The 461,373-nt window shown below is 72.9% G+C and carries 419 protein-coding genes, 3 tRNA genes, 1 other RNA gene, 7 pseudogenes and 1 riboswitch (2 of these 431 cut by a window edge); of the genes and pseudogenes, 172 read left to right on the top strand and 258 right to left on the bottom strand.

What is annotated here, in order from left to right; translation table 11 throughout:
- Positions 1–1,579, bottom strand: partial view of a glutamate synthase large subunit gene (gene gltB / locus O7615_RS22420; RefSeq protein WP_278179761.1) — the beginning only. Its footprint begins 3,164 nt before the window's first position; 1,579 of the gene's 4,743 nt are visible here — the first part of the coding sequence; the start codon lies at positions 1,577–1,579; its stop codon lies beyond the left edge, outside the window.
- Positions 1,580–1,726: 147 nt separating this feature from the next.
- Between gltB and O7615_RS22415 the strand changes: the two genes are divergently transcribed.
- On the top strand, positions 1,727–2,572 hold the full coding sequence (locus tag O7615_RS22415; RefSeq protein WP_278179760.1) for a GNAT family N-acetyltransferase: 846 nt from the start codon (positions 1,727–1,729) through the stop codon (positions 2,570–2,572).
- A 7-nt stretch (positions 2,573–2,579) separates the two neighbouring features.
- On the opposite strand, the gene O7615_RS22410 is transcribed toward O7615_RS22415, so the two are convergent.
- The 6 genes from O7615_RS22410 to trpC all read right to left on the bottom strand — a co-directional run bounded on the left by O7615_RS22410 (position 2,580) and on the right by trpC (position 9,261).
- Positions 2,580–3,785 carry an FUSC family protein gene (locus tag O7615_RS22410; protein ID WP_278179759.1) on the bottom strand — a complete coding sequence of 402 codons (1,206 nt, stop codon included), beginning with the start codon at positions 3,783–3,785 and terminating at the stop codon, positions 2,580–2,582.
- Between the two features lie 93 nt (positions 3,786–3,878).
- Positions 3,879–5,060, bottom strand: a complete 1,182-nt coding sequence (locus O7615_RS22405; protein ID WP_278179758.1) for an NAD(P)/FAD-dependent oxidoreductase — start codon at positions 5,058–5,060, stop codon at positions 3,879–3,881.
- Between the two features lie 15 nt (positions 5,061–5,075).
- Positions 5,076–6,158, bottom strand: coding sequence for a prolipoprotein diacylglyceryl transferase (lgt, locus tag O7615_RS22400; RefSeq protein ID WP_278179757.1), 1,083 nt, complete (start codon positions 6,156–6,158; stop codon positions 5,076–5,078).
- A 155-nt stretch (positions 6,159–6,313) separates the two neighbouring features.
- Positions 6,314–7,129: a tryptophan synthase subunit alpha gene (trpA, locus tag O7615_RS22395; protein WP_278179756.1), complete on the bottom strand. Its 816-nt coding sequence runs from the start codon at positions 7,127–7,129 to the stop codon at positions 6,314–6,316.
- A 76-nt stretch (positions 7,130–7,205) separates the two neighbouring features.
- Positions 7,206–8,426 (bottom strand): tryptophan synthase subunit beta, encoded by a 1,221-nt coding sequence (gene trpB, locus O7615_RS22390; RefSeq protein WP_278179755.1) that lies wholly within the window; start codon positions 8,424–8,426, stop codon positions 7,206–7,208.
- 31 nt (positions 8,427–8,457) lie between these two features.
- The gene (trpC, locus tag O7615_RS22385; protein WP_278182197.1) at positions 8,458–9,261 is read right to left on the bottom strand and encodes an indole-3-glycerol phosphate synthase TrpC; all 804 of its coding nucleotides are present in this window, start codon (positions 9,259–9,261) and stop codon (positions 8,458–8,460) included.
- 446 nt (positions 9,262–9,707) lie between these two features.
- Between trpC and O7615_RS22380 the strand changes: the two genes are divergently transcribed.
- Positions 9,708–9,959, top strand: a complete 252-nt coding sequence (locus O7615_RS22380; protein ID WP_278179754.1) for a hypothetical protein — start codon at positions 9,708–9,710, stop codon at positions 9,957–9,959.
- Positions 9,960–9,989: 30 nt separating this feature from the next.
- Here the strand turns inward: O7615_RS22380 and O7615_RS22375 are convergent, their stop codons facing one another.
- From O7615_RS22375 to O7615_RS22355, 5 genes and pseudogenes are all read right to left on the bottom strand, one after another.
- Complete coding sequence (locus O7615_RS22375) at positions 9,990–10,559, bottom strand: Trp biosynthesis-associated membrane protein (protein WP_278179753.1); 570 nt, start codon at positions 10,557–10,559, stop codon at positions 9,990–9,992.
- Positions 10,556–12,109, bottom strand: coding sequence for an anthranilate synthase component I (locus tag O7615_RS22370; protein ID WP_278179752.1), 1,554 nt, complete (start codon positions 12,107–12,109; stop codon positions 10,556–10,558). Before O7615_RS22370 ends, O7615_RS22375 begins: the two co-directional genes overlap by 4 nt.
- Positions 12,106–12,534 carry a phosphoribosyl-AMP cyclohydrolase gene (hisI, locus tag O7615_RS22365; RefSeq protein WP_278182196.1) on the bottom strand — a complete coding sequence of 143 codons (429 nt, stop codon included), beginning with the start codon at positions 12,532–12,534 and terminating at the stop codon, positions 12,106–12,108. The genes O7615_RS22370 and hisI overlap by 4 nt, the downstream gene beginning before the upstream one ends.
- Before the next feature lie 225 nt (positions 12,535–12,759).
- A pseudogene (locus O7615_RS22360) lies at positions 12,760–13,083 on the bottom strand (phosphoribosyl-AMP cyclohydrolase); the annotation flags it as partial.
- Between the two features lie 503 nt (positions 13,084–13,586).
- Entirely contained in the window at positions 13,587–13,979 is a 393-nt protein-coding gene (locus O7615_RS22355; protein ID WP_278179751.1) for a MerR family transcriptional regulator, read from the bottom strand.
- A gap of 116 nt (positions 13,980–14,095) precedes the next feature.
- On the opposite strand from O7615_RS22355, the gene O7615_RS22350 reads away from it, so the two are divergent.
- From O7615_RS22350 to O7615_RS22340, 3 genes are all read left to right on the top strand, one after another.
- Positions 14,096–14,830 carry an ABC transporter ATP-binding protein gene (locus tag O7615_RS22350; protein ID WP_278179750.1) on the top strand — a complete coding sequence of 245 codons (735 nt, stop codon included), beginning with the start codon at positions 14,096–14,098 and terminating at the stop codon, positions 14,828–14,830.
- Complete coding sequence (locus O7615_RS22345; RefSeq protein ID WP_278179749.1) at positions 14,827–15,582, top strand: ABC transporter permease; 756 nt, start codon at positions 14,827–14,829, stop codon at positions 15,580–15,582. The genes O7615_RS22350 and O7615_RS22345 overlap by 4 nt, the downstream gene beginning before the upstream one ends.
- A 155-nt stretch (positions 15,583–15,737) precedes the next feature.
- A complete protein-coding gene (locus O7615_RS22340) occupies positions 15,738–16,334 on the top strand; it encodes a TetR family transcriptional regulator (protein ID WP_278179748.1) in 597 nt (198 codons plus the stop codon).
- A gap of 6 nt (positions 16,335–16,340) precedes the next feature.
- On the opposite strand, the gene O7615_RS22335 is transcribed toward O7615_RS22340, so the two are convergent.
- From O7615_RS22335 to O7615_RS22325, 3 genes are all read right to left on the bottom strand, one after another.
- Positions 16,341–17,072 (bottom strand): DUF2470 domain-containing protein, encoded by a 732-nt coding sequence (locus tag O7615_RS22335; protein WP_278179747.1) that lies wholly within the window; start codon positions 17,070–17,072, stop codon positions 16,341–16,343.
- A 62-nt stretch (positions 17,073–17,134) separates the two neighbouring features.
- On the bottom strand, positions 17,135–18,910 hold the full coding sequence (locus O7615_RS22330; protein ID WP_278179746.1) for an ABC transporter ATP-binding protein: 1,776 nt from the start codon (positions 18,908–18,910) through the stop codon (positions 17,135–17,137).
- Positions 18,911–19,024: 114 nt separating this feature from the next.
- The gene (locus O7615_RS22325) at positions 19,025–20,893 is read right to left on the bottom strand and encodes an ABC transporter ATP-binding protein (protein WP_278179745.1); all 1,869 of its coding nucleotides are present in this window, start codon (positions 20,891–20,893) and stop codon (positions 19,025–19,027) included.
- 158 nt (positions 20,894–21,051) lie between these two features.
- On the opposite strand from O7615_RS22325, the gene O7615_RS22320 reads away from it, so the two are divergent.
- From O7615_RS22320 to O7615_RS22310, 3 genes are all read left to right on the top strand, one after another.
- Positions 21,052–21,681 (top strand): TIGR03085 family metal-binding protein, encoded by a 630-nt coding sequence (locus O7615_RS22320; protein ID WP_278179744.1) that lies wholly within the window; start codon positions 21,052–21,054, stop codon positions 21,679–21,681.
- Positions 21,682–21,805: 124 nt separating this feature from the next.
- Entirely contained in the window at positions 21,806–22,744 is a 939-nt protein-coding gene (locus tag O7615_RS22315) for a terpene synthase (RefSeq protein ID WP_278179743.1), read from the top strand.
- 139 nt (positions 22,745–22,883) lie between these two features.
- On the top strand, positions 22,884–24,704 hold the full coding sequence (locus O7615_RS22310; RefSeq protein ID WP_278179742.1) for a long-chain fatty acid--CoA ligase: 1,821 nt from the start codon (positions 22,884–22,886) through the stop codon (positions 24,702–24,704).
- Between the two features lie 67 nt (positions 24,705–24,771).
- Here the strand turns inward: O7615_RS22310 and O7615_RS22305 are convergent, their stop codons facing one another.
- Positions 24,772–26,142 carry a low temperature requirement protein A gene (locus O7615_RS22305; RefSeq protein ID WP_278179741.1) on the bottom strand — a complete coding sequence of 457 codons (1,371 nt, stop codon included), beginning with the start codon at positions 26,140–26,142 and terminating at the stop codon, positions 24,772–24,774.
- Complete coding sequence (locus O7615_RS22300; protein ID WP_278179740.1) at positions 26,115–27,572, bottom strand: PLP-dependent aminotransferase family protein; 1,458 nt, start codon at positions 27,570–27,572, stop codon at positions 26,115–26,117. The genes O7615_RS22305 and O7615_RS22300 overlap by 28 nt, the downstream gene beginning before the upstream one ends.
- Before the next feature lie 58 nt (positions 27,573–27,630).
- On the opposite strand from O7615_RS22300, the gene O7615_RS22295 reads away from it, so the two are divergent.
- Both O7615_RS22295 and O7615_RS22290 read left to right on the top strand, forming a co-directional pair.
- Positions 27,631–28,284: a hypothetical protein gene (locus O7615_RS22295; protein ID WP_278179739.1), complete on the top strand. Its 654-nt coding sequence runs from the start codon at positions 27,631–27,633 to the stop codon at positions 28,282–28,284.
- 141 nt (positions 28,285–28,425) lie between these two features.
- Positions 28,426–28,887, top strand: coding sequence for a hypothetical protein (locus O7615_RS22290; RefSeq protein WP_278179738.1), 462 nt, complete (start codon positions 28,426–28,428; stop codon positions 28,885–28,887).
- An 18-nt stretch (positions 28,888–28,905) separates the two neighbouring features.
- Here the strand turns inward: O7615_RS22290 and hisF are convergent, their stop codons facing one another.
- From hisF to hisD, 8 genes are read right to left on the bottom strand one after another with little or no spacing between them, the layout of a single operon-like run.
- Positions 28,906–29,673, bottom strand: a complete 768-nt coding sequence (hisF, locus tag O7615_RS22285) for an imidazole glycerol phosphate synthase subunit HisF (protein ID WP_278179737.1) — start codon at positions 29,671–29,673, stop codon at positions 28,906–28,908.
- 9 nt (positions 29,674–29,682) lie between these two features.
- Positions 29,683–30,435, bottom strand: coding sequence for a bifunctional 1-(5-phosphoribosyl)-5-((5-phosphoribosylamino)methylideneamino)imidazole-4-carboxamide isomerase/phosphoribosylanthranilate isomerase PriA (gene priA / locus O7615_RS22280; protein ID WP_278179736.1), 753 nt, complete (start codon positions 30,433–30,435; stop codon positions 29,683–29,685).
- A gap of 22 nt (positions 30,436–30,457) precedes the next feature.
- Entirely contained in the window at positions 30,458–30,778 is a 321-nt protein-coding gene (locus tag O7615_RS22275; RefSeq protein WP_278179735.1) for a hypothetical protein, read from the bottom strand.
- Between the two features lie 30 nt (positions 30,779–30,808).
- Entirely contained in the window at positions 30,809–31,477 is a 669-nt protein-coding gene (hisH, locus tag O7615_RS22270; protein ID WP_278179734.1) for an imidazole glycerol phosphate synthase subunit HisH, read from the bottom strand.
- Complete coding sequence (locus O7615_RS22265) at positions 31,474–31,647, bottom strand: hypothetical protein (RefSeq protein ID WP_278179733.1); 174 nt, start codon at positions 31,645–31,647, stop codon at positions 31,474–31,476. The genes hisH and O7615_RS22265 overlap by 4 nt, the downstream gene beginning before the upstream one ends.
- Positions 31,648–31,681: 34 nt before the next feature.
- A complete protein-coding gene (gene hisB / locus O7615_RS22260; protein ID WP_278179732.1) occupies positions 31,682–32,293 on the bottom strand; it encodes an imidazoleglycerol-phosphate dehydratase HisB in 612 nt (203 codons plus the stop codon).
- Complete coding sequence (locus tag O7615_RS22255) at positions 32,290–33,432, bottom strand: histidinol-phosphate transaminase (RefSeq protein ID WP_278179731.1); 1,143 nt, start codon at positions 33,430–33,432, stop codon at positions 32,290–32,292. Before O7615_RS22255 ends, hisB begins: the two co-directional genes overlap by 4 nt.
- Positions 33,429–34,757, bottom strand: a complete 1,329-nt coding sequence (hisD, locus tag O7615_RS22250) for a histidinol dehydrogenase (protein ID WP_278179730.1) — start codon at positions 34,755–34,757, stop codon at positions 33,429–33,431. Before hisD ends, O7615_RS22255 begins: the two co-directional genes overlap by 4 nt.
- Positions 34,758–34,864: 107 nt before the next feature.
- On the opposite strand from hisD, the gene O7615_RS22245 reads away from it, so the two are divergent.
- The gene (locus O7615_RS22245; RefSeq protein ID WP_278179729.1) at positions 34,865–35,566 is read left to right on the top strand and encodes an LON peptidase substrate-binding domain-containing protein; all 702 of its coding nucleotides are present in this window, start codon (positions 34,865–34,867) and stop codon (positions 35,564–35,566) included.
- Here O7615_RS22245 and O7615_RS22240 read toward each other — a convergent pair.
- The 24 genes and pseudogenes from O7615_RS22240 to mraZ form a co-directional block, all read right to left on the bottom strand.
- A complete protein-coding gene (locus O7615_RS22240) occupies positions 35,478–36,209 on the bottom strand; it encodes a DUF2567 domain-containing protein (protein WP_278179728.1) in 732 nt (243 codons plus the stop codon). The genes O7615_RS22245 and O7615_RS22240 overlap by 89 nt on opposite strands.
- Positions 36,210–36,265: 56 nt before the next feature.
- Positions 36,266–37,663, bottom strand: a complete 1,398-nt coding sequence (locus tag O7615_RS22235; RefSeq protein ID WP_278179727.1) for an AAA family ATPase — start codon at positions 37,661–37,663, stop codon at positions 36,266–36,268.
- A gap of 95 nt (positions 37,664–37,758) precedes the next feature.
- On the bottom strand, positions 37,759–38,778 hold the full coding sequence (locus O7615_RS22230) for a hypothetical protein (protein ID WP_278179726.1): 1,020 nt from the start codon (positions 38,776–38,778) through the stop codon (positions 37,759–37,761).
- Between the two features lie 41 nt (positions 38,779–38,819).
- Entirely contained in the window at positions 38,820–39,764 is a 945-nt protein-coding gene (locus tag O7615_RS22225; RefSeq protein ID WP_278179725.1) for an RluA family pseudouridine synthase, read from the bottom strand.
- 149 nt (positions 39,765–39,913) lie between these two features.
- A pseudogene (gene lspA, locus O7615_RS22220) lies at positions 39,914–40,462 on the bottom strand (signal peptidase II); the annotation flags it as partial.
- Positions 40,463–40,529: 67 nt separating this feature from the next.
- Positions 40,530–40,949: a TraR/DksA C4-type zinc finger protein gene (locus O7615_RS22215; protein ID WP_278179724.1), complete on the bottom strand. Its 420-nt coding sequence runs from the start codon at positions 40,947–40,949 to the stop codon at positions 40,530–40,532.
- A 268-nt stretch (positions 40,950–41,217) separates the two neighbouring features.
- A complete protein-coding gene (locus tag O7615_RS22210) occupies positions 41,218–41,523 on the bottom strand; it encodes a DUF167 domain-containing protein (protein ID WP_278179723.1) in 306 nt (101 codons plus the stop codon).
- A gap of 5 nt (positions 41,524–41,528) precedes the next feature.
- Positions 41,529–42,116: a hypothetical protein gene (locus tag O7615_RS22205; protein ID WP_278179722.1), complete on the bottom strand. Its 588-nt coding sequence runs from the start codon at positions 42,114–42,116 to the stop codon at positions 41,529–41,531.
- A gap of 74 nt (positions 42,117–42,190) precedes the next feature.
- Positions 42,191–42,988, bottom strand: coding sequence for a DivIVA domain-containing protein (locus O7615_RS22200; protein WP_278179721.1), 798 nt, complete (start codon positions 42,986–42,988; stop codon positions 42,191–42,193).
- A gap of 44 nt (positions 42,989–43,032) precedes the next feature.
- Positions 43,033–43,338 (bottom strand): YggT family protein, encoded by a 306-nt coding sequence (locus O7615_RS22195; protein ID WP_278179720.1) that lies wholly within the window; start codon positions 43,336–43,338, stop codon positions 43,033–43,035.
- A gap of 29 nt (positions 43,339–43,367) precedes the next feature.
- Positions 43,368–44,054, bottom strand: coding sequence for a cell division protein SepF (gene sepF / locus O7615_RS22190; RefSeq protein ID WP_278179719.1), 687 nt, complete (start codon positions 44,052–44,054; stop codon positions 43,368–43,370).
- 193 nt (positions 44,055–44,247) lie between these two features.
- Entirely contained in the window at positions 44,248–44,997 is a 750-nt protein-coding gene (locus O7615_RS22185; protein WP_278179718.1) for a YggS family pyridoxal phosphate-dependent enzyme, read from the bottom strand.
- Between the two features lie 9 nt (positions 44,998–45,006).
- On the bottom strand, positions 45,007–46,122 hold the full coding sequence (gene ftsZ / locus O7615_RS22180) for a cell division protein FtsZ (protein ID WP_278179717.1): 1,116 nt from the start codon (positions 46,120–46,122) through the stop codon (positions 45,007–45,009).
- A gap of 195 nt (positions 46,123–46,317) precedes the next feature.
- A complete protein-coding gene (locus O7615_RS22175; RefSeq protein WP_278182195.1) occupies positions 46,318–47,097 on the bottom strand; it encodes an FtsQ-type POTRA domain-containing protein in 780 nt (259 codons plus the stop codon).
- 32 nt (positions 47,098–47,129) lie between these two features.
- Positions 47,130–48,554, bottom strand: a complete 1,425-nt coding sequence (murC, locus tag O7615_RS22170) for a UDP-N-acetylmuramate--L-alanine ligase (RefSeq protein ID WP_278179716.1) — start codon at positions 48,552–48,554, stop codon at positions 47,130–47,132.
- Positions 48,551–49,657 (bottom strand): undecaprenyldiphospho-muramoylpentapeptide beta-N-acetylglucosaminyltransferase, encoded by a 1,107-nt coding sequence (gene murG, locus O7615_RS22165; protein WP_278179715.1) that lies wholly within the window; start codon positions 49,655–49,657, stop codon positions 48,551–48,553. Before murG ends, murC begins: the two co-directional genes overlap by 4 nt.
- The gene (locus O7615_RS22160) at positions 49,657–51,066 is read right to left on the bottom strand and encodes a putative peptidoglycan glycosyltransferase FtsW (protein ID WP_278182194.1); all 1,410 of its coding nucleotides are present in this window, start codon (positions 51,064–51,066) and stop codon (positions 49,657–49,659) included. Before O7615_RS22160 ends, murG begins: the two co-directional genes overlap by 1 nt.
- A gap of 424 nt (positions 51,067–51,490) precedes the next feature.
- Entirely contained in the window at positions 51,491–52,624 is a 1,134-nt protein-coding gene (mraY, locus tag O7615_RS22155; protein WP_278179714.1) for a phospho-N-acetylmuramoyl-pentapeptide-transferase, read from the bottom strand.
- Positions 52,621–54,042 (bottom strand): UDP-N-acetylmuramoyl-tripeptide--D-alanyl-D-alanine ligase, encoded by a 1,422-nt coding sequence (gene murF / locus O7615_RS22150; protein ID WP_278179713.1) that lies wholly within the window; start codon positions 54,040–54,042, stop codon positions 52,621–52,623. The genes mraY and murF overlap by 4 nt, the downstream gene beginning before the upstream one ends.
- Complete coding sequence (locus tag O7615_RS22145; protein ID WP_278182193.1) at positions 54,039–55,532, bottom strand: UDP-N-acetylmuramoyl-L-alanyl-D-glutamate--2,6-diaminopimelate ligase; 1,494 nt, start codon at positions 55,530–55,532, stop codon at positions 54,039–54,041. The genes murF and O7615_RS22145 overlap by 4 nt, the downstream gene beginning before the upstream one ends.
- Positions 55,533–55,644: 112 nt before the next feature.
- A complete protein-coding gene (locus O7615_RS22140) occupies positions 55,645–57,876 on the bottom strand; it encodes a penicillin-binding protein 2 (RefSeq protein ID WP_278179712.1) in 2,232 nt (743 codons plus the stop codon).
- A gap of 3 nt (positions 57,877–57,879) precedes the next feature.
- Positions 57,880–58,473, bottom strand: coding sequence for a septum formation initiator family protein (locus O7615_RS22135; protein WP_278179711.1), 594 nt, complete (start codon positions 58,471–58,473; stop codon positions 57,880–57,882).
- Positions 58,470–59,576 carry a 16S rRNA (cytosine(1402)-N(4))-methyltransferase RsmH gene (gene rsmH / locus O7615_RS22130; RefSeq protein ID WP_278179710.1) on the bottom strand — a complete coding sequence of 369 codons (1,107 nt, stop codon included), beginning with the start codon at positions 59,574–59,576 and terminating at the stop codon, positions 58,470–58,472. Before rsmH ends, O7615_RS22135 begins: the two co-directional genes overlap by 4 nt.
- Before the next feature lie 208 nt (positions 59,577–59,784).
- The gene (gene mraZ / locus O7615_RS22125; protein ID WP_278179709.1) at positions 59,785–60,216 is read right to left on the bottom strand and encodes a division/cell wall cluster transcriptional repressor MraZ; all 432 of its coding nucleotides are present in this window, start codon (positions 60,214–60,216) and stop codon (positions 59,785–59,787) included.
- Between the two features lie 354 nt (positions 60,217–60,570).
- On the opposite strand from mraZ, the gene O7615_RS22120 reads away from it, so the two are divergent.
- Genes O7615_RS22120 through O7615_RS22110 form a run of 3 tightly spaced genes read left to right on the top strand, consistent with a single transcriptional unit; the run spans position 60,571 to position 63,216 of the window.
- Positions 60,571–61,818 (top strand): MurT ligase domain-containing protein, encoded by a 1,248-nt coding sequence (locus O7615_RS22120; protein ID WP_278182192.1) that lies wholly within the window; start codon positions 60,571–60,573, stop codon positions 61,816–61,818.
- Positions 61,808–62,527, top strand: coding sequence for a glutamine amidotransferase (locus O7615_RS22115; RefSeq protein WP_278179708.1), 720 nt, complete (start codon positions 61,808–61,810; stop codon positions 62,525–62,527). Before O7615_RS22120 ends, O7615_RS22115 begins: the two co-directional genes overlap by 11 nt.
- Positions 62,524–63,216 carry a VTT domain-containing protein gene (locus tag O7615_RS22110; protein WP_278179707.1) on the top strand — a complete coding sequence of 231 codons (693 nt, stop codon included), beginning with the start codon at positions 62,524–62,526 and terminating at the stop codon, positions 63,214–63,216. Before O7615_RS22115 ends, O7615_RS22110 begins: the two co-directional genes overlap by 4 nt.
- A 389-nt stretch (positions 63,217–63,605) precedes the next feature.
- On the opposite strand, the gene O7615_RS22105 is transcribed toward O7615_RS22110, so the two are convergent.
- The 3 genes from O7615_RS22105 to O7615_RS22095 form a co-directional block, all read right to left on the bottom strand.
- Complete coding sequence (locus O7615_RS22105) at positions 63,606–64,949, bottom strand: helix-turn-helix domain-containing protein (RefSeq protein ID WP_278179706.1); 1,344 nt, start codon at positions 64,947–64,949, stop codon at positions 63,606–63,608.
- Positions 64,933–65,106: a hypothetical protein gene (locus O7615_RS22100; protein ID WP_278179705.1), complete on the bottom strand. Its 174-nt coding sequence runs from the start codon at positions 65,104–65,106 to the stop codon at positions 64,933–64,935. Before O7615_RS22100 ends, O7615_RS22105 begins: the two co-directional genes overlap by 17 nt.
- Before the next feature lie 130 nt (positions 65,107–65,236).
- Positions 65,237–66,427, bottom strand: coding sequence for a helix-turn-helix transcriptional regulator (locus O7615_RS22095; RefSeq protein WP_278179704.1), 1,191 nt, complete (start codon positions 66,425–66,427; stop codon positions 65,237–65,239).
- Between the two features lie 145 nt (positions 66,428–66,572).
- Between O7615_RS22095 and O7615_RS22090 the strand changes: the two genes are divergently transcribed.
- Positions 66,573–66,857 carry a hypothetical protein gene (locus tag O7615_RS22090; protein WP_278179703.1) on the top strand — a complete coding sequence of 95 codons (285 nt, stop codon included), beginning with the start codon at positions 66,573–66,575 and terminating at the stop codon, positions 66,855–66,857.
- A 147-nt stretch (positions 66,858–67,004) separates the two neighbouring features.
- Complete coding sequence (locus tag O7615_RS22085) at positions 67,005–68,279, top strand: IS701 family transposase (RefSeq protein ID WP_278182177.1); 1,275 nt, start codon at positions 67,005–67,007, stop codon at positions 68,277–68,279.
- A gap of 457 nt (positions 68,280–68,736) precedes the next feature.
- On the opposite strand, the gene leuS is transcribed toward O7615_RS22085, so the two are convergent.
- The 7 genes and pseudogenes from leuS to mbhE all read right to left on the bottom strand — a co-directional run.
- Positions 68,737–71,577, bottom strand: coding sequence for a leucine--tRNA ligase (gene leuS, locus O7615_RS22080; protein WP_278179702.1), 2,841 nt, complete (start codon positions 71,575–71,577; stop codon positions 68,737–68,739).
- Positions 71,578–71,805: 228 nt separating this feature from the next.
- Positions 71,806–72,156 (bottom strand): monovalent cation/H(+) antiporter subunit G, encoded by a 351-nt coding sequence (gene mnhG, locus O7615_RS22075; RefSeq protein ID WP_278179701.1) that lies wholly within the window; start codon positions 72,154–72,156, stop codon positions 71,806–71,808.
- Complete coding sequence (locus tag O7615_RS22070) at positions 72,153–72,410, bottom strand: monovalent cation/H+ antiporter complex subunit F (RefSeq protein WP_278182191.1); 258 nt, start codon at positions 72,408–72,410, stop codon at positions 72,153–72,155. Before O7615_RS22070 ends, mnhG begins: the two co-directional genes overlap by 4 nt.
- Positions 72,407–72,862, bottom strand: a complete 456-nt coding sequence (locus O7615_RS22065) for a Na+/H+ antiporter subunit E (RefSeq protein ID WP_278179700.1) — start codon at positions 72,860–72,862, stop codon at positions 72,407–72,409. The genes O7615_RS22070 and O7615_RS22065 overlap by 4 nt, the downstream gene beginning before the upstream one ends.
- A 156-nt stretch (positions 72,863–73,018) precedes the next feature.
- Positions 73,019–74,482 (bottom strand): proton-conducting transporter membrane subunit, encoded by a 1,464-nt coding sequence (locus O7615_RS22060; protein WP_278179699.1) that lies wholly within the window; start codon positions 74,480–74,482, stop codon positions 73,019–73,021.
- Between the two features lie 152 nt (positions 74,483–74,634).
- Positions 74,635–74,901: pseudogene (locus tag O7615_RS22055) on the bottom strand (NADH-quinone oxidoreductase subunit K); the annotation flags it as partial.
- Between the two features lie 107 nt (positions 74,902–75,008).
- Positions 75,009–77,702, bottom strand: a pseudogene (gene mbhE, locus O7615_RS22050) (hydrogen gas-evolving membrane-bound hydrogenase subunit E); the annotation flags it as partial.
- A 288-nt stretch (positions 77,703–77,990) separates the two neighbouring features.
- Between mbhE and O7615_RS22045 the strand changes: the two are divergent.
- Genes O7615_RS22045 through O7615_RS22035 form a run of 3 tightly spaced genes read left to right on the top strand, consistent with a single transcriptional unit; the run spans position 77,991 to position 82,834 of the window.
- On the top strand, positions 77,991–79,046 hold the full coding sequence (locus tag O7615_RS22045) for a MoxR family ATPase (protein ID WP_278179698.1): 1,056 nt from the start codon (positions 77,991–77,993) through the stop codon (positions 79,044–79,046).
- Between the two features lies 1 nt (position 79,047).
- Positions 79,048–80,346 (top strand): DUF58 domain-containing protein, encoded by a 1,299-nt coding sequence (locus O7615_RS22040; RefSeq protein ID WP_278179697.1) that lies wholly within the window; start codon positions 79,048–79,050, stop codon positions 80,344–80,346.
- Between the two features lie 16 nt (positions 80,347–80,362).
- Complete coding sequence (locus O7615_RS22035) at positions 80,363–82,834, top strand: DUF3488 and transglutaminase-like domain-containing protein (protein ID WP_278179696.1); 2,472 nt, start codon at positions 80,363–80,365, stop codon at positions 82,832–82,834.
- Positions 82,835–82,985: 151 nt separating this feature from the next.
- On the opposite strand, the gene O7615_RS22030 is transcribed toward O7615_RS22035, so the two are convergent.
- The 9 genes from O7615_RS22030 to O7615_RS21990 all read right to left on the bottom strand — a co-directional run bounded on the left by O7615_RS22030 (position 82,986) and on the right by O7615_RS21990 (position 95,175).
- Positions 82,986–83,381 (bottom strand): DUF3040 domain-containing protein, encoded by a 396-nt coding sequence (locus O7615_RS22030; RefSeq protein ID WP_278179695.1) that lies wholly within the window; start codon positions 83,379–83,381, stop codon positions 82,986–82,988.
- 115 nt (positions 83,382–83,496) lie between these two features.
- Positions 83,497–84,756 carry a DNA polymerase IV gene (locus O7615_RS22025; protein WP_278179694.1) on the bottom strand — a complete coding sequence of 420 codons (1,260 nt, stop codon included), beginning with the start codon at positions 84,754–84,756 and terminating at the stop codon, positions 83,497–83,499.
- A gap of 38 nt (positions 84,757–84,794) precedes the next feature.
- The gene (locus tag O7615_RS22020; protein WP_278179693.1) at positions 84,795–86,030 is read right to left on the bottom strand and encodes a nucleotide pyrophosphatase/phosphodiesterase family protein; all 1,236 of its coding nucleotides are present in this window, start codon (positions 86,028–86,030) and stop codon (positions 84,795–84,797) included.
- Complete coding sequence (locus O7615_RS22015) at positions 86,027–86,791, bottom strand: methyltransferase domain-containing protein (protein ID WP_278182190.1); 765 nt, start codon at positions 86,789–86,791, stop codon at positions 86,027–86,029. The genes O7615_RS22020 and O7615_RS22015 overlap by 4 nt, the downstream gene beginning before the upstream one ends.
- A gap of 51 nt (positions 86,792–86,842) precedes the next feature.
- A complete protein-coding gene (locus O7615_RS22010) occupies positions 86,843–90,244 on the bottom strand; it encodes an error-prone DNA polymerase (RefSeq protein ID WP_278179692.1) in 3,402 nt (1,133 codons plus the stop codon).
- 81 nt (positions 90,245–90,325) lie between these two features.
- Positions 90,326–92,014 carry a DNA polymerase Y family protein gene (locus tag O7615_RS22005; protein ID WP_278179691.1) on the bottom strand — a complete coding sequence of 563 codons (1,689 nt, stop codon included), beginning with the start codon at positions 92,012–92,014 and terminating at the stop codon, positions 90,326–90,328.
- The gene (locus tag O7615_RS22000; protein ID WP_278179690.1) at positions 92,011–92,733 is read right to left on the bottom strand and encodes a hypothetical protein; all 723 of its coding nucleotides are present in this window, start codon (positions 92,731–92,733) and stop codon (positions 92,011–92,013) included. Before O7615_RS22000 ends, O7615_RS22005 begins: the two co-directional genes overlap by 4 nt.
- Positions 92,734–92,862: 129 nt before the next feature.
- Positions 92,863–93,312 (bottom strand): SAV_6107 family HEPN domain-containing protein, encoded by a 450-nt coding sequence (locus tag O7615_RS21995; RefSeq protein ID WP_278179689.1) that lies wholly within the window; start codon positions 93,310–93,312, stop codon positions 92,863–92,865.
- Positions 93,313–93,771: 459 nt separating this feature from the next.
- On the bottom strand, positions 93,772–95,175 hold the full coding sequence (locus O7615_RS21990) for a PLP-dependent aminotransferase family protein (protein ID WP_278179688.1): 1,404 nt from the start codon (positions 95,173–95,175) through the stop codon (positions 93,772–93,774).
- Positions 95,176–95,690: 515 nt separating this feature from the next.
- On the opposite strand from O7615_RS21990, the gene O7615_RS21985 reads away from it, so the two are divergent.
- The 10 genes from O7615_RS21985 (at position 95,691) to O7615_RS21940 (ending at position 105,252) form a co-directional block, all read left to right on the top strand.
- Positions 95,691–97,025, top strand: coding sequence for an anthranilate synthase component I family protein (locus O7615_RS21985; RefSeq protein WP_278179687.1), 1,335 nt, complete (start codon positions 95,691–95,693; stop codon positions 97,023–97,025).
- On the top strand, positions 97,022–97,606 hold the full coding sequence (locus tag O7615_RS21980) for an aminodeoxychorismate/anthranilate synthase component II (RefSeq protein ID WP_278179686.1): 585 nt from the start codon (positions 97,022–97,024) through the stop codon (positions 97,604–97,606). Before O7615_RS21985 ends, O7615_RS21980 begins: the two co-directional genes overlap by 4 nt.
- A 113-nt stretch (positions 97,607–97,719) precedes the next feature.
- A complete protein-coding gene (locus O7615_RS21975) occupies positions 97,720–98,529 on the top strand; it encodes a phenylalanine--tRNA ligase beta subunit-related protein (RefSeq protein WP_278179685.1) in 810 nt (269 codons plus the stop codon).
- Positions 98,526–99,761: an ATP-grasp domain-containing protein gene (locus O7615_RS21970; RefSeq protein ID WP_278179684.1), complete on the top strand. Its 1,236-nt coding sequence runs from the start codon at positions 98,526–98,528 to the stop codon at positions 99,759–99,761. Before O7615_RS21975 ends, O7615_RS21970 begins: the two co-directional genes overlap by 4 nt.
- A complete protein-coding gene (locus O7615_RS21965; RefSeq protein WP_278179683.1) occupies positions 99,752–100,972 on the top strand; it encodes an MFS transporter in 1,221 nt (406 codons plus the stop codon). Before O7615_RS21970 ends, O7615_RS21965 begins: the two co-directional genes overlap by 10 nt.
- 22 nt (positions 100,973–100,994) lie before the next feature.
- On the top strand, positions 100,995–102,299 hold the full coding sequence (locus tag O7615_RS21960) for a TrpB-like pyridoxal phosphate-dependent enzyme (RefSeq protein WP_278179682.1): 1,305 nt from the start codon (positions 100,995–100,997) through the stop codon (positions 102,297–102,299).
- 62 nt (positions 102,300–102,361) lie between these two features.
- Positions 102,362–103,060, top strand: coding sequence for a flavodoxin family protein (locus O7615_RS21955; RefSeq protein WP_278179681.1), 699 nt, complete (start codon positions 102,362–102,364; stop codon positions 103,058–103,060).
- Positions 103,050–103,397, top strand: coding sequence for an AraC family ligand binding domain-containing protein (locus O7615_RS21950; protein ID WP_278179680.1), 348 nt, complete (start codon positions 103,050–103,052; stop codon positions 103,395–103,397). The genes O7615_RS21955 and O7615_RS21950 overlap by 11 nt, the downstream gene beginning before the upstream one ends.
- Positions 103,394–103,795 (top strand): chorismate mutase, encoded by a 402-nt coding sequence (locus O7615_RS21945; RefSeq protein WP_278179679.1) that lies wholly within the window; start codon positions 103,394–103,396, stop codon positions 103,793–103,795. The genes O7615_RS21950 and O7615_RS21945 overlap by 4 nt, the downstream gene beginning before the upstream one ends.
- A complete protein-coding gene (locus O7615_RS21940) occupies positions 103,795–105,252 on the top strand; it encodes a UbiD family decarboxylase (RefSeq protein WP_278179678.1) in 1,458 nt (485 codons plus the stop codon). The genes O7615_RS21945 and O7615_RS21940 overlap by 1 nt, the downstream gene beginning before the upstream one ends.
- Here O7615_RS21940 and O7615_RS21935 read toward each other — a convergent pair.
- On the bottom strand, positions 105,197–106,708 hold the full coding sequence (locus O7615_RS21935) for a PLP-dependent aminotransferase family protein (protein ID WP_278179677.1): 1,512 nt from the start codon (positions 106,706–106,708) through the stop codon (positions 105,197–105,199). The two genes, O7615_RS21940 and O7615_RS21935, sit on opposite strands and share 56 nt — an antisense overlap.
- Positions 106,709–106,805: 97 nt before the next feature.
- Between O7615_RS21935 and O7615_RS21930 the strand changes: the two genes are divergently transcribed.
- Genes O7615_RS21930 through crtI form a run of 6 tightly spaced genes read left to right on the top strand, consistent with a single transcriptional unit; the run spans position 106,806 to position 112,111 of the window.
- Positions 106,806–107,294 (top strand): YbaK/EbsC family protein, encoded by a 489-nt coding sequence (locus O7615_RS21930; protein ID WP_278179676.1) that lies wholly within the window; start codon positions 106,806–106,808, stop codon positions 107,292–107,294.
- A complete protein-coding gene (locus tag O7615_RS21925; RefSeq protein WP_278179675.1) occupies positions 107,291–108,094 on the top strand; it encodes a monooxygenase in 804 nt (267 codons plus the stop codon). The genes O7615_RS21930 and O7615_RS21925 overlap by 4 nt, the downstream gene beginning before the upstream one ends.
- A complete protein-coding gene (locus tag O7615_RS21920) occupies positions 108,091–108,663 on the top strand; it encodes a GNAT family N-acetyltransferase (RefSeq protein ID WP_278179674.1) in 573 nt (190 codons plus the stop codon). The genes O7615_RS21925 and O7615_RS21920 overlap by 4 nt, the downstream gene beginning before the upstream one ends.
- Positions 108,660–109,481 (top strand): carotenoid biosynthesis protein, encoded by an 822-nt coding sequence (locus tag O7615_RS21915; protein ID WP_278179673.1) that lies wholly within the window; start codon positions 108,660–108,662, stop codon positions 109,479–109,481. Before O7615_RS21920 ends, O7615_RS21915 begins: the two co-directional genes overlap by 4 nt.
- On the top strand, positions 109,478–110,605 hold the full coding sequence (locus O7615_RS21910) for a glycosyltransferase family A protein (protein ID WP_278179672.1): 1,128 nt from the start codon (positions 109,478–109,480) through the stop codon (positions 110,603–110,605). The genes O7615_RS21915 and O7615_RS21910 overlap by 4 nt, the downstream gene beginning before the upstream one ends.
- 18 nt (positions 110,606–110,623) lie before the next feature.
- On the top strand, positions 110,624–112,111 hold the full coding sequence (crtI, locus tag O7615_RS21905; protein WP_278179671.1) for a phytoene desaturase family protein: 1,488 nt from the start codon (positions 110,624–110,626) through the stop codon (positions 112,109–112,111).
- Between the two features lie 10 nt (positions 112,112–112,121).
- Here crtI and O7615_RS21900 read toward each other — a convergent pair whose 3' ends face one another.
- Both O7615_RS21900 and metF read right to left on the bottom strand, forming a co-directional pair.
- Positions 112,122–112,811, bottom strand: a complete 690-nt coding sequence (locus O7615_RS21900; RefSeq protein ID WP_278179670.1) for a CDP-alcohol phosphatidyltransferase family protein — start codon at positions 112,809–112,811, stop codon at positions 112,122–112,124.
- 43 nt (positions 112,812–112,854) lie between these two features.
- On the bottom strand, positions 112,855–113,772 hold the full coding sequence (metF, locus tag O7615_RS21895; protein WP_278179669.1) for a methylenetetrahydrofolate reductase [NAD(P)H]: 918 nt from the start codon (positions 113,770–113,772) through the stop codon (positions 112,855–112,857).
- Between the two features lie 189 nt (positions 113,773–113,961).
- On the opposite strand from metF, the gene O7615_RS21890 reads away from it, so the two are divergent.
- Positions 113,962–115,044 carry a polyprenyl synthetase family protein gene (locus tag O7615_RS21890; protein WP_278179668.1) on the top strand — a complete coding sequence of 361 codons (1,083 nt, stop codon included), beginning with the start codon at positions 113,962–113,964 and terminating at the stop codon, positions 115,042–115,044.
- Between the two features lie 4 nt (positions 115,045–115,048).
- Here the strand turns inward: O7615_RS21890 and O7615_RS21885 are convergent, their stop codons facing one another.
- Entirely contained in the window at positions 115,049–115,432 is a 384-nt protein-coding gene (locus tag O7615_RS21885) for an Rv2175c family DNA-binding protein (RefSeq protein WP_278179667.1), read from the bottom strand.
- 164 nt (positions 115,433–115,596) lie between these two features.
- On the opposite strand from O7615_RS21885, the gene O7615_RS21880 reads away from it, so the two are divergent.
- Both O7615_RS21880 and O7615_RS21875 read left to right on the top strand, forming a co-directional pair.
- Entirely contained in the window at positions 115,597–117,585 is a 1,989-nt protein-coding gene (locus tag O7615_RS21880) for a Stk1 family PASTA domain-containing Ser/Thr kinase (RefSeq protein ID WP_278179666.1), read from the top strand.
- Positions 117,585–118,456, top strand: a pseudogene (locus tag O7615_RS21875) (deoxyribonuclease IV). The gene O7615_RS21880 and the pseudogene O7615_RS21875 overlap by 1 nt, the downstream one beginning before the upstream one ends.
- Positions 118,457–118,588: 132 nt before the next feature.
- On the opposite strand, the gene O7615_RS21870 reads toward O7615_RS21875, so the two are convergent.
- The 4 genes from O7615_RS21870 to O7615_RS21855 all read right to left on the bottom strand — a co-directional run bounded on the left by O7615_RS21870 (position 118,589) and on the right by O7615_RS21855 (position 123,472).
- On the bottom strand, positions 118,589–119,608 hold the full coding sequence (locus tag O7615_RS21870) for a GntG family PLP-dependent aldolase (RefSeq protein WP_278182189.1): 1,020 nt from the start codon (positions 119,606–119,608) through the stop codon (positions 118,589–118,591).
- Between the two features lie 107 nt (positions 119,609–119,715).
- Complete coding sequence (locus tag O7615_RS21865) at positions 119,716–121,122, bottom strand: 3-deoxy-7-phosphoheptulonate synthase class II (RefSeq protein ID WP_278179665.1); 1,407 nt, start codon at positions 121,120–121,122, stop codon at positions 119,716–119,718.
- An 87-nt stretch (positions 121,123–121,209) separates the two neighbouring features.
- Entirely contained in the window at positions 121,210–121,692 is a 483-nt protein-coding gene (locus tag O7615_RS21860) for a hypothetical protein (protein WP_278182188.1), read from the bottom strand.
- 154 nt (positions 121,693–121,846) lie between these two features.
- Entirely contained in the window at positions 121,847–123,472 is a 1,626-nt protein-coding gene (locus O7615_RS21855) for a glycosyl hydrolase family 18 protein (protein ID WP_278179664.1), read from the bottom strand.
- Between the two features lie 184 nt (positions 123,473–123,656).
- Here O7615_RS21855 and O7615_RS21850 point away from each other — a divergent pair, with 184 nt between their 5' ends.
- On the top strand, positions 123,657–124,148 hold the full coding sequence (locus O7615_RS21850; RefSeq protein WP_278179663.1) for a glutathione peroxidase: 492 nt from the start codon (positions 123,657–123,659) through the stop codon (positions 124,146–124,148).
- An 82-nt stretch (positions 124,149–124,230) separates the two neighbouring features.
- Here O7615_RS21850 and O7615_RS21845 read toward each other — a convergent pair whose 3' ends face one another.
- From O7615_RS21845 to O7615_RS21825, 5 genes are all read right to left on the bottom strand, one after another.
- Positions 124,231–124,824 (bottom strand): GNAT family protein, encoded by a 594-nt coding sequence (locus tag O7615_RS21845; RefSeq protein ID WP_278179662.1) that lies wholly within the window; start codon positions 124,822–124,824, stop codon positions 124,231–124,233.
- 148 nt (positions 124,825–124,972) lie between these two features.
- Complete coding sequence (locus O7615_RS21840; RefSeq protein WP_278179661.1) at positions 124,973–125,323, bottom strand: DUF2203 domain-containing protein; 351 nt, start codon at positions 125,321–125,323, stop codon at positions 124,973–124,975.
- A 66-nt stretch (positions 125,324–125,389) separates the two neighbouring features.
- A complete protein-coding gene (gene proC / locus O7615_RS21835) occupies positions 125,390–126,208 on the bottom strand; it encodes a pyrroline-5-carboxylate reductase (protein WP_278179660.1) in 819 nt (272 codons plus the stop codon).
- Positions 126,209–126,278: 70 nt separating this feature from the next.
- Positions 126,279–127,307 (bottom strand): 6-phosphofructokinase, encoded by a 1,029-nt coding sequence (locus O7615_RS21830; RefSeq protein WP_278179659.1) that lies wholly within the window; start codon positions 127,305–127,307, stop codon positions 126,279–126,281.
- A gap of 178 nt (positions 127,308–127,485) precedes the next feature.
- A complete protein-coding gene (locus tag O7615_RS21825) occupies positions 127,486–127,983 on the bottom strand; it encodes a polyadenylate-specific 3'-exoribonuclease AS (RefSeq protein ID WP_278182187.1) in 498 nt (165 codons plus the stop codon).
- A 262-nt stretch (positions 127,984–128,245) separates the two neighbouring features.
- Here O7615_RS21825 and O7615_RS21820 point away from each other — a divergent pair, with 262 nt between their 5' ends.
- On the top strand, positions 128,246–128,938 hold the full coding sequence (locus tag O7615_RS21820) for a Crp/Fnr family transcriptional regulator (protein ID WP_093401197.1): 693 nt from the start codon (positions 128,246–128,248) through the stop codon (positions 128,936–128,938).
- Positions 128,939–128,991: 53 nt separating this feature from the next.
- Here the strand turns inward: O7615_RS21820 and O7615_RS21815 are convergent, their stop codons facing one another.
- Entirely contained in the window at positions 128,992–129,189 is a 198-nt protein-coding gene (locus O7615_RS21815) for a hypothetical protein (RefSeq protein ID WP_278179658.1), read from the bottom strand.
- A gap of 179 nt (positions 129,190–129,368) precedes the next feature.
- Here O7615_RS21815 and O7615_RS21810 point away from each other — a divergent pair, with 179 nt between their 5' ends.
- A complete protein-coding gene (locus O7615_RS21810; RefSeq protein WP_278179657.1) occupies positions 129,369–133,034 on the top strand; it encodes an adenylate/guanylate cyclase domain-containing protein in 3,666 nt (1,221 codons plus the stop codon).
- Between the two features lie 134 nt (positions 133,035–133,168).
- Here O7615_RS21810 and O7615_RS21805 read toward each other — a convergent pair whose 3' ends face one another.
- A complete protein-coding gene (locus O7615_RS21805) occupies positions 133,169–133,747 on the bottom strand; it encodes an AAA family ATPase (protein ID WP_278179656.1) in 579 nt (192 codons plus the stop codon).
- 137 nt (positions 133,748–133,884) lie between these two features.
- On the opposite strand from O7615_RS21805, the gene O7615_RS21800 reads away from it, so the two are divergent.
- The 3 genes from O7615_RS21800 to O7615_RS21790 all read left to right on the top strand — a co-directional run bounded on the left by O7615_RS21800 (position 133,885) and on the right by O7615_RS21790 (position 137,955).
- Positions 133,885–135,303, top strand: coding sequence for a serine hydrolase (locus O7615_RS21800; protein WP_278179655.1), 1,419 nt, complete (start codon positions 133,885–133,887; stop codon positions 135,301–135,303).
- A gap of 201 nt (positions 135,304–135,504) precedes the next feature.
- Entirely contained in the window at positions 135,505–136,356 is an 852-nt protein-coding gene (locus O7615_RS21795; protein ID WP_278179654.1) for a DUF308 domain-containing protein, read from the top strand.
- A 183-nt stretch (positions 136,357–136,539) separates the two neighbouring features.
- Positions 136,540–137,955, top strand: a complete 1,416-nt coding sequence (locus O7615_RS21790; RefSeq protein ID WP_278179653.1) for a trehalose-6-phosphate synthase — start codon at positions 136,540–136,542, stop codon at positions 137,953–137,955.
- Here O7615_RS21790 and O7615_RS21785 read toward each other — a convergent pair.
- The 6 genes from O7615_RS21785 to O7615_RS21760 all read right to left on the bottom strand — a co-directional run bounded on the left by O7615_RS21785 (position 137,942) and on the right by O7615_RS21760 (position 143,193).
- Positions 137,942–138,745, bottom strand: a complete 804-nt coding sequence (locus tag O7615_RS21785) for an alpha/beta fold hydrolase (protein ID WP_278182186.1) — start codon at positions 138,743–138,745, stop codon at positions 137,942–137,944. The two genes, O7615_RS21790 and O7615_RS21785, sit on opposite strands and share 14 nt — an antisense overlap.
- Before the next feature lie 26 nt (positions 138,746–138,771).
- Complete coding sequence (locus O7615_RS21780) at positions 138,772–140,178, bottom strand: NAD(P)-binding domain-containing protein (RefSeq protein ID WP_278179652.1); 1,407 nt, start codon at positions 140,176–140,178, stop codon at positions 138,772–138,774.
- A gap of 91 nt (positions 140,179–140,269) precedes the next feature.
- The gene (locus O7615_RS21775) at positions 140,270–140,974 is read right to left on the bottom strand and encodes an endonuclease/exonuclease/phosphatase family protein (protein ID WP_278179651.1); all 705 of its coding nucleotides are present in this window, start codon (positions 140,972–140,974) and stop codon (positions 140,270–140,272) included.
- On the bottom strand, positions 140,975–141,922 hold the full coding sequence (locus O7615_RS21770) for an ROK family glucokinase (RefSeq protein ID WP_278179650.1): 948 nt from the start codon (positions 141,920–141,922) through the stop codon (positions 140,975–140,977). It abuts the gene before it with no gap.
- A 70-nt stretch (positions 141,923–141,992) separates the two neighbouring features.
- The gene (locus O7615_RS21765) at positions 141,993–142,697 is read right to left on the bottom strand and encodes a hypothetical protein (RefSeq protein WP_278179649.1); all 705 of its coding nucleotides are present in this window, start codon (positions 142,695–142,697) and stop codon (positions 141,993–141,995) included.
- Positions 142,698–142,737: 40 nt separating this feature from the next.
- A complete protein-coding gene (locus tag O7615_RS21760; RefSeq protein WP_278179648.1) occupies positions 142,738–143,193 on the bottom strand; it encodes an SRPBCC family protein in 456 nt (151 codons plus the stop codon).
- 145 nt (positions 143,194–143,338) lie between these two features.
- On the opposite strand from O7615_RS21760, the gene O7615_RS21755 reads away from it, so the two are divergent.
- The 5 genes from O7615_RS21755 to O7615_RS21735 all read left to right on the top strand — a co-directional run bounded on the left by O7615_RS21755 (position 143,339) and on the right by O7615_RS21735 (position 150,227).
- Positions 143,339–145,138 carry a long-chain fatty acid--CoA ligase gene (locus tag O7615_RS21755; protein WP_278179647.1) on the top strand — a complete coding sequence of 600 codons (1,800 nt, stop codon included), beginning with the start codon at positions 143,339–143,341 and terminating at the stop codon, positions 145,136–145,138.
- A 14-nt stretch (positions 145,139–145,152) separates the two neighbouring features.
- Complete coding sequence (locus tag O7615_RS21750) at positions 145,153–146,847, top strand: GAF domain-containing sensor histidine kinase (RefSeq protein ID WP_278179646.1); 1,695 nt, start codon at positions 145,153–145,155, stop codon at positions 146,845–146,847.
- 7 nt (positions 146,848–146,854) lie between these two features.
- Positions 146,855–147,523 (top strand): response regulator transcription factor, encoded by a 669-nt coding sequence (locus O7615_RS21745; RefSeq protein WP_200209675.1) that lies wholly within the window; start codon positions 146,855–146,857, stop codon positions 147,521–147,523.
- A 162-nt stretch (positions 147,524–147,685) separates the two neighbouring features.
- On the top strand, positions 147,686–148,495 hold the full coding sequence (locus O7615_RS21740; RefSeq protein WP_278179645.1) for an SAM-dependent methyltransferase: 810 nt from the start codon (positions 147,686–147,688) through the stop codon (positions 148,493–148,495).
- Between the two features lie 79 nt (positions 148,496–148,574).
- Positions 148,575–150,227 (top strand): bifunctional diguanylate cyclase/phosphodiesterase, encoded by a 1,653-nt coding sequence (locus O7615_RS21735; protein WP_278182185.1) that lies wholly within the window; start codon positions 148,575–148,577, stop codon positions 150,225–150,227.
- A gap of 24 nt (positions 150,228–150,251) precedes the next feature.
- Here O7615_RS21735 and O7615_RS21730 read toward each other — a convergent pair whose 3' ends face one another.
- From O7615_RS21730 to O7615_RS21720, 3 genes are all read right to left on the bottom strand, one after another.
- Positions 150,252–151,376, bottom strand: coding sequence for a glycosyltransferase family 4 protein (locus O7615_RS21730; protein ID WP_278179644.1), 1,125 nt, complete (start codon positions 151,374–151,376; stop codon positions 150,252–150,254).
- A complete protein-coding gene (locus tag O7615_RS21725; protein ID WP_278179643.1) occupies positions 151,376–152,632 on the bottom strand; it encodes a M48 family metallopeptidase in 1,257 nt (418 codons plus the stop codon). The genes O7615_RS21730 and O7615_RS21725 overlap by 1 nt, the downstream gene beginning before the upstream one ends.
- A 232-nt stretch (positions 152,633–152,864) precedes the next feature.
- Entirely contained in the window at positions 152,865–154,316 is a 1,452-nt protein-coding gene (locus O7615_RS21720) for an NYN domain-containing protein (protein WP_278179642.1), read from the bottom strand.
- Between the two features lie 128 nt (positions 154,317–154,444).
- Between O7615_RS21720 and O7615_RS21715 the strand changes: the two genes are divergently transcribed.
- The 5 genes from O7615_RS21715 (at position 154,445) to O7615_RS21695 (ending at position 159,974) form a co-directional block, all read left to right on the top strand.
- The gene (locus O7615_RS21715; protein ID WP_278179641.1) at positions 154,445–156,199 is read left to right on the top strand and encodes a DEDD exonuclease domain-containing protein; all 1,755 of its coding nucleotides are present in this window, start codon (positions 154,445–154,447) and stop codon (positions 156,197–156,199) included.
- A gap of 129 nt (positions 156,200–156,328) precedes the next feature.
- Positions 156,329–158,116, top strand: coding sequence for an HD domain-containing protein (locus O7615_RS21710; protein ID WP_278182184.1), 1,788 nt, complete (start codon positions 156,329–156,331; stop codon positions 158,114–158,116).
- Between the two features lie 88 nt (positions 158,117–158,204).
- Positions 158,205–158,747, top strand: coding sequence for an NUDIX domain-containing protein (locus O7615_RS21705; RefSeq protein WP_278179640.1), 543 nt, complete (start codon positions 158,205–158,207; stop codon positions 158,745–158,747).
- On the top strand, positions 158,744–159,631 hold the full coding sequence (locus tag O7615_RS21700; RefSeq protein WP_278179639.1) for a sugar phosphate nucleotidyltransferase: 888 nt from the start codon (positions 158,744–158,746) through the stop codon (positions 159,629–159,631). Before O7615_RS21705 ends, O7615_RS21700 begins: the two co-directional genes overlap by 4 nt.
- Before the next feature lie 55 nt (positions 159,632–159,686).
- Positions 159,687–159,974: an Lrp/AsnC ligand binding domain-containing protein gene (locus O7615_RS21695; protein ID WP_278179638.1), complete on the top strand. Its 288-nt coding sequence runs from the start codon at positions 159,687–159,689 to the stop codon at positions 159,972–159,974.
- 99 nt (positions 159,975–160,073) lie between these two features.
- Here the strand turns inward: O7615_RS21695 and O7615_RS21690 are convergent, their stop codons facing one another.
- From O7615_RS21690 to O7615_RS21670, 5 genes are all read right to left on the bottom strand, one after another.
- Positions 160,074–160,766 carry a DUF4142 domain-containing protein gene (locus O7615_RS21690; RefSeq protein WP_278179637.1) on the bottom strand — a complete coding sequence of 231 codons (693 nt, stop codon included), beginning with the start codon at positions 160,764–160,766 and terminating at the stop codon, positions 160,074–160,076.
- 168 nt (positions 160,767–160,934) lie between these two features.
- On the bottom strand, positions 160,935–162,560 hold the full coding sequence (locus tag O7615_RS21685; protein ID WP_278179636.1) for a cytochrome b N-terminal domain-containing protein: 1,626 nt from the start codon (positions 162,558–162,560) through the stop codon (positions 160,935–160,937).
- A complete protein-coding gene (locus O7615_RS21680; protein WP_278179635.1) occupies positions 162,557–163,642 on the bottom strand; it encodes a Rieske 2Fe-2S domain-containing protein in 1,086 nt (361 codons plus the stop codon). Before O7615_RS21680 ends, O7615_RS21685 begins: the two co-directional genes overlap by 4 nt.
- 11 nt (positions 163,643–163,653) lie before the next feature.
- Positions 163,654–164,493, bottom strand: a complete 840-nt coding sequence (locus tag O7615_RS21675) for a cytochrome c (protein WP_278179634.1) — start codon at positions 164,491–164,493, stop codon at positions 163,654–163,656.
- Between the two features lie 72 nt (positions 164,494–164,565).
- Complete coding sequence (locus tag O7615_RS21670; RefSeq protein ID WP_278179633.1) at positions 164,566–165,165, bottom strand: heme-copper oxidase subunit III; 600 nt, start codon at positions 165,163–165,165, stop codon at positions 164,566–164,568.
- A gap of 107 nt (positions 165,166–165,272) precedes the next feature.
- Here O7615_RS21670 and O7615_RS21665 point away from each other — a divergent pair, with 107 nt between their 5' ends.
- The 3 genes from O7615_RS21665 to trpD all read left to right on the top strand — a co-directional run bounded on the left by O7615_RS21665 (position 165,273) and on the right by trpD (position 167,882).
- Positions 165,273–166,262 (top strand): cytochrome c oxidase assembly protein, encoded by a 990-nt coding sequence (locus tag O7615_RS21665; protein WP_278179631.1) that lies wholly within the window; start codon positions 165,273–165,275, stop codon positions 166,260–166,262.
- A gap of 93 nt (positions 166,263–166,355) precedes the next feature.
- On the top strand, positions 166,356–166,751 hold the full coding sequence (locus O7615_RS21660; protein ID WP_278179630.1) for a hypothetical protein: 396 nt from the start codon (positions 166,356–166,358) through the stop codon (positions 166,749–166,751).
- A gap of 84 nt (positions 166,752–166,835) precedes the next feature.
- On the top strand, positions 166,836–167,882 hold the full coding sequence (trpD, locus tag O7615_RS21655; protein WP_278179629.1) for an anthranilate phosphoribosyltransferase: 1,047 nt from the start codon (positions 166,836–166,838) through the stop codon (positions 167,880–167,882).
- Between the two features lie 64 nt (positions 167,883–167,946).
- On the opposite strand, the gene O7615_RS21650 is transcribed toward trpD, so the two are convergent.
- Positions 167,947–168,372, bottom strand: coding sequence for a cytochrome c oxidase subunit 4 (locus tag O7615_RS21650; RefSeq protein WP_278179627.1), 426 nt, complete (start codon positions 168,370–168,372; stop codon positions 167,947–167,949).
- Positions 168,373–168,382: 10 nt separating this feature from the next.
- Complete coding sequence (gene coxB, locus O7615_RS21645) at positions 168,383–169,354, bottom strand: cytochrome c oxidase subunit II (RefSeq protein WP_278179625.1); 972 nt, start codon at positions 169,352–169,354, stop codon at positions 168,383–168,385.
- A gap of 194 nt (positions 169,355–169,548) precedes the next feature.
- Here coxB and O7615_RS21640 point away from each other — a divergent pair, with 194 nt between their 5' ends.
- A complete protein-coding gene (locus O7615_RS21640) occupies positions 169,549–170,700 on the top strand; it encodes an aminotransferase class V-fold PLP-dependent enzyme (protein WP_278179624.1) in 1,152 nt (383 codons plus the stop codon).
- 143 nt (positions 170,701–170,843) lie between these two features.
- A complete protein-coding gene (locus tag O7615_RS21635) occupies positions 170,844–171,059 on the top strand; it encodes a sulfurtransferase TusA family protein (protein ID WP_278182183.1) in 216 nt (71 codons plus the stop codon).
- Positions 171,060–171,178: 119 nt separating this feature from the next.
- Here O7615_RS21635 and O7615_RS21630 read toward each other — a convergent pair whose 3' ends face one another.
- The 3 genes from O7615_RS21630 to O7615_RS21620 form a co-directional block, all read right to left on the bottom strand.
- Complete coding sequence (locus tag O7615_RS21630; RefSeq protein ID WP_278179623.1) at positions 171,179–172,156, bottom strand: carbohydrate kinase family protein; 978 nt, start codon at positions 172,154–172,156, stop codon at positions 171,179–171,181.
- Positions 172,157–172,387: 231 nt separating this feature from the next.
- On the bottom strand, positions 172,388–172,756 hold the full coding sequence (erpA, locus tag O7615_RS21625; protein WP_278179622.1) for an iron-sulfur cluster insertion protein ErpA: 369 nt from the start codon (positions 172,754–172,756) through the stop codon (positions 172,388–172,390).
- Between the two features lie 150 nt (positions 172,757–172,906).
- Positions 172,907–174,046, bottom strand: a complete 1,140-nt coding sequence (locus O7615_RS21620; RefSeq protein ID WP_278179621.1) for a glycerate kinase — start codon at positions 174,044–174,046, stop codon at positions 172,907–172,909.
- 68 nt (positions 174,047–174,114) lie between these two features.
- On the opposite strand from O7615_RS21620, the gene nadA reads away from it, so the two are divergent.
- The 3 genes from nadA (at position 174,115) to O7615_RS21605 (ending at position 177,577) form a co-directional block, all read left to right on the top strand.
- Positions 174,115–175,290, top strand: a complete 1,176-nt coding sequence (gene nadA, locus O7615_RS21615; protein WP_278179620.1) for a quinolinate synthase NadA — start codon at positions 174,115–174,117, stop codon at positions 175,288–175,290.
- A gap of 228 nt (positions 175,291–175,518) precedes the next feature.
- Positions 175,519–176,874, top strand: coding sequence for a UDP-N-acetylglucosamine 1-carboxyvinyltransferase (gene murA, locus O7615_RS21610; protein ID WP_347405095.1), 1,356 nt, complete (start codon positions 175,519–175,521; stop codon positions 176,872–176,874).
- Between the two features lie 100 nt (positions 176,875–176,974).
- A complete protein-coding gene (locus tag O7615_RS21605) occupies positions 176,975–177,577 on the top strand; it encodes a DUF3043 domain-containing protein (RefSeq protein WP_278179618.1) in 603 nt (200 codons plus the stop codon).
- Positions 177,578–177,587: 10 nt separating this feature from the next.
- Here O7615_RS21605 and O7615_RS21600 read toward each other — a convergent pair whose 3' ends face one another.
- Positions 177,588–177,896: an AzlD domain-containing protein gene (locus O7615_RS21600; protein ID WP_278179617.1), complete on the bottom strand. Its 309-nt coding sequence runs from the start codon at positions 177,894–177,896 to the stop codon at positions 177,588–177,590.
- Positions 177,890–178,729, bottom strand: a complete 840-nt coding sequence (locus O7615_RS21595; protein WP_278179616.1) for an AzlC family ABC transporter permease — start codon at positions 178,727–178,729, stop codon at positions 177,890–177,892. Before O7615_RS21595 ends, O7615_RS21600 begins: the two co-directional genes overlap by 7 nt.
- A 66-nt stretch (positions 178,730–178,795) precedes the next feature.
- Between O7615_RS21595 and O7615_RS21590 the strand changes: the two genes are divergently transcribed.
- Positions 178,796–179,356: an XRE family transcriptional regulator gene (locus tag O7615_RS21590; RefSeq protein WP_278179615.1), complete on the top strand. Its 561-nt coding sequence runs from the start codon at positions 178,796–178,798 to the stop codon at positions 179,354–179,356.
- Positions 179,357–179,816: 460 nt separating this feature from the next.
- Entirely contained in the window at positions 179,817–183,818 is a 4,002-nt protein-coding gene (locus O7615_RS21585; RefSeq protein WP_278179614.1) for a WG repeat-containing protein, read from the top strand.
- A gap of 96 nt (positions 183,819–183,914) precedes the next feature.
- Here O7615_RS21585 and O7615_RS21580 read toward each other — a convergent pair whose 3' ends face one another.
- Both O7615_RS21580 and O7615_RS21575 read right to left on the bottom strand, forming a co-directional pair.
- The gene (locus tag O7615_RS21580; protein ID WP_278179612.1) at positions 183,915–184,433 is read right to left on the bottom strand and encodes a hypothetical protein; all 519 of its coding nucleotides are present in this window, start codon (positions 184,431–184,433) and stop codon (positions 183,915–183,917) included.
- 27 nt (positions 184,434–184,460) lie between these two features.
- Positions 184,461–184,940, bottom strand: a complete 480-nt coding sequence (locus O7615_RS21575) for a cupin domain-containing protein (protein WP_278179610.1) — start codon at positions 184,938–184,940, stop codon at positions 184,461–184,463.
- A gap of 112 nt (positions 184,941–185,052) precedes the next feature.
- Between O7615_RS21575 and O7615_RS21570 the strand changes: the two genes are divergently transcribed.
- On the top strand, positions 185,053–185,709 hold the full coding sequence (locus O7615_RS21570; RefSeq protein WP_278179609.1) for a TetR family transcriptional regulator: 657 nt from the start codon (positions 185,053–185,055) through the stop codon (positions 185,707–185,709).
- Positions 185,710–185,752: 43 nt separating this feature from the next.
- The gene (locus O7615_RS21565) at positions 185,753–186,751 is read left to right on the top strand and encodes an aldo/keto reductase family protein (RefSeq protein ID WP_278179608.1); all 999 of its coding nucleotides are present in this window, start codon (positions 185,753–185,755) and stop codon (positions 186,749–186,751) included.
- 76 nt (positions 186,752–186,827) lie between these two features.
- Here the strand turns inward: O7615_RS21565 and O7615_RS21560 are convergent, their stop codons facing one another.
- Together O7615_RS21560 and O7615_RS21555 are read right to left on the bottom strand one after the other, a co-directional pair.
- Complete coding sequence (locus O7615_RS21560) at positions 186,828–187,619, bottom strand: site-2 protease family protein (RefSeq protein ID WP_278179607.1); 792 nt, start codon at positions 187,617–187,619, stop codon at positions 186,828–186,830.
- Positions 187,619–187,819, bottom strand: a complete 201-nt coding sequence (locus tag O7615_RS21555; protein ID WP_278179606.1) for a hypothetical protein — start codon at positions 187,817–187,819, stop codon at positions 187,619–187,621. Before O7615_RS21555 ends, O7615_RS21560 begins: the two co-directional genes overlap by 1 nt.
- A 226-nt stretch (positions 187,820–188,045) precedes the next feature.
- Here O7615_RS21555 and O7615_RS21550 point away from each other — a divergent pair, with 226 nt between their 5' ends.
- The 4 genes from O7615_RS21550 to O7615_RS21535 all read left to right on the top strand — a co-directional run bounded on the left by O7615_RS21550 (position 188,046) and on the right by O7615_RS21535 (position 192,490).
- Entirely contained in the window at positions 188,046–188,252 is a 207-nt protein-coding gene (locus tag O7615_RS21550) for a hypothetical protein (protein ID WP_278179605.1), read from the top strand.
- Between the two features lie 75 nt (positions 188,253–188,327).
- Positions 188,328–190,340, top strand: coding sequence for a bifunctional adenosylcobinamide kinase/adenosylcobinamide-phosphate guanylyltransferase (gene cobU / locus O7615_RS21545; RefSeq protein WP_278179603.1), 2,013 nt, complete (start codon positions 188,328–188,330; stop codon positions 190,338–190,340).
- Positions 190,330–191,103, top strand: coding sequence for an adenosylcobinamide-GDP ribazoletransferase (locus O7615_RS21540; RefSeq protein ID WP_278179602.1), 774 nt, complete (start codon positions 190,330–190,332; stop codon positions 191,101–191,103). The genes cobU and O7615_RS21540 overlap by 11 nt, the downstream gene beginning before the upstream one ends.
- Positions 191,104–191,170: 67 nt before the next feature.
- Positions 191,171–192,490, top strand: coding sequence for a DUF2314 domain-containing protein (locus O7615_RS21535; protein WP_278179601.1), 1,320 nt, complete (start codon positions 191,171–191,173; stop codon positions 192,488–192,490).
- Positions 192,491–192,576: 86 nt separating this feature from the next.
- Here O7615_RS21535 and gcvT read toward each other — a convergent pair whose 3' ends face one another.
- On the bottom strand, positions 192,577–193,701 hold the full coding sequence (gene gcvT / locus O7615_RS21530; RefSeq protein WP_278179600.1) for a glycine cleavage system aminomethyltransferase GcvT: 1,125 nt from the start codon (positions 193,699–193,701) through the stop codon (positions 192,577–192,579).
- A 163-nt stretch (positions 193,702–193,864) separates the two neighbouring features.
- Between gcvT and O7615_RS21525 the strand changes: the two genes are divergently transcribed.
- Complete coding sequence (locus O7615_RS21525) at positions 193,865–195,433, top strand: leucyl aminopeptidase (RefSeq protein ID WP_278179599.1); 1,569 nt, start codon at positions 193,865–193,867, stop codon at positions 195,431–195,433.
- Between the two features lie 73 nt (positions 195,434–195,506).
- Here O7615_RS21525 and O7615_RS21520 read toward each other — a convergent pair whose 3' ends face one another.
- Positions 195,507–195,836 carry a hypothetical protein gene (locus O7615_RS21520; protein ID WP_278179598.1) on the bottom strand — a complete coding sequence of 110 codons (330 nt, stop codon included), beginning with the start codon at positions 195,834–195,836 and terminating at the stop codon, positions 195,507–195,509.
- Positions 195,837–196,015: 179 nt separating this feature from the next.
- Between O7615_RS21520 and lpdA the strand changes: the two genes are divergently transcribed.
- From lpdA to O7615_RS21495, 5 genes are all read left to right on the top strand, one after another.
- Positions 196,016–197,407 (top strand): dihydrolipoyl dehydrogenase, encoded by a 1,392-nt coding sequence (lpdA, locus tag O7615_RS21515; RefSeq protein WP_278179597.1) that lies wholly within the window; start codon positions 196,016–196,018, stop codon positions 197,405–197,407.
- 72 nt (positions 197,408–197,479) lie between these two features.
- Positions 197,480–199,321, top strand: coding sequence for a 2-oxoglutarate dehydrogenase, E2 component, dihydrolipoamide succinyltransferase (gene sucB / locus O7615_RS21510; protein ID WP_278179596.1), 1,842 nt, complete (start codon positions 197,480–197,482; stop codon positions 199,319–199,321).
- 107 nt (positions 199,322–199,428) lie between these two features.
- Positions 199,429–200,754, top strand: coding sequence for a low temperature requirement protein A (locus O7615_RS21505; protein WP_278179594.1), 1,326 nt, complete (start codon positions 199,429–199,431; stop codon positions 200,752–200,754).
- A 592-nt stretch (positions 200,755–201,346) separates the two neighbouring features.
- Positions 201,347–202,348 (top strand): aldo/keto reductase, encoded by a 1,002-nt coding sequence (locus O7615_RS21500; RefSeq protein WP_278182182.1) that lies wholly within the window; start codon positions 201,347–201,349, stop codon positions 202,346–202,348.
- A gap of 46 nt (positions 202,349–202,394) precedes the next feature.
- Complete coding sequence (locus tag O7615_RS21495; RefSeq protein ID WP_278179593.1) at positions 202,395–203,294, top strand: TIGR01777 family oxidoreductase; 900 nt, start codon at positions 202,395–202,397, stop codon at positions 203,292–203,294.
- 22 nt (positions 203,295–203,316) lie between these two features.
- Here O7615_RS21495 and O7615_RS21490 read toward each other — a convergent pair whose 3' ends face one another.
- Positions 203,317–204,558, bottom strand: a complete 1,242-nt coding sequence (locus O7615_RS21490; protein WP_278179592.1) for a PHB depolymerase family esterase — start codon at positions 204,556–204,558, stop codon at positions 203,317–203,319.
- Between the two features lie 182 nt (positions 204,559–204,740).
- On the opposite strand from O7615_RS21490, the gene O7615_RS21485 reads away from it, so the two are divergent.
- The 5 genes from O7615_RS21485 to O7615_RS21465 all read left to right on the top strand — a co-directional run bounded on the left by O7615_RS21485 (position 204,741) and on the right by O7615_RS21465 (position 209,400).
- Positions 204,741–206,558 (top strand): DUF2079 domain-containing protein, encoded by a 1,818-nt coding sequence (locus tag O7615_RS21485; protein ID WP_278179590.1) that lies wholly within the window; start codon positions 204,741–204,743, stop codon positions 206,556–206,558.
- 111 nt (positions 206,559–206,669) lie between these two features.
- Positions 206,670–207,311 (top strand): lipoyl(octanoyl) transferase LipB, encoded by a 642-nt coding sequence (gene lipB / locus O7615_RS21480; RefSeq protein ID WP_278179589.1) that lies wholly within the window; start codon positions 206,670–206,672, stop codon positions 207,309–207,311.
- Between the two features lie 79 nt (positions 207,312–207,390).
- Complete coding sequence (locus O7615_RS21475) at positions 207,391–208,095, top strand: hypothetical protein (protein ID WP_278179588.1); 705 nt, start codon at positions 207,391–207,393, stop codon at positions 208,093–208,095.
- Entirely contained in the window at positions 208,092–208,766 is a 675-nt protein-coding gene (locus tag O7615_RS21470) for a DUF4166 domain-containing protein (protein ID WP_278179587.1), read from the top strand. Before O7615_RS21475 ends, O7615_RS21470 begins: the two co-directional genes overlap by 4 nt.
- A 13-nt stretch (positions 208,767–208,779) precedes the next feature.
- On the top strand, positions 208,780–209,400 hold the full coding sequence (locus O7615_RS21465) for a TetR family transcriptional regulator (RefSeq protein ID WP_278179586.1): 621 nt from the start codon (positions 208,780–208,782) through the stop codon (positions 209,398–209,400).
- 21 nt (positions 209,401–209,421) lie between these two features.
- Here the strand turns inward: O7615_RS21465 and aspS are convergent, their stop codons facing one another.
- Positions 209,422–210,708, bottom strand: a complete 1,287-nt coding sequence (aspS, locus tag O7615_RS21460; protein WP_278179585.1) for an aspartate--tRNA(Asn) ligase — start codon at positions 210,706–210,708, stop codon at positions 209,422–209,424.
- A gap of 183 nt (positions 210,709–210,891) precedes the next feature.
- On the opposite strand from aspS, the gene lipA reads away from it, so the two are divergent.
- Positions 210,892–211,932 carry a lipoyl synthase gene (lipA, locus tag O7615_RS21455; protein WP_278179582.1) on the top strand — a complete coding sequence of 347 codons (1,041 nt, stop codon included), beginning with the start codon at positions 210,892–210,894 and terminating at the stop codon, positions 211,930–211,932.
- Between the two features lie 49 nt (positions 211,933–211,981).
- Here lipA and O7615_RS21450 read toward each other — a convergent pair whose 3' ends face one another.
- Entirely contained in the window at positions 211,982–214,951 is a 2,970-nt protein-coding gene (locus tag O7615_RS21450; RefSeq protein WP_278179581.1) for a helix-turn-helix transcriptional regulator, read from the bottom strand.
- The gene (locus O7615_RS21445; protein ID WP_278179580.1) at positions 214,948–215,109 is read right to left on the bottom strand and encodes a hypothetical protein; all 162 of its coding nucleotides are present in this window, start codon (positions 215,107–215,109) and stop codon (positions 214,948–214,950) included. The genes O7615_RS21450 and O7615_RS21445 overlap by 4 nt, the downstream gene beginning before the upstream one ends.
- A 206-nt stretch (positions 215,110–215,315) precedes the next feature.
- Here O7615_RS21445 and O7615_RS21440 point away from each other — a divergent pair, with 206 nt between their 5' ends.
- Positions 215,316–216,002, top strand: coding sequence for a DUF4191 domain-containing protein (locus tag O7615_RS21440; RefSeq protein WP_278179579.1), 687 nt, complete (start codon positions 215,316–215,318; stop codon positions 216,000–216,002).
- A gap of 38 nt (positions 216,003–216,040) precedes the next feature.
- On the opposite strand, the gene O7615_RS21435 is transcribed toward O7615_RS21440, so the two are convergent.
- On the bottom strand, positions 216,041–216,385 hold the full coding sequence (locus O7615_RS21435) for an RDD family protein (RefSeq protein ID WP_278182181.1): 345 nt from the start codon (positions 216,383–216,385) through the stop codon (positions 216,041–216,043).
- 344 nt (positions 216,386–216,729) lie between these two features.
- On the opposite strand from O7615_RS21435, the gene glnA (O7615_RS21430) reads away from it, so the two are divergent.
- The 3 genes from glnA (O7615_RS21430) (at position 216,730) to O7615_RS21420 (ending at position 219,590) form a co-directional block, all read left to right on the top strand.
- The gene (glnA, locus tag O7615_RS21430; RefSeq protein WP_278179578.1) at positions 216,730–218,154 is read left to right on the top strand and encodes a type I glutamate--ammonia ligase; all 1,425 of its coding nucleotides are present in this window, start codon (positions 216,730–216,732) and stop codon (positions 218,152–218,154) included.
- A gap of 99 nt (positions 218,155–218,253) precedes the next feature.
- The gene (locus tag O7615_RS21425; protein WP_278179577.1) at positions 218,254–218,613 is read left to right on the top strand and encodes a PadR family transcriptional regulator; all 360 of its coding nucleotides are present in this window, start codon (positions 218,254–218,256) and stop codon (positions 218,611–218,613) included.
- Positions 218,610–219,590 carry a hypothetical protein gene (locus tag O7615_RS21420; protein WP_278179576.1) on the top strand — a complete coding sequence of 327 codons (981 nt, stop codon included), beginning with the start codon at positions 218,610–218,612 and terminating at the stop codon, positions 219,588–219,590. Before O7615_RS21425 ends, O7615_RS21420 begins: the two co-directional genes overlap by 4 nt.
- A gap of 106 nt (positions 219,591–219,696) precedes the next feature.
- Here O7615_RS21420 and mptB (O7615_RS21415) read toward each other — a convergent pair whose 3' ends face one another.
- Together mptB (O7615_RS21415) and mptB (O7615_RS21410) are read right to left on the bottom strand one after the other, a co-directional pair.
- Entirely contained in the window at positions 219,697–221,196 is a 1,500-nt protein-coding gene (mptB, locus tag O7615_RS21415; RefSeq protein ID WP_278182180.1) for a polyprenol phosphomannose-dependent alpha 1,6 mannosyltransferase MptB, read from the bottom strand.
- Positions 221,197–221,243: 47 nt separating this feature from the next.
- Positions 221,244–222,662: a polyprenol phosphomannose-dependent alpha 1,6 mannosyltransferase MptB gene (gene mptB / locus O7615_RS21410; protein WP_278179575.1), complete on the bottom strand. Its 1,419-nt coding sequence runs from the start codon at positions 222,660–222,662 to the stop codon at positions 221,244–221,246.
- Between the two features lie 44 nt (positions 222,663–222,706).
- Here mptB (O7615_RS21410) and O7615_RS21405 point away from each other — a divergent pair, with 44 nt between their 5' ends.
- The gene (locus O7615_RS21405) at positions 222,707–224,341 is read left to right on the top strand and encodes a hypothetical protein (protein WP_278179574.1); all 1,635 of its coding nucleotides are present in this window, start codon (positions 222,707–222,709) and stop codon (positions 224,339–224,341) included.
- A 26-nt stretch (positions 224,342–224,367) separates the two neighbouring features.
- Here O7615_RS21405 and O7615_RS21400 read toward each other — a convergent pair whose 3' ends face one another.
- Entirely contained in the window at positions 224,368–227,400 is a 3,033-nt protein-coding gene (locus O7615_RS21400) for a bifunctional [glutamine synthetase] adenylyltransferase/[glutamine synthetase]-adenylyl-L-tyrosine phosphorylase (protein ID WP_278179573.1), read from the bottom strand.
- On the bottom strand, positions 227,400–228,167 hold the full coding sequence (locus O7615_RS21395; protein WP_278179572.1) for a type 1 glutamine amidotransferase: 768 nt from the start codon (positions 228,165–228,167) through the stop codon (positions 227,400–227,402). Before O7615_RS21395 ends, O7615_RS21400 begins: the two co-directional genes overlap by 1 nt.
- 126 nt (positions 228,168–228,293) lie before the next feature.
- Between O7615_RS21395 and O7615_RS21390 the strand changes: the two genes are divergently transcribed.
- Together O7615_RS21390 and O7615_RS21385 are read left to right on the top strand one after the other, a co-directional pair.
- A complete protein-coding gene (locus O7615_RS21390) occupies positions 228,294–229,169 on the top strand; it encodes an LD-carboxypeptidase (RefSeq protein ID WP_278182179.1) in 876 nt (291 codons plus the stop codon).
- Between the two features lie 159 nt (positions 229,170–229,328).
- The gene (locus tag O7615_RS21385; protein ID WP_278179571.1) at positions 229,329–230,003 is read left to right on the top strand and encodes a hypothetical protein; all 675 of its coding nucleotides are present in this window, start codon (positions 229,329–229,331) and stop codon (positions 230,001–230,003) included.
- A 158-nt stretch (positions 230,004–230,161) separates the two neighbouring features.
- Here the strand turns inward: O7615_RS21385 and O7615_RS21380 are convergent, their stop codons facing one another.
- Both O7615_RS21380 and glnA (O7615_RS21375) read right to left on the bottom strand, forming a co-directional pair.
- Positions 230,162–230,587, bottom strand: coding sequence for a DUF350 domain-containing protein (locus tag O7615_RS21380; protein WP_278182178.1), 426 nt, complete (start codon positions 230,585–230,587; stop codon positions 230,162–230,164).
- Positions 230,588–230,730: 143 nt separating this feature from the next.
- A complete protein-coding gene (gene glnA, locus O7615_RS21375; protein WP_278179570.1) occupies positions 230,731–232,080 on the bottom strand; it encodes a type I glutamate--ammonia ligase in 1,350 nt (449 codons plus the stop codon).
- A 204-nt stretch (positions 232,081–232,284) separates the two neighbouring features.
- Between glnA (O7615_RS21375) and O7615_RS21370 the strand changes: the two genes are divergently transcribed.
- Both O7615_RS21370 and panB read left to right on the top strand, forming a co-directional pair.
- A complete protein-coding gene (locus tag O7615_RS21370) occupies positions 232,285–234,111 on the top strand; it encodes an NAD+ synthase (protein WP_278179569.1) in 1,827 nt (608 codons plus the stop codon).
- A 151-nt stretch (positions 234,112–234,262) separates the two neighbouring features.
- Entirely contained in the window at positions 234,263–235,108 is an 846-nt protein-coding gene (gene panB / locus O7615_RS21365; protein ID WP_278179568.1) for a 3-methyl-2-oxobutanoate hydroxymethyltransferase, read from the top strand.
- A 144-nt stretch (positions 235,109–235,252) separates the two neighbouring features.
- Here panB and O7615_RS21360 read toward each other — a convergent pair whose 3' ends face one another.
- The 6 genes from O7615_RS21360 to O7615_RS21335 all read right to left on the bottom strand — a co-directional run bounded on the left by O7615_RS21360 (position 235,253) and on the right by O7615_RS21335 (position 241,963).
- A complete protein-coding gene (locus O7615_RS21360; RefSeq protein WP_278179567.1) occupies positions 235,253–235,663 on the bottom strand; it encodes a VOC family protein in 411 nt (136 codons plus the stop codon).
- A 326-nt stretch (positions 235,664–235,989) separates the two neighbouring features.
- Positions 235,990–237,804 carry a DUF222 domain-containing protein gene (locus tag O7615_RS21355; protein ID WP_347405094.1) on the bottom strand — a complete coding sequence of 605 codons (1,815 nt, stop codon included), beginning with the start codon at positions 237,802–237,804 and terminating at the stop codon, positions 235,990–235,992.
- 365 nt (positions 237,805–238,169) lie between these two features.
- On the bottom strand, positions 238,170–239,045 hold the full coding sequence (locus tag O7615_RS21350) for a hypothetical protein (protein WP_278179566.1): 876 nt from the start codon (positions 239,043–239,045) through the stop codon (positions 238,170–238,172).
- Positions 239,042–239,620: a sigma-70 family RNA polymerase sigma factor gene (locus tag O7615_RS21345; RefSeq protein ID WP_278179565.1), complete on the bottom strand. Its 579-nt coding sequence runs from the start codon at positions 239,618–239,620 to the stop codon at positions 239,042–239,044. Before O7615_RS21345 ends, O7615_RS21350 begins: the two co-directional genes overlap by 4 nt.
- A gap of 86 nt (positions 239,621–239,706) precedes the next feature.
- Positions 239,707–240,405 (bottom strand): NADPH-dependent F420 reductase, encoded by a 699-nt coding sequence (gene npdG / locus O7615_RS21340; RefSeq protein WP_278179564.1) that lies wholly within the window; start codon positions 240,403–240,405, stop codon positions 239,707–239,709.
- A gap of 124 nt (positions 240,406–240,529) precedes the next feature.
- Positions 240,530–241,963: an RNB domain-containing ribonuclease gene (locus O7615_RS21335; RefSeq protein ID WP_278179563.1), complete on the bottom strand. Its 1,434-nt coding sequence runs from the start codon at positions 241,961–241,963 to the stop codon at positions 240,530–240,532.
- Between the two features lie 133 nt (positions 241,964–242,096).
- Here O7615_RS21335 and O7615_RS21330 point away from each other — a divergent pair, with 133 nt between their 5' ends.
- Complete coding sequence (locus tag O7615_RS21330) at positions 242,097–243,023, top strand: hypothetical protein (RefSeq protein WP_278179562.1); 927 nt, start codon at positions 242,097–242,099, stop codon at positions 243,021–243,023.
- Positions 243,024–243,263: 240 nt separating this feature from the next.
- Here the strand turns inward: O7615_RS21330 and O7615_RS21325 are convergent, their stop codons facing one another.
- Positions 243,264–243,464, bottom strand: coding sequence for a hypothetical protein (locus O7615_RS21325; protein WP_278179561.1), 201 nt, complete (start codon positions 243,462–243,464; stop codon positions 243,264–243,266).
- A gap of 163 nt (positions 243,465–243,627) precedes the next feature.
- Between O7615_RS21325 and O7615_RS21320 the strand changes: the two genes are divergently transcribed.
- Both O7615_RS21320 and O7615_RS21315 read left to right on the top strand, forming a co-directional pair.
- Complete coding sequence (locus O7615_RS21320; RefSeq protein WP_278179560.1) at positions 243,628–244,137, top strand: NUDIX domain-containing protein; 510 nt, start codon at positions 243,628–243,630, stop codon at positions 244,135–244,137.
- Complete coding sequence (locus O7615_RS21315; protein WP_278179559.1) at positions 244,134–244,934, top strand: nucleotidyltransferase domain-containing protein; 801 nt, start codon at positions 244,134–244,136, stop codon at positions 244,932–244,934. Before O7615_RS21320 ends, O7615_RS21315 begins: the two co-directional genes overlap by 4 nt.
- A gap of 14 nt (positions 244,935–244,948) precedes the next feature.
- Here the strand turns inward: O7615_RS21315 and O7615_RS21310 are convergent, their stop codons facing one another.
- Positions 244,949–245,815, bottom strand: a complete 867-nt coding sequence (locus O7615_RS21310) for an AraC family transcriptional regulator (RefSeq protein WP_278179558.1) — start codon at positions 245,813–245,815, stop codon at positions 244,949–244,951.
- A gap of 375 nt (positions 245,816–246,190) precedes the next feature.
- On the opposite strand from O7615_RS21310, the gene O7615_RS21305 reads away from it, so the two are divergent.
- The 3 genes from O7615_RS21305 to O7615_RS21295 all read left to right on the top strand — a co-directional run bounded on the left by O7615_RS21305 (position 246,191) and on the right by O7615_RS21295 (position 248,051).
- Positions 246,191–246,562 (top strand): hypothetical protein, encoded by a 372-nt coding sequence (locus O7615_RS21305; protein WP_278179557.1) that lies wholly within the window; start codon positions 246,191–246,193, stop codon positions 246,560–246,562.
- A complete protein-coding gene (locus tag O7615_RS21300; RefSeq protein ID WP_278179556.1) occupies positions 246,559–247,029 on the top strand; it encodes a roadblock/LC7 domain-containing protein in 471 nt (156 codons plus the stop codon). Before O7615_RS21305 ends, O7615_RS21300 begins: the two co-directional genes overlap by 4 nt.
- 284 nt (positions 247,030–247,313) lie before the next feature.
- On the top strand, positions 247,314–248,051 hold the full coding sequence (locus O7615_RS21295; RefSeq protein ID WP_278179554.1) for a GntR family transcriptional regulator: 738 nt from the start codon (positions 247,314–247,316) through the stop codon (positions 248,049–248,051).
- Here O7615_RS21295 and O7615_RS21290 read toward each other — a convergent pair.
- From O7615_RS21290 to O7615_RS21275, 4 genes and pseudogenes are all read right to left on the bottom strand, one after another.
- Positions 248,044–248,544, bottom strand: a complete 501-nt coding sequence (locus tag O7615_RS21290; protein ID WP_278179553.1) for a helix-turn-helix domain-containing protein — start codon at positions 248,542–248,544, stop codon at positions 248,044–248,046. The two genes, O7615_RS21295 and O7615_RS21290, sit on opposite strands and share 8 nt — an antisense overlap.
- Positions 248,545–248,920: 376 nt before the next feature.
- A complete protein-coding gene (locus tag O7615_RS21285; RefSeq protein ID WP_278179552.1) occupies positions 248,921–251,110 on the bottom strand; it encodes a tyrosine-type recombinase/integrase in 2,190 nt (729 codons plus the stop codon).
- Entirely contained in the window at positions 251,110–251,289 is a 180-nt protein-coding gene (locus O7615_RS21280; protein ID WP_155221921.1) for a helix-turn-helix domain-containing protein, read from the bottom strand. The genes O7615_RS21285 and O7615_RS21280 overlap by 1 nt, the downstream gene beginning before the upstream one ends.
- Before the next feature lie 24 nt (positions 251,290–251,313).
- Positions 251,314–251,679 (bottom strand): annotated as a pseudogene (locus O7615_RS21275) (transcriptional regulator); the annotation flags it as partial.
- Positions 251,680–251,864: 185 nt separating this feature from the next.
- Here O7615_RS21275 and O7615_RS21270 point away from each other — a divergent pair.
- The 4 genes from O7615_RS21270 to O7615_RS21255 all read left to right on the top strand — a co-directional run bounded on the left by O7615_RS21270 (position 251,865) and on the right by O7615_RS21255 (position 256,939).
- Complete coding sequence (locus tag O7615_RS21270; RefSeq protein ID WP_278179551.1) at positions 251,865–252,239, top strand: hypothetical protein; 375 nt, start codon at positions 251,865–251,867, stop codon at positions 252,237–252,239.
- 446 nt (positions 252,240–252,685) lie between these two features.
- Positions 252,686–253,087 (top strand): GntR family transcriptional regulator, encoded by a 402-nt coding sequence (locus O7615_RS21265; protein ID WP_278179550.1) that lies wholly within the window; start codon positions 252,686–252,688, stop codon positions 253,085–253,087.
- 444 nt (positions 253,088–253,531) lie between these two features.
- Entirely contained in the window at positions 253,532–255,517 is a 1,986-nt protein-coding gene (locus tag O7615_RS21260; protein ID WP_278179548.1) for a hypothetical protein, read from the top strand.
- 147 nt (positions 255,518–255,664) lie between these two features.
- Positions 255,665–256,939 (top strand): IS701 family transposase, encoded by a 1,275-nt coding sequence (locus O7615_RS21255; protein WP_278182177.1) that lies wholly within the window; start codon positions 255,665–255,667, stop codon positions 256,937–256,939.
- Positions 256,940–257,529: 590 nt separating this feature from the next.
- Here O7615_RS21255 and rnpB read toward each other — a convergent pair.
- Positions 257,530–257,946: RNase P RNA component class A (gene rnpB, locus O7615_RS21250), an RNA gene on the bottom strand.
- Positions 257,947–258,044: 98 nt separating this feature from the next.
- On the opposite strand from rnpB, the gene O7615_RS21245 reads away from it, so the two are divergent.
- Together O7615_RS21245 and O7615_RS21240 are read left to right on the top strand one after the other, a co-directional pair.
- Positions 258,045–258,557 (top strand): DUF664 domain-containing protein, encoded by a 513-nt coding sequence (locus tag O7615_RS21245; protein WP_278179547.1) that lies wholly within the window; start codon positions 258,045–258,047, stop codon positions 258,555–258,557.
- A gap of 53 nt (positions 258,558–258,610) precedes the next feature.
- Positions 258,611–259,372 (top strand): sulfite exporter TauE/SafE family protein, encoded by a 762-nt coding sequence (locus O7615_RS21240; RefSeq protein WP_278179546.1) that lies wholly within the window; start codon positions 258,611–258,613, stop codon positions 259,370–259,372.
- Positions 259,373–259,513: 141 nt separating this feature from the next.
- Here the strand turns inward: O7615_RS21240 and O7615_RS21235 are convergent, their stop codons facing one another.
- The 5 genes from O7615_RS21235 to O7615_RS21215 are packed head-to-tail and all read right to left on the bottom strand — an operon-like array spanning position 259,514 to position 264,247.
- Positions 259,514–260,773: a bifunctional RNase H/acid phosphatase gene (locus tag O7615_RS21235; protein ID WP_278179544.1), complete on the bottom strand. Its 1,260-nt coding sequence runs from the start codon at positions 260,771–260,773 to the stop codon at positions 259,514–259,516.
- A gap of 3 nt (positions 260,774–260,776) precedes the next feature.
- A complete protein-coding gene (locus O7615_RS21230; protein WP_278179542.1) occupies positions 260,777–261,514 on the bottom strand; it encodes a C4-type zinc ribbon domain-containing protein in 738 nt (245 codons plus the stop codon).
- Positions 261,504–262,391 (bottom strand): Nif3-like dinuclear metal center hexameric protein, encoded by an 888-nt coding sequence (locus O7615_RS21225; RefSeq protein ID WP_278179541.1) that lies wholly within the window; start codon positions 262,389–262,391, stop codon positions 261,504–261,506. Before O7615_RS21225 ends, O7615_RS21230 begins: the two co-directional genes overlap by 11 nt.
- Positions 262,392–262,431: 40 nt before the next feature.
- Positions 262,432–263,007 carry a flavoprotein gene (locus O7615_RS21220; RefSeq protein WP_278179540.1) on the bottom strand — a complete coding sequence of 192 codons (576 nt, stop codon included), beginning with the start codon at positions 263,005–263,007 and terminating at the stop codon, positions 262,432–262,434.
- Between the two features lie 13 nt (positions 263,008–263,020).
- On the bottom strand, positions 263,021–264,247 hold the full coding sequence (locus O7615_RS21215; protein ID WP_278179539.1) for a helix-turn-helix domain-containing protein: 1,227 nt from the start codon (positions 264,245–264,247) through the stop codon (positions 263,021–263,023).
- A 249-nt stretch (positions 264,248–264,496) separates the two neighbouring features.
- Between O7615_RS21215 and O7615_RS21210 the strand changes: the two genes are divergently transcribed.
- Together O7615_RS21210 and O7615_RS21205 are read left to right on the top strand one after the other, a co-directional pair.
- Positions 264,497–265,168 carry a bifunctional DNA primase/polymerase gene (locus O7615_RS21210; protein ID WP_278179538.1) on the top strand — a complete coding sequence of 224 codons (672 nt, stop codon included), beginning with the start codon at positions 264,497–264,499 and terminating at the stop codon, positions 265,166–265,168.
- Positions 265,169–265,241: 73 nt separating this feature from the next.
- Positions 265,242–265,409 (top strand): hypothetical protein, encoded by a 168-nt coding sequence (locus O7615_RS21205; RefSeq protein ID WP_278179537.1) that lies wholly within the window; start codon positions 265,242–265,244, stop codon positions 265,407–265,409.
- A 92-nt stretch (positions 265,410–265,501) separates the two neighbouring features.
- Here the strand turns inward: O7615_RS21205 and O7615_RS21200 are convergent, their stop codons facing one another.
- From O7615_RS21200 to O7615_RS21190, 3 genes are read right to left on the bottom strand one after another with little or no spacing between them, the layout of a single operon-like run.
- Positions 265,502–266,224, bottom strand: coding sequence for an FAD:protein FMN transferase (locus O7615_RS21200; RefSeq protein WP_278182176.1), 723 nt, complete (start codon positions 266,222–266,224; stop codon positions 265,502–265,504).
- Positions 266,225–266,271: 47 nt separating this feature from the next.
- Positions 266,272–266,814, bottom strand: a complete 543-nt coding sequence (locus O7615_RS21195) for an FMN-binding protein (protein WP_278179535.1) — start codon at positions 266,812–266,814, stop codon at positions 266,272–266,274.
- A gap of 12 nt (positions 266,815–266,826) precedes the next feature.
- Complete coding sequence (locus O7615_RS21190) at positions 266,827–268,245, bottom strand: ferric reductase-like transmembrane domain-containing protein (protein WP_278179534.1); 1,419 nt, start codon at positions 268,243–268,245, stop codon at positions 266,827–266,829.
- A 361-nt stretch (positions 268,246–268,606) separates the two neighbouring features.
- On the opposite strand from O7615_RS21190, the gene O7615_RS21185 reads away from it, so the two are divergent.
- On the top strand, positions 268,607–268,864 hold the full coding sequence (locus tag O7615_RS21185) for a DUF3040 domain-containing protein (protein ID WP_278179532.1): 258 nt from the start codon (positions 268,607–268,609) through the stop codon (positions 268,862–268,864).
- A gap of 25 nt (positions 268,865–268,889) precedes the next feature.
- Here the strand turns inward: O7615_RS21185 and O7615_RS21180 are convergent, their stop codons facing one another.
- Together O7615_RS21180 and O7615_RS21175 are read right to left on the bottom strand one after the other, a co-directional pair.
- Positions 268,890–269,852, bottom strand: coding sequence for an SWIM zinc finger family protein (locus O7615_RS21180; protein WP_278179529.1), 963 nt, complete (start codon positions 269,850–269,852; stop codon positions 268,890–268,892).
- The gene (locus O7615_RS21175; RefSeq protein ID WP_278179528.1) at positions 269,849–273,226 is read right to left on the bottom strand and encodes a DEAD/DEAH box helicase; all 3,378 of its coding nucleotides are present in this window, start codon (positions 273,224–273,226) and stop codon (positions 269,849–269,851) included. The genes O7615_RS21180 and O7615_RS21175 overlap by 4 nt, the downstream gene beginning before the upstream one ends.
- 100 nt (positions 273,227–273,326) lie before the next feature.
- Here O7615_RS21175 and O7615_RS21170 point away from each other — a divergent pair, with 100 nt between their 5' ends.
- Both O7615_RS21170 and O7615_RS21165 read left to right on the top strand, forming a co-directional pair.
- Positions 273,327–274,193 carry a PfkB family carbohydrate kinase gene (locus O7615_RS21170; protein WP_278179527.1) on the top strand — a complete coding sequence of 289 codons (867 nt, stop codon included), beginning with the start codon at positions 273,327–273,329 and terminating at the stop codon, positions 274,191–274,193.
- A gap of 114 nt (positions 274,194–274,307) precedes the next feature.
- A complete protein-coding gene (locus O7615_RS21165) occupies positions 274,308–274,514 on the top strand; it encodes a hypothetical protein (protein ID WP_278179526.1) in 207 nt (68 codons plus the stop codon).
- Positions 274,515–274,554: 40 nt separating this feature from the next.
- On the opposite strand, the gene O7615_RS21160 is transcribed toward O7615_RS21165, so the two are convergent.
- On the bottom strand, positions 274,555–275,700 hold the full coding sequence (locus O7615_RS21160; protein ID WP_278179524.1) for a polysaccharide pyruvyl transferase family protein: 1,146 nt from the start codon (positions 275,698–275,700) through the stop codon (positions 274,555–274,557).
- A 150-nt stretch (positions 275,701–275,850) separates the two neighbouring features.
- Here O7615_RS21160 and O7615_RS21155 point away from each other — a divergent pair, with 150 nt between their 5' ends.
- Positions 275,851–276,789 carry an aminoglycoside phosphotransferase family protein gene (locus tag O7615_RS21155; RefSeq protein ID WP_278179523.1) on the top strand — a complete coding sequence of 313 codons (939 nt, stop codon included), beginning with the start codon at positions 275,851–275,853 and terminating at the stop codon, positions 276,787–276,789.
- 475 nt (positions 276,790–277,264) lie between these two features.
- Here the strand turns inward: O7615_RS21155 and O7615_RS21150 are convergent, their stop codons facing one another.
- From O7615_RS21150 to O7615_RS21120, 7 genes are all read right to left on the bottom strand, one after another.
- The gene (locus O7615_RS21150) at positions 277,265–278,062 is read right to left on the bottom strand and encodes an alpha/beta hydrolase (RefSeq protein ID WP_278179522.1); all 798 of its coding nucleotides are present in this window, start codon (positions 278,060–278,062) and stop codon (positions 277,265–277,267) included.
- Positions 278,063–278,181: 119 nt separating this feature from the next.
- Positions 278,182–278,256, bottom strand: a tRNA-Val gene (locus O7615_RS21145).
- An 85-nt stretch (positions 278,257–278,341) separates the two neighbouring features.
- A complete protein-coding gene (locus O7615_RS21140; RefSeq protein WP_278179521.1) occupies positions 278,342–278,806 on the bottom strand; it encodes a peroxiredoxin in 465 nt (154 codons plus the stop codon).
- 51 nt (positions 278,807–278,857) lie between these two features.
- Positions 278,858–279,295: a DUF3052 domain-containing protein gene (locus O7615_RS21135; protein ID WP_204038375.1), complete on the bottom strand. Its 438-nt coding sequence runs from the start codon at positions 279,293–279,295 to the stop codon at positions 278,858–278,860.
- Positions 279,296–279,407: 112 nt separating this feature from the next.
- Positions 279,408–282,470: a transketolase C-terminal domain-containing protein gene (locus O7615_RS21130; RefSeq protein WP_347405129.1), complete on the bottom strand. Its 3,063-nt coding sequence runs from the start codon at positions 282,468–282,470 to the stop codon at positions 279,408–279,410.
- A gap of 162 nt (positions 282,471–282,632) precedes the next feature.
- Positions 282,633–283,112: a MarR family winged helix-turn-helix transcriptional regulator gene (locus tag O7615_RS21125; RefSeq protein ID WP_278179518.1), complete on the bottom strand. Its 480-nt coding sequence runs from the start codon at positions 283,110–283,112 to the stop codon at positions 282,633–282,635.
- A gap of 80 nt (positions 283,113–283,192) precedes the next feature.
- Entirely contained in the window at positions 283,193–283,597 is a 405-nt protein-coding gene (locus tag O7615_RS21120) for a YjbQ family protein (protein ID WP_278179516.1), read from the bottom strand.
- Positions 283,598–283,798: 201 nt separating this feature from the next.
- On the opposite strand from O7615_RS21120, the gene aceE reads away from it, so the two are divergent.
- Positions 283,799–286,543: a pyruvate dehydrogenase (acetyl-transferring), homodimeric type gene (gene aceE / locus O7615_RS21115; RefSeq protein ID WP_347405093.1), complete on the top strand. Its 2,745-nt coding sequence runs from the start codon at positions 283,799–283,801 to the stop codon at positions 286,541–286,543.
- A gap of 247 nt (positions 286,544–286,790) precedes the next feature.
- Positions 286,791–287,057, top strand: a complete 267-nt coding sequence (locus O7615_RS21110) for a hypothetical protein (protein ID WP_278179515.1) — start codon at positions 286,791–286,793, stop codon at positions 287,055–287,057.
- 389 nt (positions 287,058–287,446) lie between these two features.
- Here O7615_RS21110 and O7615_RS21105 read toward each other — a convergent pair whose 3' ends face one another.
- Entirely contained in the window at positions 287,447–287,893 is a 447-nt protein-coding gene (locus tag O7615_RS21105; RefSeq protein ID WP_093401307.1) for an SRPBCC family protein, read from the bottom strand.
- Between the two features lie 187 nt (positions 287,894–288,080).
- Between O7615_RS21105 and O7615_RS21100 the strand changes: the two genes are divergently transcribed.
- The 3 genes from O7615_RS21100 to gltX all read left to right on the top strand — a co-directional run bounded on the left by O7615_RS21100 (position 288,081) and on the right by gltX (position 292,190).
- Positions 288,081–289,430, top strand: a complete 1,350-nt coding sequence (locus tag O7615_RS21100; RefSeq protein WP_278179514.1) for a GH1 family beta-glucosidase — start codon at positions 288,081–288,083, stop codon at positions 289,428–289,430.
- The gene (locus O7615_RS21095) at positions 289,427–290,698 is read left to right on the top strand and encodes an MFS transporter (RefSeq protein WP_278179513.1); all 1,272 of its coding nucleotides are present in this window, start codon (positions 289,427–289,429) and stop codon (positions 290,696–290,698) included. The genes O7615_RS21100 and O7615_RS21095 overlap by 4 nt, the downstream gene beginning before the upstream one ends.
- Positions 290,699–290,780: 82 nt before the next feature.
- On the top strand, positions 290,781–292,190 hold the full coding sequence (gene gltX, locus O7615_RS21090) for a glutamate--tRNA ligase (protein WP_278179512.1): 1,410 nt from the start codon (positions 290,781–290,783) through the stop codon (positions 292,188–292,190).
- 86 nt (positions 292,191–292,276) lie between these two features.
- Here gltX and O7615_RS21085 read toward each other — a convergent pair whose 3' ends face one another.
- On the bottom strand, positions 292,277–292,882 hold the full coding sequence (locus tag O7615_RS21085; RefSeq protein WP_278179511.1) for a copper resistance CopC family protein: 606 nt from the start codon (positions 292,880–292,882) through the stop codon (positions 292,277–292,279).
- Between the two features lie 248 nt (positions 292,883–293,130).
- Between O7615_RS21085 and O7615_RS21080 the strand changes: the two genes are divergently transcribed.
- A complete protein-coding gene (locus O7615_RS21080; protein ID WP_278179510.1) occupies positions 293,131–293,778 on the top strand; it encodes a hypothetical protein in 648 nt (215 codons plus the stop codon).
- 6 nt (positions 293,779–293,784) lie between these two features.
- Here O7615_RS21080 and O7615_RS21075 read toward each other — a convergent pair whose 3' ends face one another.
- Positions 293,785–294,150 carry a hypothetical protein gene (locus O7615_RS21075; RefSeq protein WP_278179508.1) on the bottom strand — a complete coding sequence of 122 codons (366 nt, stop codon included), beginning with the start codon at positions 294,148–294,150 and terminating at the stop codon, positions 293,785–293,787.
- A 138-nt stretch (positions 294,151–294,288) separates the two neighbouring features.
- Here O7615_RS21075 and O7615_RS21070 point away from each other — a divergent pair, with 138 nt between their 5' ends.
- The 5 genes from O7615_RS21070 to fabF all read left to right on the top strand — a co-directional run bounded on the left by O7615_RS21070 (position 294,289) and on the right by fabF (position 299,135).
- The gene (locus O7615_RS21070; RefSeq protein ID WP_278182173.1) at positions 294,289–295,566 is read left to right on the top strand and encodes a helix-turn-helix domain-containing protein; all 1,278 of its coding nucleotides are present in this window, start codon (positions 294,289–294,291) and stop codon (positions 295,564–295,566) included.
- A 78-nt stretch (positions 295,567–295,644) separates the two neighbouring features.
- Positions 295,645–296,643 carry an ACP S-malonyltransferase gene (locus O7615_RS21065; RefSeq protein ID WP_347405092.1) on the top strand — a complete coding sequence of 333 codons (999 nt, stop codon included), beginning with the start codon at positions 295,645–295,647 and terminating at the stop codon, positions 296,641–296,643.
- Positions 296,640–297,584: a beta-ketoacyl-ACP synthase III gene (locus O7615_RS21060; protein ID WP_278179507.1), complete on the top strand. Its 945-nt coding sequence runs from the start codon at positions 296,640–296,642 to the stop codon at positions 297,582–297,584. The genes O7615_RS21065 and O7615_RS21060 overlap by 4 nt, the downstream gene beginning before the upstream one ends.
- Before the next feature lie 82 nt (positions 297,585–297,666).
- Entirely contained in the window at positions 297,667–297,906 is a 240-nt protein-coding gene (locus O7615_RS21055) for an acyl carrier protein (RefSeq protein WP_007072348.1), read from the top strand.
- Positions 297,907–297,908: 2 nt separating this feature from the next.
- Positions 297,909–299,135: a beta-ketoacyl-ACP synthase II gene (fabF, locus tag O7615_RS21050; protein WP_278179506.1), complete on the top strand. Its 1,227-nt coding sequence runs from the start codon at positions 297,909–297,911 to the stop codon at positions 299,133–299,135.
- A 168-nt stretch (positions 299,136–299,303) separates the two neighbouring features.
- On the opposite strand, the gene O7615_RS21045 is transcribed toward fabF, so the two are convergent.
- Together O7615_RS21045 and O7615_RS21040 are read right to left on the bottom strand one after the other, a co-directional pair.
- Positions 299,304–301,037: a glycoside hydrolase family 3 N-terminal domain-containing protein gene (locus tag O7615_RS21045; RefSeq protein ID WP_278179505.1), complete on the bottom strand. Its 1,734-nt coding sequence runs from the start codon at positions 301,035–301,037 to the stop codon at positions 299,304–299,306.
- A gap of 64 nt (positions 301,038–301,101) precedes the next feature.
- Positions 301,102–301,593 (bottom strand): DUF3145 domain-containing protein, encoded by a 492-nt coding sequence (locus tag O7615_RS21040; RefSeq protein WP_278179504.1) that lies wholly within the window; start codon positions 301,591–301,593, stop codon positions 301,102–301,104.
- A gap of 312 nt (positions 301,594–301,905) precedes the next feature.
- Between O7615_RS21040 and O7615_RS21035 the strand changes: the two genes are divergently transcribed.
- Positions 301,906–302,235: a hypothetical protein gene (locus tag O7615_RS21035; RefSeq protein ID WP_278179503.1), complete on the top strand. Its 330-nt coding sequence runs from the start codon at positions 301,906–301,908 to the stop codon at positions 302,233–302,235.
- A gap of 75 nt (positions 302,236–302,310) precedes the next feature.
- On the opposite strand, the gene O7615_RS21030 is transcribed toward O7615_RS21035, so the two are convergent.
- The gene (locus O7615_RS21030) at positions 302,311–302,973 is read right to left on the bottom strand and encodes a carbonic anhydrase (RefSeq protein ID WP_278179502.1); all 663 of its coding nucleotides are present in this window, start codon (positions 302,971–302,973) and stop codon (positions 302,311–302,313) included.
- Positions 302,974–303,123: 150 nt separating this feature from the next.
- Here O7615_RS21030 and O7615_RS21025 point away from each other — a divergent pair, with 150 nt between their 5' ends.
- The 6 genes from O7615_RS21025 to O7615_RS21000 all read left to right on the top strand — a co-directional run bounded on the left by O7615_RS21025 (position 303,124) and on the right by O7615_RS21000 (position 310,621).
- Positions 303,124–304,047, top strand: a complete 924-nt coding sequence (locus tag O7615_RS21025) for an alpha/beta hydrolase (RefSeq protein WP_278179501.1) — start codon at positions 303,124–303,126, stop codon at positions 304,045–304,047.
- Positions 304,048–304,127: 80 nt separating this feature from the next.
- Complete coding sequence (locus O7615_RS21020) at positions 304,128–306,254, top strand: AAA family ATPase (RefSeq protein ID WP_278179499.1); 2,127 nt, start codon at positions 304,128–304,130, stop codon at positions 306,252–306,254.
- 67 nt (positions 306,255–306,321) lie between these two features.
- The gene (locus tag O7615_RS21015; protein ID WP_278179498.1) at positions 306,322–307,239 is read left to right on the top strand and encodes a cation diffusion facilitator family transporter; all 918 of its coding nucleotides are present in this window, start codon (positions 306,322–306,324) and stop codon (positions 307,237–307,239) included.
- 152 nt (positions 307,240–307,391) lie between these two features.
- Positions 307,392–307,523: riboswitch (cyclic di-AMP (ydaO/yuaA leader) on the top strand.
- 4 nt (positions 307,524–307,527) lie between these two features.
- The gene (locus tag O7615_RS21010) at positions 307,528–308,652 is read left to right on the top strand and encodes a hypothetical protein (protein WP_278179497.1); all 1,125 of its coding nucleotides are present in this window, start codon (positions 307,528–307,530) and stop codon (positions 308,650–308,652) included.
- Between the two features lie 167 nt (positions 308,653–308,819).
- Positions 308,820–309,800, top strand: coding sequence for a PfkB family carbohydrate kinase (locus O7615_RS21005; protein ID WP_278179496.1), 981 nt, complete (start codon positions 308,820–308,822; stop codon positions 309,798–309,800).
- Entirely contained in the window at positions 309,797–310,621 is an 825-nt protein-coding gene (locus tag O7615_RS21000) for a 5'/3'-nucleotidase SurE (protein WP_278179495.1), read from the top strand. The genes O7615_RS21005 and O7615_RS21000 overlap by 4 nt, the downstream gene beginning before the upstream one ends.
- A gap of 44 nt (positions 310,622–310,665) precedes the next feature.
- Here O7615_RS21000 and O7615_RS20995 read toward each other — a convergent pair whose 3' ends face one another.
- The gene (locus O7615_RS20995) at positions 310,666–311,031 is read right to left on the bottom strand and encodes an STAS domain-containing protein (protein WP_099850669.1); all 366 of its coding nucleotides are present in this window, start codon (positions 311,029–311,031) and stop codon (positions 310,666–310,668) included.
- 326 nt (positions 311,032–311,357) lie between these two features.
- On the opposite strand from O7615_RS20995, the gene O7615_RS20990 reads away from it, so the two are divergent.
- From O7615_RS20990 to O7615_RS20975, 4 genes are all read left to right on the top strand, one after another.
- On the top strand, positions 311,358–311,504 hold the full coding sequence (locus O7615_RS20990) for a hypothetical protein (RefSeq protein ID WP_278179494.1): 147 nt from the start codon (positions 311,358–311,360) through the stop codon (positions 311,502–311,504).
- Positions 311,505–311,646: 142 nt separating this feature from the next.
- Entirely contained in the window at positions 311,647–312,060 is a 414-nt protein-coding gene (locus O7615_RS20985) for a hypothetical protein (RefSeq protein ID WP_278179493.1), read from the top strand.
- Between the two features lie 306 nt (positions 312,061–312,366).
- The gene (locus O7615_RS20980; RefSeq protein WP_278179491.1) at positions 312,367–313,056 is read left to right on the top strand and encodes a BON domain-containing protein; all 690 of its coding nucleotides are present in this window, start codon (positions 312,367–312,369) and stop codon (positions 313,054–313,056) included.
- Between the two features lie 97 nt (positions 313,057–313,153).
- Positions 313,154–313,702 (top strand): DsbA family protein, encoded by a 549-nt coding sequence (locus O7615_RS20975; protein ID WP_278182172.1) that lies wholly within the window; start codon positions 313,154–313,156, stop codon positions 313,700–313,702.
- Between the two features lie 178 nt (positions 313,703–313,880).
- On the opposite strand, the gene O7615_RS20970 is transcribed toward O7615_RS20975, so the two are convergent.
- Complete coding sequence (locus tag O7615_RS20970; RefSeq protein ID WP_278179490.1) at positions 313,881–316,862, bottom strand: LuxR family transcriptional regulator; 2,982 nt, start codon at positions 316,860–316,862, stop codon at positions 313,881–313,883.
- Between the two features lie 160 nt (positions 316,863–317,022).
- Here O7615_RS20970 and O7615_RS20965 point away from each other — a divergent pair, with 160 nt between their 5' ends.
- From O7615_RS20965 to O7615_RS20945, 5 genes are all read left to right on the top strand, one after another.
- Positions 317,023–317,499 (top strand): hypothetical protein, encoded by a 477-nt coding sequence (locus O7615_RS20965; RefSeq protein WP_278179489.1) that lies wholly within the window; start codon positions 317,023–317,025, stop codon positions 317,497–317,499.
- Positions 317,496–318,650: an alcohol dehydrogenase catalytic domain-containing protein gene (locus O7615_RS20960; protein WP_278179488.1), complete on the top strand. Its 1,155-nt coding sequence runs from the start codon at positions 317,496–317,498 to the stop codon at positions 318,648–318,650. The genes O7615_RS20965 and O7615_RS20960 overlap by 4 nt, the downstream gene beginning before the upstream one ends.
- Before the next feature lie 76 nt (positions 318,651–318,726).
- A complete protein-coding gene (locus O7615_RS20955) occupies positions 318,727–319,914 on the top strand; it encodes a saccharopine dehydrogenase NADP-binding domain-containing protein (RefSeq protein ID WP_278179487.1) in 1,188 nt (395 codons plus the stop codon).
- Positions 319,915–319,971: 57 nt separating this feature from the next.
- Entirely contained in the window at positions 319,972–321,225 is a 1,254-nt protein-coding gene (locus tag O7615_RS20950) for a MerR family transcriptional regulator (RefSeq protein WP_278182171.1), read from the top strand.
- A 257-nt stretch (positions 321,226–321,482) separates the two neighbouring features.
- Positions 321,483–323,705 (top strand): AfsR/SARP family transcriptional regulator, encoded by a 2,223-nt coding sequence (locus O7615_RS20945; RefSeq protein WP_278179486.1) that lies wholly within the window; start codon positions 321,483–321,485, stop codon positions 323,703–323,705.
- Here the strand turns inward: O7615_RS20945 and O7615_RS20940 are convergent.
- The 8 genes from O7615_RS20940 to O7615_RS20905 all read right to left on the bottom strand — a co-directional run bounded on the left by O7615_RS20940 (position 323,627) and on the right by O7615_RS20905 (position 333,830).
- Entirely contained in the window at positions 323,627–324,664 is a 1,038-nt protein-coding gene (locus tag O7615_RS20940; protein WP_278179484.1) for a glycosyltransferase, read from the bottom strand. The genes O7615_RS20945 and O7615_RS20940 overlap by 79 nt on opposite strands.
- Entirely contained in the window at positions 324,661–325,923 is a 1,263-nt protein-coding gene (locus O7615_RS20935; protein WP_278179482.1) for an FAD-binding protein, read from the bottom strand. The genes O7615_RS20940 and O7615_RS20935 overlap by 4 nt, the downstream gene beginning before the upstream one ends.
- Positions 325,920–326,759, bottom strand: a complete 840-nt coding sequence (locus O7615_RS20930; protein WP_278179481.1) for a hypothetical protein — start codon at positions 326,757–326,759, stop codon at positions 325,920–325,922. Before O7615_RS20930 ends, O7615_RS20935 begins: the two co-directional genes overlap by 4 nt.
- Positions 326,752–328,839 (bottom strand): ATP-binding cassette domain-containing protein, encoded by a 2,088-nt coding sequence (locus O7615_RS20925; RefSeq protein ID WP_278179480.1) that lies wholly within the window; start codon positions 328,837–328,839, stop codon positions 326,752–326,754. The genes O7615_RS20930 and O7615_RS20925 overlap by 8 nt, the downstream gene beginning before the upstream one ends.
- Entirely contained in the window at positions 328,836–329,915 is a 1,080-nt protein-coding gene (locus O7615_RS20920) for a hypothetical protein (protein ID WP_278179479.1), read from the bottom strand. The genes O7615_RS20925 and O7615_RS20920 overlap by 4 nt, the downstream gene beginning before the upstream one ends.
- Complete coding sequence (locus O7615_RS20915; protein ID WP_278179478.1) at positions 329,908–332,634, bottom strand: thiopeptide-type bacteriocin biosynthesis protein; 2,727 nt, start codon at positions 332,632–332,634, stop codon at positions 329,908–329,910. The genes O7615_RS20920 and O7615_RS20915 overlap by 8 nt, the downstream gene beginning before the upstream one ends.
- Positions 332,631–333,380, bottom strand: coding sequence for a hypothetical protein (locus tag O7615_RS20910; RefSeq protein WP_278179476.1), 750 nt, complete (start codon positions 333,378–333,380; stop codon positions 332,631–332,633). Before O7615_RS20910 ends, O7615_RS20915 begins: the two co-directional genes overlap by 4 nt.
- 243 nt (positions 333,381–333,623) lie before the next feature.
- Positions 333,624–333,830: a hypothetical protein gene (locus tag O7615_RS20905; RefSeq protein WP_278179475.1), complete on the bottom strand. Its 207-nt coding sequence runs from the start codon at positions 333,828–333,830 to the stop codon at positions 333,624–333,626.
- Between the two features lie 309 nt (positions 333,831–334,139).
- On the opposite strand from O7615_RS20905, the gene serS reads away from it, so the two are divergent.
- Positions 334,140–335,420: a serine--tRNA ligase gene (gene serS / locus O7615_RS20900; protein ID WP_278179474.1), complete on the top strand. Its 1,281-nt coding sequence runs from the start codon at positions 334,140–334,142 to the stop codon at positions 335,418–335,420.
- Here the strand turns inward: serS and O7615_RS20895 are convergent.
- From O7615_RS20895 to O7615_RS20880, 4 genes are read right to left on the bottom strand one after another with little or no spacing between them, the layout of a single operon-like run.
- Positions 335,407–336,267 (bottom strand): cytochrome c biogenesis protein CcdA, encoded by an 861-nt coding sequence (locus O7615_RS20895; protein WP_278179472.1) that lies wholly within the window; start codon positions 336,265–336,267, stop codon positions 335,407–335,409. The two genes, serS and O7615_RS20895, sit on opposite strands and share 14 nt — an antisense overlap.
- A 34-nt stretch (positions 336,268–336,301) precedes the next feature.
- A complete protein-coding gene (locus tag O7615_RS20890; RefSeq protein WP_278179471.1) occupies positions 336,302–336,889 on the bottom strand; it encodes a redoxin family protein in 588 nt (195 codons plus the stop codon).
- A 29-nt stretch (positions 336,890–336,918) separates the two neighbouring features.
- Positions 336,919–338,388: an NADH-quinone oxidoreductase subunit NuoF family protein gene (locus O7615_RS20885; protein WP_278179469.1), complete on the bottom strand. Its 1,470-nt coding sequence runs from the start codon at positions 338,386–338,388 to the stop codon at positions 336,919–336,921.
- A complete protein-coding gene (locus tag O7615_RS20880) occupies positions 338,385–340,100 on the bottom strand; it encodes a hypothetical protein (RefSeq protein ID WP_278179468.1) in 1,716 nt (571 codons plus the stop codon). Before O7615_RS20880 ends, O7615_RS20885 begins: the two co-directional genes overlap by 4 nt.
- A 266-nt stretch (positions 340,101–340,366) precedes the next feature.
- Between O7615_RS20880 and O7615_RS20875 the strand changes: the two genes are divergently transcribed.
- Positions 340,367–341,818, top strand: coding sequence for an alpha-amylase family protein (locus O7615_RS20875; RefSeq protein WP_278179467.1), 1,452 nt, complete (start codon positions 340,367–340,369; stop codon positions 341,816–341,818).
- A gap of 139 nt (positions 341,819–341,957) precedes the next feature.
- The gene (locus O7615_RS20870) at positions 341,958–342,914 is read left to right on the top strand and encodes a L,D-transpeptidase family protein (protein ID WP_278179465.1); all 957 of its coding nucleotides are present in this window, start codon (positions 341,958–341,960) and stop codon (positions 342,912–342,914) included.
- Here the strand turns inward: O7615_RS20870 and O7615_RS20865 are convergent.
- Entirely contained in the window at positions 342,890–343,507 is a 618-nt protein-coding gene (locus O7615_RS20865; protein ID WP_278179464.1) for a TetR/AcrR family transcriptional regulator, read from the bottom strand. The genes O7615_RS20870 and O7615_RS20865 overlap by 25 nt on opposite strands.
- A 97-nt stretch (positions 343,508–343,604) precedes the next feature.
- On the opposite strand from O7615_RS20865, the gene O7615_RS20860 reads away from it, so the two are divergent.
- Both O7615_RS20860 and O7615_RS20855 read left to right on the top strand, forming a co-directional pair.
- Positions 343,605–345,788 (top strand): MMPL family transporter, encoded by a 2,184-nt coding sequence (locus O7615_RS20860; RefSeq protein WP_278179463.1) that lies wholly within the window; start codon positions 343,605–343,607, stop codon positions 345,786–345,788.
- Between the two features lie 46 nt (positions 345,789–345,834).
- Positions 345,835–346,974, top strand: a complete 1,140-nt coding sequence (locus tag O7615_RS20855; RefSeq protein WP_278179462.1) for a site-2 protease family protein — start codon at positions 345,835–345,837, stop codon at positions 346,972–346,974.
- Between the two features lie 114 nt (positions 346,975–347,088).
- Here the strand turns inward: O7615_RS20855 and O7615_RS20850 are convergent, their stop codons facing one another.
- Positions 347,089–348,324, bottom strand: coding sequence for a D-arabinono-1,4-lactone oxidase (locus O7615_RS20850; RefSeq protein WP_278179460.1), 1,236 nt, complete (start codon positions 348,322–348,324; stop codon positions 347,089–347,091).
- A gap of 57 nt (positions 348,325–348,381) precedes the next feature.
- Here O7615_RS20850 and O7615_RS20845 point away from each other — a divergent pair, with 57 nt between their 5' ends.
- Complete coding sequence (locus tag O7615_RS20845; protein ID WP_278179459.1) at positions 348,382–348,819, top strand: hypothetical protein; 438 nt, start codon at positions 348,382–348,384, stop codon at positions 348,817–348,819.
- A gap of 16 nt (positions 348,820–348,835) precedes the next feature.
- Here O7615_RS20845 and O7615_RS20840 read toward each other — a convergent pair whose 3' ends face one another.
- From O7615_RS20840 to O7615_RS20830, 3 genes are all read right to left on the bottom strand, one after another.
- Entirely contained in the window at positions 348,836–349,765 is a 930-nt protein-coding gene (locus O7615_RS20840) for an LLM class F420-dependent oxidoreductase (protein ID WP_278179458.1), read from the bottom strand.
- An 80-nt stretch (positions 349,766–349,845) separates the two neighbouring features.
- Complete coding sequence (locus tag O7615_RS20835; protein ID WP_278179457.1) at positions 349,846–350,883, bottom strand: hypothetical protein; 1,038 nt, start codon at positions 350,881–350,883, stop codon at positions 349,846–349,848.
- Positions 350,883–351,152: a hypothetical protein gene (locus O7615_RS20830; RefSeq protein WP_278179456.1), complete on the bottom strand. Its 270-nt coding sequence runs from the start codon at positions 351,150–351,152 to the stop codon at positions 350,883–350,885. Before O7615_RS20830 ends, O7615_RS20835 begins: the two co-directional genes overlap by 1 nt.
- 263 nt (positions 351,153–351,415) lie before the next feature.
- On the opposite strand from O7615_RS20830, the gene O7615_RS20825 reads away from it, so the two are divergent.
- Positions 351,416–353,554 carry a DUF4153 domain-containing protein gene (locus O7615_RS20825; RefSeq protein WP_278179455.1) on the top strand — a complete coding sequence of 713 codons (2,139 nt, stop codon included), beginning with the start codon at positions 351,416–351,418 and terminating at the stop codon, positions 353,552–353,554.
- Between the two features lie 14 nt (positions 353,555–353,568).
- Here O7615_RS20825 and O7615_RS20820 read toward each other — a convergent pair whose 3' ends face one another.
- Entirely contained in the window at positions 353,569–354,810 is a 1,242-nt protein-coding gene (locus tag O7615_RS20820; RefSeq protein ID WP_278179454.1) for an acyl-CoA thioesterase/bile acid-CoA:amino acid N-acyltransferase family protein, read from the bottom strand.
- A gap of 42 nt (positions 354,811–354,852) precedes the next feature.
- On the bottom strand, positions 354,853–355,638 hold the full coding sequence (locus O7615_RS20815; RefSeq protein ID WP_278179453.1) for an SDR family oxidoreductase: 786 nt from the start codon (positions 355,636–355,638) through the stop codon (positions 354,853–354,855).
- 149 nt (positions 355,639–355,787) lie between these two features.
- Between O7615_RS20815 and O7615_RS20810 the strand changes: the two genes are divergently transcribed.
- On the top strand, positions 355,788–356,693 hold the full coding sequence (locus tag O7615_RS20810; RefSeq protein ID WP_278179451.1) for an AraC family transcriptional regulator: 906 nt from the start codon (positions 355,788–355,790) through the stop codon (positions 356,691–356,693).
- On the opposite strand, the gene O7615_RS20805 is transcribed toward O7615_RS20810, so the two are convergent.
- Positions 356,668–357,642 carry a LysR family transcriptional regulator gene (locus tag O7615_RS20805; RefSeq protein WP_278179449.1) on the bottom strand — a complete coding sequence of 325 codons (975 nt, stop codon included), beginning with the start codon at positions 357,640–357,642 and terminating at the stop codon, positions 356,668–356,670. The genes O7615_RS20810 and O7615_RS20805 overlap by 26 nt on opposite strands.
- Before the next feature lie 70 nt (positions 357,643–357,712).
- On the opposite strand from O7615_RS20805, the gene O7615_RS20800 reads away from it, so the two are divergent.
- Entirely contained in the window at positions 357,713–358,606 is an 894-nt protein-coding gene (locus O7615_RS20800; protein ID WP_278179447.1) for a dihydrodipicolinate synthase family protein, read from the top strand.
- Here O7615_RS20800 and O7615_RS20795 read toward each other — a convergent pair.
- The 7 genes from O7615_RS20795 to O7615_RS20765 form a co-directional block, all read right to left on the bottom strand.
- Positions 358,590–358,952: a PIN domain-containing protein gene (locus tag O7615_RS20795; RefSeq protein WP_278179445.1), complete on the bottom strand. Its 363-nt coding sequence runs from the start codon at positions 358,950–358,952 to the stop codon at positions 358,590–358,592. The two genes, O7615_RS20800 and O7615_RS20795, sit on opposite strands and share 17 nt — an antisense overlap.
- 26 nt (positions 358,953–358,978) lie before the next feature.
- Positions 358,979–359,245 carry a hypothetical protein gene (locus O7615_RS20790; RefSeq protein WP_278179443.1) on the bottom strand — a complete coding sequence of 89 codons (267 nt, stop codon included), beginning with the start codon at positions 359,243–359,245 and terminating at the stop codon, positions 358,979–358,981.
- A gap of 58 nt (positions 359,246–359,303) precedes the next feature.
- Positions 359,304–359,924: a hypothetical protein gene (locus O7615_RS20785; RefSeq protein WP_278179441.1), complete on the bottom strand. Its 621-nt coding sequence runs from the start codon at positions 359,922–359,924 to the stop codon at positions 359,304–359,306.
- 156 nt (positions 359,925–360,080) lie between these two features.
- Entirely contained in the window at positions 360,081–360,893 is an 813-nt protein-coding gene (locus O7615_RS20780) for an ABC transporter ATP-binding protein (RefSeq protein ID WP_278179438.1), read from the bottom strand.
- Positions 360,890–361,915 (bottom strand): iron chelate uptake ABC transporter family permease subunit, encoded by a 1,026-nt coding sequence (locus O7615_RS20775; RefSeq protein WP_278179436.1) that lies wholly within the window; start codon positions 361,913–361,915, stop codon positions 360,890–360,892. The genes O7615_RS20780 and O7615_RS20775 overlap by 4 nt, the downstream gene beginning before the upstream one ends.
- A 5-nt stretch (positions 361,916–361,920) precedes the next feature.
- On the bottom strand, positions 361,921–362,961 hold the full coding sequence (locus O7615_RS20770) for an iron ABC transporter permease (RefSeq protein WP_278179435.1): 1,041 nt from the start codon (positions 362,959–362,961) through the stop codon (positions 361,921–361,923).
- Entirely contained in the window at positions 362,961–363,992 is a 1,032-nt protein-coding gene (locus O7615_RS20765) for an iron-siderophore ABC transporter substrate-binding protein (protein WP_278179433.1), read from the bottom strand. The genes O7615_RS20770 and O7615_RS20765 overlap by 1 nt, the downstream gene beginning before the upstream one ends.
- A 168-nt stretch (positions 363,993–364,160) precedes the next feature.
- Between O7615_RS20765 and O7615_RS20760 the strand changes: the two are divergent.
- A pseudogene (locus O7615_RS20760) lies at positions 364,161–364,345 on the top strand (hypothetical protein).
- A 639-nt stretch (positions 364,346–364,984) separates the two neighbouring features.
- Here O7615_RS20760 and O7615_RS20755 read toward each other — a convergent pair.
- From O7615_RS20755 to O7615_RS20745, 3 genes are all read right to left on the bottom strand, one after another.
- Positions 364,985–365,058, bottom strand: a tRNA-Ile gene (locus O7615_RS20755).
- A gap of 32 nt (positions 365,059–365,090) precedes the next feature.
- Complete coding sequence (locus tag O7615_RS20750; RefSeq protein WP_278179432.1) at positions 365,091–366,788, bottom strand: insulinase family protein; 1,698 nt, start codon at positions 366,786–366,788, stop codon at positions 365,091–365,093.
- Positions 366,785–367,735, bottom strand: a complete 951-nt coding sequence (locus O7615_RS20745) for a hypothetical protein (protein ID WP_278179430.1) — start codon at positions 367,733–367,735, stop codon at positions 366,785–366,787. Before O7615_RS20745 ends, O7615_RS20750 begins: the two co-directional genes overlap by 4 nt.
- Before the next feature lie 116 nt (positions 367,736–367,851).
- On the opposite strand from O7615_RS20745, the gene O7615_RS20740 reads away from it, so the two are divergent.
- On the top strand, positions 367,852–368,838 hold the full coding sequence (locus O7615_RS20740) for a BTAD domain-containing putative transcriptional regulator (protein ID WP_278179428.1): 987 nt from the start codon (positions 367,852–367,854) through the stop codon (positions 368,836–368,838).
- Between the two features lie 670 nt (positions 368,839–369,508).
- Here the strand turns inward: O7615_RS20740 and O7615_RS20735 are convergent.
- A complete protein-coding gene (locus O7615_RS20735; RefSeq protein ID WP_278182170.1) occupies positions 369,509–372,214 on the bottom strand; it encodes a tetratricopeptide repeat protein in 2,706 nt (901 codons plus the stop codon).
- Positions 372,215–372,874: 660 nt separating this feature from the next.
- On the opposite strand from O7615_RS20735, the gene O7615_RS20730 reads away from it, so the two are divergent.
- Positions 372,875–374,902, top strand: coding sequence for a tetratricopeptide repeat protein (locus tag O7615_RS20730; RefSeq protein ID WP_278179427.1), 2,028 nt, complete (start codon positions 372,875–372,877; stop codon positions 374,900–374,902).
- Here the strand turns inward: O7615_RS20730 and O7615_RS20725 are convergent.
- The 3 genes from O7615_RS20725 to O7615_RS20715 form a co-directional block, all read right to left on the bottom strand.
- Positions 374,852–375,763 carry a carbohydrate kinase family protein gene (locus tag O7615_RS20725; protein WP_278179425.1) on the bottom strand — a complete coding sequence of 304 codons (912 nt, stop codon included), beginning with the start codon at positions 375,761–375,763 and terminating at the stop codon, positions 374,852–374,854. The two genes, O7615_RS20730 and O7615_RS20725, sit on opposite strands and share 51 nt — an antisense overlap.
- A 43-nt stretch (positions 375,764–375,806) precedes the next feature.
- Entirely contained in the window at positions 375,807–376,925 is a 1,119-nt protein-coding gene (locus tag O7615_RS20720) for a hypothetical protein (protein WP_278179424.1), read from the bottom strand.
- Positions 376,926–377,219: 294 nt separating this feature from the next.
- A tRNA-Asn gene (locus O7615_RS20715) sits at positions 377,220–377,292 on the bottom strand.
- 274 nt (positions 377,293–377,566) lie between these two features.
- Here O7615_RS20715 and O7615_RS20710 point away from each other — a divergent pair.
- On the top strand, positions 377,567–377,953 hold the full coding sequence (locus O7615_RS20710) for a hypothetical protein (protein ID WP_278179422.1): 387 nt from the start codon (positions 377,567–377,569) through the stop codon (positions 377,951–377,953).
- A gap of 83 nt (positions 377,954–378,036) precedes the next feature.
- Here O7615_RS20710 and O7615_RS20705 read toward each other — a convergent pair whose 3' ends face one another.
- From O7615_RS20705 to O7615_RS20625, 17 genes are all read right to left on the bottom strand, one after another.
- On the bottom strand, positions 378,037–379,044 hold the full coding sequence (locus O7615_RS20705) for a sugar phosphate isomerase/epimerase family protein (RefSeq protein WP_278179421.1): 1,008 nt from the start codon (positions 379,042–379,044) through the stop codon (positions 378,037–378,039).
- Positions 379,045–379,275: 231 nt separating this feature from the next.
- Positions 379,276–380,988: a ThuA domain-containing protein gene (locus O7615_RS20700; protein WP_278179420.1), complete on the bottom strand. Its 1,713-nt coding sequence runs from the start codon at positions 380,986–380,988 to the stop codon at positions 379,276–379,278.
- A gap of 24 nt (positions 380,989–381,012) precedes the next feature.
- Complete coding sequence (locus O7615_RS20695) at positions 381,013–383,871, bottom strand: RICIN domain-containing protein (protein ID WP_278182168.1); 2,859 nt, start codon at positions 383,869–383,871, stop codon at positions 381,013–381,015.
- Between the two features lie 246 nt (positions 383,872–384,117).
- Complete coding sequence (locus O7615_RS20690) at positions 384,118–385,185, bottom strand: polyprenyl synthetase family protein (RefSeq protein ID WP_278179418.1); 1,068 nt, start codon at positions 385,183–385,185, stop codon at positions 384,118–384,120.
- Positions 385,182–386,570 carry a nucleotide pyrophosphatase/phosphodiesterase family protein gene (locus O7615_RS20685; protein WP_278179416.1) on the bottom strand — a complete coding sequence of 463 codons (1,389 nt, stop codon included), beginning with the start codon at positions 386,568–386,570 and terminating at the stop codon, positions 385,182–385,184. The genes O7615_RS20690 and O7615_RS20685 overlap by 4 nt, the downstream gene beginning before the upstream one ends.
- Positions 386,567–387,805 carry a metabolite traffic protein EboE gene (gene eboE, locus O7615_RS20680; protein WP_278179414.1) on the bottom strand — a complete coding sequence of 413 codons (1,239 nt, stop codon included), beginning with the start codon at positions 387,803–387,805 and terminating at the stop codon, positions 386,567–386,569. Before eboE ends, O7615_RS20685 begins: the two co-directional genes overlap by 4 nt.
- On the bottom strand, positions 387,805–388,656 hold the full coding sequence (locus O7615_RS20675) for a TatD family hydrolase (RefSeq protein ID WP_278179412.1): 852 nt from the start codon (positions 388,654–388,656) through the stop codon (positions 387,805–387,807). Before O7615_RS20675 ends, eboE begins: the two co-directional genes overlap by 1 nt.
- Positions 388,656–389,279, bottom strand: coding sequence for an EboA domain-containing protein (locus O7615_RS20670; protein WP_278179410.1), 624 nt, complete (start codon positions 389,277–389,279; stop codon positions 388,656–388,658). Before O7615_RS20670 ends, O7615_RS20675 begins: the two co-directional genes overlap by 1 nt.
- Positions 389,280–389,309: 30 nt before the next feature.
- On the bottom strand, positions 389,310–390,350 hold the full coding sequence (locus O7615_RS20665) for a sugar phosphate isomerase/epimerase family protein (RefSeq protein ID WP_278179409.1): 1,041 nt from the start codon (positions 390,348–390,350) through the stop codon (positions 389,310–389,312).
- Complete coding sequence (locus O7615_RS20660) at positions 390,347–391,237, bottom strand: SCO3242 family prenyltransferase (RefSeq protein ID WP_278179408.1); 891 nt, start codon at positions 391,235–391,237, stop codon at positions 390,347–390,349. Before O7615_RS20660 ends, O7615_RS20665 begins: the two co-directional genes overlap by 4 nt.
- Positions 391,221–392,381, bottom strand: a complete 1,161-nt coding sequence (locus O7615_RS20655; protein WP_278179407.1) for an inositol-3-phosphate synthase — start codon at positions 392,379–392,381, stop codon at positions 391,221–391,223. Before O7615_RS20655 ends, O7615_RS20660 begins: the two co-directional genes overlap by 17 nt.
- A gap of 416 nt (positions 392,382–392,797) precedes the next feature.
- Positions 392,798–394,003 (bottom strand): Gfo/Idh/MocA family oxidoreductase, encoded by a 1,206-nt coding sequence (locus O7615_RS20650; protein ID WP_278179406.1) that lies wholly within the window; start codon positions 394,001–394,003, stop codon positions 392,798–392,800.
- 21 nt (positions 394,004–394,024) lie between these two features.
- Positions 394,025–395,080 (bottom strand): substrate-binding domain-containing protein, encoded by a 1,056-nt coding sequence (locus O7615_RS20645; protein WP_278179405.1) that lies wholly within the window; start codon positions 395,078–395,080, stop codon positions 394,025–394,027.
- A 147-nt stretch (positions 395,081–395,227) separates the two neighbouring features.
- Positions 395,228–396,346 carry an ABC transporter permease gene (locus O7615_RS20640; RefSeq protein WP_278179403.1) on the bottom strand — a complete coding sequence of 373 codons (1,119 nt, stop codon included), beginning with the start codon at positions 396,344–396,346 and terminating at the stop codon, positions 395,228–395,230.
- A gap of 76 nt (positions 396,347–396,422) precedes the next feature.
- Positions 396,423–397,934: a sugar ABC transporter ATP-binding protein gene (locus O7615_RS20635; RefSeq protein WP_278182167.1), complete on the bottom strand. Its 1,512-nt coding sequence runs from the start codon at positions 397,932–397,934 to the stop codon at positions 396,423–396,425.
- 116 nt (positions 397,935–398,050) lie between these two features.
- A complete protein-coding gene (locus O7615_RS20630; RefSeq protein ID WP_278179402.1) occupies positions 398,051–399,229 on the bottom strand; it encodes an ROK family protein in 1,179 nt (392 codons plus the stop codon).
- Positions 399,230–399,398: 169 nt separating this feature from the next.
- Positions 399,399–400,493 carry a YihY/virulence factor BrkB family protein gene (locus O7615_RS20625; protein ID WP_278179400.1) on the bottom strand — a complete coding sequence of 365 codons (1,095 nt, stop codon included), beginning with the start codon at positions 400,491–400,493 and terminating at the stop codon, positions 399,399–399,401.
- Positions 400,494–401,141: 648 nt separating this feature from the next.
- Here O7615_RS20625 and O7615_RS20620 point away from each other — a divergent pair.
- The 5 genes from O7615_RS20620 (at position 401,142) to O7615_RS20600 (ending at position 408,289) form a co-directional block, all read left to right on the top strand.
- Positions 401,142–403,253: a TRAP transporter fused permease subunit gene (locus O7615_RS20620; protein ID WP_278182166.1), complete on the top strand. Its 2,112-nt coding sequence runs from the start codon at positions 401,142–401,144 to the stop codon at positions 403,251–403,253.
- 17 nt (positions 403,254–403,270) lie between these two features.
- Entirely contained in the window at positions 403,271–404,290 is a 1,020-nt protein-coding gene (locus O7615_RS20615) for a TAXI family TRAP transporter solute-binding subunit (protein WP_278179398.1), read from the top strand.
- Between the two features lie 67 nt (positions 404,291–404,357).
- Positions 404,358–406,826, top strand: a complete 2,469-nt coding sequence (locus O7615_RS20610) for a nitrate- and nitrite sensing domain-containing protein (protein WP_278179397.1) — start codon at positions 404,358–404,360, stop codon at positions 406,824–406,826.
- Positions 406,827–407,255 carry a roadblock/LC7 domain-containing protein gene (locus O7615_RS20605; RefSeq protein ID WP_278179395.1) on the top strand — a complete coding sequence of 143 codons (429 nt, stop codon included), beginning with the start codon at positions 406,827–406,829 and terminating at the stop codon, positions 407,253–407,255. It begins immediately after the preceding gene.
- Positions 407,252–408,289, top strand: coding sequence for a TAXI family TRAP transporter solute-binding subunit (locus tag O7615_RS20600; RefSeq protein WP_278179394.1), 1,038 nt, complete (start codon positions 407,252–407,254; stop codon positions 408,287–408,289). Before O7615_RS20605 ends, O7615_RS20600 begins: the two co-directional genes overlap by 4 nt.
- Before the next feature lie 283 nt (positions 408,290–408,572).
- Here O7615_RS20600 and O7615_RS20595 read toward each other — a convergent pair whose 3' ends face one another.
- Entirely contained in the window at positions 408,573–409,532 is a 960-nt protein-coding gene (locus O7615_RS20595) for a hypothetical protein (protein WP_278179393.1), read from the bottom strand.
- A 210-nt stretch (positions 409,533–409,742) separates the two neighbouring features.
- A complete protein-coding gene (locus O7615_RS20590; RefSeq protein WP_278182165.1) occupies positions 409,743–409,907 on the bottom strand; it encodes a DUF397 domain-containing protein in 165 nt (54 codons plus the stop codon).
- Between the two features lie 207 nt (positions 409,908–410,114).
- On the opposite strand from O7615_RS20590, the gene O7615_RS20585 reads away from it, so the two are divergent.
- The gene (locus O7615_RS20585) at positions 410,115–410,351 is read left to right on the top strand and encodes a flavin reductase (protein WP_278179392.1); all 237 of its coding nucleotides are present in this window, start codon (positions 410,115–410,117) and stop codon (positions 410,349–410,351) included.
- Positions 410,352–410,722: 371 nt separating this feature from the next.
- Here O7615_RS20585 and O7615_RS20580 read toward each other — a convergent pair whose 3' ends face one another.
- The 8 genes from O7615_RS20580 to O7615_RS20545 form a co-directional block, all read right to left on the bottom strand.
- Positions 410,723–411,532 (bottom strand): ABC transporter permease, encoded by an 810-nt coding sequence (locus O7615_RS20580; RefSeq protein WP_278179391.1) that lies wholly within the window; start codon positions 411,530–411,532, stop codon positions 410,723–410,725.
- A gap of 12 nt (positions 411,533–411,544) precedes the next feature.
- The gene (locus O7615_RS20575) at positions 411,545–412,339 is read right to left on the bottom strand and encodes an ABC transporter permease (protein WP_278179390.1); all 795 of its coding nucleotides are present in this window, start codon (positions 412,337–412,339) and stop codon (positions 411,545–411,547) included.
- 20 nt (positions 412,340–412,359) lie between these two features.
- A complete protein-coding gene (locus O7615_RS20570; protein ID WP_278179389.1) occupies positions 412,360–413,292 on the bottom strand; it encodes an ABC transporter ATP-binding protein in 933 nt (310 codons plus the stop codon).
- A gap of 66 nt (positions 413,293–413,358) precedes the next feature.
- Positions 413,359–413,895 carry a hypothetical protein gene (locus O7615_RS20565; protein ID WP_278182164.1) on the bottom strand — a complete coding sequence of 179 codons (537 nt, stop codon included), beginning with the start codon at positions 413,893–413,895 and terminating at the stop codon, positions 413,359–413,361.
- A 2-nt stretch (positions 413,896–413,897) separates the two neighbouring features.
- On the bottom strand, positions 413,898–415,763 hold the full coding sequence (gene dnaG / locus O7615_RS20560) for a DNA primase (protein WP_278179388.1): 1,866 nt from the start codon (positions 415,761–415,763) through the stop codon (positions 413,898–413,900).
- A 104-nt stretch (positions 415,764–415,867) separates the two neighbouring features.
- Positions 415,868–416,713, bottom strand: coding sequence for a siderophore-interacting protein (locus O7615_RS20555; protein ID WP_278179387.1), 846 nt, complete (start codon positions 416,711–416,713; stop codon positions 415,868–415,870).
- Positions 416,714–416,777: 64 nt separating this feature from the next.
- On the bottom strand, positions 416,778–418,019 hold the full coding sequence (locus tag O7615_RS20550) for a deoxyguanosinetriphosphate triphosphohydrolase (protein ID WP_278179385.1): 1,242 nt from the start codon (positions 418,017–418,019) through the stop codon (positions 416,778–416,780).
- Positions 418,016–418,369 carry a VOC family protein gene (locus tag O7615_RS20545; protein ID WP_278179384.1) on the bottom strand — a complete coding sequence of 118 codons (354 nt, stop codon included), beginning with the start codon at positions 418,367–418,369 and terminating at the stop codon, positions 418,016–418,018. Before O7615_RS20545 ends, O7615_RS20550 begins: the two co-directional genes overlap by 4 nt.
- A 295-nt stretch (positions 418,370–418,664) precedes the next feature.
- Between O7615_RS20545 and O7615_RS20540 the strand changes: the two genes are divergently transcribed.
- The gene (locus tag O7615_RS20540; RefSeq protein WP_278179383.1) at positions 418,665–419,168 is read left to right on the top strand and encodes a roadblock/LC7 domain-containing protein; all 504 of its coding nucleotides are present in this window, start codon (positions 418,665–418,667) and stop codon (positions 419,166–419,168) included.
- A gap of 74 nt (positions 419,169–419,242) precedes the next feature.
- On the opposite strand, the gene ppdK is transcribed toward O7615_RS20540, so the two are convergent.
- Positions 419,243–422,005 carry a pyruvate, phosphate dikinase gene (gene ppdK / locus O7615_RS20535; RefSeq protein ID WP_278179382.1) on the bottom strand — a complete coding sequence of 921 codons (2,763 nt, stop codon included), beginning with the start codon at positions 422,003–422,005 and terminating at the stop codon, positions 419,243–419,245.
- A gap of 375 nt (positions 422,006–422,380) precedes the next feature.
- Here ppdK and O7615_RS20530 point away from each other — a divergent pair, with 375 nt between their 5' ends.
- Together O7615_RS20530 and O7615_RS20525 are read left to right on the top strand one after the other, a co-directional pair.
- Positions 422,381–424,045, top strand: a complete 1,665-nt coding sequence (locus O7615_RS20530; RefSeq protein ID WP_278182163.1) for a beta-N-acetylhexosaminidase — start codon at positions 422,381–422,383, stop codon at positions 424,043–424,045.
- Between the two features lie 512 nt (positions 424,046–424,557).
- Positions 424,558–425,220, top strand: coding sequence for a C39 family peptidase (locus O7615_RS20525; protein WP_278179381.1), 663 nt, complete (start codon positions 424,558–424,560; stop codon positions 425,218–425,220).
- Between the two features lie 398 nt (positions 425,221–425,618).
- Here the strand turns inward: O7615_RS20525 and dusB are convergent, their stop codons facing one another.
- The 4 genes from dusB to O7615_RS20505 form a co-directional block, all read right to left on the bottom strand.
- Complete coding sequence (dusB, locus tag O7615_RS20520; protein ID WP_278179380.1) at positions 425,619–426,794, bottom strand: tRNA dihydrouridine synthase DusB; 1,176 nt, start codon at positions 426,792–426,794, stop codon at positions 425,619–425,621.
- Positions 426,795–426,896: 102 nt separating this feature from the next.
- Complete coding sequence (locus O7615_RS20515; protein ID WP_278179379.1) at positions 426,897–428,276, bottom strand: glycine--tRNA ligase; 1,380 nt, start codon at positions 428,274–428,276, stop codon at positions 426,897–426,899.
- A gap of 114 nt (positions 428,277–428,390) precedes the next feature.
- Positions 428,391–428,864: a hypothetical protein gene (locus tag O7615_RS20510; RefSeq protein WP_278182162.1), complete on the bottom strand. Its 474-nt coding sequence runs from the start codon at positions 428,862–428,864 to the stop codon at positions 428,391–428,393.
- Positions 428,865–429,117: 253 nt separating this feature from the next.
- Positions 429,118–429,459 carry an antibiotic biosynthesis monooxygenase gene (locus O7615_RS20505; protein WP_278179377.1) on the bottom strand — a complete coding sequence of 114 codons (342 nt, stop codon included), beginning with the start codon at positions 429,457–429,459 and terminating at the stop codon, positions 429,118–429,120.
- A gap of 29 nt (positions 429,460–429,488) precedes the next feature.
- On the opposite strand from O7615_RS20505, the gene O7615_RS20500 reads away from it, so the two are divergent.
- From O7615_RS20500 to O7615_RS20475, 6 genes are all read left to right on the top strand, one after another.
- The gene (locus tag O7615_RS20500; RefSeq protein WP_278179376.1) at positions 429,489–429,746 is read left to right on the top strand and encodes a hypothetical protein; all 258 of its coding nucleotides are present in this window, start codon (positions 429,489–429,491) and stop codon (positions 429,744–429,746) included.
- Positions 429,747–429,866: 120 nt separating this feature from the next.
- The gene (locus O7615_RS20495) at positions 429,867–430,847 is read left to right on the top strand and encodes a metal ABC transporter substrate-binding protein (protein WP_278179375.1); all 981 of its coding nucleotides are present in this window, start codon (positions 429,867–429,869) and stop codon (positions 430,845–430,847) included.
- A complete protein-coding gene (locus tag O7615_RS20490; RefSeq protein WP_278179372.1) occupies positions 430,844–431,608 on the top strand; it encodes an ABC transporter ATP-binding protein in 765 nt (254 codons plus the stop codon). The genes O7615_RS20495 and O7615_RS20490 overlap by 4 nt, the downstream gene beginning before the upstream one ends.
- Positions 431,605–432,474 carry a metal ABC transporter permease gene (locus O7615_RS20485; RefSeq protein WP_278179371.1) on the top strand — a complete coding sequence of 290 codons (870 nt, stop codon included), beginning with the start codon at positions 431,605–431,607 and terminating at the stop codon, positions 432,472–432,474. The genes O7615_RS20490 and O7615_RS20485 overlap by 4 nt, the downstream gene beginning before the upstream one ends.
- A gap of 37 nt (positions 432,475–432,511) precedes the next feature.
- Positions 432,512–432,811, top strand: coding sequence for a metalloregulator ArsR/SmtB family transcription factor (locus O7615_RS20480; RefSeq protein ID WP_204005657.1), 300 nt, complete (start codon positions 432,512–432,514; stop codon positions 432,809–432,811).
- A gap of 22 nt (positions 432,812–432,833) precedes the next feature.
- Positions 432,834–433,232 (top strand): Fur family transcriptional regulator, encoded by a 399-nt coding sequence (locus O7615_RS20475; RefSeq protein WP_278179368.1) that lies wholly within the window; start codon positions 432,834–432,836, stop codon positions 433,230–433,232.
- A gap of 40 nt (positions 433,233–433,272) precedes the next feature.
- On the opposite strand, the gene O7615_RS20470 is transcribed toward O7615_RS20475, so the two are convergent.
- On the bottom strand, positions 433,273–433,590 hold the full coding sequence (locus tag O7615_RS20470; protein WP_278179366.1) for a YciI family protein: 318 nt from the start codon (positions 433,588–433,590) through the stop codon (positions 433,273–433,275).
- Between the two features lie 150 nt (positions 433,591–433,740).
- Here O7615_RS20470 and O7615_RS20465 point away from each other — a divergent pair, with 150 nt between their 5' ends.
- Positions 433,741–434,415: a hypothetical protein gene (locus O7615_RS20465; RefSeq protein ID WP_278179365.1), complete on the top strand. Its 675-nt coding sequence runs from the start codon at positions 433,741–433,743 to the stop codon at positions 434,413–434,415.
- A gap of 66 nt (positions 434,416–434,481) precedes the next feature.
- Here O7615_RS20465 and O7615_RS20460 read toward each other — a convergent pair whose 3' ends face one another.
- Entirely contained in the window at positions 434,482–436,470 is a 1,989-nt protein-coding gene (locus tag O7615_RS20460) for an acyl-CoA dehydrogenase family protein (protein WP_278182161.1), read from the bottom strand.
- 266 nt (positions 436,471–436,736) lie between these two features.
- Between O7615_RS20460 and O7615_RS20455 the strand changes: the two genes are divergently transcribed.
- Positions 436,737–437,720, top strand: a complete 984-nt coding sequence (locus O7615_RS20455; protein ID WP_278179363.1) for a tyrosine-type recombinase/integrase — start codon at positions 436,737–436,739, stop codon at positions 437,718–437,720.
- Positions 437,721–438,032: 312 nt separating this feature from the next.
- Here O7615_RS20455 and O7615_RS20450 read toward each other — a convergent pair whose 3' ends face one another.
- Positions 438,033–438,272 (bottom strand): winged helix-turn-helix domain-containing protein, encoded by a 240-nt coding sequence (locus O7615_RS20450; protein ID WP_278179362.1) that lies wholly within the window; start codon positions 438,270–438,272, stop codon positions 438,033–438,035.
- A gap of 137 nt (positions 438,273–438,409) precedes the next feature.
- Here O7615_RS20450 and O7615_RS20445 point away from each other — a divergent pair, with 137 nt between their 5' ends.
- From O7615_RS20445 to O7615_RS20435, 3 genes are all read left to right on the top strand, one after another.
- Positions 438,410–438,568 (top strand): hypothetical protein, encoded by a 159-nt coding sequence (locus tag O7615_RS20445; protein ID WP_278179360.1) that lies wholly within the window; start codon positions 438,410–438,412, stop codon positions 438,566–438,568.
- Positions 438,565–438,768, top strand: coding sequence for a hypothetical protein (locus O7615_RS20440; RefSeq protein WP_278179359.1), 204 nt, complete (start codon positions 438,565–438,567; stop codon positions 438,766–438,768). The genes O7615_RS20445 and O7615_RS20440 overlap by 4 nt, the downstream gene beginning before the upstream one ends.
- Positions 438,769–438,951: 183 nt before the next feature.
- Entirely contained in the window at positions 438,952–439,257 is a 306-nt protein-coding gene (locus O7615_RS20435) for a hypothetical protein (protein WP_278179358.1), read from the top strand.
- 3 nt (positions 439,258–439,260) lie between these two features.
- On the opposite strand, the gene O7615_RS20430 is transcribed toward O7615_RS20435, so the two are convergent.
- A complete protein-coding gene (locus O7615_RS20430; RefSeq protein WP_278179356.1) occupies positions 439,261–439,431 on the bottom strand; it encodes a hypothetical protein in 171 nt (56 codons plus the stop codon).
- 94 nt (positions 439,432–439,525) lie between these two features.
- Between O7615_RS20430 and O7615_RS20425 the strand changes: the two genes are divergently transcribed.
- On the top strand, positions 439,526–439,834 hold the full coding sequence (locus tag O7615_RS20425) for a hypothetical protein (RefSeq protein ID WP_278179354.1): 309 nt from the start codon (positions 439,526–439,528) through the stop codon (positions 439,832–439,834).
- Between the two features lie 158 nt (positions 439,835–439,992).
- Here the strand turns inward: O7615_RS20425 and O7615_RS20420 are convergent, their stop codons facing one another.
- Positions 439,993–440,271, bottom strand: coding sequence for a hypothetical protein (locus O7615_RS20420; protein ID WP_278179352.1), 279 nt, complete (start codon positions 440,269–440,271; stop codon positions 439,993–439,995).
- A gap of 85 nt (positions 440,272–440,356) precedes the next feature.
- Between O7615_RS20420 and O7615_RS20415 the strand changes: the two genes are divergently transcribed.
- Both O7615_RS20415 and O7615_RS20410 read left to right on the top strand, forming a co-directional pair.
- Positions 440,357–440,578, top strand: coding sequence for a hypothetical protein (locus O7615_RS20415; protein WP_278179350.1), 222 nt, complete (start codon positions 440,357–440,359; stop codon positions 440,576–440,578).
- An 88-nt stretch (positions 440,579–440,666) separates the two neighbouring features.
- On the top strand, positions 440,667–441,023 hold the full coding sequence (locus tag O7615_RS20410) for a hypothetical protein (protein WP_278179349.1): 357 nt from the start codon (positions 440,667–440,669) through the stop codon (positions 441,021–441,023).
- 122 nt (positions 441,024–441,145) lie between these two features.
- Here the strand turns inward: O7615_RS20410 and O7615_RS20405 are convergent, their stop codons facing one another.
- The 27 genes from O7615_RS20405 to O7615_RS20275 form a co-directional block, all read right to left on the bottom strand.
- Positions 441,146–441,337 (bottom strand): hypothetical protein, encoded by a 192-nt coding sequence (locus O7615_RS20405; RefSeq protein WP_278179348.1) that lies wholly within the window; start codon positions 441,335–441,337, stop codon positions 441,146–441,148.
- A 15-nt stretch (positions 441,338–441,352) separates the two neighbouring features.
- Entirely contained in the window at positions 441,353–441,583 is a 231-nt protein-coding gene (locus tag O7615_RS20400; RefSeq protein WP_278179347.1) for a hypothetical protein, read from the bottom strand.
- Positions 441,580–441,870: a hypothetical protein gene (locus tag O7615_RS20395; protein ID WP_278179345.1), complete on the bottom strand. Its 291-nt coding sequence runs from the start codon at positions 441,868–441,870 to the stop codon at positions 441,580–441,582. The genes O7615_RS20400 and O7615_RS20395 overlap by 4 nt, the downstream gene beginning before the upstream one ends.
- A 23-nt stretch (positions 441,871–441,893) precedes the next feature.
- On the bottom strand, positions 441,894–443,261 hold the full coding sequence (locus O7615_RS20390) for a hypothetical protein (RefSeq protein WP_278179344.1): 1,368 nt from the start codon (positions 443,259–443,261) through the stop codon (positions 441,894–441,896).
- A 118-nt stretch (positions 443,262–443,379) separates the two neighbouring features.
- Positions 443,380–444,045, bottom strand: a complete 666-nt coding sequence (locus tag O7615_RS20385) for a hypothetical protein (protein WP_278179343.1) — start codon at positions 444,043–444,045, stop codon at positions 443,380–443,382.
- Positions 444,042–446,462, bottom strand: a complete 2,421-nt coding sequence (locus tag O7615_RS20380) for an alkaline phosphatase D family protein (protein WP_278179341.1) — start codon at positions 446,460–446,462, stop codon at positions 444,042–444,044. The genes O7615_RS20385 and O7615_RS20380 overlap by 4 nt, the downstream gene beginning before the upstream one ends.
- Positions 446,463–446,465: 3 nt before the next feature.
- Positions 446,466–447,560 (bottom strand): hypothetical protein, encoded by a 1,095-nt coding sequence (locus tag O7615_RS20375; RefSeq protein WP_278179339.1) that lies wholly within the window; start codon positions 447,558–447,560, stop codon positions 446,466–446,468.
- A 1-nt stretch (position 447,561) separates the two neighbouring features.
- Entirely contained in the window at positions 447,562–448,419 is an 858-nt protein-coding gene (locus tag O7615_RS20370) for a hypothetical protein (protein WP_278179337.1), read from the bottom strand.
- A gap of 2 nt (positions 448,420–448,421) precedes the next feature.
- Complete coding sequence (locus O7615_RS20365; RefSeq protein ID WP_278179334.1) at positions 448,422–450,419, bottom strand: hypothetical protein; 1,998 nt, start codon at positions 450,417–450,419, stop codon at positions 448,422–448,424.
- Positions 450,420–450,609: 190 nt separating this feature from the next.
- On the bottom strand, positions 450,610–450,996 hold the full coding sequence (locus O7615_RS20360; RefSeq protein WP_278179333.1) for a hypothetical protein: 387 nt from the start codon (positions 450,994–450,996) through the stop codon (positions 450,610–450,612).
- Between the two features lie 12 nt (positions 450,997–451,008).
- Positions 451,009–451,479, bottom strand: coding sequence for a hypothetical protein (locus O7615_RS20355; protein WP_278179332.1), 471 nt, complete (start codon positions 451,477–451,479; stop codon positions 451,009–451,011).
- 3 nt (positions 451,480–451,482) lie between these two features.
- The gene (locus O7615_RS20350) at positions 451,483–451,728 is read right to left on the bottom strand and encodes a hypothetical protein (protein ID WP_278179331.1); all 246 of its coding nucleotides are present in this window, start codon (positions 451,726–451,728) and stop codon (positions 451,483–451,485) included.
- Positions 451,728–452,141, bottom strand: coding sequence for a radical SAM protein (locus tag O7615_RS20345; RefSeq protein ID WP_278179330.1), 414 nt, complete (start codon positions 452,139–452,141; stop codon positions 451,728–451,730). Before O7615_RS20345 ends, O7615_RS20350 begins: the two co-directional genes overlap by 1 nt.
- Positions 452,142–452,154: 13 nt before the next feature.
- A complete protein-coding gene (locus tag O7615_RS20340; protein ID WP_278179329.1) occupies positions 452,155–452,892 on the bottom strand; it encodes a hypothetical protein in 738 nt (245 codons plus the stop codon).
- Positions 452,893–452,895: 3 nt separating this feature from the next.
- Positions 452,896–453,207, bottom strand: a complete 312-nt coding sequence (locus O7615_RS20335) for a hypothetical protein (RefSeq protein WP_278179328.1) — start codon at positions 453,205–453,207, stop codon at positions 452,896–452,898.
- A gap of 1 nt (position 453,208) precedes the next feature.
- Positions 453,209–453,631 carry a hypothetical protein gene (locus O7615_RS20330; RefSeq protein WP_278179327.1) on the bottom strand — a complete coding sequence of 141 codons (423 nt, stop codon included), beginning with the start codon at positions 453,629–453,631 and terminating at the stop codon, positions 453,209–453,211.
- Positions 453,631–454,506, bottom strand: a complete 876-nt coding sequence (locus O7615_RS20325) for a hypothetical protein (RefSeq protein ID WP_278179326.1) — start codon at positions 454,504–454,506, stop codon at positions 453,631–453,633. The genes O7615_RS20330 and O7615_RS20325 overlap by 1 nt, the downstream gene beginning before the upstream one ends.
- Positions 454,499–455,281 carry a hypothetical protein gene (locus tag O7615_RS20320; protein WP_278179325.1) on the bottom strand — a complete coding sequence of 261 codons (783 nt, stop codon included), beginning with the start codon at positions 455,279–455,281 and terminating at the stop codon, positions 454,499–454,501. Before O7615_RS20320 ends, O7615_RS20325 begins: the two co-directional genes overlap by 8 nt.
- 15 nt (positions 455,282–455,296) lie before the next feature.
- The gene (locus O7615_RS20315; protein WP_278179324.1) at positions 455,297–455,755 is read right to left on the bottom strand and encodes a hypothetical protein; all 459 of its coding nucleotides are present in this window, start codon (positions 455,753–455,755) and stop codon (positions 455,297–455,299) included.
- 13 nt (positions 455,756–455,768) lie between these two features.
- Complete coding sequence (locus O7615_RS20310; RefSeq protein WP_278179323.1) at positions 455,769–456,179, bottom strand: hypothetical protein; 411 nt, start codon at positions 456,177–456,179, stop codon at positions 455,769–455,771.
- 6 nt (positions 456,180–456,185) lie between these two features.
- The gene (locus O7615_RS20305) at positions 456,186–456,458 is read right to left on the bottom strand and encodes a hypothetical protein (protein ID WP_278179322.1); all 273 of its coding nucleotides are present in this window, start codon (positions 456,456–456,458) and stop codon (positions 456,186–456,188) included.
- Entirely contained in the window at positions 456,458–456,718 is a 261-nt protein-coding gene (locus tag O7615_RS20300) for a hypothetical protein (RefSeq protein WP_278179321.1), read from the bottom strand. Before O7615_RS20300 ends, O7615_RS20305 begins: the two co-directional genes overlap by 1 nt.
- A 71-nt stretch (positions 456,719–456,789) precedes the next feature.
- On the bottom strand, positions 456,790–458,034 hold the full coding sequence (locus O7615_RS20295) for a phage major capsid protein (RefSeq protein ID WP_278179320.1): 1,245 nt from the start codon (positions 458,032–458,034) through the stop codon (positions 456,790–456,792).
- Between the two features lie 3 nt (positions 458,035–458,037).
- Positions 458,038–458,790: a hypothetical protein gene (locus O7615_RS20290; protein WP_278179319.1), complete on the bottom strand. Its 753-nt coding sequence runs from the start codon at positions 458,788–458,790 to the stop codon at positions 458,038–458,040.
- Complete coding sequence (locus O7615_RS20285) at positions 458,790–460,208, bottom strand: phage portal protein (protein WP_278179318.1); 1,419 nt, start codon at positions 460,206–460,208, stop codon at positions 458,790–458,792. The genes O7615_RS20290 and O7615_RS20285 overlap by 1 nt, the downstream gene beginning before the upstream one ends.
- Positions 460,192–460,467 carry a hypothetical protein gene (locus O7615_RS20280; protein ID WP_278179317.1) on the bottom strand — a complete coding sequence of 92 codons (276 nt, stop codon included), beginning with the start codon at positions 460,465–460,467 and terminating at the stop codon, positions 460,192–460,194. The genes O7615_RS20285 and O7615_RS20280 overlap by 17 nt, the downstream gene beginning before the upstream one ends.
- A 15-nt stretch (positions 460,468–460,482) precedes the next feature.
- Positions 460,483–461,373 carry the 3' portion of a hypothetical protein gene (locus O7615_RS20275; protein ID WP_278179316.1) on the bottom strand. It continues 663 nt past the right edge of the window, so 891 of the gene's 1,554 nt are visible here — the last part of the coding sequence; its start codon lies beyond the right edge, outside the window; the stop codon is at positions 460,483–460,485.

The raw sequence follows: 461,373 nt of genomic DNA, 5'->3' as shown, positions 1-461,373 counted from the left end.
GGGTGGACAGCGGCGAGATCGGGGTGTCGGTGCCCATCGAGCCGATCGGCTCCGCGCCGGTACGCGCCATCGGCGCGAGCAGGATCTTCAGCTCCTCCTCGGTGTAGCCGAAGGTCTGTTGGCGGCGGCGGACCGAGTCGTGGGTGAAGACGATGTGCTCGCGGGCCGGCAGGTCGTCCAGCTCGATCAGCCCGGCGTGCAGCCAGTCGGCGTACGGCTCGGCGGCGGCCAGCTCGGTCTTGATCTCGTCGTCGTGCACGATCCGGCCGGCGGTGGTGTCGACCAGGAACATCTTCCCCGGCTGGAGCCGGCCCTTGGCGACCACGGCGGCCGGGTCGAGGTCGAGCACGCCCGCCTCGCTGCCCAGCACCACGAGGCCGTCGGCGGTCTGCCACCAGCGGCCCGGGCGCAGGCCGTTGCGGTCGAGCACCGCGCCGACGATCTCGCCGTCGGTGAAGGCGACCGAGGCGGGGCCGTCCCACGGCTCCATCAGGCTGGCGTGGAACCGGTAGAAGGCGCGCTTGTCGGCCCGCATGTCCGGGTCGTTCTCCCACGCCTCGGGGATCATCATCAGCACCGCGTGCGGCAGGCTGCGCCCGGCCAGGTGCAGCAGTTCGAGGACCTCGTCGAAGTTGGCCGAGTCGGAGGCCGCCGGGGTGCAGACCGGGAAGACCCGCCGGATGTTGCCCGGGAGATCCGGAGTGCGCAGCAGCGCCTCGCGCGCCTGCATCCAGTTGCGGTTGCCGCGGATGGTGTTGATCTCGCCGTTGTGGGCGATGAAGCGGTACGGGTGCGCCAGCGGCCAGGACGGGAAGGTGTTGGTGGAGAACCGGGAGTGCACCAGCGCGATGGCGCTGTCCACCCGCTCGTCGGTGAGGTCCGGGTAGAAGGCGGGCAGTTGGTCCGGGGTGAGCATGCCCTTGTAGACCATCGTCCGGCCGGACAGCGACGGGAAGTACGCCGGCACGCCGCGCTCGGCGGACTCGCGCTCGGCCTGCTTGCGGACGCAGAACGCGACCCGTTCCAGCTCGATGCCGCCCAGCGCGGAGCCGGCCGGGCCGGCGGCGGTGCCGGTGAGCCGCTTCGCGGCGAGGAAGAGCTGCCGGACCCGGGGCATCGCCGCCAGGGCCGTCTCGCCGAGGTCCGAGTGGTCCACCGGGACGTCCCGCCAACCGAGCAGGTCGGCGCCCTCGACCAGGGCGTACTTCTCGACCACCTGCCGGGCGCGCGCCTCGTCGGCGTCGTCGTCGGGCAGGAAGACCAGACCGGTGGCGTACTCGCCGGCCGGGGGCAGGGGGAAATCGACCACCGCGCGCAGGAACGCGTCCGGCACCTGGATCATGATGCCGGCGCCGTCGCCGGTGTTCGGTTCCGCGCCTCGGGCACCCCGGTGGTCCAGCCGGCACAACGCGTCGAGGCCGTTGGCGACCACCGTGTGGGAACGCCGTCCGTGCAGGTCCGCCACGAAGGCCACCCCGCAGGCGTCGTGCTCGCGGGAGGCGTCATAGAGGCCGGCAGGGGACGCTGCCTGGCCGTGTAGCGGCGCCGGCTGGGGGCGGTGTGGGTACGCGAGGGCCACCGGGCCTCCTGTCGTCACTCAGGATTGATCATGGTCGGGACGACGTCGGCCCTGTATCGGACTATTGAGTCTACGTTAGGGCTCGGCCCGCAAGGCCAGTGCAGATTGATCACACTGTCCAGAGTCTGGGAAGTGTAGTCTCGCCCGGTGGATACTCGGCACGCCGGCCTGCTCGACCGGTTGGACCGCTTCTATGACGCGGTGCCCCGGGATGCGGCCCGTGCGGAGGATCACGGCGCCTGCGTCCTGTTCGTCCGCGAAGGCCCCGGGTGGCCGTTCTACGCCCGGCCCCGGCGGGGCGCCGACCGCCCGCCGTCGCTGGCCGACCTGACCGCGGTGCGGGCCCGGCAACGCCAGCTGGGTCTGCCCGAGGCCCTGGAATGGGTGCACGAGGTCAACCCGGATCTGCTCGCGGTGGCCCGCTCGGTGGGGCTGGCGGTGCTGGAGGCGCCGCTGATGGTGCTCGACCCGGCCGCCGTGGCAGATCCGGCGACCTTCTCCGACGTACCGGTGCGGTTGCTCCCGGCGTCCGCGCCGGACCTCGCCGCCGACGTGGCCGCCCGGCGCGCGGTCGCGGCGGTCGGGTTCGCCGCACCCGGCACGGGCCGGGGCGCGGCCGGACCGGCCGAACGCGACGCCGCCCTGATCGGGCTGGAGGTGGCGGCGCTCGACGAGGAACGCGCCCGCATCGCCGACGGCAGCCGCCTCTCGGCGCTGGCCGGCACCCCGACCGAGGGCCCGCTGGCCAGCGGGATCGCCATGCGGGTCGGCGAGGTCGCCGAGATCGCCGGGGTGGCCACCCTGCCCACCGCCCGCCGCCGGGGGCTCGGCGCGGCGATCACCGCAGCCCTGGCCCGGGCCCTGTTGGCCGCCGGCACCGACCTGATCTTCCTCTCCGCCGGCAGCGAGGAGATCGCCCGGGTCTACCTGCGGGTCGGCTTCCGGCGCGTCGGCACCGCCTGCATCGCCGAACCGGCCGCGGTCACCGCCTGACTGTCTGTCAACTCGGCTCCTCACCGCGTCGCATCTGGTCGCGTACCTCGTGGTTCGCGGCGGTCGGGTCGTAGCCGGTAGCGCGGAGCAGGTCGCTCACCGCGGTGTGGAGCTGGGTCACCACCGCGCCACCGAACTCGTCGACCCCCTGGGCTCGGGCTCGGCCCGCCTGGTAGACGGCGTCGCCCGCCGCCTGGCGGGTCCGCTCGGTCGCCCGCCCGGCGCGATGCTCACGACGCAGCAGATCGACCGCGTCGGCGAGACGTCCGACGCCGGCGGACAGCTCGGGCGGGATCGGCTCGCCGTACTCCAGGGCCATCGCCGACCGGCGGGCCACCCCCCGGCTGTGTTCGATGACCCGTTCCAGGTGCATACTCGCGCGGGCGAAGCGTTCCACGTCCTGACGACGCAGCCAACGGGCCGGTGCCAGCCGGACCACCTCCTCGGCACCGCTGAGCGCCTCGTGCATCCGGCTGAGGTCGGGCCCCATGCCGCGCAGCGCCTCCAGCGCCCGCACCGCCCGCTGCTGGTCATGGTCGGTCAGCGCCGCGGAGACCTCCCGCAGTTGGGCGGCGAGGCACTGGTAGACCGGAGCCGCGTCGCGGTCGAGGATCCGCATCGGGTTCAGCGGCACCAGCAGCGCGACCACCACGATGCCCACCACACCGCCGACCAGCGCCTCCACGATCCGGGGCCATTCGAGGTCCTCCTGGCCCGGCGCCAGGGTCGCGAGGAGCACCGCCGTGCCGCCGGCCTGGCCGACGGCGGCCCCGCCGCGCCCGAACAGCAGGAGCGTGGCACAGATGGCGCACGCGACGACGAACCCGGTCTGCCAGAACCCGGTGCCCAGAAGGGAGATCAGGAGATCGGTGGTGGCGATGCCGAGCCCCACGCCGAGCATCAGTTCCACGGTGCGGTGGGCACGCTGGCCGAGCGCGGCGACGATCGTACCCACCGCGGCGGACGGTGCGAAGATCGGCGACGGGTTGCCCAGCAGGTCGTGCCCGATCCACCAGGCCAGCGCCGCGGCGACACCCGCCTGCACCGAGATCACCAGGGCGACCTCCAGCTGGTTCAGGCGCAGTCGCCCCGCCCGGCTACCTCGACCCCGTACCCGGGCGCCGGTTGCCTTCGCCCGCTCGGTGGCACGGCCGAGCCGGGACCGACCGCCGCCGGACCCGTCGCGGCCATCAGCGCGACCATCAGGACTCATCCCGCACTCGTACCACGCCGCCACCCGTTCCCGGCCCGAACCCGGGGTTTACGACGAACGCCCGCTCGCCGCGCCCCTCGCCCGTCAACCCGGTCAGGTCGGCGGGCGCCACTGGGCGGCGATCGCGGCCGCGCTGCCGAGCAGGCGGGGGGTGACGGTGCCGAGCACCGCGTCGCGGGCGCGCAGCCCGAGCCGGCCCCGGGTCTGCAACACCGCCGACATCCGCCGGGTCTGCCGGACCACGGCCGCCACCCGGGGGCGCCGCGCCCGGTCGTACGCCACCACCGCGTCCGGCAGCGTCGACGCGCGCAGCAGCCCGGCGAGCGTGGCCGCGTCCTCGAAGGCGAGGCAGGCGCCCTGCCCGAGGTGCGGCGGCATGGCGTGGGCGGCATCGCCGAGCAGCACCACCCCGCCCGGGCCGGCCGGGAAGCCGTACGCCCGGGGCAGCGGACGCAGCTCGCGGATCTCCCGCTGCACCAGGTCGGCCGGATCGGTCGCGGCCAGCAGCTCGTCGACCGGGGCGGGCCAGCCGGCGTACCACCGCCGCAGCAGCGCCAGCTGGGTCTCCGGCGGCTCGGGTCGGGGCGCACCGGCGGCGGTGGCCGTCCAGTAGATGCCGCCCCGGCTGGAGGCGCCGGAGGAGCCACGATCGCCCAGCGAGGCGGCCACGAAGCGGTAGCCGGCGCCGAGGATCTCACCGCCGACGGAGTCGGGCAGGCTCGGCGCGCGGTACCAGGGGATGACCGCCCGCCAGGCGGCGGACCCGGAGCTGACCACGCCCGCCTCGGGGGCGAGCTGACGGCGGATCACGCTCTCCGTGCCGTCGGCCGCGACGACCAGGTCCGCCTCGTACGTGTGCCGGCCGTCGCCGACCGCGGGACGCTCCCCGGCGGCGGCGCGTACCGTTCGCACGGTCACCCCGGTGCGCAGCTCGACCCGCTCACCCAGGCCCGCGATCAACGCGTCGTGCAGATCCTCCCGGTGCACCACCACCGGAAGGCGCTCGGTCGGCGTCTGCCGGGGCTGCACCAGCCAGTGCCCGTCGGGCCGGCGCACGCCGCCGTCGGGCAGCGGGGTGGCGATGGCGTCCAGACCGGCACCGAGGCCCAGGGTGCGCAGCGCGCGGACCCCGTTGGGCCAGAGCACCACGGCGGTCGGCTCCGGGCGGATCCGGTCGGCCCGCTCCAGGAGGGTGACCTGCCAGCCGGAACGGGCGAGCGCACCGGAGACCGCCAGGCCGCCGAGCCCGCCGCCGACCACCACCGCGGTCCGCATGGCGTCGCCCTCGTCTCAGGTGTCGCGATCGGCGGATCGGGGCCGCGCCGCGGGCTCCGCCGCGTCACCGTCGGCCGCCTCGGGCGGCGCCTCACCCGTCTCGCGCCAGTGCCGGAACTGCTCCTCGCTGACCACCCGGTAGCCCTCGGGCGCGGCCGGCTCGGTGCTGGCCTGCTGCGCCGACAGGTCCACCTGGGAGACGTCGGAGGCGGCCGGCGGCGCGGTGGCGGCGGCGGCCGGCAGGCCGATCGGGATCAGGTACTCCCGTGGCCCGCGGACCCGCAGGAAGTAGATCAGCCCGCCCAGGAAGACCAGCGCCGCGGTCCAGACGTTGAGGCGTACGCCGAGGATCGTGTTGGCGTCGTCGGTGCGCATCATCTCGATCCAGAACCGGCCGGCGGTGTAGCCCATCACGTAGAGCGCGAACGCCCGACCGCGCCCGAGCCGCAGCCGGCGATCGACGACGTAGACCAGCGCGGCGACCCCGACGCACCACAGCGCCTCGTAGGCGAAGGTCGGGTGGTAGAGCCCCTGCTCCAGGATCGGCTGGCCGGCCTCGTCGCGCAGCGCCTGCCCGCCGTCCATCCGGTGGATCTCCAGCCCCCAGGGCAGGTCGGTCAGGCCGCCGTAGAGCTCGTTGTTGAACCAGTTGCCCAGCCGGCCGATCGCCTGGGCCAGCGGCAGGCCCGGCGCCAGCGCGTCGGCGACCACGGAGAGCGGGATGCCCAGCTGCCGGGCGGCGATCCAGGCGCCGACCGCGCCACCGGCGATCGCACCCCAGACGCCGAGCCCACCCTCGTGGATGTAGAAGATCTTGATCGGATCCCCACCGGTGCCGAAGTACGCCGCCGGCGACGTGATCACGTGGTAGATCCGGGCGCCGATGATGCCGGCCGGCACCGCCCAGAGGGCGATGTCGAGCACCGCGCCGGGGGCGACGCCGCGGTTACGCATGCGCCGTTCGGTGACCCAGCAGGCCACCACGATGCCGGCGATGATGCACAGCGCGTACGCCCGGATCGGGATCGGGCCGAGCTGCCACACGGCGGTGCTCGGGCTGGGGATGGCGGCCAGGGGCATCGGCGAGGCGAGACTCACGGATGCACACGCTACCGCTGCGACCCCCTCCCCCGTCACCCCGCTCCCTCGCCGAGCGCCACCCTTCCGCGATCTTGCGCTTCCTGTCGCGGCAAAGCCGACATTGTTCGCGGGAAGGCGACCGAAACTGCAAGATCGGCGCGGGGGGCGAGGGGTTAGGGGGTGGGGTGGTGGGCGGCGGTGGCTAGTTCGGCGGCGAGGGTACTCAGGGCGGCCAGGCCGGTGGCCTCGTCGGGGACGTCGAGCAGGCAGCGGACCAGCGCGCTGCCGACGATCACCGCGTCGGCGTACCCGGCGACCGTGGCGGCCTGCGCCCCGGTGCTGACGCCCAGCCCGACACCGACGGGCAGGTCGGTGACCTCCCGCACCCGGGACACCAGCGCCGGCGCCGCCTGCGACGTCTGCGCACGGGCACCGGTCACCCCCATGATGGCGGTGGCGTAGACGAAGCCACGGCAGTGCTCCACGGTCATCGCCAACCGCTGATCGGTCGACGACGGCGCGACCAGGAACGTGCGGTCCAGCCCGTACGCGTCCGAGGCGGCCAGCCACTCGCCGGCCTCCTCGGGGATCAGGTCGGGGGTGATCAGCCCGGTGCCGCCGGCCGCGGCGAGGTCCCGGGCGAACGCGTCGACGCCGTAGCGCTCGATCGGGTTCCAGTAGGTCATCGTCACCACCGGGGCGCCGGTGGCCGCCACCGCCTCGATGATGCGCACCGCGTCCCGGACGCGTACGCCGCCGGCCAGGGCGATGTCGCTGGCCCGCTGGATGACCGGGCCGTCCATCACCGGGTCGGAGTACGGGATCTCCACCTCGATCACGTCGACGCCGGCCGCCACCATCGCCTTCATCGCGGCGATGCTGCCCTCGACGGTGGGGAAACCGGCCGGCATGCAGCCGACCAGCAGCGCCCGGCCGTCCGCCCGCGCCTTGTCGAACGCCCCACCGATCCGGCTGGTCCGCTCGCTCATGCCAGCACTCCGCTGCGCTCCGTGCCGCCATGAGGCACCACCGCACTGAGCCGATGATTCACTCGCTCCCGCTCGCTCATGGTGCCTCCTTGCCCAGGATGCCGAAGTACTCGCCGGCGGTGTGCACGTCCTTGTCGCCCCGGCCGGAGAGGTTGACCACGATGGTGGGCTCCCGGCCCAACTCGGCGGCGAGCTTCGGCGCGACGGCCAGGGTGCCGGCGACGGCGTGCGCGCTCTCGATCGCCGGGATGATCCCCTCGGTGCGGCAGAGCAGCGCGAACGCCGTCATCGCCTCGTCGTCGGTGACCGGCTGGTAGCTGGCCCGGCCGGTGTCGTGCAGCCAGGCGTGCTCCGGGCCCACGCCCGGGTAGTCCAGGCCGGCGGAGATCGAGTGGGACTCCTGCGTCTGACCGTCGGCGTCCTGGAGCACGTAGGTGCGGGTGCCGTGCAGCACGCCGGTGGAGCCCCCGGTGATGCTGGCGGCGTGCCGGCCGGTGTCCACCCCCTCGCCACCGGCCTCGAAGCCGTAGAGCCGCACCTGCGGGTCGTCGACGAAGGCGTGGAAGATGCCCAGCGCGTTGGAGCCACCGCCGACGCAGGCGGTCACCGCGTCCGGCAGCGCGCCGGTGAGGTCGAGACACTGCGCCCGGGCCTCGTCGCCGATGCCCCGGACGAAGTCGCGGACCAGCGCCGGGAAGGGGTGCGGGCCGGCGGCGGTGCCGATCAGGTAGTGGGTCCGGTCGACGTTGGCGACCCAGTCCCGCATCGCCTCGTTCATCGCGTCCTTGAGGGTGCGCGAGCCGGTCGTCACCGGTACGACCGTGGCACCGAGCATCCGCATCCGGGCCACGTTCAGCGCCTGCCGCTCGGTGTCGACCTGACCCATGTAGACCACGCACTCCAGGTCGAACAGGGCGGCGGCGGTGGCGGCGGCGACGCCGTGCTGACCGGCGCCGGTCTCGGCGATCACCCGCTGCTTGCCCATCCGGCGGGTCAGCAGCGCCTGACCGAGCACGTTGCGCACCTTGTGCGCGCCGGTGTGGTTGAGGTCCTCCCGCTTGAGCAGCACCCGGGCCCCGGCCCGCGCGGAGAACCGGCGGGCCTCGTAGAGCAGTGACGGTGTGCCGGCGTAGTCGCGCAGCAGGGCGGCGAACTCGGCCCGGAACGCCTCGTCGGCCATGGCCGCGCGGTGCGCCGCGCCCAGTTCGTCGAGCGCGGCGACCAGCGCCTCCGGCACGAACCGGCCACCGAACGGGCCGAAGTGACCGGCGGTGTCGGGGAACTGCTCCTGACTCACGGCTGATCCTCTCGCTGCGGACCGGCGCGGGTCAGCGCACCGGGCGGGGCGTCGCGGGGTGGTTGCCGGCGTTGACCAGTTCGGCCACCGCCTCGCGGGGGCTCTTCTGCGTGACCAGTCCCTCGCCGACGAGCACCGCGTCGGCGCCGGCCGAGGCATAGCGGATCAGGTCGTGCGGGCCGCGTACGCCGGACTCGGCGATCTTGACGACATTGCTCGGCAGACCGGGCGCGATCCGCTCGAAGACGGAGCGGTCGACCTGGAGGGTACGCAGATCGCGGGCGTTGACCCCGATCACCTGCGCGCCGGCCTCCATGGCCCGGTCGGCCTCCTCCTCGTCGTGCACCTCGACCAGCGCGGTCATGCCCAGCGACTCGATCCGCTCCAGCAGGCCGACCAGCGCGTTCTGCTCCAGCGCGGCGACGATCAGCAGCACCAGGTCGGCGCCGTGCGCGCGGGCCTCGTGCACCTGGTAGCTGGAGACCACGAAGTCCTTGCGCAGCACCGGGATGTTCACCGCGGCCCGCACGGCGGCGAGGTCGTCCAGCGACCCCCCGAACCAACGCCCCTCGGTGAGCACGCTGATCGCGCGGGCACCGCCGGCGGCGTAGTCGCCGGCCAGGTCGGCCGGATCGGCGATCTCGGCCAGCCTGCCCTTGGACGGCGAGGAGCGCTTCACCTCGGCGATGACCGCGACACCGGGGCGCCGCAGGGCCGCGTAGGCGTCCAGCGGCGGCGCGGCGGCGGCGGCCAGTTCCCGGATCCGCTCCAGCGGAACCTGTTCCTGCCGCCGGGCCACGTCCTCCCGGACGCCGGCCAGGATCTCGTCGAGCACGCTGACGGACGCCGCCGGGCCGGGCTCGTCCCCCTCCGCGTGCGCATACTCATCAGCAGTCACCAACGGACTCCCCTCTCCGGGTGTCATGGGCCGATGCTAGGTGGCCCTACCTGGAGCCGACCGCCGGGGGTATGGCGCTCCTCACGAAATGGGCTGCGGCATAATGGCCGACTTGCGCGCATGCGTGGTAACTCTACGTCACCACACCATCGACGTTCACCCATATTGATCTCCGTGTCACCGCCGGCGGGTCGGTCGACACCGAGCCTCGTCGATGCTGTGACCAAGCTCAAGGACGAAGGTCTCTTTGCCTGCTCAGGCCACCTGCCGCAGAGTTGACGGTGCAGTCATCACCACGAAACGTCAGCCGCGCAGCATCGGGGTCGGGCAAACTCGATGACGCGTCTGCCCCACCGCCACGACGATCTCTCCCCGGGGTGATCATGAGTACCTCCGCGCCGCACCAGACCATCGGACTCACCACCATCTCGCGCACCGTCGCGTCGCTCGCCGTCGGCGTGGTCCACACGCTGGAGCGGGCCATGGTCGGGCCCGCCCGGATGCGGACCGCACGCGGCAACGCCTGGGAGGCCATCTGCGCCGACCGGGCCCGGGCCGACCAGCGCGCCGAGTTGGACCGGCTGGTCGCGGAGCTGGCCGCCGCGCGCCGCCACGCCCGGCAGCCGGTCAGCTGACCGTCACCTCCCGCACGTGCGCAGGCGACCTCAGCGCACCGTCGGATCCTCGCCCCGGTCCAACGCGTCCCACGCGGCCACCGTGCCGGCCCCCTGGATCGGCCCGGCCGTCTCGACCGGCTGCCGTGACCCGCGCTCGTAGCGGGCGCCCATCACCGGCCAACGTGTCCCGCGCAGCCCGGTGATCAGCCCACCGGCCGCGGCCAGTACGCCGCCGGCCAGCGTGAGCGCCGGCCACTGCCGGCTCACCTGGTCTCCGATCTCCGCCACCAGGCCGTAGCCCCCGCCGGCGGCCAGGCTCAGCCCGAGCAACGCCAGCAGCCCGCCGAGCACCCGGCGAAGCCGGCCACGGGTGGCCAGCACCGCGCCGCCGCCGGCCAGCCCCACCAGGGCGAGCGCCGGCAGCCACGGCAGCAGTTGCGCGCCGGTCCGCCCCTCGTCGAGGGCCGGCAGCACACCGACGTCCCGCACCCAGGGCCGGGTCGCCGCCCAGAGCGCCAACCCCGCGCCGGCCAGGCAGAGCAGCACGGCGTACGCCAGCTCGCGCCGCCCGGACGCGGGGCGCGCACCGCCGGACTCGGGGCGGGCCGGGTCGTTCATCGGGCCGGCCGCAGCGTCTCGGCGGCGGCGATCGCGGCGAGCACCGCGGCGGCCTTGTTCCGGGTCTCCAGGTCCTCCGCGGCCGGGTCGGAGTCGGCCACCACGCCGGCACCGGCCTGCACGTACGCCCGCCCGGCCCGGATCAGCGCGGTCCGGATCGCGATGGCCATGTCGAGGTCACCGGCGAACCCGAAGTAGCCCACGGTGCCGCCGTAGAGCCCCCGGCGTACCGGCTCCAGCTCCTCGATGATCTCCATGGCGCGGACCTTCGGCGCCCCGGAGAGGGTGCCCGCCGGGAAGGTCGCGGCGAGCGCGTCGAAGGCCGTGCGGTCCGCCCGGAGCGTGCCCACCACCGTGGAGACGATGTGCATGACGTGGCTGTACCGCTCGATGGTGGCGAACTCCGGCACCTCCACGGTGCCCGGGCGGCAGACCCGGCCCAGGTCGTTGCGGCCCAGGTCGACCAGCATCACGTGCTCGGCGCGCTCCTTGGGGTCGGCGAGCAGCTCGGTGGCGAGCCGGGCGTCGGCCTCCGGTGTCGCGCCGCGCGGGCGGGTGCCGGCGATCGGGTGCAGCAACGCCCGCCGCTCACCGTCGACCTCGCCGGTCACCTTCAGGTGCGCCTCCGGCGACGAACCGACGATGTCGACGTCGTCGAAGCGCAGCAGGTACATGTAGGGGCTGGGGTTGGTGGCCCGCAGCACCCGGTAGACGTCCAGCGGGTCGGCGTCGGTGTCGCGTTCGAACCGCTGGGCGAGCACGATCTGGAAGCACTCGCCGGCCCGGATCGCCTCCTTCGCCGCCTCGACCGCCTTCGGGTACCCACCGTCGGGGGTACGGCTGCGTACCGCACCGACGGGCGGGCGGGCGACCGTGGCCACCATGGGCGGGATCGGCCGCGACAGCGCCGTGGTCATCGCGTCCAACCGGCCCACCGCATGGTGGTACGCGGCGGCGATCCGCTCCTCGCGGCCCGGCTCGTCCAGCGGCGGCAGGATCGCGTTGGCGACCAGGATCGCCGAGCCGTCGAAGTGGTCCAGCACCACCAGGTCGGTGGCGAGCATCATGCCCAGCTCGGGCAGGCGCAGGTCGTCCTCGGTGAGCGTGGGCAGCCGCTCGAAACGGCGAACCAGGTCGTAGCCGAGGTAGCCGACCATGCCGCCGGTCAGCGGCGGCATCCCGTCGCCCGGTTGCCCGGGCGGGCCGGCCAGCGCCGTCACCGTCTCGCGCAGCACCTGGACCGGGTCGCCGGTGGCCGGCAGCCCGGCGGGCGGTTCGCCGAGCCAGGCCGCCGCGCCGTCCCGCTCGACCAGCGTGGCGCTGCTGCGCACCCCGACGAAGGAGTACCGGGCCCAGGCCAGCCCCGACGAGCCCACGCCCTGCTCGGCGGATTCCAGCAGGAAGGTCCCGGGGCCGCCGGCCAGCTTGCGGTAGACGCCGACCGGGGTCTCCGCGTCGGCGAGCAGCCGACGGGTGACCGGCACCACCCGCCAGCGGGCGGCCAGCTCGGCGAAGGTTGCCGGGTCCGGGCTCACCCGCGCGTCGGTCATGACGGCACCTCGCCGGTGACGGGGAGGTCGGTGGAGAAGCAGGTGCGCTGCCCGGTGTGGCAGGCGGCGCCGACCTGGTCGACGCTGACCAGCACCGCGTCCCCGTCGCAGTCGAGCGCCACCGAGCGGACGTACTGGTGGTGGCCCGAGGTGGCGCCCTTGACCCAGTATTCGCGCCGGCTGCGCGACCAGTAGGTGGCCCGGCCGGTGGTCAGGGTGCGGTGCAGGGCCTCGTCGTCCATCCAGGCCATCATCAGCACCTCGCCGCTGTCGTGCTGGCGGACGACGGCGGCCACCAGGCCGTCGGGGGTGCGCCGCAGCCGGGCGGCGATCGCCGGATCGAGCCGCGACGGCCGGTCCGGGCCGTCCGGCGGGGTCGGCTGGTCGAGGTGGGCGCCGGTCACCGGCGCGTCAGGAGCGGGCACAGTGACCCATTGTCCCGTACGCGGCGCGGGAACCTGAGCGGGCTCCCGGCTGGCGGCTCTCTGGCTGGCGGACGACCCATCGGTGGGCGACCCATCGGTGGACGCGGCACCGGGGGCGGGGCGGCCCAACTGGATCACGTAGCGGTCCAGGCGCCCGTCGAGCAGGGCGTCGGCGAGATCCGGGCCGGCCGCCCGGGCCACCTCGGCGGCGTACGGGCGGATCAGCGGCAGGGTGCCGGCCACCAGCCGGGCCGCGGCCGCCCACAGCTGGCCGGTCGAGCCGGGCCGCACGCTCAGGCAGCGCAGCATGTCCTCCCGGTAGCCGGCCGGCGCCACCGGCAGGTCGAGCGCGGCGGCGAAGGCCGACCGGCGGGAGACCACCCGCACCGACGGGTTCGCCAGCCGCAGCACCGACGGGCAGAGCCGGGCCAGGTCGGCGGCGGCCAGCCGGGCGCCGAGCGGATCGTCGGCGTCCCGGGCCGAGGCCACCTTGCCGAGGGTGGCGATCAGTTCCTCCAGCCGCGGCTCGTCGGCCGGCTGGCAGAGCACCGGCAGGTCGATCCGGTTGCGCCAGTGCGGGTCGGCCCAGAGCAGCCGGGCGGGGGCGGTCACGGGCAGGCCGAACGCCCAGTCGGCCGGCTCACCCAGCCGGGTCACCCAGGACCGGACGTCCCGGGCCGCGACCGACACGTGGGTCAGCCGGCCGGAGTGCTCCGCGAAGTACGCCCGCCGGACGGCGTACGGGGCGCCACCGACCAGCACGTCCACGTCGACGTCGCTGTGTGCGGTGGCGGCCCGGCGGGCGTGGCTGCCGCGCAGCAGGATGCCCACCACGGGCCGGTCGGCGATCGCCCGCAGCCGCGCGGCCCAGTCGTCGAAAAACCCACTGTCCGGTGACGGAGCGTGATCCACCGCGCCATCGTGCCGTACGTCCGATGCGGGCGCAATGACCGATGACGGACCTACTGTCCGGTCCGATGCCTAGTGCCCGTGCTACGGGCTACTGCCCGGAGATACCGTTTCGCCCCGTTTACTGCCGACTCTCGCCGGCGTCAGTCGAGTTCGCCCAGTTCCGCCCGGCGATAGTGGTCGATCTTGAAGTCGAGCACCTTGAGGTCCTCCTCCAGCTCCGCCATCTGCTGGAGCACCCGCGTCCGGTGCTCCTCGAACAGTGTCCGCCGGGCACCGAGCGTGCCGTCACCCTGCCGGGCCAGCTCGACGTAGCGACGCATGTCGCGCACCGGCATCCCGGTGCGGCGAAGCCGGGTGAGCAGCAGCAGCCAGTTGACGTCCTGCGGAGTGTAGCGACGCCGCCCGGCCGAGTCCCGCCCCACGGGGGCGACCAGCCCCTCCTGCTCGTACCAGCGCAGCGTGTGGACGCTCAGGCCGACCCGGTGGGCCGCCTCGCTGACGGTGAAGGTCTCCTCCCGCGTACCGATGTCCATGGGTCGAGGGTCTCAGCACCGACCCGTCCCGCGCGACCCCGCCGTCCCACCTTGCCCGACCGGCCGGATGTCAACTACCGTTGATTTCAACACATGATGAGTTATGGAGGTGGGTGATGGACGACGCGATCGCCGTCCGTGGCCTGGTCGTGGACCGGGGCGGGCGGCGGGTGCTGCACGGCATCGACGCCACGGTCCCGCGCGGCTCGGTCACCGGGCTGCTCGGGCCCAGCGGCAGCGGCAAGACCACGCTGATGCGGGCGGTCGTCGGGGTCCAGGTGATCACCGACGGCACGGTGACGGTGCTCGGCACCCCGGCCGGCTCGGCCCGGCTGCGTCACCGGGTCGGCTACCTGACGCAGGCGCCGAGCGTCTACGCCGACCTGACGGTGCGGGAGAACGCCCGCTACTTCGCGGCCCTGCACGGTCGCGGCCGGGCCGACGCCGACCGGGCGGTGGCCGATGTCGGGCTGGCATCGGCGGCGGGCCAGCTGGTGGGCACCCTCTCCGGCGGGCAGCGCAGCCGGGCGTCGCTGGCCTGCGCGCTGGTCGGCGAGCCGGAGCTGATCGTGCTCGACGAACCCACCGTCGGCCAGGACCCGGTGCTGCGGGCCGAGCTCTGGGCCCGCTTCCACGAGCTGGCGGCCACCGGGACGACGCTGCTCGTGTCGAGCCACGTGATGGACGAGGCGGCCCGCTGCCATCGACTGCTGCTCATCCGCGAGGGCCGGTTGATCGCCGACGACACGCCCGACGCGATCCGGGCCGCCGCCGGGGTGGACGACCTCGACGAGGCGTTCCTGCGACTGATCAGGACGAGCCAGACCGCACGCGCCGGGGAGGCGTCATGAACCCGCGGATCCTCTCCGTCACCGTCGGCCGCATCCTGCGGCAGCTACGCCACGACCGGCGGACGGTGGCCCTGCTGGTGCTCGTGCCCACCGTCCTGCTCACCCTGGTCTACTACATGTACGCCGACCAGCCCGCCCCGCCCGGGCAGCCGACCACCTTCGACCGGATCGCCCTGGTGATGCTCGGCTTCTTCCCGTTCATCATCATGTTCCTGGTGACCAGCATCGCCATGCTCCGCGAGCGGACCACGGGCACGCTGGAACGACTGCTCACCACCCCGCTGGCAAAGGCCGACCTGCTCTTCGGCTACGGCATCGCCTTCGGGCTGGCCGGCGCGGCGCAGGCCACCATCGCCTCGGCCGTGGCGTACTGGATCTTCGGTCTGGAGACTGCCGGCGGCAGCGGTTTCGTGATCATGATCGCCGCGTTGAACGCGGTGCTCGCCGTCGCGCTCGGGCTGCTCTGCAGCGCCTTCGCCCGTACCGAGTTCCAGGCCGTACAGTTCATGCCGGTCGTGGTCGCCCCGCAACTGCTGCTCTGCGGGCTGTTCGTGCCGCGCGACGAGATGGCCGGCTGGTTGCAGGCGATCAGCGACGTGCTGCCGCTGTCGTACGCCGTCGAGGCCCTCCAGGAGGTCGGCGCGCACGCCGAACCGACCGGCACGATGTGGCGCGACGTCGCGGTCGTCGCGGGCGCGGCGGTGCTGGCGCTGGTGCTCGCCGCGGCCACCCTGCGCCGGCGCAGCGGCTGACCGGCGGCTCGACCCGGGGGCCGGCGGCGCGGGCGCCGACGGGCGGCCCGACTCGGCCCGGCGGCGCGGCGCTGACGGGCGGACCGACGGCTGACGGCGGCCGGGTCCGGGCACGGGGCCACGGCCGGCCGCCGGGACGCACGCGAGGGAGGACGATGATACGGCGGACGGGACGGCGGCCTGGCAAGCCGGGCACGCGGGAGGCGATCCTCGACGCGGCCCGGGCCGCCTTCGCGGAGCGCGGCTTCGACGCCAGCACGATCCGGGCCATCGCCGCCTCCGCCGGTGTCGACCCGGCCCTGGTGCACCACTACTTCGGCAGCAAGGACCAGCTCTTCCTGGCCGCCATGCGGGCGCCCGTCGACCCGCGTGAGCTGCTGCCGGCGGTGCTCACCGGTGACCGTGACGGTCTCGGCGAGCGGCTGGTGCGCGCGTTCCTCACGGTGTGGGACTCGCCGGCCGGCACCGCCGGGGTGGCCCTGCTGCGCTCCGCGGTCAGCAACGAGTGGACCGCGCGGCTGCTCCGCGAGTTCCTGACCACCCAGGTGCTGCGCCGGGTCCTCGACCATCTCGACGTCGACCCGGCGGAACTGCCGCTGCGCGGAGCGCTGGTGGCCAGCCAGCTGATCGGGCTCGGGATGATGCGCCACGTGATCCGCCTGGAGCCGGTCGCCTCCGCGACACCGGAGACCCTGGTCGCCGCGATCGGCCCGACCGTCCAGCGCTATCTCACCGGCCCGCTGCCCGGCTGAGCGGGTTCACCGGTGGCAAAGCACCGGGTGCAGCAGCCTGGTCAGGTCGGCCTGGTCGGCCAGCCGGCGACCGAAGGCGAGCCGGGCCCGCCGCCGGGTGCCGGGGCGTCCGAACGTCACGAGCATGCCGTACCGGTCGATCCGTTCGACGCGGGGCGCGTGCGCGGCGGGACCGGCGGCGAGGCCGAGTTGCCGGCGCAGGTAGTCCGTCATCCGCTCCCCGTGCCGCTCGGTCAGGTGGGTGAGCAGCCCCGCCTCGACCGGGTGCAGCGGATCCGGCTCGGCCTCCGCGTACGCCCCGGGGTCGATCCGGCGGAGTTCGCCGGCCCGGTTCCAGCGGGCCTCGGCCACCTCGAACCGGAACAACCCGAACCGGGTGCCGACGTCGAGCAGGTCGCCGGTCGGCTCCACCTCGGCGAAGTCCACCGCCGCCGCGCGGGACTCGTCGCCCGCCAACCGCCGCACCCAGCCGGAGACCAGCGCCCGGCCGAGCGAGGGCGCTCCGGCGGCGGGCGGCAGGTCGAGCACGTCGAGCACCGCCGCGACGGGACGGTCGTCACCGGCCGGACGCAGTGCCGCCGCGAGATCGCTGACCACCGGCACCAGCAGCAACACCCGGCCGTCCGGGTCGGTGACGTGACGGACGTGGTGCAGGCCGGGCCGGCAGGCCAGGTGGACGAGGCCGGGCAACCGGCCCGCCACGAGGGTCCGGACGATCTCGGCAGAGCTGGGCCGCATTAAACCGACCTCCTTGGTTAGGCTTACCTAACTTGGAGCGTATGGCATCGGCTCGGCGGCGTCTACCGGGTCTGCTCCAGCCACGAGGCGTAGAGCAGGCCGTAGACCGAATCCGGGTCGCGGATCAACTCGTCGTGCGGGCCACGCTGCACGACCCGCCCCCGGTCCACCACGATCACCTCGTCGGCGCCCTGAGCGGTGGAGAGCCGATGCGCGATGGCCAGGGTGGTCCGCCCCCGGGTCACCGCGTCCAGGGTCCGCTGCAAACGGACCTCGGTGGCCGGGTCGACCGCGCTGGTCGCCTCGTCCAGCACCAGCAGGTCCGGATCGGCCACGTACGCCCGGGCCAACGCGACCAGCTGCCGCTCCCCCACGCTCAACGCCTCGCCGCGCTCACCCACCCCGGTGGCCAACCCGGCGGGCAGCCCGTCCAGCCAGTCGGCCAGGCCCAGCTCGGTGAAGGCGGCCGTGAGCTGCTCGTCGGTCAGCTCCGGGCGGGCGAAGCGGACGTTGTCGGCGACCGTGGCGTCGAACAGAAAGCCGTCCTGCGGGACCATCACCACGCGGGAGCGCAACGAGTCGAAGCGGACGTCGGTCAGCGGCACCCCGGACAGCAGCACGGCGCCCGCCGTCGGGTCCATCAACCGGGTGAGCAGCTTGGCGAAGGTGGTCTTGCCGCTGCCGGTCTCACCGACCACCGCCACCCGGCTCTTCGCCGGGATGTCCAGGCTGATGTCGTGCAGCACCGTCGGCCCGTCCGGGTAGGCGAAGCGCACCTCGGCGAAGCGGATGTCCAGCGGCCCGGTGGGCAGCTCCCGCCCCTGCGGGCCCGGGTCGGCCACGTCCGGGGCCACGTCCAGCACGTCGAGCACCCGACGCCAGCCGGCGATCGCGTTCTGCGCCTCGTTGAGCACCTCGGTGGCGATCTGCACCGGCTGGATGAAGAGCGTGACCAGGAAGAGGAACGCGGTGACCTCGCCGATGGTCAGCGTCCGGTCGGCGCCGAGGAACACCCCGAGCACCACCACGCCGGCCAACGCCAACCCGGCGGCCAGTTCCCCGATGGAACTGCCGAGGATGCTGATCCGGATCGCCCGCTGCTGGGCCCGTCGCTGACCGTCGATCGCCTCGTCCAGCCGCCGGGCCGTCCGCCCGGCGACGCCGTACGCCCGGATCACGGACGCGCCGACCACGCTCTCCCCGACCGCCGCCAGCAACGCGCCGGTGCGCTGCCGGACCACGCCGTACGCCGCCGCGAGCCGCCGTTGCAGCACCCGGATCACCAGCACCGCCGGCACGAAGGCGGCGAAGACCACCAGCGTCAACTGCCACGAGTAGGCCAGCATCACCGCGGTGGTGACCGCCAACTGCCCGAGGTTGACCAGCAGGATCACCCCGCCCCACTGGAGGAACTGGGTGATCTGGTCGACGTCGCTGGTGACCCGGGAGACCAGGGAACCCCGCCGCTCGGACTGCTGGTGCAGCATCGACAGGTCGTGCACGTGCCGGAACGCGCGTACCCGCACCCCGGCCAGCGCCGTCTCGCTGACCGTGAACAGGCGGCGCATCATCAGGTAGCCGCAGGCCGTGGTCACCACCAGCACGCCGGCGGTGATCGCCACCACCGTGAACAGCGCGTCCAGGTCGGGCCCGCCGACGATGCCCCGGTCGATGCCCTGCTGCACCGCCACCGGCACGGCCACCCGGCCGATCATGTAGATCAGCGCCAGGCCGAGCGTGCCGGCCAGCCCGACCCGCAGCTCCGGGGAGAGCGCGAGCCCGCGGCGCAGTGTCCGCCACGTCGACTCCACCTGCTCGCTCCTGGCGCTCGCACTCACCGGACCACCTTCGTTCGCGACTGCGGGGCTCGCAAAACCGGCTCACTCCTCGCACTCACCGATCCACCTTCGTTCGCGACTGCGGGGCTCGCAAAACCGGCTCACTCCTCGCACTCACCGGTCCACCTCCAGGCCGGAGGTCAGCGGGGTGACCTCGTCGTACGTGCGTTGCCGGTCGTGGTCGACCTCCGCCTGCTCGTAGGCGGTGACCAGGTCGGTGTAGCCGGGCACGGTGGCCAGCAGGGTGGGATGGGTACCTCGGGCCACCACCCGCCCCTGCTCCAGGTAGATGACCTCATCGGCGAGGGCGATGGTGGCCCGGCGGTAGGCCACCACCAGGATCGACGCCCCCGGCCCACCGGCCGCGGACGAGCGCAGCCCGGCCAGGATGGCCGCCTCCACCCGGGGGTCGACCGCGCTGGTCGCGTCGTCGAGCACCAGCAGGCGGGGGCGCCCGGCCAGTGCCCGGGCGAGGGTGAGCCGCTGCCGCTGACCGCCGGAGAGCGAGGTGCCCCGCTCGCCGACCATCGTGTCCAGCCCGTCGGGCAGGGCGGCGACGAACCCGTCGGCCTCGGCCAGGCGCAGCGCCGCCCAGACGGCCTCGTCGTCGATGCCCGGACGGTCCAGCGAGACGTTGGCCCGGACGGTGTCGTCGAAGACGAACGGCACCTGGGCCACCAACGCGGCGGCGCCGGCCAGCGCGTCCGCGGTCAGCTCGCGAACGTCCACGCCGTCGATGCTGACCGCGCCGGAGTGCGGATCCACCAGGCGGACCGCCAGCGCCGCGATGGTGGACTTGCCGGCACCGGTCGGCCCGACCAGGGCGACGGTCTGCCCGGCGCCGACGGTGAAGGAAACCTCGCCGAGCACCTCGGCGCCGGGCAGGTGCGCCTCGGCGGGCTCGTAGGCGAATCCGACGCCGCTGAAGGTGAGGGTGGCCGGCGCCGCCACCGACGGGTCCGGCCGCGTGTCGCCGTACGGCATCTCGCCGGTGGCGTCGAGCACCCGGCGGACCCGGTCCCAGCCGGCGACGCTGCGCGGCAGTTCGGCCAGCACCCAGCCGATGGCCCGCACCGGGAAGGCCAGCACGGTGAAGAGGAAGGCCACGCTGACCAGCTCGGACACCTCGATGGCGCCCTGCCGCAGCCGGTACGCGCCAACCACCAGCACGGCGAGGGTGCCGAGGCTGGGCAGGGTCTCCAGCATCGGGTCGAAGATGCCGCGCAGCCGACCGACGGAGATCAGTGCGTCGCGCAACTGGCCGGCCCGGGCCGCGAACCGGCCGGTCTCCTGCGCCTCCCGACCCATCGTCTTGACCACCAGCGCGCCGTCGAAGCTCTCGTGGGCGATGCCGCTGACCTCGGCCCGTAGCCGCTGGGCGCGCGCCTGGCGGGGGGCCATCCGGCGGGAGTACGCCACGTTGAGCGCGAACAGGGCCGGGAAGACGGCCAGCCCGACCAGCGCCAGCGCCCAGTCGACGGCGAACAGTGACACCACCGCGCCGACCAGCATCACCAGCGTGCCGACCGCGAAGGGTAGCGGCGCGATCGGCTGCCAGGCCGCCTCGACGTCGGAGTTGGCGTTGGACAGCAGCGTGCCGGTGGCGTTGCGGTGATGCCAGGACAGCGGCAGGTCCAGGTAGCGGCGGGTCACCCGGCGGCGGTAGGCGGCCTGGAGGCGGAACTGCATGTAGCCCGCGCCGAGCCGCCGACCGAAGATGCCGACCACCCGCAGCACGCTCAGCCCCAACAGCGCCGTGGCGGCCACGGCCAGGGTGCCCACCGCGACCGACCCGCTCTCGACCGCCGGGACCACCACATCGCCGACCACCGCGCCGACCACGAACGCGCTGGCGACCACCATCAGGCCGAACAGCACGCTGCCGGACACCGCGACCGCGAAGATCCTCGGCTGCTCCCGGATGGCCTGCCCGAGCACGGCCAGCCCGCGACCGAGTACGTCCCGACTAGTCCCGCTCGCCACGTATCTCCCCCGCCGTAAGCCGCCATAATCCTCTCTCATCCTTACCGCTGTCCGCCCGGTCCGCCGACCCGCGGCGATATGTCCGACGTCACCCCCGGATGGCTACAGTTGACGTCCCGGACCCCGACCGGCGGCCGCACCGGCCTACGATCAGCGTCATGCCCCGGTACGCCCGATCGGAGCGCGAGGCGCTCACCGAGCTGATGTCCACCCTCGGCCCGGATGCCCCGACCCTCGACGAGGGCTGGACGACCCGTGATCTCGCCGCACACCTGGTCATCCGGGAACGCCGGCCGGACGCCGCGGCCGGCATCGCGCTCAAGCCGCTGCGCAACCGCGCCGAGCGGATCCAGCGCGAGGTGGCCGCACTCGACTGGGCCGAGCTGCTCGACCAGGTGCGACGCCCTCCCGTGTGGAGCCCGGTGAGCAACCCGCTCACCGACGAGTTGGCCAACACGATGGAGTTCTTCATCCACCACGAGGACGTACGCCGCGCCCAGGCGGACTGGCGGCCGCGGGAGTTGCCGGTGGAACTGGAGCGGACGCTGTGGCGGCGCGGCCGGCTCCTGGCCAGGATGGCCCTGCGCCGCTTCCCGGCCCGGCTGCTCGTCCAGGCACCCGGGCACGGCGAGGTGACCGTCGGCCGCGGCGGTGAGCCGCTGCGACTGGCCGGTACGCCGGGTGAGCTGGTGCTGTTCCTGTCCGGCCGACAGCGGGCAACGCGGGTGGAGTGCGACGGTCCTCCGGCGCTGGTGGACCGGCTGCGCGGCAGCAACCTGGGCTTCTAACCCTCTGTGCGGAACCGGCCACGGGGAAATCCGAAACGTTATTCGCCTGATCGACCGGCCATCATCCGTGCTCCCTTACGCTGTCCGCGCCGCCTCGTGGGGGGGCGGCGCGACAGGGAGCGCGATGCGAAGCTTTGCGGTGTCAGCCCTGCGTGAGCCCCCGTTCCCCGGTCCCCGGCACGACGGCACCGAACGGGTGGCCCGGGAGAGCGCAGACTGGGCGCAGGATCTGGGCCTGATCAGTAACGGGCAGCGGCTGCGCCGGGCCGACGCCGCCGGGCTCGCCGGCCGGGCCTGCCCGCGGGCACCGTTGGACCGTCTGCGCATGCTGACCGACCTGATCTCCTGGCTCTTCGTGATGGATGACGCCTGCGACGAGGACGGCCTGGGCGCCGATCCGACCCGGCTCGCGCCGACCGTGGCCGCCCTGCTGGACGTGCTGGACCGCCAGGGCGCGCCGGGCCCGGTGCCGGCCGGCGCGGCCGGAGCGCTGGGTCTCGGGCTGGCCGACCTGTGCCGGCGGGTCCGCGCCCACCGACGCCCGGCCGTCCTGCTCCGCTTCACCGCCGCGATGCGCGAATACCTGCTCGCGCTGCTCTGGGAGGCGGCCAACCGGGAACACGGGCGGGTGCCACCGGTCGACGAGTACGTCCAGATGCGCCGTCACACCGGCGGCGTCTACCCGAGCCTCACCCTGACCGACCTGGCCCTGGACGGCTTCCCACCGGCCTCCCGCCGGGCCGACCCCGGCTGGGCCGCCCTGGAGTCGCTGGCGGCCGACCTGATCTGCTGGTGCAACGACGTCTTCTCCTACGACAAGGAGCAGCAGGACGGGCCGGACGCGCACAATCTGATCACGGTGCTGACCCGGGAGACCGGCGACGAGTCGGCGGCGCTGCGGGCCGCCGCCGACCGGTTCAACGACCGGCTCGACGCGTACCTGGTCGCCGAGAACGACCTGCTGGCCAGCCACGGTGACGCGCTGCGCCCGGCGCTGGACACCCGGCGGAACTGGATCCGGGGCACCTACGACTGGTCGCGGGCGGCGGCGCGCTACGCCTGAGCCGGGCGCTCCATCAGCCGGGACGGACTGGCAGCTGATCGTCAGCACTAGCCGATGCCCCCTGCCAGGCAATACCCTTCGGTAGCGAACACCGACCGTGACGACCGTCACGCCTCCACCCCCGAAGGCGGCTACAGCGATGGCTCTCGATGTACCGTACCACTCCATTCCTGACATGTTCCTCAAGCGTGTGGCGGCGACCCCCGACCGCCACGCTTTTGCCCACCCCGGTCCCGACGGACCGGTCTGGCTGACCTGGGAGCAGGTCGCCCGGCGGGCCAAGGCGGTCGCCGCCGGCCTGCACGGCCTCGGCGTCGGTCCGGAGAATCCGGTGGCGATCCTGGCGAACACCCGGATCGAGTGGGTGATCGCCGACTTCGGCATCATGTGCGCCAGCGGCGCCACGACCACGGTCTACCCGACGACCGAGCCGGAGGACGCCGCCTACATTCTCGCCGACTCCGGCTCCCGGGTGCTGTTCGCGGAGGACCCGGAGCAGGCGGCGAAGATCGCCGGGGCGGACCTGCCCGCGCTGACCCACGTGATCCTCATCGACGGCACCCCCGACCCGGCCGCGCCGGTGCCCCAGCTGACCCTCGCCCAACTGGAGGAGCAGGGTGCCCAGCGCCTCGCCGAGGATCCGGAGCTGATCGACCGCCTGGTCGCCGGCATCGGTCCGGACCACCTGGCCACCCTGATCTACACCTCCGGCACCACCGGCCGACCCAAGGGGGTCGAGCTGATGCACGGCGGTTGGTGCTGGGAGGGCGTGGCGCAGGAGGCGGTCGGCCTGCTGCGCGACGACGACCTGCAGTACCTCTGGCTTCCGCTGTCCCACTCGTTCGGCAAGACGCTGCTCTGCGGCGCCACCCACGTCGGCCTACCGACCTACGTGGACGGGCGGGTCGACAAGCTGGTCGAGCTGCTCTCCGTGGTCCGTCCGACGCTGATGTGCGGCGCGCCCCGGGTCTTCGAGAAGGTCTACAACAAGTCGGTGACCACCGCGCAGGACGCCGGTGGCGCGAAGGCGAAGATCTTCGCCTGGGCCGTCGGCGTCGGCAAGGAGAAGGTCGCCCTGGAGCAGGCCGGGAAGCCGGTGCCGGGGGCGCTGAAGCTGAAGTACACGGTGGCCGAGAAGCTGGTCTTCAGCAAGCTCCAGGCCCGTCTCGGCGGCCGGATCCGGGTGCTGGTGTCCGGTGCCGCCCCGCTCAGCCCGGAGATCGCCACCTTCTTCTCCGCGGCGAACCTGCCGATCTCCGAGGGCTACGGGTTGACCGAGAGCAGCGCCGGCAACTTCGTCAACCCGCCGGACGGGCTGCGGATCGGCACCGTCGGCAAGGCAATGGGCGACCTGGAGTGCCGCATCGACACCGACGGCGAGATCCTGCTCAGGGGCCGGCCGGTGATGCGCGGCTACCACAACCTGCCCGAGGAGACCGCCGCCGCGTTCACCGAGGACGGCTTCTTCCGCACCGGTGACATCGGCTCCCTCGACGACGACGGCTACCTGCGCATCACCGACCGGAAGAAGGACCTGGTCAAGACCTCCGGCGGCAAGTACGTCGCGCCGTCGCACATCGAGGGCATGTTCAAGGCCACCTGCCCGTACACCTCGCAAGCTGTGGTCATCGGCCAGGCGCGCAACTACTGCACGATGCTGGTGACGCTGGACCCGGACGCCATCGCCGGGTGGGCGGCCGGCACCCCGCTGGAGGGCCGCCCGTACGCCGAGATCGTCGCCTCGCCCGAGGCCCAGGCCATGGTGGAGGAGTACGTCGCCCAGCTCAACGACAAGCTGAACCGCTGGGAGACGATCAAGAAGGTCACCATCCTGCCGCGTGACCTGACGATCGAGGACGGCGAGATCACCCCGTCGATGAAGATCAAGCGTCGTGGGGTGGAGGGCAACTTCGCCACCGAGATCGACAAGATGTACGCCGGGACCGTCGCCGAGATCTGACGACCGTTTCCCCGCCGGTCCCGCACCCGAGCCGGGTGCGGGACCGGCGGGCTTCCGGCGGGCGATGTCACAGGTGGCGGCCCCGCCAGGTGGTCTGCTCCGCCTCGACGGCGAGTTGCTCCGCCAACGCCACCTCCCGGACCCGCCGGCGCAGCGGCGCGTCCACCAGCGTCTGCACCGCGGTCGTGGCCAGTACCGCCACGGTGAGCGCCCCGAGGGCCACCAGCTCCGGCACCCGGGCGGCGACCGGCACCAGCGCCGCCAGCAGGGCTGTCCCGGCGATCGTCGGCCAGCGCACCACCCGCAGCACCCGCCAGCCGAGCGCCACCAGCGCCAGCAGGTAGAGCGCCACCCCGCCGTGCAGGACCAGCAGGTCGAACCCGGGCAACACGCTCCCGGCCGGCGTGGCCGGCGCGGCGGCTCCGCCGAGCATCCGTTTGAGCCCCAGGGCGAACAGGATCGGGCCGGCGACCAGTGGCAGGTGCAGGTAGGTGTAGGCGTCCCGGGCCAGCACCGCGCGCGCCAGCCGGTCCCGGGTGCGATGCAGCGCCTGCTCCATGGCCAGCGCGAGGGTGTCGAAGTACGCCCACCACAGCGCGGCGACCACCACCACGCCGAGCGTCGCCGCGATGATCACCAACCAGGTCAGCGGCAGGTCGATGACGAACCCGGCGCCGAGCCCCAGCGCGATGATCGTTTCGCCGAGCGCCACCAACACGATCTGGGCGTGCCGCTCCGCCCAGTGGCCGGCCGACAGCACCGTCCAGCCGCTGCCGCGCAGGGCCAGCGCGGCGCCGTACTCGACGGCGAGCGCGGCGATCCACAGCACCAGCCGCACGCCGAACTCGCCGGGCTCGCCGGCCAGCCGCTGCGGCACCAGCGCGGCGGCGAGGACCAGCGCCGCCACGATCAGCCCACGGCCCATCACGAACAGGAAGCGACGGCGCAGTTCACGGTCGCCACGGGCCAGCCAGCCGAAGATCGCCACCTGCACGGCGCGGACCAGGAAGTAGCAGACGGCGAACACCAGCGGGCCGGGCAGCCCGCCGGCCTCGCTGTGGAAGGCCTGCGGCATGGCCAGGGCGAACACGAACGCCCCGGCCATCGTGGCGAACGCGACGAACGGCAGGATGCCCTGGTCGGTCCGGACCACGTTGCCGAGTACGGCGAACCCGGTCCACGCCCACCAGAGCAGGGCCAGCACGATCAGGCACTGCACCAGGCCGCGTGCCGTGGGGTTGTCGGCGGCGAGCGTGGTGACGTTGATGAAGGCGAAGACGAAGACGAGGTCGTAGAAGAGTTCCAGGCGGGTGGCGCGGGAGCCCGGGGCGCCGGGCCGTACCCCGCGTGACCACCGCACCCCCTCGACGCCCTCCACCCCGGCAGTCTGCCCGTCGCCGCCGGCCCAGGTCAGGCGATGACGCTCGGCTCCCGCCATCGGGGCTGCCCCGCCCGGTCCAGGTCGTAGCGGACCGCGGCGATCCGCCCGACCGCCTCGACCAGGTCGGCGGCCGGAAGGGTGAAGGGCAGCCGCAGGAACCGTTCGAGCGTGCCGTCCAGGCCGAACCGGGGGCCGGGCGCCAGGCGTACGCCGGTCTCCTCGGCCGCCCGCGCCAGCGCGCTGGAGATCGGCCCGTCCAACTCGGCCCAGAGCGTCACGCCACCACGGGGGACGACGACCCGCCACTGCGGCAGCCGGGCGGCCAGCGCGTCGAGCAGCGCGTCCCGCTGGGCGGCCAGCTGCGCCCGCCGGGCGGCCCGGATCGCCGGCCCGGCGTTCAGCAGGTGCACGGCGACCAGCTGGTCCAGCACCGGGCTGGCCATGTCGACGCCCACCCGGGCGGCGGCCAGCCGCTGCACCTGCGGTGCGGAGGTCCGGATCCAGCCGATCCGCAGCCCGCCCCAGAACGGCTTGCTCATCCCGCCGATGCTGACCACCCGGGAGTGCCGGTCGAAGCTCGCCGTCGGCGGCGGCAGCTCGGTCCCGCCCAGTGGCAGGTCCACGAAGGACTCGTCGATCACCAGGTCGGTGCCGACGGCGTGCGCGGTGGCCACCAGCCGCTCCCGCAGCTCGGCCGACATCAGATGGCCGGTCGGGTTCTGGAAGTCGGGGATCAGGTACCCCACCCGCGGGCGCACCTGCCGCAGCGTGCCCAGCAGCAGATCCGCGTCCCAGCCGCTGGCGTCGGCGGCCAGGCCGTAGGTGGTGATCCGGGCCCGGCGGGCGGCCAGCGCCGCGAGCGCGTTGGGGTAGCTCGGCGACTCCACCAGCACACCGCCACCCGGGGCTAGCACCAACCGCAGCACCAGGTCCAGGGCGTGCTGCGTACCGTTGGTGACCATGATCTGCTCGGGCGAGGTGGGTAGTCCCCGCTCGGTGTACCGCTGGGCGACCGCCTCCCGCAGCTCGATGATCCCGACCGGGTGGTACCCGGCACCACCGAGGTAGCGGGGCAGGTCCTCGGTCGCCGCGCGGGCCGCCGGCAGCAGCTCGGGCGGCGCGGCCAGCGCCGCCACACCGAGGTCGAGCACGTCCCGGTCGTCCAGCGGGGTCCAGAGCCCGTTGGCGGCCACCCGGTGCGTCCGGGGCAGCATCGTCCAGCTGCCCGCGCCCCGCCGGCTGGCCAGGTGCCCGCTGTCGCGCAGCTCGCGGTAGGCGGCGGTGACGGTGGTCCGGCTGATCCGCAGCGCCTCGGCCAGGTCCCGCTCGGCCGGCAGCCGCACGCCCAGGGGCAGTCGCCCGTCGGCGAGCAGACCGCGTACGGCGCCGGCCAGCGCCGCGTAGTCGGGGCTGCGCCGCCGGCCGGGCAGGGCGTGCCACTGCCCGAGCAACCGCGCCAATTGGACGCCGCGGACCTGATTCGCCATGGCCACTCCCCCGATATTGGCTCTATGATGTCGCCGATTGGCACCTAGAGTGGCATCCGTGGCATTGATTGGCAACCTCCAGCACCGGCCGGTCCGGCGGCTGACGCAGTTGTTCGTCGGACTCTTCCTCTACGGGTTCAGCATGGCGCTGATGATCCGCTCCGGGCTGGGGCTGAACCCCTGGGACGTATTCCACCAGGGGTTGTCCCGGCTGACCGGCCTGAGCATGGGCACCGTGGTCATCGGTGTGGGCGCGCTGGTGCTGCTGGCCTGGATTCCGCTGCGGCAACGCCCGGGCATCGGCACCGTGGCCAACGTGGTGGTGATCGGCCTGGCGGTCGACGCCACCCTGGCCCTGCTGCCACCCGGCGGGCCGCTGCCCCTGCGGATCGCGCTGCTGACCTGCGGCATCGTCGGCAACGGCGCGGCCACCGCGCTCTACCTCGGTGCCCGCCTCGGGCCCGGCCCCCGCGACGGGCTGATGACCGGCCTCGTCGCCCGCCGGCCCGGCCGGTCGCTGCGCCTGGTCCGCACCGTCATCGAGCTCGGCGTGCTGGCCACGGGAGCGCTGCTCGGCGGGACGGTCGGCGTCGGCACGGTCGCCTACGCGCTGACCATCGGCCCGCTCGCCCAGCTGTTCCTGCCCCTCTTCGACGTCGCCGAGCCGGGCCCGCCGGCGCCGGAGCGGATCGAGGCGGCGCCGGCCACCTGACGGTCACCGCGCACCGCCCCATACCGGATCGGGTCAGATTCGTCCACCCCCGAGCTACTGTCGGCAACAACACCATCACCGGATGTCGCAGTAAGCCGGGCGGTATTTTCCTGAAGCCGGGTCGCCCGGCAGAATCTCCGCATGGGGGACAACGCCTGGCGTCGCACCGACGCATGGATCTTCGTCTCGTTGGTGATCGCCAGCGGCGCCGGCCGCCACCGGCGATCCGCGACCACCCGCCGCCCCGAGGGCGTACGCCTCGCCGACGTGCTCTCCACCGCCGACCACCTCGACCAGACCATCCCCGAACGGCACGACATCGAGGAGGCGATCCGCCGGCTGCTCGGTGCCGGCCTGGTGGACGTCTCCGACGGCTGGTTCCGGCTCACCGCCGATGGCGAACGCCTCTGGCGCTCCCGGCCGAGCGCCGGGCTGGCCACCACGGTCGACACCGTGCAGGGGGTGCTCAGCCGCCGGCACGCCCCCGGCACCGCGGAGTGGCACCTCGACGAGGCCGAGCACACCGCCGCCGTGCAGGAATACCTGGTGCGGTCCATCCCGATGCCCCGGCGCTCCCCCGAGGGCCACTCCGGGTGGGGCTGAGCCACCCGCCAGGCGACGTCAGCGCACCGGGTGGCCCGCGGCGCGCAGCACGTCCTTGACCTGCGCCACGGTCAACTCACCGAAGTGGAAGACGCTGGCGGCCAGCACCGCGTCGGCGCCCGCGCCGACCGCCGGGGGGAAGTGGGCCACCTCGCCCGCACCGCCGCTGGCCACCACCGGCACGTCGACGACCCGGCGCACCGCGCCGATGAGTTCGAGGTCGAAGCCGGCCTTGGTGCCGTCGGCGTCCATCGAGTTGAGCAGGATCTCCCCCGCACCCAACTCGGCACCGCGCCGCGCCCACCGCACGGCGTCGAGCCCGGTACCGCGCCGGCCACCGTGCGTGGTCACCTCGAAACCGCTGGGCGTGGTGCCGGCCGGGGCCCGCCGGACGTCCAACGAGAGCACCAGCACCTGCCGACCGAACCGCTCCGCGATCTCGGCGAGCAGTTCCGGCCGGGCGATCGCCGCCGTGTTCACCCCGATCTTGTCGGCACCGGCGCGCAGCAGAGTGTCCACGTCCGCCACGGTGCGGACGCCGCCGCCCACCGTCAGCGGGATGAAGACCGACTCCGCTGTGCGCCGGACCACGTCGAGCATCGTGCCGCGATCGCCGGAGGAGGCGGTGACGTCGAGGAAGGTCAGCTCGTCGGCGCCCGCGCGATCGTACGCGGCCGCCAGCTCGACGGGGTCGCCCGCGTCGCGCAGGTCGAGGAAGTTGACGCCCTTGACCACCCGGCCCGCGTCCACGTCGAGACAGGGGATCACCCGCACCGCCACCGTCATGCCGCGAGCCTATCCCTGCGCCGGCGGTGCCGACCCGCCCGACCGGGCGAGGACGTCCAGGGCCTGCGCCACGGTGAACGCGCCCGCGTAGAGCGCCTTGCCGGCGATCACCCCCTCCACCCCGACCGGCTCCAGCGTGGCCAACGCCCGCAGGTCGTCGAGGGTGGAGACGCCGCCGGAAGCGATCACCGGCGCGTCCGTACGGGCGCACACCTCACGCAGCAGGTCCAGGTTCGGCCCGCGCATGGTGCCGTCCTTGGTGATGTCGGTGACCACGTACCGGGAGGCACCCGCCTTGTCCAGCCGCTCCAGCACCTCGTACAGGTCGCCGCCGTCGCGGGTCCACCCCCGGGCCGCCAGGGTCCGGCCCCGCACGTCCAGCCCGATCGCGACCCGGTCGCCGTACTCCGCGCAGACCCGGTCACACCACTGCGGGTCCTCCAGGGCGGCCGTGCCGATGTTCACCCGTGCGGCGCCGGTGGCCAGCGCGGCGCGCAGCGAGGCGTCGTCACGGATGCCACCGGAGAGTTCGACCCGTACGTCGAGGCGGCGCACCACGTCGGCGAGCAACTCGGCGTTGGCGCCCCGGCCGAACGCGGCGTCGAGGTCGACCAGGTGGATCCACTCGGCGCCGTCACGCTGCCACGCCAGGGCGGCGTCGAGCGGGTCGCCGTACGCGGTCTCGCTGCCCGCGGCGCCCTGCACGAGCCGGACGGCCTGGCCGTCGGCGACATCCACGGCGGGCAACAGGGTGAGGCTCATCTGTCTTGTCCCTCTCACATGGTCAACGGCGGTCCAGGGCGATCACCACGATCACCGGCAGTACGAGCAGTAGCAGCACGATCAGCATGAGGCGAAGGGCGAGGTCGGGCACGAGCGCCCAGATGAGGACGATCGCCGCCAGCGTCAGCGCCACGATGGCGGACCGCTCGCCCCGGGAGTACCTCGGCAGCCGACCCGTCCGGCCGCGACGCACCGTGGGCACCATCCGGCGCAGCAGCGCGCGGCGTCGGTCCCGGCGGGCCGTCGCGCGTTCCCGCAGCACCCGGCGCCGCGCCAGCTCCGCCTCCCGGGCCGCCCGGCGCTGGGCCCGTTCCTTGCTCACCGCGACTCCCGGCCGGCGCCACCCACCGGGTCAGCCACCGGACGGGACGGTGGCCAGCCAGTTGCGCAGCAACGCGGCACCGGTGTCGGCGGACTTCTCGGGATGGAACTGGGCGGCCGAGAGCGCACCCCGTTCCACGGCGGCGACGAAGTCGCCGTCGTGGTGGGCCGTGGTCACCCTCGCCCCGGCGGCGGCCAGCGCGCCGGCGTCACCGACGGCGTAGGAGTGGACGAAGTAGAACCGGCTGTCGGCGGGCAGGCCGGCGAAGAGCACCGAGCCCACCGGCGCCTGCACGGTGTTCCAGCCCATGTGCGGCAACCGGGCGGCGGCGAGCCGGGTGACGGTGCCCGGCAACAGGCCGAGCCCCTTGGTGACCACCCCGTGCTCGTCGCCGGACTCGAAGAGGATCTGCATGCCCACGCAGATGCCCAGCACCGGCCGGCCCGCGGCGACCCGCCCGGCGATCACCGGGCCGGCACCGATCGCCTCGATCCCGGCCATGCAGGCGGCGAAGGCACCCACCCCGGGCACCACCAGACCGTCGGCGTCGGCCGCGGCGGCGAGATCACCGGTGACCCGTACGTCGGCACCGGCCGCGGCCAGCGCGCGCTCGGCGGAACGCAGGTTGCCCGAGCCGTGGTCGAGCACCACGACGCGCCGCCGGCCGTCGGCCGGCCGGCCGACGATCCGGTCGGTCACGACCCCTCCCCGGGCAGCAGCCACAGCACCCCGGCGACCGTGGCGAGCACCGCCAGCAGCGCGGTCACCACCACCGCGCCGCGCGGTGCGCCCTGCCGGTGCAGGGACACCGTCCCGCCCACCAGCACCCCGGCGAAGATCAGCAGCAGCGTCGGCAGCACCCCGCTCATCGGCGGCACCCCCGCCCGGCGGCGCGCGGGGCGGTCACAGCGCACCCTTGGTGCTGGGCACCACACCGGCCGCGCGCGGGTCCAGCGCGGTCGCCTCCCGCAGCGCGCGGGACACCGCCTTGAACTGCGCCTCGACCACGTGGTGGGCGTCCGGGTTACCGCCCGGGCGGGCCGCCCGCAGCACGTCGACGTGCAACGTGATCCGGGCCGCCTGGCCGAAGGACTCCCAGATGTGGCGGGTCATGCTGGTCGGGTAGACCGGCCCGATGTACGGCGCCAGCGGCGGCTCGTCGTGCACGACGTACGGCCGGCCGGACAGGTCGACGGCGGCCCGGACCAGCACCTCGTCCATGGGCACGGTGGCCGAGCCGTACCGCCGGATGCCGGCCTTGTCCCCCAGCGCCTGGTCGAACGCGGCGCCGAGGGCCAGCGCGGTGTCCTCCATGGTGTGGTGGGCGTCGATCTCCAGGTCACCCACCGTCCGCACGGTCAGGTCGAACCCGCCGTGCCGGGCGATCTGGTGCAGCATGTGGTCGTAGAAGCCGACCCCGGTGCTGATCTCGGCCACTCCGGTGCCGTCGAGGTCGACCTCGACCAGGACCTTCGTCTCCTTGGTGATCCGCTCCACCCGGGCGGTCCGGCTCATGATGTGCCTCTCATCGGTCGCGGCTGCTGGGCGATGGAACCCTCGCGCTGGATCCTGTCCGGGGCGGCGAGGAAAGCGTCGGTGGCGGCGAGGAAAGCGTCGGTCTCGGCGGGGGTGCCGGCGGTGACCCGCAGCCAGCCGGGCAGGCCGACGTCACGCACCAGCACGCCGTGGGCCAGCATCGCCCGCCAGGCGACCGACTGGTCGCCGCCCACCTCGTACAACACGAAGTTGGCGTCGCTGTCGGCGACCCGCAGGCCGCGCCGGCGCAGCTCGGCGACGATCCGGTCGCGCTGTGCCACGGTCGCGGCGACCGTGCCGAGCAGGGCGTCGCGGTGCGCCAGCGCAGCCCGGGCGGCGGCCTGGGTGAGCGCGGAGAGGTGGTACGGCAGCCGGACCAGCTGCACCGCCGCCACCACCGCCGGGTCGGCCGCCAGGTAGCCCAGCCGCCCACCGGCGAACCCGAACGCCTTGCTCATCGTCCTGGTCACCACCAGCCGGGGATGCCCGGGCAGCACCGACAGGGCGCTGACCGTGCCCGGCCGGGCGAACTCCGCGTACGCCTCGTCGACCACCACCATGCCGGGCGCGGCGTCGAGCACGGCGGAGATCACCGCCGGGTCGAGCGCGGTGCCGGTGGGGTTGTTCGGCGAGCAGAGGAAGACCACGTCCGGCCGATGCTCGTGGACCTGCGCGACCGCCTCGTCGGCGGTCAGCGAGAAGTCGACGCCCCGGCGGGCGGGCACCCACCGGGTGCCGGTGCCGAGCGCCAGCAGCGGATGCATCGAGTACGCCGGGGTGAACCCGAGCGCACTGCGCCCCGGCCCGCCGAACGCCTGGAGCAACTGCTGCTGGACCTCGTTGGAGCCGTTGGCCGCCCAGACCGACTCGACGGTGAGGCCGTGGCCGAGATAGCCGGCCAGGTCGGCGCGGAGCGCCAGCGCGTCCCGATCCGGATAGCGGTTGAGGTCACGCAGCTCGGCCGCGAGGGCCTTGCCGATCGCCTCGGCCACCGCCTCCGGAACCGGGTGGGAGTTCTCGTTGGTGTTGAGCCGCACCGGCACGTCCAGCTGCGGCGCGCCGTACGGCGACAGCCCGCGCAGGTCGTCGCGGATCGGCAGGTCGTCCAGGCCGGTCATGCCGTTGCCCCGGCACCGGGGAACCGTGCGGTGACCGCCTGGCCGTGCGCCGGCAGGTCCTCGACGTTCGCCAGGGTGACCACGTGCGGGGCGACCTCCCGCAGCGCCGCCTCGGTGTACTCCACCACGTGCACGCCGCGCAGGAACGACTGCACCGACAGCCCGGAGGAGTGCCGGGCGCAGCCCCCGGTGGGCAGCACGTGGTTGGAGCCGGCGCAGTAGTCGCCCAACGACACCGGCGAGTACGCGCCCACGAAGATCGCCCCGGCGTTGCGCACCCGCATCGCCCACTCCCGGGCGTCGACGGTCTGGATCTCCAGGTGCTCCGCCGCGTACGCGTCGACCACCCGCAGCCCGGCGGCCAGGTCGTCGACCAGCACCACGCCGCTCTGCTCGCCGCCCAGGGCGGTGCCGACCCGCTCGGCGTGCTTGGTGGCCGGCACCTGCCGCGCGAGTTCCCGGTCCACCGCGTCGGCCAGCGCGACCGACGGGGTGACCAGCACGCTGGCCGCGAGGGGGTCGTGCTCGGCCTGGCTGATCAGGTCGGCGGCCACGTGCGCCGGGTCGGCGGTGTCGTCGGCCAGGATGGCGATCTCGGTCGGGCCGGCCTCGGCGTCGATGCCGACCACGCCGCGCAGCAGCCGCTTCGCGGCGGTGACCCAGATGTTGCCCGGGCCGGTGATCATGTCGACCGGGGCGCAGTGGGCGCTGCCGGCGGCGTCCACGGCGCAGCCGTACGCCAGCATCGCCACGGCCTGGGCGCCACCCACGGCGTACACCTCGTCGACGCCGAGCAGCGCGCAGGCGGCGAGCACCCGGGGGTCGGGCAGGCCGCCGTTGTCCCGCTGCGGCGGGCTGGCCACCACCAGCGACCGGACGCCGGCCGCCTGGGCGGGCACCACGTTCATCACCACGGTCGACGGGTACATCGCCAGCCCGCCGGGGACGTAGAGGCCGACCCGGTCGACGGGAACCCAGCGCTCGGTGACCGTGCCGCCCGGCACGACCTGCGTGGTGTGGTCGACCCGCCGCTGGTCGGCGTGCACCCGGCGGGTGCGGGCGATCGACTCCAGCAGCGCGGCGCGGACCTGCGGATCCAGCGTGCCCTCCGCCGCCGCGATCGCCTCGACGGGCACCCGCAGCACCTCCGGGGCGACCCCGTCGAACCGTTCGCTGGCCTCCCGGACCGCCGGGTACCCATGCTCACGGACCGCCGCCACGAGGGGACGGATGCGCTCGACGGCCACCGACACGTCGAGTTGGGCGCGCGGCAGCAGGTGGCGCGGGTCGGGCGCGCCACCACGCAGGTCGATCCGGTTCAACACGCCTGCGAGTCTAGGCGGCCCCGCGCCGGGCCGACCGGCGCCGCCCGCTGTCCGGGACGGTGAGCCGGGACACGCCGCCGGTCGCCGATCGGGCTAGGCTTGATCACGTGACCGCACGGCTGCCGGTGTTCCCGCTCGCCACGGTGCTCTTCCCCGGGCTGGTGCTGCCGCTGCACATCTTCGAGGAGCGCTACCGCGCCCTGGTCCGGCACCTGGTCGGGCTCCCCGACGGCACGCCACGCGAGTTCGGTGTGGTGGCCATCGCCCGTGGCGGGGAGGTCGCGTCCGCCGCCGGCCGCAGCGCGCCCGACGCCGGGGAGGTGACGCTGCACGAGGTGGGCTGCACGGCGGAGCTCCGGCAGGTCACCGAGCTGGCCGACGGGGGCTTCGACATCGTGACCGTGGGGCGGCGACGGTTCCGGGTGGCCGACGTCGACCACCACTCCGCGCCATACCTCACCGCCGAGGTCCGGTGGCTGCCCGAGCCCGACGGCCCGGACGAGGCGGCCGGCGTGCTGGCGGCGCGGGTGATCGCCGTCTTCCGGCAGTACCTCGGCCTGATCCGGGCCGAGGCGGGCCAGCTCACCGAGCAGCTGCCCGAGGATCCCACCGTGCTCTCCCACCTGGTGGCGGCGACGGCGGCGCTGACGGTCGCGGACCGGCAGCGGCTGCTCGCCATCGACGGCACGGCGGCCCGGCTGCGCGCCGAGCTGAACCTGCTCAACCGCGAGGCGGCTCTGCTGCGCCAGGTGCGGGCGGTTCCGGTGCCGTTGGCGGAGCTGGCCACGCCGCCGCCGGCCCCGAACTGATCCCCTCCCAGGCCGCGTCGGGCTCCGGCTCGGGGCGCAGCGAGGGCCACCGCGACCAGCCGGCGAGCAGGGTGTACGCCACCGCGGCACCGAACGCCGGCAACAGCAGGTTGCCGTACGGCACCGGCAGCACCCCGAGGAACAGCTCGATCCCGCCGGCCCGCAGGTCGGCCGGCTTACCGAAGGGCGTCCCGTCCGGTGCGGTCGCCAGCAACCGCTCGTAGTCGACCAGCCCGACGCGGCGCCCCACCTGCCAGGCGACCACCCCGGCGGCGAGCCCGCCGGCCACCACGAGGACCAGCCCGACCGGCCCCCGCCGCCCGCGCAGCAGGAGCCACACCGCGAGCGCGGCGAGCACCCCGAACGCCAACCCGAGCAGGCTGAACCACCCGTCGGCGGCGACCGGCTGCTCCGGCTGCGCCTGGCCGTAGATCGCGCCCTCGCCGCTCTTGATGACCGGGGTGGCCGGGGCGACCGCCGCCCAGAGCAGCCCCAGCGGGGCGCCCAGCAGCCCCAGCACCAGCACCGTCACCGCCCCGATCGCCGCCGTACGGGCGGGACGGCGCGGCGGTGCCGGCGGCTGCTGCGGGTAGGCCGGCGATGCCGGTACGGGCGGTTCGGCGGCGGGGGTGTCCGGACTCACCCGATGATCCTCGCAGTTCCCCGCGCGAGCCGTGCACCGTGTCGGCACCAAACCGCTCAGCGGCCGAACGGCTCCAGCATCGCTGCCGCCGCCCGCATCCACGCCTGCCGGGTCTCGGCCTGGAGTTGGTGGTACTCGATCGAGGAACCGGTCTCCAGCGCGGGGTCGTACGGCACCACGGTCACCGCCCGGGTCCGGGTCGCGAAGTGCCGCTCCAGGTCGTTCTGCAACGGCAACCGGCCCGGCGTGGGACAGGAGATCAGGGTGACGGCGTTGTCGGCCAGCTCACCCATCCCCTCCTCGTGCAGCAGGTCGAGCATCCAGTCCGCGCTGAACGCGGCGTCCTCGCGGGGCACCGTGGTGACCACCAGCTGATCGGCGGCCTGCATCACGGTGCGCCAGTTCGGGCTCTCCACGTTGTTGCCGGTGTCCACGCAGATCACGTCGTGGGTGCGGCGCAACAACTCCAGCACCCGCTTGACGGTGAACTGGTCCAGCCGCTGGGCGAACCGGGGGCTCTCCTCACCGGCCAGCACGTCGTACGAGCCGTCGGAGGCGTGCCGGAGGTAGTCGTCGAGGATCTCCAGCAGCTCCGCGCCATCCCGGATCTCGATCTGGACCAGGTCGGAGACCAGGTGCCGGATGGTGCGGGCGTGCCGGGCGCTACCGGCACGCAGGCCGAGCGTGCCACGCAACTCGTTGTCGTCCCAGGCCAGCACGCCGCGCCCGCGCACACTGCCGACGGTGGCGGCGGCCAGCACGGTGGCCGTGGTCTTGTGCACGCCGCCCTTGGGGTTGGCGAAGGCGACCACCCGCGGCGTGCCCAGTTCCCGGCGCAGCACGGCGGCGGCCCGTTCGAGATCGCCGCCGGCGCTCTGGGCGCGCCACTCGATGCGCCCCGGCCGGCCCCCCACCGTGGGCGGCGCCACGGGAGGCGGCGGCACGGGAGGCGGTGGCGCGGGCGGGGCCGGTGGCGCGGGCGGTTGGTAGCCGCCGTTGTCCAGCAGCGCGTACCGGGACTCCACCGGCGGCGCGGCGTGGCGGTAGCCGTTGTCCAGCAGGGTGTATCGCGACTCGACCGGCTCGGGCGCCACCGGGTAGGCCGGCTGCCCCGCCTGGACCGGCGCAACCGGCGGGACGGGCTGGCCCACCTGTCCCCGATACGGTGGGGCGGGACGCGGCGGTTCGACCGGGTAGGCCGCCTCCGCCCGGTAGCCCGGCTCCCCGCCGTACGACCGGTCGGCCGGCTGCCCGACGGCCGGTGCCCGCCCCGCGTAGCCGGTGCCCGGCCCCCGCCGTGGCGTCTGCTCCGGCGGCGCGGGTGGTGCCTCCTCGGCCCGCCGCTCGGCGGCCGGTTCCGCGCCGCGACCGCCGAGCCGGGCTCGGTCGAGCAGCGCCCGCCACCGCGGTGCCGGTTCGGCGGGCCGTCCCCAACCGGTCTCGCTGCCCTCCACGGCTCGCCTCCCCAGCGCTTCGGTTTCGTCTGACAGGCTACGAACGAAAGCCTATTCGGGCCACACCGGGCGGCATACGGATGTGTCGGCAACCGTCACGGTGTCGGGCCCACCTCGCCCTCCTCGACCGTGTCTGTCGAGGTGGACGGCGCCCAGGGGGTCGGCACCGCGGGGGAGGTCGGTGGTGCCACCGGTGATGGTGACGAATCCGTCACCTCCGGCGGCGGCGCCGGGCGTTCCGCCGGGACCGGATCCGGAGCGGGCGGGCTGGCGCTGGTGGCGCTCGGTGCCGGCGCCGGCGTGGCTGCCCGGTCGACCGGCGGCCGGACGATGTCGCGCTGCTCGGGCAGCGGCGGGGTGAACACCGTCCGCTCCAGCCGCCGGACCTCGGGCGCCGGGTCGACCACCCGCACGCCGGGCCGGGACGCCACCCCACGCAGCTTCGCCGGTGCGGCGCGGACCACCAGCGCATAGAGGCAGGCGCAGCCCGCCCGGTACGCGGCCGCCTCCGCCGCCGCGACCTGTGCGCCGCTGGCGTACAGGTCGCGCAGTTCGCGCTCGGGTGGCCCGCCACCGCCCAGCGCGGCGGCCCGCGAGCGGTAGTCGGCGGCCTCCCGCTCCTTGCGCTCGGCGAGCCTGACCATCCCGGCCGTCACGTCCTCCGGCACCCGCTGGGCGGGAATGCGGACTATCTCGGTCTGCCGGTCCGGCAGCGGCACCCGCCCGAAGACGACCGCGACGCCCACGTCACCGACGACCCTCGCGAGCCGGGCGGGGGTGAGGTACTCGGTCAGCGAGACCAGGGCGTAGGTGCCCTCGCCGCGCGACCCGCCGCCGGTCAGCGCGGCCAGGTCGGCCGCCGCCGTCGCCTCGTAGCGGGGGATCGAGTCGCCGTCGACGACACCCACCCGGGTCACCTCGCCGACCGTCCGGTCGGACAGCGGCGGGCCACCGGTGGCGAGCACGGCCGTGGCCAGGACCGCGGCGCACGACAGCGTCGCCACCCACCCGGTCAGCGGGGCCCGGGTCGTGCCGTGACCGAGCCGGGTCACCGTGGCCGCGAGGCGGGGCAGCACTCGCTGGTCCAACTGCCGCAGCAGCTCGCCGGCACGCACGAACGGCCCCCTCGTCGATCGGTCGGGACGGGTGGGGCGCGTCAGTCGCGGAGGAGGTCCAGCGCGCGTCCCAGATCGTCAGGGTAGTCGCTGACGAAGCGGACCTCGTCCCCCGTACGGGGGTGCTCGAAGCTCAACTCTCTGGCGTGCAACCACTGTCGATCCAGCCTGAGCCGGGCGGCGAGTGTCGGATCCGCGCCGTACGTGAGGTCGCCCACGCAGGGATGCCGCAGCGTGGCGAAGTGCACCCGGATCTGGTGGGTCCGGCCGGTCTCCAGCCGCACGTCCACCAGGCTCGCCGAGGGGAACGCCTCGATCGTGTCGTAGTGCGTGATGCTCGGCTTCCCGCCGGAAACCACCGCCCAGCGGTAGTCGTGATGCGGGTGCCGGTCGATCGGGGCGTCGATGGTGCCGCGCAGCGGGTCCAGGTGGCCCTGCACCACCGCGTGGTACCGCTTCTCCACCTCGCGGTACTTGAAGGCCCGCTTCAGGACGCTGTACGCCTGCTCGCTCTTGGCCACCACCATGACCCCGGTGGTGCCGACATCGAGCCGGTGCACCACCCCCTGCCGCTCCGCGGCGCCGCTGGTGGCGATGGTGTGCCCGATCGCGGCCAGCCCGCCGATCACGGTCGGGCCGGTCCAACCCGGGCTGGGATGCGCGGCCACCCCGACCGGCTTGTCGACCACCACGATGTCGTCGTCGGCGTGGACCACCCGCAGGCCCGGCACCGCCTGGGGCACCACCACCGGTGCCGTGGCCGGCGCGGGCAGCGTCACCTCCAACCAGGAACCCGCCCGGACCTTGTGCGAGTTGGGGCGTACCGCGCCGTCGACCAGCGCCTCACCGGCGTCCACCAGCGCGGCGGCGGCCGTGCGGGAGAGGCCGAACAGCCGGGCGACGGCCTGGTCCAGCCGCATCCCGTCGAGCCCGTCGGGCACCGGCAGGCTGCGCTGGTCGCCGCCGGCGGCGAAGGTGGCCGTCATGCGCGCTCCCGCCGTCCGCCATCGGTGTCGACGGCCCCCGGCTCGTCGGCCGTGGCGGGCTGCCGGGCCGGGTCGCCATCGCGGGTCGCCGTACCTTCCTTGTCGGTACCTTCCTTGCCGGCGTCGCCCCGCCGGTCGTCGGCCAGCGCCCGGGTGCCGTCGCGCTGGCGGCCGGTGAACTCCAGCCCGACGGCCAGCACCACGCCGCAGACCAGGGCACTGTCGGCCACATTGAAGATCGGGAAGACCCGGCCGTACGGGTCGAAGACGCTGACCATGTCGACCACGTGCCCGACGAACCAGCCGGGGGCCCGGAAGATCCGGTCGATGAGGTTGCCCACCACTCCGCCGACCACCAGGCCGAGCGAGATCGCCCACGGCACCGAGCGCAGCGTACGCGCCATCCAGGCGATCCAGCCCAGCACGCCGATCGCGATCAGCGGGAAGATCCAGGTGTAGTCCTTGCCGAGGCTCCACGCGGCCCCGCTGTTGCGGGTCAGCGAGAGGTAGACGGCGCCACCCAGCAGCCGGACCGGCTCGCGGTCGCTCAGCTCCTGCAGCGCCAGGTGCTTGGTCAGCAGGTCGACCGTCAGCGCGAACGCCGCGAGGCCGAGGAGGATCGTGACGGGCCGGCGCCGCGATCTCGTGGCGCCGCCCGACTCGGCGGTGCCGGACCCGGCGGGCGGTGCTGCGCTCATCTGCTCCCCATCGACAATCGCGGCGGTGCTGTGGCACCGCCGCGCACGGGCGCCGGGGAGCGCGCCGTCAGCGCCGCTCCTCCAGCTGCTTGCAGGTCACGCAGAGGGTTGCCGACGGGAAGGCGGCCAGCCGCTCCACCGGAATGGGGTTGCCGCACCGCTCGCACCAGCCGTAACCACCCTCGTCGAGACGCTCCAGGGCGCGCTCGACCTGCGTGATCCGTTCCAGGATGCTGTTGGCGAGGGAGATCTCCTGCTCCCGCTCGAACGTCTTGGTGCCGGTGTCGGCCTGGTCGTCCCCGGCCGAGTCCGTCAGGCGGTCGCGCTGCAGCTCGGTGATCTCGCTCAGCGTCTGATCGTACTCGGCGCGCAGTTCGTCGTGCCGCGCCGCCAGCGCGGCTCGGATCTTCTCGGTCTCCGCGGCGCTGCGGGTGGACTTCGCCGCCGGCTTGCGGCCGGCGGTCCTGGTGTCGGCTGGCTTGGCCATAGTCGCTCCCTCGGCCACGGGGCCGCGGTGAGTCCGCGACGCCTGGACAGGGGCCGCCGGCAACCGGCTGCCCCAGGTACAAAACGGGCGCGCGGCGACGGGGCCGCGCACTCCGGAGGTTGGCAAGGATACGGAACGTACAGGCGTCCGACAACGTGACGCACCGGAACGCCCGACCCGCCCCGGTTTATGCCGTATCGGGGCAAAGGGAACGCTAGCAGACCGGGCCGGTTCAGCCGGCCGCTTCGGCGCCGTACCGCCAGCTGGCTCAGCCGGCCGCGCCGGCGCCGTCCCGCAACCGGCTCAGCCGGCCCGCGAGGTCCGGCCCGGCCGGGGTGACCAGGAAGAGTTTGTCCCTGCTCGCCGCGCCGCTACGCAACGACACGGCGGCCGGCCGGACGCCGAGCGCGGCGGCCAGCGCCCGCCGGGCAGCCTCGGTGGCGCGGCCGTCGACGGCCGGAGGATGCACCGCGATCACGAGGGCGGGGCCGTGCGGGCCGTCGAAGCGGCCGCCCACCCGGGCCCGGGACGCCCCCGGCTTCACCCGGACGGCGACGGTGAGCGCATCGTCCACGGAGCTCAGCGGCGTCCGGATTCCGACAACAGGATGGTGCCGGGGGTGCAGTGCGCGCAGGGGGTGAAGCCCAGCTCGACCGCCTCGGCGACGGGCAGCGGCTCATGCTCCCGCCCGACCAGGTGCGGGCAGTCATCGAGGTGGTAGCGCGGGCGCCCGTCGACCACCCGGACCTCGTCGGCGAGGCGGGCCACCCGGGCCGCCTGCTCCGCGGTCATCTCCTGGGCCGCCGGCTCGTCGTCGTAACCGGGCTCGTCGTCGTAACCGTCGACATCGGCCAGCCCCTCGCGCGGATCTGTCACCGGCGGGCCGGGTGGTTGCCGCCACCCGGCTCGGCCGGTGTCCGCAGTTGTCGCCGTGTGCTGTGCCGGGATGCCCGGCTCCCGCCCGGCGGCCTCCCGTGACGGTTCGCCGGGGTCGCCACGCCGTGCCGAGGCTCGGCCGGCCGCCTGGCGGGCGCCCGCGACCAGTGCCACGGCGGCCAGCAGGCTGGCCCCGATCGAGACGACCAGCAGTGCGCTGGAGCCACCGGCCAGACCGAGCACCAGCAGCACCACCGCGACGACAATGAGCGCGAGACTGATGACTATCACGGCTCACCCCCGCCGCGTCGTACCGATGAGGCAGGGCGGGTGATCGTCGCGTCGGCGGCGGTCACCCACCCGGTTCAGCGACCGGCTTCGAGCGCCCCGGAGCGGCCCCCGCCGTAGGAACCGGCGAGGCCGGCGGCCGCGAGCCCGTTGCCGGCGGCCCGGGTGCTGTCACCGCGGGTCATCTCGGCCTCCAGTCCCTGGCCACGACCGTCGAGGTCACGCAGCTGGCTCTCGAGGTACGCCTTGAGCCGGGTGCGGTACTCCCGCTCGAACTGCTTGAGCTCCTCGATGTGCTTCTGCAGGGCGGTGCGCTTGGCGTCCAGGCCGCCCATGGCCTCCTGGTGCCGCTGCCGGGCGTCGCGCTCCAGCGCATCGGCCTTGGCACGGGCCTCGCGGGTGACCTCCTCGGCCTTGGAGCGGGCCTCGGAGAGCAGCTGGTCGGCCTCGCGGCGGGCGTCGGAGACGTGGTCGTCGGCCGTCCGCTGGGCCATCATCAGCACGCGCAGCGCCTGCTGCTCACCGTCGGGCCCGGCCACCGCGCCACCGACGGCCCGGACCTGCTCCAGCTCGGCCTGCATGGCGCGGGCGGCCTGCTCGGCGGCGGCCTTGTCGCGCTGTACCCGGTCGAGCTGCGCCTTGACGTCGTTCAGCTCGGCCGCCAAGCGGGCGTCACCGCCGGGGCCGGCGGGGGCACCGCCCCGACCACCGCGCTCCACCTGGGCGCGCAGTTCGTTGTTCTCCTCGATCAGACGGGCGAGTTCGCGCTCGACCTCGTCCAGGAAGGCGTCGACCTCCTCCTCGTCATAGCCCCGCTTGCCGATCGGCGGCTTCTTGAAGGCGACGTTGTGGACGTCGGCCGGGGTCAGCGGCATCGAAACTCCTCGGGTCAGTTGCGGCCGCGATAGCGCGTCGGTCATCAGGCGGTCCTGATGATCGCCGGCTCTAACACAAACCTCATCAGCACGAACAGGATAACCAGGAGCACAAGGGAGGCCAGGTCGATGCTCACGGTACCAATTCGCAGCGGAGGGATCACACGCCTCAACGCCCAGAGCGGGGGATCAGTGACGCTCCACACGGATTCCAGTCCGGCCGCCGCTCCCCGACCGGGCTGCCAACGCCGGCCGTACTGGAGCACAGCGCTCAGGACGAAACGGGCCAGAAGAATGATCAGGAAGACATACGTGATCAGGTAGAGAACCTGTAGCAAGATCGACAACACGGCAGGCGACGTCCCTCAGGTCGGGCGGGTCAACTCAGGCTGAAGAACCCGCCCTCAGCAATCTTGGCCTTGTCCTCCGCGGTGACCTGGACATTGGCCGGTGAGAGCAGGAACACCCGATTGGTCACGCGCTCGATCGTACCGCGCAGCCCGAAGGCCAACCCCGCGGCGAAGTCCACCAGACGGCGGGCATCCGCCTCGTCCATTTCGGTGAGGTTGATGATCACGGGAACCCCGTCCCGGAAATGCTCGCCGATCGTGCGGGCCTCGCGGTAGGTGGTCGGGTGCAGCGTGGTGATCTGGTAACGCTGCTCCTCCTCCGGCAGCATCGCGCGTTCGCGGGGCTGCACCTGCGGCGCCAGGGCGAGGTTGTCGCGGGTGTGATAGGTCAGGGCACCCGACGGCTCACCGGTGGAGCGGGTGATCGACCGGACGCTGGACCGCTCGACCCGCTCGGGGCGCTCGGACTCCAGCCGCTCGGCCTCGCTCAGCCGGCTGGACCGCTCGCTCAACCGGCCACGCTCACCGGGCCGGGGCCGAGGTGCGGGCGGCTCGTCCGCCTCGTCCTCCTCGTCGGCGAACTCCTCGGCGTACCGGCTCTGCCGGTAACGCGACTCGCGGTAGCCACCCTTGTCGTAGCCACCGTCGTCGTAGGCCCGCTCGTCGTCCTCTTCGACAAGCCCGAGCCAGACCCCCGCCTTGCGCAGTGCACCCATCCCGCGCCCTTCCCGTCCGCCGTGCGGCACACGCCCCCGCCGTGTCGCCTGTCGCGAGTGGGACCATTCCTGCCCACCGGACCGGAACGGCAATCCCCGACGCGCAATTCGCGTTGCACGTCACGCCCCCCGTCACCGGGAAGGCCGTCCCCCACAAACAACACTGATGTAATTTGCTTCCCTCGCGGCCAGGCTACCGCAGCGTGGGACGCATTCCGAGCAACGCGCTGCCGACGCGGACATGTGTCGCGCCGTGGCCGATCGCCGTCTCCAGGTCGCCGCTCATCCCGGCCGACAGCGCCGTGGCCTGCGGATGGTCGGCCCGCAGCAGCTCGGCGATCCGGGCCAGCCGGGCGAACGCCCGCTCCGGCTCCCAGCCCAGCGGTGCCACGGCCATCAGGCCGGCCAGCCGCAGCCCTGCGGCGCCGGCGACCGCCTCGGCGACCGGGCCGAGACCGACGTCGGGATCGGCCGAGTCCGGCACCGCGCCGCCTCGCGCCGGATCGCCGTCGATGCTCACCTGGACCAGCACGTCCAACGGCCGGTCCCGGCCGCCGGACGTGGCGGCCGCGTCCAGCGCCGAGGCCAGCCGGACGCTGTCGACGGACTGGACCACGTCGGCGTACCGCAGCACCGACCTCACCTTGTTGCGCTGCAGCCGGCCGATGAAGTGCCAGCGTGGCGTGACCCCTGCGGCGGCGACCTGCATGGCCTTGGCCGCCGCCTCCTGGTCGCGGTTCTCCCCGACATCGGTCACGCCGAGGCCCGCCAACGCCACCACGTCGGCCGCCGGGTACGTCTTGGTCACCGCGATCATGGTCACCGCGGCCCGGTCCCGGCCCGCGGCGGCACAGGCATCCGCGATGCGCGAGCGTACGTGGGCGAGCCCGGCGGCGAGTTCGGCGCGCCGGTCGGGGCGTACCAGGGCATCACTGTCGGTCATCGGCGGTGCTCAGGACCCGTTCTTGAGGAAGTCGGGGACGTCCACGTCGTCGAAGAGCACCCGGCGCGGCGACTGCGGCGTGGCCGGGGCGGCCGGCGACGGCACGATCGGCGTGCTCGGCTGGGCGGGCTGGTTCTGGTTGGTCTTGCGGGGCGACTCGGCTGCCTTGTAGGCCGGCGTGCCCCCGTCGAAGCCGGCCGCGATGACGGTCACCCGCACCTCGTCGCCGAGCGCGTCGTCGATGACCGCGCCGAAGATGATGTTCGCGTCCGGGTGCGCCGCGTCGGTGACCAGCTGGGCCGCATCGTTGATCTCGAACAGGCCGAGGTCGGAACCACCGGCGATGGAGAGCAGCACGCCACGGGCGCCGTCCATGCTCTGCTCCAGCAGCGGGCTGGAGATGGCCGCCTCGGCGGCCTCGACCGCACGGTTCTCGCCCCGGGCGCTGCCGATGCCCATCAGCGCGCTGCCGGCGCCGCTCATCACGCTCTTGACGTCGGCGAAGTCCAGGTTGATCAGACCCGGCGTGGTGATCAGGTCGGTGATGCCCTGCACACCGGAGAGGAGCACCTGGTCGGCCGTGCGGAACGCGTCCATCATGCTGATGTTGCGGTCACCGAGGGCCAGCAGCCGGTCGTTGGGGATGACGATCAGCGTGTCGCACTGGTTGCGCAGCTCGTCGATGCCGGCCTCGGCCTGCACCTGGCGGCGCTTGCCCTCGAAGGAGAACGGGCGGGTGACCACGCCGATGGTCAGCGCGCCGAGCTTGCGGGCGATGTTCGCCACCACGGGTGCGCCTCCGGTGCCGGTGCCGCCGCCCTCACCGCAGGTCACGAAGACCATGTCGGCGCCCTTGAGGACCTCCTCGATCTCGTCGCGGTGATCCTCGGCGGCGTTCTTGCCGACATCCGGATTGGCGCCGGCGCCCAGCCCCCGGGTCAGCTCGCGGCCGACGTCGAGCTTGACGTCGGCGTCGCTCATCAGCAGCGCCTGCGCGTCCGTGTTGATCGCGATGAACTCGACGCCCTTGAGCCCGACCTCGATCATCCGGTTGACGGCGTTGACGCCGCCGCCCCCGATGCCGACGACCTTGATGACCGCCAGGTAGTTGTGCGGAGGTGTCATCTCCGGTCCTTTCCCTTCACCAGCGAGGCCGAGAGGGCAAAACCCTCACCCTCTACTAGAGGGTGAGAGTTATGTCAACCACTGATCCTCTTCGGGGCAACGTAAGCGCAGCCGAGCGATGAGCCAAGGACCTCTCCGGCGTGTCGCCCGGGGTAGCGATGTGCCTCACCGCCCACACCCGCGCTGACCGGCCACTCATCGGAAGGTGACCACGTCCGGCGCGCTGACGTCGATCCGGGCGGCGTCCTGGTCGAGCAGCACGGTGGCCACCCGCGCCTTGTCCGGGCCACGGGTCGCGTCACCCCAGATCACCGTGCGGTCGCCGCGCAACCGCACGCTGATCCGGGCCAGCCCTTCGACGCTGACCTCGACCAGCTGATCGCGCAGCTGCGGGGTGAGCGCGCCGAGCACCTCCAACCCGGCCAGGGTGCCCGGATCGTCCGGCCCCGGGGCGTCCAGCCGCACCAGCGGCAGGCCGTCCGGGCGCTGCGGCACCGTCCGGAACACCACCCCGGCGGCGTCGATCACGGCGAACTGCTCCCCCCGTGGCACCACCGCCACACCGGTGCGCTCGGTCAGCCGCACCACCAGCGTGTCCGGCCAGTCCCGGGTCACGGTGGCCCGCTCCACCGGCGGCAGGGTGCCGATCCGGTCGGCCAGTTCCGCCAGGTCGACCCGGGCCAGCGGAGCGCCGTCGGGCACCCCCGCCGCGTCACGCACCTGCACCGCGGTCACCAGTTCGGCACCCTCCACCCGCATGTCCCGCACCCCGAACAGGCCGGTGCCGAGCAGCGTCCACGCCACCAGTCCGGCCACGGCGAGCAGCCCGCCGGCCACCGCCCAGGGCAGCGCCGCGCGCATCCGGCGACGCCGGGCCCGGGCCATGAAGCGTCGGGTGGAGGCGGGCACCGCGTCGCTGTCGGCGCGGACCAGCTGCCAGCGTCGGGTGGGGCGGCGCCCGGCACCGCCGTCCACACCGGTGCCGCGCCCGCGAGCCGGACCGGGACTCATTCCGCGGTGGTACGCGCCGCCAGCGCGGCCAGCAACTCGTCGCCCATCAGCGAGATCGGCGGGGCGCCCATCGTCACCACCACGTCCCCGGGCCGCGAACGGCGGGCCACCTCCATTGGAGCCGCCTCCCACGAGTCGACGAAGACCTTGCGCTCCGCCGGCAGCGACACCGCCTCGACCAGGGCCGTCGACCCCTCACCCGGGCCCCGCTGCTCGCCCGGCCCGAAGACCTCCAGCAGCACCAACTCGTCGGCGATCGCGAGCGCCTCGGCGATCTCCGCCTGTAGCTCCCGGGTGCGGTAGACGCGGTACGGCTGGAAGACGACGATCAGGCGGCCGTCGGCGGCCACCTCGCGCAACGTCTGCAGGGCCAGGGTCATCGACGTCGGGTGGTAGGCGTACTCGTCGTAGACGAGCACCCCGTCGACGACGCCCTTGCGCTCGAAGCGCCGGCGTACGCCCGGGAAGGCCGCCAGCGCGGCCTCGGTCGCCTGCGGCGGAAGCTCCAGCAGGTACGCGGCCAGCACCGCCGAGGCGCTGTTGAGCCCCATGTGCCGGCCGGGCACCGGCAGCCGGAACTCGCCCAGCGAGCGGCCGTCGATGTGGGCGAGGTACCGTATCCCCCGGGCCGAGGAGGCCATGTCGGTCAGCCGCAGGTCGGCGTCGGCGGACTCGCCGTAGGTGTACACCCGGCGCCCCTCGGCCCGGAGGGTGGCCGCCAGCCGCCGCCCGCCCGGGTCGTCGGCGCAGGTGATGACGAAGCCGGCGGGATCGGTGAGCCGGGCGAACTCGGCGAAGGTGGCCTCCAGGTTGGCCAGGTCGCCGTAGGTGTTCAGGTGGTCCGCCTCCACGTTGGTGATGATCGAGACGAACGGGCGGTAGATGAGGAAGGAGCGGTCGCTCTCGTCGGCCTCGACCACGAAGTACTCGCCGGTGCCGTGGTGCGCCCCCGAGCCCACCTCGGAGATCTCGCCACCGATGACGAAGGACGGATCCGCGCCGGCCTGCTGGAGGACCATGGTGACCATGGAGGTGGTGGTGGTCTTGCCGTGCGTACCGGCGACGGCCACGGTGCGGCGGCCGGTCATCGCGGCCGCGAGCGCCTCCGAGCGGTGCAGCACCCGCAGCCCGCGCCGGCGCGCCTCGACCATCTCCAAGTGGTCGGCGGGGATGGCCGAGGAGTAGACGACGGTGTCGACCCCGTCGAGGTTGGCCGTCTCGTGGGTCATTTGGATCGTCCCGCCGAGCGCCCGCAGGCCGGCCAGCGACGGCCACTCGCGCAGTTCGCTGCCGGAGACCGGCAGGCCCCGGGTGAGGAAGAGCCGGGCCAGGCCGCTCATGCCGACCCCGCCCACCCCGATCAGGTGGATGTGGCCGAGGTCCTCGGCGGTCAGGGTGCCGGCCGGGCTGAACGTCGTCATCGGGTGACCGCCTCGTAGACGAAGTTGAGCAGGGCCTCGTCGCCGTCGCGCCGCCCGTAACCGGCCGCCGCGGCACTCATCGCGTAGAGCCGCTGCGGGTCACGGATCAGCGGGATCACCGTCCGTTCGAGCCAGTCCGGGGTCATCTCGGCGTCGTCGACCAGCAGCCCGCCGCCGGCCTCGACCACCGGCAGCGCGTTGCGCTTCTGCTCCTGGTTGCTGTGCGGGTACGGCACGTAGATGGTCGGCAGCCCGATCGCGGCGACCTCGGCACAGGTCATCGCCCCACCCCGGCCGAGCATCAGGTCCGCGGCGGCGTACCCGGCGTCCATGTCGGACAGGTACGGCAGGGTCACGTACGGCACCGGCAGGTCGGTCGGGATCGGCACCGGTTCGTTGCGGGCACCGATCACGTGCAGCACCTGGATGCCGTTGCGGGCCAGTTCCTTGGCCGCCCCGGCGACGGCGAGGTTGATCGAACGGGCGCCCTGCGATCCGCCGGCGACGAAGAGCACCGGCAGGTCGGGGCGGAGCCCAAAGTGGGCGCGGGCGGCGTTCCGCATGGCTGCCCGGTCCAGCCCGGCGATGCTGCGGCGCAGCGGCACGCCGACCACGCGGGCGTCGCGCAGCGACTCGGCCTGCGACGGCTGGTGCGGGAAGCCGACCGCGACGTGCTTGGTGAACTTCATGCCCAGCCGGTTGGCCACGCCCGGGGGGACGTTCACCTCGTGGATCACGATGGGCAGTTCCCGCCGCCACGCGGCCAGGTAGGCCGGCACCGAGACGTACCCGCCGAAGCCCACCACCACGTCGGCGCGCACCTCGTCGATCACCTTGCCGGCCGCGCGGGCGGCGGTCCACATCCGGCCCGGGGTGCGGACCAGGTTCATGTTGATCGACCGGGGCAGCTGGTAGGCCGGGATCTGCCGCAGGTCGTAGCCGGCCGGCGGGATCAGCTCGTTCTCCAGACCCTTCGGGGTGCCGAGGCAGGTGATCCGGACGCCGGGGTCGTGCCGGCGCAGGCAGTCGGCGAAGGCGAGCAACGGGTAGATGTGCCCCCCGGTGCCACCTCCTGCGAGCACCACCGAACGCAGCGGACCCATCACCGTCTCCTCTCGTCCGCCGACCCGCCGCGACCCCGGCCGTCCCGGGCGCCACGCGGTGCGGCCTGGTCGTCCCTGCGCCGCTTGCGTGCCTGGGGCACGGAACCCCGGGCGGCCGACGGCGGCGCCGCGCGACGGCGCCGGCCGGGAAGCGGCGGCAACGGTGCCCACACTAGTCGGACCCACCGGGCCGGCGGACGGGCATGCAGTGCCCGGGCCGCATCCGGTTCCGCGCGGGCGAAGGAGGCCAGCATGCCGACCGCCGCGAGGGTGACGACCAGGGCGCTGCCGCCGTCGGAGATGAAGGGCAGCGGTACGCCGGTCAGCGGCAGCAGGCCGATCACCCCGCCGATGTTGATGAACGCCTGGCCGACCAGCCACGCGGTGGCCCCGGTGGCGGCCAGGCGGCGGAACGGGTCGTCGACGCGCCGGGCGATGCGCAGGCCGGTGTAGGCGAGTACGGCGAAGAGGGTGACCACCACGGCGCAGCCGACCACCCCGAGTTCCTCGGCGATCACCGCGAAGATGAAGTCGTTCTCCGCCGCCGGCAGCCAGGCCCACTTGGTACGCCCCTGGCCCAGCCCGGTGCCGAACCAGCCGCCGTTGGCGATGGCGTAGCGGGCCTGGACCATCTGGTAGCAGAGGGTCTCCCTGCAGTCGTCCAGTGCCGGCGGGCTGATGAAGACGGTGAGCCGGGCCAGGCGGTAGTTCTCCTCGCCGCGCACCCCGGAGCCGGCGCCGAGGGAGGCGACCGCGACCAGCAGGCCGATGCCGACCAGACCGATGGCGCTCAGCGCGGCGAAGACCCGCAGCCGCACCCCCGCCGCCCAGAGCAGCCCGACGACCAGGGCCAGCAGGCAGAGCATGCTACCAAGGTCGTTGTAGCCGACCAGGACGAACATCAGGCCCACCACGGGGAAGAGCGGGGTGGCCAGTTCCCGCCACCAGCCCAGCGCCGCGCCCTTGCGGGCCAGCACGTGTGCGCCCCACAGCACCAGCGCGAACTTCGCCAGCTCGGAGGGCTGCAGGCCGAAGCCGCCGATGAACAGCCACAGCAGGTCGGCCTCCAGCGGGCCGATCTTTGCCGGGCCGTTGGTCAGCCGCCCGTACGCCTCCAGCAGGTTCAGCAGCACCAGCAGCCCCACCGCGACCGCCAGCGTCGGCCGGCCCAGCGCCCGGTAGGTGCGGGCCGGCAGCCGCTGGCAGGCCCAGAACGCGCCGACGCCGATCACCGCGAAGATCGCCTGCTTGGTCAGCGACGCCGAGGCGTTGCCGCCCTGGGCGTAGTCCCGCACGCTGGTGGCCGAGAAGACCATGGTCAGGCCGATCAGCAGCAGCAGCCCGGCGCTGGCCAGCAGCAGGTGGTAGGACGCCAGCGGCCGGGACAGCAGCCCCCGCAGCGCGGCCAGTGACCCCACCGCGTCCAGCCCGCGCCACGCGCCGCCGGCTCCCGATCCGTCAGCCCCTGACCCGCCGGCTCCCGACCCGCGCGCTCCCGACCCGCTGGGCCGCGTCGCGGCGGCCACCTCGGCGGTACCCGGGCCGGCGACTGGCGACCGGCGCGCCGCTGGCGCGTCGCCTCCTGCTCGTGCCTCCCCCACAGCGTCATCATCGCGGTTCCCGGCACCTGACACCGGCGGTACCGGCCGGTCGGCGTGTCGAACTTGCGCTGGTCACGCCCTGCTGTCACGCGGTCACGATGGTGCGACCGTCCGCTCCCCACCACCAAGGGGTTCAGCCCCTGTCGAGCTGAGCGCACAGCTGGATCGCCACAGCAGCCACCTGCTTCCCAGCCGGGCGGCCCCGGGCGGCCCGGCCGGGCGGACCGGCGGGTCAGCCCATGTTGGCGAGGAAGTCGCTGTAGAAGAGGCCGAGGGCGATGGCCACACCGATGCCGGCGATGATCCAGAAGCGGACCACGATGTTGACCTCGCTCCAGCCGGCCAGCTCGAAGTGGTGCTGCAACGGCGACATCCGGAACACCCGCTTGCCGGTGGTCTTGAAGGAGATGATCTGGATCACCACCGACATCGTGATGATCACAAACAGTCCACCGATGATCAGCAGCAGCAGGATGGTGCGGGTGGACATCGCCATGCCGGCGATCAGGCCACCGAGGCCGAGCGCCCCGGTGTCGCCCATGAAGATCCGGGCCGGCGAGGTGTTCCACCACAGGAAGCCGACGCACGCCCCGGCCGCCGCGCCGGCGATCAGTGCGATCTCCAGCGGATCCCGGACGGTGTAGCAGTAGTTGTTCGGGTTGGCGGTGTACGCCGGGTCGGCGCACCAGTGCCGGTACTGCCAGAACGCGATCACCGCGTACGCGCCGAGCACCATCACCGAGGCGCCGGTGGCCAGCCCGTCGAGGCCGTCGGTCAGGTTGACACCGTTGGTCGCGGCCATCACCACGAAGATGAAGATGATCACCGCGCCGATCTTGGTGACGTCCAGCGCCGGGATGTCCCGGATGAAGCTGAGCATGGTGCTGCCGACCGTCTCGGTGTTGGTCACCGCGCCGGTGGCGTCGGTCATGGTGGAGGGGAAGTAGAGCGCGATGATCCCGAACACCGCACCGACCAGGATCTGCCCGAGCAGCTTGCCTCGGGCGCTCAGGCCACCGCTGTGCCGCTTGCGGACCTTGAGGAAGTCGTCGAGGAAACCGACCGCGCCGCAGAAGACCATCAGCCCCAGCAGCACCAGCGCGGTGATGGTCGGCTCGACCTGGGCGATCTGCGCGTCCGGCAGGGTGGTCAGGGCGAGGTGGCCGGCCACGTACGCGATGACGGTGGCCAGGATGAACACCACGCCGCCCATCGTCGGCGTGCCCTTCTTGCCCTGGTGCATCTGCGGGCCCTCGGCCCGGATGGGCTGACCGGCCTTCAACCGGGTGAAGACCTTGATCGCGATCGGGGTGCCGAACAACGAGACGAGGAAGGCCACCCCGATGGCCACGATGACCGCCCTCACGCCGCGCCACCCTCGGCCGGCGTACCCGTGCCGGTCCCGGCGGCGTCGACGCGCAGCGCGTCGGCCACCTCCCAGGTCCGGTACCGGGAGCCCTTCACCAGGACGACGTCGCCCGGCCGTAGCTCGCTGCGCAGCACCTCGACGGCCGCCGCCTGATCGGTGAGCAGCACCGATCCTCCTCCCCAGTCACCTACCGATGTAGCCCCGTGATGGATCGGCGCCGCCGCCTCGCCGACCACGAGCAGCCGGTCGACGCCCAGCTCGGCCGCGAGACGGCCCACCTCGGCGTGTCCCTGCGCCTCGAACTCGCCCAACTCGGCCATGTAGCCAAGCACCGCGACGGTACGCCGCCCGCTGCCGATGCCGTGCAGCGCACGCAGCGCCACCGCCATCGACGCCGGATTGGCGTTGTACGAGTCGTCGATCACGGTCACCCCGTCGGTGCGCTCGAAGACGTCCATCCGACGGGTGGAGACCAACCCGAGCGCGCCCAGCGCGACGGCCAGCTCGGTCAGCGGCATGCCCAGCTCCCGCGCCACCGCCGCGGCGGCCAGGCTGTTCCAGACCTGGTGCCGCCCGGTCAGCCCGAGCCGCACCGGCGCGCTACCCTCCGGCGTCACCAGGGTGTACGCGGGCCGCCCGCGCTCGTCCAGCGTCACGTCCACGGCCCGCACGTCGGCGTGGGCCGCCTCGCCGTAGCGGACCACCCGGGCCACCGTACGGGCGGCCATGGCCTCCACCAGCGGGTCGTCGGCGTTGAGCACGGCCAGGCCGGCGGCCGGCAGCCCCTCGACCAGTTCGCCCTTGGCCAGCGCGATGTTCTCCTGCGAGCCGAACTCGCCGATGTGCGAGACCCCGACGTTGAGCACCACGGCGATGCGGGGCGGCGCCACCTCGCAGAGGTACCGCACGTGGCCGATGCCGCGCGCGCCCTTCTCCAGCACCAGGTAGCGGGTGCCCGGCCCGGCCTGCAACGCCGTGTACGGGTGCCCCAGCTCGTTGTTGAACGACCCGGGCGGCGCCACCGTCTCGCCCAGCCGGGCGGTCAACTGGGCGATGAGGTCCTTGGTGGTGGTCTTGCCGGAGGAGCCGGTCAGCCCGATCACGGTCAGCTCGGGCAGCCGGTCCACCACCGCGCGGGCCAGCCGGCCCATCGCGTCCAGCGCGTCGGCGACGAGGATCATCGGTACCCCGGGCACCACGCGGGTGCCCAGCACCGCCACCGCGCCGGCCTCGACGGCCCCGGCGGCGTAGTCGTGCCCGTCCACCTTCTCCCCGTCGAAGGCGACGAAGAGCCCACCGGGGGTGACCTTGCGAGAGTCGAACTCGACGCTCCCGGTGAGCTGCGCGGCGGGATCGGCGGCGACCAGCCGACCGCCGACCGCCGAGGCCGCCTCGGCCAGGCTGAGCGTGATCACGGGCGGCCCTCCAGATCCCCGAAGCGGCCGCGCAGCGCGTCGGCCAGTTCGGTCCGGTCATCGAACGGGTGCACCTCGCCGGCGACCTCCTGACCGCGCTCGTGCCCCTTACCCAGCACCGCCACCACGTCGCCCGGCGCGGCCAACCGCACGGCCTCGTCGATCGCCGGACGGCGGCCGGCGATCTCGACGACCCGGGCCGGCCCGCCGGCCCGGTAGGCCCCGGCGAGCACCTCGGCACGGATCGCCGCGGGATCCTCGGTACGCGGGTTGTCGTCGGTCACCACCACCACGTCGGCGCCCTCCGCGGCGGCGGCGCCCATCATCGGCCGCTTGCCCCGATCGCGGTCGCCGCCCGCACCGATCACGCAGATCAGCCGGCCGGTGCTGAGTTCGCGCAGCGCGGCCAGCGCCGCCACGATGGCGTCCGTCTTGTGCGCGTAGTCGACCACGCCGCGCACACCGCCGGCCACGCCCACCGACTCCAGACGGCCGGGTACGCCGCCGCAGGCGGCCACCCCCTCGGCGGCGATCGCCGGGTCGACCCCGGCGGCCACCAGGGTGGCGATGGCCAGCAGGGCGTTGGCCACGTTGTGCCGGCCGGGCAGCGCCACCGCGGCGGGCAGTTCCCGCCCGTCCGGGCCGTGCACGGTGAACCGCTGGGCGTACCCCTCGCCGTCGACCTGGTCGGCCCACCAGGTGGCCGCCGGGTCACCGGCCGCGGAGAAGCTGACCGTGCCCGGCCGGAACAGCCCCTTCAGTGCCGGGTCGTCGTGGTTGAGCACCTCCACAGCGCAGCGGCCGTCGAACAGCCGCGCCTTGGCCGCGAAGTAGTCGGCGGAGTCGGTGTGGAAGTCGAGGTGGTCGGAGCCGAAGTTGGTCCAGTCGCCGACGGTGAACCGCACCCCGCCGACCCGGCCCATCGCCAGGGCGTGGCTGGAGACCTCCATGACCACCGCGGTCACCCCCCGCTCGCGGGCGGCGGCCAGCATCGCGTGCAGGTCGGTGGCCTCGGGCGTGGTGCGTACGCTGTCGATCACCAGCTCGCCGAGACGCGTCTCCACGGTGCCGATCAGGCCGGTGGTGTGGCCGGCGGCGCGCAGTCCCGACTCGATGAGGTAGGCGGTGGAGGTCTTGCCGGCGGTGCCGGTCACCCCGATCACGGTCAGCCCCGCCGTCGGGTCGCCGTAGACGGCCGAGGCGAGCGAGCCGAGCACCGCGCGGGGATCGGGCACCACCAGGGCCGGCAGCCCCGTCCCGGCGGCCAGCCGCGCGCCGGCCGGATCGGTCAGCAGGGCAACCGCTCCGGCCGCCGCCGCGTCGGCGGCGAACTCGGCGCCGTGCCGGCGGGCACCGGGCAGGGCGGCGTACAGGTCGCCGGGGTGGACCTCGCCGCTGGCGTGGGTCACCCCGGTCACCATCGGATCACCGCTGGTAGGAGGCGCCACGGCGAGCCGGGCGGCCAGGTCACCGAGCCGGATTCCGGTCACGGTACGGGGACGAGGATTGCCACGCACGGCGTCAGACCCTACCCGGTCGCCCGCTCCCGGCCGCACGGCGCGCCTGAATCTCCGTCTCATGGAGTCGAACCGCAGGCAGCGGCTACGGGAACACCGTGAACGTCGGTGCCGGTTCCGTCGACGGCGGCACCTTGAAGTGACGTAGCGTGAAGGTCATCATGTCCCGGAACGCCGGCGCCGCGACCTGACCGCCACCGCCGGCGGGGCTGTGCACGAAGACCGCGATCACGTATCGCGGGTTCTCCGCCGGGGCCATCCCGATGAACGAGGCGACATCGCCGGGCTGCTTCTTGCCCTCGACCAGCCGCCAACCGGTGCCGGTCTTGCCGGCGACCCGGTAGCCGGGCACCGCCGCGGCCAGACCGGTGGCGCTCTCCACCGTGGTGACCGCCTCCAACATGGTCCGCAGGGCGGCGGCGTTGGCCGGGCTGAGCACCGGGCGGGTCGTCGGCTCCGCCGCCGGGCTCCGCGTCCCGTCCGGGGCGATCGTCTCCTTCACCAGGTGCGGCTGGATGTACGTGCCGTCGTTGGCGATGGCGGCGTACGCGGCGGCCATCTGCAACGGGGTGGCGTCCACACTGTGCCCGATCGGCACCGACCCGTACGACGAGTCGCTCCACTCCGTCAGTGGCAGCAGCCGCCCGCTCGCCTCACCGGGCATGCCGACCTCGGTCCGCTCGCCCAGCCCGAACCGCCGCTGGTAGTCGATCAGGCGCTCGGCGCCGAGCTTGTCGGCGATCGCGATGGTGCCGACGTTGGAGGAGTACGCCATCATCCCGGCCGCGCTCATCCGCCGGCCGTTGGCGGGGTGGGTGTCCCGGAATGGCTGGTCGCCCTTGACGACGGAGTTGGCCACCGGGAACGAGGTGTCCGCGGTGATCACCCCCTCCTGAAGCGCCGCCCCGAACGTGATCGCCTTGTGCACCGAGCCCGGGTCGACGACGAAGCTGGTGGCCGCGTCCTCCCGGTCCGTCGGGTCGCTCGGTGAGGGCTTCGCCGCGTTGTAGGTGGGGTAGCTGGCCTGGGCCAGCACCTCGCCGGTACGCACGTCCAGCACCACGGCCGCGGCGGTGCTGGCATGCGCCGCCCTGGCCTGCTCGGCGAGGATCCGCTGGGTCATGAACTGCAGATCACGGTCGATGGTCAGCACGATGGAGCTGCCCGGCTTCGCCCTGGTGGTCCGGCTGTAGCCGCCGGGGATGGGCGCGGCCAGGTCGCCGAGACCGACCTCGAAGACCCGCTGGCCGTCCTCGCCGTGCAGCAGGTCGTCGAGGCGCGCCTCAAGGCCCTCCAGCCCGACCATGTCCGGGCTGGTGAAGCCGATCAGGTTGGCGGCCAGGTCGCCGCCGGGCACCTCGCGCCGCTCGTCGCGGTGGGTGTTGATACCGGACAGCTTGAGCGCCATGATCTCCTTGGCGCGGTCGATGTCCACCCCCCGGGCGAGGTACTCGAACTGGGAGTCGTCGCCGTTGATCCGCTTGCGCGGTCGCATCTTCTCGGCCAGCTCCGAGGCCGGGATGCCGAGCAGCGGGGAGAGCGACCGCGCGGTCGCCCCGATGTCCTCGATCCGGGTCGGGTCGGCGTAGACGTACCGGGCCTCCACGCTGTGCGCCAGGGCGGCCTCGCCCGAACGGTCGTAGATCGCCCCGCGCGGCGCGGGCAGCTGCACGGTCCGGAGGCGGTCGGCGAGCCCGCCGTCGGCGTACGCCGGGGTGTCGACCGCCTGGAGCGCGACGAGCCGCACGCCGATGGCCACGAAGAGGGCCAGCGCCAGCGCGGTGCCCAGCCGCAGCCGGCGCCCGGGGTCGGCGAGCCGGGGCGGGCGGGGTGGCTTGCGGGCCGGTCGGCGCACGGGCGGCCGGTCCCCCCGGCGCGACTCGCCGGCGGCGACCCGCCGCCGTGGCGCGACGGCCGGCGGTTCGTCGCGCCGGGTGCGGTCGGTGACGGTCCGGACCACCGCGCCGCGGCCGGCGCCGCCGTCCCGCCGGGCCGGACCGCCCGGCCGGCCACCGGCCCATCCGGCGGCGCGACCGCCGTCGAGCACCTGCAACGCCGGCCGGAACGGGTCCTGCGTCCGGCTGCTGCGTGGGGTGCGCCGCTGCTCGGCGCGGCCGGCGGCGGCCGGCGCGGCACCCTCCCGGATGGTCCGGCCCCGAGGGGTGTACGCGCGAGCGTCGGAGATCCCGCCGATGCCCGGCTCGGCGTCCCGGTCCCCTGCCGCCCGGGGCGGCACACCCCGCTCTCCGGTGCCGCGCGACGAACCGCGCCGGGAGCCTGTGGCATCCCGGCGCGGTTCCTCCGACCTCGGTGGCACGATCTACCCCTGTCCGCCCTGGCTCGCGATGGACGGCTGCCCGACGGCCGGCTGCGGCACGCCGATCAGCTTGCCGTCCGGCAGCCGGATCAGCCCCAGCTCGCCCGACTCGACCAGCCCCAGCTTGCGGGCCTGGGCGGCGAGGTTGCCCGGCGACTCGGACTCGGCGATCTGCTTCTTCAGCTGCTGCTGCTCCACGTCGAGCTTGGCCTGCTGCTGCTGCAGTTCGTCCAGCCGGAAGGCGTTCTCGTTGATCTTCGTGTTGACCGCCAGGATGCCCAGCACCCCGCCGACGACGAGCACCACGACGAGCGCCGCGAAGGGTGCCCGGGGCACCCGCACCGGCGGCGGCGGGGCGACCCGCAGCCGCGGCGACTCCGCCCGCTCGGCGGCGGCGCGCTCCACCGGACGCAGCGCGGCGCTGCCCTGGGTCGGAAACTCGCGCGCCCCCCGGGCGCGAGTCTCCGCCGGCCGGCCGGCCCGGTCCGCCCGCCGTGCGTCCCCGGCCCCCCGGACCCGCTCCGCCGCGATCCGGCCCCCCGACCGCGGTGCGCGCTGCCCGGCGCCGGCGATGTCCCGGCGCTTGTCAACGTTCATGTTCCCTCCCCCTCTTCGTCCGTGCTGTCCCCCGGCATCCGCCGCGGATCCGGACCGGATCCCGTGGCCGATGCCGTCCCCGGTTGGTGCATCGCCTTGACCCGGCGGCGGTACCGTTCGCGGTCGGTACGCCCCCGTTGCCGGGCCTGCGGGTCGATCCGTTCCGCCGCACGCAGGCGCACCGAAGCGGCCCGCGGATTGGCGGCGACCTCCACCTCCCCGGGCAGCTCCGCGCCCCGGCTGAGCAGCCGGAACGTCGGCTCCGACCCGGGCAGTTCGACCGGAAGGTCGATCGGGCCCGTGCTGCGGACCCGGTCGGCGAGCGCCTGTTTGGTGAGCCGGTCCTCCAGCGAGTGGTAGGACAGGACCACCAGGCGACCGCCGACCGAAAGCCGGTCGAGAGCGGCCGGCAGCGCCGTCTCCAGCGCCGCCAGCTCCCTGTTTACCTCGATCCGTAAAGCCTGAAACGTTCTCTTTGCCGGGTGTCCACCCGTTCGTCGGGCTGGTGCCGGAATCGACTCCCGGACCAGCTCGGCCAGCCGCGCCGACGAGGTGATCGGGCCCCGCTCCCGCTCCCGGATGATCGCCGAGGCGATCCGCCCGGCGAACTTCTCCTCGCCGTACACCCGCAGCACCCGGGCCAGTTCCGGATGCCCGTAGGTGTTGACCACCTCCTCGGCGGTCACCCCCCGGGTCTGGTCCATCCGCATGTCCAGCGGCGCGTCCTGCGCGTAGGCGAACCCGCGGTCGGGCGCGTCGAGCTGCAACGAGGAGACACCGAGATCGAACAGGATCCCGTCCACGGTCGGATGGCCCAGCCGGTCGAGCACCTCGGGCAGCTCGTCGTAGACGGCGTGCTCCAGGTGGATTCGGTCGGCGAACCGGGCCAGCCGGACCCGGGCGTGGGCCAGGGCCTCGGTGTCCCGGTCCAGCCCGACCAGGATCGTCTCCGGATGGGCCAGGAGCACCGCCTCGGCGTGCCCGGCCAGACCCAGCGTCGCGTCCACGTGGACGGTGCGCCCACCCCGGCCCAGCGCGGGGGCGAGCAGCTCGAGACACCGCTCGAGCAACACCGGCACGTGCGTGCCGCGTAGCTCCCCCATGTCGACCCCCACTGGTTGAACCGGTTATTGTCCTCGCGCCTGCTCGTCGGACGACGCCGTGCCGTCGTACCGCCAGATCCCCATCCGCTCTCCGCCCGCCCGTCGGGCCACGGCCCTGAGGTCGGATCGCGCGCCTGGCACCGGGGAAGGGATGCCAGGAACTCGAAAGCGGCTGGAGATCTCGCAGTACGTCGGGCGTCGCCACGCCCTACAGACCGCCTGGCAGCACCCCTTCCTCGATGTCGGCGAAGTCGTCTTCGCTCTCGGCGAGGTAGGTCTCCCAGGCGACCCTGTCCCAGATCTCCACCCGCGTGCTCGCGCCGATGACCACCAGGTCCCGGTCGAGCCCCGCGTACGTGCGCAGATGCGCCGGGATGGTCACCCTGCCCTGCTTGTCCGGCACCTCGTCGTGGGCGCTGGCGAAGAAGACCCGGCTGTAGGCCCGGGCCGCCTTGTGCGTCATCGGCTGCGCGCGCAACTGCTCCGCGATCCGCTGGAACTCCGGTGTCGGGAAGACATAGAGGCAGCGCTCCTGCCCTTTAGTGATCACGACACCCCCCGCCAACCCATCCCGAAACTTCGCCGGAAGGATCAACCGGCCCTTGTCGTCCAGGCGCGGAGTGTGGGTGCCGAGGAACATCGGCCCAACCCCCTCGCCCTTGAGCGGCGTTCGCGCGCCGCTGACCCCCCGGGCCGGTGGGCCCTCCCGGCCTCACCAATGCGCCCCACTCTACTCCACTTCCCTCCACTCGCAACCAGATTCGACCGCGTGGCGCGCCGAACTGAAGGGCAAAACCGCACGTCAGTCGGGGTGGAGCGGAGTGGAGGGCCGCGGCCCGCGCTGGGGCGCGTCCGCTATCCGACATAGATCGACTCCATCCGAACGAGCGCCGGCGGCCCGGTCGGCCGGTAAGCCGGTCCGGACGGATCGTCGTCGGCGGCGATCTCCCGGGTCTCCTGGTCCGGTAACCTCGCTCGCGTGACGGACGCGAAGATGCCCCTGCGGGCGAAGGTGGCCAGCTCCGTGTCACGGACCGCCGCGGCGTTGTCGCGGGCGGCGGGCCGTGGCGACGGCTCGGTGATCGGTGGCTGGCTCGGCCTCAAGATCGACCCGGAACTGCTCGCCCACCTCTCCGCCGGGCGGGCCATCGCGCTGATCTCCGGCACCAACGGCAAGACCACGACCACCCGGCTGGCCGCCGCGGCCGTCGGGGTGCTCGGCCGGGTCGCCACCAACTCGTTCGGCGCCAACATGCCCACCGGGCACACCTCCGCGCTGGCCAAGGCGGGCAGCACCCCGTACGCCGTGCTGGAGGTCGACGAGCACTACCTCGCCCAGGTGATCGAGGCGACCGAGCCACACGTGGTGGCGCTGCTCAACCTCTCCCGCGACCAGTTGGACCGGGCCAAGGAGGTCGCCATGATGGCGCAGCTCTGGCGCGCGGCGCTGGCCCGCCACCCCGACATCCGCGTCGTCGCCAACGCCGACGACCCGATGGTGGTCTGGTCGGCCACCCCGCCGGCCACCCACGACCACCGGATCACCCCGCCGCACGTCACCTGGTTCTCCGCCGGGCAACGGTGGCACGACGACTCCTGGGTCTGCCCCGAGTGCGGCTCGACCATCCAGCGCTCCGGCGAGCAGTGGTGGTGCACGGGCTGCCCGCTGCGCCGGCCGGAGCCGCAGTGGACCGTGGACGAGGAGGGCGTCGTCGACCCGACCGGCGCCTGGTACAAGGTCAAGCTCCAGCTGCCGGGCAAGGTCAACGTCGGCAACGCGGCCACCGCCCTCGCGGTCGCCGCCGAGTTCGGCGTACGCCCGTTCGACGCGGTCCCCCGGCTCGGCGACGTCACCTCGGTGGCCGGGCGCTACGCCCAGGTGGTGCGGGAGGGGCGCACCGTCCGGCTGTTGCTGGCGAAGAACCCGGCCAGCTGGCTGGAGGCGTTCGACATGGCCGACGAGGCGCCGACCCTGCTGTCCATCAACGCCCGCGACCCCGACGGGTTGGACACCTCCTGGCTCTTCGACGTGGACTTCGCGCCGCTGCGCGGGCGCCTGGTGCTCATCACCGGCGACCGGGCGTACGACCTGGCCGTCCGGCTGGAGGTCAACGACGTGCCCTTCCAGTACGTCCGCACCTTCGACGACGCCGTCCGCGCGGTGCCACCGGGGCGGCTGGAGGTCATCGCGAACTACACCGCGTTCCAGGACATCCGAGCGGAGTTGGACCGTGTCAACTGAGACCCTGCGCATCGTCTGGATCTACCCGGACCTGCTGTCCACCTACGGCGACCGGGGCAATGCCCTGATCCTGGCCCGCCGGGCCCAGCAGCGCGGGTTCCCGGTCGAGGTGCTGGAGGTCCGCTCCGACCAGCAGTTGCCCACCACCGCCGACATCTACCTGATCGGCGGCGGCGAGGACGGCCCGCAGGCGCTCGGCGCGCAACGGCTGCTCGCCGACGGCGGCCTGCACCGGGCGGTGGCCCAGGGCTCGGTGGTGTTCGGCGTCTGCGCCGGCTACCAGTTGCTGGGCACCTCCTTCTTCGCCAAGGGCACCCAGTACCAGGGCCTGGAACTGCTCGACCTCTCCTCCGACCGGGGGCCCAGCCGGGCCGTCGGCGAGCTGGCCGGCGACATCGACGCCCGCCTCGGCCTGCCGCCGCTGACCGGCTTCGAGAACCATGGCGGCCGGACCCACCTCGGCCCCGGGGTCTCCCCGCTGGCGCGGATCACCACCGGCGTCGGCAACGACGGCACCACCGAGGGCGCCTGGCGGGGCAAACTGCTCGGCACGTATTCGCACGGCCCGGCGCTGGCCCGCAACCCGGCCCTGGCCGACCTGCTGCTGCGCTGGGCCACCGGCGCCCAGCAGCTCCCGCCGCTCGACGACACCTGGGCCGACCGGCTGCGGGCCGAACGCCGGACCGCGGTGGCCACCGCCCGACCATGATCCCCGCCCTCCGGCGGCTGCTGGCCTTCTGGCGATCGGCGTACCCGGTCACCGCCCGGCCGTCGGCCGTCCGGTTCGGGCTGCTGCTGCTCCTGCTCGCCGGCTTCGGGATCACGCTGCTGCTGGTGCCGCGCCCCGACCCGACGGCGCTGCCGCAGTTCGGCGACCGGCTGGGTGACCTCGCCCCGGTCGCCGGCGTCCTCGGCGGGGCGCTGCTGCTGGTGGCACTGGTCCCCCGTACCTTCATCACGCTCGCCGCCGGAGCGATCTTCGGCGCGCTGCCGGGCGCCCTCTACGCGCTGGGCGCGGCGCTGCTCGCGGCGGCGATCGGCTTCACCGTGGGTCGGCTGCTCGGCCGGGAGTTCGTCGCCGAACGCGTCCGGGGCCGGCTGGCCCGCCTCGACCGCTGGTTCACCCGGCAGAGCGTCCTCGGGGTGATCACCGTACGGCTGCTGCCGATCTCCGGTTTCGGCCTGGTCAGCTACGGCTACGGCACCACCGGCGCACGGGTGCTGCCGTTCCTCGTCGGCAGCGTGATCGCCTCCGCCCCGACGGCGTTCGGCTACGCCGCGGTCGGCGCCGCCGTCACCTCCCCCGGCGAGATCAACTGGTTCGCCGCCGCCCCCGCCGCCCTCGGCTTCATCGCCGCCGCCGTGCTGCTCACCCGCTGGTGGCGCGCCGAACGGTGACCACGCTGATCACGAGCTGCTCGGCTATCTCCGCGCCTGATCCGGTACACCCCGGCCGCTGTCGCCGCCGCCCTGGCGGCGCTGGTCCTGCTGCCGAAGATGGTCGACAGCGACCACATCCAGTGGGTGGCACAGGTGCACGACAACCTGCCGACCACGGCCTGGCTCCGCCTGATCGAGGTCTACGACGGCACCGCCGCCGGGTTGCCCGCCGACCCGTACCCGGCCACCATCGCCGGCTCGTGGCTGGTCGACACCTTCCATGATCACGCTCGATCCGGGATCGAGCTGCCCGCCGCCTCCTGGCACGGCATCGGTGTTTGGGTGCGTTTCTTGCTGCCCTGGCAGCAAGAAACGCACCCAAACACCCCGAAGGGACTGACCACCGCTCATCGAGTGAGGCCGACGAGGGTGGCCAGGCGGGCGACGCCGGCCGGTGCGGGTCGCCCCCGGGCGATCTCGGCGAGGAGAGTACGCGCCGACGGACGCGACCGGACCTCGGCCGGTGCCACACTGTCGGCTGCGACCAGCATCCGCCCTGCCCCCGCCAGGTCACCGGCCAGCAGGTACGCCCGCGCGGCGTCCATCAGATACGCACCCCGATACTCGGCCGGCAACCGCCGCCACCCGTCCCGCCGCATCACCACCTCGTGCCGACACACCGCCTCCACCGCGTCACCACCCTCGACGGCCACCACCACCCGCGCCAACTCCACGACCACGGATCCGAAACACGTCCGGTGCGGGTCCTCCCCCGCGTCGAATCCCTGCGCGACCTCGGCGGCCCGGTCAAGCAGCACCCCGGCCTGGCCGACCTCGCCACACGTCGCGGCAGCAAAGGCCGCCTGAAGCAACAGCGTCCCGCCCACCGCCGACTCCTCCAACAGCCCACCCGACCCCACCGTCCCGCCCAGCCCCACCGTCCCACCCGGCGCCCTCCCACTCAGCCCCACCCCGCCCAGCCTCACCCTCCCGCTCGGGCCCACCGCCCTCCCGCCCAGGCCCACCGGCCTCCCGCCCAGACCCACCGGCCTCCCGCTCGGACCCACCGGCCTCGCTGTTCCGCCCGGGACCGGCACGAGCCGCCCAGCGGCGGCGACCGTCGCCGCCAACGCCAACCGCTCCCGGCCCGCCGCCCGCAACGCCGACCCGATCGAGACGGCAGCCGTACCCGCCAACACCCGATCGCCACCCGCCGCCGCCACGGCCCGATCGGCGGCCAGCCAGGCGAGATCCGCCTCCCCCAGCTTCACCAGCACCGAGGACGCGATCCGGTACACCTGCACCAGCAACGGCGGCGCGGCTGCCGAGAGCCCTTGCGCCGCGTCCAACATCCCCGGCAGCGCCCGCACCACCTGCGGATACCGCGCATGCTGGTACGTCAGCCAGGCATGCCCGACGTGCCGACGAAGCTCGCCCAACCCCACCGGACGCTCCGACGCCCGAAACACCCCGGCCATCGCCGCCCGCACTCCGTCGAGGCCGTCCCGCGCTGACCCACCGGCCGGTGCCGGTGACTGCTGGCCGAGCAGCACCGCCGGGTCCACCCGCAGCACCTCGGCGATCTGCTGGATCACCGAGAACTTGTCCAATCGGCGGGCACCCCGCTCCACCTTGTCGACCCAGCTCTTCGACTTGCCCAGCCGATCCGCAAGCGCCTGCTGGGTCATCCGCCGCCGCGCCCGCCACTGCGCCACCCGCCGCCCGATCGGCAGCTCACCCCTGCTGGTCATGCCGCCACCGCCGGTCCGGTACCGCCCTCGTGGTCTCCTCCACCGGAATCCGCTCCGCCTCGGCCTGCGCCAGAATCCGCCGCCGCGCAGCCTCCCGCTCCGTCGCCTCGGCTTGCTCACCCGGGCTGCCCGCCCCGGCGTCGTCCTGCCCGCTCATCCCGCCTCCACCGATAGCGGCTGTGGAGAGCGTGCCAGGAGGGGCTGACCATCGTCTCACCAAGCCGGAGGAGGCAACCGCCCCCGAACCGGACAGTAGGGCGAGAAGGTGATGGTTCGATTACCGCCAGTTATGCAGCCAGACTGATGCCCATTCGGCCAGCGATCCGCCGCAGGTCGTCCGAAATAGCCCGCCGTCTCGCCCGTTGAGCGAGGGTCACGACCGCGTCCCGCGCGAGGGGGTTCAATGCGAACGGTGTGGGCGCGACTCGCTCGGCCTGCACGAATGCGCCGAGCGCCTCCGCGTCCCGACGACCGCTATCCGCCAACGATCGGCCAAGGTCCAGCCAATAGGCCATCTGACGATTCGCTGCCGCCAGCACCCTGGGGCGTATCGTCCGCGACAGCTCAATCACCCTGCCCATCTCGCCCTGTTCTGCGGCAATGGACATCTTCCAGAGCCCGACGTTGGTCGGCCCGAACCCGCAACCGTTGAAGCCTCCCCCGTCCACCGGGTCTCCAAGGCTCGATGCTTCCCGGGTGGCCTCGGCCAGATGGTCACGAGCTACATCCGTGCGGCCCTCCACAGTTGAGGTCAGTGCCGCCGAGAGGTGTAGCTGGCCGAGCATCTGCCGTACCCGCACGTCGGCGGCGTCGGACTGCAACTCGATCAGCGACCGGTCAGCAGCCTTGGCGGCAAGCGACGCGGCCTCGATCGGCAGACTCTGCACATACGCGAACCGGGAGGCCGCCATCCAGGCCGGATCTTCCACCTGCTCGGCGGCCGACACGGCCACTCGAGCCGCATTGAGGGCAAGATGCCGATATCCGAGATGCCGCAGGCACGTCGCAGCTTGGTATGCCACCCGAGCGAATGCCGGACCGCCGACGGCAGCGGCCTCGACCAGCAATCTCGGGAGCGACGCGGCCATCGCCGGATAGTTGCAGATCATGCGGAGTTGATCGCTTCGATCGATTTCCGCGACCAACTGCTCCGCCGTTCGCGTCGGCGAACGACGCTCGCCGTCCTCAATCTCGATCAGAGCCGACCAGATCGCCGGCACGCACTCGGCGGCGCTCTCGCGGGCCGGATCGCCAGGCTCCGTGCCCTGGCCTAGCAAGTCGGCCACCGTGACCTGAAGTGCCGCAGCAAGCGCGACCAGTGTGGAGCGGCGGTCGATCGTCTTCCGCCCCGACTCGATCTGCGAGACGTACGACTGACTCACGCCGGTAAGGCCGGCGAGGACGGCCTGCGTCATCCCACCCCGGCGTATCCGCCAGTACCGGACCCGCGCACCTATGGTGTCCGCCTTCTTGATCATGGCAACGGTCCACCTCCAGATCGAGGATCGGGATGGTGGTCAACGGCCACCACCCCCACAGGCCCAGTTTGGACGGTACACGGCGCCGCTACAGCTCGGGTCTGACGTCATCGCCAGCCGTTAATCCTCGGCGCGCACAGCCAGCATGCGATTCGCCGAGGAGTCCGCCACCGGTGCCCGCCGTCAGGGGCGCGCTCGGCGTGGTGCTCTCAGCGAGGCTGCGCTGTCGATCGCCGATCTCGAACGGGCCAACGTCGAAGCTGCCGCCTCGCGAGCAGCGCGCGTCGTGGCCCTGGCCGCCTCGGTCAACTCGTCACGGGCCGTCGAGACCGTACGCGACCTGCAACGGCGCATGAAGCCGTACGGCAATCTCCACGAGGTCCAACGATTCAACGTGCGAGCCGGCGAAATGCTCGGCCTCGCCGCCTAGTACGGCAGCCGCCGTTTGAGATGTCGCTGGTGGGGCCTGGTAGGCGAGGTGCGGCCACCGCGTGATCGTCTGTCTGCTGTGGACATAACTTCAGATCTGGCGGTGGCCGCGTGCCACAGCGTAAACCCTGCCCGGTGGCGGCAGGTTCTGGCCGGGGTGTGTGATGCGTTCGCGGGACGGTTCGGGCGGGTCGAGCCGCGGCGCACGGCTACGGCGTTCGTGAGTGGGCTGCTGGCCGACATTGAGGTCAAGACGTGCTGGCAGTTGGCGGAGCGGGCCGGGCATGCCCGGCCGGACGCGATGCAGAGGTTGTTGTATCGGGCGGTGTGGGACGCCGACGCTGTCCGCGACGATCTGCGCGACGTGGTCGTGGCCCGGTTCGGTGACTCGGACGGCGTGCTGGTTGTCGACGAGACCGGGGACCTGAAGAAGGGCACGCATTCGGTCGGGGTGCAACGCCAGTACACCGGCACTGCCGGCAGGATCGAGAACGCGCAGGTAGGGGTGTTCTGCGGCTATGCCAGCCGGCATGGGCACACGCTGATCGACCGCCGGGTCTACCTGCCGGTGTCGTGGACCGATGACCGGGACAGATGCCAGGCCGCTGGGGTTCCCGACGAGGTTGCCTTCGCCACGAAGTCCGAGCTGGCCGCCGACATGATCACCGCTGCGGTCGACGCCGGCGTTCCCGTCGGGTGGGCGGCTGCGGACGAGGCCTACGGCAACAGCAGCGTCTTCCGCACTCACCTGCGCGAACACCGCCTGGGCTATGTCCTGGCCGTGTCCCGCAGCCACCTGGTCCCTCTCGACGGTGGCAAGACCCGGGTGCGGGCTGATCGGGTCGCCGTCGACCTACCGGCCTCGGCGTGGCAGCGCCGCAGCGCAGGCGCCGGATCCAAGGGCCCGCGTTTCTACGACTGGGCCTGGCTCAACGACGTCTGCACCGATGCCGACCCCGACGACGGCGGCCACCACAGCCTCCTGATCCGCCGCAACACCACCACCGGCGAGCTGGCCTTCTACCGCTGCTGGACCCCGCAACAAGCCACCCTTGCCCGACTCGTGCGGGTCGCGGGCATCCGCTGGACGGTCGAGGAAAGCTTCCAGGCCGCCAAGGGCCAGGTCGGCCTCGACCAGCACCAGGTCCGCCGCTGGGACTCCTGGCACCGCTTCACCACCCTCGCCCTGGCCGCCCTCGCCGTCCTGGCGATCTGCGCCGCCGACGCCGACGACGACTCCACCGACACAGGGCTGATCAAGCTGACCGTCAACGAGACCCGCCGACTGATCAACACCCTCGTACTCCGCCCGATCCGCGACCTCACCCACCGTCTGCGCTGGTCAGACTGGCGCCGCCGCCATCAAGCCCGAGCCCGCCAAGCCCACTACACCCGACGCCTCAACCTCGAACACCAGCCATAGTCCCGAACGGCGGCTGCCGTACTAGCGCCCGCGGACAGATGGCACGCTGTTCGCGGCTCTGACGGTTGTCGACGGTCCCATCGCTTGAGATGCGGAAGCGAGATCTGACTGGTAGAGGGAACCCCACCACAGCGCACCGGTGACAAAGGTCCCGGCCCGGGTTCATGATCCGCGCAACTTCCCTGATACTGCTGCCTCGGCCGGAGTTGAGGCAGCAGTATCCCTGAAACTGTGCAGATCTTGGGAGCGTGATCCGACGGGCCTTGCCCTTGCGGGCTTCGTGGTCCACGCGGGCCGAGCCGACCGCGCGGCAGACCGCATGCCCTCTTTGCGCCTGCACGGCGTCCCGAAGAGACCGGGCGACTTGGACAGTTGCCGTTCTCGATGAACTCGATGAACGGCAACTGTCCAAGATCTCGACTGAAGGTGGGGTGGGGCCGCAGCCGGCGACCACGTCTCAGGCGACGACGGAGACCATGCGGCCGGGGATGACGATGACCTTGCGGGGTTCCTTGCCGGCCAGTGCGCCGGCCACCGCGTCCAGCGCGGCGGACCGCACGGACTCCTCGGCGGCGTCGGCGGGCACCTCGATGCGGCCCCGGACCTTGCCGTTGACCTGCACCGGGTAGGTGACCGTCTCGGCGACCAGCAGGGCCTCGTCGGCGACCGGGAAGTCCGCGTACGTCAGGGAGGTCTGGTGGCCCAGCCGCCGCCACAGCTCCTCGGCGATGTGCGGGGCGAACGGCGCCACCATCAGCACCAGCGGCTCGGCCACCTCGCGCGGGGTGCGCGCCAGCCGGGTCACGCCGTTGGTCAGCTCGATCAGCTTGGCGATCGCGGTGTTGAACCGGATCCCCTCCATGTCGCCCCGGACGCCGTCGATCACCTTGTGCAGCAGCCGCCGGGTCGCCTCGTCGGCGGGGGCATCCACCACCCGCGACTCGCCGGTCTGCTCGTCGACGATCGCCCGCCAGACCCGCTGCAGGAACCGGTACGAGCCGACCACCGCCCGGGTCTCCCACGGGCGGGACACCTCCAGCGGGCCCATCGACATCTCGTACACCCGGAAGGTGTCGGCGCCGTAGGCGGCGCACATCTCGTCCGGGGTGACGACGTTCTTCAGCGACTTGCCCATCTTGCCGTACTCGCGGTTGACCTGGACATCACCCAGGAACCAGCCGCCGTCGCGCTCGGCCACCTCCTCGGCCGGCACATACGCCCCCCGGGCGTCGGTGTACGCGTACGCCTGGATGTAGCCCTGGTTGAACAGCCTGCGGAACGGCTCGAACGACGAGACGTGGCCCAGGTCGTACAGCACCTTGTGCCAGAAGCGGGCGTACAGCAGGTGCAGCACGGCGTGCTCGGCCCCGCCGACGTACAGGTCCACGCCGCCGCAGTCGCCCTCCCCGCGCGGCCCCATCCAGTACCGCTCGGTGTCCGCGTCGACGAACCGCTCGGTGTTGGTCGGGTCCAGGTAGCGCAGCTCGTACCAGCAGGAGCCGGCCCACTGCGGCATCACGTTGGTTTCCCGGGTGTAGCGCTGCGGCCCGTCACCCAGGTCCAGCTCCACCTCGACCCAGTCCCGGCGGCGCGACAGCGGCGTCTCCGGGTCGCTGCCGGCGTCCTGCGGGTCGAAGGTACGCGGGGAGAAGTCGTCCACCTCGGGCAGCTCGACCGGCAGCATCTCCTCCGGCAGCGCGACGGCGTTGCCCTCGGCGTCGTACACGATCGGGAACGGCTCACCCCAGTAGCGCTGCCGGCTGAACAGCCAGTCCCGCAGCCGGTAGGTCACCGCGCCCCGGCCGTGGCCGGTGGCCTCCAGCCAGTCGATGATCCGGGCCTTGGCGTCGGCCACCCCCAGCCCGTCCAGGTCCAGGCCGCGCTCGGGCGCGGCGCTGTTGATCGCCGGACCCTCCCCGGTGTACGCCTTGCCGTCGAAGCCCTCCGACGGCTGCACGGTACGCACGATCGGCAGCTCGAACACCTCGGCGAACTCCCAGTCCCGCTCGTCCTGGCCGGGCACCGCCATGATCGCCCCGGTGCCGTAGCCGGCCAGCACGTAGTCGGCGATGAAGATCGGGATCTGCGCGCCGGTGACCGGGTTGGTGGCGTACGCGCCGGTGAAGACGCCGGTCTTCTCCTTCGTCTCCGCCTGCCGCTCCACGTCCGTCTTGGCCGCCGCCGACTTGCGGTACGCCTCGACGGCCGCTCGCGGGCTGGCGTGCCCACCGGTCCACGCGTCCCGGGTGCCCTCCGGCCAGGCCGCCGGCGCCAGCACGTCGACCAGCTCGTGCTCCGGCGCCAGCACCATGTAGGTGGCACCGAAGACGGTGTCCGGCCGGGTGGTGAACACCCGGATCGGCGCCACGTCGGTCGGGAAGTCGATGTGCGCGCCGGTGGACCGGCCGATCCAGTTGCGCTGCATCAGCTTGATCGGCTCCGGCCAGTCCAGCTTGTCCAGGTCATCCAGCAGCCGGTCGCCGTACGCGGTGATCCGCATCATCCACTGCTTCAGGTGGCGCTTGAAGACCGGGAAGTTGCCCCGCTCCGAGCGGCCGTCGGCGGTGACCTCCTCGTTGGCCAGCACCGTGCCCAGCCCGGGACACCAGTTCACCGGCGCCTCCGAGACGTACGCCAGGCGGTGGTCGTCGACGATCTGCCGCCGCTGCGCCGCCGACAGCTCCGCCCACGGCCGGCCGTCCGGGGTGCGCCGGGTGCCCCCGGCGAACTCGGCGACCAGCTCGCTGATCGGGCGGGCCCGCCCGGCCTCGCGGTCGTACCAGGAGTTGAAGATCTGCAGGAAGATCCACTGGGTCCAGCGGTAGAAGTCGGTGTCGATGGTGGCCACCGAGCGCCGCTCGTCGTGGGCCAGCCCCAGCCGGCGCAGCTGCGACCGGTAACGGTCGATGTTGGCCTCGGTGGTGGTCCTCGGGTGGGTGCCGGTCTGCACCGCGTACTGCTCGGCGGGCAGGCCGAACGCGTCGAAGCCCATCGCGTGCAGCACATTGCGCCCCGCCATCCGCTGGTAGCGGGCGAAGCAGTCGGTGCCGATGTAGCCCAGCGGGTGGCCCACGTGCAGCCCGGCGCCGGACGGGTAGGGGAACATGTCCAGCACGTACAGCTTCTCGGCGCCGGAGCGCGGGTGGGCCGGATCGGCCAGCGGACCGGCCGGGTTCGGCGCGTGGAAGCTCCCCTCGCGTTGCCAGTGGTCCTGCCAGCGGCGCTCGATCTCACCGGCCAGCGCCGCGGTGTACCGGAACGGTGGGGTGTCGCTCGTCGGGGTGGCTGCCTCGGTCATGGCTCTCCTCGCGTCGCTCGGCGGAGTCTCGTGCTGGCTGGTCTCGCATCCCGTGCCCGGCGGCCCGCCCCGGGCCGGCGGCGGGCACGAAAAAGCCCCTCACGCAGGAGGGGCCGCCGTGCTGTCGCGCGTTCAGCGCATCAGCACGGCCCGGTAAGAAGCAGGAAGACTCCGGCCATGCCCCGCAGTGTACCGCCATCTCCGGCGACGCCGCCGCCTACCACCCCCTCAGGACGGCTCGTCGCGCCCCTCGCCGGCCCGCCCGCCCAGCTCGTCGTAGCGGGTGATCGGTGCCAGGGGCGCTCCGGCACGGTACGCGGCCCGGCCCAGGGCGTAGGCGCCGACCGGTGCGGTGAACAGCTGTAGGCCGACCGCCACCAGGACCACCACGGCGGTACGCCAGCCGGGTATCAGCAGGAACACGCCGAGCAGGACGCAGCTCACCCCCAGGCTGGCGGCCTTGGCCACGGAGTTCATCCGGTTGTAGACGTCCGGCAGCCGGATCAGACCCACCGCGCTGATCGCGATCAACGCGGTGCCGAGCAGCAGCAGCGCCGACGCCGCCACGCTGCGGATCATCGCTGCCTCCGGTCCACCAGCCGGGCCATCGCCACCGTGGCCAGGAAGCTCACCAGCGTCCCGGTGAGCACCAGGTCGAGCAGGTCCGGGGCGTGCAACCGGGCGGCGAGCACGGCCAGGGCCGCCAGGAAGACGAAGCAGCCCAGGTCCAGCGCGGCCGCCCGGTCGGCGTCGGTCGGGCCGACCATCATCCGGACGATCACCACCGCCATCGCGCCCGCGAGGATGACGAGCACCACGTCGAGCAGGATCATCTCCACCTCCATCTCCACCTCGGGCCACCGCCGCCACCGGCCGGGTCGCCGCCGGCCGGGTCACCGTCAGCCGCGTTGCCCTCGGGGTGGTCGGCCGGGCGCAGGGCGGCCAGCAGCCGCCACTCCAGCTCGGTCACCTCGTGGCGGAACGCCACCGGGTCGGCCGCGTACATGCCGTGCACCGACAGCTCGGCGGGTTGTCTCGTCACCCTCAGGGTCAGGGTGCCCGGGATCAGGTTCACCGCCAGCGCCACCGCGGCCACCTCGATGTCGGTGACCGCCCGCAGCGGCACCCGCACCACCCCGGGAATCAGCCGGGAACCCGGCGTCAGGATCTCCCAGGCGACGACGAGGTTCGCCTGGGCCAGCCGGACCACGAAGTAGCCGGCGAAGCGCAGGATGCGCCCGGTCCGCACCAACGCGCGGCGGGCGGTGCCGGACACCGTACTCATCGCGCCACCTCGCTACGCTCGGCGCCGCGACGAGGCACCACCGCACTGAGCCCAATGATTCGCTCGCTGCGCCTGCTCATCGCGCCACCTCGCTACGCTCGGCGCCGCGACGAGGCACCACCGCACTGAGCCCAATGATTCGCTCGCTGCGCTCGCTCATCGCCCGGTCACCGCCCGTACGTAGCCCGCCGGGTCGCGCAGCCCGGCCGCCGCCGTGTCGGCGACCGCCAGCAGCGGCGGGGCGGCCACCCCCGCCGCCAGGGAGAGCCCGGCCAGGGCCAGCGGTGCGCCGACCAGTGACGGGCCGATCCGCTTCGCCACGCCCGACGAGGCCGGCGGGTCACCGGCGAACAGCGCGCTCCAGATCTTCAGCATGGACAGCAGGGTGACCAGGCTGACCAGCACCGCGACCGTCATCGCCAGCCAGGCTCCGGTCTCCGCGGCGGCCCGCAGCAGCAGGAACTTCGCCAGGAAGCCGGAGAACGGCGGCAACCCGGCCAGCGACAGCGCCGCACCGGCGATCGCCACCGCGAGGGCGGGTCGTTGCCCGGCCAGACCGCCCGAACCGTCGAGCTGGTCGGTGCCCCGGCCGGCGCGTACCGCCGCCGCGCAGAGGAACAGCGCCGCCTTCACCAGGATGTACTGCGCCAGGTAGTACACCGCTGCGGCCAGGCCGGCGGCGGTGAACAGGGCCAGGCCGAGCAGCACGTAGCCGATCTGGCTGACCATGTGGAATGTCAGGATCCGCCGCATCGAGTTCTCGCCGACGGCGCCGAGCACGCCGACCACCATCGACAGCAGCGCCACCGCGCCGAGCAACCAGTGGTACGCGGGGTCGCCGCCGTACACCACGGCGTAGATCCGGATCACCGCGTAGAGGCCGACCTTGGTCAGCAGCCCGGAGAAGAGCGCCACCACCACCGGCGAGGCCACCGGGTAGACCCGCGGCAGCCAGTCGTGCAGAGGGACCAGTGCGCTCTTGACGCCGAGGGCGAGCAGCACCACGCCGACGGCGACCGCGACCCCCGGCTCGTCGCGCGCCGCGCCGGCCAGGTCACCCAGACCGACCACGCCGGTGGTGGCGTAGACCAGGGCCACCCCGGCCAGCAGGAGGGTGGAGGCGAGCAGGTTGGTGGCCACGTACACCCGGCCCGCACCGCCGCGCCCGGCCCCGCCGGCCAGGCTGAGCAACACGTACGAGGGCACCAGCATGACCTCGATCAGCACGAAGAGGTTGAACAGGTCGGTGGTGAGGAACGCGCCGCTCGCCCCGGCCGAGAGGACCAGCACCAGCGGCAGGAAGTACGGGCGGCGGTCGTCGCCGGAGCCGGCGGCGGAGACCAGGCAGCAGAGCACCACCAGCGCCGTCACCGTGACCAACAGGGCGCTGAGCGCGTCCGCCGCCAGGCCGATGGCCACCGGCGCCGGCCAACCGCCGACCCGCAGCACCGGCACCCCTCCGCCGCCGGTGTCGACCAGCAGCGCCCCGCCGGTCACCAGCACCACGGCCATCGTGACGAAGGCGGCGGCCCGGTGCACCGGCGTCCGGCCCGGCAGGGCGAGAAGCACGCCGGCGACCAGCAACGGACCGACCACCGGGACCAGGAGGAGACCGTTCACCGCCGCTCCCCCTCCGGCCCACCCTCGCGCACCGGATCGGTGCTGCCGGTGTCGGTGTCGGCGGGGGTGCCCGCGCCGCCACCGGCGGCGTCAGCATCGGCGGCGTCAGCGTCGGTGACCTCGTCGGCGCTCGCGGATGCGCCCGCGCCGGGCCGGAGCAGGCCGAGCAGGTGGACGGTGATGCCGAACGTGATCACGATGGCGGTCAGCACGAACGCCTGTGGCAGCGGATCGGCCGTGTCGGGGCCCGCCTCCTCCAGCGCCGCCGTCCGGCGCCCGAGCCCGCCGGCGGCGAGCAGCACCACGTTGACGGCGTGCCCGAGCAGGACGAAGCCCAGCACCACCCGCAGCAGGCCCGGCCGTAGCAGCAGGAAGACCCCGGCGGCGACCAGTGCGCCGACGATGAACGCCGCGCTCACGGCTCGGTCCTCGCGCGCACCGAGCCGCCGCCGGTCTCGGGCGGGGCGGCCGGCGAGGCGGCGGGCGGGGCAACTGGCCGGGCGGTCGGCGGGGCGGTCGGCATGCCGAGGCGCCGTACGGCGGCCACCACCAGCGCGAGGACCATCAGGTAGACACCGAGGTCGAACGCCAGCGACGTGGACAGCGCCGGCACCGGACCCGGCGTGGCGAGGGTGAGCGGGGTGAGCAGCGGCCGGCCGGCGACGAGCGGCGCCAGCCCGGCGGCCGTGGCGGCCAGCAGCCCGGCCGCCACCAGCGGCACCGACCGGAGCCGGCTCAGCAGTGGGGCACCGCCGGGATGGGCCAGCTGGCCGAGGCCGACGGCGGTGCCCGCCAGCAGCGCCCCGATGAAGCCGCCGCCGGTCTCCTCGTGTCCCCGGAGGAACAACAGGGCCGAGGCGACCAGCATCACCGGTGCGAGCACCCGGTAGGCGAAGCCGAGCACGACGTCGCCCCCGGTGGGCTCGGCGGGGGGCTCGGCCGGGCGGCCGGCGCCGAGCCGGAGCAGCCCGAGCGCCACCACCGCGAGCACCACCGCCTCGCCGAGGGTGTCCAGGGCCCGGAAGTCCACCAGGATCGTGTTGACGACGTTGGCGCCGCCGGTCAGCTCCTCCGCCCGCTCCACGTACCACCGGCCGGGGCCGGACAGGTGGGCGCGCCCGGTCAGCACGGCGGTGCCCGCCGCCGCCGCGACGCCCGTCGCGACCGCCAGCAGCGCCGCGCCGGTCACCGGCCCGCGCCGCCCGACGGGGGCGAGCCGGCCCGGCTGCTGCCGCAGGGCCAGCATGACGACCACCGCGGTCAGCACCTCCACCAGCATCAGGGTCAGCGCGACGTCCGGCGCCCCGACGGTCAGGAACCAGGCCGACAGCAGCAGTCCGACCACCCCGGTCAGCCCGATCGCCGCCAGCGCGGAGCGCACCACCAGCAGCCCGGCGAGGGCCGTCACGAGCAGCCCCAGCACCAGCCAGTCACCGGGCCGGACCGGGTCGCCGCCGGGGGTGGCCGGTATGTGGGGCAGCACCGCGGCGACCACCGCGAGCGCCACCACGGCCAGCAACGGCCGGGCCAGGTAGGGGGCCGGGTCCGGGGAGTGCGCGGTCCGGGCGACGAGCGCGCCGGCGTGCAGCAGCCCGCCCCGGCCGCGCTCCAGCAGCTCGGCGAAGGGCGGGGTGGTGGGTACGGCCCGCAGCCACCGGTCCACCCGCACCCGGCCGAGGAACATCAGCGCGCCCAGCAGCACGGTGAGCAGGCTCAGGCCCAACGCCGGGGTGAAGCCGTGCCAGAACGCCAGGTACGGCGGTGTTCCCTCCGGACGGGCGTCGTTGGCGGCCCGCTCCACCAGTGGACTCAGCACGGCCACCGCCGGGCCGAGGACGGTCGCCACCACCGCGGCCACCGCGGCCGGGGCGAGGAACGCCCAGGACGGCTCGCGCAGCTGGCGTTGTCGGGTCGGCCCCTCCATCATCCCGTGCACCAGACGGGCGGCGTACGCGAAGGTGAGCACCGAGGCGAGCACCCCGAGCCCGGCGGCGGACCAGCCCAGCCACCACACCCCGCGCGCCTCGCCGAGGGACTCGAAGATGGCCTCCTTGCCGACGAAGCCGATGGTGGGCGGCAGGCCGGCCATCGACATCGCGGCCAGCGCGGTGAGCCAGACCGTCGCCGGCATCACCCGGTGCAGGCCGGACAGCTCCCGCACGTCCCGGCTGCCCGCCTGGTGGTCGATGATGCCGACCAGCATGAACAGGGTCGCCTTGAACAGCGCGTGGGCGACGGTGTAGAGGATCGCCGCCGCGTCGGCGGCCGGCGTGCCGGCGCCGATCACCCCGACCAGCAGGCCGAGCTGGCTGATCGTGGAGTACGCCAGCAGGGCCTTGAGGTCGTACTGCCGCAGCGCCAGCAGCGCGCCGAGGATCGCGGTGAGCAGCCCGCCGACCATCAGCGTGACGTCCCACGCCCAGGAGCCGCCGAACACCGCCGAGAAGCGCATCAGCAGGTAGATGCCGGCCTTGACCATCGTCGCCGCGTGCAGGTAGGCGCTCACCGGGGTGATCGCCACCATCGCGCCGGGCAGCCAGAAGTGGAACGGCAGCTGCGCGGACTTGGTGAACGCGGCGATGATGACCAGCGTCCCCACCACCCCGGCCGGTCCGCCGGCGAGCCGCTCCGGTTCGGCCACGATGGTGTCCAGGCTGGTGGTGCCGAGGTGCACCGCCAGCAGCACGATCGCGGCCAGCAGGGCGAGGCCGCCGGCGACGGTGACCAGCAGCGCCTGCACGGCGGGGCCGGTGGCCGCGGGCCGGCCGCCCTGGGCGATCAGGACGAAGGAGAGGATCGAGGTCAGTTCCCAGAAGACGAAGAGCACCAGCAGGTCGTCGGCGAGCACCAGGCCCAGCATCGCGGCGGCGAAGAGGGTCATCGTGACGTACACCCGCTCGTGCTCGGCCGGGTCGCCGCTGAGGTACCGGGGGCAGTAGGCCATGATGAGCGCACCGACCCCGAGGGCCAGCAGCGCGAAGACCAGGCCGAGCGCGTCCATCCGCAGCGCGGCGTGGATCTCCAGGCCGGGCAGCCACCGCCACGCCATGGCGACGTCCCGGTCGTCGAGGATCACCGGCAGCCGGGTGAGCAGCAGGGCCGCCACGACCAGGTACCCGGCGGCCAACGGGTAGCCGGCGTTGCGGCCGAGCCGCCGGGTCAGCAGCGGGACGCAGGCCGCCAGGCCGACCTGACAGGCGAGTACGACCGCGAGGATCACGCCGCCTCCAGGCCCAGCGGGGCGTCGGTGCGGTCGGGCAAGGTCTTCCCATCGTCGGACGAGTTCGGGGCTCCTTACCCGGCATAACCGGTGACATGCGCTGAGTGAATGACAAATCGCTGCGTAAGCACTCAAACACCTGCGGCGGTCGGCGTCGGCGACAAACATGGTTAGCCTGAGAGGCCAGTGAGATTGCTGCGGCAGACGAGGCTCGTACGTCCGCGAACCCAACGGCGGGGCCAGGTGCTCTTACACAGAGCTGCCGTGACGGCGACGAGGAGGAGGCCCGTGACACAACAGACCTGGGACGACGTTGGCGGTCTGCTGCCGTACGACGAGTTCCGCGCCGCGAGTGACGCGATCGTGGCCAACATCGAACAGGTCATCGAGGGCAAGACCGCGACCGTGCGGTTGGCCCTGGCCGTCCTGCTCGCCGAGGGACACCTGCTCATCGAGGATGTGCCCGGCGTCGGCAAGACCAAGCTGGCCAAGGCGCTGGCCCGGTCGATCGACTGTTCGGTACGCCGCATCCAGTTCACGCCCGACCTGCTGCCCAGCGACGTCACCGGGGTCAGCGTCTACAACCAGGAGACGCACGACTTCGAGTTCCGTCCGGGTGCCGTCTTCGCCAACCTGGTCGTCGGCGACGAGATCAACCGTGCGTCCCCGAAGACCCAGTCGGCGCTGCTGGAGTGCATGGAGGAGCGGCAGGTCACGGTCGACGGGGTGACGTACCAGCTCCAGACGCCGTTCATGGTGATCGCCACGCAGAACCCAATCGAGATGGAGGGCACGTACCCGCTGCCGGAGGCGCAGCGCGACCGGTTCACCGCCCGCATCGCCATGGGATACCCGGACCCGACCGCCGAGCTGGCCATGCTGGACGCGCACGGCGCGGTCGACCCGCTGCCCGGGCTGCGGCCGGTCTCCGACGCCGACACCGTGCGCCGGCTGATCGGCCACGTCCGGCAGGTGCACGTCGCCGACGCGGTCAAGCAGTACGCCGTCGACCTGGTCACCGCCACCCGCGAGTCACCCGACCTGCGGTTGGGCGCGTCCCCCCGGTGCACCCTGCAACTGCTGCGCACCGCCCGCGCGGTGGCCGCTCTCGACGGGCGCGACTACGTCCTCCCCGACGACCTGCAGGTGCTCGCCGTGCCGGTGCTGGCGCACCGGATCATCCCCACCGCCGACGCCCAGCTCGCCCGGCGCACCACCGACGCGATCGTCGCCGACCTGGTGCACCGGCTGCCGCTACCGCACGACCGCAAGCGCTCGCCGTACGACACCCGCCCGCCGACGACCGGCAACGGCCGGGCGCCGTTCGAGCCCCGGAGGCCGTGACGTGCGTGACGGGCTGCGCGGGCTGACCACCCGCGGCCGTTCCTTCCTGGCGGCCGCGGTGGTGGCGGCCGTCTCCGCCGGCATCCTCGGCGAGAAGGACCTGCTGCGGGTCTCCGTGCTGCTGGCGGTCCTGCCGCTGCTCGCCGCGCTCTACGTCGGCCGCAGCCGCTACAAGCTCGCCTGCCACCGGTCGCTGGAGCCGCACCGGGTGCCGGTGGGCGCCAACGCCCGGGTGGTGCTGCGGTTGCAGAACATGTCCCGGCTGCCGACCGGCACGCTGCTGCTGGAGGACCGGCTCCCGTACGCCCTCGGCAGCCGGCCCCGGGTGGTGCTGGAGCGCCTCGGCGCGCACCAGGCCAGCTCCGTGGCGTACACGGTGCGCGCCGACGTGCGCGGCCGGTACGAGGTCGGGCCGCTGGTGGTCCGGATGACCGACCCGTTCGGTCTGTGCGAACTCAGCCGGGCCTTCCCCGGCACCGACCGTCTCACGGTGGTGCCGCAGGTGGTGCCGCTGCCGTCGGTGCGGCTGCCCGGTGAGTACGCCGGCAGCGGCGAGAGCCGGGCCCGCTCGGTGGCGGTGCACGGCGAGGACGACGCGGCCACCCGGGAGTACCGGCGCGGCGACGACCTGCGCCGGGTGCACTGGAAGTCGACCGCGCGCACCGGGGAGCTGATGGTGCGGCGGGAGGAGCAGCCCTGGGAGAGCCGGGCGACGGTGCTGTTGGACACCCGCGCGTACGGCCACCAGGGCGACGGCCCGACGGCCAGCTTCGAGTGGGCGGTCTCGGCCGCGGCCAGCATCGCCGTGCACCTGCGGCAGGCCGGTTACAAGCTGCGCCTGGTCACCGGCTCGGGCGCGGACGTCGACGCGAGCGAGGGCGCCGGTGACGGGCTGCTGCTCGACCAGCTCGCGGAGGTCAGGCTGGATAACCGGGTGGAGATCACCACTCTGGTGCAGCACGTGCGGCAGCGGGCCGACGGCGGCCTGATCATCGGCCTGTTCGGGTCGTTGAGCACCGCGGAGGCGGAGCTGCTGGCCGGGTTGCGGGCCAACGGCGCCACCTGCGTGTGTTTCCTGCTGGACAGCTCCGCCTGGCTCAACCTGCCGACGCAGGCCCGGGCCGAGGCCGACCAGGCGCACGACAGCGCCGCGCTGGCCCTGTTGCAGTCCGGTTGGCGGGTGATCGGCGTCGACCACGGCGGCCGGCTGCCGGCGCTCTGGCCGCAGGCCGGCCGGAGTTCCCAGGGGTTCGCCCTGCGGGCGGCGATGGCCGAGACGGTCGCCGGTAGCGTGCGATGAACGGAAGGTCCCCCTCATGATCGCCCATCGGAACATGGGTCTGGTGGCCGCCGCCGCGACGCTGCTCGCCGCGGCGCCGCTGTCGGCCATCTTCGAGCGCTGGACGTGGCTGATCCAGGCGGTCATCGCGGTGGCCGCGGTGGCCGCCGCGGCGGCGCTGTCCCGGCTTGGTCGGACCCCGCTCTGGGTCCAGGCGCTGGCCATGCTGGGCGGCCTCACGCTCGCCCTGACCTGGTTGTTCCCCAGCGGTGCGGAGCTGCTGGCGGTGCTGCCCACCCCGGCCACCTTCGGGCACTTCGCCGAGTTGCTCGGCAACTCGCTGGGGGACATGCGCTCGCACGGCGTGAAGGTCCCGGACACCGATCCGCTGCTGTTCATCACCGTGCTCGGCGTCGGCTCGGTGGCGGTGCTGGTGGACGTGCTCTGCGTCGGCCTGCGCCGCCCCGCCCTGGCCGGCCTGCCGATGCTGGCCATCTACTCGGTGCCGGTGGCGATCTACGTGGACAGCGTCCCGCCGGTGCCGTTCGCGATCGGCGCCGCCGGCTTCCTCTGGCTGCTGGTCACCGACAACGTGGACCGGGTCCGCCGGTTCGGCCGGCGGTTCACCGGCGACGGCCGCGACGTCGACGTGTGGGAGTCGTCCCCGCTGGCCGCCGCCGGCCGGCGGCTGGCGGTGGTGGGGCTCGCGCTGGCCGTGCTGGTGCCGTTGGCCGTGCCGGGGATGACCGCCGGGCTGATGACCGGCTTCAACTCCGGCGTCGGCTCGGGCATCGGCCCCGGTTTCGGCGGTCCACCCGGCCGGGTGGACCTCTTCGCCGCGCTCAGCGGGCAGCTCAACCAGTCCCAGGTGACCGACCTGGTGAAGGTCACCACCACCGAGGAGGAGCCGTTCTACCTGCGCTTCGGTGTCGCTGACGACCTGCGTACCGACGGCTTCCGGGTGCGCGGCCCCAACGGTCGGCGGGTCACCGGCGACCTGCCCGATCCGTCCGGGCAGTCGGTGCCGGGCGTGGAGCGCACCCGGCAGCGGGCCACCGTGGAGGTGAGCCGGGAGCTGAACATGCCGCTGCTGCCGGTCTACGCCGAGCCGGTCAGCTTCGCCGAGCTCGGCAACAACTGGTTCTACGACCCGAACCTGCAGGTCGTCTTCTCCAACCGGGACAACTCCCGGGGCAAGCAGTACGCGTTCGACTACGTACGCTCGACATACACGCCGCAGGCGCTGCGCCGGGCCCAGCCGCTACCGGCGGATCTGCCGCTGCGCCGGCAGCAGACGGTGACGCCCGACGTGCCCGAGGTGCGGGCCCTGGTGGAGGATCTGATCCAGGACGCGCGCACCGAGTACGACAAGGTGCGCGCCATCTACGACTACTTCTCCGAGGACAACGGCTTCAGCTACCGACTCAGCACCGAGCAGGGCACCAGCGGTCAGGCGATCCTCGACTTCCTGGAGAACAAGGTCGGCTACTGCCAGCAGTACGCGGCGGCGCTGGCCTGGATGATTCGCGACGCGGGCATCCCGGCCCGGGTCGCCTTCGGGTTCACCAACGGCAGCCGGCGCAGCGACGACACCCGCACGCTGACCAACCGCAACCTGCACGCCTGGACGGAGGTCTACTTCGACCAGATCGGCTGGGTGCCCTTCGACGCCACCCCGGCCTACGGCGTACCGGGCTCGACCCGCTCGGCCTGGGCGCCGGACACCGACGCCCCCGAGGAGAGCACGCCGCAGACCGGCACGGCGGACACGCCCGACGAGACGGACCCGTCGGCCGAGGCGGACCGGGGACCGGATCAGTTCGAGGACGGCGCCGACCCGGGCGCTGTCGGCGGTTCCGATACTCCGGACCAGCAGGCGCCCGTCTGGCCGTGGCTGGCCGCCGCCGGCGTACTGGCGCTGCTGCTCCTGCTCGCCGTGCCCGCGCTGCGCCGGCTCGCCCTGCGCCGCCGTCGGGGTCGGCCGGCACCGGCGATCCGGACGGTCGACGTTCCGGACGGGGACTCCGCCGGCTCCGGTGAACCGGTGGTGCTGGTCGGCGTCGACCTGGACCGGGCGCGGGCCGACGCGCACGCCGCCTGGGACGAACTCATCGACACGCTGGTCGACTACCGGATCCGGGTGGACCGGACGGAGACCCCGCGGGCGACCGCCGACCGGCTGGCCCGGGAGCGGCTCACCACGGACACCGAGGCCGGGTCGGCGGTCCGCCTGCTCGGCCGGGCGGAGGAGCGGGCCCGCTACGCCCGGGATCCGTTGACCGGCGAGCCCCTGCCGGCGGCCCTGCGGACGGTGCGCGGTGCGCTCGCCGGGCAGGCGGACCGGCGGACCCGGCTGGTGGCGACGGTGTTGCCGCCGTCGGTGCTGCACCGGTGGCGTACCGCCGTCGCGGACGGCTCGTCGCGGCTGGTCAACTCGGCAGGTCAGCTGCGCCGCCGACTACAGCGGTTCAGCCCGCGCCGGCTGATCGCCAGCCGCGCGGCCCGCTGAGCACGGCGCGAAGCAGAGCATCCCGAACGGCGAGAAAGCGCAGCATCCCGGACGGCGTGAAGCGCTCGAACGGCCATCGGCCGGTCGAGCGCGGGCCACCCCGGCGGTCGGGCCGGGGTGGGTGCTCCGCCTCAGGAACGGCGGAACGGGTTCAGCGGTGGCCCTCCGGGCGCTGCCGCCACCTGTCCTCCATCCGGTCGAGGAAGCCCGGCCGCCGGCCGGCACGGCCCCGGGACCGGCGACGACTCGCCGTGCCCCCGACGACGTGCAGGTCGGGTGACTGCGCCCGGCGGTGCGACTGCACCGCGAACGCGGCCGAGGCCAGCATGACAACGAACCCCGCCACTGCCAGTGGCGGAGTCTTGATCACCGCGCCATAGACCAACAACGCCAGGCCGGCAATGATCAGGCCGGCAGCGACGAGCAGGCGACGCCGCGCGTGGAAGCGCGGATCGCTGGCGCGCACGGCCGAGGCGAACTTGGGGTCCTCGGCAAGCGACCGCTCGATCTGCTCGAACAGCCGCTGCTCGTGCTCCGAGAGCGGCACGGCACTCCTCCCCGGTCACGTTGGTCGGTCCGGTCGGACCGACAGACCGTGGCAGCCAACCGGCTGCTTACCCGCAAGTCTACGAGGGCCCTCGCGCGTCGGAAAGCGGGACGACCTACGGCCGGGTCGGATTTTCATTTCGTCGCGGCTCACGCCCGTGGAGAAGACTGGCCGGTCCTATGACGGACCGCCCGAAACGGGCAGCCGCCGCGTCGGCGGCGACCTCCGCCTCCCGCCACCCCCGCTCCGGCTCGCCGAGGGCGAGTTGCCGCGGCGTCTCCTGGGTCGCCGCCAACCCCTCCGCCCGGACGCCGAGCAGGCGGATCCGCTCGCCCGGGTGCAGAGCGGTGTAAAGCGCCCACACCGTGTCGAACATCTCCCGGGCCACGTCGGTGGGCACGTCGAGGGTGCGGGCGCGGGTGACCGTGCGGAAGTCGGCGGTCCGCACCTTGAGCGACACCGTCCGCCCCACCTGCCCGGCGCCGCGCAACCGGACACCGACCTTCTCGGCCAGGGCGAGCAGCGTACGACGGATCTCGGTCGGATCGTCGACATCCACGTCGAAGGTGACCTCCGCGCCGATGGACTTCTCCGTCTGCTCCGGGCTGACCCGGCGCGGGTCGCGGCCCCACGCCAGCTCGCGCAGGTGCGCGGTGGCGGCCTCGCCCAGTGCGGTACGCAGCATGCCGACCGATGCCTGCGCGAGATCACCGATGGTCCGCAGACCGAGCCGCAGCAGCGCCTGCTCGGAGCGCTCCCCCACCCCCCACAGCGCGGCGACCGGCAACGGATGGAGGAAGTCGAGCACCCGGTCGGCCGGGACGACCAGCAGACCGTCGGGCTTGGCCCGGGTCGAGCCGAGCTTGGCCACGAACTTGCTCGACGCTACCCCCACCGAGCAGGTCAGCCCCTGCTCCGCGGCGACCCGCTCCCGGATGCGGCGGGCGATCGTCGCGGGCGGGCCGAACAGTCGCCGGGCGCCGGTGACGTCGAGGAACGCCTCGTCCAGGGAGAGCGGCTCGACCAGCGGCGTGACGTCACGGAAGATCTGCATGACCGCGCGCGAGGCCGCCGAGTAGCGGGTGAAGTCGGGGGCGAGGAAGACCGCGTGCGGGCACAGAGCGCGGGCCCGCATCGTGGGCATGGCGCTGCGTACGCCGTATCGCCGGGCCTCGTAGCTGGCGGAACTGACCACGCCGCGCGGGCCGACACCGCCGACCACGACGGCCTGGCCGCGCAGCTCGGGCCGGTGGCGCACCTCCACGGAGGCGAAGAAGGCGTCCATGTCGACGTGCAGGATCGGGCAGCCGGCGTCATCGGCGCCGGGCCCGAACCGGGAATCGCCGCCCCGGGGTAGCGACTGGCTGCGGCCCACCCGCGCAGGTTAACCCCCGCCACCGACACTCCGGCGGATCAGCCCCGCACCACCAGCAGCGGAATGGTCATCTCGGCCGCCGTGTCCGCGCCGTGGAAGGCCACCAGCCGGGACACCATCGGGGGTTCCGATCGGGTGGCCAGCACGGCGTACGTGTCGTTGCAGATCACCACGACGTCGCCGATCCGGTCCAGGTGCTCGGCGGGCACCGGCCCGAACCACCCGGTATCCACCGTTTCCTCTCGGGTCAGCACCCGGGCGGCAGCGCCGAGCACGGCCGACCAGGCGGCCGCCACGTCGGCGGCGGCACCGGGCGCGACGTGCAGGTAGCGCACCCGGGGCTCGCCCGCCACCACCCGCACCCCGTCGGTCAGCCGGGGGTCGGTGTCCAGGTCGAACCGGTGCTCACCGGGCACGTCGAGCTGCCCGTGGTCGGCGGTGACCAGCAGCGCCGCGTCCGGCGGCAGCCCGTCCACCAACCGGGCCAGCAACCCGTCCACCTCGGTCACCGCCACCCGCCACGGCAGCGAGTCGACGCCGCTGAGATGGCCGTGCCGGTCGACGTCCGGGTGGTAGGCGGAGACCAGGGTCGGGCCGGACCCGGCGGTCAGCGCGGCCAGCGTCGTGGCGGCCAGCGCGTCGACGCCGGCCGCGCCCCGGTAGTCACCGCCCCGGTTCGCGGCCAGGGTCAGGCCGGTGCCACCGAACTCCGGCCGGCTCACCACGGTCACCGCCACACCCGCCGCCCGGGCCCGCTCCAGCTGCGTGGGAACCGGCTGCCAGCGCAGCGGATCCGGGTCGCCGTCGACCCACTCGATGTGGTTGAGCACCCGCTCCGTGCCGGGGACGCGCAGGTTGAAGCCGAGCACCCCGTGCGCGCCCGGCGCCGTCCCGGTGCCCAGGGTGACCAGGCTGGTCGGGGTCGTGGAGGGAAAGCCGGAGGTGAGCGGCCGACCGGCCGCGGCGGTCAGTCCGGTCAGGGTCGGCGCGTACGGCGCGGCGGTCGGGATCTGATACCAGCCGAGGCCGTCGACCAGCAGCACCGCGATCCGGCGCACCCCGGGCAGGTCGGCGGCGAGGCCGAGCGGGTCCACGGCGCCGGGCACGCCGAGCACTGCGAGGGCGCTGGGCAGCACGTCGGCGAGGCTCCCACCGCCATACCCCGGCGCGACGGGAGTAAGGAAGGGCCCCTTCTTGACGGCTGGGGTAGCGGAAGGTCCCTCTCCTGACACCGGCGCGGCGTCGGGGGCGGGCCTGCCGGCCGAGCCGGTCATGCCGGGCGGCGGGCGAACAGGTGCAACTGGGCGGCGACGTCCCGCCAGGGTGATCGCGCGGCCAGCGCCCGCTCCAACTCGACCAGGGCACCGGGCTGGCCGTCCGCCACGGCCGCGGGCAGCAGGTCGGCGAGGACGCGTACGCCGTGGATCTCCTCGACCGTGAGACCGGCGGCGGTCAGCAGCGCGGCGGCGACCTCGGCGTCGAAGCGCCGGCGCAGCGTGTCCCGGGAGCCGGCGGCGCCCGCAGGGTCGGCGGCCAGCACCGCGGCCACGTCGAGATGGCCGTTCATGGCCCGGCTGAGCACCGCCGCGGCCCGCCCGGCGACCAGCACGCTCGCCGCGCCGCCCGGTCGCAACGCGCCGGCCAGCGCGGACACCACCGGAGCCGGATCGTCGACGACCTCCAGCACGGCGTGGCAGAGCACCAGGTCGACGCTGGCCGGCTCGACCAGCCCGGCGAGCGCGTCGCCGTCGCCCTGCACCGCGCGTACCCGCCCGGCCACCCCCGCCTCGGCGGCCCGCCGGCTGAGTGCGGCGAGCGCGTCCGGACTGGCGTCGACCACGGTGACCCGGTGCCCGGCCTGGGCCAGCGGCACGGCGAAGCCGCCGGTGCCACCACCCACGTCCAGCACGGTCAGCTCGGCGGCGGGCCGGCGGTCCAGCTCGGCGCGCAGCACCGACCAGACCACCGCGGTACGGGGGGTGAGCGGCGGCCCGGCCGGGCCTGGGGTCTGTTCCACCCGGTCGAGCCTAGTCAGACTGGCGCAGATCGCCAGGGGGGCCTGCCCGACCGTCGCCCTGCCCGCCGGTCAGCGGAAGTCGCGGGAGGCGGGGCTGACCGGCGCCTCGATCGCGTCCAGCCGGTCGGCGACCAGGTTGACCACCCCCTCGTGCCGCTCCAACCGCCCCCGCACCACCAGCGCCGCGCTGGTGCGGGCCACCCGCCGGTGTCGCTGCCACAGCCCCGGCGAGCAGGTGACGTTGAGCATGCCGGTCTCGTCCTCCAGGTTGAGGAAGGTGACCCCGCCGGCGGTCGCCGGGCGTTGCCGGTGGGTGACGATCCCGCCGACCCGGATCCGCCGACCCGGCTCCGCCCGGCCCAACCGGTCGATCGGTACCGCGCCCACGGCGTCCAGCCGCGGGCGGAGGAACCGGGCCGGATGGCTCTCGGGCGACAACCCGGTGGCCCACACGTCGGCGACCAGCCGGTCCACCGCCTCCATCCCGGGCAGGGTGGGCGCCGCCGTCCCGGTCACCGTGCCGGGCAGCCGGCCGGGCCGGTCCTGGGCCGCCGCGCCGGCCGCCCAGAGTGCCTGCCGCCGGGTCAGCCCGAAACAGGCGAAGGCGTCCGCGGTGGCCAGCGCTTCCAGCTGCGCGGCGGTCAGACCCACCCGCCGGGCCAGATCCGCCATGTCGCGGTACGGACCGCCGTCCGCCCGCTCGGCCTCGATCCGCTCGGCCACCGGATCGCCGAGGGTACGCACGCTGGACAGCCCGAGCCGCACGGCCGGCCCGCCCAGCCCCCAGGCGTGCGGCGGCTCCCCCGGCCGGCTGCCCCAGCGGGTGTCCGGGGTGGACTCCAGCACCGGCTTCGCGCCGCTGGCGTTGACGTCCGGGCGGCGTACCTCCACGCCGTGCCGGCGGGCGTCGTCGACCAGGGTCTGCGGCGAGTAGAAGCCCATCGGCTGGGCGCTCAGCAGCGCGGCCAGGAACGGACCGGGGTGGTAGCGCTTGAGCCAGGAGCTGGCGTAGACCAGGTAGGCGAAGCTCATCGCGTGGCTCTCCGGGAAGCCGTAGCTGGCGAACGCGGTGAGCTTGCGGTAGACGTCGTCGGCCAGCTCGCCGGTGATGCCCCGCGCCGCCATGCCGGAGTAGAGCCGGTCGGCGATCCGGGCCATCCGCTCCATGGACCGTTTGGCGCCCATCGCCCGGCGCAGCTGGTCGGCCTCGGCCGCGTCGAAGCCGGCCAGGTCGATGGCGAGCTGCATCAGCTGCTCCTGGAACAGCGGCACCCCACGGGTCTTCTCCAGCGCGTTGCGCATCAGCGGATGCGGGTAGGTCACCGGCTCCTGCCCGCTCTTGCGCCGGATGAAGGGGTGCACCGAGCCGCCCTGGATCGGGCCGGGCCGGATCAGCGCCACCTCGATCACCAGGTCGTAGAACTCGCGGGGCTTGAGCCGGGGCAGGGTGGCCATCTGGGCCCGGCTCTCCACCTGGAACACCCCGACCGAGTCGGCCCGGCAGAGCATGTCGTAGACCTCGGGGTCGTCCAGCGTCAGCTCGCCGAGTTCCAGGCTCGCCCCGATCAGGTCGTAGCCGTGGTGCAGCGCCGACAGCATGCCGAGGCCGAGCAGGTCGAACTTGACCAGGCCGACGGCGGCGCAGTCGTCCTTGTCCCACTGGAGCACGCTGCGCCCGGGCATCCGGCCCCACTCCACCGGGCAGACCTCGATCACCGGCCGGTCGCAGATCACCATGCCGCCGGAGTGGATGCCCAGGTGCCGGGGAAACCCCTGAAGCTCGTTGGCGTACGCGACCACCTGCTCGGGGATCTCCGGCACGTCCACCGTGGCCACGTCGCCCCACCGGTCGATCTGCTTGCTCCACGCGTCCTGCTGACCGGGCGAGAAGCCGAACGCCTTGGCCACGTCCCGCACCGCCGAGCGGGGCCGGTAGGAGATCACGTTGGCCACCTGGGCGGTGTGCTCCCGGCCGTAGCGGGTGTAGACGTACTGGATGACCTCCTCCCGGCGGTCGGACTCGATGTCCACGTCGATGTCGGGCGGCCCGTCGCGCTCGGGGGCCAGGAACCGCTCGAACAGCAGCCGGTGCCGGACCGCGTCCACGTTGGTGATCCGCAGCGCGTAGCAGACCGCCGAGTTCGCCGCCGAGCCCCGGCCCTGGCAGTAGATGCCCTTCTGTTGGCAGAAGTCCACGATCTGGTGGACCACCAGGAAGTAGCCGGGGAACCCCAGTTCTTCGATCATGTTCAGCTCGCGGTCGAGCTGCGCGTACGCCTCCGGGTGCGCCTCGCGCGTGCCGTAGCGGTTCCGCGCGCCCTCCTCGGTGAGGTGGCGCAGCCAGCTCATCTCGGTGTGCCCCGGCGGCACCGGGTGCGCCGGCAGCCTCGGCGCGACGAGTTGGAGGTCGAAGGCGAGTTCCGCGCCGAACTCGGCGGCCCGGGCCACCGCGCCCGGGTACGCGGCGAACCGGGCCGCCATCTCGGCGCCGCTGCGCAGGTGGGCGGTGCCCGCGGCGGGCAGCCAGCCGTCGATCTCGTCCAGGCTGCGCCGGGCCCGTACCGCCGCGAGGGTGGTGGCCAGCCGGCGCCGCCCCGGAGCGGCGTAGTGCACGTTGTTCGTGGCCACCGTGGGCAGCCCGGCGGCGGTGGCCAACTCGGCCAGGGCGTCGTTGCGGTCGCCGTCGACCGGGTGCCCGTGGTCGGTCAGCTCCACCGCCACCGTCTCCGCGCCGAAGAGAGCGGTCAGCCGGTCCAGCTCGCGGGCGGCCGCGTCGACCCCCTCGGTGAGCAGGGCGGCCGGCACGTGCCCCTTGCGGCAACCGGTGAGCACCAGCACGTGGTCACGCAGGGCGTCGGCCACCTCCTCCAGCTCGCCGTAGACCGGGCGGCCCTTCTCACCGCCGCGCAGCTGGGCGCGGGCGATGGTCGTGGCCAGCCGGGCGTACCCCTCGTGGCCGTGGGCCAGCAGCAGCAGGTGGTTGCCGTGCGGGTCGGGTGCCCCCGACTGTGGGCCGGGCAGGCCGAGGGACAGCTCCGCACCGAAGATCGTCGGCAGACCCAGCGCACGGGCCGCCTCGGCGAAGCGGACCACGCCGTAGAAGCCGTCGTGGTCGGTGACGGCGAGCGCGCTGAGCCCCAGCCGGACGGCCTCCTCGGCCAGTTCCTCGGGGTGACTGGCGCCGTCGAGGAAGCTGAAGTTGGTGTGCGCGTGCAGCTCGGCGTAGGGCACCACGCCGTCGGGGCGGGTCAGTTCCGGCGGCCGGTAGTGCTCCCGCCGCCGGCCCCAGGCCGGCGAGTCACCCCCGTCGGCGTCGACCGCCAGCGGATCCACCACATGCAGGTGCCGCCCACCCCCATCCCCCCACCCGCCGCCGTTCCCCCGCCCGCCGCTCGACCGCCCGCCGCTCGACCGTCCGGAGAGCACCCCCTCCAACTCCGCCCACGGCAACTGCGGATTGTGGAAACTCACCGCTCCCCCCGGCCCGCCGTCGAGATCTTGGTACGTTCCGGCCCTCCCGGGGGCCGGAACGTACCAAGATCTGGATCCTGCTCAGTCATAGATCGCCTCCACCAGCCACTGGCCGGTGTCGACGGCGAGCAACAGGGCACTGCCGTCGGCCAGGCGGACCTGGAACCGGGCCCGCCGACGCGCCTCGGCCGGGGCCCACCACCACTCGTCGACCGGCCACGGGCCGACCCAGCCGACGATCTCGGCCGGCACGGCCGGACCGACCGGAACGGTGGCGGCCCCCACGGCCGCACCGATGGTCAGCCGGGCCGGCGGGGCGCTCACCGCCAACCGCGCGCTCACCACGACCGGTGCGCCGGTGGCGTCCAGCACGCGCGCGGCGAGCGGGGTGGGCAGCACCACGGCCGGCGAAGGCGGCGGCAGCCGACCCGGCCAGGGCGGCACCGGCGGCCCCAGCCCCGCCCGCCGGCCGCCGGTACGGGCCGGCTTCCCCTCGGACGCGACGCCGGGACGCGCGACGGGCTCGCCCGGCATTGGCGCGGCGCCGGGACGGGTCGGGAGCCGTTCGTCGCCCCAGGGCACCAGCCGCGTCTGGTCGGCCGGCGACCGCCCGCCACCGAGCACCGCGGTGACCACCGCCTCGGGGCCGAGCAGACCCTGCACCCGGCTCAGCGCACGGTGCGCCCGCTCGCGTTCCGCGCCGGTCTCGCCCCACAGCCCCGGTTGCAGGCCGGCCTGGGCGAGCACCCCGTCCGGCAGCAGCCGCAGCCGGACGATCCCGGCGGTGGGACGGGCCGGCCCGCCGCCCCGGCGGCCGGCACCGGAGAGCCAGCCGTCCAGTTGCCAACGGACCCGGTCGGCGATCGCCGCCGCGGTGAGCAGGCCGTCGTGCCGCCAGACCCGGTGCAGTTCCTGGCCGTGCGCGGTGACCGCCTCGATGCCGAGCCGGGTGCAGGCCAGCCCGTACCCGGCGAGCCGCTCGTGCAGCCGCTCGGCCAGCGTCCGGGCCGCGAACGCCGCGACGTCGACGCGATCGATCGGCTCGTCGAGGTCGGCGGTCACCGTCAGGTCGGCGGGCGGGTGCCGCACCGCGAGGGGCCGGTCGTCCCGCCCGGCGGCCAGCCGGTGGGCCAGCGCCCCGTCGAATCCGAACCGGGCCAGCACGTCGCCGGCCGGCAATGCGGCGAAGTCGCCGAGCGTACGCATCCCGAGCCGGCGCAGCAGGTCGGCCAGGTCGGGGCGGCCGAGCGCCTCGACGGGCTGGCCGGCCAGAAACTCCGGCGCCCCGCCGGGTGGCACGATCCGGCCCTGGCGGGCGGCCAGCCCGGCGGCGAAGACCCCGTCGGCGATACCGACCTGGCTCTCCACCGCGCAACTCTGTGCGACGTGCTCGACGATCCGTTCGGCGGCCGCCTCCTCACCACCCAGATAGCGGCTCGGCCCCCGGGCGGCCAGCGCGCAGGCGCCGGGGCGGATCACCTCGACCCCGACCGCCACCTCCTCCACGGCGGCCACCACCGGCTCGAACGCCCGGGCGTCCCGGCCGGGGTCGTGGTCGACGACGGTGAGCGGGGGACAGCGTCCCTGCGCCTCCCGCCGGCGCAGCCCCCGGCGTACGCCCTCGGCGCGGGCCCGCTCGGAGCAGGCCACCACCCGGTTGGCGTGCAGCACCGCGACCGGGCCGGTGGCGGGCACCCCGTCGACGATCTCGGCGGCGAGAACCGGCCAGTCCGGGCACCACAGCAGCAGCGTCCGGATCGGTTCGCTCACTGGCTCACCACCCGCAGCCGCCCGGTACCCGGCACCCGGCCGGCGGCGGGCGGGCCGGGGATGACCCGGGTCAGGTCGTCACCGGGCAGCCAGACCCTGGCCTCCCGGGGACGGGCGGCCGCGCCCCGCCCCCGGGCCGAGATCGTCACCGCCCGACGACGCAGCCGCCCCCGCCCCGGCCCGAGCCCTTCCCAGACCCCGCGTACCACCTGGAGTGTCACGTCCGCGCCATCCCACCGGCCGTACGGCACGAGCACGCTGCCGCGTTGCCGGGCCCGGGCGGCCAGCCGATCGGTGACGGAGGCGGCGACGGTGGACGGCACCGCGGTCACCACCACGTCGACCCCGTCGATGAGCGCGGCGACCACCGTGGGCCACTCCGGCCCGGGCCGCGGCACCAGGGCGAGCCGATCCAGGGCGATGCCGGCCTCGGCCGCCGCACCGGCCCCGAAGGTCGGCATCCCGACCACGGCACACCAGGAGCCGGCCCGGGACGCCTCGGCGAGCAGCGCGAGCAGCAGCGAGGTGGTGCCGCTGGGCCGGGCCCGCCCGAGGCCGACCGCGATGGTGCTGCCCCGCCGCAGCCCACGGCTGGGCAGCAACCCGGTCAACTCGGGCCGTACGGGCAGCACCCGGTGCCCGCCCGCCGGGTCGGGTGCGCTGGCGGGGCGCACCAACCCGGCCAGCGCGGCGGAACCGACCACCATGCGGCCCGCCATCGGACCTCCCCCGTCGTGTCACCACGGGCACGGCCCGTGGATGGTGCTGTCGTTGGATCAGAAGAACGTGCGTGGCGGGGCGGCGTCCGGCCACCCTGGGTCCCGCCGGTGGTGGCCGGACGCCGCGACTCAGGCGACGAGACCGTCGATCGCGGGTTGGTGCGCCAGGCCGAGCGCCGCCTCCACCACCGCCACGAACTCCTCGGCGGCACGGAGCAGGTCGTCGGCCTCCCGGGCGGTGACCACGCGGGGTATGCCGGCCTCGGCGGCGGCCCGTTTGCTGGCACCGAGGGCGAAGTAGGCGGCCCACTCGTCGAGCTCGGGGGCGACGCTGGCGAGCAGGACCCAGACGCTGGTGATCCGGTGGCGTCGGCTGGGTGCAGGGCGGGCGCGGGCGGCGAGCACCGCCGCGGCGGCGCGCAGGGCGGCGAGGTGGGCAGCGGCGTATCGGAGGCCGTCGGGGCCGGTCCGCGCGGCCTCGGCGAGCCCGTGCCGGGCCACCGCGAGCAACTGGACGGGAGTGCGGTGCGGCAGCACGTGCGCGGGCACCATCGGCGCCTGTGCCGGACTGGTCGGCATGGTCTCTCCTCCAGGTGGGCCGGAGCGGGCGGACGCACGGCGGAATCGATCCGTCGGCGCGGGACGCCCGCGGCGGTCGGTGCGGAGGAAGACGCACCAGGTGGGTGGCCGGCCGGGTGCGGAGCTTCCCCACACCACACCCGGCCGGCGTACCGGCGGGTCCGTCGTCCGCCGCCCGGGGGTCGTTGGGCGGCGGACGACGGCCTGCCTGACGGGCCCGGACTCGCGACTGCCCGGAGCCCAGGTGCGGTCCGCGGCACCGCACCTGTCGGGAGCCGGTGCCGCGAAACACCCGCCCCCGAGAGGGGTTGGAACGAACGTTCGAGGCAATCGAACACTCGTTCTAACTGCTGCTGACAGTACACCCTCCCCCCGACGAAAACGCAACGTGTGACGCGCGGAGAGAGCAGGAGTCGCCCGGTCCGGACCAGACGACGGTGGCGCGGGACCGGTCGAACCTCACCCGCCGCGGTGCTCGGTGACGTCGCGGTACGCGGCGGCGATCCCGGCCAGACCCCGGCTCAGTGCCGCCCCGGACACCCCGGCGTGGCCGACCACCAGCGCGGGCGCCCGGTCGTCGTCGCGCAGCGCGTAGAAACGCCCTCCCCGGACCAGCACCGCACGCCGTCGGGCGGCCTGGACCAGCAGTTTCTCGGCACACTCTCGGGGCAGCTCCAGGTACGTCTGAGCGCCACCCTCCCGGCCGAACACGGTGACGCGGGGCAGGCGCCGGGCGAGGAAGTGGTGTACGGCCTGCCGGCGCCGGTGCGACTCGGCGCGCAGCCGGCGCAGGTGCCGGTCGAAGGCTCCGATGTCGACCAGCCGGGCGAAGGCGAGCTGCTCGATCCCGGAGCAGCCGATGTCCCAGCTGGCCCGGACCCGCTCGACGGGCCCGGTCAGCTCGGCCGGGGTGGCGACCCAACCCAGCCGCAGGGCCGGCGCGAGGACCTTGCTGGCGCTGCCGGCGTAGACCACCCGATCGGGGGCGAGGCTCTGCAGGGCCGGCATCCGCCGGGCCGGGGCCACCCAGCCGGCATTGAAGTCGTCCTCGATGATGTAGCCGTCCACCGCGCAGGCCCAGGCGACCAGTTGCTCCCTGCGGCCGGTGCTGAGCACCGCGCCGGTCGGGAACTGGCTGGCCGGCGTGGTGAGCACGGTCCGCACACCGCTGGCGATCAGCTCGTCGACGCGGATGCCGTCGCCGTCCACCGGTATCGCGACCGGGCGCAGGCCGGCATCGGCGATGAACCTCCATTCGCCGGGATGCCCCGGGTCCTCCACACCGATCCGGTCGTGGCCGGCGTCCCGCAGCACGCGGCAGAGCATCGCGAGCCCCTGAGCGAACCCAGAAGTGATCATGAGATGCTCGGGTCGGGTGCGGACAGCGCGTACCCGGCCGAGATAGCCGACGAGGGTGTGCCGGGTCGAGGCCAGTCCGGACGGAGGGCCGTAGCCCAGCTCCCGCGGACCGGCGGAGCTGATCACCGAGCTGACGCAGCGGATCCAGTCCTGGCGCGGGAAGGTGGAGGTGTCCGAGCCGCCGGTGCGCAGGTCCACCACTTCGGCCGGGGGCGGCCGGTCGTCCGGGGTGAGCGCGGAGCCGATCTCGCTCCGGGCCGCCGCCACCAGGGTGCCGGAGCCACGCCGAGAGACCAGATAGCCCTCGGCGCAGAGCTGTTCGTACGCCTCCACCACCACACTGCGGGACACCCCCAGGTCCGCCGCGAGTTGGCGACTCGACGGCACCCGGACGCCGGGGTGCAGCGCGCCCTCCTCGATGTGCCGCCGCACCGCACTGCGGAGCTGCGCCGCCAGGGTCTCCCGCGAATCGCGATCAATTGACAGATTTAGATCCCATGCCAAGTGGTCACCTCCGTGCCCGTCGAAGTGGTATGGACAGAGCCGACCGCGTTTGGCGAAAGTGTTTCCCGGCCGCGCAATCGCCGACCGCCGGACGCCGAGGCAATCTTTTGCGCGCCCGCCGGGACATGGACGCATGACCAGCGTCCGGCGGACGGCGCGGCCCCGCACGGGGAAGGCATGGCCTGCCCGGAAAGGCATGGCCCTGCACGGGGGAAGGCTCGACGTGTCGCGCCAGCACCAGGCGGTGCCGGTGGCGCGGGAGGCGAGCTACTCAGAGGAGGTTCGCGATGCCTGCGTCGTCGCCCGGAGTGGATGGGAATCCCGCGTATTCGCATTCGCGGATCCAAGGACGTACGCCACTTTCCGGCACAATTCCCGTCAACGTGACAACCATCACACTGTCGTCAATCGATCCCTTGTCGCTCTACACGGCTTTGTCCAAAAATCGCTTTCAGGACGACATTTATCTGTTCGAAAGCCTGGACGGGCCGGCGCCTGACCGGCGGGCGGCGGCGGTGGGCTGGGGACGCCTCGCCGAGTTGCGGATCATCGCCGACCGGCTCGAACTGTCCGCCGACGGCGCGCTCGGCCAGCAGCTCGCCACGGTGCTCACCGCCGTCCTGGGCGAGCCGCAGCGGCATCATCGCGCCGCACCGTACGTCTGGCCGGTCGCCGGTCCGGCCGAGATGTGGACCGCCGTGCGAGCGGTGCAGCACGCGTTCGCGGTCGAGACGACGGCGACGACGGCCGGTTTCGCCTTCGGCTTTCTCACCACCCTGGCCTACGAGGCCGCCCGCGACATGGACGAACTCACCGTCAAGCGGGTGGTCGACGACGTGCCGCGCTGCACCCTCGCGCTGTTCCGGCACACCGTCTGGTGGGACCTGCCCACCGGCAGCGTGCACCAGCTCAGCAGCGCCGGCCCGCACCTACCGCCCGAGCCGGTGCCCCGGGTGGCCGAGCTGGTCGCCGGGCTGCCCGAGGAGCGCCACGCCGTGCCGCCCGCCCCGCCGGCCACGCTGATCCGCGACAACCTGGACGAGGAGACCTTCGCCGCTCGCGTCGAGCAGTGCCTCCGGCACATCGAGGTCGGCGACAGTTACCAGATCCAGATCGGGCATCGGATCGAGGTCGACACCGATCTCACGCCGCTGGAGGTCTACCGGCGGCTGCGGCACCGCAGCCCCTCGCCGTACATGTATCTGGCCCCCTGGGCGAGGCGCGCGGTCATCGGGGCCAGCCCGGAACTCTTCCTCCGCATCGCGGACGGCCGGGTGTCGATGCGTCCGATCGCCGGCACCACGGCACGGGACGCCGACCCCGAGACCGACCAGCGGCGGGTGGCGGACCTGCTGGCCAGCGAGAAGGAGCGGGCGGAGCACGTCATGCTCGTCGACCTGTGCCGCAACGACATCGGCCGGGTCTGCGCGCCGGGCACCCTCAGCGTCGACACGATGCTCGAGGCCGAGCCGTTCGCGTACGTGCACCATCTGGTCTCCACCGTCTCCGGCCGGCTCACCCCGGACGCCGACGTGTGGACGACGATCTGCGCGGCCTTCCCGGCCGGCACCATGACCGGCGCCCCCAAGCTGCGATCGATGGAGATCATCGACGGGTTGGAGGACGATGCCCGGGGCGTCTACGCCGGCGCGATCGGCCTGGTCGACGTACGCGGCTTCGCGGTCCTGGCGCTCTGCATCCGCACCATCGTCGGCGACGGCCACCGGTACCGGACGCAGGCATCCGCCGGGGTGGTGGCCGACTCCACACCCCGGGCCGAATGGCGGGAGACCCTGGCCAAGATGAGCGCCTCCTACTGGGCCCTGACCGGCGAGGAGCTATTGCCGTGAGAATCGTGCTCGTCGACGCGTACGACAGCTTCACCCACATCATCGACCAGTACCTGCGGACGCTCGGCGCACAGACCGTGGTGATCCGTTCCCGGACCCGCACCAGCGAGCAACTCGCCGCCCTACGACCGGACGCGATGGTCCTCGGCCCCGGGCCCGGGCACGCCGCCGAGTCCGGTCACGTCGAGCTGGTACGCGCCTTCGCCGGCCGGATCCCGCTGCTCGGGGTCTGCCTGGGCCACCAGGCCATCGGGCTGGCCTACGGCGGCACCATCGCGGTCGCCCGGCACCTCATGCACGGCAAGACCAGTCTGGTCGAGCACGACGGGCGCGGCGTCTTCGCCGGGGCGCCGGCCCAACTGACCGTCGCCCGCTACCACTCGCTCATCGTCGCCGACCCCGTCCCCGCGGCGCTGGCGGTCACCGCGCGGTCCGTCGACGACGGCTACGTGATGGGGATACGCCACCACAGCCTGCGGGTCGAGGGGGTCCAGTTCCATCCGGAGAGCGTGCTGACCGAGGACGGGCTCCGCCTGTTCGACAACTTCCTGCGCGGCGCGCCCGCGGCACTGCCGGCCTGAGGGTGGAAACGAGGATTGGTCTGACCGGATCTCCCGGAATTGGCCACAACCGGTGGTCGTCCCGCTGCCTACAGTCGACCCGCTCGCATCAACTCGACTCCACGAGGTTCACGATGACCCAGCCAAGAGACGGCGCGGATGCCCTCACGGTCCGCATCGACGACCGGGTACTGACCGCCGTGCCCGCGTACGTCCTCGGCCTGATCGCCGTACCGGCGGTGCAGGTCGCGCCAGCGGATCCGACGACGGCGTCGCTGCTCAGCACGGCCGAGGAGGCGCTGCACCGCGCCGGCCTGGACCGGGCTGGCGTGGCGGAGGTGCCGCAGATCGCCGCCTGGCGGGCGGCGTACCAGGCCGTCGGGGTCAACCCGAACCGGTTTCCCTGCGCCGCCGAGTCGATCGCCCGGCGGGTGGCTCGGGGAGATCGCCTGCCCCGGATCAACGCCCTGGTCGACCTCTGCAACGCGATCTCGCTGGGCACGGCGCTGCCGGTGGCCTCGTGCTCGGTCGCCGGGCTCACCGCGATCGCCGTCCGGCCCGCCGACGGGAGCGAGACCTACCTGCCGCTCGGAGCCCCGGACGCGCCCGAACGGCCCGAGCCGGGCGAGGTGATCTACGCCGACGCCGACGGTCGGGCCCACTCCCGGCGCTGGAACTGGCGTCAGGGTCACCTGGTCCGCACCGAACCGGGCCGGCACCGGCTGCTGCTCACCGTCGAGACGGCCCATCCCGACGGCCGCGCCGACGTGGAGATCGCGATGTCCCTGCTCCTCCCCGCCCTGGAGAAACTGGTCGGGCGACCGCACACCACCCGGTCGGCGATCCTCGACGCCGGCACCACGAGTGCGGTGTTCACCACGGGGCCCACCGGCGACGAGTTCTCGGCCAGCCCCGCCGGAAACCACGGGGGTGTCCGTCGATGAACCGCGCGATCCTCGTCATCTACCGTCCCGCGGCCGGCCGGTACGCCGCCCAGTTCCGCAGCGTGGTGGCGGCGGCCACCGACCTGGGCGTGACTCCGGTGGCGCTGGTGCCGACCGGGCCACCGCCCGCCGACACCGCCGGGATGCCCTGCTTCCACGCGGACCTCGACGACCGGGAGGCCGTCCGGTCCACCGTCGCGGCGATCGTCGCGGCGCATCCGGTGGACAGGATCTTCCCGCTCTTCGAGGGCGACGTGCTGACCGCCGCCTTCTGCCGGCGGGACCACGGCATCCCGGGCCTCGACCCGGAGCAGGCGTTGACCTTCCGCGACAAGAACGTCATGCACCGTCGCGCCACCGAGCTGGGTATGCCGGTCGCCCGCTCCTGCCGACCCGACACCCGTGGCGCGGTGGTGGAGTTCGCCGCCACGGCGGGCTGGCCGGTCGTGATCAAGCCGTACGCCGGCTGGGCCTGCGGCGACACCTACCGGGTCGACTCGGCGGCGGATCTGGACCGGGTGTGGCCGCTGGTCGCCGACAACCGGCACGACTACCGGGTCGAGGAGTACGTCCGGGGCGTCGAGTACCACGTCGACTCGCTGCTGCGCGACGGCGTCACCGTCTTCGACCAGCTCTCCCGCTACACGTACTCCATCCTGGAGTTCCGCGACGAGCCCGGCGGCACGATATCCCGCAAGCACGACCTCACCCCGGACGAGCGGCGGATCCTGGCCGCCAACGCCACGGTGCTGCGGGGGTTCGGGATGCGTACCGGCGTCGCGCATGTGGAGTTCTTCCTCCGCGACGACGGCGAGGTGCTCTTCGGCGAGGCCGCCGCGCGGGCCGGCGGCGGCTCGATCGTCCCCGCCATCGCCGCCGGTCGAGGGATCAACCTGGCCGGCGAGTGGTGCCGCCTCGAACTCGACCCCGGGCACCTGCCCACCACCACGGTCGGCCCCGAGATCGGCACCGAATACCTCAGCTCCGGACGGTTCGGCCGGATCACCGCGATCACCGGCGCGGACGAGCTGCGGGCGCTCGACTCGGTGCTCGACGCGGACGTCTGGAAGGACGTCGGGGACGTGCTCGCCCCGCCGACCGCCTCCAACGACGTCCTCGGCTGGTACGTCTGCGAGGGACGCGACTTCGACGACGTCCGCGCCCGGTTCAAGAACATCCGGGACGCGTTCCAGGTGTCCACCGAGCCGGTCGAGGACGCGTCATGTGGCTGAAACGCTTTCGGGCCCTCCCCCGCCCGCTGCGGATGCTGGTCCTCGCCTCCTTCATCAACCGGGCCGGGATGTTCGTCTTCCCGCTCCTGGCCGTCTATCTGGTGCAGAGCCGGCAACTCAGCGTCGGCGCGGCCGGTCTGCTGATCTCCGTGGGCAGCACCGGCCTGCTGGTCGGTAGCCTGCTCAGCGCTCCGGTCTGCGTCCGGGCCGGTCGCCGTGCCGCGCTGGTGACCAGCCTGGTGCTCAACGCGGTCGGCTACCTCGGCCTCGCCACCGTCAACGGGCCACCCTGGACGTACGCGGTGCTGCTGTTCGTCGCGCTCGTCGGGATGGGGATGTTCGCCCCGGCGGCCAACACGCTCATCGCCGACCTCGCCGAACCGGAGCAACGTCCCTTCGCGTACACGGTCAGCTACATCGCCAACAACCTCGGCATGGGCGTCGGCCCGCTGCTCGGCGGGCTGGCGGCGGCCTACTCGTATCACCTGATGTTCGCCGGGAACATCCTGCTCGGTCTGGTCGCGGCGGTCACCATCAGGCTCTTCGTACCGGCGGACACCCGGCGGCCGGCGGCGGCCGAGCCCGCCGGCACCACCGGACGGACCGGCCGGCGGCGGGATCTCGACGTGGCCGTCGTCGTGCTGGTGTCGTTCTGCTACGTCGCGCCGCTGATCGGCCTGGAGTACACGCTGCCCCTAGCGGTCACCGGCGTGCTGGCGTCCTCGGTGGCGGTGGTCGGCGCGGTCTACACGATCAACAGCCTGGTCGTGGTGACCGCCGGCATGCTGATCGAACGGCGAATCAAGGCGTACCCGACCCGGACCCTGCTGATCGTCGCCGGGCTGCTCTGGTCCGGCGGCATGGCCATCCTGGTCTTCGCCTTCTCGCTGCCGGCCGTGCTGCTCTCCACCGTGGTGTGGACCCTCGGAGAGATCATCGCCTCGGTGGTGGTGCCCACCTACATCGCCGACCACGTCGAGCCGAGCCGGGTGAGCGGCTTCATGGCGCTCAACGGCTTCGTGCTCAGCGCCGCCCGCCTGGTCGTGCCGATGGGGCTCGGCCTGCTCTGGCAGACCCAGGGGCACCAGCCCGTCTTCTACCTGCTCCTGTTGGCCCCGGTGATCGGCGTCGCCGCGTTCGCGCTGCTGCGGATGCGGCCGCCCGTCCCGGCCGCCCCGGCGCCCACCGATCTGGCCACCACCCGTCCCTGACCACCCTCCACAGGAAGCGGCCATGACTGTCACGAAGTTCGTCCTGCCGGACAGCGACATCCCGACGACCTGGTACAACGTCGTCCCCGACCTGCCCAAGGGGCTGCCCCCGATGCTGCACCCGGGCACCCGCGAACCGATCACCCCGGCCGACCTCGAACCGCTCTTCGCGGCGGACCTCATCGAGCAGGAGTTCTCCACCGCGAAGGAGGTGGAGATCCCCGGCCCGGTGCTCGACATCTACCGGCAGTGGCGGCCCAGCCCGCTGGTCCGGGCCCATCGTCTCGAACACCACCTCGGCACCCCCGCGCGGATCTACTTCAAGTACGAGGGGGTCAGCCCTGCCGGCAGCCACAAGCCGAACACCGCCATCCCGCAGGCGTACTACAGCAAGCGCGACGGCGTACGCCGGCTGACCACCGAGACCGGCGCCGGCCAATGGGGCAGTTCGCTGTCGATGGCGTGCGCCTACTTCGACCTCGACTGCGAGGTCTTCATGGTCCGGGTCAGCTACGACCAGAAGCCGTACCGGCGCGGGCTGATGGAGACGTTCGGCGCCTCGGTGAGCCCGAGCCCCAGCGAGCGTACGCAGGCCGGTCGGGATGCCCTCGCCGCCGACCCGCACTCCACCGGCAGCCTCGGGCTGGCCATATCCGAGGCGGTGGAGGCGGCGCTGCACAGCGGCGGTGCGGCCAAGTACTCCCTCGGCTCGGTGCTCAACCTGGTCCTGATGCACCAGACGATCATCGGCCAGGAGGCGCTGCTGCAGTTCGCGATGGCCGACGACTACCCGGACGTCGTCATCGGCGCGGCCGGGGGTGGCTCCAACTTCGCCGGCCTGGCCCTGCCCTTCCTGCGCCGGCAGTTCGAGGGCGGCTCGACCGTCCGCCTCATCGCCGCCGAGCCCACCTCCTGCCCGTCACTGACCGAGGGCAGCTACGACTACGACTTCGGCGACACCGCCGGGCTGACCCCGCTGGCCAAGATGCACACCCTGGGGCACGAGTTCCGGCCGCCCGCGATCCACGCCGGAGGGCTGCGCTATCACGGGATGGCGCCGATCGTCAGCGCGCTGCGGGAGATCGATCTGGTGGCGGCGCGGGCGGTGCCGCAGACCGCCTGTTTCGAGGCCGGCGTGCTCTTCGCCCGGAGTGAGGGGATCGTGCCGGCACCGGAATCGACGCACGCGGTCCGGGTAGCGGTGGACGAGGCGGTGCGGTGCCGGGAGACCGGTGAGGCAAAGGTGATCGTGTTCTCGCTCTCCGGACACGGCCACTTCGACATGCAGGCGTACATCGACTACTTCGCCGGCAAGCTGACGGACTGATCCCGGGCGCGACGGGCGCGGTGCGGCGCCCGTCCCACCCGACAAGCCATCGGGAGAAGCGAGTGCAGAGCGAAGCGACCACCGTCCTGGCCATCAACGGCTCCGAACGGGCCGGCGGCAACACCGATCTCGCGGTCGAGTACGCCGGCCGCCTGATCGCCGCACGTGGTGCCACCCTGCATACCATCCGACTCCGCGATCACCGGATCTCGCCGTGCAGCCCGTGCGGTGACTGCAACAGCCGTACCACGCCCTGCCAGCTCGACGACGACGTTCCCGCCCTGGTGGAGCAGATGGTCGGCGCCGACGCGCTGATCTACGCGGCACCGGTGCACGGCTTCGGCCTGGCCCACCTCATGCAGATCTTCATCGAACGGGCGGGCGTGGGATACCTGCGCTTCAACCGGCCGCTGGCCGACAAGGTCGGCGGGGTCATCGTCACCGGGCGCCGGTACAGCGATTCCTCGGTGCACAACCAGATCGTCAACAACCTGCTGCTCAACCGGATGATCCTGGTCGGCAGTGGTTTCCCCGTCCTGCTGCGCAACACGACCGGCACGCCCGGCCTCACCGACACCGAGGGCATGGACGCGCTGGAGCGGATGGTCCACCGGATGCTCGACATGGTGCAGCTGCTCAAGCGGCACCGGCGGGTCATCGACGACAGCGTCCTGCCGCAGCGGGACCGCAACGAACGCGTACCGCGGCCCCGCCCGAGCGGGGCCGTCCCGACCAGAGGAGATATCGAGAATGTCCACTGACCAGGTCAGCCCGCCGGTCGGCATCGACTTTCCCGCCGCCGAGTGGGAGCGGTGGGAGAAGCCCGGCGCCGAGGGGCGCGTCAAGATCGCGTACGTCGGGGGGCAGCGGCTGCGCCTGCTCGAACTGCCCGCCGGCTTCGACGAGCATCACTGGTGCCTGCGCGGGCACACGGGCTACGTGCTCCAGGGCGAGTTCACCATCCACTTCCGGGACCGCTCGGTGCCCTGCCGCCCCGGCATGGGCTTCGTCATCCCGGACGACGAGGAGCACCGGTCCCAGGGCAGCAACGCGGAACCGACCGTCGTCTTCGTCGTCGACGAGGTGGCGCAGCCGTGAGCCGGGACGACGCCGCCGTGAGCCGGCAGGACGCCGCCGCGCCGGACGCCACCGTGGGCCGGGAGGACGCCGCCGCGCCGGACGCCGCCGCCGGTCCGGCCCGGATCGCCGAGCTGCGGACCACCATCGACGCACTCGACCAGCGGATCGTCGGGTTGCTGGCGGAACGGACCCGGGTGGTCCGCGAGCTGACCGTGCACAAGACCGACGAACCGACCGTCCGCTCGCTGGACCGGGTGCAGCAGGTGCTGGACCGGGTGCGCGACCTCGCCATCCGCGACGGCATGCCGCCGGAGGTGGCGGTCGCCGCCTACCGCGCGCTGATCGAGGAACTGACCCGGATGCAGCTGCGCATGCTGGCGGAACGCACCGCCGCGGCCGTCCCGAAGGGGCAGTGATGGGTCCTCGCGTCCCCGTCGATCTGCGGCACGCCCTGGCCAGCCTCGACCTGCTGCCCGGCGAGATGGTGCGCGTCACCGAGGAACTACCCGCTCGCTACGGCGTCTCGGCGCGCTACGCCCCCTGGGCCGGCACTCCGGCGGCGCCACCCACCGGCCCCGGGCCGGCCATGCTCTTCGACCGGGTCCGGCCGGACCACGGCCCCACCCGGGCCGTGCTGATGGGCCTCTACGGCACCCGCCGCAGGGCGGCCGGCCTGCTCGGTTGCACCCCGGCCGAGCTGCCGCACCGGCTACTCGCGGCGGTACGGTCGCCGCGCCCGCCGGCAACCGCCCCCGCCCCGGCCAGCTGGCCGCGTCAGACGCTGCCGCTCGACCTCACCGAACTGCCGGTACCGGTGCTCACCGAGGAGGACGCCGGGCCGTACCTGACGCTCGGCGCGGTACTCGCCACCGACCCGCAGACCGGCGTACGCAACCTCTCCGTGCATCGGATGTGCGTGCAGGGACCGGACACCCTCACCATCTGGATGGTTCCGGGGCGGGATCTCGGGCTCGCCTACGAGGCGGCACTGCGCCGGGGTTCTCCGCTACCGGTGGCGGTCCACCTCGGGCTCGGCCCGGCGGTGCTGTTGTCCTCCTGCTGCCCGACGTCGCTGGCGCCACCCAGCCTCGACGAACTGGCCGTGGCCGGTGCCCTCGCCGGCCAGCCGGTGGAGCTGCTGCCATGCCAGACGGTGGACGCCGAGTTCATCACGCACGCCGAGTACGTCATCGAGGGCGAGTTGCTGGCCGAGACGGCACCGGAGAACCGGCACGGCACCGTGGCCACCCCGGAGTTCCTCGGCTACCAGGGCCGGGCGCACCCGGCGCTGCCCCTGCTCCGGGTCACCGCGATCACCGCTCGGGAGAATCCCATCCTGCAGGCCGTCTCCGGCCCCGGCCACGAGCAGTCGGTGCTGCTCGGCTTCGGCATGGAAGCCGCCGTGCTGGACCTGCTGGAACGGCGGGACGTACCGGTACGGGCGGTGCACTGCCACACCGCCGGCGGCGGCCTGCTCATGGTGGTGCTTCAGGTGGCCAAGCGCGGCGCGGCGGACGACGCCGCGGTACGCGCCGGCGCCGAGGCGGTGCTGACCGAGTTCCGGATGGCAAAGCTGGTGCTCTGCGTCGACGAGGACGTCGACATCGAGTCCGACCAGGACCTGTGGTGGGCGATGGTGACCCGGTTGCAGGCCGACCTCGACGTGACCGTGTTTGCCGACCGGGAGGGCTTCGCCCTCGACCCGAGCCAGCACACCGGCTACTCGCCGACTCTCTCCGCCGACGGGCGGACCGCCAAGGCCGTCTTCGACTGCACCGTGCCGTACGCGCAACGCGCCCGGTTCCGGCGGCCCCGCTTCACCGAGCTGTCGCCTGCCGCACCGCGGCGGCCAGCAGCGCCACTCCCTCGGTGATCCGGGCGGTGGACAGCGCCGCGTACCCGATCAGGAACGTCGGCTCCACCGGCGGCCGGATGGCGAAGTAGCCCGAGGCCGGATAGACCCGCACGTCCCGCGCTGCCGCGGCGCGCACGATCGCCGACTCCTCGGTGCCGGGCGCGTCGCTCAGGGTCACCAGTACGTGCAGCCCGGCTGCGGCACCGGAGATCCGTACCCCCGCTCCGAAGTGCTCGTAGAGCGCCTCCAACAGCCGGGCCCGACGCTGCCGGTAGAGGCGGTCCATCCGGCTGATGTGTCGGGCGTACGCACCCGAACCGATGAACTCGGCCAGTGCCGCCTGGGTCACCGTCGGAGTCAGCCGGTCGGTGATCCACTTGACGCCGAGGAACGGCCGGACGAGGTGCGGCGGCAGCACCGCGTACCCGATGCGCAGCGACGGGAAGAGGGTCTTGCTGAAGCTGCCCACGTAGACCACGTCGGCATCCCGCGCGTCGGCGGCCAGCGCGGAGAGCCGCCCGGGAGCGAAGGTGAACTCGTTGTGGTAGTCGTCCTCCAGCACCGTGGCGGCACGCCCGCGCGCCCACCGCAGCAGTTCCCGCCGCCGCCGCTCGGACATGACGAACCCGGTCGGGAACTGGTGCGACGGGGTGACGTAGACGAGGCGCACCCGCCCCGGGTGGTGGCCGTGCGCGCGGACCCGGTCATCGATCTCGTCGACCCGCAGCCCTTCCTCGTCCACCGGTACCGGCACCACCGCCGCCCGGGAGTAGCCGAATATCTGCCGCAGCACCGTGTGGCTGGGATCCTCGATCACCACCACCTCGTCCGGGCCGACGAGCAGCCGGACCAGGATGTCCATCGCCTGGGTGGCGCCGCTGGTCACCACGGTGTGCTCCGGTGCCGCGTCGAACGCCCGGCTGCGTCGCAGCAGCGCGGCGATCCGGGTACGCAACGCCGGCGTCCCCTCGGCCGGCCCGTAACCCAGCGTCGTGGCGTCGGCGCGGCTCACCGCCGCGGCCAGCGACTGCCGCCACCGGGCCACCGGGAAGCTGGCCAACGCCGGGGTGCCGTGCCGGAAGTCGTACGCCGCGTCCGGGAGGTGCGTCGGCGCCGGCTCCCACGGCTGCCACAGCCCACTGCCGGTGTCGGTGGGCAGCGGCGGCTCGGGGCGCAGCGGCGCCCGGAGGGCCGGTCCGCTCTCCCGACGCTCGTCCGGCAGCTCACCGCTGACCCGGGTGCCGGACCCGCGCCGCGCGGTCAGCACCCCGTTGGCGCGCAGCAGCTCGTACGCCCGGGTGACCACGGTCCGGGATACCCCGAGCTGGTGCGCCAGTTCCCGGCTGGGCGGCACCGGATCGCCCGGACGCAGCCGGCCGGATCGGACGGACCCGCCGATCTGCTCGCACAGTTGCTGCTGCAACGGCACCGGACTGTCGCGGTCCAGCACGACGAGAAGCTGGGATGAACTCACCTGCGTATGGTCCCCGATCGGCGGGGATCGTCGGGGGTGGCCGATCCGGCGCGTGGCCGGCTGCACCGGCCGGCCACGGACCGGGAAGAATGGCGACATGCAGTCACACCCGAACGTACGCGCGGTGCAGGACGCGCTGGACGGCGCGGCCGCCCGCAACGGCTCCGGCGCGCCCGCCACGGTCCGCCTGCTGCCCGACGCGGTGCACACCGCCGCGGCCGCCGCCGAGGCGCTCGGCGTCGACGTCGGCGCCATCGCCAACTCGCTCGTCTTCGACGCCGACGGGGCGCCGTTGCTGGTGCTCACCTCCGGCGCGCACCGGGTGGACACCGCCGGCCTGGCCACCCGGCTCGGCATCACCCGGCTGCGCCGGGCCACCCCGCAGTTCGTCAAGGAGCACACCGGCCAGGTGATCGGCGGGGTCGCCCCGGTGGGCCACCCGCGCCCGCTGCGCACGCTGGTGGACACCGCCCTGGAGAAGTACGACGAGGTCTGGGCCGCCGGCGGCGTGCCGCAGGCGGTCTTCCCCACCAGCCACGCCGAACTGCTGCGGATCACCGGCGGAACCCCGACCGACGTGGCGTGAACGGGTCAGAAAATACCCCTGAGCTGGTCACCCTGCACGTGTGGCGGGTCTCCCGAGCCGCCCTGCCCCGGGTGCTGGGCCGGATGGCGCTCGACCCGCGCCGGCTGCGCGCCCTGCCGGGCGTACGGTTCGGCAAGCTGCTCGGCACCGGAACCGGCACCGGCTTCGGGCCGGGCGACGCCGACCTCACCCGCTGGGCCGCGCTGACGGTGTGGGACTCGCCCGCCGCGGCCGCCCGGTTCGCCGACTCGCCGGTGGGGCGGGCCTGGTCGGGCATCGCCCGGGCGGGTGTCCGGCTCGACCTGCGGCCGCTGACCAGCCGGGGCGAGTGGTCCGGCCGGCGACCGTTCGGCGATCCCGCCGGCAGCCGGACCGCCGGCAGCCGGACCACAGACGGCCAGGGCGCCGGCAACCGGACCGCCGGCAGCCGGGTTACCGGGCCGGTGCTGGCGCTGACCCGGGCCCGGCTGCGCCCGGCGCGGGCGCTCACCTTCTGGCGGGCGGTCCCGCCGGTCGCCGCCGCCCTGCGCGCCGCACCCGGCCTGCTGGCCCGCTTCGGCGTCGGCGAGGCGCCCCTGGGCTGGCAGGGCACGGTGAGCGTGTGGCGTGATCCGACGGATCTCGTGGCGTTCGCGTACCGTCACCCGGAGCACCGGGCCGCGATCACCCGGACGCCGGCCGAGCGGTGGTACGCAGAGGAGCTCTTCGCGCGGTTCGAGGTGCGTGACGTGGTCGGTGACCGGACGGTACTGGGGTGGGTCGCCGACGACGGTGACCTGGCGAAGGGTGGACGGGCATGAGGTTGGTGCGGTGGACACCGGACGATCTTCTCCGGCGGCTGGACGACGTGGTGGCCGTCTACGGCGAGGCGATGGGTTACCGCGCCGACCTGCTGGAGGCCCGTCGCGGCTACATCGCCACCCACGTGCGCCGGCCCGGCTTCCGCGCCGTCGCCAGCCTGACCAGCGAGGGCCACCTGGCCGGCTTCGGGTACGGCTACGTCGGCGGTCCCGGCCAGTGGTGGCACGACCAGGTGTGGCGGGCGCTGGATCCGGCGACCCGGCTGCGCTGGCTGACCGACTGCTTCGAGGTGGTCGAACTGCACGTACGGCCGCCGGCACAGGGGCACGGGCTGGGCGCCGGGCAGCTGCGCGCCCTGCTGACCATGGCCGAGGGCGTGACCACCCTGCTGTCCACCCCGGAGGCCGACGAGCGCACCTCGCGCGCCTGGCGGCTGTACCGCCGGTTCGGCTTCGTCGACGTGCTGCGCGACTTCCGCTTTCCCGGCGACGAACGCCCGTTCGGCGTGCTCGGCCGGGACCTGCCGCTGCCCGCACCGGGGCCGACACCCCCGCCCGCCCGGCCATGAGCGGACGGTCGCCGACCCGGGCCTGCGTCTGGCTCCTGCTGGCCCTGCTGGTGCTGGCGCAGGTCTGCTACCCGCTGACCGGCGGGGCGACCCGGGCCCGGCTGACCGTGGCCACCGTCGTGCTCGGCTACCTGCTCTCGGTCGGTCACGCGCTGGCCAGCCGGGGGCCGCGGGCGGCGGTGGCGCTGGTCGCGGTGGCCACCGGCGGCGGGTTCGCCATCGAGGCGCTCGGCGTGGCCACCGGCTTCCCGTTCGGCAGCTACGACTACTCGGGTCAACTCGGCCCGAGGCTGGCCGGGGTGCCGCTGATCATCCCCCTGGCCTGGACCTGGATGGCCTGGCCGGCCTGGCTGGCGGCGACCCGGCTCACCCTCGGCACGCCGGCACGGATCGCGCTGGCCACGGTCGGGCTGGCCGCCTGGGATCTCTTCCTCGACCCGCAGATGGTGGCCGAGGGCCACTGGGTGTGGCGCGATCCCACCCCCGCGCTGCCGGGGCTGCCCGGCATCCCGGTCAGCAACTACCTGGGATGGCTGCTGTTCGCGGTGCTGATGATGACCGCGCTGCGCCCGCTCGCCGGGCCCACCGTGGCCACCACCGACGCCCGCGACCATCCGATGTACGCGCTCTACCTGTGGACGTACGGCTCCAGCGTGCTGGCCCACGCGGTCTTCCTCGACCTGCCCGCCTCGGCGCTGTGGGGCGCCGCCGGCATGGCGGTGGTCGCGGTGCCGCTCGCGGTCACGCTGCTGCGGGCCCGACGGGCCGGTGACCGCGACGCCGGCTCGCCCCACTCCCCGGTCGACGTCGCGGCATGACCGCCGCCCTCGTCCTGCTGCTCGGCGTCGCCGCGTTGACCGCGCACACCGTGGTCAACGCCGGCCGGTGGCTGCGCCGCCCGACCGACCGGCCGGTGCGGGTCACCGAGACGGTGGCGGTGCTGCTGCCGCTGCGCGACGAGGCCACCCGGGTCACCCCGTGCCTGCGCGCCCTGCTCGCCCAGCGCGGCGTGCCCGGCCTGCGCGTCCTGGTGCTCGACGACGGCTCGACCGACGGCACCGCCGAGGTGGTCCGCGCGGTGGCCGCCGGCGAGCCCCGGGTCACCCTGCTCACCGGGACCGCGCCGCCGCCGGGCTGGCTGGGCAAGCCGCACGCCTGCTGGCAGCTGGCCACCCGCGCCGGCGAGTCGGCCACCGCGCTGGTCTTCGTGGACGCCGACGTGGTGCTCGGCCCGTACGCCGTGGCGGCGGCGGTGACCGAGCTGCGTGCCGCCGGGGCGACGCTGCTGTCGCCGTACCCGAGGATCGTGGTGCGGAGCGTGGCCGACCGGCTGGTGCAGCCGCTGTTGCAGTGGCTGTGGCTGACCTTCCTGCCGCTGCGCGCGATGGAGCGCTCGCCCCGGCCGTCGCTGGCCGCGGCCGGCGGGCAGTTCCTGGTCGTGGACCGGGCCGGCTACCTGCGGGCCGGCGGGCACGCGGCGGTCGCCGACCGGGTGCTGGAGGACATCGAGCTGGCCCGGGCGGTGAAGCGGTCCGGCGACCGGATCGCCCTCGCCGACGGCTCCCGGCTGGCCACCTGCCGGATGTACGAGGACTGGCCGCAGCTGCGCGACGGCTACACCAAGTCGCTCTGGGCGACGTTCGGGCACCCGGTCGCCGCCGCCGGGGTGGTCACCCTGCTGCTCCTGCTCTACACGGCACCGCCGCTGGTCGCCGGCGTGGCGCTGCTCGCCGGCGCGCCGGCGGTGGCCGGGATCGCCGGCCTGGCGTACCTGGCGGGGGTGGCCGGGCGGCTGGTCAGCGCCCGGGCCACCGGCGGGCGGGCGTGGCCCGACGCGCTGGGCCACCCCGTGTCGGTCGCGGTCCTCGGTTGGCTGACCCTACGGTCGTACCATCTGCGCAAGCGGCGGCGCCTGTCCTGGCGGGGCCGTCCGGTGGGCTAGAGCCTGGGAGGGCGCGGCATGGCGCGGATCGTGGTCGTCGGCGCCGGGGTGGGCGGCCTGGCCGCCGCGGCCCGGCTGGCCGTCACCGGGCACCAGGTGACCGTCCTGGAACGCGCCGACACGGTCGGCGGCAAGCTCGGCCGGCACACCCGCGACACCCCCGAGGGGTCGTTCCACTTCGACACCGGCCCGAGCCTGCTCACCCTGCCCGAGGTCTTCCACGAGCTGTTCGAGGCGACCGGGGCGAAGCTCGACGAGTACCTCGACCCGGTGCCGCTGGACCCGATCGTGCGGCACGTCTTCCCCGGTGGCGGCCCGGTGCTCGACTCCTGCGCCGACCCGGCCGAGTTCACCGCCCGCGTCGGCGCGGCCCTCGGCGACCGGGCCGCCGCCGACTGGCAGCGGCTGTGGCGGCGCGCCGCCCGGGTGTGGCGGGCCGCCGAGGGCGACATCCTGCGCCGCCGCGTCGACTCCCCCCGCGACCTGGCCCGGCTGGCCTGGCGGCTGGGCGACCTGGCCGCGATCCGGCCCGGGCAGAGCCTGCGCGGGCTGGGCCGCGCCCTGATCTCCGACCCCCGGCTGCGGATGCTGCTGGACCGGTACGCCACCTACACCGGCGCCGACCCGCGCCGCGCGCCGGCCGCGCTGGTCGCGGTCCCCTACGCCGAGCTGGCCTTCGGCGGCTGGTACCTGCGCGGCGGGCTGGGCACCCTCGCCGACGCGCTGCTGTCGCGCTGCCTGGACCTGGGGGTGGTGATGCGCACCGGCGCCACGGTCACCCGGATCGACGCCGTCGGCGGCCGGGTGCACGGGGTACGCGTCGCCGGGCAGAACGCCCCGGTCCCGGCCGACGTGGTGGTGGCCAACGTCGACGCGCTCACCGTCTACCGGGACCTGCTGCCCGACCCGCGCCGGCTGGCCGGGTTGACCGACCGCAGCCTGGCCGGTTTCGTGCTGCTGCTCGGCGTACGCGGCGACTCCGGGTTGGCGCACCACAACGTCTTCTTCCCGCGCGACCACGACGCCGAGTTCGACGCCGTCTTCGGCGGCCCCGGGCGGGGGGTACGGTCCCGCCCGGCCGCCGACCCGACGGTCTTCGTCACCGTCGCGGACGACCCGGCGGTCCGCCCGACCGGACACGAGGCGTGGTTCGTGCTGGTCAACGCCGCCCGCCAGGGCACCGCCCCGGGAGCGGTCGACTGGCGCCGGCCGGGGCTGGCGCCCGCGTACGCCGACCGGATCCTCGACGTGCTGGCCGAGCGGGGGGTGGACGTACGCGACCGGCTGGTGTTCCGCGACATCCGTACCCCGGCCGACCTGGCCGGATCCACCGGCGCGCCGGGCGGGGCCATCTACGGCACGGCCGGCGGCCTGCTTCGGCCGGCCAACCGGGGCCCGGCCCGGGGCCTGTGGCTGGTCGGCGGCTCCAGCCACCCCGGCGGCGGCCTGCCGATGGTGGCCCTGTCCGCGCAGATCGTCGCCGACGCGATCGGCCCCGCCTGGTAGGCCGCCGGGCTCAGCCGGCGTCGATCAGCGCCCGGCGGACGGCGGAGAGGAGCTGCCCCAGCCCGAAGGCGGCCAGCAGCACCCAGACCGCGGTCGCCATGGTGATGGTGCCGGCGGCCAGGTCCGCTTCGATCAGGCCGGTCAGGCCGGCCAGCAGCAGCCCGGCCACGGCCACGCAGACCCGGGTGGGGCGCTCCCCCACGGTGACCGCGCCGATCTCCCGCATGCCGGCGGCAACCGCGCGGGCCCGGACGTACTCGTGCAGCCAGGAGAGCGCACCGCCCGCGGCGACCAGCGCACCCGGCGCACCGACCAGCCAGAACGCCACCAGCCAGGCCGCCTCGCCGATCCGGTCGGCCAGCGAGTCGTAGACGTAGCCGAGCCGGGTGGTGCGGCCGGTGGCCACCGCCACCGCACCGTCGACGCTGTCGGCCACCGAGGCGAGCAGCACGAACAGCGCGGCCAGGAACGGCCCGTCGCCCGGCCGGACCGCGAGCAGCGGTACGCAGAGGCAGAGCAGCACCCCGGCCACCGTCACCGCGGTCGGGCCGACCCGCAGCCGGCCCAGCAGGAACCCGACGTGGTAGGAGAAGCGCAGCCAGCCACGCACCACGGGGGTGGCGGCCCGGGGATCGAACCCGCCGTGCAGCCGTGCCCACGCCGTGGCGTACTCGTTCCAGTTCAGCTGTCTGCCCACCACGGTTCAACCGTCACGGCGGCGCTGAGGTGTCGCGCGCCGGGTGTCACGTCGTGGCGCCCACCCGCAGGTTCTGCCAGATCTCCCGGGTCGCGGTGGACCGGTTGAAGGTGATGAAGTGGATCCCGGGAACGCCCTCGTCGAGCAGCCGCCGGCACATCTCACTGGTCTGCTCGATGCCGAGCCGGCGGACCGCCTCCGGATCGTCGGCGACCCGCTCGAAGCGGGCGGCCAGCGCCGGCGGGAAGGGTGCCCCGGACAGCTGCACCGACCGTTCGATGGTGCCGATCCGGGTGACCGGCATCACCCCGGCCAGGATCGGGGTCTCGCAGCCGGTGGCGGCGACCCGGTCGCGCAGGCGGAGGTACTCGTCGGCGTCGAAGAACATCTGGGTGATCGCGAACTCCGCGCCGGCCCGGCACTTGCGGACGAAGTGCTCGGTGTCGGTGGCGACGTCCGGTGAGCGCGGGTGCCGGTACGGGAAGGCGGCGACGCCGACGCTGAAGTCCCCGGAGCGGCGGACGAGTCGGACGAGATCCTCGGCGTAGTGCACGCCATCGGGATGCGGGATCCACTCGCCGGTGGGATCGCCCGGCGGATCGCCGCGTACCGCCAGCACGTTGCGCACCCCGGCGCCGGCCAGCCGGCCGATCACGTGCCGCAGCTCGGCGACGGAGTGGTCGACCGCGGTCAGGTGGGCCATCGGCACCAGGGTGGTCTCGGTGGCGATCCGCTCGGTGACGGCGACCGTGGTGTCCCGGGTCGAGCCACCGGCGCCGTAGGTGATCGAGACGAACGAGGGGCGCAGCGCCTCCAGCTCGCGGATCGCCTGCCAGAGCTGCCGCTCCCCCTGCTCCGTCTTCGGCGGCATGAACTCGAAGGAGAAGGTCGGCTGGCGGTCGCGGATCAGCTCCCCGATCGCCGGTTGCGGATTCGGGAGGACCGATGGAAGACCGAGCGCCACGCACCGACTCTAGCGGGCCGGTCCGGGCGCACCCACCGGCTTCCCAGGGGTGGGGACGGCAGGGGACCGCGCAGCGGGCCGACCCGGGGCCGCACGACGCCGGCCGACCGGCCCGTGACCAGCGGCCGGACGACGCGCCGGAACGTGGCTGAGTCGCCGCGGCGCCCGTCGACCTACTAGCGTCGGGACGTGACCCACGCTGCTCCCGTCTCCCCCGTCGACCGTGCCAGCCTGCGCCAACGCGTCGACAGGGCGCTGTCGGACTTCCTCGCCGGCCGGCGATCCTGGATGGCCGGCGTCGACGGTGGCCTGGCGCCGGTCGCCGAGGCGATCGAGGCGATCGTGCTGGGCGGGGGCAAGCGGCTGCGGCCAGCCTTCGCCTACTGGGGGTACCGGGGCGCCGGCGGGGTGGACACCGACCCGGTGGTGACCGCCCTCTCCGCACTGGAGTTCGTCCAGGCCAGCGCCCTGATCCACGACGATCTCATGGACCGCTCGGACACCCGCCGGGGCGAACCGGCGGTGCATCGGCGGTTCGCCGCCCGGCACCGCTCGGCCGGCTGGGGTGGCGACCCGGACGCCTTCGGCGACGCCGCGGCGATCCTGCTGGGCGACCTGTGCCTGGTCTGGTCCGACGAGTTGCTGCACTCCGCCGGGCTCGATCCCCGCGCGGTGGCCCGCGCCCGGCCGGACTTCGACGAAATGCGCACGGAGGTCACCATCGGGCAGTACCTCGACGTGGTGACCCAGGCCAGCGGCGACACCTCGCTGGAGCGGGCCGGCAAGGTCGCCCGGTACAAGTCGGCCAAGTACACCGTGGAGCGGCCGCTGCTGATCGGCGCGGCGCTGGCCGACGCCCCCGCCGACGTCCGCATCGCCTACTCGGCGTACGGGCTGCCGCTGGGTGAGGCGTTCCAGCTGCGCGACGACGTACTGGGCGTCTTCGGCGACCCGGCGCAGACCGGCAAGCCGGCCGGTGACGACCTGCGCGAGGGCAAGCGGACCTACCTGGTGGCGGCGACGCTGGAGGCGGCCGACAAGGCCGATCGCGCGCTGCTGCTCGGCGGGCTCGGCGACCCGGGCCTGGACGCCGCCGGGACGGCCCGGCTGCGGGAGCTGATCGTCGCCACGGGCGCGCTGGCCCGCACGGAGCAACGCATCGTCACGCTGACCGACGCGGCGCTCGCCGCGCTGACCGCCGTCGACCTGGACACCGAGGCCCGCCAGGCCCTGGTCGACCTGGCCATCGCCGCCACCCGCCGCGCCGACTGACCCCTCAGAAACCGAGGGCCTGGGCGCGGCGCTTGACCTCGCGGGCCTGGTCGCCGGCGAGGGCGGTGGCGGGCGTACGGCCGGACAGCGTGTCGTCGGTCTCGTAGAGCCAGCGCAGCGCGGCCTCGTCGTCGTAGCCGGCATCGGCCAGCAGGGTGAGCACGCCGGGCAGGTGCTTGAGCACGGTGCGGTTGGCCACCAGATCCGCCGGGATCCGGCGGACGCCGTCGCGGCGTACCGCGATCAACTCCCGGTCCCGGACCATCTGGTGGACCTTGCTGATCGGCAGGTCGAGCCGCTCGGCGACGTCCGGCAGGGTCAGCCAGGCCGCCGGGTCGGCGGGGCCGGGCCCGGGCACGGCGCCCTCGGCGGGTACGGATTCGGTCACGCGCAACACCCTGCCACGTCACCCCCACTCCGGGTCAACGACCTCCCGACAGCCACGCTGAGCAGCACGAACCGTCACCCTGTGCGCGTGGTGGACCCGCAAACCCGCGCCCGGCGGTAGCATCCTGTTCGACCATCATCCCCCGACACATAGACTGCCTGCCGATGGACACACAGGTCGCCGACACGTTGCTGGGCTCGCTGATCGACGGGCGCTACCGCATTCGCGGTCGCGTGGCCCGTGGCGGCATGGCGACCGTGTACACCGCCACCGACGAGCGGCTCGAACGCACCGTCGCCGTAAAGATCATCCACTCGACCCAGGGCCCGCCGGGCCAGGCCGGGCGCGCCAGCTTCGTCGACCGGTTCACCGACGAGGCCAAGACGATCGCCCGGCTCACCCATCCCAACGTGGTCGCGGTCTACGACCAGGGCAACCACGCCGGGCGGCCGTACCTGGTCATGGAGTACGTCCGCGGGCGCACGCTGCGCGAGGTGCTGACCGAGCGACGCCGGCTCAACCCGGACGAGGCGCTGGCCATCACCGAGCAGATGCTCGCCGCGATCACCGCTGCCCACCGGGCCGGGCTGGTGCACCGGGACGTCAAGCCGGAGAACGTGCTGGTCGCCGAGGCACCCAGCGGCGGCCCGGCCAACCTCGTCGACAGCGTGGTCAAGGTGACCGACTTCGGGCTGGCCCGGGCGGTCGAGGCGAGCACCGACCACGACAGCGGCAACCAGTTGATGGCCACCGTGGCGTACGTCGCTCCCGAGTTGGTCACCGACGGCCGCGCCGACGCCCGCACCGACGTCTACTCGACGGGCATCGTGCTGTTCGAGATGCTCACCGGCCGGGTGCCGTACGACGGTGACCGGCCGATCGACATCGCCTGGCAGCACGTCGACCGGGACGTCCCCGCGCCGTCGACGCTGGTGCCCGGCCTGCCGAGGGTGCTCGACGACCTGGTCGCCCGGGCGACCCGGCGCGACCCGACGGCCCGCCCCGCCGACGCCGGCACGTTGCTGGCCGAGGTGCGGGTGGCCCAGGACGGCCTCGGCAACCCGAACAGCCACACCGCCAGGCTCTCCCCCGTGCCCGACGGCCCGGCCGTGTCCCAGCCGACGATGGTGGTGGCGGCCGTCCGCCCGCCCGAGCGGCCGACCTGGGCCCGGCTGCCGGAGGGCGGCGCACCGACTCGCGGTCGGCGCCGGGCGGCCTCGAACGGCGGCGACGACTGGCGCTCCCGGCTGGCCGCGCTGTGGTCCCGGCTGGCGGGTGAGGGCAGCGGGCGCCTCGCCGTCGCCGCCGTCGTGGTGGTGCTCGGCCTGGTGGCCGCGCTCGGCGGCTGGTGGTTCGGGGTGGGCCGGTACACCACCACGCCGCAACTCGTCAGCCTGAGCAAGGCCGAGGCGCAGGCACAGGCCTCCCAGGCGGGCCTCACCGTGCGCTACGCCGACCCGCGCCACGACGAGCAGGTCCCGCGCGACGGCGTGGTGGGGCAGGAGCCCGCCTCGTCCGCCCGGATCCTCAGGGGCGGCACCGTCACCCTGACCCTGTCGCTGGGGCCGGAGCGCTTCCCGCTGCCGGACGTGGTCGGCAAGGAGTTCGACCTGGCCGAGGCGGACCTGGTCAGCGCGCAACTCGAGGTCGTCAAGGGCAGCGCCCGGTACGACGACGGCCTGCCGGAGGGCGTGGTGGTGGCCACCAGGCCGGAGGCGGGCAAGGAGGTCAAGCCCGGCGACGAGATCACCGTCATCCTCAGCAAGGGCCGGGCCCCGATCACGGTGCCGAACCTGGTCGGCAAGACCCTCAACGACGCCCGCGCGCAGATCGCGCAGCTGGGCCTGGTGCTGGTGGAGCCGACCCACAAGGAGTCCGACAAGCCGCGCGACGAGGTGATCGGGCAGAGCCCGGCCGACGGCAGCGGCGTGGAGCGGGGTGCCCAGATCCGGCTGGAGGTGAGCGAGGGGCCGCCACTGGTGACCGTGCCCCGGGTCATCGACCTGCCGTGCCAGCAGGCCAAGCAGGTGCTGGAGAGCCAGGGCTTCCCGGTGACGGTCCAGTTCAACCCGGAGGCCGTCACCCGGTTCCAGAACCCGAACGAGAACGCCCAGGTCGCCCCGGGAACCCAGATCACCATCGGATGCTTCTGATGCCGGCCGCGGATCCCGGCCACCGGCCGATCGGCGCGCACACGCCCACCTCCGGCGGGCTGGCGAAGGCGGCACTGCCGTACGTCGACGCGGCCGGTTCGGAGGTGGCGCAGGTCTACGTCGGCAACTCCCGTGGCTGGGCGATGCCGGCGGGGGATCCGGCACAGGACGAGCTGTTCCGCGACGGCTGCGCCGAGCGGGGCGTCGCGGTCTACATCCACGCGTCGCTGCTGGTCAACCTCGGCTCCCCGACCGTGGCGACAGTCGAGCGGTCGACGCAGACCCTGGCCCACGCGCTGCGCCGGGGCGCCGCGATCGGCGCGCGCGGGGTGGTGTTCCACGCCGGCAGCGCGGTGGACGCGGGGCACGCCGAGGCGGCGATGCGGCAGGTACGCGAGTCGCTGCTGCCGCTGCTGGACTCGGCCGCCGACGCGGGCGGGCCGATGCTGCTGGTCGAGCCGAGCGCCGGCGGCGGCCGGTCGCTCGCCTGCCGGGTGGAGCAGCTCGGGCCGTACCTCGACGCGGTCGACCGGCACCCGGGGCTCGGCGTCTGCTTCGACACCTGCCACGCCTGGGCCGCCGGGCACGACCTGGCCGCCGAGGGCGGGATGACCGCAACGCTGGACACCCTGGTCGCCACCGTCGGAGCGGACCGGTTGCGGCTGGTGCACGCCAACGACTCGAAGGACCTGTGCGGCTCGACCCGCGACCGGCACGAGAACATCGGCAAGGGCATGATCGGCGAACCGCGTTCGCCGAGTTGATGCGCCACCCCGCCACCGCCGGCGTCCCGATCCTGGTCGAGACCCCCACCGAGCGTCACCTGGGCCACGCCGCCGACATCACCACCCTCCGCCGCCTCCTCCCCTAACTTCCCCACCCCACCCCACCCCACCCGCTCTCGTCGATCATGCAGTTGTGGTCGTCGCATACCGGGGCAGGAGCCCCGAAACGGCGACCACAAGTGCATGATCGCCGGGGTGGGGGGTGGGGGGGTGGGGGGTCAGGTGCGGAGGATGTGGGTGAGGGTGGCGGCGGCGTGGTCGATTGCCGCGTCGGTGACGTCCAGGTGGGTGACCAGGCGGGCGGTACGGGGGCCGAGCACCGAGATCAGCACCCCCTCGGCGCGGGCGGCGGCGGCGAGGGCCGGCGCGTCCAGCGGCGCCTTGGTCAGGTCCAGCGGGACCAGGTTGGTGCGCACGGGCGCGGCCAGCACCCCGAACGGGGCGATCGCCTCGGCCAGCCGGGCCGCCTTCGCGTGGTCGGCGGCGAGCCGGTCGACGTGGTGGGCCAGGGCGTACCGTCCGGCGGCGGCCAGGATGCCGGCCTGGCGCAGCCCACCGCCCATCCGCTTGCGGATCATCCGGGCCCGGCCGATCCGCTCGGCGGTGCCGACGACCAGCGAACCGACCGGCGCGCCGAGCCCCTTGGACAGGCAGACCGACAGCGTGTCGAACAGCGCGCCGTAGGTGGCCAGCGGCACCTCGTCGGCCACGTGGGCGTGCCAGATCCGGGCGCCGTCACAGTGCAGCGCCAGCTGCTCGGCGTCGGCGACCCGGCGCAGCTCGCGCAGCGTGTCGAGCGGGATCACCCCACCGCCGCCCCGGTTGTGGGTCTGCTCCACGGCGATCGCGCGGGTGGGCACCGCCCAGTATCCGTCGGGGCGGATCATGCCGGCGACCATGTCGGGGTCGAGCTCCGCGCCCACCGCCGGCCAGGTCCGCGAGGTGATCCCGCCGTACGCGGCAGCGGCCCCCATCTCGTACGTGACCACGTGCGCGTCGGCGTCGCAGAGCAGCTCCGCGCCGGGCGGCACCAGCAGTTGCAGGGCGATCTGGTTGGCCATCGACCCGCTCGGGCAGAACAGCGCGGCCTCGTGCCCGAACACCGCGGCGACCTCGGCCTCCAGGGCGTTGACCGTCGGGTCCTCGCCGTAGACATCGTCGCCGACCTCGGCGGTGGCCATCGCCTGCCGCATCCCGTCGGTGGGCCGGGTCACGGTGTCCGAACGCAGGTCGGCCAGCACCCGCGCCGACTCCTCGGCCACGGTCGTTCCGTCGGCCGCCGACCGCTCAGCCACGGTCGTCCTTTCGGCCGCCGACTGCGGGGCTCGCAAGCTCACTCCTCGCGTCAGCCACGGAGCATCTCCGCGACGAGGAAGGCCAGCTCCAGCGACTGCTGGGTGTTCAGCCGCGGGTCGCAGGCGGTCTCGTACCGGTCGGGCAGGTCGAGGTCGGCGATGCCCTGGGCGCCGCCGAGGCACTCGGTGACGTCCTCACCGGTCAGTTCGACGTGCAGGCCGCCGGGGTGGGTGTCCAGGCCCCGGTGCACCTCGAAGTAGCCCAGCACCTCGTCGACGATCCGGTCGAAGTGTCGCGTCTTGTAGCCGTTGGACGACTCGTGGGTGTTGCCGTGCATGGGGTCGCACTGCCAGACCACCTTCGCCCCGGCGGCGGTCACCTTGGCCACGATCGGCGGCAGCGCGTCGCGGACCTTGTGGTTGCCCATCCGGCTGATCAGGGTGAGCCGGCCGGGGATGTTGTTCGGGTTCAGCTTCTCGCACAGCTCGATCGCCTCGTCCGGCGTGGTGGTCGGGCCGAGCTTGACGCCGATCGGGTTGGCGATGCGGGAGATGAAGTCGATGTGCGCGCCGTCGATCTGCCGGGTGCGCTCGCCGATCCAGAGGAAGTGCCCGGAGAGCCCGTACGGCCGGCCGCCGGAGACCCGGGTCAACGCCCGGTCGTACTCCAGTGCCAGGGCCTCGTGCGAGCAGTAGAGGGTGACCGTCCGCAGCGCGTCGTCGTCGGTCATTCCGCAGGCGCGGATGAAGGCCAGCGCCCGGTCGATCTCCCGGGCGATCGCCTCGTACCGCTCGCCCGCCGGGGAGTTGCGCACGAAGCCCTTGTTCCAGTCGTGCACCGCGTGCAGGTCGGCCAGCCCGCCGGCGAGGTACGCGCGGAGCATGTTCATCGCGGCGGCCGAGTTCGCGTACGCCCGGATCATGCGCTGCGGGTCGGCGACCCGCGCCTCCGGCGTCGCCTCCAGTGAATTGATCATGTCGCCCCGGTAGGCCGGCAGGCCCCGGGCATCGGTCGGCAGCGACCGGGGTTTGGTGTACTGCCCGGCGACCCGGGCCACCTTGACCACCGGCAGCGACGCGCCGTAGGTGAGCACGATCGCCATCTGCAGCAGGGTGCGGGCGTTGGCCAGCAGGTGGCTCTCGGTGTTGTCGGCGAAGGTCTCCGCGCAGTCGCCGCCCTGCAGCAGGAACGCCTTGCCCTCGCAGACCAACGCGAGGCGCTGACGCAACTGGTCGACCTCGTACGGGGCGACCACCGACGGCACCGTGTCGAGAACCTTGCAGACCTCGGCGACCTGGGTCTGGTCCGGCCAGGGTGGGGTCTGCGTGCGCGGCAGCTCCCGCCAGCGGTCCAGGCCGAGGGCCTCGTCCTCGGCGGAGTCGACGGTCGGGCGGCTGGTCTGCAGCACCCGGCTGCCCACCGCCGGATGACTCAACTGATGCCACTCATGGCGCATGACATGCAGCGTACGGCGACGGCGGGAGCGACCGACCGGCGAGGGGCCGGGTTCCGGTAGATGGACGACCCCGCCCGGTGGCCCAGGTCAGGGCGTCGGCACCGGTGCCGGGCTGTTCGCACCGGGTCGCTCGTCGGAGATGCACCAGTCGAGGCCGTCGCGGGTGACCGTGAACAGCAGCGGACGGGTCGCCTTGCGGCTGCCGACCGCCACCGTGACGGAGGTGCTGACCTCCTGCCCGGCCGGGCCCGGCCGGATGTCGGTGATCTCGGCCCCCGACACCTCGAAGTGGTCGGCGAAGTCACCGTTCGGTTCGGTGGCGGCGGCGTCGAACGCCTCGTGCAGCACCGCGCAGAGCTGGCCGCGACCGGCCGCCACGTCCTTGGCCGCCATCGCGTCGAGGTACGCCTGGACCCGCTCCCGGGACTGCAGCGTGGCCTCCTCGGCGGGGGCCCGCCCGGGCTGCTCCGCCTCGTCCTCCCCGCCGACGAGCCCGCAGCCGGACAGGGCGAACGGCACGGTCGCGAGCAGCACGGCGACGGTCGCCGGTCGCCGGTACGTGACCCGCATCGCTACCTCCTCGACGGCGGACATCGAGACACAGTCGAGCGGCGAGTCTGTCACACCCGCCCCGGGGCGCCGGAGAGGACCCCCAGGCACGCCGGACGGGGAGGGGCCGGTGCGGGCCCCTCCCCGTCGTGTGGGTGGTGCGTCGGCCGTCGGCTCAGCCGAGGCCGCCCTTGATGGCGCTGATCAGCTCACCGTTGCTGGTGTCACCGGAGAGCTCCCAGAAGAAGGCGCCACCGAGGCCCTGGCTCCTCGCGTAGGACATCTTGCCGCCGATCGTCGACGGGGTGTCGTAGCTCCACCAGTTGCTGCCGCACCTGGCGTACGCCGTGCCGCCGACCGTGCCGGTGGCCGGGCAGGTGTTCTTCAGGACCTTGTAGTCCTCGATGCCCTGCTCGTAGGTGCCCGGCGCCGGTCCGGTCGCGGTGCCACCCGGCGCGCTCTGGGTCACCCCGGTCCAGCCTCTGCCGTAGAAGCCGACTCCGAGCAGCAGCTTGTTGGCCGGGATGCCCTTGCTCTTGAGCTTCTGGATGGCCGCGTCCGACCAGAAGCCCTGCTGCGGGATGCCGGTGTACGAGTACAGGGGCGAGTGCGGGGCGGTGGGGCCCTGCGCGTTGAAGGCGCCGAAGTAGTCGTACGTCATCGGCATGATCCAGTCGAGGTGCGTGGCCGCACCGGCGTAGTCGGTAGCGTCGATCTTGCCGCCGTTGCTGCCGTCCGCGGTGATCGCGGCGGTGACCAGGTTGCCCGACCCGAACCGGGTACGCAGCGCGCTGGCCACGTTCCGGAACGCGTTCGGGCCACTGGAGTCGCAGGTCAGGCCGCAGGCGTTCGGGTACTCCCAGTCGATGTCGATGCCGTCGAAGACGTCCGCCCAGCGCGGGTCCTCGACCAGGTTGTAGCAGCTCTGCGCGAAGGCAGTCGGGTTCTGCGCGGCCTGGGTGAAGCCACCGGACCAGGTCCAACCACCGAAGGACCAGATCACCTTGATGTGCGGGTACATCCGCTTGAGCTTGCGCAGCTGGTTGAAGCTGCCGCGCAACGGCTGATCCCAGGTGTCGGCGACGCCGTCGACGCTCTCCGCCGCGGTGTACGCCTTCTCGTAGTCGGCGTAGCTGTCCCCGATGGTGCACCGGCCGCCCGTGGTGTTGCCGAAGGCGTACAGGATGTGGGTCAGCTTCGATGCCGAGCCGCTGGTGTGGATGTTCTTGACGTGGTAGTTGCGGGCGTAGACACCCCACTGGGCGAAGTAGCCGACCACCTTCTGGGCGCCCGGGTTCGGCGGCGTGGTGGTCGGGGGCGTCGTGGTGGGTGGCGTGGTGGTCGGCGGGGTGGTGGTGGGTGGCGTCGTGGTCGGCGGGGTGGTGGTCGGGGGCGGGGTGCCGCCGCCGCAGGCTGCGCCGTTGATGGTGCAGTTCAGCGGCGCCCGGTACGCGCCGGTGCCGTTGTAGCCCCAGCTGAAGGAGGTGCCCGGAGCCAGCGCGCCGGCCCAGCTCTTCTTGACCGCCACGTAGTGGTTGCCGGTACGGGTGACGTCGGCGTCCCAGAAGCTGCTGATGGTGGTGCCCGACGGCAGGTCGAACTCGATACGCCAGGTGCTCACGCTGGCGTCCGAACCGTTGGTGATGGTGACCCGCGTCTCGTGACCGGTCCCCCAGTCCGACACCCGGGTGAACGAGGTGGTCACGCTTCCGGCGCCGAACGCCGAGGCCATCGGGACCGTGGCGACGGTCACCGCGACCACGGCGCCGACCCAGAGGGCCCGGCGGAGCGATCTCTTCATGTGGCGTCTCCAAACAGTTAGGAAACTTTCCAAAAGGATGAGGAGACGCTACTCACAGGCAACCACTTCGTCAAGATGCGCATGTATCGATTCGCCCGCCAGGGCAAATCGTTCCCGTCGCGGACCTACGCACCGCACGGCCCGGGCGGTGACCTCGCCGCGCACCTGGCGGTAACCTCTCGGAATGACCGTCTTCGACATCCAGATCGGCACGCTCACCGGCGGCCCGGCCGATCTCGCGCAGTACCGTGGGCGCGCCCTGCTGGTGGTCAACGTCGCGTCCCGCTGCGGGCTCACCCCGCAGTACGCCGGCCTGCAGGCGCTGCAGGACGAGTACGCCGACCGAGGGCTGACGGTGCTCGGCGTGCCGTGCAACCAGTTCGCCGGCCAGGAACCGGGCAGCGCCGCGGAGATCAGCGAGTTCTGCCGGATCAACTACGGGGTGAGCTTCCCGTTGACGGAGAAGGTCGACGTCAACGGCCCCGACCGGCACCCGCTCTACGCGGCGTTGGTGGACACCCCCGACGCCGATGGTCACACCGGTGACGTGCGCTGGAACTTCGAGAAGTTCCTGGTCGCCCCCGACGGCACCGCCGCCGCACGCTTCGCCCCGACGGTCACCCCCGACGACCCCACCCTCCGCACCACCCTCGACAAACTCCTCCCCACCCCCTGACCACTCGGTTGATCATGATTGAGTGCCGGCGCGCGCGGCACACCCCGGCGGGACGGTCGGCCCGGCTGCCGGCCGGTCCAGCTCAGCGCGCCTCCGCGCCGCCCCGGGAGGTCCGCCCGTCGGCAGCGGAGCGCCGGGCCTGCCACTCGGGGGCCAGCACCGACCAGACCTCCAGATCGATGCGGCCCTGCGGGCCGGGCAGCACCTCACGGAGTACGCCGTCGCGGCGCATGCCGAGCCGACGGGCCACCGCGATACTGCGCGCGTTGCCGGCGTTGGTGCGCCACTCGACCCGGTGCAGGCCGCGCTCGACCAGCGCCCAGTCGACGAGCCGGCTGACCGCGCGGGTGACGAGTCCACGCCCCTCGGCGGCCGGCTCCAGCCAGCAGCCCGCCTCGCACACCCCGGTCGCGGCGTTGAGCGACACCAGCAGCACCCCACCGACCAGCGTGCCGCCGGACCAGATGCCCCAGATCCCACCGTCGTCGCAGGCCCAGCGGTCGGCGTAGCGCTGGAGCACCCGCCGCGCCCCGGCAAGGTCGGTCGCCACGAAGGACGGCGACACCCACGGCGCGATGTGCTCCCGCGCCCGGTCCAGGTTGGCCAGGAACTCCCCGGCGTGCCAGGGGTTCAGCGGGCGCAGTTCGACATCGTCGATCAACCGAACGGCGAACATCACCGCCCACCCACCGGCACGGCGAGAGACCGATCCTGCTGACGCTGCCCACCCCAAGATCCGCACAACTTCGGGGATGTTGCTGTCTCAAGCCCGGCACGAGGCAGCACTGTCAGGGAAGTTGCGCGGATCATGGATGGGCCGGGGCTCAGAGCGGGCGGCGGCCGGCGAAGCCGCAGTCGGCGCGGTGATACCAGCGCACGTCGGTGTCCCCCTCCAGCCAGCACCAGCGCACCTGCCGGCCCTCGCGCTCGCCCGGGAAGTCGAGCAGCACGGGTGCCACGCCCTTGACCTCGATGCCGTGCTGCTGGATGTCGTCGAGGACCGCGTACAGCCGGGCCTCGAACGCCTTGACCTCCGGTCGGCCGCCGAGTGCGCTGAGCCCGTGGGCGGCCAGGTCGGCCTGCAACTCGGCCAGGTCGGCGCGGACCCGGATCAGCTCGTCGATCCGCGGATGCAGGGTGGCCACCAGGTGCCGGGCCTGGGCGAGAGTGAACACCGCGCCAGTATGCGTCACCACCGTCACCGGAACGAGCCGCTACCGCCGGGGAAGGCCGACCGGGGCTCACTCGGCCTGGGCCGCCAGCTCGCGGGCCCGGTCCCGGGCCGCCTCCAGGGCGGCCAGCAGCGCCGCGCGTACGCCGTGGTTCTCCAGCTCGCGGATGGCGGAGATGGTGGTACCGGCGGGCGAGGTGACCGCCTCGCGCAGCTTCACCGGGTGCTCGCCGGAGTCGCGCAGCATCACCGCCGACCCGATCGCGGTCTGCACGATCAGGTCGTGCGCCACCTGCCGGGGCAGGCCGAGCAGAATGCCGGCGTCGGTCATCGCCTCCACCAGGAGGTAGAAGTACGCCGGGCCGGAGCCGGAGAGGGCGGTCACCGCGTCCTGCTGGGTCTCGGGCACCCGGATGGTGGCGCCCAGCGGCTTGAACATCTCCTCGGCCAGCGCCAGGTGCTCGCCGGTGGCGTGCGCGCCGGCGGAGATGGCGGTCATCGCCTGGTCCACCAGGGCCGGCGTGTTGGTCATCACCCGCACCACCGGGGTGCCCTGCGGCAGCCGGCGGCTGAAGAAGGTGCTCGGCAGGCCGGCGCAGAGCGAGATCACCAACTTGTCGGCGGGCACCTTGGGCCCGATCTCGTCGAGCAGCGCGGCGGCGTCCTGCGGCTTGACCGAGACGGCCAGCACCTCGGCCTCGTCGACCGCGGTGAGATTGTCCACCACCCGTACGCCGTAGCGGGCGGCCAGTTCCTCGGCGCGGGCCGGGCGGCGGGCGGTGGCCAGCAGCCGGTCCACCGGCCAGCCCGAACGCAGCAGGCCGGAGAGCATCAGCTCGCCGATCTTGCCCGCCCCGATGACCGCGACGGTGTGCACTCCGGCTGGCATCTGCCGTACCCCCTTCGTGGGCCGGCGTCGCGGCGGAGCCGGTGGCCCGCCGCGACGCCGGAACGAACGATCAGCTGCCGAAGAAGACCTCGGCCTCGGCGTACCGCTCCAGCGGAACGGTCTTCAGCTCGGCGGTCGCGTCGGCGAGCGGGACGCGGACGATGTTGGTGCTCTGCATCGCGACCATCTTGCCCCAGTCGCCCTCGTGCGCGGCGTCGATCGCCTGCAGGCCGAGCCGGGTGGCGAGCACCCGGTCGAACGCGGTCGGGGTGCCGCCGCGCTGGATGTGCCCGAGCACGACCGTGCGGGCCTCCTTGCCGGTCTTGGCCTCCAGCTGCTCGGCCAGCCACTGGCCGATGCCGCCGAGCCGGACGTGACCGAACGCGTCCAGTTCCTGGTTCTGCAGGACCATCTGGCCCTCCAGCGGCTGGGCGCCCTCGGCGACCACGACGATCGGGGCGTACTGGTGCTGGAAGCGCTTCTCGACGTAGCCGGCGACCTGCTCGACGTCGAAGTTCCGCTCGGGCAGCAGGATCACGTTGGCGCCACCCGCCAGGCCGGCGTGCAGGGCGATCCAGCCGGCGTGCCGGCCCATCACCTCGACCACCAGGGTGCGGTGGTGGCTCTCGGCGGTGGTGTGCAGCCGGTCGATCGCCTCCATGGCGATGTTGACCGCGGTGTCGAAGCCGAACGTGTAGTCGGTGGCGCCGAGGTCGTTGTCGATGGTCTTCGGCACGCCGACGACGTTGACGCCCAGCTCGTGCAGCTTGGTGGCGACGCCGAGAGTGTCCTCACCGCCGATGGCGATGAGGGCGTCGACGCCCTGCGCGGCCAGGTTGTCCTTGATCCGCTCGACGCCGTTATCGATCTTGAACGGGTTGGTCCGCGACGAGCCGAGGATCGTGCCACCCCGGGGCAGGATCCCGCGGACCTCCGCGATGCCCAGCGGGCGGGACAACCCCTCCAGCGGGCCCTTCCAACCGTCCCGGAAACCCACGAACTCATGGCCGTAGCTGGCGACGCCCTTACGGACCACCGCCCGGATGACCGCGTTGAGACCGGGGCAGTCGCCGCCGCCGGTGAGCACGCCGATACGCATGATCCGCTCATCCTCCTGGGGAGCATCTGGTCAAGCCCGATCAAGCCCCAGGATATGTGTCAGGTCAGACCTCGGCACCGTTGCCGGCCCGGGGCGGGCCGTCCCCACGAACTGTAGTCGCCGCTCGGGCACCGCCGACACCGCGCCCCGCTACCAGTCAGTAGCCCCGGATGATCGACTAAGCGCTCGTCATCGCCCGCCATCGGGCCAGGTTGTGCCGGGCGTCGACCAGCGCGTCGTGCCGGGCCGCCGCGGCGTTCGGCAACCGGGGCCGGCCCCGGTCGTCCCAGAGCTGCCGCAGGTCCTTGGTGTAGCGGGGGATCTCCCGGGGCAGCGCCGGCATGGCACCCCACAGCTGCGCCAACGCCACATGGTCGTACGCGGCGTACCAGGCCCACAGCTCCAGTTCCTCGCCGGGGCGGTCCCGGACCGGGGCGACGAGGAACTCGTACAACTCGTCGCGGATGCGCTCCCGCGACCGCCAGGACCGGTCGGCCGGGGAGGGCAGCTTGTCCAGCACGTGACGGCGAACCCAGGGCACCGCCCGGGACGCGTCGAACTCGGTGGAGACCGCGTAGAACTCGCGGCCGTGCTCGTCGACGACGCCGATCGAGACCAGCTCGACGGTCCGGCCGTCCTCGATGAACTCGCAGTCGTAGAAGTAGCGGTAGACCATCCCCGCCATCCTCGCCGACGCCCACCGGAGCCCGACGGGCGGGGCGGTGGCCTCGGGAGCGCTTCCATCCGCCCCGCCGCCGACCGTGCCCAGCTCGAACCGGTCACGGAAGTGATTTGAGGGGTGTACAGCACGCGACCGGACCGTCATGATCTGATGTGTACCGCTGCCGGAGCCGAGCGGGTGTCAGACCACCTCGTCAGGGGCCGTCAGGCTCACCCGGTGAGCGAGTTGGGGTCCTTGACCGGGGAGGGGTGGGGCCGTGGAGATGCGCCTGCCGGAGCCGGGCGACGCGCTCACGGGTGTGGACATGTTCGCCGGGTTGGAGCCGGAGGTGCGTCAGCGGGTGGTCGCCGCCGCGGTGCCCCGGACGTATCGCAAGGGTCAGCTGCTGTTCGTGGAGAACGACCCGGGCGAGTCGCTGATCATCCTGCGGCGGGGGGCCGTGGCCGTGTTCCGGACCGCGCCCACCGGCGAACGGGCGATCCTGACCGTGATGCGTCCGCCGGACGTGCTCGGCGAGGTCTCCCTGCTGGACGCCTCGACCCGGTCGACCTCGGCCGAGGCGATCGAGGACACTGCGGCGCTGGCCCTGTCCCGGCCGGCGTTCATGGAGCTGGTGCACTCGAACGCGCGCATCCTCGACGCGGTGATGCGGTCCCTGGGTGCGCTCATCCGCAGGCTGACCGAGCAGAACGCCGACCACGTCTTCCTCGACCTGCCCGGCCGGGTGGCCAAGACGCTGGTCCGGCTGGCCGGCGAGAGCCAGGCGCCGATGATCACCATCGAGCTGAACCAGAGCCAGCTCGCCGAGATGGCCGGCGGCTCCCGGCAGAGCGTCAACCAGGCCATCGGGTCGTTCGCCAACCGGGGCTGGCTGCGTACCGAGGGCCGGCGGATCGTCGTCACCGACGTGCCCGCGCTGCGCCGCCGGGCGGGCATGAACGAGCGCTGAACGCGCGGGCGGGGCCGGGGACGACGTCCCCGGCCCCGCCCGCGTACGCCCGGTCAGGGCTTGGTGCTGCCCGGCCCGGCCCAGTCCGTGCCACCCGGCCCGGCCCAGTCCGTGCCGTCCTTGCCGCCACCGGGCACCTCGCCGACGATCCCCTGCGCCTGGAGCAGGGCGAGCGTGGCGGCGTCCACGTCCACCGAGTCTCCGGCGGAGTGGGTGACCCCGTTGCCGTCGGTCCAGTCACTCTTCAGCATCACGTACACCATGGAGCTGTCCCCCTGATCAGCGGTCGATGAATCGGCTGCCTGAATCTAGCCGTTTCGGAACGCCGTGAGCTGCCCGGCTGAGTGTCCACAAGCCAACAGCCCGGTACCCGACAGTGTGCCGGGCGGGCGATACTCGACCTGCGCCCCGAGGCGTCGGGGGCCTGCCAGTGGAGGGTGTCATCGCCGCGCAGTGTGACCGCTGTGGACGTACCGCCGCCGACGGCGACCGCTTCTGCGGTGGCTGCGGTGCGGAGCTCGGTGCCGTCTGCCCGCACTGCCTGCGCCCGCTCGCGCCCGACGTGGCCTTCTGCACCTCCTGCGGCGCGCCCCGGGCCGGCACCGACCGCCCGGCGAACCTCGTGCAGGAGGACCGCCGCCGCGTCAGCGTGCTCTTCGTCGACCTGATCGACTTCACCCCGTACGCCGAACGGGCCGATCCGGAGCTGGTACGCGGCATGCAGAACGGCTTCTTCTCCGCCGCCCGCCGGGTGGTCGGCCAGTACGGCGGGGTGGTGGAGAAGTACATCGGCGACGCGGTGATGGCCCTGTTCGGCGCGCCGGTGGCCACCGAGACCGACGCGTTGCGGTGCGTGCGGGCCGGGCTGGAGCTGCAACGGGTACTGACCCGGTTCACCCCCACCGGCACCGACGGGCTGCGCTTCCGGGTCGGGGTGGCCACCGGGGAGGCGCTGGTCGACGTGGCCGCCGCCCGCGACGGCGGGCAGGCGATCGTCGCCGGGGACGTGGTCAACACCGCCTCCCGGTTGCAGTCCGTGGCCCCGCCCGGCGGGGTGCTGGTCGACGGCGCCACGCACGCGCTGACCCGGGATACCATCCGCTACGAGGAGCAACCCCCGGTCACCCTGCGCGGTCGCTCGGCGCCGACGGAGGTGTGGCTGGCCCTGTCCGCGGTACGCCAGCAGCCCACCGACCGGGAGCCGGACACCACGCCGCTGATCGACCGCGAACACGAGCTGGGCATGCTGGTCAACGCCCTGCACCGCAGCCTGCGCGACCGCCGGCCCCAGGTGGTGACCGTCTTCGGCCGGGCCGGCATCGGCAAGAGCCGGCTGGTCCGTGAGCTGCACCGGCACACCGGCCGGCTGGTGGACGAGCCGCTGACCTGGCGGATCGGGCGGTGCCCGCCGTTCGGCGAGAACGTCACGTTCGCCGCGCTGGCCGACATCGTCAAGGCCGAGACGGGCATCCTCGACACCGATCCGGCCGCCAGCGCCGCGCAGCGGCTCGCCGCGGCCGTCGGCGAACTGGTCGGCGCCGGTGAGCGGGGCCGGGTGACCGATGCGCTGCGCCCGCTGGTCGGCCTGCCCGGCACGCCGCTGCCGGCCGAGGAGGCGGAGTCGGCGTGGCGTCGGTTCCTGCTGGCTCTCGCCGCCCGCCGCCCCACCGTGCTGGTCTTCGAGGACCTGCACTGGGCCGACGACGCGATGCTGCGCTTCGTGGAGCTGCTCGGTGCGGCGGCCCGGGACGTACCGCTGCTGCTGCTCTGCACCGCCCGCCCCGAGTTGATCGACCGGGATCCGAGCTGGGCGGGGACCATCACCGGCTCGGTGACCATCACCCTGCCGCCGCTGCGGGACACCGGCATCGCCGCGCTGTACGCGCACATGTTCGGCCAGGCCGCGTTCTCCGCCGACCTGCTGACCCCGCTGATCGAGGTGGCCGGCGGCAACCCGCTCTACGCCCACGAGTACGTCCGGATGCTGATCGAGCAGGGCGCGCTGCGGCAGTCCGGGCGCGGTTGGTCGCTGGAGAAGCATCTGCATCTGCCGATGCCGGAGAGCGTGCACGCGGTCATCGCCAACCGGGTCGACCTGCTCGACGCCAAGGACCGGGCGGTGCTGCTGGCCGCGGCGGTGGTCGGGGTGCAGTTCTGGCCCGGTGCGGTGGCCGCCGCCGTCGGGCAGCCGGTCGAGTCCGTCGAGCGCGCCCTGCGCCGGCTGGAGCAGCGGGACTTCGTCCACGAGCAGGCCGCTTCCACGATGGCCGGCCAGCCGGAGTACCGCTTCCGGCACGTGCTGGTGCGCGACGTCTGCTACCAGCGGCTGCCGCGTACCGAGCGGGTGGCCCGGCACGAGCGGACGGCCGACTGGCTGGACACGCTGTCGCAGAGCCGGGACACCGACCTGGCCGAGGTGCTGGCCCACCACCGCTGGGCGGCGCACGAGATCGCCCGCTCGCTGGGCATGGAGACCCGCCGCTACGCCGGGCCGGCACGGGCCGCGCTGCACCGGGCGGCCCGCCGGGCGTACGCGCTGCACGGGCTGGACGCCGCCGCCAGTCACGCCGGCCGGGCGCTCGGCCTGGCCGACGACTCCGACCCGGTGGGCCGGCTGCAACTGGAGCTGCTCAGCACCGAGATCTCGTTCTACCGCGACGGCAACGCCTTCCTCTCCGGGGGCGGCCCGGAGCAGGTGCAGACGCTGGCCGACCGGCTCCTCGCGTACGGCGACGAGGCGTGCGCGGCGCGGGCCTGGACGCTGCTCGGCCAGGCGGCGTGGCTGCGGGCCGACCGGCGGGCCGCGCTGGCCTGTCTGGACCGGGCGGTACGCCTGTTCGACCCGCTGCCGGACAGCGCGCAGAAGGCCGACGCCTTCGCCGAGCTGGGCCGGCTGCACATGCTCAACTACGAGCGGGATCCGGCGGTGGCGGCGGCCGACACGGCGGCGGAGATCGGCGAGCGGCTCGGGCTGACCGAGACGCGCACCAACGCCCGGATCACCGCGGCCACCGCCCGCTACCAGGCCGGGGATCGGGCCGGGCTCGACGACTTGTACGCGATCGTCGAGTTCAGCCAGGCCGGTCAGCTGCTCGCGCTGCCCCGGGCCACCCAGAACCTCGCCTACGCGGTGCGGGAGGAGGGCGACTGGCTGCGCTCCGACGCCCTGCTCTCGGCGGCACCGGCCCGCACCGCGAGCGGACAGACGCTGACCACCAGCTACTCCGGGGAGGCGATGCGAGCCTGGTTCGAGGGAGACTTCGACCGGCTGCTCGCGGCCGCCGAGGCGTTCGTGCACACCCCCACCGGCAGCTGGGACATGCAGGTACGCGGCCTGCGGTCGTGCCTGCTGGTGCTGCGCGGCCAGCCGGTGCCGCCGGCCGACCCGGTCGCCGCTGCGGAGCCACCCTCCCCGCCCGACCTGCCCTCCCCTTCGGACGATCCGGAGACCACCACCGCACCCGACACGACGGCGGTCGCCGCCCCACTCCGTGACCCGGCCGAGGCCGCCCCACTCCCCCGCGACGACGTGGCCGCCGCGTTGGACATCGCCCGGCGCAGCGGCTTCCACCGGGTGCACTGGACGATGCTGGCGATGGGCGCGCTGTGCCGGGCGGTGCAGGGGCGCACCGACGAGGCCGCCGCGCTGGTCGACGAGTTGGCCGAGGCGTGGACGGCGGTGCCGGCGCTGGCCAGTGGCGAGTGGATCTCCGCAGCCGGGTGGGCGGCCACCCTCGCCGGGCGCAAGCCAGCGGCCCGGGTACGCGCCATGCTGGACCAGGTCGGCCACCGTACGCCCTGGTCGGAGGCGGCGCTGCGGACCGTGACCGGCGCGCTGGCCGGCGCCGACGGCGACCACCGGCACGCCGCCGAGCTGCACCTCGCCGCCGCCGAGATCTACGCCGGGATCCCCGACCTCACCGACCGGATGCTGGCGCTGACCTTCGCCGTACGGGAGCTGGAGTCGGCCGGAGACCGGGCAGCGGCCGAGGCACCGCTGGCCGAACTGCGCGCCTTCGCCCACCGCAACAGCGCCCCGGGCCTGCTCGCCCTGGCCCACCCGCCCGCCCGCGCCACCCAAACCCTGGCCTCCTGACCAGCCCTGGGCAGGACCAGTCACGGGCAGTGCCCGTCAGGGCTGGACCGATCAGGGCATGCGGCAGGCCACGACTTGCGGCAACTCGGGCCCTCTCGCCGGCGGGAGAGCCCCACCTGCCGCATCTCGTGATCTCAGCCCGTCGGAGACGGAGGCGCCTGCTCGCTGACGACTCCGCGCCCGCCTCCCGCTGCACCGAGCGTTTCCGCGATGGCGGCGGCGATCTCGTCCGCGTCCAGGTGTTGCGAGTCGAACGTCACCTCGGCGGGGATCGTCGGTAGGAGCCTCCGGAACCGGTCGTGGGCGCGCTGATGGAACGCCGGATCGCGGGACAGCCCGCGCCCCGGGTCGGCCCGCGCGCGAGGAAGTGTCACCGTCACCGGCGCGTCGATGACGATCCACCGCGGGGCCACACCATCCGGGAGGGCACGGGTGAGTGCGGCGCGTTCCTCGACCGTCCAGAACGGCCCCACCGCGACGACGTAGTCGACGTGCGACCGCATCCACTGTCCGACGAGCGCGCCGTGCGCCTCGTGGGCCGCGAACCACAGGCCGGCCCTGCCCGCACCCGGTGATCCCACCATCGCCGCCACGTCGTCGACGTCAGCGACCACGACCGTCCGGCCACGTTCGGTCAGACGTTGCGTGAGCCGGTCCGCGACGGTGTTCTTGCCGGCCGCGATCGGGCCCGTGAGGATCACGAGTTCGGGCATGGCTCCAGTTTCCTTGGAAGGCGGAGGTGCAGCCTCACCCGGGCGGCATCCGCTCCTGGCCTCCCCGTGGTGGCTGCCGACCGGTGGCCCGGACGTCGGACTGCGCCGGACGGCGTGGGCCTGTCATGATGCCGCGCATGCCTCTGCACCGCCGTACCGTGCTCGGCGCCGGTTTCGCCGCCGTCACCGCCGTCGTCACCGGCTGCCGCGAGCCGGCACCGTCCGCGACGGGAACCCCCGTCGCGACGCCGGGCAGCACGGGCGGGGCGGTGAACGGTCCGGGCGCCAGCGCGTCGGCGGGCGGCCCGGCCAGCGCCTCGGCCGTGCCGGCGACCACCGAGGCGATGGGCGCGGCACCCGGCACCTCGGCCGGCACGTCGACCGGCGGCACCGTCACCGGGCAGGCCGGCATCGGGGCACCGTCGCCGCTCGGCCGCGCCCTGGGCGCCGAACTCACCCGGCATCTCGCACCGACCAAAGAGAACCCGAACCACCCCGGGTACGCCGGCGCGGTGGCGCTCTGCCAGATCGACGGCAAGGTCGTCGGCCGCGCGGCGGTCGGCAAGGCGCTGCGCTACGGCGCCGGCCCGGTGCTGCTGCCCGAGGCCAGGCAGGTCGACATGCGCGACGATTCGATCTTCGACACCGCCTCCCTGACCAAGGTCTTCGCCGCGATCCTGACCCTGCAACAGGTCGACCAGGGCCGCCTCGACCTCGACGCCCCCGTCGTGGACTACCTGCCCGGCTTCGCCGGCACCGGCAAGGAGACCATCACCGTCGCCATGCTGCTGGCCCACACCAGCGGCCTGCCCGTCGGCGCCAAGGTCACCGGCCTATCCGACGACGCCGCCCGGCGCGCCGCCGTCCTCGCCACCCCGCTGATCAAGGGCGCCACCCCCGGCACCGTCTTCCGCTATTCCAGTGTCGGACTCATGGTCGCCGCCCAACTCGTAGAGAAGGTCACCGGTCAACGACTCGACCGGGCCCTCAAGACGGGCCTCACCGGCCCCCTCGGCCTGCGCGACACCGGCTTCAACCCCAAGACCTGGCTCAGCAGCACCGACCAGGCCGACCGGCTCGTCGCCACCGACGCCCGCTCCTCCCGAGGGTTGCTCCGCGGCACCGTGCACGACGACGTCGCCAACCACCTCGGCGGCATCGCCGGACACGCCGGCATCTTCTCCACCGCCGCCGACCTCGCCGCCATCGGCCAGCTGCTGCTCGACGGCGGCACCTACCGGGGCACCCGCATCCTCAGCGAAGCCACCACCCGCCGGATGCTGGCCAACGCCAACACCGGCCTACCCGCCGTCGACCCCGAACGTCCCCACCGCACCAGCGCCCACGGCCTCGGCGTCGTCCTCCACCAACCCTGGTTCATGGGCAAACTCGCCACCGCCCGCACCTTCGGCCACACCGGTTTCACCGGCACCTCCCTCCTCGTCCACCCGGCCCGCCGGCTGGTTCTCGTCCTGCTCACCAACCGCGCCCACCCCAACTGGAGCTGGGCCAACCCCGACCCCGTCCGCGTCGCCATCGCCAACCTCTGCGCCTGAGCGTGGCCGACCTGCCAGGACGCGCACAAAACGACAAAGAGCCCGGCCGTGACCAGCGGCAAGCTGCGCGGGCGTACGCCGCGCCACAAGGCACTCCCCGAACCCGCCCCGGACGTGTCACGATTCAGAGCACGGCGTGCGGGGGCGCGTCGAGGGGCTGGACGCGGGGCGCGCCGGCGGCGCGATGAGGAGGATGGTCCGGTGTCAGCGGGTGGGGCCCGCCGGGGACGGCGGGACAACGGGCTCGACGCGAGCGAGTACGCCATCGCCGGCGATGTCGACCCGCGCGTCGGCGAGCACCTGCTCGACGTGCTGGCCGCCGGCGGGATCGCCGCCTACCTGCAACCGTCCGCGGACCTGAACCCGGTCACCCGCACCACCACGGTGCCGGCCCGGCCGGTCGACCGGCTCTACGTGGACCGGTCGCACCTGAGCACCGCCCGGGATTACCTCAGCCAGCTCGCCGACGAGAACGGCGGCGGACGCTCCGGGGAGGAACCGGACATCGACGCCGAGTGGGAGCGGATCGTCGCCGGCTTCCACACCTCGCCCAGCTCCGGTGACCACCCGTGGCCCGCCGCGGAGGACGTGGACGATCCGGCCGGCCGGGGCGGCGGCACGGCCACCGCCACCCGGCCGGGCACCGACGAGCCGGCCGGGCCGACCGCCACCGACGTACGCCGACTGCCGTACGCGGCCGACGTCTCCGGCGTCTCGATCGGGCGCGGCCCCCGGGACGGCGAGGGGCCATCGCTGCTGGACGGCCTGGACACCTTCGGCACGGATCTGCCCGACGACCCGAGCGACGACGAGCGCTACGTCCCCCCGCCGCCCCCGCCGCTGCCCCGGGTGTCGAAGTACGCGGTGGCCGGCGTGCTCGCCGTGGTCCTCGGCTTCGTGCTGTTCCTCTTCCCCGATCTGCTCCCCGCCGACCAGGGCATCGTGACGCTGCTCGGCTTCACCGGCATCCTCGCCGGCTTCGTCACGCTGGTGTGGCGGTTGCGTCCCGGCGACGCGGAGGATCGTGACCCCGACGACGGTGCCGTCGTCTGAGCGGCGACCGGGATCTCGCCGGCCGGGTGCCCGGATACCGGGACCGCGACCGCCCGCGCGAACGGGCGTAACAGTGGTGTAACTTACTGTCAGTAGGAATACCGCAGTACGTCACTTCACCCGCCGACTGCCCGGTTGTTCCTCCTCGTGGCGGTCGCTCCCCTGCTGATCGGAATGCCCGAGATGCGACAGAGTTCCCTGGTGGTGGTGGCCAACCGCCTACCCATCGACGACAGCGTGGCGCCGGACGGCGCCTGCGAGTGGCGCCGCAGCCCAGGTGGGCTGGTCAGCGCGCTGCACCCCCTGCTGCGGCACACCCCCGCGACCTGGGTCGGCTGGGCCGGCGGGACCGGTCCCGCGCCCGCCCTGCCCGACATCGACGGGGTGCGGATGCACTCCGTGCCACTGACCGGTGACGACCTGCGCGACCACTACGAGGGCTTCGCCAACGCGACCCTCTGGCCGATCTATCACGACGCGGTCGAGCAGCCCGAGCACCACCGGCGCTGGTGGGACGCCTACCAGCGGGTCAACCAGCGGTTCGCCGAGGCCACCGCCCAGGTCGCCGAGGCCGGCGCGGTGGTCTGGGTGCAGGACTACCACCTGCAACTGGTGCCGGGGCTGCTCCGCGGCCTGCGGCCCGACCTGCGCATCGGCTTCTTCCTGCACGTGCCGTTCCCGCCGCCGGAGCTGTTCATGCAGCTGCCCCGCCGGGCCGAGCTGCTGCGCGGGATGCTCGGCGCCGACCTGGTCGGTTTCCAGCGGGCCCAGGCCGCACACAACTTCGCCCAGCTGGTCACGAAGGTGCTGGGGCTGCCGGCCACCGATCGGCGGATCGCGGTCGACGACCGGATGGTGCGCATCGGCGCGTTCCCGGTCTCGATCGACACCGTCGAGATGGCCGCGCTGGCCGACCGGCCGGACGTGGCCGACCGGGCCCGCCGGCTGCGCCACGACCTGGGCAGCCCCGACCAGGTGATCCTCAGCGTCGACCGGATGGACTACACCAAGGGCCTTGAGCAGCGGCTCAAGGCCTACAGCGAGTTGCTCGCCGGCGGCCACGTGAAGGTCCGCGACACGGTGCTGGTGCAGGTGGCGGTGCCCAGCCGGGAGCGGGTCAGCCAGTACCAGATCCTTCGCGACCGGGTCGAGCGGGAGGTCGGCCGGATCAACGGCGAGTTCGGCCGGGTGGGCGAGCCGGCCATCCACTACCTCACCCAGCCGTTCGACCGCGCCGAGTTGGCCGCGCTCTACCGGGTCGCCGACGTGATGGCGGTGACCCCGCTGCGGGACGGGATGAACCTGGTCGCCAAGGAGTACGTCGCCGCCCGGGTCGACGACACCGGCGCCCTGCTGCTCAGCGAGTTCGCCGGGTCCGCCGCCGAGCTGCCGCAGGCGTACCTGGTCAACCCGCACGACCTGGAGGGGCTCAAGCAGGGCCTGCTCGCGGCGTTGCGGGCCGACCCCGCCGACGTCCGGGCCCGGATGCGGGCCATGCGCGCGCACCTGCACGAGCACGACATCCACGCCTGGGCCCGCTCCTATCTGTCCACTCTGGACCAGAGCGGCTCGCTGCTCACCCGCCTCACCGGAGGCTGAGCCCGGCCGGCTCCTTGACCAGCCAGTCGAGGATCGCGTCGATCGGCTCCCGCCACCGCGCGTCGAGCATCAGGTCGTGCCCCATGCCGGGGAAGAGCAGCGGGGCCGAGCCGTACCGCCGGGCCGCGCGGGTCAGCGCCGAGGCGGGCACCACCCGGTCGTCCGGGCTGCCCAGCACCAGCACCGGGGGTCGGCCCACCGCCGGCTCCGGGTCGGCCCCGGTCAGCAGCTGCCACTGGGCCCGCCGGGCGGCCCGGCCCAGCCGGGCGGCGTAGCGCCGGGCGTCGGCGTCGGGCAACTCGCCGCTGAACACCTGCCGGCGGCTCAGCCGCAACCCGCCGCCGAACACCGCCGGCAGGGTGCCGAGCGGGTTGCGACGCAACGCGGCGCCGAGGGTGCCCCAGCCGCCGAGCACCGGCGCCACCAGCACCGCCGCCCGGGCCGGGTAGCGGGCCAGGGCGTGCGCGACCACCAGGGCCCCGGCACCGTGCCCCACCAGCACCGCCTGGCGCGGCAGGCCCGCCGCCACCTGGACCACGTCATGGGCGTACGCCCGCAGCGTCGCCTCCGGCGCCGGGTCGCTGCCGCCGTGCCCGCGCAGGCTCACCGCGTACGCGCTGAAGCCGCGGGTCGCGGCGTGGCCGAGCCAGTTCTCGGCGTACGCCCAGGCGCCGTGCCCGAAGCCGGGCACGAACAGCAGCGGCGGCCGGCCCTCCTCCAGCTCGGGAGCGGCGCTGAGCACCTCGCGCCGGACCGGGCGCACCGGCCGCGCCCACTCCCAGCTCCGCATGATCCGGACCCGCTCGCTCGGCTCGGTCACTTCTCCTCCAGGTCCCGCAGGGCGCGCTCCAGCGCGCGCAGGTAGTCGGCGTGGCCGACCTCGAACCAGTGCCGGGTCGAGTCCTTGACCTGACCCGAGTAGCGCTCGCCGGCGCCGGAGCGGACCCGGGCGGCGAACGCGGCCGCCCGCTCCGGCCGGCTGGCGCGCAGCCGCAGCAGCCGGGCGAAGAGCACCGCCTGCCAGTGCGACAGGGCGAACACACCGGAATCGGGTTGGAGTAGCCCCGCCACGGCGAGGGTGGGATGGTCGGGCACGAAGGCGTTGAGCCACAACCGGGGCCGACCGACGCCCTCGTCGTCGCCGAGGATCTTGGCGTCGAGGAACTCGAAACGCGGCAGGTAGCCGGTGGCGAAGACGACCAGTTCCGGGTCGATCTGCCGACCGTCGGCCAGCTCCACCGAGTGCGCGTGGAATCGCCCGATGTCCGGCACCGGGGTGACCGCGCCGTGGCCGACGTAGTAGACGAGCTGGCTGTTGGCGATCGGATGCGTCTCGTACACCCGGTGGTCCGGCTTCGGCAAACCGAAGCGGGTCAGGTCGCCGACGGTCAGCCGCAGCGTGCGGTGGTAGAGCCACTGCCGCACCCGCAGCGGCACGCGCAGCGCCAGCAGGGTGTCGTTGACCTGGTCGGCGGGCCGGCCGAAGACGTACTTCGGCGCGTACCAGTAGCCCCGGCGGGTGGAGTGCCAGCAGCGCGACGCCTGCTGGGCGGCCTCCACCGCGATGTCGCAGCCGGTGTTGCCGGCCCCCACCACCAGCACCCGTTTGCCGCGCAGCTGCGCCGGGTCCTTGTAGGACGAGGCGTGCATGACCTCGCCCCGGAACTGCTCCAGCCCGGAGTACCGGGGCAGCTTCGGTGACCAGTTGTGCCCGTTGGCGATCACCACGGCGGCGTACCGGGAGGTGCGCTCGGGGCCGTAGCCGCCGGTGCTGCGGGTGGTGACGTCCCAGCGGTCGCCGGAGACCGGCTCGACGCGCACCACCTCGGTGCCGAACCAGATGTGCCGGCGCAGGTCGAAGTGGTCGGCGTAGCGCTCGAAGTACGACAGCAGCTGGCTGTGGTGCGGGTAGTCCGGCCAGCCGTCCGGCATCGGGAAGTCGGGGAACTGGGTGAACGGCCGCGACGAGATCAGGTGGGTGCTGGCGTACACCGGGCTGCGGTCGTGCCGCCAGTTCCAGGCGCCGCCGACACCGGTCTCGCGCTCGTAGCAGTCGACACCGAAGCCGTGCTCGGCGAGGTTCTTCACGGCGGTCAGCCCGCTGGCACCGGCGCCGATGACGCAGACGGTGTCGCCCCGGTCGGAGACCGGATGGCCGTCCTGGCTACGGGCGAGCGTGGTCGGCTGCGGGTCGGACCGGCCGGGCGCGGTGGGAGTGGGCACCGGGGGATCTCCTTCGTCTCGGCACGAGTGCCGGGTCGCGCGAAATCCTCTCCACAACGGAGCGGGATGTCCAGCCCGGCCGGCCCGGCGGTCAGTCGGTGGCGGGCAGCAACAGGTCGACCAGGACCGGAAAGTGGTCGCTGGCCCGGCGGGTCAGCGGCGTGTCCAGCACGTCGTAGTCGACCACGGTGATCCGCGGGTCGACGAACAGGGCGTCGATGCGCCGCCGGGGATTCGCGCAGGAGTAGGTGAGCCGGTCGGTCCGGTCGGCCGCCACCGCCGCGTCGGTCAGCCCATCGGCGACGGCGTTCCAGGCCGGGCCGCCCGGTTCCTCGTTGAGGTCGGCGGCGGCGATCACCGGGTGGGGCGCCGCGGCCAGGTCCCGCTTGAACAGCTCCGCCTGCCCGGGGCGCTCGGCCGGGTCGGTGGCCAGGTGCGACCCGGCCACGGTGAACCGCGCGGCGGTGCCCACCCGGCAGTCGGCGTACGCGGCGCCACGCAGGTGCCGGCCGGGGGTGAGCGGGAAGCGCCGGCAGCGGGTGGCGGTCACCCGCACCCGAAGGCTGGTCAGCAGCAGGTTGCCCAGCGACGGCAGCCCGCCGGCGGCGACCACCAGGCCGAAGGAGGCGGCCAGCGTGGCCGACTTCTCCCGCCACCGCCACCGACGCGGCCCCTCCTGGACGACCACCACGTCCGGTGCCGCGTCGCGGACCACCGCGGCCAGCGCGGCGGTGTCGTCGCGCTGGCCGTGGACGTTGTACGACAGGACGCGCAGCGGCACGCCGAGGTGGGACACCTAGATCCGCCGGGCCAGGTCGGCGGCGCCGATGACGCCGGCGGAGTTGCCCAGCTCGGCCGGGCGGATCTCGGCCACCGGCAGCCGGCTGCGCTGGGCCAGCGCCTCGGTGAACGAGCGGCGGGTCGGGCCCATCAGCAGGTCACCGGCGTCGATGACGCCGCCGCCGACGACCAGGATCTGTGGGTCGAGGATCTGCGCCATGTCCGCGAGGCTCGTGCCGAGCCAGCGCCCGACCTGGGCGAACGCCTCGGCGGAGACCGGGTCACCCCCCTTGGCCGCGGCCGTGACCATCGGCCCGGTGATGGCCTCGGCCTCGCCGTCGGCCAGTTCCAGCAGGGCGGTGGCCCGGTGCGGCTCCTGCCGCGCGGCGGCCCGGGCGAAGCGGACCAGCGCGCTGCCGCTGGCGTACTGCTCGATGCAGCCGAGTCGCCCGCAGCCGCACTGGTGCCCGTCGGGGACGGTGAGCATGTGGCCCAGTTCGGCGGCGATGCCGTGGGCGCCCCGGACCAGCTCGCCGCCGAGCACGATGCCACCGCCGACGCCGGTGCCGATGGTGAACATGACCATCGAGTCGTCGGCGTGCCGGGCGGCGCCGTAGCGGAACTCCGCCCAGGCGGCCACGTTGCCGTCGTTCTCCACGATCACCGGCAGCCCGACCGCCGCGCTGACGTACGCCCGCAGCGGCTCGTCGCGCCAGGCCAGGTTGGGGGCGAAGAGCACGGTGGAGCGGCTGGCGTCGATCCACCCGGCGGCGCCGATGCCGACGCCCTGGATGTGGTGGCCGGAGGCCAGCTCGGCGACCAGCTCGATGATGACGTCGCGGGTCTTGCCGACGTCGTCGGCGGGGGTGTCCCGTCGGGTCTGCACGAGGACCGTGCCGGTGTCGTCGACGACACCGCCGGCCACCTTGGTGCCACCGACGTCGACTCCGATGGTCAGCGTCACCGCTGCCACTCCCCTCTGCTGTGCCACCCCGCGCACACCTGCCCTCGCCGGTGGTGCGGGTCGTCCCTGGTCAGGCCCCGTCGCCTGGTGCGCCCTGCCGCTCGCCGCCGGGAACGGCCCGGCCGCCCGGCGCGGGCTCGTCACCCGGTGCGGGCTCGCCGTCGGGCACCCGGGATGCGGGTACCGCCGGTCGGTCGGTCGACGGACGGCGCAGGGCCGGCGCGGGCCGCCCGGCGGCATCGGCGGGCGCGGCGGCCGGGACGGCGACGTCCTCCGCCCGGGTCGCGGCGGACCAGACGTCCCGCTCCGGTGCCGGCTGAGAATCATGCCCGGTACGGGTCGCCTCGCGCCACACGTGATCACTGTCGGTACCGGCGGCGGTGCCATCGGCCGGTGCGGGGGAAGGGCCGGCGGCGGGATCGGCGGGGGTGAAGGCGCGCAGGAAGCTGGCCAGACCGGCGGCCAGATCCCCGGCGCCGGTGGCCAGCCGCTCGGCGAACTCGGGACTCGGGTCACGCAACGCGGCGATTCCCCGGCAGACCGGGCAGACACAGCATTCGGCGGCACCGGTGGCGAAACCGCCCCCGGTGGCACCGGGCGGGCCGGACGGCCCGGATGGGCCGCCGCTGTGACCGAGGACACCGGTCACGATCCCACCGAGCGGGCCCAGGGGCGCCGCGGCGGGGTTGGCGGCGGCCAGTCGTACGCTGGCCAGCAGAGTGGCGACCAGCCGCTCCGCCTCTTCCCGGGCCGAACCCGGATCTGTCGCAGCCATGCTGGACTCCTCTACCGCGGCGACCGGGTCGCCGGACGCGTCACTGCGCCGCACCGGATGCTTCTACCCGGCGCTTCAGCTGCTTCAACGCGGCATCCATGATCATTTTCTCGGCCTTGCGACGGAACATCCCGAGCATCCCGACCGCGAGCTCCACCTCCAGGGTGTAGGTCACGGTCGTCCCCCCGTCGGCGTTGGCGACCAGGTCGTACGCGCCCCGCTGCGCCTTCTGCATCTTCGACGGCGCCACCAGGTGCCACTCGATGCGGGACAGGTCCTCCGCGTAGGCGTACGCCAACACGTACTCGTCGGCCATCACCGCGGCGTCCAGGACGAACCGGACCTGGCTCGCATAGCCGTCCTCGTACTCCTCGACGACCTCGGCCTCGCGGACTGCCTCGGTCCATTCCGGGTAGCTCGGGAAGTCACAGATGACCGCCGCCACCCGGTCCGGTGACGCGCCGATGATGATCGACTGGGTGGAGGAGTCCGCCATGCTGGGAGGCTACCCGTCCGGCACGCGCCCGCGCGCCGCGCCGCCCCACCTGCGATGTGCCCGCCGGCGGCCGGCCGGGTAGGTTTCGACAGAGCCGCCCGGTGGTGGCGGCCGACCCGGTCAGTGTGAGCACGAGGGAGTGCAGGTGCGCGAGTTCTCCGTCCCGCCGATCGTCACCGTCGGCGATTCGGCCAACCTCACCGATCCGGTCTGGGAGAACGCCGAGGCCGCGCCCGACGCGGTGCAGTTCGTCCGCCGCGACGCGACCGGTGCCTGGGCCGACGTGACCTGCCGACAGTTCCGCGACGAGGTGGTGGCGGTCGCCCGGGGGCTGGTCGCCGCCGGCGTGCAGCCGGGCGACCGGGTGGCGCTGATGAGCCGCACCCGCTACGAGTGGACGCTGGTCGACTACGCCATCTGGACGGCCGGCGCGGTCACCGTGCCGATCTACGAGACCTCCAGCGCCGAGCAGGCGTCCTGGATCCTGGCCGACTCCGGTGCGGTGGCCCTCGTGGTGGAGACCACCGCGCACGCCACGCTGGTGGCCGGCGTCCGCGACCAGCTGCCCGACCTGGCCCACACCTGGCAGATCGACCTGGGCGGAGTGGACGAGTTGGTGGCCGCCGGCACGGCGGTGGAGCCGACCGAGATCGACCGCCGCCGCGCCGGCCTGCGCTCGTCGGACGTGGCGACCATCATCTACACCAGCGGCACCACCGGCCGCCCCAAGGGCTGCGTGCTGACCCACCGCAACATGTACGCCGACATCGCCAACGCGGTGCCGGTGCTGCCGAACCTGTTCGGGCCGAACGCGTCGACCCTGCTGTTCCTGCCGCTCGCGCACGCCTTCGCCCGGCTCATCCAGATCGGTGTGGTGCAGGCCCGGGCCACCATGGCGCACTGCGCGGACACCAAGAACCTGGTCGCCGAGCTCCAGGAGTTCAAGCCCACCTTCGTCCTCTCGGTGCCCCGCGTCTTCGAGAAGGTCTACAACGGCGCCAAGCAGAAGGCCGAGGCCGCCGGCAAGGGCAAAATCTTCGCCCGGGCCGAGGCCGTCGCCATCGCGTACAGCGAGGCGTTGGAGACCTCCGCCGGGCCGGGCCTGGCCCTGCGCGCCCAGCACGCGCTCTTCGACCGGCTGGTCTACGGCAAGCTGCGGGCCGCGCTCGGCGGGCGCTGCCGGGACGCGATCTCCGGCGGCGCGCCGCTCGGCGCCCGGCTGGGCCACTTCTTCCGGGGCGTCGGCGTGACCGTCTGCGAGGGGTACGGCCTGACCGAGACCTCCCCCGCCGCCGCGGCGAACCTGCCCGACTTCACCCGGATCGGCACGGTCGGTCGGCCGCTGCCCGGCGTGACCATCCGCATCGACGACGACGGCGAGATCCTCATCGCCGGCGACCTCATCTTCCAGGGATACTGGCGCAACGAGGCGGCCACCGCCGAGGCGATCACCGCCGACGGCTGGTTCCGCACCGGCGACCTCGGCTCGCTGGACGGCGACGGCTATCTGACCATCACCGGCCGCAAGAAGGAGATCATCGTGACGGCGGCCGGCAAGAACGTCGCGCCGGCCGTGCTGGAGGACCAGGTCCGGGCGCACCGCCTGGTCAGCCAGTGTGTCGTGGTGGGTGACCGGCAGCCGTTCATCGCCGCACTGATCACCCTCGACGAGGAGGCCCTGCCGGCCTGGCTGGAGTCGGCCGGGCTGCCGCCGGACACCGGAATCGAGGCGCTGCGCCAGCACGAGGGCCTGCGGGCGGAGATCCAGACCGCCGTGGACAAGGCCAACGCGTCGGTTTCCAGGGCCGAGGCGATCAAGGTCTTCCGGGTGCTGCCGCAGGACTTCACCGAGGCCACCGGCGAGCTGACCCCGTCGCTCAAGGTCAAGCGCCAGGTTGTCCACAAGACGTACGCGGCGGAGATCGCCGATATCTACCGCGGCTGACTACGATCCGTCACGTGCCCGCCTCGACATCCGCCCCGACCCGTTCGCATCCGCTCGCCGCGGCGGCGCGTGTGGTCGTGCTGGCGCTGGTCGCCGTACTGACCCTGTTCGCCACCCGCGAGGTGGCCCAGCTGTGGTGGATCGCGCTGCTGGCGCTGGCCGGGCTGCCGGCGCTGCTGGCGCCCCAGCACCGGGTCGTCGGCCCGCTCAGCCGGGTGGCGGAGGTGCTGGTGCTCGGTCTGGCGGCGAGCCAGGTCGCCGCGGTCGCCACCGTCGGCGGGCACATCGGCGGGTTGGGCGCCTCCGCGGTGCTGCCCTACCTGGCGGTACCGGTGACCGTCACGGCACTGCGTCGCCGCTTCCGCGAGGGCGCCGCGCTGATCGCCGTGGCCGCGGCCAGCCTGCTGGTCGCCGGGGCCGTCACCGAGGTCGGCGGGGTCCGGCAGCTGAGTCAGCCGGGCTACCTGGCGGTCTGCGCGCAGTGGCTGATCCTGGCGGCGCTGGGGCTCTATGCCGCCCGCACCCTGCACCGGGTGATGCAGGTCCGCCACGACAGCAAGCCCCAGCCGTACGCCGAGGCGACCCGGCTGCTGACCCAGTTGCGTACGGTGGCCCGGCAGCTGCCCGGGGCGACCCTGGATCCGGGTGGCATCTCCGAGCATCTGCTGGAGGAACTGCGCACGGTGGCCCGCACCGACCGGGGCGCGGTGCTCTCCGCCAGCGGTGGCGGCCGGCTGGTGGTGCTCGCCCAGCTCGGCGCCGACCGGGTCGACTGGGAGACCACGCTCGACGCGGACTCGGCCATCGCCGACGCCTGGGCCAGCCAGCAGTCACAGACCGCGGCCCGCTCGCAGTCCCGCTCGCACCGCGGCGGCGAGGTCTCGGCGCTGATCGTGCCGCTGGTCGCCGGGTTGCGCACGGTGGGCCTGGTCGTGCTGGAGGCCGACGCCGCGCAGGCGTACCCGGCACCGGTGGTGGCGCAGGTGACCGGGCTGACCGGCCCGGCAGCGCTGCGCCTGGAGGCCGCCCTGCTCTTCGACGAGGTGCGCGCGCTGGCCACCAACGAGGAGCGGCAGCGGCTGGCCCGGGAGATCCATGACGGGGTGGCCCAGGAGCTGGTGATGGTCGGCTACGGCATCGACAACGCCCTGGCCACCGTGCACGACGACGCCGACGAGACCGCCGAGTCGCTGCGCCTGCTGCGCCAGGAGGTGACCCGGGTGATCACCGAACTGCGGCTGAGCCTGTTCGAGCTGCGCAGCGAGGTGGACCGGCAGGGTGGCCTGGCCGCCGCGATCGCCGAGTACGCCCGCACCGTCGGCGCCTCCGGCGGTCTGCGGGTGCACCTGTCGCTGGACGAGTCCACCGCCCGGCTGCCCGCCGCGACCGAGGCCGAGCTGCTGCGCATCGCCCAGGAGGCGGTCACCAACGCCCGCAAGCACGCCGGCGCGGCCAATCTCTGGGTCACCTGCGAGGTCGACCCGCCGTACGCGCAGATCGAAGTGTCGGATGACGGTCACGGCATAGGTGACCAGCGCTCCGACGGGCACTATGGTCTTGCGATCATGGCCGAGAGGGCGGAACGTATCCGGGGCCGATTGGAGATCAGGCCGCGGCAGCCGAGCGGGACGACCGTCGCGGTGGTGGTCGGTTCGCCACCCCGGCGCGATAACGTTCGCGGTAGCGCCGCCGCAGCAGAAGGGGAGTAAGCCGAGGATGACCACAAGCCCGACACCGGCAACCCGTACCAAGGTCCTCCTTGTCGACGATCACGACTTGATCCGCAAGGGCCTGCGGCACGCCTTCGAGCGCGACCGGCAGTTCGAGGTCGTCGGCGAGGCCGCCACGGCGGCGGAGGGCGTCCGGCAGGCCGGCGCCCTGCAGCCCGACGTGGTGATCATGGATCTGCGGCTGCCCGACGGCAGCGGCCTGGAGGCCACCCGGGCGCTGCGCAAGTCCAGCTCGTCCATGGGCATCGTGGTGCTCACCATGTACGCCGGCGACGACCAGCTCTTCGGCGCCCTGGAGGCCGGGGCCAGCGCGTTCGTGCCGAAGACCGCGCCGGCCGACGAGGTCGTCGCGGCCGCCCGGCACGCCGCCTCCTCCCCCAGCGCCTTCACCGCCGCCGACCTGGCCGAGGCGATGAAGCGCCGGCTCGCCCCGTCCGGGCCGCAGTTGTCTCCGCGCGAGGGTCAGGTGCTGCGGCTGCTCGCCGACGGAATGAGCGTCGCCGGCATCGCCAAGCAGCTGTTCGTCAGCGAGTCGACCGCCAAGACCCACATCTCGAAGCTCTACGAGAAGCTCGGTGCGGCCAACCGGGCCCAGGCGCTGATGACCGCGCTGCGGCTCGGCCTGCTCGAGGCTCCGGACGCGCCGAAGTTCTAGCCGGGGCACCGATGGGGATCCGTGTCCCGCCACCCGGCGGGCGCGGATCATTCCCATTGATCACCATTCGCACAAGCCCGCTATGGCCTCCCCGGCGAAAGCGGGGCAGAATACCCGCCGGGGCGCCAGTCGCCCCGACGGGCGTGCGAAGGAGTGAGGGCGTTGCAGCGACCGGACTGGGCACCCGAGACGATCGACATCGAACGTCCCAGCGTCGCCCGCATGTACGACTACTATCTCGGCGGCTCGCACAACTTCGCCGCCGACCGGGCGGCTGCCCGGGCGATGGTGGCGGCGGTGCCCCAGGCGCCGCTCATGGCCCAGGCCAACCGCGCCTTCCTGCGCCGGGTCGTGCAGTTCCTCACGGAGGCCGGCGTCCGGCAGTTCCTGGACATCGGATCGGGCATCCCCACCGTGGGCAACGTGCACGAGATCGCCCAACGGCACGCCCCCGACTCCCGGGTGGTCTACGTCGACGTCGACCCGGTGGCGGTGGCGCACAGCCGCGAGATCCTGGCCGGCAACGACCGCGCGACAGTGGTCCAGGAGGACCTGCGCCGGCCCGACCGGATCCTCGCCCACCCCGACGTACGCGCGCTGCTCGACCTCTCGCAGCCGGTCGCCGTGCTCGTCGTGGCGGTGCTGCACTTCGTCTCCGACGACGACCGGCCGGCCGAGGTGCTGCAGACCCTGCGCACGGCGCTGGCCCCGGGCAGCTACCTGGTCCTGTCGCAGGCCAGCGACGACGGCCGCGACGAGGCCGAGCGGGCCGAGGCCGAGGAGGTCTACCGGCGCACCGACAATCCGCTGTCGGTGCGCGGCCGGGCCGAGTTGACCGGGTTCTTCGACGGCTTCGAGCTGGTCGATCCCGGGGTGGTGTGGGTGCCACAGTGGCGTCCGGAGACCCCGGAGAGCGCCGAGGACGCCGAACGGGCCGTGTTCCTCGGCGGGGTCGGACGGCTCGGTGGGTGAGCCCCCCGGCAGCTCCGCCTGCCCCGGGGCGTTCGCCCGCGCCTGGGCCAAGGCGGTCTCGGGCACCAGCTACCTGCCGATGACCCACGCCCAGTTGGAGACGCTGTTGCAGCGGCTCACCGACCTGCTGGCCGAGGCGCTGCGGGCGGAGCCGCTCGACCTGCGGGTGGGGCACCGGGTCGCCGACGAGCTGGTCGGCGCGCACATCGCCTCCGCCGAGGCGCTCGGCCGGACCGTGGAGGTGATCCAGCTCCGGCTGATCCGCGACCTCGACCTGGTCTCCGACGACATCGAGGACCGGATGGCGCGGCTGCTGGCCGCGGTCGCCACCGGGTACGCCCGGGCGCTGCGCGACCGCACGCTCGACGAGCAGGAGGCCATCCGGCGGGCCGCGCTGACCGCCCGCGCGGAGGCGGAGCAGGCGCTGCGGGCCAGCGAGGCCCGTTTCCGGCATCAGGCCACCCACGACCCGCTGACCGATCTGCCGAACCGCACGCTCTTCGCCGAGCGCCTCGCCGCGGCGGTCGACGGGCCGGCCGGCAGCCGGCGGGTCGGGCTGTGCTTCCTCGACGTGGACCGGTTCAAGCGGGTCAACGACTCGTACGGCCACCAGATCGGCGACCGCGCGCTGGTCGCGGCGGCGCGGCGGCTGCGGCGGGCGGTCGATCCCCACCTGGTCGCCCGGCTCGGCGGCGACGCCTTCGTCGTCCTCGTCGAGCGCTCCACCGGCACCGGCGACGTGGTCGCCGTCGCCGAGGCCGCCCTGGCCGCCCTCTCCGAGCCGGTGGTGGTCGACGGGCACGACGTGACGGTCACCGCGAGCGTGGGCATCGTGGAGCGGCGGGTCGCCGGCACCTCACCGGACGACCTGATGCGGGCCGCGGGCAGCACGCTGCACTGGGCGAAGACCGCCGGGGGCGCGGGGTGGGCGCTGTACGACGCGGAACGCGACGGCCGGGAACAGGCCCGCCAGGCGTTGAGCGCGGCCATCCCGGTGGGCCTGGAACGCGGCGAGTTCTTCCTCGACTACCAGCCGTTGACCTCGTTGCAGGACGGCTCGCTGCTCGGGGTGGAGGCGCTGGTGCGGTGGCGTCACCCGCAGCTGGGCGTGTTGCGCCCGGACAGCTTCATCGGGCTGGCCGAGGAGACCGGGCTGATCGTGCCGCTCGGCGGCTGGGTGCTGGCCGAGGCGTGCCGGGAGGCGGTCGGCTGGACGGCCGCCTCGGGCGAGCCGCCGTACGTCAGCGTCAACCTGGCGGTCCGTCAGGTCCGCCGGCCCGGCCTGGTGCAGGAGGTACGCGCCCTGCTGCGGCGCACCGGCCTGCCACCGAACCGCCTCCAGCTGGAGATCACCGAGAGCACCATGATGACCACGACCGAGGAGCCGGTACGCGCCCTCCGTGCCCTGGCCGACCTGGGCATCCGCATCGCCATCGACGACTTCGGCACCGGCTACAGCAACCTGGCCTACCTGCGGGATCTGCCGGTGACCGAGTTGAAGGTGGCCGGCGAGTTCGTGCGCGGGCTGCGGGCGCCGGAGGCGCGGGCCGACGAGCGGATCCTCGCCTCGCTGGTCTCCCTGGCCCACGCCCTGGACCTGACGGTGACCGCCGAGGGGGTGGAGACCGGTGGGCAGGCCGAACGGCTGCGGGCGATCGGCTGCGACGCCGGCCAGGGCTGGCACTTCGGCCGCCCCGCCCCCGCCGACCACATCCTCGCCCGCATCCGCTGACCGGTCGCGGGGCCTCGCCCCGGCTCACCCCGCCAGCAGGTCCGCCAGGCGCTGGGCCTGGGTCTCCCAGCGCCACTCCCGCTCCACCCAGGCCCGGCCGGCGGCACCGAGCTGTCGGGCGAGGTCCCGGTCGACGAGCAGGGTGGCCACCCGGTCGGCGAGCTGGGCGAGATCCTGGCCGTCCACCACGTACCCGGTCTCGCCCTCGCGCACCGCGTCCGGGGCGCCGCCGGAGTCGCCGGCCACCACCGGCAGGCCGGTCGCCGACGCCTCCAGGTAGACGATGCCGAGTCCCTCCACGTCCAGGCCCCGGTTGCGGGTGCGGCAGGGCATCGCGTACACGTCGCCGGCCGCGTAGTGGGCGGGCAGTTCGGCGGCGGGTACCGAGCCGGTGAAGACCACGTCCTGCTCCACGCCGGACTGGCGGGCCAGCCGGGCGAGCGTGGCCCGGTACGGCCCGCCTCCGACCACCAGCAGCGCGGCGTCGGGCACCCGGCGGCGGATCAACGGCATCGCCCGGATCAGCATGTCCTGGCCCTTGCGGGGCACCAGGCGGGACACGCAGACCACCACCGGCCGTTCGGAGAGGCCGAGCCGGTGCCGTACCGCCGCGCCGTCGACGGCCGGGTGGTAGACCTCGGTGTCCACGCCGGGGGGGAGCCGGCGCAGCTCGGTCACCTCGCCCAGCGCCCGGGCCAGCCGGGTGCGGGTGTACTCCCCCAGGTAGGTGACCACGTCGGCGCCCCGGCCGACGCGCCGCAGCGCGGTCCGCGCCACCGGCAGCGTCGCCCAGCCCACCTCGTGCCCGTGGGTGAGGGCGACCACCCGCCGCACCCCGGCCCGCCGGCGCAGCCCCGCGGCGAGCAGGCCGAGCGGGGCCGCCGCGCCGAACCAGACCGTGTCACAGTCGTACGCCCGGGCCAGCTGGGCGGCCCGGCGGGCCACCAGCGGGGTGGGCAGCAGCACCCTGGTGCGCTCGCGCACCACCTCGAACGGCTGGTCGGCGTCGAACTTGTCCGCACCCCGCCAGCTCGACGCGTAGACCACCACCGAGCCGGCCGGCTGGCGTACCGCGAGGTGGTGCACGAACGACTGGATGCCGCCCGGCCGGGGCGGGAAGTCGTTCGTGATCAACAACGTGCGACCCATCAGCCGGCCTTCCTGGCGTACGCGCGAGCGGCGGCGATCCGCTCCACGGTGGACGGGTGCGACGCGGAGTAGAGGTACTCCCAGCGGGGCGGGTCGGGGTCGGCGAGGTTGACCGCGGAGAGCCGCCGCTGCATCGACTCGTACGCCACCGGGTCGCCGGTCAGCGCCAGCGCGTGCGCGTCGGCCCGGGCCTCGACCCGCCGCGACATCAACGCCTGCACCGGAGCGAAGACCAGCCCGGCCACCGTGACCAGGGCGAGCAGCAGCGGGAACGCCCGAGGCTGGGCGACCGAGTCGACGCCGGCCAGGCGCAGCAGCGGCGGCCAGGAGCCGATCAGGTAGAGCGCCACCACGGCGGCCGCCGCGCCCAGCGCACCGGTGAGCGTGCCGACCGGCACGTCCCGGTCCTTGGCATGGCCGAGTTCGTGCGCCACGACCGCGGTCACCTCGGCGGGCGTCGCCTCGCGCAGCAGGTTGTCGTAGACCACCACCCGGCGGGTCGGTCCCAGCCCGGAGACGTAGGCGTTGACCGCCCGGGTACGCCGGGACGCGTCGGCGACCAGCACGTCGCGTACCGGCACGCCGTCGCGTTCGGCCAACTCCATCAGCTGGGTGCGCAGCGGACCCGGTTCCATCGGGCTGAACCGGTTGAAGACCGGCTCGACCAGCACCGGCAGCACGAAGGAGAGCAGCACCACCAGGGTCGCCGCACCGACCGCGCCGACCGCCCACCACCAGCGGGGGGCGAGCCGGACGACGGTGTAGAAGCCGAGCAGCGCCACCGCGCCGATGACGGCGCTGACCGCGTACGACTTGAGCAGGTCCACCGCCCAGCCGCTCCAGCCGTTGGTGGCCAGCCCGTAGCGGGTGAGCACGCTGTGCCGCCACGCGGAGAACGGCAGCGTCACCAGGTCGGCGACCAGCACCACGGCCAGCCCGCCGACGATCGCCTGCGCGATCCAGTGGCCGCCGAAGGGGCGCCCGCCCAGCTCGACCAGGCGACTGCCCAGCGGGGTCAACCCGAGCGCCAGCGCCACCAGCAGCCCGACACCGAGCGCCGCCCAGCCGCCGGGGCGGAGCGCGGAGCGGAACTGCCGGGCCCGTTCCACCTGCTCGGTGGGGAGATCGCGCAGGGCGGCGAGCTGGTCGGCCCGGGGCGCCGGCGGGCGGTGCCACGGGATCAGCACCAGCGCGGCCAGGACCAGTGCGACGCCCAGGCCGGCCAGAGTGAGCAGCGCCCAGCCGCGCGGGCTCACCGCGCCACCCCGTCCCGCCGCGCCATCCCGTCCCGCCGCGGCGATCGGCCGCCGCAGCGACCGGGGTCGGACCCGTCGTCCGCTGTGCGCCTCATACCGCCGCTCCTGTCGCCATGGGCGCCCATCCTATTGCCCGCCGCGCCCGCGCCCCGCGCGAGTCGATCAGACCGGGTCGCCGTCCGGGGTCGAGGCCCGCCGCCCCCGATCGAACGTGCGGATCGGACCGGGTCGATCAGGAGCGGGACAGCCGCCGCAGCAGCGAGTCCGCGCCCAGCGGGTAGGCGCCGTGCCGGCGTACCCCGTCGGCGACCTCGCGGTCGGAGGAGACCACCACCACCGGGCGACCCGGCGGTTCGGCGCGGACCAGCCGGCGGATCAGCTCGTCGGCGGTCTCACCCTTGCGGGAGAACAGCACCCGCACGCCGCGCGGGGTGGGTGGCAGCCCGTGCATCCGTTCCGCCCCGTCGAAGACGACGGTGACCTCGTCACCGGTCTGCGCGGCGATCCCGCCGAGGCCGGTGATCAGGCGCTTGCGCTGGTGCTCCAGCGACATCTCGCCGAAGCCCCGCTTGGTCACGTTGTAGCCGTCGACCACGAGGTGTGCCCGGGGCAGGGCGAGCAGCTGGTCCAGTCGGCCCGGGTCGTCGGTGTCCTGGGCGCGGGCGGCGGCGCCGACCGGGATGGCCGCCGAGGAGTCGGCGAAGGAGTCCGCGACGAAGTCGGCGGGCAGCTTGTCGACCGGATCCAGCGCCAGCTCCCGGCGCAACCCGAGGGCGGCCTGGCCGATGGTCTCCAGCAGCAGCCACAGCCGCGCGTCGTCGACCGAACGGGCCTCCTTGGCGCTGCTCCGGGCCACTCCGGCGGCCGCCTCCGCCTCGGCCAGCCGGGCCCGGGCCCGGCGCAGCTCGGCGTCCGCGTCGGCGGCGGCCCGCGCGGCCCGGCCCCGCTCGGTGGCCAGCAGCTCGCTCGCCCGGCGTTCCCGGGCCTGGCTCTCCCGCAGCGTACGGGCGAGCTGCCGGGCCTCCTCGCGCAGCTGGCCCAGCTCCTCGCGCACCCGGGCCAGTTCGTCGCGCAGCTTGTCGGCCTCGACCCGGGCCACCGCCCGGTCGTGCTCGGCGCGGTTGGTCCGCTGCTCGGCCTGGCGGACCAGCTCGGCCACCACGGCGGTGTCCGCCTCGGCGCGTACCGCCGCCCCGCTGGCGTCGATCAACTCCCGCCAGCCGCGCGGCCGGGCCAGGTAGGCCAGGGCCGCCACTTCGACCGGGTCGGCGGCGGCGGGAGCGGTCCCCTCGACCACGGCGGCGCCCAGGTCGCCGGCGTCGGCCAGGACCCGGGCGGTGACCCGCTGCCGGAACAACGGGTCGGCGGCGAGCTGGGCGGCGATCGCCGGTGCGCCGAGCCGGGCACGCCGGTTGGGGGCGAACTTGGCGACCCGGCGCAGTGGCACGGGGACCTCGTCTCCGGGCAGACCGGGCAGCACGGCGGCGGTGAGCGAGACGATCCGCTGCCGGACCGGCTCGGGCAGGGTCGGCTCCGGCTCGGCCGAACCCGACTCGGACTCGACCGACTCCGCCGGGTCGGTGCCCGCCACGGGGTCACCGGTGGGCCCGTCACCGGCGGCCGGCACCTCGACGACCTGCTCCTCCTGCGGGAGGTTGTCGTCGTGCGGCTCGGTGAGGGGCATGTGGCAAGTCTCCCACCGCGACCGGGCCCACCGCCTGGTGAGTGAGCCGATCTCTCATCCTAGACCGGTGGTGACGCCTGGGGCCGCTGGGGCCGGAGTGTCGGACCGGACGGCTAGCCTGCCCCGCGATGGCACAACAGGAGTACCTGCAGCCGGCGCTGGCCGGCCTCGACCCGACCACCGGCGGCGTCGACCCGGCGCTGCCGCTGTACGCGACGACGTTCGTGGTGGTCGACCTGGAGACGACCGGTGGGGCACCCGACGGCGGCGGCATCACCGAGATCGGCGCGGTCAAGGTGCGCGGTGGTGAGGAGTTGGGGGTGCTGGCCACCCTGGTCAACCCCGGGGTGCCGATCCCGCCCTTCATCACCGTGCTGACCGGCATCACCCAGGCCATGCTGCTGCCGGCGCCGCCGGTCGAGCAGGTGCTGCCGAGCTTCCTGGAGTTCGTCTCGGACGCCGTGCTGGTCGCCCACAACGCGCCCTACGATGTCGGTTTCCTCAAGGCCGCCTGCGCGAAGCACGGCTATCGCTGGCCGAACCCGCGGGTGCTGGACACCGCCGCGCTGGCCCGCCGGGTGCTGCTGCGCGACGAGGTGCCCAACCGCAAGCTGGGCACCCTCGCCGCCTACTTCCGGGCGGCCACCCAACCGACCCACCGGGCGCTGGACGATGCCCGGGCGACCGTCGACGTGCTGCACGGGCTCATCGGCCGGCTCGGCGGGCACCGGGTCGACACCATCGGCGACGCCATCGAGTTCGCCCGCGCGGTCACCCCGACCCAGCGCCGCAAGCGGCACCTCGCCGAGGGCCTGCCGAAGGCGCCGGGGGTCTACATCTTCCGCGCCGCGGATGACCGGCCGCTCTACGTCGGCACCTCCCGGGACATCGCCACCCGGGTACGCAGCTACTTCACCGCGGCGGAGAAGCGCGCCCGGATCTCGGAGATGCTGGCCGCCGCCGAGCGGGTCGAGGCGGTGGAGTGCGCGCACTCGCTGGAGGCCGAGGTCCGCGAGCTGCGGCTGATCGGGGCGCACGCGCCGCCGTACAACCGGCGGTCGAAGTTCCCGGAGCGGGTGGTCTGGCTGAAGCTGACCGACGGGCCGTACCCCCGGCTGTCGGTGGTCCGGGAGATCTCCCCCGGCGACCGCGCCTTCCTCGGCCCGTTCTCCTCCCGGCGCGCCGCCGAGCTGGCCGCCGCCGGCTTCCACGACGCGGTGCCGCTGCGCCAGTGCACCCACCGCCTGTCGCTGCGCACCGTCACGCCGGCCTGCGCCCTGGCCGAGCTGGGTCGCTGCCCGGCGCCCTGCGAGCACCGGATCACCCCCGAGGAGTACGACGCCCGAGCCGTCACGCCGTTCGCCACCGCCACCACCGGCGACCCGCAGCCGGTGGTGGACGCCCTGCTCGCCCGGATCGAGGCGCTGGCCGCCGGCCAGCGTTACGAGGAGGCCGCGGTGCTGCGGTCCCGCCTCGCGGCGGTGCTGCGGGCCGCGGTGCGCATGCAGCGGCTCGCCGCGTTGAGCGGGCTCGCCGAGGTGGCCGCCGCCCACCCGGCAGCCGGCGGGGGCTGGGAGTTGGCGCTGGTGCGGCACGGCCGGCTGGCCGGGGCCGGGGTCTCGCCGCCCGGGGTCCATCCTCGACCGACGTTGGCCGCCATCCGGGCCACCGCCGAGACGGTGTCGCCCGGGCACGGCCCGGTCCCCGCGGCCAGCCCGGAGGAGTCGGAACGGATCCTGTCCTGGCTGGAGCGACCGGAGACCCGGCTGGTCGAGATGTCCGCCGGATGGGCCTCCCCGGTGGGCGGCGCGGCGCGGTTCCGCGACCTGCTGACCAAGGCCGAGAGCGCGGCGTCCCACCAACTCTGGTCCGAACGCTCATGAGCAAGTGTCCGATCGGACTACGTCGACTCACTTACTCTGTTAAGGAAGTGCAGTCCTGCCCGTTTCGAGGGTCTGCTCCCGGTTGCCGGATCTCGGCGGTCGTGACGCAGGTGTGAGGGGGTGTCCCAGGTGGACGTCGACGCCGGACACGGCGGCGCCCTGGGCGGTGCGCTCCCGACCCAGCCGGGCGAGTTGCCGCTGGCCCGCCGGCTCCGCTCGCTGCTGGCCTGGCCCACCACCGAGACCGAACCGGTCGGCCACCTGGTCCGCAGCCACCGCACCATCCACACCGGCGCCGATCCCGCGGTGCTGCGGCGGGCCTACACCATCGCGGAGAACATGCACCGGGGCCAGTTCCGCAAGAGCGGGGAGCCGTACATCACCCACCCGCTGGCGGTCGCCCAGATCTGCGCCGAGCTGGGGATGGACACCACCACCCTGGTCGCGGCGCTGCTGCACGACACCGTGGAGGACACCCGCTACACGTTGCAGGCCCTCGCGGAGGACTTCGACCACGAGGTGGCGCACCTGGTCGACGGGGTGACCAAGTTCGACAAGGCGTTCTACGGGCAGGCCGCCGAGGCGGAGACCATCCGCAAGATGATCATCGCGGCCGGCAAGGACGTCCGGGTGCTGATCATCAAGCTCGCCGACCGGCTGCACAACATGCGCACCCTCGGCGTACGCTCGGCCGCCTCCCGCGAGCGGATCGCCCGCAAGACCCAGGAGGTGCTGGTGCCGCTCTGCGACCGGCTGGGCATCCAGACCCTCAAGCGGGAGCTGGACGACGTGGTGCTGCTGCACCTCGAACCGGCCGAGCACGCCCGCATCGCCCGGCACGTGCACGACCGCCCCGGCTGGGACAGCTACCTCGCCAGCGTGGTCGCGCAGGCGAAGGTGGCGCTGCGTCGCGGCCGGGTCGACGCCGAGGTGGCCCCCCGACCCCGGCACCTCTACTCGATCTGGAAGGACACCGTGGCCGGCGGCCACGCCATCCCGTACGACCTGCCCCGCATCACCATCGTGGTGGACGGTCCGGCCACCGACTGTTACGCCGCGCTCGGCGCGGTCCACGGGCTCTGGCGGCCCATCCCCGGCCGGTTCAAGGACTTCATCGCCTCACCGAAGAACAACCTCTACCGGTCCTTGCACACCAGCGTCTGCGGGCCGAAGAACCGCACCGTGGAGGTGCTGATCCGCACCGAGGAGATGCACCGCGCGGCCGAGTACGGCGTCGCCGCCGACTTCCGCTTCCCCCGCTCCGGCGGGTCCGCGACGGCCCGCGGGCAGCTCGACTGGCTGCGCCGCGTGCTGGACTGGGAGCAGGACGCGGCCGACCCGGCGCAGTTCCTCCAGTCGCTGCGCTGCGACCTGTCGGAGGCGCAGATCCAGGTGGTCGCCGAGGGCCGGCAGATCGTCCTGCCGGGCGGGGCCACCCCGGTGGACCTGGCATACGAGCTCGACACCGACCGGGGCGACCGGTGCCTCGCGGCACGGATCAACGGCCGGCTGGTCCCGCTCTCCTCCGAACTGGAGGAGGGCGACGTGGTGGAGATCTTCACCGAGACCGACGAGGAGAGCGGCCTCGACGCCGAGGTCGCTCCGCGCGGACCGCGTCGCGAGTGGCTGGGCTTCGTCAAGTCGCCGCACGCGCAGATGCAGATCAACCGGTGGTTCGCCGACCACAGCGAGCCGGGCATCTCGATCAGCGACAAGGTGCGCCTCGGTCGGGCCACGATCGGGCTGGCCCTGCGCCAGCACAATCGCGGGCTGGCCAGCGACCTGCCGCTGCTGCGACTGTCGGAGGAGCTCGGCTACCCGGATCTGGAGACCCTGCTGGTCGCGGTCTTCGACCGGGTGATCGAACCGGACACCGTGGTACGCCAGCTCATCGACCTGGTCGACCACCGGCAGTGACCCCGGTGCCGGCGCGCCGGCTCGACGCCGGCCGCCCCGGCCACGGTCCCGAGGCGCGAGTCGGCCGCCGGGCCACTAGCCTGAACCCATGATCCCCCGCTCGCGCCGCACCGGCCGCGCCGTCGCGTACCAGGTCTTCTACCGGCTGCCGCTACCGGTCCGGCGCCGGCTGGTGCGGCTGGCCGTGCCGAAGTACATCGTGGGCGCGGTCACTCTGGTCCGGGACAGCGAGGCCGAGGGCGCGGGCCGGCTGCTGTTGCTGCGGCAGCCGCCGGGCCGGGGTTGGACGCTCCCGGCCGGGCTGCTGCAACGCGGCGAGAACCCGGCGGTGGGTGCGGCCCGGGAGCTGCACGAGGAGTCGGGCATCCGGCTTCCGCCCACCCGGCTCACCCCGGCGGTGCCCAACGCGATCGTGCACGCCAAGGGCTGGGTGGACATGGTCTTCACCGTGGAGGTGCCGGCGTCGCGCACCGAGCTGACCGTCGACGGCGCGGAGGTCTTCGAGGCCGCCTGGCATCCGTTGGACGACCTGCCGAAGCTGACCTGGCCCACCGCCCGCCTACTGGCCTACTACGACATCGGCCCGCTGGCCGGGCAGTTCCCGCCACCGCTGCCCGACAGCACGCCGTGACCGGGCCCGCCGACCCCGCGGACCGCCGGCCGGCGCCGCCGGCCGGCGGCGCGCTCTGCGCGGTGGTGCTCGCCGCCGGCGAGGGCACCCGGCTGCGCCCGCTGACCGAGCGGGTGCCCAAGGCGCTCTGCCCGGTGGGCAACGTGCCGCTGCTGGACCGGGCGCTGGCCCGGCTCGCCGGTCTGGGCCTGGCCGGGCCGGCGACGGTCGCGGTGAACGCCTGCTATCTCGGGGACCAGGTCGTCGAGCGGGTGGGTGACCGGGCCCATCTCTCGGTGGAACCGGGCAGCCCGCTCGGCACCGCGGGCGGGGTGGGGAAGCTGCGGGACTGGATCGCCGGGCGGGGGGTGCTGGTCGGTAACGCCGACGCGTACCTTGCCGACCCGGCGCGGCCGCCCGGGCCGGACATCGCCGCGCTGCTGGACGGGTGGGACGGCGAGACGGTACGCCTGCTCGGCCAGCCGGCCGCCGACCCGGGTGCGCCGGGCACCTTCGACGGGCACGTCTTCACCGGTTTCTCCCTGCTCCCCTGGTCCCTCGTCCGCGACCTTCCCCCGGTCTTCGGCGACCTGGTACGCGCATTGTGGCGCCCGGCCGAGGCCGCCGGCCGGCTGAGCGTGGTCGGCTACCCGGGCACCTTCATCGACACCGGCACCCCGGCCGACTACCTCGCCGCGAACCTGCACGCGGCCGGCGACGGCTGCCTGATCGACCCGGCGGCCAGGGTCACCGGCCGCTGCCACCGGTCCGTCGTCGGTGCGGGCGCCACCGTGCGGGGGGCGCTCACCCGCAGCGTGGTCTGGCCGGGCGCCACGGTCGACACCAGCGAACACCTGCGCGACGTGATCCGTGCCGGCGCCGACCTGACCGTCCCGGCGTCCTGAACCCGTGGGCAGGCCTTAGCATGGGCGGCGACGCCGACGAACGGAGAGCCCTCCCGTGATCACCGCGATCGTGCTGATCGACTGCGCCACCGACTCGATTCCCGAGGTGGCCGAGACGCTGGCCAACCTGCCCGGGGTGAGCGAGGTCTACTCGGTGGCCGGGCACGTCGACCTGATCGCCATGGTCCGGGTCCGCGAGTTCGACGAGATCGCGCAGGTGATCGCGGGCAGCATCTCGAAGGTCTCGGGCGTGCTCAACACGGAGTCGCACATCGCCTTCCGCGCGTACTCCCGGCACGACCTGGAGGAGGCCTTCGCGATCGGGCTGGGCAGCACGGACTAGGCGCGACCGCGCCAAGTCACCGGCTCCCCGGCGGGGCCGCCCACCACGCGAGCCGGCCCACCCCGCGCGGGATGGACCGGCTCGCCTCGTACCGTCTGATCAGCTCTGCTCCGGCAGCGGGACCTCGGTGTCACCAGGAACCGGGGCCTCCTCGGTGACCGTGCCACCCGGGGCCGGCTCGGTGCCGCCGGGCGCGGGCGTGGTGCCACCCGGAGCCGGGACGGTGCCACCCGGGCCGGGCGTACCGGTCGGGCTGGTCTCCGGAACCGGAATGCCGAGTTCCTCGGCCAGCAGCACCAGGGCGTCGTAGTGCGCCTGCAGGACCGGCAGCGCGGTCTGCGCCAGCTCGACCACCTGCGGCTCGGTGCCCTGCGAGATCTCCGTCTGGGTCGCCTGGATGGCCTGCAGGTGACCGGCCAGACCCTGGGTCACCCAGAGCCGGTCGAACTCCTCACCGCTGGCGTTGTTCAGCTGGTCGAGAGCCGACCGCTGATCGCTGGTGGGCTCGCTCGGCAGCTCGACGTTGAGCTGTCCGGCCAGGTCCTGCACCGACTGGTCGAGTTCGGTGTGGTCCGTGACGAACTGCTGCCCCAGCTCCTTGACCTGCTGGTTCTGGCCCTTTTCCTGGGCCAGCTCACCGGCCGCGATCTCGTAGAGGTTGGTCTGGTGGATCGCCTGCAGGTACTGCGTGTCCTGTTCCGACGGCTGCGCCGCCGCCTGCGCCGCTGCGGCGGGCGCGACGCCCACCAGCACCAGCGCGGCCAGCAGGCCGAGGCGTTTGATACCCAACATGCTTCCTCCCCGTTGTGACGTTGGACCGCACGGATACCCGGCTGGCCGGGGTTATTCCTGCGATCCGACGACCGGGTAGATGCGTCGCAGACGGCCGGGAAGAGCGGAAATGGCGGTGGCGCCCGCCGGACGGTGTCCGGCGGGCGCCACGTCACGCTGTCGCGAAGCTTAGCGTCGGGTCTCCCCGCTGCCGATCTCCTCGCGCTCGGCGCGCGGCTCGACCGGCGGGTGCCCCGGCGAGACCGGCGCCTCGGCCGGCTTCTCGATCGGGTAGAAGAAGCCCCGGATGGCCGGGCCGAGGGCACCGAGCCGGTTCATCTTCTTCGGCACCACCCAACCGGCGTACTCCAGCTCGCCGTGACCGTTCTCGCCGGCCGCGCTGAGCGGCTGGTGCACCTCGACGAACCGGCCGTCCGGCAGGCGCCGGATGATGCCGGTCTCCACGCCGTGGGCGAGGACCTCCCGGTCGTGCTGCTGCAACCCGAGGCAGATCCGGTACGTGACGTAGTACGCCAGCGGCGGGAGGATCAGCAGGCCGATCCGGCCGGCCCAGGTCATCGCGTTCAGGCTGATGTGGAACTTGTCCGCGATGACGTCGTTCGCGCCGGAGAGGGTCAGGATCACGTAGAAGGTGACCGCCATGGCGCCCAGGCCGGTGCGGAACGGCACGTCGCGGGGGCGCTGGAGCAGGTTGTGGCTGCGGTAGTCCTTCAGGTAGCGGGCTTCCAGGAACGGATAGAAGACGGAGAGCATCACCAGAATGCCCGGTAGCACCACGGTCGGCCAGAACAGCGGCGGAATCACGTATCCGTCGCCGATCGGGATGTCGATCTGCCAGTCCGGCATGAGCCGGGTGGAGCCGTCGAGGAACATGACGTACCAGTCGGGCTGGCTGGCGGCCGAGACCACCCACGCCTCGTACGGGCCGAACAGCCAGACCGGGTTGATCTGGAACAGACCGCCCAGCAGCGCGATCACGCCGAAGACGACCATGAAGAAGCCGCCCTGCTTGATCGCGTAGCGGGGGAACATCCGCTCACCGACCACGTTGCCGTTCGTCCGGCCCGGACCCGGCCACTGGGTGTGCTTCTGCTTGAAGACCAGCCCCAGGTGGACGGTGATCAGCGCGACCAGCAGGGCCGGGATGAGCAGCACGTGGGCGATGAAGAACCGGCTGATGATGATCGTGCCGGGGAACTCACCGTTGAAGACCGCCGCGGTCACCCAGGAACCGATCACCGGGATGGACAGCATGATCGCCGAGGCGATCCGCAGGCCGGTGCCGGAGAGGCCGTCGTCCGGCAGCGAGTAGCCGGTGAAGCCGGCGAGGAAGCCGACCCAGAACAGCAGCGAGCCGATGATCCAGTTGGTCTCGCGCGGCTTGCGGAACGCGCCGGTGAAGAAGATCCGCAGCATGTGCACCACGATCGCGGCCATGAACAGCAGGGCCGCCCAGTGGTGCATCTGACGCATGATCAGGCCGCCCCGGACGTCGAACGAGATGTCCAGGGTGGAGGCGTACGCCGCCGACATCGGCGTGCCCCGCAGCGGGGCGTAGCTGCCGTTGTAGATGACCTCGGTCATCGTCGGCTCGAAGAAGAAGGTCAGGAAGACCCCGGTCAGCAGCAGGACGATGAACGAGAAGAGCGCGATCTCGCCGAGCAGGAACGACCAGTGGTCGGGGAAGACCTTGTTCAGCAGTCGGCGCAGCGGGGTCGCCACCTGGAAGCGGTCGTCGACCGCCCGCGCCGTGTTGGCCGGCGCCGCCGCCATGTCAAACTTTCGCCGCTTCACGGCCGCTCCCAGAAGTCGGGCCCGACGGTCTCAGTGTAGTCGGACTTCGCCACGAAGTAGCCGTCGGAGTCCACCTCGATCGGCAGCTGCGGCAGGCGCCGGCTGGCCGGGCCGAAGATGGGCTTGGCGTTGTCGGTGATCAGGAACTGCGACTGGTGGCACGGGCAGAGCAGGCGGTTGGTCTGCTGCTCGTACAGGCTCGCCGGGCAACCGGCGTGCGTGCAGATCTTCGAGTAGGCGGCGAAGTTGCCCCACATGTAGCCGCGGTGCCCCTCGCGCTCGTTGTTGCGGCGCGATTCCTCGGCGTCGGCGTCCCGCAGGTGGATCAGCAGGGCGGGCGAGTCGGCGTACCGGTTGCTCACGCCGTGCTCCACGCCGGGGAAGACGGTGATCTGACCGCCGGAGCTGATGTCCGCCGGCCGGATCGGCCGCCCGTCCTCGCGGACCAGCCGGATCCGCTGGCCGTCGTGCGGGGCGAACCCGGTGGTGAACATCTGGTTGTCCTTGTGCGGCTGCGAGATCAGCCCACCCACCAGCGGCGCCGCGGCGACGGCGCCGACCGGCAGCAGGCCGGCCAGCAGCGACACGCCGAGCAGCGGCCGACGCTTCACGCCCAGCTCGTCGGCCATGTAGAGCATCGTCTGGCCGGTGATCGTCCGGTCCTCGGTGGCCACGGCGCCCTCGTGCCGGTCCTGGATCGACACCTCCTTGGGCAGCAGCTTCTTGCCCCAGGTGAGGATGCCGAAGCCGATGCCGAGCAGGGCGACACCGAGGGTGATGCCGAGCAGCGGGGTGTAGAGCTTGTCGCCGCCGCGGCCGGGCTGGTACTCCCACGGCCACCAGATGTAGATCACCAGGAAGGCGGTCGCCGCCAGGCCGGTGAGCAGGAAGAACCCCGCCACCGTACGGACCAGCCGGCGCTCGGCCTTGCTGCCCGGGACGACCTGCGGCTCGTAGTGGACGATCTCGATGTCGTCCCGCCGGGCGCCCTCGCGGACGACGTCGAACCGGCTCAACCGGGGGTCGTTGACGTCGAGCGGTTCCTGAGCCGGGTGGGCCGGTTGCTCGGTGTGGCTGCTCATGATCCCTCCGGTCACGACTTGCCCGCGATCCACAGACTGGCGAAGACGAGCGCGACGATGCCGACCAGGAAGATCGCCACACCCTCGGTGGAGGGACCGTACCGACCCAGGTTGAACAGGCCGCCGGGGTCGCCGTCGTGCTTCAGACTCTGCTGGATGTAGGCGATGATGTCCGCCTTCTGCTCCGGCGTGATCTGGTTGTCGCCGAAGACCGGCATGTTCTGCGGGCCACTCAGCATCGCCGCGTAGATCTGGCGGTCGGTGGCCGGCGCGAGGCTCGGCGCGTACTTGCCGGAGGAGAGGGCGCCGCCGCCGCCGCTGAACGCGTGGCACTGCGAGCAGTTGATCCGGTACAACTCGCCGCCGATCGCGACGTTGCCGTCGGCGTGCAGGTTGTCGCCGGCCGGCACCACCGGCCCGCCACCCAGTTCCTGCACGTACGCGGCCAGCTGGTCGATCTCGTCGCGGGTGAACACCTCGGGCTTGCGCGCCGCCTGGGCCTCCTGCCGGGCCATCGGCATCCGGCCGGTGCTCACCTGGAACTCGACCGAGGCCGCGCCGACGCCGATCAGGCTCGGCCCGCGCCCCTCGACCCCCTGCGCGTTGCGACCGTGGCAGGTCACACAGCTCACGTCGAACAGCGCCTTGCCATCCGCGGCGGCGGTGCTCAGCGGCGGGTTCTCCTGCGCCGATGCGCCGGGAGCGAGGACGGTGTAGGCACCGCCGGCCAGCATCAGCGCGGCGACCAGCCGGACCGCGGCACCCAGCCGGCGGCGGCCCCTGCTGGGCGCCCCGGGCCGCCCGCGCAACCGCGCGAGCAGACCGCGGCGGCGGTCGTTGTCAGAAGTCATGACCTGTGTCCTTAACCGGTTGGACCTTGTCTCAGGGGGTGGAGCAGCGGCAAGGCGCGAGACGCGCCAAGATCACTGGAGCCAGTAGATCATGGCGTAGAGCCCGATCCACACGACGTCGACGAAGTGCCAGTAGTACGACACGACGATCGCCGAGGTGGCCTGCGCCGGCGTGAACCGGCCCATGGTGGTACGGATCATGAAGATCACGAAGGCGAGCAGACCGCCGATCACGTGCAGGCCGTGGAAGCCGGTGGTCAGGTAGAACATCGAGCCGTAACCGTCCGCGTTGATCTTGATGCCGTGGTGCACCAGCTCGCGGTACTCATTCGCCTGGCCGAGGACGAAGATCAGGCCCATCACGAAGGTGATCGTGAACCAGCGTCGCAGCGCGTGCACGTCACCCCGCTCGGCGGCGAACACGCCGATCTGGCAGGTCACCGAGGACAACACCAGGATCACCGTGAAGGTGGTCGCGTACGGGATGTTGAGGACCTGGGTGTGCTCCGCCCACTGCTCCGGTGCCGCCGCGCGGATGGAGAAGTACATCGCGAACAGCGCCGCGAAGAACATGAGCTCGCTGGAGAGCCAGACGATCGTCCCGACGCTGACCATGTTGGGGCGCGTCAGGGAGTGGATCCGGCTCTTGTCAATGGCTGGGGCCGCAGTCACGCGGTCATTATTGCCGTTGACCACGGCCGGCGATCAGCGGGGGGCCAAACCCGGGCCATGCATGCCCGATCGGTACCGTCCGGTTCGCCTGACCTAGGCTGATTGGCGTGCTGCACGTCGATCCGATCTCCCTGGCCAGCGCGGCCGTGCCGCAGCTCCTGGCCGCGACCGGCGCGACCACGGTGGCCGGCGCCACGCCGCTGGCCGCCGAGGCCGGCCCGCCGCCGTTCTCGGTCACCGCCGTGGTCACCGAGGCCCGGCTGGACAGCTGGCTGGCCGTCGGCCTGGTCCTCGCCGCCGGCCTCTACCTCTACGGGGTGCACCGGCTGCGGCTGCGCGGCGACCGCTGGCCGATCGCCCGGACGATCTTCTTCCTCGGCCCCGGCCTCGGCGGCATCGCCTCGGTCACCCTCAGCGGACTGCACGCGTACGACACCACGCTGCTGTCGGTGCACATGGTGCAGCACATGGTGCTCTCCATGGTCTCGCCGATCTTCCTGGCGCTGGGCGCGCCGGTGACGCTGGCCCTGCGTACGCTCCCGAGCGGCCCACGCAAGCGGCTGCTCGCGGTGGTGCACAGCCGGATCGTGCGGGTCTACACCTTCCCGCTGGTGGCGTTCGCCATCTTCGTGGTGAACCCGTTCGCGCTCTACTTCACCGACCTGTACCGCTACACCCTGGAACACGCGTGGGCACACGAGCTGGTGCACGCGCACTTCATCATGACCGGCTGCGTGTTCTTCTGGCCGCTGCTCGGCCTGGATCCGCTGCCGGGACGCTGGCCGTACCCCGGGCGGGCACTGCTGATGCTGCTGTCGGTGCCGTTCCACACGGTGCTCGGGCTGACCATCATGCAGAGCACCACCCTCTTCGGCGGCGACTGGTACCCGTCGCTCGGGCTGAGCTGGGCCGACCCCTGGGAGGACCAGGTGCTCGCCGGCGGCATCCTGTGGGCCGGCGGCGAGTTCGTCAGCGTGACGATGCTCGCGGTGCTGGTCGTGCAGTGGATGCGCCAGGCCGAACGGGAGGCCCGCCGGATCGACCGCGAGCTGGACCGCCAGGAGGCCCGCCAGCGCGCCGCGGAATCCGCCGCCTGACGCACCGGCGCGGACACGGGGCGGTGTGTCACGCGTACCACACCGACCGGTACGATCGGCCACGCAGCTACGAGGTGGGAGCCAAGCCTAGCCATGAGCGATCGTCTGTGCACCGTCCTGCTCTACAGCGACGACCCGCAGGTCCGGGACCGGATGCGGCTCGCCGTCGGCACCCGACCCGCGGCCGATCTGCGCGTCGAGTTCGTCGAGGCGTCCACCTACGCCGAGTGCGTCCGGCTGGTCGACGACTACGAGATCGACCTGATGCTGCTCGACGGTGAGGCCACGCCCGGCGGCGGCATCGGCATCGCCCGGCAGATCAAGGACGACTACCCGGACGCCCCACCGACCTGCGTGGTGATCGCCCGTGCCGCCGATCGATGGCTCGCCTCCTACGCCGAGGTCGACGCCACCCTGGTGCACCCGCTCGACCCGGTGACCACCGCCGCCACGGTGACCGAGCTGCTGCGCACGCACACCCCCGCCTGACGTCCCACTCCGGCACCGTCACGGCGCCGGGCGAGCCGGCGCCGGTCCCGTCCCACCCGCACTCATCTGCTCGGGAGGCCCGCCATGGGCGATCGGACCTGGCCGCACCTGCTCACCGCGCTGCTGCGCGGTGAGGAACTCTCCACCGCCGACACCGCCTGGGCGATGGGCGAGATCATGTCCGGCTCGGCGGCCCCGGCCCAGATCGCCGGCTTCGCCGTGGCACTGCGGGCCAAGGGCGAGACCCCGGCCGAGGTGGCCGGGCTGGTCGAGGCGATGCTCGGCCGGGCCGTCCCGGTCGAGCTGCCCGAGGAGGTACGCGCGACCGCGCTCGACGTGGTCGGCACCGGCGGCGACCTCGCCCACACGGTCAACATCTCCACGATGACGGCACTGGTCGTCGCCGGTGCCGGGGTGCGCGTGGTCAAGCACGGCAACCGGGCGGCCTCGTCCTCCTGCGGCACGGCCGACCTGCTGGAGTTCCTCGGCGTACCGCTGGATCTTGGTCCGGAGGGGGTGGCCCGGTGCGTGGCCGAGGCCGGCATCGGCTTCTGTTTCGCCGCCCGGTTCCACCCCGGCATGCGCCACGCGGGCCCGGTCCGGCGGGAGCTGGGCGTGCCGACGGCGTTCAACTTCCTCGGGCCGCTGACCAACCCGGCACGTCCCCGCGCCGGGGCCGTCGGCTGCTTCGACGCGAAGATGGCGCCGGTGATGGCGGCGGTCTTCGCCGCCCGGGGCGACTCGGTGCTGGTGATGCGCGGCGAGGACGGGCTGGACGAGTTCACCACCGCCGCGCCGACCCGCTTCTGGATCGCCCAGCACGGCACCGTCCGGGAGACCGTGGTGGACGCGACCGACCTCGGCGTGCCCCGGGCCACCGTCGCCGACCTGCGCGGCGGTGACGCGGCCTACAACGCCGACGTGGCCCGGCGCCTGCTCGCCGGCGAGCCCGGCCCGGTACGCGACGCCGTCCTGGTCAACGCCGCGGCGGCCCTGGCCACCCAGGGCCCGCTGGACGGCGACCTGACCGACGCACTCCGCGCCGGCCTGGACCGCGCCGCCGAGTCCATCGACTCCGGCGCCGCCGACCGCACCCTGCACCACTGGATCACCACCGCCACCACCCCCTGACAGCCGTCACCCCCAGCCTCAGTGATCGATCACGAGGTCTGGGGGTGAGGGTGGGGTCAGGGGATCAGTGTTCGGCGGTGCGGCGGGTGCCGGAGTAGTACTCGAAGAGCAGACCGCAGGCGCTGAAGATCACCGTGAGCAGACCGAGGGCGAGCAACCAGAGCTGCCAGAAGGCCAGGCCCAGGCCGGCGATCGCGGCGGCCAGGGCCAGGCCGAAGGGCCAGTAGCTGCCCGGGCTGAAGAAGCCGACCTCGCCGGCGCCGTCGGCGATCTCGGCGTCCGGGCGGTCCTCCGGGCGCAGGTCGATGCGGCGGGAGACGAACCAGAAGAAGCCGCCGCACATCGAGCAGAGCAGAAACGACAGCAGCAGGGCCACGGTGCCGATCCACTCGACGCGACCCGTCTCACCCGCCGTCCAGGTGCCGTACAGCACGGTCGCGAAGAGCAGGAACGCGGCAATGATCAGGAAGATGCGCCACTCGGTCTTCATGCCCGTTGCCTCAGCTTCCCGCGCCGGCCGGAGCGGTGTCCGGGTTGAAGTTGCTCTCGGTACGCCGCGTCTCGAACGGCGTGGTGGTGACCGCGTACGGCTGCTGGCCGATCGCGGCGAGCGCCTCCTGGGTCGAGGCGCCGTCCTGCTTGGCCGCGAGGAACCGGTCGAAGTTCTCCGGCGAGACGACCCGCAGCTCGAAGTTCATGAAGGCGTGGTAGCTGCCGCACAGCTCGGCGCAGCGACCCACGTAGGCCCCCTCGGTCTCCAGCCCCGAGACCTCGAAGACGTTGCGGATGTTGCCCGGCATGACGTCCCGCTTGAACAGCATCTCCGGCACCCAGAACGAGTGGATGACGTCGCGGCTGGTCTCCTCGAACCGGATGGACCGGCCGGTCGGCAGCACCAGGATCGGAATGACCTCGCTGGTGCCGAGCGTCGACGCGACGGTGCTGGCCTCGACCCCCTGGCCGTCGCGGTAGTTGAACTGCCAGTTCCACTTGAAGGCCACGACCTCGACGGTCATGTCGGGGTTGTTGGTGGTCTTCACCGCGTCGGTCTGCACGACCGCCGTGTAGTAGAAGAGCACGGAGACGATCAGCACCGGCGCGATGGTGTAGAGGAACTCCATCGGCAGGTTGTAGCGGGTCTGCACCGGCAGCTCGTTGCCGCGCTTGCGGTAGCGCACGATGCACCAGAAGATCAGGCCCCAGACGAAGACACCGACCGCGAGCGCCGCGATGCACGAGGCGATCCACAGGTCGTACATCCGCCGGGACTCGGGGGTGATGCCACCCTGCGGCCAGCCGAAGCCACCGAACGCCGCGCCGACGTCACAGCCCGTGAGCAGGACCAGCAGCGCCGCCCCACCGAATCCGAGCCCGGCGAGACGCCCGGCACGACGCCCCCGCCGCCCACCGGCTCCCGGGGATGCGCTGCGCCGTACGGCCGTCGACCGTACCTCCGAACTCCTTGCGACCACCTGGTCCTGCCTCCCTAGCGCGCCGCGGTGTCTCTCGTTCTGGCCGGCTCCGCCGAGCGGAGCCGCCGCACCGACGGCAAAGGCGTCACCGACGGTCGCAGATTACTCGACCATGACGGGCTGGACCCGGTTGGGGTCGTTGTCCCCACCCGACGGGGGATCTTGTGTCGGCCGAGGCGATAGCGTGGGCAGACGTGACTCCTTCCCCGGTCTACCTGGACGCGGCCACCGCCGCGCCGCTGCATCCGGTCGCCCGGCAGGCGCTGCTGGCCGCGCTCGACGACGGCTGGGCCGACCCCGACCGGCTCTACACCCGGGCCCGGCGCGCCCGGCAGTTGCTCGACGCCGCCCGCGAGGCCGCGGCGGAAACCCTGGGCGTACGCCCCGACGAGCTGTCCTTCACCCCCAGCGGCACCAGTGCGGCGCACACCGCCGTGCTCGGTGGCCTGCTCGGGCGCCGGCGAACCGGCGAGGTGCTGGTGCACTCGACGATCGAACACTCCGCCGTGCTGCACGCCGCGGCGCAGCACGTGGCTGGTGGCGGCGGGGCCGCCGAGGTGCCGGTGGACCGCCTCGGCCGGCTGGACCTGGATGCCTGGTCGGCGGCGGTGACCGGCCCCGGGGTGGCGCTGGCCGCCCTGATCGCGGCCAGTCACGAGGTGGGTACCGTCCAGCCGGTCGAGACCGCCGCGACGGCCTGCGCCGACGCGGGCGTGCCGCTCTATGTCGACGCCGCTCAGGTGGTGGGCCGGGTACCGGTGCCGGCCGGCTGGTCGGTGCTGACCGCGAGCGCCCGCAAGTGGGGCGGCCCGCCCGGTGTCGGTCTGCTGGTGGTGCGCAAGGGCACCCGGTGGGAGTCGCCCTGGCCGGCCGACGAACGCGAGTCGGGGCGTACCCCCGGCGCGGTGAACCTGCCGGCGGTGGTGGCGGCGGCGGCGAGCCTGCGCGCGGCGGCGGCCGACGCGGCGGCGCAGGCGGCCCGACTGTCGCCACTGGTGGACCGGATCCGCGCCCGGGTGGCGGCCGACGTGCCGGACGTGGAGGTGGTGGGCGACCCCGAGCGCCGGCTGCCGCACCTGGTCACCTTCTCCTGCCTGTACGTCGACGGCGAGGCGCTGCTGCACGCGCTGGACCGGCGCGGCTTCGCCGTCTCGTCGGGCTCGTCGTGCACCTCGTCCACGCTGCGCCCGTCGCACGTGCTGGAGGCGATGGGGGTGCTCTCGCACGGCAACGTGCGGGTCTCGCTGCACGCCGGCACCACCGAGGCCGACGTGGACCGCTTCCTCGCCGAGCTGCCGGCCATCGTCGCCGACCTGCGGGAACAGGCCGGGGTGGTGGGCCTGTGACCACCCCCGACGGCCCCGGCGATGGGCCCGGCGGCCCCGGCGGTGGGAGTGGCGGTGGGGCTGAGCATGAGACTGGCGGTGGGGCCGGGCGTGGGCCCGGCAGCGGCGGGGCTGGCGGCCCGGCCGGCGATGGGCCCGACGAGGTGCTCGACTGTCTCGGTCAGCGCTGCCCGCTGCCGGTGATCGCGCTCGCCCGCCGCCTGCCCGACCTGCCGGTCGGCGCGGTGGTGCGGGTGCTGGCCGACGACCCGGCGGCGGCGGTCGACATCCCCGCCTGGTGCCGCATGCGCGGCCAGGACTTCCTCGGCACGGTGACCGGCCCCGACGGCCCCGCCCACGACGTCCGCCGCACTCACTAGGGCCTGTGTCGACTCTCAAGATCCGCGCAACTTCAGGGATCCTGCTGCCTCAACCCCCGGACGAGGCAGCAGGATCAGGGAAGTTGCGCGGATCATGAACGGTAGAGGCGGGTGAGGGGTCAGGGGAGGAGGTGGGGGCGGATCTCGTCGGCGGCCTGGTCGCCGTAGGACTCGGCGAGGCGCTTGACGAACAGGTCGCGGCGCACCTGGTACTCCTGGGTGCCGACCGTCTCCAGCACCAGCGTGGCGAGCAGAGAGCCGACCTGGGCGGCGCGCTCCAGCCCGACGCCCCAGGACAGCGCGGTGAAGAAGCCGGCGCGGAAGCCGTCACCGACGCCGGTGGGGTCGACCGCCTGGGTTTCCCGGGCGATCGGCACGTGGATCGGGTCGATCTCCCGGCCGGCGATCTCCACCCCGTGCTTGCCCAGCGTGGTGACCCGGATCCGGACCCGGTCCAGCAGCTGCGCGTCGCTCAGCCCGGCCTTGCTCTGCAGCAGCGACTTCTCGTAGTCGTTGGTCATCAGGTAGTCGGCGCCGTCGATCAACGCCACCACGTCCTCGCCGCCCATCCGGGCGAGCTGCTGGGACGGATCGGCGGCGAACGGGTAGCCGCGCTCGCGGCACTCCGCGGAGTGGCGCAGCATCGCCTCCGGGTCGTTGGCGCCGACCAGCACCAGGTCCAGCCCGCCGAGGCGCTGCGCGACGGGGTGCAGCTCGATGTTGCGCGCCTCGCTCATCGCCCCCGCGTAGAACGAGGCGATCTGGCACATGTCGGTGTCGGTGGTGCAGACGAAGCGGGCGGTGTGCGCCACCTCGCTGACGTGTACCGACCCGCAGTCCACCCCGTGCCGTTCCAGCCAGGAGCGGTAGTCGGCGAAGTCGGCACCGACGGCGCCGAGCAGCACCGGCTGCAGACCGAGCTGGCCCATGCCGAACGCGATGTTGGCCGCCACCCCGCCCCGGCGCAGCACCAGGTCGTCCACCAGGAAGGAGAGCGACACCTTGTGCAGCTGGTCGGCGATGAGCTGGTCGGCGAACCGCCCCGGGAAGCTCATCAGATGGTCGGTGGCGATCGAGCCGGTCACGGCGATCTTCATGGCAACCCTCGGGTTCGGCGGCAGAGCCCGGTCAGCCTACCGACCCCGTGACCCCACCGCGACCGCCCCGCCCGATCGCCTCCCACCACCCTCACCACCCGCGTTGATCATGAAGTTGTTGCCATCCCGCCCGGCGTGTCGCGACAACAACTTCATGATCAATGCAGACGGCGCGGCGGCGGGGTGGCCGTCAGGCCACCCCGCCGCCGCGGGAAGAACGTGGAGACCGACTCAGCTGAAGGAGTCACCGCAGGCGCAGGAGTTGCCCGCGTTGGGGTTGTCGATGGTGAAGCCCTGTGCGTCGATCCGGTCGGCGAAGTCGATGGTGGCGCCGGCCAGGTAGGGGGCGCTCATCCGGTCGACGACGACCTCGACACCGTCGTAGCCGGTGACGACGTCACCGTCGAGCGAACGCTCGTCGAAGAAGAGCTGGTACCGCAGGCCGGAGCAGCCGCCCGGCTGCACGGCGACCCGAAGCCGCAGGTCGTCGCGGCCCTCCTGCTCGATCAGGGCCTTGACCTTCTGCGCCGCGACGTCGGTGAGGACGACGGACGTGGGGGCCTTGGCCTCGGTCGACTCGGTCTGCGCTGGCGTGGTCACGTGGAATTCTCCCTGCGCGCGTTCGGTGTGGTCTCTCCTGGCCAACGTCAGCCGCCGGTCAGCGATTCCCACAGTGGTCCAGTTTCCGATTGTAGGCCCATCGGAGCCGGCTGACCCGGCGGCGTGACCAGCCACTCGGCGAGCCGGTGATCAGCGGCTCCACTGCCGGGCCAGTCGGGCGCCGAGCGCCCGCAGCCCCTCCGCCGGACGCTCCAGGGCGGCGGTCAGCCCGCCGCGTTGCTCTCCGCCGAAGTGTTCCACCAGGCTGTACGCGTCGGTAACCCCGACCGACGCCGCCTCCCGTCGCCCGGTGCTCACCTGGCCGGCGAGCACCACGCAGGGTACGCCCCGGTCACGGGCGGCGCCGGCCACTCCGGCGACCACCTTGCCGCGCAGCGACTGGTGGTCGAACCTGCCCTCCCCGGTGATCACCAGGTCGACGCCGTCGAGTTCCGTGTCCAGCCCGACGGCCCGGCTGACCAGCCCGATGCCGGACTCGCAGCGGCCACCGAGGGCCAGCAGCGCGGCGCCGATCCCGCCGGCCGCTCCCCCGCCGGGCAGCGCGCCCAGGCCGCTCGGGCAGCCCGGCAGGTCCCGCTCCAACACCTCCGCCCAGCGCTGCAACGCGGCGTCGAGCAGCAGCACGTCGGCGCGGTCGGCGCCCTTCTGCGGCCCGAAGACGTTGCTGGCACCGTGCAGCCCGAGCAGCGGGTTGTCGACGTCGGTGGCCGCGACCAGCCGGGCCTCGCGCAGCCTCGGTGCGCCGTCGAGGGCGGCCACCGCGGCCAGCGCCGCGCCGCCGTACGGCAGGGCCGCGCCGGTGTCGTCCAGCCCGACGGCGCCGAGCGCGGCGAGCATGCCCGCGCCGCCGTCGTTGGTCGCCGAACCGCCCAGCCCCACGACCACCGTGCCGGCGCCGGCCTCGATGGCCGCCGTGATCAGCAACCCCAGCCCGTACGACGTGGTGGTCGACGGGTCGCGCTCGGCGGCAGCGAGCAGGTGCAGCCCGCACGCCTGCGCGCTCTCCAGCCACGCGATCGTGCCGCCGTCGGTGAGCAGCATCTCACCGGCGGCCGGGCGACCCAGCGGGTCGACCGTCGGCACCGGCACCCGGCGCCCGGGCAGCGCCTCGGCAAGCACGTCGAGGAACCCCGGCCCACCGTCGGCCAACGGCCTGACCAGCAGGTCGTCGCCGGGGGCCACCTCGCGCCAGCCGTCGGCCACCGCGGCGGCGACCTGGGGGGCCGGCAGCGTGCCGGCGAACTTGTCCGGGCAGAGCAGTACGCGCATGCCTGGCAGTGTGGCAGCCCACACCGGCACGGGCCGCGCGCCGGTCCCGCTGTGGGACCATGGAGGGCGTGACCTCGACCTGGGTTGAACCCTCCAACACCGCCACTGCGCTGCTGCTTCTCGGCCGCGGCAGCGACCCCGCCACCGAACGTGGCGTGGAGTGTCCGGGTGACCTGCCGGCGCCCAGCGACCCCGACCTGGTGGCCCGGGCGACGGCGGCCAAGGCCGCGCTGGGCGACCGGGTCTTCGTGCTGGGCCACCACTACCAGCGCGACGAGGTGATCCAGTTCGCCGACGTGACCGGCGACTCGTTCAAGCTGGCCCGTGAGGCCGCCGCCCGGCCGGACGCGGAGTACATCGTCTTCTGCGGTGTGCACTTCATGGCCGAGAGCGCCGACATCCTCACCACCGACGCGCAGCAGGTCGTGCTGCCCGACCTGGCGGCCGGCTGTTCGATGGCGGACATGGCCGCGCTGCCGCAGGTCGAGAACGCCTGGGACGTGCTCACCGAGCTGGGCGTCGCCGAGCGGACCGTCCCGGTCACCTACATGAACTCCTCGGCGGACATCAAGGGCTTCGTCGGGCGCAACGGCGGCGTGGTCTGCACCTCGTCCAACGCGCAGCGAGCCCTGGAGTGGGCGTACCAGCAGGGCGAGAAGGTGCTCTTCCTGCCCGACCAGCACCTGGGGCGCAACACGGCGGTGCTGGAGATGGGCTTCTCCCTGGACGACTGCGTGCTCTACGACCCGCACAAGCCGGGTGGCGGGCTGACGCCGGAGCAGCTGCGCGACGCGCGGATGATCCTCTGGCGCGGGCACTGCTCGGTGCACGGGCGGTTCACCCTCGACAGCGTCAACGACGTCCGCGAGCGGGTTCCGGGGGTGAACGTGCTGGTGCACCCGGAGTGTCGGCACGAGGTGGTCAACGCCGCCGATCTCGTGGGGTCGACCGAGTACATCATCCGCACCATCGAGGCCGCGCCGGCCGGCTCCGCGTGGGCGGTCGGCACCGAGCTGAACCTGGTCCGCCGGCTCGCGCTGGCCCACCCGGACAAGCAGATCATGTTCCTCGACCGCGCGGTCTGCTACTGCTCGACGATGAACCGGATCGACCTGCCGCACCTGGTCTGGGCGCTGGAGGAGCTGGTCGCCGGCCGGGTGGTCAACCAGATCACGGTGGACGCCGACACCGCGCACCACGCCCGGGTCGCGCTGGACCAGATGCTGGCGCTACCCGGCGCCTGACACCCACCGCAGGCGATCACTCTCGGTAACCCCTGTGGTACATAAAAGTGCCGGATCACCGATAAATGCCCTCCATGGCGGTGTGACCGGATCCATTCTCATCACGGAGGGCTATGCTGCCGGGCGACGGCATCCGCGGGCGCGGGCGTTTGGACGCGACCGCGTCCCGGGTAGCGACCGGTGGTGTCCCCACATCGAAACGGCAGCACGCACGCGCTGGAGGTTGCGTTGACCGACGACGTCCTGGTCGTACACGGAGGCACCCCGCTGCAAGGGCGGATCCGCGTACGCGGCGCGAAGAACCTGGTGTCCAAGGCGATGGTCGCCGCCCTGCTCGGCGACAGCCCGAGTCGGCTGTTCGACGTACCGAAGATCCGTGATGTCGAGGTGGTCCGCGGCCTGCTCGGGCTGCACGGCGTCAAGGTCACCGACGGCGACGAGGACGGCGAGCTGGTCTTCGACCCGGCGAACGTGGAGAGCGCCAGCACCGACCAGATCAACGTGCACGCGGGCTCCAGCCGCATCCCGATCCTGTTCTGCGGGCCGCTGCTGCACCGTCTCGGGCACGCCTTCATCCCCGACCTGGGCGGCTGCCACATCGGGCCGCGCCCGATCGACTTCCACCTGCAGGCGCTGCGGGAGTTCGGCGCCACCGTCGACAAGACCCCCGAAGGGCTGCACCTCTCCGCGCCGAACGGCCTGCACGGCACCAAGTTCGCGCTGCCCTACCCGAGCGTGGGCGCGACCGAGCAGGTGCTGCTCACGGCGGTCATGGCCGAGGGCGTCACCGAGCTGCGCAACGCCGCCGTGGAGCCGGAGATCATCGACCTGATCTGCGTCCTGCAGAAGATGGGCGCGATCATCAAGGTGCACACCGACCGGGTGATCGAGATCCAGGGCGTACCGAGGCTGCACGGCTACACCCACCGGCCGATCCCGGACCGGATCGAGGCGGCGAGCTGGGCCGCGGCGGCGCTGGCCACCCGGGGCCACGTCGAGGTGCTCGGCGCCGAGCAGGCCGACATGATGACCTTCCTGAACGTCTTCCGCTCGGTCGGCGGCGAGTACGAGGTGACCGACACCCGGCCGCCGCGACTGGGCCAGCCGGGCCAGGAGGGTGGCATCCGCTTCTGGCACCCGGGCGGCGAACTGCAGGCCACGGCGCTGGAGACCGACGTACACCCGGGCTTCATGACCGACTGGCAGCAGCCGCTGGTGGTGGCGCTGACCCAGGCACGGGGCCTGTCGATCGTCCACGAGACGGTCTACGAGCAGCGGCTGGGCTACACCGAGGCGCTCAACACGATGGGCGCGAACATCCAGGTCTACCGGGACTGCCTGGGCGGCACCCCGTGCCGCTTCGGCCGACGCAACTTCAAGCACTCCGCAGTGATCGCCGGCCCGAGCAAGCTGCACGCCGCCGACCTGGTCATTCCCGACCTGCGGGCCGGCTTCAGCCACCTGATCGCCGCGCTGGCCGCCGAGGGCACCTCCCGGGTGTACGGGGTCGACCTGATCAACCGGGGCTACGAGGACTTCGAGGCCAAGCTCGCCGACCTCGGGGCACACGTCGAGCGGCCGTAAGCCCGCTCCTCGGCCCGCCCGCAACCCGGCACCGCCGGTCCGCTCGCGTCCGGTGCACCGCGATGTGCACCGGGCGCGCCGCGTTGGCTACCCTTGCCGCGTGCCGTCGCTGTTTCGCCGCAAGTCCGCCGACATCCCCGACCCCGCCACCGAGCCGCTGACGCCGGCGGAGGAGGAGGCCGAGGCCGCCCCTTCCCGTGGCTACACGCCCGCGAAGGGGCGGGAGACGCCGAAGCGTCCCGCCACCGGTCGCCGCCCGGCCGGCTCATTGAAGGCGCTCAGCAAGGAGGAGACGAAGGCGCTGCGCCGGCAGCGGCGCGCCGAGGCCGCCGCGGAGTTCCGGCGGGAGGGCGGCCCTCGCGACCGGGGTCCGGAGCGGCTGCTGGCGCGCAACGTGGTCGACTCCCGGCGTACCGTCGGGACCTGGTTCTTCGGCGGCGCGCTGGTGGTGCTGATCGGCTCCAACCAGGCGATGCCGCCAGCGATCCGGTTGGCCTCCAACCTGCTCTGGGGCGCGCTGGCCCTGGGCGTGGTGATCGACTCGGTGCTCATCTCTCGCAAGATCAAGAAGCTGGTCCGGGAGCGGTTCCCGAGTTCCACCCAGCGGATGGGGTCGCTGTACCTCTACGCGATCATGCGGTCGATCACCTTCCGCAAGCTGCGCACCCCGGCGCCCCGGGTCGCCATCGGCGACAAGGTCTGACCACCGCGCCTCAGGGCACGCCGAGCAGGCGCAGCAGCGCGGTGGTGCCGGCGGCGGCGAGGACGACGAGCACGAACGGCACCCGCCGCCAGGCCAGCAGCACCCCGACCAGCACCCCCGCGGGGCGGGCGGCGCCGGCGAACCGACCGGCCTCGGTCAGCGCCGCGGTGGCCGCCAGCGCGGCCAGCAGGGCGGCCGCGCCCACCGGCAGCAGCTGACGCGCCCACGCCGGCAGGTCGAGCCGGTCGCGCAGCAGCACCCCGACGACCCGGAAGGCGTACGTCCCGACGGCCAGCGCCACGATCACCGCGATCAACACGGCCGCTCCCCCCGACCGACCGGCACCTCGCCGACCCGCTCTGCCCCGGACCCGGACGCATCGGCGTCGGCCCGCTCCGCGACGGACCCGGATACACCGGCGTCGGCCCGCTCCGCGACGGTCCCGGGCGCATCGGCGGCGCCGTCGGGCACCACCGTCGGTCGGCGGATCCGGCGTACTGCCAGCAGCGCCGGGCCGGCCAGCGCGAGCAGCACCGGCAGGCCGGCCGGCAGCAGTGGCGTGGTCAGCAACGCGATCGCGGCGCCCGCCACCGCCACCCGCCGGGTGTCGCGATCCCGCAGCGTGGGCAGGAGCAGCGCGAGCAGGCCGGCCGGAAAGGCGGCATCCAACCCGTACGCGGCCGGATCGCCGGCCACCCCGCCGGCCAGCACGCCGAGCACGGTGCCGGCGTTCCAGGCACCGAAGAGCAGGCCGCCGGCGAGCCAGAACGCCCGCCGTCGGGCCGGACCGGCGGGCCGGGCCAGCGTGAAGGCGGTCGTCTCGTCGGTCATCAGGTGGCTGCCGAGCAACCGCTGCCGCAACCGGGGGCCGATCGTGTCGGCGAGGGTCAGCCCGAACGGCACGTGCCGGGCGTTGAGCAGCAGCCCGGCCAGGACGGCGGCCACCGGACTGCCCACGGCCACCAGGCCGACCGCCATGAACTGCGCGCCACCGGCGTAGACCAGCATCGACATGGCGACGGCCGCCCAGCCGGGCAGCCCGGCGGCGACGGCCATCGCGCCGAACGAGGCGCCGACGGCGACGATCGCCGCGCCGATCGCGGCGATGTCGCGGAGCATCGACGCCCCCGGTGTTCGTTCTGGCGTACGCATGGTCCATCATGATGAACAGGGCCCCGCCGTTCGTCAAATAGAACAGCATGACCGCCGGAGCGAACCATGTCCCCCGATCCCACTCCCCCGCTCGCCACCATCGCCGCCGCGCTGCGGTACGAACGCCAGCGGGTCGGCATCTCCCTCACCGAACTCGCCCGGCGGGCCGGGATCGCCAAGTCGACCCTCTCTCAGCTCGAATCCGGCGCCGGCAACCCGAGCGTGGAGACGCTGTGGGCGCTGGGCGTGGCACTCGACGTGCCGTTCAGTCGGCTCGTCGAGCCGCCGGCCGCCACCGTGCGGGTGATCCGGGCCGGCAACGGTCCCCGGATCCACTCCGAGCACGCCGACTTCACCGGCACCCTGCTGTCCGCCGGCACCGCGCACGCCCGCCGGGACGTCTACCTGATCGAGTTGGAACCGGGACGGGTCCGTAGCGCCGCCCCGCACACCCCGCGCAGCGTCGAGCATGTCGTGGTGGGCGCCGGCCGGCTGCGCTGCGGGCCGGAACACGACCAGGTGGAGTTGGGCCCGGGCGATTACGCCACCTTTCCCGGCGACGCACCGCACCGCTACGAGGCCCTCGAACCAGGCACCTTCGCCGTGCTGGTCATGGAACATCCCTGACCTCGGGCATCGCCGGTCACCGGTGGAGGGCCGGACGTGGGCTCGGCGACGGTCGGCTGACGGTGGGTGAAGTATCGTCGGAAGACCGATAACAGCCATAGGGCTAAATGTCCGGATCAATAGGATAACGTTTGGGCCGACGAGGGTGCCGCAGTGGCGGTGACCGAGCCCGCGCCGCTACCCTCCATGCGCAGCCATTCGGTGCCCGGACGAGCGATTTTGCCGGCCTCCGGGGTGCCCAGCGCGACCATTTCCGACGAGGTGACATCGCCGTGAGCGAGCGGACGCGAGCCGACCACCGGGGCGCGACCGTGACCGGGCGGGCGCCGGCCCCGGGCTCCGCCACGGGCAGGGCCGGACGACCCGGTCTCGTCGGGGCCGCCGGGCCGGTCCCGCGTCCCCGTGTCGCGGCCGGCGCCGCCTCCCGGCAACGTCCCGGCCGCAGCGACAGGTCCGGCGGATGAGTCGCGGCTACGCCGACCGGTGGCACGATCCCGCCGAGCCCTCCTGGGTGTCCGAGCCGACCAACGAGTGGCAGCCGCAGTTCCCGGGCCAGCGCTATCCGGGTGACATCGGCATCGAGGACCGGCCACCTCCCGCACGGAGCCGGACCAGCGCCGTCGGCCGGGCCGAGGTGCCACCGCTCGCGCCGACCAGGCCCGACGGCGCGTACGTCGGCCGGTCCTGGGACAGCGAGCCGGACGACCGGCCGGGCCGGCACGAGGTTCCCGACCCGCGGCGGCCCGACGGCGCCAACGGTGCCCGGCCGCGCGACCGGGCGGCGTTCGCCGGCTCGCGGCCGGAGCAGTCCCGGCCCGACGGGCGGCGGTCATCGCACGACGATCCGGCCCGGGGGCGCGACGGCGTCACCTGGTCGGACTTCGGGCCGCAGGGGACCGGCGCGGGCGCACCGCTCCGGCGCGACCAACCCGACCGACGCGACCCGGACCGGCGTACCGACCGCCGCGACGAACGCGCTCCGGACCGGTACGCGCAGCGCGATCCCGATCAGCTCGATCCTGACCGCTATGCGCGGCGGGAACCCGACCGGCACGCCCAGCGCGACGGCGGCCGGCGCGCCCCGCGCGAACCCGACCGGTTTCCGCATCGCGAGCCCGACCGGCGCGACCCTGACCGGCGCGAGTCCGACCCGCACACCGGTCGGCCACGCCGTGTCGAGCCGACCGACCGCGACCAGTATCGCCACGGTGCGCCGGTGTCCCCGGCCGGTCGGCCGAGGCCCGGGCGGGCACCGGAGGCCGACGAGGAGGCACGCCGGCCCGCCGCCGCGTACCGGCCGGTCGAGGGTGTCGACGGCCGGCCGCCGGACGACGCCGCCCGGCGCTCCCGCTACCAGTGGAGTCACCATCCCGGGCACTCCGGGCCGAACGACGGCCCGGTGGTGGACGGCTACCGGACCGGTTTCGTTGCCGGGGATCCGGACGCCGCCCCGTATCCCGACGGCTTCGTCGACGAGGAGCCGATCCGCGCGGTCCCCGACGAGGGCACCCGCCCCGACTGGTCACCGGAACGGGACCGCCCCGGTGCGCCGACGCCGGACCAGCAGGCGTACGCCCCGCCCCGTGGTGACCTGCCCTGGCCCGATCCCGGACCACTGAGGCCCAGCAGCGGACGGGACCACCGCGAGTACCAGCGTCCGGCCGCACCGGAACAGGGTGCCGGCCGGCCACGGCACGACGACCGGCGGCCAACCGGAGTGCCGGACCGGCCCGGACCGGATCGGTTCGTCGACCGGCCCGCCGCCCAGTCGCCAGACCCCGAGCGGCCCGTCTCGCCCGCGCCCGACCCGGACCCGCGCCGGCGTCATCTGTCGGTGGTTCGGGACCAGCCCGTATCACCCGCTCCCGAGCAGGACCGACCCGTCTCGCCCGCCGCCGGGCGGGCCCGGCCGGTCTCCCCCGCGCCGGAGTACCACCAGCCCGCCGCCGGCCAGCCCCATGGGGGCCGGCCCGCCGCCGCAGCCCGGGACCGGGGCGAGGCTCACGCACCGGGCCGGGGCCGGCACGCGGCGGCACCTCCCGACGAGACCCGGAGCGACCTCCCCGGCCAGCACCGGGACCGACCCGCCGCTGCCGGGGTCGACCGGGCACCGGCCGGCGACACGGTACGGCCGGCGCCGCTGCACCAGCACGAGGTCCGTCCGGCACCCCTGCACGAGCACCAGGTCCGGCCGGCACCCCTGCACGATCAACCGGTCGTGGCCACACCACCGCCGACGCCAACCCCGTCGGTCGCCGCGGCGTCACCCGCCGCCGGCCCACCCACGGCCCGGCCCGTCTCCGCACCGCCCACCCAACGACCCGTCTCCGCGCCGCCTACCCCGCCGCCCGGTACCGCAGCTCCGGGACGGGTCCCGGGACCGCCCGCGCGGCCCGCCGCCGAGCACGCGGCACCGGTCGGCCCGCCGGCGCCACCGCGCGACCGGGCCGGCGGCGAGCCCGGCCACCCGGGGGCACCGGCAGCCCGGCAGCCCAAGCGGTACGTCCCACCGCCGCCGGAGCCGCCCACGACCGCCCGGCCTGTCCCCGAGGGCCTGCCGGGATGGTTCGGCTCGCCCGGTCCGTCCGGGACACCCGACCCGCACGCTCCGGAAGACGCTGGCGCCGCCCGCCCCACCGACGGGATGGCCGCACCCGCCCGCCCGGCGCCGGAGCCGATCCCCGCACCGCCGTCACCGGTCTCCGGACCGCCCACACCACCGGTCTCCGCGCCGCCCGCCTCCGCACCACCCCGACCGCCGGTCTCGGCACCACCCGGGGAGCCCGACTTCGACCTCGCCGCACCGATCTCCGCCATGCCGGCGTCCGCACCCCCGGACTCCGCCGCGCCTCCGGACTTCGCCGCGCCTCCGGATTTCGCCGCGCCTCCGGACTTCGCCGCGTCCCCGGATTCCGCCGCGCCACCGGACTTTGCCGCACCGATCTCCGCCGTGCCGGCGTCGGCGCCCCCGGCCGCGATGCCGCCCGTCGCCGCACCGCCGGGTGACGCTGACACTGACACCGCATCGCCGGCCGACACCGCGTCGTCAGGTGCCACCGCGCCGCCGGATGACACCGCGTCGCCCGCACCATCCGTCTCCGCACCGCCGGCCGACGGTGGTGCGGCGCCAGAGACGGCGGACGACGAGCCGGTACCCGAACCGCCGCCCGATCCCGAACAGCTGCTGGCAAGCTACCGCTGGCGCCTCGACCCGGTGACTCTGCGCGAACTCGCGGACGACCCGGAGGAACTGCGGATGATCCGGGATCGGCTCACCGACAAGCTCGCCTCGGCGCTGGACAACCGTTCCCGGGCCCGGCTGCTGAGCCTGCGCGCGGTGGCCTCGCGGGTCCTCGGCGACCTCGACGACGCGCTGGACGACGGGCGGATGGCGCTGACCTACGCCGAGGCGACCGGCGAGTTGCGGCGGGCCGCGCTGGCGCAGGCCCGGCTGGCCCACGTACTGCGGTGGCGGGGCGAGTTCGGCGAGGCTGACCGGCTGTTCGCGGAGGCCAACTCGGTCGAACTACCCGACCGACTACGGGCCGCCCTGCACGAACACGCCGCGCGCTGCTGCTACGACCAGGGCCGGCTGATCGAGGCCTGCCATCACTTCGAGCGCGCCCTCGACCTGCGCGGCGAGCAGGACGCCGAGTTGCTGGCCCGGGTCCGCACCGGGCTGGACGCCATCGCCGCCCGGGCCCCGGAGAGCGGCTTCGGCCCGTACCCGCGCAGTTGGGACGAGGTGTTGGAGCGCGACCGGGCCCCGGTGCCGGCCCGCGACGGCGGCCAGGGCCGGTGGGGTTACGCGGACGCCGACGGAGAGATGGTCGTGCCGGCCCGCTACACCGAGGCGCAGCCGTTCCGGGACGGCCTGGCCTGGGTACGCGGGCCGCAGAGCGACCGATGGTCGCTGATCGACCTGACCGGTGAGACCGTGCTCGGGCCGACGTACCTGGCGGCTCGACCGTTCTCCGACGGCCTGGCCTGGGTGGTGCGGGACGAGCACGGGTGGCACGCCGTCGACACCGCCGGGAAGGTGATCGTGCCGCCCGGCTTCGCCGAGGTACGGCCGTTCCGCAAGGGCGTGGCGGTGGTCCGCCGGGAGGGCTGGGGCGCCGTCGACCGTACCGGCCGGCTCGTGGTGCCGACCCGCTACCACGGCTTCCACACCACCCTCGCCGACGGCCACTACGTCGACGGCTTCACCGACGAGGGGCTGGCCGTGGTGGACCTGGCCGGCCGCAAGGGGGTGGTGGACCGGAACGGGCAGGTGATCGTCGCACCGGCGCACCCGGCGCTGCTGATCCACCCCGTCGCCTTCCTGGCCACCAACGGCGCCGGGAACTGGGGCGCCCTGGACCGGCGGGGCGAGTCGCTGATCGACCCGATGTTCCACCACCCGGCCGCGGTCGTCGCCGAGATCGAAGGGCTTCTCACCGACGCCAACCCGGTGCTCTAGCGACCGCGCGCCTGCCCGGTCTTGGGCCCGAGCCGGCGCGGTAACCGGTCGCCGTGGCCCGTCCGGACCGCCCCGGTGCAGGAGGCGGCCCGGGCCTCAGAGCCGGTCACGGACCAGGCCCACGAGCCGGATCGTCGTGGACCGGTCGCGGTCGTCGACGACGCTGGTGACGACCCGCAACGTGCAGTACCGGTCACCGCCGGCGAACTCCGCCTCGCCGACGGAGAACCGGATCCCGTCGACGCTCTCCTCGGGCTCGCCGAGGATCGGGTCGGCCGGCGGCAGCGCCCCCTCGGCGGCGGTACCGGGCATCCCGATGTGCAGCGTCACCGAGTGCGAGGTCTGCGGGTTCTCCCAGGCGCAGCCGGCCGAGGTGGGCACACCGCCGGGGTTGGCCCCGATGACCTCGGTGACCTCGGCGTCGGTCAGCAGCGAGCAGCCGTCAACCTCCTCGCCGACGGGGGCCGGCGCGGATCCCCCGGCGGCGGGAGCGGCCCGGTCCGGTCCGGTCGGGGTGGCCGGCGTGGACGGGCAACCGGCGACCCCCAGGGTCATGGCCAGGGCGACGGTCGCCGTCGCAACGCGCCGGCATCCGGTGCGGGCAAGAAGGATCATGATGCTCTCCAGGTGGGATCGGGTCGGTCAGCGGCCGGGCGGCGGCCCGAGCAGCTCGATGCCGTGCCGGTGGGCGGCATGGCCCAGGGCGACCGGGTCGATCGGTGCCGGGTCCGGCAGTCGCCGCTCCGTCGCCGGCGCACCGGCCTCGGCGACGAACCCGTCGAACCCGGCCGGTGTGGTGATCTGCAGCACCCGCAGTGGCTCGTCGGCACCGACCACGAACGTGTGCGGTATCCCGACCGGCAGGTGGACGAAGTCGCCCGGCCCGGCGGTCAGCTCCTCCCCCGCGCAGTGGAACACCGCAGCGCCGGAGATCACGTAGAACATCTCGTCCTCCAGCTGGTGCCGGTGCAGTGGCGGCGCGAAGCCGGGCGGGTTGACGAACTCGACCACGGTCAACTGCCCGCGGGTCTGTGTGCCGGCGACCTTGACGGTGACCAGGTTGCCGGTGAACCAGTACGCCTCCCCCTCGTCGCGGTGGAGCAGGTGTGGACGGATCGACATGGGACCTCCCCGGGTACGGGTGCCAACTTCGGCACACACGACGCTATTCGATAGCCAGCTCGATAATCGATAGTCGAGCGTCTAGTGAATGCATTGCTAGTATGACTGCGTCATGGGTGAAGTCAAGGACGAGAAACCGACTCGGCCGTACCGCTCCCGGGTCCGCGAGGAGAGCGCCCGGCGGACCCGCCGGGCGGTGGTCGCCGCCGCGGCCGACCTGTTCGTCGCCCGGGGTTACACCGCCACCTCGCTGGCCGACGTGGCCGCCGCAGCCGGCGTCGCCCGGCCCACCGTCTTCGCCGCCTTCGGCTCGAAGGCGGCGCTGCTGCGCCAGGTGCTCGACGAGGCGCTGGCCGGCGACGACGAGCCGATCCCGGTCGCCCAACGGCCCTGGTACCGGCCGGTGTGGGAGGCGGAGAGCCCCGGTGAGGTGCTCGACGCGTATGCCGACGTGTGCACGCTGATCGGTGGGCGCGCCGCCCGGGTGTTCGAGACCGTACGACGCGCCGCCGACGGATCGCCCGAGGCCGCCGAGGTGTGGCAGACCCTGCTGCGCAACCGGCGCATCGGCGCCCGGATGGTGGTCGAGCGGCTGGTCGCCCTGGGGCCGTTGCGGCACGGGTCCGACGTGGAGCGCGCCATCGACGAGGTGTGGTTCTACAACGACCCGGCGCACTACGGCGCGTTGGTGCACGGCCTGGGCTGGGACGAGCCCACATACCGGCAGTGGTTGGCCCGGAGCATGCGGCACGCCCTGCTGCCGGGCTGAACTCGATCTCCACCGGCTGCTGCCGGCGGGCTAGGGTCAGGACATGGAATTCCGACACCTGGGCCGCTCCGGCCTCATGGTCAGTGAGATCTCGTACGGCAACTGGATCACCCATGGCTCGCAGGTCGAGGAGGATGCGGCGTTCGCCTGCGTGCGGGCCGCCCTCGACGCCGGCATCACCACCTTCGACACCGCCGATGTCTACGCCGGCACCCGCGCCGAGGACGTGCTCGGCCGGGCGCTGGAGCAGGAGCGGCGCGAGGGCCTGGAGATCTTCACCAAGGTGTACTGGCCCACCGGCCCGGGCCGCAACGACCGGGGCCTGTCCCGCAAGCACATCATGGAGTCGATCAACGGGTCGCTGCGCCGGTTGCGGACCGACTACGTGGACCTCTACCAGGCCCACCGGTACGACTACAACACCCCGCTGGACGAGACGATGGAGGCGTTCGCCGACGTCGTGCACTCCGGCAAGGCCCTCTACATCGGCGTCTCGGAGTGGAAGGCGTCGCAGATCCGCGAGGCGCACGGCCTCGCCCGGGAACTGCGCATCCCGCTGGTGTCCAATCAGCCGCAGTACTCGATGCTCTGGCGGGTCATCGAGAGCGAGGTCGTCCCCACCAGCGAGGAGTTGGGCGTCGGGCAGGTCGTCTTCTCGCCGATGGCGCAGGGCGTGCTCTCCGGCAAGTACCTCCCCGGCCAGCCGCCGCCGTCCGGCTCCCGGGCCACCGACGAGAAGTCCGGCGCGGGCTTCATCGCCAAGTGGCTGACCGACGACGTGCTGACCCGGGTGCAGCAGCTGCGACCGCTGGCCGACCAGGCCGGGCTGAGCCTGGCCCAGCTGGCCATCGCCTGGGTGCTGCAGAACCCCAACGTGTCGTCGGCCATCATCGGGGCGTCGCGCCCCGAGCAGGTGCACGACAACGTCAAGGCGGCCGGCGTCACGCTCGACACCGGCCTGCTCAAGGCGATCGACGAGATCGTCGACCCGGTGACCGAGCGGGATCCCGCGCGGACCGAGTCGCCGGCCGAGCGACCCTGACCCGCCCCGCCCGGCCGGCGCACGACCCCGCCGGCCGGGCGGGCTCAGGTCCCGGCCGAGGTGAGCCCGGCCGAGGTCAGCTCTGCCAGAAGCGGATCAGCTCCAGACCGGTGGCGTAGAGCCACGGTGGCAGGCCGAGGACGTTGCCGATCGCGAAGACGGTGTCGAAGAACCAGCCGCCGATCGTCGGGTTCCACAGCAGCGCGAAGAGCAGGATGAAGCCGTACGGCGCGAAGAGGTCGTACATGCGCCGGTACTGCGGGTTCAGCCACGGCTGGACCATGTTGCCGCCGTCCAGTCCGGGCACCGGCAAGAGATTGAGCAGGCTGGCGGTGACCTGCAGAAAGGCCAGCAGGGCCACCGCGGCCCAGAACTCCACCGGCCCGCCGCCCGGCGCACCGAGGCGCAGCACCGCCACCAGCACCAGCGCGAACAGCACGTTGGTGGCCGGGCCGGCGAGGCTGACCAGGGTGTGCCGCAGCCGACCCGGGATCATGTGCCGGTCCACCCAGACCGCGCCGCCCGGCAGGCCGATGCCGCCGAGCAGCACCACCGCCACCGGCAGCGCGATGGACAGCAGCGGGTGGCTGTACTTCAGCGGGTTGAGCGTCAGGTAGCCGCGGTGGGCCACGCCCCGGTCACCGGACCGGTACGCGACCACGGCATGGGCGTACTCGTGCAGGCAGAGCGAGACCAGCCAGCCGGAGACGACGAAACCGAACACGGTGAGCCGGACGTTGCCGATCCCGTGCCAGGTCAGCACGGCGCTGGTCACCAGCAGCGCGACCAGGGCGCCGAAGACCGGGCTGGGCCGGAACGCCGCCCGGGGCACCCCGAGCACCAGCGGCTCCGGGTCCCTCGGTGTCATCACTCCGCCACGGGCAGCAGGCTCATCCGGTACTCCACCCGATCATCCTCGAGGAGCGCGACCGAGGTGACGCCGGACGCCGCGAGCTCCCGCCAGCTCTGGCCGATCCAGGACTCGGCGTCCGCCTGACTCCCGAACGACTCGGCCGGCCCGTCGACCGACTCGCCGTCGACGCCCTCGTACCGCCAGCTCCACGCCATGTGCGCGTCTCCCCTCGCCGCTGTGTCCCGTGGGACGGACCCTCGCCAGCGTAGTCGCCCGCCCGTCGGGCGACCCGGACCGTGGCCGTCGAGGACCGGAGCCGTCGACCGTGGCCGGGGAACGCAGCCGCCGCGTCGGTCCGGCGGGCGGGTCCACGCGCCGCGACTGAACCGCGCCCGCGCCGGGTACGCCCCGGTGGACAGACCCTTCGTACGGGAGGTGGCGATGACCAGACCGATACCGGAGATGGACACCGAGGAGCTGCGCGACATCGCGGTACGCGGGGGAGTCGAGGGTGCGCGGGAGATGGACCGGCAGGAACTGGTCGACGCCCTGGTCGCGCGTCCCGGCGAGGGCGCCTGGCAGGAGGACCCGAAGCCCGCGAACGTCAACCCGAACGACTACCTCTACCAGGCCCCCGAGCGGCGCTGAGCCCACCGGGCGACGGGCGGTGGGGCGGCGTACCTGTGCTGCCTCCGCCGCCCGGCTGGCCGTAAGGTACGCAGCATGTCCCTAGACGGGTGGAACACGCTTCTGGTCCTCGGCGGTATCCGTTCCGGCAAGTCGGAGTTCGCCGAGTCCCTGGTGGCCGGCGCGGCCACGGTCCGCTACGTGGCCACCGCCGGCGCGGGCGACGACGACCCGGAGTGGGCGGCCCGCCTCGCCGCGCACCGCGCCCGCCGGCCGGAGACCTGGCGCACCGAGGAGACCGCGAGCGACCCGCGCCGGCTCGCCGACGTGATCGCCACCGCCGGGCCGGACGAGACGCTGCTCGTCGATGACCTCGGCGGCTGGGTGACCGTACTGCTCGATCCGGCCCACCAGCCGGCCGACGACACCGCCACCATCGACGAGCTGGCCGCGGCCGTGCGGTCCTGTCCCGCGCGGCTGGTGCTGGTCAGCCCCGAGGTCGGGCTCTCCCTGGTGCCCACCACGCCGCTGGGCCGGGCGTTCACCGACGCGCTCGGCGCGGTCAACCGGGCCGTCGCGGACGCGTGCGACGCCGTGGTCCTGGTGGTCGCCGGCCAGCCTTGCCGGCTGAAGCCGGCCGCCGCCGAGCCCACCCCCGGCACCGTCCGGCTCACCCCGGCCACCGTCGGGCTCGGCCCGGCCGGCACCGGGGCCACCGTGCCCGCCCAGGTCGGCCCCACCGGCACGCAGCCGGTCAACGGCAGCGGCCCGGAGCTGCCCGAGTCGCCGCCGGTGACCACACCGGAGATGCCCACCGCACCCGCGCCCGACTCCCCCGCCAGCACCGGTTGGACGGCGCCCACCATGGCCCTCCCGGTGGCCGCGACCGGCCTGGTCATCCAGCCCGGCATGCAGCTACCCATGCCCGACGAGTACGCCGGCCCGCAGGCCGTGGAGCGGCTGGCCACCCTGGACATGCCCGGCACCGGCCTCGGCGTGCTGGAACAGGTGGTCTCGTTCGCCGCCGCCACCCAGGGCACGCCCACTCCGGCGCCCTGGCGGTCCGTGCGGGTGCTGCTGCTGCACGGCGACCACGCCGGTGGCGTCGCCGCCGGCACGGTGGCCGGCGAGTCGGCCCGGCGGGCCGAGCAGGCTCGCGCGGGTCAGGGCGTGCTCGCCCGGCTCGCCGCCGAGAGCGGTGCGGGTCTGCAGGTGGTGGACGCCCCCGCCGCCGCACCGATCGAGCACGATGCGGCGCTGAGCGTCGAAGAGGTGGAGTCGGCCCTGCGCTACGGCTGGCGGCTGGCCGAGGAGGCGGCGGACGCCGGCGTACAACTGCTGGTGCTGGCCGCGTGCGGTGCCGGCACCGAGGCCACGGCGGCCGCGGTACTGGCCGCGACCGCCGGGGCCGAACCGCCGGCCGTGCTCGCCCGGGTGGTCGGCGGGGGCGGCGAGATCGACGACGTGGCGTGGATGGCCCGCTGCGCGGCGGTCCGGGACGCGCTGCACCGCACCCGTCGCTCCGCCCGCGACGCGCGGGACGTGCTGGCCGAGCTGGGCGGCGGGGATGTCGCGGTCGCCACCGGCATCCTGCTCGGCGCGACCGCCCGCCGCACGCCGGTGCTGCTGGACGGTCCCGTCGGCGTGGCCGCCGCCATGGTCAGCCGGGATCTGGCCGGGCAGGCCCGGCACTGGTGCCTGCTGGCCGACCACGGCGGGCACCCCGCCGTCAAGCTGGCCGCCGACGTGCTCGGCCTGACCCCGCTGACCGAGCTGCGGCTGGATCTCGGTGAGGGGGCCAACGCGCTGACCGTGCTGCCACTGCTGCGCTCGGTGCTGGCGCTGGCCGCCACGCTGCCGCCCAGGCCGTCCCGCGAGGACGCCGACGCCGGAGACGACACCGACGCCGGGGACGACGCCGGGGACGACACCGACGCCGGGGACGGCGCTGAGGGCGGTGTCGGGGACGGCCGCGACGGTGCGGACGACGGCGAGCCGGCGCCCGCCGGGGACGCCGAGCCCGACTTCCGCGAGCCGGAGCCGGCCGGTCCGGGCCCGACCAGCACCGAACCGGTGCGGCCGGCGGAGCAGGGCACGCGTGCCGGCTGAGCCCCGCCCCGGTGACGGGGCGCGGCTGGCGTTGACCACCTTCACCATTCTGCCGGTACGCGCCGGCCGGATCGACCGGGCCACGGCCGGTACGGCGATGGCGCTCGCCCCTGCGGTCGGTGCGCTGCTCGGCGTACCGCTGGCCGGCGTACTGCTGCTGCTCGACGCGGTCACCGCACCGCTGGTGGCCGCCGGGGTGACCGTCGCGGCGGGTGCCCTGCTCACCCGGGGGCTGCACCTGGACGGGCTGGCCGACACCGTGGACGCGCTCGGGTCGTACCGGCGCGGAGCGGCCGCGTTGGAGATCATGAAGAAGCCCGACGTGGGGCCGTTCGGGGTGGTCGCCCTGGTGCTCGTCCTGCTGGTGCAGGCCGCGACGCTGGCGGAGCTGGCCGGCGGATCCCGGCCGGCGGCGCTGGTGGCCGTGGTGACCGCCACGGCGGCCGGGCGGCTCGGTGTGACGCTGGCCTGCCGGCGGGGCGTACCGGCGGCCCGCCCCGAGGGGCTCGGCGCGCTGGTCGCCGGCACCGTCGGGCCGGTCGCGCTGGCCGCCGGTACGGCCGCCGTCGCGCTGCTGGCGGTCGCGGCGGTGCCGGGGCGACCGTGGCAGGGGCCGCTGGCCGTGCTCGTGGCGCTCGCTGTCGCGGCCGGGCTGCTCCGACACGTGGTACGCCGCCTCGGCGGGATCACCGGCGACGTGCTCGGCGCGACCGTCGAGCTGGTCACCACGCTCGTCTACCTGGGACTGGTGCTGTCCGGCTGAGCCGGGCGGGCGGTGCCGGGTAGCGTTCTGGCGACGACAGCACCGGCCGGCCACCCCAGGGGACGACATGCTCATCACCGACGACTTCCTGCCCGTTCCGGTCCCGGAGTCGCTCAGCGCGACCTACCTGGTGCCGACGGTGGGGCTGCCGTCGGTGACGGCGCGTACGGCGGTGGGCAGCCTGGCCGGGCGGATCGCCGAGCCGGTGTACGGGTTGGCCCGGCAGATGCTGGACAGCCCGCTGATGAGCGTCGACGTGCGGCCCATCGGCGAGTTCCCCGAGTTGCCGCCGGATCTGCTCACCGCGTTCGGCGCCACCGAGGCGCAACTGGACCGGCTGGCCGCGGCGAGCCACCTGGTGGTGGTGCAGGCGGAGTACCGGCCGGGCTGGCCCCCGGCGCACGAGTGGGCCGCCCGGGCGGTGGCCGCGGCGGTCGCCGAGGCGGTGCGCGGGGACGTGGTGGACGTCTTCGGCCTGCAGTTCCTGGACCCGGCCGCGGCGCTGCGCTCGCTCCCCGACGACCAGGGCCGGGTGCGGCTGGTCGACTGGGTGCTGGTGCCCTACTCGTCGGACGCCGAGGGGCTCTGGTTCACCACCAAGGGGTTGCGCCGCTTCGGTCTGCTGGAGTTGCAGACCCAGGGCGTGCCCGACCACCTCACCCGGGCGTGGGGAGCGGTGATGACCGGCGCCGCCCGGCGGTTGCTGCGGGACTGGACCGACGGGCTGACCGGCGAGGAGGTGCCGGCGTTCGTGCAGCTGCCGGTGCTGGCCACGGTGACCGGGCACGACATCGCGGTGGCGTACGGCAATCCGGAGCAGCACGGGGCGACCGCGCCGGTGCTGCTGCGGCTGGAGCTGGACCCGGCCACCGACCCGGACGCCGACTCGTTCCTCAGCCTGCGCCCGCCGGCCGGGCACCCCGGTCCGGCCGGGCGCTACTTCGCCACCGCCTGCGCCACCCTGTTCCGGGGCATCCAGCCCGACGTGCGCTACGCCCGTCAGGGTGACGCGATGAGCCAGGCGATCGCCACGGCCCGCGCCGGCCTGGCCGACATCCGGGCCCGGTTCCGCGCCGGGCAGCTGCCGCCCGAGACCCAGCTGGTGGTCAAGTACGGCCTGCCGGGCGACGACGGCCCCGAGTACGTCTGGGCCGGGGTCACCTCCTGGGACTCCCCCGACCGGATCGTCGGCGCCAGCGCCAGCGACGCCAACACCGACCCCACCGTACGTATCGGCTCCCCCGTCGTCGTCGACGCCGACGACATCGTCGACTGGGCCGTCCTCACCACCACCGGCGTCACCGAAGGCGGCTGGACCCAGGCCGTCCTCGACTCCGGCGAACCCCGCCCCACCGACCCCCGCCCCAACCCCACCGACCCTCGTTGATCATGAAGTTGTTGCCACTCCGCCCGGCGTGTCGCGACAACAACTTCATGATCAACGCTGTGGTGGGGTGGGGTGGGGTGGGTGGGTTATGTGGTGGAGGGGTGGATGAAGGGGGGGCGGGTCAGGCGGACGGGGGTGCGGCGGTTGCGGACGTCGACGTGCAGCTCGGTGTCGTCGGGGAGGGCGGGAGCGGTGTCGACGAGGGCCAGGGCGATGCCCTGCTTCCTGGTCGGGCTGAAGGTGCCGCTGGTGACCGTGCCCACCCGGGTGTCACCGTGGTACACCGCCATGCCGGGGCGCGGGATGGCCCGTTCCACGGCCACCAGGCCGCGCAGCGTACGCGCCGGGCCGGCGGCCTTCTCCGCGAGCAGCGCGTCGCGACCCCAGAAGGCCGGCTTGTCCCAGCCGACCGCCCAACCCGAGCGGGCCTGCACCGGCGTGATCTCCAGCGAGAGGTCCTGCCCGTGCAACGGGTACCCCATCTCGGTGCGCAGCGTGTCCCGGGCGGCCAGCCCGCAGGGCTGCGGCGCCGGCTCGGCGGCGAACAGCGCGTCCCAGACCGCGACCGCGTCGCCGGCCGGCACCACCAGCTCGTAGCCCAGCTCGCCGGTGTAACCGGTCCGGCACACGGTCAGCTCGACCCCGTCGAGGGTGGCCGGCGAGAAGCTCATGTACCCGTGCCCGGTGGGCAGGCCCAGCGCGCCCAGCAGCTCCGCCGAGCGCGGCCCCTGCACCGCCAGTACGGCGTACGCCTCGTGCTCGTCGGTGACCGTGACCTCCGGTGGCGCGGCGGCGCGCAGCCGGCGCACCACCTCGGCGGCGTTCGCGGCGTTCGGGATGAGGAAGACGTGGTCGTCGGCGTGCAGGTAGGCGATGATGTCGTCCACCACGCCGCCGGTCGCCTCGTCGCAGCAGAGGGTGTACTGCGCCCGGCCCGGCCCGATCCGGCCCAGGTCGTTGCTGAGGCAGGAGTTGACGAACGCCGCCGCCCCCGGACCGGTCACCCGCACCTTGCCCAGGTGTGACACGTCGAACACGCCGACCGCGGTGCGCACCGCGGTGTGCTCGCGGAGCACCCCGCCCCCGGCGTACTCCAGCGGCATCTCCCAGCCGCCGAAGGGGGCGAACTTGGCGCCGAGCGCGGTGTGCCGCTCGCTCAGCGGAGAACGACGCAGCCGGGTCGCGGCAGCGTCGGTGGTCACGTCGGTCATGGGTGGCAACTTACCGGGACGCACCGGGCTGGTTAGCATCGGCGGGACCGCCGGATGATCCGGCGGGGCAGCACTGACGTCCGGCGGGTAAATCATCCGCCGGAGAACTCCACCGCCGGTACGCCACCACACGACCGGCCCGGCCCGCCCGGGAGCAGCCTCCGTGACATCGCCCAGCACCACCCTGAGCCTGGTCGACACCGACCCCGCCGAGCTCGCCGTCGACGCGATCGTGATCGGCGTGCACAGTACGACCGAGCAGGACGCCACCAACGGCCTCGCCGGCACCCTGCTGCTCGCCAGCGGCGCCGAGAGCATCGCCGCCGCGTTCGACGGCACGTTGACGGCGACGCTGGCGCTGCTCGGCGCGACCGGCGGACCGGGCGAGGTGATCAAGTTGGCGACGCTGGGCACGGTGACCGCTCCGGTGATCGCGGCCGTGGGCCTCGGTCCGGAGCCCAGCGGTGCGGCGCCCGCCCCGGAGATCCTGCGCCGGGCGGCAGGGGCCGCGGTGCGGGCCCTGGCCGGCGCGCCCCGCGTGGCGGTGGCGCTGCCGCTGCCCGACGACGCCGACGCCGACGCGGCGCTGCGCGCGGTCGCCGAGGGGGCGCTGCTGGGCGGTTACCGCTTCGCCGGGTACAAGACCCGGCCGCAGCCGACCCGACGCGAGCCGGTGGCCGAGGTGCTGGTGGCCGTGCCGGACGCCGCGGACGCGGGAGCGCGGGCCGAGATCACCCGGGCGCGGACGGTGACCGACGCGGTCCGGCGCACCCGGGACTGGGTCAACATCGCCCCGAACGAGCTGCGCCCACCGGCCTTCGCCGACTCGGTCGCCGAGGCCGCCCGGGCGGCGGGCCTCGAAGTCGAGGTCCTCGACGAGGTCGCGCTGCGCGAGGGCGGGTACGGCGGGATCATCGCGGTCGGGCAGGGCTCGGAGGCGCCCCCGCGCCTGGTCAAGCTGACCTGGACGCCGGCCGGCGGCGGCACCGGCAAGCGGGTCGCCCTGGTCGGCAAGGGGATCACCTTCGACACCGGCGGCATCTCGATCAAGCCGGCGCAGGGCATGTGGGAGATGAAGTCCGACATGGCCGGTGCGGCGGCGGTGGCCGCCACCATGCTGGCCGTGGCCGAGCTGAAGCCGGCGGTGACGGTGACCGCGTACGTGCCGATGGCGGAGAACATGCCCTCGGGGACCTCGTACCGGCCGGGTGACGTGATCACCATGTTCAACGGCAAGAAGGTGGAGGTGCTCAACACCGACGCCGAGGGCCGGATGGTCCTCGGCGACGCGATGGCCCGTGCCTGCGCCGACGGCGCCGACTACCTCTTCGAGACCTCCACCCTCACCGGTGGGCAGGTGGTCTCGCTGGGCAAGCGGATCTCCGGCGTGATGGGCACCGCCGACCTGTGCGAGCGGGTCCGCACCGCCGGTGACGCGGTCGGCGAGCCGGCCTGGCCGATGCCGCTGCCGGACGACGTACGCAAGGGCATGGACTCCGACGTCGCCGACATCTCGCAGGTCAACGCGGGCATGGACCGGGCCGGCCACATGCTCCAGGGCGGGGTCTTCCTGCGCGAGTTCGTCACCGACGACGTCGCCTGGGCGCACATCGACATCGCCGGGCCGTCCTACCACTCGGGCGAGGCGACCGGTTACTGGACCAAGGGCGGCACCGGTGTGCCCGTCCGCACCCTGCTGCACCTGATCGACGACGTCGCCGCCAACGGCTGAGGCGTTATGAGGGGCCCCTGCTATCGCCTGGTATAGCAGGGGCCCTCCTAACGCCTGCCGGGCGACTCGGGGGTCAGTACAGCTCGGGGCGGCGCTTGCGGCGCTCGTTGTAGTCGCGCATGCGTTGCGGGTACCCCATCAGGGCGATGTCGTAGATCGGGATGCTCACCCGGTACGCGAAGCGCCGCGCGCCGTCCGGCCCGTCGATGCGCCGCCGGGTCCACTCACCGTCGTCGGCGATCAGGATGACGGTGGTCTCGGTGACCGTGGTACGCGGCTCGATGTACGCCTCGACGCCCTTGCGGGTGCGGACGAAGTTCTCAAGGTGCTCCAGGTCGGCACGATTGGCCGTACGGTCAGGGTCAGCGGCACGGGCCCGCTTGCGTCGCCGGAACAGTCCCACCGAGCCGTCTCCCCACCCGTCCGTCGTCGAAGGCAACGTCAAGCGTACGTGGCGGCGACGTGTCGTTGCGCACCTCGGTACGCGGGTGCCGGGCGGTGGTGACAAGATGGCCGAGGTGGGGTGTGTCCGTCTCACCCCACCGTGACCCCCGATGCAGCGAAGCGACCTGGGAGTTGGACGTGAGCGAGCCGAACGACGCAACCTTCGACATCGTCATCCTCGGAGGTGGCAGCGGCGGTTACGCGACCGCTCTGCGCGCCGTCCAGCTGGGCCTGACGGTCGCGCTGATCGAGAAGGGCAAGCTCGGCGGCACCTGCCTGCACAACGGCTGCATCCCGACCAAGGCGCTGCTGCACGCCGCCGAGATCGCCGACCAGACCCGCGAGTCCGAGCAGTTCGGGGTCAAGGCCGAGCTGGTCGGCATCGACATGGCGGCGGTCAACTCGTACAAGGACGGCGTGGTCTCCCGGCTCTACAAGGGCCTACAGGGCCTGGTCAACGGCGCCAAGGACATCACCTTCGTGGCGGGCACCGGCCGGCTGGTCGCGCCGAACGCGGTCGAGGTGGACGGCAAGCGGTACACCGGTCGCAACGTCGTGCTGGCCTCCGGCTCGTACGCCAAGAGCCTGCCGGGCCTGGAGATCGACGGCGAGCGGGTGATCACCAGCGACCACGCCCTGGTCCTGGACCGCGTCCCCGCCTCGGCGATCGTGCTGGGCGGCGGCGTGATCGGCGTCGAGTTCGCCAGCGTGTGGAAGTCCTTCGGGGTGGACGTGACGATCGTCGAGGCGCTGCCCCGACTGGTCGCCGCCGAGGACGAGGAGTCGTCGAAGGCGCTGGAGCGGGCGTTCCGCAAGCGGAAGATCAACTTCAAGGTCGGCAAGCCCTTCGAGAAGGTCGAGAAGACCGACAACGGCGTCAAGGTGACCATCGCCGGCGGCGAGACCGTCGAGGCCGAGCTGCTGCTGGTCGCCGTGGGCCGCGGCCCGAACACCGCCGACCTCGGGTACGAGGAGCAGGGGGTGAAGACCGACCGCGGCTACGTGCTGACCGACGAGCGGCTGCGCACCAGCGTGCCGAACGTCTACGCGGTCGGCGACATCGTGCCCGGCCTCCAGCTCGCCCACCGCGGCTTCCAGCAGGGCATCTTCGTCGCCGAGGAGATCGCCGGCCAGAGCCCGGCGGTGATCGACGAGGCGGGCATCCCCCGGGTCACCTACTCCGACCCGGAACTCGCCTCGGTCGGCCTCACCGAGGCGAAGGCCAAGGAGCAGTACGGTGCCGACAAGGTCAAGACCTACAACTACAACCTCGGCGGCAACGGCAAGAGCCAGATCCTCAAGACGGCCGGCTTCGTGAAGCTCGTACGGGTTTCCGACGGCCCGGTGGTCGGCGTGCACATGGTCGGCGCCCGGGTCGGCGAGTTGGTCGGCGAGGCGCAGCTGATCTACAACTGGGAGGCGTACCCGGGCGAGGTGGCACAGCTCGTGCACGCCCACCCGACGCAGAACGAGGCCCTGGGCGAGGCGCACCTCGCCCTCGCCGGCAAGCCGCTGCACGCGCACGCCTGACCACGACGTATCCGCGGCGTCCGGCGACGGGCGATGATCCCCCCACCAGGGAAATGAAGGAGTCTGGAGAACATGCCGGTATCGGTCACCATGCCCCGGCTCGGCGAGAGCGTCACCGAGGGCACCGTCACGCGCTGGCTCAAGCAGGAGGGTGACACCGTCGAGGTCGACGAGCCGCTGCTTGAGGTGTCCACCGACAAGGTCGACACCGAGATCCCGTCCCCGGCGGCCGGAGTGCTGACCCGGATCGTGGTGGGCGAGGACGAGACGGCCGACGTCGGCAGCGAGCTGGCGGTGATCTCCGGCGAGGGCGAGTCGGCCGGCGGCGCGGGCGAGTCCGCTGGCGGCGAGGCTCCCGAGCAGCAGCAGGCCGCCGGGCAGCAGGAGGAGGCCCCGGCGGAGCAGGCCGCCGAGGCGGCCGAGGAGCCGCAGGCCGAGGCGGAGCAGCCGGCCGTCGAGGAGCCGGCCGAGCAGCCGGCCCCGGCAGCGTCGGGCGAGGGGACTCCGGTGCAGATGCCGGCGCTCGGCGAGAGCGTCACCGAGGGTACGGTCACCCGCTGGCTCAAGCAGGTCGGCGAGACCGTCGAGGTGGACGAGCCGCTGCTGGAGGTCTCCACCGACAAGGTCGACACGGAGATTCCCTCGCCGGTCGCCGGCACCGTTCTGGAGATCAAGGTCGCCGAGGACGAGACCGCCGAGGTCGGCGCGACCCTGGCCGTGGTCGGTGCCGCCGGCGGCGCCCCGGCCGAGGCCAAGCCGGAGCCGAAGCCCGAGCCGAAGGCGGAGGCCAAGCCCGAGCCGAAGCCGCAGGCGAAGCCGGAGCCGCAGGTGTCCGAGCCGACGCCCGGCACGTCGTACAACGAGCCCGCCGCGGAGGCCGAGGCGGCACCGGAGCCGGTCCGGGCCGAGCAGGCGGCGCAGCCGGCGGCTCCCGCGCAGCGCACGACGGCGCCGTCCAACGGCGGCGAGCAGGCGGCCGGTTACGTAACCCCGCTGGTACGCAAGCTCGCCGGCGAGCACAACGTGGACCTCGCCTCGGTCAACGGCACCGGCGTCGGTGGCCGGATCCGCAAGCAGGACGTGCTGGACGCGGCCGAGAAGGCCCGCGCCGCCAAGGCCGCACCGGCTCCGGCGCAGCAGCCCGCCGCGGCCGCCCCGGCCCGGGCCGCCGAGAAGCCGCAGCCGAGCGCCAAGCGTGGCACCACCGAGAAGCTGCCCCGGATCCGTTCGGCCATCGCCAAGCGGATGCTGCAGTCGCTGCACGACATGGCGCAGCTCACCACGGTGATCGAGGTGGACGTCACCAAGGTCGCCAAACTGCGGGCGCAGGCCAAGGAGTCGTTCCTTCAGCGGCACGGCGTCAAGCTGTCGTTCCTGCCGTTCTTCGCCCTCGCCGCCATCGAGGCGCTCCAGCGGTACCCGATCGTCAACGCCAGCATGGACATGGACGCCGGCACGATCACCTACCCCGAGGCCGAGAACCTCGGCATCGCGGTGGACACCGAGCGGGGCCTGCTGGTGCCGGTCATCCACAACGCCGGTGACCTCAACCTGGGTGGCATCGCCAAGCGGGTCGCCGACCTGGCCGAGCGCACCCGGACCAACAAGATCAGCCCGGACGAGATCGCCGGTGCGACCTTCACGCTGACCAACACCGGCAGCCGGGGTGCCCTCTTCGACACCCCGATCGTGCCCTCGCCGCAGTCGGCGATGCTGGGCACGGGTGCCGTGGTCAAGCGCCCGGTCGTGGTGAACGACCCGGAGCTGGGCGAGGTCGTCGCGGTACGCCAGATGGTCTACCTGGCCCTGTCGTACGATCACCGGCTGATCGACGGTGCCGACGCGGCCCGTTTCCTGACCGCGGTCAAGGAGCGGCTGGAGGCCGGCAACTTCGAAGCCGAACTCGGCCTGTAACCCCCCGCACCTCCCCGAGGGCGCCCCGGTCACCACGACCCGGGCGCCCTCCGCCCTACCGCCGTCAAACAGGCCCCGTGCCTGGTCGGGGCTGCGAGACTCAGGCCGTGGGCGACGCGGGCTGGCGGAAACGGCTGGGGCCGGCCGTCAACATCGCGCCGGGCGCCCGGGTCGACAAGTTCGAGATCTTCTTCGACCTGGTCTTCGTCTTCTCGTTCTTCATCATCACCCGGGCCACCGCGGCCAACATCAACGGGCGGCAACTGCTGCACGCCGTGCTCGTGCTCGCCGTCCTCTGGTGGTGCTGGGTGGTGCACACGGTGGTGGCGACCCGGATCCGCATCGGCGAGGGTTTCGTACCGGTGCTGATGATCGTCGGGATGGCCGCGCTGTTCTGCTTCGCGCTCGCCCTGCCGCAGGCGTTCATGGACCCACGGGGCAGCGAGGCCGGGCCGATGGTGGTGGCGGTCAGTTACGTGGTCATCCGCGCCGTACACGTGTCCCTGTTCCTGCACATCGTCCGCGACGCTCCGGCGGAGCGCCGGCAGTTGCTGCGGTACGCCCCCGAGCTGGCCCTGAGCACCGTCCTGCTGCTGGTCGCCGCGCTGCTACCCGCCCACATTCCCCACACCGGGACGGCCGAGTTCGTCCGGGACGCGCTCTGGGTCACCGTGGTGGTGCTCCAGTACGGCACCGGGCTGCTCGCCCGCACCTGGGGCTGGCAGGTGACCTCGGCGGAGCACTGGACCGAACGGTACGACCTGATTCTGATCATCGCGCTGGGCGAGTCGGTGATCTCCGTCGGCGTCGGCAGCAACCTGCTCGGCCAGGCACCGACTCTGCCCGGGGTGACCGCTGCCGTACTCGGGATCGTCTTCACCGCCACCCTCTGGTGGGCGCACTACGACCTGATCGGTCCGGCCGCCCGGATCGCCCTGCACTCCACCCTGGGCCGCGCCCGGGTGCTGATGGCCCGCGACGCCTACGCGTACCTCTACCTGCCGATGATCGCCGGGATCATCACGTTCGCCCTCGGCGCGGAGGGCATCGTGCACGACATCGCCGCGCCCGGGGTGCCGATCTCCGAGCCGGCACACGGCCCGGACGTGCCGCTGCTGTTCGGCGGGGTGGCCCTGTATCTGGCCGGGAACATGCTCTTCCAGCTGCGTACCCTGCGCACGGTCTCCTGGCTGCGGGTCGGCACCCTGGGCCTGCTCGCCGCCGGCGTCCCGGTCGCCATGCCCCTGCCCGGGCTGGCCGCCCTCGGCCTGCTCACCGCGATCTGCGTCGGCCTGATCACCGCCGAGGTGGTGCTGATGTCCGAGTCCCGGCACGCCCTGCGCGCGGTGGTCTTCGAGGAACGCACCGCCCACGAGGCCCACGAGGCCGCGTACCGCGCCCGCTGGCACGGCCAGCCCCCCGGCTCGACCTGACCAGGCGCTGCTCGGGGTCGCCTCCGGCCCGACAATTCGGTCCCGTGCGCCCGGCACCGTCACCTCAGCGGCCGGCCGCCCTCGGCACTGTCGATCCGGGCGCGCACCGGCGGAAGTCAGCCACCCGACACCAGCTGGGCGCAGAGCGAGCCGACGCCACCGCCGGACGCCCACGCCGACGCCCACGCCCACGCCCACGCCCACGCCCACGCCGACCAGATCTTGGACACTTTCCGTGCCGCGCTAACGGGAACTGTCCAAGATCTGGTCGGGCAGGCGAAGTGCCGGCTCGGTCAGTCAGCCGGAGGCCGCTCAGTCACGAAGACCCCAAGGCGGGTCCGCGCGGGTGACGCTGCCGCGGGAGTACGCGCACGACCGCGTGGCGCTGCTGGTCTATCTCGGCGGGCTGCTGCACGACGCCGCCGACCAGTTGTACGCCCTCGACCCGCACCACGGGCCGGAACCGGGGCAGCTCTACGAGCGCTTCCTCGGCTGGGCGCTGATCCGGCGAACCCGGCTGCTGGACGAGCCGGCCGCCGTCACGCACGTTCCGGTTGACTTCGAGTGGGCTCTAGACGGGACGCTGGTCGGCATGACGACGACACGGAAACTGGGCCGCAGCGGGATCGAGGTCAGCGCGATCGGCATGGGGTGCTGGGCGATCGGTGGACCGCTCTGGGGCGACGAAGGGCAGCCGTACGGCTGGGGCGAGGTGGACGACGAGGAGTCGGTGCGCGCCGTCCACGCGGCGCTCGACCACGGGGTGACCTTCTTCGACACGGCCAGCAACTACGGGGCCGGGCACAGCGAGCGGGTGCTCGGCCGGGCGCTCGCCGGCCGGCGCGACCGGGTGGTGATCGCCACGAAGTTCGGCCACACCGCCGAGGAGGCCACCCGCCGGGCCACCGGCACCGACCACCGTCCGGAGTATGCGGTGGCCAGCCTGGAGGGGTCGCTGCGCCGGCTCGGCACCGACCACGTCGACCTGTTCCAGCTGCACCTCAATGATCTGGCCCCGGCCCTCGCGCTGGACCTGGTCGACACGCTGGAGGCCCAGGTCGGCAAGGGCACAATCCGGGCGTACGGGTGGAGCACCGACCATCCTGCCTCGGCGGCCACCTTCGCGGCGGCCGCCCCGCACTGCACCGCGATCCAGCACGAGCAGTCCGTGCTCCGGGACAACGCCGACCTGCTGGCGGTCTGCGAGGAGTACGACCTCGGCAGCATCGCCCGTGGGCCGCTGGCGATGGGGCTGCTCACCGCCGCCACCCGGTCGCTCGGCGCTGACGACGTGCGGGGGCGGGCGCCGGACTGGCTGGAGTGGTTCGCCGACGGTCAACCGGCTCCACAGTGGGCCGAGCGGGTGGCCGGTGTCCGTGCGGCGCTCACCGCCGACGGCCGTACCCTCGCCCAGGGCGCGCTCGGCTGGCTGCTGGCCCGCAGCCCGCGTACGGTGCCGATTCCCGGCTTCCGCACGGTGGCCCAGGTCGAGGAGAACGTCGCCACCCTCGCCCGGGGTCCGCTGCCCGCCGACGCGTACGCCGAGGTCGAACGGCACCTGGCGGACCTGCGGCCGGCCGGCGCGAGGGCGTGAGCGAGCCGGCGCGGCCGGGCGGTGGGGCGTACCCGAAGATGTAGGCATGCGGATCCTCATGGCCGGCGCGTCCGGCTTCCTCGGCACCCGGCTGGTCGACCTGCTCGTCGCCGACGGGCACCAGGTGACCCGGCTGGTACGGCGACCACCGCGCACCGCTGACGAGCGGCGGTGGTCGCCGTCGGCGGCGCAGCTGGACCCGGCGCTGGTCGCCGAGGCCGACGCGGTGGTGAACCTGGCCGGCGCCGGGGTGGGCGACCGGCGCTGGAACGACCGGTACAAGCAGCTGATCCGGTCCAGCCGGGTGGACACCACCAGCACCCTGGCCACCACCATCGCCGGGTTGCCGGCGGCCGACCGGCCCGAGGCGCTGCTGAACGCCTCGGCGATCGGCTGGTACGGCAACACCGGCGACCGGGTGGTCGAGGAGGACGCGCCGGCCGGCGACGGCTTCCTCGCCGACGTGGCCCGGGTCTGGGAGGCGGCCACCCGGCCGGCCGAGGACGCCGGGGTACGCGTGGTGCGGCTGCGCACCGGGCTGCCGCTGCACCGCGACGGCGGGCTGCTCAAGCCGCAGCTGCTGCCGTTCAAGCTGGGCATCGCCGGCCGGCTCGGCAGCGGGCGGCAGTGGCTTCCGTGGATCTCGCTGGCCGACTGGCTCCACGCCGTCGCGTTCCTGCTGGCCCGGGCCGATCTCGCCGGCCCGGTCAACGTGGTCGGGCCGGCGCCGGTCACCAACGCGGAGTTCACCCGGGAGCTGGCTCGGCAGCTGCACCGCCCCGCGATCATCCCGATCCCGGCCCTGGCGCTGAAGGTCGCCCTCGGCGGCTTCGCCCACGAGGCCCTCACCAGCACCCGCGTCCTGCCCGGCGTGCTCAACCGCGCCTCGTTCACCTTCCGCCACCCCGACCTCCCCACCGCCCTCCACGCCGCCCTGACGGACTAACCCCGGTAGCCCCGGCCCGGCGTCAGCAGCCGATCACCCAGTGGTTGGGGGCGGTCTGGCGCAGGGCGGTGGTGTAGAAGGTGTTGTAGAGGCCCATCCGTTCGTCGGAGCCGTTGGCGTAGGCGTAGCCGCCGGAGTGGTAGGCGCGGCCGGCGGTCACGTGGGCGTAGTTGCTGGCGGTGACGCAGGTCGGCGACCCGGTCGGGCTGGGCGACGCGGTGGGGCTCGGCGACGCCGTGGGGGACGCGGTGGGGCTTGCGGTCGGCGTCGGGGTCGGGGTCGGGCTCACGCCGCCGTTCAGGCCGAAGAAGAGCGCGTCGTGGTACGCCGAGCAGATGGTGTCCAGGAAGTACGCGGCCGCGGTGCCGCACTGGTCGGCGCCGGCTCCCGGGTCGACCGGGGTGCCGTGGCCCATGCCGGAGACCCGGTGGACCCGGACCACGTCGTTGCCGTACACCTCCAGGCTGGTGCCGGCCGGCAGTTGCCCGGTGCTGGTGGGGGTCTGCGACACGCCCAGCACGTTGGTCCACTGGTCGCGGGACTCGGTGGCGTTGGCCGTCGCCACGGTGTAGTCACTGGTGCCGTGCCAGATCGCCACCTTCGGGCGGGTGCCGGAATAGCCGGAGTGGGCGCTGCGGACCAGGTCGCCCCACTGCGCGGGGGTCCGGTCCACGCCCGGGCTCATGCAGGTGAAGGCGTTGACCATGCTGGTGGCGCAGCGGTAGGGCATGCCGGCGATGATCGAGCCGCCGGCGAAGACGTCCGGGTAGGTGGCGAGCATGGTCGCGCTCATCGCCCCGCCGGCCGACAGTCCACTGACGTAGACCCGGTTGGCGGCCGTGCCGTACGCCGACCGCGCGTGGTCGACCATCTGCTTGATCGACAGGGCCTCGCCCTGACCCCGGGTCGTGTCGGCGGTTTCGAACCAGTTGAAGCAGGCGCTGGAGTTGTTGGCCGAGCGCTGCTCCGGCACGATCAGCGCGAACCGCCACTGGTCGGCGTACTTCTGCCAGCCGGAGTTGGCGAAGTAGCCACTGGCGTTCTGGGCGCAGCCGTGCAGCAGCACGACGGCCGGGGCGTTCGATGGCAGGTTGTCCGGGCGGTAGGCGTACATGGCGAGGTTGCCGGGGTTGGAGCCGAAGCTGCTGACCTGGGTCAGGGATGCGGCCTGCGCGGGAGCGGCGGCGACGGCCACCAGCGCGGCGGCGGCCAGGACCAGCCCGGCCAGCGCACCGGCGAGTCGGCCGGTAGGGGTGCGGCGCACGGGACCTCCAGGGTGTGTGAGCTGGATCACCGATAATTGCCGCGACGTTACGCAGGTGTGTCGCACTGATGACATGGCGAGCGTGCACACATTCGTCGATGCCCGGGTGTGGCTCGATCAAGGGGTCTCGTGTACCGCCGGTCTGACCGGGCTGTCCCGGTGCGGTTGGTAACGTCCGCTAGGTGCCCACCTCCCCGTCCCTGGCGTCCACGCCCGCATCGCCCGCACGCGTCGACCGTGACCGGCGCGCCGACCTGGTCGTGACGGTGCTCGCGCTGGCCCTGGCCGGCTGGGTGACCAGCGGAATGTGGATCGACCCGAACGGCCGGGCGATCACCGTCAACTCCAGCGACCAGGCGCTCTTCGAGTGGCTGCTGGCCTTCGGCGGCCACGCGGTGAGCCACGGGGAGAATCCGCTCTTCACCTATCTGATCAACGTCCCGGACGGGGTGAACCTCGCGGTCAACACCTCGATCACGGTGTACGCGGTGGTCTTCGCCCCGCTGACGTACCTGATCGGCCCGCCGGCCACCTTCCTGGTGATCCTCACCCTGAACCTGGCCGCGACCGCCATCGCCTGGTACTGGTTGCTCTCCCGGCACCTGGTCCGCAGCCCGCTCGCCGCCGCGGTCGGCGGACTGTTCATCGGCTTCTCCCCCGGCATGGTCTCGCACGCCAACGCCCACCTGAACTGGACCGCCGGCTGGCTGGTGCCGCTGCTGGTGTGGCGGCTGTTCGCGCTGCGCCGGCCGGGCCGCTGGCTGCGCGACGGGGTGCTCCTCGGCGTGCTCGTCGCGATCTCCTTCTCGATCGCCGCGGAGGGCCTCTTCTTCACCGCGCTGGCGCTCGGCCTCTTCGTCGCCGTCTGGGCGCTGCATCCCGCCAACCGCGCCGAGGCCCGGGCCGTGCTGCCGTCGTTCCTGCGCGGGCTCGCGGTGACCGCGGTGGTCGCCGGGGCGCTGCTGGCGTACCCGCTCTGGCTGCACTTCGCCGGGCCGCAGCGGTTCCACGGCACCGGCTTCGACGCGGTGATCCACTCCGAGGACATCGCGGCGTACGCCGCGTACCCGCGCCGCTCGCTGGCGGGCGAGGCCGGGCTGCGCACCTCACTGGCGCCGAACCCCACCGAGGAGAACTCCTTCTTCGGGCTGCCGCTGCTGGTGCTCGCCGCCGGCTGCTTCGTGCTGCTGTGGCGGCGAGCCGACGCGCACCGCCGGGCTATCCTGTGGGCGCTCGGGATCGTCGCGGTGGTCTTCGCCGCGCTCTCCTTCGGGCCGGTGGCCAAGGTCGACGGCGACCGCACCGACCTGCCGATGCCCTTCGACCTGCTCGGGCACCTGCCGGTGGTGAACGCCGCCCTGCCCGCCCGGTTCGCGCTGGTGGTGACGCCGGTGATCGGCCTGCTGCTGGCGTACGCGGTGGAGCAGCTCCGTCGGCGCCCGCCCGCCCGGCCGGCGGCGGTGGCCTGGACCGTCGGCTTCGCGGTGGCGCTGCTGCCGCTGTTCCCGACGCCGCTGCTGACCAGCGAACGCGAGCCCATCCCGCGCTTCATCACCTCCGGGGCCTGGCGGGAGTACGTCTCCCCCGGCGGGGTGCTGACCCCGGCACCGCTCGCCCTGGACGTCTACCCCGACGGCCAGCGCTGGCAGGCGTACGCGCTGGCGAACCGGCAGGGCGAGTTCGCCATCCCGTCCGGGTTCTTCCTCGGCCCCGGCGGTCCCGACGACCGGGGCCGGATCGGGCCGGTGCCGCGTCCCTTCGGCGCCCTGCTGGACCAGGCCGCCCGCACCGGCCTGCCGCCGATCGTCACCGCGGGCACCCGCGAGGAGGTACGGGCCGACCTGGAGCACTGGCGGATCGAGACCGTGGTGCTCGCCGACGAGGTGCACGGCGCCAAGTGGCCGGTCGACGAGGAGGCCATCCGGCGCACGTTGGTCCTGCTGTTCGGTGATCCGGAGCGGGTGGAGGACGTCTGGGTCTGGCGGGTCGGGCAGCGGTGACCGGCGCCGGTCCGGCCCGCGTCGTGCGCCGGCCCGCGCCCGTCAGCCCGGCCCGCGTCGTGAGCCGGCTCACCGCTGGTGACCAGCGAGTACGGGTCTAGGCTGGAACGCGTGACCGCGACGACCTCCGGCCTGACGGCCGTACGTGCCGGTGTCCTCGACTACACCGCCGCCTGGGACGAGCAGCGCCGCCTGCACGAGGCGGTCGTCTCTGGCGAGCACGGCGACACCGTGCTGCTGCTGGAGCACCCGAGCGTCTACACCGCCGGCAAGCGCACCGAGCCGTGGGACCGCCCGGTCGACGGCACCCCGGTGGTCGACGTGGACCGCGGCGGCAAGATCACCTGGCACGGCCCCGGGCAGCTGGTGGGCTACCCGATCCTGCGCCTGCCCGACCCCGTCGACGTGGTCGCGTACGTGCGGCGGGTCGAGCAACTGCTGATCGACGTCTGCGCCGAGTTCGGCCTGGCGGCGGGCCGGGTCGAGGGCCGCAGCGGGGTCTGGGTGCCGGCCGACGACGCCGGCCCGGCACGCAAGGTCGCCGCCATCGGCATCCGCGTGGCCCGGGGCGTCACGCTGCACGGCTTCTCCATAAACTGCGACTGCGACCTGACGTACTTCGACCGGATCGTGCCGTGCGGCATCCGGGACGCGGGCGTCACCTCGCTCACCGCCGAGCTGGGCCGCCCGGTCACCGTGGCCGACGTGCTCCCGGTCGTCGAGCGTCACCTGTCGACCATCCTCACGGTCTGACCTCGACCCCCACCCCGTTGAGCGATTGCTCAAGTCTTGCTACGCTTACTTGAGCAGTCGCTCAAATCGGGGGACGGACATGCGGCCGATCTACGTCGAGACGCTCATCGACGCACCGTTGGCACATGTCTGGTGGGCGACTCAGGAGCCCGGGGAACACCGCCGGTGGGACGTCCGCTTCGGCCGCATCGATGCCGTGCCCGGCACCGCGCCGGCCCGATTCCGGTACGCCACGACGGTGTTCCCCGGGCTCACCGTGCACGGCTGGGGCGTATCCGCCGGTGAGCGCGACCGGCCGGACGGCGCCCGCACCTCGGCGCTACGGTTCGGCTCGGACGACCCGCGTTCGCTGATCGCCGCCGGCTCGGGCTACTGGCGTTACCTGCCGGGCCCGCACGGGGTCCGTTTCCTGACCGGCTACTCCTACGTGCCCCGGTGGGGCCGCCTCGGCCGCCTGGTCGACCTCGCCTTCCGTCCCCTGTTCGGCTGGGCCACCGCGTGGTCGTTCGACCGGCTGCGGATCTGGCTGGAGCACGGGGTGCCACCGGAGCGCGCCCGGGCCAACGCCGCCCGGGAGGTCGTCCTGCGACTGGTCACGGTGGCGGCCGCCGGCACGGCGGGCAGCGCCGCCGGCCCGATCGCGGCGGCGCTCACGCTGGTCGCCGTCGGGGCGGCGGCCTGCCTGGTGCCCCCGCATCCCCACACGCCGGCCGCCCGGCGGTGCCGACGCCACCCGCTGGACCGCCTCGCCGCCCGGCCGCCCACCCTCCTGGAGCAGCTGTGACCTCCGTCTTCCAGCACGCCCTCGGTGCCGACTTCGACCGGCTGCACCCGCAACTGCGCCGCCGCTTCGGGGTGGACGGCGACGCCGACCTCGGCTGCGTGGGCACCGGCGTGATGGACCGGATCTGGCGGGGCCCCGCGTTCACCGCGCCCTTCCTGCGGCTGGGTGCCGTGCGGCACATCCTGTTCCCGGAGACCGGCCGGCAGGTCCCCTTCACCATCGAGAACTACGCCTACGCCGACTCGTACGGCCGCCCCACGCTCACCTTTGTCCGCACGTTCCAGGTCGCCCCGCACCGGCGACGGCGCTTCGACGCCACCATGGTCTGGAGCCCTCGCCGGCGGATGCTCGTCGACTACCTCGGTACGCACCAGCACCTCGCGGTCGACCTGCACCTCGCCGTGGACGCCACCGGCGGACTGCGCATCCGCAGCGGGCTCCAGCGGTTCTCCAACGGCCTGGCCTGCCCCGCCGTCCTCACCGGCGAGGCCCGGGTGCGGGAATGGTACGACCAGCGGACCGGGCACTTCCGCATCGAGGTGGCGGTGACCAGCCGCCGGTTCGGCCCGCTGTTCGGTTACGCCGGCAGCTTCACGGTCCGCTACGCACGCCCGGACCGGGCACCGGTGCCCGCCGCCGTCCGGCCGCTACGGGAGAATCCCCGGGAGTGAACCGGAGGACCCCATGGGCACCCGCGAGAAGCTGATCGACGGCGCGCTCGCCGCGATCCGTGAACACGGTATCGCCGGCGTGTCGGCACGCACCATCGCCGCCGCGGCCGGCGTCAACCAGGCCCTGGTCTTCTACCACTTCGGCAGCGTGGACGACCTGCTGGGTGCGGCCTGCCAGCGCGCGACGGCGGCCCGGGTCGAGCTGTACCGGGCCCGCTTCGCCGAGGTGACCTCCCTGCGCGAGCTGCTCGACCTCGGGCGGACGCTGCACGAGCAGGAACGGGCCGAGGGCAACGTGGCGGTGCTGGCCCAGTTGCTGGCCGGCGCCCAGACCGACCCTCGGCTCGCCGACCCCACGGCGGCGGCGCTGCGGCTCTGGACGGTGGAGATCGAGGCCGTCCTGCACCGGCTGCTGGACGGCTCGCCGGCCGCTCCGGTCGCCGACCCGCCCGGACTGGCCCGGGCCATCTCCGCCGCCTTCATCGGTCTGGAACTCTTCGACGGCGTCGACCCGGCCGGTGCCCGCGCCGCCTTCGACGCGCTGGAGCGGCTGGCCACGCTGGTCGAGGTGGTCGACGACCTCGGCCCCCTCGCCCGCCGCGCCGTCCGGGCAAAGCTACGCGGCCTGACCTGACCGTCGATCATGAAGTTGTGGCTACGGGGTGAGGCGGTGGAGGTCGCGGGGGAAGGGGGTGACCTCGCGGATGTTGGAAACGCCGGTCAGGCGGGCGACGAAACGTTCGAGGCCGATGGCGAAACCGCCGTGCGGCGGCATCCCGTGGCGGAAGGCGTCGACGTAGCCGGCGTACGGCCCGGTCGGTTCGCCCCGGGCCGCCAGGGCGGCCAGGTAGTCGGCGTGCCGGTGCAGCCGCTGCCCGCCGGTCACCAGCTCCAGGCCCCGGAACAGCAGGTCGAAGCCGTTTGAGTAGGCGGGCCGGGCCGGGTCCGGATGGGTGTAGAACGGCCGCTTCGCCATCGGGTACCCGGTGACGAAGAGGAACTCCGAGCCGTGCTCGCGCCGGGCCCACTCGCCGAGCGCACGCTCGTGCGCCGGGGCCAGGTCCGGTTCGTCGGCGGGCGCACCGGCGATCTCCAGGGCCTCGGTGAAGTGCACGGCCGGGATCTGCGCCGGCACCGCCGGCAGCGCCACGTCGAGAGTCGCCAGCGCGCCACCGGCGGACTCCCCGACCGAGTCCAGCATGCCGGTGAGGGTGTCCCGCAGCACCGCCATCACGTCCCGGTGGTCGGTGACGAAGCCCAGCTCGGCGTCGAGCGAGGTGTATTGCGCCAGGTGCCGTACGGTGTCGTGCGGTTCCGCGCGGAACACCGGCCCGACCTCGTAGACGCGTTCGAAGACACCGACCATGAGCTGCTTGTAGAACTGCGGCGACTGGGCGAGGTACGCGGGCCGCCCGAACCAGTCCAGCGCGAAGACGTTCGCCCCGCTCTCGGTGGACGAGGCGACCACCTTCGGTGTGTGGATCTCCACGAACCGGCGGGCGTCCAGCGCGGCCCGGAAGCCGGCCACCGCCGCCGCCGAGATCCGCAGCGCCGCCGATCGGGTCGGGTGGCGCAGCGCCACGGGCGCGTTGTCCAGTTGGGTGGGCAGGCTCGCGGTGAGGGCCGGGCGGTAGAGGTCGAACGGCGGCGGTACGGCGGGCGGGCCGAGTGGGCGTACCGCCGGGTCGGTCAGCTCGACCCCGCCGGGCGCGGCGGCGTTCGCGACCACGGTGGCGCTCACCTCGACGACGGTCTCCTCGGGCAGTTCCTCGATCACCGCGCGTACCGCCGGGTCGGTGACCACGACCTGGGCGAAGCCGGCGGCGTCCCGGACGATCAGGAAGGCCACCGACTTGAGCAGCCGACGGCGGTGCACCCAGCCGGCGATCCGGACGGTACGCCCGGCGTGTGGGGTGAGTTGGTCGGACAGGATGCGTTGCATGGCTACCTCCTCGATCAATCGCAACGCGATCCCCTCGCAGCGACCGGCGGCTCTCTTCAACTGGCGGGTCGGGGCGCTACTCGGCTCCGTCGTCGCTTCTGCCGGGGGACGCTAGCACCGGGCCGGACCGTCCTGTTACGTGTTTTTCCCGCCCCCGGTGTCCGGCGTCACAGGATTTCCGGGGTGACGGCCGTCGCCTGCCGTTCATCGACGGCCGCCACCCGGCGTAGGCTCGTTTTTGTGACGATCGAGCACTCCGCGCCGACGACCGGCCACGCCGCGCGTACCGCGACTCCCGCACCGGAGGGGCGGCGGCTACTGCGGATCGAGGCCCGCAACGCCGAGACGCCGATCGAGCGCAAACCCCCGTGGATCAAGGTCAAGGCCACGATGGGCCCGGAGTACACCCAGCTGCGCGGGCTGGTCGCCCGCGAGGGGTTGCACACGGTGTGCCAGGAGGCCGGCTGCCCCAACATCTACGAGTGCTGGGAGGATCGCGAGGCCACCTTCCTCATCGGCGGCGACCAGTGCACCCGCCGCTGCGACTTCTGCCAGATCGACACCGGCAGGCCGGCCGAGTTCGACGCCGACGAGCCGCGCCGGGTCGCCGAGTCGGTGGTGTCGATGGGGCTGCGGTACGCCACGATCACCGGCGTCGCCCGCGACGACCTGCCCGACGGCGGGGCCTGGCTCTACGCCGAGACCGTCCGGCAGATCCACGCCCTGCAGCCCGGCTGCGGCGTCGAGCTGTTGATCCCCGACTTCAATGCGGTGCCCGAGCAGCTCGCCGAGGTCTTCGGGGCCCGGCCGGAGGTGCTCGCGCACAACGTCGAGACGGTGCCGCGGATCTTCAAGCGGATCCGGCCGGCGTTCCGCTACGAGCGCTCGCTGGACGTCATCCGGCAGGCCCGCGCGGCCGGCCTGGTCACCAAGAGCAACCTGATCCTGGGCCTGGGCGAGGAGCGGACCGAGGTCTCCCAGGCGCTGCGTGACCTGCACGCCGCCGGCTGTGAGCTGATCACCATCACGCAGTACCTCCGCCCCACGCCCCGGCACCACCCCGTGGAGCGCTGGGTCAAGCCGGAGGAGTTCGTCGAGCTGCGCGAGGAGGCCGAGGAGATCGGCTTCGCCGGCGTGATGAGCGGCCCCCTGGTCCGCTCCTCCTACCGCGCCGGCCGCCTCTACCAACAGGCCCTCACCGCCCGCCACACCCTTGCCAGCTGACCCACCCCACCGCCCCCTCCCGCGAGGGCGGCGGTGGGGAGGCAGCGGGTCAGGGGGTGGTGAGGAGGTTGAGGCGGTGAGCCACGGCGGCCGCCTCGACCCGGTTGGTCACGTCCAGCTTGGCGATGATGCGGGAGACGTGCACGCTGGCCGTCTTCGGCGAGATGAACAGCTGCTCGGCGATGCGGCTGTTGCTGTGCCCCTCGGCGACCAGGCGCAGCACCTCCCGCTCCCGCTCGGTCAGCAGATCCGCGCCCGGACGACCCCGACCCGCGCCGCGCAGGCCGACCCGGCGGGCCAGGGTGGCCGCCCGCTCGGCGAGCCGGGTCGCGCCGAGCCCGTCGGCGAGGGTGGTCGCCTCGCCCACCGCCGACACCAACCCATCCCGCTCCCCCGCGCCGGCCGCCGCCTCGGCGTACCCGAGCAGCACCCGGGCGAGGGCCGCGGGCTGGCCGGCGGTGCGCCAGGCCGCGACCGCCACCCGCCAGGCGGTCAGCGGGTCGTCGCCGGGTGCCACGGTGGCGGCGACCTCGGCGGCGTACGCCCGCTCGGCGGGGAACCGGACCAGCACGGTGCCGGCCAACGCGGCCACCCGTTCGGCGAGCCCTTCGTCGGCGGTGTACCGGGCGACCTGGGCCAGCGCGGCAAGCACCGGCCAGCCGTAGCGGGGATGCGCGGTGATCGCCGGGTCGGTCAGGCTCGCCTCGGCCGCCCGCAGCGCCTCGGCCCGGTCGTCGGCGGCGAGCGCCGCCATCATCCGCAGCTCCGACAGCGGAAGCCGGTTGTGCGGGTGCAGGTAGGGCTTGCTGAGGAAGCTCAGCGCCCGGCCGACCGTCTCGTCGGCGCGGGGATGCTCCTGGGCCAGCCGCAGCCCGGCCCGTAGTTGCAGCCAGTGCAGCCCGGACACTCCGGGCAGGTCGAGCCGGGCGGCCTCGGCGCACACCTGGTCGGCCTCCGCCCACCGGCCCAGCGCCAGCAGCGCCTCGGCCCGGTTGGAGAGCAGGTACGCACCGGTGGATCGGCTGATCCCGACCCGGCGCGCCTCGGCCACCCCGTCCACCACGGCCTGCGCCGACTCCTCGTAGCGGCCCAGCTCGAAGAGCACGTCGGAGATGTGTACCAGCGCTTTGACCAGGGCGGTCACCTCGCCGGTGGCCTGGGCCAGCGCCGCGTACCCCCGCAGCTCGGCCAGCCCGAGATCCGCCGAACCGTCCCTTCGGCGCAGCCACGCGAGCTGCATCGGCAGCATCGCGCCCGACACACCGGCGGCCTGTGCGGCCGCTGCCACCTCTGCGCCGATCCGGGCGCCGTCGGCGTGGTCGATCCGGGCCAGGTGGTCGACGAGGTCGGCGAGCAGGGCCAGCCGCTCCGGGCCGTCCGGCACCCCCGACGTCAGCCGGTACGCCTCCCGCAGCTCGGTCGCGCCGTCGCTCTTGCCGAGCATGGCCAGCATCCGGCCGCGCCGGTCCAGCAGCCGCGCCGCACGCAGCGGCTGCGCGTCGGTGTCCACCTCGGCCAGGGCGGCCCGGGTCAGGGTCAGCGCGCGCTGGTAGTCACCGGCGGTGGTCGCGGCGGTGAGCGTCTCCTCCAGCACCGCCAGGTGATCCATGCCGAGCCGGTCGGCCGCGTCGGGCACCAGCTCCCACAGCTCCAGCACCCGTTCCAGCAACCGCGTCTGCTCCGCGTACGCGTACCGGTCGGCAGCCGCGCAGGCGGCCACCCGGGCGGACACCAGGGCACGGGGGTGGTCGTGGGCCGCGTACCAGTGGTGGGCGATCTCGGCCGGGGCGCGGCCGGCGGCGACGAGGTGGGGCTGGGCCTCGACGGCGGCGGCGAACCGGGCGTGCAGGCGGGCGTGCTCGCCGGGCAGCAACTCGTCGTGGACGGCCTCGCGGACCAGCGCGTGCCGGAACTCGTAGTCCCCGTCCGGGTCGGCGACCAGCAGCTGGGCGGCGACGGCGGCCCGCACGGCGTCGTCCAGCTCAGGCTCGGGCAGCCCGGCGACCTCGGCGAGCAACCGGTGGGCCAGGCGGTTGCCGCCCGCCGCGGCGATCCGCAGCACCCGCTGGGCCGACTCGGGCAGCCGATCCACCCGGGCCAGCAGCAGGTCGCGCAGGGTGTCCGGCAGCGCGGCACAGCCGATCGGGCTACCGGCCGCGGCCAGCTCCTCGATGAACAGCGGGTTGCCCTGCGTACGGTCGTGGATGTCGTCGACCGCGCGGGCCGCCGGCTCGGCGCCGAGCAGCCCGGCGAGGACCGCACCGGTGCCGTCCCGGTCCAGCCGGGACAGCTCGATCCGGTCGACGTCGCGGGCCCGGTCCAGCTCGGCCAGGAACGGCCGTAGCGGGTGACCACGGTGCAGCTCGTCGGTGCGGTAGGTGCAGACCAGCAGCAGCCGGCCGGTGCGGGCGGCCCGCACCAGGAACCCGATCAGGTCGCGGGTCGACCGGTCGGCCCAGTGCAGATCCTCGATCACCAGCATCAGTGGCTGATCGGCGGCGAGCCGGCCGAACAGCTGGGCGACCAGGTCGAACAGGTAGCCACGGGGAGCGTCCGAGGGTGGCCCGGCGGCGGGCACGGTGGCACCGGCCGGCCGGGACAGCTCCGGCAGCAGGCGGGCGAACTCGGCCTCGTACCCGTCGAGGACGCCGGGGCCGTCCCGGCGCAGCACCGCCCGCAGCGCCGCGGCGAACGGGGCGAACGGTAGCCCGGCCTCACCGAGTTCGAGGCACTGGCCGACCAGCAGGCGGGCATCGTCGCCGACCGACCGCCCGAACTCCTCCAGCAGCCGGGTCTTGCCAACCCCGGCCTCGCCGCCGACCAGGACGGTGACCGGTTCCCCGGCACGGGCGCGGGCGAGCGCGTCCCGCAACCGCGACATCTCAGGTTGGCGGCCGACGAGACGGGTGCTGGGGGTGCGGACGGTCACGACACCGAGCATGCCACGCCCGGTCTCCGCCCCGTTCCCCACGACCGGGTGGGCGGCGGGGACGGGCGGGGACAGCTCAGGGGCGCTCACCGGGTGCTGCGGTCGGGGTGGTGCCGGCGCCGCAGCCAGCCGCGTGCCGACCGGTGTGGCACCGACCGGGCCAGCCGCTCCCGGGCGGCCTCGGCGCGCAGCTCGGCGGCGTGCGTACGGTGAAGGGTGAGCAGAAGGTCGGGGTCGTTGCCGAACATGTCGGTCTCCCTGCGATCGTCGTCAACTGGCGACTTTGACTCTGCTCGCGAAGGTGGCACCGGGGCATGGGTACGCCGCCTGATCTCTGCCCGCTCGTCCGCCTTACGCCCGCCTTACGTGCGGCCCGTGGCGGTACGCGGGCGCCGTAAGGTACTCAGCCGGCCGCGGATCAACGGCGCGGCGCGCGACCACTAGACTCGACGCCATGGCAAAGCCCCAGGAGAAGGTCTCGTTCGGCCAGCGGCTGAAGCAGATCGGGTTGGTGTTCCGGTTCACCGCCAAGCAGGACAAGTGGTTCGCGCCGCTGGCCACCGGCGCGGTGCTGATCCCGCTCGCGCTGACCGTGGTCGCGGTGGTGTTCTGGGGCTGGCTCTGGCTGCCGCTGGGCATCCTGTTCGCCCTGCTCTGCCTGTTGATCGTGCTCAACCTCCGGTCCAACCGGGCGATGATGAACGCCGCCGAGGGCCAGCCGGGCGCCGCCGCGCAGATCATGGAGAACATGCGTGGCGACTGGCGGGTCTCCCCCGCGGTCAGCTCGACCACCCAGATGGACATGGTGCACCTGGTCATCGGCCGTCCGGGAGTGATCCTGCTGGCGGAGGGCAACCCGCAGCGGGTACGCGGCCTGCTCGGCCAGGAGAAGCGCCGGCTCGCGAAGGTGATCGGCACCGCACCGCTCTACGACTACGTCATCGGGCAGGACGAGGGCGAACTGCCGATCCGCAAGCTGCGGATGACGCTGATGCGGCTGCCCCGCAACCTCAGCGGCAAGGACGTCAACTCCCTGGAGAAGCGCCTCAAGGCGCTCACCGCCCGCCCCCAGATGCCCAAGGGTGCCATCCCCAAGAACCTCCGCCCACCGCGCGGCGCCCGCCAGATGCGTGGCCGCTGACCCTGCCCCGAGGGTGCCGCCGCCTCCCGGTGGGCGGTCTAGGTGCGCGCGCGGGGAGCGGGGGCGACGACCGAGCCGGTGAGGCGGTCGTGCAGGCCGCGGCGGTGCTGGTCCATCAGCAGGGCGGGCACGACCAGGGCCAGCAGCACGCCGCGTAGCAGGGCCCGGACCAGGCCGATCCGGCCGCCGTCGGTCCAGTCGACGCAGCGGATCCGGGTCAGGTACATGCCGGGGGTCTGCGCGAACAGGCCGAGGAAGAAGCCGTACGCCACGATCAGCACGACCACGGGCGCCCAGGCGTCCCGGGTGGGGCTGGCGAACAGGCCCGACGCGAGCAGGCAGAGAATCCAGTCGATGACCAGCGCGCCGAAGCGGCGGCCCAGGTCGGCCGGGGTGAAGTCGGGGTCCGCGGCGGGTGGCGGTGGGCGATGCGGCGGGGTGGTCACAGCGGACAAGACTAGCCAGCCTCGACGGCCGGCCCGGACCAGCACCGCACCCGCGTCGCCGCGCGGCGACGCGCGGCGACGGAACCGGACCAATGGCACCAAGTGTCACTACACTGGCACCGCCGGACCCGGTTCCTCGGGCCCGGGTGCCCACACCAGGCGCCACGGTGACCCACCGCGAGGGACGTAACACGGCAGAAACACTGGAGACATGGCCGGGCAACCGCACGGCCATAGCGTCGCCAGGAGCCTAGCTACCCGTGGACGTGCCAGGAGGACGAGTGTTCGCCAATCCCGAGGAACTCCTGCGTTACCTCAAGAACGAGGACGTGAAGTTCGTCGACGTTCGTTTCTGTGACCTGCCCGGCGTCATGCAGCACTTCAACCTGCCGGTGGAGTCCGTCGACGACGACTTCTTCACCAACGGTCTTGCTTTCGACGGGTCGTCGATCCGCGGCTTCCAGGCGATCCACGAGTCGGACATGCTCCTGCTCCCGGACGTCGCGACCGCCTTCATCGACCCGTTCCGTGCGCAGAAGACCCTCGCGCTGAACTTCTTCATCCACGACCCGTTCACCCGCGAGGCATATTCTCGCGACCCGCGCAACGTGGCGAAGAAGGCCGAGGCCTTCCTGGCCGCCAGCGGCATCGCGGACACCGCATACTTCGGCCCCGAGGCGGAGTTCTACATCTTCGACTCGATCCGCCACGAGACCTCCGCCAACCAGGCCTTCTACTACATCGACTCGATCGAGGGCGCCTGGAACACCGGCCGCGAGGAGGAGGGCGGCAACCGCGGCTACAAGACCGCGTACAAGGGCGGCTACTTCCCGGTGCCGCCGGTCGACCACTACGCCGACCTGCGCGACCAGATCGTCCGCAAGCTGATCGACACCGGCTTCACCGTGGAGCGCTCGCACCACGAGGTCGGCACCGCCGGCCAGGCGGAGATCAACTACAAGTTCTCCACCCTGCTGCACGCCGGTGACCAGCTCCAGCTCTTCAAGTACATCGTGAAGAACACCGCCTGGGCCGCCGGCAAGACCGCGACCTTCATGCCCAAGCCGCTCTTCGGGGACAACGGCTCCGGCATGCACACCCACCAGAGCCTCTGGCTCAACGGTGAGCCGCTGTTCTACGACGAGACGGGCTACGCCGGCCTCTCCGACACCGCCCGCTGGTACATCGGCGGTCTGCTGCACCACGCCCCGTCGCTGCTGGCGTTCACCAACCCGACGGTCAACTCGTACCGCCGCCTCGTCCCGGGCTTCGAGGCGCCGGTCAACCTGGTCTACTCGCAGCGCAACCGGTCCGCCTGCACCCGCATCCCGGTCACCGGCAGCAACCCGAAGGCCAAGCGGGTCGAGTTCCGCGTGCCGGACCCGTCGGCCAACGTCTACCTCGCCTTCTCGGCGATGCTGATGGCCGGCCTGGACGGCATCAAGAACAAGATCGAGCCGCCGGCGCCGATCGACAAGGACCTCTACGACCTCCCGCCGGAGGAGTGGGGCGACGTCAAGCAGGTGCCGGGCTCGCTGCCGGCGGTGCTCGACTCGCTCGAGGCCGACCACGACTACCTGCTCGACGGCGGCGTCTTCACGCCGGACCTAATCTCCACCTGGGTCGACTGGAAGCGGGCCAACGAGGTCGACCCGGTGCGCCTGCGCCCGACCCCGCACGAGTTCGCCATGTACTTCGACTGCTGACCCACCGACGCCACCCGGGCCGGTCCCGCCTTCGCGGCGAGGCCGGCCCGGGGCCGTTTCCGGGCCACCCAATACCTTCGCGTCCGATATATTCGGGGCGTGGACACACCGCTGCGCGAACCCACCTTCCTCATCCTGACCGCGCTCGCCCGCGAGCCGATGCACGGCTACGCGATCATCGGCGAGGTGGCGGTCCTCTCCGACGGGCGGCTCTCGCTGCGCCCCGGCACCCTCTACGGCGCGCTGGACCGGCTCACCGACGCCGGGCTGGTCGACCTCGACCGCGAGGAGACCGTCGACGGGCGGTTGCGGCGCTACTACCGCCTCTCCCCCGCCGGGGACGCCACCCTCGCCGCCGAGACCGAACGGCTGCGACGCAACGTCGAGGCGGCCACCGCCCGGCTCCGCGCCCGTGCCGTGCGCCCGCTCGCACCGCGTACCGCCGGGGGTCCGGCATGACCATGCTGGAGCGCCGCTACCGGCGACTGCTGCGGGCGTACCCGGCGGACTACCGCCGCGACCGCGGCGACGAGATCGTCGGGACGTACCTCGACCTGGCCGTCCCGGGACGGCGGTGGCCCTCCCCGGCGGACGCCGCCGACCTCGTGCGCGGCGGCCTCCGCCAGCGGCTGCGGGCCGCCGGCGCCACCGACCTGCTTCCCGGGGTACGCCTCGCCGGACTGCTCGCCCTGGCCACCGCCACCTTCCTCGCCGGCTTCTGGGCGGTCGTCGAGCAGCAGCCACCACCGGCCGAGTCTGGTGCGCCGACCTTCGGGCTGTTCGTGTCGGCCGGCGTCGTCACCTGGTTCGCCTGGCTGCTCCCTGCGACTCTCGCACTCGTCGCACCGGGGCGGCCCACCCGCGCGGCCATCGCCCTGGCGCTGCTGACGACCGTAGCGGTGCCGGTGACGAGCCTGGTCGCGGGTCTGCCCCGGCCACCGTTGCTGGTGCTGGCACCGCAGGTCGCCCTCGCGGTGCTGGCGCTCGCGGTCGACGGTCACCTGGCGCCGGTGGCCCGGGCCCTGCCGCTCGCGGCCGCCATGGCTGGCGGCGTGACCGCCTACGTGCTGGGGCACAGCCACTACTGGGGCGCGTACCGGGGGACCGCGGAGGAACTGCTGCCGGCGGCCGGTGCGGTGCTGCTGGCCGTGGCCCTGCTACTCGCCGTGGGGCTCGGTATGCGACGCGACGGGCGTGGCTGGTGGGGCGTGGCGGCGCTGCTCACCCCGGTCGGCCTGCTCAGCGTGCACATCCTGGCCGCTGCGGTGGACGGCCTGATCAGCGCCGCGCCGCGCCCGACGTACCCGACCCTGGTCGGCACCGCGCTCGCCGTCGGGCTGCTCGGGCCGGCCGTGCTGCCGGCCGCCGTCGCCCTGCGTCCGCGTACCGGCGACCGCTCCGCCGAGCCCTGCCCCACCTGCGGGGCACGTCGCTGACCCCGCTCGTCGCCGCGCCGGGAGGGCGGTCCCGCCGGACCGTGGCAGTTCAGCTGGTCCCGCCCCGGCGTGTCGGCTGGCTGGACTGCCACAGTCCGGCGGGCGATCAGTGGGGCGGGTCAGTGGGGCGGGTCAGTGGGGCGGGGTGCGGGCGGGTCAGGTGGCGGTGGTGGCGCAGGGCCCAGGGCACCGCGACGATGACCAGCAGGGTCATCGCCACCGCGCCGGGTGCCTTCACCAGCCGGGCCAGGTTGGTGCCGTCCGGCAGGGCGAGGAAGGTCGCCGCCGCGCAGGGCAGCACGAACCAGGTGGTCCGGGTTGCCGTCACCGCGAGCAGCGCCAGCGGCCAGGTCGCGTACCAGGGGTGGAACACCGGAGCGAGAACCACCGTGACCGTCAACGCCACCCCGGCACCCCACAGCGCCAACCTTCGGCCGGCTTCGGGCGGCGCCGAGGTGCGCAGGGCGGACCAGGTCCGCCACCACAGCAACACCAGCAGCGCCGCCAGCAGGACCAGCCCGACGAGGCGCGTCACCGGCACCGCGGCGGGTTCCCGGCCCAGCAGCTCACCGGCGTAGTCGACGACCATCCCGACGGCGGTCGGCGGCGAGGTCCACTGCTCGGTGTCGCCGCTGCGGCCCAACCCGGCGAGCCAGCCGAGCCCGAGACCGGACAGCAGCGAGGGGACCACCAACCCGCCGAGCACCCCGACGGCGAGCGTGCCGCCGTCGCGCAGCAGCGCCGGCAGCGTGTACCGGCCCCGCACGGCGACCAGCGCGGCGAACGGCAGCACCACCACGGCGGTGGCCTTCACCGACACCGCCAGCCCGAGCAGCGCCCCGGCCCCCAGCAGCAACCCGGCCCTCAGCAGCAACCCGGCTGCTGGTCGGCGGACCAGCAGCAACAGCCCGAGCAGGAGCAGGCCGAGCATCACGGCGTCGTTGTGCGCACCGGCCACCAGGTGCACCCCGACCAGCGGGCAGGCCAGCACCAGCCAGACCGCCCGCCGGGGCGGCACCCCGGCCGCCCGGGCCAGGCCGGGCAGGCAGAGCGCCGCCAGCAGCAGCCCCGCCACCGCCAGCACCCGCAGCAGCACCAGCGTGCCGACCAGGCCGCCGCCGAGCACCACGGCCAGCGCGGCGAGCAGCACGAAGAGCGGCCCGTACGGGGCGGGGGTGTCCCGCCAGACGGGCGCGACCGCCGACACCCATGGGCAGCCGGCCGCGGCCACCCCGGTGGCGTACGGGTCACCGCCGTCGGCGTACACCCAGCCCTGGCAGGCGTACGAGTATCCGTCCCGGCTGCCCAGCGGGGCGGTGACCAGCAGCGGCAGCATCCACAGCCCGGCGGTGAGATACGCCCACCGGGTGGACGGGGCGCCATCGCGCAGTGCCCACCACGCGCCCACCATCACGGCGGTACCGGCCAGCCACAGCACCACGGTCAGCGGGCCGTCCGCCGAGTGCCACACGCGGGTGGTGGTGGCGTCGGGCAGCGCGCCGCCGAGGTATCCGGCGACCGCCAGCAGCAGCGCTCCGGCAAGCCCGGCGTACCGGACGACCCGCTCCCGAGTGGACGCGGACCGGATGTCGGACGCGGACCGGATGTCGGACGCGGGCCGGGCGCCGGAGTCGGTCACCGGCGTGTCTCTCCTCAGTCGACGGGAACGACGGGAACCGGGCGGCGGGCCGACCGGGCCGCCCGAGCCGACCGTACCAAGCGAACGGCCACCACGATCACCAACAGCGTCATCAGCGGCGCACCGGCCGTCTTGGTGTATCGGGCCAGTCCGGTGCCGTCGGCCAGCACCAGGAACGACGAGACCACCGTCACCACGCTGAGCCACCAGGTGCGGTGGGCGGTGGCGGCGAGCAGGGCCAGCGGCCAGAACCAGTACCAGGGGTGGAAGAGCGGGGCCAGCGCCACCGTCGCGGTCAACGCCAGCGCGGCGTGCCAGAGCGGATCCCGGGTACGCGCCCGGAACCACAGCCACACCAGCAGCGCCGCCAGCACCAGCATGCCGATCGCCCGGGTCACCGGCAGCGCGTCGACGTGCAGGCCGAAGGGCAGCACCAGGTAGCCGACGGTCTGCCCGACGGCGGTCGGCGGCGAGGTCCAGCCGATCACCTCGTTGCCGTGCGACAGGCCGGTGATCCAGCCGAAGTCGAGCCCGGCGGCGGCGGTCACCCCGAGCAGCGTGGCGACCGCCCCGCCGACCACCGGCGTCCCGTCGCGCAGCAGCGCGCGTACGGAGAACCCGCCGGCGATCGCGGCGAGCGCCGCGAACGGGACCACCACCAGCGCGGTCACCTTGATCCCGGCGGCCATGCCGAGCACCACCCCGCCGGCCAGCAGCGGCCAGCGCCGGCCCGGCTGGCTGACCACCACGGCCAGGCCGGCCACCATCAACCCGACCATCAACGCGTCGTTGTGCACCCCGGAAATCAGGTGCACACCCACCAACGGGCTGGCCAGGGCCAGCCAGAGCGCCCGGCCGACCGGCACACCGCAGCGGCGGGCCAGCACCGGCAGGCAGGCCGCGGTCAGCGCCACGCCGGCCACCGCCATCACCCGGAACAGCGCGATGCTGGCGAACAGCGAACCGGTCGCGGCGACCACCGCGCCGGAGAGCACCACGAACAGCGGACCGTAGGGCGCCGGAGTGTCCCGCCAGATGTGCGACATGGTGTCCAGCCACGGGCACGGCAGGGTGGACACGCCGTACTCGTAGGGGTTGATGCCGGCCGAGAAGCTGGCCCCCTGACAGGCGTAGGCGTACGCGTCCCGGCTGCCCAGCGGCGGTGTGAACAGGAACGGCAGCACCCACAGCCCGGCGGTGACCAGCGCCCACCGGGCCGACGGCACCCGGTCGCGCAGCACCCACCAGGCGGCGGCCATGGCGGCGGTACCGACCAGCCACAGCCCGATGATCAGGGGGCCGTTCGGGCCCAGCCAGATCTTGACCGGGTTGGGTCGCAGGTCTCCGTCGGGCAGGGCGCCGCCGAGGAACGCGGCCACGGCGAGCATGATCGAACCGGCCAGTCCGGTCCAGCGCACGAGGTGATGGGGCACGCTCGACATGCTGCCAGTACCGTGAGCGCGGTACGGAGGTGGGCATGCGGGGCAGTCGGGTGGTGGCGCTGGCCGCCGCGTCCGCCGGGGCGCTCGGTGTGGCGTACCTCACCCTCCCGCCGATGGGTTCGGACCTCGCGGCGCAGGTGGCCCGGGCCGACTTCTTCGCCGCGCACGGCCCGGCCCCGGTCGACCTGCGCTGGTACGGCGGGGTCCAGCAGTTCGGCTACAGCCTGCTCGCCCAGCCGATCATGGCCCTGCTCGGGGTACGCCTCACCGGGGCGCTGGCCCTGGTCGCGGCGGCGACCGCGTTCGCGGCGCTGCTGGTGCGCACCCGGGTGTCCCGGCCGCTGCTCGGCAGCCTGGTCGGGGTGGTCACCATCGCCGGCAACCTGGTCTCCGGTCGGGTGACGTACGGCCTCGGGGTGGCCCTCGGCCTCGCCGCCCTGCTCGCCCTCACCTGGCCCACCGTTCGGCCCACCACCGGCCCGCCCACCACGGGGCAGCCCACCACCGGCCCGCCCGCCACCGTTCGGCCCACCACTGGGGAGCCCGTCACGTGGTTGCCGCTCGGGCTGGCCGGGATCGCCGCGCTGCTGGCCTCGGCGACCAGCCCGGTGGCCGGCCTCTTCGTCGGGCTCGCCGGGGTCGCGCTGCTGCTCTCCGGCCGGCACGCCGGCGGGCTGCTCCTGGCGGTGGCGGCGGCCCTGCCGCTCGGCGCGACCGCGCTGCTGTTCGGCGATGGCGGCTGGATGAACATCAGCCGCACCGACACGGTCCGGGCGACGGTGACCGCGCTGCTGGTGGCGGCGCTGGTGGGCTACCGACCGGTGCGGCTAGGTGCGCTGCTGGCGGCGGGCGGGGTGGTCGCGGCGGCGCTGGTGCATACCCCGGTCGGGCTGAACGCGACCCGCCTGGCGACCATGTTCGCGCTGCCCCTCCTGGCCGCGACCGCCCGGCCACCCGCCTGGGCTCGGCGGCTGCGGGTGGCCGGGCCGGTCGCGCTGGCCGGACTGCTGGCGGCGGTGTGCTTCTGGCAGCCACCGGTCGTCCCCGCCGACCTGCGCAGCATCGGCGACCCGACCAGCGATCCGCGCTTCTTCGCCCCGCTCCGGGCCGAGCTGGACCGGCGCGGGCTCACCGGCCGGCTGGAGGTGCCGCCGACCCGCAACTACTGGGAGGCCGCGCGGCTCGGCGACGTACCGCTGGCCCGGGGCTGGCTGCGGCAGGCGGACATCGACCGCAATCCGCTGTTCTTCAGCACCGTACCCGGGGCGGCCGGCACCGGCGTGCCGCTGACCGCCGCCAGCTACCGGGCCTGGCTCGACGAGAACGCGGTGCAGTACGTCGCGGTGCCCGACGCGCCGTTCTCCTGGGTCGGCCGGGCCGAGGCCGAGCTGGTCACCGGCGGCCTGCCGTACCTCACCGAGGTCTGGTCGGAGCACCGGTGGCGGCTGTACGCGGTGACCGACCCGACTCCGCTGGTCAGCGCCCCCGGCGAGCTGCTCCACGCCGACGGCGCCTCGATCACCTTCCGCACCGCAGGTGCCGCCACGGTGCCGGTGCGGGTGCGGCACAGCCGCTGGCTGGCCGCGTCCGGCGGTGCCACCGTCTCCGCCGACGGGGACTGGACAACGGTCACGGTCCCCCGCGCCGGCACGTACACCCTGGGTAGCTGATCCCTGCGGCGTTAAGGGGCCCTTCCTTACATCATCTCCAGGACGCGTTCGGTGGCGGTGCGGGAGCGGCGGCCGGTGCGCAGGTACTCGTCGAGGAACTCGCCCGGGTCGTCGCGGCCGAGCAGCCGGACCACGCCCGCCAGTTCCACGCCGTGCCGGGGCAGCTGGTCACCGGCGCGACCACGGACCAGCATCAGCGCGTTGCGGACCTGCGCCGCGAGCGTCCAGCCGGCCGCCATCGCCTCGGCGTCCGCCGGGTCGACCAGGCCGGCGTCACGGGCGGCGGCGAGGGCGTCGACGGTACGCGTGCCGCGCAGCTGCGGGTGCTGCCCGGCGTGCCGCAACTGGAGCAGCTGCACCGCCCACTCGACGTCGGCCAGGCCGCCGCGCCCCAGCTTGGTGTGGGTCGCCGGGTCGGCGCCCCGGGGCAGCCGCTCGGTCTCCACCCGCACCTTGATGCGGCGGATCTCGATGATCTGCTCCCGGGTCAGCCCCTGGGGTGGGTACCGGACCGGGTCGACCATCTGCTCGAACCGGGTGCCCAGGTCGGCGTCGCCGCAGACGCAGCGGGCGCGCAGCAGCGCCTGTGCCTCCCACACCCGCGACCAGCGGGCGTAGTACTGCTGGTACGCGGCGAGGCTGCGGACCAGCGGCCCCTGCCGGCCCTCGGGGCGCAGGTCGGCGTCGACGCCCAGCGGCGGATCCGGCGCGGGCATGCCCAGCAACCGGCGCAGCTCCTCGGCGATGGCCTGCGCGGCCGCGCTGGCGGCGCTCTCGCTGACCCCCTCCGGCGGTTCGTAGACGAAGAGCACGTCGGCGTCGGAGAGGTAGTTCGACTCGTACCCGCCGAGCCGACCCACCCCGATCACCGCGAACGTGAGTCCGGGCATGGCCGGCTGGGCGGCGCGGGCGGTCCGCAGCGTGGCGGCGAGGGTCGCGTCGGTGACGTCGGAGAGCGCGGTGCCGACCGCGGTGATGTCGCCGAGGGTCGACCGGCCGCTGTCGGGACGGGTGGGTGCCAGCGACCCGGCGCGGCTGAGCACGTCGGCGCAGGCGAGGCGGAGCAGCTCCCGGCGGCGCAGCGCACGCACGGCGCGGGTGGCCTCGACCGGGTCGGTGTGCCGGGCCGCGGCGGCGGCGAAGCCGTCGCAGAGCACCTCGCGCGGCCGGGGGCTCAGCTCGCTCTCCTCGGCCAGCAGCCGCAGCGCCTCCGGCTCCCGGGTCAGCAGGTCGGCGACGTACCGGGAGGAGGAGAGCACCCGGGCCAGCCGGCGGGCCACCGGCCCGGAGTCGCGCAGCAGGCGCAGATACCACGGGGTGCTGCCGAGGGAGTCGGAGACCTGGCGGTAGTTGAGCAGCCCCCGGTCGGGCTCGGGGGCGTCGGCGAACTCGCTGAGCAGGACCGGCAGCAGGGTGCGCTGGATGGCGGCGGTGCGGCTCACCCCGCCGGTGAGGGCCTGTAGGTGACGCAGCGCCCCGGCAGGGTCGGCGAAGCCGAGGATCTCCAGGCGGTTGCGGGCCGCCTCCGGGGTCAGCCGCAGGCCGTCGGCCGGCACCCGGGCCACCGACTCCAGCAGCGGCCGGTAGAGCAGTTTCGCGTGCAGCCGGCGTACCTCGGTGGCGTGGGTGACCCACTCGGCGCGGAACTCCTCGACAGCGCTGCGCCCGGGGGTGGCGGTGTAGCCGAGCGCGGCGGCGAGCCAGCGCAGCGCGCCCGGCTCGGTCGGCACGGTGTGGGTACGCCGCAGACCCTGTAGTTGCAGGCGGTGCTCGATGCCGCGCAGGAAGCGGTACCCGCGCAGCAGGGCCTCCCCGTCGGCCCGGCCGACATAGCCACCGGTGACCAGCGCCCGCAGGGCGGGGATGGTGCCGGCGGCGCGCAACGCCTCGTCGCCCCGGCCGTGCACCAGTTGCAGCAGCTGCACCGCGAACTCGATGTCGCGCAGCCCGCCCGGGCCCCGCTTGATCTCGCGTTCCAGCTCCTTCGGCGGGATGTGGTCGATGATCTTCCGCCGCATCGCCCGGACGTCCTCGACCGCCTCCGGACGCTCGGCCGCCTGCCACAGCAGCGGCGCCAGCGCGTCGATCCACTCCTGGCCGAGCGCCAGGTCACCGGCGGCCGGGCGGGCCTTGAGCAGCGCCTGGAACTCCCAGGTGCGCGCCCACCGCCGGTAGTACGCCAGGTGGCTGGCGAGGGTGCGCACCAGCGGCCCCCGGTTGCCCTCGGGGCGCAGCGCGGCGTCGACCGGCCAGGCGACCAGCCCACAGATGTGGATCAGCCGGGTGGCGACCGTGGTCGCCGCGCTCAGGTCGTCGTCCTCGGCGGCCACGAAGATCACATCGACGTCGGAGACGTAGTTCAGCTCGCCGCCGCCGCACTTGCCCATCGCCACCACGGCCAGCCGCGGCTCCCGGGTGCCCTCGGGCAGCTCGGCCAGGGCGATCGCGTACGCGGCGGCGAGCGTGGCGTCGGCCAGCGCCGACAGCGCGGCCATCGTCTGATCCAGGCAGCGCCCGCCGGTCAGGTCGGCCGCCGCGATCCGCAACAGCGCCAGCCGGTACGCCCGACGCAGCGCCGCGACCGGGTTGCCGCCGCCGGTCAGCTCCAACCGACCGTCGGCGGTCGGGGCGAGCCCGTCCGGTTCGGTGCGCAGCACCGGCCACTGGTCGGGGTTGGCCACGAGATGATCGCCCAGCGCCGAGGAGGCGCCCAGCACGGCGATCAGCCGGCGGCGCAGCCCCGGATCCTCGCGCAGGGCGGCGAGCACCGCCGAGCCCTCGGCCAACGACGCGCCGCCGCCGTTCACCCCGTGCACCGCGCGGCGTTCGGCCTCGACCAGCCGGTGCAGCTGGCGCAGGGCCAGATCCGGGTCGGCGGCCCGGGACAGCGCGGTGAGCAGCTCCCGGGCCCGCTCGCCGGTGGGTTCCTGCGTCTGCGGTCGCCACAGGTCGAGCCCGTCCGGCCCGAGCAGGTCGGCGGCCCGGGCGCCCGCGTCCTCGTCGGCGATGCCGAAGCCGAAGCGGGCGAGCCGGCCCGTGGCGCTGGTCGGCCGGCCCATCAGTGCCCGAGCAGGGGCAGGCTGCGACGCGAGCCGGTGTCGTCCAGCTCGCCGAGGGCCAGCGCGGCGAACCGGGCGGCGAACGGCTGCCAGACCTCCTCGACGTCGACCATCACCGCGTCGCAAGCGGAGATCACCAGCTGCGGGTCATAGCCCAGCTCGGCCAGGAGCGCCGAGTCGGTGGCCCAGTCGGCGATCATCGCGGTGTCGCACTCGATGTGGAACTGCAGCCCCCAGGCCCGGTCGCCGAGGCGGAACGCCTGGTGCGGGTAGCGGGTGGAGGCGGCCAGCAGGGTGGCGCCGACGGGCAGCTCGGTGATCTCGTCGGCGTGCCACTGGAGCACGTCGGGGATCAATGGGACGTACCGGAAGAGCAGGTCCGTCTCGGCGGCGTCGCGCCGGCCGACCACGGCCGGGCCGACCTCCGGCCCGGACGGGCTGCGCTCGACGGTGCCGGCATGGGCGGTGGCGAGCAGCTGCGCGCCCAGACAGACGCCCAGGGTCGGCACCCGGTGCCGGACGGCCTTGCGGAGCAGCCCCTCCACGGCGGGGAACCAGGGCGCCCCCGGCGCGCCGTCGGCCCGGGGGTAGGCGTGCTGGTCGCCGCCGAGCACCACCAGGGCGGCGTGCCCGTCGAGGTCGGCGGGGAGCGCGTCGCCCACGTGCGGCCGGACCACCGACAGCTCCAGCCCGGCCTCGGTCAGCCACTCCCCGAGCCGGCGCGGGTCGTCGGTCGGGTCGTTCTCGATCACCAACGCGGTTGCCACGCCGTCGAGGCTATCCGGTCCGGCCGACAGGGCCGGTGCACGGGACTAGGCTCTGCCGCTGTGTCCGACCACACCGCGCCCGAGGATGTCGTACGCCCGCCGGCTCTGCGCCCCGGCGACACGGTGATGCTGGTGTCGCCGTCGGGGCCGACCCGCCCGGAGCGGGTGGCCCGGGGCGTCGAGCTGCTCACCGGCTGGGGGCTGCGGCCGGTGCTCGCGCCCCACGCCTACGCCCGCCAGGGCTACCTGGCCGGTTCGGACGCGCTGCGGGCGGCCGACCTGAACACCGCCTTCGCCGATCCGGAGGTGCGCGGGGTGATCTGCACCCGCGGCGGCTACGGCGCCCAGCGGGTGGTGGACGCGATCGACATGGCGACGGTGCGCCGCGACCCGAAGGTGGTCGCCGGCTTCTCCGACATCACCGCCGTGCAGCTGGCGCTCTGGCGCGGTGCCCGGCTGGCCGGGGTGCACGGGCCCGGTGCCGCCTGGCGGGACGAGCGCACCCCGCTGGCCTCGGCGGAGTCCCTGCACGCGGCGCTGACCACCACCGAGCCGGTCACCGTGCGCGCCGTCGAGGGCGAGGAGACCTTCGGCGTACGCGTGCCGGGGCGGGCCGCCGGCCGGCTGCTGGGCGGCAACCTCTGCCTGGTCGTCGCCTCGCTCGGCACCCCGGACATGCCCGACCTGACCGGGGCGGTGCTGCTGCTGGAGGAGGTGCAGGAGCCGCCGTACAAGATCGACCGGATGCTCACCCAGCTGCGCCGTGCCGGTGCGCTGGACGGGCTGGCCGGGGTGGCGGTGGGGCAGTTCACCGACTGCGCCGACGGCTGGGAGATCGGCGTGGCCGACGTGCTCGCCGAGCGCCTCGGCGACCTGGGCGTGCCGGTGCTGGGTGGGCTGCCGATCGGTCACGGCCCCGGCCAGCTCACCGTCCCGGTCGGCACCCCGGCCACCCTCGACGCCGGCACCGGCACCCTGACGGTCTCCCCCGCCGTCCGCTGAACGGTGCGTGCCCGACGGGTGCGTGTGGGCGGGAGCGGCCCGGTTGTCCGGCTCGACCGCCGGGATTGCCAGCTCGCTGACAGCTTCGACATGGGTCTCCCCCAGCCGAGATCGTCACTGTCGGTGACGTCATTGCATCACCGACGAGTTGGAGGACCGATGTCCCGCACGATCTCGAAGAAGCACCTGCTGGCCGGACTGGCCGCCGCAGGTGTGCTCGGCGTGGGGATCGCCGCTCCCACCGTGGCGTTCGCCGACGACAAGGCCAGCCCGAGTGCCACACCGAGCGCCAGCACGAGTGCCGCCCCGGGCAGCGAGGAACAGCAGGACGGCCGCGCCGACGGCCAGCGACCGGGTCGCGGCGGGCAGTTCGCCGAGGCACTGGCCGAGGAGTTGGGCGTACCCACCGAGAAGGTGACCGAGGCGCTGGAGAAGCTCCGCGAGCAGCACCGGTCGGCAGCCCGACCGGACGACGAACGCGGTCCGGGCCGTGACGGCCCTGAGGGTCGTGACGGCCGCGAGGGTCGTGACGGCCGCGAGGGTCGTGACGGCCGCGAGGGCCAGCAGGGTCGCGGCGACGACAAGGGCCAGCGGGGTCGCGGTGGCGCCGAGGACCGCGGCGGCGACCGCAAGCCGGGCGCCTCCGCCGAGGAGCGCAAGGAGGCGCTGGCCGAGCGGCTCGCCCAGGCGGTCGAGGACGGCAAGCTCACCCAGGAGCAGGCCGACGCGATCACCGCCGCCGTAGAGGCCGGCGTCCTCGGCGGCCCCGGCGGCTGGGGCGGCCCAGGCGGTGCGGGCGCTCCTGGCGGCGACGGCGAGCCCGCCGGCAAGTAACGCACCGAGTCCCACCTGACGGGCCTTCCCGCGCCACGACATACCGCAACCCGCGGTGTCCGCCGCGCGGGAAGGCCCGACACACCGCAACCCGGCGTGTCCGCCCGTGCGCCGGACGTCCCGCGACGCCCGGTCCGGCGTGACGAGTCGGGGGGCCGTCAGGCGATGCAGGCGCAGACGATCAGCGCGGCGCCGAAGTGGCTGGCGGCGCTGACCCGGGCCACGGGGTGCGGCTCCTCGGAGCAGATGACCTCACCGAGCTTGCCCGGGGTGAGCAGGTCCAGCACGAAGAAGGCCAGCGCCATGATGCCCAGGCCGATCAGCCCGAAGAGCACCGTCGAGGCCAGCCCCTTGGCGAAGTCGTGGTAGCTGGTCAGGATCGCGGTGAACACGATCCCGGCGACGCCGAGCTGGTTGGCGGCGAGCAGCAGGCCGGCGTTGGCGTTGCGGCGTACCCAGATCAAGTCCCGCAGCTTGCCGGGCGTGAGCAGGTCGACCACGACGAAGCCGGCGGCCATCAGGCCGACACCGACCACCCCGAACACCACGCTCTGCCACGCTCCGCTGAGCAGGTCCTCCAGCACCGACTGCCTCCCCGACCACTCCTCGGCCGACGGGGCGCCGGCACGGTGATCGAGACGATAGCGGGACCGCGCAATGCCCGGCAGCCCGGCCGGGCCGTCGTCGCAGCCCCGCCGCCCGGCGGCCAGGGACCTCGACACAGGCCCTAGAGCGACAGGTAACGCTGGCGCTCGTACGGGGTGACCTCGCGGCGGTACTGCTCCCACTCGGCACGCTTGTTGCGCAGGAAGAAGTCGAAGACGTGCTCCCCGAGCACCTCGGCGACCAGTTCCGAGCCGGCCATCACGTCGATCGCCTCGGCGAGGTTCTCCGGCAGGGGTTCGTACCCCATCGCCCGCCGCTCGGCGCTGGTCAGCGACCAGACGTCGTCCTCGGCGCCCGGCGGCAGCTCGTACCCCTCCTCGATGCCCTTCATCCCGGCGCCGAGCAGCACCGCGAAGGCGAGGTACGGGTTGGCGGCCGAGTCGGGCGAGCGGACCTCCACCCGGGCCGAGTTCGGCTTGCCGTACGCCGGGACGCGGACCAGCGCGGAGCGGTTCAGGTGACCCCAGCAGACGTACGCGGGGCTCTCGGTGACCCGGTCCGGCAGCGCCTGCGGGAACAGCCGCTTGTACGAGTTCACCCACTGGTTGGTGACCGCGGTGTACTCACGGGCGTGGGCCAGCAGGCCGGCGATGAACGCCCGGGCCACCTTGGAGAGCTTCATCGGGTCGCCGGCGTCGTGGAACGCGTTGCGCTCCCCCTCGAACAGCGACAGGTGGGTGTGCATCCCGCTGCCCGGCTGGTCGGTGAAGGGCTTCGGCATGAAGGTGGCCTGCACACCGGTGGAGAGCGCCACCTCCTTGACCACGTGCCGGAAGGTCATGATGTTGTCGGCGGTGGTCAGCGCGTCGGCGTAGCGCAGGTCGATCTCCTGCTGGCCGGGGGCGACCTCGTGGTGGCTGAACTCCACCGAGATGCCGATCCGCTCCAGCGACAGCACCGCCTGCCGGCGGAAGTCCCGCGCCACCGCGTGGGTGGTGTGCTCGAAGTAGCCGCCGGTGTCCACCGGCACCGGCACCGTGCCGTCCAGCGGCCCGTTCTCCAGCAGGAAGAACTCGATCTCGGGGTGGGTGTAGAAGGTGAAGCCCTTCTCCGCCGCCCGGGACAGCGCCCGGCGCAGCACGTGCCGGGGATCGGCCCAGGAGGGCCCGCCGTCGGGAAGCAGGATGTCGCAGAACATCCGGGCGCTCTCGCCACTGACCCCGCCCTCGAACGGGAAGACCTGGAAGGTCGTCGGGTCGGGCATGGCCACCATGTCCGACTCGAACACCCGGGCGAAACCCTCGATCGCCGAGCCGTCGAAGCCGATACCCTCCTCGAAGGCGGCCTCCAGCTCGGCGGGGGCGACGGACACGCTCTTGAGCGTGCCGAGCACGTCGGTGAACCACAGCCGGACGAAGCGGATGTCCCGCTCTTCCAGCGTACGGAGGACGAACTCCTGCTGACGGTCCACTGCCCCAACCTTCCGCGACACCTATGTCCGGCTTCGGACGGGCTTTGCCCGACCTGACCGACCAGTCTCCACCGACCCGATTACGCAGACGTTAACCGAACCGCCGCCGCCGCGTCCCGTCCAGTCCCGACCGGCGGTCCCGGCCCGGCCGCCGCGGTGGCCCGCCCACGTGTCGCCCCCGTCCCGCTGGGGCAAGATGAGGGCATGCCCACCCTGCGTCTCGCCCTGTGCCAGGTCAACCCCGGCGTCGGCGACCTCACCGGCAACGCCGACCTGGTCCGCTCCTGGACCCGCCGGGCCGCCGACTCCGGCGCCCAGCTGGTCCTGTTCCCGGAGATGATGCTGACCGGCTATCCGGTGGAGGACCTGGTCTTCCGGCGATCCTTCGTGGCCGCGTCGAAGGCGGCGCTCGACCGGCTCGCCGCCGACCTCGCCGCCGACGGGCTGGGCGAGCTGCCGGTCGTGGTCGGCTACCTCGACGCCGACGGGCCGCCGCAGGTCAGCGGGGACGCCGAGCCGGGCCGGGGGGCGCGCAACGCCGCCGCGCTGGTGCACCGCGGCGAGGTGGTGGCCACCTACTTCAAGCACCACCTGCCCAACTACGGCGTCTTCGACGAGGATCGCTACTTCGTGCCCGGCGACACCCTCACCGTGGTCCGCCTCGGCGGGGTCGATGTGGCGCTGACCATCTGCGAGGACCTGTGGCAGGCCGGCGGCCCGTTCGCGGCGGCCCGGCAGGCCGGGGTCGGGCTGGTCGTCAACATCAACGGCTCGCCGTACGAGCTGAACAAGGACGACCTGCGGCTGCCGGTGGTACGCCGCCGGGCCGCCGAGGCCGGGGCGACCATCGCGTACGTCAACATGATCGGCGGCCAGGACGAGCTGGTCTTCGAGGGCGACTCGATGATCGTGGCGCCGGACGGGACGCTGCTGACCCGGGCACCGCAGTTCGTCGCGCACCTGCTCGTCCACGACGTCGCCCTGCCCGACGCAACCGAACACGGCGGGACCGGGCACGGCGGGACCGGTCTGGCAGCGGACGACGGCGGCAGCGGTGACAGCGGCGGCGCTGTCGACGGCGCGCAGGTCGCCGACGGCCTGCGGGTGGTGCGCCGTACCGTCGAGGGCATCCCGCCGGCACCGACCGGCCCGGTGGCCACCGGCGGGATCATCGAACCGGTGGCCGACGAGGCCGAGGTGTGGCAGGCGCTGGTGCTCGGGCTACGCGACTACGTCGACAAGAACCGCTTCCCCTCGGTGGTGCTCGGCCTCTCCGGCGGCATCGACTCCGCGGTGGTCGCGGCCATCGCGGTGGACGCGCTCGGCGGCGACCGGGTGGTCGGGGTCTCCCTGCCCAGCCAGCACTCCTCCGAGCACAGCCGGGAGGACGCGGCCGACCTGGCCAAGCGCACCGGGCTGGACTACCGGGTGGAGCCGATCCAGCCGATGGTGGACACCTTCCTGGCGAACATGTCGCTCTCCGGGGTGACGGTGGAGAACCTCCAGGCCCGGGTACGCGGTGTCATCCTGATGGCCCTGTCCAACCAGGAGGGCCACCTGGTGCTGACCACCGGCAACAAGAGTGAGCTGGCGGTCGGCTACTCGACCCTGTACGGCGACTCGGTCGGTGGCTTCAACCCCGTCAAGGACGTGTGGAAGACGCTGGTCTGGCGGCTGGCCACGTGGCGTAACGCCGAGGCGGCCCGGCTGGGCGAAACGCCACCGATCCCGGAGAACTCGATCGGCAAGCCGCCGAGCGCCGAGCTGAGCCCCGGTCAGCTCGACAGCGACTCGCTGCCTGACTACGACGTGCTCGACCCGATCCTGATCGGCTACATCGACGGCGACCTCGGGCGCGAGGGGCTGATCGCCTCGGGTCACGACCCGGCGGTGGTGGACAAGGTGCTACGGATGGTGGATACCGCCGAGTACAAGCGCCGCCAGTCCGCGCCCGGTACGAAGATCTCGATGAAGGCGTTCGGGCGGGACCGGCGGCTGCCGATCACCAACCGGTGGCGCGAGGACGGCTGACCGTGCGGCCGGGCGGCTCGGCCGGGCAGCCGGCCGGCAGCTCGGCCGGAGTGACGTCCTCCACTGCGCCCTGCCGCGAGCGGCGTCGACGGTGCGACGATCGCGGCAGAACCCGGGGACCGCGTACGCGGCCTCGAGGAAGGAGAACGTCATGGTGGAGTCCACCCCGGCCGAGGTGACCGCCCTCTACGGCGGCCCGGCCACCCGCCGGGTCCGCACCCGCGACCTGCTCGCCGCCAAGGAGCGCGGCGAGAGATGGTCGATGCTCACCTCGTACGACCAGTACACGGCCTCGATCTTCGACGCCGCCGGCATCCCGGTGCTGCTGGTCGGCGACTCGGCGGCGAACAACGTGTACGGCTACGAGACGACCCTGCCGGTGACCGCCGAGGAACTGCTGCCGCTGGTACGCGCGGTCGTCCGGGCCACCCGGCACACGCTGGTCGTCGGCGATCTGCCCTTCGGCTCGTACGAGGAGGGTCCGACCCAGGCGCTGCGTACCGCCGTCCGGTTCATGAAGGAGGGCGGCTGTCACGCGGTGAAGCTGGAGGGCGGCCGGCACTACGCGGCGCAGATCGACGCGATCGTCGGCGCCGGCATCCCGGTGATGGCACACATCGGGTTCACCCCGCAGCGCGAGCACACCATCGGCGGCTACCGGGTGCAGGGCCGCGGCGAGGCCGCCGACGAGGTGCTCGCCGACGCGCGGGCGGTCGCCGAGGCCGGCGCCTTCGCGGTGGTGCTGGAGATGGTGCCCGGCGAGGTCGCCAAGCGGGTCACCGCCGAGCTGCCGATCCCGACGGTGGGCATCGGGGCCGGCCCGGAGACCGACGCTCAGGTGCTGGTCTGGCAGGACATGGCGGGCCTGCGTACCGGCAAGGCACCGCGCTTCGTGAAGCGCTACGCCGACCTGGCCGACGTGCTCGACGAGGCGACCCGCCGCTTCGCCGACGAGGTCCGCAGCGGCCAGTTCCCCGCCGCCGAACACACCTTCTGACAGTGATGATGTGGGAGCGGGTCACCCGGCCGGTCTGACTCACCTTCTGACTGGCCTTGGGTGTCTTCTAGCGGATTCGTCGGCAGCGGCAGGGGCGCGGGCAGTGCCCTGCCCCTGCCGACGGACCCTGCCGCTGCCGACGGGTCACTGCGGCTGGGCGACGTTCACCATCCACGGGATGCCGAACCTGTCGACGCACATGCCGTACAGGTCCCCCCACACCTGCTTCTCGAACGGCATCGCGACGGTGCCGCCGTCGGACAACTTCTCCCACGCCTCCTCGAGGCCCTCGCCCGGGTCACCGCTGAGGCTGCAGGTGATGGTGTCCCCAGGGTTGTAGGGCATGCCGGGCGCGGTGTCGGAGGCCATCAGGGTGTAGCCCCGATCGGTGGTGAGCATCGCGTGCATCACCTTGTCCGCGACAGCGGGATCGGACGTGCCGAACTCGCCGAATGTGCTGATCCGCAACTGTCCGCCGAAGACCGACTGGTAGAACTCCATGGCCTGGCGAGCGTCGCCGTTGAACGTGAGATACGGGTTGAGCTGAGCCGTCATGGCAGGACCCTCCTTGGCAAGCTGACCTGTTCACCGTCGGACGCTAGACCCACCCACCGACACGGTCCGGCTTTCCGGACGACCCGCATCCCATCGGCGCCCAGAACCGCACGCTTAGCCAGGAAGCACGAGGAGTCAGGAAGCACGAGGAGTCAGGAAGGTGGCCATAGCCAGGAAGCACGCGTAGCCAAGAAGGTGGCCGTAGCCTTGTCGGCCGGGTGGTCGATGCGCGGCAACAGCCGCTCGCGGTCAGAGCGGAACATGAGCTGGGCCGGCCGGCGGGCAGCGCCCCAATGCCCTTCTCCTTGGACCATCAGCCCCGGCGGTCAGGGCGGGTGCGTCCGCGCGGCGGGCCGGCCGGACGGGCGCGCGGTTGCCCGTCGTCCCTTGATGCCGGAGCCCCACACGTCACTGCCAACGGTCGCCAGGCGGGTGACGACCGTGCTGGCCTCTGGCCCGGCAGACGCCGACGGTCGCGACCCAGCAGACACCGGCGGTGGCGACCCGGCAGATGCCGGCATGAGCGGTCCCGACCCGGCAGACACCGGCGTGGGCGGTCGCGACCCAGCAGACATCGGCGGTGGCGACCCAGCAGACATCGGCATGAGCGGTCGCGACCCAGCAGGCACCGGCACGGGCGGTCGCGACCCAGCAGGCACCGGCACGGGCGGTCCCGACCCAGCAGACACCGGCACGGGCGGTCCCGACCCAGCAGACACCGGCACGGGCGGTCCCGACCCAGCAGACACCGGCACGGGCGGTCCCGACCCAGCAGACACCGGCACGGGCGGTCGTGGCTCGGCGGGCGCTGGAGTTCGCACCTCTGTCGGCGTTGGGGTCAGCGGTCGCAGCCCGTCCGGCGGCGGGGTCGACGGTTGTGGGCTTGGGGATGCGGACGGATGCCGTAGGTGGTTGCGGCGGGGGCGCCGATCCGGGTCGAGCCAGGCCGGCGGGATGAACTCGGGATGCCCGTCGGCAGCGAGGCGGACCTGCCAGCCGTGGTGGTGCACCTGGCGATGGTGGTGACGGCAGAGCAGCACCGCGTTGGCGAGGCTGGTGGCACCGCCGTCGGACCAGTGCCGCAGGTGGTGGCCCTCGCACCAGCGGGGCGGGCGGTCGCAGCCGGGGAAGGCGCAGCCGCGGTCGCGCAGGACCAGCGCCCGCCGCAGCGGCCCGGAGATGAGCCGACGCTGCCGGCCCACGTCAAGCACCTGGCCCGCGCCGCCGAGCACAGCCGGCAGCACCGCCGCGTCGCAGGCCAGCCGACGCACCGTCGCCGGGGTGAGGGTCAGGCCGTCGTCCAACGTGCCCGACCCGAGACGCCCGGCGACCATGTCGTACGCGGTGGTGACGACGACCTGGGCGGCATCACCACCGTGCTCGGGCAGCTGACCGGTGCGCAGGGCGAGACGGCAGACGTCGCCGAGCGCGTCGTGGCGGCGCTGCCCGGGTGAGCGGGAATCGTCCGGACCGCTGGGGGCGGTCAGCGGGCCGATGGCGGCCCGCAGCAGCGCGGCGGTCTCGGGATCGAGACTGCCGGTCAGCCGGACGCGATCATGGCCCAGGTCGGAGAGGGTGAGCTGGCGGTCACGGGCGGCACGTGCCGCCTCGGCCTCCAGCGCCCTGCCGGCGGCCTGGTCGGCGAGGCCGGGGGCCACGTGGTCGAGGATGCGGGCACCGAGGCGGCGCAGCACGGTCGCATCGAACTGCCCGGCCCACCCCAGCAGGAGGGCGACGGCCCGCTCGGCCGCCTCGGCGCCCGCCTCCCGCGACACCTCCGCCTCGATGCCGGCGATCACCCGGGACTGCTCCACGTCGACCTGGCCAGCGCCGAGAGCGAACCGAAGCTGGTCGGGCCCGGCGTCCAGGGCACCGGCCAGGTCGACCAGCCGGCGGGCGGCCGGCACACCGAGCCGTAGCCGCTCGCGGAGCCAGACCGCGGTGGACGACGCACCCTGCGACACCGCCACCTGACGGCCGTCAAGCTCACGCACGAGGGTCAGCTTGACCGCGGCGAGCCGCTGCTCCAGCCGGTGCACCGCGTCGAGGGCGTCGACCAGGCTGCTCTCCGGCATGGCCCACACGGCGGCGTCGACGCACGACCCCGTCGCCGCCTCTGCCCGCGCCAGCTCCTTCAACACACCGCCACGTTAGAACACCCGTACGACAAAATCCTGTCGACGTGCGGACCACCGCCAGCACGCGGACCACTGTCGACGCAACGGCCACTGCATGGCACGACAACCGCTGCCGACACGACCGACCACCGCCGGCAGCGGCCTGCACCAGCACCCGAACCATGCCCGCAGCGACCGCCCACCGCCAACGCGACGGCCGCTGCTTGGCACGACGGCCACCGCCAACACGACCGCCACTGCCGGCACGACGGCCACCGCCGACGCGACCGACCACTGCCGACGCGTCGACCTTGATGCAGCTCGGTGCCCGCCGTCAGCGACACGCGCGGTGCGGGCATCGTCGAAGCTGGTCTCAAACACCGGTGGTGCTATCGCCGGCGGTGCCACGGTTCGGCGGGCTGGCACGTCGGCCCCGGATCGCCGTAGACGACGGCGCCGGCCGGGTCGACGTAGCAGCGACCCAACTGGTCGAACGGAGTGAACAGCGGGCGGCGGTCGATCTCGACGCCGGCCCGGTCGTACGCGACCAGGTCCGCCCCGCCGTCGTCGCGGATGTCGCCGTCGTCGGCGATGAGGCCGAACGCGCCGCCGGAGATGCGGGCCGGCGCTGTCCTGCCGTCGGCGTGCTCGATCACCAGCCGGTGTACGCGGGCGCCGACCCGTCCGATGGCGACCACCTCGCCGCCGTCGGGGTCGGTCGATGTGAGCAGGAGCCGCTGCACCGGTCCGGGCAGCCAGTCGCCGCGCCAGGTCGGGTCGTCGACGGAGCTCGCCACCGCCGTCGACCTGGCCGGCGAGGCGAGGCGAGGCGAGGGTGCACCGCCGTCCGGCCAGGGCTGGTGGGGCGGATCCCAGAAATCGCAGGCGAGGTAGTGGTCGTCGGTGAGGAACATCAGCGCGGCGTGGTCGCCCCGTTCGACGGCCACGGCCAGATCGGCGATGGTCACGGGCATCCGTGCCGGGTCATCGCCGAGGGCCAGGCACCGTTCGGCGGACTGCCGCAGCGTCGGCGACAGTTCGTCCGGCCCGAAGGCAAGATACCGGGGCGCCCGATCGTGCTCGGGCCATGCGACCAGCCCGAGCGCGGCGACGGCGACGGCAGCGACGAGCGCGAGGGCGACGCGACGACGCACCGGCGACCGTCGCGGGCCGACTCCCAGGTCCGCCAGCAGGCGGGCCCGCATCTGCCCCGCTCGGCCGGCCGGCAGGTCACGGTCGGCGGGCGGGGTGAGCAGGTCGTTCATTGGTCCTCCACGGTGTTGTCGACACGGTGAACGGCCAGCCGGGCGCGGGCCCGGCTCACCCGGGAGCGGACCGACGCCTCGCTGATGCCCAGGGCGACCGCGGCGTCGGCGTACGGCACACGGGACCACAGGCACAGCGCGACGGCCTCACGCTCGGCGCGCGGCAGCCGGCGTACCGCTGCCAGGATCGTCCGCATCCGCCGCTCGTCGTCGACCCGGCCGGCCACCTCCTGCGCCAGGTCGCCGTCCGTACCGCGCTCGGGCGGCATCCGCCGCAGGAGCGCGAGCCACCGCCGCGCCGAGCGGGACTCGCTGCGCGCGGTGTTGGTGGTGATCACGAGTAGCCAGGGCAGCATCGAGCCGTCGACCAGGCGGGCATCGGCACGGCGCCGCCAGGCGACCAGGAAGGCCGACTGGGTGACGTCCTCGGCGAGCGACCACGACCCGGTGAGCCGGAACGCGTGGTTGTAGACCGTGCGCGCGTACCGGTCGAACAGCCGGGCGAACAGCACCTCGTCGCCGGCCACCGTCGCCGACCACAACTCCTGATCGGTCGGCTCCATCTGGATCGTCACACCAGACTATGGCCGGCACGCCCGGCCCTGTTGCGTCGGCGCCGCCCGCTTCCGCTCCGCCGCGATCCGGGCGGGGTGACCGGCTCTCAGAGGTCGGTGACGCGGACGCCCGCGTGCGCCTTGTAGCGCTTGTTGATGGCGATCAGGTTGGCGGTGAACGCCTCGATCTGGTGGGCGTTGCGCAGCCGCCCGGCGTAGATGCCCCGCATGCCGGTGATGCGGGCGGCGAGCGCGCCGACGATGCCGACCAGCTCCCGCTCCTCGGTGCAGATCAGCACGTCCAGCTCGATCCGGTCGATCTCGGGATCGGCCAGCAGCGGGGCGCTGACGTGGTTGAACGCCGCGCAGACGCGGGAGTCGGGCAGCAGCGCGGCGGCCTGCTGGACGGCGCTGCCCTCCGGGACGGGCAGCGCGTACGGGCCCTGCTTGTCGAAGCCGAGCGGGTTGACGCAGTCGACGACGATCTTGCCGGCGAGCGGTGCGGCGAGCGCGCCGACGGTGGCGGCGTGCCCGTCCCAGGGCACCGCGATGATCACCACGTCGCTGCGCCGGGCCACCTCGTCGTTGTCCGCCCCGGTGACGCTGCCGGCCGCCGGCACGCCGGGCAGCGCGGCGATCTCGGCGGCCGACTGGACCGCCCGCTCGGCGGACCGGGAGCCGATCAGCACCGTCTGGCCGGCCCGGGCGAACCGGTAGGCGAGCCCTCGGCCCTGGTCGCCCGTGCCACCGATGATGCCGACGGTGAGCCCGGACACGTCGGGCAGGTCGCTCGCGTCGTATGCCATGCCCGTCATCCTCCCAAACCCGCCGGCCCGCAGCAGCGACCGGCGCTGTGACAAAACCCGCCGATAGCGCAGGCGGTTCAGCTCGACAGGACGCGTGGCGGTGACCGCCCCGGACCCGGCGCCCTCAGGCGAGTTCGAAGGAGACCGAGCGGGTGACCGGGTCGGCGGCGACCAGCCGGACCCGGACCCGGGTGCCGAGCGGCAGCTCACCGAGGCAGCGGGCCCGCACGGGCGGGTCGTCCAGGGCCACCGTGCCGCCGGGCGGGCGGGCCGGGCGGCCCTTGCCGTTCGGCGGCGCGTCGACGTCCAGCACGGCGGCGTCGAACGTCTCGCCCACCCGATGCGCCAGCAGCACCGCCTCGGCCAGGTCGACCGCGCCCCGGCTCGCCGCGGACGCGGTGCGATCCGTGGCCGCCATCACCGCAGGCAGCCGGGGCAGCGCCGCGCGGGCCCAGTCGGGCACCTCGCGGCCGTCGTGCAGGGCCAGGCAGACCTCCGTGGCGTACCGGTCGGCCAGTCGTCGCAGCGGCGCCGTGACATGGGCGTACGCGGCCGCGACCCCGCCGTGCGCGGGTTGCCCGGGCGGCTCGCCGTCGAAGGGGGTGTACGCGGCCGACCGCATCAGCTCGGCCGCCTGGTCGATGAAGGCGGCGGCCCTCGGCTGGGCCGGGTCCAGCCGGAGCAGCAGTTCGCCGACGCTCATGCCGTCCGGCCAGTGCACGCCCAGCGGTGCGGCGGCGGCCCGCAACCGCTGCACCGCCTCGGGTTTCGGCGCCGGCATCGTCCGCAGCAGGCCGACCCCACCGGCCAGCATCAGATCAGCGGCGGCCATTCCGGTGAGCAGGGAGATCTGCGCGTTGTGTTCCTCCATCGGCACCGGCGCGCGCAGCACGAGCCGCCAACCGTCGCCGTCGGCCTCCACGTCCTGCTCGGGGATGGGCAGGTTGACCGCGCCCCGGCCCAGCCCTCGGGCGGTGAGCCGGGCACCGATCTCCGGCAGCAGGGCGATCGGCTCAGGCAACCGGCTTGCGTCGGCGTCGGCCTGCACCCCCGGGTAGTCCAGTTGGGCCCGGCTGCGCACCAGCGCCCGCTGCACCACCACGGCGGTGGTGCCACCGTCGGCGTCCAGGTCGATGGTCCACAGCACGGCCGCCCGGTCGACGTCGGGCAGCAGGCTCGCCGCCCCCTCGCCGAGGGTGTGCGGGTGCAACGGCACGTTGCCGTCGGGCAGGTAGACGGTCTGCCCCCGGCGCCAGGTCTCCTCCTCCAGCGCACCTCCCGGGCGTACGTGCGCGGCGACGTCGGCTATCGCGTACCGCACCCGGTAGCCGCCACCGGCGCGGCGGCTGAGGTGCATCGCCTGGTCCAGGTCCCGCGAGCCGGGCGGGTCGACCGTGACCAGCGGGACGTCCGTGCGGTCGACGGCGGGCCGGGGCGGCGCGGCGGACGCCTCGTCGGCCTCCCGCTGCGCCGCCGCCGGATAGACCTCGGGCAGGCCCAGCTCACGGCGCAGCGCGCCGAAGTCGATGCGGGGCGCGAGGACACGTCGGAAGACCACGAGCCAATCCTGACAGCGCCCCGCGCGCTCCGCCCTCCCCCGACCGACGATCGTCGGGCGTACGCCGGGTCAGCCGGCCGCCTTCCGCGCGCTGCCGGCCCGCCCGGCCGATGTCGCCCGCCCGGTGCTCCTGGTGGTGGTCTTCCTGGCGGGCGCCTTCTTCACCGCAGCCTTCTTGGCCGGCGCCGTCTTGGCCACTGCCTTCCTGGCGGGCGCCGCCGTCTTTCGCGCGGCCGCCGTGGTGGTCTTCCGCGCGGGGGCCTTCTTCGCCACAGCCTTCTTCGCCGGCGCCTTCTTCACCGCGGCCTTCTTCGCGGGCGCCTTCTTCGCCGCGGCCTTCTTCGCGGGGGCCTTCTTCGCCGCGGCCTTCTTCGCGGGGGCCTTCTTCGCCGCGGCCGTAACCGCCGTCTTCCGGGCCGCCGCCGCGGTGGTCTTCCGCGCGGGGGCCTTCTTCGCGGGCGCCGTCGCCGCCGTCTTCCGCGCGGGGGCACGCTTCGCCGCCGAGGTCGCCCTCTTCGCCGGTGCCGTGCGCGCGGCCGACGCACTCCGCGTGCCCGTCGCCTTCGTCGCGGGGGCCGTCTTGCGTGCCGGGGCCGCCTTCCGGGCGGGCGTCTTCGCCGCCGTGCTCCGGGCGGGCGTCTTCTTCGCCGCCGTGGTCCGCGCGGTCGCCGTCTTCTTCGCGGGCGTCCGCTTCGCCGCCGTCGCGGGCGTGCGCTTCGTCGCGGGCGTGCGCTTCGCCGCGGTCGTGCGCTTCGCCGTGGTCGTGGGCGTGCGCTTCGCCGCGGTCGTGGTCGTGCGCGTGCCGGTCGCGGCCCGCGTCGAGGTGGCCTTCGAGGCCGCCTTCTTCGCCGGTGCCGTCTTCGTCGACACGGTCCGCTTCGCCGGTGCGGTCTTCGCCGACACGGTCTTCTTCGCGGGCGCCGCCTTCTTCGCCGCGGCGGTCTTCCGCGCCAACGAGGCCGCCCTGGCCGCCGGCGTCATGGTGGCGGCGCTCTTCGACGCGGGGGTCCGCCCGGCGCCGCCGGATGTCGCGCGAGCCGTCGGGGCGGTGCCGGTCTGACGAGCCGTGGCGGTGCCGGTCCTGCGGGCCGCCGGGGCGGTGCCGTTCGCGCGCCGGGTGGACGGGCTACGGGCGAGCCCCGCGGTGCGTTCCGTCGCGGCGGTCTTCCTCGCGGGCGTACGCTTCGCTGCCGGGCGGGTGGCCTGCTGTGCTTCGGCCATCTCGGTTCCCTCCTTGGGGACGTGCTGCCGCCCTCGCGGCGCACGCGGTGCTCTCGGCGCGAGCGGTGTCCCGCGCCGTCTACTTTTCCTCCCCGGCCCAGCGGGCGTCCTCGGCCTCCCACGCTTCGTTACGCTCCTGCACCTGTTGCAGGGCGTTCTCCGCATCGGTCGCTGAGGCGTACGGCCCGAGAACGTGCCGGGCCGGACACACGTCGGGATCGGTCTCGACCCGGTGGTGTCGCGTACACCAGTAGTAGCGCCCACGTCCGCTGTCGCTCATGGGATCACTGTGCACCGGGAAGCGACCGCCCGCCACCGGAACACCGCAAGTCACCAGGCTTTTCCACAGTAGACGTGCTGGCCGGCCGGCGGGTGTGAACTGCGAAATCCGCGCATACCGCCCGGGTGCCGGCCGATGATCGACGGCCGGCTAATCTCGCCGGGTGGGCATACCGGACTACATCCTGCGGATGCGCAAGCACGTCGGCCACGACCTGCTCTGGCTACCCAGCGTCAGCGCGGTGGTGCGCAACGACGCGGGCGAGCTGCTGCTCGGCCAGCGGGCCGACGACGGGCGGTGGTCGGTGGTGAGCGGCTTCGTCGAACCGGGCGAGCAGCCGGCCAGCGCGGTGGTGCGCGAGGTGTGGGAGGAGACCGGGCTGGAGGTCGAGCCGCTGCGGCTCAGCAGCGCGGTGTCGCACCCGCACACCTATCCCAACGGGGACCACTGCGAGTACCTCAACCTCGGCTTCCACTGCCGGCTGCTCGGTGGCGAGGCACGGGTCAACGACGACGAGTCGCTGGACGTCCGGTGGTTCGCGCCGGGCCGGCTGCCCGACCTGGACGAGCACGCCCGGCTGGTCATCCGGCACGCCCTCGGCACGGAGGCGGCGGCGTTCTTCCTGCCCGCCGGCACGCTGTGGGGCGAGCCGGGCGAACCCGAGCACGGATGAACCCGGATGAACCGCTGCGGCGATACCTGAGCGACCTGGTCGCGGTCGCCGGCGAGGTGCTCGGCGACGAGTTGTCCGGGGCGTACGTCGCCGGCTCGGTGGGATTGGGCGCGTACCAGCCGGGACGTAGCGACGTCGACGTGGCCCTGCTCTGCGCCGGCCCGCTGGACCGGGCGGTCGCCGGGGAACTGGTGGCACGACTGCGACACGAGGCACTGCCCTGCCCGGCCCGGGGCCTGGAGCTGGTCGTGTACCGGCGGGAGGTGGCGCGTTCCGGCACCCCGGAACCCGGCTTCGAGGTCGAGCTGAACACCGGCGTACGGATGGACTTCCGGGTCTCGTACGGCCCGGCCGACCGGCCGCCCACCGACGGCCTGTTCTGGTACGGCCTCGATCGCAGCATCCTGCACCAGAGCGGGCGGGCGCTGCTCGGCCCGCCCGCCGCCGACGTCTTCGCCGACCTGGCCCCGGCGGACCTGCGCCGGTTGATCGGGGACGCGCTGCGCTGGTGGCTGGACCGGCCGATCCCGCCCGGCGACGTACCGGCGCCCGGCGCGGAGGACGCCGTCCTCGGCGCCTGCCGCGCGTGGGTACGCGTACACCATGGGGTGTGGTTGCCGAAGGTGGGCGCCGGCCGGCGGCTGCTGACCGAGGCCGGGCCGCTGGTCGACGCCGCCACCACGGAGCTGGTCGAGCGGTCGATCGCCGCCCGCGACGGCGGTCCGCCGCCCCACGGCCCGCCGGCCCGCGCCTTCCAGCGGCGGGTGCTCGCCGGCCTCACCGACGGCCCGGCCTGACCCGCTCCCCCGGCTTACCCGCCCACCGGTTCCACCGGGATCCACAGCTCGGCGTCCGCGTGCCCGCCGTCGGCCGAGACGCGGGTACGTGAGATCTCCGGTCCGGGCCGGGAACGGTACGGGTTGGCCGGGAACCACTGGGTGAAGACGTCCCGCCACAGGTACTGCACCGCCTCCGGGAACGCCCCGGAGGTCTCGAAGACCGCCCACGTTCCCGCCGGCACCGGCAGCGCGTCCAGGTCCGCCGGCACCTCGGCGCCGGTCACCACGCCGTACCAGTAGTCCAGCTCGGTGCCCTCCGCGCGGTTGCCGGCCAGACCGTCGCTGACGTTGACGATCCCCGCCGGCTCCTGGTCCGACAGCGCCTCGATCCGCTCCCGGACCGCCGGCGCGATGCCCTGGACGAACTCCACGATGGCCGGGTTCATGCCCTCGTGCACCAGCGGCACCCGGGCCCTGCGGCCGACGAGCGAGAACGACTCCTTGCGCACGATGCGGTATCGCATGCTGCTACTCCCTTCCACGGTGAGTCGGAAGGACATCCGGGGTTGGGCACGCAACGCGGCACCGGTACGCCGGGCCTCGCCGGGACCGACCCCGTGCATCGCCCGGAACGCCCGGGCGAACGCCTCGGCCGAGCCGTACCCCCAGCGGACCGCGATGTCGAGCAGCGTCCGCTCCCCCGCGACCACGTCCGCCCCCGCCATGGTGAGCCGCCGGCGACGCACGTACTCGGACAGCGGGATGCCGGCCAGCGCGGAGAACATCCGCCGGAAGTGGTACTCCGACGTGACCGCGATCCGCGCCAACTCGGCCGCCTCGATCGGCCGGTCGAGATGTGCCTCGATGTGCTCCATGGCCTGGTTGAGCCGCTCCAGCACCCGGATCTCCCTCCCTTTCCGCCGCCCACGCTAGGCCCGCGCCGGCACCCCCGACCCGACATGCTGTGCCCGCTCGGATCAGCCCGGATCCGACCCGGTCGGCGCCGGTGACCGCGACGGTCGCCTCAGGATGCCCGCGGTCACCGGAGCTGCCCGGGTAGCAGACGCAGGCGTTTCTCAGGCATCCGCCGCTGCGACGATCTCGGTCGCCCGGTGGTCATCCGGCCTGGCCCGCTCAGCCCCTTCGCGCCTGCCCGAGGTGCGGATGGGACGCAACGTGTGCAACTCTCATCCAAGATTCTTCGCCGGGGCGACGGGGGGCTCCGGGAAGCCGCGCTGGCGTGCGTAGCTGCGCCAGTCGACCCTGGAGGCGATGTGGCCAACCTCGACACCGCACTGAAGGATGCCATGACGATCGACGGCGCCATCGGCGCCGCGCTCGTCGACTACACCAGCGGGATGACCCTCGGCGTCGCCGGCGGCACCCCGGAGATCGACCTCACCGTCGCCGCCGCCGGCAACACCGACGTGGTACGCGCCAAGATGCGCACCATCGAGATGCTGAAGCTGGACGACGACATCGAGGACATGCTCATCACCCTCGGCGGTCAGTACCACATCATCCGACCGCTCACCGGCGCCAACGGCAAGGGGCTGTTCCTCTACCTGATGCTCAGCAAGAGCCGGTCCAACCTGGCCCTGGCCCGGCACCAACTGCGCACCATCGAGGAGCAGCTGGAACTGTGAGCACCGGCGACGCCTCCCTGCCCCGCCGCACCGGGCAACGACCCGACCTCCCGCCGCCGGCCACGCTGCCGCCGTCGCTGGCCGGCAACCCGTCGCTGCCGTACCCGGCGATCGGGACCGAACTGGCCGAGCTGCGCCTACAGATCCCCGGGGTGCAGGGCAGTGTCCTCGGCGGGGTGGACGGCCTGCGGATCACCCACGACGTGCCGGACGAGCTGGACCCGGACGACCTGGCCGCGATGGCGGCGGCAACCTTCGGCCTGGGCCGGCAGGTCAGCCTCCGTCTCGGCCAGGGCGAGTTCCGCCAGTCCACCGTCCGCAACCAGTCCGGCTACTTCGCCGTGTACGCCGTCGGCGCGCAAGCCCTGCTCTCCGTGGTCGGCGCCGACGCGATCAACGTGGCCCGCCTGCACCTGCACGCCCCACCGGTAGCCGACCGCCTCGCCAAACTCCTCACCCACCCCTGACCGACCGCCGCAGCCCGTCGCCTTCCGTTTTATGGTCGTCGGGACGACGGCTTGGTGCCGGCCGGGTCCGCGCCGGCCTGGGCTGGCCATCTTGCCGGTCGTAGCGGGTTGCGGGCTGAACGGCGTCGATCGGTTCGGCTGGCCTCTGGAACCATCGCCATCGCGTCACGGGTTGCCTCCCGAAGTCGTAGGGGCAACCGGCACGACGCACCTACCTCCGGAAGATCGGCGGTACGGTGACGGACGTGCCTACCCCGCACGCGGAGCCACCCCGGTATCGGTTGGTGGCAGACGAACTGCGCCGCCGGATCATGTCCGGCGCGACCCCACCTGGAGCGTTGCTGCCCAGCGAATCAACCTTGATGGCCGAGTTCTCGGTAGCGCGTGGGACGGTCAGGGAAGCTTTGGCCGTGCTGCGCGCCGAGGGCCTGGTGGCCACGGAGATGGGACGCGGGACGTACGCGCGTCCCGTGGTACCCGTACGTCGCCTGGGCTCCGACCGCTACCGCAAGGAACTTGACCAGGTCCGCTCTGGTGAACTGGTCACGTCCTTCACGGCAGACCAACAGATCGCCTGGTCGGCGTACACCCTCGACAAGAAGTTCCGTGAGACGCCAGCGAACGAGACGATAGCCGAACTCTTCGGCGTCGAGCCGGGCACGATGCTGCTGGAGCGCCGTTTCGTCTTCCGCGCACACGGCACGCCACAGCAGATGTCGACCTCATATCTCCTGCTGGAGATGGTGGCTGGCACTCCGGTTGCCGATCCCGCCAACGAACCTTGGCCTGGCGGCAACACCTCCCAGCTCTACAGCCTGGGCCACACGATCATCTCAGTGCGGGAACAGGTCCGAGCAAGGATGCCCAGAGCCGATGAGGTCGACGCCTTGAAGATTCCCGGCGGCGTGCCGGTCCTCGTCCTCACCCGACAGACGTACGCCGACGAGCGAGTGCTTGAGGTTGCCGACATCACGATTCCCGCCGACCGAGTCAGCCTGGACTACCAAATCGACCTCAGGTGAGGTGAGCCTCCCATCCGCTGCGTTTGAAGGACTCAAGAACCTTCCGACGCTGTGGCTGCGAGAGCACGCCAGCGAAAGGCGAGTTCTGCCGCAACTCGACAGCCTCCGGATCTTCTGATGTCAACGCCCGGAGGACGGACCCAACCCCTTCGTTGATCTTGTCCTGCCAGCGCCTCAACCAGACCTCGGCCATGGACCCCCGGTGCTTCCTGAGTAGCCGATCAAGATTCTCCTGGGCCTTGCCCAGCACCCTGTCCGGATCGGCGACCAAGCCGCCGGCCACTGCTTGGTGCAGCCACAGCGACTTGAGCTGATCACGAGTCAACGCCTGTTTGGGTCGCAACAGCGCCTCGACGTGCTCCCGCCTGACCTTGCGGTGCGCACCGACCCGCACGAACGACAACTCCCCACGTTCACACAGGTTGACCACCTGCTGGCGCGACGACCCCAGCAGATTAGCCGCCTGGCCAGTGGTCAGGAGTTCCCCACTCATACTCGCCATACTCGCCATACTCGCCAACATGCGCCGTAAACGCTAAAAACGCAAACTTGGCGACTATGCCTGCGCTGCTCAAGCCGCATCATCCAACAGACGAAGAGACCGCCAACCAGCCGCCGCAGACGAAATCACCTGGTCGCCCAGCAGAGTTCCCCCGGGCCGCCTCTGGGCCGGTTAGGCGATCGGTGAACCGTCAACGCCGGCCAACGTTGACCATGGACGGCCCGAGCAGGACCATCTCAGAGCTTTGATCACGGCTCGAACTGGTGGGCGACGGACGAGTCGACCTGTACGCCGGATTATGAACGTGATTCGCGCCCCGAGCAGGCATCTAGTCTGACTGACACCCGCTCAGGGCGTCGCCAGGGCGTCAAGCGTTGAGCAGGTCTTCACCCGCCAGGCCTCTCAACTCCACCCGCTTCTTGGCCACGTTGTAAGCCCACGCGTAGGTCGAGACCTTGCGATCGACACCGAAGTGCTTACCGGTCGCCTGCTCCAGCACGACATAGAAATCATCGAGCACCCTGCTCCACGCCAGCCCTTCAAAGTCGCTCTCCACCCAGCCGTAAAGATCAATCAGCTCACGCTTTACCTGGTCGAAAAAGGTGCCTGGCGCGCGATCTGGTTCAGGCCCCGGATCAGGAATCAACGCAGGGGCCGCCTTGTGCATCAACGCAAGGCGCTTCCGTCTTTCCTTCTGGCAGGCATAGTCAATCCAGCGCCAGAATGCTTCCGCGTCGACAACATCAGGCGCCCGCCTATGGTGCCCCTCACAAAGGGGCGCGAAGTTCCGAACGTCGTTCGAACCACCCAGGGAATCCGGCACTGCGTGGGCACGATGGACCGGCGTTGACCAGCAGATGATACAGGCCACCTCCTTGACCCCGAGGTAGTCGGCAATCGCGGGCAGGGACGGCCTTGAACGGCGAGCGTCTTGTTTTACGCCCCTGACTCGCTTCGCCAGATTGAGCAGCTCATCCGGGCGCTCATCAGGATCAGCAACCGCAACAACATCAGGAACATCGTCTCGCTGCCCTCTGGGGTTCCTATATGCCCCGAGAGGAGTGGACGCCTCAGAAAGGTAGGGCATCAGAAAGGTGAACAGGAAATTCCCCATGATCTCGTGCGCATCCCGGTCATAGCCATTTGCATCGTTTCGATGACCCTGGACATCCAAATACAGGCACCTCTTCTTGCCTGGATGCGTCCGAGCAGCAAATGCAATGGTTTCCACCAAGCGTTGCGCGCAGCGCTCAAAGTCTTCTTCTACGCGCATATCGTGATAGATGGCAACACCCGCTCCCCCGCGCTTCCGCGGAGCCTTCTTCTTCTGCCGAGACATGGCCGGACGATATACGACGGATCCGACATCAGATAGGCAGACCAAGATCAATGTTCTTGGCGACCGACAGGGGGCGAGAAGAGACGGTCGATCATATTCCGGGTGCGTTCCTCGCTGGCTGGCATCAGGTGCGTGTAGACCCGGAGCGTGAAGCCGGGGTCGGCGTGGCCGAGGTAGGACGCCAGGGCCTTGATGCTCTCCCCCCGCGTCGAGCAGCAACGAGGCGTAGAAGTGGCGTAGTGCATGCATCCCGGTGGAGCGGGTCGGCGTGATGCCGGCCGCCACGACAGCGGGTCGCCAACTCTTGTTGTCGAAGGTGCGCCGGTTGATCGCACCCCGCCGGGTGGTGGTGAACAGCAGCGGAACCGTTACCCGCTCGTCGGTGGCCGGGTCTTCCCACGGCAGGGTGAGCGGCACCGGGGCGAAGTCGTCGACATGCTGCCGTAGCACCTGGGCGACGGAGTCGGGCAACGGTATCCGGCGGACCAGCTTGACCTGACGGCAGACGTGCACCCAGCCGCCGTCGAAGTCGATGTCGTCGACCCCGAGGCCGAGGATTTCCCCCTGCCGCAGACCGCAGCCGGCCCCCAGGTCGACCATAGGGCGGTATCCCTGCGCGAGGCCAGCGCGGATTGCCGAAACCTGTTCGTACCGCCAGGGCACTACCCGGCGCTGCACCGGGCGCGGAGGCTTGACCGACTTTGCCGAACACGGATTCTTGGCGATCCGCTCGTCATCGACGGCCGCGCCGAGGATGGTCCGCAGGTGGGCGAAGACAACGGCCCGAGTCGCAGGAGCCAGCTTGCCGACCATGTTCGCGTCCCACGCCCGGATATGACCTGGCTTGATCTCGGCCAGCTTCTTGGAGCCGAAGAACGGCAGCAGGTGCTTGCGTACCCGAAACTCCGTGCTCTCCCGGGTCGACTCGTCGAACGAGCGCGTCCGTAGCCAAGTCTCGGCGTACTCCGCGAAGGTCATCCGACCCGCGACCGGATCGACGTACGAGCCGCGCAGCTTGTCCGACTCGGTCGAGACGAGAAACGCCTCAGCCTCACGCTTGGCCCGGTCCGGGAACGACTTCTTGCGTTCCTTGCCATCCGGGCCGATGTAGCGCACCCGGTAGCGCAAACCCTTGCCGAACAGTTCCGTCTTGACCCGCTCCCGCTGCCCGCCCGGGTGACGCAGTGTCTTGTACCAGCGATCCTCGACGTGTCCCATCAGGCCGCCGCCTGCTCGCGTACCCAGGATCGGACCGCTTCCGGTTCGTACCGGAGGTGACGGCCAACCCGTGCCGCAGGCGGACCGTACTTGACCTTGCGCCAGCGGTACAGCGTCTCGGTCGGTACCCGCAGGTACGCCGCCACGTCCCGGATCGTCCAGAGCCCATCGTTCGTCACCGTCACTTCTTGCCCGCCGACCACCGGAGCCCGCAGCCCGGTCGCCCGCAGCGAATGCGCCATCCGACCGTTGTTCGCCACGTACGGCGTCACCGTCATCCCGTCGAACTCCACCGCCTCGAACGGCGCACCCGACGGCGGCACCGGCTGGTAGTCAGCCGAGATCTTCACCGTCGTCTCCCGCGACCGCTTCCCCAGCTCAGGGTCAAGGTCCATCACCCGGACCTGGCACACCCGCTGACCAGTCAGCTTGTCCTTGGCTGGGCTACGCCGGCCGGTCTTCTCGTCGTAGTCCTCGACCTCACCCAACGACTCGGGCACCAACGCGCACCCCGCCGGGAACACGTCCTCGAACCGCACGGCGAACCTCATACCGCCACGCAGAGCCATCACTCACCCTCCAACTTGTTGACGGCAATCCCCGGCAGAGCGCGGCGGGCGGGCGGCGAGAATGCGAACACGCCGACTGGACGACGGAGGCGGGTTGCCACAGGAGCGGACGACCCCGCCACGCCAGTTGACCATGCCTTATCAGGACGATAAAATTATCGAAACGATAAGATCGGGAGGGTCTGATGACCACCACCACCAAGCTGGAGGCGCTCGGTCTCCTCCGGGATGCCACCGCCGCCATCGGCAACGCCACGCTCACCCAGGCCCGCGCCGTTGCTCAGGCGCGCCAGCTCGGCGCCACCTGGGACGAGATCGGCGAGTGCGTACACATGGCCGGCCCGAACGCCTACCGCGCCTTCAAGCCTTACCTCAAGGAACGGAACGACACGCTTGTCATCCAGCCCATCGTGGACGGCAAGCCCTGCCCGGACTGCGGCCGGCGGGTCACCGGCTCCACCGCAGAGAGCACCGAGGCCATGCTCCCCGGCGGCGAGATCCTCGCGGAAACCATCTTCGTTGCATACCCCTGCGGTCACCGCCGCGGTTACGACTTCTGACCATCCTGACGCCGAATGCGAGTCAGCCCGATCCGGGTCGGCGCTGCGGGTCGGATTACGCGCCGACCGGGCGGAATCGAGGAAGCGTCGGCGTACCCATGGGATGCCGGGGCATGAGGCTACGCCGCAGGAGTGACCGGCAACCCGTTCGGGAGCATTGAGGCCAGGGCTACGGCGCTGGCCTCAGTGATCTTCATACGGCCTTCGTACTCGATAGGTTCGCGGTGGGCGGCTTGGCTGGTGACTTGGCCGGGCCACTTGCGGTAGAGCAGGCCGTGTTCCCGGGTGAAGTAGCACGACCAGGCCGACGCAGCACCACCCCTGATACACGCCGTCATACCAGCCGCACACTCGGAGACGTACCTACAAGTGGACGACTTGTCTACACGCCAAAACGAGGCTTCAGGTTGGCACTTGGTAAGACAAGTGCCAGGTACGGTGACCAGATGCCCACCCCGCGCTACGGACAGCCGCGCTACCGGGTCATCGCCGATGAACTACGGAAGCGCATCGAGAGCGGCGCTATCCCATCCGGCGCCCTGCTGCCGACCGAAAGCGCCATCGCCGCCGAATTCCATGTAGCCCGCGGCACGATCCGCAAGGCGATAGCTGCCCTGCGGGAGGAGGGCCAGGTCGCCACCGAACAAGGCAGGGGTACATACGTGGCCCAGCACAGGCAGACGCCGTCAGAAGTCCGCCAGCGAGAGATACCAGCAGATGTACGCCTAGCGGCACTTTTCCAGGTCGAGGTCGGAACTCTCCTGATCGAGCAAGAGAAGGTCATTCGACAGGTAGACCGGGTCGGAGAGGTCGCCCTGATCTATCACGTGGACCTGGCCAGCACATGAATGCGTGGCAATTTCGTTAAGTTCCGACCCGAGTAAATCAACCAGAGCACCGCTCGACCCGTCGCACCGACCACGCGTCAATGCTGCCTTGACCTTGGCGCACATGCACCAGCAACGGGCTCGCAACAGGCGGTTGGTTGACCACGGTGGCAGGCTCGGTGGGCGTCTGCCTAACTCTGGCTGTAGGGTTTACGCAGGCACTCCGCCAAGCACTCCATCACCTCCGATCCGGCCTGGCCATACGTAAAGGCTGCGACCGTCCTACTCACCGCTCCACACCTACTTGAAGTAGGACTACTTGCACCACTCCGCCGAACTGTCAGATAATTGACTGACATCATGACGTCGAGCTGTATCCTTCGACACCCACATGACCAAACAATCCCAATTCAACAAATCCCACTTAATTGGGTCAAACTCGTCATCGATCGCGAGAGGAACTAGATGACAAGCCCGCGGCTCGATGAAGCATTCAACTCTATGCTTCGAACCGACTACATTGCTCTGAACGATACCGAGAAACTAAACCTCCTTGCTGATTATTACGTTGACTATTGGGGTTACATCAACCAAATGGTTGCGCCGGTAGACCAACTAGTGGTCGGCCGACGCGGCACAGGAAAGACGACCCTCCTCTACCGCGCACTCGTCGAATGCATGAGGTCTTGGGGCAACCAAGCTGGGAGCTCCGCGCAGAGCAGAACACTCGGCATCTACCTTGATCTGGTTAAGTGCCAATCACTCAATTCCTTCAGCACCGTCGACTACGAACACTTCGAACATGCTTTTATATCGGAGCCATGTGACGCAATCCGGGAGGAGCTTGTTCGCTCATGGCCAGACCTTGCTCGCGAAAGGACACTAATTGATCGCGTGTTCAAGTCGAGGGAGAGCAGAAGGCTAGCCGCGACCAACAATGAACTACAGCGTCTTGCCGAAATAATCAAGACGGGATTGCCTCGATTCGTAGATCGGTCGGGATCCCAGGAAATCCGCAACCGAAACTCGCAAAGCACGGCCGACAAGGCCAGCGTATCGGCCGGCTTGAAGATGCCAGCCGCCGAACTCAAGGTCGATTTTTCCGATGAACACACGGAAAGTCGCGAAACAGAGGTGACCCGCTCCGAGAATATGAGTTACCGGCTTACGGTGGCGGATTTTCTGCGCGTTGTAGGAGATCTGCGAAAAGCCGCAGAGATACCTTACCTTATTATATTCGTAGACGAGTTTTCTTCTTTAGACGACACCCTCCAAGGCAGATTCACTACACTGCTCAAAAAGATACTAGGAAACCATTCTGGCGTATACATTAAGCTATGCGGAATCACAGACCACTACAGACTAGGCTCATCAATAATCCTTCAACGAGACCTCTTTGAGCTCTCACTTGATCTAGACTCGTTTGTGGAAAGAAGCGGATCACTTAAATCCGCAATGGACCACCTAATCGGCCTCACGAAAAATATTGTGGAACAGCGCCTAAAGGTTTACGGTATCGAAAACCCCGGCAGCCTCTTCGACGAGGCAAGCAGCGCCTACGAAAACCTTTCGATGTCTGCGATGGGGGTTCCAAGAACACTAGGGATCGTACTCAAACAGGCGTGGAGCCGAGCCCAATCAACATCTGCACATGCAAGGTCACGGATCAGGCGAGCGGATGTCGACTACGGCATTAGATACGCCTCGCGCGCCTACTATAACCAGATGGCCGGGTCAGCTCGCGATAATATCGCCATACCCGAACACGTGCTTGAGCTTTGGGATTCGCTACTCGAACGGGCGGGCCAGGAGCGGAAAAAGTCAAGAACGAATTCCGTCAGTTCAAGCCATTTTATGGTTCAGCCTCGCTACGAGGAGCGATTGAAGTACCTGAATATGTTCTTCCTTGTGCACCTCCTGGAACAAGGTCGCACAACCAAAAAGGAAGGCATAAACAGAAGCCTGTACTGCTTCGACTACGGAACCGCCCTCGAAAATCACTTCGGATGGAGCACAGACAAGAACACTATCCGACAGCAAAGGTTTGCATACGACGACACGTTGTCGGCGTTTGATAAATACTACAAGCGAAGTGAGGACGAAGAGTTCCGCTGCCCGAGGTGTCGCACCACCTTCAAGAGAAGCCAATTAATCGTCGCCGGACATCAATTAAGCTTTTGCCCAGTAGATCGGGTCGACCTCGAACCAATTAATGCGCCAAACATCGGCCACAATTTCACAGAAGAGGAGATAAAGATAATCGGCGCCATTCGTTCAGCAAGAGAGGAGGACAACCTGTACGCGCGACAGGTTGCTGACGATGTCGGATGCTACGTACAGAAAGTTGCGAAGTTCGGCGCGAAGCTTGAAAGCCAAGGGATCATTTCACGGAAAGTGGCACCAGCCGACAGTCGGAAGATTTACTTCTCCCATGGCGGCGACAACGCCTAGTACGGCAGCCGCCGTTTGAGATGTCGCTGGTGGGGCCTGGTAGGCGAGGTGCGGCCACCGCGTGATCGTCTGTCTGCTGTGGACATAACTTCAGATCTGGCGGTGGCCGCGTGCCACAGCGTAAACCCTGCCCGGTGGCGGCAGGTTCTGGCCGGGGTGTGTGATGCGTTCGCGGGACGGTTCGGGCGGGTCGAGCCGCGGCGCACGGCTACGGCGTTCGTGAGTGGGCTGCTGGCCGACATTGAGGTCAAGACGTGCTGGCAGTTGGCGGAGCGGGCCGGGCATGCCCGGCCGGACGCGATGCAGAGGTTGTTGTATCGGGCGGTGTGGGACGCCGACGCTGTCCGCGACGATCTGCGCGACGTGGTCGTGGCCCGGTTCGGTGACTCGGACGGCGTGCTGGTTGTCGACGAGACCGGGGACCTGAAGAAGGGCACGCATTCGGTCGGGGTGCAACGCCAGTACACCGGCACTGCCGGCAGGATCGAGAACGCGCAGGTAGGGGTGTTCTGCGGCTATGCCAGCCGGCATGGGCACACGCTGATCGACCGCCGGGTCTACCTGCCGGTGTCGTGGACCGATGACCGGGACAGATGCCAGGCCGCTGGGGTTCCCGACGAGGTTGCCTTCGCCACGAAGTCCGAGCTGGCCGCCGACATGATCACCGCTGCGGTCGACGCCGGCGTTCCCGTCGGGTGGGCGGCTGCGGACGAGGCCTACGGCAACAGCAGCGTCTTCCGCACTCACCTGCGCGAACACCGCCTGGGCTATGTCCTGGCCGTGTCCCGCAGCCACCTGGTCCCTCTCGACGGTGGCAAGACCCGGGTGCGGGCTGATCGGGTCGCCGTCGACCTACCGGCCTCGGCGTGGCAGCGCCGCAGCGCAGGCGCCGGATCCAAGGGCCCGCGTTTCTACGACTGGGCCTGGCTCAACGACGTCTGCACCGATGCCGACCCCGACGACGGCGGCCACCACAGCCTCCTGATCCGCCGCAACACCACCACCGGCGAGCTGGCCTTCTACCGCTGCTGGACCCCGCAACAAGCCACCCTTGCCCGACTCGTGCGGGTCGCGGGCATCCGCTGGACGGTCGAGGAAAGCTTCCAGGCCGCCAAGGGCCAGGTCGGCCTCGACCAGCACCAGGTCCGCCGCTGGGACTCCTGGCACCGCTTCACCACCCTCGCCCTGGCCGCCCTCGCCGTCCTGGCGATCTGCGCCGCCGACGCCGACGACGACTCCACCGACACAGGGCTGATCAAGCTGACCGTCAACGAGACCCGCCGACTGATCAACACCCTCGTACTCCGCCCGATCCGCGACCTCACCCACCGTCTGCGCTGGTCAGACTGGCGCCGCCGCCATCAAGCCCGAGCCCGCCAAGCCCACTACACCCGACGCCTCAACCTCGAACACCAGCCATAGTCCCGAACGGCGGCTGCCGTACTAGCTGTCAACGCTCAGCCATCAACCTCTATCCCTCAAGCTCTGGCCTCCACGCTACGAGGGGAAGGGCACGCAGCTTCGCCCAGCTTCATTGCCGATTTGCTCTGTCTTGGATCAAGGCACCGCGCTCCGCGCGGTGCGGGGCGGCAAGCCCGGCCGGTGGCTCACCGCCCCCAGGACGTCAGGAGCCAGGCCCAGCGAGGCCGTGACGGAAGCCGGCGAGTCGGCCTGGTCGCGTGGTTAGGGCTTCCGGCTGCCGCGCCAGTCCAACCCCGGGACTGGCTTGCCACCGTGTCACGGGCTCTCGGCACCAGATCCACCGCCAGGACGTGGCCGACCACTTTCCCACCGTCGCCCGCCTTCGACGAGGACCAGGCCGCCACCGAGCCCACCACCCGCCGCAGCAGACGAGATCCACTCAACGCCGAGTCAGGCGTTTCCTGGGCCGTCTTCTGGGCCGTCACCGGGCCGTCAACTGCCACCCAACGATGACCAAGGTCAACCAATAGCACCAGACAAAAGGCCAGGCCAGCTCAGAGCCTTGATCCAAGCTCTGAGCTGGTGGGCGACGGACGAGTCGACCTGTACGCCGGATTCTGTGCGCGGCGCGTACCCCGGAGGGCTTTGCGCCGGCGGCGGTCATCCATCTCGGCCTGCCGTTGCCGGCGGGCTCGTGCGGCCTACCCGCAGACATCGGGCGGGCCGCCCTCAAGCGTCTGCGCGGGTCGTCAGCTTGCGGTGACGGCCCTCTCTTGGCCTTGCTCCGGGTGGGGTTTACCGAGCCACCCCGGTCACCCGGGGTGCTGGTGGGCTCTTACCCCACCGTTTCACCCTTACCGTCCCCGATGGGGTCGGCGGTCTGTTTTCTGTGGCACTGTCCCGCGGGTCGCCCCGGGTTGCCGTTAGCAACCACCCTGCCCTGTGGAGTCCGGACGTTCCTCGGCGGCGGGCGCGCGGCCCGCCGACGCGACCGCCCGGTCGACTCGTCCGTCGCGTACCCATCCTAACGACACCGGGTCGGCGTCTATTGCCGCGCCCGCCGGGGCTGCGACGGTACGCGGGCGGGCAGGCAGATAATGGCCGCGTGACGCTGCCGCCGTTCCCCGAACCCACGGTGCCGGCCTCCGGGCGGGCCGAGGTGTTCCTGCGCTACCTCGAGTATCTCCGGGAGAGCGTGCTGGCGAAGGTGTCCGCGTTGGCCGAGGAGGAGCAGCGGCGCAGCCGGTTGCCGTCCGGCTGGACCCCGCTGGAGCTGCTCAAGCACCTGCGTTACGTGGAGCTGCGCTGGATCGAGTGGGGGTTCCAGGGGCGCGAGGTCGCCGACCCGTGGGGTGATTGGCGCGGGGAGCGATGGTACGTCGCGCCGGAGGAGAGCCTTGCGGAGCTGGTGACCGCGCTGCGGGCGCAGGGCGCGCACACCGGCGCGGTGGTGCAGGGCGCGGACCTCGCCGCGCGTGGCGCGCCCGGGCCGCGCTGGGAGGGCGCGGAACCGGCGTCGCTGGAACGGGTGCTGTTCCACCTTCTCCAGGAGTACGCCCGGCATCTCGGGCAGCTGGACATCGTGGTGGAGCTGGCCGGCGGGCCGGTCGGGGAGTAAGCGCAGCCAGGGGGCGTGCGGCGGCCGGCGCCGGGGGGACTAGCCTGCGGTTCATGGATCTTGCCGACGCGGCGTTGCTACTCCTCGCCGGTCTCGTCGCCGGCACGGTCAACGCGGTGGCCGGGGGCGGATCGCTGATCACGTTTCCGGCCCTGCTGGCGGTCGGGTTGCCGCCGGTGCCGGCGAACGTGACGAACTCGCTGTCGGTCTTCCCGGGGTACGGCGCGGCCGTGGCGGGCAGTTGGATGGATCTGCCCCGGAGGCGGCTGGTGGCCACGCTGGTGCCCACCGCGGTCGTCGGCGCGCTGGCCGGTGCGGCGCTGCTCCTGGTCACCCCGGCGCGGGCGTTCGAGGTGGTCGTACCCTTCCTGGTGCTCGGGGCGACCGCGGTGCTGGCGTTCCAGGATCCGCTGCGCCGGCTGGTCGGGCATCCGCGCGACCTGGCGCCGCGCCGCGGGGCCGTCACGATCCAGGCCGTGGTGGGGCTGACCTCGGTGTACGGCGGTTACTTCGGCGCCGCCGCCGGGGTGATGCTGGTCGCCGGGTTGGCGCTGGTGATGGACGCGACGCTGGCCCAGGTCAGCGCGGTCAAGAATCTGCTGTCCGCGGTGATCGGCCTGACCACGGTCGCCGTCTTCGCGCTCGCCGGCCCGGTGAACTGGGCCGGGGTCGCGCTGGTCGCCCCGGCCACGCTGGTCGGCGGTTACGCCGGCGCCCGCCTGGTCCGCCGCCTGCCGCCGCTGGTGCTGAAGACCGTCATCGTGCTCTTCGGCACCACCGTCGGCCTCTACCTCCTCCACCGCGCCCTAACCTAACCCCCACCCCTCGCCCGCACCCCGCCCTTCAGCCCGCGCCGATCTTGCACTCTGTGTCGCCGCAGATGCGGTCAAAAGGCTCGAATGGGCGACCACAACTGCAAGATCGCGGAAGCGAGGGGTGAGGGCGTGGGTGAGGTGTTAGAGGTGGGCGGTGTCGTTGATGGTGCGGACGGCGATGCCGCCGTCGGGCCAGCGGTCCAGCAGTGAGATGCCGGCGGCGTCGAGGTAGAGGCGGTGCAGGAAGGCGTCGGTGGCGGCGAGCGCGTCGCGCAGCATCAGCTTGATCGGCGAGACGTGCGAGACCACCACGACGGTCTGGCCGGGGTACGCCTCGACCAGCCGCTCGCCCACCCGGGCGCACCGCTGTGCCACCTCGGCGAACGACTCGCCGTCGGGCGGGGCGACCCGGGCGGAGGCGAGCCAGGCGTCGAGTTCTCCCGCCCAGCCCTCCCGTACCTCGGCGAAGGTGCGCCCCTCCCACGCTCCGAAGTCGCACTCGATCAGCTCGTCGTCGCGACGCACCGGGACGCCGCCGACGGCGGCGGCGATCGCCTCGGCGGTCGCCGTACAGCGGGACAGCGGTGAGCTGACCACGGCCGCGACGTCCGGGGCGAGCGCGGCCACCCGGGTGGCCGTGGCCCGCACCTGGGCCCGGCCCCTGGCGCTGAGCGGGATGTCGCCGCGGCCGGAGTAGCGGCCCTGCTCGGTGTACTCGGTCTCGCCGTGCCGGACCAGGATCAGCCGGGTGGCGGTGAAGCTGGGCCGGGGCTCCCAGGAGACCGGCGCGGCGCTCAGGTCGGCACCGGGTGACCCGGGCCGGGCGGCGGTCTGGTCGGCACCGGACGAGCCGGCCCGGGCGGCGACCTCGGCCGCACCACCGCCGGCCGGCCCAGCCGCACCGCCGCCGGCCGGCTCCGGGCCGCCGAGCCGGCGGGGCGGCTCGACCACGCGGGGCGGCTCGACGGTGGGCAGGGCGACGTTCGACACGGCGGCGGCGTCCATGGCGGCGTTGGCCAGGGCGTCGGCGTGGGTGTTGCGCTCCCGGGGGATCCAGCTGAACCGGACGGCGGCGAACCGGCTGACCAGTTGGGCGGCCTCGGCGGCCAGCGGGCGCAGGCCCGGGTGCTTGATCTGCCAGCGGCCGCACATCTGCTCGACCACCAGCTTGGAGTCCATCCGGACCTCGACCTCGCCCGCGCCCAGCTCGGCGGCAGCGGCCAGGCCGGCGATCAGTCCCCGGTATTCCGCGACGTTGTTGGTGGCGGTGCCGATCGCCTCGCTCCGCTCGGCCAGCACCTCACCGGTCGTCAGGTCGCGGATCACCGCGCCGTACCCGGCCGGCCCGGGGTTGCCCCGCGAGCCACCGTCGGCCTCGACGAGGACCGCGCGCGGCGCCACCGGCTACAGCCCGGACTCGTTGGTGCGGACCATGATCCGACGGCACTCCTCGCAGCGGACCACCTCGTCGGGGTCGGCCTTGCGGATCCGGGCCAGGTCGGCGCCGGAGAGTTCCAGCCGGCACCCGCCGCAGCGGCCGGCGGCCAGCAGCGCCGCGCCGAGCCCGGTGTCGGTGCGGATCCGGTCGTAGAGCTGCACCAGGTCGCCGGGAAGGTCGTTGGCGAGCGGCTGCCGGGCGGAGCGCTTGAACTCCTCCTCCCGGCCGATCTCGGCGAGGCTGTCGTCGCGCCGCCGCTCGGTGGCGTCCCGCCGCTCGCGCGCCTCGGCCAGCCGCTGTTCCACCCCCTCCAGCACCGACTGGGCGGTCTCCCGCTGCTCCATCAGCTCCAGCTCGGCGTCCTCCAGGTCGCTCTGCCGGCGGTTGAGGGAGGCCAGTTCGTGTTGCAGCGCCTCCAACTCGCGGGCCGGGCCGGTGCCGGCCGCGAGCCGGTTCTCGTCCCTGGTCTTGCGCGCCCGGACCTGGTCCACGTCCTTCTCCAACCGGGCGATGTCCCGGTCCAGGTCGTCGACGGCGACCTGGGCACGGACCCGCTCGTCCTCCAGGGCGGACAGCTCCCGCGCGAGGGCCTCCAACTCGGCCCGCTCGGGCAGCGCCCGCCGCCGGTGGGCGAGCTGGGCGAGGGCGGTGTCGATCGCCTGGAGGTCGAGCAGGCGGCGCTGGACCTGGGGGTCAGCCTTCACGGTCGGGCTCCTTGTCGTCCGCTGCGGGGCGGCCCGCTGCGGGAGAGGCGGCGTGTACGGTCCACGGGTCGGTGTCCAGATCGGACACCAGGGTCTCGACGCCCGGCGCGGCCCGCAGCACCGCGGCGAGGTCGTCCAACCACGGTCGTTCGGTGGCCCAGTGGGTCGCGTCGAGCAGGGCCGGCCCGCCGGTGGCGAGGTGCTCGCCGGCCGGGTGGTGGCGCAGGTCCGAGGTGAGGTAGGCGTCCACCCCGGCGGCGGTCGCATCGGCCAGGAAACCGTCCCCCGCGCCACCGCAGACCGCCAGGATACGCACCGTCCGGTTCGGGTCGCCGGCGGCGCGTACCCCGACGGCGGTGGCCGGCAGCACGGCGGCGGCCCGCCGGGTCAGCTCGGCCAGGGTCATCGGCTGGGGCAGCCGCCCGATGCGGCCGGCTCCCCGGCCCTCGCCGGCGGCGGGGGTGCCCGGCCGGGCCGGTTGCAGCGGGCGCAGGTCGACCAACCCGAGCCGGGCGGCGAGGGCGTCGGAGACACCGGGAACGGCGACATCGGCGTTGGTGTGCGCGACGTACAGCGCGATGTCGACCTTGATCAACTGGTGGACGATCCGGCCCTTGTACGTGGTCGGCGCCACCGAGGAGACACCGCGCAGCAGCAGCGGATGATGGGCGATGATCATGTCGACGCCGGCGTCGAGCGCCTCCGCGACCGTCTCGGGGACCACGTCGACGACGCAGAGGATCCGGCGTACAGGGGCGCCCGGCTCGCCGAGCACCAGCCCGACGCGGTCCCACTCCTCGGCCCACGCCGGTGGGTAGTGCCGCTCCACCTCGGCCACCACGTCGGCGACGGTCGGCACGGCTGCGGTTGTGCTCACGACGGGCCAGCTTACCGGCGTCGGCGGCCGTGGTGGGACGTCACCCGGTGGTGCGGCAGAGGTGGTCGCGGACGGCGGTGAGCGGGAGCGCCCAGGGGAAGCTGTGCTGGTGCTGCTCTCCCGTGCCGGGTGGGTGCAGCGGGACGACGTCGTCACCGAAGAGCACGCTCACCCCCCACTCGGCGAGCTTGACGACGCCGGCCCGGAAGGCGGGGTGGGCGGCCATCGCCGAGTTGGTGTACGGCACGGCCACCAGCGGTATGCCCCGGCCCTGTGCCTCGACCAGCAACCCGAGGGCCAGGGTGTCCGCGATGCCGGCCACCCACTTGTTGACCGTGTTGACGGTGGCCGGGCAGACGATCATCGCGTCGGCCGTCGGCAGCACGTCCGGGTCGCCCGGGTTCTTGTAGTGCGTACGCACCGGATGGCCGGTCTGGCGGGCCAGGGCGGTGCGGTCGACGAACTTGGCACCGTCGGGCGTGGTGATCACGCAGACGTCCCAGCCGTCCTGCTGGGCCAGCTCGACGAGCCGGCCCACGTCTCGGGCCAGCGGTGAGCCGCAGGCGATGATGTAGAGCACCTCGCGATGCCCGGCGTGGCGGTGCGCACCGGTCATGCCGGCCCCGGGGTCATACTCCCACTCCCATGTGCTCAGCCAACTCCGCGATCGGAGAAGGCGGCGCACCACGTGTGCGACGCAGGATGTCCGACATCACCTCGTGGGCGATCGGTCGGCACCGGATCTCGGAGGGGGCCAGCCGGTCACCGCGCAGCAGCATCTCGCCGGCGTTGGCCAGGTCGCCGATCTGGGCGAAGGCCCGGGCCTGGTCGAGCAGGTGGTGCGCCCGGCGTTCCGGCAGCATCGAGTCGAACGGGGAGTTCTCGATCCGCTGCCGGTGCACCTCGACCGCCCGGCCACCGTCGCCCAGCTCGACGGCGGCCGCCGCGCAGTGCAGCTCCACGTTGGTGGGACCGAACGAGGTCCAGTAGTGGTTCTGATCGCTGCCGAGGACGGCCGCCGCCGCCCGGGCGCCGTCGAGCAGGTCCTCCACGGTGGCGGTGTCGCCGGTGCGGGCGGCGGCCATCGCGCCCTGGAGCAGCAGCATCCCGTAGACCGAGAGGCGCTCCGGGCTGTCGCCGCTGCCCTCCGGGGCGAGCCGGTTGGCGATCCGGACGTTCAGCTCCAGCGCGGACCGGGGCCGGCCCATCGCGACCAGGGCGTTGGAGACCCGGGTGGTGGCGGTGCCGGCGAGCAACTGGTCGTCGGCGCGCTGGGCGACCGCGATGGAACGGTCCGCGGCGAGCCACGCGAGGTTGCACTCCCCGAGCTTGCGCAGCACCGAGGAGGCGATCTGGTAAACCTGCGCGAGCAGGTGGGCGGCGCGCGGCGCCTGGTCACCGCCGTACACGGCGTCGGCCGCCTGGGCGTCGCGCAGCAGCTTCGGCAGCGCCCGGGTCAGCATCCCGTAGCGGCCGTACTGGTACGTCAACCAGGCGTGGGTGACCGCCTTGCTCATGTCGGTCAGCGGCGGCGGGTAGGGCGCCGCGTCGAAGTACGCGCTGATCGAGTCGTACCGCTCCAGGGCCGCCCGGATCTCCTCGACCTCGAACTGGTCGATGCAGTTCAGCGCGTCCGTACGCCGCTCCGGATCCTTGCCGAGCAGCAGTTGCACGTCCATCTCGAGGATGTCGGCGATCTCGTAGAGCACGGAGAACTTGTCCAGCCGCCGGACGCCCCGTTCGATCTTGTCGACCCAGCTCTTCGACTTGCCCAACCGATCGGCGAAGACCTGCTGCGACATCTTCCGCCGACCGCGCCAGTAGGCCACCCGTCGCCCTATGGGTAGTTCGTCCATCTCCCCAGTCCTCCCCTTGCTGGAGCCCTGGCCAGGAGCCGGGGGCCGATCCGTGGGCGCGGCGATCCGTCCGTATCCCAGGTTTCCGCTGGTCGCACAGGAGGTGCGTCAGCCGTCCGGTCGATCCTCGTACTTTTCGTGCAAGTTGCATCAGCCACTTTGTCAGATCAACGAAGGTGGACTACGGCAGTGACGGTTCTCGACGTACGAGCTGGCACCGGCCAGGCCCGGCGAGGGGAGATGGCACCAATGTGGGGGAATGTCGGACCGCGGGTGGCACGGCTGTCGCCGCTGGAACGGGTACGGCTGCGCCGCGTCGCGGTGCGGTACGCCATGCACGGCTGGGCGGTGACCCCCGGTGCCTGCCTGGCGCGCAGCCGCTTCGTCTGTGGCCGGGCCGGCTGCCCGACGGTCGGCTGCCATCCGGCACTGGAGGACTGGGAGCACGCGGCCAGCGCCGACCCGGCCCGGGTGGCGACCTGGTGGCGGTCCCGGCCACACGGCGTACTGCTGCCCACCGGCCGCTCCTTCGACGTGCTGGAGGTCCCCGCCCACCTGGGCCGGTCGGTCCTGGACGCGGTGCGCGCCCACCCGGCCGGTCCCGGCGTACGCGGGCCGGTGCTGGTCACGCCGACCGGGCGGTGGATGTTCCTGGTCCGCCCGGGTGACCCGCTGCGACCTGAACTGGAGCACTGTCTGCACGTCGTGCGGCACGGCCCCGGATCGTGGATCGCGGCGCCGCCCACCCCGCTGCCCGAGGGGCAGGTCCGCTGGGCGGTGGCGCCGGAGCAGGCCCGCTGGCAGCTGCCGGACTCCTACCTCGTGCAGAACACCCTGGTCGACGCGCTGCGCGCGACCGGGGTCGCGCTGACCCCGACGCTGGTCCCCGGCCACCTGCCGCTGCCCCGCCAGGGCCGCTGACCGGCAGCGACCCGGGATGGCGGGCGCTCGTTGAGTCCTACGACGGCGCACCCGCGCCGGGAGCGGGGATCCGATGTCCACCGACGACACCAGGCACCATCCGGGCGGCGCCGAGCCACCCCGGCAGCACCGACCCGGCCGCCGATGGGCGGCCACCCGGCCGCCGGGCGCCCGGCCCGGTCGGCCCCGGCCGCCCGGCTCCCGCCCGGCCACCACCCACCGGCCGGCCCGCTGGACCTGACCCAGGTCCGGGCAGAGGCCCTGACCCAGGTGCTGACCCAGGCCCGGGCGCACGACCGGCGGCCGATCCGGAGGCGTCGGGTGCGGCATGGCTCACCCGGCCAACGGCAGGTCGGTGGAGTGCAGGCAGCACCCGTCGTCGGTGACCACCGCGTGCCGGTGCGCGGGCAGCCGGTCCAACCAGCCGATGCCGGCCACGCCCATGGCCAGGGCCGCGGTGGCGTACGCGTCGGCCAGCCCGAGGTCGTGTCCGACCACGGTCACCGACCGCAGCCCCCGAGCCGGCGCGCCCCGCCGAGGGTCGCGGATGTGGTGGCCTCGCTCGTAGACGCCCGAGGTGGCCACCGCCAGGTCCGTTCCGGTCAGCACGAGACAGGTCGCCGACGGGTTCCACGGATGCCGCACGCCGATCCGCCACGGCAGTCCCGTCGACGAGCGGCCGGACACCCGCACGTCGCCCCCGGCGTTCAGGCAGTGGTTCACCGCGCCGGCGGCGCGCAGTCGGTCCGAGGCCACCTGGGCCGCCCAGCCCTTGACGTACCCGGACGGGTCGAGCCCGCCGGTGGCGTACGCGTCGAAGAAGCCGTCGGTGACGCCCCACAGGTCGGCGCAGCGTTCCAGCACCCGGCGCAGGTCCGCCGACGCCTCGGACAGCAGCAACTCGCCCCGGTCGAAGCGGCACACCTCGCTGTCCATCCGGTACGTGCTGAACCGCGCGTCCACCTCGCGTAGCCAGGCGAACGCCTCGTCGGCCAGCTCGTCCAGCTCGGCGACGGGCCGGTCGTCGGCGATGTCCAGGCTGATCGGGGTGCCCATGACGTGTTCGACGCGGCGCATCCCGGGCCGGGCCACGGCGGACACCCTCACCGGGATTGGTCGATCGCTGCCTGCAACGACCCCCGGTAGGACTCGCTCGTCGCGGTCGCCCCCGAGACGGTGTCCAGATCGGCGCTCTGCCGCTCCACCACCATCCCCGCCGCGCCGCTGTACCGGCTGTCGACCTGGTCGCTGCGCTGGTCGGACTGGGCCGTCTTGCGCGGCAGGTCCACCGCCACCGCGTTGACGATCCGGTTGCCGGCCAGCGTGATCCGCACCTGGACGCTGCCGAACTCGTTGGAAACCGCCGGCCCGGTCACCGTGCGGGTGGTGGCGCGCGGGGCGGCCGAGGTACTGCGCCCGGCCGACGGGGTCTTCCTGGCGCTCGCACTGGGGGACGACTTCGGCGACGCGCTGGCGTCCGGCTCACCACTGACCGGGGCGTCGTCGTCGTCCGGCTCACCGGAGGCGGGCGCCACCGGCCCGGACACCTCCTGGGCGGTCTGGCTGGTGCCCGGGGCCGCCTTGAGCACCACCAGGGCGGTGGTGCTGGCGGCCAGGCCGGTGATCGCGAGGAGCGCGCGGCGCATGCGGAGGACCTCTCAGAGCTCGAAGGTGGCGAGGTGGATCTGCCGGCGGGGCACGCCGGCCCGGCGGAGCATCCCGCGACACTGCTCGATCAGGCCGGGCGGGCCACACAGGTAGACGTCCCGGCGGGCCACGTCCGGCACCAGCCGGCGCAGCCCGTCCGGGGTCATCACCTGCCGGGGACCGGGGTCGTGGCGGGAGCCGATGACGTACCAGACCTGCACACCGCGCGCCCGGGCGAGCCAGTCCAGCTCCTCGTGCAGCAGCACCTCGTCGGGGGTGCGGGCGCGGTAGATCAGCGCCGCTCCCGGCGGAAGCTCCTCCAGCATCGCCCGCAGCGGGGTGATGCCGCTGCCACCGGCGATCAGCAGCGCCCGCTCACGGGTGCGGTGGGCGGCGGTGAAGGTGCCCGACGGCCCCACCGCCCAGACCCGGGTGTCGAGGTCGAGGTCGCGCAGGTCGCGGGTGTGCTGGCCGACCACCTTCACGGTCAGCCGCAGCCAGCGGTCGTTGGCCGCCGCGGAAACCGAGAACGGGTGCGACTGCCACCAGCAGCCCCGGGTCAGGAACCGCCAGCGGAAGAACTGCCCGCCGAGCATCTCCAGCCGGTCCAGTCGCCGGCCGGTCAGGTAGATGGAGACGGTGTCCCGGTTCTCCGCGACCACATCGGCCACCCGCAGCCGGTGCCGCAGGTTGAACATCGTCGGGGCGAGCACCCTGCCCCAGAGCAGCGCGGTGATCACCAGCACGTACAGGGCGATCCATCCGGTACGCACCGGGCCGGGCCGGAACAGCTGGCTGCCGTTGCTGAACTGGTGGGCGTAGCCGAGCAGCAGCACGGCGTACGCCGCCATGTGGGTGGCGTGCCACAGCTCGTAGGGCAGCACCCGGCGTACCGCCCGCACGCTGGCCAGCCCGACCAGCACCAGCAGACCGGCGGCGGCGAACGCGGAGGCCATGTCCTGGTAGTCGCGCAGCATCACATTGGCCTGACCGAGCAGCGAGCGGCCCTCCAGGTTGGCGTAGCCGACCAGGATCAGGGCCGTGTGCGCGAGGACCGCGACCAGCAGGGTGGCGCCGACGTCCCGGTGCCAGCGGGCGATCCGCTCGCCGCCGGCCCAGCGCTCCAGCACCGGCAGGCGGCTCATCATCAGCACCTGCACCAGCAGCAGGTAGCCGGCGAGCAGGCCGGTGATCTGACCGGCCGCGGTGGTCATCGCGGTGCCCCCGGTCAGCGAGCCGGCGGGGGTGTCCAGCCACCACGGCAGCACACTGGCGACGAGGCCACCCAGGAACAGCACGGTCAGCAGCCGCCGCCCGGCCGCGCCGCGGCGCGGCACCACCGGCAGCGGCGGGGGTACGGGCGACCGACCGCCACCCCGATACGGGGATCCGGACCGGGACTGGGAGTACGGGCGGGGGTACGTCGTCACGCGTACGGCCTCATCTTCCCGTTTCCTACCGAGCGCCTGAAGGGGGTTTGCCCCGGGAACGTAGCCAGCAACGCCTGCCCGGACAAGGCAGCCGAACGGCCCAGGGCGGGAGCACTTAAGGCAGAACGCCCCGCGGAGGGTTACCGGTCAGCCGGGTACGCACCTCCCGAGCAGGGCTTTCGGGGCACCCCCAGGTGCCGCAGGCGCCAATCCCACCTCCGCCGCCCCGCCTCGCCGCACAGGCAAACTTAAGGCCGGGATAAGGCAGCGTCCGACCAAAGTAGCAGCAGAAACAGCGCGTGAGCCGTCACCACAGCGGGTACTCCGCTGCACCGTTGCTGAACGCGTGAGGGGAAGGCACATGCTCAGCAAAGAGGATCAGCGTAGATTCGAGCAGATCACCCGGAACCTGCGGGAAAGCGACCCGGCGTTCTTTGCCCGGCTCGACAATCGGGCCCGGGGCCGGCGCGGCCGATGGCTACTGCTGTTGACCATCGTGCTCTGGGCGGCACTGCCGGCAACCACCGTGCTCGCCGGGCGACTGGCCGGGGCGATCTTCGCGGTGGTGCTGCTGACCAACGCGGCGCTCATGTGGCGGTTCCGGCAGCGCTGGCTGTGACCGCCCCCGGGTGGGAGGGCAGGGGCTACCCGCCCAGCTGCCGGTAGGCGTGGCGCAGGCGCTCGGCCAGGCCCGGCCCACCGATGGCGGGCGCGGGCGCACCGAGCTGGCGCAGCAGCAGGTCCGGCCGGGCGGTCAGGCTGGGCGGACGCTCCGGCAGCGGCACGGGCGGCAGCCAGAACCGGTCGACCGCCTCGGTCAGCGGCACGGCGGGCAGGTCGGCGAGGGCCCGCGCCGCACCGGCGGCGGGGACATCCGCCGCGCGCCGACCGGGCGGCGGCTCGCCGTGGCGCTCGCGGCCGGTGCTGGTTCGCCGGGCGGGCGGCCGGACGCTGTCCTCGGCTGGCTCCGGCGGTTCGCCGGCGCCCGGTGCGGCCGGCGAGCCGGCGACGCGTAGCTCCCGGAGCCGGGCGAGCAGGTCCGCCCGGCTACGGCCGCGCCAGTGCAGGAGGGTGAACGGGTCGGCGTCGAACGCCTCGGCGAGCAGGTAGAAGGTGGCGGCGAGGTGCTTGCAGGGCACCGCCGGGTCCGGGCACGAGCAGCGCTGGTCCAGCTCCGTCACGGCGGCGGGGAACAGCGGTGCGCCGGCGGCGGCGAACAGCTCCTCCAGTTCGGCCGGCAGGTCACCGGCGAGCAGCCGGGCGCTGAAGAACGCCTGGGCGGCCAACTCCGCCTCGATCCGCGCCCACAGCCGCGCCGGAAACGGCGGCAGTACGACGTCGACCTGGTACGGCGTCACCCGCGAGCCCTGCACCACCGCCGACACCACGCCCGGTGCCACGTCGAGGCGGACGACCTGGCCGGCGCGGGCGTACGACCGGCCCCGGGTCAGCCGGGTGCCGAGCGCGAACGACTCCAGCACCTCCAGGAACCGGCGGGACCACCAGGAGACCCCGATCGTGCCGCGGGTGCTGCGGGCCCGCAGGCCGCCGTCGACCCGGCGCGGCGGGCCGTAGTCGGCGAACCGGCCACGGGTGTCGGTGCTCATTCGGCCACCGCCCCGGCGTCCAGAGTGAACAGCTCGCGCAGCTGGGCGGTGGACAACTCGGTGACCCACTGCTCGCCGGTGCCGACGACCGACGCGGCCAGGCCGCGCTTGTCGGCGATCAGCGCGGCCACCTTCTCCTCCACCGTGCCGGCGCAGACGAACTTGCGGACCTGCACCCGGCGGCGCTGCCCGATCCGGAACGCCCGGTCGGTGGCCTGGTCCTCCACCGCCGGGTTCCACCACCGGTCGACGTGCACCACGTGGTTGGCGGCGGTCAGGGTCAGCCCGGTGCCACCCGCCTTGAGGGAGAGGACGAACAGGGCGGGGCCGCCGTCGGACTGGAAGCGGGCCACCATGGCGTCGCGCTCGGCCTTGCCGACCCCGCCGTGCAGGAACAGCACCTCCCGGCCGAACCGGGCCGACAGGTGCCCGCGCAGCATCCCGCCGAACTCCGCGTACTGGGTGAACAGCAGGGCCTTCTCCCCCGCCGCGAGGACCTCGTCGAGGATCTCCTCCAGCCGGGCCAGCTTGCCCGAACGCCCGTCCAGGGGTGACCCGTCGCGCAGCAGCTGCGCGGGGTGGTTGCAGACCTGCTTGAGCCGGGTCATGGTGGCCAGCACCAGGCCGCGCCGCTCGATGCCGTCGCTGGACTCGATGCGCGCCAGCATGTCGTCGACGACCACCCGGTAGAGCGCGGCCTGCTCGGCGGTGAGGTTGCAGAAGACCTCCATCTCCAGCTTCTCCGGCAGGTCCGAGATGATCGACGAGTCGGTCTTGAGCCGGCGCAGCACGAACGGGCCGGTGATCCGGCGCAGCCGTTCGGCCGTCTCGGTGTCGCCGTGCCGCTCGATCGGCTCGGCGAACCGCTTGCGGAAGGCCGCCGCCGGGCCGAGCAGGCCCGGATTGGCGAACTGCATGATGGACCAGAGGTCGGCCAGCCGGTTCTCCACCGGCGTACCGGTCACCGCGATGCGGTGCCGGGCGGGCAGCGCCCGGACCGCCTCCGCCTGGCGGGTGGCGGCGTTCTTGATGGCCTGCGCCTCGTCGAGCACCACCCGATGCCAGTCGACACCGGCCAGCTCCGCCGCGTCCCGGGCGGCCACCGAGTACGTGGTGAGGACCAGGTCCGCCGCGTGCGCGGTGGCGCCGAACTCCCCGCCCCGTGCCCGCTGCGCACCATGGTGCACGTGTACGCGCAGCTCCGGCGTGAACCGCGCGGCCTCCCGCTGCCAGTTGCCGACCAGCGACATCGGACAGACCAGCAGGGTCGGACCGGCCTGCGGCGGGTCGGCGGCCAGCAGGGCCAGCAGCTGCACCGTCTTGCCCAGTCCCATGTCGTCGGCGAGCACCCCGCCGAGCCCCAGCGACTGGAGGAACGCCAGCCACGCGAACCCCCGCCGCTGGTACGGCCGCAGGGTGCCGCGGAAGGACGGCGGCTCCGCCAGCGGGGCGAGCCGGCGATCCACCGCCCCGGCGAGCAGGTCGCCCAGCGCACCGTCGGCGCTCACCTCCAGCACCGGCAACGCGTCCGGCTGTGCGACGTCCTCGCCGAGCCCGAGCCGCAGCAGGTCGGCCACGGTCAGCTCGCCGGTGGAACGCAGCAGCCGCAGACCGGCGGCGAGCCGCTTCGGGTCCAGTTCGACCCAGCGCCCGCGCAGCCGCACCAGTGGCGTCTTCAGCTCCGCCAGGCGAGCCAACTCGTCCCCGGTCAGCGGCTGGTCGCCCAGGGCCAGTTCCCAGCGGTAGTCGACCAGGGCGTCCAGCCCGACCCGGTCGCCCGGGCCGGTGACCGCGCCGGGTGCGCTGCGGGACCGCGCCCGCAGCCGCGCGCCGAGCCGCGAGGCGGGCCGCTGCCACCAGGAGGGCAGCAGTACGTTGAAGCCGGCCGCGTGCAGGGTGGGTGCGCCCTCACGCAGGAACCGGTGCGCGCCGTCGGCGTCCAGATCCAGCGCCTCCGGCCGGGCGGTCCGCAGTGCCGCGTCCAGCTCGGGCCAGAGCCGGCTGGCCCGGCCCAGCTCGGCCAGCAGGGTCTCCTGCGGGTGCTCACCCACGACCGCCACGCCCTCGCCGCGCCACACCTGGCCGGCGTCGACGTGCAGGCCCGGCTCGTCGGTGGCGCGGAGCCCGAACTCCACCCGCCACCGGTCGGTGGTCGCGACGACCGCCCCCGGGTCGGCCGGCACCACGGTCACCGGCTCGGCGATCTCGTCGGTCGGCGGTTCGACCAGCCGGAAGCTCGCCCGGACCGCCGCGCCGGCGGCGTCCCGCTGCCACTCGTCCAGCTCGGACCCCAGCGCCCGCAGCGCCGCCGCCTCGGCGGTGAACACCCGCCGTGGCCCGGTCAGCGCGCCCAACCAGGCCGTCACCGCGCCGTTCGGTCGCACCCCCCGGGCCAGGGTGGTCGGCGGCAGCACGGCGCGCACCGCGGCGTCGGTGAGCGCGTCGAGCGCCTCGGCGACCAGCAGCCCCGGCGCGTCGACCGGGTCGGTGGACGAGGCCGCCCCAGAGCGCCGGCCGGGGTTACGCGCCGGTCCGCCGGCCGCCCCGCGCCGACCAGCACCGCCGGACGGGCCAGCACCGATGTGCGGAGGATGCTCGCCCGGCTCGCCGGCCGAGAGGGCGGGTAGCTCCGCCTCGACGACCGCCCGGGCCGCGGGCGGCAGGGCCAGCGCCAGCGACCGGGCCCAGGCGGCGTCCGTGCCGGTGAGCAACGGTCGCCACACGGCCAGCGCCGTCGTCGCGGCCACCGCCGTCGTCGCGGCCACCGCGTCCGTCGCGGCGGCGACCCCGGCACCCACCGCGCCGCTGCCGCGAGCCGGTACGGCGGCATCCGCCGGGAAGGTGGCATTCGCCGGGAAGGTGGCATTCGCCGAGGCAGCGGCATTCGGTGGGACGGTGGCCGGGGGTGGATCGGCGAGGCCGGGCAGGACCCGGCCACGGGCGGCCAGGTCGGTGGCGAAGGCGGCCAGCTCGGCCAGGTGACGCAGGCTCGCGCCGGGCGCGGCGGCCAGCCCGTCGACGGTACGCAGCAGCGACAGGCCGGCATCCGGGGCGTACGCCAGGACGGGGACGCGCCACCCGGCGAGGGTGACCGCGCCCCGGACCGGTTCCACGACGGCGGTCCGGACCAGCTCCGGCGAGTCCAGCGGCGAGCCGGCGCGGGTGGGCAGGCGCAGCAGCGCGCTGCCGAGGTCGGTCGGCTCGGCGGCCTCGGCCAGCAGGGCGACCAGCGTGGCGTGGTCGGCGGCGAACGGGTGCGGGCGGTCCCGGGGTGCCCGGCCGGGGCGACGCGGTGCATGCGGCGGCAGGCCACTGTCCTCGGCCCAGACGGCCAGCCCTCGGCCGGGCAGCCACATCCCGTGCACGACCAGCACGCACTCCCCCTCCGAAGGAAGGGCCCCCGGTCAACGCCTCAGGCCCCCGGTCAACACCCGAGCCAGAATAGGCGGCCGCCGACCGGCTACCGTCGGCGCCATGTACGACCTGCTGGTGGTTGGCGGCCTCGGTGTCGACGTGCGGGTACGGGTGCCCGGGTTGCCGCTGCCGGTGGTCGACTCCGTCACCGTCGACCCGATCGACCTGCGCATCGGCAACACCGGCGCCGGCGTGGTGCTCGCCGCGCACGCGCTCGGGCTGCGGGTGGCGGTGGTCGACACCGTGGGCACGGACCCCGCCGGTGACGTCGTGCGGGCCGCGCTGGCCCGCACCGACGTGCACGCTGTGCTGGCCGACGACCCGGCCGGCACCCGCCGGTCGGTGAACCTGGTCGACCCCGACGGACGGCGGATGTCGCTGTACGACCCCCGCCCCGGCGGCCCCCCGCCGTTCACCGTGGCGCGGCTGTCGGCGCTGGCCCGGGACGCCACCCACGTCCACCTGTCAATCATGGGCTGGGTGCGGGACCTGCTGCCCGACCTCGGTGACGTGGTGGGCGAGGGGATCGGTACCTCGACCGACCTGCACGACTGGGACGGGCGCAACCCGTACCATCGCCCGTTCGCCGAGATCGCCGAGCTGGTGCTGATCAGCGGCACCGCGCTGGGCGACCACGCGGCGCGGGTCGCCGCCGCCCTGGCGCCGCGCCCGGTGCTGGTCACCCGGGGCGCCGACGGCGCCGACCTGCACCTCGGCGGGACGGTCAGCCGGGTGCCGGCCGCCACCGCGCCCGGCCCGGTGATCGACACCAACGGCGCCGGGGATGCCTTCGCGGCGGGGATCGTCGCGGCCCGGCGGCACGGCGCGACCTGGGCGGAGGCGGCCGGCTACGCCGCCCGCGTCGCCGCGGCGGCCTGCACCCACGACGGCATGGAGTACCCGGCGGACCTGCTCCCCCGCGAGTGAGAGTAGGGCGATGGACGCGCGGCGGATCCTGGTCGGGCGGGTCTCGTGATCGCGGTGCGGCCGCTCCGGCGGCTATCGGCTGCGAGGCACCGGCCGGCGGGGCAGGATGGGCGCATGGCATCCACGGTAGAGATCCCGCTGGTGGGCGGCGTGGCCGACGGCGAGCACGTCACCGTCGAGCTGGACCCGCACGGCCGACCCCCGCTGACCCACCATCACCTGGGACCGGCGGGCCTGGCCGCGGCGGACATCTACGAGCTGGAGTCGGTCGACACCGAACGCCAGCAGTGGCGCTACTGCTGGCGGGGACCGGCGGTCTGAGGCGGGCTGAGCCGGGCTGCGGGCGGGCGCCCGCGTCCGATCAGGCGCCCACCTCGACAAGGGCGCGGCTGCGCAGGCTGTCCAGGACGGCGCGGGTCACCTGCGAGGTGCCCCGGGCCTCGTCACACACCTGCGCCACCTTCCGGGCGGTGACCTCGGCCCGCTGTTCGCGTTCGTCCCACAGCTGGTCCACCTCCGCCAGCAGTGGGCCCTCCACCTCCCGTTCCACGCCGCGCAACGCCGGCACCCCGAGGCGCTGCGCCAGGTCGAAGACCTTCCCGGCGTACGGCAGGGGCAGGAACGGCGTACCCATCATCGCGGCGAAGATCAGGAAGTGCAGCCGCATGCCGACCGCCAGGTCGAAGTGGCGCATCAACCCGAGCACCTGCTGCGGCGAGTAGGTGCCGTGCAGGATGCGCCCCCGCTCGGCGGCGATCATGTGGGACAGCACGCCGTGCGAATGGCGGATGTCGTCGCGTTCCATTGGGACGAACAGCACGTGCGCGTCGATGCGGTGCACCAGGAAGTCACCGATCTGCGCCAGCAGCCGGTGGTACCCGTCCACGTCCAGCCGTTCCGCCGCCCGGCCCGGCTCCCGCACGCTCATCCCGACCAGCCGCTTGCCGTCCGGCACGCCCTCCTCCCGCAGCAGCTGCGCCGGGAAGTCCTCGGGCTCCAGCAGGAACGCCGGGTCACCGGTGACGGTGATCGGGTTGAGCAGGCCGGCCTCCTCCAGCACCATCCGCGACTCCTGGTCGCGTACGGTCACCTGGGTGGCGCCGGCCAGCGTCTCGCGGACCATGCCGGTGTCCACCATCTCGCTGAGCGGCCCGACGCCGACCGCGTACGTCAGCAGCGGCAGACCCCGCTCCTGCGCGACCCGGACGACCCGCAGATAGCGGCGTGCCTCCTTGTCGTAGAGGATGCCGCCGCCGCCCAGGATGAGCAGGTCGAGCTGGGAGAGCACGAGCGCCGAGTCGTTACGGCTGACCCCCTCCCACGGCACCGCCTCCACGTCCGGGTGGGCCAGCGCGGTGTGCTCCGGGTTCCGCGAGAAGACGATGATCCGGGCGTGCGGCTCCTGCTGGCGCAGGTCGGTCAACAGGCCGGTGAGGATGGCCTCGTCGCCCAGGTTGCGCCCGCCGTACGAGCCGAGCACGCCGATGGTCAGTCCGGCACGCGTCATCCGTCGCTCCTCCCCTGCGTCGCTTCGACGTTTCCCCGCTGCGCTGGTGAACACTCCTCGATCGCCCCGCGACCTGCCCGACCCGGTGCTTGGCGCTCGATGCGGGAAACAGCTTGCCCGTCGAACGCGCGGACGAACATCGTGGACGGCATGGAGGTAAGCGCGAAGAATCGGCTCCGCTGGGCCGAGTTGCCCGAGGATGTCCGGTCCGCCGTGGAGGAGATCATCGGCGGCCGGGTGGTGGAGGCGGTGTCCCAACCGGGCGGTTACTCCCCCGGCACCGCCGACCGGGTGCGTACCGCCGACGGTCGTCGCGCCTTCGTCAAGGCGGCCAGCCCCGCGCAGAATCCGGACACCCCGCGCATGCACCGGGCCGAGGCGCGGATCACCGCCGCACTGCCCGGGTACGCCCCGACGCCCCGGTTGCTCGGCTGCCACGACGACGGATACTGGGTGGCGTTGGTCCTCACCGACGTCGACGGACGGCACCCGGCCACCCCGTGGCGCGCCGACGAGTTGGACGCCGTGCTGGCGGCGCTGGCGACGATGGCCGACGCACTGACTCCCGTCGCGCTGCCGCAGGTACCGCCCATCGCCGAGCGCCTGGCCGGCGACTTCACCGGCTGGCGGCGGGTGGCCGCCGACCCGCCGCCCGATCTGCACCCCTGGGCCCGGGCCCATCTGGACGAGCTCTGCGCCGTGACCGAACGCGCCCTCACCCGGTTGACCGGCGACACCCTCTGTCACGTCGACGTCCGCGCCGACAACCTGCTCGTCGACGCGACCGGCCGGGTCACCGTGGTCGACTGGCCCTGGGCGGCCCACGGGCCGGCCTGGCTGGACACCGCGATGCTGCTACTCGACGTACGCCTGCACGGCGGGCACGACACCGAGGCCCTGCTGCGCCGGCTGCCGCTCACCGCCGACGCCGACCCCGACGCGGTGACCGGCCTCTACGCCGGCCTGGCCGGCTTCTTCACCGACCGGGCCCGCCGCCCACCCCCGCCCGGCATCCCCACCCTCCGCCCGTTCCAGCAAGCCCAGTCCGACGCCCTGCTCCCCTGGCTGGCCCACCGCCTCACCCCCTAACCCCAACCGCCCCCGAGCCGACGGCCGGACGCCGAAGGGTGGGCGCCGAGGAGGACGGGCGCCGAACGGCCGGACGGCCGAAGGACGGACGCCGAGGCAGCAATATCCCCGATGTTGCTGCCTCCGGTGGGCGCTGAGACAGCAATATCCCCGATGTTGCTGTCACCGGCTGGCGGGCGGGCGGCGTCGCGGATGCGGCACGGGCGCACGGGCGGGCGGCGCACGGGCGGCCCGTGGGCGGTGTCCCGTGGGCGGGCGGGTGGGCTGCGCCCGGGCGGGCGGTGGGTCAGGTTCGGGTGGGCAGGGTGTTGGGTGAGGAGGCGGTGTCCCGTGGGCGGGCGGGCGGCCTCGCGGATGCGGCGCGTGGGCGGGTGGCGTGCGACGCGCGGCGCGCGGGCGGGTGGGCTGCGCCTGGGCGGGCGGCGCGTGGGCGGTGTCCCGTGGGCGGGCGGGCAGCGGGTGGGCGGGCGGTGGGTTAGGTTCGGGTGGGCAGGGTGTGGGTGAGGAAGGGGAGGACCGCGGCCGGGAGGGCTGGGGAGTCGACGATGTCGTAGTGGGTGAGGCCGGGGAGGATGGCCAGGCGGGCCGCCGGGCGGCCGGTGCCGTCCCAGCCACCGTCCCGGTGCCCACCGCCGAGCAGGCCGAAGAACTCGACCATGTGGCCGGGACGGATCGAGTCGGCGTCGGCGAAGACCAGCAGCGTCGGTGTGGTGACCGCGGCGACCTCCGGCGACCAGTCGTAGTCGCGACGCAGCAGCTCGCCGGTCCTGGCCCAGAGCCGGGGCCAGTCCTGCGGGCGGGGCGCGACCTGCCGGTAGAGCCGCTCCGGCGGGGTGCCCCGCATCCGCTCACCGGCCGCCTCGTCGGGCTCCGGCATGCCGGCGAGCACCTCGGGAAACCAGCCCTGCCGGCGGTACGGCGCGGAGACCACCACCAGTCGGCGGAGCAGGTGCCGGTGCTGGATCGCCAGCCGCAGGGCCACCCCGCCGCCGAGGGAGAAGCCCAGCACGTCGGCCTCGGCCAGCCCGAGGTGGACGATCAGGGCGGCCACGTCGTCGGCCATCAACTCGTACCGCAGCGGCCGGCCGACGTCGGCCGTGCGCCCGTGGCCCGGCAGATCCACGCTGATCACCCGACGCCGCTGCGCGAGCGCCGGCCGGATCGCGGCGAACGACTCCACCGCGCCGAACCCGCCGTGCAGCAGCACCAGCGGCCGGCCCGAGCCGTGCGTCTCGTACCAGAACCGGACCCCGTTGACCTGCGCGTAGGCCATCTCGCCCTCCCGATCCGGTGCCGCCCGCTCCCGATGTACGGCGGGTAGCGAGTGCTCGCGGTGCGAAGCACGCGGACCGTGCCGACGGCTAGCGGCGTTCCCGCAGGTGGAAAGGGGTTTGGTGGGCGCGGCAGGTTTCGAACCTGCGACCCCCCGCTTGTAAGGCGGGTGCTCTCCCACTGAGCTACGCGCCCGGGACGCCGTACGGCGGGCCGGCGGTTGGCAGCTTACCCTGCCATCCGCCGAGCCGACCGGACGGTCGCACCGGTTGGGACCGGGTCAGGCCGTGGCCTCCGCCAGGGCTTTGCGCCAGCCCTGCTGGTCTCGGGGCTCACCCGGCATCGTCATCTCGGCGAAGCGGACCACACCGGTCCGGTCGACGACGAAGGTGCCCCGGTTGGCGACGCCGGTCACGTCGTTGAACACGCCGTACGCCTGGGCGACGGCGCCGTGCGGCCAGAAGTCGGACAGCAGCGGAAACTCGTAGCCCTCCCGGTTCGCCCAGATCTTGTGGGCGTAGACCGAGTCGACGCTGACGGTCAGCAGCTGGACGTCGTCGTTGACGTACTCGTCGAGGTTGTCCCGCATCTCGTCCATCTCGCCCTGGCAGACGCCGGTGAAGGCCAGCGGGTAGAAGACCAGCAGGACGGTACGCCGGTCGCGGAAGTCGGCGAGCCGGATCTCCTGGTTGTTCTGGTCCTTCAACACGAAGTCGGGCGCCTCGGCGCCCACCTCGACGGGCATGCGGACTCCTCGGGGTCAGGGTGGGCGTGCGCCCGTCACGTCGGGCAGGGGCTACTTCCTGCCCTTGGCCCCGCGACGCAGCACGAGACGGGCGCCGCTCCAGTCCTTGCCGGCGTTGACCGTGGAGGTCTGTTGGAGGCCGGCGGTGGGAGCCGACTCGGCGATCTCGCTCGGCTCGACGTGCCCCTCGCGGCCGGCCTTGGGCGTCAGCAGCCACACGACCCCGTTGTCGGCCAGCGGGCCGAGGGCGTCGACGAGTAGCTCGAAGAGATCACCGTCGCCGTCCCGGTACCACACCAGCACCGCGTCGACCACCTCGTCGGTGTCCTCGTCGACCAGCTCTCCACAACGGTCGGTCAGGGCGTCCCGGAGATCCTGGTCCACGTCGTCGTCGTAGCCCATCTCCATGACGACCATCCCCGGCTCGATGCCGAACCGGTCCGCCAGGCTGCGTACCCCGTCAGCAGCCTGACCAGCGGTCGCGCTCACTGTCGCGTGCCTCCTCGTCTCGTCCGAACCGCGGCGCCAACTCGACGCCGTCAGGCAAAGTCCACACAGTTGCGCCCTCCTGCGCAAGTGGCGCACCGCGTGGGTACGAAATTTACCGTGCCAGCAGCGTACGGGCACCCTGGGTGATGGCCTCCTCGGATACCAGGACCTGACGGGCGGCCGGCCCCAACGGCACAAATGAGTCAACTCCGGCCACTCGACGTGCCGATCCGACATATCCGGCATCGACCAGGGCGGCGAGCACTCCCTCGCCCACCCCGCCCGACCTGCGCGTCTCGTCCACCACCAGTACCCGGCCGGTCGCGGCCGCCTCCCGGATGAGGTCGGCCACCGGCAGCGGCGCGAGCCAGCGCAGGTCGACCACCCGGGTGCCGATCCCCTCGTCGGCCAGCGCCGACGCCGCCCGCAGCGACATCCGCACTCCGTTACCGAACGTGATGATGGTGACGTCCTCGGCCGAGCCGACTCCGTACACCCGCGCCCGCCCCACCGGCACGTGCCCGGCGGCCCAGGCGCCCGGCTCGGCATATCCGGACAACCACTCACCGTCGCCGTCGGTATAGAGGTCGCGGGTGTGGTAGAGCGCGATCGGCTCCAGGAACACGCAGACGCTGCCGTCCACCGCCGCGCTCGCCAGACAGGTCCGCAGCATCGCCGCCGCGTCGTCCGGCCGCGCCGGCACGGCGATCACCAGGCCGGGGACATCCCGCAGTACGGCCACCGAGTTGTCGTTGTGGAAGTGCCCACCAAAGCCCTCCTGGTACGCCAGCCCGGCCACCCGCACCACCATCGGGTTACGCCACGCCCCCTGGGAGAAGAACCCCATGGTCGCCGCCTCGCCCCGCAGCTGGTCCTCGGCGTTGTGCAGGTACGCCAGATACTGGATCTCCGGCACCGGCAGCATCCCGGCCAGCCCGGCACCGAGGCCGAGACCGAGGATCGAGGTCTCGTCGAGCAGCGTGTCGAACACCCGCGCTGCGCCGAACCGGTCACGCAGGCCCTTGGTCACCCCGTAGACCCCGCCCTTGGCGGCGACGTCCTCACCGAAGACGGCCATCTGCGGGTGGTGGAGCAGCCCGTCGGTGAGCGCCGCGTTGATGCTCTGCGCGAGGGTGAGCGGGCCGGCCAGCTCGGGCGGCTTGCCGCCGAACGCCTCGGCCCGTGCGGCGGCATGTGGGCCCGCCGCACGGGCACCCGCGTCGGCGACCGCCAGGGCGACCCGGACCGGCCGGCGGGGGGCCAGCGGGGCGATCACCTCCGCGGGGTCGACCAGCTTCGGCTCGTCGAGCACCTCCTCGGCGATCCGGCGCACCCGCCAGCCGATCTCGTCGTACCGGTCCAGCAGCTCCGCGCCGCTGGCCAGACCCGCGTCGACCAGCCGCCGCGCGGTGGCGACCACCGGATCCCGGGTCACGTCGGCGGCGATCTCCCCGGCGTCGCGGTACGCGCTCTCGGCGTCCGCGCCCGCGTGACCCATCAGCCGCGCCGTGGTCAGGTGCAGCACAGCCGGGCGGCGGTGCCGGCGCACCCAGGCCGCCGCCTCGACCGCCACCCCGTACGCCCCGACCAGGTCGGCGCCGTCGGCGGCGAAGTACCGGATGCCCGGCTTCGACCGCAGGGCCGTCGCCACCCAGCCCTGCGGCGAGCGGACGCTGATGCCGAAGCCGTTGTCCTCGCAGACGAAGAGCACCGGGATGCGCAGCCCGGTGTGGTCGTACCAGCCGGCGGTGTTGAACGCGGCGGTGGCGCTGGCATGGTTGATCGAGGCGTCCCCGAACGAGCAGACCACGATCGCGTCCGACGCCCAGGGAGCCGGGGCCAGGGCCGGTGCGGGCTGCGTCGACCCCCGCCGGGCGTCCAACCGGCGCAACCGCTCCACGGCGAGGCCCATCCCGACCGCCCGAGGCAGGTGCGAGGCGATGGTGGAGGTGGTCGGGACGACCGCGAGGTCGGCGCGACCGAACACCTTGTGCCGCCCACCGGCGATCGGTTCCCGGCTGGAGGCCACCATGCCCCGCAGCACGTCCCGCGCCGCCTCGACGTACCCCTGGAGGACCGGCCGCTTCGCCGGCGGGGTCGCAGCGGCCGACTCGACCGCGCCCTCCCGACCGGCCGTGGCCGGATCGCCGGTCCCGCCGGCCGCGCCCAGCTCGCGGCGTCTTCCGCCGCCGTCCGCGCCGCCGCCGTTCTCCGCGCCGCTGTGGTTCCCGCCGCTGCCGTCGCCCCCGGTGCCGTCACCGGACAGGCCGTCGCCGTCACCACCGTGCTCGCCGCTGCGGGCGCCGTTGGCGCGGTGGTCGGCACCGCCGTCGCTCTCGCCGTTCTCGCTGTTGCCGTTCTCGCCGGCACCGATGTTCGTGCCAGTGCCAGTGCCGCTGTCGCCGGTGTCCGCACCGCTGGCGCTCGCGCCGGTGCCGCCGTCCCTGGCACTCCGATCGCTGGCACCCTGATCGCTGGCACTCCGATCGCTGGCACCGGCGGCAGTGGCGGTCCGGCCCTCGGTGGCCCCGAGCGGCTGCGCCCCGGACCGGTCCGCTCCGGTGGAGTCACCCGCGCCGGTCGGTGCGGTGACGGTGGCGACGGTGCTCCGGCCCGTGGCGGGCACGGCGGTGGCGGTGACGGCCCGTCCGGTGACGGCATCGGGGGCAGCCCGGTCGGCCGAGGCCGGTCCAGCGGCGGCCTCGGCGGCCGTAGGCCGACCGGCGGCGCCGCCGGGGGCCCCGGCGGCGACGGCAGCCCCGGCGACGGTCTCGGGGGAGGCAGCGCCGTTGGCGGGTGTCGCCCGACCGGCATCGGCCCCGGCGGACCCCTCGACGGCGTCGGCGGCCGTAGCCGGACCGGCGACGGCCCCGGCGGCAGCCCCGTCGACGGACTCGGGGGCCGTGGCCCGTCCGGGGGCGGCTTCGGGGTCGGCGGCCTGGGCGGCGCGGACGCAGTAGAAGGCGCCGGAGCGGTAGTGCAGCAACGCGGGATCCGTGGGCCGCAGGGCGGCCGCCACGGCGGCGTTGCCCTCGTGGCCGGCGGAGCCGATGGTGTAGTAGCCCTCGCCGAAGCTGCGCAACCAGCGGCCGGCCAGGTCGAGTTGGCGGCTGGTGACCTGGGCGTCGAAGAGGTCCAGCAGCTGGGCACCGGTCAGCGGGACGCCGTCGGCCACCGGTCGCGTCGGGTCGGCGCGGTGCCGCGGCGCGGCGAGCGCGGCCAGGGACTCCCGGAACCGGTCGTCGAGATCCTGCGGGGTGGTCACGTCCGACAGCATTACCGACCGGGGCACGCCTCGCACAGCCGAACACGCCTCAGGCGCGCCCCGTCGGCCTCGCTACGGGCCGCAGTTCTCCGGGCAGCCGCCGTCGGAGACCTTCCAGACCAGGTCGCGCAGCGCGGCCACCTCCTCGGTGCTGAGCGCGGTCAGCAGCCGGGAGTCGGAGAGCACGTCGTGCACCCGCTCGCGTACCCGCCGGCCCGCCTCCGTCACCACCAGCGTCTTCTGCCGCCGGTCGGTCGGGTCGACCCGGCGCTCGACCAGGCCGGCCTGCTCCAGCTTGTCGACCAGGGCGGTGACGTTGGACCGGTCACAGCGCAGCTGGTCGGCCAGTTCGCGGGCGGGCAGCGGGTGGTCCGGGTCGAGGTGGTACAGCGCGCGGGCGACGGCCGGGGTCAGCCCCAACGCGGCGATGTCGAGATCCTGGTGGTGCCGCAGGGCGGCGGCGACATGCATGATCCGGCGCACCGCCTCGCCGGCCAGCCCGGAGCGGTCGGCCACGTCCACGCCGGCCGGGGTGAGGGTTGGCCGCAGCATGGTCACCATCCTACGTGCGGCCGGTACCGGACCAGCTCAACCCGTCAGCGGCACTCCCGCCCCCGGCCGTCGTCGCGGCGTCAGCCGGGTAGGAAGGAGAAGCGGACCTGCCGGGTGGCGTTGTCGCCGTTGGTGTCGACCAGGCAGACCGACTGCCAGGTGCCGAGCGCCAGGCGACCGTCCAGCACCGGCAGCGTCGCGTACGGCGCGACGAACGCGGGCAACACGTGGTCGCGTCCGTGCCCCGGCGAGCCGTGCCGGTGCCGCCACCGGTTGTCGGTGGGCAGCAGGTCGTCCAACGCGGCGAGCAGGTCGTCGTCCGAGCCGGCGCCGGTCTCGATGATGGCCACCCCGGCGGTGGCGTGCGGCACGAACACGTGGAGCAGCCCGTCCCCCTGCCCGGAGACGAACTGCTCCGCCTCCCCGGTGATGTCCCGCACGGTCGGCCGCGACCCCGTCGCGACACTAATAACCTCACTACGCACCCACCGCATTCTGCCCCCGCTATCGAGATCTTGGTACCGAACCGCTCCCATCAGGGCCGTTCCGCACCGCGATCCGCACAGAGTTACTGGTGGGTACCTGTGTCGCGCGTCGCGCTGCAGGCGGGTGGACGTGACGGCGAGGGCCATGGCGGGGCAGGATGGTGCTAGAGACCTGTCCCACACACAACCGAGGGAACGCCTGTGGCTACGGAACGCAAGCGCCCGGTGATCACGGCCGGCCTGCCGAGCCAGCTTCCGGACATCGACCCCGAAGAGACCAGCGAGTGGGTCGAGTCGCTCGACGGCGTCATCGACGACCGTGGCACCAAGCGGGCCCGCTACGTCATGCTGCGGCTGCTGGAGCGCGCCCGGGAGCGCCAGGTCGGCGTGCCGTCGCTGACCACCACCGACTACATCAACACCATCCCGCCGGAGCGCGAACCGTGGTTCCCCGGCGACGAGCACGTGGAGCGCCGGATCCGGGCGTACGTGCGGTGGAACGCGGCGATGCTGGTGCACCGCGCGCAGCGGCCGGAGATCGGCGTCGGCGGCCACATCTCCACCTTCGCCAGCTCGGCCTCGCTCTACGAGGTCGGCTTCAACCACTTCTTCCGGGGCAAGAACCACCCCGGCGGCGGCGACCAGATCTTCTACCAGGGTCACGCCTCCCCCGGCATGTACGCGCGGGCCTACCTCGAGGACCGGCTCAGCGAGAACCAGCTCGACGGCTTCCGGCAGGAGCTGTCCCACCCCGGCGGCGGTCTCCCGTCCTACCCGCACCCCCGGCTGATGCCGGGCTTCTGGGAGTTCCCCACGGTCTCCATGGGGCTGGGCGGCCTGAACGCCATCTACCAGGCCCGGTTCAACCGGTACCTGCAGCACCGGGGCATCAAGGACACCTCCGACCAGCACGTCTGGGCCTTCCTCGGCGACGGTGAGATGGACGAGCCGGAGACGCTCGGCGCGATCGGCGTGGCGGCCCGCGAGGAGCTGGACAACCTCACCTTCGTGATCAACTGCAACCTGCAGCGCCTGGACGGTCCGGTGCGCGGCAACGGCAAGGTCATGCAGGAGCTGGAGGCGTTCTTCCGGGGTGCCGGCTGGAATGTGATCAAGGTGGTCTGGGGGCGGGAGTGGGATCCGCTGCTCGCCGCCGACACCGACGGCGCGCTGGTCAACCTGATGAACACCACCCCCGACGGCGACTACCAGACCTACAAGGCGGAGTCCGGGGCGTACGTGCGGGAGCACTTCTTCGGCCGCGACCCGCGTACCCGCAAGATGGTCGAGGACCTCTCCGACGACGAGATCTGGAACCTCAAGCGGGGCGGGCACGACTACCGCAAGCTCTACGCGGCGTACAAGGCGGCGACGGAGCACACCGGCCAGCCGACCGTGATCCTGGCCAAGACGATCAAGGGTTGGACGCTCGGTTCGCACTTCGAGGGCCGCAACGCCACGCACCAGATGAAGAAGCTGACGCTGGAGGACCTGAAGACCTTCCGCGACCGGCTCTACCTCGACATCCCGGACTCGGCGCTGGAGGAGAACCCGTACCTGCCGCCGTACTACCGGCCGGACGAGAAGTCCGACGAGATGCAGTACCTGCACGAGCGGCGCCAGCAGCTCGGCGGCTACCTGCCGACGCGGCGGACCAGCTTTACGTCGCTGCCCATCCCGGGCAGCGAGCGGTTCGCCGACGTCAAGCGCGGTTCCGGCAAGCAGAAGGTGGCCACCACGATGGCCTTCGTCCGCCTGCTCAAGGACCTGATGAAGGACAAGCAGTTCGGCAAGCGCTGGGTGCCGATCATCCCCGACGAGGCGCGCACCTTCGGCCTGGACTCGATCTTCCCGACCGCGAAGATCTACTCGCCGCACGGCCAGCGGTACACCTCGGTCGACCGGGAGCTGTTCCTGTCGTACAAGGAGTCGACCGCCGGGCAGATCCTGCACGAGGGGATCAACGAGGCCGGCTCGGTCGCCTCGTTCACCGCGGCCGGCACGTCGTACGCCACCCACGACGAGCCGATGATCCCGATGTACATCTTCTACTCGATGTTCGGGTTCCAGCGCACCGGTGACGGCTTCTGGGCGGCGGCGGACCAGATGGCCCGGGGCTTCGTGCTCGGCGCGACCGCCGGCCGCACCACGCTCAACGGCGAGGGCCTGCAGCACGAGGACGGTCATTCCCTGCTGCTGGCGGCGACGAACCCGGCGGTGGTCGCGTACGACCCGGCGTTCGCGTTCGAGATCGCGCACATCATGGAGCACGGCCTGCACCGGATGTACGGCGAGGAGCAGGAGAACGTCTTCTACTACCTCACCGTCTACAACGAGCCGATCCACCAGCCGGCGGAACCCGACGGCGTGGACGTGGAGGGGATCGTCAACGGCATCCACCGCTACTCCCCCGCCCCGGCGGTGGACGGGGACGCCCCACGGGCCAACCTGCTGGCCTCCGGCACCGGCATGCAGTGGGCGCTCAAGGCGCAGCAACTGCTGGCCCAGGACTGGGGGGTGGCCGCCGACGTCTGGTCGGTCACCTCGTGGACGGAGCTGCGCCGGGACGCGGTGGAGTGCGAGGAGTACAACCTCCTGCACCCGGGCGCGGAGCAGCGGGTGCCGTACATCCAGCGCAAGCTGGCCGACGCCGACGGCCCGAAGGTCGCGGTCAGCGACTGGATGCGCGCGGTGCCCGACCTGATCTCCCGCTGGGTGCCCGGCGACTGGACCTCGCTGGGCACCGACGGCTTCGGCCTGTCGGACACCCGACACGCCCTGCGGCGGCACTTCCACGTCGACGCCGAGTCGGTCGCGGTCGCCACACTGCGGCAGCTCGCGCTGCGTGGCACGGTACCGCCCCACGTACCGGCCGAGGCGGCCAAGAAGTACGCCATCGAGGACGTCAACGCCGCCCCGGTGGGCGAGACCGGCGGCGACAGCTAGCCAGGGCGTACGCCCGAGGACGGGCCCGACGCGATGTACCTGCGCGCCGGGCCCGTCCGCGTGTCCTCGACCCGACCACAGCAATATAGATGCAGGTCTTTTTCCAGTAACACCAATAATCCACAATCGTCGATAGGTGTCCGCGCTACCGCGTGGCCACCAGACCGGCCAGGTGGGGCGCGCCCGTCGCGCCGCCCACCGGCAGCCCGGACGCCACCGCTGCCGGGCGCGACGAGAGGGAGTGCACATGCGAATCGTCCGGATCGGTCTCGCCCTGGCCGCCTGCACCCTGGCGGTATCGACGTTGGGACCGGGCTTGGCCGCGGTGGCGCACGACTCCGATCTCCGCTCCGAGCGGGCGTCGGAGTCGGTGGCGCAGCGCGAACCCGGCCAGGCCACCGAGGCGGGCCACGTCGGCAGCTACCCGTCGGGTAGCAGCGCCTCGACCACCGGCGCGTGGCGCGCCCACCGGTACTTTCCGGGCGGAATCGTGGTGGTCAGCGGCATCGAGTAGCTGTTCGCGGTGCGGCTCCGGTCCGCGTGACCACGACGACCCGGGCGGCGGTCGCGCCCGCCCCCGAGGGGGCGCACCGGCCGCAGCGCCCACCTCCCGCCGGTGCGCTCGCCCCCGATCCGGCCGTCGTCCGGGCGGCGCGGTCCGGAGGCACCGGGGTGGCACTCGGCCCGGACATGGCCGCCGGCTGCTACGCCGGCCGGGTCGGCGACATCGGGCCCGCCCCGCTCAGCCCACCGAGCCCAGTCCACCGAGCCCGGCCCGACTGCCGGCTACCCGCAGACGGGTCGTGGTGGGCACGGGCACCGACAAGTGGTGGCGGCCCGGGTGCACCTGGTGGGGACACCGGGGCCGCCACCGTCGCGGGTGACGCCAGGGGGCACGGCCCGTCAGCCGACGGCGGCCAGATCGGTCAGCCGGGCCAGCGAGTCCTCCAGGTCGGCGCCGACCCGACGCAGGCCGAGCCGGAGCAGGGCGGCCTTGACCGGCCCGGCCGGCCAGCGTACGACGATGAGCCGCACGACCGTCCCGCCCTCCTGTTCGTCCGGGGTGAGCTGGACGTATATCTCGGTGCGCGCCTCCGCTCGGGCACCGGCGCCCTTGGCGCGCTCCCGCCAGCCGATCAGGGTCGGCTCCTGGTAGGCGATCACCTCGGCCTCATGCGCGGCGCCGCGTCCGGCCTGGACCAGCTGCCGCCGGCCGAAACCCTCCCCCGAGAGGACCTCGGCCGCACGGACCCCGGCGAGCCAGGCCGGCAACTGCTCGGCCCGCTGCACCACGTCCCAGACCGCTTCCACCGGCGCCGCCACGTGCGCGCTGCGTTCCACGAGGATCATTTCCGTCTTCCTCCAGTGAGGACATCCCACAATATTCGGCACTCTATGCGCAAAAACGGACGTATATGGACGGGTTCGTAAAAGACACGCCGAAAGGTCTTGCTCTTCGCGGCTCGGGAGCCTATGGCGTCCCGCCACGCCGCCCCCTAGAGTGCCGAACACGTTTCGCGTTTTCCTGGGAGGGCGCATGCCGACCGCACCGATGCCCCAGTTCCCCGCCGGATTCCGCTGGGGTGTCTCCACCTCCGCGTACCAGATCGAGGGCGCCGCCGACACCGACGGGCGCGGACCGTCCAGCTGGGACACCTTCGCCCGCACGCCCGGCCGGATCATCGACGGCAGCAGCGGCGACGTCGCGTGCGACCACTACCACCGGTACGCCGAGGACGTGGCCCTGATGGCCGGGCTGGGCGTCACCGCGTACCGCTTCTCGGTGGCCTGGCCCCGGGTGTTGCCCACCGGCGCCGGCACGGTCAACGCGAGCGGGCTGGACTTCTACGATCGGCTGGTCGACGAACTGCTCGCGCACGGCATCGACCCGGTCGCCACCCTCTTCCACTGGGACCTGCCCCAGCCGCTGGAGGACGCCGGCGGCTGGCTGAACCGGGACACCGCACCCCGCTTCGCCGCGTACGCCGACCTGGTGGCGGCCCGCCTCGGCGACCGCGTCAAGCTCTGGATCACCCTCAACGAGCCGTTCATCCACATGAGCCTCGGGCACGGCATGGGCGTCCACGCGCCGGGCCGGACGCTGCTCTTCGACGCCTTCCCGGTCGCCCACCACCAGCTGCTCGGCCACGGTCTCGCGGTCGCCGCGCTGCGCGCCCGCGGCAGCGGCCCGGTCGGCATCGCCAACAACTACTCGCCGGTGCGGACCGTCGGCGGCAGCCGGGCCGACGCCGCCGCCGCGGCAACCTACGAGGCGCTGCACAACCGGCTCTTCACCGACCCGCTGCTCGGTCGCGGGTACCCGACCGAGCTGGGCTTCGACACCGCCGCCGTCCGCGACGGCGACCTGGCCGTGATCGCCGCCCCGCTCGACGTGCTCGGCGTCAACTACTACCACCCCACGGCGGTACGCGCGCCCGAGGAGGACTCGCCACTCCCGTTCGACTTGGTGCCGCTCACCGGCTACCCGCGTACCGCCTTCGACTGGCCGGTGGTCCCGGACGGGCTGCGCGAGCTGCTCGGCTGGCTGCACCGCAGCTACGGCGCCGAGCTGCCACCGGTCCAGATCACCGAGAGCGGCTGCGCCTACGACGACACGCCCGACGCCGACGGGCGGGTGCACGACCCGGACCGCATCGCCTACCTGGACGGCCACCTGCGGGCGGTACGCGCCGCGATCGACGACGGGGTCGACGTGACCGGCTACTTCGTCTGGTCGCTGCTGGACAACTGGGAGTGGGCCGAGGGCTTCACCAAGCGCTTCGGCCTGGTGCACGTCGACTACCACACCCAACGCCGGACGCCGAAGTCGTCGTACGCCTGGCTGCGCGACGTGATCGCGGCGGCCCGCCGGGAACCACCGCGGTGACCACCGTCGACCCCACCCCGACGTCGCTGCCGGCCGCGCTCGCCGAGCCGACGGTGCCGGTCCGGCGGGGGTGGATCGCGCTGCTGTTCGCCGCCAACCTCGGCGTCTGGATGGCCTTCTTCACCCCGATCCAGGTGCTGCTGCCGCAGCAGATCGGGCAGATCGCGCCGGCGAACAAGGAGACCATGCTGGCGGTGGTCACCGGCCTCGGCGCCCTGGCCGCGGTGCTCGCCAACCCGCTCGCCGGCGCGCTGTCGGACCGGACCTGCCTGCGATTCGGCCGGTGGGAGTTCGGCCGCCGGCACATCTGGACCCTCGGCGGCGCGGTGCTCGGCGCGCTGGCCCTGGTGCTGCTCGCGCGGGCGCACACGGTGCTCGGGGTCGCGCTCGGCTGGGTCGCCGCGCAGGTCTGCTTCAACGCGATGCTGGCCAGCCTGACCGCCGCCGTACCGGACCGGGTGCCGGTCACCCAGCGCGGCGGCGTCTCCGGCTGGGTCGGCATCCCGCAGGTGCTGGGGCTGGTCCTCGGCGTCGTGCTGGTCACGGTCGTGTTCACCGGCGACGGCCACGGCTACCTGGCCGTCGCCGCCGCGGTGCTGCTGCTCGCGCTGCCCTTCGCGCTGCGTACCGCCGACGATCCGCTGCCCCGCGCCCACCGGCCGGCGCTGCGTGGCCTGCTCGCCGGGCTGTGGGTGTCGCCGCGCCGGCACCCGGACTTCGGCTGGGCCTGGATAACCCGTTTCCTGGTCCAGCTCGGCAACGCCTTCGGCACCCTCTACCTGCTCTACTTCCTCACCGACGAGGTGCGGGTGGCCGACCCCGAGGGCGGGCTGCTGGTGCTGATCCTGCTCTACACCGCCGGGCTGATGGCCACCACGGTGGTCGCCGGCCGGCTGTCCGACCGTACCGGCAAGCGGAAGGTCTTCGTGATCGCCGCGGGCGTGGTGATGACGGCGGCGGCGCTGCTGCTGGCCGCCGCGCCCACCTGGCCGGTGGCGGTGGTCGCCGCGCTGGTGCTCGGCGCCGGCTACGGGGTGTACCTGTCGGTGGACGCCGCCCTGATCACCCAGGTGCTGCCGAAGGCCACCGACCGGGCCAAGGATCTCGGAGTTATCAACATTGCCAACTCGGCACCGCAGGTGCTCGGCCCGGCCATCGCCGCCCCGATCGTGGTGTACCTGGGCGGCTACCCGGTGCTGTACGCGACCACCGCCGCGGTGACCCTGCTCGGCAGCGTTCTGGTGCTGAAGATCCGCTCCGTGCCGTAACCGCCGTAGTGCCGGGAGGAGCGCCTTTCACAACACCGGGCGATAGCAGGGGCCTCCTGCGTGCATCTGTAGGCTGGAGGCCGTGACGGTACGTGTGCGCTTCGCCCCCTCCCCGACCGGTATGTTCCACGTCGGCGGCGCCCGCTCGGCGCTGCAGAACTGGATCTACGCCAAGCAGCAGGGCGGGGTGTTCGTGCTGCGCATCGAGGACACCGACGCGGCGCGGAACAAGCCCGAGTGGACCGAGGGCATCCTGTCCGCGCTGGACTGGATCGGCATCGCCCGCGGCAGCTACGAGGGACCGTACTTCCAGTCCTCCTACGCCGAGGAGCACCGGACCGCCGCACGACGGTTGTACGAGGCCGGCCGCGCGTACTACTGCGACTGCACCCGCGAGGCGGTGCAGGCCCGCACCGGTAACCAGTACACCGGCTACGACGGATACTGCCGCGACCGCGGGTTGCCGCCCGGCGAGGGCCGCGCGCTGCGGTTCCGCACCCCGGACGAGGGCGCGACAACCGTCGTCGACCTGATCCGGGGCGAGCCGACCTTCGAGAACAAGCTCATCGAAGACTTCGTCATCGCCCGGGGCGACGGCTCGCCGGTTTTCCTGCTGGCCAACGTCGTCGATGACATGACGATGGGGATCACCCACGTGATCCGGGCCGAGGAGCACCTGCCCAACACCCCCAAGCAGCAGTTGCTCTGGGACGCGCTGGGCGTGAAGCCACCGGTCTGGGCGCACGTGCCGGTGGTGGTGAACGAGAAGCGACAGAAGCTCTCCAAGCGCCGCGACAAGGTCGCCCTGGAGGCGTACCGGGACGAGGGTTACCTCGCCGAGGCGATGCGCAACTACCTGATGCTGCTCGGTTGGGCGCCGTCCGGCGACCGGGAGATCGTGCCCTGGCCGGTCATCGAGGACGAGTTCCGGCTGGCGGAGGTCAACCCCTCGCCGGCCTTCTTCGACGAGAAGAAGCTGCGCGCGTTCAACGGTGAGTACATCCGGGCCCTGCCGGTCGAGGAGTTCGTCGAGGCCTGCCGGCCGTGGCTGACCGGCACCGGCACCATCGCGCCGCCGCCCTGGCAGCCGGCGGAGTTCGACCCGGCCGCGTTCGCCGCGGTGGCGCCGCTGGCGCAGACCCGCATCGCGGTGCTCAGCGAGATCGTGCCGAACGTCGATTTCCTCTTCCTCGCCTCGCCGCTGATCGACGAGGCGGCCTGGGCCAAGGCGATGAAGGAGGGCTCGGCGGAGCTGCTGGACGCCGCCATCGCCGCCTTCGAGGCGGTCGAGTCGTGGGACGCGGAGACGCTCAAGACCACCCTGGAGGCGGTCGGCGCGGCGCGCGGCCTCAAGCTCGGCAAGGCCCAGGCGCCGGTACGCGTCGCGGTCACCGGCCGCACCGTCGGGTTGCCGCTGTTCGAGTCCCTGGAGGTGCTGGGCCCCGACCGCACCCTCACCCGCCTGCGGGCCGCCCGGATCCGCCTGCCCTGATCCGCCTGCCCTGGTCAGGATCCGGGCACGAACCGTTCCGCGCGGGCCGCTGCCCCGGACCCGGGCGGCGGTGGCGGCGACGCGGCTCAGCGGCGGGCGGCGCGGCGGCGGATGAGCCGGGCCACGGCCAGGATCGCGAGCAGCGGCACCGCCGCGACGGCCGCCCACCACCAGCCGCCGCCGGACGACTCGTCGGACCTCGGCACCGGCGTGGCGCCCACCGGCGTGGTCGGTGCCGGGGTGGGCGTGGCCTCCGCCGGGGCCGTCGTCGGTGCCGGGGTGGCTGCCGTCGGGTCGGCGGGGGTGGGCTCCGGGGTCTCGGCGGGCGTACCTGTGGTCAGGGTGAACCGGACCTCGCCGGTGATCGGGTGACCGTCGCCGGAGACCACCTCGTACCCGACGATGTAGAGGCCCGCCCGCGCGGGTGCGAGCGGCGCGCTGACCCGGTTACCCGAGAAGCGCGGCTTGCCGCCGAGGGCGTCGACGTTGTCCGGTCCGGTGATGGTGATCTTCGTCGTACTCGCGTCGAGCCTGGCCAGGAAGCGCAGCTCGACGCGCTCCGGTGCGGTGGCGACCCGGGCGCCGTCACGCGGGCTGCTCCCGGTCAGCTGGTTGTGCGCGGCGGCCGGGGTCGCCGGCATCAGCAACGACACGCCGAACGCCACGCCGAACAGCACTGCCCACGCACGCACCGTACGCGCTATCCTGCCCCCCACCATTGCCTCCGCACAGGTAAGATCCGCCCGCTGGTTCACGGCTGATCATTGGTCGAGTCGCGATCGCAGATAGTTCCAATTAGTGTTCCATCAGCTGCAACCGATCCACGTTCCGCGGAGTCTTTGAGGTGGGTACCCGTCCTGTGGGCACGGTCACCGCCGTCGGCCTTCCAACGCGTGACCCCTGCAGCACGGCCGGCCATCGAACGGGGCGAGGAGGCGGCATGGTCCGACGGATGAGGCGACTGGCCGCGGTGGCAGCGGGAGCGATGGTGGCCGTGCTGCTGTCGCTCACCGTCGCCGAGGCGGCCAAGGCGGCACCGAAGACGCCACCGGCCGGCGTGGACATCACCGGGCACGGGCTGGCCGAGCCGTTGCAACTGCGCGCGGACACCCACCCGGCCCACGTCGTGGCCGTCATCGAGCAGGTCAACCACCGCGGGCTGGTCCGCCAGTCGGGCGGCCCGAAGAAGGCCGACCTCGGTCCGAAGTACACGGTCGTGGTGCTGGCGGGCGACGTTCCGAAGCAGACGTACGACCTCTACCCGAAGGCGGTCGGCGGGCCGCGCGTCTTCCGGCCGGCGAAGCAGCCGGACCGCAAGATCACGGCGGCCTGGTATCTCGGGCGGGTCAGCATGTCCGAGACGCTGCGGACCGCCGGTGTGCCGCTGGAGCGGACCTACGAGGCGGTCAGCGGCGGGGTCGGCGGTGGCGAACGCATCATCCCGGAGGACACGCTCAACCCCGCCCAGGACCTCAACGAGGCGTTCAGCGAACTGCGGCGCCTGCTCCTGCTGAACATCGCGGTGATGCTGGTGATCACCATCGGCCTCGCCGGGATCGCGCTGCTGATCCGCCGTCGTACCCGCTGAATCCTTTCAGCACCAGCGGCCCGGCGGCCGCCCCCGCCGCACGGTGCGATGCGCCGGGCGGACCGGGCCGTGCCGGTGCGCACCCGCCCAGCCGGGCAGGTCACTGCGGCAGCCGCCGGCCGTCGACCCGGACTGCGCCGGTGGCGGCGGCTCGGTGACCCGCTGCCGGGGCAGCGACGGCTCGCCGCCGCGCGGGCGGGCCGGCGCGGCGTCGTCCTCGGGGCAATCGGGCGACCGGCCGGCGGCCGGTTCGACCGGATGCGTCAGGCCGGGCGGCCGGCGGTGGTGCATGGCGAGGGCCGGCTGCTCGTGCGGGCCCGGTCGGCACGGCTCCTCCTGGGCGCAGCCGTGGTCGGCCTCCCCGTGCGCCATCGGCGTCTCCTCACACTCTCGCCCTCACCCGCCGGTGCCCACCCGGCGTGCCCTGTCACCGTACTGGCCGCCTCCGTCGGGCCGCGCGGCGCGTACCCCGGTCGGCGCCCACGGGCACCCCCGGTGCCTGCCGTCGAGATCCAGGTCAGGGCATGTCAGGCTAGGCGGGTGAGCGAGTCGGGCGGGACGGACCTGTCGGCCACGCTGCGCCGGATCGAGCGGGCGGCCGGCGCGCTGGCCACCGCGAGCGTGGCCCGGATGGACGAGACCCTGCCCTGGTTCCGCGAGTTGCCGGCCGACCAGCGCTCGTGGGTGATGCTCGTGGCCCAGGCCGGCGCCCGCTCCCTGGTCCAGTGGTTACGCGCCGGCGGCGGGGCCACCGAGGGCACCCAGGAGGTCTCCGACGAGGTCTTCGCCACGGCGCCGCAGGCGCTGGCCCGCTCGATCAGCCTGCAGCAGACCGTCGCGCTGATCAAGGTCACGATCGACGTCGTCGAGGAGCAGGTCAGCGACCTCGCCGCCCCCGGCGAGGAGCCACAGCTGCGCGAGGCGGTCCTGCGGTTCTCCCGGGAGATCGCCTTCGCCGCCGCCCGGGTGTACGCCCGGGCCGCCGAGTCGCGCGGCTCGTGGGACGCCCGGCTGCAGGCCCTGCTGGTGGACGCGCTGCTGCGCGGCGACTCGCCGGACGTGCTGGCCAGCCGCGCCGCCGCGCTCGGCTGGACGGACGCGCCACCGGTCGCGGTGGCGGTCGGCCCCTCCCCCGGCGGCGAGGTCGCCGCCGTGCTGCACACCGTCTACCGACAGGCCCGGCGGATCGGGGCCGAGGTGATCGGCGGCGTGCACGGCGACCGCCTGGTGATCGTGCTCGGCGGGGCGGCGGATCCGGTCGCGGCCACCGGCAAGCTGCTGACCGCCTTCGGCGACGGGCCGGTGGTGGTCGGTCCGGCGGTGCCGAGCCTGGACGAGGCCACCGAGTCGGCGCGGGCGGCGCTGGCCGGGTACCGGGCGGCGCCGGCCTGGCCGGCCGCGCCCCGACCGGTCCACGCCGGTGACCTGCTGCCCGAGCGGGCGCTCGCCGCCGACGCCGAGGCCCGCCGACGGCTACGCCACGACGTGTACGCGGTGCTGGTCCGCGCCGGCGGTGAGCTGCTGGAGACGCTGGACGCCTTCTTCGCCGCGGGCGGCACGTTGGAGAGCGCCGCCCGGGCGCTGTACGTGCACCCGAACACCGTGCGCTACCGGCTGCGGCGGATCTCCGAGGTCACCGGGTTCAGCCCGCTGGCGCCCCGGGATGCCTTCGCCCTGCGGGTCGCGCTGACCGTGGGGCGACTCGATCCGGTGGTGCCAACTCAGACATTGACCCCGCCGGTCAACAAAAGATCACAGAATGGCGACGATCAACGCCAATCTTTGTAGGATCCCACCAAGAGTCCTAGTGCGGTTTGGTGTCAGCCGGCACAGCGCAACCCATGAGTATCCAGGAGAGTCATAGACGTGCTCGCCGTACTCTGCCCCGGCCAGGGTTCCCAGAAACCCGGCTTCCTGACCTCCTGGCTCGACCTGACCGGTGCCGAGACCCGGCTGCGTTCGTGGTCCGCGCTGGCCGGTGTCGACCTGGTGCACCTGGGCACCGACGCCGACGCCGACGAGGTCCGGGACACCGCCCGCACCCAGCCACTGCTGGTCGCCGCGTCGCTGCTCGCCGCCGAGCACCTGCCGGTGCACGACGTCGCGCTGGTCGCCGGGCACAGCGTCGGCGAACTGGGCGCCGGGGCACTGGCCGGTGCGCTGCCGGCGGAGGCCGCGATCACCCTCGCCGGCGTACGCGGCCGGGAGATGGCCGCCGCCTGCGCGCTGGAGCCGACCGGCATGGTCGCCGTGCTCGGCGGCGACCCGGACGAGGTGGTCGCCGCGATCAGTGGACACGGGCTGCACGTCGCCAACCGCAACGGCGCCGGCCAGATCGTCGCCGCCGGCGCGGTCGCCGGGCTGGAGAAGCTCGCCGCCGAGCCACCGCCCCGGGCCCGGGTCATCCGGCTCCAGGTGGCCGGCGCGTTCCACACCCCGTACATGGCCCCGGCGGAGGTGGCACTGGCCACGGCAGCCGCCACGATCACCCCCGGCGACCCGGCCCGGATCCTGCTGTCCAACCTCGACGGCACGGCGATCGGCAGCGGCGGGGAGCTGCTCCAGCGGCTGGTCCGCCAGGTCACCGCCCCGGTCCGCTGGGATCTCTGCATGGCCACGCTCGCCAGCCTCGGCGTGACCGGCGTGATCGAGCTGCCGCCCGCCGGCACGCTCGCCGGGCTGGTCAAGCGCGAACTCAAGGGCGCGGGCGCGCCGGAGATCGTCACCCTGAACACCCCGGACGACCTGCCCGCCGCCCGCGACCTGATCGCCCGGCACGGCCCGGCGACCGGCGGAGAACGAGTCACCGACAACAGTCCGAACACGTCTCGTGACGAGACCGATGGTGGGGAGGCCCCGTCATGACGGGCAGCCGGATCTTGTCCCTGGGGCACTACCAGCCGTCGCGGGTGGTGACCAACGACGAGATCGCCCAGCTGGTGGAGACCAGCGACGAGTGGATCCGCGACCGGGTCGGCATCGCGTCCCGGCGGGTCGCCGGTGACGAGACGGTCGCCGACATGGCCGCGGCCGCCGCCGACAAGGCGCTGGCCAACTCGGGCCTGACCGCCACCGACATCGACCTGGTCGTGGTCGCCACCTGCACCTCGGTCGACCGCAGCCCCAACGTCGCCTGCCGGGTCGCCGCCAAGCTGGGCATCACCGCCCCCGGGGCGTACGACGTCAACACCGCCTGCTCCGGCTTCGCGTACGCGCTGGGCACCGTGGACCACGCGATCCGGGCCGGTGCGTCGCGCAACGCCCTGGTGATCGGCGCGGAGAAGCTGTCCGAGTTCACCGACTGGACCGACCGCTCCACCTGCATCATCTTCGGTGACGGCGCGGGTGCCGCCGTGGTCACCGCGGCCGCCGAGGGCGAGCCGTCCGGCGTCGGTCCGGTGGTGTGGGGTTCGGTGCCGGAGCGCGGCGACGCGGTACGCATCGAGGGTTGGCGGCCGTACATCGCCCAGGAGGGCCAGGCGGTGTTCCGCTGGGCCACCACGGCGCTGGCACCGCTGGCCCTGCAGGCGTGTGAACGGGCCGGCGTCGACCCGTCCGAGCTGGCCGCGTTCGTGCCGCACCAGGCCAACGCCCGGATCATCGACGGCATCGCCAAGCGGCTGAACATCCCGCAGGCGATCGTCGCCAAGGACATCGTCGAGTCCGGCAACACCTCCGCGGCCAGCATCCCGCTGGCGCTGTCCAAGCTGGTCGAGCGCCGCGAGGTGCCCTCGGGCGCCCCGGTGCTGCTGTTCGGCTTCGGCGGCGGCCTGACCTACGCCGGTCAGGTCGTCCGTTGCCCCTGATACCCCCGCGGCGCGCGGCGCCGAGGAGCGACGGGTGGCGTCGCCGCCCCGTCGAGAAACCCGATGAGAGGAACCCACCGCAATGACCCGTGACGAGATCACCGCCGGCCTCGCCGAGATCCTCGAAGAGGTTGCCGGGGTGAACCCGGACGACGTGGCCGAGGGGAAGTCCTTCACCGACGACCTGGACGTCGACTCGCTCTCCATGGTGGAGGTCGTGGTGGCGGCCGAGGAGAAGTTCGGCGTCAAGATCCCGGACAACGAGGTGCAGAACCTCAAGACCGTCGGGGACGCCGTGAGCTACATCGAGGCGCAGTCCTGATCATGAGTCGCATCGACGTCGTCGTCACCGGGCTCGGCGCGACCACCCCGCTGGGCGGGGACGTCGCGTCGACCTGGGACGCCATGCTCGCCGGCCGCTCCGGGGTGGGTGCGCTCACCCAGGAGTGGGCCGGGCAACTGCCGGTCCGGATCGCCGCCGAGCTGGCGGTGGAGCCGGCCACCCTGCTGGACCGGGTGAAGCTGCGCCGGCTGGACCGCTCCGAGGCGATCGCCCTGATCGCTGCCCACCAGGCCTGGGCCGACGCCGGGCTGGCCGACGCCGGGTTGGACGGGGAGCGGCTGGGGGTCAGCATCGGTTCCGGCATCGGCGGCGCGGTCACCCTGCTCGCTCAGGACGACATCCTGGAGGCGTCCGGCCCGCGGCGGGTCTCCCCGCACACCGTGCCCATGCTGATGCCCAACGGTCCGGCCGCCTGGGTGGGCCTGGAGCTCGGTGCGCAGGCGGGTGTGCACTCGGTGGCCAGCGCCTGCGCCACCGGCGCCGAGGCGATCGCGTTGGGGCTGGACATGATCCGGGCCGGCCGCGCCGACGTGGTGGTGGCCGGCGGCACCGAGGCGGTGATCCACCCGCTGCCGATCGCCGGTTTCGCCTCGATGCGGGCCATGTCGACCCGCAACGACGACCCGGAGCGGGCCTCCCGGCCGTGGGACAAGGGCCGGGACGGCTTCGTCCTCGGCGAGGGCTCCGGCATCGTGGTACTGGAACGGGCCGAGCACGCGGCCGCCCGGGGCGCCCGGGTGTACGCGCGGCTGGCCGGCGCGGGCATCACCTCCGACGGCTACGACATCGTCCAGCCGCATCCGGAGGGCGCCGGCGCGATCCGGGCCATCGCGAAGGCGATCTCCGACGCGGACGTCGCGAAGGCCGACATCGTGCACGTCAACGCGCACGCCACGTCGACCCCGGTGGGCGACCTCGCGGAGATCACCGCGCTGCGTACCGCGCTGGGCGACCACCCGGTGCTCACCGCCACCAAGTCCATGTCCGGTCACCTGCTCGGTGCCGCCGGTGCGCTGGAGTCGATCGCCACCATCCTGGCGATCCGCGACGGCGTGGTGCCCCCGACGATCAACCTGGACGACCCCGACGACCGCCTCACCCTGGACGTGGCTGCCAACAAGCCCCGCCAGCTGGACGTGCCCGCCGCGCTGAACAACTCGTTCGGTTTCGGCGGCCACAACGTGGCGCTCGTCTTCACGCGGCCCTGACCGCACGGCCTCCTGCCGGCGCACCTCGGCGTCGGCAGGGGGCCGTCGCCATTCCCGGCCGGCCCGCGACACCGTGCCCGCCGCCGACACCGTGCCCGGCCGCGACACCCGGCCGACCCGCGACACCATGCCCGCTGGCGACATGCCGGCCCGCGACCGGCCGGGGCGTCAGCTGTCGCAGGTGGTGGCGGGCAGCCCGGTCACCGTGACCGGGGCGCGTCCCTGCGGGCGGGCCTTGCCGGCGAGCACGTCGGCGAGCGCCGCCATCGAGACCCGGCTCGACGAGTAGGTGGCCAGCAGGGTCGGCGACGTCGCCCTGGCCAGCACGTACGGGGTGTCCATGGCGACGGTGACGGCCGCGCCGGCCCGCAGATCGTCGGCGCCGTCGCCGTACCCGACCAGGTGGATGACCGTGCCACCGCTGGGCACCACCTTCACCCCGGCCGAGGTCAGTGCCTCGGTCAACGCCGCCCGGGTGTGCGCCCGCCCGGCCGAGGAGGTGACCGTGACCGGGCCGCGGATCCCGGCGGTGTCGCAGTTGCCGCGCAGCATGGTGACCGCGGCGGCGGCCAGGGCGCGGGCCGCCTCGCGGTGGGCCGGGGCGCCCAGCGTGGACAGCTCCGGCACGGGCCCGTCGGCCAGGGTGAACTTCATGGTCAGCACGCGGGTGGCCGCCTCCACCAGCCGGCCGCGGGGCAGCGAGCCGTCCCGCAGCGCCGTCAGCAGCCCGTCGTACGCCTGCCCGACGTGCGGGGGCATGAGGATCAGGTCGTTGCCGGCCTTCAACGCGCGGACCGCCGCCTCGCCGGGGCCCCAGCGACGGGCCGGTGGCATGTTCATCCCGTCGGTGATCACTACACCCTGGAAGCCGAGTTCCCCCCGCAGCACCTCGGTGAGCAGCTTGTACGAGAAGGTCGCGGCCACCCCCGGGTCGACCGAGCGCACGTCCAGGTGGGCGGACATCACGGCCAGTGCGCCGGCCTCGATGCCGGCGGTGAACGGCGGCCAGGCCTCGGTGGCCAGCCGGCCGCGGGGCTGGCCGAGCACCGGCAGGTCCTTGTGCGAGTCGGCGGCGCTGTGGCCGTGGCCCGGGAAGTGCTTGAGAGTGGCCGCGACCCCGGCGGTCTGCAGCCCGCGTACCGCGCCGCCAACCTGCTCGCCCGCCCGCTGCGGGTCCGCGCCGAACGACCGGCTCCCGATCACGGTGCTGCGGGTGACCAGCACGTCGGCCACCGGCGCGAAGTCGACGTTGACGCCCATGGCGGCCAGCTCGGTGCCGGCGGCACGCCAGGCGGCCTCGGTCAGCGCCGGATCATTCGCGGCCCCGGCGCCGAGCGCACTGGGCAGCATGGTGACCCCGTCGGTGATCCGGGTGACGATCCCGTACTCCTGGTCGGTGCCGATCAGGAAGGGCGCGGCACCGGCGGGCAGCTTCCCGGCGGCCTCGCGCAGCCCGGTGGTCAGCTTCCGGACCTGCTTCGGGTTGTCGACGTTGGTGGTCTCCTGGTTGCCCCGGGTCGGATCGTCCGCGCTGAAGCCCACCAGGATCAGCCCGCCGAGCCGGTACTTCTCGATCATCTCGGCCGGCGTGTCCACCCCGCCCAGGGCCCGGTTGCCGGCCGCCGAGCCGGCCGAGACCTTCGTCGCCTGGTCGCCGTACGCGTACGGCATCAGCACCTGGCCGACCAGGTCCTCGTCGGCGAGTTCGGCGACGAGGGCGGCGGCCAGGGTGGCCGGGTCTGCCGGCGGGGCGCTCGACGGCGGCGCGGGCTCCGTGACCGGGGCCGAGGTGGGGCTCGCCCCGGGTCGCTGCCCGGGCCCGGAGCAGCCGGCGACGAGCAGCGTGGTCACGAGGACGAACGCGGCGGCGACACGCCGAGGGGTAGTCGACACGCGGACCATCCCACCAGCTCGCCGCGTATCGGGGCAACTCGACCTAGGTCGGGGCGGCCCGCGGCGCTGGCACTCAGCCCACCCGGGTGAGCAGCGTCACCGGCGCGCCGTCACCGGCGTAGCGGTACGGCTCCAGCTCGGCGTCCCACGCGGTGCCGAGCGCCTTGTCCAGGGCGTGCGCGAGGGCCTCGGGTGCCCGCGCGCCGGCCATGATGCTGCGCAACCGGTCCTCGCCGAGCTGGATGTCCCCGGCGGCGCCCACGGTCGCCCGGAACAACCCCCGGCCCGGGACGTACATGAAGCGCTCGCCGTCGGCGCCCGGACTGGGCTCCTCGGTGACCTCGAAACGGATCATGGGCCACTGCCGGAGGGCAGCGGCCAGCTCGGCGCCCGTTCCCGGGCGGCCGGACCACCCGCACTCGGCGCGCCGGGCGCCGGGATCGACGGGCTGGGCCGTCCACTGCAAATCGACCGGCGCGGCGAGGACGCGCGCGATCGCCCACTCGACGTGTGAGCACACGGCGAGCGGGGTCGAGTGGACGTATACGACGCCACGCGTTGGCACGGTGACCTCCCGGAGTGCGAGGTGCGTCTTCCCCTACGACCTCGCCCGAGCCGGGTGCGTTGCTGGAACACATGATGACTGGTGTGACGGATGGTGCGCCAGGGAATCGAGAAATCCGCCGGCCGGAATACCCGGACAGGTGACTGCCGTTCCACCTCCTGACGCCCGCGATGACCAGCCGGGATCGTGGGTCGTGTACAGTTCCATCGGCGGCCTGTGCCGCGTAAGCCTCTGCGGGTCTCACCCATCCGGTGCCGCCCGCACCAGCCCCCGGACGTTTCGTCCTCCGTACGTCTTGCAAGGAGTACCTCCGTGGCGAGCAACACCTCTAAGACCGCGCGCGCGTCAGTCCGGGCCGGCCAGGCTGGCCAGGGTGGCGCCCTCAGCGTGCTGGGCGAGTTCAAGTACCTCATCCCGCTCAACGGCGGCAAGCACGCCTACGTGCGGAACCTGACCAACGGCAAGACGGCGCACCTGCGCACCGACTCCGAGGCCTTCGTCGAGGAGATCCGGGTGCTGGCCGCCGCCGGCCACGCCGCCAAGATCCGGGCGGAGATCAACGGCCTCAACGCCACCCACCCGGGTGACGGCTGGGACGCCACCGAGAAGCGCCTGGTCGAGGCCGGCGTCTTCGAGGGCTGATCCCCTCCCCGCACCGCCTGTGAACGCCCGCCGGGTCGCACCCGGCGGGCGTTCGTCGTCCCCACCGGGCGCGCGTCACGGCGGGTCGAGGAGGGCGACCTCGCCGGTGGCGAGGTCGTAGAGGGCGCCGGTGACCGCGACCCGGCCGGCGTCGACCGGCTCCGCCAGCAGCGGGTCGGCGCGCAGCGTGGCGACCGTGCGGGCGACGTGACGGCGGATCGCCAGGGGCCGCACCTGCGGGTCGTCCACCCCCACCTCGGTCACCGCAGGCGCGATCCGGTCGACCAGGTGGGCCAGCGCACCCTCCGGTCGCCGCCCGGAGCGCAGCGCCTCGACCGTCGCCTCCACCGCGCCGCAGCGCTCGTGTCCCAGCACCATCACCAGCGGTACGCCCAGCGCCTCGACCACGTACTCGATCGAGCCGAGCACCGCCCGGTCCAGCACATGGGCACCGGTGCGGATCACGCAGATCGAGCCGAAGGTCTGGTCGAAGATCGCCTCCAGCGGCACCCGCGAGTCGATGCAGCCCAGCAGGACGGCGTACGGCTGCTGGTCGCCGGAGGCGCTCGCGGCCGCCGCCGTCACGTCGTGCCCGTGCACCGGCTGGCCGCTGACGAAGCGCCGGTTGCCGGCGAGCAGCGCGGCCAGGGCCGCGCGGGGCGTACCCCCACGCGCCCGGCCGCCGGGCACCGAGCCAGCGGGCACCGAGCCGGCGGGTACGGCCCGCGACACTGCCATGTTCCCAGCCTGACCGCAGCGCCGTCGGCGCGGAGCCGGTTGCCGAGATCTTCTCACCGCACCGGTTCGCGTGGTGTCATGACGGGTAGCCCGTGTTACCACCGGGTATCCCCGGTGTTACGCATCCGCGCGGGCCATGGGGAGGTGGCGATGCCGGAGCCGATCGAGGTACGGCTGGGCGACGACGTCAGCCTGCACGTGGAAGCCACCGGACCGGCCGACGCCGAGGTCACCGCGGTACTGCTGCACGGCTGGACGCTGGACGGACGCAGCTGGCACCGGCAGGTCGCCGCCCTCCGGGAGACGTTCGGGTCGGTCCGGGTGCTCACCTACGACGCGCGCGGGCACGGCCGGTCCAGCTGCATGACACTGCCCACGGCCACCCTGGCCCAGCTCGGCGACGACCTGGCCGCGGTGCTGGACGCGGTGGCGCCCACCGGCCCGGTGGTGCTGGTCGGCCACTCCATGGGCGGCATGACGATCATGGAGTACGCGCACCGCCATCCCGGACACTTCTCCCGGCGTACGGCCGGGCTGGTCTTCGTCTCCACCACCGCCGAGGGGCACACCCACACCGTCTACGGGCTGTCGCCCCGGATCGCCCGGATCATCCGGCTGGCCGAGACCGCCGGCGCCGGGGTGCTGGCCCGCTGCGGTGCCTGGCGCCCGCCCCAGACCCTGCTGCGCGCCCTGCGGCCGAGCATCCGCTGGATGCTCTTCGGCGACCGTTGCGACCCGACCGACATCCGGCTGGTGACCTCGGCCGTGGCCCGTGCCTCACTGCGGTCGATCGGCGGCTTCCGGGCCTCCATCGGCACCCAGCACCGCCTGGCGACACTCGCCGCGCTGGCCCACCTGCCGGCCGCGGCCCTGGTCGGCGACCGGGACCGGCTCACTCCGCCGCCGTGCGCGGAGTCGATCGCCGCCGTCCTGCCGGCCACCGAGCTGACCGTCTGCCCCGGGGCCGGGCACATGCTGATGATGGAGCGCCCCGACGAGGTCAACGCCGCCGTCGCCGGCGTGCTGCGCCGGGTCCTCGACGTCACCGCCACCCGCATCCCCGCCCGGCCCTGACCGGTGCCCTTTCCTGGCAGTTGCGGCGTGGGGCGTAATCTCGTGCGGTTGGCCGGGCGGCGTCACGAGGAGAGCGAGCGGTGGATCAGAGCACCCTGGATCAGGAGATCGCCGCCGAGCAACGGCATCTCGACCGGGTGTACGCGCGACTGGCCGAGCTACGCCGCTGGGCGGTCAACGCGGAGCAGGAGGGCTACCGGCTCGCCCGGGTCGGCAACTTCGGTGCGCTGGTCGAACGCGACGCGATGGTCTTCCACGCCGCGCAGCGACGCCACCTGCTCGACGCCGAGTACGAGGGACTGGTCTTCGGCCGGCTCGACCTGCGCGACGGGCAGACCCTCTACGTCGGGCGGCTCGGCATCCGCGACGAGGACGCCACGACGCTGGTGGTCGACTGGCGGGCACCGGCCGCCGCCGCCTTCTACCGGGCGACCCCCGCGGAGCCGCTCGGCGTGATCCGGCGCCGGACGATCCAGTCCAGCGGTGAGCGGGTCACCCGGATCGAGGACGACCTGCTCGACCCGGACGCCGCGCCGGCGGACATGCCGGTGGTCGGCGACGGCGCGCTGCTGGCCACCCTGTCCCGCACCACCGGTCGCGGCATGCGCGACATCGTGGCGACCATCCAGCGCGAGCAGGACGAGGCGATCCGTTCCCCCGCGTCCGGGATCACCCTGGTCTCCGGCGGGCCGGGCACCGGCAAGACGGCGGTGGCGCTGCATCGCGCGGCGTACCTGCTCTATGCCGACCGCAGCCGGTACGCCGGCGGCGGCATCCTGGTGATCGGCCCGTCCTCGGTCTTCGTCGAGTACATCGCCTCGGTGCTGCCGTCGCTGGGCGAGGACGCCGCCACCCTGCACTCGCTCGGCACGCTCTTCCCCGGGCTGACCGCCACCCGCACCGACCCGCCGGAGGTGGCGGCCGTCAAGGGTTCGCTGCGGATGCGGCGGGTGCTCGAACGCGCCGCCCGGGACGGGGTGCCCGACTCGCCGACCGAGCTGCGCCTGCTGTACCGGGGCCAACTGCTGCGGCTGGAGCGGGCCGAGTTGGACGCCATCCGGGACCGGGCGCTGCCCCGGGGCGCCCGGCGCAACGAGGTCCGCCGGGCCGGCTTCGACGGCGTGCTCGCCGCGCTCTGGGCGCAGGCCCGCCGGCTGGGCATCGCCGGGCTGCCGGAGCAGCGGGCCTTCGAGGACGAGCTGATCGACCGGACGGACTTCCGCGACTTCCTCAAGGCATGGTGGCCACGGCTGCATCCGCGACACGTGCTCGCCTGGCTGGCCGATCCGCAGCGGCTGCGCCGGTACGCCGGCGGCCTCCTCTCCGGCGCCGAGATCCGGCTGCTCGGGCAGGCGTACCGGGAGCTGGTTGTCAGCGGGCCCAGCATCGCCGACATCGCGCTGCTCGACGAGTTGGACGCACTGCTCGGCAAGCCGGTGCGCCCCGCCCGCGCCAAGCGGGATCCGTTCCGGCTGGCCGGCGGGGTACGCGAGCTGAGCACCTTCGCCGACCGGCAGCGGGCGGCCCGGCAGGCGGCCCGGGAGCGTCCCGAGGACTACCGCGACTACGCGCACGTCGTGGTCGACGAGTCGCAGGACGTCTCGCCGATGCAGTGGCGGATGATCGGCCGGCGCGGGCGGTTGGCCTCCTGGACGGTGGTGGGTGACCCGGCGCAGACCGCGTGGACGGGCGATCCGCAGGAGCTGACCCGGGCCCGCGACCAGGCGCTGGGGCGCCGTCGGCGGCACCGGTTCACCCTTACCACCAACTACCGCAACTCGGCCGAGATCTTCGCGGTGGCGGCGGCCGAGATCCGCCGGGCGTACCCGGATCTCGCCCTGCCCACCGCGGTCCGCTCCACCGGGATCGAGCCGATCCAGCTCGTGGTGCCGGCGCAGGAGCTGGCGGCCACGGTCGTGACCGCCGCCAGCGCCCTGCTCGGGGAGGTCGAGGGCACCGTCGGAGTGATCACTCCGGTGCCGCGTCGGGACGAGGTCGCGGCCTGGCTCGGCGGGCTCGGCGGGGAGCGCCTCCAGGTGGTGACCAGCCTGGAGGCCAAGGGCATGGAGTACGACGGGGTGGTGCTGGTTTCCCCGGGCGAGATCCGGGCGGAGCCGGGCTCCGGTGTCCGTACTCTCTACGTCGCGCTCTCCCGGGCCACCCAACGGCTGACCACGATCGAGCCGGCGGTGCGGCCCGAGGTCTGACGGTTGCAGACATAGCGATGTTGGCATAGATCGGACCTCGACCCGGTGCAGGGCGGAAGGTGTCTGGGTGGGCGCGGGTCATGACCACCACCACGCTGCGGTGTCGAACGCCGCACACCGCCACTCCGGCCGGCTGTGGGCGGCGTTCGCCCTGCTCAGCACCCTGATGGTGGTCGAGGCGGTGACCGCCCTGCGGACCGGTTCGCTGGCCCTGCTCTCCGACGCCGGGCACATGTTCACCGACGTGTTGGGCATCGGGATGGCGCTCGCCGCCATCGCCGCCACCCGCCGCGCCGACACCGACCCGCAGCGCACCTTCGGGCTGTACCGGCTGGAGGTGCTCGCCGCGCTGGCCAACGCCGTGCTGCTCTCCGGGGTCGCGGTGTACGTGCTGGTCGAGGCGGTACGCCGGTTCGGCGACCCGCCCGAGGTGCTCGCCGGCCCGGTGCTGGTGGTGGCGGGGCTCGGCCTGCTCGCCAACGTGGCCGCGTTCGCGCTGCTGCGGCCCGGCGCGCGGGAGAGCATCAACCTGCGCGGGGCGTACCTTGAGGTGCTCGCGGACCTGCTCGGCTCACTCGGCGTGATCGCGGCCGCCCTGCTGATCACCGTGACCGGCTGGTGGTGGGCCGACCCGCTGGTGGCGGTCGCGATCGCCACGTTCATCCTGCCCCGGACGTGGCGCCTGGGCCGGGCGGCGGTGCGCATCCTGGTGCAGGCCGCCCCGGAGCACCTCCAGGTCACCGCGGTGCACGATCGGCTGGTCGCGGTGCCCGGCGTCGCCGGCGTCCATGACCTGCACGTCTGGACGCTCACCTCCGGCATGGAGGTGGCCTCGGCCCACCTGACTCTCACCTCCGGCGCCGACGTGGCCGTCGTGCTGGCGGCGGCCCGGGCGGCACTGCACGAGGACTTCCAGATCGAGCACGCCACCCTGCAGATCGAGCCCCGAGCGAGCAGCGGGAACTGTGGGGCGGTCGAGTGGTAACGGGACAGCCCTGAGAAAAGGGACCTATTGTTGGCTTTTGTCTGGTTTACTAGTCAGGTAACCAACACCAGGAGTCACACCAGCTGCACCGGTCACATCAGCACCGGTAGGCTCGGACCCGGCCTCCGCCAGGCGGCGCCCACCGGTGCCGGCGGCGGCCGCCGCCTAATCGCCCGCCAGGGCGAACCGGGGAACCATGTTCCTGGGGTGCATCCGCGTCAGCGGTAGGGATCTTCCGTCCCGAACCCGTCAGCTAACCCGGTCGGCGGCTGACGGAAGGACATGTGCATGCCAGCAGTGGCAACCGTGAGACCGGCCGCCCGGATGGCGGCCCTGATCGCCGGCGCGCTCGCCCTCGCCCTGGGCGTCGCGCTCGCCCCCTTCGCCCCCGCCGCCGCGGCTGCGGCTGCGCCGGGACTGCGCGCGGCGGCCCCCGACGACGTGGACGACGAGGGCGGCACCCCGGCACTCCGGGCCCAACTGGAGGCCGCCAGCAAGGGCTACCTCGACGCCAAGGCGGCCCTGGACCGCTCGGTCAAGCGTCAGAAGCAGCTCGCCGAGCAGCTCACGGCGACCGAGGGCCAGCTCACCGAGCGCAGCGACAAGGTCGCCGAGATCGCCGCCCAGGCGTACCGCACCGGGCGGCTGGGCGCCGCGTCGGCGCTGCTCAACAGCGGTTCTCCGGCCGGCTTCATGGATCGGGCGGCGGCGTTGGACGCGGTGGCCGCCAACGAGGACCGTGCACTGCGCGCACTCCAGGACACCCGCGACGAGGTCGACCGGACCAAGCAGGCCCTGGACATCGAGGTCCAGGAACAGCGCAAGCAGGTGGCCGTGATGGCCAAGCGCAAGGACCAGGCCGAGCGGGCGTTGACCGTCTCCATCGAACGGGACGAGGCGGCGGAACGGGCAGCGGCGGCCGAGCGGGCCGCCGCCGAACGGGCGAACAGCGCACCGTCGCGCAGCGGCGGGTCCAGCCCGTCGGCCAAGCCCGCGCCCCGCAACTCGGACGGCTCGTTTCCGGCGGAGTCGTGCAGCGTCAACGACCCCACGCCGGCCAACGGCTGCATCACCCCGCGCACCCTGCACGCCCTGAACCAGGCCAAGGCAGCCGGCTTCACCCGCTACGTCTCCTGCTTCCGCTCCGGCGGCTCGGGCGAGCACCCGAAGGGCCGGGCCTGCGACTTCGCGGCCCAGAAGAACGGCTTCGGCGGGGACGCGACCGGCGGCGACCGGACGTACGGCAACAACCTGGCGGCGTACTTCGTGAACAACGCCGACCGGCTCGCCGTGCTCTACGTGATCTGGTACAGGCAGATCTGGCTGCCCAGCAGCGGCTGGAAGGCGTACAGCGGCGCCCGGGGCGACCCGTCCAGCGACCACACCAACCACGTTCACCTGTCGGTGTACTGACACTTCACCCCGCGCCGGGTGGGCCGTCCAGCGGGCGGTCCACCCGGCGCGCCGGGTTTCCCGCCCTCGCCCGCAGGGCACCGTTTCCCTCGGCGCGCGCCGGTGCGTCCGGACGGTTACCGTCGTCCGATGAAGCGGACATTCCACCGCGAGCGGGAGGAACAGACATGAGCGGCCCCGTCATGGTCTTCGCACCGACCCCGCTGTTGACCGTCACGATCGACCAGCCGAACGACGCGCCGGAACTGCATCTGCACCCCGGCGGGCAGGGGGTCTGGCAGGCTCGGATGGTGCTGTCGCTCGGCGTGGACGTGGTGCTCTGCACGGCGCTCGGCGGCGAGGTCGGGCAGGTGCTGGAGCCGTTGCTGATCAGCGAGGGCGTCGACCTGAGGGTGGTGGCCCGCGATTCCGGTGGCAGCGGCGGCTACGTGCACGACCGCCGCGAGGGCACCCGGCGGGAGGTCGTCGACGTGACCGGCCAGCCGTTGAGCCGGCACGAGCTCGACGAGCTGTACAACCTGGCGCTCGGCGAGGGGTTGCGTTCGCCGGTGAGCGTGTTGAGCGGGCCGAACCACCCGTCGCTGGTCCCCGCCGACCTCTACCGGCGCTTCGCCGCCGACGTCGGCGCCAACGGCGGCCGGGTGGTGGTGGACCTCTGCGGCGAGCACCTCACCGCCGTCCTGGAAAGCGGGGTCTTCTTCCTCAAGATCAGCCACGAGGAGCTGCTCGCCGACGGCCGGGCATCCGGCGACGACGAGGAGGAACTCACCCGCGCGTTGTACGACCTGCACGCCGCCGGCGCCCAGAACGCGGTGGTCAGCCGGGCCGACAAGCCGGCGTTGGCGCTGGTCGACGGCGAGGTGTTCGAGGTGCGGATGCCACGGCTGGAGGCGGCCGACCCGCGGGGCGCGGGCGACTCGATGACCGCCGGCGTGGCCGCTGTGGTGGCCCGGGGTGGCGACGTACGCACGGCGATCCGCACCGGCGCGGCAGCGGGTGCGTTGAACGTCACCCGACACGGGCTGGGCACCGGCCGGCTCGACTCGATCACCGGCCTGGTCGACCGGGTCCGGCTGGAGCCGGCGGGCAGCCGCCCGCAGGAGCGCACCACCCCCGAGGAGCTGGCCCAGCGGGTGGGCGGCCGATGACGCTGCGGGTGTTGATCACCAATGACGACGGGATCGCCGCGCCCGGCATCCAGGCACTGGCCCGGGCGGCGGTCGATCGAGGGCTGGACGTGGTGGTGGCCGCACCGCTGGAGGAGGCGAGCGGCACCAGCGCCGCGATGAGCGCGGTGGAGCAGGACGGGCAGGTGGTGGTCCGCGAACACCCGCTGCCCGGGCTCGACGGGGTGCCGGCCTTCGGCGTCGGCGGCTCGCCCGGTTTCATCGCGCTCATCGCCGTGCACGGCGCGTTCGGGCCACCGCCGTCCGTACTGCTCTCCGGCATCAACCGGGGCGCCAACGCGGGGCGCGCGGTGCTGCACTCCGGCACCGTGGGCGCCGCCTTCACCGCCGCCGCCAACGGCTGCCGGGCGATGGCGGTGTCGCTGGACGTGCTCTCGGCCGGTGCGGCCACCGCGGCCAGCGGGGGCGCCGCGGTGGCCGCCGCCGCCCTGGTGCACGACGCCGACCGGCACTGGGCCACCGCGGCCCAGGTCGCCCTGGACCTGCTTCCCCGGCTCACCGCCGGGCCCACGGAGAGCGTGCTCAACGTCAACTCGCCGGATCTTCCGTTCGCCCGGCTGCGGGGCGTACGCCGAGGCACCCTGGCCACCTTCGGCCAGGTGCAGATGACCGTCGCCGAATCCGGGCACGGCTTCGTGCGTACCGCCTTGGAGGAGCCGGGCGAGGCCCTGCGGCCCGGCACGGACCTGGCCCTACTCGCCGACGGCTACGCGTCGGTGACCGCGGTCCGGGCGGTCACCGAGGTGACCGACGCCGACCTGGCCGGTCTCGACGCGGACTGACCGGCACTGGCTTGATCTTCAATCTCCTGAGGTTGAAGATCAAGCTAGGCGCCGGGGAGGACCTCGGGGGCCGTGGCGGCGCCGGCATAGTACGGCTCGGGCGCGCCGAAGAGGCCGAGCAGGCCGGTCACCCAGAGCTGCCGGTGCACGAACCGACTCGGCTCGGTGACGACCAGCTTCACGCCGCTGACCTCGGCGGTCTGGAAGCCGGCGACCATCGCGCTGATGCCCACCGAGTCGATGAAGGTGACCAGCCGCATGTTCAGCTCGATCCGGGCGGGACGCCCCTTGGCCAGCACCTCGGCGATGGCCTCTTTCACCTCGTACGCGGTGTCGACGTCGATCTCGCCCCGAGGGGCGATCTCGATGACACCACCGGGTCGAACCGTCTGCAGGATCGACAGGCTCACGCGAGCACCTCCACTCGCCCGTACGACGGGCGCCTCATCAGTACGCGGGCCGCGACCGAGAGTATTCCTCCGACGGCCTCGGTCGCCACCCCTCGGGATGAGCAATTCGCGGATCCGGACGCGCCAATTCGCCCTTATCCGCACTTTAGCTGCCTTATCACCCGACGTTCGGCTGCCGCCGACGTCGCCGAACCAGCGTAGCGGGCCGGCGCGACCCCGTCCCCATGTCTTCCTGCTCCCGGCCTGCCCGTCGGCCGGGCTCGGCGAGCGATCGTGGGCACGGTGTGCCTAACATCACGGACAACCGTACGACGAGAGGACGACACATGCTCCGTAGGCTCGCCGCGCTGGCCGGCGTCAGTGCCCTGCTCGCCGTCATGCTGGCCTGCGGGTTCGGTGGCGGAGACGATGACGACGACGATGACGACGACGACTTCGCCCGGGCGACCGTCGTCGCGGTCGTGCCCCGCTGACCACTGATCAAGCGTCGTCCGGGCCGGTGGTTTGCGGCGGAGCCGGGGTGGGCACAGCCTCCATTGGCCAACGCCACGCCGGGCAAAGCCGCCGACGTCTGATGTGCGCACCGGCTTCGGCACTGTCGAGGAGGGAACCACCATGTTCGGAACCAACCTGCTGGAGCGCCGCAGCAAGCCGGAGCGGATCGCGGACCAGGCGTGGCAACATCTCGTCTCGGCGGTGAACAGCGCGGGCGACAGCATCCGCGACACCGCCCGCACCGCTCGCCACAGCTCCGCCGGGCTCGCCGACGAGGCCGGTGACCTGGTGGAGTCGGCCGCCGAGGAGGCCCGTCATCGGGCCAGCCAGGCCCTTGACGCACTCGCCGGTCGCCGCCCGGCGCTGCCGTGGGCATTGCTGATCGGCGCGGCCCTGGTCGGCGCCGCGGTCGGTTGGGCGGCCGGCACCGCCGCGCGGGCCGCCGGCAGCCGCGACCAGGCCCTGGAGGACATCGAGTTCGTCGACGTGGAGCAGCCGGACTCCCCCGCCGAGCCCACCAACCCCGCCACCTGACCCCCACCCCACGGCCCCGTCCGACCACCCGGTCGAACGGGGCCACCCTTTCTCCGTTGTCCCTTCTCCGTTGCCCCTTTCTCCGTTGATCATGAAGTTAGCGGGCGGTTTGATCTCTAAATCGCCCGCTAACTTCATGATCAACGGTGTGAAGGTGGAGGTGGGCGGGACGGGGGGTGGGGTCGTTCGATCTGGGTGAGGTGGGGTCACCCGGGGGAGCGCCAGGCTCGGTGCCGGCGGGGCTGGACGCCGGGCCGCTCGCGGCCCGGTGGACAGTGCCGGCTGCCTGGCGAGGAGGGAGCGACCATGGCCAGCATCTCCACGATCAACCGCACCGACCAGGACATCCGGTCCGCGGTGCTCGACGAAATCGACTGGGAGCCCCGGGTGCAGCCGCACGAGATCGGGGTGAGCGTCGCCGAGGGCGTGGTGACGCTGACCGGACGGGTGGACAGCTACGCCAAGAAGTGGGCCGCGGAACGGGCCGCGCACCGGGTCGCCCAGGTACGGGCGGTGGCCAACGACCTCGCGGTGCGGCTGGTCACCGGCGCGGAACGGACCGACCCGGAGATCGCGGCCGCGGTCGAACACGCCCTGCAGTGGCAGGCGTTCGTGCCGGTCGACGAACTCGACGTGACGGTCTCGCAGGGCTGGGTCACCCTGCACGGCGAGGTCGAGTGGGAGTACCAGCGCCGCGCCGCCGAGCAGGCGGTCGGCCGGCTGAACGGCGTACGGGGGGTCAGCAACGGCATCACCGTCCGGCCCTCGGTACGCCCGGACGGCGCCGCCCTGGGCCGGCGCATCGTCGACGCCCTGGCCCGCAACCGCGCCACCGACGCGGAGCAGGTGACGGTACGCATACACGGCGACACGGTGCTGCTGGGCGGGCTGGTGCACTCGATGCCCGAGCGTGCCGAGGTGGAACGGGTGGTCTGGTCCGCGCCGGGCATCCGCGAGGTGCAGAACCACATCGCGGTCGCCCCGGTGCTGAGCTGAGCCGAGCGCGCCGAGCCGGCCCGTGCCAAGGCTCACCCGGGCCGGGTGAGCCGCGCTCACCCGGCCGGGTACGAGGCTGGTGGGTATGACCGATCGGCTGACCACGCCCCTGCAGGTCACTGCCCGGCTCCGCACGCCCGTCACGGAGTACGACCACGCCCGCGGCCCGGAGGGCGCGCCGGTGACGATCGTCGAGTACGGCGACTTCCAGTGCCCCTTCTGCGGCCTCGCCCACGCGAACCTGCGTGAGGTGCTGCGGCAGCGCGCCGACACGGTCCGTCACGTCTACCGCCACTTCCCGATCGCGAACATCCACCCGTACGCGGAGCGGGCCGCCGAGGCCGCCGAGGCCGCCGGCCGACGGGGCCGGTTCTGGGAGATGCACGACTGGCTCTACGAACACCAGGACCAGCTGGATCCGGTGCACCTGACGCTCGGTATCGAGCAGCTCGGCCTGCCCGTCGACGAGGTGGAGGCGGAGATCGGGCGGCACGCCTACGGTGACCGGATCCGGCACGACTTCGTCGGCGCCATCCGCAGCGGCGTGGACGCCACCCCCACCCTCTTCGTCAACGGCGTCCCCCACACCGCCGACTTCGGCCTACCCACCCTCCTCACCGCCGTAGACACCGCCGCCACCCCCTGACCCACCCCCACCCCTCCCACCCTCCCCTCCCTCCCCACCCCGACCCATCGTTGATCATGAAGTTGTTGTCACCCCGCCCGGCGTGTCGCGACAACAACTTCATGATCAACGCGGGAGGGCGGGGAGCCCGAGGGGGCAGGGTGGGCGGGTGGGGTGGGGTGGGGTGGGGTGGGGTGGGTCAGATTAGGTGGAGTTGGCGGGCGCGGCGGACGGCGTCGCGGCGGCGGGTGGCGTCGAGCTTGCGGTAGATGTTGCGGACGTGGGTCTTGACCGTGTTGACCGAGACCGACAGCTCGGCGGCGATCTCCACGTTGGACAGGATGCTCTGCAGGTACCGCAGGATCGTCAGCTCCCGCTCGGTGAGCGGCTCGTCCAGGGGCGCCACCGCCGCCCGGTCGCCGTCGGCACGGGCGCCGGTCGACACGTCGACGGCACGGACCAGGTCACTCACGAGCGACCAGTGGGCCGTACCGGAGTCGAGGTGGGCGGCGAGCAGGTCCCGCAGCCCCGGCTCGGCCCGGATGAACGGGCGGCGGTAGCCGTCCGGGGCGGCGAGGTCGAGCGCCTGCTCCAGCGTCCGACCGGCCCGGCGGTGGTCACCGCCCCGCGCGGCGAGCAACGCGGCGAGCAGCGCGGCGTCGAGGCGTACCGGCAGCGGCCAGTCGGCCGTCGGCGCTGCCGTCCAGTCCGGCAGCAGGTGCGCGGCGGCGCGTGGATCACCGGCTCGCAGCTCGACCCGGGCCGCCGCGACGGCCAGCGGGACCGCCGATCCGGTCTCCGCCTCGGCCAGCGGGACCGCCGACCGGGTCACCGCCTCGGCGGGCCGGTCACCGGCCAGTTCCCGGGCCGTCTGCAGGTCGCCCCGGGCGCTGTGCAGGTCCAGCTCGGCGGCGAGCAGCCACGACCCCAGCTCACCGGCGCGACCACCCCACCCGTCCCGGGCCTCCACCAGCAGCCGGTGGCCGGCGCTCAGATCCCCCTCGTCGTAGCGCAGGTACGCCCGGCACCAGGCGGCCAGCGCACCGGCCGCCGGTTCACCGCCCGCCGGTGCGGCCAGGGCCAGGTTCGCCTCGGCCTCCGCCGGCTGGTCCCGGTGCAGCGCCACGACGGCCAGCGCCAGGTACGCGTACCCGCAGTCGACCCGCGCCGACCAGCCCTGACAGGGCGGCAGGGCCAACGCCGCCCGGGCCGCCTCCTCGGCCGCCCGCAGCTCCCCGCGCAGCGCCGCGAGCAGGGACCATCGGCTGGCACAGACCAGCTCGGTGCGCGGACGTCCCGCCTCCCGGGCCGCCGCCAACGCCACCGCGAAGCCGGTCGCCGCCCCGGACAGGTCACCGGCGTCCAGGTCGAGCAGGGCCAGCGCGGTGCCGGCCACCGCCCGCACGTCCGCGTCCCCCGCAACGTCGCCCCGCCCCGCCCCGACCGCCACCGCGCCCCCCGGACCCCGGCCCGCCACCGCGCCCGCCGGACCCCGGTCCGCCACCGCGTCCGCATCTCTGCCCGTCACGGCGTCCGCCGGACCCCGGCCCGCCACCGACCCCCGCCCCGGCATCGGATCCGCCGACACCGGGTCAACCGACACCTGGCCCGCCGACACCTGGTTCCCCAAGGGGTCCGCCGACAGCTGGGTCGTCGCGGGTACGCCGGCCGGGTGCCCACCCGGGCGGGTGGCGAGCAGGCGGGCGGCGGCGGAGCGTACGGCCTCGTGGTCGCCGGCCAGCCGGGCCAGGGTGAGCTCGACCGCGGTGGCCAGCCGCCCGAACCGGGACCGGCGCGGCTGCGGCAGCCTCCCGGCGTGCCCGGTGGCCAGTCGCAGGTACGCCTCGGCACCGTCGGCGTCACCGTCGAGTGCCCGCTCGGCGGCGCAGGCAAGCGCGAGTTCGGGATCGCGGGCCACCGCCTCCGCCGGGGGCGGCGCGGGCGCCGGGCCGGTACGGGCCGTCCCGTCGTAGGGCACCAGTTCCGGCCAGCGGGCGACGAACAGGTCGGCGGCGTCCGTCCAGTCGCCACCGGCGAGCGCATGCCGTAGCGCATCGGCCGGGCGGCCGTTGCCGGCATACCACCGGGCCGCGCGCAGGTGCAGGTCGCGCAGTTCCCCGGCCGGCAGCCGGCCCAGCTCGCGGCGCAGCAGGTCGGCGAGGAGCGGGTGGCACCGGTACCAGACCGGCTGGCCGCCGTCGTGGCGGAGCAGGCCGGCACCCTCCGCGAGACCGCTCAGGCGGCCCTCGGCGTCCGCGTCACCGCTGAGCGCGGCGGCGAGATCGGCGCAGACCGTGTCGACGACCGCCGCGCGACGCAGCAGCTCGCGGTCGGCCGGCTCCACCCCGCCGAGCAACTCCTCGCGCAGGTAGCCGGCGATCTCCGGCTGGTCACCGCCGAGCTGCGTGATCCAGCGCTCCGGGTCCGGCTGGTCACGTAGGGCGAGCGCGGCGATCCGCAGCGCCGCCGCCCAGCCCGCGGTACGCCGCTGCAGCCGGCGGACGGCGACGGCCGGCACCGCCACCCCGTGCGCGGTGAGCAGGTCGGCGATCTCGTCGCCGGTGAAGGCCAGCTCGTCGGGGCCGATCTCGGTCAACTCCCCGGCCAACCGCAGCCGGTGCAGCGCCAGCGGCGGCCCGGTCCGCCCGGCCGCCACCAAGCGCAGCCGCTGCTCCGTGTGGCGCAGCAGGAACTCCAGCCCGGCCAGCGCCGCCGGTTCGGTGATCCGGTGCAGGTCGTCCACGAGCAGCACCACCGGCCGTTCCCGGGCGGCGAGCGTCGCGGCGAGGATCTCCAGCTCGTCCGGACGCGGTGCCCGGTCGGTCGCCGGCGGCCCGTCCGGGTCGGCGACGGAGCGCAGCGCCGCCGTGAGGTACGACCAGAGGCGGTCCGGATCGTCGCCCACCTCGATCGACACCCAGGCCGGTGCCGGGGCGTCCGGGTCGGCCTCCTGCAACGCCCGGCGCCAGGAGGCGAGCAACGTGCTCTTGCCCCACCCCGCGGGCGCCCGGACCAGGGTGACCGGGCGGGCCACCGCGTCATCGAGCAACCGCGCCAGCCGGGGCCGCAGGACCACCGGCTCGGGCAGCACGGCGGGCGCCAGCCGGGACGCCAGCAGGGGCGGGCCGGCCGGCGTATGGACCGCCGCGTCGGCCCGGACGGTGCTGCGGTCATCCGGCATCCGGCCCACCCCCACGGACGCGTACCTCCTCCCCCGGTCCTGCGGCGGGCGGTTACCCCACCCGCGACGCTTCACCCCTTCCGGGGGAGCCGGGTTCACCCGGCTGCCGGGGACGGTGGCGCTGGGCTGGGCACGAGATCCGGAGGTACGGGTGGGACCGGTGGGGACGGTGTTCGCGGTGACCGGCGCCCTCGGCGCGGCCACGGTGCGCAGCGCGCGGGCCGCCGTCGGCCGCCGGTGGTCCGCCGGCCGCCGGCGGAGCGCCCCGGCCGGCGGTCGTCCGGGACGTTGGCAGGTGGTCACGGTCGACCGGTCGCCGCCGGAGGTGCTGCCCGAGGGTGCCTGGCCGGAGCCGCTGCGCCGCCTCGACGGCGCCGTCGAAGTGGCACTGCGGCGGGCGCCGGGCGGGCGGGGCACCGAACTGGCTGCCCGGCCGCTGCCCCACGCCGCCTGGCCCGGACTCGCCGCCCACCTGCTGGGCGACGACCCCGCACTGCTGGTACGCCGGACGTTGTGGCAGGTCAAGCAGCTCACCGAGGCCGGTGAACTGCTCCGTGCCGACCGCCCGCCCGGCGATCGCCGCGCGGTGCCGCCGGCCGGAACACCCCCGCCGCCGACCGATCGGCCACCGCGATGAGGGCGCTCTGCTGGACCTCGGGCGGTGACCTGTCCGTACGTCAGGTGCCCGATCCGGAGCTGCGCAACGACCACGACGTGATCGTCCGGGTCCGGCGCAGCGCCACCTGCGGCGCCGACCTGCCGCTGCTCGCCGGGCAGGCACCCGGCCTGGCCGCCGGTGACGTGCTCGGCCACGAGTTCCTCGGCGACGTGGTCGAGACGGGTGCGGCGGTACGCCGGCACCGGGTCGGCGACCGGGTGGTGGTCTGTGCCTCGGTGGCCTGCGGTGCCTGCTGGTACTGCCGGCAGGGGTTGCCCTCGTGCTGTGACAACGGCAGCACCGAGCCGGCGGTGAGCGAGGCGGAGTGGGGTCATCCGGTGGCGGGCGGCTTCGGCCAGCCCCGGGCCGCGGGCGGCTTCGCCGGCAGCCACGCCGAGTACGTGCGGGTGCCGTACGCCGACGTCGGGGCGTTCACGGTGCCCGAGGCGGTCGGCGACGACCGTGCCCTGTTCGCCTCGGACGCCGCCCCGGCCGGCTGGCTGGGAGCCGAGGGTGGGCAGGTCCGCCCCGGTGACGTGGTGGCGGTGTGGGGGGCGGGCGCGGTCGGCCAACTGGCCGCCCGGGCGGCCTGGCTGCTGGGCGCCGGCCGGGTGGTCGTCGTCGACCGGCATCCCACCCGGCTGCTGATGGCGCGCCAGCACACCAGCGCCGAGACCCTCGACCTGCGGCACACCGATGTGGCGGCGGAGCTGCGGGAGCTCAGCGGCGGGCGGGGGCCGGACGTCTGCGTCGAGGCGGTCGGCGGCCCCGCCGGGGAACACCGGTCGCTCGCCGACCGGTTCGCCGGGCGCGCCCGTGCGCCCGAGGCCGTCCGGGAAGCGGTGTACGCCTGCCGCAAGGGCGGCAGCGTCTTCGTCCTCAACGGCGGCGCCCGCCTCGTCGACGCGTTCCCCGTCGGTGCGGCTGTCCAGAAGGGACTGACCGTGCGCGGGGGGCGCCAGCAGGGTCAACGGCACATCCCGATGCTGCTGGACCGGATGGCCCGCGACGAGCTGCGCACCGAGCACCTGGCCACCCATCACTTCCCGCTGGAGCGGGCGGTCGAGGGGTACGCGCTGTTCCGGGATCGCCCCGAGGAATGCCTGCGCGCCGTGTTCACCCCGCACTGACCGGGGCAGCCGGCGGCATCGGACCGGCGGCGGTCGACGGCGGGCAGGTCGGCGGCGGGGGTGGCATGATCGCGGGATGGCGGCGCAACGGTCGTACGACATCGTGTTGTTCGGGGCGACCGGGTTCACCGGCGGGCTCACCGCGCAGTACCTGGCCCGACACGCGCCACCGGGGCTGCGCTGGGCGATCGCCGGGCGCAACCCCGACCGGCTGGCCGCCGTCCGCGACCGGCTGGCCGCGATCGACCCGTCACTGGCCGGGCTGCCGCTGCTCACCGCCGATGCCACCGACCCGGCGTCGCTGCGCGCGGTGGCCGACGCCGCGCGGGTGGTGGCCAGCACCGTCGGCCCGTTCATCCACCACGGCGAGCCGCTGGTGGCCGCCTGCGCCGCCGCCGGCACCGACTACCTCGACATCACCGGCGAAGCGGAGTTCGTCGACCGGACGTACCTGCGTCACCACGCCGAGGCGGTACGCACCGGCGCCCGGCTCGTGCACACCTGCGGCTTCGACTCGATCCCGCCCGACCTGGGCGTCTGGTTCACGATCAAGCAGTTGCCCGCCGACGTGCCGATCACCGTGGACGGCTACGTGCGGGTCGGGGGTCGCTTCTCGGCCGGCACGTACCACTCGGCGTTGACGGCCTTCTCGCGTACCGCCGAGGCGTCGCGGGCGGCCCGCGAACGCCGCACCGTCGAACCCCGCCCGACCGACCGCCGGGTCCGGGCCGTTCCGGGCCGGCTGGCCCGCTCGCGGGACCTGCCCGTCTGGGCGGTGCCGCTGCCGACCATCGACCCGCAGGTGGTCCGCCGCTCGGCGGCGGCCCGCCCGGAGTACGGTCCGGACTTCCGCTACCGGCACTTCGCGGCGGTGAAGCGGCTGCCGACGGTGCTGGCCGCCGGTGCCGGCCTGGGTGCCCTGGTCGGGCTGGTGAAGCTGCCGCCGACCCGACGCTGGCTGCTCGGCCGGCTCTCCTCGGGGCAGGGACCGAGCGCCGCACAGCGGGCGGCCTCGTGGTTCACGCTGCGCTTCGTCGGCTCCGGCGGCGGGCGACGGGTGGTGACGGAGGTGGCCGGCGGTGACCCCGGCTACGACGAGACCGCCAAGATGCTCGCCGAGTCGGCGCTCTGCCTGGCCCTGGACGACCTGCCGGCCACCTCGGGTCAGGTCACGCCCGTCACCGCGATGGGCGACGCCCTGCTGCACCGCCTCACCGCCGCCGGCATCACCTTCCGCCTGCTGGAGCCGGCACCGACGCCCTGACGCCGGCTTGACTCTCGACCAGGTCGAGGCGGCAGGATCACCGGCGTGGAGAGCGAACTGCGCAGCATCGGCGAGCTGGCCCGGGCCAGCGGGCTGACGGTGAGCGCCCTGCGGTTCTACGACGCCGCCGGGGTGCTGATCCCGGCCCGGGTGGACCCGGTCACCGGCTACCGCCGGTACACCGACGACCAGGTGGCGCCCGCCCGGCTGGTGGCCGGGCTGCGCCGGGTCGGCCTGCCGGTGGCCGAGATCGCCCGGGCGGTACGCGCGGAACCCGCCGTGGTGCACCGGCTGCTCGACGCGCACCTGCGCCGGTTGGCGGACGGCCTGACCGACGCGCGCCGCGAGGTCTCCCGGATCCGATCCCTGCTTCCGGCGGAGCAGCCGCCGGCGGTCACCCGGCTCGTGCTGGCCGGGTGCGACCTGGCCGCCGCCGTGGACGCGGTCCGGTTCGCCGTCGGCACCGACCCCGGCCTGCCGGCGCTGGCCGGCGTCCTGTTCGAGGTGGCCGGCGACGGCGTACGGCTGGTGGCGACCGACCGGCACCGACTGGCGGTGGCGACGGCCGGCCCGGCACTGCACGGCCCGGCACTGCACGGCTCAACGGTGCACGGCTCAACGGTGCACGGGGCGGCCCGGGCGCTGCTGCCGGTGGCCGCGGTGGACGGGTTGCGCCGGCTGCTGGACAGACCGGCCGCCTTCGATGAGCGGTCGACCCTCGACGGACCGGGCATCGCCGCCGGCGAGGTGCGGTTGACGCTGGTCGGGCGGCAGTTCGTCGCCGACGTCGCCGGGCGCCGGCTGCGCGCCACGACCCTGCCGTACGACTTCCCGGACTACCACGCCCTGCTGCCCGGTGCGGACGGCGCCCGGCCGGCCCGTCGCGTCCCGGTCGACGCCGAGTGGCTGGTCGGCGCGCTGCGGGCGGGCCCACCGACGACCATCCGGGAGCACGCCGGCGGCCGCCTGCCGGTGACGGTGCTCGGCCTGGGCGGCCCGGAACCCCTCCGCCTGCTCGGCCCCGACGACCACGGCGGTGCCTGCGGTCACGGCGGTGCCTGCGGTCACGGCGGTGCCGGCGGTCACGGCGGTGCCGGCGGTCACGGCGGTCACGGCGGTGCCGGCGGTCACGGGGGTGCCGGCGATGTCGAGCTGCGGATCGGGGTCAACGGCGAGTACCTGCTCGACGCGCTGGATGCGGCCGGCGGCCCGCACGTGGTGCTGGAGCTGGACGGCCCGATCGCCCCGCTGGCGATCCGCCGGCGCGACGACGAGGCCGCTTTCTCGATCCTGATGCCAATCCGTCTCTGAGGCCAATATGGCTCACAGGCGATCGATGACGATCATCAGCGTAGAGCGAGGCATCGACTGCTACGAGGAGTTGTCCGACACCGTCCAGGCCACCCGGAGGTCCCTCGGCATCTGATCCCGCCGCCGCTGGCGATTTGCCGGCAGGACGACAAGTGCGCCTTCTCCATCCTGATGCCAATCCACCTATGAGATCTTGCCGGCCACTACCCCACCACTATGATCAAGTTCGTGGATGCGACGAAACCCCTGGTAGCGGCATGACGCTGCGGTTTACACTGCTTGGTTCGGTCGGTGCCACGGCGGACGGCAAGACCATCGCCGTGGCTCGGCCCCGCCGCCGGGCGGTTCTCGCCTACCTCCTGATAAACGCCAACCGAGTGGTGTCGGTCGACGAGCTGACCACAGCGATCTGGGAAAGCACGCCCCCGGCCACGGCACGGGCGCAGATCCAGTCCGAGATCTCGGCGTTGCGTTGGACGCTCCAGCAGACCGACGACGCGACCGTAGCGCTGCTCACCAAGCCCGGCGGCTACGTCCTGGATCTCGCCTCGAACGATCTCGACCTGACGACCTACACCGGGCTTGTCGCGTTGGCGCGAGCCGAGAGCGACAGCGGCCGGCTACTCGACGCACGCGACCTCATGCGCGAGGCGCTGGCGTTGTGGAGCGGCTCGGCCCTCACCGGGGCAGTCGCCGCATTCGTCGCTCCGGCCCGCGACCGGCTGGAGGAGGCGCGACTGGCCGACCTGGAATTGCTGATCGACATCGAGCTGCAGCTCGGCTGGCATCACGGCCTGATCCCGGAGCTGACCCAGTACGTCGCCGAGAATCCACTGCGGGAGCGGCTACGCGCCCAGCTCATGGTGGCGCTCTATCGAAGCGGCCGGCACCCGGAGGCGCTCGATGTCGCCCGACGCGGCCGCCAACTGCTGGTGGACGAGCATGGCCTCGACCCCGGTCCGCTCCTGCGCGAGCTGGAAGCCGCCGTTCTCCGGCAGGATCCGAGCCTCGACGTGAGCGGCGCGACCGAGCCGGACGACCCCGCGTTCAGCGAGCTGAGGGCCACGCGTACCGCCGACAAGCCACGGCTGGCCCAACTGCCACCGCCGGCACCGTTCTTCGCGGGGCGCCAGACCGAACTGGCGAGCCTGATCAGGCGACTGGGCAGCGACTCGGATCGCCTTACGAACGCCGGGCCTCGAGTGGTGGTGCTGCACGGCATGCCCGGGGTCGGCAAGTCCGCCCTGGCGCTCCAGGTCGCCCATGCGGTCGCCGCCGCATACCCCGACGGCCAGCTGTACGCCGACCTCGCCGGCAGCGGTCAGCCGCAGAGCCCGGACCAGGTTCTCGACGGGTTCCTCCGCGCGCTGGGCGTTGCCACCCCGGCGATCCCGGCCGAACGGGCCGAACGGACCGCGCTGCTGCGCAGCCTCTTCGCGGACCGACGTTGCCTGCTGCTGCTCGACGATGCCGGCGCGGTCGATCAGGTGCTGCCGCTCCTGCCGGCCGGCGCCGGCTGCACAGTGCTGGTCACCACCCGCTGGCAGCTCGGCCTCCCCGGGGCGCACCGACACCTGGTGCGGCCGGTGTCGCACGCGCAGGCACTCGAAATCCTCGCCGGCTATCTCGGCCCCGATCGACTGGCGGCGGAACCAGCCGCAGTCCGTGCGCTGTCCACGCTCTGCGACGGCCTGCCACTGGCCCTGTGGTTCGCCGCCCGTCGGATGCACCGGGGCCGGTGGGCGGCCGACCTGGTGGCGCTGCTGCGCGACCCGCGGCACCGGCTCGACGAGCTGGGTACGGACGACGGGTCGATGCGCGACAACCTCGCCCCGTCGTTCCAGGCGCTCAGCGCGACGGCGAGCCTGACGCTGCGCCGGATCGCCACCCTCCCGACCGCCACCATTCCGGACTGGGCGCCCACGATCTGCGCCGGGTTGTCCCCCCGGGAGGCGATGCAGGCGTGGGACGAGCTGGTCGGCTCCCACCTGCTGGCGCCGGTGCCCCGGCAGACCGTCGGTCCGCACCGCTACGTGCTCCCCGACCTGGTCCGGTCCCACGCGCTCACCACCGCGCCGGACGAACCACCCCACGCCGCCCTCTCCACCGACCAGGCGTTGGCGCGCGCGGTCGACGGCTGGAGCTTCCTGGCGCAGGAGGCTGTCCACCGGCTGGCGCCACCCCACCGGCGGCGGATGGCTGCTCGACACGCGCCGCTGGGCCGCTGTTCCCGCCGGCTGTTCTCGCCCGCGGAGCTGGACCGGCTACTCGCCGCGCCGCGGGACTGGCTGCGCGAGGAGCAGGAGAATCTGGCTACCGTGCTGACGGTCGCCATCGAGCGCGGCTGGACCAGACCGGCAGCGGTGATCTCCGGTGTCATGACCCGGGCCATCCGAAGCGTTCACCCTGGCGACGAGCACAGCACCGCCCGGTACGCCCGGACGCTGTCCGAGGTGGCGCGCGACAGCAACTCCGGTTGAGGCCGGTGGGCGCCGCGCAGCGCCGTGACCACGGCCGCCAGCCAGGTCCGGACCTCCGCCGCCGTCATCCGCACCTGGTAGTGGTCGCCGCACTCCGGCGGTTCGAGGCAGACTCCGCCGGCACCGACCGCCTGCGGTAGCCCGCCGACCCGGGTGGCCACCACCGGGACGCCATGGATCACGGCTTCGCGGGCGACCATACCGAAGCTCTCCTGCCACAGGCTCGGTACGAGCAGCAGGTCCGTCTCGGCGTACAGCGCGCAGATGTCGGTGCGGTATTCGACGATCTCCACGCCGGGCAGGTTCGCCGGGTCGATGCCCAGCCGGGCAAGATCGGACGCCGTCCACCGCCCCTCGACGAACCGGAACCGGAACGGTAGCCCCGCTCCGCTGACGGCCGCCACCAGGTGCATCACCACCCCGAGGCCCTTGGCCGGCTCCGGATTGATGAATGTCAGCCAGTACGGCCCGGTATGCGCGAGGTGGCGGGGCGACTCCGCGGGGCAATCGCAGCCACGCAGACACGGCTCGATCACCCGGGCCTCGCGGCCCGCCTGCGACGTGAACAACTGCCGGGCGAACTCGGACGGGACGACCACCTCGTCGACCAGCCGCAGCGTCTCCGGCACCGGTTGCAGGTCTGCGGCCGGATGCTCCAGCACGGTCGGCACGCCCGCCGCCGCCAGCCGCCGCGCCAGCTCGGTCTCCTCGCCCAGATGCCCCCAGATCAGGGCAGCATCGGGCCGGTCCCGAGCCAGCAGGGTCGCCAGCTGTTCGGCGAGTGACCGCAGCCCTGCCCCGTGGCCAGCGCCGGCACTGCCCGGGTCCATCGGGCCATCGAGGACAGTCACCCGCTCGCCGACGGCACGCAGCGCCTCGACGAGCTGGCGCAGGTGAATCGCCTGCCCGGACCGTCCGGCGTGGATCCGGTGGACGCTGGTGACCAGGACATGACTCATTGGTCGCCCCGTACCGCGCCGGATCGGTAGGCCGGGACGGCGAACTCGTGACGGAGCCGGGCAACGGCGGCCACCCGGCGCCGCAGCAGGGCGCCGCTGTCCGAGTCCTCCTTGCGATAGACGAACGGTGCCAGCCAGACCAACGCCCGCGAGTCGATCGGGCGCAGAGTCCATGGCACGTCCGTCAACACCGGGTCCGCCCGCACGGCGCGGGCGAAGGCGGCGACGGTCGAGGGGGCGAACGGCAACGTGGCGGTGTGCCATTCCAGCCCTTCCGGAAGCTGGCCGACCGACTCCGGCTGGTTCTGGTCACCGCCGAGGATGCCCAGGTCATCGCCGGCGCCGCCAAGCCGGCCGGCCAGCCGCTGCCCGTGCTGGCGGGCCAGCCGCTGCACGTCGAGAACCTTGGCCCGCAGCATCGCCGGCGAACCGGCAGAGACGCACAGGTCGAGAACGGGCCCGTCGTGGCCGACGGTGATGCCCTGAGCACGGCGACGGGCCGGCGACGTGAGGATGGTGGAGGTCACCAGTTCCTCCAGGAGCAGGTCCCGCCAGCAACGCAACAGGTCCTCGGTCGGCTCGTGACCGGCCAACAGCACCAGCGTGGTCGTGTGCGCGGTCGCCACCGGCAGCACGTGCGTCAGCTCCACCACCACCGGTCCGTAGCCGCCTGCCTGGAACAGGGAGCCCTGCGCATGTGGTCCGGGCGGGTAGGGCAGTGCCCGGCGGATCCGGTCGTTGGCGGCGTCCGCCCAGCCCAGACGCGTGAGTTCGCCGTCGCGGTGCAGGACGAGAAAGTCTCGACAGTAGTGTTCCCGCTCGCTCAGGCCGGCGAGTAGGCCACGCTCCAACGCGTTGCCGAGCACGGAGGTGTGCGGGCCGGAGCCCGGCGCGGGCAGCTGGAAACGGGCGTCGGCCCGCCGCAACGCCTCGGCCAGCTGGGCGAAGGTCACCCCCGGTTGCACCGTGGCCAGGCCGAGTTCGACGTCGAGGTGCAACCGGTCCAACCGGGCCAGCCGGATGAGCAGCCCGGGCTCGCAGACCCGGGAGTCGTCGTACCCCCAGTTGCGGCCCCGGGCGTCCACCCGCCAGGCCACGCCGCCCTCGTGCAGAATCCGCACCAGCGCGGTGAGCTGCGCCACCGACTCCGGCTCCAGCACCCAGTCGGGAAGGTGTCCACCCGGTACGGTCGAACCGGCCGGCAGGGTCAGCTCAGCACCCGTGTTCGCCAGCCGATCGAGCAGCTCGGTCGAGATCATGTCTGCTCCAGCAGTGCGCGCGTCCGGTCCGGGGCGACGCCGTACTCGTCCCGGAGCGTCCGGGTGACCGACACGTACGCGGCGAGCAGGTGCTCGGCCGGCGCCCCTCGCTTGAGGTTCCACAGGTGGCCGAAGTGGGGCGGATCGGTCAGCCAGCGCAGCGTCCGTGGGCACCACAGCGCGTCGAACAGGTTCACCACCTGATGCCCCGCCACGGTGGTCAGGTGGGTGGCGAGCACCTGCTCGGCGACGGTCATGTGCAGGTGGACATCGCGGCCCGGGGTGCTCGGGTTGCCCTCCAGGAAGCTGAGCCCGGCGTGGCTGATCCGGCGTGCCAGCTGCGGGCTGGCCGCCCGGAACAGCGAGGTGTTACCGACCACCGGCGGCGAGTCGGGCAGCTCCACCCCGGCCGGATTGCGCAGCTCCCGTAGCCGGGAGTAGAAGTCGGCGTCGCCGCGCTCCAGATGCGCGAAGATCGATCCGGCGGCGGGCAGACGCAGCCGGGTGCGCAGGTAGGCATCGGTGTCCACCAGCACCGCGTCCGGGTACCGGTCCAGAGCGAGCAGCTTCGGCAACGCGAAGCAGGCGACCCGGTCGTAGCGCTGGTCGAGATCCCGGTCGTCCAGGGTCTCGGTCTGGTCATAGCAGCTGAGCCAGCCGATCCGGTCAAGCCACTCCATCGTGGGCGGGTCGGCGTAGAGCGTGATCGGGCCGGCGTACCGCTGCCACGAGCGGATGCTCAGCAGCCAGGTCACCCGGGACAGCTGCCGGTACGCCCGGGGCAGCCGGCTGGGTAGCTGCCAGTAGGCGTGGACGCCGCGTACTCCCTCAGCCACCGACGACCGCCGCGCTCGCCGTCGACTCGAGCCGGGACACGCCGCTGTCATCCCGCACTATCCGCACGTGCCGGCTGTCGAGGTGCTCGGCGACCGGGCGATGACTGACCACGATCAGCGTCTCCACCCGCCGCCGCGCCTCCACGAGCAGCCGCAGTTCCAGGTCCCGGTCCAGGGAGTTGGTCGCCTCGTCGAGAATCAGCAGCGACGGTCGGCGCAGCAGCGCCCGGGCCAACGCGAAGCGCTGCACCTCTCCCGCGCTGAAGGTCGAGGCGTTGATCCGCAGCTGGGTGCGCAACCCCAGCCGCAGCGGACGTATCACTTCGGTCAGCTCCATCACCGCGAGCAGGTCGTGGATCTCCTCGTCGGTCACGTCGGTCGCCCCGCTGGACAGGCTCTCCCGGATCGTCGTGTGCAGGAAGTCGGACCGGGGCGGGACGTAGCACACCAGCGGGCGGAGCCGATCCGGATCCCAGTCCGCCATCGGCACCCCGAAGACGGTCGCCCGCCCGGCGGGCACCGGGTCCAGGCCGCTCATGATCTGCACCATGGTGGACTTGCCGACCCCGCTCACACCGCTGACGGTCACCGTCTCGCCCCGCTCCACCCGCAGGTCCAGCCGCAGGTCGAAGTGCTCCCTCGGGCGGTGCACCCGGACCCCGTCCAGCACCACCGCCGGCGCCTCCGGCACCGGTTCGGTACGGGTACCCCGCTCCATCACCGGCAACGTGAACAGGCTCGTCACGTACCGCAGTTGCCGCTCCAGCGTGGCGGCGTTGGTGAGGCTCTGCGCGATCGCGGTGATCGAGAACAGTACCGTGCCACCCAGGGTGAGGAACCCGAACAGCTCTCCGGTGTTGACCAGGCCCGCGGACAGCAGCACCGAGCCCACCACGAGGATCACGTACAGGCCGGCGTACCGCAGGGCGCTGCTCGGTCCGTACACCCAGGCCAGCCGGTATTCGAGCCCGCGGACCGACCGTTGCAGCCGGTCGAGCCGGCGGGCATGCTCGGCCTCGAGGTGTGAGACCGCACCGATCCCTCGGTAGGTGGTCAACCCCTGGGAGATGCTGATCAGCAGATCCTGCAGCTCCCCGTCGAGTCGCAGTTGCTCCTCGAAACGGCGGTTGATCGGGATCCGCCCGAGGATGGTGAGGACGATGTGGAGTGCGGCGATACCGGCCACCACGCCGGTCAGCGGCAACGACATCGTCGCCATGAACCCCAGCAGGATCACCACGGCCACCGCGTCGGTGAACAGCGACAGCGCCAGACCGGTGCCGGCCTCCCGGACGGCGCGGGCGCTCTGCACCCGGTGCAGCACATCGCCCGAGGTCATCTCCGTCCGCGCCGACGTGCGGGTCAACCGGTCGACCAGCTCGCCCAGCATGGCCCGGTCGAACGACAGCCCCAGCGAGGTCAGCTGCCGATGCCGCACCCAGAACAGCGCGCTGACCGCGACACTGAACGTCACCAACGCGGTGACCAGGGTGGGGGTGGCCACCCTGCCGCCGACGGCGACCTCGTTCAGGTACGGCAGCAGGATCATGTTGAGCAGGGTCAGACCGGTGTAGAGCAGCAGGCTCATCGCGAGGATCGGCACGACCTGCCGGAAAGTGATCTGCCCGGAGCGCAGCATCGGCCACAGCCAGGCGGCCCGAGTCGCCGTCCACGGACGCCGAGATGCCCCCGCCGCCGGTTCCGGCGTGGCCGGTGCCAGCACCCAGCCGCTGGCCTGCTCCTGGTAGGCGGGCTCGGTCAGCCACCCGTACCCGACCGAGGGGTCGAAGATCCGTACGCGCCGCCCGCGCCACCGCTCGACGGTGATGAAGTGGTCGGCACGCAGGTGGACGATGGTGCCCGGGGTGAGTTCGGCGAACGGAACGTCCCTCCGGCCGCGGTAACGCACGCCCACCACCTCGGCGCAGATGTCCCGCAGATCCCGTAGCGACAACGCGCCCCGGGTGGCCAGCGCATCCCGCAACGCCGACTCGGAAAACTGGTGCCCCAGCAGGCGCAGGCTGGCGACCAGTGCCCACACGCCGCAGTCGTTGTCTTCGGTCTGAAGTGTGGCCGTCATCGGCTGCTCCCCATCGTTTGACCACCGGCCACGGCGGCGGATCCGTCCCCCAGGCTCACGCAGACTCCCCACCACGGCCACGACGTGGTCTCGGCCTCCGCCAGCGCCAGTGCCACCCCGAGCGTCCCTTCGATCACCGACAACTTGAAAGGCGTGTCGAACACGGCGCCGACCGCCTGGTCATCGATCTGGTCCAGGTGATGGGCGAGCCGCGCCGCCAACCGGACCTGGCGGTCCGGGCCGACCAGTTCCCGCCATCCGGGAGCGAGCGTGGTGACCAGGCTCAGCCCGGCCAGGCCGTGGCAGACGGTCAGGTCTGAGCCGGGGGCGGCCAGCAGCCCGTCCAGCCGTGCCAGGGCCGGGCCGGTGATCGCGGCGTTGACCAACCCCGCCAGCACGTCCGGGTCGACCTCCGGCCCCAGCGCGGTCAGCATCCCGGGCTGGCCGTAGCACATGGTGACGCCGCTGACGCCCCACCAGCCGCTGTCGAGGACGGCGGCATCCTGCTGCGCCACATGCCGGACCAGCGCGTCGACCGCTGCGGTCACCGATGGGTCCTGACCGTAGCGGTGGCCCAGCATCCGCAGCAGCAGGATTCCGCCGCTGCGGCCGTGGTAGAGACCGTGCGACTCGAGTTCGCCGAGGGACAGCGCGATCTGGGTGAGGGACGGCGTCATCCTGGCGCGAGCCGCCTCGTCGGCGAGGTCCCACAGTGTCATCCCGACCCCACCGGCACCGTTGATCAGATCGAGGTCACCGGCCTCGGTGTAGTGCCGGTAGAAGGCAGTGGCCACGTCCACCGCCTCCGCCCGGGTCCAGGCCAACGTCTCGGCGTGGTCAGGGCCAGGCGACAGGCACTCGGCCACCAGCCGGTGGCGAAGCCAGCTGACCCGGAAGTCGGGCGCCGGTCCGCCCCGCACGGCCAGCTCGGTCAGAGATGCCGCCAGGGCCTGTTGGCCCAGTCGGGACGCCAGCAGGGCGAGCGCGGCCACCGCCTCCAGGCTCGCGTGCCCCCGCTGCCGTAGCTCGGTGACGAGCCGACGCAGCAGCCGTCGGGCGGCATCGGCCTCAGCCATCGACGGCCCTGCCCCGGACTGCCCGCGCCTGTCGGCCCTTCAACAACCGCGCCGCCGCCAGCACGAGCTCTGACTCCCGGCCGACCGCCTGTCCCATCGGCAGCCCGCGGTTGACGCTCATGTGGATGAGGCTGCTCAGCGCGGTGGCATAGGCGTCCCCGTCGAGACCGGCCAGGTAGCCCAGTCCAGGCTCCGGCTCGGCGAGCGCGGCGTCGAAGGCCCGTTCCAGGTCCGACCGAGCGGCCCGGTAGTTCTCCATCCACTCCCGCTGCGCCCGCGAGCTGGGCAGCCGGGGATCCAGCCCGCGCAGGTCGCAGAGCAGGGTCAACGCCCTCTCCTCGCCAGCCAACTGCCGGCACCAGGCGGCGATCCGGGCAGCCGCCAGGGTGTACCGGCCGGTCTGGTCCGGACCGGCCGCGAGCCGCTGGGCCCACCAGGCCGAGTCGGCGCAGAACAGTCGTACGGCATCGGCCCGGCTCGTCGCCCCGCCGTACCGGTGGTCCTCTGGTGTCCAGTTCCGGACGTCGACCTCGCAGGGCTGCTGCGGCACCATCGCCGCCAGGTGAGCGCGCAGGTCGGCCAGGTACGGCTCGGCATCGACGCCACGGTGCACCCGCAACCGCAGATGTGGCCGCTCGTCCCGGTAACGGATGTAGAACAGGTTGGCCTGGCGCATCAACGCCACGATCTCAGGACGGGCCAGCCACAACTCCACCACCCGCTCGGGAGCGTAGACGTACCAGCTGGTCCACTCCGGATCCGCGGCCGGCTGCCGCTCCAGCAGGCGGCTCCGGGACATCGCCTGGACCGGTCGCGGAGCAGGACCGCGCCACGGCACCCACACGTCGTGGAGGTGCCCGCCCAGCTCCGACTCCACCAGCGTCGCCACCGGCAGGGTCTCGTGCAGCACCAGCCGGCTCTCCCGACGCAGCCGCCGGACGAGCCACCGCCGCGCGGTGTCGTCGGTGAGATCCAGTCGCATGGTCACGTCCGGCCCCTCGCTCGCCTCCAGTTGCGGCCCAAGCCCCACCTCCGTGAGCACGTCGCACAACTGCACCGGGTCCTCGGCCAACGTCAGGAGATCGACGCGGTGCTGCGCGTCCAGGACCACGCTCCGCCGAGCCACCAGGCAGCGGCCGGTGGTGACGCGAGGGACCATCCCGCCCGGCGGGGCCCACTGACTCGGGTCGGCGACCAGTGCCGGGCCCTGGGCCTCGTCCAGCAGCAGTCCCAGCAGCTGCACCACCCACGGGTTGAACCTGTTACTCAAGGTCAACGGGCTGTCCCACCGCAGCTGCACGTAGCGTCCGTCGGACCGGTGTACCAACTGGAGCCGCCCCGCCATCATGGTCACGGCCAGATCCGCCAGTCGCAGGTCACCGGCGCGGTGCGGCAGGTTGAGGTTGAGCCGGGGCAACCCGCTCTCCGGCCGGCGGACCAGCGGCGCCCGCCGGTCCGGTGAGACCCACCCGAGCTCCACCGGGAGCCAGCCGGGATCCGTTCCGAGGTCGAGCTTGGGAATCCCCAGCTGCTCACTGAGCCTGGCGCCGGGTCCGCCCCAGAAGCCCGGCAGGACCAGTTTGATCCAGGCGTCCGCTCCGGCCACCGGCTCGGCCAGCAGCGCGCCGTTGACCATTCCGAACTGAGGGTGGGTAAGCCCAGCGTCGTCCCCGCCGGGCAATGGGTGCCGCGCCCGCCACTGGTCCAACGTGAGCGCATCCTGCCACCACTGCACCGCGCCGCTGTCGCGACGGGCCTGCGGCACGAACAGCCGCCGCGCGGGGTCCAGGGGGTTGGTGCCCTCGGGCTCGGCCTCCGGTCGCCGCCAGCTGCCCAACGGATGGTCCACCGGAGCGGTCAGCAACCACACCAACGGCACCGCCGCGCCGGTGTAGCCGCCCGCCACGTGATCCCGCACCCGGTCGAGTCGGCGGGGGCGCCACTGCCCCTCCAGGAGTTGGCCGGCCCCGTCGAGCAGCGCCGCGGCGTCCGCCCCGGGGAGTCGGAGTCGGACATCGCTGAACGCGTCCACGAACTGGTCGTCCCGGAACGGCCGCTCCGTGGCCAGCGCCGCCTTGACCGCCTCGGTGGGCGCGGCCGGCTCGGCCAGGTCGACCAACATCGGTGGCGTGTGCTGCGGCAGCAGCAGCCGGCGGCCCACGCAGAGGTCGAACTCGGCCTCGCCGCCCAGCACCGTTGCCCACTCCCGCGCCGATCGGGGTGCGGCGGCGAGCTGTGCGGCGAGACGCTCCGCGAGCCGGCGCGCGCCGGGGGCCTCCGACATGGAGGTGATCCCGCCCTTCTCCGGGTGCAGGTACGACCACCGGCCGTGCTCGGCCGCAAGGGAGGGGTTGACGAACCATTCGCCGGTCTGCCCCGGCAGGTCGAGGCGGCGCAGCCGCACGTCGGTCTCGAGTTCGAGCCGGGTGGCGGGCACGCCGTCACCGTCGTCGACCTCGGCCAGCAGGCTGAAACTGAACACGCCGAAGGGGGTCGGGCGGTAGGTGGCCCGGCTGCCGTAGACCGCCCACCGCGTTGCTGGGTCCTGCCACTCCCGGTCATCCTCGGTCGCGCGCTGGAACACGGTCGCGTAGTCGATGGCCAGCTCCAACAGTTGCCGCGCCAGGCCGTCGGGCGCAGCGTCGGCCGGCACCGCCGGCAGCACCGGAATCCGAAGCAGGCACCAACCCGGCGTGGACAGCGACGGTGGTGAGGTCATCGGGACGCCCCTTCCGTGGACCGTGCGCCCGGCTGTGCGGTGACCCACCTGGCTGCCCGCATCGCCCCATGCGGCCGCATGGTCGCGATGTCGACGCGCGCCTGCCCCAGCTGCTGCCGCACCTCCGGGTCGGTCGAATCGCAGCTTTCTGCCAGCATCAGCGCGGCATCCAGACCGACGTGATAGGCAGCGCTCAACATCAGCAGGAACTCTTGCCGCAACGCCGGCGAGAACTGCGCGAGTCTTCCGGCGCGGGCCAACGCATCAAAGCTGTGCAACATCCCGGACAAGCCGCGCCGGGCGAGGGTGTTCCGGGCGGCCGCCTCGGCATATGTGGCCTGCCACGCGCCGGGCACCGGGCCAGGGCCGAGCAGCGCCAACAGCCGTTCGGCGAGCCCGATCGCCACCCCGGGCATATTCGCCAGGAACAGATCCGGATCGGCGTAGATCCCGACCGGTCGACCGGTCGGGACGTCGGTCATGTCGACCACGTCGGCCGGCGATACCCGGACACCGCGTGCCCGCAGGGTGTGGCTGGCGGTCGCGAGCAGCCCCGGCCCATCCCATGGCTGCGCCACTTCCAGCCGCACGCGGTCGACGAGGACGGTGGTCCGGCGACCGTCCACCGGCTCGCATCCCATCGCCATCACGGCAGCCCGGTGCGACCCCGAGCCGAACCGCCAGCACCCGTCGAGCACCAGCCCGCCATCCGCTCCGGTACTCAGCCGGCCGACCGGGGCAACCACGCCGTACAGCTCGTTGCCGCCGGCGTAGAACCTCGACAGCAGCTCCGTCGGTGCGTACGTGGACAGGTAGTGCGCGGTCCCGTTCGCGATCATGCAGAGCCACGCGTGACTGGCATCCTCGTGGGCGGCGGCCCGAACGAGGTCCAGGCCTGCGACCAGGCTCTGGACCTCCTCGGGACCGTTCCGCAGCCACAGCACAGGAGGGCTGAGCTGATTCACCGGTCCTATACCAACCTGACGGGATTAGTAGGAGCCACCGGGGGGCGGCGCGCTGCAGTCGATCGAGCCGCAGACAGCCCGGGTGACGACCGTGATCGTCCGGATGACGCACGCCGCGGTGGTGCCGCCCGCGGTCTTGTCCCAGACGTCCACGTCAACCCCGGCGAGGTCGAGGTCGTCCAGGTCGAGGAAATACTCGGCCTGGGCGTCCAGGGTGTTGTTGTCGGCCATACCAGTCCCTTCTGTGATCCACGAGGGCCAATTGCGGCGTGGGATTCCCACGCCGCGCCCATTGCGAGGACCAGTATGGTCACGCGGCCAATGCGTCGGCTACGCGTTCGCTATGCGGCCCGATCTCAAATCCAGCACCGAATTCGTACGGCTACAGGCAGAAACCCACTGACCGAACGGCAGCCGGCACACGTCTTGTGGATTTGTCGTCCGGCGGATTGCCACCGGGGTACGCCGGGCGGGGCGCACCGGGCGCGGCGGTAGCATCTTGAGGTCCACCCCAGCCCGGACGGAGGCGTACGGAGCAGCATGCTCGACATGGAGTTGATCCGGAAGGATCGCGACGCGGTGGCGACCGCGCTGGCGAAGCGGCTGGACGCCGCCGAGGTCGACCGGGCGCTGGACGAGATCCAGCAGCTCGACCGGGAGCGTCGTCGGCTGATCAGTGAGATCGACGGGGAGCGCCAGCGCCGCAAGGCCGAGGCCCGGGCGTACGCGCAGGCGAAGCGGGCCGGCGTCGAGCCGGAGGTGAGCAGCGAGAGCGGCCGTAAGCAGATCGCCGAGCTGGAGGCCGAGCTCGGCGAGGTGCAGGCCCGGCTGCGGACCACCATGAGCGAGCTGCCCAACCTGCCCGCCGACGACGTGGTGCCCGGCGGCAAGGAGGCCAACCGGGTGGTGAAGACCTTCGGCGCGCCGCCGGCCATCGAGAAGGTCCGCGACCACGTCGAGTTGAGCCGGATGCTGGGCCTGGTGGACCACGAACGCGGCGTCAAGCTCGGCGGATCCGGCTTCTGGATGTACACCGGCCTCGGCGCCCGGCTGGAGTGGGCACTGATCAACTTCCTGATCGAGCGGAACATCGAGGCCGGGTACGAGTTCCTCCTCCCACCGCACCTGCTGCTGGACAGCGCCGGTTTCGCCGCCGGCCAGTTCCCGAAGTTCTACGACGACGTCTACCACCTGGACGCCCAGTCCGCCCCGCGCGGGCAGTTCCTGCTGCCGACGGCGGAGACCGCGATCCTCGGGGCGTACCAGGACGAGATCCTGGAGACCGCGAAGCTGCCGCTGCGGGTGTTCGCGTACACCCCCTGTTACCGGCGCGAGGCGGCCGGCTCGCACTCCGACGAGCGGGGCACGGTCCGGGGTCACCAGTTCAACAAGGTGGAGATCTTCCAGTTCACCCTGCCCGAGCAGGCCGACGCGGCGCTGGAGCAGATGGTCACCCACGCGGAGAGCCTGGTCGAGGCGCTCGGCCTGCACTACCAGCGCAGCCTGCTCGCGGCCGGCGACTCCAGCGCCTCGATGCGCCGGACCCTCGACATCGAGGTCTGGATGCCGAGCACCGGCAAGTACAAGGAGGTCTCGTCGGTCTCCTGGGGCGGTGACTACCAGGCCCGCCGGGCGGCCATCCGCTACCGCGAGCCGGGCGGCAAGCAGACCCGCTTCGTGCACACCCTCAACGGCTCGGCCCTGGCCACCAGCCGTCTCTTCCCGGCCATCCTGGAGCAGTTCCAGCAGCCCGACGGCTCCGTGCTGGTGCCGGAGGTGCTCCGCGACCGTCTGGGCACCGACCGCCTCACCCCCCGCTGACCCCACCCGGGTCAGCGCGGGTTCTCAGCCGGCGGGTCAGGGCGGCCAGGGTCAGCAGGACGGCCAGGATGACCGCGAGCACGGTGGGGCCGGCGCTGTCCAGGGTGTCGGCCAACCAGCGCTGAGCGCCGGCGGCGGCGATGATCACGGGGTCGGTGAGCGCGTCGCGGCGCCCGGCGGCCAGCCGCGCCTCGTACCAGCCGTACCAGGCGACGTAGCCGCCGGCGAGCAGCAGCACCGCGCCGCCGAGCCGGGGCGCCCAGGCGCCGGCGCCGCGCAGCCGGGCCACCACCTCGCCGCGCACCAGCGCCACGCCGAGCGCGGCCACCGCGACCACCAACCCCATCCCGAGGGCGTACGCGCCGAACAGCGCCGTCCCGCGCAGCGCCGAGCCGGCCTGGAGGCTGGTCACCACGATCGCCAGGAACGGCGCGATGGCGCAGCCCAGCGAGGCCGTCGCGTAGGCCATGCCGAACAGCACCATCGACGGCACGGTACGGGTCAGCCGGGGTGCCCGGGCCAGGGGGCGGAGGGTGGGCAGTCGCCGGCCGGCGAGCAGCCAGCAGCCGAGCAGCACCAGCAGCAGCCCCAGCCCGACGGTGAACCAGGGCAGCCGGGGGCGCAGCCAGCCGGCGATCGGCGCCAGCGCCAGCCCGAAGGCGCCGAAGACCAGGACGTACCCGAGGGTGAGCGCACCCGCCGCGGTGAGCGCCCGCCCGACGGCGCCTCGGGTGTCGGTGGCGCCGGCCACCAGCAACGACAGGTACGCGGGCAGCATCGCGAAGCCGCACGGGTTGACCGCGCCGAGCATGCCCGCGGTCAGCGCGAGCAGCAGCGGCGCCTCCATCAGGCGGCCGGCAACGGCGACAGCGGCGCCGTCATCAGGTGGCCAGCGCGGTGACCCGGCGGGTGAGGTCCTCGCCGTCCAGGAAGCCCTGGTGGATCACCCGGCCGTCCCGATCGATGATCACGAAGGTGCTCTGCTCGACGACCTCGAAGCGCCGCCAGAGCGCACCCTCCCGGTCCTCGATCTGCGGCACCGGGCCCAGCTCGAACTCGGTGACGAAGTCGGTCATCGCCTTGCGCTCACCGAGCCCGGCGACACCGATGATCGGCACGGTATCCCGGAACCCGGGTGCGATCTCGGCGACCGTCCACGCCTGGCTGGCGCAGGTGGCACACCACGGTGCCCAGAACCAGAGCACCACCGGCCGGCCGGCGAGGGTGGCGGCGTCGAATGCCGCACCGTCCAGGGTCCGGCCGGTGAAGCGGAGCGTCTCCGGTACCGGCACCGGGCTGGCCGGGCCGGTCGACGGGGGCGGGGCGGCGCCGACCGCCGGAGTCGCGGTGGGCGGCAGCTCGGCCGGCCCGGTCGCTTCGGCGCCCGCGCCACACCCGGCCAGCGCGGCGGCGAGCAGCAGGGCGGCCAGCGCACCGGTGGACCGTCTCGTCGTGCGTGCCGACCCCATCCGCGTCTCCTCGGTTGTCGCTCCCCGGCTTACTCGGCCTTGGCCAGCCGCAGCGCGAGCGCCGGGCAGACCTTCACCGCCTTCGCCGCGCCCTCCCGCAGCCAGGTCGGCACGGGGGTGGGCGGGAAGGCGGGGTATCCGTTCTGGTCGAGCCGGATGAAGTCCGGCACCACGTGGGCGCAGAGGCCGTGCCCGTCACAGCGGGACCAGTCCAGGATCAGCTTCTGCGGGTTGGCGTCGGGCGCGCCGGGCAGGCCCATCATGCCCTTGACCCGCCGGCCGCAGCCCTCGCCGGTGGTGTGCTTCCTCAGGTCGTCGGCGAAGACCTCCATCGCCGACAGGGCGAACCGGGACGTACCGTCGGGGTGGCTGCACGCGCCACGGCCCTTGACGTCGCCGGCGGCGGCCCGGACGACCTCCACCGGCGCGCTGCCGGAGACCGCCAGGTCGACGGCGCGGGCCAGGTCGGGCAGCCCTCGCTTGCACGGGCCGCACTGCCCGGCGGACTCGCCGGACAGGTAGCGCACCACCTGCGCCGCCTCACCGAGCGGGCAGGTGTCGTTGGCGAGCGGGACGATGATGCCGGCACCGAGGGTGCCACCGACCGCCGCGAGCCCCTTGCGGGAGACCTCGGCCTTCTCCGCCGCCTCCCTGGTGATCCACTTGCCGTGGTAGCCGCCCATCAGGATGCCCGGACCGTCGGGCACCTCGCAGAGTTCGAGGATCTCCCGCAGCGGGGTGCCGGCGGCGCATTCCACCACCGCGTGACGCTTCGCCGCGCCGGTCACGCTGAGCAGCACGGTGCCAGGCTCGTCGTCGGTGCCGAGCGCCGCATACTCGTACGGGCCGAGCCGGGCGGCCACCGCCACCTGCGAGTACGTCTCGGCGTTGGAGAGCAGGGTGGGCAGCCCGCCGACGCCGGAGTCGCTGGAGCGCTTCTTGGTGCCGGGCGGGATGTGCGGCAGCCCGTTGATCCCGTTGACCAGCGCGCCACCCTCGCCGCTGATGAACCGGTGCGGCACCGTCACGACGCTGGTCGGCGCCGGCATCCGGCGTTCGTCCAACGCCTGTAGGAGGGACTCCCGGCCGACCAGGTCGTCGGCCACGCAGAGCACGATCTCCTCCGCGTCCAGCGCGAAGGCGGCCAGGGCAGCACCATCGAGGATCAGGTGCGGCGCCCGGGTGAGCAGGACCTTGTCCTTCCAGCTGGCCGGCTCACCCTCGGTGGCGTTGACCACCACCACGGGCGGCATGTCCTGGCGTTCGCAGGACTCCAGCACCGCCCGCAGTTTCCTGGCGAACGGGAAGCCGGCGCCGCCCTTGCCCTTGAGCTGGATGTCCTCGGCCAGTCGCAGCAGGTTGGACGGCTCCATCGGGCTGATCGGGCCGTGCACCATCTCGTGGGCGCGCAGGTCGAGCCGGCCGAACTCGGTGAACCCGGCGGTGAGCCGGGCCTCGCCGACGCAGGCCACCGGTGGAACGGTTGTCCGCACCGTCACTTGGCCTCACCCCGCAGCCCGGCCCAGTAGGCCGAGTCGACCGAGTCCGGGTCGGCCTGCTGACGCCGGCGACGGCTCTCCGCCGCCGAGGCCCGGCGGGCGCGCCGGGAGGCCAGGTCGACCAGGGTGGGGGTCTCGTCGTCGGCCGCCTCCTCCTCCTGGGCGTACCGCGCCGACGGGCGCCAGTAGTCGGCCTCGGCCTCGGGCCGGTCGTCCTCGACGCTGTGCCGCCCGCCACCGCTGCGGGGCTCGGCGGAGATCGGGGCGCTCGACTCCCAACGGCGCGGGCTGTCCCAGGGCTCCTCGGCCTCCTCCACGGCACGCCGTGACGCGGACGAGTAGCGGCCATCGGCCTCGTCTTCCATCCGGGAGCGGCGGGAGGGGGCGTACTCCTCCTCGTCACGGCGGCGGCGACGCGGCTCGCGGTCGTACTCCGGCATCTCCTCGTCGCGGCGGGCCGAACGACGGCCCACCGGCTCGCGCTCCTCCTCGCGCCGGGAGCGGCGCCGGCTCGGTTCCTCGTCGCGCCGGGACCGGCGGACCGGAGGCTCCAGGTCCTCCGCCATCGGGGCTGCGCGCCAGCCGGTCTCCAGTTCCTCGTCCCGCCGGGAGGTACGCCGGCCGACGGGTTCCTCGTCGCGGCGGCGCGCCACCGGCTCGAACTGCTCGGTCTCGCGGCGGACGACCCGGTCCAGCTCCTCCTCGCGGCGCGAGGGGCGCCCGCCGACCGGCTCCAGCTCCTCGTCGCGGCGGCCCCGGCCCGGCCGGACCGGCTCGCCCAGCGTGCCCGGCTCCGGGACCATCGGGACGGTGAACCGTTCCGGGTCGTTGCGCCGGATGGTGGGGCTGGCCCAGGTGCCGGAGGTGCTGTCGGCCCAGCTGGTGTCGCGGCGGACCCGCTTCTCGCGGCCGTCGTCGGCCTCGCTACGCCGGGTGGACTTGCTGCCGGTCATGGCCTCGTTGAGGGCGGCGGCCTGGTGCTGCTCGCGGCTGCGCCGTTGCAGGGTGACCGAGAGGCGGACGAGTAGCGCCAGCACGACCAGCGCCACGCAGGCGAAGTAGCTGAGGCTGACCCAGCTGGCGGGCGGGCGACCGGTGCCGAGGCCGTGGAAGATGGCGAACGGCCAGGACGCGTACGCCGTGGAGTGCAGGGCGCGCCACAGCCACTTCGGGCCGACGTCGGCGAAGCGCGCCCGGATGATGCCGGTCCACAGCACGCTCACCATGAGCAGGCCGGCGATGGTGCCGAGCCCGACGTAGAGGCCCCGGCCACCGACGAAGGGCACGGCGACGTCGGTCACCCCCGCCCGACCACTCATGATCTTCGTGATGACGTGGAAGCCCAGACCGGCGACGGCGAGGATGCCGGTGGCCCGGTGCGCGGACTGCAACAGGACCCGGTGCCGGATCAGCAGCACCAGCCGATCGGTGGCGAGCAGTCCCATCATCACGGTGAGGCTCATCGCGACCAGGGCGATCACCCCGGCGAAGAACTCCGTGAAGAAGAAGGCCATCGCGTACGCCTTCTGGCCGGCGCCGGTGAGCATGGTCAGCGCCCAGAGGGCCGCGAGCCCGGACGCGGTCAGCGCCATGATCTGCGCGCGGGACCGTACCCGGACCCCCCGACTGCTGCTGCTGGTACGGACGGCAGTCGCCTTCTCGTTCTGCTTAGCCCGGGCCATGTGCTCCTCGATCGTCTCGCGGCGGCGCACCGCCGGCCGACCCTGTTCCCCACTCCAGTACGCGCCGGGGGCCTCGGTCGGATCAGTGTCGGAAGAAAAAATATCCGCAAGTTGTCGAACCGCGCCGCCCCCCGGCACGTGTAACGGCCCCGCACCGGTCAACGGCAGTTATCCATGCGCATGCATTGACAGGCGATGAAACCAGACTGTAACCTTGCTGAAATTTTCAGCCCTGGTTGCAAGATACGGGCAGTGACACCACCACCCCCCTTCCCCCGGCACCCCAGGAGCACCCGATGCATCGACGTCGACTCCGCCCGGCGATCGTCGCCCTCGCCCTGATCACCGGCCTCCTCGCCCCCACCGTCGTCGCCCCCGCCGACGCCGCCCTCGCCGCCCCGGCGGGCGGCAAGAAGGTTATCGCCAACCTCTTCGAGTGGAACTGGCCCTCGGTCGCCAGCGAGTGCACCAGCACGCTCGGCCCGATGGGCTACGGCTACGTCCAGGTCTCACCACCACAGGAGCACGTACGCGGCAACCAGTGGTGGGTGGCGTACCAGCCGGTCAGCTACCGGATCGAGTCCCGCAAGGGCACCCGCGCCCAGTTCCAGTCCATGGTCAACACCTGCCACGCGGCCGGCGTGAAGGTGATCGTCGACGCGGTCGTCAACCACATGTCCGGCCAGGACAACGGCGGCACCGGCTGGGCCGGATCGTCCTTTCAGCACCACGTCTATCCCGGCATCTACCAGGCGCAGGACTTCCACTACTGCGGCCGCAACGGCAACAACGACATCGTCAACTACCACGACCGGTACGAGGTGCAGAACTGCGAGCTGGTCAACCTCGCCGACCTGAAGACGGGTTCGGACTACGTCCGCTCCCGGCTCGCCGCGTACCTCAACGACCTGCTGTCGCTCGGCGTGGACGGCTTCCGGCTGGACGCCAGCAAGCACATGCCGGCCGCCGACATCGCCAACATCCTCGGCCGGCTGAGCCGCCCGGCGTACGTCGTGCAGGAGGTCATCTACGGCGCCGGTGAGCCGATCACGCCGAACGAGTACACCGGCAACGGCGACGTGCACGAGTTCCGCTACGGCAAGGACCTGGCCCGGGTCTTCCGCTCCGAGCGGCTGGCCTACCTGCGCAACTTCGGCGAGGGCTGGGGTCACCTGCCCAGCGGGGTGTCATCGGTCTTCGTGGACAACCACGACACCCAGCGCGACGACGCCGGGGTGCTGACCTACCGCGACCGGGGCATCTACGCGCTGGCCAACGCCTTCATGCTGGCCTGGCCGTACGGTTCGCCGACGGTGATGTCGAGCTACACCTTCAGCGGCCGCGACGCCGGCCCACCGTCGGACGGCAACAACAAGACGCTGAACACCACCTGCTACTCCGGTTGGGAGTGCGAGCACCGCTGGCCGGTCATCGCGAACATGGTGGGCTTCCGCAACGCCACCGAGGGAGCCGGCGTCTCCAACTGGTACGACAACGGCAACAACCACATCGCGTTCAGCCGCACCGGCCGGGGCTACATCACCATCAACGACGAGGACTTCGCGATCACCGGCCGCTCGTACCACACCGGCCTGCCGGCGGGCCGCTACTGCGACGTCATCCACGGCACCTTCTCGAACGGCACCTGCACCGGCCCGATCATCACCGTCGACGCCAACGGCTGGTTCACCGCCAACATCCCCGCCCACGACGCCATAGCCCTCCACCACTCCGCCCGCCTCCCCTAACCCCACCCCCGTTTCTCCACGTTGATCATGAGGTTAGCGGCCGGTTTGATCTCTAAAACGCCCGTTAACCTCATGATCAACAGGGTGGGGGTGGCGGGTTTGGGGGTGCGGGAGGGGGTGGGGTGGTTAGAGTGCATGGGTGGGGTTTGAGCGAATTGTGGGGGTATCGGGGCGGCGGGGGTTTGCCGCTGCGGTGGGGGTGGCCGTGCTGATGGGCGGGGCCGCGTACACCGGGTGGGCGCTGACGCCCGTGCCCGGGACGACGGTCGCCCGGCCGGGCGAGGGCCCCGCCGCACCGACAACAGCGCCGAGCACGGCGTCGACGGCCGCCGTCGGGGCCGCGCCCGCCGAGGACGTGCCGCCCGCCGCGCCTGCGCCGGACGGCCTACCGGAGATCGACTATGACCCGGCCCCGGCAGGCTTTCCCGACGACCCGGACACGCTCGACACCACACCGCTGACCGAGGGAGTGCGGCCGACCCGCCGGCTCGCCGCCTACGACGGGCCCGGCGGCAAGCCGGTTGCCTTCCTGATGCCCACGATCAGCGGCGTGGAGATCACCGTGCCGATCGCGCGGACCGAGGTGGGCTGGACCGCCGTACTGCTCCCCTCGGCCAACCGCAAGCTGGCCTGGCTGCCGCCCGGCGGCTTCCGCACGGTCGCCCTGCGCGACCAGATCGTGGTGGAACGGGTTCCGTACCGGCTCACCTGGTACCGCGACGGCGCCGCCCAACGATCCTGGCAGGTCAGCCTGGGCCAGCGCGGCCAGGAGACGCCGCTCGGCCGCACCTTCGTGCTGGGCCGCACCCCGCCGCCGCAGAGCGTCTACGCCGGCGTGGACATCTACGCCCTCGGCTCGATCCCCGACGACCTGGACTCCGTTCCGGCCAGCCTGCGGGGTGCCCACATCGGCATCCACACCTGGTACCACGACGGCGAGCTGGGCCAGATGACGACCAACGGCTGCATCCGGCTGACCGCCAGCGGGCAGCGCGTGCTGCTGGCAGAGGTGCCCGAGGGCACGCCGGTGGTGGTCGTCGACGAGTTGCCCACCCCACCCCCGACCGCAGCTCAGCCGGTGATCGGGGCGAGGTAGCCGCGCAGCACCTTCTTCATCTCTCGCGTCTCGACCTCGCGCTCACCGGCCGGCGCGCCGAGCACCACCGGCAACAGGCCCTTGAAGACCTGCACGAGGGTACGCGCGGCGCGGGTCCGGTCCGTCGTGGGCAGGGCGGGGGCCCGAGCCGCGAGTACGGACTCGACCCGGCCCAGGAGCGCCGCCTGGATCGGTGCCGCCGCTCCGGTGAGGCCGGCCGGCATGTCGGGGCGGGCGAAGAGCGCCTTGAACCCCGGGTTGGCCAGGTTGAAGGCCAGGATCGGGTCGATCACCCGGTCGAGCAGTTCGTCGAGGTCCACCGTGGCGAAGTTGGTGCGTTCGAACGCGTCCCGGTGCGCCCGGCCCATCTGCTCGACGAACCGGTCGGCCAGCGCCTGCGCGATGGCCTCCTTGTTCGGGAAGAACTGGTAGAGCGAGCCCGGTGAGATGCCGGCCGCCGTGGCGATCGCGTTGGTGGTCGCCTTCTCGTAGCCCACGTCCCCGAACACGACGGCCGCCGCATCGAGGATCTCCGCGATACGCCGTTCGCCGCGCGCCTGTCGACGCCGTGGCTGACCGTCCGCCGCGTGCACGGCCCACCCACCCTCCTTGCATATACGAGCGATCGCTCGTATTGTGGCGATCGAACACGAGCCAAGACTCGCAAAAACCGTCGACAGGGAGACTACCGTGCTCGTCGCGCGCAGACCGGGATGGGTTATCGCGATCGCCCTGCTCGGCACCGTCCTCGCCGGCTTCGTCGGCGCCGGCACGATCAACGCGCTGTCCCTCAACCGGTTCGAGGCGCCCGGCTCCGAGTCCATGCACGCCCGCGACCTGCTCGCCAGCGGATTCGGCACCGGCTCGGCCAACGTCGCCCTGCTGGTCACCGCCCGGCAGGGCACGGTGGACAGCGCCGAGGTGGCCGCCGCCGGCCGGGCCCTGACCGACGAGTTGGCCGCGCACCCCGGCGTCGGCGACGCCTGGTCGTACTGGTCGCGGGGCGGGCCGGACACCCTGCGCAGCGAAGACGCCCGGCAGGCGATGGTGCTCGCCTGGGTGCCCGGCGACGCCAACGAGGTGCGCCGTAACGTGCTGCCCGGCCTCACGCCCCGGTTCAGCCGCGACGACGGCGTCGTCCAGGTGACGGTCGGCGGTGGCGACGAGGTGTTCCGCAGCGTCATGGAACAGGCCCGCCGCGACTTCATCCGCGCCGAACTCATCGTCGTACCGCTGGTGTTCCTGCTGCTGTGGCTGGTCTATCGGCGGCTGTCCGCCGCGCTGGTCACGCTCGGCGTGGGTCTGTTCGCCGTCCTCGGCTCGCTCGCGCTGCTGCGCGCCGCCACCCTGGTCACCGACATCTCCACCTTCGCCTCGAACATCGCCCTGGTGATGGGCATCGGGCTGGGGGTCGACTACGGCCTGTTCGTCATCTTCCGGTTCCGCGAGGAACTGCGCCGCGACCGGAGCGTTCCCGACGCGGTACGGCACACGGTACGCACGGCCGGGCGTACCGTCCTGTTCAGCGGCGCCACCGTCGCCGCCTCCCTGGCGGTGCTGTTCGCGTTCCCCTTCCCGTTCCTCAGCTCGTTCGCGTACGCCGGCATCGCCGTCGTGCTCGCCGCGGTGGTCGGCGCCACGGTGATCCTGCCCGCGGCGCTCGCGCTGCTCGGCCATCGCGTCCAGCGGCGCGGTCCCGAGCGGGCCGAGACCGGGACCTTCTGGTACGGCCTCGCCGCCCGGGTGACGCGCCGGCCGCTGCTGTTCGGCGGTACCGCGCTCGCCGTGCTGCTGCTGCTCGGCGCGCCGTTCCTCGGTGTCCGGTTCGGGCTGCCCGACGACCGGGTGCTGCCCGCCTCGGCACCGGTACGCCAGATGTACGACCAGATCCGGGCCGGCTTCTCCGAGGAGGAGGCCGACGCCGTGCAGGTGGTCGCGCCCGCCGGCGACGCCACGGCGATCGCCCCGTACGCCGCCGCCCTGTCCCGCCTCGACGGGGTCGTCCGCGTCGACTCGGCGGCCGGCTCGTACACCGGCGGCACCCCGGCCCCGGCGCCCGCCGGTATCCGCCACGACGGCGAGGGCACGTGGCTGTCGATCATACCCTCCAGCGAGCGGCTGGCGGCCGACGCGACCGGACTGGTCCGCGACGTGCGCGCCGTGCCGGCGCCGTTCGAGGTGTTCGTCGGTGGATACCCGGCCGAGCTGACCGACTACCGCGACGGCGTGGTCGACCGGCTCCCGCTCGTCGTCGGCCTGATCGTGCTGGTGACCTTCGTGGTGCTGTTCGTGATGACCGGCAGCGTGATCGCGCCGCTGAAGGCGACCGTGCTCAACGTGCTGAGCCTGTCGGTCATGTTCGGCGCCCTGGTCTTCGTCTTCCAGGAGGGCAACCTCTCCGGCCTGCTCGGCTTCACCCCCACCGGATCGATCGAGCCGAGCATCCCCATCCTGATGTTCTGCATCGCGTACGGGCTCTCCATGGACTACGAGGTCTTCCTGCTCAGCCGGATCAAGGAGGAGTACGACCGGACCGGCGACGCCGTCGGCTCCGTGCCCCTCGGCATCGCCCGCAGCGCACCGCTGGTCACCGCGGCGGCCGCCATCCTCGCCGCCTCGTTCGCCACGTACGCCACCGGCCAGGTCGTCTTCCTCCAGCAACTCGGCATCGGCATGGCGCTGGCGGTGATCGTCGACGCGACGCTGATCCGCGGCGTGCTGGTGCCCGCGTTCATGCGCCTCGCCGGGCGGGCCAACTGGTGGTCCCCCGCCCCGCTGCGCCGCCTGCACCACCGCATCGGCCTCGATCATGGAGACACGCCCCCACCTTCCCGGACGGCCGAGGCGGTACGCAGTCTCGCCAGCCCCGGGTGACGTTCGCCCCTGGCATGGGAACTGGCTGCGGGGGTATGACCGAGACATGAGGGCGAGTTTCCGGCTCGGCCGGATCGTGGGGGTTCCTGTCGGGGTCAACTGGAGTGTCCTGGTCATCTTCGCGCTGATCTGGTGGGGGCTGTCGGCCAACCTGTTTCCCCAGTCGTACCCGGATCGGCCGGTGGCCGCGTACCTGCTGGCGGGTCTGACCGCGGCGGTGGTCTTCTTCCTGGGCCTGCTCGCCCACGAGGTGTCCCATGCGGTGGTGGCCAGGCGCAACGGCCTGGGGGTGGAGGGGATCACCCTGTGGCTCTTCGGCGGGGTGGCCGAGCTGCGCGGTGAGGCCCGTACCCCCGGCGCGGAGCTGCGCATCGCCGGGGTCGGGCCGCTGGTCAGCCTGATCATCGGCGCCTTCTTCGGCGCGATCGCGATGGTGCTCGCCCTCGCGGGTGGGCAGGGGCTGCTGCTGGGCGTGATGGCCTGGCTCGGCGGCATCAACCTGCTGCTGGCCGTCTTCAACATCCTGCCGGCGGCGCCGCTGGACGGCGGGCGGCTGCTGCGGGCGGCGGTGTGGAAGGCCACCGGCGACCGGACCCGCGGCTCGGTGGTGGCGGCCCGGGCCGGTTGGATCCTCGGCGTGGTGCTGATCGGGCTGGGACTCTGGCGGTTCCTCACCGGCGCCGGCGCCGGCGGGCTGTGGCTGGCGCTGATCGGCTGGTTCCTGATCGGCGCGGCCACCATGGAGGAGCGGCAGGCGCGGATGGGCAGCGCGCTGCGCGGGATCCGGGTCGCCGACGTGATGACACCGCAGCCGCAGACCGCCTCGGGCGAGATGACGGTGGCCGACTTCGTGGACAACTACCTCTTCGCGTACCGGCACACGGCGTTGCCGTTGACCGAGGACGGCCGGCCCGTCGGCCTGGTCACCCTCGACCGGGTACGCGGCGTGCCGGCCGACGAGCGGGGCGCCACCACCCTGGAGGCGGTGGCCTGCCGGGCCGACGACCTGGTGCTCGCCTCCCCCGACGAGCCGCTCACCGACCTGCTGCCCCGGCTCAGCGACTGCGCCGACGGCCGCGCACTGGTGGTCGCCGACGGGCGCCTGGTCGGCATCGTCTCCCCCAGCGACATCAGCCGCGCCGTCCAGCGCGGCAGCATGCGCGACCAGCTAGCCCCCAACCCCTAACCGATCCCATCCCTTCCCCACTCCCATCGGCGATCTTGCAGTTGCTGTCGCGACATAAGCCACAAAACCGGTATTCCGGCGACCAGAAGTGCACGATCGCGGAGGCCAGGGGCGTCAGCGGGGGAAGAGGGCGTCCAGCTCCTCGGTGCGGAAGGTGCCCGTGGGATCCAGGCGACGCACCAGCGCCGCGAAGTCGGTCCAGCGGGGGTAGGTGGCGGCGATCGCCTCGGTGGGGCAGGTGAAGACCTTGCCCCAGTGCGGGCGGGGGGCGAAGGGAGCCAGCACCCGCTCGACCTCGGCGACCACCGGCAGCACCGCCGACGCGTCGGCGATCCAGGTGAAGTGCACGGCGAGGCTGTCCCGGCCGTACTGCGGGCTGAGCCACAGCTCGTCGGCGGCGATCGTGCGCAGCTCGCTGGTCTGCGCGACCGGGGCCATCAGGTGCGCCACCTTGTCCAGCGCGGCGAGCGCGTCGGCCGCCACCGCCCGGGGCAGGTGGTATTCGGACTGCAACTCCTCGCCGTTGCTGGGGGTAAAGCCGAGCCGGAAGTGCGGCAGCCGCTCGTGCCAGGGACCGGCCACGCCGAGCTGCTCGGTGCAGTTGGCCACCGGCATGCCCGGCACCGGGTGCCAGGGCCGGTCGGCCGCCGTCGTGCCGAGCCAGTCCGCCGGGGGCGCCGGCTGGTCCGCGAGCTGCTTGCGCCAGACCTGGGTGCCGCGGGTGGAGCGCCAGTCGGTGAAGACACTGACGCTGTACGCCGAGGCGAACGCGGCGTCCAGTGCCTCGCGGGGCAGGTCGAGGCGGACGTACTGGCGGACGTCGAAGGTGGGCACCACGTCCAGGGTGACGCGGGTGACGATGCCCAGCGCGCCGAAGGAGACCACCATCCCGGCGAAGTCGGGGTCGGTGCGGTCGACGGTGAGCAGGTCACCGTCGGCGGTGACCAGCTCCAGCCCGGCGACCGCGGTGGCCAGGTTGCCGATGGTGTCGCCCGAGCCGTGGGTGCCGGTGGCGACCGCGCCGGCCACCGAGATGTGCGGCAGCGAGGCGAGGCTGACCAGCGCGTACCCCCGCTCGTGCAGCCAGGTCGTTAGGTCGCCGTAGCGCAGCGCGGCCGGCACGTCGACCTGTCGTCGCCGCTCGTCCAGCCGCACCGTGGCGGGCAGTCCGGCCAGGGTGACCAGGTCGCCGGTGGTGTCGCCGAGCCGGTTGAAGGAGTGCCCGCTGCCCACCGCCCGGATCCGGTCGCTGCCGGCGACCAGCTCGCGCAGCTCGTCCAGTGACGACGGACGGTGGTGCGCCCGGGCCGCGTACTCGACGTTGCCGGCCCAGTTGCGGTGCGTCGGCACTGCGCCCCCTCTCCGTGCCGGCGGTTACCGCCGGCTCCGTCGGGGAACCCTACGCCGATGAGCAGCTACCGTGATCCCGCCCCTCGCGGCGACGTGTACCCCTCCGAGGAGGAGATCGACCCGGCCGGCAGCGGCGTGGAGGCCGCCAGCGGCCCGGTCGGCATCGCCACCGGCTCGTCCGCCGCCACCTGGTCGTACGGCGAACCGGTGGCGGGCCAGCCCGGCCCGCAGCCGAATCCCGCTCCCGGGCCGGCCCCGACGCCGGTGCCCACCCCCGGCCCGCCGCCCCGGACCGGGACCGGCGCGCGGTCGATCGTCAGCCGGCATCTGGACGGCTCGGTGGAGGTGGTCACCGACTTCGACGGCGACGGCGTGGCCGACGTGGTGCAGTTCGACCTGGACGGCGACGGGGTGCCCGACGTCACCTACATCGACAGTGATCGGGACGGCCGGCTGGACACGGTGCTGCGCGGCGTCCACGGGCACCGGGCCTGATCGGCCCGCCGACCGGTCAGAGCTGGCGCAGCACCTCGGTCGCGACCAGGTCCAGGTGATCCAGGTCGGCCAGATCGAGCACCTGGAGGTAGATCCGCTGGCTGCCGACCGCCGCGTACCGGCCGATCTTGTCGACCACCTCGGCGGGCGTGCCGGCCAGCCCGTTGCCGCGCAGCTCGTCCGGTTCCCGGCCGATCGCCGCGGCCCGCCGCGCCACCTCGGCGTCGTCCCGCCCGCAGCACAGCACCAGCGCGTTGGACCAGGTCAGCTCCGTCGGATTCCGGCCGATCTCCTGACACGCGGCGCGGACGCGGGCGAACTGGGCGACCGTGTCGTCGATCGAGACGAACGGCAGGTTGAACTCGTCGGCGTACCGGGCGGCGAGTTGTGGCGTACGCCGCGCGCCCATCCCGCCCAGCAGGATCGGCGGGTGGGGACGCTGCACCGGCCTCGGCAGCGCGGGCGAGTCGCTGACCTGGTAGTGGCGGCCGGTGAAGTCGAACGTCTCACCCGACGGGGTCCGCCACAGGCCGGTGATCACCGCCAGCTGCTCGTCCAGCCGGTCGAACCGCTCCCCCAGCCCCGGGAAGGGGATCCCGTACGCGCTGTGCTCGGCGTCGTACCAGCCGGTGCCGATGCCCAGCTCGACCCGCCCGCCGCTCATCTGATCGACCTGCGCGACGGTGATGGCCAGCGGGCCGGGCAGCCGGAACGTCGCGGCGGTCATCAGCGTGCCGAGCCGGATGGACCGGGTGTCCCGGGCCAGCCCGGCCAGCGTGGTCCACGCGTCGGTGGGACCGGGTTCGCCGCTGACCGACCCCATCTTGAGGTAGTGGTCCGAGCGGAAGAAGGCGCCGAAGCCGGTCTCCTCGGCACGGCGGGCCACGGCCAGCAGGTCGTCGTAGGTCGCACCCTGCTGAGGTTCGGTGAAGATCCGCAGTTCCATGGGGTCGAGCATAGGTAGGCCCCCGGCGGCAGCACCCAGCACACCTGCCCGTTCCGGCGGACCGCCCCGGACCGGGCCGGTCAGACGTACGGGGGCCGGGAGTACGCGGCCCGCAGGGCGGCCAGCCCGGTCGCCTTCGGGCTGAGGGTGCCCCAGCCGGAGTTGAAGTAGTTCGTCCGGACGATGAACGGCCCGCGCTCGGCGTTCAGGCGGGCGATCGCCGGCGGCACCGTGGCGATCCAACCCGCCTGATCGGGGATCTCGGCGACCCGTACGCCCCACTCGGCGATGAGCACCGGACGCGACAGCGCCACCGGGCCGAGATCGGCCAGCGCCCAGTCCTTGGTCCGCCGGAACCGCTCCAACGCGGTGTCGGTGGGACTGGTCGCGTAGACGTTCCATTGCAGGTAGTCCAGCCGCGTCATCAGCGCCTCCGGGTGGGTGCGCCGGAAGCAGGCCCGGTCGAAGCCGCCGAGACCGACCGAGAAGGTGCTCCCCGAGGGCAGCGCCTTGGCCCTGAACCAGTTCACGATGTACGTCATCGCCTGCACGGCCCGCACGTCCGACTCGGCCCAGGTGTACGCCTTGCCGGACTCGGTGGTGCCGAACTCGTGGTCGGTATCCAGCTCGGAGGCGAGCTGGATGTTCACCCCGAAGCCCATCGTCCGGTACTGCGCCAGGGCCCGGGCGAACAGCCCGTCGCACTGGCCGGCGAGCACCTGCCCGTAGCCGTACGCCTTCGGCCAGATCGTGCCCGGACGCTGCTGGATGGTCATCGCCGGCGCCGGCACGGTGTACGTCACGCCGTCCAGGGTGAAGGTCTGTGCCCCGGTGTCGGACGCACCGTAGTGCTTCAGTTCGAGCACCATGTTGAGCTGCACGCCGGCTCTGCCGAGGGTGACCAGCCAGGGGCGGTTGTAGCCGGGGAAGACGTGGGCGTCGGCGAAGCTGCGGTACTGGGTCAGCGACCGGAAGTTGCCGCCCGCCATGTCGGCCGTCGGGTCCGCACCACCGGAGAGGTAGTACCCGCCCAGCACCGGCGGCAGGATGGTGTAGGCGGCGGTGGCGGTGGCGGTCTGGCTGACCGAGTCCCGCACCGTGACGGTCACCCGGGGCATCATGCCACCGCCCGGTAGACGGCCACCGAGCCGTTGTCCGACACCCGGGTCCAGGCACGGCCCGAGTCGTCGGTGACGGTGATGGTGAGCGGATCGACCACGGCGGTCGTCGACACCGGAGCGCTGCGGTTGCCCTGGGCGTCGGTGACCACGACGGTGACGGTGAGCGCCGTCGTGTCGGGGTCGCTGTAGTTGATGGTGAGCAGCATCTGGGCACCGGGGGCGTAGCTGCTCGCGTTGAGTGAGGCGGTAGCGGTGGGAGCGGCCATGGCTGCTCCTTCCTGCGTGGTGGTGGGGGCGACGTCGCTGTCGGTCGCGGTGACACCCGCCCTGTCGACGGGGCGGTGTCGGCCGAGGCGCGCCCGTCCGGCGCAAGCCTCTCTACCTGCTACAACAGTGCGTCAGGAGGGGACCTGTCGTCCTGTCCGTTTTCGGCACATTGACCGAGATGAGGGTGTCGCGTGCAGACGGGCCCACGCGAACAGGCGTCGGCCCCTAGAGTGACCGCAGCCTGTCAACCTAGGAGGGTGCGGTGTCCGAGCCGCCACCCGCCGAGCGTTCCCCGAGCACCGGGGAACCCGGCGGCGCCCCTGTCCCGTCCGACGCCGGTCCGACCGGTCCGGCCGGGGCACCCCAACTGCTGGTGATGCCGCCCACCGAAGGGCTGCTGTCGATCGTCTGGCCCGGTCCGGCCGACCAACCCGCCTGGGCGATCCCGGTGACCGTGCCACCCGGCACCCACGGTTACGCGATCTTCCTCCCCCTGGTCGCGACCGCCGGGGAGTCGGCCCCGATCGGCCGGGACACCCCGGCGGCGAGCGCCGCGGTCGCGGGCCGACCAGCGCCGACGACGGTCTCCGCCCCGGTCACGCCGCCGACGGGGGCGGCACCGCCGACCCAGCGGACCCCCGAGACGGCACCACCCACCCCGCCACCGCCGGCTGGTCCGGCCGCCACCGGCGCGCCAACTGGCGCCGCCTCGCACGGGACGGCACCGGTCGGCACGGGAGCAGCAGGAGCGGCGGTCGGCACGGGAGCAGCGGGCACGGCGCCCCGAGCCGGCGCGGCCCGGCCGGTGGGGCAGCCCGGCGCCCCGGTGCTGCCACCACCGCCCGGCCACCGGCCGCCGGGTTCACCGTACGACTTCCGGCGGTTGCCGCCACCGCCGTCCTTCTTCGACCGGGTGTGGCCCGGCCCCGCCCCGGCCCGCGGTCGGGCCACCCCGCTGGCGGTCCTGGCCGGGGCGCTCGGCGTGGCCGCCTTCGTGCCGCTGGGCCGTACCGGCATCGGCTGGTTCCTTGGCTGGCTGGTGCTCACGGCCGGCGTCGTCGTCGCGGTGCGGCGGCACACCGCCGCGCTGCCCCGGGCCGAGCGGTGGGTCCGGGCCGGTTGGGCCGGTGCCGCCCTCGCGCTGCTCGCGGTGCTGGGCTTCCGCAACGCCTGGTGGCTGGTGACGTTCTGCGTGCTGGGGGCGCTGGCCTGCGCGGCGCTGGCGATCGTCGGCGGGCGACGGGTCCGGTCGATCCTGTTCAGCCTGGTGGGCGCCCCGATCGCGGCGATACGCGGGCTGCCGTGGGTGCGTACCCACGTCCGCGCGCCGGGCGATTCCGGTGCCGCGCGCCGGGTTGTCGGCTCGGTCGCCGCCACCGTGGTGGTCCTGGTGGTCTTCGGTGCGCTGCTCTCCTCCGCCGACGCCGCCTTCGCCCAGGTGCTCGGCGCCCTCATCCCGGAAATCAGCGTGAGCGGGGTGTTCCGGTGGCTGTTCCTGGCGGCCGTCGGCGCCCTGATCGCGGTGGCCGCCGTCTACACGATCGCCGCGCCGCCGGACCTGGCCTCGCTGGACCGGCCGACCGCGCGTAGCGTCGGGCTGGTCGAGTGGGCGCCGGCGATCGCCACCCTGGCCGTCCTCTTCGGCGGCTTCGTCGCCGTGCAGTTCACCGTGCTCTTCGGTGGGCAGCGGCACGTGCTGGACACCACCGGCCTCAGCTACGCCGAGTACGCCCGCAGCGGCTTCTGGCAACTGGTCGTGGTCACGGTGCTCGCCCTGGCGGTGCTCGGCGGGGTGAGCCGCTGGGCGCGTCGGGACCGGCGGCTCGACCGGGTGCTGCTGCGGGTCCTGCTCGGCCTGCTCAGCGCGCTGAGCGTGGTCATCGTGGTGTCGGCGCTGTCCCGAATGTACACGTACCAGAAGGTCTACAGCTTCACCGGCGAGCGCATCTTCGTGATGGCCTTCGAGCTGCTGCTCGGTGCCGTCTTCCTGATGATCCTGGTGGCCGGCGTACGCTGGCGCGGCGGCGCGATCCCGCGCCTGACCGCGGCGCTCGCGGTGGTGATGCTGCTGGGCCTGGCGGCGCTCAACCCGGAGGACTACGCGGCCCGCCGCAACGTGGCCCGCTACGAGCAGACCGGCCGGATCGACGCCTGGTATCTTCGCGCCCTCTCCGCGGACGCCACCCCCGCCCTGTCCACCCTGCCCGATCCGGTGCGCCGTTGCACGCTCAGCTGGATCGCCGACGACCTGGCCGAGCCGGACCCGTGGTACGCCTGGAACCTGGGCCGGGAGCGGGCCCGCCGGGTGCTCGACCGGTTGGGGCCTGACGCGATCGGCAACCAGCGCGACTGTCGCCGCGCCGACCAGTTCGACCTGCCGAAGACCCGGTCACCGCGCTGACCCGGCGGCGACGGTCAGGCCGCGGCGAGGAAGGCGAGCAGCTGCGACCAACCGTCCCGCCGGGCGGCGGCGTCGCCGGCGCGGGTGCCGCCGTACGTCTGCACGCCGGTCGGTCCCTGGTGCACCGTCTCGGAGGGCAGGTACGGGACGGTGCCGACGCCGTGTCCCGCGTCGGGATAGAGCAGCATGCGGTGCGGTGGACCGCCGAGGGCCAGCACCAACTCGGCGCCGTAGGCGGCCGCGTCCCAGAGCTGGTCGTCCGCTCCGCTGATCGCCAGCACCGGTCCGTCGATCCGGTCGACCGGGATCCGGCCCGCCGGGACGGGCCGGCCGTTCCAGGTCCAGGCGGCCGCTCCCGTGTACGGGTAACCCGGGTTGACCCAGTTGCTCGGCGCGTAGACGACGACGGCGCGTACCAGTTCCGGGTACAGCTGCGCCAGCAGCAGCGCCGCCTCGCTGCCGCGCGAGTAGCCCACCGCCGCCACCTCGCCGCCGGAGTGCCGGGCGAGCAGTTCGGCGGCGGTGGCGAAGTATTCCAGCGGGATGTCGTGCAGGCTGTCCGGGAGACCCGCCGAGTCGAAGTAGGCGAGCGCCAACACCGGGTGCCCCCGGGAGGCCAGCAACGGCGCGTCGTACAGCCAGCTGATCCCGCCCTCGGACCCGCCGATCCTCAGCACGCCGGGCCGTCGCGGCACGTCGGGCGGGGGCAACACGAGCATCCCGCGCACGCCGTCCGCCTGTGTGGTCAGCTCGGTGAAGGTGACCGCCCCGGCGGTCCAGTCCCGGCGCACGGCGGCGGTGGCCGGCCCGCGTCCGCCTGCGGTGGCCGACAGCCGCACGGTGAAGTCGGGTCTCACCTGCGGCAAGCTCGGCGCGAAGTACGAGGCGTCGCCGTCGACCGGGTCCATCGACCAGAACAGCCCCATCGGGTCGACACCCGAGTAGGAGCCGCCGCTGGAGGCGTCCTGGGACAGGTCCACCGTGCCGTTCCGGTCCGCGACGAAGGTCGCCGTCGCCCGCCACAGCCGTCCCGCGTGGTCCTCGGCCTCGGCGGCGACGGTCACCCGCTCCCCCGCCGTTAGGCCGCCGACGCGTACCCGCACCGGCTCGTCGGCGAGCGCGGCGGCCGGCGTCACGTCGAGGCGTAGTCGGGGATCGCCGCCCACCCCACGGTCGCCGCCGAGCGTGGCCGCCACCAGCAGCGCCACCGCGACGGCCGGCAGCGCCCGGACCACTCTCCGCCATTCACCCCGCATCGACGGAACACGATACCGCCGGCCGTCCACGCCCACCCGGCGTCAGAGGTCGTAGCCGCCGGAGACCTCGATGTTCTGTGCGGTGATCCAGGCACCCGCCTCGCCGAGTAGCGTGGCGATCACCACGCCGATGTCGTCGGGCTCACCGATGCGGCCGAGGGCGGTCTTGGCGGCGAGCGCGGGGATCGCCTCCGGGTACGCCTCGAAGGCCACGACCCCGGAGGCGTCGGAGAGCCGGGTACGGGTCGGACCGGGCGAGACGGCGTTGACCCGGATGCGGCGCGGCGCCAGCTCCTTGGCCAGGTAACGGGTCAGCACGTTCAGGCCGCCCTTCATCGTGGCGTACGCGGAGTAGCCGGCGTCCACGAGGCCCGTGGGTAGCGCCGAGTTGCTGCTGACGTTGACGATGGCACCGCCGTCGGCGAGCAGCGGCAGCAGTGCCTGGGTGAGGAAGTACGGCCCCTTGAGCAGCACCCGCACGAACCGGTCGAAGAGTTCCTCGGTGGTCTCCTCGAACATCGCCCCACCGCCGAAGCCGGCGTTGTTGACCAGATAGTCGAACGTGTCCCGCTGCCAGGTGTCGCGGAGCACGGCGACGATCCGCTCCCGGAAGGCCGGGAAGGTGTCGCTGCGGCCGATGTCCAACCGGAGTGCGACGGCGGTGCCGCCCTCCTTCTCGATGGCGGCCAGCGTCTCCTGGGCGCCGGCCTGGTTGCCGCTGTAGGTCAGCACGACGCCCGTGCCCCGCTTGGCGAGTTGGATGGCTGCGCTCTGCCCGATGCCGGAGCTGGCGCCGATGACGATGGCGACCCGCATACTGCTACCCACCTGTTCATTCGTGGAGCTATCGTTAGCTCCCTACGACTTGGCTGCATCCATATGACCAGCTTGAGCAGGTGTTGCAGTAGAACAATGCTCTTGACCTCTTGCCTGATCCTCTCACTGTGCGGAACAACGGCGGATGCTCTAATGGGCTCGTGCTGCTCGACGAACTGCGCGCGTTGCTGGCCCGTCACGCGCGGCCCGACTGGACCACGCCCATCGACGGCGTCCTGATCGGCAGGGCCGAGCAGGCCCACCAGCCCTCCGCGTCGATGTCGGGCACGGTGCTGGCGCTCATCGCGCAGGGCGCGAAGACGCTCGCACTCGGCGACCGGGTGTACGAGTACCGCGCCGGCCAGTATCTGATCGCCTCGGTCGACCTGCCGGTCACCGGCCATTACACCGAGGCCAGCCACCAGCGGCCGGCGCTCGGGTTCGGCCTCGCCCTGGAGCCGTCGGCGATCGCCGAACTGCTGCTCGACACGCCACCCGGCGGCCTCCCCCGCCCGCGCGGCGGCACGCCGTCCGCGCTGGCCGTCAGCGATGCGCCCGGCGAGCTGGTCGACGCGGCGGTACGCATGCTGCGTCTCCTCGACCGGCCGCGCGACATCCCGGTGCTCGCACCACTGATCAAGCGGGAGATCCTGTGGCGCCTCGTCACCGGCGAACAGGGCGACGCCGTCCGCCAGCTCGGCCTGGCCGACAGCAACATCGCCCACGTCACCCGCGCGGTGCGCTGGATCCGGGACAACTACCGGCAGGCGTTCCGGGTCGAGGAGATCGCGCAGCTGTCGGGCATGAGCCTGTCCGCGTTCTACCGCAACTTCCAAGCGGTCACCGCGATGAGCCCCATCCAGTTCCAGAAGCAGATCCGGCTCCAGCAGGCGCGGCTACTGCTGGCCGCCCACCCGGACGACGTCACCGGGGTCGGTCATCGGGTGGGTTACGACAGCCCGTCGCAGTTCAGTCGTGAATACCGCCGCCAGTTCGGTGCGGCACCGAGCCAGGACGCCGCCCGCCTCCGGCACACCGCGTTCACCCCTGCGGTGTCCATCCCGTAGCGGCCCCTCCTTTGATCGCTCCGCCGCGAACGCCATCGGTTGTTCGACCCGTCTCGTCGGGCGTGGTCGCGGCGGCGGTCCGCAGCGCCGCGACGGTCGCGGCCACCGCCGGGTGATCGCCCGCGCCCTTCCGGTACGCGATCCGGGTGCGTCGCCGGACGGTGAGCGGGACGAGACGGACCCCGCCGGGTGGTTGCCCGACGGCCAGTTGGGGCACCAACCCGACTCCCTGGCCGGCGGCGACCAGGGCGAGCATGGCGGCGAAGTCGTCCGCGTGGTGACGTACGTTCGGCCGGAAGCCGGCCAGCTCGCAGGCGTGCAGGGTCACCGCGTGGCAGAGCGTCCCCTGGCTACCCACGATCCAGTCCGCGTCGCGCACCGACCGCATCGGGTCGCCGGCCGGATCGTGTTCCGTGCCGGCGGGAACGGCGATGAACACCGTCTCGTCCAGCAGCGGTGTCGAGTCCAGCGCCGGATCCGGCTCGACCGGCACGATGTCGTAGTCGTGCACGAGGGCCACGTCGAGACGGCGGTCGCGCAGCGCGGCCGGCACGGCCACCGGATCCAGTTCGGTGACCATCAGGTCGAGCGCGGGTTGGTCGCGGGCCAGCGCGACCAGGGCGGGCAGCAACAGGGTACGCACGGCGCTGGGGTACGCACCGATGCGTACCGTGCCGGAGAGTCCGCCCCGCGCGGCGGCGAGGGTGGCCTCGGCCGCCTCCAGCGCGGCGAGGATCACCTCGGTGTGCCGGACCAGCGACTCCCCGGTCGGAGTGAGGGTGACTCCCCGGCCGGCGCGTTCCAGGAGCGCGACGCCGGCCTCCCGTTGCAGCGCGGCGAGCTGCTGGGAGACGGCGGACGGTGTGTAAGTGTGCGTCTCGGCGACGGCGGCGATGGTGCCGAGCCGCGCCAGATCCCGGAGCAGCCGCAGACGGCGGACGTCAAGCATCAGCCCAGCTTACGTATCCGTTGAGCAAGCGGAACTGGTCCTTCACGGTCTCGCCGTCGAGGCTGAAGGCATGGCACTCACGGGTCTGTACGTTCCGCTGATCACACCCTTCGACGGGCGGGGTGGCGTCGCCGTCGACGCGCTGACCACCCTGGCCCACGACGCGCTGGCCGCCGGGGCGGCCGGCCTGGTCGCCCTGGGCACCACCGCCGAGCCGCACGCGCTCTCCGACGCCGAGCAGCAGACGGTGGTCGACGCGGTCGCCGCCGCCTGCCGAGAGCATCGGGCGCACCTGCTGGTCGGCGCGCACACCAGCGAAGCCCTGCAAGCCCTCGCCGGACGGCCCGAGGTCACGGCGGCACTCTGCCTGGTGCCGCCGTTCCTGCGACCCGGCGAGGAGGCGGTGCTCGCGCACTACGCCCGGCTGGCCGGGGCATCCCCGGTGCCGCTGGTCGCCTACCACGTCCCGTACCGCACCGGGCAGCAGCTCTCCGTCGCGGCGCTGCGTCGCCTCGCCGCGCTGCCCGGGATGGTGGGGGTCAAGCACGCGGTCGGCGGCATCGACGCGGACACCATCGCCCTCCTCGCCGACCTGCCGCCCGGCTTCGCGGTGCTCGGCGGCGAGGACGCGTACATCTCACCGCTGCTCGCCCTCGGCGCGCCCGGCGGCATCCTCGCCTCCGCGCACGTCGCCACCACCGACTACGCCACGCTGGTCGCGGCCTGGCAGACCGGCGACGTCGTCCGGGCCCGGCCACTCGGTCACCGGCTCGCCACCCTCTCGGCGGCGCTGTTCGCCGAGCCCAACCCGTCCGTGATCAAGGCGGTGCTGCACGCCCAGGGACGCATCCCGACACCGATGGTCCGTCCGCCACTGCTGCCGGCCACCCCGGCGGCCACGGCACATGCCCTGACGGTCGCCGTGGCCGCCAGGACGCCGGCCATGATCAGAGGCGACGGATGACCAACCCCGGTTTGGCGTCCGAGGCGGCCGACAGCTGCGCGATGTCCTCCGGATCGCTGGTGAAGACGATCGCGCCATACGCCAGCGCAACGGTCACCACGCCGGCGTCGACCACGTCGCGCGTGCCGGCCTTGCCGCACAACACGCCGGCCGCCTTCGCCAGCTCGATGCCGACCGGGACGATCTCGCAGCTGTTCAGGAACCGGCCCAGCTGGACCTGGCGGCGGCCGTCGCGCCATGCCTGGCCTACCACGACGGAGGGGATGAGCAGGCGCCGTCCCTCTTCCACGGCCAGGTGGTGGATCGCCCACATCCGCCGATCATTGCCATCGATCGCAAGCAGCACCCCGGCGTCGTAGACGTAGGGGATGCTCACGCTGCCGCCTGACCGGGCGTGCTGAGCGCCTGGGCGTCGGCGGCGGCCATCTCCGCTCGTGCCGCCGCAATCTCCTCCACGGTGAACGCACCATGTTCGGCCTGCCAGTCGGCGACCAGTCGCCGCCCGACCCGTCGCCGCAGCTCACTCTCTGCCGCGCTGGCGACCAGCCGAGACAGCGGGACGCCGTCTTCCCGGGCCGCCGCGCCAAGCGCCTGCACCAGCTCCTCCGGGAGCGTGACGGTCACCTTCTTAACTGCCATACAAGTACCATACACCGATATGGAGCGCAGACCTGCGGTTACTCAGCGCGGCCGGTCGTCAGCTTCCGGAATCGGGGAACAGCGGCAGGTCCAACCGCAGCCCCTGACCGTCGATCTCCAGCTGTTCGACCCTGGCCGAGAGGCTGGGCGGGCCGGCGTACGTGCCGGTGAGCGTGTAGAGGCCCGGGTCAACGGCGAATTGGAAGCCACCGTCGGGGCCGGTAACAACCTCGATCCCGACCGGCTCCAGCCGGATCGTCGCCCCCACCACCGGTAGCCAGGTGGTCATGTCGAGCGCCCGACCCCGGAGGCTCCACATGACGGACACCGTGAAGGATCCCCGCGTCATGGGACTGAGCCGACCGCGGCGGTCGACTGCCACCGCGTACACCGGACGCTCACCGCTCAGGTCACCGACGTCGATCGTCACATCGGCCGCACCATCGGGCCCCGCCGCGATCACGCTGCCCAGGCTGGCGCCGTCGACGCTGTACCGGTAGCTGCTCACCGAGGCGCCACCGTTCGCGGCAAACCTGATGGCAAGCTGGCCGCCTTCGACCACGCTGTCCCCGTTCGGGAAGCTGATCACCGGCGGGAGAGGCACCCTGACCGACTGCCCGGCGGCCGCCGACGCCACCAGCGTCGAACCCGCGACCGACAACACCAGCGACGCGGTCATCGCCACAAGTCCACGGCGAGTGGAACGGGCGCGCGCACCCGAGGTTGATCCGACGAACATTCCAGCCCCCGCCTCATCAGAATGTCACAGCTCGATCACGCTAGCCGGGCAATATGATCTCCGTCAACATCTCTGCGGGGACCTGTCGTGACCGGCCTACGACACCCCGGATTGGACGTGGTGGCGGCCGATCGGCAGCATCAGCGGCTTGCCGGAGACCGGGTCGAGGATGACCTGGCTGTCCAGGCCGAAGACCGCGCGTACGCACTCCTCGGTCAGCACCGCCGCCGGCTCGCCGGCCGCATACAGGCCGCCGCCCGCCAGGGCGATCAGGTGGTCCGCGTAGCGGGCCGCCATGTTCAGGTCGTGCAGCACCATCACGATCGTGGTGCCACGCTCGGTGTTCAGGTCGGTGAGTAGATCCAGCACCTCGACCTGGTGGCTGACGTCGAGGAACGTGGTCGGCTCGTCGAGCAGCAGCAGGTCGGTCTGCTGGGCCAGCGCCATCGCGATCCACACCCGCTGACGCTGGCCGCCGGACAACTCGTCGACCGACCGGTCGGCCAGGTCGGCGGTGTGGGTGGCATCGAGCGCGGCGGCCACCGCGAGATCGTCGTCCGTGCTCCACCGCGACAGGATCCGCTGGTGCGGATTGCGGCCCCGGCCGACCAGGTCGGCCACGGTGATGCCCTCCGGCGCGATCGGCGACTGCGGGAGCAGGCCGAGGGTTCGCGCCAGCTCCTTGGCCGGCATCCGGTGCACCTCCCGGCCATCGAGCAGGACATGACCGGTACGCGGTGCCAGCAGCCGCGACATCGCCCGCAGCAGCGTCGACTTGCCGCAGGCGTTGGCGCCGACGATGGCGGTGATCCGGCCGGGTGGTACGAGCAGGTCGAGCGACTCGATGACGACGCGCTCGCCGTAGCCGACGGTCAGTTTCTCCACGGCCAGAGAATGGTGGGTGGTCACAGCGAGCCTCCCGCGCGGTTCGTGCGGACGAGCAGATAGATGAGGTACGGGGCGCCGAGCACGCCGGTGACCACACCCACCGGGAAGCGGGTGTCGAAGGCGAACTGGCCGAGGAAGTCGGCCACCAGCACCAGCAGCGCGCCGACCAGCCCGGACGGCACCAGCAGCGAGCCGCCGGGCCCGACCAGCCGGGCCGCGATCGGCCCGGCCAGGAAGGCCACGAACGCGATCGGTCCGGTGGCCGAGGTGGCGAACGCGATCAGGCCGACGGCCGCGACGATCGACAACAGCCGGGTACGTTCCAACCGGGTGCCCAGCGCCGCCGCGGTGTCGTCGCCGAGCTGCAGCATGGTCAGATTCCGGGCCTGGCCCAGCAGCACCGGGCCGAACACCGCCAGCGCGATCAGCACCGGAATGGTCTCGTCCCAGGTGGAGCCGTTCAGGCTGCCGTTGAGCCAGCGCGTCGCGGCCTGCAGGTCCCACTGCCCGGCCTGGGTCAGGATGTACGAGGTGGCGCTGTTCAGCATGGCGGCGATGCCGATGCCGATCAGGACGAGCCGGGTGCCGGCCACGCCATCCTTGAAGGACAGCACGTAGATGACGACGGCGACACCGAGCGCGGCGACGATGGCGAACACCGAGACGCCGGTCTCGCTGAGACCGAGCACGATGATGCCGAAGGCCGCCGCCGCGCTCGCCGCCGAGCTGATGCCGATGATGTCGGGGCTGGCCAGCGGGTTGCGCATCATGGTCTGGAAGGTGACGCCGCCCATCCCGAAGCACACCCCGGTGACCAGGGCCAGCACCGTGCGGGGCAGCCGCAGCTCGCCCACGGTGAACGAGGCGCCGGGCACGCTCTCGCCGAGGATCACCCGCAGCACGTCGCCGGGCGGGTAGAAGGTCTGCCCGACCATCAGCGAGACGACGACCATCGCCGCCACCGCCACGCCGACGGCGACCAGCACGGTCTGCCGCCGCCGGCTGCGCCGGACCCGGCCGCGGGTGACGGCCTCGAGGGTCATGGTGCTCACAGTTCGCGTACCTTCTGCCGGCGGACGATGTAGATGAAGAACGGGGCGCCGATCAGGGCGGTGATGATGCCGGCCTCGATCTCGTCGGGCCGGTTCACCACCCGGCCGGCGACGTCCGCGGCGGTCAGCAGCGCGGCGCCGACGAGGGTGACGAACGACAGCAGCCAGCGATGGTCGAGCCCGACGAGCAGCCGGCACAGGTGCGGGACGATCAGGCCGACGAACGCGATCGGCCCGGCGACCGCGGTGGCCGCGCCGCACAGCACCACCGCGCCGAAGGCGGCGACCCCGCGCACCAGGGCGACGCGTTCGCCGAGGCCAGCGGCCAGTTCGTCGCCGAGGGCCAGCGAGTTCAGCGACCGGGCGCAGAGCAGGCAGATGACCAGGCCGGCGATCAGGAACGGCAGCACCTGGCCGATGCTCTCCCAGGTCGCGCCGCCGACCCCGCCGACCTGCCAGGATCGGAAGTTCTCGGCGATGTCGCCGCGGGGCAGCACGACCGCCACCACCAGCGACGCGAGGGCGGCGGAGGTGGCCGCACCGGCCAGTGCGATCTTGAGTGGGGTGGCGCCGCCACGGCCGAGCGAGCCGACCGCGTAGACGAACAGGGCGGACACGGCCGCGCCGGCGATGGCGACCCAGATGTACGCGGTGGCGGTGTACAGCCCGACGGTGGCCATGCCGACCGCGATCGCCAGCATGGCGCCCATGTTCACGCCGAGGATGCCCGGGTCGGCGAGCGGATTGCGGGTGACGCCCTGCATCACCGCGCCGGACAGCGCCAGTGCCGCGCCGACGAGGGCCGCCAGCGCCGTACGCGGAATGCGCTTCACCACGGCTGCCTGATTGAGCGTGTCGTCGGTGCCGCCGAAGGCGGCGATGATGTCGGACCAGCCGACGATCCGGGAGCCGAAGGCGACCGACGCGAACATGACCAGGATGAGAACGGCGAGGACGACCAGCAGCCAGCCCAGGCGTACCCGGGCCGGGCGTCGCAGGGCGGCGACGTCCGGCCCGGACAGGGTGTCGACGGCCATCAGATCTTGTCGGCGGCCTTGCCGAGCAGGTCGACGTAGTCCTTGAGCACGAACGAGACGGCGAGCGGCGTCGGGTTGGCGGCGGTGGCGACCGGAGTGCTGCCCGGCAGCGAGACGAACGAGCCCCGCTTGATCGCCGGGATCTTGGAGAGCAGCGGGTCCTTCTGCAGGGTCGCCAGCGTGGTGCCCTCGGCGTCACCGTAGGTCACGATGATGTCCACGTCGCTGAGGTTCTGGATCTGCTCGGCGCTCTGCGTGAGGCTGAACTCCTCGGTGGTCGCGGAGGCCTTCGCGATGCTCTCCGGGTGCTTCATGCCGAGGTCGGTGAAGAACTGGCTCCGGGTGTCGTGCGTGGTGTAGAAGCTGATCTTGCTGAGGTCGGTCGGATCGAGGTGGGTCAGGAACATCACCGACTTGCCGGCCAGCTTCGGGTAGCGCGCCGCCTCGTCCTTCATCTGCTTCTCGATCGTCGCGATCAGCGCGTCGCCTTCGGCGGCCAGGCCGAGGGCCTGGCTCTCCAACTTGATGCTGTCGCGCCACGAGGTGGCCCACGGGGCCTTCGGGTACGCGACGACCGGCGCGATCTTCGACAGGGTGTCGTAGTCCTGCCGGGTCAGACCCGAGTAGGCGGCCAGGATGACGTCGGGCCTGGTGTTGGCCACCGCCTCGAAGTCGATGCCGTCGGTCTCGTCGAACAGCACCGGGGTTGACGCGCCCAGCTCCTTGAGCCTCGCGGCGTCCCAGGGCAGCAGGCCGTCGCCGTCCTCGTCGCCGAAGTTCGCCTTGGCGTAGCCGACCGGGACGATGCCCAGCGCCAGCGGCACCTCGTGGTTGGCCCAGTTCACGGTGGCGACCCGCTCGGGCTTCTTCTCGATCGTCGTGGTGCCGAACGCGTGGGTGACGGTGACCGGGAACGACGCCGCCGCGCTGCCGGTGGGGGTGTCTGTGGTGTCGGACGATCCGCCGCAGGCCGCGAGTGTGAGTGCGGTGGTGGCGGCGACGATTCCGGCGAGCAACCGGGTGACGCGCATGCTGAGGTACTCCACTTCACGTGAGTTAGGGATGCCTAACCTAACAGCCAGCTGATGCGCCCCGCCCCGGCCCCCGGTGACCGCCGCCTTCCGAGCCCTGCGGGCCAGGCTCCCTTGCTACTCCCCCCAGACCAACGCCGAGATAGCCGCCGACTTCGTCATCGGCGCATGACCCTGCTGCTGGACACCCACGTCGTGCTCTGGGCCATCGCGGGCGACGCGACCCTCGGCGACGAGTTCCTCAGAGCGCGGGGAAGCTCGCGGGGCCTCCCGACCTCGCCGAGCGGGTAAGGGACATGGGCTTCCGTGACGCTTCGATGGCGCTGTACGACGTGGACGTCCTCAAGGTGTGACCGGACAGGCTCGATCGGCCCGCCTCAACCCGCTACGCCGACGCGGCGCGAGTTACTTCCCACCTCTGGTGCTGTTGGTGGACCGCCTGTCCTGACCGGCTCACCGCCGGCCAGTCCCCTACCGCGTCGCCAGATTGATCCGACGCGAACAGCACCGGCGCCGCCGCACCAGCCATCCTCCGTCCTCGTGGGCGCCGTCCTCAGTTCCCGCACCACCACGGCAGGTGTACGGCGCTTCGGTTCTGACATGTTCGGAACAACGAGGTCCTCGACCGCACCGTCGCGCGCCGGTCCATCGCAACGCCTGGTCATCCGGGTCCAAGGAACTTCCCACCGCAGCAGACGCACTGTCATGGCCCGATGAGCGGAAACCGTATCGTCCACATCGCCCGCTGCCGTCGTGGCCGGTGTGATGTTCCCGTCCGCTGCGGCAGCGTCTGGGGTGGGCTGTGTGCGCTGTCGAGCTGATAGCGCGAATGGGTCACGGCCGGGGTGGCCGTCTGTGGGGCGCCGCGACGGCGCCCTGCGATAGCACAGACGGCTCAGCTCGACAGGGCCCATGTGCCCTGCCTGGGGTCACCGTCGGTCTGGAGGTCCGCGTATGTCCCGCGCCTGGGTACGACCTCGTACGTGGTTGGGTGGGGCGGACGGGACTCGAACCCGTGACCGATCGATTATGAGTCGACTGCTCTAACCGGCTGAGCTACCGCCCCGGCACCGGCCGGATCTTATCCCGTCCAGTCGATCACCGGCGTCGTGCCCGTGCCAGCAGCACGACGGGCATCGCGAGGATAACAGTGAGCAGCCAGCCGACCACGGCCACACCCCACAGCAGGCCCTTGTCCTCCTCGGCGGTGGGGTTGATGAACATGCCGATGGTGAGCAGCAGGGCCAACCCGCCGATGCCCAGGGCGGCAAGGCCGCTGAGCACCATCAGCGGCACCTCCCACCAGGCCCGCTTCCCGCGGGCCGGGCGCCCCCGGGCCTCCCTTGGGGTACGGGGGCGCGGGATGTCCTCCGGGTCGCGGGGTGGCATCCTGATCTGACGGTCGATGGGCACCCCGCCGTCGATCACGTTCAACGCCGCCGGACGCATGTCGAGCAGGGCCGGCTCGATGTGCAGCACGATCGCGTCGTGGCCGATCAGCTGCCGGGCGCCGTCCGGCCAGGCGAGCATGACGGCGCAGTCGGCGTACGTGACGGTGAGCGTGCCCCCGGTGCCGAGGCGGCTGACCCCCTCGGTGCCGACGCAGAGTCGACTGTCGTCGTCCCGTGCGCGGTAGGTGGTGCCCGCCACGGCCGACTCCGACGAGGTGGGTGCCGCGGTGAAGCCGGCCCAGTCGGCGCTGGTCCCGCCCGGCACCATCAGCAGCGCCGAGGCGCACACCTCCTGGGCGACCTCGTGCAGGTCGGCGATGGTGAGCGCCTTGAGTTCGGCGCAGTGCTCGTCGAGCGTACGGTTCGGCTCGCCGGTGAGCAGGTTGAAGGCGTACGCGGGCAGCCGCGCGGCGTCGGCCTCGGCGAGGGCGCACATGTCGACCCGCTTGGCCACCGCGGCGTCGAGGTCGCCCTGCTCGATCCGCCCCACCCGCAGCTTGGCCAGCACGTCGATGAAGCCGCCGAGCACGGCGTCCTGCTTCTCGGCGAGCGCGTCGGCGAGGGCACGCAGGTGGGCCTGCCCGTCGCCGCGCGGCTCGTATCCCGTGGTGGTGGTGTAGGAGAGCCCGGCGTCCTGGCGCAGCGCCCGGAACAGTTCGCGCTCCAACACGTCGGCGAAGACGCTCGCCGCGGTCCGGCGCCGCACGACCGCGTCGAGCACCACCGCCTGCGAGCCGTGCACGAAGTACGCCGGCGTGGTGGGCAGCGCCGAGGAGGCGACCGGTACGGGCTGCCGGGTGCCGGCGGGCAGGTGCAGCCGCAGCCCCTCGGGCACCCGGTCACCGGCGATCCAGAGCACCGCGTTCTCCCGGGTGAACCAGCGCGCCGCCCACCGGCGCAGGTCGTCGGGGGTGAGCGTGCCGAGACCCCACTCCGGGTAGCTGCTCAGTCCGTGGTCGCGGGCGCCGTGGCGCCAGAGCGGGATGTCGTCGGTGGCCGTGCTGCCCCGACTGCTCCATTCGGTACGCAGGATGTCCTTCTCCACCTCCAGCCGCCCGGTCGGCAGCTCGGTGAGGTTCGCGCAGACGGCGGTGAGGAAGGTGGCGATGTCCTGCGCGGAACCCTGCATGTGGAAGGTGGTGAAGACCGGTCCGGTGGCGCCGTTGAAGTGGTAGTCGGCAATGCCCAGCGGCGCGAGGACGAGGTGTTCGAGCAGGTGGGTGATGCCGTGACCGGCCAGGGTCTCGTCGGCGGTGCCGACCCGGAAGGTCAGCCCCGCGCGCATCGGCCCGCCGGTGGGGGCGAGCAGCGTCGGCACCCCGTCGGTGTCCAGGTGCTGGATCACGGCCGGCCGCCCTTCGCGTACGCCTTCTCACGGAACCGCTGGAACTGCGCCACCGCGTCACCGAGGTAGCCGAACATCGACTCGTCGCCGAGGTCGCCGAGCGCGGCGAACTGCTGCGCCGCCGGCGTCCACTCGCGCATCAGGCAGAACGCGAAGGCGAAGGTGCTGCGTACCCACACCCAGCCCCAGTCGTTGCGGTGCTCGGGATGCCAGATCGAGCGGTGGGCCGCCTCGTGGATCTCGGCGCGGACCTGTGGCCCGCGCAGGAACTCGCCGGCGGCGGAGAGGTTGCCGTGGTCGATGGCCCGTTCCAGGTGCGCCTCGACGACGAGTACGGCGTTGGGGGCGCCGGGCGGCGCGGCCGCGGTGCACTCCCGGGCGAAGGCGTACGCCCGCTCCCAGGTGCCGCTCCACTTGGGACAGAACTGCTGCAGGAGGGAACTCTGCGCCGGCAGGTGATGCGGGTGGTGGGCGGCGAGCCGGTCGTAGCGGCGGCGCGCCTCGGCCTGACCGAGTTGCAGCCCCCGGGCGCTGGTCACCCGCTGCGTCCAGGCCGCCGCGTCCTCGGGGTGGCGGGCGGTGACGTCGATAAGCACCTGCTCCGCCCGGCGCAGGTGGTCGAAGAACTGGGCGAACTGCTGTCGGCTGACGTACTGCGCCTGCTCGGCCGAGCGGATCCGCCAGCCGGCCCGGATCAGGTACGCCCCCAGCATCGCCCCCGCCAGCGGGTCCTCCGGCTGATCGGCGAGCATCTTCCGCAGCTGCCCCTCGGCGTCGGGCAGCTCACCGACCTGGCCGACCAGGACCGTGCGGCCGTGGGCGTCCTGCGCGTCGACGAGCGCGCGCAGGGCCGCCCAGTCGCCGGCGGCCAACGCGCCGCGACCGGTGGCCACCTGGGGGTACGCCACCGCGGCGTCGAAGACCGGCGGTGGGAGGGGTGCGGGCATGGCGAGGATCATAAGTGATCATCTTCGGACCCGGAGTCCCGATTTCCGGTAGACCAGGTCCGGGTCTGGTAATGCGACACTGTTCCTAGTGATGCTTCGGTACGCGGGAGATTGAGATGGATCTTCGAGTACTCGGCGAAGTGCAGATCCGGGCAGATGACAGAACCATCGATCTCGAGCGTTCGGCGGAACGCTGCGTACTTGCCACACTCGCGTTCAACCCAAGCCGCCCGGTCCAGGTCGATACTCTCATCGAGAACGTTTGGGGCGATCAGCCACCGGCACGGGCCGAACAGACCATCGCAAGCTATGTCCGTGCCGTCCGCCGAGCGATCGAGGACGCCGGTGGTCAGCGTGCCTGGCTCCTGAATCGCCGTCCCCGTGCCTATGAACTACGCATCAACCCGGCGGCCGTCGACTATCACCGCTTCACTGCCCTGGCAGCAGCCGGGCGAGCAAAAGCTCGCGACGGTGACCACCACGACGCCATCGTCGCCTACCAGCACGCCCTCGCCCTCTGGCAGGCCAACCCCCTCGCCAACGTTAACGGCGACTGGGCGGATCGGCGCCGACACCGCCTACGGCAGGAGCGTCTCGATACCCACTGCGCGCTATTCGAACAGCAGATCAAGACCGGCGACCACGAGGCGGTGGCATCCGGCGCCACCCGACTGATCGACGAGACCGTGCCCACCGATCGGCTAATAGCGCTGGCCATCCATGCCCTGGCCAACTGCGGCTACACGTCCATGATCCCCGGGTTCGTCAGCCGCGCCGCCGAGCACATGTGGAACGCCGTCCAGGTCCTACCGAGTTCGGACATCGACGCACTCGCGCGATCATTGGTCAACCGGACGACCGTGAACGCCTCGCACGAGCAGTCCAGGCGTCACCCCCCACCGCCGGCCGAGCACATGGGCGTCGGCCCGGACGCCAAGGATCCCTCCGGTGTCGAAGATCCCGCACCGATGGCCCACACCGACGAGGCCTCGACGGAGGGCAGGCACGACGGACATACCTGGCAGAGAAATGTCTCGATGTCCGCCACGCTCAACGAAAACGTTTTCCAGTGTTTCGGCGACCAGCACATTTACGAAGCGTAGGTAGCTGCGGCCGCACAGCGTTTGAAACCACGGTTCCTCGCGGCCATCTCAGGCCAGGATGTCGTTTTGGCATAGGCGCGGACGAAGAGGTTCCGTCGGTCACCCACCCACCCCGTGCATCAATCCGTAGCGCGCCCACTACGAGAGGTGGTGGGATTCCCGCCAAACGTGAGTAGTATGTTAATCTCGTCCTGATAGACCCCGAACGCGAGGGTAACCACACGTAATCAGGAGCACACTGCGTCGTGACCAAGGTCGACGGAATTCCCCCCGCAATCACATCCGCCACAGGTCGGCGGAGAAGGAAAAAATGATAGTTACCTCTGCCACCCTTACGTTAGCCCTGGCCACCGTTCCGTCAACCCCTTCCCGAAGCGAGGAATCGCCGTCGAGCACACGCACCTACGCAGTTGCCACCTCGACCGTTGACAGTTCGGGCGGTAGCGGCCGAATGTACACCACCACCGAGCCACCGATCATCGGAGCTCGAATTACGGACATCACGAGTATCGGGATTGATACTGAGCGATTCCACTGGGAACGATGCGATCCACAAGCACCGATTGGCCAACTTTCCTCGCGCTAGGCATTGCATGGCGATGAGGGCGGCTGACGCCTAAACGCGCTCGGGAGCTCCGGTACTGACACCATCGGGGCTCCCACTGCGGGCTCATGCCAGGTTTTTCTCGCGCGATGCCCTGATTAATCCAGCAACGTTTCTGGCAGCTTGAATCGCGCCAAGGCGGTGGTAGGAATCCCGCGCCTGGTTTAGGTTTTCCATGGCCTGGCCCTGGTTGCCGAGGGAGAGGCAGCAGCGGCCGATTCCTTCGGTGGACTGGGCCTCCTCGCGTGGGTTTCGGGCCTTGCGCGCCAGGTGTAGGGCTCGTTGATGGTGGTCCAGCGCCCGCGATGGTTGATTCTGTACCAACAACAGCTGGCCGAGTTGGTTGTGCACTTGTGCCTGCCCGAGTGGGTCTTCGAGCTGTCGGACGATAGTCAGGGCCTCGTCATGCGTTGCGGCGGCGGCCTGATGCTGACCGGTCAGGCGCTTGATGGCTCCCAGCTGATTGAGCGCGTCCGCCTGGCCGGCCGGGTAGCCAAGGTCGCGGTAGAGCGTCAACGCCTGGGTGAGTGAACGTTCGGCAGAGGAGTATTCACCGTTGGCGGAACGAACGGTGCCGAGATAGTTGAGGGCATTGGCTTGGCCGAGGCGATAGCCCAGGTCCTGATGGATAATCAGGGCACGGGTAAGCGCGTTCTCGGCAGCGGAATATTCGCCCGTTTCGCAGAGCGCGGCGCCGAGATAGTTGAGCGCGCGAGCCTGCCCGTGCCGATCACCGAGATCTCGATAGATGTCCAGGGCCTGTTGGTGGGCTTCGATGGCCGGCCGGTACTCGCAAGCAACCTGTCGAGCGCCACCGAGTTGGTTAAGGGCGTCTGCTTCTCCCTGGCGGTCTCCCAACTCACGAAATATGGTCAGCGCCCGCCGTTGAGCCTGGATGCCGGCATGGTGGTTCTCCGCCTGGTGGTGTACCACACCGATCTCGTTCAGGGCGTTGGCCTGTCCGTGCAGATCATCTAGATCTTCGTACAGGATCAGTGCCTGTTCCAGATCGTAAATCGCCCCTGGATGGTCGCCTGTGCGCCGACGCAAACCGGCAAGCTGGGTGAGGGTGTCGGCGATATCGCGAGGATGATTCAGGTGATGGTATAGGTCCAGGGCGTGGTGTAACGTCGCGCTCGCCGATTCGTAGTTTCCGGTCAGCCGATGGATGGTTCCGAGTTCGCGCAGGCAGTGGGCGTGGGCCTTTCGATTCCCGGTCCGCCGGGCCGCGGTCGCTGCTGCCCGGTGGAGTGAGATGGCGTGGTCCCATGGGCCGCTGTTGCGTAGATAGGTCGCGGCCGAGGCGGCGACCGCGATGATGCGTTGTGTCTGTTGGCCGACCGACAGCACGGTGACACAGGCGAACAGGTTGCCCAGTTCGGCGTTCATCCATGCCAGCGCCTCATGACGAGTGTGCAGACTGGGCAACGCAGCTGGGGCTGGAGCGGGAGCGTCGGACGACCGCCTGCCGGGCTGCGAGAGCTGCCGATTTGCGGTGTACGCGGCGTACTGGTAATAGTTCAGCATGCGCGTGATGGCCTCGGTGTTGTCCGGGGTGGAATCGTGGTCGACCCTGTCCTGGGCAAATTCCCTGATGAGGTCATGCGAGCGGTAGCGGCCCCTGGTTGGTTGGTCGATTAAGTGGTCGTGGTAGAGCGCGTCGAGTTGCCGTTGGGCCCGAGCCGGCGATATGGCGTCGAGTGCGGCAGCGGCGTAGCGGTCCAACTCGGTGCCGGGGTGTAGGCCCAGACGGCGGAAGAAACGCCGCAGGCTCGGGGGTAGCCGGCGATACGACAGGTCGAACGCTGCCGCCACCCCAATGTCTTCGGCCTGCATGTGGGACAGCCGATGGTTGGCGTCCATCATTTCCTGAACCAGGTCAGCGACCTGCCACTGCGGCTCCGGACGCAGTTTCGCGGCCAGCAGGCAGATCGCCAGTGGTAGGTTCCCGCACAGGCTGACCAGTTCGTGAATGGACGTAGCCTCCGCGCCGGCAATTGATCGGCTGGCCCGGGTGGCGAACAACTCGGCGGCGTGCTCGGGTGAGAGGGTGCCCAACGCCAGTGTCACGGCGGCGTGGCGAGCGCTCAGTCCGGTCAGGCGCCGTCGGCTGGTGATCAGCACTAGGCAGTTGGCCGCACCGGGCAGCAGGGCCTCGACCTGTTCTCTCCCGGCGGCGTTGTCGAAGATAACGAGAGTCCTCTTGCCAGCCATGCGACCACGCCAGAGGGCGGCCCTGGCATCGACATCACCGGGTATCTGCCCGGCGTCCACCCCGTCGGCCGCGAGCAGTCCAAACAGGGCGTCGGCAGGTCGCACGGGACCTCGACCAGAGCTGTGGGCGTGCAGGTCGATGAAGAACTGCCCATCCGGGAATCGGCGTGCCAGCAGGTGCCCAGCGCGGATCGCCAGTGCGCTCTTGCCGACTCCCGGCATGCCATCAATCGCATGGATGGGAATTGTGCCGGTGTCGCCATCCAGCTTCGTGACTCTGTCGATCAGATCACGAAGTTCGCGGCTGCGGCCGGTGAGAGCCGCTGTGTCTCGTGGAAGGGTATTGCTGACCGCCGCAGGCGCAGGTGGTTGATGATCATAGATGTGCTGATCCCCGGCAGCCTGATAAACACGACTACTGCTACGCGCCTGCAAATTAAGTCTCTCGGCCGAGCGCGGGATTCCCGCGGTGCTCGACTTCGACTGCGCAGTCGCGGGCATGGTTTGCCGCGGCCTATCGCCCGCACCTGGGTGAGGGTCGCCGGCGGTGGCGGCCATCACGATCGCCTCCGTCTTTGGGCTAACCCGCACTTGACACCTGCGCTGCATTGCGCGTCCGGGATGCCGGTTGCAGCCGTGGCCACTATCGACTTCATGGGGCCCCCTACAGCCGTGAAGCTACCTCCACCATAGAGACATAAGTCGATTTAGCGTTAGAGTTGTCACCTATCCGAGCCGATCCGCCACCACGATCTCTGGACACCGCCCGCCGGGTCGAAGCGGCCATCGCCAGCACCGCCGCCGGGCTTGTCTTTCACGTCCGACCATCAGCCGATGGACGGCCAAGGTCGTCCATCAAGGTTGTTCATCCTCCGTCCGTCCTCACGAGCGTTCTTTGGCATCTCGCGCAGTTTGCCCGATTCTGCACTCTGGGCAACGATTACCTTCGTCACTGTAGCTGACATTGGTGCTGCTGTATTTTTAACGATCGGCGTTGGCCCCCGCGCCAGAGGTGACGAGTGTCCGGCCTAGTGTGATCATTTAATGTTGCGATGGGCCGCCGGGCAGCCGGAGTAGCGGGGCGGGGTATGCGTGATGTCGCTGGCCGACAGAAACGGTGACATCAGTAATGTGATGCCTGGCGCTGTCACCGGGCCGATGGTGCAGGCCGGCAACATCGGTGGGGATGTCCATTTCCACCATCGAGACGGAGCGAGCGTGCCGATCCCCCGGCAGCTCCCGGCGCCTCCGGCTCATTTCGTCGGACGCGACGTCGAACTGGCCGAGATCGACCGGCTGCTGACCGAGGAGAGAACAGGCCCGGCGCTGATCGTCATCAACGGTGTTGGCGGGATCGGGAAGTCGGCGATCGCCTTACAGTGGGCGCAGCGGGTCAACTCCCAGTTTCCTGACGGCCAGTTGTACGCGCACCTCGGCGCCTTCAACCCCACAGGCCCGATAGCTCCTGCTGAGGTGCTCGGGCAGATGTTGCGGTCGCTGGGTGTCGCCCCGCAACGCGTCCCGGCCGACACCGCCGAACGGGCGGCGACGTTCCGGTCCATCACCGCGGGCAGGAAGCTTCTTCTGCTGTGGGACGACGCGGTGTCGGCCGCCCAGGTGCGTCCGCTGCTCCCGACATCATCATCGTGCGTGGTTGTGGTGACAACGCGGTGGCGCCTTGCCGGCCTGGTCACTGATGGGGCTCGGTTCCTGGCCGTGGAGCCGTTGTCGGAGCCCGTGGCGATCGAGTTGTTGACCAGGGCGGTCGGCGCCGACCGTACCGCGAGTGACCCAGCGTCGACATCGTCGTTGGTGCGTCTGTGCGCCGGGTTTCCGATCGCGTTGGCGGTGACCGGGGCCAGGCTGGCGACCCGCCCGCGGTGGCCAATCAGGCGTTTGGTCAACGAACTGGCCGAGGAGCATCGACGGCTACGTGGCCTCGGTGGGCAGGAGGATGTCTCGCTCCAGAGTGCGTTCGACCTGTCGTACCAGGAACTGCCCGACCCGGTCGCGCGGTGCTATCGAATGGTGGGCCTGCATCCGGGAACCGAGTTCGGCCTCAACGTCGTGGCGGCCGGCCTCGAGGTGGGACAGCAGGAGGCCGCCGACCTGCTGGACGCCCTACTGGAGGCGAGCCTGCTCAGCGAGACGGCTGACAACCGGTACCGGCTGCACGACCTGGTCCGCCTGCATGCCAGACAACACGCCGAGACCGACCCGGACCAGCCGCTCCTGACCCGTCGCATCATCGAGTGGTACCTGGCCGGGGTCTCGGCTGCGGACAGGCTGCTCACCCCCTACCGTCGCCGGGACCGGGACAACCCCTTTGCCACTTCACAGGCCCAGGTCGTCGCGCTGGCCGACCGGGACGAGGCCCTGGCGTGGCTGGAGCAGGAACGCGGGAATCTCGTGGCGGCGATCCAGTACGCCGCCAGCCATGACCTGTTGTTGCTGGCCTGGCAGATCGCGGACGCGATGTGGCCCCTGTTCCACTACCACCGGCACCATCGCGACCGGATGGAGGTGGATCGACTCGCGGTGCGTTGTGCCCAGCAGCTCAACGACCACGACCGTGAGGCGCGGATGCTACGCCGGTGGGCCTTCGCGCACTTCGACCTGGCCCAGTTCGATCGGGCTCGGGAGCTGTTCGAACGTTGCCTCCAGCTCTGCGAGGAAATCGGGGACCAGTATGGGACGACATCGGCCGTCGAGGGCCTCGGCCTGGTCGCCCTCGTGCAGCGTCGGCATCCGCAGGCCGTGGTGTACTTCAGCCGTCAACTGAGGCTGTGCCGGGAAGCCGGCCAGCACCGCAGGATCGGGCTGGCCCTGCTGAACCTGGCGATGGTGGGAAACGAGTCGGCACAGCACCGGCTGGCGCTGTTCCATCTGCGGGACGCGGCGGCGATCTTCGCCAGCCTCGGCGACGTCGACCCGTACAACGACGCCCGCGTACGAATCGAGCTTGGGCGGGCACTGGGACACCTGGGCGAACACCGCCCGGCCCGGGAGAAGTTGACGCAGGCGCTGGCGGACATGCGGTACCTGGATTCCCCGCGCGGCCAAGCGCAGGCCCTGCACAGACTCGGCGAACTCGCCCTGGCCGGGCAGGAGTTCGCCGAGGCCCGTACCTACCTGACCCAGGCCCTCCGGCTGTACGAGGAAATCGAAGACGTCGAGGCCGGCCAGGTGCGCCACCTAACCACCCTGATCCCACCAGCCGACACTGATCCGCACCGGATGCCGTAGCCGTAGCTGCGCCAGTTCCCGCCCGCTGAGCAACACCGAGGTCGGTTGGCGGTGACCAACGCGCCAGCCGGCAAAGACGACCGCGTCGCTGAGCGCCTCGACCGGATTGCCGGTCGCCAACCAGCTGTGCAGGAATGCCGCGAAGAGACTGTCACCAGCGCTGGAAGTGTTTCGTACGCCCAGCGGTGCCACCGCAGCGGCAGTGACAAGCCGCCCATCGCGCAGACCGAGGACGCTGCCGCGCGGGCCGCAGCCGACCGCCGCCATCGCTGCTCCCGGATGGCGGGTCAGCACCTGCGCGATCCACGTGGGCGCCGGACACGGCAACCGCTCACCGCTACAGAAGATGATGTCCGCGACATCGAGCCACGGTTGGTGGTAGACCTCATTGATGTCGGCGATCACGTTCACGTCCACCGCGACCGGCACACCCTTTAGCACTGCGGCGGGGAGAAGCTCCCGCACGAAGCCGGCATTCGTCAGTACGGCGAGGTCGGCACCAGCCAATGCCTGAGCGAACCGGGATTCCGGGTACCCGACCGCGTTGACCACCGCCAGGTGCGGGTAGACCATCCTCTTGCCGTCGGGTGCCACCAGCACCACCGTCTGCGAGGAGCCCGTTCCCTCGATCACGCCCGGACCGTCCAGTCCTACGGCACGCAACTGCGCACGCACCAGTTCACCCGCCCCGTCGGTGCCGACGATGGAACACAGGTCCACGTCATCACCGAGATGGCGCAGGATGGCCGCGATCTGCGCTCCCGCGCCCCCAAGGCCCGCATCGATCCACGCGGGAGTGGAGACCGGCGCGTAGCGGACCGGAAAACCGTCGACCGCCAGATGGACGGCCAGGCTGGCCACCCCGGCCACCACGATCCTGCTTCCCATGTCGAGACCCCTTCCCTCAGTGATCGATCAACGTCGGTGGGTCGACCGGCATGGCCTCGTCACCACCGCTCGGCACGGACATCGCCAACAGCCGGTACAGATGCGTGCGCAACAACGGCGCCGCGCGGCCGGGCTCGGAGGTGACCGCCGCCGCGATCGGCAGGTGCGACGCCTCCCGTCTCGCCCGTCCCGCGGCATCCAGTTGGGCCGGCAGCGGCTGGTGTGCCGTCAACGCCGGTGTGGTCCCCGCCAACAGCTCGGTGGCGGAGCCAGGAGCGGTGCATCCCGGTGGGCTGCTCGCGCGCAGTACCGGCACGCCAGCTGCCGCTGCGTAAGTGGTGACCGATCCGTGGTCACCGATGAGCACATCCGCGGCCGCGACGAGTCCCCGCCAGGTCATCGGCTCCACCACCCGGAGGCCGGACCGCAGCTGCTGGCGCAGCCAACTCAGAATCTGGCGACGCCCGTGGCACCACACGCCCGGGTGCATCACAAGCCGCACCTCGTAGTTCTCCTGCGGCAGCCCGTCGAGCAGGTCAAACAGCGTGCGCCACGAGCGGCCCAACAACGACTCCGGACCCCAGGTGGAACTGACCGCGACGAGAGTGCGGCCGTCGGGGACATCGAGCGACCGTCGGTACGCGCGACGCCGCGACGCCGTCGCAGCCAGTCGATCCAGGCACAGGTCGCCGACCACCGTCGCCACCGGCACCGCCTGCGGGCACTGCCGGGCCAGCACCGGGATCACGTCCCGGTGCGACACCGCGACCATCGCCGGTACGAGTCGCCCGTACCAGGTCAACCAGGGCGAGCCCAATCCCACCACGAGGCCGCTGGCCGGGCCGCCCAGCGCGGCCGGGGCCAGCTTGTTGTTCATCACCCCATGCGCCAGCGCCACCACCGGGCCATGCAGCTTGTGCACACCAGCGCAGTCGGCCGCCACGATCAGGTCGAAGTCGGTCTCGGTGGCCTGATCCCAGGGGATCACCACCGCGCCGAGACCGCGCAGGTACTCCTGGACACCATTGCTAAACAGGTCTGGTGCCTGGGCGAACACCACCTGAAGCCGCTGGTCGCACTCCATCAGCTCGACCGCGTCCAGGACGTGCCCCGCGCTGGCGAGCGTATGGACCACCGCCAGCACCATGCGCTGCGTCGCTGCGGTCCGCCACCTCGCGGCCCTGCTGCTTACCGGAACCCGGACCCACTCCTGGACCATCACGCACCTCGTCTCCTGGCGGCTGCGACAACGAGCCCAGAGGATGCACGGAGACGGCGAGCACGAGTGCGAACGGCGCATCGGACACGAGTGCGGACACGATCGCGAACGGCGCAGGTCAGCCCAGGTAAAATTCGTTGAGGAGCAGGGGCGGTGGACCACGGCGAACGCCCACCGGCTTGCCGGTGGGCGTTAGTGTCGAGCAGGAAGCTCCCCCGTTTGGACTCGAACCAAAAACCTGCCGGTTAACAGCCGGCTGCTCTGCCAATTGAGCTACGGGGGACCGCAGCACCGCTCGGAACGGATCTCTCCGCGCCCGCGTGCCGGGCACAAGAGTACAGGACTCCGGGGGGTCGCGGTCCAGGGGGTTGTCGACCCGGCCGCACGACGACAATCGGACTGAACGGATAAATCGTCATCGGGACACACGGAGGTATGAGCGGAGAGCAGGATGGGTAGTTAGCTGCCGACAGCAGGACGTAGGCGCGAACTGATCAGTCCCGCCCACCGGGTTCCCGGAGCGAGACGACGGCGCGTCAGGTACGAAAGGAGCCGCCATGCGCGGAAAGATCATGTTCCTTGGCGGGCTGGCTGCAGGGTTCGTCCTGGGCGCCCGTGCCGGCCGGGAGAAGTACGAGGAGTTGGTGGTCCGGGGCCGCAAGGTGCTCGACCACCCGACCGTCCAGGAGGCGGCCGGGGTCGCGCAGGCCCAGGCGAACCGGCTCTACCACGAGGGCAAGGACAAGCTCGGCAACTCCAGGCTGGGCGAGAAGCTGAGCCACAACGGCAGGGAGGGGCTCACCTCCGCCGACGACACGTTCGCCGGCACGCCGGCCACGACCGGCGCCAAGTCGGGTTCCGGCTCGTCGAGCACCACCAGCTCGACGTCCACCACCCCCCGCACCAAGCCGTCGAGTTCCGGGACCAACGGCAGCACCGTCTGACCACGCCCGGAGGGCACACCACGGCAGGGGCCGCATCCGTCGACGGATGCGGCCCCTGCCGGCCACCGTTCAGTCCTTGCTGCTCAGTCCTTGCTGCTGAACGCCGCGTCGAAGGCGGCGGTCGGGGCGTCGAAGGCGAGCCGACGGACGAACTGGAGCGCCTCCGGGGCGCCGACCAGCCGGTCCATCCCGGCGTCCTCCCACTCGATCGAGATCGGCCCGGAGTAGCCGATCGCGTTCAGCGCCCGGAAGCAGTCCTCCCACGGCACGTCGCCGTGCCCGGTCGAGACGAAGTCCCAGCCGCGCCGCAGGTCCGCCCAGGGCAGGTGGGAGGCCAACCGGCCGCGCCGTCCGTCGCCGGTACGCACCTTGGCGTCCTTGCAGTCGACGTGGTAGATCCGGTCGGCGAAGTCGAAGATGAAGTTGACCGGGTCGAGTTCCTGCCAGACGAAGTGCGACGGATCCCAGTTCAGCCCGAACGCCGGCCGGTGCCCGATCGCCTCCAGGGTCCGCTTCGTCGTCCAGTAGTCGTACGCGATCTCGCTCGGGTGCACCTCGTGGGCGAAGCGCACCCCGACGGAGTCGAACACGTCCAGGATCGGGTTCCACCGGTCGGCGAAGTCCTGGTACCCGCGTTCGAGCATCGACGGCGGCACCGGCGGGAACATCGCCAGGGTGTGCCAGATCGACGAGCCGGTGAAGCCGACGACGGTGTCGACGCCGAGCTTCGCGGCCGCGCGGGCGGTGTCCTTGATCTCCTCCGCGGCCCGTCTGCGGACCCCCTCGGGCTCGCCGTCCCCCCAGATCCGGGCGGGCAGGATGCCCTGGTGCCGCTCGTCGATCGGGTGGTCGCAGACCGCCTGGCCGACCAGGTGGTTGGAGATCGCGAAGACCTGCAGGTGGTGCTTGGCGAGCGTCTCCCGCTTGCGTTCGACGTACGACTCGTCGGCCAGGGCCTTGTCGACCTCGAAGTGGTCGCCCCAGCAGGCGATCTCCAGGCCGTCGTAGCCCCACTCGGCGGCGAGCCGGCACACCTCGTCGAACGGAAGGTCGGCCCACTGGCCGGTGAACAGCGTGATCGGTCGCGCCATGTGTCCTTCTCCCCTGTTGGTGATGGGGATTCCGTTGCTGCGTGACCGGGGCGAGGGATGACCGGATGCGGGCGCCCCGACGGTGTGCCGGTGGGCGCGGTCGCGCCTGGGACCAGCGGGTTGCGCCTCCCGCCGGTTCACCGGCCACCTCGCGGTCGCCGCCTTCACTCTAGGCGCGCGGCGCGCGGTTAAGAAGGGTCCCCGGCACGATGGCCGGGGACCCTGCCTGCGCTAGGGCAGGACCCAGCGCTGGTTGGCGCCGGTGTGGCAGGTCCACAGGTGCACCGCCTGGCCGTCGGCGGAGCTGTTGTTCGACACGTCGAGGCACTTGCCGGACTGCGGGTTGCGCAAGGTGCCGTTGGACTGCGCCGCCCAGTTCTGGGCGGCCGTGCCGTTGCAGGTCCAGAGTTGGATCTTCGTACCGTCCGCTGAGCCGCCACCGGAGATGTCCAGGCACTTGCCCAACGCCCGGACCGTCGAGTTCGGCGTCACCGTCCACGTCTGCGCCGCACTGCCGTTACACGTCCAGATCTGGATCTGCGTACCGTCGGCGGTGGCCGCGTTGCGCACGTCGAGGCACTTGCCGGCGAGCCCGGTGATCGGGCCGCTGCCGCCCGGCGGCGGGTTCGAGCCACCCAGTTCCCTGATCCGGATGTTGCGGAACGACGCGTCGTCGCCCGCGCCGTGGTTCTGGATGCCGATGTGGCCGGCGAGCGACCGGACCGGGTTGGTGTTGGTGAAGTCGTTGATCTTCGAGCCGTTCAGGAAGACCTGCAGGCGCTCCCCCTCCACCAGCAGTTCGTAGGTGTTCCACTCCCCCGGCGGGTTCAGCGCGGCGTCGCGGGCGGCCAGGTCGGCCGACTGGAAGCCGTAGACGGCGCCGGTGGTCCGGTCCGGCGCGTCGGTCGCGTCGATCTGGATCTCGTAGCCGTTGTCCACCGCCGACCACGGGTCGTTCGACGGTGGGAAGCCGATGAAGACGCCCGTGTTGTCGTCGCCGGCCAGCCGCCAGTCCAGCTTCAGCGAGTAGTTGGTGAACTGCTTCGCGCTGTACCAGTACAGGCCCATCCCGCCGACCGAGGTGAGCGTGGCGTCGGAGTTGGTGAAGCTGCCCGGCCCGGCCTGGGACCAACCGGTGGTCGAGCCGTTGTAGAGCGTGGTGTAGCCGGTCTCCGGGCGGCAGTCGGCCTTGGTGCGGCCGGCCGCGTACCGGATGCCGCCGAGCAGGTGCGCCCGGAACGCCGGCTCGGCGTACGACGCCTGGGTGTGCCCGCCGCCGGTGTAGAAGGAGCGGCCGCCGCTGTAGGTCTTGCACCAGGCGATCGGGTGGTCGGCGCCCATCACGCCACCCGAGTACGTCGACTCGTCGAGGGTGGCCAGCACCCGCGCGCCGGGGCGGGCGTTGCTCTGGTAGTCGTACCACTCGTCGGTGCGCGTCCAGCTCTGCGGCAGGTGGGCGGTGGCCGCGTGGGCGCGGTTCTCGACCCGGACGGTGGCCTGCTGGATGGCCGGGTGCGAGCGGAAGTACGCCCCGACCAGGTTGCCGTAGAAGGGCCAGTCGTACTCGGTGTCGGCGGCGGCGTGCACGCCGACGAAGCCGCCGCCGGAGCCGATGTACGACTCGAAGGCGCTCTGCTGGCTGGCGTTGAGCACGTCGCCGGTGGTGTTGAGGAAGACCACCGCCTCGTACTGGGCGAGATTGCCGGTGGTGAAGGCGGCGGCGTCCTCGGTGGCGGTGACGGTGAAGTTGTTCGCCGCGCCCAGGTCACGGATGGTCTGGGTGCCCACGGCGATGGAGTCGTGCCGGAAGCCGGCGGTCTTGGAGAAGACCAGCACGTCGTACGCCGCGTCGGCGGCGCTGACCGAGGTGGCCGGGGTGGTGCAGGCGAGCACGGCGAGGACGGCGGTGGCCAGGCCGAGGGCGGGTCGGAGGAGTCTGCGCATGTCGCTCTCCCAACGGAGGTGGGGTTAGGGCAGGGTCCAGTGCTGGTTGGCGCCGGTGTGGCAGGTCCACAGGTGCACCGCCTGGCCGTCGGCGGAGCTGTTGTTCGACACGTCCAGGCACTTGCCGGACTGCGGGTTGCGCAAGGTGCCGTTGGACTGCGCCGCCCAGTTCTGGGCGGCCGTGCCGTTACAGGTCCAGAGTTGGATCTTCGTGCCGTCCGCCGACCCGCCACCGGAGATGTCCAGGCACTTGCCCAACGCCCGGACCGTCGAGTTCGGCGTCACCGTCCACGTCTGCGCCGCACTGCCGTTACACGTCCAGATCTGGATCTGCGTACCGTCGGCGGTGGCCGCGTTGCGCACGTCGAGACACTTGCCGCCCAGGCCGGTGATCGGGCCGCTGCCCCCGGAGCCGCCGCTGCCCGTGGTCAGGGTGAACGAGTCCAGGTCGTAGAGCGCGCCCGTGCCGGTGCCGGCGAAGGTCAGGTAGAGCGTGGTGGTGCCGGCCGGCGGGTTGCTGACGGCGCCGGTGACGGTGGTGAAGGCGTCCCACCCGCCGGTGACCGGAACGGTCGCCGTGCCGAGCACCGTGCCAGTGGCCGAGCCGGCCCGCACCTGGAGGGTGCCGCCGGAGCCGGCCGAGGAGACCCGGGCGCTGAACGACGTCACGTTGTTGATCCGGTACGGCTCGAACGCGATCCAGTCGCCGTTGTGGATGTTGCCGACGGTCTTGCCGCCCTCGGCGGCCGCCTTGTCGAAGACGTCGACCCCGGAGGAGGTCTTGTAGTGCTCGGCCTGGCGGTGGCGCGGCTGAAGGGTGTGCTGGGTGTGCGTGGTGAGCCCGCCGGTGTCGGTGTACTCGGCGTCGAAGATGGCGAAGATGTTCGCCGCGTCGTCGTGCTCGCCGTCGACCGGGATGGCGATCGAGCCGGTGCAGCCGTTCTGCGAGGTGATCTGGTGGCCGTGGCTGTCGTGACCCAGCACGTAGGTCATGGTGACCCTGGTGCAGTCGATGGTGCCGTCCTCCGGGTCGGTCACCGTGATGCTGAACGGCACGGTGTCGCCGAAGCTGAACAGCTGGCCGTTGCCCGGGCTGTTGATGGTGACCGTCGGCGCGGTGTTGCCGACCCCGATCCGCACGCTCGCGGTGCCGGTGGCGCCCTGCGGGTCGCGTACGGTCAGCGTGGCGGTGTACGTGCCGTTGGCGGTGTACGTCTTGCTCGGGTTGGCCGCCGTCGAGGTGGTGCCGTCGCCGAACGCCCACGAGTAGGTCAGCGCTCCACCCTCCGGATCCGACGACCCGGCCGAGGAGAAGTTCACGGTCAACGGGGCGACACCGGAGGTCTTGTCCGCCGAGGCCACCGCCGTGGGGGCCCGGTTGCCGCCGCCGACGTGGTCGTAGCGGTACAGGGCCGAGTTGGCGTCGCCGTTGAAGTACCCGGTGCCGTAGTCCAGCACGTAGAGCGCGCCGTCCGGGCCGAAGGCCATGTCCATGACCTGCTTGCCGTTCCACGGGAAGGTGTCGATGGTGCCGACCGAGCCGTTGCCGTTGACGTGGATCGGCTTGATCCAGCCCCGGCCGAACTCACCGGCGAAGAAGAGCCCGTCGAAGCTCTGTGGCCACTTGGTGGCCGAGTTCAGACCGGCGTCGTACCGGTACACCGGGCCACCCATCGGGGACTCGGAGCCGCCACCGAACTCCGGCGGGCTGCCGGCGTCGCCGGCGTAGCGGATCCAGGAGGGCTGGGCGCCCGGCAGGGTGGGCAGGCCGGTGTTGCGGAACGAGTTGTTGGTCGCCCCGCCGGTGCAGTTGTACTTCGGGCCGGCGGTGCCGGCGGCGAAGTCCCACTCGGCGTACGTCTCGGCGGCGGTGTTGGTGCCGGTGCAGTACGGCCAGCCGTAGAAGCCGGGCCCGGTGACCCGGTTGAACTCGACCTGCCCGCTGGGGCCCCGGGCGGTGGTGGAGCCGGCGTCCGGCCCGTAGTCGCCGACGTAGACGATGCCGGTCGCCTTGTCGACGCTCATCCGGAACGGGTTGCGGAAGCCCATCGCGTAGATCTCGGGGCGGGTCCGCGCCGTGCCGGGGGCGAACATGTTGCCGGCCGGGATCGCGTACGACCCGTCGGCGTTGACCTTGATCCGCAGGATCTTGCCGCGCAGGTCGTTGGTGTTGGCCGAGCTGCGCTGCGCGTCGTACGCCGGGTTGCGGTTGGTCCGCTCGTCGAGCGGGGCGTAGCCGGCGGAGTCGAACGGGTTGGTGTCGTCGCCGGTGGACAGGTACAGGTTGCCGGCGGCGTCGAAGTCGATGTCGCCGCCGACGTGGCAGCACATGCCCCGGTCGGCCGGGACGTCGAGGATGTCGACGCGGCTGGACTGGTTGAGGGTGAAGTCGGCGTTGAGGGTGAACCGGGACAGCCGGTTGACGCCCTGCCAGGCGGAGAAGTCGGTGGCGGTGGCCGGGGCGTCGCCGCTCGGGGTGGACAGCGGCGGGGCGTAGTAGAGGAAGATGTGCCGGTTGCTGGCGAAGTTGGGGTCGACGCCGATGCCCTGCAACCCCTCCTCGTCGTGGGTGTAGACGGCGACGGTGCCGATCACCGAGGTGGTGCCCGCCGCGTCGGTGCGGCGGACGGTGCCGTTGCGGGCGGTGTGCAGGACCGAGCGGTCCGGCAGCACCGCGAGGGTCATCGGCTCGCCGACCTCGGCGACCCCCTTGGCGAGGGTGACCTGCTGGAAGTCGGTGGCGACGATGGGGTGGGCCTGGGCCGGGGTGGGGCCGCCGAGCGCGGCCGGGCCGGCGCCGAGCGCCACCGTGCCGGCCGTGACGACCAGGAGCAGCGCCGAGGCGCCGGTGAACCACCGTGCGGGGTGGTGGGTGGTGCCCATGGTGGACATCGCTGTGCTGTCCCTTCCTGACGAGTGACTGCCAGGGCGGGCGCGCGCCGTCGCGCCGGATGCCGTAGCGGTGGGGGTGCCGAGGGGGATCCCGCGCCGCCGGTTCACCTCGACGAAACAATCCGGTGTTGACGACGACACTAAACGGCATACGTCGATGTGTCTATATCTTCTGACGATCCAGTGCAGACTTTCGTCAGTTCGGCAAAAAGTTGCCGAGGCAAGGGCCGGGACGGCTCAGCTCTGGCGGTCGATCGCCTGGGCGGCAAGCGCGGTCAGCGCCGCCCGGCTGTCGGCGGCGACTGTGGTGTGTGCCAGGGCGGCAAGCCCGGCCTCGGCCCGAACCTGGATCATCTGCTCGATCGTCCGGCGGGCACCGGTGCTCTCGATGATCTCCCGCAGCTCGGCGGCGCCCTCCGCGTCGAGGTCCGGGTTGCCGAACAGTTCCCGCAACCGCGCGCTCTGCGCCCGGTCGGCGGCGTCCCGGGCCAGCGCCATCATCACCGTCGGCTTGCCCTCGCGCAGGTCGTCCAGGACCGACTTGCCGGTGACCGCCGGATCGCCGAAGACCCCCAGCACGTCGTCGCGGAGCTGAAAGGCGTCCCCCAGCGGATCGCCGAACTCGGCCAGCGCGTCGACCAGTTCGGGCGGCGCACCCGCCAGCGCGGCACCGATCTGCAACGGCCGGGTGACCGTGTAGCGGGCCGCCTTCATCCGGATCACGGTCAGCGCGCTGGCCACCGAGCCGTCGCCCACCCCGGACACCAGGTCGAGATACTCCCCCGCGATCACCTCGGTCCGCATCAGCGCGAAGACGCCGTACCCCCGGTGCACCGCCTCGGGCGACAGCCCGCACTCGTGGAACATCTGGTCGGACCAGGCGGCGCAAAGATCACCGCAGAGCAGCGCGGTGTTGCGCCCGTACGCCTCGGGGTCGCCCCGCCACGACGAGCGGGCGTGCAGGTCGGCGAAGATCCGGTGCACGGACGGTTCACCCCGGCGGCGGTCGCTGCCGTCCAGGATGTCGTCGTGGATCAGCGCGAACGCGTGGAACAGCTCCAGCGCGGCGGCGGCGACCACGATCGGCCTACCGTCCGGGCCGCCCGCGCCCCGCCAGCCCCAGTAGCAGAACAGCGGACGCAGCCGCTTGCCGCCGGCCAGCACGAACCGGTGCAGCGTGGTGAACACGCCGCGCGGCGCGCCGTCCGGCCAGTCCGGGTCCTGCCGGTCGAGGAACGCGGTCAGCTCGGCGTCGAACCGGGCGCGCAGCCGCGCGTCGTCGGTCTGTGGCGCCGTGACGGTCACCGCCCCTCCAACCCAGCCAGCTCCAGCAGCAGCCCCTTCACCTCCGTGGCCGCGATCCGTTCCCGCGCCGCCGACGCGTCGGAGCAGAGCAGCACCGGCCCGTCGGCGGGGTCGGCGGGCAGCCGCCCGTGCGAGCCCCGGACCGCCCGCGCGCCGGCGTCCAGCCCGACCACGCTCATCAGGTACCGCATCCCGAGCTTCTTGCGGGCCAGCGCGAGCGCGGCGCGACGCTTCGCCGCGCCCGGGTCGGCCGGGTCGAAGAACAGCTCCGCCGGGTCGTACCCGGGCTTGCGGTGGATCTCGACCAGTCGGGCGAAGTCCGGCGCGCGGGCGTCGTCGAGCCAGTAGTAGTACGTGAACCAGGCGTCCGGCTCGGCCACCAGCACCAGCTCGCCGGCGCGCGGGTGGTCCAGCCCGTGTGCCGCCTTGCCGTCCGCGCCGAGCACCTCGGCCACCCCGGGCAGACCGGCGCAGAGTTTCGCCACCGCCGGCACGTCCGCCGGATCGCGCACGTACACGTGGGCGACCTGATGGTCGGCGACCGCGAACGCCCGCGAGGTCCACGGGTCGAGGTACTCCATGCCGGCCTGGGTGTGCACCCGCAGCAGCCCTTCGGCGCGCAGCAGCCGGTTCACGTCGACCGGCCGGGACACCTCGGTGATGCCGTACTCCGAGAGCACCACCACCGTCGCCTCCCGGGCCGCCGCGGCGTCCAGCAGCGGGGCGAGGACGCCGTCCAGCTCGGCCGCCGCCGCCGTGGCCCGGGGCGAGGCGGGGCCGAAGCGTTGCAGGTCGTAGTCCAGGTGCGGGACGTAGACCAGGGTCAGGTCGGGCGACTGCTCGGCGAGGATCTGCTCGGCTGCCTGACAGATCCAGCGCGACGAGGGCAACCCGGCGCCCGGCCCCCAGTAGGTGAAGAGCGGGAACGTGCCGAGCCGGTCGGTGAGCGCGTCGTGCAGGTGCGGCGGGTCGGTGTAGCAGTCCGGCTCCTTGCGGCCGTCGGCGTGGTAGACCGGTCGCGGGGTGACCGTCCAGTCCACGTCGGCGCCCATCGCGTACCACCAGCAGACGTTGGCCACCGTGTAGTCGGGGCGGACCCGTCGCGCCGCCTGCCACAGCTTCTCCCCGCCGACCAGCGCGTGGTGCTGCCGCCAGAGCAGCACCTCGCCGAGATCCCGGAAGTACCATCCGTTGCCGACGATCCCGTGTGCGGCGGGGAGGGCGCCGGTGAGGAAGGTCGACTGCACCGAGCAGGTCACCGCCGGCAGCACCGTGCCCAGCTCGGCGCGGAAGCCGGTGTCGGCGACCGCGCGCAGCCGGGGCATGTGCGCCAGCAGTCGCGGGGTCAACCCCACCACGTCGAGCACCAACAGACGTCGACTCATGGCGCCACCGCCGCTTCGGTCGGGGTCAGCCCGAGGGTGACCAGTTCGTCGCGGGCGAAGGCCAGCTCGGCGGCGATGCCGGCGGCCAGCTCCGCGTCGGTGCGTGGGCGCCGTGCCGCCGGCAGCACCCCCCAGGTGTACGTCTCGACGTCGAGGTGGTCGCAGCCGGCGTCGGGGCTGGCGAAGAGCGCGGCCAGCGCGGCGCGCAGCACCGGCAGGGTCGAGCCCAGCGGCGGCTCGGGCGGGGCGTGCAACGGCACGTGGTAGTGCACCCGCCACGGGCCGGGCAGCGCCGCGTCGAGGGCGACGTCCAGGTCGTCGGCCGCCCACGCCGGATCGGCCGGATCGGCCGGGACAGCCGGATCAGCCGGCACGGGTCGGTTGGCGGCTCCGGCGGTCGGGGTGGCGCAACCGGCGGTGCGGGTCTGGTGCAGGAAGCGCGGCTCGACCCAGCGGCGCAGCGCGGCGGCGTCGCCGGCCGGGTCGGCCGCCTCCAGCGCGGCGGATACCTGCACCTTCACCACCGGCAGCCCGGCAGCGGCCAGCCGATCGAGCGCGGCGGCCGGTTCCTCCCAGGCACAGGCGAGGTGCGCGAGGTCCAGGCAGATCCCGAGGCGCCCGGTGTCCACACCGGAGAGTGCGGCGGCGGCCTGTGCGGTGCTCTCCACCACACAGCCGGGCTCCGGCTCGAAGCCGACCCGCACCGGTCGGCCGGTGTCCCGCTCGACGGCGGCGAGCCCGGCCGCGAGCTGGTCGAGCCGGCGACGGGCGGCGTCCGCGCGAGTGCCGTCCCAGGGCGCCCGCCAGGCCAGCGGCAGGGTGGAGACCGAGCCGCGCTCGGCGTCGTCGGGCAGCAGGTCGGCCAGCACCCGGGCCAGGTCGAGGGTGTAGTCGAGGCGTTCGCCCGTGGTCCAGTCCGGCCGGTACACCGCGCCCTTGACCACGGGTGCCTGGAAGGCCGCGTACGGGAAGCCGTTGAGGGTGACCACCTCCAGGCCCCGCACGGTCAGCTCGGTGCGCAGCCGGCCGCGGGCGGCGGGGTCGGCGGCCAGGCCGGCGGCGACCGGGGCGGCCAGCCACAGGCCGAGGCCGAGCAGGTCCGTGTCGAGCGTCTCGCGGACCGGCACCGCGTACGTGTCGAGTTGGGCGAGGATGCCGGCGAGCTCCTCGGCGGGGTGCACATTGGTGCAGTACCCGAGGTGGACGGTGCGCCCGCCGGCGTGCCGCAGCCGCATCAGCTGCCGCCGCGCAGGATCGAGTTGCCGGCGAAGGTCGGCTCGGCGGCGTCGTCGTCGGCCAGGTCGAGCCGCCCGGACTGCCCGTAGAACTCGACCGGGTTGCGCCAGAGCACCCGGTCGACGTCGTCGTCGGTGAAGCCGGCGCGTCGCATCGCCTCACCGGTGGCCCGGGTCAGCAGCGGGTCGGAGCGTCCCCAGTCGGCGGCCGAGTTGACCAGCACCCGCTCGGTCCCGTACGCCCGGAGCAGCTCGACCATCCGCGGCGGCGACATCTTCGTGTCGGGGTAGATGGAGAAGCCGAGCCAGCAGCTGGTCTCCCGGACGGCCGCGACGGTGACCTCGTTGAGGTGGTCGAGCACCACCCGGCCCGGCTCGATGCCGGACTCGGCGACCACGGCGAGGCTGCGTTCGACGCCCCGGGCCTTGTCCCGGTGCGGGGTGTGCACCAGCGCCGGCAGGTCGTGCGCCACGGCCAGGGCGAGCTGGGCGGCGAAGGCGTCGTCCTCCTCGGGCGTCATCGAGTCGTACCCGATCTCGCCCACCGCCACCACGCCGTCCTTGTCCAGGTAGCGGGGCAGCACGTCGAGCACCGGCCGGCAGCGCGGGTCGTTGGCCTCCTTCGGGTTCAGCGCGATCGTGGCGTGGTGGCGTACGCCGAACTGCCCGGCCCGGAACGGTTCCCAGCCGATCAGCGAGTCGAAGTAGTCGGTGAACGAGCCGACACCGGTGCGCGGCTGGCCCAGCCAGAACGCCGGTTCCACCACCGCGCGGACCCCGGCGGCGGCCATCCGCTCGTAGTCGTCCGTGGTCCGGGACGTCATGTGGATGTGCGGGTCGAAGATGCGCATCACACCTCCCTGGGGTGCGGTCGGCCGGTCCCGGCGGGCAACCGGTCCAGCAACTCGGTGGCGTCGGCGGGCATGGCCCGGCCGGCGGCGGCCCGCTCGGCGGCGAGCGCGGCGAGCATCGCCGCCAGTTCCCCGTCGGCGCGGGCGTCGAGGTCGGCCACCACGGCCAGCGGTACCCCGGTGAACACGCACTTGAGCACCGCCTGCCGCCAGGCCGGCGGGTCGAGATGCCGGGCGTACGGGCCGAGGGCCGCGGCGACCAGCCGGGTGTCGTTGGTGCGGATCGCGTCGTGCAGCAGCGGCAGCCCGGCCGCGCCGACGGGCAGCAGCGGCAGGGCCTTGAGCACAGCCCGCTTCTCGGCGGCGTCCCCGGTGCGGTAGAGCGCCTCCGCCCGCGTGGCGTGGTCGCTCGGCAGGGCGGTCAGCAGCAGCGCGCGGGCCGCCTCGTCGGCGGTCCAGCCGGGCAGCTCGGGCAGCGCGTCCCGGCCGCAGCGCCGGCCGGCCGTCGGGAAGAACCGCGCGATCGTCGCCGGCTCGGCCGCGACGCGGTCCAGGGCCGTCACCAGCCACTCCGGATCGGGTACGCCGCTCAGGGCCACCCGTAGGTCGTCCGGTGTCGTCACCGTCTCCACCCCTCCTCTGCTGCCGTTCAGTTACTGCCCTGCGCTCCCTTTGCTCTGCTTCACCCCACGCAACGGTCCTTGTCCGGATAGCGGACGCCGGGTCGGTGCGTCCGTTGAAGCAGAGCAAAGCGCGCACGCCGGGGTCTGCTCCGCCGGTGGCACGGCCATCGGCGGGGCATCCGGCGGCGGCACGGCCATCGGCGGCGCGGCGGCGCGGAGGAAAGCCAGCGAGCGGGCGGCCAGCGTGGGCGCGGTGTGCGAGTGGCGCGGCAGCTCCACCGCCACCAGGCCCCGGTAGCCGACCTCGCGCAGCGCGGCCAGCACCGGCGGGAAGTCGATCTCCCCCAGGCCGAACTCCAGGTGCTCGTGCACTCCCCGCCGCATGTCGTCGATCTGCACGTTGACCAGGTGCGGGGCGACCTCACGGACACAGTCGGGCACCGGCAGCGGCTCCAGGCAGCGGCAGTGTCCGATGTCGAGGGTGATGCCCAGGTGTGCCGGGGAGCCCAGGGCCGCGTACAGCCGGCGCCAGCCGGCGATGTCCTCGACCAGCATTCCCGGCTCGGGTTCGAACCCCAGGGTCACCCCGGCGGTCCCGGCCGCCTCCAACACCGTGGCGCAGCCGGCCACCAGGCGGTCCCAGGCCATCTCCGGCGCGACGGTGTCGGGCCGGACGCCGGCCCAGAACGACACCGCCTCCGCGCCGAGGTCGGCACCGATCGCCACCGCCCGGCGCAGGAACTCGATCCGGCGTGCGGGGTCGTCGTGCAGCAGCGTCGGTGCGTGCTTGTGCCAGGGATCGAGCAGGTAACGGGCTCCGGTCTCGACGACCACGGCGAGGCCGAGCGCGGCCAGCCGGCGGGCGACCGCGTCGACCCGCCGGGCCAGCTCCGGCGCGAACGGGTCGAGGTGGTCGTGGTCCAGGGTGAGCGCGACACCGGCGTAACCGAGGTCGGCGAGGACCGCGAGCGCGTCGTCGAGGCGGTGGTTGGCGAAACCGTTGGTGCCGTACCCGAACCGCAGCCCGTCCGTCCCGGCGGGGCGGCGGGCGGGACGGTCGGCGGCGGTCATGTCGGTGAGACCTTCCGGGCGAGGCGCCGACCCAGCGGCGCGGCCGCCGCCACCGCCACCCCGAGCAGGCCGGCGCCGGCGCGGGCGGTCAGCGCGCCCTGCAACGCGGGCAGGCCGGTGATGCCGGCGCCGACCGCCGCACGGACCCGCCCGGCGGTGGGCCGGGCGACCACCCGCGCCTGCGCGCCGCCGTAGCGGGCGGCGTACCAGCCGGCGAGGACGGCGGGCAGGGTCACCGCGGACGCGGCGACGGCCCGCCGGCGGGTCGCGGCCGGGGTCGCGGCGGAGGGGATCGCGGCGCTCGCCGCGACCAGGGCGGTGCCGGCGAGGGTACGCAGCGGCAACGCGCGGTCGGCGCCGCTGACCTCCCGGCGGGACAGGGCGGTGACGGTCCAGGTGTGCGCGGCGACGGTGACCGCCGCCGGCAGCGCTCGCGCCGGCCGCCCACCGGCGGCACCGAGCAGCACGTCCAGCCCACGGCAGGTGGCCATCACGGCGGGACCGGCGGCGGTGTTCTTGGCCGCGAGGTCGTATCCCCAGACGGCGGCGGCGAGCGGCAGCGCGACGGCGGCGGCCCGCCGGCCCCCGGCGACGGTGGCGAGCCCGACACCGGCGACGGTGAGCCCGGCGGCGAGGCCGACCGCGAGCCCGGGGCTGACCCGGCCGCTGGGGATGGGCCGCTCCGGGCGTTCCACGGCGTCCAGCCGGCGGTCGGCCCAGTCGTTGGCGGCCATGCCGGCCCAGTACAGCAGCACCGACGCGGCGGCCAGCACCGGCGTACGCGGGCCGATCGCGCCCGCCGCGGCGGCACCGGCGACCACATCTCCCGGCACCGAGAGCGCTGCCGGGGCCCGGACCAGTTCGGCCAGGTCAGCCAGGCGGGGCATCGGCACCTCCCGTGTGCAACCGACGGGCGAACGCGCACAGCAGGGCCCACTGCTCGGCCAGGGAGTGCGTCGCGGTGCCGAGCGGATCCTTGAAGAAGAAGGCGAGGTCGGTCAGCGGCCCGGTGTGGCCGGCGGCGTGCGCGGCGGCGGTGAGCCGGGCCAGGTCGAGCACGAGCGGGGCGGCCAGCGCGGAGTCGCAACCGTGCCACGTGAACTCCAACCGCATGCCGGTGCCGAGGAACCCGGCGAAGGTGATCAGATCCCACGCGGTCTTGAAGTCGCCCAGCTCCTCGACGTACTCGATCCGGGTGTCGCCCTGCGGCAGGTAACCGAGCGTCTCGCCGAGCACCCGCTGCTTGCTGCGCACCTTGGCGGCGTTGGCGCCCGGGTCGGCCAGCGTGGCGCCGTCGCCCCCGCCGAGCAGGTTGAGCCCGGACCAGGACCGGACGGCGAGGTGGCGCATCGCGAACATCGGGGCGAGCACCGACTTGAGCAGGGTCTCCCCGGTCTTGCCGTCGTGCCCCGCGTACGGCACGCCGTGCCGGTCGGCCAGCGCGGTCAGCGCCGGCAGACGCAGCCCGGTCGACGGGGTGAAGTCGACGTACGGGCAGCCCGCCGTCACGGCCGCGTAGCCGTACAGCGAGCTGGCGGGCAGCACCTCGTCGGGGCCGGTGAGGGCGGCCGCCAGCGCGGCCGGGTCGGCGTGCGCCGGATGTGGATCGGGGGCCGGTTCGGTGGCCGCGACGTTGACCACCACCACCCGGGCCAGCCCGTGCCGCCGCCGGAAGGCGGTGAGGTCGCGGACCAGCGCGGCGACCCGGTCGGCCTGGGTGCCGGCGGTGGGGGCGGGGCGCACCTCCCGCTCGACGGCGGCCAGTTCCTCCGGCAGCGCGGCGACCAGGCGGGCCGGCAGCACCCCGGCCGTGGCGAGCGCCTCGGCGCGCTTGGCGAGCGGGGTGGCGACCACGTCATGCCCGCCGAAGACCAGGTCGGCGAAGGACGGCAGGGCCGGACCAGCGACACCGGGCAGCTCGGTGACGCACCCGGTCGGCCCGGTCAGTCCGGCCCGCAGGGCGAGCGCACCGACGACGCTGGTGGTCGCGACCGAGCCACGCGCCCCCACCAGCCAGACACCCGTACGCATGGCGCTCCTTCCCGGTCGGGGAACCGACATGCACTGAAGTGCATCGATATAAAGGGATCATCCCGAACGGTTCTTGTCTAGTGGTGGAGCCCCGCCCGCCGCATCGTCCCGGGCTCGCCGGCCGGCGCCGAGGTCGGCGGCGTCGGCGACAGCGACGGACCGGCGTACCGGTGCGGTTGCGGACGGACGGGGCTGGCAGGCAGGGACGGTCGGCGTGTCGCCCCTGCCTCCCCCGTTGCGAGACGGTCCTCCGGCGTGGCCGGGGAATCCCGGTCCAGCCGCACCGGAGGAACCGCACTGCTCGTGTCCCCGGGCCGGCCGCCCGTGGACACAACCTCCGACCCCGACCCGTACCGGCCACGGGGCGCAACCGCGGCCGGCCCTCGCCGGTCGGTACCGGAGGTGGCTCAGGTGACTCAGGCGGCGACCGTTGCCAGCGTCGGCGCCACCTCGGTCCACGAGGACCCCAGTTCGGCCGACCGGACCACCGCGTCCAGCACCAGCTGCACCTGCAACCCGTCGGCGAAGGAGGGCGTCGGGTCGACGCCGGTCGCCACCGCCTCGACGAAGTCGCGCATCTGGTGGGTGAAGGAGTGCTCGTACCCGATGATGTGTCCCGGCGGCCACCAGGCCGACAGGTACGGGTGCTCGCCCTCGGTCACCAGGATCCGGCTGAAGCCCTGCTCGGCGGCGGGCCGCGTCGCATCGTGGAACTCCAGTTCGTTGAGGCGTTCCAGGTCGAAGGCGACGCTGCCCAGCGACCCGTTGATCTCCACGCGGAGCGCGTTCTTGCGGCCGGTGGCGAAGCGGGTCGCCTCGTACGTGGCCAGTGCCCCGCCGTCGAGCCGGGCGACGAAGATCGCCGCGTCGTCGACGGTGACCGCGCCGGTGACGGCGGCGCCGTCGGACCGGGCGGCCAGCCCGCTCGATCCGGCCGGCAGCGGCCGCTCCTTGACGAAGGTCTCGGTCACCGCGCTGACGCCGGCGATCCGCTGACCGGTGACGTGCTGGGTCAGGTCGATGATGTGCGCACCGATGTCGCCCAGCGCGCCGGAGCCCGCCAGATCCTTGCGCAACCGCCAGACCAGGGGAAACTGCGGGTCCACGATCCAGTCCTGCAGGTAGCTGGCCCGGACGTGCCGGATCTCGCCGAGCCGCCCGTCGGCGATCAACTGGCGCATCAGCGCCACCGCGGGCACCCGGCGATAGTTGAAGCCGCACATCGACCGCGCCCCGCCGGCCCGGGCGGTGGCCGCCGCAGCGGCCATCTCCCGAGCCTCGGCGACGGTGTTGGCCAGCGGCTTCTCGCACAGCACGTGCTTGCCGGCGGCCAGCGCGGCGAGGGCGATCTCGGCGTGGCTGTCCCCCGGCGTGCAGATGTCGACCACGTCGATGTCCGGCCGGGTGACCAGCTCCCGCCAGTCCGTGGTGTGCTCCTCCCAGCCGAGCCGGTCGGCGGCCTCGGCCACCTTCCCGGGATCCCGGCCGCAGATGAGCGCCATCCGGGCCCGCGCCGGCAGGTCGTACACGCGGTTCACGGTGCGCCACGCCTGCGAGTGCGCGGCACCCATGAACGCGTAGCCGACCATGCCGACCCGCAGTTCGTTGTCTGTCGTGGACAAGGTGGGTCTCCCCCCGTGGTGTCAGAACCCGAGCTTGAGGTAGTCGCCCGCGTTCTCCTTGGTGATCGTTTCGGAGGCAAGGATGATCTCCTTGGGCACCTGGAGTTCCACCAGGTCGGACATGCCCCGGCCCTGGCCGATGAGACGGGCCAGCGAGATCGCCGAGGACGCCATCGACGGGCTGTAGGTCACCGTGGCCTTGAGCACGGTGTTGTCCGCCTGGATGTCCTCCATCGCCTTCTTCGAGCCGGCGCCGCCGACCATGAAGAACTCGTTGCGGCTGGCCTGGTTGATCGCGGCCAGCACGCCGACACCCTGGTCGTCGTCGTGGTTCCAGAGCGCGTCGATCCTCGGCAGCGCCTGGAGCAGCTGGCTCGCCTCCTGCTGCCCGGAGTCGACGGTGAACCGGGCCGCCCGGCGGTTGGCCACCCGCAGCCCGCTCTGGGCCAGCGTGTCGGTGAAGCCCTTCGAGCGCTCCTGGGTCAGCTCCAGCTCGTCCATCCCGGCGATCTCCGCGATCACCGGGTTGCTGACGCCCTTGGCCTTGAGCTGCTCCACGATGTAGGTGGCGGCGGAGACGCCCATGCCGTAGTTGTCGCCCTTGATCTGCAACCGGTACGCCTTCGCGTCCGGGAAGGCCCGGTCCAGGTTGACCACCGGGATGCCGGCCTGCATCGCCTCCAGGCCGAACGAGTTCAGCTCCTTGCCGTCGTGCGGCAGCAGCACGATCACGTCGGGCCGCTGGGAGATCAGGGTGGACAGCGCCGCCCGCTGGGCCGCCGCGTCCGCGCCGGCCTCGACCGTCTTGAACTCCACGTCGGAGTACGCGGCGGCCTGCGCCCTGGCGTTGTTGGTGATGGCGGCGATCCAGCCGTGGTCGGCGGCCGGTGCGGAGAAGCCGATCGTCACCTGCTGGCCGGGTTCGGCGTTGGCGCCGCCGTCCGCCGCCTTGGTCTGCGCCTCGGTCGGCTGATCCTGCTCGTTGCTGGTGCAGCCGGCGAGCAGTACGCCGGCCCCGACGGCCGCCCCGCCGAAGAGCAGCCGGCGCCGCGACATGTCGCGACTGTGCTGGGTCATGACGACCTCCTGGTTATCGGTGGTGGAGAGGGATGTGGGTGTGCGGGGTCCGGCCACCGTCGCGTGCTCGGGTGGCCCGGGATGGTTCCGGGTGGTGCGGGATGGTTCCGGGTCGTGCGGGATGGTCCGGGTGGTGCGGACGAGGGGTCAGCCGGTGGTCAGCCGGTTACGGCGGAGGAACTGGGTGATGCTGCGGAACTGCACCTGCTGGATCAGGACGGCGGCGACGATGATGCCGCCCTTGACCATGTTCTGGACCTCGGTGGAGAGACCGTTGATCGCGAAGAGGTTGGTGATGGTGGCGAAGATGATCACACCGAGCAGGGAGCCGATGATGGTGCCCCGCCCGCCGCTGAGCAGCGTGCCACCGATGATCACGGCGGCGATCGCGTCCAGCTCGTAGAGGTTGGCCATCGCCGCCTGGGCCGAGGTGGCCTGGGCGGTGAGCATGATGGCGGCGATGCCGCAGCAGAGGCCGGAGAGCGCGTACAGCAGCAGCGTCTGCCGTCTGACGTTGATGCCGGCCAACCGGGCGGCCTCCGGGTTGCCGCCGACCGCGACCGTACGCCGGCCGAAGGTGGTGCGGTTGAGCAGCACCCACCCGGCGGCGACCACGGCGGCCAGGATGTAGACCAGCAGCGGGATGCCGAGCAGGTCGGTGCTGGCGATGCCGTTGATGGCGCTGTTCTGCGAGATCTGGGTCTGCTTGTCGGAGATCTCGGCGGCCAGCCCGCGCGCGGCCACCAGCATGGCCAGCGTGGCGATGAACGGCACCAGCCGCCCGTACGCGATGAGCGTCCCGTTTACCAGGCCGACCGCCGTCCCGACGACGATCGCGGTGAAGATCATGCCGCCGGCGCCGTAGCTCTGGGTCGCCACCGTGGTGCACCAGACCCCGGCCAGCGCGACGATCGCGCCGACCGAGAGGTCGATACCGCCACCGATGATCACGAAGGTCATCCCGACGGTGACCACGCCGACCACCGAGGCGAGCTTGAGGATGCTGAGCATGTTGGCCCAGACCCAGTCCGGGTTGGCGTAGAGGTCGGAGCGGGTCGCCGCGCCGATCACGAAGAGCGCCAGCAGCACCCCGATCAGGGCGAGGTTGCGCCGCGCCCCGTCGCCGCCGTCCCCGTGCCACCAGGAGAGCCGGCCGGCGGCGGCCGTCGGGGTCAACGCCCGGTCCCCGACCGCCTCGGTCTCGGCCGGGTCCACCGGCGGCGACTGCGCCGGCAGCCGCGTGGCAGTGGGCTGACGCTCGCTCATGCCGGCACTCCGCTTCGCTCCGTGCCGCCATGAGGCACCACCGCACTGCGTCGATGATTCGCTCGCTGACGCTCGCTCATGCCGGTGCGCCTTCCATCAGGGACCCCGCCATGACGAGGTCGAGCACGGTGTTCTCGTCGAGTTCGCCGGCCGGGGCCGTGCGGACGACCCGCCCCTCCCGCATCACCAGCACCCGGTCGGCCAGGCCGAGCACCTCGGGCACCTCGCTGGAGACCAGCAGCACACCGACCCCTTCGGCGGCGAGCTGCCGGATCACCTGGTACAGCTCGGCCCGGGCGCCCACGTCCACCCCCCGGGTGGGCTCGTCCAGCAGCAGCAGCCGAGTGTCGCCGAGCAGCCACCGCGCGACCACCACCTTCTGCTGGTTGCCGCCGGAGAGCGTCCGAACCGGCCGGCGGACGTCGCGGGGACGCATCTCCAGGCTCTCGGCGATCCGGTCCGCCTCCGCCCGCTCCCGGCCGGCGTCGGTGAAGCCGAAGCGGGCGTAGCGGCCGAAGGCCGCCAGCGTGACGTTCCGGTAGATCGGCTCGCCGAGCAGCAGCGCCTGGCTTTTGCGCTCCTCGGGCGCCATGCCCATGCCGGCCCGCACCGCCGCGCCGACGCTGCCGGGGCGCAGCGCCCGGCCGGCCATCCGCACGGTGCCCGCCTCGGCCTGCCGCGCGCCGTAGATCGTCTCCAGCAGTTCGGAGCGGCCGGAGCCGACCAGCCCGGCGATGCCGACGATCTCGCCGGCCCGGACGGCGAGCGAGACGTCGGCGAACTCACCGGCGCGGGTCAGCCCGTCGACCTGGAGCAGTTCCTCGCCGACCGTGGTCTGCGCGGGGCGCTCCGGGAAGACGTACTCGATGGTCCGGCCGGTCATCCGGGAGACCAGGTCGCGGGTCGGCGTCTCCCGGGCGGGCAGGTTCGCCGCCGTGGTGCGGCCGTCCTTGAGCACGGTCACCCGGTCGCCGATCTCGCGGATCTCCTCCAGCCGGTGCGAGATGTAGATGACCGCGATGCCCTGCGCGGTCAGCTCGCGGATGATCCGGAAGAGGTTGCCCACCTCGTCGTGGGCGAGCACCGCGCTCGGCTCGTCCATGATGAGCAGCCGGGCCTCGTGGGAGAGCGCGCGGGCCATGCTGACCACCTGCTTGCCGGCCGCCGGCAACGCCCGGACCAGCCGGCCCGGCGGGATCTCGGCGTGGCCGAGCCGGCCGAGGATCTGGCGGGTCCGGCGGGCCATGTGGCCCCGGCGGATGAACCCGAAGCGGCGCGGCTCGTGACCGAGGAAGGCGTTCTCCGCCACCGAGAGGTCCTCGACCAGGTCGAGTTCCTGGTAGATGGTGGCGATCCCGGCGCGCATCGCGGCCTGCGGTGCGGCGAAGCTCACCGGCTCGCCCCGCCACTCGACGCGCCCCGAGTCCGGCCGGTGCACCCCGGCGAGCACCTTGATCAGCGTGGACTTGCCGGCGCCGTTCTGCCCGAGCAGGCAGTGCACCTCGCCCGCGCGTACCTCCAGTTGCACGCCGTCCAGCGCGCGTACGCCGGGGAAGGTCTTGACCACGTCGGTCAGGCGCAGCACCACCTCGCCCGCGACCGCGTCGGCCGGCGCCTCGACCAGCGGGGCGTCCTGGCGGGTCGGGTCGCCTCCGGTGCCGGTAACGCCGCCTCCGTGCTCGGTAACACCGTCTCCGTGCTCGGTCACGCCGCCTCCCCGAAGGCCAGGTCGCTGGCGAGCACCGCGGCGCCGGCCACGCCGGCGCGCGGGCCCAGCTCGGAGAGCACCACCGGCAGGTTGCCGGTCGCCAGTGGCAGCGAGCGGCGGTAGACCACGCTGCGGATCTCGGCGAGCAGGATGTGCCCGAGTTGGGCGAGCCCGCCACCGATCACGATCATCGAGGGGTTGGTGAAGCTGACCAGCCCGGCGAGCACCCCGCCGACCCGCCGCCCGCCCTCGCGGATGAGCTGGATGCAGGCCACGTCCCCCTCCACGGCCCCGGCGGCGACGTCGAGGGCGGTGATCGTGCCGTTGGCCTCCAGCCGCTCGGCCAGCGCGGGCGAGGCGCCGGCCCGCGCGGCGGCGGTGGCGTCCTTGGCCAGCGCGGCGCCGCTGAAGAGCGCCTCCAGGCAGCCGGCGTTGCCGCAGGAGCAGACCGGCCCGTGCGGGTCGACCTGGATGTGGCCGATGTCCCCGGCACAGCCGTCGGTGCCCCGGTAAACCTCGCCGGTGAGGTAGATCCCGCACCCGATGCCCGTGCCGATCTTGACGAAGAGGAAGTCGTCGACCGAGTGCGCCACCCCGCCGTGCCGCTCGCCGATCGCCATGATGTTGACGTCGTTGTCGACCACCGCCGGGCAGCCGTGCTCGCGGGTGAGCAGCTCGCGGACGGGGAAGCGGTCCCACCCGGGCATGATCGGCGGGGAGACCGGCACCCCGTCGCGGAAGCTGACCGGGCCGGGTACGCCGACGCCGACCGCGTCGAGCCGCTCGTACACGCCGTCGACCCGGGCCTTGTGCAGCAGCTCGTTGACGCGCTGGAGGGTGGCCTTCGGCCCGGACCGGATGTCGGCCGCCTCCGCGTACGCCGCCACCGGCTCCAGCCGGCCGTTGACGACCTCGACGTCGATGGAGCTGGCGCCGAGGTCGACGGCGGCGAAGCGCAGGTGCGGGCTCAGCTCGACCAGGGTCGAGCGGCGGCCGCCCCGGGAGGCGGCCTTGCCGGCCTCCGCCACGTAGCCGAGGCCGACCAGCCGCTCCAGCTCGGCGAGCAACCGGGGGCGGGGCATCTGCAACCGGTCGGCGAGTTCGGCCCGGGACAGCGCTCCCTCGTCGCGGAGCAACCGCAACAGCCGTACGTGCAGGGGGTCGGCGGTGTGCACGGCTCACCTCTCCCAGCCGGGTGTTCACATCGACGAGATGCCGACGTGTGGTGCCCGACACAGTAGGAGGCTTCGGCGTGCGCTGTCCAGACCTTAGAACGATTCGGCGGCAACTTTTGCAGAATCCAGCGAAAGTTCTGATGGAGGCCCACTGTTGAGCGTCGGCCGGTCAGCGGGGAGGCGGCGCATCGTCCTTCGCGGCATCGTCCTTCGTGCGCAGTTTGCGGTCGTCGCGCAGCTCGACGTAGGGCTCCCGGTCGACCGGCCGCAGCCCACCCGCGATCGCCCGGCCGCGCGCCAACTCGGCGTCGAACTCCGCGCCGAACAGGATCGCGATGTTGCTCAGCCAGAGCCAGACCAGGAAGATGATCACGCCGGCGAGCGCGCCGTAGGTCTTGTTGTACGAGCCGAAGTTGCTCACGTAGAACGCGAACAGTCCGGAGATCAGCAACCAGATCAGCACCGCCAGCACGCCACCCGGGCTCACCCACCGGAAGCCGCCCTGCCGCGCGTTCGGCGACGCCCAGTAGAGGATCGCGAACATCAGGCTGACCAGCACCAGCAGCACCGGCCACTTGGCGATGTCCCACACCGTGACGGCGGTCTGGCCCACCCCGAGCGCCTCGCCGACCTGTTCGGCGAAGCGGCCGGTGAAGACCACGATCACCGCGCTGGCCAGCAGCAGTACGCCGATCACCGCGGTGACCCCGACCCGGACCGGCAGGGTCTTCCAGATCGGCCGCCCCTCCGGCACGTCGTAGATCGAGTTTGAGGCGCGCATGAAGGCCGCGACGTAGCCGGAGGCCGACCAGAAGGCGGCGAGCAGACCGACGATCGCGGCGATGCCGGCCAGCCCTCCGTTCTGCTGCGCCTGGCCGATGGCGGCGTCGAGGATCTGCCGGATGTTCTGCTCGGGCACCGTCTCCGCGACGGTGTCCCGCACCCCACGGGTGGCCGTCGGGCCCAGCAGGCCGAGCAGCGAGACCAGCACCAGCAGGCCCGGGAAGATGGAGAGCACGCCGTAGTACGTCAGCGCGGCGGCCCAGTCGGTCAGGCTGTCCTTGCCGAACTCCCGCACCGTCCGGCGCACCGCCGCCACCCACTCGCCGCCGGACAGGTCGGTCGGCTGATCCGGCGCGTCCCGGGTGGGCTGATCCGGCGCGTCCCGGTCGGCACCCGCCGGGTCACTCCCGGCGTACGCGGCGCCGTCCGGCTTCCGTTCCGGGTCACGCCCATCCGGGCGGGAAGACTCCTCAGAGGCCATCGCCCCTCCCCTCAACTCGCGGTGATCGCCCCCGACACATGCCCCGCCACCGGCTTCGAGTAACTCCCCCGGGTCGCCCGGCCGACGCCGCTCGGCAAGGGGACACCCATTCGGCCCGATTCCCCTGCACGGGAAATGCACGATTCAATGTTCCCGCCGAGCGGTCGGCCCGTCGAATGCAATTACGTCGGGGAATACCGTCCCGGGTCGGCCGGCCCGGCCGCCGGACGGGCCTGTGCGGGTTCCCGCACGACGCCGGGCGACCCGAGGCGGCGCCACCCGGTCCCGCGACCTAACCGAGTCGCCAGAACACGCTCCGTAGCTTGATATACGGAGAGTAGTCGTGAGCGATGATTTTTGCGCAACAAATTCCACCATCAATATAGCCGCTAATGGCGAAAAGTGGACAGGGCGCGCCGAGCCCGCAGTGGCCTCGCGCCACGCCGATCGGCACGTCCGCGCCGATCGCGAGCGCGGTTCTTAAACATTCTGCTTCGGTGGGTGACTTGAACAAATCGAAAGTCACTCAGTGAAGTGATGTTCGACAATGTTTCCAACGCGGAGGCGATTCGCGTATCGTCCCCCCTCGTGTCGGCTATCCGATTCACCGATGATTCCGGACCTGAGGGCCACGGCGCCAAGGGCCGTGTGCTGGAGGCCACCCCGACAGCGCAGTCCCCCGTCACCGAGGTCGATACGGCCGAACTCGCCGCCCGGTTCGAGGAGGAGAAGCCCGGCCGGGTGCTGTCCGGGCCGGTCGCCTTCGTCCTGACCGCCGCGACGCTGACGATCGCCCTGCTCGCGCTCTGGCAGGTGTTCCGGCCACTGGCCCAGGGCAGCAAGTATTACTTGATCTTCTTCCTGGCCGGCGTACTCCCGTTGGTCTTCCTCGCCTACCCGGCCGACCTGCGGCTGCCCGGCCGCCTGCGGACGCTGTTCGGCCGCCGGGCCGCGACCCCGGAGCCACCCGCCGCGGCCCCGGCGGGTGGCTCCGGCCCCAGCCGTACCGACTGGGCCCTGGCCGCCGCCGCGCTGCTCGGCTGCCTGTACCCGGTGCTGCCGATCGCCCTCGGCGGTGGTGGCGGTGGCTACGACGCCTTCCTCGACCGGCAGGGCCTGCTGGTCGGGATGGACGTGGCGATGGGCACCATGCTGCTCCTCCTGCTGCTGGAGGGATGCCGGCGCACCACCGGCTGGATCCTGCCCGCGGTGTGCGTGCTCTTCCTCGGCTACGGCTACTACGGCGGGCTGCTGCCGCAGACCTGGGCGGTGGCCCATGGCGGCCTGGACTTCGGGCAGCTGGTCGACGCGTTCTACAACTCCGACAGCGGCTTCTACGGCACCCCCCTGGACGTGGCGGCGACCTACATCGTGCTGTTCACCATCTACGGTGCGGTGCTCGACCTCTCCGGCGCGGGCCGCTTCTTCGTGAACCTCTCCGCCGCCGCGTTCCGGCGCTCCCGCACCGCCCCCGGCCGGACGGCGGTGGCCTCCGGCTTCCTGCTCGGCACCGTCTCCGGCTCCGGGGCAGCGACGACCGTCAGCATCGGCGCCGTCACCTGGCCGATCCTGCGCCGCGCCGGATACCCGGCCGAACGCGCCGGCGGGATGCTCGCCGCGGCCGGCGTGGGCGCCATCCTCTCGCCGCCGACGCTCGGCGCGGCGGCCTTCATCATCGCCGAGTACCTCGGCGTGTCCTACCTGCGGGTGCTCGGCTGGGCGATGGTGCCGACGGTGCTCTACTACCTCGGCATCGTGCTCTCGGTGGAGATCGACGCACGGCGCTCCGGGGTGCGCCCAGCCGCCATGGCGGGCGGCTCCGTGTGGCGGCTGCTGGCCCGTTCCGGGTACCACTTCGCCTCGCTGTTCGCCATCGTCGGGCTGCTGGTGGTCGGGCTGTCGGCGACCCGCGCCGTGGTACTGGCCACCCTGCTCGCCATCGGGCTGTCCTTCCTGGACCGGCAGCACCGGCTCACCCCGTCCCGGCTGGTCGCCGCGCTCTCCAGCGGCGTACGCGGGGTGCTCGCGGTCACCGTGGTCTGCGCGGCGGCCGGCATCATCACCGCGACCACCACGAAGACCGGCCTCGGCCCGCAGACCGCGGCACTGCTGATCAACGCCGCGAGCGCGGTCAGCTCCGAGCCGGCCGTGGTGCTCGCGCTGACCGCGCTGCTCGCCGCCGTCGCGCTCAGCCTGCTCGGGCTGGCGATCCCGGTGACCGCGTCCTTCGTGATCGGTTGGGTGATCATCGGCCCGGCCCTGCTCGACCTCGGGGTCAGCGCGCCCGCCGCGGCGATGTTCGTCTTCTACTTCGCGGTGCTGTCCGAGGTGTCGCCGCCGACCGCGCTCGCCGCGGTCGCCGCCGCCGCGGTGACCGGCGGCCGGGTGGTGCCGACCATGTGGCACACCCTCCGGTACGCGCTGCCGGCGTACCTGATCCCACTGGCGTTCGTGATCACCCCGACCGGGCTCGGCCTGCTCGGCATCGGCGGCCCGCAGCGCATCCTCGTCGCCACCGCGGTCACCGCGCTCGGCGTCGCGGTGCTGGCCGTGGCGGCCGGCGGCTGGCTGCCCGGCGTCGGCCCGGCGGGCGTGCCGGAACGCCTGCTCGGCGTCGCGGCCGGACTGACGCTGCTCTGGCTGCAACCCGTGCCCATCGCGATCGGTGCCGTGCTGGCTGGCGTCATGGCCGTGGGCGTGTTCGTACGACGCGGATCCGCCGGCCCCTCCGGCGGGACGCGAGCCGGATCACCGGCATGACCCAGAAAGGAGACAGTGTGGGACGGATCAACGTGCGGCTAGCGGCGGGAGCGGGAGCACTCGCCCTCGTCGCGGCCGGCGCCGCCGGTTGCGGAGGCCGGCAGGGCACCGCGGCCACGGACGACACCGCGAGCGCCGTCACCTGCGAGGTGGCCGAGAACACCCGGGTGGGCATCGCCACCGGCAACGCCACCGGCGTCTACTACGTGGTCGGCAACGCGCTGGCCGGGCAGCTCTCGGACAGCACCGGTGGCCGGCTGACCGGCACCGCGGCCGAGACCGGAGCCTCGGTCCAGAACATCGAACAGCTCGTCGGTGGCCAGTACGACGTCGCCTTCTCGCTGTTCGACACCGCCGTCAACGCCGTGGAGGGCAAGGACAGCTTCACCGCGCCGCAACCGGTCGAGGCGCTGGCCCGGATCTACGACAACTACACCCAGGTGGTCGTCCGGTCCGACGCGGGCATCAACTCGGTGGCCGACATGCGGGGCAAGAAGATCTCGACCGGCTCCCCCAAGTCCGGCACCGAGGTCATCGCGCACCGCCTGCTGGAGGCGGCCGGCCTCGACCCGGCCACGGACATCCAGGCCCAACGGCTGGACCTCACCAAGACGGTCGAGGGCCTCAAGGACGGCACCGTGGACGGCTTCTTCTGGTCCGGCGGCCTGCCCACGGGCGGGGTCACCGACCTGTTCACCACTGCCGGGGACAAGGTGAAGTTCGTCGACATCGCGCCGCTGCTGCCCAAGATGAGCGAACTGAACCCCGCGTACCAGGCCGGCACGATCGGCAAGGACGTGTACTCCACGGCGGCGGACACCCCGACCATCGTGGTCCCGAACGTGCTGCTCGTCCGCAAGGATCTCGACGCCAACGTGGCCTGCGCCATCACCCGGACGGTGTTCGAGAAGAAGGACGCGCTGGCCCAGGCCAACCCCGCTGCCAAGGGCATCGCACTGGACACCGCCCGCCGGACCGACCCGGTCGGTCTGCACCGGGGCGCGGCCAAGGCGTTGCAGGACCTCGGCGCGAGCTGACCGACGGCGACCGGGTCGGGCGTGTCGCGCCCGGCCCGGTCGCCCCCGACCTCTCGGGAGAACCCCCGTGCCGCTCTCCTCCCTGGCGCGCGTACGCCGGCACAACCGCCCCTCCGGCCACACCGGCCGGCTGTGGTCGGTGCGTACCCAGCTGCTCGCGCCGATCCTGGTCGCCACCTCCGGCCTGCTCGTGCTGGGTGCCATCCAGACCGGTGATGCCCTGGCCGCCTCCACGGACGCCGAACGCGCCCGGGTGCTGGCCGGCACCGCCACCGCCACCGTCTCGCTCGTGCACGAACTGGAGCGGGAACTCGGCGAGACGGCGGCGCTGCGTCAGCGCGGCGGAACCTCCGGCCGGCAGCTGGTCGACGCCCAACGGCGGCGGGTCGACGAGGCCACCGCGCGGTACGCGTCCGCCAGCGCCGACGCCCGCCGCGCCGCGCCCGACCTCGGCCGAGCCCTCGACGGCGTGACCGAACACCTCAACCAGCTCGACGAGGCACGCGTCGCCGCGCTCGGCGCCGACACCGCCGACCCGGCCTACGTGGCCCTGGTGGAGTCGCTGCTCGCCGTCGCCGACGCGCTCCCCGCTCAGCTGCGCGATCCGGAGCTGGCCAACCGCGCCCGTGAGGTGGCCGCGGTCGCCGCCGAGGAGCACCTGGCATCGCTGGAACGCGACCTGCTGCGGGCCGTGTTCGTGCGGGGCACGCTCGCCGAGGGGGAACTCGCCCGGCTCGGCCGGCTGCGCGGCGCACAGGAGCAGCGGCAGGCCGAGTTCTCCCGGATCGCCGGGGACCGCGCCGCCGAGGCGTACACCCGTCTGCTCGGCGGCAGCGACGTCTCCACCGCGCGCCGGATGCGCGACAGCGCGTTGAACGCCGACACCGAGCCGGCCGCGCTCGCCGCCGACGGCGACGCCTGGTACGTCGCCCAGAGCGGCGCCATCCGCCGGTTCAACCTGCTCGGCCGGGAACTCTCCGACGAACTCGACCGGCGCGCCGTCGAGCTGGCCGCCGACGCGCGCCAGCGGGCGCTGGTCACCGGCGGCTCCACCGGCGCGCTGGCGCTGGCCTCGCTGGTCACCGCGGCGCTGCTGGCGGTACGCACCAGCCGCCGGCTGCGCCGGCTGCGGGTAGCGGCACTCACCATGGCGCACCGGGAACTGCCCGAACGGATCACCGCCATCTCGGCCGGTGACGGCGGGCGGATCGACGGACCGGCGTCCCAACTCACCGCGGGGATCAGCCACGGGCGCGACGAGATCGCCCAGGTGGCGGAGGCATTCGACACCGTCAACCGGGCCGCCCTGCGGCTGGCCGGCGAGCAGGCCGAGCTGCGGATGGACGTCACCCGGATGGTCGAGGCGCTGGCCCGCCGGATCCGTACGCTGATCACCCGGCAGCTGCGCCTGCTCGACGACTTCGAGCGGGACGAGACCGATCCGGACGCGCTGGCCCGGCTCTTCGCGCTCGACCACCTCGCCGCCCGGATGCGCCGCAACGGAGAGAACCTGCTGGTCCTCTCCGGCGGCGAGCCCGGCCGGACGCAGGAGGGGCCGCATCTGCTGGCCGACGTCGTCCGGGGTGCCGCCTCCGAGATCGAGGAGTACGCCCGGATCGAGATCAACGTGCCCACCGCGGCGGTGCACGGCTCGGCGGTGGGCAACCTGGTACACCTGCTGGCCGAGTTGTTGGAGAACGCCACCGCCTACTCCCCGCCACACGCACCGGTGCACGTGGACGGCCGGCGTACCGTCGACGGGCTCACCCTGCGCGTACACGACCAGGGCATCGGCATCCGGGAGAACCGGCTCGCCGAGATCAACCAACGGCTGGGCGCGCCAGCCGTGCTGTCCAGCGCGGCGGCCGGCAGCATGGGCCTGCACGTGGTGGCCCACCTGGCCAACCGGCACGGCATCCGGGTGCGGCTGCACAGCACCGGTGCCGGCACGGTGGCCCAGGTGGACGTACCGGAGGCGGTGCTGACCCGGGTCGAGGAGGTCACCGGACGCCCGGTGATCGGCGCCCGCTCGACCCCCTCGGCCATCGGCACCTGGTTCCGGCACCGGAGCGCCGGCTCCGGGCCGGGCGCCCCGTCGATGGTGGAGGTGGGCGCCGGGCCGAACCGGTTCGACGTCAACGGGGCCCCGACCATGACCCTGCCGGTGGTGCACGTGGCGGCGGAGACCTGGCCACCGGCGCAGCCCGGCCAACCGCAGCCCGGCCAACCGCAGTCCTGGCCACCGGCGCAGGCGGGCCAGACCCCGTCCTGGTCGCCGGCGTCCGCGCCGGCCAACGGCCAGCCGGCCTGGCAGCCCGGCAACGGGGCTGCGGGGGCGAAGGCCGGGGCGGCCCCGGCAGGACTGCCCCGGCGGGTACGCGGTGACGGCCTACAGGCCGAACTGCACGACGTACCGCCGCCGCAGCCCGGCACCGACCTGCTCGACCCCGAGGTGGTGCGGGCCCGGCTGTCCGCCCTGTCCGCCGGGGTGGCCCACGCGATGCGGCGTAACCAGCAGACGAACGGGAGACCTTAGATGATGCCCAACGGCAATCCCGGCCTCGACTGGCTCCTGGCGAACTTCGCCGAGCAGGTGCCGGACGTGTCGCACGCCCTCGCCGTCTCCGGTGACGGGCTGCGACTGGCGGCCTCGCCGCACCTCCTGACCGACCAGGCGGATCAGCTCGCCGCCGTGATCAGCGGCCTGGCCAGCCTGACCTTCGGCGCCGCCCGGCTGATGTCCGCCGGCCGGGTCCGGCAACAGATCGTCGACATGGACGGTGGCGTGATGCTGGTGATGGCGGTCGGCGACCGCGCCCTGCTCGGGGTGTTGGCCGCCTCCGGGTGCGACCTCGGCCAGATCGGCTACGAGACGGCGACGCTGGTCCAGCGGGTCGCCGAGGCCCTCGAACCGGCCGCCCGCTCCTGGACGCCCGAACCTCAACGCGGCGGAGTCCCCGCATGAGCGAGCGATTCATCAGGCCCGGCGCGGTGGCTCTGCAGGCCGACGCGAAGCGGAGGGCCGGCATGGGGCGCGGTGCGCGGCTGGCGGCGGCGCTGCTGGCGGTCGTTGCGGTGGCCGCCGGATGCGGCACCAGCGAGGAACCGGAGCCGCGCCCCTGGCACGACGGGCGGATCTTCCTGGCCACCGGCAACACCACCGGGGTCTACTACCAGCTCGGCGGCGGCTACGCCGACGTGATCAGCCGTCACCTGCCCGGCTACGAGGCCCGAGCCGAGCCGACCGGTGCGTCCGGGGAGAACATCACCCGGCTGACCGAGGGCGACATGGAGATCGCCTTCAGCCTGGCCGACACGGCAGCGGACGCCATCGCCGGGCGCGGCGCCTTCTCCGGCCGGCCCCAACCGGTCCGGGCGCTGGCCCGGGTCTACAGCAACTACACCCACGTGATCGTCCGGTCCGACGCCGAGATCACCGAGCTGGCGGAGCTGCGCGACAAGCGCGTCTCCACCGGCTCACCGAAGTCCGGCACCGACGTCATCGCGGCCCGGCTGCTCAGCGCCGCCGGGTTGGACCCGGAACGCGACGTCAGCCGCGCCCGGTTGTCGCTGCCGGAGACGGTGGCCCGGATGCGCGCCGGCACGCTGGACGCGATGTTCTTCTCCGGCGGGCTACCCACGCCGGGCATCGCCGACCTGCTCAGCAGCGCCCCGGGCAGGTTCGCCCTGCTCCCGGTCGCCGACCTGATCGAGCCCCTCGGCGCCGCGCACGGCTCCGTCTACACCACCGCCGAGCTGCCCGAGGACGCGTACGACACACCATCCGGCACGCCCACCGTCACGGTGGCGAACGTGATCCTGGTCAGCGCGGACATGCCGGACCAACTGGCGTACGACCTGACCCGGTTGCTCTTCACCTACCAGGCCGACCTGGCCGCGGCGCACCCAGAGGCCCGCAACTTCGACCGCCAGTCCGCCGCCAGCACCGACCCCATCCCGCTCCATCCCGGCGCCGCCCGCTACTACCAGGGCGGCTAACCTTCCTGCCGAACAGATCTTGACAGCACCACACCGCCGGAGGCCCTCCGACCGCCCCGCCCCGCCCCGGCCACGCCACGCCACGCCGCACACCACGCCGCACACCGCACCGCACCGCGCCGCGCCGCACCGCGCCGCGCCGCGCCGCACCGCGCCGCGCCGCGCCCAAATCGAACAACTCCAGCAAACCGACCACCCGACGGGCAGCCACTCACACCGCCATCCCAGCGAAAGCTAGATCTTGGACAGTTCCCGTTAGCGCGGAACGGAAACTGTCCAAGATCTATGCGTCTGGTCGCCAGCCGGCGGCGAGGAGGGCGCGGCGGAGGGTGTCGGCCACCTCGTCCGGGTGGGCCCGGATCAGCCAGGCGGGGAAGCGGAGGATCCGGTCGCCGGCAGTCCAGACATCGTTCTGCCGCCGCATGTCCGCCGCCCACTGGCGTACGTCCATGTGGTGCGATCCGTCGACCTCCGCGTGCACCTGCCACTCCCGCCAGTACGCGTCGAGCCAGCGGGTGCATCCGGCCGCGTCGGTACGCTGTTGCTGCAGGTCGGGCCGGGGTAGACCGGCCCGGCGGCAGAGCCGCACGAAGTCGATCTCGCTCAGCGCCTGAGCGCCGCCGGCGATGTCGTCGATGGTCTGCCGGATCAGCCGTCGTCGGGGTGCCCGGGGCAGCGAGTCGAGCACGGCGGCCACCTCCTCCGGCAGCACCCGGCGTTGCTGGCAGCCGGCCGCGAGCATCTCCTGCGCCTGCCGCACCGATGGCGCCCAGCCCGCCGCGTCGACCAGGGCACGCGCCGTGGTGGTCCGGGGTGGGCGGCCGACCTGGAGATGCTCGGCGGGCAGCACCGCCGTCCGGTGCACCACCACGGCGGCCATGTCGATCGGCAACCGGCGCAGAATGGTACGACCGGCCCGGCGGGTCGCCGGCACGAGCACGTGCAGAGGCTCGGCACGCAATCCGCGTACCCCCGCCTCGGTGGCCGCCGTGGCGCCCGCGAGGACCGCACCCGGTCCGGCGGCCAGGACGGCGACCCACAGCTGCTGATCCCGGGCCAGCCGCCCATTGCCGGACAGCAGCAGCCCACGCCCGATCGAGCGCCACCGACCCGAGCGCACCAGCCCGCGCACCGCGCCCTCACTCAACACGCTGCGCGCCTGGGCGGCGGTGAGCACGCCGGCCTGCTCGAACGCCAACCACTCCAACGCCCCGGCCCGCTCGTCCGGAATGACGGATACCATCCGCCGACTCTGGCCGCCGTACCGACCCGACACCACCAGATCTTGGACAGTTGCCGTCCCGCTGACGGAAACTGTCCAAGATCGACGATCGCATTCTCGGCGTCGTCACACCGTCACGCCCGCTACGAGCGGCAGCGCCCGCTCCGGGCGGCGGCTCGGGCTGCGACGGCGACGCCTGCTACGAGCGGGCGTGCCGTGCGGCGACGCGCGCTACGGGCGGTCGGTGAAGTGCGTGACGAACGCGCGCCACGCACCGGGGGCGAAGGCCAACGCCGGCCCGGCCGGATCCTTGGAATCACGTACGGCCACCACACCGGGGAGGTTGTCCGCCACCTCCACGGTCCGGGACGGCCGGGGTGGCTCACCCGGGCGCAGGAGTGGCGCGCTGACGGAGGCCACTGGCCACCGCCGTGCGGAACCCTGGAGCGGCGCGCGAACGAAGGCCACTGGCCGCCATCGCGCGAAAGGCAGGAAGGGCGCACGAACGAGGGCCACCGGCCACCGGCCACCGCCACGCGACACCCAGGACGGGCACACGAACGAGGGCCACTGGCCGCACGGGACGCAGGAGGGTCGGCGCTGATGCCCCGCTACCGGCCACACGTCGCCGCGCGGCCGTCCTGGCGGTGCCGGGTGTGCGGCGCCGCGTGGCCGTGCTCGCCCGCGCGGCTGGCGTTGCTGGGCGAGTACCGGGAGAACCGCACGGGCCTGCTGATCTACCTCGGCGGGCTGATGTACGACGCGGCCGGCGACCTCGACGGCCAGGCCCCACCGGACGTGCTGGCCGACCGCTTCCTCACCTGGGCCCGATCCCGCTGAGAAGCTGCCCGGGGAACCTCGGATCGAGGCGAAGTCCGGGCGACGACCCGGCGGTGCCCAAGAACCAGGCCCGGTATCGCGTTCAGATCTTGGACAGTTTCCGTTAGGGCCCAACGGAAACTGTCCAAGGTCTCAGACCCCCGTCCCACAATTTGAGAAACTGTCGGGATCGAGTGGGATGGGCGGGTGAGCAAGAAGCTATCGGCCCGCAGGCCGGCAACCGGGCGGCCCGACTCCCTGTAGCGGCATGCATCCGAGTAGCCACGCCGGCCGGGCAGCCGGCAGCGGGCAGCGGGCGGGCGGCAGCGGGCAGCGGGCGGGCGGCAGCGAGCAGCGGACGGGCGGCAGCGGGCAGCGGGCGCTGGGCGCTACTACTTGTAGAGCAGGCGGCCCATCCGGCGCGAGGCGATCAGCAGGCCGGCGACCAGCACCACGGCCAGGTAGAGCACGTCGAGCAGCCACGCCCAGCCGGCCGTGCCGACGGTCACCCCGCGGATCAGGTGCACCGCCCGGTAGAGCGGGGTGACCTCGACCAGCCAGCGCAGCACCGTCGGGTACGCCTCGGCGGGAACGAAGGTCCCGGAGAACAGGAACAGGACGAACTGCGCCGAGCCCACCATGTCGAAGTCCTGCCAGCTGCGCATGAACGTGGACACCGCCATGCCGAGCGCCCCGAACGCGAAGCCGACCAGCACCGCCGCCGGGAACGTGGCGAGCGCGCGGGCGGGGGTGGTCAGGTCCATCACGACCATCACCACCAGGAATGCGGCCGAGTACGCGCTGCCCCGCAGCATCGCCCAGGCCAGCTCGCCGAGGGCGATCTCGAACGGCTGTACCGGGGTGGCGATCACCCCGTCGTACAGCTTCATGTACTTCATCTTCCCGAAGAAGTTGAAGGTGGTCTCCGTGAGCGCGCCGGTCATCGCCGACGAGGCGAGCATGGCCGGGGCGACGAAGGCCGCGTACGTGACGACCTCGCCGCCGGGCAGCGTCAGGTCACCGATCAGCGCACCCACCCCGACGCCGATCGACAGCAGGTAGAGCAGTGGCTCGACGACGCCGGACAGGAGCAGCAACCAGTACACCGGCTTCAGGGTCGCGACGTTGCGCTCGGTGACCGACGCGGACCGGCGCGACGCGGCGGAGACGTCCACCAGCCGGGGCAGCATCAGATTGACCACGACAACCCCACTTCAGACGACGAGCTTGCGGGCGAAGGCGCGGCGGGCGAGCAGCCAGCCGGCAGCCGCCCAGGCGGCGAGGTAGCACAGGTGGCCGGCGACCGACCACTGCGGAGCGACGCCGAGCACCGCCGCCCGGCACAGGTCGACGGCGTGCCAGAGCGGCGTCGCGTACGCGAGCCAGCGCAGCACCAGCGGCAGCGACTCGACCGGGAAGAACACCCCGGCGAACAGGGTCATCGGGATCACCGCGAACCGGAACAGCATCGCGAGCCAACTGTCCGTGTCGACCGACGCCGCGTACGCGAAGGCGGGCGCCGCGATGGCCAGGGTGAGCAGCGCCGCCACCGGCAGCGCGAGCACCGCCCACGGCGACCGCAACGCCCCCAGCACTCCGGTCACCAGGAGAAACGCCACGACCGAGGTCAGCACCCGGAACAGCACGAACGCCAGGTGGCCGGCGAGGATGTCGTCGACCCGCAACGGCGCCGAACGCTGCCCGAGGTAGATCTTCGTCCACTGCAGGTTGCTGAACACCGGCCACGTCGACTCGCCGATCGCCACCTGCATCGCCGTCGACGCGAGCAGCCCGCCGACGATCCACTCAAGGTAGGAGACGCCACCGACGCCCTGGTCGATGTACGCCCCGACGCCCACCCCGAACCCGAGCACGGTCAGCGTGGGCAGCAGGAAGGACGAGAAGACTCCGGACCGCCAGGTGCGCCGGTAACCCACCAGGTAGTAGTTGAGCACCGTCAACGCCGGCACTCGCGGTAGGGCGGGTCTCTCCCGGGTCAGTTGTGCCATGGCTCTTTCTCCCGGTGGCATCAGTCGACGAGGGTGCGGCCGGTGAGGTGCAGGAAGACGTCCTCCAGGCTGCTGCGCCGGACCAGCACGTTGACCGGGTGCAGGCCGAGCGCGGCGACCTCGCCGACCGCCGCGTCACCGTCGGGCACGTAGAGCAGGATCCGGTCGGGCAGCACCTCGACCCGCTCCCCCAGGCCGTCCAGCTTGCCGGCGAACGTCTCCTGCGAGTCGGCGGCGAACCGCAGCTCGACCACCTCGCGGGTGGAGTGCCGCTCGATGAGCGCACGCGGTGACCCCTCGGCGACGATCCGCCCGCCGTCCATCACCACCAGCCGGTCGCAGAGCTGCTCGGCCTCGTCCATGTAGTGCGTGGTGAGCACCAGCGTGACGCCCTGCTGCTTGAGCCGGAACAACCGCTCCCACACCAGGTGCCGGGCCTGCGGGTCGAGGCCGGTGGTCGGCTCGTCGAGCAGCACGATGTCCGGCTCGTTGACCAGCGCGCGAGCGATGGTGAGCCGGCGCTTCATGCCACCGGAGAGCGGCTCGACCTTGCTCTCCGCCCGCTCGCGGAGCTGCACGAAGTCGAGCAACTCGGCGGCGCGCGCCCGCGCCACCCGGCGGGGGATGCCGAAGTAGCGCGCGTACGTCGTCAGGTTTTCCCGGACGGTCAGCTCCGGGTCGAGGTTGTCGAGCTGGGGGCAGACGCCGAGACGGGCCCGGATGGCCGGCCCGTCCCGCAGCGGGTCGAGGCCGAGGATGCGCAGCTCTCCGTCGCTGGGTGGCGAGATGCAGCCGACCATCCGCATGGTCGACGACTTGCCGGCGCCGTTGGGCCCGAGGAAGCCGAACGCCTCACCGGCGCGGACCTCCACGTCGATGCCGTCCACGGCGGTGAAGTCGCCGAACCGCTTCACCAGCCCCCGTGCCTGGATGAGTGGTTGAGCCATGGTCACCCCATCGACCCTAGACACCCGGTCCGACACTTCCCACCGAGTTACTCACTGGCGGCGGGTCGCGCGTCAAACGTCCGCGGGCGCCATCGCCGCGCGGGCCGCGGCGACCAGCCGGTCGGTCTCGGCCACCACCGCCGCGTCGTCGGTCGCGGTGCCCGGGTCGTAACGGACCATCCAGGTCAGGCCGTCCACGCCGGCCACCCGGCGACCGACGATCCGGCCGGACCCGCCGGGCAGCGCGTGCTCCTGGGTGTACGCCACGGAGCGGGTGACCCGGGTGCGTACCTGGTGCGGCAGTTCACCGGGATCGAGCAGCAGGTACCGCTCGGCCGGGCGGTCGGCGACCACCAGGTAGCCGTCGCGCTCGGCGACCCGCTCGCCCGGGGTGACGGTCAACTCCCGCCCCGACCAGACGGCCTTGACGATGTCGTGCCAGCCGATCCGGTGGCCCCGACCGGGCAGCCAGAGCCCGAGGTGGGTGGCGACGACCACCCCGTCGCCCTCGCCGTTGCCGGCGGCGGCCCAGGCCAGCACCCGTTCGTCGCGCTCCAGCGGCGGCCGGTCGGCCGGTGGCAGCTTCGGCCGGCGGCGGAACAGTCCCATCGTCACAGCCCTCCCGCCGCCTGTTCGCGCAGTGCGCGGGCGTGCTGCTCCAGCGAGAGCAGCTCACCGAAGGTGGCGAAGTACTCGTCCTTGTTGTTGACCGGGTTGATCCGCTGGATGCGCGACTTCAACTCCCGGATCCGTCCGGTGACCGACCCCCACTGCAACCGGGCCATGGTGATCGAGACGTAGCGGGGGTCGGGCTCGCCGTCGATCCGCAGCGGTTCGACGGCCAGCTCACCCACGAGCGCCTGGGCGGCGAGATCCGCGCAGGCGTCCCGGACCGACTCGATCCACACCGCGCCGCCGGCCGCCGTGGCGGCCCCGCCGGCCGCCGCGATCGCCGCGCGGACGGCGACGTGCACGGGGTGCCGGTAGTCGGCCGCCTCGACCGCGTCGAACATCGGGCCGGCCAGCACCGGCTCCTGAAGGGCCAGCTTCAGCGCCTCCCGCTCGACCATCGACTGTGGGCTGTCCACCGCCGGCTCGCTGCGGGCGGGACGCGCGGCCGGCCCGTCCGCCGGTCGCCCCGAGGCGGCGGCCAGCACCGCCCGCTGCACCGGCTCGATCTCCATGCCGAGGTCACCGGCGAGCTTGCGGACGTACTCCGGGCGTTTCTCCCGGTCCTTGAGCTTGGCCACCAGCGGCGCGGCGCGGCGCATCGCCTCGACACGGCCGTCGACGGTGTCCAGGTCGTGCCGGCTGATGACGTGGCGCAGCGCGAAGTCGACCAGCGGCTCGCGGCGGGCGACCAGGTCGCGGACCGCCAGGTCGCCCTTTGCCAGACGCAGCTCGCACGGGTCCATGTTGTCGGGGCTGACCGCGATGAAGGTACGCCCGACGAAGCGCTGGTCGTCGTCGAAGGCGCGCAGCGCGGCCTTCTGCCCGGCGGCGTCCCCGTCGAAGGTGAAGATGATCTCGCCGGCGACCGCGTCGGTGTCGAGCAGCAGCCGGCGCAGGACGCCGATGTGGTCGGCGCCGAACGCGGTGCCGCAGGTCGCCACGGCGGTCGTCACGCCGGCCAGGTGGCAGGCCATCACGTCGGTGTAGCCCTCCACCACCACCACCCGGCCCTGCTTGGCGATCTCCCGTTTGGCCTGGTCGATGCCGTAGAGCACGTGGGACTTCTTGTAGATCGGGGTCTCGGGGGTGTTGAGGTACTTCGGGCCGTCATCGTCGTCGAAGAGCCGCCGGGCGCCGAAGCCGATCACGTCCCCGGTGAGGTCGCGGATCGGCCAGAGCAGCCGGCGCCGGAACCGGTCGATCAGGCTGCCCGAGCGGGCCGGGCGGGACAGCCCGGCGGTGACCAGCTCGTCGTGGCTGAAGCCGCGCTGGCGCAGGTGCTTGGTGAGCAGATCCCAGCCGTCCGGGGCGAAGCCGCAGCCGTATCGCTGCGCGGCCGCCCGGTCGAAGCCGCGCTCGGCCAGGAACTCCCGGGCGGTACGCGCGCCGGCCGTGGTCAGCTGGGCGGTGTAGAACTCCACCGCGGCGGCGTGCGCGGCGACGAGCCGTTGCTTCTGCCCCTGCTGCGGGCGGTTGCCGCGCGGGGCGGACCGGTCGTCCTCGACGTAGCGCAGTTGCAGGCCGACGCGGGCGGCGAGCCGTTCCACCGACTCGACGAAGCTGAGGTGCTCGGCGTCCATCAGGAACTTGATGGCGTCGCCGCCTTCGCCGCAGCCGAAGCAGTACCAGACGTTGCGGGCGGGCGAGACGTTGAACGACGGGCTCTTCTCGTCGTGGAAGGGGCAGAGCCCCTTGAGGTTGCCGCCGCCGGCCGACTTGAGCGTCACCGTGTCGGAGATGACCTCGGCGATGGACGTACGCTCGCGGACCAGCGCGATGTCCTCGTCCCGGATCCGCCCTGCCATGCCGCCACCCCCTCGCCCTACATCCTGCCCTGCCACCCCGACACGCACGGCAGCGGGCCGGGGCGGCGGGCCGGTCGGTCAGCGGGGGCCCGCCAACCTCATGATCAACGGAGTAGGGCGGGTGCGGGGGTGCGCTCCTCGGCTTCGATCTGGAGGTTCCAGGTGGGTTTGGTGTCGCGCCAGGCCTCGTCGGTCAGGCCCTGGCGCCAGTAGCCGGAGATGGAGAGCTGCTCGCGCGACACGCCGCGCTCCATCCGGAGCAGGCGGCGCAGCTGGCGGACGAAGGCCGCCTCGCCGTGCACGAAGGCGTGCACCGCGCCGGGCGGGAAGTCGAGCCCGCGGACGGCGGCCACCAGCGCCTCGCCCACCGGCCGGGTGCCCCGGTGCAGCCAGGTCAGGCGCACCGCGCCGGGGCTGGGCAGCGGCTGCTCGTCGGCCGGGCCGTCGACCTCGACGAAGACGTGCGCGGGCGCGCCGACCGGCAGCCGGGCCAGGGACGCGGCGATCGCCGGCAACGCGCTCTCGTCGCCGGCCAGCAGGTGCCAGTCGGCCTCCGGACTCGGCGCGTACGCCCCACCGGGGCCGATGAACAGCACCTCGTCACCGGGTCGCAGCGCGGCGGCCCACGGACCGGCCAGCCCCTCGTCACCGTGGTACACCACGTCGACGGTCAGCTCACCGGCCGTCGCGTCCCAGGCGCGCACCGTGTAGGCGCGCAGCCGGGGCCAGTGCTCGCGCGGCAGGTCGCGGCGGATCGCGGCGAGGTCGAGCGGGCGCGGGTAGTCCACCCCGGCGACCGGAAAGACGATCTTTATGTAGTGGTCGGTGAACTCGCCGACCGGCAGGTCGACCAGCTCCTCCCCGCCGAGCACCAGCCGCACCACGTGCGCGGTGGGTCGCCCGGTGCGCAGCACCCGGGCGGAGGTGACCTTCTTCGGACGCTCCGTCATTGGGTTAGGCTAACCTAACTTCCCGGTGGACCGCTCGGCCGCCCCATGAACACCGGGCCTGGTGTCAGCTTCTGGTCAGGCGATCGTGCCAGGTCAACGCGGCCGGGTCGGTCAGCGAGGCGACCTGGTCGACGACCACCCGCAGCCGGGCGGCGTCGTCCGGCGCGGCCCGCCACAGCGGGGCGAAGACCGGGTCGAGCGCCTCCGGTGCCCGCCGCGCCAGCGCGGCCACCAGGTCGGTGAGGATCTCCCGCTGGTGCTCGTAGCGCTCCCGCGCGCCCTGCCGGCGCATCACGTACCGCAGGGCGATGCCCTTGAGCAGCGCGCACCGGGCGCGCACCTGCCGGGGTACGACGAGGTCGGCCGCGTACCTGCGGTGCGGTCCGGGGCCGTACCGGGCGGTGGTGGCGGCGACCGCGGTCGACACGAAACGGCCGGTCAGCACGCTGGTGGTGGCCTTGAGCGCGGCCTGGGCGCGATGGCTGCCGTCGTAGCCGGCCAGCGGGGCGAGCACCGGATCGGCGAGCAGGTCGACCAGCGCCTCGCCGAGATCGCCGGGCGACTCGGTCGAGTAGACGGCGGCCACGTCGACGCAGAGCGCCGCCCGCTCGTCGGCGTCGGCGAGCAGCGGCTCCAGGGTGAGGTATCCGCCGTGGATGCCGTCCTCGACGTCGTGCACCGAGTACGCCACGTCGTCGGCCCAGTCCATCACCTGCGCCTCCAGGCAGCGCCGCTCGCCGGGCGGGGCGCCCTCCCGCAGCCAGGCGAAGGCGGGCAGGTCGTCGGCGTACACCCCGAACTTGCGCCGGCCCGGCACGCGGGTCCACGGGTACTTGCCGACCGCGTCGAGCGAGGCACGGGTGAGGTTCAGCCCGACGGACCCGCCGTCGGCGGCGTACACCTTGGCCTCGAGGCGGGTGAGCACGCGCAGCGTCTGCGCGTTGCCCTCGAACCCGCCGCAGGCGGCGGCGAGTTCGTCCAGCGCGGCCTCGCCGTTGTGCCCGAACGGCGGGTGCCCGAGGTCGTGGGCCAGCCCGGCGGTGTCCACCACGTCCGGGTCGCAGCCCAGCCGGGCGCCCATCTCCCGGCCGATCTGCGCCACCTCCAGGGAGTGGGTCAACCGGGTACGCAGGAAGTCGTCCGTGCCCGCCGTGTGCACCTGGGTCTTCGCGGCGAGCCGGCGGAACGCCGCCGAGTGCAGCACCCGCGCCCGGTCCCGCTCGTACGGCGACCGGCCGTGGCCCGGATCCTTGGCCGGCTCGTCCACCCGGCGGGCGGCGTCCGACTCAGGGGGTGCAGCGCTCAATCGCCACGCTGCCGCAGCACGCAGAACTCGTTACCCTCCGGATCCGCCAGCACCGTCCAGTCGTCGCCGTCCTGACCCACGTCGACGTGCCGGGCGCCCATGTCGACCAGCCGTTCCACCTCGGCCTCCCGGTCGGCCGGGCGCAGGTCGAGGTGCAGCCGGTTCTTGCCCTCCTTGGCGCCGGCGACCGGCACGAAGACGATCCCGGGCAACTGGTCCGCGCTCTGCCGGATCTCCACCTCGTCCGGCCGCTCGTCGACCACCTGGTAGCCGAGCGCCTCCGCCCACCAGCGGGCCAACCGGCCCGGGTCCCGGGCGTCGACGGTCAGGCTCTCCCACACGCTGGTCATGCCGGCACCGCCGCGCCGACACCGGCCAGACTCTCCCTCGACAGCTCGGTACGCGATCTCATCCGGCCACCCCTTCGCGACGACGGTCACCGCACTAGATCAGGTTACGCCCGGCTGCCGTGCCCGGCGCGCCCGCGACGTGGGCGCGGTGGGCTCACATCCCCCGATCAGACGAGAGTTGTCGACCGATCGCCGGCCGCCACGGGATCGCATACATCGACATCCACAGGTAGCGTCGCCATCGCGGAACGTCACCTGTTGAGGCGGAGACACGACCGGCGGGAGAAACACGCTCGTGAACGCGGAAACGATGATGGGCACCGAGTTGCGCGGGCTGCGCCGACGCCGCCCCGAGGTCGCCGGCACGGTCATCGCCGGCACGGACGGCCTGCTGATCACCAGCGACCTGCCGGCGACGGACGCCACCCACCTGGCGGCACTGGCGGCGGCCAGCTTCGGCCTCGGCCACCGGATGGCGGCCACCGTCCGGCAGGGAGCGTTCCACGAATCCGTGGTGCACACCGCGGCCGGCTGCGTGGTCACCTACCCGGCCGGCCGGGACGCGCTGCTGACCCTGGTCGCCGACCCGGGGGCGGATCTGGCGGCGCTGCGGGAGGAGGCGCGAGGGGTGGTCCACCGCACCGGCCCGGCGCTCGCCGCCTGCCGCCGGCCGACGCTGACGCCGCATCACCAGCCGGACCCACACGCCCCGCTGGCGGTGCGCACCCCGATGTCCACCCTGCCGAACCAGCGCCCGCGCCGGGATCCGTCGATCACCTGGCGCCGGCCGCCGATCTGAGCTCCACCCCGAACCGACCGTGTCGAGGCGGGCCTCCCGGACGGTGTGCGGGCACCGGCCGGGAGGCCCGGCCCTCAGCGGCTGTCCGAGCCGGTCGTGATCACGGCGGCCCGGCCGGCCTCCAACCGTGCCACCGGCACCCGGAAGGGCGAGCAGGAGACGTAGTCCAGCCCGACCGAGTGGAAGAAGTGCACCGAGTCCGGGTCGCCGCCGTGCTCGCCGCAGACGCCGAGCTTCAGTCCCGGCCGGGCGGCCCGCCCCTCCTCGGCGGCGATGCGCACCAGCCGGCCGATCCCGTCGGCGTCGATCGACTCGAAGGGTGAGATGCCGAAGATGCCCAGCTCCAGGTAGCGCCAGAAGAAGGCGCCCTCCACGTCGTCGCGGGAGAAGCCCCAGCCCATCTGGGTCAGGTCGTTGGTGCCGAAGGAGAAGAACTCCGCGGCCTCGGCGATCTGACCGGCGGTCAGCGCCGCCCGGGGCACCTCGATCATCGTGCCGATCAGCACCTCGACGTCGCTGCCGCCGGCCACGTCGGCGATGATCCTCTCGGCCTCGGCGCGTACCGTCTCCAGCTCCTGGACCGCGCCGACGAGCGGGACCATGATCTCCGGGCAGGACCGGACGCCCTGCCGCGCGCACTCCACGGCGGCCTCGGTGATCGCCCGGACCTGCATCGCGAAGAGGCCGGGGATGACCAGGCCGAGGCGCACCCCGCGCAGCCCGAGCATCGGGTTCTCCTCGTGCATCCGGCGTACGGCGGCGAGCAGCGCCTCCTCCTTGGCGACGTCCTCGCCGCGCTCCTGGGCGACCGCCACGTCGACCGCGAGCTGTTCCAGCGGCGGCAGGAACTCGTGCAGCGGCGGATCGATCAGCCGGACGGTGACCGGCAGGCCGTCCATCTCCCGGAAGATCTCCACGAAGTCCGCCCGCTGCAACGGCAGCAGCGCGGCGAGCGCGCTCTCCCGCTCGTCCGGCTCGCGGGCCAGGATCAGCCGTTCGACCAGCTCGCGCCGGTCGCCGAGGAACATGTGCTCGGTGCGGCAGAGCCCGATGCCACCGGCGCCGAAGCGCCGGGCCCGCGCCGCGTCGGCGGCCGTGTCGGCGTTGGTGCGTACCGCCAGCGTCCGGACCGTGTCGGCGTGCGACATGATCCGGTGTACGGCCCGGACCAGCGCGTCGTCCGTGGCCGACGGGTCGAGTTCGCCCTCGAAGTACCGCACCACCTCCGACGGCGTGGCCGGCACCTCGCCCAGGTACACCTTGCCGGTGGTGCCGTCGATGGAGACCACGTCGCCCTCGGTCACCGTCTTCCCGGCCACGGTGAACCGCCGCTTCGGCACGTCGATGTCCAGCTTGTCGGCGCCCGAGACACAGGTCTTGCCCATCCCCCGGGCCACCACCGCGGCGTGGCTGGTCTTGCCGCCACGCGAGGTCAGGATGCCCCGGGCGGCGATCATGCCGCTCAGGTCGTCGGGGTTGGTCTCCCGGCGGACCAGGATGACGGCCTCCCCCTCGCCGGCCAGCTCGACCGCGCGGGCCGAGGTGAAGACCACCTTGCCGACCGCCGCGCCGGGCGAGGCGCCGATGCCGGTGGCCACCGGCGGAAACCCGTGGTCGAGCTGGAAGCGCGGGAACATCAGCTGGGCCAGCTGCGCGCCGTTGACCCGGTGCAGCGCCTCGTCGAGGTCGATCAGGCCCTCGTCGATCAGCTGGCCGGCGATGACGAACGCGGCGGCGGCGGTGCGCTTGCCGACCCGGGTCTGCAACATCCACAGCTTGCCGCGTTCGATGGTGAACTCGATGTCGCAGAGGTCCCGGTAGTGCCGCTCCAGCCGGGCCATGTAGTCGAGCAGCTCGTCGTAGGAGTGCTTGTCGATCCGCTCCAGCTCCTGCAACGGCACGGTGTTGCGGATGCCGGCGACCACGTCCTCGCCCTGGGCGTTGGCCAGGTAGTCGCCGTAGATGCCCTGCGCGCCGCTGGCCGGGTCGCGGGTGAAGGCGACGCCGGTGCCGGAGTCCGGACCGAGGTTGCCGAAGACCATCGCCACCACGTTGACGGCGGTACCGAGGTCGGCCGGGATGCGCTCCTGCCGGCGGTAGACCACCGCCCGCTCGGCGTTCCACGACGCGAACACCGCCCGCACGGCCAGGTCGAGCTGCTCGCGCGGCTCCTGCGGAAACTCCCGCCCGGTGTGCTTACTGAAGATTTTCTTGTACGCGTCGACCAGCCCACGCAGGTCGTCCGCGTCCAGGTCGAGGTCGTCGGTGGTGCCCCTGGCCCGCTTGGCCTCGTCGAGCGCCTGCTCGAACTCCTCGCCCGGCACCTCGCAGACCGTCTTGCCGAACATCTGGATCAGGCGCCGGTAGGAGTCCCAGGCGAATCTGTCCGCCCCGCCGGAGGCGGCCTGGTCGGTAGAGCCGCCGGAGGCCGCCTGATCGGTCGAGCCGCCGGCCTGGCGGGCCAGTCCTTCGACGCTGCGATCGTTGAGGCCGACGTTGAGGACGGTCTCCATCATGCCGGGCATCGAGAACTTCGCCCCGGAGCGTACGGAGACCAGCAGCGGGTCGTCCGGGTCACCGAGGCGGCGGCCCATCTCCCGCTCCAGGGCCGCCAGGTGGGCGGCGATCTGGTCGGCCAGCCCGGCGGGTTCCACGCCGGTGTCGAGGTACGCCTTGCACGCCTCGGTGGTGATGGTGAAGCCGGGCGGTACCGGCAGGCCGAGATTGGTCATCTCGGCCAGGTTGGCTCCCTTGCCGCCGAGGAGGTCCTTGAGATCCTTGTTGCCCTCGGCGAAGTCGTAGACGTACTTGTGCTCGACCGTCTCTTGCGCTGCCACCAGAGCCTCCCACGCGCCCGGATTGACACTTAACGAAGGTTCAGTTTTCTGATACCCCGGAACCGGCCATCGATAATCCGGGGGAGCTGTGCGATCGGTGGGCGAAGGCTAAGCGAACAACGAGCGGCCCGGGAGCATTCGGTGACAATAGGCACAGCAATAACGACTGTGCGCGTTCACGGCCGTTTCTGGGAACGTTTCCATGCGCACGATCACGCAATCGCCGATCTGCCCGTATGCTTGACGACACGCGGTGTGACCACACCTCGCACCATTGCCACAACCGCCGCGAATACACCCCCGGGAGCCGCTGTCGTGTCCACCTCCCCCGCCACCGCACCGGAGCCACTCGACCCACCCGATGCCGAGGTCGGTGTGCGGGCTGACGCCGGTGAACTCGCCCCGGCGTCCGGGGCGGCGGTGGGGCGTACCGCCGGGGAGTTGGCGCGGGCCGCGGAGCGGGAGGCGGCGGCGCTGCTCGCCCCGGCGGCGCCGGTCCGGCTCGGCGACGTGGTGCCCGCGCCCGAGCGGGTCACCCCGGACCCGGGCGCCGACCACCTGCTCACCGCCGACGCAGTGATCCGGGTCAGCGCCGACCCGGCCGCCCTGGCGGTCGGCGAGCAACTGGCCGCGCTGCTGCGCCCGGCCACCGGATACCCGCTGCCGGTGACCGACACCGCCACGCCCGCGCCGGCCGGCGGCATCGCCCTCGACCTGACCGGCGATGCCGACCTCGGCGCGGAGGGCTACCGGCTCGACATCGCCGCCGATGGGGTACGCATCACCGCCGGCACCGCCGCCGGCCTCTTCCACGGGGTGCAGACGCTGCGACAGCTGCTACCGGCGGCCGTCGAGAGCGCGACGCCGGTCGCCGCACGCTGGGTGCTGCCCGGCGGGTCGATCGTCGACCGCCCCCGCTACCCACATCGGGGCGTGATGCTCGACGTCGCCCGGCACTTCTTCGGCGTCGCCGACGTGCTGCGGGTGATCGACCACCTCGCCCGGTACAAGCTCAACCGGCTGCACCTGCACCTCACCGACGACCAGGGTTGGCGGATCGCCATCGACTCCTGGCCCCAGCTGGCCACCATCGGTGGGGCCGGCGAGGTCGGCGGGGGCCCCGGCGGGCACTACACCCAGGCCGACTACCGCCGCATCGTGGCGTACGCCGCCGCCCGGCACATCACCGTGATCCCCGAGATCGACCTGCCCGGCCACACCAACGCGGCGCTGACCGCGTACGCCGAGCTGACGCCGGACGGGGTCGCACCGCCGCCGTACACCGGCACCGAGGTCGGGTTCAGCTACGTCGACCCGACCAGCGAGCGCACGTACGACTTCGTCGCCGACGTGCTCGGCGAACTCGCCGCGCTCACTCCCGGGCAGTGGTTGCACATCGGCGGCGACGAGGTGTTCAAGCTGCCCGCCGACGTGTACGCCCGCTTTGTCGAGCGGGTGCAGCGGATCGTCGCCGGGCTGGGCAAGACGGTCATCGGCTGGCACCAGATCGCCCCGGCCGCGCACGCCCAGGGGCGGGTCCTCCAGTGGTGGGGCACCACCGCCGACGACCCGGTCACCGCCGACGCGGTACGCCGGGGCGCCACGCTGATCCTCTCCCCCGGAAACCACACCTACCTCGACATGAAGTACACCCCAGACACCCCGATCGGGCACGACTGGGCCGGGCTGATCGACGTACGCCGGGCGTACGACTGGGACCCGGCCCAGCACGTCGCCGGCGTACCGGCCGAAACGGTGCTCGGCATCGAGGCACCGCTCTGGACCGAGTCGGTCACGACACTCGCCGAGATCGAGTTCATGCTCCTCCCCCGGCTGCCCGCCGTCGCCGAGTTGGGCTGGTCACCACCCTCGACGCACGACTGGGACGGCTTCCGCCAGCGGCTGGCCGGGCACGGGGCCCGGTGGACGGCCGCCGGAATCACCTTCCACCACGCCCCCGAGGTGCCCTGGCCGGCAGCACCGACCATCCCCACCCCCAGGCTTCAGGAACAGAACACCACCCGATCCACCCAGGTGTGACCGATCCATACCGTTTGGCACACGATGTCCGGATCGGTGCCGGGCCTATCGTGGGCTGAATGTCTGTTCTATCCCGCTTCGGGTGGGTCGGGCGGTGGCCCGGGTCACCCGCCAGGCGGAATCACGCCCCCGGCCCGGTCGTTATACATGGCGTAACCACGACGCCCCCCGGGCGCCGCACCCCGAGGCCGGGCCGGAATGACCCCGCCCCACCCCGCGTTACATCCCTCGGACGTCGCGAGCAGATCCCCCGCAGATCCCCGACGTACCATCGCCCGTTCCCCCGCAGCGCCCCTAGGGCGCCGCACCGGACATCGCCCCTTCCCCGCAGCACCCCTGGGGCGCGCACCGGATCGGGAATGACCCCCAACGCCCCGGCGTTACACCCCTCCCGGACGTCGCGAGCAGCCCACCGGGCCCCGACGATCCCGAACAAACTCCCTCACGCACGGCCCAGCACATCCCCCAACACTCGGGCCGCGCACACCCCCGAACGAGAGGCGTGACTCATCATGCGTACCACCATCCTGCGCAAGACCGCCCTGACCATCGCCGCTACCGCCGCCACCGCCGGCGGCATCGCCGGACCCGCCATCACCGCCCACGCCGCACCCAGCACACCGACCAGCACCACCGTGGCCAAGGCCGACCGCAAACCCAGCAGCGAACGCGAACTCAACGTCCGCTACGAAGCCCAGCCCAACTTCTACTACTGCGGCCCCGCCGCCGCCCGCAACGCCCTCAGCGTCCAAGGCAAGAACATCGACGTCGACGCCATGGCCAAAACCATGGGCACCACCGAAGCCGGCACCAACTCCATCAACGACATCACCCCCGTACTGAACAAGGAGACCGGCAAGAACGTCTACACCTCCACCGCAATCTCCGCCCCCACCGCCGACGACAAGCAGACCGACAAGCTCCGCAACGACATCGTCCGCACCGTCGACGACGGCCGCGCCGTGGTCGCCAACATCGCCGGCACCGCCACCGACACCGACGGCACCCCCCACAGCTTCGAAGGCGGCCACTACATCAGCATCGTCGGCTACCGCGACGGCGGCCACACCGTCACCATCGCCGACTCCGCCGACCCCACCCAAGCCTCCTACCGCATGAACATCGACACCCTCGCCGACTGGATCGCCACCCGCGGCTACAGCGCCACCAGCTAACAACCAAACACCACCAAGGGCCGACCCCCACACCCCGGGAGTCGGCCCTTCACCCATCCACCGAACGGCACGGCACCCCACCACACCGCACCGCACGGCACGGCGCGGGGCCAGGCAGCAACATCAGGGATACTGCTGCGTCAACCCACACCCCACACACGAGGCAGCAACAACCCTGATATTGCTGCCTCGACCGAACGGCGGGCGGCGTGTGTTGCTGCCTGGTTGGCCGACGGCGTGGGCCGAGGGCGTGGTCCCAGGAGCAACCGCCGGAGGGGGCAACCGCCCGGAGCCGGGCGCGGCCGAGGGACGGGCGCGGCCCGCGGTCAGGGCGGGCGCGCGGGTCGGGCGTCAGGCGTCAGGCGTCAGGCGTCAGGCGTCGGGCGAGGGTGTACGCGTTAGCCGCCGGAGTCGTCCAGTTCGGCGCCCTCGGGGACGGTGTCGTCGTCGCGGCTGGCCAGCCAGCCGTCGGGCAGGAAGACCTTGCCCGGGGAGTTGGTCCGTCCCCGTGGCTGGCCGAGCGTCTCCACCGGGAACGGCACGGTCGGGTCGAGCTTGCCGAGCAGGTCGTCGAGCTGGGCCAGGCTGTCGATCATCGCGAGGGCGCGGCGCAGCTCGCTGCCGACCGGGAAACCCTTGAGGTACCAGGCGACGTGCTTACGAAAATCGGTGCAGCCGTCCCGTTCGCCCCGGGCCGGGTTGCGCGCCCCGACGCTGAACTGCTCGACCAGCAGCTCGGCGTGCCGGCGCATGGTCGCCGCCACCTCGCCGAGGTGGGGCAGCCGACGCTCGGTGCGCCCGTCGAACGCGGCCTCCAGGTCGGCGAAGAGCCAGGGCCGGCCGAGGCAGCCGCGCCCGATCACCACCCCGTCGACGCCGGTGTTCGCCACCATCCGCAGCGCGTCGTCGGCCTCCCAGATGTCGCCGTTGCCGAGCACCGGCACATCGAGCGCCTGCTTGAGGGCGGCGATGGCGTCCCAGTCGGCCGTGCCCGAATACCGCTGGGCGGCCGTACGCCCGTGCAGGGCCACGGCGGCGACGCCGGCCTCCTGGGCGGCGAGCCCCGCCTCGACGTACGTCAGGTGGTCGTCGTCGATGCCCTTGCGCATCTTGACGGTGACCGGCACCCCGGCGGGCGACGCGGCATTCACCGCGGCCCGCACCAGCCGGGCGAAGAGCCGGCGTCGCCAGGGCAGCGCCGCGCCGCCACCACGGCGGGTGACCTTCGGGACCGGGCAACCGAAGTTGAGGTCGATGTGGTCGGCGAGATCCCTTTCCACCACGATCCGCACCGCGGCGGCGGTGGTCTCCGGGTCGGTGCCGTAGAGCTGGAGGCTGCGCGGGCGCTCGTTGACCCCGAACGCGATCATCCGCAGCGTCTTCGGGTTCCGCTCGACCAGCGCGACCGTGGTGATCATCTCGCAGACGTAGATGCCGCCGCCCTGCTCCCGGCAGAGCTGCCGGAAACCGACGTTGGTGATGCCGGCCATCGGCGCGAGCACCACCGGCGGCCACACCTGATGCCGCCCGATGTCCAGCGGGCGCACGGTGGAAGGGGTCGTCGGCGCGGTCACCCGGACAAGTGTACGGAGGAGCCTACCGGCGCTGAGCTGGTACGCCGGCAGACCCCGCCACCGCCGCGGGGCAGGCCGCGTGGGCGCGCCCCGCCGCCGGCGTCAGCAGCCGGGAAGGTGGTCGATCAGGTAGCGCTCGACCTGGTCGAGCGGGATGCGCTGCTGGGCCATGGTGTCCCGGTTCCGCACGGTCACCGCGTCGTCGTCCAGGGTGTCGAAGTCGACGGTGACGCAGAACGGGGTGCCGATCTCGTCCTGCCGGCGGTAGCGGCGGCCGATCGCCTGCGAGTCGTCGAACTCGACCACCCAGCGCTTGCGCAGGTCGGCGGCGAGCTGCTTGGCCTTGGGCGAGAGCGCCTCGTTGCGCGACAGCGGCAGCACCGCCACCTTGACCGGGGCCAGGCGCGGGTCGAAGCGCATCACGGTCCGCTTGTCGACGCCGCCCTTGGTGTTCGGCGCCTCGTCCTCGTCGTACGCCTCCAGCAGGAAGGCCAGCACCGCGCGGGTGAGGCCGGCGGCCGGCTCGATCACGTACGGGACCCAGCGCTCCTGCTTGGTCTGGTCGAAGTACGACAGGTCGACGCCGGAGTGCTTGCTGTGCGTGGAGAGGTCGAAGTCGGTGCGGTTGGCGACGCCCTCCAACTCGGCGAACTCGGTGCCGCCGAACTGGAACCGGTACTCGATGTCGACGGTGCGCTTCGAGTAGTGGGAGAGCTTCTCCTTCGGGTGCTCGTAGAAGCGCAGGTTGCTCTCGGACAGGCCGAGGTCGAGGTACCAGTTCCAGCGCTCGGCGAGCCAGTACTCGTGCCACTGCTCGTCGGTGCCCGGCTCGACGAAGAACTCCATCTCCATCTGCTCGAACTCGCGGGTGCGGAAGATGAAGTTGCCCGGGGTGATCTCGTTGCGGAACGACTTGCCGGTCTGCGCGATGCCGAAGGGGGGCTTCTTGCGGGCGACCGTCTCCACGTTCCGGTAGTTGACGAAGATGCCCTGGGCGGTCTCCGGGCGCAGGTAGTGCATCCCCTCGTCGCTCTCCACCGGGCCGAGGTAGGTCTTCATCAGGCCGTTGAACATCCGGGGTTCGGTAAAGGTGCCCTTGTTGCCGCAGTTGGGGCAGTTCAGCTCGGCCAGCGAGGTCGGCGGGCGGCCGTGCTTGGCCTCGTACGCCTCCTCCAGGTGGTCGGCGCGGAACCGCTTGTGGCAGGACTGACACTCGGTCAGCGGGTCGACGAAGGCGTCCAGGTGGCCGGAGGCGGCCCAGACGTCCCGGGCCAGGATCACCGCGGAGTCCAGGCCCACCACGTCGTCGCGCTGCTGGACCATGGTCTTCCACCACTGCCGGCGGACGTTCTCCTTCAGTTCCACGCCGAGCGGACCGTAGTCCCACGCCGACCGGGTGCCTCCGTAGATCTCGCTGGAGGGAAAGACGAAGCCCCGGCGCTTGGCGAGGCTGACGACGGCGTCGATACGGTCGGCTGGCATTTTTCCTCCTACGCCGACTGGCGGTCGGCGGGGACATCAGGGAACGGAAGGCGCGGTTCGGGGACAACGGTACGACCGGTGTGGGCCCGAGCCCAGCACATTACCTGCGGCCGGTCAGTTGACTCCGCAGACCTCCATGCCACCGGTCTGCCGGTCCTGTGCCAGCACGACCTCCTGGCGCTCCTGACCGCCGCCGGCGAAGGTCACGTCGACCGGCACGGTGAGCGTGGTGGTGTCCACCTCACCGACCCGGTAGGAGGCGATCTGCGGCTCCGCGGCGGCCCGACGCTCGAACTCCGGCCGGGACTCGCGCCGCCGGGCGTCCTCGCAGAGCTGGTCGTACGCCCGGCCGTACTCGCCCTCGGCGAGCGCCCGGTAGTAGTCCCCGGAGACCGTGCGGCCCTGCTCCTCGATCGCCTGCACCCCGCTGACCAGCAGGCCGACCACCGCCGTGCCGCCGCCACCGCAACAGAGCAGCAGGGCCAGCGCCCCGGCACCGAGGCCGAGCCAGAGCCGCGACCGGCCGCCCTCGGTCGGCGGGGCCGCGAACGGCGGAGCCACCCCGGGCCCGGGCGGCGGGGGTGGCACGTCGTGCCCGGGGCCACCCCCGGGCAGCGTCGCGGGGAAGCCGGTGGGCGGGGGCGGGGCGGCGGGTGGCGGCCCGGCGAAGCCGTAGGGGGGCGTCGTGCCGGTGCCGCCGGTGGGCGGCGGGCCGGACGCGGCCGGCGGTACGCCGGTGTCGCCCGGGACCTGAGGTCCCTGCTGGCCGGGCAGCGGGGGGTGCGGTGGTGGAGCTGCCGGTCCGGGAGCGGTCATAGGAGCCAGCGTAGTGCCCGAGGGCTCAGCGGTAAGGACCCGCAGCCCGGTCACTGGCGACCGTCACCACGTCTCCGCCCGGCGCGGCGGTCGCCAACGCCTCGTACGCGGACGGCTCGTCGAGGCTCTCGGCGAGCAGCGGTACCGCCGTGATCTTCACGTCGAAGCCGCCGAGGGCGCGGCGGTAGGTGCCGACCGACTCCCACTCGGTGACCAGGCACCAGTGTCGCGGGTCGTCCAGCGCCCGGACCAGCTGCCCGCGCAGGTAGCCGGGCCGGGCGGCGAGCGCCGCGAGGGCCGCGTGGGCCCGGGCGGTGAAGCCCTCGGCGCCGTTTTCCTCGACCACGAACCGGTTGGTCACCAGCACCGGATTCTCCTCCTCGTAGAGTCTGTGGGATGCAGCGTACGCAGCGCGGGATCGCCGGCCGGCTGGCCCGGACCAACCCGACGACGGTGTTCCTGGTCACCCTGCTCCTGGTGCTGGTGGCGTTCTTCGCTCCGGGTGTAGTCGGCGGGCTGGTGACCCTGCTGCTGGCCGGCGCGCTGGCCGCCCTGCTGATGACGACCTGGCGGGTGCAGACGCCGCAGACCCGGGCGATCCGGCTGCTGGCGTTGACCCTGCTGGTCACCGCCGGCCTGGTGAAGCTGCTGTGAGCGGCAGGGCGGCCCGAGCTGGTCGCCCGGGTCCGCAGCACGCTCCCACGCCCCCACGGTCCCGGGCATGCACTCATGCGTTTTTGACAATCATTGTCGTTGTCGCGGAGAGTCGATGACATGACCTTCCGCCCCGCCCCGCGCGCCCTGGCCACCGCCACGGCCGCCCTGCTCGCCCTGACCGGCGTCACCGCCTGCTCGACCGACGACGGCCCGGCCGGCGCCGACCCGCAGCGGGTCGACGTGGTGGCCGGCTTCTACCCGTTGCAGTTCCTCGCCGAGCGGGTCGGCGGCGACGCGGTGGCCGTGGCCAACCTGGCCCGCCCCGGTGCCGAGCCGCACGACCTGGAGCTGAACCCGAGCCAGGTCGGGCAGATCAGCGAGGCGGAGCTGGTCGTCTTCCTGCACGGCTTCCAGCCCGCCGTGGACGAGGCGGTCGAGCAGAACGCCGGTGACCGCGCCTTCGACGTGGCCACCGTGCAGCCGCTGCTGGACGCCACCGCCGGCGGCCACGACCACGGCGACGAGGACGGGGACGACCACGCCGAGGAGGAGGAGCACGCCGACGAGGAGTCGGAGGGTGGCAAGGACCCGCATCTGTGGCTCGACCCGACCCGGCTGGCCACCGTCGGGGACAAGCTCGCCGAGCGGCTCGGCGCCGTCGACCCGGACCGGGCCGGCGAGTACACGCAGCGGGCCGGCGCCCTGCGTACCGAGCTGGAGAAGCTCGACACGGAGTTCACCGAGGGGCTGAAGACCTGCCAGCGCCGGGAGATCGTGGTCAGCCACGCCGCGTTCGGCTACCTGGCCCAGAAGTACCAGTTGGAGCAGATCGGCATCAGCGGGCTGAGCCCGGAGGACGAGCCGTCCCCGCAGCGGCTGGCGGCGGTCGCCGAGGAGGCCCGGGAGCACGGTGCCACCACGATCTTCTTCGAGACGCTGGTCAGCCCGAAGGTCGCCGAGACCATCGCCCGGGAGGTCGGTGCCCAGACCGCCGTGCTGGATCCGATCGAGGGCCTGTCCGAGGGCAACGGCGCGGACTACCTTTCGGTGATGCGTACCAACCTGCAGACCCTGAGGACGGCGTTGAGCTGCTCGTGACACCTGACGTGATCACCGTCACGCACGGGGTGGTCGGCTACGACGGCCGCCCCGTGCTTCGTGACGTCTCGCTCACCGTGACCGCCGGCGAGGTCGTCGCGATCCTCGGCGCCAACGGCTCCGGCAAGTCCACCCTGATCCGCGCCATCCTCGGGCTGGTCCCGCTCAGCGCCGGCGCGGTGACCCTCTTCGGCCGGCCGGCGCGCCGGTTCCGGCAGTGGCAGCGCATCGGGTACGTCCCGCAGCGCCTCGGCGCCGGCAGCGGCGTACCGGCCACGGTGGCCGAGGTGGTCACCTCCGGCCGGCTGGCCCGTCGGGGCGTCCTGCGCCCGCCGGGGCGCGCCGACCGGGAGGCGGTCACCTCGGCGCTGCGTGCCGTCGGCCTGGCCGACCGGGCCGGTGACCCGGTGGCCACCCTCTCCGGCGGGCAGCAGCAGCGCACCCTGATCGCCCGAGCGCTGGCCGGCCGACCCGAACTGCTGGTGCTCGACGAACCGACCGCCGGGGTGGACGCGGCCAGCCAGGAGGCGTTCGCCGGCGCCCTGCGTGGCTTCGTCGACGATGGCGGGACGGTGCTGCTGGTCGCCCACGAACTCGGCCCGCTCCGGCCGCTGATCAGCCGCGCGGTCGTCGTACACCAGGGGGTCGTGGCGCACGACGGGGCCGTGCCGGAACCGGCCGGGCACCACGCGGCGCCGGACCACGACCACGTGCACCCGCACGGTCCCGAGGAGCCCGCCGGGCTGTGGAGCGCGACGTGAGCATCTTCCAGTACGAGTTCATGCTGCGCGCCCTGATCGGTGCGCTGATCATCGGCCTGGCCGCGCCCGCGCTCGGCATCTACCTGGTGCAGCGGCGGCTGGCGCTGATCGGGGACGGCATCGGGCACGTCGCGCTGACCGGGGTCGGCGCCGGCCTGCTCTTCCAGACCTCCCCCGTGATCATGGCGGTGATCGCGGCCACCATCGGCGCGATCGTCATCGAGCTGATCCGCGAACGCGGCCGCACCTCCGGCGACCTGGCCCTCGCGCTGCTCTTCTACGGCGGCATCGCCGGCGGGGTGGTCCTGGTCGGGCTCTCCGACAGCACCAACGCCAACCTCAACGCGTACCTGTTCGGTGCGCTCACCACGACCTCCGCCACCGACCTGGTCACCATCGCCGTGCTCGGCGTGGCCGTGCTCGTCACGATGATCGCGCTGCGCCCCGCGCTCTTCGCGGTCTGCCACGACGAGGAGTACGCCCGGGTCTCCGGCCTGCCGGTGCGGGCGCTGAACCTGCTGCTCGCGGTGACCACCGCGATCACGGTGACGATCGCCATGCGGGCGGTCGGCGTACTGCTGATCAGTGCGCTGATGGTCGTCCCGGTGGCCACCGCCCAGCAGGTGACCCGGGGATTCCGCGGCACCATGGCGGCGGCGATGGGGCTCGGCCTGTTCGCCGCGGGCACCGGGGTCTGGCTGGCGGCGGTCGCCGACACCGCGCCGGGCGCCTCGGTGGTGGTGCTCGCCATCGCCTCGTTCGTGGTGGTCACCCTGCTGGCGGCCGGTTGGCGCCGGGTCCGCCGGGTCCGGCCGGAGCCGGCACCCGCGCCCGAACCGCACGAGGTGGTCCTCGGCGGGTCCTGATCACGAGCTCCGCCCCGGTATTGGTTACCGTTGCAGGGTGACCAGCGGATCCAGCTACGACGCGTACGAGGGTGCCAGCGAGCTTCTGCGCGCCCTCTCGGCGCCGATCCGGCTGGCCATCGTCAGCGAACTGGCCGGCGGTGAACGTTGCGTGCACGAGCTGGTGGACAAGCTCGGCGTCGCGCAGCCGTTAGTCTCCCAGCATCTGCGGGTGTTGCGTGGGGCGGGCGTGGTACGCGGATCCCGGCGGGGCCGGGAGATCGCGTACACCCTGGTCGACGAGCACGTCGCGCACATCGTGGCCGACGCGGTCAGCCATGCCGGGGAGGGATCATGAGCGAGCGAAGCGGAGTGCTGTCATGACTGAGAGCGGTACGGCCGTCCGCAACACCCGCCAGCGTTCGGCCGTCAGTGCCCTGCTGGCCGAGGTGGAGGGCTTCCACAGCGCCCAGGACCTGCACGCGATGCTGCGCGATCGCGGCGAGCGGGTCGGGTTGACCACGGTCTACCGGACGTTGCAGGGCCTGGCCGACGCGGGTGAGATCGACGTGATGCGGCCGCCGGGCGGCGAGCACCTCTACCGCCGGTGCAGCGAAGGGCATCACCACCATCTGGTCTGCCGCGCCTGCGGCCGGACGGTGGAGGTCGCCGGTCCCACCGTGGAAAGCTGGGCCGACCGGGTGGCCGCCCAGCACGGCTACACCGACGTCAGCCACACCCTGGAGATCTTCGGCACCTGCCCCACCTGCGCCCGCTAGGTCTCCGGTCGGGTCGCCTCGCGCCGTGCGGGAGGCCGTTTCAGCCGCGTACCCGGCTGCCGTCGACGCCGAGTACGTCCGCCAGCGCAGGGTGCACCCGTGCCGGATCTATCGTGGTGACCCGGTACGCCGCGACCCCGGCTACGACGAACGGATCCTCCGCGACGATCCGTTCGATCGTCGCGCGGTCGACGGCGCCGGCCACGATGACGCCGCCCTCCTCCGAGGGCACCGCCTGCCCAGACACCAGAAACGTCCCGTCGCGGTGATATCGCTCCAGGAAACGAACATGGTCGGCGACGAACCGCTCCGCTTCCTGTTCCGACCCCTTGTAGTGCAGGACCAGCAGGTGCAACATCCGGACCCCTCAGCTCTCCCGGGCGAACGGCACATCATGGCACCCGTCGACCGGGCTCCGGAACACGGCCTCGGCCCGGGCTCGCGCCTGGCCCGGTTCGGGGTGGCTGGGCCGGGGCCGGGGGCGAGGCCGGGTGGGACGGTGCTCGGGGTGAGGGGCGACCAGGGTACGGTCGCCGAGGTGCCGGGACGGGCGGAGCGTGGCACGCTGACCGACGTGAAGATCTACGCTGATCGCTTTCCGACCGCGCTGCGGCAGTTGCTCACCGACCTGCTCGTCGTCGTCTGGGTGTACGCGGCGATCCGGGGCGCCCTCTGGCTGCACGATCTGGTGCAGAAACTGGCCGTACCCGGGCAGAAGCTGGAGGGGGCCGGCGGCGGGCTGGCCGACAACCTCGCCGAGGCCGGCGGCAAGGTCGGCCGGGTGCCGCTGGTGGGCGACGAGCTGACCGCGCCCTTCGAGCGGGCAGCCGACGCCGCCCGCTCGCTCGCCGATGCAGGCCGGGACCAGCAGGAACTCGTTGACCAGCTGGCCCTGGCGCTGGCCGTCGGGCTGCTCATCGTGCCGCTCGGGCTGGTGCTGTTCGGCTGGTTGCCGCTACGGGTGCGCTGGATGCGCCGGGCCGGCTCGGCAGCGGCACTGGCCGCCGCCCCCGCCGGCCGGGACCTGCTGGCCCTGCGCGCCCTCGCGGGTCAGCCGCTGGGCCGGCTGACCCGGATCGCCCCCGACGTGGCCGAAGCGTGGCGGCGCGGCGACGACGCCACCGTCGACGCCCTGGCCGCCCTGGAACTCCGCCGCCTCGGCCTCCGCGACCCCCACCCCTGAACCCACTCTCGTTGATCATGAAGTTGTTGTCCCGACACGCCGGGCGGGGTGACAACAACTTCATGATCAGCGGGGTGAAGGGGGGTGGAGTGGGGGGATGCGGCGGCGGGCGTCGGGGGTGACGGTGGAGGGGCCGGGGGTCCAGGGGGCCACCCAGGGGAGATCCTCGGGTGGGGTGACCACGCCCTCCTCCAGGGCGGCGTAGCGGCCGGCGAGGATCCGCTTGGCCGCCACCACGTCGAGCGAGTCGGTGTTCTCCCAGAGGGCGGTGAACAGCGCGTCCACCCGGACCCGGGCCTGGCGGCAGAACAGGTCGGCCAGCTCGACGTTCTCCGGTCGGGCGTCCCGCTCCGCGTGGGCGCGTACGCAGACCGCGCTCATCGCGAACAGCTCCGCGCCGATGTCCACCACCCGGCCGAGGAACGCCTGCTTGCGCTCCATCCTGCCCTGCCAGCGGGACATCGCGTAGAAGGTGGACCGGGCCAGCTTCCGGCAGCCGCGCTCGACGTGACGCAGGTGCCCGGCGAGCGGACCGAACTCGGCGTACCCGCCGGGTTGCTGCCCCTTGCCGACCGCCAGGGTCGGCAGCCACCGCGCGTAGAATGCACCCGCCCGCGCGCCGGCCCTGGCCTTGCGGCCGAGCCCGGCGTCCGGGTCGATGATGTCCCCGGCGACGGAGAGGTGCGCGTCCACCGCCTCGCGGGCGATGAGCAGGTGCATGATCTCGGTGGACCCCTCGAAGATCCGGTTGATCCGCAGGTCCCGCAGCAGCTGCTCGACCGCGGCCGGGCGCTCGCCCCGGGCGGCGAGCGAGTCGGCCGTCTCGTACCCCCGCCCACCGCGGATCTGGATCAGCTCGTCGGCGATCCGCCAGGCCATCTCGCTGGCGTAGAGCTTCACCAGCGCGGCCTCGATCCGGATGTCGTTGCGGTCGTCGTCGGCGAGCAGGCAGCAGAGATCCAGCATGGTCTCCATGCCGTACGTGGTCGCGGCGATGAAGGAGAGCTTCTGTGCGACCGCCTCGTGCTCACCGACCGGCCGGCCCCACTGGACCCGGTCGGCGGACCACTCCCGGGCCACGTTCAACGCCCACTTGCCGGCGCCGACGCACATCGCCGGCAGCGACAACCGGCCCGTGGTCAGGGTGCTCAGCGCGATCCGCAGCCCCTTGCCCTCGCCACCGATGACGTTCTCGTTCGGCACGAAGACGTCGTGGAAGCGGGTCAGGCTGTTCTCCAGGCCGCGCAGGCCGAGGAACTCGTTGCGCCGTTCGACCGTGATGCCCTCGGCGTCGCCCTCGACCACGAACGCGGTGATGCCGCCCTTGCGTCCCTCGGTCCTCGGCACCCGGGCCATCACCACGAGTTGGGTGGCCACGGTGCCGTTGGTGGCCCAGAGCTTGACGCCGTTGAGCCGGTAGCCGGTGCCGTCGGGCGTCGGTTCCGCCGTGGTCGCCAGCCGGGCCGGGTCGGAGCCCACGTCCGGCTCGGTGAGCAGGAACGCGGAGACCTCGCCGGCGGCCAGCCGGGGCAGGAACCGCTGCTTCTGCTCCTCGTTGCCGAACATCTTCAACGGCTGCGGTACGCCGATCGACTGGTGCGCCGAGAGCAACGCGCCGATCGCCGGGCTGACCGAGCCGGCCAGCATCAACGCCCGGCAGTAGTGCAGGTTGCTCAGCCCCAGCCCGCCATGCTCCCGGCCGATCTTCATGCCGAAGGCGCCCAACCGGGCCAGGCCCTGGAACACCTCGTCGGGGATGCGGGCGTCGCGTTCGATGGCCGCACCGTCCACCTCGGAGGCGACGTAGTCGCGCAGCCGGCCGAGGAACTCCTCGGCCCGGGCCTGCTCCGCCGGATCGGGCCGGGGCCACGGGTCGATCAGGTCGAGCCGCAGCCGGCCCAGGAACAGCTCCTTACCGAAGCTCGGCCGGTCCCAGCCGGACTGCCGGGCCGCCTCGGCGACCTGGCGGGCCTCTTTCTCGGAGACCTGGCCCGCCGCGCCGGGCGGCGGGTCGACGCCACTGCGGTCGGGCGCTGACGAACGGTTCTCGGCGATGGCCACGGCAAACCCCCCGGGGCTGGATCCGGCACTCGGACTGTCCCGCCTGCTCAGCAGGCTACCCGCGTTCGTTACCCAACGGAATCGCCGCCCAACCGAAAAGACCAGGTCGCGGCCCCGCTCGTCCACCCGGCCGGGCCACACCACCAGCCGGACCAGCACCCGCCCCAGGGGCACCACTCCGAAGGCGACCACCCGCCGCCCGGCCATGATTCCCCGGCCGCTGCACGGCTGACCGGTCGATCCCAGACAGGAATCCCGCGATGCCACAGTCACGCATGGCCACCCCACTCGACATGCTCGCCGCCCACCTCAACTGGATGCGGGCCGGCGCATACGCCGCGAACACCATCGCCGACGCCGAGAAGCTGCTCCACCGACTCCACCGCGAGCTGCCCGAGGGGCTCCACGCCTCCACCGGAGACGAGATCGCCGCCTGGATCGCCGCCGGCAAGACCGCCGCCAACTGGTCCACCAACACGGTCAGCACCTACTACAAGCACATCGCCCGCTTCTACCGCTGGTCGGTCGCCGGCGCCAACCCGTGGCTGTCCTTCGACCCCACCACCGAGCTGCGCCGCCCGGTCGCCCGGCCGGGACTTCCCCGCCCGGCCGGGCACGACGCGGTGCGGCGCGCCATCTTCGACCTGGAACCGAAGTGGCGTCTCGTCTGCCGGCTCATCGCCCTCGCCGGCCTCCGCCCGACCGAGGTCGCCACGGTGCGCCGCGAGGACATCACCGAGCAGGCCATCACCATCAAGGGCAAGGGCGGCAAGACCCGCGCCATCCCCACCCACCCGCTCATCTGGGAGATGGTCGGCGACCTCCCCGGCGGGCCGCTGATCGACCGGCCCAGCGGGCGGCCCGTCACCGCCGGGTACATCACCCGCAGCGGCGCCCGCGCACTACACGGCGCGGGCATCGGCGGCACCCTGTACCCGCTGCGGCACTGGTTTGGCACCGAGGTCCAGCGCGCCTACAAGGACTTGCGGGTGACCCAGGAGCTGATGGGCCACGCCTCCCCCATCACGACCGCCGTCTACACGGAGGTGGCCGGCGAGCGGAAGAGGGAGGCGGTCGCCATGCTGCCGTTCAGCGTCGCAGGAACTCCGGGCGCACCCGAGGAACCCGGGGCTGCGGTGCAAGCCGGTGACGCTCTTCCGCGACCGTCTCGATCCGAGGCGTCCGGTCCCGAGGCAGCTGGCTTCGCTCGGCGACGACGACTACTTCGGCGCGCCCGTCCGTGAGGACGAGTTGCTGCACGTCGACCCACCGGCCGCCGGCGGCCGCGGAGATGACCGCGACGACCTCGTAGCCGACACGTGCGCAGTAGTCGGCGCAGCGGGCGGCGTGCCGCTCCCATCCATCATCGGCAGCGACCCAGATGACGGCCCGTAGGCCAGGTGTTTCTGTACCAAGCATGCTCTCCCCCACAAGATCGCTGGTTGGAGGAGAGAGCTTGCACCCGGGCAAGCGGAGGTTGTCGAGCCTCATTCGCCCGATCTCGCGCATGCTGCACTGATCGTGAACTGGCCGTTACGGGCATGTTGCCGAACCTGTTAAGAACCCTGGTCGTCCGGCCCTTCCACGAACACCCCAGCGCCCGGTATGCCGTACGTCAGCCCGCGCTCGCGCAGCACCACGTGCACCTTGCCCATCGTTCCCATCGACACCGAGTACAGGTCCGCCAGCTCGCGGTTCGACGGCAGCTTGGTGTGCGGCGGGTACTCCCCGGACCTGATCCGGGCCGCGAGGTCGTCGGCGATCTGGGCGAAGGTCATCCGGCGGGCGGGCGTCATGTGCTATGTGCTCCTGGCGTTGATCGCCAGGAATCGCATCATGTGGACACTCCGACAGGCAATGACCTCTGTCGCCTTGCTGCATAGGTTGTATAGGCTGCTCAGGGTCACCAGCCGACTCCGGGGAGGCGTACCCCATGCGACTGATCCTCCACTGGCTGCTCCGCCGCCCGGCCATACCGTTCGGCACCGCAGCGGCCATCGACCGACGCGAGCAGGACGCCGCCCGGCGCCGACTCCTCGCCCTGGCCCGCGCCAACCGGGCCGACCACCGGTACGTGAGGCACATCCGATGACCGAGCAGGCGTACCTGACCGTGCTCGCCGAGGGGGTCGAGCGGCAGCACGCCGACGGCGGCACCTGCGACCACTGCACGGACGCCGGCTGCCAACTGCTCACCTCGGCCCAGGAACTGCTCGACGCCTACCGCCTCGCCGACGAAGCGGTCGACGAACTCGGCAAGCTGTGGGCCCGGGCGCCGCTGTCGACCGGGTGACCGCCCTCCGCGCCGGACAGATCCTGCTGCTCGACGGCCAGGCATCCCCGCAGTTCGCCTACCGCTCCCTGCTGCTGCGGCTCAGCGGCATCATGCCCCGCACGACGTACGACGGCTGGATCTGGCTGGCCGGCTACAGCCTGGACGGGCGCGGCCAGGCGATCGAGCGCCGGGGAGGTGTTCGTGATCTGGTCCGGCGTCCGGGTGCTCACCCCCGGCGGCCGGCCGGCCCCGGTCACCGTGGAGCCAACGCCGCCACCGGCAGCTCGGTCCGGGCACGCCCGCTGGCCGTCCCGGGCCGACACGACACTGCAACCCCCACGGAGGAACCCCTTGACCCCGAGCACGCAGACCCTGATCGCTACGACGGTGGTGGCGGTGGCGGTGACCGCCGCCGGGGTGGCCATCGCCCGCCGCGGCGGCGAGCCGGCCAAGCCGTCGGCGGCGGGTGCGGTGGTGCGCCGATACAACGCGGTCCGGGCGGGCTGAGGGCTACGTGGCGTCGGGTCGCTTGGGCAGTTTGGCGCCGGGCTTGCGCAGCCACCAGTCAAGGAACTCGCGGCACAGCTCTCCGGCGCTGGTGCCGGCTTCCCGGGCGCGTTCCATGGCGGGCTGCCAGGTGTCGTCGGGGACGCGGATGCTGCGGTGCTGGGTGTTGGCCACGACCTCAGTCTACCAGTTGTACGTACGTTGGGGCTTGCAGTGTACGTACAGTACGTGCTAGACTGTACGTACACCAGGGGATAGGGAGAACCACATGAACGTCACCGACCAGGTTCGCCAGATCGTCGCCATCACCGCGTCCGTCCGCAGCGCCGACCTCACCGCCGCCGATGCGGCCGCCCTCCGCGCCGCAGCCAAGGGCCTGCTCGCCTTTCTCCCCGCCCCGCAGGCACCCGCCCCGGTCGGCCCGCAGCAGCCCACCGACCAGGCCGTCCGACGCGACGTGCTCGCCAAGGCCAAGGCGCTGCGAATCCCTGTCACCCGGGGGATGCCCACCGCCGACATCCAGGCCGCCATCAACATCAAGATTCGGTCCAAGTACACCGGCCTCCGCAAGGGCTGAGCACACCATGACCGTCCGGCGGCCGTGCGTGGGCTGACCGAGGCGCCAGCACCACCCGATCCGCCGGGGCGGCTCCACCACCGGGGCCGACCTCAACCCTCAAGTGGGTGCGGGCGCGGTGGTGCGCCGGTACAACGCCGTCCGGGCGGGCGCGTGATCTACGGCTTGGCCGGCCGCCCGGGGCGGCGGCCGGCGCCGGTGCGCTTGCCGTGGGCGGTGACGCGGCGGCGGACCTCGGAGACGCTGACGCCGGACTGCTCGGCTACCTGGTCTTCGGGGGTGCCGGCTGCTCGGGCTTCGGCGATCGCGGCGTCTTGGGCTGCGGCGATGGCGGTCTTGATGTCGGGTGCGAGGTCGCGGAGGGCGCGGTAGCGCTGTAGGGGGTCGGCCTGGCGGGCCGCGGTGGTGAGGCGGGCGGCGAGGCCGGGGAGGTCCATGCCAGTAATTCTACATCACTGTGTTGCACAGAACTCTAGAGTGGTGTAGAATATAGGTAGAGGGCAGGGAGAGGGAGGAACCCAGATGATCACCATCGAGCGGATGATGAAGGAAGCGGAGCAGCTCACCGAGGGCGAGAAGTGCCCCTGGTGCAACAGCACCCGGACCCGGACCGAGATCACCTGCCCCGCCCACCTGACCGACGGCGAGTACGAGATCGACCCAGCCACCGGGCTCGCCTGGTGCTTCAACTGCGACACCGCCGAGATCACGGCACCGAAGATCATCTGCCCCTGCCAGGGGTGACCACCCAGGGGGCCGGGAAACCGGCCCCCACCGTTCAACCCGTCCGGATGACGACGAACCTGGACACGAGAAGATACGGTGCGTAGCCATGAACTTCGGTATGCGGCTACCCGGGCCGTTCCGGGTCGGCATCAACAGCAACGGCCGAATGAATGTCGGCGCGACCCTCGGCCCGCTCTCCGTGTCGTCCGGCGGCGGGCAGCCCCGCCGACCGCAGGACGTGTTCGCCCCCGTGAGCCTGGACACGGCGGTCGCCGAGATGGGGCAGGCCGGCTGGCGGGTCACGGGCGGCGACGAGCGGACCGTGTTCATGCGCGGCGCGTGGCGGGCGATCCGGATCGACGCTGTGCCGGGCGGGGTGTCGGCCGCGGTGGTCACGTCGCGGCGGCAGGTGGTGGCTGCGGTGGTGCTGGTCGTCGCCGTGCTGGCGTGGTGCCTGTGGTGAATCTGGACAGCAAGAAATGGCCCACCCTTCCGAAGAAGGGTGGGCCATTTGCTGCGCGATAGGGGCGGCACCCCCGGACCGGCCGAAGCCGGGGCGTATCCGGAGGTGCCGCGCGGTAGAGCTTACCGGGACACGCTGTCCCGGTCGGCCGGGGCGTTGGGGATGGCGTACACGCCCAGCGCACCCAGGATGGCCAGGGCCACCGTGATGCCCTCCGTGGTGGTGAGGACGTCGTCGCCCATCGCCACGGTCAGCGCGGTGGCGCCGGCCACGACGGCGGCGACGATGGTCTTCGCGTAGCTCGCTACTCGCATGGTTGCTCTCCTGTCTCAGGGGCAGCCGAAGTCGGCCCGCAGGCGGGCGATGTCCTCGGCGATCTTCCGACCCGCCGGCGTCTGCGGCGGGGTCACCTCGTACGCGTCGTCCAGCGTGCTGACGACACCGCACCACTTGCGCTGCGACTCGGCCGCCACCGCCGACGCGTACCACATCGACGCCCCGGCCGCGCCCACCGCGAACACCAAAGCCACCAGCAGCGTCTGCCACGCCCGGAACGTCACCCCGGCTCACCCGCCCCGGACTGCGCCTGCGACGGCGATGATGACGGTGGCTGCGGAGAGCCCCGCGGCGGAGAGCCCGACGGAGACGACGGCGTACCGGCCGCGCCACTCCGCAGCGACAGCAGCCCCACCCCCGCGGGGATCCCGAGGATCGCCACGAACGTCGACAGCAGCAGGCCGGACGCCTGCCCGACTGGCACCCACACCGTCTGGTGCACGATCCCGCCCAGCCCTACCAGGATGCAGCCGGCGTCCAGGCTGATCCTGATGATCCGCTCTGCTCTCACGCACCGGTCCCCGGCCTTCCCGCTCAGATGACCCGGTTGACGGCGGTGACGGTCAGCTGGGCGGGCAGCACCAGCTCGCCGGCCGGGCCGCGGTCGCCCTTCGGTCCGGGCTCACCCCGCTCGCCGCGGGGCCCGGTCGGGCCAGCGGCCCCCTGCGGTCCGGCAGGGCCGCGGGCGCCGGACGCCTTCAGCGCGGCGGTGAGGCCGGCCTGCGTCTTCGGACCCCACTGGCCGTCGATCGGCCCCGGGTCGTGGCCGGCGGCCTTGACGGCGGTCTGGATGCCCTTGATGACCTCGGACATGTCGTCCCCCACTCCCCACGAGCTGGTGTTGTCGTATGGCCCGGTGGACTTGCCATCCGGGCCGGTGCCCACGCTGACGTGCACGTGGGTGGTGTGCGGATTGCTGCCGGCGTACCTACGCCACCCCTCGCTGGCGCGGGACGTCGACCAGATTCGCCGGTTGTAGATGCAGTTGTGCGACCACATGCCCTCGGCGATCAGGGTCCGTGTCGACGTCTGGACGGAGACCACCTCGGTAACCCCGACCGACTCGACCGACTCGACTACGGCGACGTCGTTGGCCCGCACCCGCCAGCCGGACCACAGCTCCCCGCCGATCATCTTTGCCCGCAGGCGCAGCGACGGCACGCGGCCCAGGAATGAAAGAACTGCGGGCAGCCCGCCGAGGATGCGCGCCGACTGCACAACGCCGTTCTGGTCGATCGCGAACTGGATGCCCAGGTCGGCCAGAATGCGCTTGATTTCGTCCATGGCCAGGCCGGGCTTTTGGGCCACCGTCAGGCCGGCCCCCGACTTGGCGGCGCCGCGTCGCATCGTGAGGTTTCCCTCGCCATCGAACAGGCCCGCCAGCCACCCAGCGTCTCGGGACGTTTCCTCCGTCCATGGGTCGGCGAAGTACCGGATCTCATCCCCGGCTCTGAGGGCGCGGCTCTCGATCCACCTGTTCCGTGCTCCGCGTCCGCCGTACTGGACCCACATGTGATCGGTGCTGGCCACCACTTCGCCGCGATCGGTACGAATCTTGACCGCTGGCAGATCGATGCGCTCGGTGGCTTCGACTACTGCGGTGCGGATGTTTCCACCGGCGCTGGGCCTTGCCGCAGTCGTAAACTCATCGAAGCTGATGAGCCTTTCGCCGACACGAAGATCTCCAATGGGGCGCCACCGGAGATCGGCGCACAGCACTCTTGTCTCCGGTGTCAGGCAGTACTTCAGCGCCGGGTGCCTGCTCGTACGCACCTGCTCGGCGAACTCGGCCAGGTCAAGACCCTTGTCGCCGAGCACGTCGATGGCGCACACCACTCCGGCCGGGTTCGGGTTGTGGTCGGAGGCGCCGGAGGCGTGCGCCTGGTCGCCGATGGTCCACACGGTGGTGCCCGGGTGCTGGGCCCGGATCTCGTCGCGCAGCACTTCGAGGCTGCGGGCCAGTCTCCACGACATCGTGCCCCCTCTCAGATGGTCCGGATCTGGTTGCGGGCAACGCCGGTCACACGGGCAGCGCAACGAGCACCCGCTCCATCCAGCCAACCTCGTTGCCTGTGTAGGACGCGTACTTCATCGTGATGACGTGTTCACCCGGGTTGAGGTTGGTGAGCAGCGTGGTGGCGTGGATCGTGCCGATGCGGGTGTAGACGGCGCCCGCGATGCCGGCCGATCCGATGTCGTACGCCGACCAGGCGCTGCCGGCCGCGACGGCGGTCGCCCCGGTCACCTCTACGGACATCCCGCCGCCTTCGACATCGCCCGGCTGGCCGACGTAGTTGATGCTGGCGCTGGCTGTGAGCAGCAGCCGGCCACTCGACCCGACGCGCGCGGTGACCCTCGGGCCGACGGTGGCCAGGTCCACGTAGGTGGTCTCCGAGGACGATTCGAGGGTGCGGACCGCGTCGGTCTGGGCAACCCCGTACTCGGCCACCACGTTCCCGGCGGCGTCGCGGATCCGCAGCCCCAGGTCGGACAGCTCGATCGACTGGCCGCCATCCGCGTCGACGACCCTGATCCCCCCGCCGTCCTTGATGGTGATGCCGCCCCGGCCGATGGACGCGGCCTCCAGACGCCGGCCGGCGGTTAGCTGCTCGACCTGCTTCTCCAGCTCGCGGAGCCGGCGCATCACGTCGCCCCGGCTGATCGCGTTGTCGCCGATCACGCTCATGTGCCGTCTCCGTCCGGTGACCACAGGACCGGACGCACCCGGCCCGCCTGGATGTCCAGCTCCCAGCCGATGACCCGACCCGCCCCGGTCACCCCGTCGGGGTGGCGGTGTCCGCGCAGCTCCCAGCCGACGTCGTCGCCGAGCCGCCAGTCCACGCCCAAGCGCGGGTAGGCGTCCCAGCGGGCGTCGATCTGCCATGTGAGTGCACCGTCGCGGCGCAGCGCCAGCTCGGCGGCCGCGTGCGCGTTGAGCGTCCCCACGTCGCTGATGGAGGTGGATGGGGTGTAGCGGCGTTCGTAGCGGGGCCAGCCCGGCAGGAGGTCGGCGGCGGGCGTCGACTGCGGCCGGGCGTCACCCTCGCCGCTGCTCGTGGCGGTGACGTGGTTGGCGCCGCGACCGTCGGAATAGTCCTCCACCAGCGTGTACCTCGCGTCGGACGCCCCCTGGCTGCTCCAGCCGGATGTCCAGACCGCGTCGGGGCTGGTCGACGCCGCCCCGATCCTCGGCCGCAATCTGAGGATCTTGGAGACGGCAGTGCGGGTCGAGTCCGTCCAGTCCAGGTCGATGGTCCACTCTGGGCCGCCCGCGACGGCCATCAGCTCCCGCAGCCGCGAGTGCACGGTGGCGTCCTCGTCCGAGTGGTAGGTGCGGTCCCGCAGCGTCCCGGTCAGAGGTGCGTCGACGGCGAGGCCGATGCCGTCGACCTGCGCGTCGGCGACCAAGCCGGCGACGATGACCGCCTCGTCCTGCTGCGCCCACGCGTGGTCGCGGACGTACCGGCGGTCCAGGTAGCCCTCCAGGGTGACGCACGACAGCTCCAACCGACCGGCGGTGCCGCCCTGCCGGCCGACGACCATCCCGCCCCACTCCGGGACGTCGTTGACCACGCACACGATCATCGTGGTGCCCGGTTGTGTGGCCTCCAGTGCGGCCGGGCCAAGCGCGGCCGGGCCACCGACCGGGATGGGCATGGACAGGGACGTGGTGGTGTAGCCGCCGAGGATCCGGGAGACACGGCCGGTGACGTCGGGCAGTTCGACGATGACCCGGCCGGTGACCAGGTCACAGCCGAGCCACCGCATCCGGTCCGCGATCTGCGACGGGGTCTGCGGCGGCACCGGCTCCCCACCCGGATCCGGATCCGGGTCGGGGTCCGGCCCCGAGCCGGTGAGGACCGTGAAGGAGTGCGAGCGCCAGTGGACGGTGTTGATGTAGCCGGCGAGAGTCACGTCGATCTGGGAGCCGCTGTCGGCGATCGTCACCAGGCCGTGAGATCCCCGGGATGCGGTATACCCCAGGTTGTAGTACTGGCTGAGGTTCGACGGCGATGGCGTGGCGTCGATGGGGGCGACCAGGAACTGCGGGAAGCCGCCGAACTGGCCGCCGCTGCCGGTGTCGATGCCCATGGCGTGGGTGTCCGCGCCGAGCATGAGCATCCGGTCCAGCCACCCGTGGTCGCCGAACATCTGGATCAGCTCGTCGCGTTCGGTGCTGTAGCCGCCCCACGACTCCACCCCGGCGGATGCGTTCTGCGCCCACCGGGTCTGGTTGAGAATGACGAGGAACTCGGCCGGGCTGTCGGCCAGCTGGCCGGCCAGCCAGTCCTTCTGCGCCTGGCCGAGCATCGTCTTGGACGAGTTGTCGGTGTCGCTGGACGGGCTGCGGTAGTAGCGGCTGTCGGTGGCCACGAACAGCACCCGCCCGACCTGGAACGAGTGGTAGATCGCTCCGCTTTCCGGCAGGTCGTAGTGCGGCACCCGCTCCCGGTACACCTGCGCGGCGTTGGTCTTGTTGGCGTGGGTACCGTCCCAGTCGGCCGGGCCGCCGTCGTGGTCGTCCCAGATGTAGACCAGCTGCCGGTTGCGGTACAGCTGCGCCTGGTTGGGCTGGAGCAGCACATCGTCGAGCGCTCTCCGGTAGTTCGCCAGCGAAGCGCCGCCGCCGATGCCCCAGTTCCCGGAGCCCAGGTCGTAGTAGTGCAGGTCGCCCAGGTGGGCCACGAACAGGGGATCGCGTGCGTCCACCACGGCGAAGGCGCCGTGGTTGGACAGCTTGTTGGCGTTGAGGACCGCCCCGACCCCGGGGCTCGCCGGCGACAGACCCGCGTCGCCGATCCCGGCGAAGGTGAAGGTGGCCGGCTCGTTCAGCGGCGGATGCGTCCGCACCCGGCCCGTCGGCGCCTCGGGGGTGCCGTCCAGCTCCAGCTGCCACCAGTAGCGGGTGTTTGCCGCCAGGCCGGTGGCCTCGATCGAAGCCACACCCTGCCCGGTCGGGGCGACCGGCCCGTAGTAGGCCGGGCCGGCGAAGCCCGGGTTGTCGGCGACGATCAGCCGGACCGACGACGCCCCCGACACGCTGGCCCGCACCCACGCCGACGCCGGGGTTACCGCGCCCACCCAGGCGTTGATGACCGGCACCCCTCACCACCTCACGATCGAGACGCGCCGGTTGGAGACGGTGCCCGTGCCGCCGGTGACCCGGTGCAGCAGTTGCACGTTGTATGTGGAGCCGCCCGTCAGCCCGGTCACCTGCGTCTGGTACGACGCCTGCGTTTCACCGATGCTGTTCCCCGACGTGGTGGGCTTGCGGTGCCGGACCGTCGCCACGTCGGAGACCGCCTGCACGATCGTGCCCGACCCGATCGTGCCTCCGGTCCGGACCTGCATGCCGAGCAGGACCGTCTCATCGGCCGTGGCAGTGATGCGGACCAGGCCGCCGAAGGTGATGAGCACCGACCCGGAGGCCGGGGCGACGAACGTTGCGCCCATCGACGTGCCAGCCTCGAAGGACGTGCTGGTGATGCCGGTGACGTTGGTGTTTGTGCCGTTGTAGCCGAGCGAGGTTGCCTCGAACGCGGCGTTGTAGGCGGCGTTCGAGGCGACTGCCTGCCACGCCGAACCGTTCCAGCGGTACAGCACGTCGTTGTCCCACCGGTCCGCGTACGCGCCCTCATGCAGGCCCGTCGACGGCAGGTCCCCGGACACCCGCACCGGCAGGATCCCGCCGGTGGCCACCACGAACGGGCTGTTGTAGGTGAGCGTCGGGTTGCCGCCGCCGGTCGCCGGGACGTCGATCGTGCCCATCCGGAACGTGCCCGCGGGCACCGACGGCTCGACCGGTGACGGCGCCGCCGTGCCCGTCACGTACACGGTGTCGGCGTCCCGCTCGCCAGATCCGTCCTCGTCGGTGTCGCGCACCCTGAGCACGACGATGTCCTTGCGAGGCTGCGCCGACGCCGCCGGCACCGTGTGCGTGTGCGCCGGAAGCTGCACCAGGTAGGGGCCCTGCGTCGTGGACGCCGCCGGGTACACCACCGCCTGGACGTGTTGGACGGTCAGCGTGAACCCCGACAGCGACAGCGCCGCCGCGCCGGCCGGATGCACCCCCGACCGGGCCCCGAACCGGTCGTTGGAGCCGGCCTGCGACACGAGCACGCCCAAGGCGCGGCGCAGCTCCGCAGCGTTGTACGACGGCGCGCCGCTCGACGCGTTGATGAACAGCGGATCTGCCGGCATGTCACCACCACCCATCCCGCCACCGCACGCTCAGCGTGCCGGCGGCCTCTTCCGCTGCAGCGAACCGCAGCTGGCTTGTGCCTAGTTGCAGCAGCGGGAACTCGCCCACCGCCTGGCCGCGTCGAGACGCGGCGGGATCGCCGTTGAGTAGCACCGTGCGGGCCTGCGTGTCGATGTCCAGCCACTGCCCGGACGGCACCGTGATGTCGACCCGCAGCGTCGTGGCCGCCCCGTCCGGGTCGGTGATGGTGATCCGTGGCTGCGGCACCGGCCCGTCGACGCGCAGCCGCAGACCGACCTCCACCGTGCCGGCGGTGGACAGATCGTCAAGTCCCCCGACCTGCGTCGCCGGCACGGTGAACGGCACCGTCAGCGGCACGGTCAGCCCGCCCGACCACGTCGGGAGGCTCACCGGCCCGACCTCGTGCTCGGTGGCGGAGTAGATCATCGGGTCCAGGGCGACGAACGCGGCCCTGACCCACGCCTTGCCGACGCCGAGCAGATCCATCGTCGGCTCGACCATCCGGGGCCGCCCCCACAGCAGGTACTCCCGGCCGCCCAACGCGAACGTCAACGGCAGGTCGACGTGGCTCGCCCGGAAGGCGGCGGCCAGCGCATGCCGCGCCTCGATCGTCGCGGCGATGTCGTTCGCCCCGACGTCGATCAGGATGTTGATCGGCACGACCCGCTCGGCCTGCCACTCCACGCCGGACCAGGATCCGTGGGCCCACGCCCGGTCGCCGCCCTGCTCCGCCCGCACCTGGCAGTTGAACGGGTTGCTGCTGTCCAGCACGTCGTAGGCCGTGCCAGGGCCGAGCGTCAGGCCCCGGATCTGCCACTGCCCCTCGGTGAGCGCCACCGTCACACCGCCCCATGCATGGCCAACTCGTCCTGGACCTGGCGCAGGCTGAACCGATCACTCCACGCCTGGATGGTGAGGTTCTGCACCGTGATGCCACCCCCACCGCCGCGACCGCCGCCGGTCGGCGCGAGCCCGGCCGACGACTGCGCGGCCGGACGCCCACCGTTGCGGATGACCTGCCGCAGCCGATCGAACCCGGCCCGGCCGCCGAGCCGATCCACCTCGCGTGCGGTCAGGATGCCCTCGCCGGGGGCGACCTTCGCCCACTCGCTGTCGACACCCTTCGGCCCCGGCCCGTCGACGTAGCCGCCACGGCTGAACTCGCGGACCCCGCCGCGCACCGTGTGCTGCTCGGTGATCAGCCGGGTCCGCACGCTGCGCGGGATGTTCGCCAGCCACTGGTTGTAGGTGCGCAGCCTCGCCAGCGCCGCGTCGGCGTCGAAGTGCGTCTTCGTCCGCACGTCCTTCGGGATGCCGAACAACTTGTTGGCCAAGTTCTGCGCCTCGGTCGCCGACGCGCCCATGGCGTCGGCGGCGCGCAGGAAGTTGCGCCGGCCCCGCTCGGTGGCCTCCGTCGCCAGCTCCTGCGACCCGGTCGTGTTCTTGATGTCCTCCGCCGCCGCGTTCGCCGCAGCCGCGAGGTCGAGCAGCGCCCGCCGGTTCTGCCGGCCCGCCTCCGTGTTCGGGTCGATACCCTTCTTCGCGCCATCTCGGGCCGCCTCGGCCGCCCGGTCGATCGATTCCTCGAACCGCAGCTGCGCGTGCTCCGATTCCATCGCCGCCGACAGCGACTCGCGCAGGAACTCCGTCCACGTCTGGATCTCCCGGCCGGAGTCGGCCGCCGCGTCACCGGCACGCCGGAAGCCGCCCGCGACCTTGTCACCGGCCGCCGAGCCGGCGTCGCCGCCCTCTTCCAGCGCGGCGCGCATCTCGTCGATGTTGGCCGTGCCGCGGTCGATCTGGTCGCCGACGATCGGCACCCACGACCAGGCGGACGCGATCGAGGTCGTCGTGTTCGAGACGGCGAGGAGCAGGCGCATGAAGTCGCCGAGCTTGTCGATCGCCCCGCCGATGACCCCCACGCCCTCGTCCAGGACGATGAACAGCCAGCGCAACCCGGCCGCGCCCTCGTTGGCGTTGTCGCCGAGCGTGTCGAACAGGTCCCCCAGCGACCGGCCCACCCGGGTCAGGCCCCGTTCCAACTCGCGGACCACCGGTCCGGCCTTCTCCAGACCGCGCCGCAGGCCCGGTGCGAACTCCCGCAGCAGCCCCACCAGGCCGCGCGAGATCGGCGCAACGAACTTCGCGCTGGCGCGGGCGATGCCGTCGACATCGCCGCGGATGTCCTGCCAGCCCTGCCGGATGATCCGGATGCCGTCCAGCGTCGGCTCGACGAACCGGGCGCCGACCGTGTTTTCCAGATCGCCGAGGACGGCCCGGCCCAGATCCTTGCCGGCCGCCTGGATGCGGGAGTCCCGGGCCGCCAGCACCACACCACCGGCTACGGCCGCCGCAGCGCCCGTAGCGAGGGTCGCACCGCCCAGCGCGGCGAACAGCGGCGGCAGGATCGCCAACCCCAGGCCGGCGCCGATCGCCGCGCCGGCCGGGCCGAGCGGCACCTTGGCCAGCACCGGACCGAGGCGGCCGGCGAAGCCCACACCGAACTTGTCGGCCGACTCGCGGCCCATCACATCGAATGGCGGCAGCAGGTCCCGCGATCGGGTCAGCCGCCGGATCTCGGCCTGCTGCTTCCGCATCGACTTCGACAGGTCAACCCGCTCGGCCGCGTCACCGGTACGGGCGTACTGCACCGCCAGGTCTTTGAGGCTCTTCTCGGCCTTGCCGATCTCGGCGTCGAGCCGGTGACCGTCGGCGGCCGTGGCGCGCATCTTGTCGTCGAGCTTGCCGAGGCCCCGGCTCGCCTTGTCGGCCTCACGGGAGATGGTTTCCCGACCCAGAAGGTTGATCAGGATGTCGCGGGTGGACCGGATGCTCACCGTGACCTCCCCCGCAGTGCCGGATGCTGGCGCATCAACGCCTCACGCTCATCTGCCGGCGGCGCCTCAGCCGGCGCCAGAGCGTCCAGGTGGGCTTGGATCTCCCGCAGCGTCATGTCCCGCTGCACCGGCGGCGAGCAGGCCACGAAGTGGCGGGACAGGATCGGCCCGACCGTGTCGAGTAGGGCCGCTACTCCTCCGGGGTCGCCGCAGGCGATTCGGAGGAGCCGGTGGCCGGGGGGTCGGCATCGGCCTCCGCCTCGGCGTCACCCTCGGGCTTGACGATCTCCGTCTCCATCAGCATCAGCAGCGGATCGAAGTCGGCCAGAGACTCGACGACGCCAGACAGCCGACGCCCCAGCCACGCCACGGCCAGCGACCCGGCCGACTCGCCGCGCAGGAACGCTTCGAGGGAGGTCAGGGTGTTCAGGCCCAGCGCTTCGCGCAGCTCCTTGTCGATGGCCATCAGCTCGCGGGCCCGCAGCTCACCGAGCTTGGCCTCGTCGAACGTCCACCAGTCCGAGCCGTACTGCTCGTGGTCCGCCTCGGCGAACCGGTACCGCACCGGCGGCAGCACTCGCGCCATCCTTCAGCCTCTCGTGATCGTGTCGGCGACCCAGTCGACGACCGCATGCATCTCCCGGACCACGTCCGGCGTCATCCCATCCACCGGCCGGTCCACGAACCCGCGCCGCACCCGCTGCGCGATCCACGCCTTGCGGCGCTTACCGAACACCGGGTGCCGCAGCGTGCCGGCGTTGATCCGGGCCACGTCGCGGTTCTCGACCTTCCCGGCGGCGTGCACCCGAATCGACACCGTGGCCGCGCCACGCCGCTCCCGGGCCTGCGTCCGCAGCCGCAGCGACTTCGACATCAGCGGGCCGTAGCCGGATGGCAGCAGCCGCACCGCCGACGCCTGGACGGCCGGCTTGAGTGGCTTGGCGGCCCGCGACAGCGCCCGCGACATCTGCTGCGACAGCCGGCGGTCACCGGCCACCCGCAGCTGGCGGCGCACGGCGGTCAGGTCACGGCCACCCGACACCTGGACGGAGAAGCCCACCGGTCAGCCCCCGTCCGGCGGAATCCAGCCCAGCCCGACCAGCAACTCGCGGGTGGCCTCCGGAATCAGCACCTCAGTCTGCGCGCTGTCGAACGTGGTCACGTCGAACAACGACAGGTCCAACTCCAGCCTGGTCACCTCACCGAGCGCCGCCGTGACTGTGAATCCGTGCACACCGCCCGACACATCCTTGCCGTCGAGTGCCACCCGGCCGCCCCCGATGCCGTTGACCTCGATCTCGGCCCGCATCAGGCCGTGTTCCGGGCGACGCCGTCCGGGTCGGACAGCGGCCACGACACCTGCCGGGTCGCCAGCTCACCCACCGAGTTTCCGAACGGGTTGTGCTGGTTGACCAGATACGACGCCACGAACTCCGGGTTCGTGCCGGAAATCGCGCCCGTCGTCGGCCGCACCTTGACGACCACCACGGTCCCGAACGCCGCCCACAGCGTGGCGTCGACCGCGCTGGCCGCAAAGTCGTCGTTGAAGTTGATCCCCAGCGTTGAGTCCTGGAGGCCCGCCTGCCGGCTGCGGGCCACCTGACCCATCGCCGTGTTCTCCAGCGCCTCCAGCTCGATCGGCAGCGTCACCGAGGTGACCCAGCCGGACAGGTCGACCGAGTTGACTTCGACCCGGGCGTCGACGAGCGCGAACGTTCCCATCCCTCTGCTCCCCCTACTTGATGCCCGCGACGCAGGCGATGCTTGCGGTGCCGGTCAGCGCAGTCACGCGCAGCCGGTACCAGGTGTCGGCGATCGGCCCGGCCACCCGGGTCGCCCAGTAGCCACCCGCCACGGTGATCGGGCCGAACGTCGCCCGGGTCGTCGGGCTGCCGAACGTGTCGGCGTCGTCGGACTCCAACACCGCCGTGACCGTGGTCCCCGGGTCGGTGGCGTGCAGCGCCGCGTACAGGTGCTGCCCGCTGGCCACCGGACCCAGCTCGACCGGAGTGCCGGTCGCGCCGGTCGCGTTGACCGCGCTGAGGGTCTTCAGGACGGCGCCCCGGACCACGCCGGCCACGCCGTTGCCCTTCGCGCCCTGCGCGGTCAGGCTGAATGGGGCCAGTTGCCCGACCGGGCCGAACAGCTGATAGCTGAACGCCTTCGCCCGGTAGAAGTACGCCGGGCTGCCCTCGGCGCCGTCGTGTGAGTGTGTGATGACCTGCATCGCACTGCCGAGGGCGTCGAACACCGCCTCGTCCAGGCCCTCATCGGCCTGCCAGAACCCCGCCACCTGGCTCGACGCGTCTTCCAATCCGGCCTTGCGGGAGCGGGCCCGGCGCTGCCCGACCGGCCCGAACGTCGTTGAGTCCAGCGGCTCGCGCTCAAGCGGCATGGTGGTCTGACTGATGTCGGTGGTCATGTCGTAGCCGCCGAACCACGTCGTGATGTTGTTCGTGGCGAAGGTCGTCACCGGTCAGCCCGCCTTGGCGGCCGGCTTCGCCCGCGCCGGCTCGGCCTTCGGCAGCACCTTGATGTGCCGCGCGTACACCAGCTGCACGACCGCCGTCTCCACCGGATCCAGCTCGACCACGCCGCCTCGGCCGACGCTCTCTCCGGTCCGCACATCCGTGACCTCGACGTCGCCGACCACCTCGGCGCGTACGATCTCGTCCGCGATCGCGTCGAGGTAGTGCGGCCGGCAGTGCTCGATCGGCCGCTTGCCGGTGCCCACCGCCGGCTCGTAGCAGTCGCCGCCGGCCGCCGGCTTGCAGAGCTTGATCTCCATCTCACACTCCCGATGCGTAGACGCGGACGCTGAACGCGCCGCCGTAGTAGGCGCCGTAACCGAGCTGCTCCAGCCCGTCCGGATCGAACGAGTCCACGACCAGATCGTTGATCAGGCCGCCGAGTGTCCGGTCGCCGTCGGCCAGGGCCGCGCGGATCGACTGTGGGCCGGTGGGGTTCGCGAAGCGGGCCAGCGCCGGCTGGCCCACGCGGTCGAGCTGCGCGCTGGTCAGCACCACCACCGAGAACGCCAGCTGGTAGGTGCCTCGCTTCATCGCCAGCTGGTACGACGGGATGGCCGGCACCAGCGGAAACGCGCACGGCACCGGCAGGCCATCCGGGGCGTACCCGTACCCGCGCAGCCCATCCACCGTGTCGATCCGCTTACCGAGGGCCTCCATGATGTCGGCCAGGTCGGACGCCATCACGCCACCTTGACCGGCATGCGCTGGTAGGCGCTGAGCAGCGCCTCCACGATCGGATTCGGCCTGGCCCGGACGGCGCCGTACTCGCCGTACCCGGCGATGCCGAACGCCATCGTGCCCAGCTTCAACAAGTCGGTCGCCCAGATCGCCGCCGCCTGCCGCACCGGCTCCGGCACCATCGGCCAGCCGAACACGCCGGCGACCTGGATGCGCTGCTCCCGGCCCGAGGTGCAGGACGGGAAACTCCGGCCGGCGACCGCCTTGATCGCCGTGTACGGCGACTCCTCAGGCCGCAGCACCATCGCGGAGCGCAGCAACTGGAAGTCGCTCGGCGCCCACGTCGTCGCGTACGAGCCGGACCCGTCGTCGGTGGCCAGCGCGGTCACCTCCACCAGGTCGTGCACGGCCACCCGCAGTGGCCCGGTCGCGTCGTAGGTGCGGGTCGCGGTCTGCCGGTAGAAGGTGCGCTCGCAGTGGTCCTCGATCCAGCGGGACACCGCGGTGACCGAGCCGAGGATCTCCAGATCCGACATGGTGTCGTTGATGCTGACCCGGCTCTTGAGTTCCTCGGGCGTGCAGTACAGCCGGTGCAGTCCCGTCGACTGCACGGTCCACGTGCCGGCGGTGACGTCGGACGCGGTGCCGGTGCCCACCCAGACGTACGTCCAGACCCCGGGCGCCGTGCACGGCACGTCCTTGCGGTACGCGCCGGTGCCGGTCTTCGTCAGGTCGCCGACCTCGTACGTAGTCGCCGCGCCGGTCGGGTCGGTCACCACCAGCGTGACCGTCGTCGGGTCCGTCGGCGTGCCGTCGACCGTGAACGTGTTGCTGACGGTCGCCAGCTCATCCGCGCCGACGTAGAACACCTCAGCCACGAGTCACCTCCGAAGTCGACGAGCGGTGAGCGGACAGCAGCGGCACCGAGCTATGGCGCTCCAGCAGCGCCGGCAGCGACACCGGCCCGGCCACCGACGGGGCGGACACGGCCCTGCGGGTCAGGATCGACCCCAGCGGCGCCGTGTCCGACCAGCCGCAGTCATCCAGCCGCAGCCCGACGTTCGTGGCGGCGGCGGTCTGCCCGAACCACACCTCGCGGATCGGGCCGCCCAGGTTCAGCCCCGACAGCGGGCCGGAGTCCTGCGCGGGCACCTCCGCGTCGCCGAGGTAGATCCGCACCCGGGCCGCCGCGGTCGTGGAGCCGGCGGCGGACACCTCCACCCGCCACTGCGGGCCGGCCGCCAGGGCCGCCGACGTCCACACGGCCGTGTTGGCGTTGTTGTGCAGCGACAGCACCCCGGCCGCCGTCACCTGGATCCGGAACCGCTGCCCGGAGCTGGTGACGTTCATGCCCCGCAGCGGGGCGACGGTGCCGGTGATGCTGGCCGGATCGACGTAGAACCGGAAGTACTGCGTCGCCGTCGAGTCGCCGGCGTTGACGGCCCAACCGCGCCGCTGCGCGCCGCCGGTCGCGGCGACGCTGACGGCCATGCACCGTACGCCGTGCGCCGGCCCCAGGTCGGTGTAGACGCAAGCGCCGCCGACCGTGTCGGTGGACAGTGTCCACGGGTCGCCGGATGGGCCGCCGGAGTTGCCGGTGGTGACCGTGGCGCCCGGGACGCCGCCCTCGAAGCCGTTGGCCAGGGCCGCCATCGGTCACCTCCGAAGCTACTTGTCGGCCGGCTTCCGGGCCGCCTTGTCCGCCGGCACCTCCGCCGCCTTGGTGCCGACACGCCGGCGCCCCTTCGACTCCGGATCCGCCGCCGCAGCCTCCCGAACGATCGCCTTCGGCGAGGTGTGGTCCCGGCCGGGCGGCGGCGGGATCGACGCGGCGTCGACCTGCTCGGCCGCGTCCGCGATCACCTTCCCCGCCGCCTCGGCCGCCGGCGTCTCCGGCGCGTTCGCGATGACCCGCTGCGCGTCAGCGACTTCGGTCGCCAGCCGGTCATGCATCAGCCCCGGCACCTCGTGCTCCGCGCCGCCGCCATCGACAGCGGCCTTGTACGCATCGGCCTCACCGGACGGCACCTCGTCGCCCACGCCGTATGCCAGGAACGCGCCGCGCGGGTCGTTCTCCCGCACCAGATGCCCGTCCGTCGTGCGGTAGATCCTCTGCTCCGCCTTCATCCGTCCGCTCTCCTTATCGGTAGAAGACGACGACGCGGAACTTCCCCGCCGTCAGCGCCGCCGTCGCGATGGTGATGGCCAGCCGGCGGGTGGCCGTGGTCTTGACCGTCGTCACCCCGGTAAACACGGGGACTACGCTCTTGCGTCCGATCGTTGACCACGGCGCCCCCGAGACTGCGGCGGCAGCGACCAGGTCACCGGCGGCCTGCGAGTTGACGGCCACCGTCGCGGCGCCCCCGGAGGTCACAACGGTGTCCACCTCCACGTAGCCGCCGAGGATGACCGCCCCGGCGGGCAGTTCGTTGCCGGCCGCGTCGCCGGGGGCGGCGCGCAGGGTGATGGTGCCGACCGCCCCGCCATCGCGGGCGAACTCGTACTCACCGGCGGCGGACTTCAGGCCGCCGGTCTGCTCGATCTGAGGCATGGCCTCTCACCCTCCCAGTCGGAGAACGTGTGCAGTGATGTCGGCCGAGGCGCCACGAATGGCGTACACCTGCTCGCCAGCGCTCAGCTTGAGATCGAGGGTCTGGCCGGCCGCGAGAGCGAAGCCCGCGCCGGCCGTGACCGACGCGTCGCCGAGCACCAGGGCGTCGGTGGCGTGCGTGTTCTTGACGACCAGCCGGCCGCCCGACACGGTGCCGGTGTCAACGTTTAGCGCCACCGCTGACGACGAAACGACCACTTGTGCGGCGGAGACAGCCATCACGCGCTCCTTGCGAGCACGTTGACGGTGACCGAGCCGCCGGAGACCGCCCACAGTTCGTCGCCCGGACGTACCTGCGAGCGGAACTGTTGCGACGGACCGAACATCGGCAGGCCGTCGGTCGTGGTGACGCCGCTGCCGCCGAGGTAGTACGTCGCGTTCGGGTCGCAGTTGACCCAGATCTCCACGTCGCCCGCCTGCGCCTCGAAGATCTTGACGGCGGTCGTGGTGACGGTCGTTTCGGTGCTCCGGAAAGCCATACCCATCCCTTCGTTCCGAGGGCTCCCGGGCAGAGCGTTGCCGCTGCCCGGGAGCACCTCAGGGTCTTGTCTCAGATGCCGGTGACGGTGCACACGGCGGTGGGGCGGTACACGATGAACGCGGCGCGCACGTCCGCCCGGACCGCCTGCTTGCCCTCGACGAAGTACGTGCCGTGCGAGTTGCTGACCTGCACGACGATGCCGCGCCGCATCGACAGCTCGGTGAAGCTGCTGTCGAGCGTCAGACCGGCGTTCTCGGTCTGCGCGTCCGACTGCGCGACCGGCAGGCCCCACAGCCGCTCCGGGCCCGCCTCCGAGGGGTTCCCCCAGATGTACACGCCGTCGGAGGTGCGCAGCAGCCGGATGTCCATCCAGTCGTTCGGGTGCATGACGTGCAGGTCGGGAACCGCCCGGCCGGTAACCCGGATCTTCGTCATCGCCTTGTAGAAGGCGTCCGGCGTCGGGTCGACGCCCTTGGCCTGCGTCTGGATGCCGGCCACGTTGTTGATTCCGCGCAGGTTCGGCGCGGTGCCGTTGCCGACCAGGATCTGCCCGTCCATCCGCTGCCGCAGCATGAACCGCAGCCGGTTGTCGACGTAGCCGCGGGCCTGCTCGACGTCTTCGAGCTGCTCATCGGTGATCGGGATGAACGTGGCGATCTTCCGGACCGGGCTGGACTGCTCGGTGAGCTCCAGCGCCGACTCCGGGTAGGTACCGGCCTCGGCGGTTTCCGCCGCGTTGTTGGTGAAGGTCGTCTCCTCCATGTACACCACGGCCGCCTGGGAAGTGGTCGTGGTGGGGATGAGGTCGAGAACCTGGATCGGCCGGGTGGCGAAGTCCACGACGCGGCCGGTGCGGGTCGTCTCCGGCAGCCAGCCGGCGGAGGTCTGCATGAGGGTCTTCAGGTCGAGATCGAGGATCGCCTCAGGCCCGTTCTGGCCCTGCCGGGCGGTAAACGCCTTCGACTTGACGAACAGCTGACCGAACGTCTTCAGCTCCGGCGCACCGGCACCGACGCCCGAAGCGTCCTTGCGGTCGGACTCCGCGCCGCCCTCGGTACCGCCGGGCCGCTTGCGGCCGGCGGCCTTGGCGACCGCCCGGTAGCCCTGTACCTCAACGCCGATCTCATCGATCTCGGCGTTCTTCGCCTGGATCCACTCGACCTTGGCCTTGGTGTCGCCCTGGATCGACGTCACCTTGTTCATGTCCAGCTCGGGGCCGGCCTCGTCGAGAACCGACCACAGCTCCTTGTTCTTGGCGTCGAGCTTCTCCTGCGCGGCCTTCAGCGCCGGGAACTCGGCCAGGGTGTCGCTCATCGTTCACGCTCTCCTTGTTCGCGCGACGGCCCGCAGGTACTCGCGGGCGGCCTGCTCGGCCAGGTCGTCGTCTTCGGGTTCGGGATCCGGGTCCGGCGCCGTCTTCAGCGCCGCGTACGCCTCGGCGAGCCGCCTCAGCTCGCCACCGAGACGCCCGAGGGCATCGACGTTGACCCGGGACAGGGACTTGCCCCGTTCAGCGCGGAGAGCGCCCACTCTGCTTGCGCTGGAGAGTGCACCGTCGACCACGTCCATGGCCGCCAGCGCTTCCTCGATCTCGTGCAGCAGCAGCCCGCCGTCGGACTTCGCTGCCAGGGTGCGGGTACCGATTCCGGCACCCGCGAGCACCGGCGACACCTCGCCGGGGCCAAGCTGTTCGAGGAACCGGACGTGCTGGCCCTCGAACTCGCCGTACGACTCCTTCAGCGGGTGCACCGAGTACGACCACTCCTGAAGCTCACCCATCGCCTTGACGGTGCGGAACGTGTCCGCACCGTGCTGGGTATCCATGAAGAACTGGCCCTCAAGGATCGCCTCGGTGCCGGTGGTGCGGACGGTGCCCTTGCCGACCGGCAGGGCGCCCATCCACGACCGGTGGCCGTAGGCGGAGATCTTCCACTTCGCGCCGTCGGTGAACGCGCCGGGCAGGGTCACATCGCGGTCGGAGTCGATGACGTTGAACGTGGAGAACACCGCCTCCACGGTGCCCTTGTCGATGTCCTTGATCTCCACCCCGCGCAGCGTCTTGACCTGCATCACCCCTGCCCCCCTTCCGGACCAGAGCCAGAATCAGGCTGCCGGTCCGCCTCCGTAAGCGCCGGCTGCAATTGGACGCTATAGAGACCCGAGTGCCGGCCGGTCAGGCGGCTCATGTCGTCGGTCTGGATGTACGCCACCGCCGCGTCCGGGTCGAATCCAGCGTCCACGAGAGTGCGCATCGCCTGCGCCCTGCGGAACTGGATCTCCGCCAGCTTCTCCGTGTCTTCTCGGACGAACGCCGTCTCCCGGGTGTCCGGCCGCAGCTCCGCCGCCGCGTTCGGCAGCGTGAACAACCCCTCCAGGCTCGCCGCAGCCTCACCCCACAGGTGCCGCAGCGTCCCATCACCGACGTTGCGCCGCGCCGCGCTGTAGTTGCCGGCGTTCAGCGACGATCCGGACAAGCCCTCCGACAGGCCCACCACCACCGGATGCACACCGGCCGCCGCGGCGATCCGCGTCTCTCCGCCGCCCTGCACCTGCTTGAAGTCGACCTGCTTCAGGTCAGCGCCGCGCATCGTGACGTCCGCGCCGCCACCGAGGAACATCGTCTTGTAGGCGTTGCGGGTGCCCTCGTGCTGCTCCTTGAAGACCTGCGCGAACTCGCGGACCTGCTCGGACGTCATCTCCTTGTCGAGCGACACCACCGTCTGCAACGCGGCGCCGTTCTCGAAGAACTTGCTCTTGTGCTCGGTGGCCGCCAGGTCCGCGCCGATCTCCCGCAGCACCGGCGTCAACCAGCTCATGCCCCGGAACCGGGCGGCCGGATCCGGAATCGGGTTGTAGTGGCACACCTCGCCCGGCAGCAGCAACACCGGCTGTGACCGCAGGCTCGCGCCGAGCCCCGACGTCGGCGGCTCGTACAGCAGCCCCACCACCCGGGCGTCGATCGCGTACGGATCCTCCGAGTGCGACCCGATGACCAGCGTCACCCAGTCGGGTCGCAGCCGCGTCAACCGCAGGCCCGGGCCGCGCGCGGCCCGCCCGAACCGGCCTTCGTCGTCGCACCAGGTGACGTAGCCGTTGCCCGCGTAGGTGGCGTCGACCTCCATCCACGCCAGCAGGTTCGACAGGGTGCCCGTCGGCCACGGCCTGCGCAGCCGGGCCAGCTCCGGCGAGTCGTAGAACGGGCCGAGTTGCCCTTCGACGCGGTCCCGCCAGCCGAACTGCACGTCCACGAACACCCGCAGCCGGGCGTAGCAGCAGGCGAACACCACGCCGTTGCCCTTGCCTGCGCCCTCCACGTAGCCGGCGAACTCGTGCTCGATGCGCTCCCGGTCCGGTGTCGACGCCCCGATCAGCGCGTGCCGCAGGGAATCCAGACGCCAGAACGGCGCCTCACCCGACCAGCCCTTCGCCTCACCCGATCGGGTCATCGCCCGGTGCCGGGCCGTCACCCGATCAAGCATCGACGCCATCGGCCCGCCTCACCGCCTCATCGAGCCGCGTCCGGCGCGCCGCCTGGCCGTCGTCCCAGCCGACCTTCACCGCCGCCACGCACCACGCGCCGGCCAGCCACAGCGTCGACAGCAGCACGTACGCCACCCGCCCGACACCGACCAGCACCGCAGCGAGCAGCGCCAGCAGCGTCCGCCCGATCGGCCACTGGCGGGCCTGCGCGGTGATCCGGTCCACCCGGTGAGCCCGGGCCACGTCGCCGTACTCCAGCACCGTCACCGGGGCCTCCCTTCGTCACACGAACACGACCGACGGCTGCGGCGCTCGCGGCCTGTGCACCCGCGGCGTGCAGTGCCCGAACAGGGCCAGCGACACCGCCGCCAACGGCGTCACGTCCGTCGCCAGATCCCGGCGCGCCCACGCCCACGAGCCGCCCACGTCCCGCTTCGTCGCCCCACGCGCCGCGGCGGTCAGCTCCGGCTGGTCGATGTGCCTGGTGTCCCGGCCCGCCGGATCCTCGCCCGCGATGCCGTCGTACAGCAGCTGGCAGCCCGTCACCACGTCGGTCACCGTCGCTCGGTGCACCGTCAGGCCGGCCGCCTCCGCCTCTTCGGCGAGCGCCTTGTCATCGATCACCAGCACCGACGGCTTGTGCCGCTCCAGCTCCTTGAGTCGCGGCACCACCCACGCCGTACCCGGCCGGTAGTCGAGCACCTCGCCGTCGCCGGACACCTCCACGTGCCGGCCGCCACCCACCCGGGCGCCCGCCAAGCCGATCGCCGCGTACGAGCGGTCCGGCGGCACGTACACCGCCACCGCAGGCCGACCCTCGATCTGCGAGCCGGGATCCTCCGCACCGCTCCAGAACGCCTCGGCGATGACCCGCCAGCCGCTGTCACCGCTCGCCCGCCGCGGCCAGATACCGAGCCGCTCCCGGGCGAAGTCCTCCGGCGGCATCGACCGGCGCTCCCGCCGCACATGCTCGACGCTGATCCGGATCCCCAGCGACGGGTTCGCCGCCGCCCACAGCATCAGGTCGTCCAGGTCGACGTCGGCGAGGAAGTCCAGATCACCGCCCAGACCCCAGTCCCGGTAGCCGAGGCCCGGATCCTGCACCCACGGCTCATCGTCAGCACCGCGCGGCGCGGTCGGGTCGCCGCGGTGCCGCAGCAGGTACATGACCTC

The sequence above is a fragment of the Micromonospora sp. WMMD1082 genome (genome assembly GCF_029626175.1).
Lineage (GTDB): Bacteria > Actinomycetota > Actinomycetes > Mycobacteriales > Micromonosporaceae > Micromonospora.
This window is presented reverse-complemented; position numbering and strand designations above follow the sequence as displayed.

Excerpts from the sequence above, each read along its gene's own strand:
- O7615_RS21760 (WP_278179648.1), bottom strand. The coding sequence starts at position 143,193 with ATGGCGGACTCCTCCACCCAGTCGATCATCATCGGCGCGTCACCGGAC.
- O7615_RS20960 (WP_278179488.1), top strand. The coding sequence starts at position 317,496 with ATGAGGGCGCTCTGCTGGACCTCGGGCGGTGACCTGTCCGTACGTCAG.
- O7615_RS21930 (WP_278179676.1), top strand. The coding sequence starts at position 106,806 with ATGCAGTCACACCCGAACGTACGCGCGGTGCAGGACGCGCTGGACGGC.
- O7615_RS21475 (WP_278179588.1), top strand. The coding sequence starts at position 207,391 with ATGCGGCCGATCTACGTCGAGACGCTCATCGACGCACCGTTGGCACAT.
- O7615_RS22000 (WP_278179690.1), bottom strand. The coding sequence starts at position 92,733 with ATGGCGGGCCGCATGGTGGTCGGTTCCGCCGCGCTGGCCGGGTTGGTG.
- eboE (WP_278179414.1), bottom strand. The coding sequence starts at position 387,805 with ATGCGGCTGCGGCACGCCGGCGGGCGCACCGTCCACCTCGGGTACTGC.
- O7615_RS20500 (WP_278179376.1), top strand. The coding sequence starts at position 429,489 with ATGCAGCGTACGCAGCGCGGGATCGCCGGCCGGCTGGCCCGGACCAAC.
- O7615_RS20320 (WP_278179325.1), bottom strand. The coding sequence starts at position 455,281 with ATGGCGGCCCTGGCCAACGGCTTCGAGGGCGGCGTCCCGGGCGCCACG.
- O7615_RS20830 (WP_278179456.1), bottom strand. The coding sequence starts at position 351,152 with ATGGCCGCTCCCACCGCTACCGCCTCACTCAACGCGAGCAGCTACGCC.
- O7615_RS20350 (WP_278179331.1), bottom strand. The coding sequence starts at position 451,728 with ATGCGGGCCGAGATCGAGGTCAACGGCATCGGGGGCGGCCGGGTGGCA.
- O7615_RS21730 (WP_278179644.1), bottom strand. The coding sequence starts at position 151,376 with ATGGGTCGCACGTTGTTGATCACGAACGACTTCCCGCCCCGGCCGGGC.
- O7615_RS21445 (WP_278179580.1), bottom strand. The coding sequence starts at position 215,109 with ATGTTCGGCAACGACCCCGACCTTCTGCTCACCCTTCACCGTACGCAC.
- O7615_RS20925 (WP_278179480.1), bottom strand. The coding sequence starts at position 328,839 with ATGACGGCCACACTTCAGACCGAAGACAACGACTGCGGCGTGTGGGCA.
- O7615_RS20990 (WP_278179494.1), top strand. The coding sequence starts at position 311,358 with ATGCTCCGTAGGCTCGCCGCGCTGGCCGGCGTCAGTGCCCTGCTCGCC.
- O7615_RS21010 (WP_278179497.1), top strand. The coding sequence starts at position 307,528 with ATGCCAGCAGTGGCAACCGTGAGACCGGCCGCCCGGATGGCGGCCCTG.
- O7615_RS21790 (WP_278179653.1), top strand. The coding sequence starts at position 136,540 with ATGCGACAGAGTTCCCTGGTGGTGGTGGCCAACCGCCTACCCATCGAC.
- O7615_RS21005 (WP_278179496.1), top strand. The coding sequence starts at position 308,820 with ATGAGCGGCCCCGTCATGGTCTTCGCACCGACCCCGCTGTTGACCGTC.
- trpD (WP_278179629.1), top strand. The coding sequence starts at position 166,836 with ATGGGCGATCGGACCTGGCCGCACCTGCTCACCGCGCTGCTGCGCGGT.
- O7615_RS22185 (WP_278179718.1), bottom strand. The coding sequence starts at position 44,997 with ATGACCGACAGTGATGCCCTGGTACGCCCCGACCGGCGCGCCGAACTC.
- O7615_RS20575 (WP_278179390.1), bottom strand. The coding sequence starts at position 412,339 with ATGGCACAACTGACCCGGGAGAGACCCGCCCTACCGCGAGTGCCGGCG.
- O7615_RS21210 (WP_278179538.1), top strand. The coding sequence starts at position 264,497 with ATGTGGGGGAATGTCGGACCGCGGGTGGCACGGCTGTCGCCGCTGGAA.
- O7615_RS21285 (WP_278179552.1), bottom strand. The coding sequence starts at position 251,110 with ATGGGACACGTCGAGGATCGCTGGTACAAGACACTGCGTCACCCGGGC.
- O7615_RS20595 (WP_278179393.1), bottom strand. The coding sequence starts at position 409,532 with ATGGTATCCGTCATTCCGGACGAGCGGGCCGGGGCGTTGGAGTGGTTG.
- O7615_RS20790 (WP_278179443.1), bottom strand. The coding sequence starts at position 359,245 with ATGGCAGTTAAGAAGGTGACCGTCACGCTCCCGGAGGAGCTGGTGCAG.
- O7615_RS20775 (WP_278179436.1), bottom strand. The coding sequence starts at position 361,915 with ATGACCCTCGAGGCCGTCACCCGCGGCCGGGTCCGGCGCAGCCGGCGG.
- murC (WP_278179716.1), bottom strand. The coding sequence starts at position 48,554 with ATGACGACGTTCAGCCCGGCCGGCACCCTGACCGCCGAGGACCTCGGC.
- O7615_RS21360 (WP_278179567.1), bottom strand. The coding sequence starts at position 235,663 with ATGACGGCTCAGCTCAACCCGTATCTCACGTTCAACGGCGACGCTCGC.
- O7615_RS21195 (WP_278179535.1), bottom strand. The coding sequence starts at position 266,814 with ATGCGCCGCGCGCTCCTCGCGATCACCGGCCTGGCCGCCAGCACCACC.
- O7615_RS21550 (WP_278179605.1), top strand. The coding sequence starts at position 188,046 with ATGACCAGACCGATACCGGAGATGGACACCGAGGAGCTGCGCGACATC.
- O7615_RS21675 (WP_278179634.1), bottom strand. The coding sequence starts at position 164,493 with ATGACTTCTGACAACGACCGCCGCCGCGGTCTGCTCGCGCGGTTGCGC.
- O7615_RS21745 (WP_200209675.1), top strand. The coding sequence starts at position 146,855 with ATGACCACAAGCCCGACACCGGCAACCCGTACCAAGGTCCTCCTTGTC.
- O7615_RS21220 (WP_278179540.1), bottom strand. The coding sequence starts at position 263,007 with ATGACCGGTGCGCACCGCCACGCCGGGCATCGCGAGGTGCTCTACATC.
- O7615_RS20980 (WP_278179491.1), top strand. The coding sequence starts at position 312,367 with ATGGCCAGCATCTCCACGATCAACCGCACCGACCAGGACATCCGGTCC.
- O7615_RS20655 (WP_278179407.1), bottom strand. The coding sequence starts at position 392,381 with ATGCGTACGGGTGTCTGGCTGGTGGGGGCGCGTGGCTCGGTCGCGACC.
- O7615_RS21950 (WP_278179680.1), top strand. The coding sequence starts at position 103,050 with ATGTCCACTGACCAGGTCAGCCCGCCGGTCGGCATCGACTTTCCCGCC.
- O7615_RS21060 (WP_278179507.1), top strand. The coding sequence starts at position 296,640 with ATGACGGGCAGCCGGATCTTGTCCCTGGGGCACTACCAGCCGTCGCGG.
- O7615_RS22065 (WP_278179700.1), bottom strand. The coding sequence starts at position 72,862 with ATGAGTACGGTGTCCGGCACCGCCCGCCGCGCGTTGGTGCGGACCGGG.
- O7615_RS21140 (WP_278179521.1), bottom strand. The coding sequence starts at position 278,806 with ATGCCCGTCGAGGTGGGCGCCGAGGCGCCCGACTTCGTGTTGAAGGAC.
- O7615_RS21860 (WP_278182188.1), bottom strand. The coding sequence starts at position 121,692 with ATGCGGGTCACGTACCGGCGACCGGCGACCGTCGCCGTGCTGCTCGCG.
- O7615_RS21170 (WP_278179527.1), top strand. The coding sequence starts at position 273,327 with ATGTACGACCTGCTGGTGGTTGGCGGCCTCGGTGTCGACGTGCGGGTA.
- O7615_RS20525 (WP_278179381.1), top strand. The coding sequence starts at position 424,558 with ATGCGTACCACCATCCTGCGCAAGACCGCCCTGACCATCGCCGCTACC.
- O7615_RS21465 (WP_278179586.1), top strand. The coding sequence starts at position 208,780 with ATGGGCACCCGCGAGAAGCTGATCGACGGCGCGCTCGCCGCGATCCGT.
- fabF (WP_278179506.1), top strand. The coding sequence starts at position 297,909 with ATGAGTCGCATCGACGTCGTCGTCACCGGGCTCGGCGCGACCACCCCG.
- O7615_RS22300 (WP_278179740.1), bottom strand. The coding sequence starts at position 27,572 with ATGGCGAATCAGGTCCGCGGCGTCCAATTGGCGCGGTTGCTCGGGCAG.
- O7615_RS20565 (WP_278182164.1), bottom strand. The coding sequence starts at position 413,895 with ATGGGACTGTTCCGCCGCCGGCCGAAGCTGCCACCGGCCGACCGGCCG.
- O7615_RS21940 (WP_278179678.1), top strand. The coding sequence starts at position 103,795 with ATGGGTCCTCGCGTCCCCGTCGATCTGCGGCACGCCCTGGCCAGCCTC.
- O7615_RS20695 (WP_278182168.1), bottom strand. The coding sequence starts at position 383,871 with ATGGGCACCACCCACCACCCCGCACGGTGGTTCACCGGCGCCTCGGCG.
- O7615_RS21350 (WP_278179566.1), bottom strand. The coding sequence starts at position 239,045 with ATGAACGACCTGCTCACCCCGCCCGCCGACCGTGACCTGCCGGCCGGC.
- O7615_RS21325 (WP_278179561.1), bottom strand. The coding sequence starts at position 243,464 with ATGAGCGACAGCGGACGTGGGCGCTACTACTGGTGTACGCGACACCAC.
- O7615_RS20765 (WP_278179433.1), bottom strand. The coding sequence starts at position 363,992 with ATGCGCGTCACCCGGTTGCTCGCCGGAATCGTCGCCGCCACCACCGCA.
- O7615_RS20405 (WP_278179348.1), bottom strand. The coding sequence starts at position 441,337 with ATGCGAGTAGCGAGCTACGCGAAGACCATCGTCGCCGCCGTCGTGGCC.
- O7615_RS21800 (WP_278179655.1), top strand. The coding sequence starts at position 133,885 with ATGCCTCTGCACCGCCGTACCGTGCTCGGCGCCGGTTTCGCCGCCGTC.
- hisF (WP_278179737.1), bottom strand. The coding sequence starts at position 29,673 with ATGACGGTGGCGGTGCGGGTGATCCCCTGTCTCGACGTGGACGCGGGC.
- trpA (WP_278179756.1), bottom strand. The coding sequence starts at position 7,129 with ATGAGCGAGCGGACCAGCCGGATCGGTGGGGCGTTCGACAAGGCGCGG.
- O7615_RS20545 (WP_278179384.1), bottom strand. The coding sequence starts at position 418,369 with ATGACCAGCGTGTGGGAGAGCCTGACCGTCGACGCCCGGGACCCGGGC.
- O7615_RS22070 (WP_278182191.1), bottom strand. The coding sequence starts at position 72,410 with ATGATCCTGCTCGACGTGGTGCTCGTCATCCTCGCGGGCGCGATGGCG.
- O7615_RS21715 (WP_278179641.1), top strand. The coding sequence starts at position 154,445 with ATGGCACAACAGGAGTACCTGCAGCCGGCGCTGGCCGGCCTCGACCCG.
- O7615_RS22090 (WP_278179703.1), top strand. The coding sequence starts at position 66,573 with ATGCGATTCGCCGAGGAGTCCGCCACCGGTGCCCGCCGTCAGGGGCGC.
- O7615_RS21880 (WP_278179666.1), top strand. The coding sequence starts at position 115,597 with ATGGACACACAGGTCGCCGACACGTTGCTGGGCTCGCTGATCGACGGG.
- O7615_RS21100 (WP_278179514.1), top strand. The coding sequence starts at position 288,081 with ATGCCGACCGCACCGATGCCCCAGTTCCCCGCCGGATTCCGCTGGGGT.
- O7615_RS20940 (WP_278179484.1), bottom strand. The coding sequence starts at position 324,664 with ATGAGTCATGTCCTGGTCACCAGCGTCCACCGGATCCACGCCGGACGG.
- O7615_RS20585 (WP_278179392.1), top strand. The coding sequence starts at position 410,115 with ATGCCCCGCTACCGGCCACACGTCGCCGCGCGGCCGTCCTGGCGGTGC.
- O7615_RS21155 (WP_278179523.1), top strand. The coding sequence starts at position 275,851 with ATGGAGGTAAGCGCGAAGAATCGGCTCCGCTGGGCCGAGTTGCCCGAG.
- O7615_RS20985 (WP_278179493.1), top strand. The coding sequence starts at position 311,647 with ATGTTCGGAACCAACCTGCTGGAGCGCCGCAGCAAGCCGGAGCGGATC.
- O7615_RS22105 (WP_278179706.1), bottom strand. The coding sequence starts at position 64,949 with ATGACCAGCAGGGGTGAGCTGCCGATCGGGCGGCGGGTGGCGCAGTGG.
- O7615_RS22120 (WP_278182192.1), top strand. The coding sequence starts at position 60,571 with ATGCCCCTGCGGGCGAAGGTGGCCAGCTCCGTGTCACGGACCGCCGCG.
- O7615_RS20875 (WP_278179467.1), top strand. The coding sequence starts at position 340,367 with ATGCATCGACGTCGACTCCGCCCGGCGATCGTCGCCCTCGCCCTGATC.
- O7615_RS20625 (WP_278179400.1), bottom strand. The coding sequence starts at position 400,493 with ATGGCCTCTGAGGAGTCTTCCCGCCCGGATGGGCGTGACCCGGAACGG.
- O7615_RS20800 (WP_278179447.1), top strand. The coding sequence starts at position 357,713 with ATGGCACTCACGGGTCTGTACGTTCCGCTGATCACACCCTTCGACGGG.
- O7615_RS21200 (WP_278182176.1), bottom strand. The coding sequence starts at position 266,224 with ATGGGCACCCCGATCAGCCTGGACATCGCCGACGACCGGCCCGTCGCC.
- O7615_RS20445 (WP_278179360.1), top strand. The coding sequence starts at position 438,410 with ATGCGACTGATCCTCCACTGGCTGCTCCGCCGCCCGGCCATACCGTTC.
- O7615_RS21160 (WP_278179524.1), bottom strand. The coding sequence starts at position 275,700 with ATGACGCGTGCCGGACTGACCATCGGCGTGCTCGGCTCGTACGGCGGG.
- O7615_RS21290 (WP_278179553.1), bottom strand. The coding sequence starts at position 248,544 with ATGAGTGGGGAACTCCTGACCACTGGCCAGGCGGCTAATCTGCTGGGG.
- O7615_RS20420 (WP_278179352.1), bottom strand. The coding sequence starts at position 440,271 with ATGGACCTCCCCGGCCTCGCCGCCCGCCTCACCACCGCGGCCCGCCAG.
- O7615_RS22200 (WP_278179721.1), bottom strand. The coding sequence starts at position 42,988 with ATGCCGCTGACCCCGGCCGACGTCCACAACGTCGCCTTCAAGAAGCCG.
- O7615_RS21535 (WP_278179601.1), top strand. The coding sequence starts at position 191,171 with ATGCTCATCACCGACGACTTCCTGCCCGTTCCGGTCCCGGAGTCGCTC.
- O7615_RS20495 (WP_278179375.1), top strand. The coding sequence starts at position 429,867 with ATGACCTTCCGCCCCGCCCCGCGCGCCCTGGCCACCGCCACGGCCGCC.
- O7615_RS21575 (WP_278179610.1), bottom strand. The coding sequence starts at position 184,940 with ATGTCGATCCGTCCACACCTGCTCCACCGCGACGAGGGGGAGGCGTAC.
- murG (WP_278179715.1), bottom strand. The coding sequence starts at position 49,657 with ATGGGTCCGCTGCGTTCGGTGGTGCTCGCAGGAGGTGGCACCGGGGGG.
- O7615_RS20555 (WP_278179387.1), bottom strand. The coding sequence starts at position 416,713 with ATGACGGAGCGTCCGAAGAAGGTCACCTCCGCCCGGGTGCTGCGCACC.
- O7615_RS21845 (WP_278179662.1), bottom strand. The coding sequence starts at position 124,824 with ATGTTCGCCGTTCGGTTGATCGACGATGTCGAACTGCGCCCGCTGAAC.
- O7615_RS21830 (WP_278179659.1), bottom strand. The coding sequence starts at position 127,307 with ATGCGTATCGGCGTGCTCACCGGCGGCGGCGACTGCCCCGGTCTCAAC.
- serS (WP_278179474.1), top strand. The coding sequence starts at position 334,140 with ATGCTCGACATGGAGTTGATCCGGAAGGATCGCGACGCGGTGGCGACC.
- O7615_RS21850 (WP_278179663.1), top strand. The coding sequence starts at position 123,657 with ATGACCGTCTTCGACATCCAGATCGGCACGCTCACCGGCGGCCCGGCC.
- O7615_RS22355 (WP_278179751.1), bottom strand. The coding sequence starts at position 13,979 with ATGGACATCGGTACGCGGGAGGAGACCTTCACCGTCAGCGAGGCGGCC.
- O7615_RS22035 (WP_278179696.1), top strand. The coding sequence starts at position 80,363 with ATGATCGCCCATCGGAACATGGGTCTGGTGGCCGCCGCCGCGACGCTG.
- O7615_RS21405 (WP_278179574.1), top strand. The coding sequence starts at position 222,707 with ATGCGGGGCAGTCGGGTGGTGGCGCTGGCCGCCGCGTCCGCCGGGGCG.
- O7615_RS20640 (WP_278179403.1), bottom strand. The coding sequence starts at position 396,346 with ATGAGCGAGCGTCAGCCCACTGCCACGCGGCTGCCGGCGCAGTCGCCG.
- gcvT (WP_278179600.1), bottom strand. The coding sequence starts at position 193,701 with ATGACCGACGTGACCACCGACGCTGCCGCGACCCGGCTGCGTCGTTCT.
- O7615_RS21385 (WP_278179571.1), top strand. The coding sequence starts at position 229,329 with ATGTCCCGCACGATCTCGAAGAAGCACCTGCTGGCCGGACTGGCCGCC.
- O7615_RS22305 (WP_278179741.1), bottom strand. The coding sequence starts at position 26,142 with ATGGCGGGAGCCGAGCGTCATCGCCTGACCTGGGCCGGCGGCGACGGG.
- O7615_RS20835 (WP_278179457.1), bottom strand. The coding sequence starts at position 350,883 with ATGCCCCGGGTGACCGTCACGGTGCGGGACTCGGTCAGCCAGACCGCC.
- O7615_RS20905 (WP_278179475.1), bottom strand. The coding sequence starts at position 333,830 with ATGGCCGACAACAACACCCTGGACGCCCAGGCCGAGTATTTCCTCGAC.
- O7615_RS20300 (WP_278179321.1), bottom strand. The coding sequence starts at position 456,718 with ATGGCTTTCCGGAGCACCGAAACGACCGTCACCACGACCGCCGTCAAG.
- O7615_RS21025 (WP_278179501.1), top strand. The coding sequence starts at position 303,124 with ATGCCGGAGCCGATCGAGGTACGGCTGGGCGACGACGTCAGCCTGCAC.
- O7615_RS21570 (WP_278179609.1), top strand. The coding sequence starts at position 185,053 with ATGGGTGAAGTCAAGGACGAGAAACCGACTCGGCCGTACCGCTCCCGG.
- O7615_RS22265 (WP_278179733.1), bottom strand. The coding sequence starts at position 31,647 with ATGAGCGGGGTGCTGCCGACGCTGCTGCTGATCTTCGCCGGGGTGCTG.
- O7615_RS22135 (WP_278179711.1), bottom strand. The coding sequence starts at position 58,473 with ATGAACGTTGACAAGCGCCGGGACATCGCCGGCGCCGGGCAGCGCGCA.
- O7615_RS20345 (WP_278179330.1), bottom strand. The coding sequence starts at position 452,141 with ATGGGAACGTTCGCGCTCGTCGACGCCCGGGTCGAAGTCAACTCGGTC.
- O7615_RS20290 (WP_278179319.1), bottom strand. The coding sequence starts at position 458,790 with ATGCAGGTCAAGACGCTGCGCGGGGTGGAGATCAAGGACATCGACAAG.
- dnaG (WP_278179388.1), bottom strand. The coding sequence starts at position 415,763 with ATGGCAGGGCGGATCCGGGACGAGGACATCGCGCTGGTCCGCGAGCGT.
- O7615_RS21590 (WP_278179615.1), top strand. The coding sequence starts at position 178,796 with ATGTCCCCCGATCCCACTCCCCCGCTCGCCACCATCGCCGCCGCGCTG.
- O7615_RS21785 (WP_278182186.1), bottom strand. The coding sequence starts at position 138,745 with ATGCGGAGCTGGGAGTGGGCGCGGCCGGTGCGCCCGGTCCGGCGCGAG.
- O7615_RS20455 (WP_278179363.1), top strand. The coding sequence starts at position 436,737 with ATGCCACAGTCACGCATGGCCACCCCACTCGACATGCTCGCCGCCCAC.
- rsmH (WP_278179710.1), bottom strand. The coding sequence starts at position 59,576 with ATGGGGGAGCTACGCGGCACGCACGTGCCGGTGTTGCTCGAGCGGTGT.
- O7615_RS20330 (WP_278179327.1), bottom strand. The coding sequence starts at position 453,631 with ATGGCGTCCGACCTGGCCGACATCATGGAGGCCCTCGGTAAGCGGATC.
- ftsZ (WP_278179717.1), bottom strand. The coding sequence starts at position 46,122 with ATGACACCTCCGCACAACTACCTGGCGGTCATCAAGGTCGTCGGCATC.
- O7615_RS21215 (WP_278179539.1), bottom strand. The coding sequence starts at position 264,247 with ATGGACGAACTACCCATAGGGCGACGGGTGGCCTACTGGCGCGGTCGG.
- O7615_RS22095 (WP_278179704.1), bottom strand. The coding sequence starts at position 66,427 with ATGATCAAGAAGGCGGACACCATAGGTGCGCGGGTCCGGTACTGGCGG.
- O7615_RS21910 (WP_278179672.1), top strand. The coding sequence starts at position 109,478 with ATGACCGCCGCCCTCGTCCTGCTGCTCGGCGTCGCCGCGTTGACCGCG.
- O7615_RS21265 (WP_278179550.1), top strand. The coding sequence starts at position 252,686 with ATGCCCACCCCGCGCTACGGACAGCCGCGCTACCGGGTCATCGCCGAT.
- O7615_RS20415 (WP_278179350.1), top strand. The coding sequence starts at position 440,357 with ATGATCACCATCGAGCGGATGATGAAGGAAGCGGAGCAGCTCACCGAG.
- O7615_RS22215 (WP_278179724.1), bottom strand. The coding sequence starts at position 40,949 with ATGGCCAAGCCAGCCGACACCAGGACCGCCGGCCGCAAGCCGGCGGCG.
- O7615_RS22110 (WP_278179707.1), top strand. The coding sequence starts at position 62,524 with ATGATCCCCGCCCTCCGGCGGCTGCTGGCCTTCTGGCGATCGGCGTAC.
- O7615_RS21110 (WP_278179515.1), top strand. The coding sequence starts at position 286,791 with ATGCGAATCGTCCGGATCGGTCTCGCCCTGGCCGCCTGCACCCTGGCG.
- O7615_RS21735 (WP_278182185.1), top strand. The coding sequence starts at position 148,575 with ATGACCCACGCCCAGTTGGAGACGCTGTTGCAGCGGCTCACCGACCTG.
- proC (WP_278179660.1), bottom strand. The coding sequence starts at position 126,208 with ATGCCAGCCGGAGTGCACACCGTCGCGGTCATCGGGGCGGGCAAGATC.
- O7615_RS22375 (WP_278179753.1), bottom strand. The coding sequence starts at position 10,559 with ATGAACGACCCGGCCCGCCCCGAGTCCGGCGGTGCGCGCCCCGCGTCC.
- O7615_RS20660 (WP_278179408.1), bottom strand. The coding sequence starts at position 391,237 with ATGCCCCGCCTGGCTGACCTGGCCGAACTGGTCCGGGCCCCGGCAGCG.
- O7615_RS20440 (WP_278179359.1), top strand. The coding sequence starts at position 438,565 with ATGACCGAGCAGGCGTACCTGACCGTGCTCGCCGAGGGGGTCGAGCGG.
- O7615_RS20295 (WP_278179320.1), bottom strand. The coding sequence starts at position 458,034 with ATGAGCGACACCCTGGCCGAGTTCCCGGCGCTGAAGGCCGCGCAGGAG.
- O7615_RS22405 (WP_278179758.1), bottom strand. The coding sequence starts at position 5,060 with ATGCGGACCGCGGTGGTGGTCGGCGGCGGGCTCGGCGGCCTGGCGGTC.
- O7615_RS20945 (WP_278179486.1), top strand. The coding sequence starts at position 321,483 with ATGACGCTGCGGTTTACACTGCTTGGTTCGGTCGGTGCCACGGCGGAC.
- O7615_RS20305 (WP_278179322.1), bottom strand. The coding sequence starts at position 456,458 with ATGGCTGTCTCCGCCGCACAAGTGGTCGTTTCGTCGTCAGCGGTGGCG.
- O7615_RS21240 (WP_278179546.1), top strand. The coding sequence starts at position 258,611 with ATGGATCTTGCCGACGCGGCGTTGCTACTCCTCGCCGGTCTCGTCGCC.
- O7615_RS21595 (WP_278179616.1), bottom strand. The coding sequence starts at position 178,729 with ATGCGTACGCCAGAACGAACACCGGGGGCGTCGATGCTCCGCGACATC.
- O7615_RS20410 (WP_278179349.1), top strand. The coding sequence starts at position 440,667 with ATGAACTTCGGTATGCGGCTACCCGGGCCGTTCCGGGTCGGCATCAAC.
- O7615_RS21370 (WP_278179569.1), top strand. The coding sequence starts at position 232,285 with ATGCCCACCCTGCGTCTCGCCCTGTGCCAGGTCAACCCCGGCGTCGGC.
- O7615_RS21420 (WP_278179576.1), top strand. The coding sequence starts at position 218,610 with ATGACCATGCTGGAGCGCCGCTACCGGCGACTGCTGCGGGCGTACCCG.
- O7615_RS20285 (WP_278179318.1), bottom strand. The coding sequence starts at position 460,208 with ATGGCGTCGATGCTTGATCGGGTGACGGCCCGGCACCGGGCGATGACC.
- O7615_RS20700 (WP_278179420.1), bottom strand. The coding sequence starts at position 380,988 with ATGCGCAGACTCCTCCGACCCGCCCTCGGCCTGGCCACCGCCGTCCTC.
- priA (WP_278179736.1), bottom strand. The coding sequence starts at position 30,435 with ATGAGCCTCACCCTGTTGCCCGCCGTGGATGTCGCCGACGGCCAGGCC.
- O7615_RS21030 (WP_278179502.1), bottom strand. The coding sequence starts at position 302,973 with ATGGCAGTGTCGCGGGCCGTACCCGCCGGCTCGGTGCCCGCTGGCTCG.
- O7615_RS20970 (WP_278179490.1), bottom strand. The coding sequence starts at position 316,862 with ATGCCGGATGACCGCAGCACCGTCCGGGCCGACGCGGCGGTCCATACG.
- O7615_RS22335 (WP_278179747.1), bottom strand. The coding sequence starts at position 17,072 with ATGCGGCCCAGCTCTGCCGAGATCGTCCGGACCCTCGTGGCGGGCCGG.
- O7615_RS21680 (WP_278179635.1), bottom strand. The coding sequence starts at position 163,642 with ATGAGCAGCCACACCGAGCAACCGGCCCACCCGGCTCAGGAACCGCTC.
- O7615_RS20315 (WP_278179324.1), bottom strand. The coding sequence starts at position 455,755 with ATGAAGGCGGAGCAGAGGATCTACCGCACGACGGACGGGCATCTGGTG.
- O7615_RS21620 (WP_278179621.1), bottom strand. The coding sequence starts at position 174,046 with ATGCGCGTACTGCTCTGCCCGGACAAGTTCGCCGGCACGCTGCCGGCC.
- O7615_RS21960 (WP_278179682.1), top strand. The coding sequence starts at position 100,995 with ATGACTGTCACGAAGTTCGTCCTGCCGGACAGCGACATCCCGACGACC.
- O7615_RS21105 (WP_093401307.1), bottom strand. The coding sequence starts at position 287,893 with ATGATCCTCGTGGAACGCAGCGCGCACGTGGCGGCGCCGGTGGAAGCG.
- O7615_RS21045 (WP_278179505.1), bottom strand. The coding sequence starts at position 301,037 with ATGGTCCGCGTGTCGACTACCCCTCGGCGTGTCGCCGCCGCGTTCGTC.
- O7615_RS20855 (WP_278179462.1), top strand. The coding sequence starts at position 345,835 with ATGAGGGCGAGTTTCCGGCTCGGCCGGATCGTGGGGGTTCCTGTCGGG.
- cobU (WP_278179603.1), top strand. The coding sequence starts at position 188,328 with ATGTCCCTAGACGGGTGGAACACGCTTCTGGTCCTCGGCGGTATCCGT.
- O7615_RS21805 (WP_278179656.1), bottom strand. The coding sequence starts at position 133,747 with ATGCCCGAACTCGTGATCCTCACGGGCCCGATCGCGGCCGGCAAGAAC.
- O7615_RS21440 (WP_278179579.1), top strand. The coding sequence starts at position 215,316 with ATGGCAAAGCCCCAGGAGAAGGTCTCGTTCGGCCAGCGGCTGAAGCAG.
- O7615_RS22255 (WP_278179731.1), bottom strand. The coding sequence starts at position 33,432 with ATGACCGGCCTGGACGACCTGCCGATCCGCGACGACCTGCGCGGGCTG.
- O7615_RS21500 (WP_278182182.1), top strand. The coding sequence starts at position 201,347 with ATGACGACGACACGGAAACTGGGCCGCAGCGGGATCGAGGTCAGCGCG.
- panB (WP_278179568.1), top strand. The coding sequence starts at position 234,263 with ATGGTGGAGTCCACCCCGGCCGAGGTGACCGCCCTCTACGGCGGCCCG.
- O7615_RS20310 (WP_278179323.1), bottom strand. The coding sequence starts at position 456,179 with ATGCCTCAGATCGAGCAGACCGGCGGCCTGAAGTCCGCCGCCGGTGAG.
- O7615_RS20450 (WP_278179362.1), bottom strand. The coding sequence starts at position 438,272 with ATGACGCCCGCCCGCCGGATGACCTTCGCCCAGATCGCCGACGACCTC.
- O7615_RS21125 (WP_278179518.1), bottom strand. The coding sequence starts at position 283,112 with ATGCTGCGGCCAACCCTCACCCCGGCCGGCGTGGACGTGGCCGACCGC.
- mraZ (WP_278179709.1), bottom strand. The coding sequence starts at position 60,216 with ATGTTCCTCGGCACCCACACTCCGCGCCTGGACGACAAGGGCCGGTTG.
- O7615_RS21080 (WP_278179510.1), top strand. The coding sequence starts at position 293,131 with ATGGTCCGACGGATGAGGCGACTGGCCGCGGTGGCAGCGGGAGCGATG.
- O7615_RS20665 (WP_278179409.1), bottom strand. The coding sequence starts at position 390,350 with ATGACCGCCGCCGACCGTCCCGCCCGCCGCCCCGCCGGGACGGACGGG.
- crtI (WP_278179671.1), top strand. The coding sequence starts at position 110,624 with ATGGCGCGGATCGTGGTCGTCGGCGCCGGGGTGGGCGGCCTGGCCGCC.
- O7615_RS20820 (WP_278179454.1), bottom strand. The coding sequence starts at position 354,810 with ATGCGGGGTGAATGGCGGAGAGTGGTCCGGGCGCTGCCGGCCGTCGCG.
- O7615_RS22320 (WP_278179744.1), top strand. The coding sequence starts at position 21,052 with ATGCCCCGGTACGCCCGATCGGAGCGCGAGGCGCTCACCGAGCTGATG.
- O7615_RS21560 (WP_278179607.1), bottom strand. The coding sequence starts at position 187,619 with ATGACACCGAGGGACCCGGAGCCGCTGGTGCTCGGGGTGCCCCGGGCG.
- O7615_RS22100 (WP_278179705.1), bottom strand. The coding sequence starts at position 65,106 with ATGAGCGGGCAGGACGACGCCGGGGCGGGCAGCCCGGGTGAGCAAGCC.
- O7615_RS20470 (WP_278179366.1), bottom strand. The coding sequence starts at position 433,590 with ATGTTGCACCTGCTGGTCCTGCACTACAAGGGGTCGGAACAGGAAGCG.
- O7615_RS22350 (WP_278179750.1), top strand. The coding sequence starts at position 14,096 with ATGGACGACGCGATCGCCGTCCGTGGCCTGGTCGTGGACCGGGGCGGG.
- O7615_RS20745 (WP_278179430.1), bottom strand. The coding sequence starts at position 367,735 with ATGCCCGCACCCCTCCCACCGCCGGTCTTCGACGCCGCGGTGGCGTAC.
- O7615_RS21920 (WP_278179674.1), top strand. The coding sequence starts at position 108,091 with ATGAGGTTGGTGCGGTGGACACCGGACGATCTTCTCCGGCGGCTGGAC.
- O7615_RS21995 (WP_278179689.1), bottom strand. The coding sequence starts at position 93,312 with ATGCCGACCAGTCCGGCACAGGCGCCGATGGTGCCCGCGCACGTGCTG.
- O7615_RS21400 (WP_278179573.1), bottom strand. The coding sequence starts at position 227,400 with ATGGGCCGGCCGACCAGCGCCACGGGCCGGCTCGCCCGCTTCGGCTTC.
- O7615_RS21150 (WP_278179522.1), bottom strand. The coding sequence starts at position 278,062 with ATGGCCTACGCGCAGGTCAACGGGGTCCGGTTCTGGTACGAGACGCAC.
- O7615_RS21000 (WP_278179495.1), top strand. The coding sequence starts at position 309,797 with ATGACGCTGCGGGTGTTGATCACCAATGACGACGGGATCGCCGCGCCC.
- O7615_RS22020 (WP_278179693.1), bottom strand. The coding sequence starts at position 86,030 with ATGACCGGCTCGGCCGGCAGGCCCGCCCCCGACGCCGCGCCGGTGTCA.
- O7615_RS21630 (WP_278179623.1), bottom strand. The coding sequence starts at position 172,156 with ATGAAGATCGCCGTGACCGGCTCGATCGCCACCGACCATCTGATGAGC.
- O7615_RS21825 (WP_278182187.1), bottom strand. The coding sequence starts at position 127,983 with ATGGTCTACCGCTACTTCTACGACTGCGAGTTCATCGAGGACGGCCGG.
- O7615_RS20735 (WP_278182170.1), bottom strand. The coding sequence starts at position 372,214 with ATGGCCGCCACCGCCGGCGACCCTCACCCAGGTGCGGGCGATAGGCCG.
- npdG (WP_278179564.1), bottom strand. The coding sequence starts at position 240,405 with ATGGCATACGACGCGAGCGACCTGCCCGACGTGTCCGGGCTCACCGTC.
- O7615_RS21495 (WP_278179593.1), top strand. The coding sequence starts at position 202,395 with ATGCGGATCCTCATGGCCGGCGCGTCCGGCTTCCTCGGCACCCGGCTG.
- O7615_RS21690 (WP_278179637.1), bottom strand. The coding sequence starts at position 160,766 with ATGTTGGGTATCAAACGCCTCGGCCTGCTGGCCGCGCTGGTGCTGGTG.
- O7615_RS20955 (WP_278179487.1), top strand. The coding sequence starts at position 318,727 with ATGGCGGCGCAACGGTCGTACGACATCGTGTTGTTCGGGGCGACCGGG.
- O7615_RS22370 (WP_278179752.1), bottom strand. The coding sequence starts at position 12,109 with ATGACCGACGCGCGGGTGAGCCCGGACCCGGCAACCTTCGCCGAGCTG.
- mnhG (WP_278179701.1), bottom strand. The coding sequence starts at position 72,156 with ATGATCCGCAGCGTGGCGGCGTCGGCGCTGCTGCTGCTCGGCACCGCG.
- O7615_RS21660 (WP_278179630.1), top strand. The coding sequence starts at position 166,356 with ATGAGCGATCGTCTGTGCACCGTCCTGCTCTACAGCGACGACCCGCAG.
- O7615_RS21390 (WP_278182179.1), top strand. The coding sequence starts at position 228,294 with ATGCTGGTGTCGCCGTCGGGGCCGACCCGCCCGGAGCGGGTGGCCCGG.
- O7615_RS22290 (WP_278179738.1), top strand. The coding sequence starts at position 28,426 with ATGGGGGACAACGCCTGGCGTCGCACCGACGCATGGATCTTCGTCTCG.
- O7615_RS20840 (WP_278179458.1), bottom strand. The coding sequence starts at position 349,765 with ATGGAACTGCGGATCTTCACCGAACCTCAGCAGGGTGCGACCTACGAC.
- O7615_RS20710 (WP_278179422.1), top strand. The coding sequence starts at position 377,567 with ATGCGCGGAAAGATCATGTTCCTTGGCGGGCTGGCTGCAGGGTTCGTC.
- O7615_RS20770 (WP_278179435.1), bottom strand. The coding sequence starts at position 362,961 with ATGGCCGTCGACACCCTGTCCGGGCCGGACGTCGCCGCCCTGCGACGC.
- O7615_RS21165 (WP_278179526.1), top strand. The coding sequence starts at position 274,308 with ATGGCATCCACGGTAGAGATCCCGCTGGTGGGCGGCGTGGCCGACGGC.
- O7615_RS21075 (WP_278179508.1), bottom strand. The coding sequence starts at position 294,150 with ATGGCGCACGGGGAGGCCGACCACGGCTGCGCCCAGGAGGAGCCGTGC.
- O7615_RS20475 (WP_278179368.1), top strand. The coding sequence starts at position 432,834 with ATGACTGAGAGCGGTACGGCCGTCCGCAACACCCGCCAGCGTTCGGCC.
- O7615_RS21975 (WP_278179685.1), top strand. The coding sequence starts at position 97,720 with ATGACCCAGCCAAGAGACGGCGCGGATGCCCTCACGGTCCGCATCGAC.
- O7615_RS21205 (WP_278179537.1), top strand. The coding sequence starts at position 265,242 with ATGTCCACCGACGACACCAGGCACCATCCGGGCGGCGCCGAGCCACCC.
- O7615_RS20675 (WP_278179412.1), bottom strand. The coding sequence starts at position 388,656 with ATGCGCATCTTCGACCCGCACATCCACATGACGTCCCGGACCACGGAC.
- O7615_RS21585 (WP_278179614.1), top strand. The coding sequence starts at position 179,817 with ATGAGTCGCGGCTACGCCGACCGGTGGCACGATCCCGCCGAGCCCTCC.
- O7615_RS22380 (WP_278179754.1), top strand. The coding sequence starts at position 9,708 with ATGAGTACCTCCGCGCCGCACCAGACCATCGGACTCACCACCATCTCG.
- sepF (WP_278179719.1), bottom strand. The coding sequence starts at position 44,054 with ATGGGTGCACTGCGCAAGGCGGGGGTCTGGCTCGGGCTTGTCGAAGAG.
- O7615_RS22315 (WP_278179743.1), top strand. The coding sequence starts at position 21,806 with ATGCGAAGCTTTGCGGTGTCAGCCCTGCGTGAGCCCCCGTTCCCCGGT.
- O7615_RS20600 (WP_278179394.1), top strand. The coding sequence starts at position 407,252 with ATGAGCGAGCGATTCATCAGGCCCGGCGCGGTGGCTCTGCAGGCCGAC.
- O7615_RS20375 (WP_278179339.1), bottom strand. The coding sequence starts at position 447,560 with ATGCCGGCAGATCCGCTGTTCATCAACGCGTCGAGCGGCGCGCCGTCG.
- O7615_RS22310 (WP_278179742.1), top strand. The coding sequence starts at position 22,884 with ATGGCTCTCGATGTACCGTACCACTCCATTCCTGACATGTTCCTCAAG.
- O7615_RS21055 (WP_007072348.1), top strand. The coding sequence starts at position 297,667 with ATGACCCGTGACGAGATCACCGCCGGCCTCGCCGAGATCCTCGAAGAG.
- aspS (WP_278179585.1), bottom strand. The coding sequence starts at position 210,708 with ATGCAACGCATCCTGTCCGACCAACTCACCCCACACGCCGGGCGTACC.
- O7615_RS21315 (WP_278179559.1), top strand. The coding sequence starts at position 244,134 with ATGAACCCGGATGAACCGCTGCGGCGATACCTGAGCGACCTGGTCGCG.
- O7615_RS20705 (WP_278179421.1), bottom strand. The coding sequence starts at position 379,044 with ATGGCGCGACCGATCACGCTGTTCACCGGCCAGTGGGCCGACCTTCCG.
- O7615_RS21970 (WP_278179684.1), top strand. The coding sequence starts at position 98,526 with ATGAACCGCGCGATCCTCGTCATCTACCGTCCCGCGGCCGGCCGGTAC.
- O7615_RS21185 (WP_278179532.1), top strand. The coding sequence starts at position 268,607 with ATGCTCAGCAAAGAGGATCAGCGTAGATTCGAGCAGATCACCCGGAAC.
- O7615_RS20845 (WP_278179459.1), top strand. The coding sequence starts at position 348,382 with ATGAGCAGCTACCGTGATCCCGCCCCTCGCGGCGACGTGTACCCCTCC.
- O7615_RS21720 (WP_278179642.1), bottom strand. The coding sequence starts at position 154,316 with ATGCCCCTCACCGAGCCGCACGACGACAACCTCCCGCAGGAGGAGCAG.
- O7615_RS21855 (WP_278179664.1), bottom strand. The coding sequence starts at position 123,472 with ATGAAGAGATCGCTCCGCCGGGCCCTCTGGGTCGGCGCCGTGGTCGCG.
- O7615_RS22225 (WP_278179725.1), bottom strand. The coding sequence starts at position 39,764 with ATGACGGCCACCTTCGCCGCCGGCGGCGACCAGCGCAGCCTGCCGGTG.
- O7615_RS20895 (WP_278179472.1), bottom strand. The coding sequence starts at position 336,267 with ATGGAGGCGCCGCTGCTGCTCGCGCTGACCGCGGGCATGCTCGGCGCG.
- O7615_RS21965 (WP_278179683.1), top strand. The coding sequence starts at position 99,752 with ATGTGGCTGAAACGCTTTCGGGCCCTCCCCCGCCCGCTGCGGATGCTG.
- O7615_RS20685 (WP_278179416.1), bottom strand. The coding sequence starts at position 386,570 with ATGAGTCGACGTCTGTTGGTGCTCGACGTGGTGGGGTTGACCCCGCGA.
- O7615_RS20740 (WP_278179428.1), top strand. The coding sequence starts at position 367,852 with ATGGATCTTCGAGTACTCGGCGAAGTGCAGATCCGGGCAGATGACAGA.
- O7615_RS20385 (WP_278179343.1), bottom strand. The coding sequence starts at position 444,045 with ATGAGCGTGATCGGCGACAACGCGATCAGCCGGGGCGACGTGATGCGC.
- O7615_RS20645 (WP_278179405.1), bottom strand. The coding sequence starts at position 395,080 with ATGACCCAGCACAGTCGCGACATGTCGCGGCGCCGGCTGCTCTTCGGC.
- O7615_RS22340 (WP_278179748.1), top strand. The coding sequence starts at position 15,738 with ATGATACGGCGGACGGGACGGCGGCCTGGCAAGCCGGGCACGCGGGAG.
- O7615_RS21580 (WP_278179612.1), bottom strand. The coding sequence starts at position 184,433 with ATGATCCTTCTTGCCCGCACCGGATGCCGGCGCGTTGCGACGGCGACC.
- O7615_RS20335 (WP_278179328.1), bottom strand. The coding sequence starts at position 453,207 with ATGGAGATCAAGCTCTGCAAGCCGGCGGCCGGCGGCGACTGCTACGAG.
- O7615_RS20605 (WP_278179395.1), top strand. The coding sequence starts at position 406,827 with ATGATGCCCAACGGCAATCCCGGCCTCGACTGGCTCCTGGCGAACTTC.
- O7615_RS21650 (WP_278179627.1), bottom strand. The coding sequence starts at position 168,372 with ATGAAGACCGAGTGGCGCATCTTCCTGATCATTGCCGCGTTCCTGCTC.
- hisB (WP_278179732.1), bottom strand. The coding sequence starts at position 32,293 with ATGAGCCGGACCGCCCGGGTGGAGCGGATCACCAAGGAGACGAAGGTC.
- O7615_RS20935 (WP_278179482.1), bottom strand. The coding sequence starts at position 325,923 with ATGATCTCGACCGAGCTGCTCGATCGGCTGGCGAACACGGGTGCTGAG.
- O7615_RS20425 (WP_278179354.1), top strand. The coding sequence starts at position 439,526 with ATGAACGTCACCGACCAGGTTCGCCAGATCGTCGCCATCACCGCGTCC.
- O7615_RS21865 (WP_278179665.1), bottom strand. The coding sequence starts at position 121,122 with ATGCGCCATGAGTGGCATCAGTTGAGTCATCCGGCGGTGGGCAGCCGG.
- O7615_RS20805 (WP_278179449.1), bottom strand. The coding sequence starts at position 357,642 with ATGCTTGACGTCCGCCGTCTGCGGCTGCTCCGGGATCTGGCGCGGCTC.
- O7615_RS22410 (WP_278179759.1), bottom strand. The coding sequence starts at position 3,785 with ATGAGTCCTGATGGTCGCGCTGATGGCCGCGACGGGTCCGGCGGCGGT.
- O7615_RS21565 (WP_278179608.1), top strand. The coding sequence starts at position 185,753 with ATGGAATTCCGACACCTGGGCCGCTCCGGCCTCATGGTCAGTGAGATC.
- O7615_RS20785 (WP_278179441.1), bottom strand. The coding sequence starts at position 359,924 with ATGACCGCGTCGCTGGTGTTGTCGGTCGCGGGTTCGACGCTGGTGGCG.
- O7615_RS21260 (WP_278179548.1), top strand. The coding sequence starts at position 253,532 with ATGACAAGCCCGCGGCTCGATGAAGCATTCAACTCTATGCTTCGAACC.
- O7615_RS21705 (WP_278179640.1), top strand. The coding sequence starts at position 158,205 with ATGATCCCCCGCTCGCGCCGCACCGGCCGCGCCGTCGCGTACCAGGTC.
- O7615_RS21180 (WP_278179529.1), bottom strand. The coding sequence starts at position 269,852 with ATGAGCACCGACACCCGTGGCCGGTTCGCCGACTACGGCCCGCCGCGC.
- O7615_RS21270 (WP_278179551.1), top strand. The coding sequence starts at position 251,865 with ATGACCACCACCACCAAGCTGGAGGCGCTCGGTCTCCTCCGGGATGCC.
- O7615_RS20890 (WP_278179471.1), bottom strand. The coding sequence starts at position 336,889 with ATGGGGTCGGCACGCACGACGAGACGGTCCACCGGTGCGCTGGCCGCC.
- sucB (WP_278179596.1), top strand. The coding sequence starts at position 197,480 with ATGCCGGTATCGGTCACCATGCCCCGGCTCGGCGAGAGCGTCACCGAG.
- O7615_RS20515 (WP_278179379.1), bottom strand. The coding sequence starts at position 428,276 with ATGCCAGCCGACCGTATCGACGCCGTCGTCAGCCTCGCCAAGCGCCGG.
- O7615_RS20915 (WP_278179478.1), bottom strand. The coding sequence starts at position 332,634 with ATGACCTCACCACCGTCGCTGTCCACGCCGGGTTGGTGCCTGCTTCGG.
- O7615_RS21815 (WP_278179658.1), bottom strand. The coding sequence starts at position 129,189 with ATGCTGAAGAGTGACTGGACCGACGGCAACGGGGTCACCCACTCCGCC.
- leuS (WP_278179702.1), bottom strand. The coding sequence starts at position 71,577 with ATGACCGAGGCAGCCACCCCGACGAGCGACACCCCACCGTTCCGGTAC.
- O7615_RS21765 (WP_278179649.1), bottom strand. The coding sequence starts at position 142,697 with ATGGCTGCGACAGATCCGGGTTCGGCCCGGGAAGAGGCGGAGCGGCTG.
- O7615_RS21915 (WP_278179673.1), top strand. The coding sequence starts at position 108,660 with ATGAGCGGACGGTCGCCGACCCGGGCCTGCGTCTGGCTCCTGCTGGCC.
- O7615_RS22345 (WP_278179749.1), top strand. The coding sequence starts at position 14,827 with ATGAACCCGCGGATCCTCTCCGTCACCGTCGGCCGCATCCTGCGGCAG.
- O7615_RS20920 (WP_278179479.1), bottom strand. The coding sequence starts at position 329,915 with ATGGCTGAGGCCGATGCCGCCCGACGGCTGCTGCGTCGGCTCGTCACC.
- O7615_RS21555 (WP_278179606.1), bottom strand. The coding sequence starts at position 187,819 with ATGGCGTGGAGCTGGCGGTACGAGGGCGTCGACGGCGAGTCGGTCGAC.